Origin of the sequence: Pantoea sp. UYEF8 (genome assembly GCF_040546285.1) — a bacterium.
GTDB lineage: Bacteria > Pseudomonadota > Gammaproteobacteria > Enterobacterales > Enterobacteriaceae > Pantoea > Pantoea brenneri.
Genome location: NZ_JBEPNM010000001.1, coordinates 57,424 through 518,796 on the forward strand (window position 1 = coordinate 57,424; position 461,373 = coordinate 518,796).

434 protein-coding genes, 8 tRNA genes, 2 pseudogenes and 1 riboswitch (2 of these 445 cut by a window edge) are annotated in these 461,373 nt (G+C 56.6%); of the genes and pseudogenes, 165 read left to right on the forward strand and 279 right to left on the reverse strand.

Features of this window, described 5'->3' with window-relative positions; translation table 11 throughout:
- The 19 genes and pseudogenes from tagH to exaC all read right to left on the reverse strand — a co-directional run.
- Positions 1-1,466: the 5' portion of a type VI secretion system-associated FHA domain protein TagH gene (tagH, locus tag ABIB18_RS00305; protein ID WP_354473457.1), read on the reverse strand. 415 nt of this gene lie to the left of the window's left edge; 1,466 of the gene's 1,881 nt are visible here — the first part of the coding sequence; the start codon lies at positions 1,464-1,466; the stop codon falls past the left edge of the window.
- A 396-nt stretch (positions 1,467-1,862) separates the two neighbouring features.
- Positions 1,863-2,258 carry a lysozyme inhibitor LprI family protein gene (locus ABIB18_RS00310; protein WP_354473459.1) on the reverse strand — a complete coding sequence of 132 codons (396 nt, stop codon included), beginning with the start codon at positions 2,256-2,258 and terminating at the stop codon, positions 1,863-1,865.
- A gap of 79 nt (positions 2,259-2,337) precedes the next feature.
- The gene (locus tag ABIB18_RS00315; RefSeq protein ID WP_109653198.1) at positions 2,338-2,712 is read right to left on the reverse strand and encodes a hypothetical protein; all 375 of its coding nucleotides are present in this window, start codon (positions 2,710-2,712) and stop codon (positions 2,338-2,340) included.
- Between the two features lie 149 nt (positions 2,713-2,861).
- Positions 2,862-3,221, reverse strand: coding sequence for a T6SS amidase immunity protein Tai4 family protein (locus tag ABIB18_RS00320; protein ID WP_031292998.1), 360 nt, complete (start codon positions 3,219-3,221; stop codon positions 2,862-2,864).
- Positions 3,218-3,331: pseudogene (locus tag ABIB18_RS23745) on the reverse strand (hypothetical protein); the annotation flags it as partial. The gene ABIB18_RS00320 and the pseudogene ABIB18_RS23745, both read right to left, overlap by 4 nt.
- 71 nt (positions 3,332-3,402) lie before the next feature.
- Positions 3,403-3,816, reverse strand: coding sequence for a hypothetical protein (locus ABIB18_RS00325; protein WP_354473460.1), 414 nt, complete (start codon positions 3,814-3,816; stop codon positions 3,403-3,405).
- The gene (locus tag ABIB18_RS00330) at positions 3,813-4,805 is read right to left on the reverse strand and encodes a hypothetical protein (protein WP_354473461.1); all 993 of its coding nucleotides are present in this window, start codon (positions 4,803-4,805) and stop codon (positions 3,813-3,815) included. Before ABIB18_RS00330 ends, ABIB18_RS00325 begins: the two co-directional genes overlap by 4 nt.
- Positions 4,806-4,906: 101 nt before the next feature.
- Positions 4,907-5,389 (reverse strand): Hcp family type VI secretion system effector, encoded by a 483-nt coding sequence (locus tag ABIB18_RS00335; protein WP_031592956.1) that lies wholly within the window; start codon positions 5,387-5,389, stop codon positions 4,907-4,909.
- A 248-nt stretch (positions 5,390-5,637) separates the two neighbouring features.
- Positions 5,638-5,898, reverse strand: a complete 261-nt coding sequence (locus tag ABIB18_RS00340; RefSeq protein WP_354473462.1) for a hypothetical protein — start codon at positions 5,896-5,898, stop codon at positions 5,638-5,640.
- A gap of 45 nt (positions 5,899-5,943) precedes the next feature.
- The gene (tssC, locus tag ABIB18_RS00345; RefSeq protein ID WP_089561013.1) at positions 5,944-7,443 is read right to left on the reverse strand and encodes a type VI secretion system contractile sheath large subunit; all 1,500 of its coding nucleotides are present in this window, start codon (positions 7,441-7,443) and stop codon (positions 5,944-5,946) included.
- Positions 7,440-7,973 carry a type VI secretion system contractile sheath small subunit gene (tssB, locus tag ABIB18_RS00350; RefSeq protein ID WP_089561014.1) on the reverse strand — a complete coding sequence of 178 codons (534 nt, stop codon included), beginning with the start codon at positions 7,971-7,973 and terminating at the stop codon, positions 7,440-7,442. The genes tssC and tssB overlap by 4 nt, the downstream gene beginning before the upstream one ends.
- A 79-nt stretch (positions 7,974-8,052) precedes the next feature.
- Positions 8,053-9,066, reverse strand: a complete 1,014-nt coding sequence (gene tssA, locus ABIB18_RS00355) for a type VI secretion system protein TssA (RefSeq protein WP_354473674.1) — start codon at positions 9,064-9,066, stop codon at positions 8,053-8,055.
- A gap of 16 nt (positions 9,067-9,082) precedes the next feature.
- Positions 9,083-9,799: a type VI secretion system-associated protein TagF gene (gene tagF, locus ABIB18_RS00360; RefSeq protein ID WP_089561016.1), complete on the reverse strand. Its 717-nt coding sequence runs from the start codon at positions 9,797-9,799 to the stop codon at positions 9,083-9,085.
- 14 nt (positions 9,800-9,813) lie between these two features.
- Complete coding sequence (tssM, locus tag ABIB18_RS00365) at positions 9,814-13,443, reverse strand: type VI secretion system membrane subunit TssM (RefSeq protein WP_354473464.1); 3,630 nt, start codon at positions 13,441-13,443, stop codon at positions 9,814-9,816.
- A gap of 3 nt (positions 13,444-13,446) precedes the next feature.
- The gene (locus tag ABIB18_RS00370) at positions 13,447-14,685 is read right to left on the reverse strand and encodes a DotU family type VI secretion system protein (RefSeq protein WP_089561018.1); all 1,239 of its coding nucleotides are present in this window, start codon (positions 14,683-14,685) and stop codon (positions 13,447-13,449) included.
- Positions 14,686-14,699: 14 nt separating this feature from the next.
- Complete coding sequence (gene tssK, locus ABIB18_RS00375; protein WP_354473675.1) at positions 14,700-16,043, reverse strand: type VI secretion system baseplate subunit TssK; 1,344 nt, start codon at positions 16,041-16,043, stop codon at positions 14,700-14,702.
- Between the two features lie 5 nt (positions 16,044-16,048).
- Positions 16,049-16,543 (reverse strand): type VI secretion system lipoprotein TssJ, encoded by a 495-nt coding sequence (gene tssJ, locus ABIB18_RS00380; RefSeq protein ID WP_354473466.1) that lies wholly within the window; start codon positions 16,541-16,543, stop codon positions 16,049-16,051.
- Positions 16,544-16,566: 23 nt separating this feature from the next.
- Positions 16,567-17,163 (reverse strand): hypothetical protein, encoded by a 597-nt coding sequence (locus tag ABIB18_RS00385; RefSeq protein ID WP_089561020.1) that lies wholly within the window; start codon positions 17,161-17,163, stop codon positions 16,567-16,569.
- A gap of 1,088 nt (positions 17,164-18,251) precedes the next feature.
- Positions 18,252-19,772 (reverse strand): acetaldehyde dehydrogenase ExaC, encoded by a 1,521-nt coding sequence (gene exaC, locus ABIB18_RS00390; RefSeq protein WP_031377113.1) that lies wholly within the window; start codon positions 19,770-19,772, stop codon positions 18,252-18,254.
- Positions 19,773-20,004: 232 nt separating this feature from the next.
- Here exaC and ABIB18_RS00395 point away from each other — a divergent pair, with 232 nt between their 5' ends.
- Entirely contained in the window at positions 20,005-20,568 is a 564-nt protein-coding gene (locus tag ABIB18_RS00395) for a class I SAM-dependent methyltransferase (protein ID WP_031377114.1), read from the forward strand.
- On the opposite strand, the gene ABIB18_RS00400 is transcribed toward ABIB18_RS00395, so the two are convergent.
- Positions 20,556-21,278 (reverse strand): glutamine amidotransferase, encoded by a 723-nt coding sequence (locus ABIB18_RS00400; protein ID WP_031377115.1) that lies wholly within the window; start codon positions 21,276-21,278, stop codon positions 20,556-20,558. The two genes, ABIB18_RS00395 and ABIB18_RS00400, sit on opposite strands and share 13 nt — an antisense overlap.
- A gap of 178 nt (positions 21,279-21,456) precedes the next feature.
- Between ABIB18_RS00400 and ABIB18_RS00405 the strand changes: the two genes are divergently transcribed.
- On the forward strand, positions 21,457-22,341 hold the full coding sequence (locus ABIB18_RS00405; protein WP_046288249.1) for a DMT family transporter: 885 nt from the start codon (positions 21,457-21,459) through the stop codon (positions 22,339-22,341).
- A 48-nt stretch (positions 22,342-22,389) separates the two neighbouring features.
- Positions 22,390-23,754 (forward strand): CoA transferase, encoded by a 1,365-nt coding sequence (locus ABIB18_RS00410; RefSeq protein WP_354473468.1) that lies wholly within the window; start codon positions 22,390-22,392, stop codon positions 23,752-23,754.
- Positions 23,755-23,764: 10 nt separating this feature from the next.
- Here the strand turns inward: ABIB18_RS00410 and ABIB18_RS00415 are convergent, their stop codons facing one another.
- Genes ABIB18_RS00415 through ghrA form a run of 3 tightly spaced genes read right to left on the reverse strand, consistent with a single transcriptional unit; the run spans position 23,765 to position 26,068 of the window.
- Entirely contained in the window at positions 23,765-24,322 is a 558-nt protein-coding gene (locus tag ABIB18_RS00415; protein WP_354473469.1) for a TorD/DmsD family molecular chaperone, read from the reverse strand.
- 27 nt (positions 24,323-24,349) lie between these two features.
- Positions 24,350-25,087, reverse strand: a complete 738-nt coding sequence (locus tag ABIB18_RS00420) for a phosphatase (protein WP_069729187.1) — start codon at positions 25,085-25,087, stop codon at positions 24,350-24,352.
- Positions 25,088-25,126: 39 nt separating this feature from the next.
- Complete coding sequence (gene ghrA / locus ABIB18_RS00425) at positions 25,127-26,068, reverse strand: glyoxylate/hydroxypyruvate reductase GhrA (RefSeq protein WP_031377877.1); 942 nt, start codon at positions 26,066-26,068, stop codon at positions 25,127-25,129.
- Between ghrA and ABIB18_RS00430 the strand changes: the two genes are divergently transcribed.
- The 3 genes from ABIB18_RS00430 (at position 26,058) to ABIB18_RS00440 (ending at position 30,255) form a co-directional block, all read left to right on the forward strand.
- Positions 26,058-26,219 carry a hypothetical protein gene (locus ABIB18_RS00430; RefSeq protein WP_158087056.1) on the forward strand — a complete coding sequence of 54 codons (162 nt, stop codon included), beginning with the start codon at positions 26,058-26,060 and terminating at the stop codon, positions 26,217-26,219. The two genes, ghrA and ABIB18_RS00430, sit on opposite strands and share 11 nt — an antisense overlap.
- A 59-nt stretch (positions 26,220-26,278) precedes the next feature.
- Positions 26,279-27,964, forward strand: coding sequence for an alpha,alpha-trehalase TreA (gene treA / locus ABIB18_RS00435; protein ID WP_031377878.1), 1,686 nt, complete (start codon positions 26,279-26,281; stop codon positions 27,962-27,964).
- A gap of 191 nt (positions 27,965-28,155) precedes the next feature.
- Positions 28,156-30,255 (forward strand): TonB-dependent siderophore receptor, encoded by a 2,100-nt coding sequence (locus tag ABIB18_RS00440; protein WP_354473471.1) that lies wholly within the window; start codon positions 28,156-28,158, stop codon positions 30,253-30,255.
- 61 nt (positions 30,256-30,316) lie between these two features.
- Here the strand turns inward: ABIB18_RS00440 and ABIB18_RS00445 are convergent, their stop codons facing one another.
- On the reverse strand, positions 30,317-30,565 hold the full coding sequence (locus ABIB18_RS00445; RefSeq protein WP_031375306.1) for a GlsB/YeaQ/YmgE family stress response membrane protein: 249 nt from the start codon (positions 30,563-30,565) through the stop codon (positions 30,317-30,319).
- Between the two features lie 212 nt (positions 30,566-30,777).
- Between ABIB18_RS00445 and ABIB18_RS00450 the strand changes: the two genes are divergently transcribed.
- Entirely contained in the window at positions 30,778-31,512 is a 735-nt protein-coding gene (locus ABIB18_RS00450; protein ID WP_354473473.1) for a flagellar brake protein, read from the forward strand.
- A 98-nt stretch (positions 31,513-31,610) separates the two neighbouring features.
- The gene (locus ABIB18_RS00455; RefSeq protein WP_031375304.1) at positions 31,611-32,741 is read left to right on the forward strand and encodes a mechanosensitive ion channel family protein; all 1,131 of its coding nucleotides are present in this window, start codon (positions 31,611-31,613) and stop codon (positions 32,739-32,741) included.
- A 154-nt stretch (positions 32,742-32,895) separates the two neighbouring features.
- Here the strand turns inward: ABIB18_RS00455 and ABIB18_RS00460 are convergent, their stop codons facing one another.
- From ABIB18_RS00460 to ABIB18_RS00495, 8 genes are all read right to left on the reverse strand, one after another.
- The gene (locus ABIB18_RS00460; RefSeq protein ID WP_031375303.1) at positions 32,896-34,314 is read right to left on the reverse strand and encodes an L-fucose/L-arabinose isomerase family protein; all 1,419 of its coding nucleotides are present in this window, start codon (positions 34,312-34,314) and stop codon (positions 32,896-32,898) included.
- Positions 34,315-34,332: 18 nt separating this feature from the next.
- On the reverse strand, positions 34,333-35,820 hold the full coding sequence (locus ABIB18_RS00465) for an FGGY family carbohydrate kinase (protein WP_089561029.1): 1,488 nt from the start codon (positions 35,818-35,820) through the stop codon (positions 34,333-34,335).
- 2 nt (positions 35,821-35,822) lie between these two features.
- Positions 35,823-36,767, reverse strand: coding sequence for a transketolase family protein (locus tag ABIB18_RS00470; RefSeq protein ID WP_031374505.1), 945 nt, complete (start codon positions 36,765-36,767; stop codon positions 35,823-35,825).
- Positions 36,760-37,590, reverse strand: a complete 831-nt coding sequence (locus ABIB18_RS00475) for a transketolase (protein ID WP_069729182.1) — start codon at positions 37,588-37,590, stop codon at positions 36,760-36,762. The genes ABIB18_RS00470 and ABIB18_RS00475 overlap by 8 nt, the downstream gene beginning before the upstream one ends.
- A gap of 190 nt (positions 37,591-37,780) precedes the next feature.
- The gene (locus tag ABIB18_RS00480; RefSeq protein ID WP_031374503.1) at positions 37,781-38,887 is read right to left on the reverse strand and encodes an ABC transporter permease; all 1,107 of its coding nucleotides are present in this window, start codon (positions 38,885-38,887) and stop codon (positions 37,781-37,783) included.
- A gap of 2 nt (positions 38,888-38,889) precedes the next feature.
- On the reverse strand, positions 38,890-40,404 hold the full coding sequence (locus tag ABIB18_RS00485) for a sugar ABC transporter ATP-binding protein (protein ID WP_159223636.1): 1,515 nt from the start codon (positions 40,402-40,404) through the stop codon (positions 38,890-38,892).
- Positions 40,404-41,003 carry a DUF2291 family protein gene (locus ABIB18_RS00490; protein ID WP_031374502.1) on the reverse strand — a complete coding sequence of 200 codons (600 nt, stop codon included), beginning with the start codon at positions 41,001-41,003 and terminating at the stop codon, positions 40,404-40,406. Before ABIB18_RS00490 ends, ABIB18_RS00485 begins: the two co-directional genes overlap by 1 nt.
- A 2-nt stretch (positions 41,004-41,005) precedes the next feature.
- Positions 41,006-41,947 carry a D-ribose ABC transporter substrate-binding protein gene (locus ABIB18_RS00495; RefSeq protein ID WP_069729181.1) on the reverse strand — a complete coding sequence of 314 codons (942 nt, stop codon included), beginning with the start codon at positions 41,945-41,947 and terminating at the stop codon, positions 41,006-41,008.
- A gap of 183 nt (positions 41,948-42,130) precedes the next feature.
- Between ABIB18_RS00495 and ABIB18_RS00500 the strand changes: the two genes are divergently transcribed.
- Positions 42,131-43,081 carry a sugar-binding transcriptional regulator gene (locus tag ABIB18_RS00500; RefSeq protein WP_031374500.1) on the forward strand — a complete coding sequence of 317 codons (951 nt, stop codon included), beginning with the start codon at positions 42,131-42,133 and terminating at the stop codon, positions 43,079-43,081.
- Between the two features lie 58 nt (positions 43,082-43,139).
- Here ABIB18_RS00500 and emtA read toward each other — a convergent pair whose 3' ends face one another.
- Positions 43,140-43,769 (reverse strand): membrane-bound lytic murein transglycosylase EmtA, encoded by a 630-nt coding sequence (gene emtA / locus ABIB18_RS00505; RefSeq protein WP_084227875.1) that lies wholly within the window; start codon positions 43,767-43,769, stop codon positions 43,140-43,142.
- Between the two features lie 166 nt (positions 43,770-43,935).
- On the opposite strand from emtA, the gene ldcA reads away from it, so the two are divergent.
- Complete coding sequence (gene ldcA / locus ABIB18_RS00510) at positions 43,936-44,859, forward strand: muramoyltetrapeptide carboxypeptidase (RefSeq protein ID WP_176035874.1); 924 nt, start codon at positions 43,936-43,938, stop codon at positions 44,857-44,859.
- 22 nt (positions 44,860-44,881) lie between these two features.
- On the forward strand, positions 44,882-45,544 hold the full coding sequence (locus ABIB18_RS00515; protein ID WP_031374497.1) for an MBL fold metallo-hydrolase: 663 nt from the start codon (positions 44,882-44,884) through the stop codon (positions 45,542-45,544).
- Here the strand turns inward: ABIB18_RS00515 and ABIB18_RS00520 are convergent, their stop codons facing one another.
- The 3 genes from ABIB18_RS00520 to ABIB18_RS00530 form a co-directional block, all read right to left on the reverse strand.
- On the reverse strand, positions 45,545-45,958 hold the full coding sequence (locus ABIB18_RS00520; RefSeq protein WP_031374496.1) for a GNAT family N-acetyltransferase: 414 nt from the start codon (positions 45,956-45,958) through the stop codon (positions 45,545-45,547).
- Positions 45,959-45,979: 21 nt separating this feature from the next.
- Positions 45,980-46,363: a hypothetical protein gene (locus ABIB18_RS00525; protein ID WP_031374495.1), complete on the reverse strand. Its 384-nt coding sequence runs from the start codon at positions 46,361-46,363 to the stop codon at positions 45,980-45,982.
- A 194-nt stretch (positions 46,364-46,557) separates the two neighbouring features.
- A complete protein-coding gene (locus ABIB18_RS00530; protein ID WP_031374494.1) occupies positions 46,558-46,737 on the reverse strand; it encodes a hypothetical protein in 180 nt (59 codons plus the stop codon).
- A 214-nt stretch (positions 46,738-46,951) separates the two neighbouring features.
- Here ABIB18_RS00530 and ABIB18_RS00535 point away from each other — a divergent pair, with 214 nt between their 5' ends.
- The 3 genes from ABIB18_RS00535 (at position 46,952) to ABIB18_RS00545 (ending at position 48,936) form a co-directional block, all read left to right on the forward strand.
- Positions 46,952-47,281, forward strand: coding sequence for a hypothetical protein (locus ABIB18_RS00535; protein WP_089561031.1), 330 nt, complete (start codon positions 46,952-46,954; stop codon positions 47,279-47,281).
- 63 nt (positions 47,282-47,344) lie between these two features.
- Complete coding sequence (locus ABIB18_RS00540; RefSeq protein WP_031374492.1) at positions 47,345-47,896, forward strand: hypothetical protein; 552 nt, start codon at positions 47,345-47,347, stop codon at positions 47,894-47,896.
- A 29-nt stretch (positions 47,897-47,925) separates the two neighbouring features.
- Positions 47,926-48,936: a Ppx/GppA phosphatase family protein gene (locus tag ABIB18_RS00545; protein ID WP_354473474.1), complete on the forward strand. Its 1,011-nt coding sequence runs from the start codon at positions 47,926-47,928 to the stop codon at positions 48,934-48,936.
- A 62-nt stretch (positions 48,937-48,998) separates the two neighbouring features.
- On the opposite strand, the gene ABIB18_RS00550 is transcribed toward ABIB18_RS00545, so the two are convergent.
- The gene (locus ABIB18_RS00550; RefSeq protein ID WP_031374490.1) at positions 48,999-49,205 is read right to left on the reverse strand and encodes a DUF2767 family protein; all 207 of its coding nucleotides are present in this window, start codon (positions 49,203-49,205) and stop codon (positions 48,999-49,001) included.
- 188 nt (positions 49,206-49,393) lie between these two features.
- On the opposite strand from ABIB18_RS00550, the gene ABIB18_RS00555 reads away from it, so the two are divergent.
- The 4 genes from ABIB18_RS00555 to ABIB18_RS00570 all read left to right on the forward strand — a co-directional run bounded on the left by ABIB18_RS00555 (position 49,394) and on the right by ABIB18_RS00570 (position 51,787).
- Positions 49,394-49,642, forward strand: coding sequence for an ElaB/YgaM/YqjD family protein (locus tag ABIB18_RS00555; RefSeq protein ID WP_031374489.1), 249 nt, complete (start codon positions 49,394-49,396; stop codon positions 49,640-49,642).
- 190 nt (positions 49,643-49,832) lie between these two features.
- Entirely contained in the window at positions 49,833-50,003 is a 171-nt protein-coding gene (locus ABIB18_RS00560; RefSeq protein WP_031374488.1) for a hypothetical protein, read from the forward strand.
- Between the two features lie 369 nt (positions 50,004-50,372).
- Positions 50,373-51,434, forward strand: a complete 1,062-nt coding sequence (locus ABIB18_RS00565) for a glycosyltransferase family 9 protein (RefSeq protein WP_046288380.1) — start codon at positions 50,373-50,375, stop codon at positions 51,432-51,434.
- Positions 51,434-51,787 (forward strand): DUF1493 family protein, encoded by a 354-nt coding sequence (locus ABIB18_RS00570; RefSeq protein ID WP_089561033.1) that lies wholly within the window; start codon positions 51,434-51,436, stop codon positions 51,785-51,787. The genes ABIB18_RS00565 and ABIB18_RS00570 overlap by 1 nt, the downstream gene beginning before the upstream one ends.
- Here the strand turns inward: ABIB18_RS00570 and ABIB18_RS00575 are convergent.
- A complete protein-coding gene (locus ABIB18_RS00575) occupies positions 51,715-52,791 on the reverse strand; it encodes a glycosyltransferase family 9 protein (RefSeq protein WP_279810314.1) in 1,077 nt (358 codons plus the stop codon). The two genes, ABIB18_RS00570 and ABIB18_RS00575, sit on opposite strands and share 73 nt — an antisense overlap.
- 568 nt (positions 52,792-53,359) lie before the next feature.
- Between ABIB18_RS00575 and ABIB18_RS00580 the strand changes: the two genes are divergently transcribed.
- Positions 53,360-53,755 carry a hypothetical protein gene (locus ABIB18_RS00580; protein WP_089561035.1) on the forward strand — a complete coding sequence of 132 codons (396 nt, stop codon included), beginning with the start codon at positions 53,360-53,362 and terminating at the stop codon, positions 53,753-53,755.
- A gap of 149 nt (positions 53,756-53,904) precedes the next feature.
- On the opposite strand, the gene icd is transcribed toward ABIB18_RS00580, so the two are convergent.
- Positions 53,905-55,155, reverse strand: coding sequence for an NADP-dependent isocitrate dehydrogenase (icd, locus tag ABIB18_RS00585; RefSeq protein ID WP_046288384.1), 1,251 nt, complete (start codon positions 55,153-55,155; stop codon positions 53,905-53,907).
- 97 nt (positions 55,156-55,252) lie between these two features.
- Between icd and rluE the strand changes: the two genes are divergently transcribed.
- From rluE to ABIB18_RS00625, 8 genes are all read left to right on the forward strand, one after another.
- Entirely contained in the window at positions 55,253-55,924 is a 672-nt protein-coding gene (rluE, locus tag ABIB18_RS00590; protein ID WP_082097586.1) for a 23S rRNA pseudouridine(2457) synthase RluE, read from the forward strand.
- Between the two features lie 45 nt (positions 55,925-55,969).
- Positions 55,970-56,446 (forward strand): NUDIX domain-containing protein, encoded by a 477-nt coding sequence (locus ABIB18_RS00595; protein ID WP_354473476.1) that lies wholly within the window; start codon positions 55,970-55,972, stop codon positions 56,444-56,446.
- Positions 56,447-56,485: 39 nt separating this feature from the next.
- On the forward strand, positions 56,486-57,598 hold the full coding sequence (mnmA, locus tag ABIB18_RS00600; protein WP_046288385.1) for a tRNA 2-thiouridine(34) synthase MnmA: 1,113 nt from the start codon (positions 56,486-56,488) through the stop codon (positions 57,596-57,598).
- 43 nt (positions 57,599-57,641) lie between these two features.
- Positions 57,642-58,283 carry a high frequency lysogenization protein HflD gene (hflD, locus tag ABIB18_RS00605; RefSeq protein ID WP_031374485.1) on the forward strand — a complete coding sequence of 214 codons (642 nt, stop codon included), beginning with the start codon at positions 57,642-57,644 and terminating at the stop codon, positions 58,281-58,283.
- A gap of 44 nt (positions 58,284-58,327) precedes the next feature.
- Positions 58,328-59,698 carry an adenylosuccinate lyase gene (gene purB, locus ABIB18_RS00610; RefSeq protein WP_069729175.1) on the forward strand — a complete coding sequence of 457 codons (1,371 nt, stop codon included), beginning with the start codon at positions 58,328-58,330 and terminating at the stop codon, positions 59,696-59,698.
- Positions 59,699-59,802: 104 nt separating this feature from the next.
- On the forward strand, positions 59,803-60,471 hold the full coding sequence (gene phoP / locus ABIB18_RS00615) for a two-component system response regulator PhoP (protein ID WP_354473478.1): 669 nt from the start codon (positions 59,803-59,805) through the stop codon (positions 60,469-60,471).
- A 2-nt stretch (positions 60,472-60,473) separates the two neighbouring features.
- Entirely contained in the window at positions 60,474-61,934 is a 1,461-nt protein-coding gene (phoQ, locus tag ABIB18_RS00620) for a two-component system sensor histidine kinase PhoQ (protein ID WP_031374482.1), read from the forward strand.
- Positions 61,935-61,991: 57 nt separating this feature from the next.
- Entirely contained in the window at positions 61,992-63,116 is a 1,125-nt protein-coding gene (locus tag ABIB18_RS00625; protein ID WP_031374481.1) for a ribosomal protein uL16 3-hydroxylase, read from the forward strand.
- 112 nt (positions 63,117-63,228) lie between these two features.
- On the opposite strand, the gene pepT is transcribed toward ABIB18_RS00625, so the two are convergent.
- Positions 63,229-64,458 (reverse strand): peptidase T, encoded by a 1,230-nt coding sequence (pepT, locus tag ABIB18_RS00630; protein ID WP_031374480.1) that lies wholly within the window; start codon positions 64,456-64,458, stop codon positions 63,229-63,231.
- Positions 64,459-64,773: 315 nt separating this feature from the next.
- Here pepT and potA point away from each other — a divergent pair, with 315 nt between their 5' ends.
- The 4 genes from potA to potD are packed head-to-tail and all read left to right on the forward strand — an operon-like array spanning position 64,774 to position 68,560.
- Positions 64,774-65,889: a spermidine/putrescine ABC transporter ATP-binding protein PotA gene (gene potA / locus ABIB18_RS00635; protein WP_046288386.1), complete on the forward strand. Its 1,116-nt coding sequence runs from the start codon at positions 64,774-64,776 to the stop codon at positions 65,887-65,889.
- On the forward strand, positions 65,882-66,733 hold the full coding sequence (gene potB, locus ABIB18_RS00640; RefSeq protein ID WP_089561182.1) for a spermidine/putrescine ABC transporter permease PotB: 852 nt from the start codon (positions 65,882-65,884) through the stop codon (positions 66,731-66,733). The genes potA and potB overlap by 8 nt, the downstream gene beginning before the upstream one ends.
- The gene (gene potC / locus ABIB18_RS00645; RefSeq protein WP_069729174.1) at positions 66,730-67,503 is read left to right on the forward strand and encodes a spermidine/putrescine ABC transporter permease PotC; all 774 of its coding nucleotides are present in this window, start codon (positions 66,730-66,732) and stop codon (positions 67,501-67,503) included. The genes potB and potC overlap by 4 nt, the downstream gene beginning before the upstream one ends.
- Positions 67,504-67,516: 13 nt before the next feature.
- A complete protein-coding gene (gene potD, locus ABIB18_RS00650) occupies positions 67,517-68,560 on the forward strand; it encodes a spermidine/putrescine ABC transporter substrate-binding protein PotD (protein ID WP_069729173.1) in 1,044 nt (347 codons plus the stop codon).
- Positions 68,561-68,594: 34 nt separating this feature from the next.
- Here potD and cobB read toward each other — a convergent pair whose 3' ends face one another.
- From cobB to lolC, 4 genes are all read right to left on the reverse strand, one after another.
- Positions 68,595-69,428 (reverse strand): Sir2 family NAD+-dependent deacetylase, encoded by an 834-nt coding sequence (cobB, locus tag ABIB18_RS00655; RefSeq protein ID WP_031374476.1) that lies wholly within the window; start codon positions 69,426-69,428, stop codon positions 68,595-68,597.
- 149 nt (positions 69,429-69,577) lie between these two features.
- Positions 69,578-70,822: a lipoprotein-releasing ABC transporter permease subunit LolE gene (gene lolE, locus ABIB18_RS00660; RefSeq protein WP_031374475.1), complete on the reverse strand. Its 1,245-nt coding sequence runs from the start codon at positions 70,820-70,822 to the stop codon at positions 69,578-69,580.
- A complete protein-coding gene (gene lolD, locus ABIB18_RS00665; protein ID WP_031374474.1) occupies positions 70,822-71,526 on the reverse strand; it encodes a lipoprotein-releasing ABC transporter ATP-binding protein LolD in 705 nt (234 codons plus the stop codon). The genes lolE and lolD overlap by 1 nt, the downstream gene beginning before the upstream one ends.
- Entirely contained in the window at positions 71,519-72,718 is a 1,200-nt protein-coding gene (lolC, locus tag ABIB18_RS00670) for a lipoprotein-releasing ABC transporter permease subunit LolC (protein WP_354473481.1), read from the reverse strand. The genes lolD and lolC overlap by 8 nt, the downstream gene beginning before the upstream one ends.
- Before the next feature lie 248 nt (positions 72,719-72,966).
- Here lolC and ABIB18_RS00675 point away from each other — a divergent pair, with 248 nt between their 5' ends.
- The gene (locus ABIB18_RS00675; RefSeq protein ID WP_031374472.1) at positions 72,967-73,176 is read left to right on the forward strand and encodes a hypothetical protein; all 210 of its coding nucleotides are present in this window, start codon (positions 72,967-72,969) and stop codon (positions 73,174-73,176) included.
- Between the two features lie 185 nt (positions 73,177-73,361).
- On the forward strand, positions 73,362-76,805 hold the full coding sequence (mfd, locus tag ABIB18_RS00680; RefSeq protein ID WP_046288387.1) for a transcription-repair coupling factor: 3,444 nt from the start codon (positions 73,362-73,364) through the stop codon (positions 76,803-76,805).
- A 127-nt stretch (positions 76,806-76,932) separates the two neighbouring features.
- On the opposite strand, the gene ABIB18_RS00685 is transcribed toward mfd, so the two are convergent.
- The 8 genes from ABIB18_RS00685 to hinT all read right to left on the reverse strand — a co-directional run bounded on the left by ABIB18_RS00685 (position 76,933) and on the right by hinT (position 83,442).
- Positions 76,933-77,475, reverse strand: a complete 543-nt coding sequence (locus ABIB18_RS00685) for a glycine zipper 2TM domain-containing protein (protein WP_031374471.1) — start codon at positions 77,473-77,475, stop codon at positions 76,933-76,935.
- Positions 77,476-78,116: 641 nt separating this feature from the next.
- Positions 78,117-79,421, reverse strand: a complete 1,305-nt coding sequence (locus tag ABIB18_RS00690) for an NAD(P)/FAD-dependent oxidoreductase (RefSeq protein WP_354473482.1) — start codon at positions 79,419-79,421, stop codon at positions 78,117-78,119.
- A gap of 211 nt (positions 79,422-79,632) precedes the next feature.
- Entirely contained in the window at positions 79,633-80,175 is a 543-nt protein-coding gene (ycfP, locus tag ABIB18_RS00695; protein WP_069728172.1) for an alpha/beta hydrolase YcfP, read from the reverse strand.
- Between the two features lie 40 nt (positions 80,176-80,215).
- Entirely contained in the window at positions 80,216-81,256 is a 1,041-nt protein-coding gene (gene nagZ / locus ABIB18_RS00700) for a beta-N-acetylhexosaminidase (RefSeq protein ID WP_031377256.1), read from the reverse strand.
- Between the two features lie 39 nt (positions 81,257-81,295).
- A complete protein-coding gene (gene thiK / locus ABIB18_RS00705; protein ID WP_502922706.1) occupies positions 81,296-82,078 on the reverse strand; it encodes a thiamine kinase in 783 nt (260 codons plus the stop codon).
- Positions 82,079-82,094: 16 nt separating this feature from the next.
- A complete protein-coding gene (lpoB, locus tag ABIB18_RS00710) occupies positions 82,095-82,691 on the reverse strand; it encodes a penicillin-binding protein activator LpoB (protein ID WP_046288392.1) in 597 nt (198 codons plus the stop codon).
- 11 nt (positions 82,692-82,702) lie between these two features.
- Positions 82,703-83,071 (reverse strand): YcfL family putative periplasmic lipoprotein, encoded by a 369-nt coding sequence (locus ABIB18_RS00715; RefSeq protein ID WP_031377254.1) that lies wholly within the window; start codon positions 83,069-83,071, stop codon positions 82,703-82,705.
- Positions 83,072-83,091: 20 nt separating this feature from the next.
- Entirely contained in the window at positions 83,092-83,442 is a 351-nt protein-coding gene (gene hinT, locus ABIB18_RS00720) for a purine nucleoside phosphoramidase (RefSeq protein ID WP_031377253.1), read from the reverse strand.
- Between the two features lie 363 nt (positions 83,443-83,805).
- Between hinT and ABIB18_RS00725 the strand changes: the two genes are divergently transcribed.
- Positions 83,806-85,395, forward strand: coding sequence for an MFS transporter (locus ABIB18_RS00725; RefSeq protein WP_031377252.1), 1,590 nt, complete (start codon positions 83,806-83,808; stop codon positions 85,393-85,395).
- A 12-nt stretch (positions 85,396-85,407) separates the two neighbouring features.
- Entirely contained in the window at positions 85,408-86,547 is a 1,140-nt protein-coding gene (gene bglB, locus ABIB18_RS00730; RefSeq protein ID WP_069728169.1) for a beta-galactosidase BglB, read from the forward strand.
- 55 nt (positions 86,548-86,602) lie between these two features.
- Here bglB and ptsG read toward each other — a convergent pair whose 3' ends face one another.
- The 14 genes from ptsG to yceD all read right to left on the reverse strand — a co-directional run bounded on the left by ptsG (position 86,603) and on the right by yceD (position 98,825).
- On the reverse strand, positions 86,603-88,036 hold the full coding sequence (gene ptsG / locus ABIB18_RS00735) for a PTS glucose transporter subunit IIBC (RefSeq protein ID WP_031377250.1): 1,434 nt from the start codon (positions 88,034-88,036) through the stop codon (positions 86,603-86,605).
- A 292-nt stretch (positions 88,037-88,328) separates the two neighbouring features.
- Positions 88,329-89,120, reverse strand: a complete 792-nt coding sequence (locus tag ABIB18_RS00740) for a metal-dependent hydrolase (protein ID WP_354473484.1) — start codon at positions 89,118-89,120, stop codon at positions 88,329-88,331.
- Between the two features lie 17 nt (positions 89,121-89,137).
- Positions 89,138-90,127 carry a DNA polymerase III subunit delta' gene (gene holB, locus ABIB18_RS00745; RefSeq protein WP_046288393.1) on the reverse strand — a complete coding sequence of 330 codons (990 nt, stop codon included), beginning with the start codon at positions 90,125-90,127 and terminating at the stop codon, positions 89,138-89,140.
- Positions 90,127-90,759, reverse strand: coding sequence for a dTMP kinase (gene tmk / locus ABIB18_RS00750; RefSeq protein ID WP_031376574.1), 633 nt, complete (start codon positions 90,757-90,759; stop codon positions 90,127-90,129). The genes holB and tmk overlap by 1 nt, the downstream gene beginning before the upstream one ends.
- Positions 90,749-91,768 carry an endolytic transglycosylase MltG gene (gene mltG / locus ABIB18_RS00755; RefSeq protein ID WP_031376573.1) on the reverse strand — a complete coding sequence of 340 codons (1,020 nt, stop codon included), beginning with the start codon at positions 91,766-91,768 and terminating at the stop codon, positions 90,749-90,751. The genes tmk and mltG overlap by 11 nt, the downstream gene beginning before the upstream one ends.
- Positions 91,765-92,580 carry an aminodeoxychorismate lyase gene (gene pabC / locus ABIB18_RS00760; RefSeq protein WP_354473486.1) on the reverse strand — a complete coding sequence of 272 codons (816 nt, stop codon included), beginning with the start codon at positions 92,578-92,580 and terminating at the stop codon, positions 91,765-91,767. Before pabC ends, mltG begins: the two co-directional genes overlap by 4 nt.
- 106 nt (positions 92,581-92,686) lie before the next feature.
- A complete protein-coding gene (fabF, locus tag ABIB18_RS00765; protein WP_031376572.1) occupies positions 92,687-93,928 on the reverse strand; it encodes a beta-ketoacyl-ACP synthase II in 1,242 nt (413 codons plus the stop codon).
- A gap of 85 nt (positions 93,929-94,013) precedes the next feature.
- On the reverse strand, positions 94,014-94,250 hold the full coding sequence (gene acpP / locus ABIB18_RS00770; RefSeq protein WP_003849865.1) for an acyl carrier protein: 237 nt from the start codon (positions 94,248-94,250) through the stop codon (positions 94,014-94,016).
- 154 nt (positions 94,251-94,404) lie between these two features.
- Positions 94,405-95,139 carry a 3-oxoacyl-ACP reductase FabG gene (gene fabG, locus ABIB18_RS00775; RefSeq protein WP_031376571.1) on the reverse strand — a complete coding sequence of 245 codons (735 nt, stop codon included), beginning with the start codon at positions 95,137-95,139 and terminating at the stop codon, positions 94,405-94,407.
- Between the two features lie 10 nt (positions 95,140-95,149).
- Positions 95,150-96,082: an ACP S-malonyltransferase gene (fabD, locus tag ABIB18_RS00780; RefSeq protein WP_354473488.1), complete on the reverse strand. Its 933-nt coding sequence runs from the start codon at positions 96,080-96,082 to the stop codon at positions 95,150-95,152.
- 16 nt (positions 96,083-96,098) lie between these two features.
- Complete coding sequence (locus tag ABIB18_RS00785; RefSeq protein ID WP_354473489.1) at positions 96,099-97,052, reverse strand: beta-ketoacyl-ACP synthase III; 954 nt, start codon at positions 97,050-97,052, stop codon at positions 96,099-96,101.
- Positions 97,053-98,093: a phosphate acyltransferase PlsX gene (gene plsX, locus ABIB18_RS00790; protein WP_069728168.1), complete on the reverse strand. Its 1,041-nt coding sequence runs from the start codon at positions 98,091-98,093 to the stop codon at positions 97,053-97,055.
- 25 nt (positions 98,094-98,118) lie between these two features.
- Positions 98,119-98,289, reverse strand: coding sequence for a 50S ribosomal protein L32 (rpmF, locus tag ABIB18_RS00795; protein ID WP_003849870.1), 171 nt, complete (start codon positions 98,287-98,289; stop codon positions 98,119-98,121).
- A 14-nt stretch (positions 98,290-98,303) separates the two neighbouring features.
- Positions 98,304-98,825 (reverse strand): 23S rRNA accumulation protein YceD, encoded by a 522-nt coding sequence (yceD, locus tag ABIB18_RS00800; RefSeq protein WP_354473490.1) that lies wholly within the window; start codon positions 98,823-98,825, stop codon positions 98,304-98,306.
- Between the two features lie 140 nt (positions 98,826-98,965).
- On the opposite strand from yceD, the gene ABIB18_RS00805 reads away from it, so the two are divergent.
- Positions 98,966-99,553: a Maf family protein gene (locus ABIB18_RS00805; protein ID WP_069728166.1), complete on the forward strand. Its 588-nt coding sequence runs from the start codon at positions 98,966-98,968 to the stop codon at positions 99,551-99,553.
- An 11-nt stretch (positions 99,554-99,564) separates the two neighbouring features.
- Here the strand turns inward: ABIB18_RS00805 and rluC are convergent, their stop codons facing one another.
- Positions 99,565-100,521: a 23S rRNA pseudouridine(955/2504/2580) synthase RluC gene (rluC, locus tag ABIB18_RS00810; protein ID WP_089561045.1), complete on the reverse strand. Its 957-nt coding sequence runs from the start codon at positions 100,519-100,521 to the stop codon at positions 99,565-99,567.
- Between the two features lie 572 nt (positions 100,522-101,093).
- On the opposite strand from rluC, the gene rne reads away from it, so the two are divergent.
- Positions 101,094-104,468 carry a ribonuclease E gene (rne, locus tag ABIB18_RS00815; protein WP_354473492.1) on the forward strand — a complete coding sequence of 1,125 codons (3,375 nt, stop codon included), beginning with the start codon at positions 101,094-101,096 and terminating at the stop codon, positions 104,466-104,468.
- A gap of 169 nt (positions 104,469-104,637) precedes the next feature.
- Here rne and flgL read toward each other — a convergent pair whose 3' ends face one another.
- The 11 genes from flgL to flgB form a co-directional block, all read right to left on the reverse strand.
- Complete coding sequence (flgL, locus tag ABIB18_RS00820; protein WP_354473493.1) at positions 104,638-105,603, reverse strand: flagellar hook-associated protein FlgL; 966 nt, start codon at positions 105,601-105,603, stop codon at positions 104,638-104,640.
- Between the two features lie 14 nt (positions 105,604-105,617).
- Positions 105,618-107,267, reverse strand: a complete 1,650-nt coding sequence (gene flgK, locus ABIB18_RS00825; RefSeq protein WP_031376564.1) for a flagellar hook-associated protein FlgK — start codon at positions 107,265-107,267, stop codon at positions 105,618-105,620.
- A 124-nt stretch (positions 107,268-107,391) separates the two neighbouring features.
- Positions 107,392-108,351 carry a flagellar assembly peptidoglycan hydrolase FlgJ gene (gene flgJ / locus ABIB18_RS00830; protein WP_069728162.1) on the reverse strand — a complete coding sequence of 320 codons (960 nt, stop codon included), beginning with the start codon at positions 108,349-108,351 and terminating at the stop codon, positions 107,392-107,394.
- Positions 108,351-109,460 carry a flagellar basal body P-ring protein FlgI gene (locus tag ABIB18_RS00835; RefSeq protein WP_069728161.1) on the reverse strand — a complete coding sequence of 370 codons (1,110 nt, stop codon included), beginning with the start codon at positions 109,458-109,460 and terminating at the stop codon, positions 108,351-108,353. Before ABIB18_RS00835 ends, flgJ begins: the two co-directional genes overlap by 1 nt.
- Before the next feature lie 9 nt (positions 109,461-109,469).
- Positions 109,470-110,180 (reverse strand): flagellar basal body L-ring protein FlgH, encoded by a 711-nt coding sequence (locus tag ABIB18_RS00840; protein ID WP_031376561.1) that lies wholly within the window; start codon positions 110,178-110,180, stop codon positions 109,470-109,472.
- A gap of 60 nt (positions 110,181-110,240) precedes the next feature.
- The gene (flgG, locus tag ABIB18_RS00845) at positions 110,241-111,023 is read right to left on the reverse strand and encodes a flagellar basal-body rod protein FlgG (protein WP_354473494.1); all 783 of its coding nucleotides are present in this window, start codon (positions 111,021-111,023) and stop codon (positions 110,241-110,243) included.
- A gap of 17 nt (positions 111,024-111,040) precedes the next feature.
- Complete coding sequence (locus ABIB18_RS00850) at positions 111,041-111,799, reverse strand: flagellar basal body rod protein FlgF (protein ID WP_046288396.1); 759 nt, start codon at positions 111,797-111,799, stop codon at positions 111,041-111,043.
- Between the two features lie 20 nt (positions 111,800-111,819).
- Positions 111,820-113,094 carry a flagellar hook protein FlgE gene (flgE, locus tag ABIB18_RS00855; RefSeq protein WP_031376559.1) on the reverse strand — a complete coding sequence of 425 codons (1,275 nt, stop codon included), beginning with the start codon at positions 113,092-113,094 and terminating at the stop codon, positions 111,820-111,822.
- A gap of 26 nt (positions 113,095-113,120) precedes the next feature.
- Complete coding sequence (gene flgD / locus ABIB18_RS00860; RefSeq protein ID WP_031376558.1) at positions 113,121-113,795, reverse strand: flagellar hook assembly protein FlgD; 675 nt, start codon at positions 113,793-113,795, stop codon at positions 113,121-113,123.
- 12 nt (positions 113,796-113,807) lie between these two features.
- Positions 113,808-114,212: a flagellar basal body rod protein FlgC gene (gene flgC, locus ABIB18_RS00865; RefSeq protein WP_031376557.1), complete on the reverse strand. Its 405-nt coding sequence runs from the start codon at positions 114,210-114,212 to the stop codon at positions 113,808-113,810.
- 2 nt (positions 114,213-114,214) lie between these two features.
- Entirely contained in the window at positions 114,215-114,628 is a 414-nt protein-coding gene (flgB, locus tag ABIB18_RS00870) for a flagellar basal body rod protein FlgB (protein ID WP_031376556.1), read from the reverse strand.
- A 154-nt stretch (positions 114,629-114,782) separates the two neighbouring features.
- On the opposite strand from flgB, the gene flgA reads away from it, so the two are divergent.
- The 3 genes from flgA to flgN all read left to right on the forward strand — a co-directional run bounded on the left by flgA (position 114,783) and on the right by flgN (position 116,285).
- Positions 114,783-115,442 (forward strand): flagellar basal body P-ring formation chaperone FlgA, encoded by a 660-nt coding sequence (gene flgA, locus ABIB18_RS00875; protein WP_354473496.1) that lies wholly within the window; start codon positions 114,783-114,785, stop codon positions 115,440-115,442.
- A gap of 103 nt (positions 115,443-115,545) precedes the next feature.
- The gene (flgM, locus tag ABIB18_RS00880; RefSeq protein ID WP_031376554.1) at positions 115,546-115,848 is read left to right on the forward strand and encodes a flagellar biosynthesis anti-sigma factor FlgM; all 303 of its coding nucleotides are present in this window, start codon (positions 115,546-115,548) and stop codon (positions 115,846-115,848) included.
- 5 nt (positions 115,849-115,853) lie between these two features.
- Positions 115,854-116,285 carry a flagellar export chaperone FlgN gene (flgN, locus tag ABIB18_RS00885; protein WP_031376553.1) on the forward strand — a complete coding sequence of 144 codons (432 nt, stop codon included), beginning with the start codon at positions 115,854-115,856 and terminating at the stop codon, positions 116,283-116,285.
- 61 nt (positions 116,286-116,346) lie between these two features.
- Here flgN and murJ read toward each other — a convergent pair whose 3' ends face one another.
- From murJ to rimJ, 4 genes are all read right to left on the reverse strand, one after another.
- Positions 116,347-117,885, reverse strand: coding sequence for a murein biosynthesis integral membrane protein MurJ (gene murJ / locus ABIB18_RS00890; RefSeq protein WP_031376552.1), 1,539 nt, complete (start codon positions 117,883-117,885; stop codon positions 116,347-116,349).
- Between the two features lie 122 nt (positions 117,886-118,007).
- On the reverse strand, positions 118,008-118,928 hold the full coding sequence (locus ABIB18_RS00895; RefSeq protein ID WP_354473497.1) for a Gfo/Idh/MocA family protein: 921 nt from the start codon (positions 118,926-118,928) through the stop codon (positions 118,008-118,010).
- A gap of 1 nt (position 118,929) precedes the next feature.
- The gene (locus tag ABIB18_RS00900; RefSeq protein WP_354473498.1) at positions 118,930-119,565 is read right to left on the reverse strand and encodes a YceH family protein; all 636 of its coding nucleotides are present in this window, start codon (positions 119,563-119,565) and stop codon (positions 118,930-118,932) included.
- A gap of 15 nt (positions 119,566-119,580) precedes the next feature.
- Positions 119,581-120,171: a ribosomal protein S5-alanine N-acetyltransferase gene (gene rimJ / locus ABIB18_RS00905; RefSeq protein ID WP_046288397.1), complete on the reverse strand. Its 591-nt coding sequence runs from the start codon at positions 120,169-120,171 to the stop codon at positions 119,581-119,583.
- Between the two features lie 294 nt (positions 120,172-120,465).
- On the opposite strand from rimJ, the gene grxB reads away from it, so the two are divergent.
- The 9 genes from grxB to ABIB18_RS00950 all read left to right on the forward strand — a co-directional run bounded on the left by grxB (position 120,466) and on the right by ABIB18_RS00950 (position 126,852).
- Complete coding sequence (gene grxB, locus ABIB18_RS00910) at positions 120,466-121,113, forward strand: glutaredoxin 2 (protein ID WP_354473500.1); 648 nt, start codon at positions 120,466-120,468, stop codon at positions 121,111-121,113.
- 115 nt (positions 121,114-121,228) lie between these two features.
- Complete coding sequence (locus tag ABIB18_RS00915; protein WP_031376549.1) at positions 121,229-121,792, forward strand: lipoprotein; 564 nt, start codon at positions 121,229-121,231, stop codon at positions 121,790-121,792.
- Between the two features lie 131 nt (positions 121,793-121,923).
- On the forward strand, positions 121,924-122,967 hold the full coding sequence (pyrC, locus tag ABIB18_RS00920; protein WP_354473502.1) for a dihydroorotase: 1,044 nt from the start codon (positions 121,924-121,926) through the stop codon (positions 122,965-122,967).
- Positions 122,968-123,029: 62 nt separating this feature from the next.
- Entirely contained in the window at positions 123,030-123,275 is a 246-nt protein-coding gene (gene dinI / locus ABIB18_RS00925) for a DNA damage-inducible protein I (RefSeq protein ID WP_031376547.1), read from the forward strand.
- 146 nt (positions 123,276-123,421) lie between these two features.
- Entirely contained in the window at positions 123,422-123,694 is a 273-nt protein-coding gene (locus ABIB18_RS00930) for a hypothetical protein (RefSeq protein WP_031376546.1), read from the forward strand.
- Positions 123,695-123,943: 249 nt separating this feature from the next.
- Positions 123,944-124,198, forward strand: coding sequence for a biofilm formation regulator BssS (gene bssS, locus ABIB18_RS00935; RefSeq protein ID WP_031376545.1), 255 nt, complete (start codon positions 123,944-123,946; stop codon positions 124,196-124,198).
- Positions 124,199-124,295: 97 nt separating this feature from the next.
- Entirely contained in the window at positions 124,296-125,408 is a 1,113-nt protein-coding gene (gene solA, locus ABIB18_RS00940; protein WP_031376544.1) for an N-methyl-L-tryptophan oxidase, read from the forward strand.
- 294 nt (positions 125,409-125,702) lie between these two features.
- Complete coding sequence (locus ABIB18_RS00945; RefSeq protein WP_354473505.1) at positions 125,703-126,275, forward strand: cytochrome b; 573 nt, start codon at positions 125,703-125,705, stop codon at positions 126,273-126,275.
- Position 126,276: 1 nt separating this feature from the next.
- The gene (locus ABIB18_RS00950; protein ID WP_046288399.1) at positions 126,277-126,852 is read left to right on the forward strand and encodes a YceI family protein; all 576 of its coding nucleotides are present in this window, start codon (positions 126,277-126,279) and stop codon (positions 126,850-126,852) included.
- 40 nt (positions 126,853-126,892) lie between these two features.
- Here the strand turns inward: ABIB18_RS00950 and trhO are convergent, their stop codons facing one another.
- Positions 126,893-127,942: an oxygen-dependent tRNA uridine(34) hydroxylase TrhO gene (gene trhO, locus ABIB18_RS00955; protein WP_031376542.1), complete on the reverse strand. Its 1,050-nt coding sequence runs from the start codon at positions 127,940-127,942 to the stop codon at positions 126,893-126,895.
- A 254-nt stretch (positions 127,943-128,196) separates the two neighbouring features.
- Here trhO and ABIB18_RS00960 point away from each other — a divergent pair, with 254 nt between their 5' ends.
- The 3 genes from ABIB18_RS00960 (at position 128,197) to ABIB18_RS00970 (ending at position 130,450) form a co-directional block, all read left to right on the forward strand.
- Positions 128,197-129,120: a Kdo(2)-lipid IV(A) acyltransferase gene (locus ABIB18_RS00960; RefSeq protein ID WP_031376541.1), complete on the forward strand. Its 924-nt coding sequence runs from the start codon at positions 128,197-128,199 to the stop codon at positions 129,118-129,120.
- Between the two features lie 545 nt (positions 129,121-129,665).
- Positions 129,666-129,932 carry a hypothetical protein gene (locus ABIB18_RS00965; RefSeq protein WP_031376540.1) on the forward strand — a complete coding sequence of 89 codons (267 nt, stop codon included), beginning with the start codon at positions 129,666-129,668 and terminating at the stop codon, positions 129,930-129,932.
- A 116-nt stretch (positions 129,933-130,048) separates the two neighbouring features.
- Positions 130,049-130,450, forward strand: coding sequence for a MysB family protein (locus tag ABIB18_RS00970; protein ID WP_031376539.1), 402 nt, complete (start codon positions 130,049-130,051; stop codon positions 130,448-130,450).
- Here ABIB18_RS00970 and ABIB18_RS00975 read toward each other — a convergent pair.
- From ABIB18_RS00975 to ABIB18_RS00985, 3 genes are all read right to left on the reverse strand, one after another.
- Positions 130,441-130,680 (reverse strand): YceK/YidQ family lipoprotein, encoded by a 240-nt coding sequence (locus ABIB18_RS00975; RefSeq protein WP_069728188.1) that lies wholly within the window; start codon positions 130,678-130,680, stop codon positions 130,441-130,443. The two genes, ABIB18_RS00970 and ABIB18_RS00975, sit on opposite strands and share 10 nt — an antisense overlap.
- Positions 130,681-130,829: 149 nt before the next feature.
- Positions 130,830-133,382 (reverse strand): glucans biosynthesis glucosyltransferase MdoH, encoded by a 2,553-nt coding sequence (mdoH, locus tag ABIB18_RS00980; protein ID WP_354473508.1) that lies wholly within the window; start codon positions 133,380-133,382, stop codon positions 130,830-130,832.
- Positions 133,375-134,910 carry a glucan biosynthesis protein G gene (locus ABIB18_RS00985; protein WP_176035886.1) on the reverse strand — a complete coding sequence of 512 codons (1,536 nt, stop codon included), beginning with the start codon at positions 134,908-134,910 and terminating at the stop codon, positions 133,375-133,377. The genes mdoH and ABIB18_RS00985 overlap by 8 nt, the downstream gene beginning before the upstream one ends.
- A 268-nt stretch (positions 134,911-135,178) precedes the next feature.
- Between ABIB18_RS00985 and mdoC the strand changes: the two genes are divergently transcribed.
- The gene (gene mdoC, locus ABIB18_RS00990; RefSeq protein WP_031376536.1) at positions 135,179-136,303 is read left to right on the forward strand and encodes a glucans biosynthesis protein MdoC; all 1,125 of its coding nucleotides are present in this window, start codon (positions 135,179-135,181) and stop codon (positions 136,301-136,303) included.
- Between the two features lie 351 nt (positions 136,304-136,654).
- On the opposite strand, the gene ABIB18_RS00995 is transcribed toward mdoC, so the two are convergent.
- Positions 136,655-138,115: a phospholipase D family protein gene (locus ABIB18_RS00995; RefSeq protein WP_354473509.1), complete on the reverse strand. Its 1,461-nt coding sequence runs from the start codon at positions 138,113-138,115 to the stop codon at positions 136,655-136,657.
- Between the two features lie 156 nt (positions 138,116-138,271).
- On the opposite strand from ABIB18_RS00995, the gene ABIB18_RS01000 reads away from it, so the two are divergent.
- Positions 138,272-139,435, forward strand: a complete 1,164-nt coding sequence (locus ABIB18_RS01000) for a glycoside hydrolase family 1 protein (protein ID WP_031376534.1) — start codon at positions 138,272-138,274, stop codon at positions 139,433-139,435.
- Here the strand turns inward: ABIB18_RS01000 and ABIB18_RS01005 are convergent.
- The 24 genes from ABIB18_RS01005 to ABIB18_RS01120 all read right to left on the reverse strand — a co-directional run bounded on the left by ABIB18_RS01005 (position 139,423) and on the right by ABIB18_RS01120 (position 161,247).
- Positions 139,423-139,596: a hypothetical protein gene (locus ABIB18_RS01005; protein ID WP_162836817.1), complete on the reverse strand. Its 174-nt coding sequence runs from the start codon at positions 139,594-139,596 to the stop codon at positions 139,423-139,425. The genes ABIB18_RS01000 and ABIB18_RS01005 overlap by 13 nt on opposite strands.
- A gap of 38 nt (positions 139,597-139,634) precedes the next feature.
- The gene (locus tag ABIB18_RS01010) at positions 139,635-139,778 is read right to left on the reverse strand and encodes a hypothetical protein (protein WP_167375082.1); all 144 of its coding nucleotides are present in this window, start codon (positions 139,776-139,778) and stop codon (positions 139,635-139,637) included.
- 141 nt (positions 139,779-139,919) lie between these two features.
- Positions 139,920-142,142, reverse strand: coding sequence for a TonB-dependent receptor (locus tag ABIB18_RS01015; protein ID WP_354473511.1), 2,223 nt, complete (start codon positions 142,140-142,142; stop codon positions 139,920-139,922).
- A 175-nt stretch (positions 142,143-142,317) separates the two neighbouring features.
- Positions 142,318-143,553, reverse strand: a complete 1,236-nt coding sequence (locus ABIB18_RS01020) for a beta-ketoacyl-ACP synthase (protein ID WP_354473512.1) — start codon at positions 143,551-143,553, stop codon at positions 142,318-142,320.
- Positions 143,550-144,281, reverse strand: a complete 732-nt coding sequence (locus ABIB18_RS01025; protein ID WP_354473513.1) for a 3-ketoacyl-ACP reductase FabG2 — start codon at positions 144,279-144,281, stop codon at positions 143,550-143,552. Before ABIB18_RS01025 ends, ABIB18_RS01020 begins: the two co-directional genes overlap by 4 nt.
- A complete protein-coding gene (locus ABIB18_RS01030; protein WP_354473677.1) occupies positions 144,278-144,754 on the reverse strand; it encodes a hotdog family protein in 477 nt (158 codons plus the stop codon). Before ABIB18_RS01030 ends, ABIB18_RS01025 begins: the two co-directional genes overlap by 4 nt.
- Entirely contained in the window at positions 144,744-145,904 is a 1,161-nt protein-coding gene (locus ABIB18_RS01035) for a beta-ketoacyl-[acyl-carrier-protein] synthase family protein (protein WP_089561055.1), read from the reverse strand. The genes ABIB18_RS01030 and ABIB18_RS01035 overlap by 11 nt, the downstream gene beginning before the upstream one ends.
- Positions 145,901-146,473 carry a DUF3261 domain-containing protein gene (locus ABIB18_RS01040; RefSeq protein ID WP_031376529.1) on the reverse strand — a complete coding sequence of 191 codons (573 nt, stop codon included), beginning with the start codon at positions 146,471-146,473 and terminating at the stop codon, positions 145,901-145,903. Before ABIB18_RS01040 ends, ABIB18_RS01035 begins: the two co-directional genes overlap by 4 nt.
- Positions 146,470-148,776 carry an MMPL family transporter gene (locus ABIB18_RS01045; protein WP_354473515.1) on the reverse strand — a complete coding sequence of 769 codons (2,307 nt, stop codon included), beginning with the start codon at positions 148,774-148,776 and terminating at the stop codon, positions 146,470-146,472. The genes ABIB18_RS01040 and ABIB18_RS01045 overlap by 4 nt, the downstream gene beginning before the upstream one ends.
- Positions 148,763-149,371 (reverse strand): LolA family protein, encoded by a 609-nt coding sequence (locus ABIB18_RS01050; protein ID WP_069728150.1) that lies wholly within the window; start codon positions 149,369-149,371, stop codon positions 148,763-148,765. The genes ABIB18_RS01045 and ABIB18_RS01050 overlap by 14 nt, the downstream gene beginning before the upstream one ends.
- Entirely contained in the window at positions 149,365-149,778 is a 414-nt protein-coding gene (locus tag ABIB18_RS01055; RefSeq protein WP_069728149.1) for an acyl-CoA thioesterase, read from the reverse strand. The genes ABIB18_RS01050 and ABIB18_RS01055 overlap by 7 nt, the downstream gene beginning before the upstream one ends.
- Positions 149,771-151,480 (reverse strand): glycosyltransferase family 2 protein, encoded by a 1,710-nt coding sequence (locus ABIB18_RS01060; RefSeq protein ID WP_354473516.1) that lies wholly within the window; start codon positions 151,478-151,480, stop codon positions 149,771-149,773. Before ABIB18_RS01060 ends, ABIB18_RS01055 begins: the two co-directional genes overlap by 8 nt.
- The gene (locus ABIB18_RS01065) at positions 151,474-151,821 is read right to left on the reverse strand and encodes a 3-hydroxyacyl-ACP dehydratase FabZ family protein (RefSeq protein WP_354473517.1); all 348 of its coding nucleotides are present in this window, start codon (positions 151,819-151,821) and stop codon (positions 151,474-151,476) included. Before ABIB18_RS01065 ends, ABIB18_RS01060 begins: the two co-directional genes overlap by 7 nt.
- Complete coding sequence (locus ABIB18_RS01070; RefSeq protein ID WP_354473518.1) at positions 151,808-153,127, reverse strand: class I adenylate-forming enzyme family protein; 1,320 nt, start codon at positions 153,125-153,127, stop codon at positions 151,808-151,810. Before ABIB18_RS01070 ends, ABIB18_RS01065 begins: the two co-directional genes overlap by 14 nt.
- Positions 153,124-153,684 carry a COG4648 family protein gene (locus ABIB18_RS01075; RefSeq protein WP_089561060.1) on the reverse strand — a complete coding sequence of 187 codons (561 nt, stop codon included), beginning with the start codon at positions 153,682-153,684 and terminating at the stop codon, positions 153,124-153,126. The genes ABIB18_RS01070 and ABIB18_RS01075 overlap by 4 nt, the downstream gene beginning before the upstream one ends.
- A gap of 6 nt (positions 153,685-153,690) precedes the next feature.
- The gene (locus ABIB18_RS01080; protein WP_031377674.1) at positions 153,691-153,945 is read right to left on the reverse strand and encodes an acyl carrier protein; all 255 of its coding nucleotides are present in this window, start codon (positions 153,943-153,945) and stop codon (positions 153,691-153,693) included.
- A 16-nt stretch (positions 153,946-153,961) separates the two neighbouring features.
- Complete coding sequence (locus tag ABIB18_RS01085; protein WP_031377675.1) at positions 153,962-154,219, reverse strand: phosphopantetheine-binding protein; 258 nt, start codon at positions 154,217-154,219, stop codon at positions 153,962-153,964.
- A gap of 13 nt (positions 154,220-154,232) precedes the next feature.
- The gene (locus tag ABIB18_RS01090) at positions 154,233-155,033 is read right to left on the reverse strand and encodes a lysophospholipid acyltransferase family protein (RefSeq protein ID WP_031377676.1); all 801 of its coding nucleotides are present in this window, start codon (positions 155,031-155,033) and stop codon (positions 154,233-154,235) included.
- Positions 155,026-155,757, reverse strand: a complete 732-nt coding sequence (locus ABIB18_RS01095) for a beta-ketoacyl synthase chain length factor (RefSeq protein WP_031377677.1) — start codon at positions 155,755-155,757, stop codon at positions 155,026-155,028. The genes ABIB18_RS01090 and ABIB18_RS01095 overlap by 8 nt, the downstream gene beginning before the upstream one ends.
- A 230-nt stretch (positions 155,758-155,987) precedes the next feature.
- Positions 155,988-156,374 (reverse strand): hypothetical protein, encoded by a 387-nt coding sequence (locus tag ABIB18_RS01100; RefSeq protein WP_031377678.1) that lies wholly within the window; start codon positions 156,372-156,374, stop codon positions 155,988-155,990.
- Positions 156,375-156,645: 271 nt separating this feature from the next.
- Entirely contained in the window at positions 156,646-158,040 is a 1,395-nt protein-coding gene (locus tag ABIB18_RS01105; protein ID WP_316552252.1) for an efflux transporter outer membrane subunit, read from the reverse strand.
- A complete protein-coding gene (locus ABIB18_RS01110; protein WP_069728144.1) occupies positions 158,037-159,131 on the reverse strand; it encodes an HlyD family secretion protein in 1,095 nt (364 codons plus the stop codon). The genes ABIB18_RS01105 and ABIB18_RS01110 overlap by 4 nt, the downstream gene beginning before the upstream one ends.
- On the reverse strand, positions 159,128-160,813 hold the full coding sequence (locus ABIB18_RS01115; protein WP_031377681.1) for an MFS transporter: 1,686 nt from the start codon (positions 160,811-160,813) through the stop codon (positions 159,128-159,130). Before ABIB18_RS01115 ends, ABIB18_RS01110 begins: the two co-directional genes overlap by 4 nt.
- A gap of 2 nt (positions 160,814-160,815) precedes the next feature.
- A complete protein-coding gene (locus ABIB18_RS01120; protein ID WP_089561065.1) occupies positions 160,816-161,247 on the reverse strand; it encodes a MarR family winged helix-turn-helix transcriptional regulator in 432 nt (143 codons plus the stop codon).
- 145 nt (positions 161,248-161,392) lie between these two features.
- Between ABIB18_RS01120 and ABIB18_RS01125 the strand changes: the two genes are divergently transcribed.
- The 4 genes from ABIB18_RS01125 (at position 161,393) to ABIB18_RS01140 (ending at position 164,983) form a co-directional block, all read left to right on the forward strand.
- On the forward strand, positions 161,393-162,238 hold the full coding sequence (locus tag ABIB18_RS01125) for an AraC family transcriptional regulator (RefSeq protein WP_354473520.1): 846 nt from the start codon (positions 161,393-161,395) through the stop codon (positions 162,236-162,238).
- Between the two features lie 40 nt (positions 162,239-162,278).
- Entirely contained in the window at positions 162,279-162,686 is a 408-nt protein-coding gene (locus tag ABIB18_RS01130; protein WP_031377900.1) for a DUF2000 domain-containing protein, read from the forward strand.
- A 387-nt stretch (positions 162,687-163,073) separates the two neighbouring features.
- On the forward strand, positions 163,074-163,340 hold the full coding sequence (locus tag ABIB18_RS01135; RefSeq protein WP_031377899.1) for a biofilm/acid-resistance regulator YmgB/AriR: 267 nt from the start codon (positions 163,074-163,076) through the stop codon (positions 163,338-163,340).
- Positions 163,341-163,477: 137 nt separating this feature from the next.
- The gene (locus ABIB18_RS01140; RefSeq protein ID WP_089561067.1) at positions 163,478-164,983 is read left to right on the forward strand and encodes a SulP family inorganic anion transporter; all 1,506 of its coding nucleotides are present in this window, start codon (positions 163,478-163,480) and stop codon (positions 164,981-164,983) included.
- A 51-nt stretch (positions 164,984-165,034) separates the two neighbouring features.
- On the opposite strand, the gene ABIB18_RS01145 is transcribed toward ABIB18_RS01140, so the two are convergent.
- Positions 165,035-165,286, reverse strand: a complete 252-nt coding sequence (locus tag ABIB18_RS01145; RefSeq protein ID WP_227021872.1) for a DUF6404 family protein — start codon at positions 165,284-165,286, stop codon at positions 165,035-165,037.
- A gap of 137 nt (positions 165,287-165,423) precedes the next feature.
- Here ABIB18_RS01145 and ABIB18_RS01150 point away from each other — a divergent pair, with 137 nt between their 5' ends.
- Complete coding sequence (locus ABIB18_RS01150) at positions 165,424-165,594, forward strand: hypothetical protein (protein ID WP_354473521.1); 171 nt, start codon at positions 165,424-165,426, stop codon at positions 165,592-165,594.
- Between the two features lie 61 nt (positions 165,595-165,655).
- Here the strand turns inward: ABIB18_RS01150 and ABIB18_RS01155 are convergent, their stop codons facing one another.
- Positions 165,656-166,525 (reverse strand): substrate-binding domain-containing protein, encoded by an 870-nt coding sequence (locus tag ABIB18_RS01155; protein ID WP_354473522.1) that lies wholly within the window; start codon positions 166,523-166,525, stop codon positions 165,656-165,658.
- A gap of 976 nt (positions 166,526-167,501) precedes the next feature.
- Here ABIB18_RS01155 and ABIB18_RS01160 point away from each other — a divergent pair.
- A complete protein-coding gene (locus tag ABIB18_RS01160; RefSeq protein ID WP_031376083.1) occupies positions 167,502-167,759 on the forward strand; it encodes a hypothetical protein in 258 nt (85 codons plus the stop codon).
- Between the two features lie 152 nt (positions 167,760-167,911).
- Here the strand turns inward: ABIB18_RS01160 and ABIB18_RS01165 are convergent.
- The 6 genes from ABIB18_RS01165 to uvrY all read right to left on the reverse strand — a co-directional run bounded on the left by ABIB18_RS01165 (position 167,912) and on the right by uvrY (position 171,450).
- Positions 167,912-167,998, reverse strand: a tRNA-Leu gene (locus ABIB18_RS01165).
- Between the two features lie 10 nt (positions 167,999-168,008).
- Positions 168,009-168,082 (reverse strand) — tRNA-Cys (locus ABIB18_RS01170).
- Positions 168,083-168,122: 40 nt separating this feature from the next.
- Positions 168,123-168,198, reverse strand: a tRNA-Gly gene (locus ABIB18_RS01175).
- A 150-nt stretch (positions 168,199-168,348) separates the two neighbouring features.
- Complete coding sequence (gene pgsA / locus ABIB18_RS01180) at positions 168,349-168,897, reverse strand: CDP-diacylglycerol--glycerol-3-phosphate 3-phosphatidyltransferase (protein ID WP_031376084.1); 549 nt, start codon at positions 168,895-168,897, stop codon at positions 168,349-168,351.
- A 68-nt stretch (positions 168,898-168,965) separates the two neighbouring features.
- Positions 168,966-170,798, reverse strand: a complete 1,833-nt coding sequence (uvrC, locus tag ABIB18_RS01185; protein ID WP_031376085.1) for an excinuclease ABC subunit UvrC — start codon at positions 170,796-170,798, stop codon at positions 168,966-168,968.
- Complete coding sequence (uvrY, locus tag ABIB18_RS01190) at positions 170,791-171,450, reverse strand: UvrY/SirA/GacA family response regulator transcription factor (protein ID WP_031376086.1); 660 nt, start codon at positions 171,448-171,450, stop codon at positions 170,791-170,793. Before uvrY ends, uvrC begins: the two co-directional genes overlap by 8 nt.
- Positions 171,451-171,881: 431 nt before the next feature.
- Between uvrY and ABIB18_RS01195 the strand changes: the two genes are divergently transcribed.
- Positions 171,882-172,106 carry a DUF2594 family protein gene (locus tag ABIB18_RS01195; protein ID WP_031376087.1) on the forward strand — a complete coding sequence of 75 codons (225 nt, stop codon included), beginning with the start codon at positions 171,882-171,884 and terminating at the stop codon, positions 172,104-172,106.
- Between the two features lie 32 nt (positions 172,107-172,138).
- Here ABIB18_RS01195 and ABIB18_RS01200 read toward each other — a convergent pair whose 3' ends face one another.
- Positions 172,139-172,750 (reverse strand): acyl-homoserine-lactone synthase, encoded by a 612-nt coding sequence (locus tag ABIB18_RS01200; RefSeq protein ID WP_031376088.1) that lies wholly within the window; start codon positions 172,748-172,750, stop codon positions 172,139-172,141.
- A 122-nt stretch (positions 172,751-172,872) separates the two neighbouring features.
- Positions 172,873-173,595, reverse strand: coding sequence for an autoinducer binding domain-containing protein (locus tag ABIB18_RS01205; protein ID WP_069728140.1), 723 nt, complete (start codon positions 173,593-173,595; stop codon positions 172,873-172,875).
- Between the two features lie 546 nt (positions 173,596-174,141).
- On the opposite strand from ABIB18_RS01205, the gene ABIB18_RS01210 reads away from it, so the two are divergent.
- Complete coding sequence (locus ABIB18_RS01210) at positions 174,142-174,816, forward strand: DUF4396 domain-containing protein (RefSeq protein WP_046288405.1); 675 nt, start codon at positions 174,142-174,144, stop codon at positions 174,814-174,816.
- Position 174,817: 1 nt separating this feature from the next.
- Here the strand turns inward: ABIB18_RS01210 and ABIB18_RS01215 are convergent, their stop codons facing one another.
- The gene (locus tag ABIB18_RS01215) at positions 174,818-175,513 is read right to left on the reverse strand and encodes an extensin-like domain-containing protein (protein WP_069728139.1); all 696 of its coding nucleotides are present in this window, start codon (positions 175,511-175,513) and stop codon (positions 174,818-174,820) included.
- Positions 175,514-175,799: 286 nt separating this feature from the next.
- Here ABIB18_RS01215 and cycA point away from each other — a divergent pair, with 286 nt between their 5' ends.
- Positions 175,800-177,197, forward strand: a complete 1,398-nt coding sequence (cycA, locus tag ABIB18_RS01220) for a D-serine/D-alanine/glycine transporter (protein ID WP_069728138.1) — start codon at positions 175,800-175,802, stop codon at positions 177,195-177,197.
- Between the two features lie 43 nt (positions 177,198-177,240).
- Here the strand turns inward: cycA and ABIB18_RS01225 are convergent, their stop codons facing one another.
- Entirely contained in the window at positions 177,241-178,215 is a 975-nt protein-coding gene (locus ABIB18_RS01225; RefSeq protein WP_354473523.1) for a metal-dependent hydrolase, read from the reverse strand.
- 37 nt (positions 178,216-178,252) lie between these two features.
- Positions 178,253-178,888: an HTH-type transcriptional regulator RutR gene (gene rutR, locus ABIB18_RS01230; protein ID WP_069728137.1), complete on the reverse strand. Its 636-nt coding sequence runs from the start codon at positions 178,886-178,888 to the stop codon at positions 178,253-178,255.
- A 307-nt stretch (positions 178,889-179,195) separates the two neighbouring features.
- Here rutR and rutA point away from each other — a divergent pair, with 307 nt between their 5' ends.
- The 6 genes from rutA to rutG are packed head-to-tail and all read left to right on the forward strand — an operon-like array spanning position 179,196 to position 184,158.
- Positions 179,196-180,287 carry a pyrimidine utilization protein A gene (rutA, locus tag ABIB18_RS01235; RefSeq protein WP_089561072.1) on the forward strand — a complete coding sequence of 364 codons (1,092 nt, stop codon included), beginning with the start codon at positions 179,196-179,198 and terminating at the stop codon, positions 180,285-180,287.
- Complete coding sequence (rutB, locus tag ABIB18_RS01240) at positions 180,287-181,009, forward strand: pyrimidine utilization protein B (RefSeq protein ID WP_031376095.1); 723 nt, start codon at positions 180,287-180,289, stop codon at positions 181,007-181,009. The genes rutA and rutB overlap by 1 nt, the downstream gene beginning before the upstream one ends.
- 24 nt (positions 181,010-181,033) lie before the next feature.
- Positions 181,034-181,429: a pyrimidine utilization protein C gene (gene rutC / locus ABIB18_RS01245; protein ID WP_069728134.1), complete on the forward strand. Its 396-nt coding sequence runs from the start codon at positions 181,034-181,036 to the stop codon at positions 181,427-181,429.
- Positions 181,429-182,238 carry a pyrimidine utilization protein D gene (gene rutD, locus ABIB18_RS01250; RefSeq protein ID WP_354473525.1) on the forward strand — a complete coding sequence of 270 codons (810 nt, stop codon included), beginning with the start codon at positions 181,429-181,431 and terminating at the stop codon, positions 182,236-182,238. Before rutC ends, rutD begins: the two co-directional genes overlap by 1 nt.
- A 20-nt stretch (positions 182,239-182,258) precedes the next feature.
- Complete coding sequence (gene rutF / locus ABIB18_RS01255) at positions 182,259-182,774, forward strand: NADH-dependent FMN reductase RutF (protein WP_354473526.1); 516 nt, start codon at positions 182,259-182,261, stop codon at positions 182,772-182,774.
- 55 nt (positions 182,775-182,829) lie between these two features.
- Entirely contained in the window at positions 182,830-184,158 is a 1,329-nt protein-coding gene (gene rutG, locus ABIB18_RS01260) for a pyrimidine utilization transport protein G (RefSeq protein WP_279809356.1), read from the forward strand.
- Here rutG and ABIB18_RS01265 read toward each other — a convergent pair whose 3' ends face one another.
- Both ABIB18_RS01265 and ABIB18_RS01270 read right to left on the reverse strand, forming a co-directional pair.
- The gene (locus tag ABIB18_RS01265) at positions 184,159-185,082 is read right to left on the reverse strand and encodes a DMT family transporter (protein WP_354473528.1); all 924 of its coding nucleotides are present in this window, start codon (positions 185,080-185,082) and stop codon (positions 184,159-184,161) included.
- Between the two features lie 94 nt (positions 185,083-185,176).
- Positions 185,177-185,353, reverse strand: a complete 177-nt coding sequence (locus ABIB18_RS01270) for a con-10 family general stress protein (RefSeq protein ID WP_069728130.1) — start codon at positions 185,351-185,353, stop codon at positions 185,177-185,179.
- 302 nt (positions 185,354-185,655) lie between these two features.
- Between ABIB18_RS01270 and wrbA the strand changes: the two genes are divergently transcribed.
- Genes wrbA through ABIB18_RS01285 form a run of 3 tightly spaced genes read left to right on the forward strand, consistent with a single transcriptional unit; the run spans position 185,656 to position 187,933 of the window.
- Positions 185,656-186,255, forward strand: a complete 600-nt coding sequence (wrbA, locus tag ABIB18_RS01275) for an NAD(P)H:quinone oxidoreductase (protein WP_031376100.1) — start codon at positions 185,656-185,658, stop codon at positions 186,253-186,255.
- A gap of 20 nt (positions 186,256-186,275) precedes the next feature.
- Entirely contained in the window at positions 186,276-186,506 is a 231-nt protein-coding gene (locus ABIB18_RS01280; protein WP_031376101.1) for a YccJ family protein, read from the forward strand.
- Between the two features lie 53 nt (positions 186,507-186,559).
- Positions 186,560-187,933 carry an NAD-dependent succinate-semialdehyde dehydrogenase gene (locus ABIB18_RS01285; RefSeq protein WP_031376102.1) on the forward strand — a complete coding sequence of 458 codons (1,374 nt, stop codon included), beginning with the start codon at positions 186,560-186,562 and terminating at the stop codon, positions 187,931-187,933.
- 65 nt (positions 187,934-187,998) lie between these two features.
- Here the strand turns inward: ABIB18_RS01285 and agp are convergent, their stop codons facing one another.
- From agp to ABIB18_RS01300, 3 genes are all read right to left on the reverse strand, one after another.
- Positions 187,999-189,732 (reverse strand): bifunctional glucose-1-phosphatase/inositol phosphatase, encoded by a 1,734-nt coding sequence (gene agp / locus ABIB18_RS01290; RefSeq protein WP_354473529.1) that lies wholly within the window; start codon positions 189,730-189,732, stop codon positions 187,999-188,001.
- A 272-nt stretch (positions 189,733-190,004) separates the two neighbouring features.
- Positions 190,005-190,092, reverse strand: a tRNA-Ser gene (locus ABIB18_RS01295).
- Positions 190,093-190,164: 72 nt separating this feature from the next.
- Positions 190,165-190,252: transfer RNA gene (locus ABIB18_RS01300), tRNA-Ser, on the reverse strand.
- A gap of 220 nt (positions 190,253-190,472) precedes the next feature.
- On the opposite strand from ABIB18_RS01300, the gene yccA reads away from it, so the two are divergent.
- Both yccA and ABIB18_RS01310 read left to right on the forward strand, forming a co-directional pair.
- Positions 190,473-191,126, forward strand: coding sequence for an FtsH protease modulator YccA (yccA, locus tag ABIB18_RS01305; protein WP_031376104.1), 654 nt, complete (start codon positions 190,473-190,475; stop codon positions 191,124-191,126).
- A gap of 107 nt (positions 191,127-191,233) precedes the next feature.
- Positions 191,234-191,560, forward strand: coding sequence for a TusE/DsrC/DsvC family sulfur relay protein (locus ABIB18_RS01310; protein ID WP_031376105.1), 327 nt, complete (start codon positions 191,234-191,236; stop codon positions 191,558-191,560).
- 13 nt (positions 191,561-191,573) lie between these two features.
- Here the strand turns inward: ABIB18_RS01310 and yccX are convergent, their stop codons facing one another.
- Positions 191,574-191,852, reverse strand: coding sequence for an acylphosphatase (gene yccX, locus ABIB18_RS01315; protein WP_031376106.1), 279 nt, complete (start codon positions 191,850-191,852; stop codon positions 191,574-191,576).
- Between the two features lie 85 nt (positions 191,853-191,937).
- Between yccX and rlmI the strand changes: the two genes are divergently transcribed.
- Both rlmI and hspQ read left to right on the forward strand, forming a co-directional pair.
- Positions 191,938-193,128: a 23S rRNA (cytosine(1962)-C(5))-methyltransferase RlmI gene (rlmI, locus tag ABIB18_RS01320; protein ID WP_046288409.1), complete on the forward strand. Its 1,191-nt coding sequence runs from the start codon at positions 191,938-191,940 to the stop codon at positions 193,126-193,128.
- A 59-nt stretch (positions 193,129-193,187) separates the two neighbouring features.
- On the forward strand, positions 193,188-193,505 hold the full coding sequence (gene hspQ, locus ABIB18_RS01325; protein ID WP_031376107.1) for a heat shock protein HspQ: 318 nt from the start codon (positions 193,188-193,190) through the stop codon (positions 193,503-193,505).
- 36 nt (positions 193,506-193,541) lie between these two features.
- Here hspQ and ABIB18_RS01330 read toward each other — a convergent pair whose 3' ends face one another.
- Positions 193,542-193,955, reverse strand: a complete 414-nt coding sequence (locus tag ABIB18_RS01330) for a CoA-binding protein (RefSeq protein ID WP_069728126.1) — start codon at positions 193,953-193,955, stop codon at positions 193,542-193,544.
- A gap of 176 nt (positions 193,956-194,131) precedes the next feature.
- Here ABIB18_RS01330 and ABIB18_RS01335 point away from each other — a divergent pair, with 176 nt between their 5' ends.
- Positions 194,132-194,773, forward strand: coding sequence for a YccT family protein (locus tag ABIB18_RS01335; protein WP_031376109.1), 642 nt, complete (start codon positions 194,132-194,134; stop codon positions 194,771-194,773).
- A gap of 69 nt (positions 194,774-194,842) precedes the next feature.
- Complete coding sequence (gene mgsA / locus ABIB18_RS01340; RefSeq protein ID WP_031376110.1) at positions 194,843-195,301, forward strand: methylglyoxal synthase; 459 nt, start codon at positions 194,843-194,845, stop codon at positions 195,299-195,301.
- Position 195,302: 1 nt separating this feature from the next.
- Here the strand turns inward: mgsA and helD are convergent, their stop codons facing one another.
- Positions 195,303-197,357, reverse strand: a complete 2,055-nt coding sequence (gene helD / locus ABIB18_RS01345; protein ID WP_089561076.1) for a DNA helicase IV — start codon at positions 197,355-197,357, stop codon at positions 195,303-195,305.
- A 123-nt stretch (positions 197,358-197,480) separates the two neighbouring features.
- Between helD and ABIB18_RS01350 the strand changes: the two genes are divergently transcribed.
- Together ABIB18_RS01350 and yccS are read left to right on the forward strand one after the other, a co-directional pair.
- Positions 197,481-197,921 (forward strand): YccF domain-containing protein, encoded by a 441-nt coding sequence (locus ABIB18_RS01350; protein WP_031376112.1) that lies wholly within the window; start codon positions 197,481-197,483, stop codon positions 197,919-197,921.
- Positions 197,905-200,064 (forward strand): YccS family putative transporter, encoded by a 2,160-nt coding sequence (gene yccS, locus ABIB18_RS01355; protein WP_354473531.1) that lies wholly within the window; start codon positions 197,905-197,907, stop codon positions 200,062-200,064. Before ABIB18_RS01350 ends, yccS begins: the two co-directional genes overlap by 17 nt.
- On the opposite strand, the gene ABIB18_RS01360 is transcribed toward yccS, so the two are convergent.
- Entirely contained in the window at positions 200,061-200,690 is a 630-nt protein-coding gene (locus tag ABIB18_RS01360) for a TfoX/Sxy family DNA transformation protein (protein ID WP_159223710.1), read from the reverse strand. The genes yccS and ABIB18_RS01360 overlap by 4 nt on opposite strands.
- 211 nt (positions 200,691-200,901) lie before the next feature.
- Here ABIB18_RS01360 and sulA point away from each other — a divergent pair, with 211 nt between their 5' ends.
- The gene (gene sulA / locus ABIB18_RS01365; RefSeq protein ID WP_354473532.1) at positions 200,902-201,393 is read left to right on the forward strand and encodes an SOS-induced cell division inhibitor SulA; all 492 of its coding nucleotides are present in this window, start codon (positions 200,902-200,904) and stop codon (positions 201,391-201,393) included.
- A gap of 350 nt (positions 201,394-201,743) precedes the next feature.
- Positions 201,744-202,811 carry a porin OmpA gene (ompA, locus tag ABIB18_RS01370; protein WP_031376116.1) on the forward strand — a complete coding sequence of 356 codons (1,068 nt, stop codon included), beginning with the start codon at positions 201,744-201,746 and terminating at the stop codon, positions 202,809-202,811.
- An 84-nt stretch (positions 202,812-202,895) separates the two neighbouring features.
- On the opposite strand, the gene matP is transcribed toward ompA, so the two are convergent.
- Positions 202,896-203,363, reverse strand: a complete 468-nt coding sequence (gene matP / locus ABIB18_RS01375) for a macrodomain Ter protein MatP (RefSeq protein WP_139807893.1) — start codon at positions 203,361-203,363, stop codon at positions 202,896-202,898.
- Between the two features lie 53 nt (positions 203,364-203,416).
- Between matP and ABIB18_RS01380 the strand changes: the two genes are divergently transcribed.
- Complete coding sequence (locus tag ABIB18_RS01380) at positions 203,417-205,285, forward strand: AAA family ATPase (protein WP_046288410.1); 1,869 nt, start codon at positions 203,417-203,419, stop codon at positions 205,283-205,285.
- Positions 205,286-205,353: 68 nt separating this feature from the next.
- On the forward strand, positions 205,354-205,872 hold the full coding sequence (gene fabA / locus ABIB18_RS01385) for a bifunctional 3-hydroxydecanoyl-ACP dehydratase/trans-2-decenoyl-ACP isomerase (protein WP_008925876.1): 519 nt from the start codon (positions 205,354-205,356) through the stop codon (positions 205,870-205,872).
- Between the two features lie 69 nt (positions 205,873-205,941).
- On the opposite strand, the gene rmf is transcribed toward fabA, so the two are convergent.
- The 6 genes from rmf to rlmKL form a co-directional block, all read right to left on the reverse strand.
- Positions 205,942-206,109 carry a ribosome modulation factor gene (gene rmf, locus ABIB18_RS01390; RefSeq protein WP_072050988.1) on the reverse strand — a complete coding sequence of 56 codons (168 nt, stop codon included), beginning with the start codon at positions 206,107-206,109 and terminating at the stop codon, positions 205,942-205,944.
- Positions 206,110-206,390: 281 nt separating this feature from the next.
- The gene (gene pqiC, locus ABIB18_RS01395) at positions 206,391-206,960 is read right to left on the reverse strand and encodes a membrane integrity-associated transporter subunit PqiC (RefSeq protein ID WP_046288411.1); all 570 of its coding nucleotides are present in this window, start codon (positions 206,958-206,960) and stop codon (positions 206,391-206,393) included.
- Entirely contained in the window at positions 206,957-208,600 is a 1,644-nt protein-coding gene (gene pqiB, locus ABIB18_RS01400) for an intermembrane transport protein PqiB (RefSeq protein WP_031376120.1), read from the reverse strand. Before pqiB ends, pqiC begins: the two co-directional genes overlap by 4 nt.
- Positions 208,587-209,855 (reverse strand): membrane integrity-associated transporter subunit PqiA, encoded by a 1,269-nt coding sequence (gene pqiA, locus ABIB18_RS01405; protein ID WP_089561079.1) that lies wholly within the window; start codon positions 209,853-209,855, stop codon positions 208,587-208,589. The genes pqiB and pqiA overlap by 14 nt, the downstream gene beginning before the upstream one ends.
- A gap of 15 nt (positions 209,856-209,870) precedes the next feature.
- The gene (locus ABIB18_RS01410) at positions 209,871-211,790 is read right to left on the reverse strand and encodes an ABC transporter ATP-binding protein (RefSeq protein ID WP_354473534.1); all 1,920 of its coding nucleotides are present in this window, start codon (positions 211,788-211,790) and stop codon (positions 209,871-209,873) included.
- Between the two features lie 6 nt (positions 211,791-211,796).
- Complete coding sequence (gene rlmKL, locus ABIB18_RS01415) at positions 211,797-213,911, reverse strand: bifunctional 23S rRNA (guanine(2069)-N(7))-methyltransferase RlmK/23S rRNA (guanine(2445)-N(2))-methyltransferase RlmL (protein ID WP_354473535.1); 2,115 nt, start codon at positions 213,909-213,911, stop codon at positions 211,797-211,799.
- 111 nt (positions 213,912-214,022) lie between these two features.
- On the opposite strand from rlmKL, the gene ABIB18_RS01420 reads away from it, so the two are divergent.
- Positions 214,023-215,132, forward strand: coding sequence for a YcbX family protein (locus ABIB18_RS01420; protein ID WP_354473537.1), 1,110 nt, complete (start codon positions 214,023-214,025; stop codon positions 215,130-215,132).
- On the opposite strand, the gene ABIB18_RS01425 is transcribed toward ABIB18_RS01420, so the two are convergent.
- The 4 genes from ABIB18_RS01425 to ABIB18_RS01440 all read right to left on the reverse strand — a co-directional run bounded on the left by ABIB18_RS01425 (position 215,133) and on the right by ABIB18_RS01440 (position 219,339).
- Positions 215,133-215,675 carry a cell division protein ZapC gene (locus tag ABIB18_RS01425; protein ID WP_031376124.1) on the reverse strand — a complete coding sequence of 181 codons (543 nt, stop codon included), beginning with the start codon at positions 215,673-215,675 and terminating at the stop codon, positions 215,133-215,135. It abuts the gene before it with no gap.
- Between the two features lie 153 nt (positions 215,676-215,828).
- A complete protein-coding gene (pyrD, locus tag ABIB18_RS01430) occupies positions 215,829-216,839 on the reverse strand; it encodes a quinone-dependent dihydroorotate dehydrogenase (protein WP_354473538.1) in 1,011 nt (336 codons plus the stop codon).
- 134 nt (positions 216,840-216,973) lie between these two features.
- Positions 216,974-218,275: a flippase gene (locus ABIB18_RS01435; RefSeq protein ID WP_069728118.1), complete on the reverse strand. Its 1,302-nt coding sequence runs from the start codon at positions 218,273-218,275 to the stop codon at positions 216,974-216,976.
- A gap of 83 nt (positions 218,276-218,358) precedes the next feature.
- Complete coding sequence (locus tag ABIB18_RS01440; protein ID WP_046288414.1) at positions 218,359-219,339, reverse strand: glycosyltransferase family 2 protein; 981 nt, start codon at positions 219,337-219,339, stop codon at positions 218,359-218,361.
- 749 nt (positions 219,340-220,088) lie between these two features.
- Between ABIB18_RS01440 and ssuE the strand changes: the two genes are divergently transcribed.
- From ssuE to ssuB, 5 genes are read left to right on the forward strand one after another with little or no spacing between them, the layout of a single operon-like run.
- Positions 220,089-220,640, forward strand: a complete 552-nt coding sequence (gene ssuE / locus ABIB18_RS01445; protein WP_069728117.1) for an NADPH-dependent FMN reductase — start codon at positions 220,089-220,091, stop codon at positions 220,638-220,640.
- 12 nt (positions 220,641-220,652) lie between these two features.
- A complete protein-coding gene (locus ABIB18_RS01450; RefSeq protein ID WP_354473539.1) occupies positions 220,653-221,513 on the forward strand; it encodes an aliphatic sulfonate ABC transporter substrate-binding protein in 861 nt (286 codons plus the stop codon).
- Between the two features lie 10 nt (positions 221,514-221,523).
- Positions 221,524-222,669: an FMNH2-dependent alkanesulfonate monooxygenase gene (gene ssuD / locus ABIB18_RS01455; RefSeq protein WP_354473540.1), complete on the forward strand. Its 1,146-nt coding sequence runs from the start codon at positions 221,524-221,526 to the stop codon at positions 222,667-222,669.
- A 10-nt stretch (positions 222,670-222,679) separates the two neighbouring features.
- Positions 222,680-223,471 (forward strand): aliphatic sulfonate ABC transporter permease SsuC, encoded by a 792-nt coding sequence (gene ssuC, locus ABIB18_RS01460; RefSeq protein WP_031376619.1) that lies wholly within the window; start codon positions 222,680-222,682, stop codon positions 223,469-223,471.
- On the forward strand, positions 223,468-224,256 hold the full coding sequence (gene ssuB / locus ABIB18_RS01465) for an aliphatic sulfonates ABC transporter ATP-binding protein (protein ID WP_089561084.1): 789 nt from the start codon (positions 223,468-223,470) through the stop codon (positions 224,254-224,256). Before ssuC ends, ssuB begins: the two co-directional genes overlap by 4 nt.
- Positions 224,257-224,297: 41 nt before the next feature.
- Here the strand turns inward: ssuB and pepN are convergent, their stop codons facing one another.
- Positions 224,298-226,913, reverse strand: a complete 2,616-nt coding sequence (gene pepN / locus ABIB18_RS01470) for an aminopeptidase N (RefSeq protein ID WP_159223716.1) — start codon at positions 226,911-226,913, stop codon at positions 224,298-224,300.
- 244 nt (positions 226,914-227,157) lie between these two features.
- Between pepN and pncB the strand changes: the two genes are divergently transcribed.
- From pncB to ABIB18_RS01490, 4 genes are all read left to right on the forward strand, one after another.
- The gene (gene pncB, locus ABIB18_RS01475; RefSeq protein ID WP_031376621.1) at positions 227,158-228,363 is read left to right on the forward strand and encodes a nicotinate phosphoribosyltransferase; all 1,206 of its coding nucleotides are present in this window, start codon (positions 227,158-227,160) and stop codon (positions 228,361-228,363) included.
- Positions 228,364-228,520: 157 nt separating this feature from the next.
- Positions 228,521-229,921 (forward strand): asparagine--tRNA ligase, encoded by a 1,401-nt coding sequence (asnS, locus tag ABIB18_RS01480; protein WP_031376622.1) that lies wholly within the window; start codon positions 228,521-228,523, stop codon positions 229,919-229,921.
- Positions 229,922-230,222: 301 nt separating this feature from the next.
- The gene (ompF, locus tag ABIB18_RS01485; protein ID WP_354473542.1) at positions 230,223-231,374 is read left to right on the forward strand and encodes a porin OmpF; all 1,152 of its coding nucleotides are present in this window, start codon (positions 230,223-230,225) and stop codon (positions 231,372-231,374) included.
- 237 nt (positions 231,375-231,611) lie between these two features.
- On the forward strand, positions 231,612-232,802 hold the full coding sequence (locus ABIB18_RS01490; RefSeq protein ID WP_031376624.1) for an amino acid aminotransferase: 1,191 nt from the start codon (positions 231,612-231,614) through the stop codon (positions 232,800-232,802).
- A gap of 34 nt (positions 232,803-232,836) precedes the next feature.
- Here the strand turns inward: ABIB18_RS01490 and ABIB18_RS01495 are convergent, their stop codons facing one another.
- From ABIB18_RS01495 to cmoM, 7 genes are all read right to left on the reverse strand, one after another.
- On the reverse strand, positions 232,837-233,466 hold the full coding sequence (locus tag ABIB18_RS01495; protein ID WP_069728111.1) for an MBL fold metallo-hydrolase: 630 nt from the start codon (positions 233,464-233,466) through the stop codon (positions 232,837-232,839).
- A gap of 39 nt (positions 233,467-233,505) precedes the next feature.
- Entirely contained in the window at positions 233,506-234,054 is a 549-nt protein-coding gene (gene mepK, locus ABIB18_RS01500) for a peptidoglycan L,D-endopeptidase MepK (protein ID WP_069728110.1), read from the reverse strand.
- Positions 234,055-234,239: 185 nt separating this feature from the next.
- Positions 234,240-236,054, reverse strand: coding sequence for a L,D-transpeptidase (gene ldtD, locus ABIB18_RS01505; protein WP_354473545.1), 1,815 nt, complete (start codon positions 236,052-236,054; stop codon positions 234,240-234,242).
- 150 nt (positions 236,055-236,204) lie between these two features.
- Positions 236,205-240,692 (reverse strand): chromosome partition protein MukB, encoded by a 4,488-nt coding sequence (gene mukB, locus ABIB18_RS01510; protein ID WP_354473547.1) that lies wholly within the window; start codon positions 240,690-240,692, stop codon positions 236,205-236,207.
- Complete coding sequence (gene mukE / locus ABIB18_RS01515; protein ID WP_031376629.1) at positions 240,689-241,414, reverse strand: chromosome partition protein MukE; 726 nt, start codon at positions 241,412-241,414, stop codon at positions 240,689-240,691. The genes mukB and mukE overlap by 4 nt, the downstream gene beginning before the upstream one ends.
- On the reverse strand, positions 241,395-242,717 hold the full coding sequence (mukF, locus tag ABIB18_RS01520) for a chromosome partition protein MukF (RefSeq protein WP_046288417.1): 1,323 nt from the start codon (positions 242,715-242,717) through the stop codon (positions 241,395-241,397). The genes mukE and mukF overlap by 20 nt, the downstream gene beginning before the upstream one ends.
- Positions 242,714-243,499 carry a tRNA uridine 5-oxyacetic acid(34) methyltransferase CmoM gene (gene cmoM, locus ABIB18_RS01525; protein WP_031376631.1) on the reverse strand — a complete coding sequence of 262 codons (786 nt, stop codon included), beginning with the start codon at positions 243,497-243,499 and terminating at the stop codon, positions 242,714-242,716. Before cmoM ends, mukF begins: the two co-directional genes overlap by 4 nt.
- A 125-nt stretch (positions 243,500-243,624) precedes the next feature.
- On the opposite strand from cmoM, the gene elyC reads away from it, so the two are divergent.
- A complete protein-coding gene (elyC, locus tag ABIB18_RS01530; protein WP_354473550.1) occupies positions 243,625-244,410 on the forward strand; it encodes an envelope biogenesis factor ElyC in 786 nt (261 codons plus the stop codon).
- Here the strand turns inward: elyC and ABIB18_RS01535 are convergent.
- The 12 genes from ABIB18_RS01535 to serC all read right to left on the reverse strand — a co-directional run bounded on the left by ABIB18_RS01535 (position 244,390) and on the right by serC (position 258,399).
- Positions 244,390-245,283, reverse strand: coding sequence for a YcbJ family phosphotransferase (locus ABIB18_RS01535; protein ID WP_031376633.1), 894 nt, complete (start codon positions 245,281-245,283; stop codon positions 244,390-244,392). The genes elyC and ABIB18_RS01535 overlap by 21 nt on opposite strands.
- Before the next feature lie 110 nt (positions 245,284-245,393).
- Positions 245,394-246,143, reverse strand: coding sequence for a 3-deoxy-manno-octulosonate cytidylyltransferase (kdsB, locus tag ABIB18_RS01540; RefSeq protein WP_031376634.1), 750 nt, complete (start codon positions 246,141-246,143; stop codon positions 245,394-245,396).
- Positions 246,140-246,322: a Trm112 family protein gene (locus ABIB18_RS01545; protein ID WP_031376635.1), complete on the reverse strand. Its 183-nt coding sequence runs from the start codon at positions 246,320-246,322 to the stop codon at positions 246,140-246,142. The genes kdsB and ABIB18_RS01545 overlap by 4 nt, the downstream gene beginning before the upstream one ends.
- Before the next feature lie 86 nt (positions 246,323-246,408).
- Entirely contained in the window at positions 246,409-247,641 is a 1,233-nt protein-coding gene (locus ABIB18_RS01550; RefSeq protein ID WP_089561092.1) for a winged helix-turn-helix domain-containing protein, read from the reverse strand.
- 24 nt (positions 247,642-247,665) lie between these two features.
- Entirely contained in the window at positions 247,666-248,661 is a 996-nt protein-coding gene (lpxK, locus tag ABIB18_RS01555; protein ID WP_031376637.1) for a tetraacyldisaccharide 4'-kinase, read from the reverse strand.
- Positions 248,658-250,406 (reverse strand): lipid A ABC transporter ATP-binding protein/permease MsbA, encoded by a 1,749-nt coding sequence (msbA, locus tag ABIB18_RS01560; protein WP_046288418.1) that lies wholly within the window; start codon positions 250,404-250,406, stop codon positions 248,658-248,660. The genes lpxK and msbA overlap by 4 nt, the downstream gene beginning before the upstream one ends.
- Before the next feature lie 34 nt (positions 250,407-250,440).
- A complete protein-coding gene (locus tag ABIB18_RS01565; protein ID WP_354473553.1) occupies positions 250,441-252,696 on the reverse strand; it encodes a DNA internalization-related competence protein ComEC/Rec2 in 2,256 nt (751 codons plus the stop codon).
- 215 nt (positions 252,697-252,911) lie between these two features.
- Positions 252,912-253,196: an integration host factor subunit beta gene (gene ihfB, locus ABIB18_RS01570; RefSeq protein ID WP_003849360.1), complete on the reverse strand. Its 285-nt coding sequence runs from the start codon at positions 253,194-253,196 to the stop codon at positions 252,912-252,914.
- 82 nt (positions 253,197-253,278) lie between these two features.
- Entirely contained in the window at positions 253,279-254,952 is a 1,674-nt protein-coding gene (rpsA, locus tag ABIB18_RS01575) for a 30S ribosomal protein S1 (RefSeq protein WP_354473554.1), read from the reverse strand.
- A 109-nt stretch (positions 254,953-255,061) separates the two neighbouring features.
- Positions 255,062-255,748, reverse strand: coding sequence for a (d)CMP kinase (cmk, locus tag ABIB18_RS01580; RefSeq protein WP_031376640.1), 687 nt, complete (start codon positions 255,746-255,748; stop codon positions 255,062-255,064).
- 196 nt (positions 255,749-255,944) lie between these two features.
- Positions 255,945-257,231 carry a 3-phosphoshikimate 1-carboxyvinyltransferase gene (gene aroA / locus ABIB18_RS01585; RefSeq protein WP_354473555.1) on the reverse strand — a complete coding sequence of 429 codons (1,287 nt, stop codon included), beginning with the start codon at positions 257,229-257,231 and terminating at the stop codon, positions 255,945-255,947.
- Between the two features lie 82 nt (positions 257,232-257,313).
- Positions 257,314-258,399 (reverse strand): 3-phosphoserine/phosphohydroxythreonine transaminase, encoded by a 1,086-nt coding sequence (serC, locus tag ABIB18_RS01590; RefSeq protein WP_031376642.1) that lies wholly within the window; start codon positions 258,397-258,399, stop codon positions 257,314-257,316.
- 313 nt (positions 258,400-258,712) lie between these two features.
- Here serC and ycaO point away from each other — a divergent pair, with 313 nt between their 5' ends.
- The 4 genes from ycaO to pflA all read left to right on the forward strand — a co-directional run bounded on the left by ycaO (position 258,713) and on the right by pflA (position 264,967).
- Entirely contained in the window at positions 258,713-260,476 is a 1,764-nt protein-coding gene (gene ycaO, locus ABIB18_RS01595; RefSeq protein WP_354473556.1) for a 30S ribosomal protein S12 methylthiotransferase accessory factor YcaO, read from the forward strand.
- A 369-nt stretch (positions 260,477-260,845) separates the two neighbouring features.
- Positions 260,846-261,706, forward strand: coding sequence for a formate transporter FocA (gene focA / locus ABIB18_RS01600; RefSeq protein ID WP_031376644.1), 861 nt, complete (start codon positions 260,846-260,848; stop codon positions 261,704-261,706).
- Positions 261,707-261,777: 71 nt separating this feature from the next.
- Positions 261,778-264,060: a formate C-acetyltransferase gene (gene pflB / locus ABIB18_RS01605; protein WP_031376645.1), complete on the forward strand. Its 2,283-nt coding sequence runs from the start codon at positions 261,778-261,780 to the stop codon at positions 264,058-264,060.
- Positions 264,061-264,226: 166 nt separating this feature from the next.
- Complete coding sequence (gene pflA, locus ABIB18_RS01610) at positions 264,227-264,967, forward strand: pyruvate formate lyase 1-activating protein (protein WP_031376646.1); 741 nt, start codon at positions 264,227-264,229, stop codon at positions 264,965-264,967.
- Between the two features lie 55 nt (positions 264,968-265,022).
- Here the strand turns inward: pflA and ABIB18_RS01615 are convergent, their stop codons facing one another.
- The 6 genes from ABIB18_RS01615 to lrp form a co-directional block, all read right to left on the reverse strand.
- A complete protein-coding gene (locus ABIB18_RS01615; RefSeq protein ID WP_031376647.1) occupies positions 265,023-266,174 on the reverse strand; it encodes an MFS transporter in 1,152 nt (383 codons plus the stop codon).
- 318 nt (positions 266,175-266,492) lie between these two features.
- On the reverse strand, positions 266,493-267,785 hold the full coding sequence (gene serS, locus ABIB18_RS01620; protein ID WP_031376648.1) for a serine--tRNA ligase: 1,293 nt from the start codon (positions 267,783-267,785) through the stop codon (positions 266,493-266,495).
- 93 nt (positions 267,786-267,878) lie between these two features.
- Entirely contained in the window at positions 267,879-269,222 is a 1,344-nt protein-coding gene (locus tag ABIB18_RS01625; RefSeq protein WP_089561097.1) for a replication-associated recombination protein A, read from the reverse strand.
- A gap of 7 nt (positions 269,223-269,229) precedes the next feature.
- A complete protein-coding gene (gene lolA / locus ABIB18_RS01630; protein WP_031376650.1) occupies positions 269,230-269,841 on the reverse strand; it encodes an outer membrane lipoprotein periplasmic chaperone LolA in 612 nt (203 codons plus the stop codon).
- Positions 269,842-270,022: 181 nt separating this feature from the next.
- A complete protein-coding gene (locus ABIB18_RS01635) occupies positions 270,023-273,616 on the reverse strand; it encodes a DNA translocase FtsK 4TM domain-containing protein (protein WP_354473557.1) in 3,594 nt (1,197 codons plus the stop codon).
- A gap of 118 nt (positions 273,617-273,734) precedes the next feature.
- A complete protein-coding gene (lrp, locus tag ABIB18_RS01640; protein ID WP_006118610.1) occupies positions 273,735-274,229 on the reverse strand; it encodes a leucine-responsive transcriptional regulator Lrp in 495 nt (164 codons plus the stop codon).
- Positions 274,230-274,751: 522 nt separating this feature from the next.
- Between lrp and trxB the strand changes: the two genes are divergently transcribed.
- From trxB to infA, 5 genes are all read left to right on the forward strand, one after another.
- Positions 274,752-275,720, forward strand: coding sequence for a thioredoxin-disulfide reductase (gene trxB, locus ABIB18_RS01645; RefSeq protein WP_069728095.1), 969 nt, complete (start codon positions 274,752-274,754; stop codon positions 275,718-275,720).
- Positions 275,721-275,864: 144 nt separating this feature from the next.
- Positions 275,865-277,634 carry a heme ABC transporter permease/ATP-binding protein CydD gene (gene cydD, locus ABIB18_RS01650; protein ID WP_354473558.1) on the forward strand — a complete coding sequence of 590 codons (1,770 nt, stop codon included), beginning with the start codon at positions 275,865-275,867 and terminating at the stop codon, positions 277,632-277,634.
- On the forward strand, positions 277,634-279,364 hold the full coding sequence (gene cydC / locus ABIB18_RS01655) for a heme ABC transporter ATP-binding protein/permease CydC (protein ID WP_354473559.1): 1,731 nt from the start codon (positions 277,634-277,636) through the stop codon (positions 279,362-279,364). The genes cydD and cydC overlap by 1 nt, the downstream gene beginning before the upstream one ends.
- Before the next feature lie 32 nt (positions 279,365-279,396).
- On the forward strand, positions 279,397-280,089 hold the full coding sequence (aat, locus tag ABIB18_RS01660; protein WP_031376984.1) for a leucyl/phenylalanyl-tRNA--protein transferase: 693 nt from the start codon (positions 279,397-279,399) through the stop codon (positions 280,087-280,089).
- Between the two features lie 345 nt (positions 280,090-280,434).
- Positions 280,435-280,653, forward strand: coding sequence for a translation initiation factor IF-1 (gene infA, locus ABIB18_RS01665; RefSeq protein ID WP_002211347.1), 219 nt, complete (start codon positions 280,435-280,437; stop codon positions 280,651-280,653).
- Positions 280,654-280,739: 86 nt separating this feature from the next.
- Here the strand turns inward: infA and clpA are convergent, their stop codons facing one another.
- Both clpA and clpS read right to left on the reverse strand, forming a co-directional pair.
- Positions 280,740-283,016: an ATP-dependent Clp protease ATP-binding subunit ClpA gene (clpA, locus tag ABIB18_RS01670; protein WP_031376985.1), complete on the reverse strand. Its 2,277-nt coding sequence runs from the start codon at positions 283,014-283,016 to the stop codon at positions 280,740-280,742.
- Between the two features lie 52 nt (positions 283,017-283,068).
- Positions 283,069-283,389 carry an ATP-dependent Clp protease adapter ClpS gene (gene clpS, locus ABIB18_RS01675; RefSeq protein ID WP_003849318.1) on the reverse strand — a complete coding sequence of 107 codons (321 nt, stop codon included), beginning with the start codon at positions 283,387-283,389 and terminating at the stop codon, positions 283,069-283,071.
- A 316-nt stretch (positions 283,390-283,705) separates the two neighbouring features.
- On the opposite strand from clpS, the gene cspD reads away from it, so the two are divergent.
- Positions 283,706-283,930 carry a cold shock-like protein CspD gene (cspD, locus tag ABIB18_RS01680; protein WP_046288420.1) on the forward strand — a complete coding sequence of 75 codons (225 nt, stop codon included), beginning with the start codon at positions 283,706-283,708 and terminating at the stop codon, positions 283,928-283,930.
- Between the two features lie 75 nt (positions 283,931-284,005).
- Here cspD and ABIB18_RS01685 read toward each other — a convergent pair whose 3' ends face one another.
- Positions 284,006-285,646, reverse strand: a complete 1,641-nt coding sequence (locus ABIB18_RS01685) for a DUF2813 domain-containing protein (protein ID WP_279809376.1) — start codon at positions 285,644-285,646, stop codon at positions 284,006-284,008.
- Between the two features lie 135 nt (positions 285,647-285,781).
- Between ABIB18_RS01685 and ABIB18_RS01690 the strand changes: the two genes are divergently transcribed.
- The 3 genes from ABIB18_RS01690 to ltaE all read left to right on the forward strand — a co-directional run bounded on the left by ABIB18_RS01690 (position 285,782) and on the right by ltaE (position 289,590).
- Positions 285,782-286,681: a LysO family transporter gene (locus ABIB18_RS01690; RefSeq protein ID WP_354473560.1), complete on the forward strand. Its 900-nt coding sequence runs from the start codon at positions 285,782-285,784 to the stop codon at positions 286,679-286,681.
- Between the two features lie 119 nt (positions 286,682-286,800).
- Entirely contained in the window at positions 286,801-288,522 is a 1,722-nt protein-coding gene (gene poxB / locus ABIB18_RS01695; RefSeq protein WP_354473561.1) for a ubiquinone-dependent pyruvate dehydrogenase, read from the forward strand.
- A 66-nt stretch (positions 288,523-288,588) separates the two neighbouring features.
- On the forward strand, positions 288,589-289,590 hold the full coding sequence (gene ltaE, locus ABIB18_RS01700) for a low-specificity L-threonine aldolase (protein WP_354473678.1): 1,002 nt from the start codon (positions 288,589-288,591) through the stop codon (positions 289,588-289,590).
- Positions 289,591-289,600: 10 nt separating this feature from the next.
- Here the strand turns inward: ltaE and ABIB18_RS01705 are convergent, their stop codons facing one another.
- Together ABIB18_RS01705 and ABIB18_RS01710 are read right to left on the reverse strand one after the other, a co-directional pair.
- The gene (locus ABIB18_RS01705; protein ID WP_094106245.1) at positions 289,601-290,425 is read right to left on the reverse strand and encodes an N-acetylmuramoyl-L-alanine amidase; all 825 of its coding nucleotides are present in this window, start codon (positions 290,423-290,425) and stop codon (positions 289,601-289,603) included.
- Positions 290,422-290,742, reverse strand: a complete 321-nt coding sequence (locus ABIB18_RS01710; protein ID WP_031376991.1) for a heavy metal-binding domain-containing protein — start codon at positions 290,740-290,742, stop codon at positions 290,422-290,424. Before ABIB18_RS01710 ends, ABIB18_RS01705 begins: the two co-directional genes overlap by 4 nt.
- Before the next feature lie 106 nt (positions 290,743-290,848).
- Between ABIB18_RS01710 and ABIB18_RS01715 the strand changes: the two genes are divergently transcribed.
- From ABIB18_RS01715 to ABIB18_RS01740, 6 genes are all read left to right on the forward strand, one after another.
- Positions 290,849-291,388, forward strand: coding sequence for a lipoprotein (locus ABIB18_RS01715; protein WP_031376992.1), 540 nt, complete (start codon positions 290,849-290,851; stop codon positions 291,386-291,388).
- 224 nt (positions 291,389-291,612) lie between these two features.
- Positions 291,613-292,341 carry an arginine ABC transporter ATP-binding protein ArtP gene (artP, locus tag ABIB18_RS01720; protein ID WP_069728086.1) on the forward strand — a complete coding sequence of 243 codons (729 nt, stop codon included), beginning with the start codon at positions 291,613-291,615 and terminating at the stop codon, positions 292,339-292,341.
- Between the two features lie 15 nt (positions 292,342-292,356).
- Positions 292,357-293,088, forward strand: a complete 732-nt coding sequence (gene artJ, locus ABIB18_RS01725; RefSeq protein ID WP_089561102.1) for an arginine ABC transporter substrate-binding protein — start codon at positions 292,357-292,359, stop codon at positions 293,086-293,088.
- Positions 293,089-293,094: 6 nt separating this feature from the next.
- Positions 293,095-293,811: an arginine ABC transporter permease ArtQ gene (gene artQ / locus ABIB18_RS01730; RefSeq protein WP_046288421.1), complete on the forward strand. Its 717-nt coding sequence runs from the start codon at positions 293,095-293,097 to the stop codon at positions 293,809-293,811.
- Positions 293,811-294,479 carry an arginine ABC transporter permease ArtM gene (gene artM / locus ABIB18_RS01735; protein ID WP_354473562.1) on the forward strand — a complete coding sequence of 223 codons (669 nt, stop codon included), beginning with the start codon at positions 293,811-293,813 and terminating at the stop codon, positions 294,477-294,479. Before artQ ends, artM begins: the two co-directional genes overlap by 1 nt.
- 124 nt (positions 294,480-294,603) lie before the next feature.
- The gene (locus ABIB18_RS01740) at positions 294,604-295,335 is read left to right on the forward strand and encodes an arginine ABC transporter substrate-binding protein (protein ID WP_031376996.1); all 732 of its coding nucleotides are present in this window, start codon (positions 294,604-294,606) and stop codon (positions 295,333-295,335) included.
- Positions 295,336-295,373: 38 nt separating this feature from the next.
- Here ABIB18_RS01740 and rlmC read toward each other — a convergent pair whose 3' ends face one another.
- The 10 genes from rlmC to ABIB18_RS01790 all read right to left on the reverse strand — a co-directional run bounded on the left by rlmC (position 295,374) and on the right by ABIB18_RS01790 (position 304,143).
- Complete coding sequence (gene rlmC / locus ABIB18_RS01745) at positions 295,374-296,504, reverse strand: 23S rRNA (uracil(747)-C(5))-methyltransferase RlmC (protein WP_031376997.1); 1,131 nt, start codon at positions 296,502-296,504, stop codon at positions 295,374-295,376.
- A gap of 48 nt (positions 296,505-296,552) precedes the next feature.
- The gene (locus ABIB18_RS01750) at positions 296,553-297,020 is read right to left on the reverse strand and encodes a YbjO family protein (RefSeq protein ID WP_031376998.1); all 468 of its coding nucleotides are present in this window, start codon (positions 297,018-297,020) and stop codon (positions 296,553-296,555) included.
- A 75-nt stretch (positions 297,021-297,095) separates the two neighbouring features.
- Complete coding sequence (gene potI / locus ABIB18_RS01755; RefSeq protein ID WP_031376999.1) at positions 297,096-297,941, reverse strand: putrescine ABC transporter permease PotI; 846 nt, start codon at positions 297,939-297,941, stop codon at positions 297,096-297,098.
- Positions 297,938-298,900: a putrescine ABC transporter permease PotH gene (gene potH, locus ABIB18_RS01760; RefSeq protein ID WP_031377000.1), complete on the reverse strand. Its 963-nt coding sequence runs from the start codon at positions 298,898-298,900 to the stop codon at positions 297,938-297,940. Before potH ends, potI begins: the two co-directional genes overlap by 4 nt.
- 9 nt (positions 298,901-298,909) lie before the next feature.
- Positions 298,910-300,043 carry a putrescine ABC transporter ATP-binding subunit PotG gene (potG, locus tag ABIB18_RS01765; RefSeq protein ID WP_031377001.1) on the reverse strand — a complete coding sequence of 378 codons (1,134 nt, stop codon included), beginning with the start codon at positions 300,041-300,043 and terminating at the stop codon, positions 298,910-298,912.
- Between the two features lie 123 nt (positions 300,044-300,166).
- The gene (gene potF / locus ABIB18_RS01770) at positions 300,167-301,276 is read right to left on the reverse strand and encodes a spermidine/putrescine ABC transporter substrate-binding protein PotF (protein ID WP_031377002.1); all 1,110 of its coding nucleotides are present in this window, start codon (positions 301,274-301,276) and stop codon (positions 300,167-300,169) included.
- Positions 301,277-301,662: 386 nt separating this feature from the next.
- Positions 301,663-302,142: a YbjN domain-containing protein gene (locus tag ABIB18_RS01775; RefSeq protein WP_031377003.1), complete on the reverse strand. Its 480-nt coding sequence runs from the start codon at positions 302,140-302,142 to the stop codon at positions 301,663-301,665.
- Positions 302,143-302,228: 86 nt separating this feature from the next.
- Entirely contained in the window at positions 302,229-303,131 is a 903-nt protein-coding gene (rimK, locus tag ABIB18_RS01780) for a 30S ribosomal protein S6--L-glutamate ligase (RefSeq protein ID WP_046288422.1), read from the reverse strand.
- A gap of 21 nt (positions 303,132-303,152) precedes the next feature.
- On the reverse strand, positions 303,153-303,875 hold the full coding sequence (gene nfsA / locus ABIB18_RS01785) for an oxygen-insensitive NADPH nitroreductase (RefSeq protein WP_031377004.1): 723 nt from the start codon (positions 303,873-303,875) through the stop codon (positions 303,153-303,155).
- A gap of 16 nt (positions 303,876-303,891) precedes the next feature.
- Positions 303,892-304,143: a DUF1418 family protein gene (locus ABIB18_RS01790; protein WP_159223734.1), complete on the reverse strand. Its 252-nt coding sequence runs from the start codon at positions 304,141-304,143 to the stop codon at positions 303,892-303,894.
- Between the two features lie 255 nt (positions 304,144-304,398).
- Here ABIB18_RS01790 and ABIB18_RS01795 point away from each other — a divergent pair, with 255 nt between their 5' ends.
- Positions 304,399-304,662: a GrxA family glutaredoxin gene (locus ABIB18_RS01795; protein WP_031377006.1), complete on the forward strand. Its 264-nt coding sequence runs from the start codon at positions 304,399-304,401 to the stop codon at positions 304,660-304,662.
- A 118-nt stretch (positions 304,663-304,780) separates the two neighbouring features.
- Here the strand turns inward: ABIB18_RS01795 and ybjM are convergent, their stop codons facing one another.
- Positions 304,781-305,146, reverse strand: a complete 366-nt coding sequence (gene ybjM / locus ABIB18_RS01800; RefSeq protein ID WP_046288423.1) for an inner membrane protein YbjM — start codon at positions 305,144-305,146, stop codon at positions 304,781-304,783.
- Positions 305,147-305,404: 258 nt separating this feature from the next.
- Here ybjM and ABIB18_RS01805 point away from each other — a divergent pair, with 258 nt between their 5' ends.
- Together ABIB18_RS01805 and ybjG are read left to right on the forward strand one after the other, a co-directional pair.
- Complete coding sequence (locus tag ABIB18_RS01805) at positions 305,405-307,093, forward strand: aspartate:alanine antiporter (RefSeq protein ID WP_046288424.1); 1,689 nt, start codon at positions 305,405-305,407, stop codon at positions 307,091-307,093.
- A 408-nt stretch (positions 307,094-307,501) separates the two neighbouring features.
- A complete protein-coding gene (gene ybjG, locus ABIB18_RS01810) occupies positions 307,502-308,107 on the forward strand; it encodes an undecaprenyl-diphosphate phosphatase (RefSeq protein ID WP_031377009.1) in 606 nt (201 codons plus the stop codon).
- 39 nt (positions 308,108-308,146) lie between these two features.
- Here ybjG and ABIB18_RS01815 read toward each other — a convergent pair whose 3' ends face one another.
- Positions 308,147-309,349 (reverse strand): serine hydrolase, encoded by a 1,203-nt coding sequence (locus ABIB18_RS01815; protein WP_354473563.1) that lies wholly within the window; start codon positions 309,347-309,349, stop codon positions 308,147-308,149.
- Positions 309,350-309,622: 273 nt separating this feature from the next.
- Here ABIB18_RS01815 and ABIB18_RS01820 point away from each other — a divergent pair, with 273 nt between their 5' ends.
- A complete protein-coding gene (locus ABIB18_RS01820; protein ID WP_354473564.1) occupies positions 309,623-310,279 on the forward strand; it encodes an HAD family hydrolase in 657 nt (218 codons plus the stop codon).
- Position 310,280: 1 nt separating this feature from the next.
- On the opposite strand, the gene ABIB18_RS01825 is transcribed toward ABIB18_RS01820, so the two are convergent.
- From ABIB18_RS01825 to ABIB18_RS01845, 5 genes are all read right to left on the reverse strand, one after another.
- A complete protein-coding gene (locus ABIB18_RS01825) occupies positions 310,281-311,423 on the reverse strand; it encodes a PQQ-dependent sugar dehydrogenase (RefSeq protein ID WP_354473565.1) in 1,143 nt (380 codons plus the stop codon).
- A gap of 740 nt (positions 311,424-312,163) precedes the next feature.
- Complete coding sequence (locus tag ABIB18_RS01830; RefSeq protein ID WP_354473566.1) at positions 312,164-313,117, reverse strand: Rpn family recombination-promoting nuclease/putative transposase; 954 nt, start codon at positions 313,115-313,117, stop codon at positions 312,164-312,166.
- A gap of 26 nt (positions 313,118-313,143) precedes the next feature.
- On the reverse strand, positions 313,144-313,287 hold the full coding sequence (locus ABIB18_RS01835) for an Hha/YmoA family nucleoid-associated regulatory protein (protein ID WP_354473679.1): 144 nt from the start codon (positions 313,285-313,287) through the stop codon (positions 313,144-313,146).
- Positions 313,288-313,359: 72 nt separating this feature from the next.
- A complete protein-coding gene (locus tag ABIB18_RS01840; RefSeq protein WP_031377014.1) occupies positions 313,360-314,019 on the reverse strand; it encodes a DUF3313 domain-containing protein in 660 nt (219 codons plus the stop codon).
- 137 nt (positions 314,020-314,156) lie between these two features.
- On the reverse strand, positions 314,157-314,792 hold the full coding sequence (locus ABIB18_RS01845; protein ID WP_031377015.1) for a carbonic anhydrase: 636 nt from the start codon (positions 314,790-314,792) through the stop codon (positions 314,157-314,159).
- A gap of 376 nt (positions 314,793-315,168) precedes the next feature.
- Between ABIB18_RS01845 and rimO the strand changes: the two genes are divergently transcribed.
- Entirely contained in the window at positions 315,169-316,500 is a 1,332-nt protein-coding gene (gene rimO, locus ABIB18_RS01850) for a 30S ribosomal protein S12 methylthiotransferase RimO (protein ID WP_354473567.1), read from the forward strand.
- A gap of 60 nt (positions 316,501-316,560) precedes the next feature.
- Here rimO and ABIB18_RS01855 read toward each other — a convergent pair whose 3' ends face one another.
- The 6 genes from ABIB18_RS01855 to ABIB18_RS01880 are packed head-to-tail and all read right to left on the reverse strand — an operon-like array spanning position 316,561 to position 323,300.
- Positions 316,561-317,010 carry a DUF4385 domain-containing protein gene (locus tag ABIB18_RS01855; RefSeq protein ID WP_354473568.1) on the reverse strand — a complete coding sequence of 150 codons (450 nt, stop codon included), beginning with the start codon at positions 317,008-317,010 and terminating at the stop codon, positions 316,561-316,563.
- Entirely contained in the window at positions 317,007-317,912 is a 906-nt protein-coding gene (gene gsiD / locus ABIB18_RS01860) for a glutathione ABC transporter permease GsiD (RefSeq protein WP_031377017.1), read from the reverse strand. Before gsiD ends, ABIB18_RS01855 begins: the two co-directional genes overlap by 4 nt.
- Positions 317,909-318,838: a glutathione ABC transporter permease GsiC gene (gsiC, locus tag ABIB18_RS01865; RefSeq protein WP_031377018.1), complete on the reverse strand. Its 930-nt coding sequence runs from the start codon at positions 318,836-318,838 to the stop codon at positions 317,909-317,911. Before gsiC ends, gsiD begins: the two co-directional genes overlap by 4 nt.
- A 46-nt stretch (positions 318,839-318,884) precedes the next feature.
- Complete coding sequence (gene gsiB / locus ABIB18_RS01870) at positions 318,885-320,420, reverse strand: glutathione ABC transporter substrate-binding protein GsiB (RefSeq protein WP_031377019.1); 1,536 nt, start codon at positions 320,418-320,420, stop codon at positions 318,885-318,887.
- Between the two features lie 54 nt (positions 320,421-320,474).
- A complete protein-coding gene (locus tag ABIB18_RS01875) occupies positions 320,475-322,331 on the reverse strand; it encodes a dipeptide ABC transporter ATP-binding protein (protein ID WP_031377020.1) in 1,857 nt (618 codons plus the stop codon).
- Between the two features lie 9 nt (positions 322,332-322,340).
- The gene (locus ABIB18_RS01880) at positions 322,341-323,300 is read right to left on the reverse strand and encodes an isoaspartyl peptidase/L-asparaginase family protein (RefSeq protein ID WP_046288426.1); all 960 of its coding nucleotides are present in this window, start codon (positions 323,298-323,300) and stop codon (positions 322,341-322,343) included.
- 266 nt (positions 323,301-323,566) lie between these two features.
- Between ABIB18_RS01880 and moeA the strand changes: the two genes are divergently transcribed.
- Positions 323,567-324,802 (forward strand): molybdopterin molybdotransferase MoeA, encoded by a 1,236-nt coding sequence (gene moeA, locus ABIB18_RS01885; RefSeq protein ID WP_354473569.1) that lies wholly within the window; start codon positions 323,567-323,569, stop codon positions 324,800-324,802.
- Positions 324,803-325,564, forward strand: a complete 762-nt coding sequence (gene moeB, locus ABIB18_RS01890) for a molybdopterin-synthase adenylyltransferase MoeB (RefSeq protein WP_031377022.1) — start codon at positions 324,803-324,805, stop codon at positions 325,562-325,564.
- Positions 325,565-325,598: 34 nt separating this feature from the next.
- On the opposite strand, the gene ABIB18_RS01895 is transcribed toward moeB, so the two are convergent.
- The 7 genes from ABIB18_RS01895 to mntR all read right to left on the reverse strand — a co-directional run bounded on the left by ABIB18_RS01895 (position 325,599) and on the right by mntR (position 334,633).
- Positions 325,599-327,191, reverse strand: a complete 1,593-nt coding sequence (locus tag ABIB18_RS01895) for an ABC-F family ATPase (protein ID WP_046288427.1) — start codon at positions 327,189-327,191, stop codon at positions 325,599-325,601.
- A 178-nt stretch (positions 327,192-327,369) separates the two neighbouring features.
- The gene (locus tag ABIB18_RS01900; protein ID WP_031377023.1) at positions 327,370-327,771 is read right to left on the reverse strand and encodes an H-NS family histone-like protein; all 402 of its coding nucleotides are present in this window, start codon (positions 327,769-327,771) and stop codon (positions 327,370-327,372) included.
- A gap of 876 nt (positions 327,772-328,647) precedes the next feature.
- Entirely contained in the window at positions 328,648-330,180 is a 1,533-nt protein-coding gene (locus ABIB18_RS01905) for an efflux transporter outer membrane subunit (protein ID WP_159224035.1), read from the reverse strand.
- A gap of 1 nt (position 330,181) precedes the next feature.
- Positions 330,182-331,750, reverse strand: coding sequence for a DHA2 family efflux MFS transporter permease subunit (locus tag ABIB18_RS01910; protein ID WP_354473570.1), 1,569 nt, complete (start codon positions 331,748-331,750; stop codon positions 330,182-330,184).
- A complete protein-coding gene (locus ABIB18_RS01915) occupies positions 331,747-332,892 on the reverse strand; it encodes an HlyD family secretion protein (RefSeq protein WP_031377025.1) in 1,146 nt (381 codons plus the stop codon). The genes ABIB18_RS01910 and ABIB18_RS01915 overlap by 4 nt, the downstream gene beginning before the upstream one ends.
- 151 nt (positions 332,893-333,043) lie before the next feature.
- A complete protein-coding gene (locus ABIB18_RS01920; RefSeq protein ID WP_031377026.1) occupies positions 333,044-334,153 on the reverse strand; it encodes an SLC13 family permease in 1,110 nt (369 codons plus the stop codon).
- A 21-nt stretch (positions 334,154-334,174) separates the two neighbouring features.
- Positions 334,175-334,633: a manganese-binding transcriptional regulator MntR gene (mntR, locus tag ABIB18_RS01925; protein ID WP_046288429.1), complete on the reverse strand. Its 459-nt coding sequence runs from the start codon at positions 334,631-334,633 to the stop codon at positions 334,175-334,177.
- A gap of 258 nt (positions 334,634-334,891) precedes the next feature.
- Between mntR and ABIB18_RS01930 the strand changes: the two genes are divergently transcribed.
- A complete protein-coding gene (locus ABIB18_RS01930; RefSeq protein WP_031377027.1) occupies positions 334,892-335,083 on the forward strand; it encodes a hypothetical protein in 192 nt (63 codons plus the stop codon).
- Positions 335,084-335,476: 393 nt separating this feature from the next.
- Here the strand turns inward: ABIB18_RS01930 and ompX are convergent, their stop codons facing one another.
- On the reverse strand, positions 335,477-335,989 hold the full coding sequence (gene ompX, locus ABIB18_RS01935; RefSeq protein ID WP_031377028.1) for an outer membrane protein OmpX: 513 nt from the start codon (positions 335,987-335,989) through the stop codon (positions 335,477-335,479).
- Positions 335,990-336,357: 368 nt separating this feature from the next.
- Here ompX and rhtA point away from each other — a divergent pair, with 368 nt between their 5' ends.
- The 6 genes from rhtA (at position 336,358) to ybiO (ending at position 343,056) form a co-directional block, all read left to right on the forward strand.
- Positions 336,358-337,272 (forward strand): threonine/homoserine exporter RhtA, encoded by a 915-nt coding sequence (gene rhtA, locus ABIB18_RS01940; RefSeq protein ID WP_031377029.1) that lies wholly within the window; start codon positions 336,358-336,360, stop codon positions 337,270-337,272.
- A 325-nt stretch (positions 337,273-337,597) separates the two neighbouring features.
- On the forward strand, positions 337,598-338,101 hold the full coding sequence (gene dps, locus ABIB18_RS01945; RefSeq protein ID WP_031377030.1) for a DNA starvation/stationary phase protection protein Dps: 504 nt from the start codon (positions 337,598-337,600) through the stop codon (positions 338,099-338,101).
- 328 nt (positions 338,102-338,429) lie between these two features.
- Positions 338,430-339,176: a glutamine ABC transporter substrate-binding protein GlnH gene (gene glnH / locus ABIB18_RS01950; protein ID WP_031377031.1), complete on the forward strand. Its 747-nt coding sequence runs from the start codon at positions 338,430-338,432 to the stop codon at positions 339,174-339,176.
- Positions 339,177-339,256: 80 nt separating this feature from the next.
- Complete coding sequence (gene glnP / locus ABIB18_RS01955) at positions 339,257-339,916, forward strand: glutamine ABC transporter permease GlnP (RefSeq protein ID WP_031377032.1); 660 nt, start codon at positions 339,257-339,259, stop codon at positions 339,914-339,916.
- Complete coding sequence (gene glnQ, locus ABIB18_RS01960) at positions 339,913-340,635, forward strand: glutamine ABC transporter ATP-binding protein GlnQ (protein WP_031377033.1); 723 nt, start codon at positions 339,913-339,915, stop codon at positions 340,633-340,635. The genes glnP and glnQ overlap by 4 nt, the downstream gene beginning before the upstream one ends.
- Before the next feature lie 147 nt (positions 340,636-340,782).
- A complete protein-coding gene (gene ybiO, locus ABIB18_RS01965; RefSeq protein WP_089561111.1) occupies positions 340,783-343,056 on the forward strand; it encodes a mechanosensitive channel protein in 2,274 nt (757 codons plus the stop codon).
- 33 nt (positions 343,057-343,089) lie between these two features.
- On the opposite strand, the gene rlmF is transcribed toward ybiO, so the two are convergent.
- Complete coding sequence (gene rlmF / locus ABIB18_RS01970) at positions 343,090-344,013, reverse strand: 23S rRNA (adenine(1618)-N(6))-methyltransferase RlmF (RefSeq protein WP_354473571.1); 924 nt, start codon at positions 344,011-344,013, stop codon at positions 343,090-343,092.
- A 141-nt stretch (positions 344,014-344,154) separates the two neighbouring features.
- Between rlmF and ABIB18_RS01975 the strand changes: the two genes are divergently transcribed.
- Positions 344,155-344,787 carry a flavin reductase family protein gene (locus ABIB18_RS01975; protein WP_031377036.1) on the forward strand — a complete coding sequence of 211 codons (633 nt, stop codon included), beginning with the start codon at positions 344,155-344,157 and terminating at the stop codon, positions 344,785-344,787.
- Positions 344,788-344,790: 3 nt separating this feature from the next.
- On the opposite strand, the gene ABIB18_RS01980 is transcribed toward ABIB18_RS01975, so the two are convergent.
- The 7 genes from ABIB18_RS01980 to hutI form a co-directional block, all read right to left on the reverse strand.
- Entirely contained in the window at positions 344,791-346,290 is a 1,500-nt protein-coding gene (locus tag ABIB18_RS01980) for an HAL/PAL/TAL family ammonia-lyase (RefSeq protein WP_354473572.1), read from the reverse strand.
- A complete protein-coding gene (locus ABIB18_RS01985; protein ID WP_354473573.1) occupies positions 346,287-347,081 on the reverse strand; it encodes an ABC transporter ATP-binding protein in 795 nt (264 codons plus the stop codon). Before ABIB18_RS01985 ends, ABIB18_RS01980 begins: the two co-directional genes overlap by 4 nt.
- Position 347,082: 1 nt before the next feature.
- A complete protein-coding gene (locus ABIB18_RS01990) occupies positions 347,083-347,814 on the reverse strand; it encodes an ABC transporter permease (RefSeq protein ID WP_031377039.1) in 732 nt (243 codons plus the stop codon).
- Between the two features lie 11 nt (positions 347,815-347,825).
- A complete protein-coding gene (locus ABIB18_RS01995; RefSeq protein WP_031377040.1) occupies positions 347,826-348,545 on the reverse strand; it encodes an ABC transporter permease in 720 nt (239 codons plus the stop codon).
- A 12-nt stretch (positions 348,546-348,557) separates the two neighbouring features.
- The gene (locus tag ABIB18_RS02000; protein ID WP_069728076.1) at positions 348,558-349,406 is read right to left on the reverse strand and encodes a transporter substrate-binding domain-containing protein; all 849 of its coding nucleotides are present in this window, start codon (positions 349,404-349,406) and stop codon (positions 348,558-348,560) included.
- Positions 349,407-349,715: 309 nt separating this feature from the next.
- Positions 349,716-350,504 carry an N-formylglutamate deformylase gene (gene hutG, locus ABIB18_RS02005; protein WP_354473574.1) on the reverse strand — a complete coding sequence of 263 codons (789 nt, stop codon included), beginning with the start codon at positions 350,502-350,504 and terminating at the stop codon, positions 349,716-349,718.
- On the reverse strand, positions 350,501-351,718 hold the full coding sequence (gene hutI, locus ABIB18_RS02010; protein WP_069728074.1) for an imidazolonepropionase: 1,218 nt from the start codon (positions 351,716-351,718) through the stop codon (positions 350,501-350,503). Before hutI ends, hutG begins: the two co-directional genes overlap by 4 nt.
- A gap of 81 nt (positions 351,719-351,799) precedes the next feature.
- On the opposite strand from hutI, the gene ABIB18_RS02015 reads away from it, so the two are divergent.
- Positions 351,800-353,155, forward strand: a complete 1,356-nt coding sequence (locus ABIB18_RS02015; protein WP_354473575.1) for a formimidoylglutamate deiminase — start codon at positions 351,800-351,802, stop codon at positions 353,153-353,155.
- Complete coding sequence (locus ABIB18_RS02020) at positions 353,152-353,694, forward strand: HutD/Ves family protein (protein WP_046288431.1); 543 nt, start codon at positions 353,152-353,154, stop codon at positions 353,692-353,694. Before ABIB18_RS02015 ends, ABIB18_RS02020 begins: the two co-directional genes overlap by 4 nt.
- Here the strand turns inward: ABIB18_RS02020 and hutC are convergent.
- Positions 353,678-354,433 (reverse strand): histidine utilization transcriptional repressor HutC, encoded by a 756-nt coding sequence (gene hutC / locus ABIB18_RS02025; RefSeq protein ID WP_031378058.1) that lies wholly within the window; start codon positions 354,431-354,433, stop codon positions 353,678-353,680. The genes ABIB18_RS02020 and hutC overlap by 17 nt on opposite strands.
- A gap of 306 nt (positions 354,434-354,739) precedes the next feature.
- On the opposite strand from hutC, the gene hutH reads away from it, so the two are divergent.
- The 3 genes from hutH to ABIB18_RS02040 all read left to right on the forward strand — a co-directional run bounded on the left by hutH (position 354,740) and on the right by ABIB18_RS02040 (position 359,347).
- Entirely contained in the window at positions 354,740-356,299 is a 1,560-nt protein-coding gene (gene hutH, locus ABIB18_RS02030; protein WP_046288432.1) for a histidine ammonia-lyase, read from the forward strand.
- A gap of 10 nt (positions 356,300-356,309) precedes the next feature.
- A complete protein-coding gene (hutU, locus tag ABIB18_RS02035) occupies positions 356,310-357,998 on the forward strand; it encodes a urocanate hydratase (protein WP_031378059.1) in 1,689 nt (562 codons plus the stop codon).
- A 191-nt stretch (positions 357,999-358,189) separates the two neighbouring features.
- Positions 358,190-359,347: a M20 aminoacylase family protein gene (locus ABIB18_RS02040; RefSeq protein ID WP_354473576.1), complete on the forward strand. Its 1,158-nt coding sequence runs from the start codon at positions 358,190-358,192 to the stop codon at positions 359,345-359,347.
- A gap of 1 nt (position 359,348) precedes the next feature.
- Here the strand turns inward: ABIB18_RS02040 and ybiB are convergent, their stop codons facing one another.
- The 4 genes from ybiB to ABIB18_RS02060 form a co-directional block, all read right to left on the reverse strand.
- Positions 359,349-360,317 carry a DNA-binding protein YbiB gene (gene ybiB, locus ABIB18_RS02045; protein ID WP_046288433.1) on the reverse strand — a complete coding sequence of 323 codons (969 nt, stop codon included), beginning with the start codon at positions 360,315-360,317 and terminating at the stop codon, positions 359,349-359,351.
- 29 nt (positions 360,318-360,346) lie between these two features.
- A complete protein-coding gene (gene dinG / locus ABIB18_RS02050; protein ID WP_089561186.1) occupies positions 360,347-362,515 on the reverse strand; it encodes an ATP-dependent DNA helicase DinG in 2,169 nt (722 codons plus the stop codon).
- 140 nt (positions 362,516-362,655) lie between these two features.
- Positions 362,656-363,174, reverse strand: a complete 519-nt coding sequence (locus ABIB18_RS02055) for a GNAT family N-acetyltransferase (protein WP_046288434.1) — start codon at positions 363,172-363,174, stop codon at positions 362,656-362,658.
- On the reverse strand, positions 363,171-363,734 hold the full coding sequence (locus ABIB18_RS02060; protein WP_031377401.1) for an XRE family transcriptional regulator: 564 nt from the start codon (positions 363,732-363,734) through the stop codon (positions 363,171-363,173). The genes ABIB18_RS02055 and ABIB18_RS02060 overlap by 4 nt, the downstream gene beginning before the upstream one ends.
- 150 nt (positions 363,735-363,884) lie before the next feature.
- On the opposite strand from ABIB18_RS02060, the gene ABIB18_RS02065 reads away from it, so the two are divergent.
- Both ABIB18_RS02065 and ABIB18_RS02070 read left to right on the forward strand, forming a co-directional pair.
- Entirely contained in the window at positions 363,885-364,619 is a 735-nt protein-coding gene (locus ABIB18_RS02065; RefSeq protein WP_031377402.1) for a MerR family transcriptional regulator, read from the forward strand.
- Positions 364,620-364,704: 85 nt separating this feature from the next.
- Positions 364,705-364,812 carry a YohO family small membrane protein gene (locus ABIB18_RS02070; RefSeq protein ID WP_227021873.1) on the forward strand — a complete coding sequence of 36 codons (108 nt, stop codon included), beginning with the start codon at positions 364,705-364,707 and terminating at the stop codon, positions 364,810-364,812.
- On the opposite strand, the gene ABIB18_RS02075 is transcribed toward ABIB18_RS02070, so the two are convergent.
- Genes ABIB18_RS02075 through osmF form a run of 4 tightly spaced genes read right to left on the reverse strand, consistent with a single transcriptional unit; the run spans position 364,793 to position 368,542 of the window.
- Positions 364,793-365,524, reverse strand: a complete 732-nt coding sequence (locus tag ABIB18_RS02075) for an ABC transporter permease (RefSeq protein ID WP_354473577.1) — start codon at positions 365,522-365,524, stop codon at positions 364,793-364,795. The two genes, ABIB18_RS02070 and ABIB18_RS02075, sit on opposite strands and share 20 nt — an antisense overlap.
- Entirely contained in the window at positions 365,512-366,459 is a 948-nt protein-coding gene (locus tag ABIB18_RS02080; RefSeq protein ID WP_354473578.1) for an ABC transporter ATP-binding protein, read from the reverse strand. The genes ABIB18_RS02075 and ABIB18_RS02080 overlap by 13 nt, the downstream gene beginning before the upstream one ends.
- Entirely contained in the window at positions 366,452-367,627 is a 1,176-nt protein-coding gene (locus ABIB18_RS02085; RefSeq protein WP_354473579.1) for an ABC transporter permease, read from the reverse strand. Before ABIB18_RS02085 ends, ABIB18_RS02080 begins: the two co-directional genes overlap by 8 nt.
- A 3-nt stretch (positions 367,628-367,630) precedes the next feature.
- The gene (gene osmF / locus ABIB18_RS02090; RefSeq protein ID WP_046288436.1) at positions 367,631-368,542 is read right to left on the reverse strand and encodes a glycine betaine ABC transporter substrate-binding protein OsmF; all 912 of its coding nucleotides are present in this window, start codon (positions 368,540-368,542) and stop codon (positions 367,631-367,633) included.
- Positions 368,543-368,896: 354 nt separating this feature from the next.
- Here osmF and ABIB18_RS02095 point away from each other — a divergent pair, with 354 nt between their 5' ends.
- A complete protein-coding gene (locus tag ABIB18_RS02095; RefSeq protein WP_069728066.1) occupies positions 368,897-370,372 on the forward strand; it encodes an MFS transporter in 1,476 nt (491 codons plus the stop codon).
- A 197-nt stretch (positions 370,373-370,569) separates the two neighbouring features.
- On the opposite strand, the gene idi is transcribed toward ABIB18_RS02095, so the two are convergent.
- The 5 genes from idi to bglX all read right to left on the reverse strand — a co-directional run bounded on the left by idi (position 370,570) and on the right by bglX (position 377,898).
- Positions 370,570-371,097, reverse strand: coding sequence for an isopentenyl-diphosphate Delta-isomerase (gene idi / locus ABIB18_RS02100; protein WP_031377405.1), 528 nt, complete (start codon positions 371,095-371,097; stop codon positions 370,570-370,572).
- 148 nt (positions 371,098-371,245) lie between these two features.
- Complete coding sequence (locus tag ABIB18_RS02105; protein ID WP_031377406.1) at positions 371,246-373,141, reverse strand: methyl-accepting chemotaxis protein; 1,896 nt, start codon at positions 373,139-373,141, stop codon at positions 371,246-371,248.
- A 177-nt stretch (positions 373,142-373,318) separates the two neighbouring features.
- Positions 373,319-374,428, reverse strand: coding sequence for a suppressor of fused domain protein (locus tag ABIB18_RS02110; protein ID WP_046288438.1), 1,110 nt, complete (start codon positions 374,426-374,428; stop codon positions 373,319-373,321).
- 215 nt (positions 374,429-374,643) lie between these two features.
- Positions 374,644-375,519, reverse strand: coding sequence for an oxygenase MpaB family protein (locus ABIB18_RS02115; RefSeq protein ID WP_031377407.1), 876 nt, complete (start codon positions 375,517-375,519; stop codon positions 374,644-374,646).
- 81 nt (positions 375,520-375,600) lie between these two features.
- Positions 375,601-377,898 (reverse strand): beta-glucosidase BglX, encoded by a 2,298-nt coding sequence (gene bglX, locus ABIB18_RS02120; protein ID WP_159224050.1) that lies wholly within the window; start codon positions 377,896-377,898, stop codon positions 375,601-375,603.
- A gap of 156 nt (positions 377,899-378,054) precedes the next feature.
- Here bglX and dld point away from each other — a divergent pair, with 156 nt between their 5' ends.
- The 3 genes from dld (at position 378,055) to ABIB18_RS02135 (ending at position 384,182) form a co-directional block, all read left to right on the forward strand.
- A complete protein-coding gene (gene dld / locus ABIB18_RS02125) occupies positions 378,055-379,758 on the forward strand; it encodes a D-lactate dehydrogenase (RefSeq protein ID WP_031377409.1) in 1,704 nt (567 codons plus the stop codon).
- A 353-nt stretch (positions 379,759-380,111) separates the two neighbouring features.
- Positions 380,112-381,479, forward strand: coding sequence for a chitoporin ChiP (gene chiP / locus ABIB18_RS02130; protein WP_236566412.1), 1,368 nt, complete (start codon positions 380,112-380,114; stop codon positions 381,477-381,479).
- 51 nt (positions 381,480-381,530) lie between these two features.
- Positions 381,531-384,182, forward strand: a complete 2,652-nt coding sequence (locus ABIB18_RS02135; RefSeq protein ID WP_354473580.1) for a beta-N-acetylhexosaminidase — start codon at positions 381,531-381,533, stop codon at positions 384,180-384,182.
- 121 nt (positions 384,183-384,303) lie between these two features.
- Here ABIB18_RS02135 and ABIB18_RS02140 read toward each other — a convergent pair whose 3' ends face one another.
- The 3 genes from ABIB18_RS02140 to ABIB18_RS02150 all read right to left on the reverse strand — a co-directional run bounded on the left by ABIB18_RS02140 (position 384,304) and on the right by ABIB18_RS02150 (position 388,712).
- On the reverse strand, positions 384,304-386,748 hold the full coding sequence (locus ABIB18_RS02140) for a DUF3772 domain-containing protein (protein WP_159223741.1): 2,445 nt from the start codon (positions 386,746-386,748) through the stop codon (positions 384,304-384,306).
- Positions 386,749-386,999: 251 nt separating this feature from the next.
- On the reverse strand, positions 387,000-387,947 hold the full coding sequence (gene pbpG, locus ABIB18_RS02145; protein ID WP_316552107.1) for a D-alanyl-D-alanine endopeptidase: 948 nt from the start codon (positions 387,945-387,947) through the stop codon (positions 387,000-387,002).
- 177 nt (positions 387,948-388,124) lie between these two features.
- On the reverse strand, positions 388,125-388,712 hold the full coding sequence (locus ABIB18_RS02150; RefSeq protein WP_031377412.1) for a Yip1 family protein: 588 nt from the start codon (positions 388,710-388,712) through the stop codon (positions 388,125-388,127).
- A gap of 206 nt (positions 388,713-388,918) precedes the next feature.
- Here ABIB18_RS02150 and ABIB18_RS02155 point away from each other — a divergent pair, with 206 nt between their 5' ends.
- On the forward strand, positions 388,919-389,497 hold the full coding sequence (locus ABIB18_RS02155) for a DedA family protein (RefSeq protein ID WP_031377413.1): 579 nt from the start codon (positions 388,919-388,921) through the stop codon (positions 389,495-389,497).
- Here the strand turns inward: ABIB18_RS02155 and ABIB18_RS02160 are convergent.
- Positions 389,491-390,264 carry an SDR family oxidoreductase gene (locus tag ABIB18_RS02160; protein WP_031377414.1) on the reverse strand — a complete coding sequence of 258 codons (774 nt, stop codon included), beginning with the start codon at positions 390,262-390,264 and terminating at the stop codon, positions 389,491-389,493. The genes ABIB18_RS02155 and ABIB18_RS02160 overlap by 7 nt on opposite strands.
- Before the next feature lie 186 nt (positions 390,265-390,450).
- Here ABIB18_RS02160 and ABIB18_RS02165 point away from each other — a divergent pair, with 186 nt between their 5' ends.
- From ABIB18_RS02165 to ABIB18_RS02175, 3 genes are all read left to right on the forward strand, one after another.
- Entirely contained in the window at positions 390,451-392,265 is a 1,815-nt protein-coding gene (locus ABIB18_RS02165) for a glycoside hydrolase family 15 protein (RefSeq protein ID WP_031377415.1), read from the forward strand.
- Positions 392,266-392,461: 196 nt separating this feature from the next.
- Entirely contained in the window at positions 392,462-393,553 is a 1,092-nt protein-coding gene (locus ABIB18_RS02170; protein WP_354473581.1) for a L,D-transpeptidase family protein, read from the forward strand.
- Between the two features lie 231 nt (positions 393,554-393,784).
- Positions 393,785-395,386 carry an inorganic phosphate transporter gene (locus ABIB18_RS02175; RefSeq protein WP_031377417.1) on the forward strand — a complete coding sequence of 534 codons (1,602 nt, stop codon included), beginning with the start codon at positions 393,785-393,787 and terminating at the stop codon, positions 395,384-395,386.
- Positions 395,387-395,407: 21 nt separating this feature from the next.
- Here ABIB18_RS02175 and ABIB18_RS02180 read toward each other — a convergent pair whose 3' ends face one another.
- The 4 genes from ABIB18_RS02180 to ABIB18_RS02195 all read right to left on the reverse strand — a co-directional run bounded on the left by ABIB18_RS02180 (position 395,408) and on the right by ABIB18_RS02195 (position 399,628).
- Positions 395,408-396,595, reverse strand: a complete 1,188-nt coding sequence (locus tag ABIB18_RS02180; protein ID WP_354473582.1) for an MFS transporter — start codon at positions 396,593-396,595, stop codon at positions 395,408-395,410.
- 72 nt (positions 396,596-396,667) lie between these two features.
- Positions 396,668-397,618, reverse strand: coding sequence for a tRNA dihydrouridine(16) synthase DusC (gene dusC / locus ABIB18_RS02185; protein ID WP_069728058.1), 951 nt, complete (start codon positions 397,616-397,618; stop codon positions 396,668-396,670).
- A 2-nt stretch (positions 397,619-397,620) separates the two neighbouring features.
- Complete coding sequence (gene rhlE / locus ABIB18_RS02190; RefSeq protein WP_069728057.1) at positions 397,621-398,985, reverse strand: ATP-dependent RNA helicase RhlE; 1,365 nt, start codon at positions 398,983-398,985, stop codon at positions 397,621-397,623.
- Positions 398,986-399,235: 250 nt separating this feature from the next.
- Entirely contained in the window at positions 399,236-399,628 is a 393-nt protein-coding gene (locus ABIB18_RS02195) for a YbhQ family protein (protein ID WP_069728056.1), read from the reverse strand.
- 179 nt (positions 399,629-399,807) lie between these two features.
- Here ABIB18_RS02195 and ABIB18_RS02200 point away from each other — a divergent pair, with 179 nt between their 5' ends.
- The 3 genes from ABIB18_RS02200 to ABIB18_RS02210 are packed head-to-tail and all read left to right on the forward strand — an operon-like array spanning position 399,808 to position 402,778.
- Positions 399,808-400,569 (forward strand): endonuclease/exonuclease/phosphatase family protein, encoded by a 762-nt coding sequence (locus ABIB18_RS02200; RefSeq protein ID WP_031377420.1) that lies wholly within the window; start codon positions 399,808-399,810, stop codon positions 400,567-400,569.
- The gene (gene clsB, locus ABIB18_RS02205) at positions 400,566-401,810 is read left to right on the forward strand and encodes a cardiolipin synthase ClsB (RefSeq protein WP_031377421.1); all 1,245 of its coding nucleotides are present in this window, start codon (positions 400,566-400,568) and stop codon (positions 401,808-401,810) included. Before ABIB18_RS02200 ends, clsB begins: the two co-directional genes overlap by 4 nt.
- Positions 401,810-402,778 carry a lysylphosphatidylglycerol synthase domain-containing protein gene (locus ABIB18_RS02210; RefSeq protein ID WP_031377422.1) on the forward strand — a complete coding sequence of 323 codons (969 nt, stop codon included), beginning with the start codon at positions 401,810-401,812 and terminating at the stop codon, positions 402,776-402,778. Before clsB ends, ABIB18_RS02210 begins: the two co-directional genes overlap by 1 nt.
- Positions 402,779-402,833: 55 nt before the next feature.
- Here the strand turns inward: ABIB18_RS02210 and ABIB18_RS02215 are convergent, their stop codons facing one another.
- The gene (locus ABIB18_RS02215; protein WP_046288442.1) at positions 402,834-403,541 is read right to left on the reverse strand and encodes a Bax inhibitor-1/YccA family protein; all 708 of its coding nucleotides are present in this window, start codon (positions 403,539-403,541) and stop codon (positions 402,834-402,836) included.
- A 95-nt stretch (positions 403,542-403,636) separates the two neighbouring features.
- Positions 403,637-404,731, reverse strand: a complete 1,095-nt coding sequence (locus ABIB18_RS02220; RefSeq protein WP_354473583.1) for a DUF1615 domain-containing protein — start codon at positions 404,729-404,731, stop codon at positions 403,637-403,639.
- Positions 404,732-404,840: 109 nt separating this feature from the next.
- Between ABIB18_RS02220 and ABIB18_RS02225 the strand changes: the two genes are divergently transcribed.
- Positions 404,841-405,626, forward strand: coding sequence for an OBAP family protein (locus ABIB18_RS02225; RefSeq protein ID WP_279809421.1), 786 nt, complete (start codon positions 404,841-404,843; stop codon positions 405,624-405,626).
- Here the strand turns inward: ABIB18_RS02225 and moaE are convergent.
- The 5 genes from moaE to moaA form a co-directional block, all read right to left on the reverse strand.
- A complete protein-coding gene (gene moaE / locus ABIB18_RS02230; protein WP_031377425.1) occupies positions 405,623-406,075 on the reverse strand; it encodes a molybdopterin synthase catalytic subunit MoaE in 453 nt (150 codons plus the stop codon). The genes ABIB18_RS02225 and moaE overlap by 4 nt on opposite strands.
- A 1-nt stretch (position 406,076) precedes the next feature.
- Positions 406,077-406,322, reverse strand: coding sequence for a molybdopterin synthase sulfur carrier subunit (gene moaD / locus ABIB18_RS02235; protein ID WP_031377426.1), 246 nt, complete (start codon positions 406,320-406,322; stop codon positions 406,077-406,079).
- Positions 406,315-406,800, reverse strand: coding sequence for a cyclic pyranopterin monophosphate synthase MoaC (moaC, locus tag ABIB18_RS02240; RefSeq protein ID WP_354473584.1), 486 nt, complete (start codon positions 406,798-406,800; stop codon positions 406,315-406,317). Before moaC ends, moaD begins: the two co-directional genes overlap by 8 nt.
- A gap of 2 nt (positions 406,801-406,802) precedes the next feature.
- Entirely contained in the window at positions 406,803-407,318 is a 516-nt protein-coding gene (gene moaB / locus ABIB18_RS02245; protein WP_031377428.1) for a molybdenum cofactor biosynthesis protein B, read from the reverse strand.
- 14 nt (positions 407,319-407,332) lie between these two features.
- The gene (gene moaA, locus ABIB18_RS02250; RefSeq protein WP_089561127.1) at positions 407,333-408,319 is read right to left on the reverse strand and encodes a GTP 3',8-cyclase MoaA; all 987 of its coding nucleotides are present in this window, start codon (positions 408,317-408,319) and stop codon (positions 407,333-407,335) included.
- Positions 408,309-408,442, reverse strand: a riboswitch (molybdenum cofactor riboswitch). Its footprint overlaps the gene before it by 11 nt.
- A gap of 205 nt (positions 408,443-408,647) precedes the next feature.
- Here moaA and ABIB18_RS02255 point away from each other — a divergent pair.
- Positions 408,648-409,553: a gluconeogenesis factor YvcK family protein gene (locus ABIB18_RS02255; RefSeq protein WP_031377430.1), complete on the forward strand. Its 906-nt coding sequence runs from the start codon at positions 408,648-408,650 to the stop codon at positions 409,551-409,553.
- 1 nt (position 409,554) lies between these two features.
- Here the strand turns inward: ABIB18_RS02255 and uvrB are convergent, their stop codons facing one another.
- Both uvrB and ABIB18_RS02265 read right to left on the reverse strand, forming a co-directional pair.
- Entirely contained in the window at positions 409,555-411,576 is a 2,022-nt protein-coding gene (uvrB, locus tag ABIB18_RS02260) for an excinuclease ABC subunit UvrB (RefSeq protein ID WP_031377431.1), read from the reverse strand.
- 371 nt (positions 411,577-411,947) lie between these two features.
- Positions 411,948-412,283 carry a hypothetical protein gene (locus ABIB18_RS02265; RefSeq protein ID WP_354473585.1) on the reverse strand — a complete coding sequence of 112 codons (336 nt, stop codon included), beginning with the start codon at positions 412,281-412,283 and terminating at the stop codon, positions 411,948-411,950.
- A gap of 186 nt (positions 412,284-412,469) precedes the next feature.
- On the opposite strand from ABIB18_RS02265, the gene ABIB18_RS02270 reads away from it, so the two are divergent.
- Positions 412,470-413,192 carry an ABC transporter ATP-binding protein gene (locus ABIB18_RS02270; RefSeq protein WP_354473586.1) on the forward strand — a complete coding sequence of 241 codons (723 nt, stop codon included), beginning with the start codon at positions 412,470-412,472 and terminating at the stop codon, positions 413,190-413,192.
- 6 nt (positions 413,193-413,198) lie between these two features.
- Here the strand turns inward: ABIB18_RS02270 and bioD are convergent, their stop codons facing one another.
- From bioD to bioB, 4 genes are read right to left on the reverse strand one after another with little or no spacing between them, the layout of a single operon-like run.
- On the reverse strand, positions 413,199-413,870 hold the full coding sequence (gene bioD / locus ABIB18_RS02275) for a dethiobiotin synthase (protein WP_046288444.1): 672 nt from the start codon (positions 413,868-413,870) through the stop codon (positions 413,199-413,201).
- Positions 413,867-414,622 carry a malonyl-ACP O-methyltransferase BioC gene (gene bioC, locus ABIB18_RS02280; RefSeq protein WP_046288445.1) on the reverse strand — a complete coding sequence of 252 codons (756 nt, stop codon included), beginning with the start codon at positions 414,620-414,622 and terminating at the stop codon, positions 413,867-413,869. Before bioC ends, bioD begins: the two co-directional genes overlap by 4 nt.
- On the reverse strand, positions 414,606-415,757 hold the full coding sequence (gene bioF / locus ABIB18_RS02285) for an 8-amino-7-oxononanoate synthase (protein WP_354473587.1): 1,152 nt from the start codon (positions 415,755-415,757) through the stop codon (positions 414,606-414,608). Before bioF ends, bioC begins: the two co-directional genes overlap by 17 nt.
- Entirely contained in the window at positions 415,757-416,788 is a 1,032-nt protein-coding gene (gene bioB, locus ABIB18_RS02290) for a biotin synthase BioB (protein ID WP_031376862.1), read from the reverse strand. The genes bioF and bioB overlap by 1 nt, the downstream gene beginning before the upstream one ends.
- 100 nt (positions 416,789-416,888) lie before the next feature.
- On the opposite strand from bioB, the gene bioA reads away from it, so the two are divergent.
- Entirely contained in the window at positions 416,889-418,181 is a 1,293-nt protein-coding gene (bioA, locus tag ABIB18_RS02295) for an adenosylmethionine--8-amino-7-oxononanoate transaminase (RefSeq protein ID WP_089561131.1), read from the forward strand.
- A 75-nt stretch (positions 418,182-418,256) separates the two neighbouring features.
- Positions 418,257-418,733 (forward strand): kinase inhibitor, encoded by a 477-nt coding sequence (locus tag ABIB18_RS02300; protein ID WP_031376860.1) that lies wholly within the window; start codon positions 418,257-418,259, stop codon positions 418,731-418,733.
- Positions 418,734-418,775: 42 nt separating this feature from the next.
- Here the strand turns inward: ABIB18_RS02300 and pgl are convergent, their stop codons facing one another.
- On the reverse strand, positions 418,776-419,771 hold the full coding sequence (pgl, locus tag ABIB18_RS02305; protein ID WP_031376859.1) for a 6-phosphogluconolactonase: 996 nt from the start codon (positions 419,769-419,771) through the stop codon (positions 418,776-418,778).
- 151 nt (positions 419,772-419,922) lie between these two features.
- On the opposite strand from pgl, the gene ABIB18_RS02310 reads away from it, so the two are divergent.
- Positions 419,923-420,741, forward strand: a complete 819-nt coding sequence (locus ABIB18_RS02310) for a pyridoxal phosphatase (RefSeq protein WP_069728050.1) — start codon at positions 419,923-419,925, stop codon at positions 420,739-420,741.
- Here the strand turns inward: ABIB18_RS02310 and ABIB18_RS02315 are convergent.
- Positions 420,742-420,834, reverse strand: a pseudogene (locus ABIB18_RS02315) (TOBE domain-containing protein); the annotation flags it as partial. It lies immediately after the preceding gene.
- A 396-nt stretch (positions 420,835-421,230) separates the two neighbouring features.
- On the opposite strand from ABIB18_RS02315, the gene ABIB18_RS02320 reads away from it, so the two are divergent.
- Entirely contained in the window at positions 421,231-421,776 is a 546-nt protein-coding gene (locus ABIB18_RS02320; RefSeq protein WP_031376844.1) for a hypothetical protein, read from the forward strand.
- A gap of 455 nt (positions 421,777-422,231) precedes the next feature.
- Here ABIB18_RS02320 and modC read toward each other — a convergent pair whose 3' ends face one another.
- The 4 genes from modC to ABIB18_RS02340 all read right to left on the reverse strand — a co-directional run bounded on the left by modC (position 422,232) and on the right by ABIB18_RS02340 (position 425,060).
- Positions 422,232-423,290, reverse strand: a complete 1,059-nt coding sequence (gene modC / locus ABIB18_RS02325) for a molybdenum ABC transporter ATP-binding protein ModC (protein WP_031376843.1) — start codon at positions 423,288-423,290, stop codon at positions 422,232-422,234.
- Entirely contained in the window at positions 423,290-423,979 is a 690-nt protein-coding gene (modB, locus tag ABIB18_RS02330) for a molybdate ABC transporter permease subunit (RefSeq protein ID WP_031376842.1), read from the reverse strand. Before modB ends, modC begins: the two co-directional genes overlap by 1 nt.
- Positions 423,976-424,749, reverse strand: coding sequence for a molybdate ABC transporter substrate-binding protein (gene modA / locus ABIB18_RS02335; protein WP_354473588.1), 774 nt, complete (start codon positions 424,747-424,749; stop codon positions 423,976-423,978). Before modA ends, modB begins: the two co-directional genes overlap by 4 nt.
- A gap of 155 nt (positions 424,750-424,904) precedes the next feature.
- Positions 424,905-425,060 (reverse strand): AcrZ family multidrug efflux pump-associated protein, encoded by a 156-nt coding sequence (locus tag ABIB18_RS02340; RefSeq protein WP_031376840.1) that lies wholly within the window; start codon positions 425,058-425,060, stop codon positions 424,905-424,907.
- Between the two features lie 139 nt (positions 425,061-425,199).
- On the opposite strand from ABIB18_RS02340, the gene modE reads away from it, so the two are divergent.
- From modE to gpmA, 6 genes are all read left to right on the forward strand, one after another.
- Positions 425,200-425,982, forward strand: a complete 783-nt coding sequence (modE, locus tag ABIB18_RS02345; RefSeq protein WP_031376839.1) for a molybdenum-dependent transcriptional regulator — start codon at positions 425,200-425,202, stop codon at positions 425,980-425,982.
- Between the two features lie 76 nt (positions 425,983-426,058).
- The gene (gene modF / locus ABIB18_RS02350) at positions 426,059-427,531 is read left to right on the forward strand and encodes a molybdate ABC transporter ATP-binding protein ModF (RefSeq protein ID WP_069728047.1); all 1,473 of its coding nucleotides are present in this window, start codon (positions 426,059-426,061) and stop codon (positions 427,529-427,531) included.
- A 225-nt stretch (positions 427,532-427,756) separates the two neighbouring features.
- Positions 427,757-428,800 (forward strand): galactose-1-phosphate uridylyltransferase, encoded by a 1,044-nt coding sequence (gene galT, locus ABIB18_RS02355; RefSeq protein WP_354473589.1) that lies wholly within the window; start codon positions 427,757-427,759, stop codon positions 428,798-428,800.
- Positions 428,800-429,948, forward strand: coding sequence for a galactokinase (gene galK / locus ABIB18_RS02360; protein WP_354473590.1), 1,149 nt, complete (start codon positions 428,800-428,802; stop codon positions 429,946-429,948). Before galT ends, galK begins: the two co-directional genes overlap by 1 nt.
- Positions 429,942-430,976 (forward strand): galactose-1-epimerase, encoded by a 1,035-nt coding sequence (gene galM / locus ABIB18_RS02365; protein ID WP_031376835.1) that lies wholly within the window; start codon positions 429,942-429,944, stop codon positions 430,974-430,976. The genes galK and galM overlap by 7 nt, the downstream gene beginning before the upstream one ends.
- Before the next feature lie 151 nt (positions 430,977-431,127).
- Positions 431,128-431,880 carry a 2,3-diphosphoglycerate-dependent phosphoglycerate mutase gene (gene gpmA, locus ABIB18_RS02370; RefSeq protein WP_089561134.1) on the forward strand — a complete coding sequence of 251 codons (753 nt, stop codon included), beginning with the start codon at positions 431,128-431,130 and terminating at the stop codon, positions 431,878-431,880.
- A gap of 60 nt (positions 431,881-431,940) precedes the next feature.
- Here the strand turns inward: gpmA and aroG are convergent, their stop codons facing one another.
- On the reverse strand, positions 431,941-432,993 hold the full coding sequence (aroG, locus tag ABIB18_RS02375; RefSeq protein WP_354473591.1) for a 3-deoxy-7-phosphoheptulonate synthase AroG: 1,053 nt from the start codon (positions 432,991-432,993) through the stop codon (positions 431,941-431,943).
- 289 nt (positions 432,994-433,282) lie between these two features.
- Between aroG and ABIB18_RS02380 the strand changes: the two genes are divergently transcribed.
- The 4 genes from ABIB18_RS02380 (at position 433,283) to zitB (ending at position 438,328) form a co-directional block, all read left to right on the forward strand.
- Positions 433,283-433,645, forward strand: a complete 363-nt coding sequence (locus ABIB18_RS02380) for a YbgS-like family protein (protein ID WP_031376832.1) — start codon at positions 433,283-433,285, stop codon at positions 433,643-433,645.
- Positions 433,646-433,744: 99 nt separating this feature from the next.
- Positions 433,745-434,326, forward strand: coding sequence for a response regulator transcription factor (locus ABIB18_RS02385; protein WP_031376831.1), 582 nt, complete (start codon positions 433,745-433,747; stop codon positions 434,324-434,326).
- Positions 434,308-437,382: a hybrid sensor histidine kinase/response regulator gene (locus ABIB18_RS02390; RefSeq protein ID WP_354473592.1), complete on the forward strand. Its 3,075-nt coding sequence runs from the start codon at positions 434,308-434,310 to the stop codon at positions 437,380-437,382. The genes ABIB18_RS02385 and ABIB18_RS02390 overlap by 19 nt, the downstream gene beginning before the upstream one ends.
- Positions 437,360-438,328, forward strand: a complete 969-nt coding sequence (gene zitB, locus ABIB18_RS02395) for a CDF family zinc transporter ZitB (RefSeq protein ID WP_354473593.1) — start codon at positions 437,360-437,362, stop codon at positions 438,326-438,328. Before ABIB18_RS02390 ends, zitB begins: the two co-directional genes overlap by 23 nt.
- Here the strand turns inward: zitB and pnuC are convergent.
- The 3 genes from pnuC to ABIB18_RS02410 form a co-directional block, all read right to left on the reverse strand.
- Positions 438,325-439,044, reverse strand: a complete 720-nt coding sequence (gene pnuC, locus ABIB18_RS02400) for a nicotinamide riboside transporter PnuC (RefSeq protein ID WP_069728042.1) — start codon at positions 439,042-439,044, stop codon at positions 438,325-438,327. The two genes, zitB and pnuC, sit on opposite strands and share 4 nt — an antisense overlap.
- A 25-nt stretch (positions 439,045-439,069) precedes the next feature.
- On the reverse strand, positions 439,070-440,131 hold the full coding sequence (nadA, locus tag ABIB18_RS02405; protein WP_031376827.1) for a quinolinate synthase NadA: 1,062 nt from the start codon (positions 440,129-440,131) through the stop codon (positions 439,070-439,072).
- Positions 440,132-440,284: 153 nt separating this feature from the next.
- Positions 440,285-440,800 (reverse strand): methylated-DNA--[protein]-cysteine S-methyltransferase, encoded by a 516-nt coding sequence (locus ABIB18_RS02410; RefSeq protein ID WP_031376826.1) that lies wholly within the window; start codon positions 440,798-440,800, stop codon positions 440,285-440,287.
- Between the two features lie 159 nt (positions 440,801-440,959).
- Here ABIB18_RS02410 and ABIB18_RS02415 point away from each other — a divergent pair, with 159 nt between their 5' ends.
- Positions 440,960-442,432, forward strand: a complete 1,473-nt coding sequence (locus ABIB18_RS02415) for an AlkA N-terminal domain-containing protein (protein WP_354473594.1) — start codon at positions 440,960-440,962, stop codon at positions 442,430-442,432.
- A 386-nt stretch (positions 442,433-442,818) separates the two neighbouring features.
- On the opposite strand, the gene ABIB18_RS02420 is transcribed toward ABIB18_RS02415, so the two are convergent.
- From ABIB18_RS02420 to sdhA, 20 genes are all read right to left on the reverse strand, one after another.
- Positions 442,819-442,894, reverse strand: a tRNA-Lys gene (locus ABIB18_RS02420).
- A 46-nt stretch (positions 442,895-442,940) separates the two neighbouring features.
- Positions 442,941-443,016: transfer RNA gene (locus ABIB18_RS02425), tRNA-Lys, on the reverse strand.
- A 74-nt stretch (positions 443,017-443,090) separates the two neighbouring features.
- Positions 443,091-443,166 (reverse strand) — tRNA-Lys (locus ABIB18_RS02430).
- A gap of 165 nt (positions 443,167-443,331) precedes the next feature.
- Positions 443,332-444,123, reverse strand: coding sequence for a cell division protein CpoB (gene cpoB, locus ABIB18_RS02435; RefSeq protein WP_046288452.1), 792 nt, complete (start codon positions 444,121-444,123; stop codon positions 443,332-443,334).
- Positions 444,124-444,132: 9 nt separating this feature from the next.
- Positions 444,133-444,660, reverse strand: coding sequence for a peptidoglycan-associated lipoprotein Pal (pal, locus tag ABIB18_RS02440; protein WP_354473595.1), 528 nt, complete (start codon positions 444,658-444,660; stop codon positions 444,133-444,135).
- A 51-nt stretch (positions 444,661-444,711) separates the two neighbouring features.
- Positions 444,712-446,007 carry a Tol-Pal system beta propeller repeat protein TolB gene (gene tolB / locus ABIB18_RS02445; RefSeq protein WP_031374833.1) on the reverse strand — a complete coding sequence of 432 codons (1,296 nt, stop codon included), beginning with the start codon at positions 446,005-446,007 and terminating at the stop codon, positions 444,712-444,714.
- 115 nt (positions 446,008-446,122) lie between these two features.
- Complete coding sequence (gene tolA, locus ABIB18_RS02450) at positions 446,123-447,412, reverse strand: cell envelope integrity protein TolA (protein ID WP_069728040.1); 1,290 nt, start codon at positions 447,410-447,412, stop codon at positions 446,123-446,125.
- A 27-nt stretch (positions 447,413-447,439) separates the two neighbouring features.
- Positions 447,440-447,868, reverse strand: coding sequence for a colicin uptake protein TolR (tolR, locus tag ABIB18_RS02455; RefSeq protein WP_010260764.1), 429 nt, complete (start codon positions 447,866-447,868; stop codon positions 447,440-447,442).
- Between the two features lie 13 nt (positions 447,869-447,881).
- Positions 447,882-448,568, reverse strand: coding sequence for a Tol-Pal system protein TolQ (gene tolQ / locus ABIB18_RS02460; RefSeq protein ID WP_031374831.1), 687 nt, complete (start codon positions 448,566-448,568; stop codon positions 447,882-447,884).
- Positions 448,565-448,969, reverse strand: coding sequence for a tol-pal system-associated acyl-CoA thioesterase (gene ybgC / locus ABIB18_RS02465; protein ID WP_031374830.1), 405 nt, complete (start codon positions 448,967-448,969; stop codon positions 448,565-448,567). Before ybgC ends, tolQ begins: the two co-directional genes overlap by 4 nt.
- Before the next feature lie 178 nt (positions 448,970-449,147).
- Complete coding sequence (gene ybgE / locus ABIB18_RS02470) at positions 449,148-449,441, reverse strand: cyd operon protein YbgE (protein ID WP_031374829.1); 294 nt, start codon at positions 449,439-449,441, stop codon at positions 449,148-449,150.
- A complete protein-coding gene (gene cydX / locus ABIB18_RS02475) occupies positions 449,441-449,545 on the reverse strand; it encodes a cytochrome bd-I oxidase subunit CydX (protein ID WP_069728038.1) in 105 nt (34 codons plus the stop codon). Before cydX ends, ybgE begins: the two co-directional genes overlap by 1 nt.
- A gap of 15 nt (positions 449,546-449,560) precedes the next feature.
- Positions 449,561-450,700: a cytochrome d ubiquinol oxidase subunit II gene (cydB, locus tag ABIB18_RS02480; RefSeq protein ID WP_069728037.1), complete on the reverse strand. Its 1,140-nt coding sequence runs from the start codon at positions 450,698-450,700 to the stop codon at positions 449,561-449,563.
- A gap of 11 nt (positions 450,701-450,711) precedes the next feature.
- Positions 450,712-452,283 carry a cytochrome ubiquinol oxidase subunit I gene (gene cydA / locus ABIB18_RS02485; RefSeq protein WP_031374827.1) on the reverse strand — a complete coding sequence of 524 codons (1,572 nt, stop codon included), beginning with the start codon at positions 452,281-452,283 and terminating at the stop codon, positions 450,712-450,714.
- Positions 452,284-452,855: 572 nt separating this feature from the next.
- Complete coding sequence (sucD, locus tag ABIB18_RS02490; protein WP_021508535.1) at positions 452,856-453,731, reverse strand: succinate--CoA ligase subunit alpha; 876 nt, start codon at positions 453,729-453,731, stop codon at positions 452,856-452,858.
- Positions 453,731-454,897 (reverse strand): ADP-forming succinate--CoA ligase subunit beta, encoded by a 1,167-nt coding sequence (gene sucC, locus ABIB18_RS02495; protein WP_046288453.1) that lies wholly within the window; start codon positions 454,895-454,897, stop codon positions 453,731-453,733. The genes sucD and sucC overlap by 1 nt, the downstream gene beginning before the upstream one ends.
- A gap of 70 nt (positions 454,898-454,967) precedes the next feature.
- Complete coding sequence (odhB, locus tag ABIB18_RS02500) at positions 454,968-456,191, reverse strand: 2-oxoglutarate dehydrogenase complex dihydrolipoyllysine-residue succinyltransferase (protein ID WP_069728036.1); 1,224 nt, start codon at positions 456,189-456,191, stop codon at positions 454,968-454,970.
- Positions 456,192-456,206: 15 nt separating this feature from the next.
- Complete coding sequence (sucA, locus tag ABIB18_RS02505) at positions 456,207-459,014, reverse strand: 2-oxoglutarate dehydrogenase E1 component (RefSeq protein ID WP_031374825.1); 2,808 nt, start codon at positions 459,012-459,014, stop codon at positions 456,207-456,209.
- 203 nt (positions 459,015-459,217) lie between these two features.
- Positions 459,218-459,934, reverse strand: coding sequence for a succinate dehydrogenase iron-sulfur subunit (locus ABIB18_RS02510; RefSeq protein WP_031374824.1), 717 nt, complete (start codon positions 459,932-459,934; stop codon positions 459,218-459,220).
- Positions 459,935-459,948: 14 nt separating this feature from the next.
- A protein-coding gene (gene sdhA, locus ABIB18_RS02515; RefSeq protein WP_031374823.1) for a succinate dehydrogenase flavoprotein subunit crosses the window boundary here: on the reverse strand, positions 459,949-461,373 show its 3' portion. The gene runs 342 nt beyond the window's last position; 1,425 of the gene's 1,767 nt are visible here — the last part of the coding sequence; its start codon lies beyond the right edge, outside the window — the gene reads right to left on this strand; it ends in the stop codon at positions 459,949-459,951.

Consider the following 461,373-nt stretch of genomic DNA (forward strand, 5'->3'; position numbering starts at 1 on the left):
GCATCGTCGAGGATCACCGTCATATCGGCTTTGACTCCCCGCTTAAGGATCGATCGCGAAGAGAGCAGCGCCACCGTGCCCTGCGAGAACATGCTCAGCATCTGCCCAAATTGCAGCATCTGCTCTCGGTCAAACTGCGGCGTCGGTTGCAGGTCACCAAGGCCCATTCCTTCCAGCAGCGCATCCAGTAACTCACCCTTCAGCGCATCACCACTGCTCTGGCTGGTGGAGTGACCCGGCACAGCGTCGGCATGCTGACCGCCGGAAGCAACGGGATCGATGCGTAACCGCCCTTTCGGCGTCGGTGATGGCGCACGCTGTACCGCCTGCGGCGTAGGCAGCGTAATTCCGCCGTAGTCGTTCTGCGGATTTACCGCGTCAGACTGGCCGGGCAGTTCCTCGTCAATCAGCGGTGTCTGCTGCTGTGCCTCAGGGTGAGGCTGGCTGTGAGATTCGTGTTGCTGGATCGGTGATTCGTCGACGCTGAACAGCGGTGAGTGATCGGTGTCGGTCAGGCTGGCGGGAGCCTGCTCCGATGGACGTGCGGCAACCGGCTCAGTTTTTGTCACCGGTTGAGGTGATACATGCAACGTGGCCGGTTTCGCCGTCGTCAGCTCCGGCTGGGCCAGCGGCACCGCGTTGCCCATCATCAGACCCAGCGGATCATCATGGTTGCGCGCATCCGTGCTGCTCTCGCCGTCAAACAGACTCAGTGGATCAAGTTCAGCGGCGGGCGTTTCAGTCTGCGGTGGCACTGTGTTCTGCTGAGCAGACAGCGTGCTCGGCGTCCGATCGTCAAAAATACTCTGCTGCGCGAACAACGCATCGCCTTCATCAAACAGACTGCTGCTTTTGGGCTGCTGACCATAATCCAGCGGCGCATCGTTAATCAGCTGGGCCAGCGGATCTTCCGGATTACGGTCAGGGCGAGCGGGCGCGGTCAGCGGATGGGCTTCGGGCATCTCTGGCGCAGCTTTGCGTTTAGAGAGATCGTCCGAAATCGAAAACTCTTTCGCCAGGCTGTCCCAGATTTCGCTGGGAATGGCGGCGGTGGTGCTGGCTTTTTCCGCTGCCGGTGCGCGGACGGGTGCTACGGGCTGCACCGGCTCAGGACGCGGAACGGCTCTTTCACTCTGCGGCTGCTGTGCACTGTTGAGGTCGCTGACCAGCAGCTGATAATCATCAATGCCCAGTATGTCTCCATCCTGCAGTTCAACCTGACGCCCGCGTTCCAGCGGGATATCGTTGAGCAACACGCGCGTCACGTTGCCCCGGTTAGTCAGGCGGCATTCGCCCGTCGCGGTAATATGCACAATCGCCTGCAGGCGCGAAATGGTGCGATCGTCATCCGGCAGTACCAGATTGTTATCCACGCCGCGACCAATGGTGCCGCCGGGCGGGAAGAAATCACAATGAGTCTGTGGCGGCTGTTGGCCGGGTTTAGTCGTTATTATCGTAAAGCGCATAACGGATTCCTGCGGTTAGCGGTTCGGCATCTATACCGCGCACCTCTCGGGGAAAGGCGCGGGGTATAGAAAGCGGGGGGTTTTAATTTTGGGAGTTGTTTTTATCTTAAATAATAGTGGCGATAAATTTATTAATTAAATTAACAGAGAAACTGCTTAATAAATTAAATGCATTGCATCACAGCTTATAAATTTTCGAATTAAAATGGCATAACGTTAATACGGAAAAGAATAGGCATTTATTTTATATAAATAAAAAATGATTGGCCTGTATGAATTTCATTTAAACAAGATCATCTGGTGGCAATAAGGCTTTGGCCTGAAACTGCACCACAACATTCACCATCCACTATAAAGAGTGTGTCAGGCCGGGAAAGAAATGAGCCAGAGGCATAATCAATAAGGCAACTGCTTCAGAATCGCGGTGCGTTCCTGATCGAGACGGTCAATACAGAAATTTATGGCACTCACATAAGCATCGCTGCCTTGTTCAGCGGCATAGGCTTCAAGCCCGCACTGACTATCACGGTATTTAAGCCAGTTACGCTGAGTATCAACAAAGGCGCTTCTATACTGGCTTGACTCCTCACCATGGCCCTTATAAATTTTCTCAATTCGGGCCTTCGCAGCCTTGTACTCTTTATTTAAATTCAGCTCTGACTCTGTTTTATTTTTTTCTGCACATCCATTAACTTCCTGAACGTTATTTCCTTTTGAACAATCACTCATCGCGTGGACGGGGGAAACATAAAAAACTGTGACACACAGCAACAAAGAAAAATAAGTTCTCATTAAAAACCTCACCTGTAATAACACACCTATGTCTGAGAACAAGTGCAGAATCAATATGCAATAATTTTTATAAACGATGTTATTTAATCACCCCAAGATCCCGAGCAATAACTTTACTTTTAAAGGTAACGATATAATCCCAGAGGCCGTTGCCCTTCTGGCTTGGATAAAAGGAATAATCATACTGGCCGTTGGTAAAGCGATAACCCCGGAAGTCGCAGACGTCAGGACAATTTGAATTTATCGTTTCACCTTTAAGAGATATCGATGAATTGTCTTTTACTCTGGTTGACTTAAGCGAAACATCATCACAGGTGACGTTTCCTTCATCACAACCATATTCAATATCCGCTTTGAATATTTTTCCTTCAAAGTGTGAAACTGACTTCGCCAAAACAAATGAAGGTGAAACTAAAAGCACTATCATAATCAAATGACTTACTTTCTTCATCATGTGGCAAGTTCCGTATAAGAGTAATTTACATTATATTGCTCAACTACAGGTTTAATTATCGGCTTCATTTAACTAAACATATTCTCTTTTGAAAATTCGCTGCTGATGTTTAGCGCTGCATCAACTTTTAATTCCCCTAAAAATAAACGCTATTTCTTATACTTATTGTAGAGCGCCTCGGCATCCTGACTTTGGGAAAGCAATGTGCATTTCATCATATTGAAGTTTCCTGTGACCGAGCCAGTCAGGTTCATCTTCAGATACGCATTGATTAACTTATCACCATCACTGAATGCTTCAACAGGGAGATGACTTACCTCTAACCAGGCTGACGCGCTTTTAAATGCATCATCGGTGAAGGCCTTGTCAGTCGCAGCTTTTCCTGCACAACGGTTCAGAAGCCAGTTGCTGAAAATCTCCGGTTGCTTAAAGGAGTCTGGCGCCGGTGGCGTTATCGCCAGCGCCGCAGGAGATAAAGTCAGAGCAAATAACATCAGGAATTTTTTCATTTCAGTACCCACAGGGAGGCAACATCAGGAACAAAACCACCATTTTCTGCGCCACCCAGGAAGTGACAGGTATCAGAGCAGATATTGATATTCCAGAGTGTCACGTGCCCTCAGGCTTTGATGCAGCCATTTCCATCAACATAGTTAAGTACTGAGTGGTTATAAAAACTTATTAATAGCTTCAATTATATGCATAAACGAAAATTGCCATAAAAATAGCCCAGGTAAATGTCAAAATAAATGTAAGCTGGTAAAGATTGAGTGTCTTTTCCATCCACACCATATTTTCTTTGGGTTGTTGCTGTACAAAATCATAGGCCTTAGCGCTGACATTTTCCGTTTTAGAAAAGCGCATTTTCCGCCCCTTTCTGAGATTCATGAAAAATGCTATTTTTTGATAGTTAGCATAAAAACCTAAATGATTTGCAACTTTCGTCGTCAAATCTAATTGCAATCCAGCACTCTGATAACGATTGATAAAATCCTGATACGCTTTTTTATTAATTCTAAAGAACCACGCAGCGTAGACATGCAGAAGAATAACCAACACAGATAAAATTAAACTGCCATACATAAAAAATTCATACAAACTCATAAAATTTTATCCATCAAAATACCTGCCCCTTTTTCACCCAACTTAGCAGAGCCATAACCGCCTACAGCGGATCCGACTATTCCACAAGCTAACGCACCTACGCCTCCGGTTGCAACTCCCAGTGCTACGCATGCAGATGTTGCGAGGGTTGCAGATGCCGCACCCCCTAAGATAGCTGCAGTCGTGCTTGCTGCAAACTTAGAATACTCTTTAACCGCCACTTTAGAGCATTCACCTTCTCTTTCTTTCGTACAGCTGTGATAAACCTCATTAGTTGTATTCACAGCACTAAATCCTATCGAAACCCATCCACCCATTTTCATAAATTTTGCAGCTCTGGCTGCACCATCTACATAGGTCGAGTAACCCCGTATTGTGGCGGTTCCCGCAGTTTCCCAGTCATGAATGATTGAGGAACTGGAAAGGTTTAATGCATGTTTGATCTTGTCATAGGGCCGCAGGTTTAAAACGAGTCGGGATAAACGGTTCAACAGCAATTCAAGTTCACCAAACAACCGTCGGCGCTCGATAAAAAACTGTTGCCCAAACAATGTTCCTGATGTCAGGTATTGGTTACGGTAGGCGGTTTCAATAGCAACGAGTTTCTTGCCAATTTCGTTAAAATATTTTTCTCCCGCATCGCCTATAAGACCTGAGGCTTTATCCATAAAATTGGTAATGGCAGCAATGGAAGCATAATGGCGGTTGAAGAAGTCAGCCTCATCAACGGTCAAATGAGTGACACTATTATTGGTTCTGGATTTAGCCTCTTCCAGAGTGCGCATGGCTGCAGGATGATTGTTACCATTCGGATCGGCAACTATCAAAATCTGACCTGGTTTAGCCCATGCAACATCGGCATTTAATTGCAAAAAGTAGTCTGCGGCAGACATATTGCGCGTGCCATAGAGCCACATTGCCTGCTCAGTCAGTCTTCCCGGACGCTGGACAACGCAAAACCCAGGCTCAATTGGATTTCTTTCAGCCATAACAACCTCCTTTTGCAATTAAATGTTTGAAACGTATAACTACTGCATCCATATCGTTCGATGTTCATGAAAATACGCCTCCTGTTCGGAGGCGTATTTTATTACGCTTCTTTGTTGCCTTTGATGTCCCAGCCGGCGCTGCTCTCTGCGCCTTTGCCGCCGGAAGAACTCTGCTCCCAGTACTGCTGCTTCACTTTAGAAGCTTGGAAGGAGTAGGTCATTCCAAGGGTATCGCCGTTGTCGGAGCCATTGTAATTCACAGCGGTCACCAGAACGTCTTCCAGGGTAATGCGTGCATACTCAACCTGAGAGCCACCCGCTTTACAGATTGAGAGTTCAACTTTAGCGAGATGTTTACCGCTTGCGCAGTTCTTCAGCAACGCCGTGGTAGATTTGTCGATCAGTGCATTGACGTGCAGGTCGTTGAAGTTAACCTTACCGGCGCCGCCGCCGCCGCCAACAGACATATTACCCGGCTGAGAAGCACCCCATGAGAAAGAGGTGATATCAGTCCAGCCAGAGTGGTTAGAGTCTTTAGACTCGCCGGTGACTCCGTCAACCTTCATAAACATATCAATAGCCATTATCTTTCACTCTTTATTGGTTGAGATTATTGCTTTCAAAAAAAGCAAGGATATGGCAAAAAGAAAAGCATGGGGCTGAATAAAACAGTCCATATTTTACCTTTGCCTTGCTTCTGAAATATCGTCATAAACGATATTTCAGATACTGCGTTGCCGGGCACCGGGCCGGGCAATTTATCTATAAAACTCTCATGACGAAAGTCGGGATTTTGAACAGGTGTTAAGGAGACAGAGAAGAAGAGAAACACTCAATAAATTTCTCTTATTTTTTCAGCCGCCCAGAAAAAACCTAACGACACAGTGCATGAAACAATAATCAGGACACCGTTAGTCACTTTCCCCATAACAGGAATATTCCAGTCAAAGAAGAAAAGGTAATAACCTGTACAGGTGATTAAAATAAGAGAAGAAATAAATACCAGCAGATAATGCAGCAGGTGCAGAGCTGACTTTTTAAGCATCCTGTCATCCTCCCTGACTTTTACCTCAGCAACCTTTCTATCAGGCATCAGGCGCAAAACCCTTTCGCGCCTGATAACCCTGCGAATCAGCCCTTACGCATTATCATTTTTCAGCGACGGCAGCTTAGAGACCAGACGCAGAGAAACCGTCAGCCCTTCCAGCTGATAGTGCGGACGCAGGAAGAATTTCGCGGCGTAATAGCCAGGATTATCCTCCTGCTCTTCCACATTCACCTCGGCAGCCGCCAGCGGCTTGCGTGACTTGGTCTCCTGCGAGGAGTTAGCCGGATCGCCATCGACATAGTTCATCACCCAGTCGTTCAGCCAGCGTTCCATTTCATCACGCTCACGAAAGGAGCCGATCTTGTCGCGCACGATGCACTTCAGGTAGTGCGCAAAACGGCAGCAGGCGAACAGGTATGGCAGACGCGCGGCCAGACGAGCATTGGCGGTGGCATCGGCGTCGTGATATTCCATTGGCTTCTGCAGTGACTGCGCACCAATAAAGGCGGCGAAGTCAGAGTTTTTGCGATGTACCAGCGGCATAAAGCCATTTTTCGCCAGTTCGGCTTCACGACGATCGCTGATGGCGATTTCGGTCGGGCACTTCATATCCACGCCGCCGTCATCGCTCGGAAAGGTGTGGCACGGCAGATTTTCCACTGCCCCGCCCGACTCCACGCCGCGGATCGCGGTGCACCAGCCATACTCTTTGAAGGAGCGGTTGATGTTGGCGGCCATCGCGTAAGCTGCATTGCTCCACGTATAGTTGCCGTGATCGGAACCATCGGTCTGCTCTTCAAAGTCAAAGCTGTCGACCGGATTAGTACGGATGCCGTAAGGCAGACGCGCCAGGAAGCGCGGCATCACCAGGCCCAGATAGCGTGCATCTTCCGACTCACGCAGGCTGCGCCAGGCAGCATATTCAGTGTTCTGGAAGATTTTGGTCAGATCGCGTGGATTCGCCAGCTCCTGCCAGGACTCCATCTGCATCACTTCGGGCGCGGTGCCGGTGATAAACGGACAGTGCGCGGCTGAGCCGATACGCGCCATCTCACCCAGCAGCTCAACATCCTGCGGGCTGTGGTCAAAGTAGTAGTCGCCCACCAGGCAGCCAAAGGGCTCGCCACCGAACTGACCATACTCCTGCTCATAAATTTTCTTGAACAGCGGGCTCTGATCCCAGCCGGCACCCTTGTAACGCTTCAGAGTACGACCCAGCTCCTGCTTGGAGATGCTCATAAAGCGGATTTTGAGCATCTCGTCAGTTTCGGTGTTGTTCACCAGATAGCTCAGGCCGCGCCAGGCGCTTTCCAGCGACTGAAACTCCGGGTGGTGAATAATCTGGTTCACCTGCTGCGACAGCTTTTCGTCGATCTCCGCAATCAGCGCCTGAATAGTGCGATAGGCATCGCTGGAAACGGTGACGGTGTTCTCCAGCGCCTGCTGCGCCAGGGTTTTCACCGCGCTTTCGACCGCCGCGCGTGCCTGATCGCTTTTTGGCCGGAACTCTTTATTCAGCAGCGCACTGAACTCATCCTGACTGAAACTGGCTGCGCTCTGCGACTGCGGTTGTTGTGAAGTCTGCGTCATGCCTGTGGCTCCTTACCTTCAGTGGCCCCATCCTGCTTTGGCAGATGGGTCAGCGCCTGCAGAAGTGTTGGATCCTGCAGCACCTTACCAATCAGCTCTTCTGCGCCGTTTTTGCCGTCCATATAGGTCAGCAGGTTAGCCAGCTGGGTACGCGCTTCCAGCAGCTTGCTCAGCGGCTCGACGTTGCGGGCCACCGCGTCCGGCGAAAAGTCATCCATGCTGTCAAAGGTCAGATCGATGTTCAGCTTGCCTTCGCCATTCAGGGTATTGTCTACCTGGAACGCGGCGCGCGGCTTCAGCGCTTTCATACGCTCATCGAAGTTGTCGATGTCGATTTCGAGGAATTTACGTTCATCAATGCCCGGCTGTGGCTCCAGCGGTTTACCCACCAGATCCGCCAGCACGCCCATTACAAACGGGAGCTGGATTTTGCGTTCCGCGCCATAAATTTCCACGTCATATTCAATCTGAACGCGAGGCGCGCGATTGCGGGCAATGAACTTCTGCCCACTGGATTTGCTTGTTGCCATGGTTTTCTCCATACATGATGCGCGGATAAAGTGTCACAGCAGGCGCGCAGGTCCCGCTGTGTGTGTGCGTCACGCCTGGTTAATCGCGACGTCCGAAAATGGTTTCCAGCTGATGTACGCCGTCGGGTGCCAGTTCGCGAATGATCTCCAGAAAGTCACGCTCGATTAAGCGCTGCACCCGGTCGATCATCAGCGGGGCCGGATGACTTGGCTCATGCTGGGTGAAGTAGAGCTTCACTTTCTCCAGCATCAGCTGCGCGTCGGCGCGGGAACTGATCTGCACCGTGCGCCAGTCAGCGGCAGCGCGCGGGCTGGCCGGTGCAGGCGACACGGTGACTTCGGCGGGCTGTTCCACGGCTGCTGTGGGGATCAGCGCATTGAGATCGGTGGCCTGGCAACGTTCGGCGATCAGCGCTATCTGTCTGCGCAGCTGGGTGAGTTCCGGCACCGCAGCTTCGCCCAGCCGTTCGGTCACGGTTTCGCAGATGGTCTGAAGCCGCTCATGAATCTGCAGTAGCGCCTCAATACCGGGCTGGTCGCCGCGCGCCAGTTCATCGATCAGACGCGGCAGGCCGCCAGGATAGTCCGCAACTTCGGTTTTACTGCCGTCGCACAGTGCGGCCGCATCGCGCAGCGTGATGCCGTCAGAGGGATAGCGCAGCAGCCAGCACTGACGCACCGCGCCGCTCAGATCAGTTTTGTCACCCAGCAGCGCCAGCGCATTAATGCGGTAGAACGGATCCTGCTCGCCGAACTCCTCCAGCCGGGGCCACAGTGGCTCCCAGTAGAGCAGCAGCGCCTGTTCAATCAGCTTCAGGCCCTGGGCATAGCCCGGCAGCCCTTTCAGTTCGGTCCAGGCGTGGGTCAGCGCCAGCATTACCCGTAAATCTTTGCTGCGCGCCAGCAGCGCTATCGCCAGCTTCTCGACTCTGTTCCAGTCGGCCGGTTCTGCCGGAATAATGGTATTGCCAAACTGCTGCTCCGCTTTACCGGCGCTGGCCTGCTCCATCGCCTGAAAATCGGCGTGGTACTCCAGGTTATCGCCGCAGGGATTCTCCTCGCTGACCGGAGTCAGCAAAACCTCTATATTCATCGTCATGCGTGTCGCCTCAGGATTCAAACATCGGGGGATAAAGTCCGTTTCGTCCCGGCTTTGCCCCACCGGCCGGATCAAACAGCAACGAAAAGAGCTGGGCGGTAAAATTACCGCTGTGGACCTGGGTATAAAGCGGGAAGCCGTCGCTTTGATTAGTCCACCAGAAACTGGTGTAGAACTGCGGGTCGAAGTTCTCGCCCGGCAGTGTCCAGTTCAGCGTCGAAGGGGTATCGCCATGTCCGATGACGTTGAGAATGTCTGATGAGTCGTCCGCCTCCTGCGGCGGTTGCGGCTGAGGAATGCTGATCAGCGCCTGATCCAGCTGTTCCGGTGACCCGCCGCCCTGCACCACCCGCAGCAGCGTATTGCCGACCTGCTGATACCACTCGCCGGAGCGGGCCAGCAGGGCTGGCGACCACTCGGCGGGCGTGAAGTGGCGCAGCGCGCAGAGCGGGTAGTTACGGCCCACGCTGTCACGCGCGGCAATCAGGCAGCCCATCTGAATCAGCTGACTGCCCAGCATCGGCGGCACCACAAAATTCCACACCGGTGCGTTAAGAAACGTGCGTGATGGCTCGGAGTCATGCTCTTTCGTGCTCTGCCAGTGATGCAGGCCCACCTGAAACCAGCTGGACCATTGGCGATAGAGCACGTCCGGGAAGCGGCGCTTCACAAAGTCACCCGCGCTGGGCACTTTGCCGTACCAGCAGGGGGCAGCGTAATGAGTCATTGTCGGGTCCTGTTTCAGGGGCAGCTAAAGCCGGGAAGCTGGAACGGGTTACGTATGCTGCCAGGGGTGAACGACAGCGTGACCTGATGACCGTCCACGCTGAAACTGGCTTCGCGGGTCAGACCGCCTGCCGCCGTCAGCCGGGCGCGGTCAAAGAAACGATTGAGCGCCCAGGGGCCGCTGGTGACCAGCGTGGAGGTGGTGCCGTTGGTCAGACCCAGCTGCATCCGCACCTGGCTGGTGCCGCCGGGACCGGGCCAGCTGACCATCTGCACCGCCTGCGGCCCGTGGCTGTAACGCAATATCTGTCCATCGACATCCAGCGTCAGGTTAAGGATGTCGTTATCCATTTTTACCGTGCGCAGCGTGACGCGGAAACCGGGCGTGGTTGCACCGTTGGCAAAGAACGCATCGCGGATTGACTGCGCCTGCTGGAAAGGCCGCAGCAGGGCTTCGCCTCCCGGCAGGGTTTTACCGTCAATGCCCGGCGTAAAACGCCACGCCGCGTTGGTGGTGTCGACTTTGCTGGCCAGGTTGTCGCGGAAGAAGCTGTCCATCATGCCGCTGCCGGGTGCAAACATCCGCGCCAGATCGTCTGGCGTGACTTCACTGCGCGCCGTGCGCACCAGCGGATAGCGACCGGCGATCGCCTGGCGGCAGAAACTGCCGACTTCCATGGTGATGCGTTTACGGACGTTATCCATATCGCGGCGCTGTGCGTCGCTGCTGGCGCCCACCGCCATGCTGGAAACCATGTTCTGCAATGAACCCGGCAGACGGCCGGCACTGGCCTGCAGACGACTGATGGCATCGCTGGCCGGTGGCGGCATCCCGCTGTTCGCCGCATCCTGCACCGCGGTGAGGTAGCGATAGAGATCGTCAATCTGATGCAGGAAATCATCCACCGCCAGCACCTTGCTGCCCTGCTGGAGCGGCTGAGCCAGCTCCAGAACCGGCGCAAAGTGCAGCGCAACCGCCTGCTCCGGTGACGCCTGGGTGGCAGCCTGTCCGCGCGCAGCACTGGCCTCGGGCGAGGTAAACAGCGCTTCAAGGGTACGGGTGGCGCTGTTATCCGACGGCTTTGCCGCCTGCGCGGTTTTCTCATCCGGCTGCGCCCGGTTCAACGTCAGCAGACTACTGAGGTTGATCACCAGCTGACGCAGCGGCGAATGGTTGCCTGACAGCAAACGGGCGGTGTTGATGCGTTGCGACAGATCGGCGCTGCTATTGAGCTGAATGTCGCTGAGGAACTGCTCCCACTGCCGGATATAGTCCTGCACGTAGAGCTGGCGCACCGCGAGATCGGTCTGTTCACTCTTCTGCTGCGGCGCCGCGCCGCCCAGCACCCAGAGATCGTCCTGATAGAGCGCCTGGGTCACCGGGGCAATCTGCTTATCCACATGCTGCCAGTAGAGATCCGGCGTATAGAGACCCGCCACACCGTCATTCACCGACTTACCGCTTTTGCGGGAAAAAACCAGCTCGCTCTGGGGACCTCCCAGCGCAGCCAGCGTCACCGGCTGCAGGCTGTCATCACGTTGCAGCAGGCGCTTCAGCCGTCCATAGACCCGCTGTGACAGCGGCATCTGATTAATCAGCGCCTGCTCGCGCTTTACCAGCGCTTCATCCTTCGCATACGGCGACGAGTGAATCTGCGTTTCCAGCAACTGTTGCAGGTGCCACGCCAGTTGTTTCACCTGCTGCTGAGTGACGTTCTGCGGCAGCTCACGTGACAGGTTGAGCATCAGCCACGCCTGCAGGAATTTGCCATCGTAGTGCTTTGGCTGATAGAGCATCTGATACGCCTTCAGCGCTTCATAGCTGTAGTCAGCATCACTGCCGTTGTCATTGCGTAACCAGCGAGTGATGTTCTGCGCCACCTGCGGTAACAGCAGCTGTTTCAGTGCCTTGTCGTAGAGCGCGCGGGTCGCATCGCTCACCTCAGTGCCGCGATAAAGCCCCATGCGGCGCGTCAGCGGTGGTGCTTCCAGCGAGAAGTCGGCGCTTTCCGGCAGGTGCAACAGGGTGTTGAGATAAGGCACCAGCGCAAACAGATCGCCATTGACCTGCTGCTGAAGCTGATCGCCCAGTTGTTCAACCTGCGGCGCTTTAGCCGCCATCTCCTGCAGATAGGCTTTGTTTTTACTGTAGCTGGTGAGCCACAGCGCCCCGGCCACCAGCAGCACCAGCAACAACGCCAGATAGCCCGACCACAGGCCGGCGCGGTTACGCAATTCCCACCAGCGGTTGCTGCCCGCCAGACCGGACTCCTGGAAGATCACATTTTCCAGCACCCCTTTAAGGAAAAAGCTCTGCCCTTTGTTCTGCGGGATGGGCGACTCTTTATCGACCTTATCCCAGCTTCCTGACTCGCCAGCCTGCTGACCCGGCAGATTCAGCGCGCGGTTCAGCTCGCCCATCACCCGGTCAAACGGCAGTCCCTCCTGAGTGCCGCTGGCAAAGTAGATACCGCGGGGTGCGAACTGGGTTTCAAAATCGGAGCGGGCAAACAGTGTATCCAGCGCCTCCGCCAGCAACGGCCGCAGCGCCGCAAACTCCTGCGGGAACAGGTAGCTTTCTGCCCGCGCCTGCGCGTCGCTTTCCGTCAGCAGCCGATCGGCCAGTCCGGCATCCAGACGCTGTTGCAGCAGGGAATATTCCTGCTGGAACTGGTTGTTAAGCTCGAAATCGGCGGCGGACGCTTTCGCCCAGGGAAAGGTGAATCCCCAGATTTGTTCACGCTGCACTTTATCCAGCGAGGCAAAATAGCTGCGGAACCCTTTGAGCAGATCCGCTTTGGTGACCAGCACATAGACCGGGAAACGGATACCGAGGCGATCGTGCAGTTCCATCAGCCGCTGACGTAGTGCCAGCGCCTGATTGCGCAGCGCTTCAGGTGACTGCGACAGCAGGTCGGAAACGCTCAGCGTGACGATCACGCCGTTGATCGGCTGACGTCCGCGATATTTACGTAGCAGTTCGAGAAAATGGTGCCATTCGCTGGCATCTCGCTCCTGCTGACTCTCCTGGGTACTGTAGCGCCCGGCGGTATCGAGCAGCACCGCGTCATTGGTGAACCACCAATCGCAGTTGCGGGTGCCGCCAATGCCGCGCAGCGCCGACTTGCCGAACTTATCTGCCAGCGGAAACTGCAGGCCTGAGTTGACCAGCGCGGTAGTTTTACCGGCACCGGGCGCGCCGATGATCATGTACCACGGCAGCTGATAGAGATACTGACGACCAAAGCGCTGTGCCCAGAACGGCGTGCCCTGGCTGCTGTGGCGCTGGAAGTGCGCCTTTTTCAGCATTTCAGTGGCTTCGGAGAAACGCCCTGCCAGCACCTGCTCTTCACTGGTCAGGCGCTGACGATTGGCTTCCGGGGCATCGCTTTTGCCGGTTTCAAGGCTCGACATCAGCTTGCGGTTGAGCCAGATGTTGTAGAGCCGCGGAATCGCCTGGCCCAGGCCCCACACCAGATAGAGCAGCGCGATACTGATAATGCGGTTCTGCTCCGGCTCAAGCGGACGCGAATCGACGATTGAGAACACCGGGCCAATCACCCAGATGATAAAAGAGAGCGCGGTAATGCCGACAAAGCCCCACGCGAGGCGGCTGGTCAGCACCGCAAACAGAATATTCAGCATGGATCAGTTCCCTCTCGCCAGGCCGTTGAGTTCGGCATGCGTCGCATCCGGCGCCACCAGCAGAGTAATTTCAACACGACGGTTACGTGCGCGATTTTCTGCGCTGTTGTTCGGCACCAGCGGATTGCTTTCACCGCGCCCTTCCGCTTTAACCCGTGACGGCTGCGCCAGCTGCTGTTGCAGCAGGGACTGCACCGACCGGGCGCGCGCCAGCGAAAGCTCAAAGTTGGAGGCGAAGCGCGCGCTGCGGATCGGTACGTTATCGCTGTAGCCAATCACCTGAATCTGGCCGCTGACGTTGTTCATGGCGGCAGCGATGCGCTGGATTACGTCGGTGTAACGTCCGCGCACCTCGGTGGCCGCTGAGGCAAACAACCCATCCCCTTTCAGCGTCACCACGCTGCGGTCCGCTTCGTCACGCACCGCTACCAGCCCGGCATCAATTTCCGGTTTCAGGAAAGCGCGCAGGTTGAGCGTGGCGGGCGGTGGTGGCGCAGGGTTGCCGATCTTCACCTCCGGCAGCGCCGTCTGATAGATGCGGGCCAGCACTGGCGAGGTGTAATCGCCCAGACGCCAGTTAAGCACGATATAGAACAGACAGGCCGCCAGCCCCGCCACCGCCGCACAGGCCCATAGCGGGATCATCGGCCGCCACAGTTTACGCAGCACGGGCTGATCGGTGGGATGCGGAGACAGCGCCGCTGCGTAACTGCCGCGCACGCTTTTGATCATCTGCAACAGGCGCTGTTTGATGGTCTCCAGCTGCGAGCGACCGTTGTCCAGCACCCGGTAGCGTCCTTCGAACCCCAGCAGCAGGCAGAAGTAGATCAACTCCAGCATCAGAATGTGGCGTCTTGGGTTCTGCGACAGCTTAGCCAGCAGCTGAAAAAACTTTTCGCCGCCCCAGGTTTCATTGTGAAAGGTGACCAGCAGACCATTGCTGGTCCAGACGCCGCGGCTGCCCCACGGCGTCAGCGCCGCCGCCTCATCCAGCGCGGTACAGAGACAGTAACGCGCACCGATGATCACTTCATAACCCAGGCCTGACTGCTGGCAGCTCAGCTCGAAGCGCCGGATCTGATCGATCAGCTGCTGACGCAGTTGCGCCGGATCTTCATGTGACACCGAATGACGGATCTGAGGAATGGCGTTAATCAGGGGGTTAGCCGCCGCGACCAGCACATTCTGATGGCTGGCCTCCGGCGCAAGATCGCTGTGTGATTTTTGTTGTTCCTGCATCATGCTGCGTGCTCAGTTTATGATTCTGACTGACTACGAATGGCCCAGAACTCCATGTTCAGACCTGGAAACTCACCGGCAAGATGCAGCGCAAAAGCGCCCGAGCGCTCCATCTCTTTCCATAGCTCGCTGTTCTTATCGAGTTCGAAATAGCTGTATCCGGCATGCCACGGGATCTGCGGCGGCGCGCCGGGCATCGCCCGAAGTGCCAGACCGGGCAATTGCAACTGCACCAGATCGCGGATTTTGCTGACCGGGGCGACTTTCATCTGCGCCGGGAAGTGGGTTTTGAGGGTGTCGGCTGGCACGCTGGCTTTCACCGCCAGCACAAAGCCAAACTCATGCACCATACTGTTCTCCGGCACGGTCGCGACGTTAAGACCGTGCGAGCGCTGAATCAGCGGCAGCTGAATCGCACTCTCTTCCATCACCTGGGACAGCCCCTGACGCAACAGCAGTGACAGGCGGCTAAAACAGCTGTGCAGATCGTCATGATCGTAGAGCGGCAGGCCATCGGGCGCGCGGGCTGGCGTCCAGGTACTGAGCTCCGCCGCCAGTTGCAACCAGTGGCTGTAGAGCGTTTCAGGATGCAGCAGCGGCAGATGTTGCAGATGAGTGTGCAGGCCAAGCTGACGATTCAGCAGCGCCAGCAGCATAAAATCGACCATATCCGCACTGTTAAAACGACCGGTGCCCGGCGCGCGCTGACTCAGCTGCTGGCTACGTTGCTGAATCAGCCCGTGCAGATCGTTAAACATGTTTTGCAGCGGACGGCTACTGTTCAGCGTCAGCATCGGCGGAATGTAGTCACTGTCGAGCCGGATGTGGTTATCGCTGCGTTTTTCAATCACCTGCGCCACGCCCATGGCGGTCCACTCGGCGGTCAGATCCTGTTCCAGCATCAACCGCAGCCGCAGTTTGCCGAACTGCACCGTGGCGCTGCCCACGGCCTGGGCATTGTCATCTTCCACTTCCGCTTCCCAGGCGAGGTAGCGCGCGAGAGAATCCTGCGATTCCTGAAAAGCCACCGCTTCACGGCCATTGCGGCGTGCCGGAATGGCCAGCACCACTTTGCTGCGGTCAACGGAGGCAGGCAGATCAAGCGGGGCCGGACCGTGCTGTGGCTGGCTGAAGGCAAAAAACGTGCCGTCAGGCAGACAGCCGCTGGCGGCGCTCAGCGCCAGTTTCCCCTGGCGCAGCAGCGCTTCATCGAACTCAAGATCGTAAAAACCCCAGGTATAGGCGCGCTGCGACTGGCCCCACTCACGCAGGGTGCTGAGAAGATAATTTTCTGACTGCTGGAAATGATGAGGACGCAGAAACATCCCCTCGGTCCAGACCACCTTTTCGGCTCTGTTCATAGGCATCACTGTTTTTCCACGCGAAGGCCGTTAGTCCCCGCCACAATGCGCGCATTCAGCTCGGCATCGTTACGTTTCCAGAACGCCCAGAATGAGGGGGATTCGCCTTCAGGAACCGGCAGCGACAGTCGCCAGACCTTGCCATCCAGCGCCTGATATTCCGCCATGATGCCGATGAAGCGCGCCTCGGGCAGACTCTTAATCCGCAACGTTTTATGGGGTTGACCGGAGGTCAGGAAGAACTGTTGCGTATTGAGTTGCGCATTACCCAGCGCGGTTGCGGACTGGTTTTGCAGGGAGTAAAAGTCAGCCGACATAAACTCTGCATCCGAGGTCAGTAATACCACCCGGACTTTCAGCGGCGCGCCGCCATTAACCTGGTTCTGCGCCTGAACGTCCAGGTTGTACCAGGCAACGGGCGGCGGACTGCTGCTGCACGCCGTCAGCAGGCACGTCAGCATAACTATCAGCGCCCCACACCATTGCGTTGTTGTCATCATCCCGCCCTCCCTGCTTAGTGCGATTAGTTAATGATCCAGGTTCCGTTTGTGCTGTTCTGGCAGGCGGTGCTGTCACCGTTTACCGCAACACAGGTTTTCTTCTTACTGCTGCGCACCCGGCGTTTCGGCTGGTCAGCTTTGACCGTCTGATCGTAAAGCTCGCTTTTCACCACGGCGCGAAATGGCACGTAGCCGGTCAGTTGAACGGTTGCCTGCGGCGCGGCAGAGGTCGCTGCATCTTTGACGGCGCTGCTGGCGTTACCCGGTTCAGGTTCTGCTGACGCCTGAGCAGATTCACCCAGCGCCAGCCAGTTGTTTTCCACCTGACCAATCACGGTGTAGCTTTCACCGCTTTTCAGGGTCTCCACAACCTTGCCGCTAAAATCTGGTCGGGTCATTACCGAGGCGGGATAGAGCGCCCGATAAGTCTCATTGACCGGGCTGAACTGCGCGGGTGCCTGAACCGCATAGCGGTGGCTTAAAACCACACCGTCTACGGTGCTGCTGACCAGAGTGTCATCAGTCATTTTCGGTGGCGTCTTACAGCCGGCGACAGAAAAAACAAACATCAGGCCTAACGCAATGCGGAGATTCACCATTTTCTTCATCTTTTGTTCCATAAATGCCTAAAAAGAGGCCAGAGGCCGGTTGTGAGGAGCAAGAATCGGGGGTTGCCGTGTCTTCAGGCTGCTATTTAGTACCATCGTAAAAGCCAAATCTTAAGGGCATGACGCGAAAGCAGAGCCTGCCCGCGCCTTAACTGATCAGCTAAAATTAAGTATAAAAAAACAGCACGTGCGGCTGAGATGGAGATCGGCAGGCAACTGACCCGCCGATAATAGATCAGAAATATGATAGTTTTTTGCTAAGTGGAAATCCTGAGTCGGATAAAACCCAAGCTTTACTTATGCCATCCCTGATTAAAAAACCATCACCCTGAAGTGAACTGACAGATTTGTTAGTGCTTAACAGATAACAGCGATCGTTAACATGCACCACTTAAATACATGAATTAATTAAACTATAAATAGATTAATTAACAAAATAAGCCTCATAGCTACCGCACGAGCCAGGTAAAACCTGCCCGCACGCATGAGTAAACGCTTCGCTTGTAATGAGTAGGATTGAAGTTTACAGAAGACTGACAAAAATTCAACGCATCGCTAGCAGAAGATTTTACTTAAGTAAAGCTTAACTAAATACGTTAATGCAAATATGTATTACTTTTAATCTGAAAGATAAGATTTATCCTGGATCACCACGAAACAGTGAAATACTTTTATACATTTAACGATTTTCTTAGAGCGCTATCATTAACAGGCATCATGATTTTAGTGGTACTAATTTGACTTAAGTCAGGGGTGCGCGGGGAGGTTTTGGTTGGGTGATAACGCACATGGCGTTACAGATTCGACATAAAACCAAGAATTTCATAAAGTTAAAAACAAATATGTTACAAGGCTAGCGCGCCGGGTCTGGCAGGGCTGTCCTGATTAATTGATGTAAATATTAATTTTGAGACAGTGAGTTGCTCTGGCCGGTGTTTCTGATTGATTCAGCCTCACCGCCCTCAGAATCCTGCTTTCACTACAGCGCCGCTTAAAAGTCACTGGCAACAGGACAAAAAAAACCACGCTGTCTGGCGTGGTTTTAGGATTTTGTTACCGATTAAGCAGCCGTGTTAAACAGGTCTGACGGGTTCAGGCGCTCAGAAGAAACCCAGTGGCTCAATGCTGTAACTGATCAGCAGGTTTTTGGTTTGCTGATAGTGATCGAGCATCATCTTGTGGGTTTCACGTCCGATACCCGATTTTTTATAGCCGCCAAAAGCGGCATGCGCCGGATAGAGGTGATAGCAGTTGGTCCAGACTCGCCCGGCTTTGATCGCCCGGCCCACGCGGTAAGCGCGGTTGATATCGCGCGTCCAGACGCCAGCACCCAGGCCGTAAATCGAATCATTGGCGATGCTGACCGCTTCGGCTTCATCTTTGAAGGTGGTAATGCCAATCACCGGACCAAAAATCTCTTCCTGGAACACCCGCATGCTGTTGTTACCTTTCAGTAAGGTCGGCTGGATGTAGTAACCACTGGCGAGCGCGTCGTCCAGCTTCTCAACCCCCCCGCCCACCAGCACCTCTGCGCCTTCCTGCTGGGCAATCTCCAGATAAGAGAGAATCTTATCGAACTGCTGCTGTGATGCCTGCGCCCCGACCATCGTCTCGGTGTCGAGCGGATCGCCCCGCTTGATGGTTTTGACGCGTTTCATCACCGCCGCCATGAACGGCTCGTAAATGGACTCCTGCACCAGCGCCCGCGAGGGGCAGGTACAGACTTCGCCCTGGTTAAGGAAGCCCAGCACCACGCCTTCAGCCGCTTTCTCAATAAAACTCTCTTCCGCCTGCATGATGTCTTCAAAGAAGATGTTGGGGGATTTGCCGCCCAGTTCGACCGTTGAAGGGATCAGGCTTTTCGCTGCCAGCTCCAGAATATGGCCGCCGGTGGCGGTTGATCCGGTAAAGGCGACCTTGGCAATGCCCGGATGGGACGCCAGCGCTTCGCCCGCCTCTTTGCCGAAACCGTGCACCACATTCAGTACGCCGGGCGGCAGTAAATCTTTAATCAGATCGACAAACAGGGTGATCGACAACGGCGTCTGCTCCGCCGGTTTCAGCACCACGCAGTTTCCGGCACCTAACGCCGGTGCCAGCTTCCATGCGGCCATCAGCAGCGGGAAGTTCCACGGAATGATTTGCGCCACCACACCCAGCGGCTCATGGAAATGGTAGGCCGCGGTAAATTCATCAATCTCTGCTGCGCTGCCCTCCTGCGCCCGCACGCAGCCGGCAAAATAACGGAAATGATCGACCGCCAGTGGCATATCGGCGGCCAGGGTTTCCCGCACCGGCTTGCCGTTATCCCAGGTCTCGTTTACCGCCATGTATTCCAGGTTCTGCTCCAGCCGGTCAGCGATTTTCAGTAGCAGCAATGAACGCTGTTGCGGTGACGTTTTACCCCAGGCATCGGCCGCTGCCGCTGCGGCGGCGACCGCATTATCCACATCCGCGCGGTCAGAACGCGGAAACTCACCTGCCGCTGAACCGTTTACCGGTGAAGTGTTGGTGAAGTAGTTGCCATTCACCGGCGCGACGAATTCACCATTAATAAAGTTGCCATAATTCTTTTGTAGCGTGATCAGAGAACCCTGTTCTCCGGGGGCGGCGTAACGCATGGTCATTCTCCTTACAGGTGACGAGATGCAACAATGATGAAACTTATTATTAACATGAAGGATCATTGCCAGCCTGTCAGATCTGTTGCCCGGAAACTGTGACCGCCCCGAAGGAAAAGCCGCATCGACTGCCGCTACAGATAATTCCGACTTTTCCCGGTTGCGCTTATAAATAAGAAACTTGTCAGCAGGATGGGGTCAATATGAGGAAGAATTCATACTGGAGGTAAGCATGCTGGCTTCGGCTTTCACCTTAATGCGCGCAAAGGCAAACTTCGTGCATCAGTTCATCCGCAATCCGCGCAAGATGGGCAGTATTACGCCCTCATCCGATGCGCTGTGCCGCACCATGATCGAGTCGGTGGAATGGAATAATCAGCTGCGTATCGCCGAGCTTGGCGCAGGAGATGGTGTGTTGACCCGTCGGTTACTGGAACGAATGGCACCGGAAGCCACGCTGGATGTGTTCGAAATCAGCAGTATGCTGGCGGAGAAGCTTAATGCACTGGACGATCATCGTATGACGGTACGCACCTGCTCCGCGGAGTATCTCAACGGCCAATATGATGCGATCTTCTCCGGCCTGCCGTTGTTGTCGCTGCCGCCTGCACTGCGTGAGGCGATTCTGCGCGCGGTCTACGCTGCGCTGGGCCCGAACGGAGTGTTTGTGCAATTTCAGTACACTTCGCTGACCCAGCCTGACCTGTCACGCTATTTTACCTGGGAGCGGCAACGGGTACTGAAAAACGTGCCGCCCGCCTGGGTTTATCGCTGTACCCGCCACTACGCTCCCTGAGCCTGCTCAATTGACGGGCGCGTCTGTTGCCAGAAGGTGGTTAACAGTTCACGCGCCCAGTCTTTTCCTTCCATCACACCAGCCACCTCACCACTGCCGTCCGGCAGACAGGCGCGCATGATGGTTGACGAGAATTCGGGATGAAACTGCACTGACAGCGCCTGCGGTGAATAACGAATAATCTGGCAACCATCGCGCTCAGAGGCGGCTAATACCTGTGCCTGCGACGGCGGCATCAGCACCGACTGTCGGTGCGACAGCCAGGCGCTGAAGGTCGGCGGCAGTTTCCGTAACAGCGGGTCGCGCTGCGCCTGGGCACCGCAGGTGACCGGCAGCAGACCGCGTTCCCAGCCATTCGGGTTATCTGCCACCTCGCCACCCAGCGCATACGCCATCAGCTGATGGCCGTAGCAGACGCCCAATAACGGCAACGACGCGTCGATGGCCGCTCTGATCCACGCGGCGCTGCGTTCGCTCCAGTCGGCATGGTCAGTGACCATCGCCCACGATCCGCTGAGGATCGCCGCAGAAATCTGGTCGAAGGCCGGCAACGCCTCGCCCAGATGCGGACGGACGATCAGATACTCATCAGGTTGTAACTCTAACGCGTCAATGAACCAGCGTGGTTGTTCACCAATCTGCGCGACGACGTTAGCGGGCGGGACTTCAAGCTGAATCAATGCAATGGGCAAGGCGGGCGTGTGGGTCATACCGAATCGGGTCCTGTTCAAGAGGCGTTTCGGAAAATCAGTCTGACAGCAACGCGCAAAAAAGTCTTATGATTTTATTTTTCTCAGCGCGACAGAAAATTTCTAACCGCTGCTGCCTGAAATGCCCTGGTTCGTGCCATCATTAGCCAGCTAAGCAAAAAAAGTTAAGGATATTATTGTGGCGGTGCGGCATTTTTTTCTGGTTCTGATGGTGGTGTGTATCTGGGCCTTCAACAACGTGGCGGTGAAATGGGGCTTACTTGAGCTTCCGCCGCTGTTTCTGACTTTTATGCGTTTTGTGGTGGTCGCCATTGTGCTGGTGCCGTTCTGCCGCATCACCCGACAGCAGCTACCCTGGCTGTTGCTGCTGGCCTTTACCTTCGGCTTTATGCACTTCTCGCTGCTGTTTGTCGGTATGCGGTACACCGATGCCGGGACCGGCGCAATCGTGGTTCAGCTCGGTACGCCGATTGCCATGCTGCTGGCGATGGTGGTGTTAAAAGAGAAGCTGAAGCTGGTGCAGCTGGCCGGCATTATGATCTCGCTGAGCGGCGTGGTAGTGCTCTCCGGCAGCCCGACCATTCCTACGTGGTGGGTGCTGTGCCTGCTGTTGTGCAGCGCAACTGGCTGGGCGGTCAGCAACCTGATTGTCAAAAAATCACCGTCAATTAAACCGCTGACCATGACCGGCTGGATCGCCTTCCTCGCCATCCCGATTGTCGGTGTTGCCAGCCTGGTGATGGAGTCGCATCAGCTCTACGCCCTGCGTCATGCGGGCTGGCACGGCTGGTTTGCCATCCTCTACAGTGCCATCGCCTCATCGATTGTCGCCTATACGCTGTGGTATATGCTGCTGAAGAAATACAACGTTAACCTGATCATGCCCTACTCGCTGCTGACGCCGGTGCTGTCAGTGCTGATGGGGATTGTGGTGCTGGGTGACAGCCTTAACAGCTTCAAAATTATTGGTGCCTCGCTGGTGATCCTCGGCACGGCGATTGCGGTGATCAATCTGCGTAATCTGCGAATGCATGCCCGCTTCCCGCGTCTGCGGCGACGTTAATCACGCGTGCTATGCTTGAGTGATTGTCACTCGTCAGGAGCACAGTACATGGACCATCAGCTCGCCACGTCCCTCTGGCAGCAGATGTGGCAGGGATTGCGTGGCAACGCCGCAGCGCATCCGTTACCCACCTTTGTCGATAACGCCAGTTTCCCCGCCGCCTTTGCCGTCAGTGAACTGGCGGCCACCAGCATCGGCCTCGCCACGCAGGCCACAGCCGCCCTGATCAATACCAGCCGCCCGGTTGAGGTGAATGTCCGGCTGGCGTCGCGCTGGTTTCAGCACAGTTTTATGCCGCTTAATCGCCCTGCACCCGCAATGTGGGATGCCTTTGCCGGCGATTACGCCAGCCGCGATGGCTGGATCCGCCTGCATACCAACGCCGCCCATCATCGGCAGGCGATGGAGCGGGTGCTGGGCCAGCACGCTGACCGTCGCTCGCTGGCGCGTGAGGTGCAGCGCTGGTCCGCCGGTGAGCTGGAGCAGGCGATCGTTGATGCGGACGGCTGCGCCGCGGAGATGCGCAGCACTGCCGCCTGGCAGCAGCATCCGCAGGGCCAGGCCGTGGCTCAGGAGCCGCTGTTCGCCTGGCAGACCACCGATCAGGCCGCCGCGCCGCAGTGGCAACTGCCCGAGGCACGTCCACTGCTCGGCATTCGGGTGCTGGACCTGACGCGAATTATTGCCGGTCCGGTCGCCACCCGCTTTCTGGCCAGCCTCGGTGCCGATGTGTTGCGTATCGATCCGCCAGGCTGGCAGGAACCGTCGCTGGATGAGGAGATCACCTGTGGCAAGCGCCGGGCGGTGCTCGATCTGACGCGCCCTGCCGATCGCGAGCAGTTTAGCCACCTGCTGCGTGAGGCCGATGTGCTGGTACACGGTTATCGGGCGGATGCGCTGGAACGGCTCGGCTTTGATGCCGCTACCCGACAGGCGCTGGCACCAGGGCTGGTTGACGTCAGCCTGAATGCCTGGGGCTGGCAGGGTCCGTGGCGCAACCGGCGCGGCTTTGACAGCCTGGTGCAGATGGGCTGTGGCATTGCCGAACAGGGAATGCAGTGGCAGCAGAGTGATAAGCCGACGCCCTTGCCGGTGCAGGCGCTGGATCATGCCACCGGTTATCTGCTGGCAGCGGCAGTACTGGAGGGATTACGTCAGCGGCTGGCTAACGGATATGGCAGCCAGGTGCGGCTATCGCTGGCGCGCACCGCCTGGCTGTTGCAGCAGCATCCTGCGGCACCGGGCAGCGATCAATCAGCTATCCTGGCGAAGACAGAGGATAATCTGCCATTTTATGAGTTAACGCAGTGGGGGCTGGGCGTGAGGCTGCGGGCGCCATCCTGGCTGCCCGGCACCGCACAACTCTGCGCGACGCCGGGCTGTCTGCCGGGTACGCACCCGGCATCATGGTAAATCAGGCATCCTACTGGGAGTCGGTGCTGTCGAGCAGTTCATTGTACATCGCCTGAATCGCCTCACGGCTGAGGGCGGCCAGCGTGCGGTAAAACGCGGTGGTAGCGTGCGCTTCAACCTTACCGAGGAAAGTGCCGCACCACGGCAGCAGATACTCTTCAAACAGCGCCAGCTGGGCGCTGCTCTCATCTTCCGCTGACTGATCTTCCAGCCATGACGCCGCCAGCAGCAGTACGCCAAAATGATCGGCAGGCGCATCGCTCAGCGGCATGCCGCGTGAGGTCAGAAAGGCGCGCACCTCCGGTTCGGTTTTTCCTTCCGGCCACTGTGACGCATACGGTGACACCTTACAGTCGCTGCCGACAAACAGCGCATTGTAATCGGCGGCCAGCGCCTGCGGATCGCTGTTCTGTTGCAGACGGGTCAGCAGTTCGTCCTGCTCCAGCGGCCACTGCGCCTGCAGTTTTCCCTCACGCAGCAGGGTAAACAGCGGCACCAGCAGCGGGTCCTGCGGCTGACGATTGAACAGTGAGCCGATCACGCGGCACAGAATGGAAAACTCATTCATGAGTCAGTTTCCTTGAGGCAAAGTAAATTAAAAGTCAGCCAGTTCAGCAATATGTTTGCCGGTACGCTGTTCGAGAAAGTCGAGCAGACGCCGCGGCGTGACATTTAACACCCGATCCTCTGGAAAATCCACTTCGCGGGTGATGCGCAGGCAGTGTTCAAAATGGCCGAGCGTAAAGGCGGTGTGTGAATCTGAGCCAAACGCCAGCCGTCCGCCTGCGTCACGCACCGCTTCAGCGATTGCCCGGCAGTTAGGTTCACTGCCCGGACGCGAATGAGTGAAGGAGGAGTTATTGATCTCCAGCGCCACATCGTAGTGGGCTGCAGCCTCGGCGATCGCCGGGATATCCACCGGGAATTTCGGGTTACCCGGATGGCTGATGATATGCACCAGTCCCCCCGCCATCGCCGCAATCATCGCGTCAGTATGGTGTTTTCGGTCACGCGGTGCGTAGACCGGCTCATGAAAGCCCGCCACGATCAGGTCCAGCGCATCCAGCATCGGACCGGAGCAGTCAATCTCGCCCTGCTGGTTTTTAATATTGGCTTCAATACCGCGCAGAATCCCGACGCCATCAATCACCCGCGGCCAGATGCGCATATTGATGAAGTGCCAGTAATGCGGTGCATCGGCCATATCAGGCCCGTGATCGGTAATGGCAAACAGTTTCAGTCCCGTTTGTCTGGCCTGAGTGACGTAATCGTGCAGCGTACTGTAGGCGTGCGTACTGGCGATGGTGTGCATATGCAGATCTACCGGATACATCATCTTCTCCTGCTGATAGCCCCTGATTGGGCAGGGTAATTAGTAGCCACGCTGACGATCGACCCGCCCCTGCGGTGTTTCTCCCGCCTGATGCTGGTGAATCGCCCGGGCGATATAGTCAATAGCTTCGTCGATTAAGGTTACCGCAGCATTATGCGGTGTCAGCGTAACGCGCGGGTGAGACCAGAGCGGATGCGATTCCGGCAACGGCTCGACCTGGAACACATCCAGCGCGGCGGCTTTCAGCTGGCCGCTGTTGAGCGCCGCCAGTAAATCCGCTTCCACCACCTGCGCACCGCGTGCGATGTTGAGGAAGAAAGCGCCGTGCGGCAGCTGCTGGAAAAAGTCGTGATTAATCAGGTTGATGGTTTCCGCTGTGCTGGGCAGCAGGTTGATTAATACCCGGGTCTCCTGCAGAAAATCGTGCAGCGCCTCACGGCCGGCAAAGCTGGTTACGCCCGCGATCTGCTTCGGCGACCGGCTCCAGACCCGCACCGGGAATCCCCAGGGTTTAAGCGCTTCCGCCACGCTCTGCCCCAATACCCCGGCACCGAGAATACCGATGGTGAAGCTGTCGCGCGGATAAGCGGGCAGCGGCTGCCAGCAGCGCTGCTGTTGCTGTAACCGGTAATCGTCAAAGCGGCGGAACCAGCTCAGCACGCTGTGGACCGCATACTCCTGCATCTGCCGCGCCATACCGGTATCTTCCAGCCGGAACAGCGGCACCGTCTCCGGCAACATATCCGGATACTGCTGTAGCTGGCGGAGAATTTCATCAACCCCGGCACCCAGCGCAAACACCCCGCGCAGCCCGGCGCGCCCTCGCAGCATCTCTGCTGGCGGAGAACGCACCAGCGCATAATCGGCCGGACCCTCATCGCCCGGTTGCCAGGCGCGTACCCGCGCCTGTGGCAGACGCTGTTGTAAACCGTTAATCCATGTCGCGGCGGGTTGCGACGGGTGATACCAGATGATCTCCATCCTGCTCTCCTTTTTTTCTTTCAGCGTCAGGGAAAACCGGCATCAGGGCAAGCAAAAACCGGCTGGAAAAAACGCTTTTTTCAGTAAAAATTATTCACGTGGCTTCACATTTCCGGTTGGCTTCAGGGTGAAGCGGGCAGATAAGGTCTAAAGTTGGTCGTGTGGTCAATGCGTTACACGCGGCCGCGTTTCGGACAAGGAGAAAAACCGATGACAAAAATTGAGGTAAACGCCACTGAACGGCGTCAGCGTTATGCACCCCTTCTGCTCACGCTGCTGCTGAGCGTACCTGCCTTCACCGTTCACGCCGACGACACGTCGCGTATGCTGAATAATCAGCCGCAGCCGCCGGATGTCCGTTTAGGGCCACTGTTTAATGCCGTACAGCAAGCAAAGTTCTTCCCCGATCAAAAAACCTTTGCTGATGCAGTGCCAAAATACGATCCGGCATCAATTCTGGCCGACTGGCAGATGCAGAAGAAACAGCGCAACTTTGATCTGAAACGCTTTGTTGCCGCCAACTTCACGCTGCCCACTCAGGGCGATAAATATGTGCCGCCTGCCGGGCAGAATCTGCGTGACCATATCGACGGCTTATGGCCGGTGCTGACCCGCACCGCCAGCAGTGCCGGTCAGTATGACTCGCTGCTGCCGTTGCCGAAACCGTATGTGGTGCCGGGCGGCCGTTTCCGCGAAGTCTATTACTGGGACAGCTACTTTACGATGCTCGGCCTGGCGGAAAGTGGCCACTGGGACCGGGTGCAGGATATGGTGGATAACTTCGCCTCGCTGCTTGACCGTTACGGCCACATTCCGAACGGCAACCGCAGCTACTACCTGAGCCGTTCGCAACCGCCTTTCTTTAGCCTGATGGTGGACCTGCTGGCGAGCCACGATGACGGCAAAGCCTATACCCGCTACCTGCCACAGCTGCAGAAAGAGTATGACTACTGGATGGCCGACAGTGACAAACTGGCCGCCGGCTCAGCCAGTAAACGCGCCATCAAACTCAGCGATGGCACGGTACTGAACCGCTACTGGGATGCGCGCGATGTGCCGCGTACCGAATCCTGGATGGATGATGTGACCACCGCGAAGAAAGCGCCACAGCGCGACAAGGCGGAGCTTTATCGCGATCTGCGTTCTGGCGCGGCATCGGGCTGGGACTTCAGCTCCCGCTGGTTCACTGATGCCCACAATCTGGCGACCATCCGTACCACCCAACTGGCACCGGTCGATCTCAACAGCCTGATGTTCCATCTGGAGCAGACGCTGTCGAAAGGCTATCAGATGAATAAGCAGGACGATCTGGCGAAGCAGTTTGCCGACCGTGCGGAGAAGCGTCAGGCTGCGATTAACCGCTACCTGTGGGACAGCAAACAGGGCTGGTATGCCGATTACGACTGGCAGAAAAAACAGGTGCATTCGCAGCTGACCGCCGCCACGCTGTTCCCGCTTTATCTGCGGGTTGCCAGCGATAAGCAGGCTGAAAGCACCGCCAGTGCGGTGGAAAAACAGCTGCTGAAACCGGGCGGACTGGTGACCACCACCGTCAATAACGGTCAGCAATGGGACGCCCCGAACGGCTGGGCGCCGCTGCAATGGGTGGCAGTGGAAGGTCTGGAACACTACAACCAACCTAAACTGGCGAAAGAGGTCGGGCTGCGCTTCCTGCAGAACGTGCAGAACACCTATGACCGCGAACACAAGCTGGTTGAAAAATATGTCGTTGAAGGCAAAAACCTCGGCGGCGGTGGTGGCGGTGAATATCCGCTGCAGGACGGCTTCGGCTGGACCAACGGCGTCACGCTGAAACTGCTGGATAAATATTGCCCGAAAGATAAAACCTGTAACAGCGCCCACGATATTCCTCAGGCGTCTGCCGCTCAACCCTGATGTTCTCTGGAGACCGTCGGCCTTGCCGGCGGTCTCTGCCCTCGCCTTTTAGCGAAATTTACTTGACGTTCTTCGATTGCCAGGCAAAATTGCAGCGAACTTACAAACGGTAATAATTCTCACTCTGATAATGAGAATGCTTATCGAGGCTATTATTCACCTGCTGAACCTCTGCCATGAAAGGAATTTCAATGAGATTGCCCTCGCCGCTGAAAGGTTATGTCCCGTTCTGCACCCTGGCGCTGACCGCGCCGGCCCTGAGTTTTGCTGCTGATATGGTGGTCACAGCCCAGCCGCAGGAGCAAGCTGACTCCCCGACACAGGGATATCTTGCCACGACCAGCCAGGGCGCGATGAAAAGCGATCGTCCGCTGATCACCACGCCACAGTCGGTGTCGGTGGTGACGCGCCAGCAGATGCAGGATCAGGGCGCGCTGACCCTGAATCAGGCGCTCGGCTATACCTCCGGCGTATTTACCAACTTCGGCGGTGCCGCGACCCGTTATGACACCATTGCCCTGCGCGGCTTCCACGGCGGCGATGTTGATAACACCTTCCTCGACGGATTACGGGTGATGAGCGACGGCGGCAGCTTCAACGTGTTGCAGGTCGATAACGCCTTCCTGGAACGGATCGATGTGATTAAAGGCCCCTCTTCTGCTCTGTATGGTCAGACGGTACCGGGCGGGCTGGTCAACATGGTGACGAAGCGTCCTCAGTTCAGTGAAGAAGGCCATATCCAGTTACAGGCGGGTAATAACGCCACCACCGGGGCGATGTTTGATTACACCAACGCGATTAACGATCAGTGGGCGTTTCGCCTGACCGGTGTGACCCGCAACAGCGATACGCAGTACGACCATACCCGTGAAGAGAAGTATGCGCTGATGCCACAGCTGATGTGGCAACCGGATGAAGATACCCATTTGATCCTCAAAGCCTATCTGCAGAAAGATCCGTCCGGCGGCTATCACGGCTCGGTGCCGGGCGACGGCAGCCTGAGTGAGCATAACGGCTATAAGCTGAGCAACGGTTTCTATGAAGGCAACAGCGATCTGGATCAGTTCAAGCGCCGTGAACAGATCTACAGCTACGATTTCGCCCATCGCTTTAACGACGTCTGGTCGTTCTCCTCCACCGGCAGCTACAGCCATTCCAACGTCGATCTCGATCAGGTTTATCAGATTGGCTGGAGTGCGGTAAATCCTGACCTGCTGAATCGCTACTATTCCGGTGAGCGCTCCTCTCTGGCCGGCTGGGCTACCGATAACCGGCTACAGGCGGAGTTCGCTACCGGGCAAGTGGAACATCGGGTGGCGATCGGTGCGGAGTATCATCGCTATAAGAATGAGATCGGCAGCGCGGCCGCCGGTGCCTCACAGCTCAATGCGGTGACCGGCGAACAGGTTGGCGCAATGCCGGCCTACAGCTGGAGCGATGAAACCCGCCGCTACTATCAGACCGGCCTCTACCTGCAGGATGAGATGAAGCTGGATCGCTGGCATCTCGATCTCTCTGGCCGCTATGACCGGATCGTCGCTAATAACAGCGGCAACGATCGGCGGCAGGATGACCACATCAGCGGCCGCGCGGCGCTGCTTTACGCGTTTGACAACGGTATCTCGCCTTATGTCAGCTGGAGCCAGGCGATTACCCCAACGGCACTGACCGATCCTGATAACAACCTGCTGAAACCAACCACGGCAGAGCAGTATGAAGCCGGGGTGAAATATCAGCCGAACGGCACCCGCGATCTCTATACGCTGGCGATCTATGACCTGACGCAGAAGGATGTGGCTAACCGTAATGTCCAGGACGGCACCTATACGCCGTCCGGTAAAGTGCATTCGCAGGGGATCGAGCTGGAAGCGCGTAATCAGCTAACGCCACGTCTGAGCACCGTCGCCAGTTACACCCTCAATCACCTGCGCTTTAAAGATTCAGTTGATGGCAATGAAGGTCACACGCCTTACGTGACGCCGAACAGCATGGCGGCCCTGTGGGGTCATTATCAGTTTGATTATGGCTTAAGCGCGGGCGCGGGCGTGCGTTACATCGGCAAACAGTGGGCAGACAACGAAAACACTACCCGTGTGCCGTCAGTTACCCTGTTTGATGCTTCGGTGCGTGCCGATCTCGGGGTCTGGAACAGCAGTCTGAAAGGCGCGTGGCTGCAGGTTAACGCCAATAACCTGACTGACCGTAAATATGTGGCGGGCTGCTACGGCACCGGCTATTGCTACTGGGGCGCGGAACGCAGCGTGATGGCGACGATAGGTTACGATTTCTGATCGCCAGAAGTGAAAAAGGGGACGAAGCGATTCGTCCCCTTTTTTTATTAAACTGTTACGATCAACTGCGTACTTTGCGGTAGATAAACAGCACCACGATGGCACCAATGACTGCAACTACGAAGCTGCCGAAGTTAAACCCATCGACACGACCGAAGCCAAACAGCGTACTGATCCAGCCACCCACTACGGCACCGATAATACCCAGCACGATAGTCAGAATGAAACCGCCACCGTCTTTACCCGGCATGATCCACTTCGCCAGAATACCTGCGATTAAGCCAAAGACGATCCAGGAAATAATACCCATCTGTTGCTCCTTCCTTTTTTTGATTAAATCGTGAACGCTTGATTAATCAAGCGGTTTACCGCGATAAGTATAGACAGGTTTTCAAAAAATGTTTACTTGCTCACAGTTATTATTGACCGGTCAGAGGCTAAAGCTTTTTTTTGCCACGCCGATAACGGAGATGAGGCAAAAAAAACAGAACAAATAAAGCACTAACCTTTTGGAGCCAGGAAGTGAAAGAAGCCGATCAGGAACAATATTTAAAACGGGGCACGCTGGCCGTGCTGGGCGTAATGAAGGATCTGCTGCGTTTACAGACCCCGCTACTGGTGAGTTTTTCCCGTGGGCAATTTATCAGCCGCATGCTGGCTGCCGATGAAGGCCAGTTGCTGTTTGACCTCGGCAGTAACAACCTGGATAACGACTACGCCCTGAACTGCGATGACCTGAGCATTACGGCGGAAACCTATGGCGCTAAAGTTGAGTTCAGTCTCGCTGCGCTGACGCGGGTTGAGTTCGAGGGACTGCCTGCCTTCAGCGCGCCGCTGCCTGAACTGCTGTGGCAGATCCAGCGTCGCGAATTTTTCCGCGTCAATGCGCCGCTGGAACCGCAGTTCTGGTGCCACACCGAGTGGCCCGACGGCAATAAAGCGCGCCTGCGACTACAGGATTTATCGCTGGGCGGAATCGGTGTGCTGGTGGATGAACCCCTGCCTGAAGGGTTACAAACCGGCGACAACTTCAAAAATTTTCGCGTCGAGCTGGGCGAATATGGTCATTTTGAAGTGCCGGTAAAGCTGTTGCACATTGGCGAACGCAGCGTGGTCACCCATAAAAACGAAACCCGCATTACGCCGCGACTCAGCTTTCGCTTTTCAGCCCTCGATCCGGTGCAGGAGCGACAACTGCAGCAGGTTATTTTTGCCCTTGAGCGCCTGGCGCGTGATAAATCGACCCGTTTTCAATAAGTTCTTTCGCCGGATGCGCCGCACAGTTGCGCCGCATCCAGGCTATGCTTCTTGCTTGTTTTCTTTTAAACCGGAACCCAGCAAGGAGTATCTCCCCAATGGAAAACTGGCTTTCTTCACGTCATTTTCAATCCATTCTGTTTAATCAATCTTTCTGGCTCAACAGTGCCATCGTCATCGTCGCTACCCTCGTCATTTACTGGCTGCTGCGTACCCTGATCCGGTTTATCTCTAACCGTATTGCCCGCTATAGCGAACATCGCCATATTCGGGCCACCGGCATCCTGGTGGAAATTCTGCGCAGCACCAGTCAGACCCTGCTGCTGATTTTTTCGCTGCTTATCGCGCTGAAATTTGTCGATTTACCCGCCTCGTGGCGCGTAGCGATATCGCACGGCTGGTTCCTGGCGCTGATCGTTCAGCTGGCGCTGTGGATCGACTGCGGCATACGGCTCTGGCTGCACAGCCTGCTGCGCGATCCGCTGCACGTGCGCAATCCGGTCACCACGGTGATCCTCGGTATTTTGCTGCGCGTGGTGGTGTGGATCATGATGTTCCTCGCCATTCTGTCGAATATGGGCATCAACATTACCGCGCTGGTTGCCAGTCTCGGCGTCGGGGGTATCGCCATTGCGCTGGCGATTCAGACGGTACTCAGTGATGTGTTCGCTTCACTGGCCATCGGTTTCGATAAACCGTTTGAGCACGGCGACTTCATCGTGTTTGGTGATATTGCCGGTTCGATTGAGCATATTGGCCTGAAAACCACCCGCCTGCGCAGCCTGAGCGGCGAGCAGATTGTCTGCTCAAATACCATTCTGTTGCAGCAGACGATTCATAACTACAAGCGCATGCAGCAGCGCCGCATCGTGTTTAAGTTCGGTATCAGCTATGCCACGCCATCTGAGCAGGTGCGTGAAATCAGTCCGCTGGTAAAAGAGATTATCCAGAGCGTTGAGACCACCCGCTTCGACCGTGCCCATTTCCTGGCGTTTGAAGATTCGAAGCTTACCTTTGAAGTGGTCTACTTTGTGCTGGACGCCGATTACAACAAGTACATGGATATCCAGCAGGAGATTAACCTGCAGCTGATGGCAGCGCTGGAACAGCGCAACATTCGCTTTGCCTTCCCGATCCGTCAGGTCGAATTCAGCGGCGGTAATCTGCCGCCGGTGGATCTGGTGGCGGTGGACAATGAGGATGGCGAGGTACGCAGAATGGCGCGCTAAGCCGGTTTTCGCGCTGATGCCGGCCTCCCCGCTGCTTAACGGCAAGGCCGGCGGAGATCATCCGCGCCTGTACTCGCCCGGCCCGCGCTATCCAACGTGGGCCAGGCGAGCCACCTCTGACCTGCTGACGCTCTCCTCGCGTACCGGCACTGAGCTACTGATGGCGGTAACAGCTGACGCCCAGATACTGGCTGAACGCCTCCTGTAACACCTCTGCCGTGGCGGAGTGGTTCATTGCCACATGATGTTCGAAACCGTTACGGCAAATCCACGCCAGCAATGACTCCAGCTGCGGCACCTGAATTACGGCGCGGCAGCCCACCGTATCCAGCGGATCCTCTACTGAAAGGCCTTCGCCGACGTAGGCCTTAATTTCGCCGCTGAAATCATCAGTCGAGAGACGGAAATAGGTCAGATCGCCGCTTTTCATCCGGCCATGCACCGCACCACAGGTGTTCTCTTTGCCTACCGTGGTGCCAATAATGTCGGCCGTGCCCATAGTGGGCGACTCCAGGCTGGCACTGGCAAAATTGCCGCAGTGAAACAGCACGCATTTATCGCGATCGTCACCAAAGTTGTTATTCCAGTCCGCCAGCGAGGCGGGACTCAGCGAGCAGCTGGCCAGGGCATACATTGACAGCGCCCCCATGACATCCACTTCGCAGGCGCTTGGCATCAGCTGTCCCGACATGACGCTCATGATCGAGCAGACGTTAATGCCGAGATTTTCCTGCAGCGAGGTCCAGCACTGAATCGCGGTGGTGTCGATATCGTTGTCACTGACCCACTCGCTGATCACCACGAACAGTTTCGCCATGGTTTGCAGTTTTTCGCCCGGAATGCCGCGCGCATCGGCGTTGGCTTCGAGAATCTCGCGCTTCTCCGCTACGCGGATATCATCATCACGCAGCCGGTTGGTACGGGTGAAAATCTCCGACAGATCGAGCGTTTCGACCGCAATCCCCATCTTCTCCAGCAGCTTTTCGCTGTAGCGCACGGTATTGAATCCGGCGGGCCGGGCACCGATGGCCCCCACCCGCACCCGCCGCATCGCATTGACTACCCGGCAGAGCTGGCTGAACCGTTGCAGATCCTGCATGAAAATCTCACTGCTCAGGGCGCAGACGTGCTGACGGGTCAGGCTAAAGGGAATGCCATATTGCCGCAGGTTGTTGCACAGCGATATTTTGCCGCAGAAGCTGTCACGGCGGGTCGCCAGCCCCATTTTGTCGAGGTTATCTTCCTCGGCCTGCACCAGTACCGGCACATTCAAACCGGCGAGGCGTAACGCCTCTGCGATCGCTTTTTCGTCACCAAAGTTAGGCAACAACACCACCACACCGTGAATGGCATCCCGGTGCTGGCGAAACAGTTCGGCGCAGATTTTGGCTTCCTGCCGCGTCTCCACCCCGCCGAGATTGGTCTGGCTCTCATCCAGCATCACCGTATTGATGTTCATTTTTTCAAACAGCGCGACCGCCTGCTGGCGCGCCTCACCCACCAGATAGCTGGGAAAGAACCCGCGGTTGCCAATAATGACGCCGAAGGTTAACTGCTGAGGTAGTTTTGACATGGCTCTGCTCCGAAAGGGTTAATGTGGCTGATAACGACAACGAGCGACGGCGTCGATCCAGCCTTTATAGTTTTCCTGCATCCGCTGCGCATACGCCTCACGTGGCGCGATTACGTTGCCGCCCTGCAACGCCTGCATATCACTGCCCTGCTGCCACCAGCCCAGTACTTTACCCGCCAGCAGCGCGGCTCCCAGCGCCGAGACTTCGGCAGTCGGGACCCGCAGCAACGGGCGCTGCAACACATCCGCCTGCAGCTGCATCAGCCAGCTGTTTTCGGTGGCACTGCCATCAACACACAACGCCGGCAGCTGCTGGCCGCTGGCCTGTTCCATGGCAAAAAAGACGTCGGCGATCTGCCAGACAATCGACTCCAGCGCCACCCGCGCCAGTACCGCCGGGGTGGCCGCATCCGTCAGGCCGCACACCATGCCGCGTGCCTGCAAATCCCACCAGGGCGCGCCCAGCCCGGAGAGCGCCGGCACAAAATAGATGCCCTGATTATCTTCACTGGTTTGCGCCAGCGCGGTGAGCTGACGCGGGTCCTGAACCCCCAGCATGCTGCCGAGCCACGCCGCGCCGGAACCGGTGTGAGTGATGTTGCCTTCGAACGCAAAACGCAGGGTGCCGTCATGCCAGGCCACCGTGGTGCTGAGGCCGTTTTCGGTCAGCAGCGGCGTCGCCATTGACATCATCAGCGACGATCCGGTGCCGTAAGTGGCTTTTACCACTTCCGCTGTGCCACGCCGTTGTGCCTGCAGCGCGGCGTGGGAGTCGCCGATGCGTGCCAGAATCGGCGTGCCCGGCGCTAAGCCCGCAATATCATTCACCGCGACCACGCCCTGTTCGCTGGCGGAGGCGACAATACGCGGCAGCGCGGCGCGCGGCAGCCGGAACAGCGTCAGCAACTCATCGTCCCAGTCGTTAAGATGCAGGCTGTAGAGCTGGGTCCGCGAAGCATTGGCATGATCGGTAATAAAGGTCTCGCCCGCGCTGAGCTGCCAGCTAAGCCAGCTGTCGACGGTGCCAATACAGAGCTCACCCGCTTCGGCACGCGCCACGCCGTCAGGGATAGCCGCCAGCATGCCGGTCAGCTTGGCAGCCGGGAACATCGGGTCGACCGCCAGCCCGGTCAGGCCGGTGATACGGGGCGCTTTACCCGCCTGATGTAAATCCCGGCAGAACGGCTCGGAGCGCCGATCCTGCCAGCTCACCAGCGGCGTCAATGGCTGACCGTCGTGGCGCTGCCAGATCAGCACCGACTCACGCTGATTACTGATCGCCACCGCCGCCACGCTGGCCCCGCCACAGGACGCCAGGCACTGCGCGATCGCCTGCTTTACTGCCTGCCAGATCGCCAGCGGATCCTGCTCCGCCAGCCCCGGTTGCGGATGCGCCAGCGTTAACGCCTGGCTACCGCGCGCCACTACGCTGCCAGAACGATCAACCGCGATCGCTTTGGCATTGGTGGTGCCTTCATCAATCGCCAGGATCAGGGGTCCCACCATCGTTACGCTCCTGCGCAGATACGCGCTGCACTGTTAACCACGCTGCTGGCATCAATGCCATGGTGGGCTCGGGTTGAGGCGCGATCGCCGGCAATGGCATATTCGCCATCCGGAATACCGAGCCGCAGCAGCGGAATCGCACAGCCGCCTTCCGCCAGCACCTCAGCCACCAGGCTGCCGACACCGCCATTGACGTTATGCTCTTCAACGCTGATTACCGCTGGGTAGTGATTTAACAGGTTGCGCAGCTGTTGGGTATCACAGGGTCGAATCGATGGAACCGCGATCACACCGGCTGAAATCCCCTGCTCAGCCAGTTGCTCAGCCGCGTGAACCACCTCGTGAACCGTGGAGCCCATCGCCACCAGCGCAATGTCATGACCTTCGCGCAATACGTCGATCTGCCCCGGCCTGAACTGGTAGCTTTCATCGTGCAACTGCGGCAGATCTTTGCCATCCAGACGGATATAGACCGGCCCGACGTGCGCCAGCGCATAGTCGATAATCTGGCGGCACTCCAGCGGACAGGAGGGCGCGTAGATCTCAATATTGCCGAAGCCGCGCATCACCGCGATGTCGTCGATACTGTGATGGGTACTGGCGAGCGGGCCATAGCTGGCACCGGCATTCAGGCCGAACAGTTTGACGTTGGTGTTGTTGTAGCAGACGTCGACTTTCACCTGCTCATTGGCCCGCGACACCAGAAACGGTGCGGCATTGCAGGTGACGGCAATTTTACCGCCCAGTGCCAGGCCTGCCGCAGTGCCGACCAGCGTCTGCTCAGCAATGCCGACGTTGATTAAACGATCGGGGAATGCCTTGATAAACGGCGCGATTTTGGCGGTTGAGGTCGAATCCGCCACCACCGGCACCAGATCCACGCCGCGATTCACCGCGTCGATAAAGGCCGTTACCATTACACTGGCTAAATGTTGTGCATTACTCATCTTTTAACTCCTCCAGCGCCTGCTCAATTTCCGCCCCTTTTGGTACCCGGTGATGCCACTCGGCTTTGCTCTGGATAAAGGAGACGCCAAATCCCTTCTCGGTATGCGCCACAATCACCTGCGGTTTGCCGTTCTGCGGCAGGCTTTCGATGGTTTCAACCACCGCCGCCATGTCATTGCCGTTGCACTCGGTGACTTCCAGTCCAAAAGCACGCCATTTTTCCGGCAGCGGATCGGTGTTCATGATCTCGCGGGTCGCGCCCGCCAGTTGCAGCTTGTTCTTGTCATTGATGATGATCAGATTGTCGAGACCGTAATGGGCCGCCACCAGCGCCGCCTCCCAGTTACTGCCTTCCGCCAGCTCACCGTCGCCGGTGACTACAAAAATGCGGCGCGTGCTGCGGTCTTTCTTCGCCGCAATGGCAATCCCGACCGCCACCGGCAGCCCGTGTCCCAGTGCGCCGGTATTCAGTTCAACTCCAGGGGTTTTTTGCCGTACCGGATGCCCGGGCAGATGGGAATCCGCATGCTGATAGGTGGCGAGCCAGTCGGTCGGGAAGTAGCCCGCCTCCGCCAGCACGCAGTAGTAACCGCCGACCGCGTGCCCTTTTGACTGGATGTAGATGTCACGCTGCGGGTCATCGGTGCGATCCGGCGCGCAGTTGAGAATGCGGAAATAGAGCGCCGTGAGTATCTCTACCTGCGACAGATCGGCTCCGGTATGTCCCCCCGCCGGACTGCCCGCGTTAAGCTGGATAATACGACGACGGATCGCCCGCGCTCTGCGCTTCAGATCGTCTACCGGAAGAGTGAAAGGATTCATACGCTACCTCTGAATTTTAAATCGTTTATGAATAAATATTCACAAGGGTTAAAAAAAATGGCGTGCAAAGCGGCCGGCAAAACAGGCCTGCTTTATGGCTGCTGGCTGTTGTGGCGGCGGATGGACACGGAATATCGGATTCACCTGCGGGTTATCCGCTGATCGCCGGCTCAGTAAGCAGACAGAACGATTAAGGTTTGAGTGGCGCGCCCTCCTCTATCAGTGCTTTTTGCGCGACCACGGCCGCTTTTTGCTGCATCCGGCTTTGGGTCTGATCGATGATCACCGCAATGATGATCACGATGCCTTTAATCACCATCTGCCAGAACTCACTGACGCCCATCATGATCAATCCGTCCGCCAGGAAGCCAATCACAAACGCCCCAATCAGCGTGCCGACAATGGTGCCGCGCCCGCCCGCCAGCGAAGTGCCGCCCAGCACCACCGCGGCAATGGCGTTCATCTCGAATGCAGTACCGTTGGCCGGGTGGCTGGCGACCAGCTGCGATGAGACCACAATGCCGGCAATCGCCGCGCAGAAGCCGGAAAGCGTATAGACCAGTATTTTGACCTGACGGGTTTTCACCCCCGATAGCTCGGCGGCGCGTTCGTTATCACCGATGGCGTAAACCTGGCGTCCAAACGGCAGGCGGCGCGCGACATAAGCAATTACCAGCGCCAGCAGCACCATCATCCAGATGGCGTAGGGCAAGCCAAGAAAATGACCGGCACCAATCTGATCGAAACCGGTGTTGCCGAGCAGCGGATTACCCTGCAGGCCGGGAAAAGTTTCTCCGCCCGAGGTCAGCATTGCCGCGCCGCGCAGGATATACATGGTGCCGAGGGTGCAGATAAACGGCGCAACGTTATAGCGGGTGATAATCCAGCCGTTGCCAGCACCGATCAGCGCGCCGACCAGCAGAACAAACGGCACAATCAGCCAGACGCTGGGGAAGATCGCAATGCCGAACATCGGTAACACAATGCCTTTGGTGATCAGCCAGCCGGCGATCATGCCGCACAGCCCCAGCGTGGCACCAATCGACAGGTCAATGCCGGCGGTGATAATGACGAAGGTGATGCCGAGCGCCAGAAAAGCGTTGATGGCAATGTGTTTCACCATAATCACCAGGCTGCCGACCGCCAGAAAATCCGGCACGGTAATAGCAAAGAACCCGACGATCAGAATCAGCGCAATAAAGGTGCGCAGCTTCAGTAACAGCAGCAAAAAATTTTCACGCGAGTTAAACGCTTTAGCGGGAAGTGTGGCCAGCGCCACGCTGTTATTGCTTTTCATGCTCAGAACCCCTGCGCACTTGCTTTTACCAGCGCTGCCTCTTCCGCCTGCTCACGCGGAAGATCAGCCGTAAGTTTGCCGCCCGACATCACCAGGATGCGGTCGGCTACCGCCATGATCTCTTTCAGATCGGAAGTGGAAAACAGCACCGCAATACCCTGCTGCGACAGCGCCACCATCATGCGAAACACTTCCGCTTTTGCCCCGACATCAATGCCGCGACTCGGTTCATCCAGCAGCAGCAGGCGCGGATTGGTCAGCAACGCGCGGCCAATCACCACCTTTTGCTGGTTGCCTCCACTCAGGGCGCTGATTGCCACCTCCGGCGAGGAGATCTTAATCGCCAGATTGCCCACCGTCTGACTCACCGCCTGCTGCTCCTGCTGATGAGCAATGGCAAACCGGTGCGACAGCCGACGCCACAGGCTGGCGATGGTGAGGTTACTCGCCACCGAGGAAACCGGAAAAATCCCTGACCGCTTACGGTCTTCCGGCACCAGACTCATGCCCATCCGGATGCGATCCGCAGTCGGCAGGCGGGTTGGCAGCGGTTTGCTGTCGAGCCACAGCTTGCCCAGGTAGTTGCGCTGGCTGCCCAGCAGGCACTCAAACAGCTCGGTACGGCCGGCCCCCATCAGGCCATAGATGCCGACAATTTCACCGGCCCGCACCTGGAAGCTGACATCATCGACCAGCGTATTGCCGTTCGGGCTGACGCAGGTGATGTGTTGCGCTTCCAGCATCGGGGCCCCGAACTGGCGTGATTCCGGCAGAAAAGTGGTGACCGGCTCGCTGCCCAGCATTTCCCGCACAATCCACGGCACGTCGATGCTGCTGACCGGCGCTTCGGCCTGGAAACGGCCATCGCGCAGGATGGTGATGACATCGCCAATCGCCATCAGCTCCTCCAGCCGGTGCGAGATGTAGATGATTGAAACCCCTTGCTGCGTCAGATCGCGAATCACCCGGAACAGGATCTCCACTTCGGTTTTGCTCAGCGCCGAAGTCGGTTCATCGAGGATCAGAATGTCCGCATCTTCGGCCAGCGCTTTGGCGATCTCTACCAGCTGCTGCTGACCGACTTTCAGGTTACCGACCCGTTCATTGGGCGAAATCGGCTGGTCGAGACGCGCCATCAGCGCCGCGGTGCGACGTGCCTGCTCCGCCTCATTAATCGGCGCTAAGCCACGCTGCAGTTCGCGTCCCAGAAACAGATTTTCCGCCACCGTCAGGTTCTCAAACAGATTGAGTTCCTGATGCACCATACCGATGCCGTGCCGTGCGGCGTCGCGGGTGCTGCTGAGCGTCAGCGGCGCGCCGTTGAGAAACAGCGCACCGGCGGTGGGTTGCTGCACGCCGGCAAGAATCTTCATCAGGGTCGATTTACCGGCACCGTTTTCACCGATGATGACGTTAACTTTGCCACGCCATACCCGGTAGTCGACGCGATCCAGCGCCAGCGTGCCGGGAAACAGCATTGAAATCTGCTCAGCCCGCAGAATGATCTCATCGTCCATCAGGGCGTCCCCCGCTTCAGTTCGACTGCCACCACCTCATCAACACTGCCGTGTCCGATGCTCACCGCCAGCAGCGCCTGTACCGGCTGGTTGACCCAGCTGGCGTCCAGCGTCGGCAGCTGCTTCACCGCATGGCGATTAAGCGCCCGGGTCAGCTGGGCGTACTGCACCTGATTAGTAAACTCTTCAAAACGAAAACCGGCGGCATCGCGGATTGCATTACTGCGCAGCACCGGCCCGACGCTGACTTCAACCGGTTTGCCGTTCAGTATCAGGGTCAGGATACGCTCACGCGGATTGCTGTCATTCAGTGCGCTGACGGTGCCGCTGGCCCGGACAAACACGCTTTCACGGCCGCCCGCCTTCACCGTCTGACTTTTGGTTTGCATATCAGCCCAGCTCAGCGCATGGCTGTTGGCGGTGTCCATCACCCGTGATTGCCAGCTTTCCTCCGCGATTTGCTGCGGCGTCTGGGTCGCATAACCCGGTTTCGCCTGCGGATCTTTCGGCAGAATCGGCTGACCGTTTGCATCCAGATCCACCACGGTACAGGCGCTGAGCAGCGCCATCCCGGTTAATACCGCCAGTATCCGTTTCATGATTATTTCGCCAGGTTGAAGTTTTTCAGTCTGGCGGCGTTGCTGTCGTCAATCAGCACGCAGTCCATCAGCTGCTTCTCCTCTTTCTGCGCTTTGCCATTTTTCAGGTAGTAGTCGGCCTGACTGACCGCCATCTGCGCCTGATCCCAGCCCGGTTGCAGCACCGTGGCTTTGATATTGCCTTTATTGATAATCGAGTCGCGGGTGTAGTCGCTGCCGTCAAAGCCCACCACGATTACCGCGGTTTTGCCGGCGGCTTTCAGCGCGGCTTCAGCTCCCAGCGCCATGGTGTCGTTGCCGGAGATCACCCCGACGATATTGGGGTGCTTCTGCAGAATGGTTTCCATCCGGCTGAAGGCTTCAGTCTGGCTCCAGTTGGCGCTCTGCTGAGCCACCATTTTCATCTCGCTGTAATCATCCAGCACGTCGTGGTAACCCTGCGAACGCACGCCAGCGTTGGTGTCGGACTCTTTGCCGAGCAGTTCAACGTAGTCCCCTTTACCGCCCAGCAATTTGGCAAATTTCTCAGCCCCCAGCTGCGCGCCCTGATAGTTATTCGAGACGATCTGCGCCACCGCAATGCCGGTTTTATTGATCTCCCGGTCGATCAGGAAGGTCGGGATACCGGCATCTTTGGCTTTTTGCACCGGCCCGACCGTGGCATCGGCACCGGCGTTATCCAGAATGATCGCTTTGGCTTTGCGGGCGATCGCCGTTTCAATCAGCTGGTTTTGTTTGTTGACGTCATCATCATGCGAGGCCACCAGCGTGGTGTATCCCAGCTCTTTGGCTTTGGCTAACGCGCCTTCCGCCTCCGCTTTAAAGAAGGGGTTGTCGTGTGACGGGGTGATAATCGCCAGCAGCCCGGTTTCCGCTGCCAGCACCGAGGATGAGAAAGCGATGATTGAAGCCAGCAGGGTCAGTTTGATCAGAGGACGAGTCATTATTTTTCTCCGCTTGAATATATATTCACACGCGATTTTATATGCATAATGACTATGCACCGGCGGCGACACGCCGTCCAATGCGCGATCACTAAAAAGCGAAAACGATCACAAATTAACCTGCGTTGTGATTTTGGCGATCCTGGTTAACAATACCGGGCAGAATCAGAGAGGGAAAAACCGATGGCAAAACAGGATGAACAGCGACTGATGGTGAAGATTGCCACCCTTTACTACGTTGAAGGGCTCAAGCAGTCAGAGATTGCGCAGTCACTGAAGTTATCGCAGTCGTTTGTCTCACGCATTCTTAATCGCAGCGTCAAAGAGGGCGTGGTTAAGATCAGCGTGGTTCCGCCAGCCAATGTTTTTCCTGAACTGGAGAAAGCGATTGAGCAGACCTACGGCCTGCCGCAGGCGATCGTGGTGGATGTGCCGGATCAGGCCTCGACCTTACAGATTAAGCAGGCGATTGGATCGGCGGCGGCGCATTATCTTGAGACTCGCCTGCGGGATGATGAACTGATTGGCATTTCATCGTGGAGCGGCACCATTCGGGCGATGGTCGATGCGCTGCATCCGCTGAACAGCTCCTGCAAAGGGGTGATCCAGCTGCTGGGTGGGGTCGGCGCGAACGGCAATGTGCAGGCGACTATTCTGACGCAAAACCTGGCGGCGTTGCTCAACTGCCCGGCCTGGCTGCTGCCCTCGCAGTCGATTGAACGATCGGTCAGCGATCGCCAGCGGCTGTCGGCCAATGCTGAAGTGGCGGAGGTGTTGGGTAAATTTGATCAGGTCGATCTGGCCATCGTCGGGATTGGCGATCTCGAGCCGTCGGCGCTGCTGCGCAATTCCGGCAACTATTACGATGGCGAGATGCTCCGGACCCTGGCAGCGCGCGGCGCGGTCGGCGATATCTGTCTGCACTATTTCGACGCCAGTGGGCAGCCGGTATTGCAGGCTGAAGAAGATCCGGTCATCGGTATGGAACTGGCGCAGGTGAAGCGGTGTCCGCAGGTGGTGGCGCTGGCGGGTGGAACAGAGAAAGCCCAGGCGATCCGGGGCGCGCTGCGCGGCGGTTATATCAATGTGCTGATTGTCGATTATCCGACGGCGCGGCAGCTGCTGGCCTGCTGACGCGGCTAAGCAGCGTGTCGCCCGGCGGGTCCATCAGTGAACTCCGCCGGACGGATCATCAGATGGTGCGATAAGCGGTGGTCACTTTCCACAGATAGCGCGGTGCCTGAGCCGCCGGATGTTTATTCTGCACATGCTGATAAAACTCGTCCGGCGACATCGCATTGATCATCGCAATCGCCCGATCGCGGTCGCGCGAGAAGGTGCGCAGCAGTGCGCCAGCGCCGTTGGCATAAGAGACGATGGTGGCATAACGCAGCGTCAGCGGATCGCGGATGCCCGACAGGGCGGAGTCCTGCAGGATGCGGATATAGGCGGTGCCGATATCGATATTCTTCGCCGGATCGCGCAGCTCAGCGTTGGAAGGCTGTCCGCGCCGTCCGAGCGTTCGGTAGACTTCGCGACCCGCAGTAGAGGCTTTGATTTGCATCAGCCCGACGGCATTAGAGCGGCTGACCACACCCGGATTCCCACCCGACTCGACACTAATAATGGCGCTGATCAGCTTCTCATCAACACCATAATGACTGGCGGCATCTTCGGTAAACATCGACCAGGCATCATTGACGCTGGAGGGCGGTGCCTGGGTTAACGGCGTATTCCGCTGTTTAACAGCATGATGCGACGGCTCGCTGGCACAGCCGGTCAGGAATAACGCTGACAGGATAAGGTGTCGGAATTTCAGCAATTTTTCATCTCGTTGCAGAAGTGGCGAATGCTATCATACCCAGACAGACTCAGAGCAAAATTACCGTTTATCCTAAATGCAGTAATTCGCTTTCCGTACCGTGACTTCAGCGGCGCTTTTCGTCATCATCGGCCTGAGTCAGGTGCGCTAACAGCAGGAAAGTATGATGATTTCACGTTCAATCCGTCTTATCTCCCCGTCCGGTTACTGTCACAATCAGCCTGCAGCCCTGCTTGGCGTTGAACGGCTGCGCGCGGCGGGCCATCAGGTTGATAACCAGCAGGTGATTACCCGCCGTTTCCAGCGCTTTGCCGGCACTGACGCCGAGCGGCTGGCGGATATCAACCAGCTGGCTACGCTCAGCACCCTGCCCGATGTGGTGCTGGCGGTGCGCGGCGGCTACGGTGCCAGCCGGTTACTGGACGCGATCGATTACGTGGGACTGCAGCGTCGCCTGCTGAATCAGCCACTGGCGCTGTGCGGCCACAGCGATTTCACGGCGATCCAGCTCGCCCTGCTGGCGCAGGTAGGCTTGATCAGTTTCAGCGCGCCGATGCTGGCCGGCAATTTTGGCGCGACGACTTTATCTGAATTTACCCTGCAGCACTTCTGGCAGGCGCTGACATCACCTACAGTCAACGTAGACTGGCAGAGCGAATCGCCGGATCAGGGCGAATGGCAGGGTACGCTGTGGGGCGGTAACCTGGCGATGATCTGTTCGCTGATCGGTACGCCGTGGATGCCACAGATCGAAAACGGCATTCTGGTGATCGAGGATGTGAATGAGCACCCGTTCCGCATTGAACGGATGCTGATTCAGCTGCAGCAGAGCGGTATTCTGGCCCGCCAGCGCGCCATCGTCACCGGCAGTTTTACCAGTACCGCCCTGTCAGAATATGACAACGGATTTGATTTCAGCACCGTCTGGCAACGGCTGCGCGACACCTGCGGCTTGCCGGTGATCAGCGAGTTAGCGTTTGGCCATGCGGCTGACACCGTAACCCTGCCTTTAGGGGCCAGTGCCAGCTTACAGGTCAGTCAGGGGCACGCCCATTTGCAAGCGACCGGGCATCCCGTCCTGCGCGGATAAAAAACGTTTCAGGAGATCGACATTGAAGCCGTTGTATGACGATTTGTGGATCTCAACCCCGGAATTTCCGGTGGAAGATACCGTTAACGACCTGATGATGCATGGGTTTATGCTGCGTCACCCGCGCGGTAATCTGCTGATTGGCCGGGTGGAAAATCCGCTCGATCATGAAGTGATCGCCGATACCGGCGGAGTAATCCGCCACTATCTGACGCACTGGCATGAGTCTGCACCGGGTGCCGCGCTGATTCAGCAACGTTTCAGCAGTGCGCTTTACTGTCACAGCCGCTCGCTGGGTCCGATCAGCCGTTTCGTGGAGCCTGACGATACGTTTTCGCAGCAGGAGACCCATTTCGGCAATTTCCAGCTGCTGCCCACGCCGGGCCATACGCCGGGCAGCAGCAGCTTCCTTTATCATTCGCCACTCGGCCTGACCTATCTGTTTGTCGGCGATACGGTGACGCGGGCGCATGACCGGTGGGTTACCGTGCTGGTGCCGGACAGCAATCCGGCGGAGCTGAGCCAGACGCTGGAGTTTTACCGCACGCTGCGACCCGATGTGGTGCTGATGAGCACCACCCGTGGTCATCTGTCGTGGAAAAAAGTGACGCTGCAAAGCTGGCTGGCTGCGATTGATGAAGCAGAACAGCAGCCGCTGGATTTGCGCCAGCAGCCGCTGTTCTGATCACAAAGCTTTGGTCAGATAATGCCGCTGATGCTGGCGGGGATAGTGGTCAAGGCTGAAACGCAGGGTGAAGCCGAGCTTTTCATAGAAAGGACGAGCCTGAAAACTGGCGGTATCGACCTGAGCGAAACGGCAACCGCGCTGGCGCGCTTCCTGCTCTGCCGCCCTGATTAACCGGCTACCGACGCCCTGCCCGCGCAACGTATCACTCACCCACAGCATGTCGATTCGCAGCCAGTTGCCGGCGGTTGAGCCGGTCAGCCCCGCCTGCTTCCTGCCCTGCTCATCGCAGATAAACACCCCAATCGATTTGATCTCATCAACATTAATAAATTTGCTGTTGAACGCATTCAGCCCCAGACGGACTTCATCCAGATCCTGCGGTGTTACCTTATCGGTGATACTGAGTTGCATAGCGGCTCCTGTGACGAGGGATTAAGAGTTGGGCTGCTGACGATCATCGTAGCGCTCCAGGGTCAACGCATCGACATCACGTTTTTCGCTGCGGCTACAGGGCACCAGCTTATCGCTGTCGCGGTAAACAAAGAAGGTCGCCTGAGTGCGCTGGTTAACGATTAACTGGTCGCCGTTACGAAAGCGGGTAATCGCCACCTTATCGCCAGCCTGTAACTGGGTGCGCTGCTGGCCGGCAGCAATCTGGAAGTGTCGCTGCGGCCACATTAAGGTGGTTAAGCCGTACTCAGCGCGTGAGATGGTCATGGTCGGACGGCCAGGACAGGTAATCTGAAACTCGCTCTCGCTCCAGGCGGGGGCGATATAACAGGCCAGCAGGCCGAGGGTCATCAGTGCTGTCTTCATCTGATCTCTCCGCTGAATGGATGATTTTATTAGCAATTTTTTAGCTTAACACATCACAGGTGAGAGAAAATGTCATGCGGCGGGTAAAATAAGACCAGTGAAAGGTAGAATCGGGCGGAGGAAAATCTGAAAAGTTGAGCGTTTTTAAAGTAATCAGGCCAGCGTCCGGATCGGTTACGCTGGCCTGTCTGCCGTTATGCTGACGAGACCTCTGCAGCCACTAACATCAGGGCCAGTCCCGCATTTTCGCCGTCATATGCCTGCATGGCGGCGCGAATATCCGCTGCACAACTGACCACCTGATGCTTTTTATCGCTCTCAAGTTGCTCAATCGCGTGACGAATAATCATTAGATGTGCTTCTTCTTCGTTCATCATTTATCCCTGGTTTTGCCTAAGTGGTGCGCAAAGAAGCCAAGAATAACGTTAATTAATTAGCAAAGTCACCCTTTTACATTCCTGTTGCTTACCGATTAAACAAATTGCAAATGGGAAGCGGTGTTGAAACTGCTATGATCAAGCTATTAGTGACGCAACAAGATAGAATCAGCGCCACGAGATTCCCAGGGACTGAAGCAGGTAGAGGATCATGTTGCGACTCAGCATTTTCATATTCATCATACTGATGACTGGATGTTCATCTGGCCCGAAAGGCGTTGAATGTCCCGGCGAAGTATCGACGATTTATGGCCAATCAATGGGACAAACGCAGGGTGTCATCTTTGACCTGGTGAGTTCGTTCAGCGTCAGCCGCGATGATGTCAGGGTAGACAGCGGGCCGCTGCAGTCGCTTGATCGTTTCAGGTATGTCCCTTCCGCCGTCACGCGCGAAGGTTACTATGCCCAGCGCCTGTCCGATAAACAGTTCCGCCTGATCAATCCGTATCAGAACACCCAGATTACCTGGACATGTCCATAAGGGGTGAAACCTGCTGCCAGATGGTTTATTGTCACGAAACGTCAAGCAGCAGGTCTCTTTCCCATGGAAAAGCGTCTGGATAACAACGGTTACATCGATTTCCCCTTCCCCGCCACCCGCAATGCCGATGGCTCGGTTAATCCGTGTGGTTTCGATCTTACGCTGGAAACCGGCCGGCTGGAGGAGATCGCGGTGCTGGCTCATTCGGTCAATCTGCGTCGGCTGGTGGAAGAGATTAATCTGCAGGATGGACTGTTTATGACGCTGGCCTGCGACTGGCAGCAGCAGACCAATGCGGTATGTGGCTTTGTTGACGTGGCGTTTCGCCCCGATCTGCCGCATCACGGCCATGATGAGGCGCTGGAACTTGAAGCCCGCTTTAATCTCTATCTGGCCGAGCAGGAGAAGCAACATCAGATGCCGCCCGGCACGCTGGTGAATTATGCCCGCTCGGTGCTCGACTGGAGCTGGTCACCGCTGCGTCAGCGGCAGCGCGAATATGAAAAAATCACCATTCAGTTCTATTGCCCGCAGGCTGATGACGCCGAATGGTGTTTCGACCATCTGCGCCATTTCCTGGTGAGCTGGTATCCGGCTTGCGTGGCGTCCCGTTAATCCCGCTTTCCCCTGCTACCGGAGCCGCTATGCGCCCTTTTGCGCTGCCTGTTGTAACGCTGATCTGTTCACTGTTGTTCACTGGCGCGGCCGCGGCCGAGGCGTGTCAGCAAATCCGGGCCGGCCTTGATATCGGCTCCGGCAGCACCAAAATCGCCGTCGCCCGGGTGGATGTCTGTCAGCATCGCATCGAGAAAATGCTGTATCAGGATCAGCGCGCCGTGCCGTACAACGACGCGCTGTCGGCGGCCAGCGATAACCGGCTGAGTCCGGCGATTATCCATCAGGGTGAAGTGGCGCTGCGGCAGCTAGTGAACAATGCGCAACGTTATCACCCACAGCGCATCAGCGGCGTGGCAACGGCGGTATTTCGTCGCGCCAGCAATGGTCCGGCGGTGGTGGCCGCGCTGGCCAGCCAGACCCGCACCCAACTGACTGTCATCTCACAGCAGCAGGAAGCAAAGCTCGGTTTTCTCTCGGCGAAAGCGGCGCTTAACGATCCGACACTCCGCGATGATCAGCTGCTGGTGTGGGATATTGGCGGTGGTTCGATGCAGATGACCGCCTGGCGACAGCAGCAGGGCCAGCCGGTCGCCGATATTTATCAGGGTAAGCTCGCCTCGGTGACGCTGAAGAATTTCATCCTGACGGTGCTGAAAAACACCCCGGACGCCGCGTCGCCAAACCCGATTGGTTCGTGGCGGCAATCGGTGCTGCGCTTTGTCGGGTTGTTTGCCCGTAACGATATCAGCCCCGAAATCATGCAGGATGTGGCCAGCCGCCGGGTGATTGGCATTGGTGGCGTGCACGGTTTTTCTATCCGTAATCAGTTAGCAGGCAAACCTCAGCATTACAGTCTGGCCACCTTAAGCGCGCTGGCGAAACAGCAGGTCTGGAAAGGCGACAGCGAACTGACCGGCGATTATCGGGCAACCGACGTCAGTAATCTGTTGCTGGTTGAAGGCTACATGCGGGCGCTGAAGATAGACGAGGTAACCATAGTCAATGCCAGTCTGATTCAGGGTGTGCTGTTGCAGTAGCGGAGTGGCAAGGTAAACCGGCCTCAGTGCCGGTTTTACGCTTCCGGTCTGGCGCAGAAAGCTCAGGGTTTGATCAAACGGATAGCGTGTTCCAGCATCTTTTGCTCGTCCCGTTCGCTGTGGGCGCGGTGCTGGCGGGTGCGTTTCAGCACGTCATAGATATCATCGCGTTTGGTTTCATGGCCACACTCCACCAGCATAATGACCGCGTCGCCTATCACCCGGCACACTTCGTCATAGTCGTCTTCTTTGAGTACATCACGTTTCATCGCCTCTCCTCCCATTACGCTTAACATCGACCCGGTTTTACAAAGGCTAGACAGGAAACGCTTTGCCTGCAAACAGAACGCCATTCACAGCCAGAAACGATTTTTACCGCTTCATTTACCGCTTAACGGCGCAGAGTTCGCCATCTTTGCTACGCTTGGAGAGTCTCACTAAAACCAAGGAGCACTAAATGTCAGGAAAAATCGAAGATAAAGTTAAAGAAGCCGCTGGCGCAGTTCAGGAACAATTTGGCGCAGCAACCGGTTCATCTGAGCATCAGGCGAAAGGCGCGGCCCGTCGTTATACCAACCAGGCCAGTTATGCCGCGCGTGATGCAGCGGATTGCATCAAGGATCAGGTTCAGTCTAATCCTTTTGCCGGTCTGGCTGTTGCCGCAGGCGTGGGCGTATTCATCGGCTTCCTGCTGGGCCGCAAGTAATTCGGCAGAATACGTGACAGAACGGAAGCCGCTGGCTTCCGTTTTTTTTTGGCTGTCGCGTCCCGCCCGGTGCTGAGAAATCTCTGAAAAATCAGATCCCTTCAGGCTGAATGTTATTTTTCAACCAGGCTTAGTCAGGTACGTGCTTACAGATTCTTTTTACTTTTCTGAATAAATAAAAGGTGGTCACATGAAAGCATTCCCTGCCCTGTTGCTGGTTGCAGCAACCCTGACGTCACTGGCAGGCTGTTCACACCAGAGCAGCGCGATTAAAGAAGATGGCCGTCCTCATGCGCCAAGCGGTCAGTCTTCACCAGGCGGTACGCTGGGTTCAGGCCCGGTCGGTCAGCCTCAGTCATAACACGCTCCCCCGGCACCGTTGCCGGGGGCTGTTTCATCTGTCCGGCAGATAGTTAAGCGGGCAGTCATATAAATAGCATGCAGACTAATAATTACCCGACTATTAATCACTGATAAAATAAAAAAACATCCTCTCACTTATATTAATTTGCAGAATCATCCTAATCCATTCCTGAATATTTCCCTTACGCCAACGCCCTATTGTAAAGATTATACTCATATACAGTAAAAAGACTGTTTATAAGTTCAACGCTTGCTCTACGGCCACCTGAAATAAGCCATGAGAATGAACTTTCCCCGTTACCTTATTATCTAATTCTTCATACTGCTTTCTGTTCAATAAAATTAATACGTTTAAGAGAATCCAGACGTGAAGAAAAAAAAGATTTATCTGATAGATCGGTTGTTAACGCTTTATTCCCGATTCTCCAGCCGGAAAAAACCCCACAGCCTGCAGGGTCTGACACCAGAGACGGTGGTTATCTACTCCACCACCGCGCTGGGAGACTTCCTGATGAATACGCCGGCAATCTGGAGCCTGAAAAACCGTTTTCCCACCAGTAAATTTATTCTGGTCTCCAGTAAGAAAAATAAAGATTTAGTCACCCGCTATCACTGGTTTGACGATATCTATATCTGGGATAATAAACTGCTGAATTTTCTACCCTTGCTATTCAAGCTGCGACGTAAAAAACCCGACCTGTCCGTGATATTACACGCCCATTTTCCGTACGATATTTTGAGTTCGGTTATCACCGGCAGCCAGACAATAATTCGCGATCATTATGGCAGCGAATCCACGCTATTAAATAAACACCTTGACCATTACTCGGGTTATTTCGACGATCACACCATTAAGCGCAAATTAAAATTAGTAGAATCGCTGGGTGCCGAAACCCACCAGACGGAGATGCATTTGCCGGGGCTGGACAGCCCGGCCGCTGCACCCTGTGCCCATCGGCGGATTGGGTTTCAGCTGGGCGCGTCGAAAGATATCCGGCGCTGGCCGCTGGCGCATTTTAGCCAGCTGGCCACGGACTTGCTGGAGAGCTGGCCTGACTGTGAAATCATTGTCACCGGCACCGCAGCAGAGCAGCCGCTTGAGCAGCAATTTATCGACAGCCTGCCGCTGCAATACCGTAAAAACGTCACGCCAATGGCGGGTAAAACCAATCTCAGCGGACTGATTACGCTGATCCGCAGCCTGGATTTGCTGGTCACCGGTGATACCGGCCCGCTGCACATCGCTGTCGCGGCACAGGTTCCCACCGTCAGCCTGTTCTCCACCGCCAACCCGCGTTATACCGGTCCGTGTCAGGACAGCGATCGCCATATCGTTATCCATCGTCCGGAACGCCACGCCTCACAACATCCGATGGCCTCAATCAAGGCTGAGGAAGTCCATCAGGCCGTGACCCAGCTGGTGGGATAATGGAGACGTCCCGCAAGCCCTGTTCGCCACAAGCAGTGATCGATTTGATTGAGTACCATAATCAGCCAACGGTGTTTGGCCGGTTCAGGAAAATTGATCGTCACGACTTCTACCTGCAGCAGTTGCCGCTGAGTGAGGTGGAATTCGCGATACTGATGAGTGATTTTTTTATTACCTTTGACGTCTGTTCAAAACGCTACGATGAGACCCGCTATTTTCCGGCGTCACCTTCCGCGCTGTTGGTGCTGGCCGGGCGGTTGGGGTTCAGTGCAGGCTTACCCTACCGTCCACTGACGGTAGCATTACTGTGTGAGGCGGCCAGCCTGGGCCGCTGGCCTGAGGGGAATGACTGAATAACGGTGTTCGCAAACGCGTCGTATACCTCGCGGCTGCTGAGCGAGGTCACGTCACGCGATGCCGGTTGCAGTACCTGATGCTTCACCTGCCACGGATGCCAGCAGGCCGGATCGCTGTCGCCAAACATCGCCACAACCGGCAGACCAAGCGCCGCCCCGATATGCATCGCCCCGCCATCACTGGTGACCAGTCCCTGACACAACGACATCGCCGCAATCAATTGCGGCAGGCTGGTGGTCGCCACCGCTTTCAGCGCCAGCTGCGGGCACAGCGCCATAATCTCGTGGGCCTTCTCGTCATCGCCAGGATGGCGCGGATTATCGCGACGACCAGGCGACCACAACAGCATGATCTGGCATGAATGCCGGGCGGCGAGGGTTTCGGCCAGTTCAGCAAAGCGCTCAGCTGGCCACTGCTGGCTCGGCTTACGGGCGCTGATTTGTAATGCATAGACCGGCTGAGAGGAGTCGATGGCGTAGCTTTTTCGCAGGTCGGCGGCAATCTCTGCATCCGGCATCAGCGTCAGCTTGCCCGGCGCAGCGGCGGCAAGGTTGAAAGGACGGGCCAGACTGTACAGGATCTCAGCGATATGAGCCTGCGCGGATGCCTGCGGCGCTAACAAGTGGGTGATCAGCGGATGTGGCTCTTCTCCCAGCGCAATCACCTGCCCCGGACGCACCATTTTCACCCACTTCAGGCCATGCTGATCCCAGCGGCTTTTCGCCAGAATCACCGTATCGTATCGGTTCTTTTTCAGCGTCAGCATCAGTTGCAGACGCTGCAGCAGGCAGGCGATTCTGCCCTGTCCCGCCTCGCGATGATGCGACTTGGTATAGTAAAACAGTTGCCGGATATCAGGATTGTGCTGCAGTACCGGTGCCGCATAATTGTTGGTTAACACATCAACCTGATGCTCACATGACTGATGCAGCGCGCTGATCAGCGGCGTAGTCAGTAAGGTATCGCCAATATTATCCCGACAAATAATCAAAACCCGCATCTCTGACATCCTTTGCGCAGCGGCTATGCCGTCTGGCTGGCTAAAAATAAGGCTCGCCACTGGCGTCCGCAAAGGGATAACCGTGACGGCATAAGTCAGCAATTAGTCAGCGCAGATCGGGGTTGGTTCAATAGCGGGAATAGCGGAAAGGGTAAAGCAGGCAACAAATAAAACAGGCCGCCCTGCTGGCAGCCTGAGAACATGCCCCACCCGGCGCTTATCTCCGGCACTCGCAATGGCTTAGCTCTTGAAGGGGCGTAAGAATCATCTCATTGTGCGGAGTTACCGGCTTAACAATAATTGCGGTTGTTACTATTAATCTGCGAAGTAAAAATGCACCCCCCACAACACACTCCGTTTCTGGCGGCGGGTTACTTTTCAACGTCACGAGCGGGCAGAACAGCGAACGTCGGGGTGACCGCAACGACGATATCGTTCTGGTCTGCCGATAATTCGATTGTTCTGCCTGGGTGATCGGCGCTTTACTGGCTCTGATTGATGGCCGATTGGGTCAGGGCTGGTCACAATCGACGCTACGCAACCCCAGCGCCAGACAGAAGGAAATCCTGTGCCCTACCAGCGCTTTATGTATCTCACCACCATACTGGCGGTGGTATTGAGTTATCTGACCCTGCCCGCGGTGATTAAGGGAATAAAGGTCAATCCGCAGATTGCCTGGCTGATCGCGCATCCCGACATCACTTTTGATCGGTTCAGCGAGTGTAAGCAGCACGTTTCTGATGCCAATGGGTGTTACAACGCTTACAGCGCCGCGGTTCAGCTTGCTGAGGCGCATGACTGTTCAGAAGATGGTCTTAAACGCAGGCTCAGATTCAAACGGCTGACCGAACATGCTGCGGATAGCGTGCTTGAAAATGAATTAAACAAGGCTTGCCCGGGACGGGTTGAAGCCAGCCGAATTGCCACTGATCAGCTCACAGTAACGCCGTCAGCGGCCAGGTGAGACGGTTAGCGCGGCTGTTGCCAGGTTTTAGTATGACCTTAGTTTTTCCAGCCTGACGCCGGATGCGCTCTGGCTGGCGAGCCAGTTTTTCCATAAAAAAACGGGAACGTTTCCGCTCCCGTTTTTAATCCACGTCATCCCGTCAGGGATTACATATTTTCGATGATCGCGTCACCAAACTCTGAACATTTCAGCAGTTTAGCGCCATCCATCAGGCGTTCGAAATCGTAAGTCACGGTCTTGTTAGCGATAGCGCCTTCAACACCTTTAACAATCAGGTCTGCCGCTTCGAACCATTCCATGTGACGCAGCATCATTTCTGCTGACAGGATCACTGAACCTGGGTTCACTTTATCCTGACCGGCATACTTAGGTGCAGTACCGTGCGTGGCTTCGAACAGCGCGCACTCATCACCAATGTTAGCGCCTGGTGCAATACCGATACCGCCAACCTGCGCCGCCAGGGCGTCGGAGATGTAGTCACCGTTCAGGTTCATACAGGCGATAACGTCATATTCAGCCGGACGCAGCAGGATTTGCTGCAGGAACGCATCGGCAATCACATCTTTAACGATGATCTCTTTACCGGTGTTCGGGTTTTTGAACTTCATCCACGGGCCGCCGTCGATCAGTTCGCCGCCGAACTCTTCTTTCACTAACTGGTAACCCCAGTCTTTGAACGAGCCTTCGGTGAACTTCATGATGTTGCCTTTGTGGACCAGAGTCAGGGAATCACGATCGTTGGTGATGGTGTATTCCACTGCCGCGCGTACCAGACGCTTGGTACCCTCTTCCGAGCACGGCTTAACGCCGATACCACACTGCTCAGGGAAGCGAATTTTCTTCACGCCCATCTCTTCGCGCAGGAACTTGATCACTTTGTCCGCTTCGGCAGAACCCGCTTTCCACTCGATACCAGCATAGATATCTTCGGAGTTTTCACGGAAGATCACCATGTCGGTCTCTTCAGGACGTTTAACCGGGCTTGGCGTGCCTTTGTAGTAACGTACCGGACGCAGGCAGACGTAGAGGTCCAGCTCCTGACGCAGGGCAACGTTCAGTGAACGAATACCGCCGCCGACCGGGGTGGTCAGTGGGCCTTTGATGGCAACACGATATTCTTTAATTAAGTCGAGGGTTTCCTGTGGCAGCCAGACGTCCTGGCCGTAAAGTTCCACGGATTTCTCACCGGTGTAAATCTCCATCCAGGAGATTTTGCGCTCGCCGTTGTAGGCTTTCTTCACCGCAGCGTCGACCACTTTCAGCATCACTGGTGAAACATCAACGCCGATACCGTCACCCTCAATGTAAGGAATGACCGGATTATTCGGGACAACCAGTTTGCCCTGGTTCAGGGTGATTTTTTGACCTTCCGCCGGAACAACTACTTTGCTTTCCATTAACCTCTCCTAGGCGATTTTGTTAATGATTTGTAAGATGCGGGTCAATACTACTTGAATATTTCCGTCACGCCAATCACCGCAATTTCGCGTTATAATGCGCCCATTGTTTCTGACTGCAAAGCCCATGCGAAAAACATCTCAACGAATTCACCAGGATAAACGATTCAGCCGCCCGACGCGTGATGCGCGACGGGCCCCTGAGCGTAGTGCCGCGCCGCGCCGCGTGGTGCTGTTTAACAAACCCTTCGATGTTTTGCCACAGTTCACCGATGAAGCGGGCCGTCGTACCCTGAAAGATTTCATCAGCGTGGCCGGGGTCTATGCCGCGGGCCGTCTCGATCGCGACAGCGAAGGGTTGATGGTACTGACCAACGAGGGTGCCTTACAGGCCGCGCTAACCCAGCCCGGCAAACGCACCGGCAAGATCTACTATGTTCAGGTCGAAGGCGAGCCGCAGGAGAGCGACCTGCAACCGTTGCGGGATGGGGTTAGTCTGAAAGATGGCCCAACCCTGCCGGCGCAGGTCGAGAAAGTCGCTGAACCGGCGTGGCTCTGGCCGCGCCAGCCGCCGATTCGCGAGCGTAAAAATATCCCGACCCAGTGGCTTAAAGTGACGCTGTATGAGGGCCGCAACCGCCAGCTGCGCCGGATGACGGCCCATATTGGTTTTCCAACTCTGCGGCTGATCCGTTATGCGATGGGCGGCTATACGCTCGATAATCTGGCGCCCGGCGCATGGCGCGATGCTGACGACAGTCCAGCCTGACAGAGCGATTTTTTATAACGTCAGGTTAACAATTCCGGAGGAACGATGTTTAAACCTCATGTCACGGTCGCCTGTTTAGTGCAGGCGGAAGGTGAACTGCTGGTAGTAGAAGAGACCATTAAGGGACAGCCTACCTGGAATCAGCCAGCCGGACACCTTGAAGCGGACGAAACGCTGCAGCAAGCCGCGCAACGTGAATTATATGAAGAGACCGGTATCGCGGCAGAAATGGCCTATTTAATCACCGTTCATCAGTGGATAGCGCCTGATAATACGCCTTTTGTGCGTTTTCTGTTTGGCCTCGATCTGGCCAAAAAGCAGCCAACCCAGCCGCAGGATAGCGATATCGATTGCTGCTGGTGGTTGCCGCCAGCGCAGATTCTCACCGCGTCTAACCTGCGTTCACCGTTGGTGGCGGAAAGCGTACGGCTGTGGCAACAGGGCGCGCGCTATCCGTTACATCTGGTCAGCGCGTTCCGCTGGCCGTTTCATGAGGGTGCGCGCCCGTCTTCTGCATGGTAGAATGCGCCGCCTGTTTTTTTATCGTTATGCGAGCGTGTCATGTCTGACAACAGCCAGAAAAAAGTGATCGTCGGTATGTCCGGCGGCGTCGATTCTTCCGTTTCCGCCTGGTTACTGCAACAGCAGGGCTACCAGGTCGAAGGCCTGTTCATGAAGAACTGGGAAGAGGACGATGGCGAGGAATATTGTACTGCCGCGGACGATCTGGCGGATGCGCAAGCGGTGTGCGACAAACTGGGTATTAAGCTGCACAAGGTCAACTTTGCCGCTGAATACTGGGATAACGTCTTTGAGCACTTCCTCGAAGAGTATAAAGCGGGTCGTACGCCGAACCCCGATATCCTGTGCAATAAAGAGATCAAATTCAAAGCGTTCCTCGAGTTCGCGGCTGAAGATCTCGGCGCGGATTTCATTGCCACCGGCCACTATGTTCGTCGTCAGGACGTAGAGGGTCAGAGCCAGCTGCTGCGCGGCCTGGATGGCAACAAAGATCAGAGTTACTTCCTGTATACCCTGAGCCACCAGCAGATTGCTCAGAGTCTGTTCCCGGTCGGCGAGCTGGAAAAGCCCGAGGTGCGCCGCATCGCTGAACAGCTGGATTTAATTACCGCCAAAAAGAAAGACTCTACCGGCATCTGCTTTATCGGTGAGCGCAAATTCCGTGACTTCCTGGCGCGTTATCTGCCGGCTCAGCCCGGTGAGATTGAGACCGTGGACGGTCAGATCGTCGGCGAACATCAGGGTCTGATGTACCATACGCTGGGCCAGCGCAAAGGTCTGGGTATCGGCGGCCTGAAAGAGAGCAAAGATGATCCCTGGTATGTGGTCGACAAAGATGTGGCGCGCAATCGGCTGATTGTCGCACAGGGTGGCGATCATCCGCGTCTGATGTCGGTCGGCCTGATCGCGCAGCAGCTGCACTGGGTCGATCGTCAGCCAATCGCGGCTCCGCTGCGCTGTACGGTTAAAACCCGCTATCGCCAGACCGACATCCCGTGTGAGATCATTCCGCATGGCGAAGACCGGATTGAAGTCCGTTTTGATGAACCTGTCGCGGCGGTCACGCCCGGACAATCTGCGGTGTTCTATCTTGGCGAGGTCTGCCTGGGTGGCGGCATTATCGAAGAGCGTCTGCCGTTAGTCGCAAAATAAGCCGCCTTAACCCGGCGTTCATGACGCGTAAACAGGAGTAACCGTGGCGAAGAACTATCAGGAAATCACACTGGCGCTGGCAGGCATCTGTCAGTCGGCCCATCTGGTGCAGCAGCTGGCACAGCAGGGTCACTGTCAGCCCGAGGCGTTTACCGTGACGCTGCGCAGCGTGCTGGATCTCAATCCCAGCTCGACGCTGGCGGTGTTTGGCAACAATGAAGCCAACCTGCGCCTCGGCCTCGAAACCCTGATGGCGGTGCTCAACAGCAGCAGTCGTCAGGGCGCGGGCGCGGAACTGACGCGTTATACCCTTAGCATGATGGTGCTGGAACGTAAGCTCAGCGCCAATAAATCAGCGATGGCGACGCTGGCCCAGCGTATCAGCCAGCTCGACCGTCAGCTGGCGCACTACGAACTGGAATCCGATACCATTCTGAGCGCTATGGCCGGCATCTACGTTGACGTTATCAGCCCGTTAGGTCCGCGTATCCAGGTGACCGGTTCACCCGCCGTGCTGCAGAATCCGCAGTTGCAGAGTAAAGTGCGGGCCACGCTGTTAGCCGGCATTCGTGCCGCCGTTTTGTGGCAGCAGGTCGGCGGTGGCCGTCTGCAACTGATGTTTTCGCGCCAACGCTTGCTGCGTGAAGCAAAGACCCTCTTATCCCGGCTGCCACTGACTTACTAAGTCGGTGCGGCAAAATACTGTTAAATGATTCAGGAGTTGCACTGATGGAATTATCCTCTCTGACCGCCGTCTCACCTGTCGATGGTCGTTACGGCGATAAAGTCAGCCCGCTGCGTGCGATTTTCAGCGAATTTGGTTTGCTGAAATTCCGCGTTGAGGTTGAAGTTCGCTGGTTACAAAAACTGGCCGCGACCGCAGAGATCAAGGAAGTTCCTGCATTTGATGCCGACGCAAACGCTTTCCTTGACGCGATTGTCAGCAATTTTTCGGAAGACGATGCGGCGCGCATCAAGACCATTGAGCGCACCACCAATCACGACGTTAAAGCGGTCGAATATTTCCTGAAAGAGAAAGTGGCGGACGTCCCTGCCCTGCATGCGGTATCTGAGTTCATTCACTTCGCCTGCACCTCCGAAGATATCAACAACCTCTCTCATGCGCTGATGCTGGAAACCGCGCGCCGCGACGTGATCCTGCCTTACTGGCAGCAGCTGATCGCCGCTGTAAAAGGCCTGGCGTCAGAATACCGTGATATTCCGCTGCTCTCCCGCACGCATGGCCAGCCCGCCACGCCGTCCACCATGGGCAAAGAGATGGCCAATGTCGCCTATCGTCTGGAGCGCCAGCTGCGTCAGCTGAGCCAGATTGAGGTGCTGGGCAAAATCAACGGTGCGGTCGGTAACTATAACGCCCACATCGCCGCGTATCCGGAAGTTGACTGGCATCAGCTGAGCGAGCGTTTTGTTACTTCGCTCGGCATTAGCTGGAACCCCTACACCACCCAGATTGAGCCGCATGACTACATCGCAGAGATGTTCGACTGCATCGCCCGCTTCAACACCATCCTGATCGATTTCGATCGTGATATCTGGGGCTACGTGGCGCTGAATCATTTCAAACAGAAAACCATCGCTGGCGAAATCGGTTCCTCAACCATGCCGCACAAAGTAAACCCGATCGATTTCGAAAATTCCGAAGGCAATCTGGGTCTGGCAAACGCGGTGATGCAGCATCTGGCCAGCAAGTTGCCGGTCTCCCGCTGGCAGCGCGACCTGACCGACTCCACCGTACTGCGTAACCTCGGCGTCGGCATTGGCTATGCGCTGATCGCCTATCAGGCAACGCTGAAAGGCATTTCAAAACTTGAAGTGAACCGCGATCGTCTGCTCGATGAACTGGATCATAACTGGGAAGTGCTGGCCGAACCGATCCAGACGGTGATGCGCCGTTATGGCATTGAAAAGCCGTACGAGAAGCTGAAAGAGCTGACGCGCGGCAAACGGGTTGATGCGGCGGGCATGCAGGCCTTTATCGACAGCCTGGCGCTGCCGGAAGAGGAAAAAGTGCGTCTGAAGCAGATGACGCCAGCCAACTATATCGGCCGTGCTATCCAGATGGTTGACGATCTGAAATAATCCCCTCCGCAGACCGGTTCAGGCCGGTCTGCGTTAACATCTTGTTTAGTTCATTTCGCGTATACTTTCTGCAATTTGACTCATTCAGATAGTAAGGAATTCCTATGCGTGTTCTGGTAGTGGAAGACAATGCTCTGCTGCGCCATCATCTCGCCGTGCAGTTACGTGATATGGGCCATCAGGTTGATGCCGCCGAAGACGCCAAAGAAGCCGACTATTTTCTTCGCGAGCACCTGCCGGACATCGCGCTGGTCGATTTAGGCCTGCCGGATGAAGATGGCATGTCACTGATCCGCCGCTGGCGCAGTGATGCCGTGCGTCAGCCGATTCTGGTGCTGACCGCCCGTGAAGGCTGGCAGGCAAAAGTGCAAGCGCTGGAAGCCGGTGCGGATGATTACGTCACCAAGCCGTTTCATATTGAAGAGGTGGCGGCACGGCTGCAGGCGCTGATGCGGCGCAATAGCGGCCACGCATCGCAGATCATCGATATGTCGCCGTTTCAGGTTGATTTGTCCCGTCGCGAACTGACGGTGAATGAGCAGCCGGTGAAGCTGACCGCCTTTGAATATACCATCGTCGAAACCCTGATTCGCAACGCCGGTAAAGTGGTGAGCAAGGATTCGCTGATGCTGCAACTCTATCCCGACGCAGAACTGCGTGAAAGCCACACCATCGACGTGCTGATGGGGCGTCTGCGCAAAAAGATTCTGGCGTTGCATCCCGCCGACGTCATCGCCACCGTGCGTGGCCAGGGTTACCGCTTTGATCTCTGACCATGTCCTGGTTTAGTCGTTATCGCCCGATTTCGCTGCGCGCCCGTTTTCTGCTGGCCTCCGCAGCGATTGTCCTGTTCCTCTCCCTCTCCTATGGCATGGTCGCGGTTATTGGCTATGTGGTGAGCTTCGATAAAAACACCTATCGGGTGATGCGGGGCGAAAGCAATCTGTTCTTTACGCTGGCGCAGTGGCATGACAATCAGCTCACCATTGCCCAGCCGGAACGGATGACGCTTAACTTCCCGACGCTGGTGTTCATTTACGACGAGCACGGCAAGCTGCTGTGGCAGCAACGCGACGTGCCGGAGATCCGCAAGAAAATCCACCGTGACTGGCTGATCAAACCGGATTTCTACGAGATTGATACCAGCAACGGCACCAGCCTGGCGGCGATGGGGGATAACCTCAGCGCGAAACGGCGACTGCATGCCTGGGATACCGACAGTGACGATACCTTCACCCACTCCGTTGCGGTTAACCGCTATGACGCTACCACCAATCTGCCAGCGCTGACCATTGTGGTGGTCGACTCGATCCCGCAGGAGTTACAGCATTCGGATGTGGTGTGGTCATGGTTCAGCTATGTGCTGGCGGCTAACCTGATCCTGATCGTGCCGCTGCTGTGGCTGGCGGCGCACTGGAGCCTGCGTCCGATTGGCGCACTGACTCAGCAGGTGCGGGAACTGGAGACCAGCCAGCGTGAAAAACTGGATGATAATCCGCCGCAGGAATTGCGCAGCCTGGTGCGCAACCTCAACCTGCTGCTGACGAACGAACGGCAGCGCTATACCCGTTATCGCACCACTCTGTCGGACCTGACGCACAGTCTCAAAACCCCGCTGGCGGTACTGCAAAGCACCCTGCGGTCGCTACGCAGCGGCAAAGAGTTGACGGTAGAAGAGGCTGAACCGGTGATGCTGGAGCAGATCAGCCGCATCTCGCAACAGGTCGGTTATTACCTGCATCGCGCCAGTATGCAGGCCGATCACAATCCGCTGCAGCGCGACCTGCATTCGGTCTCCGGTCTGCTCGACAGCCTGTGTTCGGCGCTGAACAAGGTTTATCAGCGTAAAGGGGTGGCAATCACCCTCGATATCTCACCGGAACTCACTTTCGTCGGCGACCAGAACGATTTTATGGAAGTGATGGGTAACGTGCTGGATAACGCCTGTAAATATTGCCTCGAGTTTATTGAAGTCAGCGCTTATCAGAGCGAAAAAGCGCTGCATCTCTACATAGACGATGACGGTCCCGGTATTCCGGAGAGCAAACGCGATCTGGTGTTTGTCCGCGGTCAGCGCGCCGACACCCTGCGCCCCGGTCAGGGACTGGGGCTGGCGGTGGTGCTGGATATACTTGAGCAATATGCGGGTAAGGTTATCGCTTCAGGCAGCGCACTGGGTGGCACCCGGATGGAAGTAGTCTTTCAGCGCCAGGAAGTCGAACATCGCCGCGAGTAGAAAACCGTCCGGGCTGTTATACTTGCTGGCATTTACAGCCCTAAGCGGAACCCTTGTATGGACTATCAGCTCGATCTCAACTGGCCCGATTTTATTCAACGCTACTGGCAAAAACGCCCGGTGGTACTGAAGCGTGGCTTCAAAAACTTTGTCGATCCCCTTTCTCCGGATGAACTGGCCGGACTGGCGATGGAAAACGAGGTAGATAGCCGCCTGGTGAGCCATCAGGATGGCAAATGGCAGGTCAGTCACGGCCCGTTTGAGAGCTACGACCATCTGGGTGAGAATAACTGGTCGCTGCTGGTGCAGGCGGTTAATCACTGGCATGAACCTTCTGCCGCCCTGATGCGCCCTTTCCGCTTTTTGCCTGACTGGCGTATCGATGACCTGATGGTGTCGTTCGCGGTGCCGGGAGGCGGTGTCGGTCCGCATTTCGATCAGTATGACGTCTTCATTATTCAGGGCAGTGGCCGTCGCCGCTGGCGCGTCGGTGAAAAAGTGCCGATGAAGCAGCATTGCCCTCATCCGGATCTGCTGCAGGTGGAACCGTTCGATGCCATTATTGATGAAGAGATGGAGCCGGGCGATATCCTCTACATTCCGCCTGGATTCCCGCACGAAGGCTATTCGCTGGAAAATGCGCTGAACTATTCGGTGGGTTTCCGTGCGCCAAGCGGACGTGAACTGATCAGCGGCTTTGCCGATTACGCGCTGGCCAACGAGCTGGGCAGCCTGCGCTTTAGCGATCCGGACGTGCCGTCGCGCGAGTGCCCTTCACAGATCCTGCCGCAGGAGATTGAAGGCGTCCGTCAGGTGATGCTGGACGTGATCAACCAACCGGAACACTTTGCTCAGTGGTTTGGCGAGTTTATTTCTCAATCCCGTCATGAGCTGGATGTCGCGCCGCCAGAGCCGCCTTATCAGCCTGATGAGATTTATGACGCGCTGCAACAGGGTGATGCGCTGAGCCGGTTGGGTGGCCTGCGGGTCCTGACAATTGGCGATGCGGTCTACGTCAACGGTGAGCGGGTTGAATGTTCACATCCTGAAGTGATGGCCGTGCTGGCGCATCATTATCGCATCACGCTGGAAGATCTCGGGGATGCGCTGGACGATCCGGCGGTGCTGGCGCAGATTGCCGGTCTGGTGAATGCCGGATACTGGTATTTTGGCGAAGAATAACTGACCTGGAGGGCAGACGCATCCGCCGCCTGCCCTCCGCAAGCCAGTCTCCTCATCAGGCTCTCCGCCATTAGCGGCAGAGAGCCTGCTTCAGTAAAACCCCGTTCGCAACTTAACCTTTCTTCTGCGCCGCCAGTTCCGACAACCGCACAATCACCTCCACTGACTTCGCCATGATATTCAGCGAGGCAAATTCATGTTTGCCGTGATAGTTGTAGCCGCCGGTAAACAGGTTCGGACACGGCAAGCCTTTCCATGACAGCGCGGATCCGTCAGTACCGCCGCGAATCGGTTTGACCACCGGCTCAATAGCGCAGTCACGCATCGCCTGTAGCGCTAACTCAATGATATGCGGGAAAGGTTCCACCTTTTCACGCATGTTGCGATAGCTGTTGGTGATCTCTACGGTGACGGAACAATCTTTATGCAGGGTTTTGGTCATCTCCGTCGCAATCTGCTGTAGCGTCTGTTTGCGCTGCTCAAAACTGTCGGTATCAAAGTCGCGAATAATGTAATGCAGCTCAGCGTGTTCAACCGTGCCTTTCATCTGGTGCAGATGATAGAAGCCCTCATAGCCTTCGGTGTACTGCGGCTTTTCATTGGCCGGCACGGCGGCATGGAACTGATTGGCCAGATCCAGCGCGTTAACCATCACCCCTTTGGCTGAGCCAGGATGCACATTATTGCCCACGATTTTGACCGTGGCGGAGGCGGCATTAAAGTTTTCATACTCAAACTCCCCCAGGTCGCTGCCGTCAACGGTGTAGGCCCAGTCAGCGGCAAAGCCTTCGACATCAAAATGCGAGGTGCCGCGCCCAATCTCTTCGTCGGGCGTAAAGGCGACGCGGATGGCACCATGCGGAATATCACTGTCCGCCAGCCGCGCCATCGCCGTCATAATTTCGGCAATACCGGCCTTGTCGTCCGCCCCCAGCAGGGTTTTGCCATCGGTGGTAATCAGCGTGTGGCCGATCAGCTTGTGCAGCACCGGAAACATCACCGGCGAAAGGATCTCATCGCCATTGCCCAGCGCAATGTCACCGCCGCGGTAATTCTCAATAATCTGCGGATTAACATGTTTCGCGGTAAAGTCAGGCGAGGTATCCATATGGGAGATAAAACCAATCACCGGCGTTGGCCAGTCTACATTGGCCGGCAGCGTGCCCATGACGCAACAGTGATCGCTTAACGTGACGTCAACAAAACCCAACGCCAGCAGTTCTTCCTGCAGCTGACGCGCCAGCGTCCACTGCCCTTCACTGCTTGGCACCTGACGCGCCTGCGGTTTTGCCTGGGTTTCGACTGCGACGTAACTCAAAAAACGCTCAAGTAACTGTTCCATATCCCATCCTTTAAAAGTGCCGTCCGTTATTATTCACAGACCAGCCGGACGCAACGTTGCGTCAAATCATCAGCAGACAGGTTAGCGCTGTCGATCCCATTTGGGGAAGCGATCACGCCGAAAAAAAAGCCGGATTGTGAGATTGTTGCGGCAAGTCTCGCAATGTGTTGTTAACAATCCTGATTATCGCCTGCCCGGTGGGGTCAAAACATGGCATTGCCACATTTTTCAGGTATCATCCGCCCCTTCTTGCTGGCTGGCCGCAGTAGACGGCTATGCTGTAACCTGTTCGACCTTTGACAGACTGAGACTAAAATGACGCAAACACGCGCACAGCAGGCGCTGGTTACGCTTTCTGGCATCAGTAAAGCTTTCGATGGCAAAACCATCATTGATGATTTTAATCTGACCATTCACCACGGCGAATTTATTACCCTGCTCGGTCCGTCGGGCTGCGGCAAAACCACCATTCTGCGACTGATCGCCGGACTGGAAGAGGCGGATCGCGGTCGCATCCTGCTGGACAATCAGGATATTACTGACACCGTGGCTGAACACCGCCACGTCAATACGGTGTTTCAGAGCTACGCGCTGTTCCCGCATATGACGGTATTTGAGAACGTCGCGTTTGGTCTGCGGATGCAAAAAACGCCGGCGGCACAAATCACTACCCGGGTTAATGATGCGCTGGCAATGGTGCAGCTGGAAAGCTTTGCCGATCGGCGTCCCCATCAGCTGTCGGGCGGACAGCAACAGCGCGTCGCTATCGCCCGCGCGGTCGTTAACCGGCCAAAAGTTCTGCTGCTGGACGAGTCACTCTCTGCGCTGGACTACAAGCTGCGTAAGCAGATGCAGAATGAGCTAAAAGCGCTACAGCGCAAGCTGGGTATTACCTTTGTTTTCGTCACCCACGATCAGGAAGAGGCGCTGACCATGTCCGATCGGATTGTGGTGATGCGCGACGGGAAAATTGTGCAGGATGGCACGCCACGTGAGATCTACGAAGAACCTGATAATCTGTTTGTCGCCCGCTTTATCGGTGAGATCAACGTCTTTGATGCCGAAGTGATCGCCAGCGACAGCGCACCATTAATACGCGCCAGAGTGGAAGGTCGTGAGTGTGATATCCACTGTGCTTTCCCGGTCCGGCCAGGCGATCGGCTGCACGTGATGCTGCGCCCGGAGGATTTGCGGGTGGAGGAGATTCATGGTGATAGCGCGGCTGACGGCCTGATCGGTTATGTCCGTGAGCGTAACTACAAAGGCATGACGCTGGAATCTACCGTAGAACTGGAGAACGGCAAGCTGGTAACGGTGAGCGAGTTCTTTAATGAAGACGATCCTGACTTTGACCACTCACTGAACCAGAAAATGGCGGTGAACTGGGTGCCCAGCTGGGAGGTGGTATTGCCGTATGAAGCTGATGCGTAATGGTTTCCAGAAAAGCGTCATTGCGCTGATAGTTGGCTGGCTGGCGCTGTTTGTCTTTCTGCCCAATCTGATGATTTTTATCACCAGCTTCCTGACACGTGACGATGCACACTTTGTCAGCGCGGTATTTACCCTTAGCAACTACACGCGCCTGCTTGATCCGCTGTATGCCGAAGTGCTGCTGCATTCGCTTAATATGGCGCTGATTGCCACCCTCTGCTGCCTGCTGCTGGGCTACCCGTTCGCCTGGTGCCTGACGATGTTACCGGCGCGACTGCGTCCGCTGATGCTGTTTCTGTTGATAGTTCCGTTCTGGACCAACTCACTGATCCGCATCTATGGGCTGAAAATATTCCTCAGTACCCGCGGCTGGCTGAATGATTTTCTGCTGTCGATCGGCCTGATCGATAAGCCGTTTCGTATTATCTATACCCCGGAAGCGGTGGTGCTCGGGCTGATCTACATTCTGCTGCCGTTTATGGTGCTGCCGCTTTACTCCAGTCTGGAGAAGCTGGATAAACCGCTGCTCGAAGCGGCGCGTGATTTGGGTGCCGGAAAAATACAGACCTTTTTCCGCATCATCCTGCCGCTCACCATGCCGGGAATTATCGCCGGATGCCTGCTGGTGTTGATCCCGGCGATGGGGCTGTTCTATGTGGCGGATTTGATGGGCGGCGCGAAAAACCTGCTGATTGGCAACGTGATCAAGAGTCAGTTCCTCAATATTCGTGACTGGCCGTTTGGTGCCGCCACCAGCATTGTGATGACGCTGTTAATGGGCCTGCTGCTGCTGATTTACTGGCGCGTTGCGCGGCTGCTGAATAACAAGGTGGATTTAGGATGATGACACGCCTGTTACGCGGCAGTTTTATGACGCTCATTTATGCCTGGTTCTATATTCCGATTGTGATTTTAATCGTGAATTCGTTCAACGCTTCCCGCTTTGGCATTAACTGGCAAGGGCTCACTACCCGGTGGTATCACCTGCTGCTGAACAACGACAGCCTGCTGCAGGCGGCGCAGCATTCGCTGATCATGGGCGTGCTGTCGGCCAGCTGTGCGACGCTGATAGGCTCGCTCACTGCGGTAGCGCTCTATCGCTATCGCTTTCGCGGCAAGCCTTTTGTCAGCGGCATGCTGTTTGTGGTGATGATGTCGCCAGATATTGTGATGGCGATTTCGCTGCTGGTGCTGTTTATGCTGCTGGGGATCTCGCTGGGATTCTGGTCGCTGCTGTTCTCCCACATCACCTTCTGTCTGCCGTTTGTGGTGATCACCGTTTACTCGCGGCTGAAAGGCTTTGATGTGCGGATGCTGGAAGCGGCAAAAGATCTGGGTGCCAGCGAGACCACAATTCTGCGCAAAATTATCCTGCCGCTGGCTATGCCAGCCGTCGCGGCCGGATGGTTGCTGAGCTTTACCCTGTCAATGGATGATGTGGTGGTCTCTTCGTTTGTGACCGGCCCCACCTTTGAAATATTGCCGCTGAAAATTTACTCAATGGTAAAAGTGGGCGTTTCGCCTGAAGTGAATGCGCTCGCCACGATTCTGATGTTGCTGTCGTTGCTGCTGGTGGCGGGCAGTCAGTGGTTACTGCGTGACAGAAATAAATAACCGAGGATTGATAATGAAAAAATGGTCTCACTGGCTGGCGGCTGGCGCGCTGGCACTGGGGATGCAGTCTGCTCAGGCGGACGACGGTAAAACGCTCTACTTCTATAACTGGACCGAGTATGTCCCGCCGGGTCTGCTGGAACAGTTCACCAAAGAGACCGGCATCAAGGTGATCTACTCGACTTATGAATCCAATGAGAGCATGTACGCCAAGCTCAAAACCTGGAAAGATGGCGCTTACGATCTGGTGGTGCCCTCAACCTATTTTGTCGCCAAAATGCGTAACGAAGGCATGTTGCAGAAGATCGACAAGAGCCAGTTGAGCAACTTCAGCAATCTGGATCCGAATCTGCTGAACAAGCCGTTCGATCCCAATAACGATTACTCCATTCCCTACATCTGGGGTGCGACCGCCATTGGCGTGAACAGTGACGAGATCGATCCAAAGAGCGTCACCCGTTGGGCCGATTTGTGGAAGCCTGAATATAAGCAGAGCCTGTTGCTGACCGACGATGCGCGGGAAGTGTTTCAGATGGCGCTGCGTAAGCTGGGTTACTCCGGAAACACCCGCGATCCGGCGCAGATCAAGGCTGCCTATCAGGAGCTGAAAAAGCTGATGCCCAACGTGCTGGCGTTCAACTCCGATAATCCGGGCAACCCGTTTATGGAAGGCGAAGTGAATCTGGGGATGATCTGGAACGGATCGGCCTATGTGGCCCGGCAGGCGGGCACCCCACTGACGATCGTCTGGCCTGCAGAAGGCGGCATTTTCTGGATGGATAATCTGGCCATTCCCGCCAACGCGAAGAACAAAGCGGGCGCGCTGAAGCTGATCAACTTCCTGCTGCGCCCGGACGTGGCGGCAAAAGTGGCGGAAACCATCGGTTACCCGACGCCGAATCTGGCCGCGAAGAAGCTGTTACCGGCCTCGGTGGCAAACGATCCGTCACTCTATCCGTCTGCTGACGTCATTCAGCACGGTGAATGGCAGGATGATGTCGGCGATGCCAGCGTGCAGTACGAGACGCTGTTCCAGCAGCTGAAAGCGGGCCGCTAAGCCACAGAAGCCGGGCGGCCCGTCGTCACCCGGCTTATTTATACAGGCCACGCAGCAGCGTATGCACAAACTCCGGCACCACTTCACTGGCCAGGCCGTAATGCCGCTCGGCAAACTCATTGCCAACCTGACTCGGTTCCAGATTCAGCTCAACGGTATGCGCACCCTGCAGTTTGGCTTCATGGACAAAGCCTGCTGCCGGATAGACATGGCCAGAGGTCCCGATAGCAATAAAGTAATCGGCCTGCTCCAGTGCCTGATAGATCTGCTCCATGCCCAGCGGCATTTCACCAAACCACACCACATGCGGACGCAGCGCTGAAGGAAACTGGCAGCAGGTACAGCGGTCGTCAGGAGTAATATCCCCGGTCCACTCAATCACCTGACCGCTGTTGACGCAGCGCACTTTCAGCAGCTCACCGTGCATATGCAGTACCCGGGCATTGCCGGCACGCTCATGCAGGTTATCAATATTCTGGGTTACCAGCAGGAAGTTATCGCCTAACACCTGTTCCAGTTCGGCCAGCGCCAGATGGGCGGCATTAGGCTGAATCTCTGCCTGCTGCAGTTGCTGACGACGGGCGTTATAGAAACGTTGCACCAGCGCAGGATCGCGCTGAAAGCCTTCCGGGGTCGCAACATCTTCGACATGATGCTCTTCCCACAAACCATCAGCGGCGCGGAAGGTGCGGATACCGGACTCGGCTGAAATGCCAGCGCCGGTCAGCACCACAACGTGCGGCTGTGGATGGGCGGCCAGCTCGGCCTGACGATCACGCTCGAAAATTCGCTGGCGAAAGCGCTGATGCACCTTTCTCCGGGTCTTTTTAAGGCGGGCAAGTCGTATGCGGCGACGTGGTGTACGCATAAAATCTCCTGGAGCAGCGGCTTCGGCGAGCCGCTATAAACAAATTCTGGGCTGAATTCACCCGATAATAACGGTTGCGCATGACAGCGCCATGCAGCAGAGGCCGAAAATGTGCGCGGCGCGAAGAGTGAATTCGCGCCGCGTGTCAATTACTGTCCGCTCAGTACCCGAGCCGGGTCGATGCGGCTGGCGCGTCTGGCTGGATACCAGCTGGCCACCAGGCTCAGCACGATGGCGGTGATCAGGACCGAGAACACATCGACCCAGTGCAGCTCCGACGGCAGGAAGTCGATAAAGTAGATATCGCCGGCCAGCAGATGATGGCCGGTGAGCGACTCCAGCCCGCGCACCAGATGCGTCAGGTTCAGTGATACCAGCACGCCCACCACCACGCCGCTGACGCTGCCGAGCAAGCCCGCCAGCAGACCGTACCAGATGAAGATGGCGCGGATCAGGCGATCTTTGGCACCGAGCGTCCGGAGCACCGCAATGTCGCTGCTTTTGTCTTTGACCGCCATCACCAGGGTGGAAACGATGTTGAAGCAGGCGACGCCAATTACCAGCACCATCGCCAGATACATAATGGCGCGAATCATCTGAATGTCGCGGTACATGTAGCCGTAGGTGCCGATCCAGCTTTTGATATAGACATAGGAATGGGTCGCTTCACCAGCGTCACGCACCAGCTTAACCGCCTGGAACGGATCGTTCATTTTCAACGCAATGCCGGTTACGCTGTTGCCCATATCAAGATACTGTTGCGCATCGGCCAGCGGCACCAGCGCCAGGCTGTGATCGAGCATGCCACTCAGTTGCAGGATACCACTGACCTGAAGCCGTATGCGCTTCGGTTGCAGCAGTTTGTTATCCCCATCGTTATTCGGGATCATGATGGTGATCCAGTCACCCTGTTTGACTTTGAGCGTAGTGGCAATGCCGCCGCCGAGGATGATCTGCTGCTTACCGGCGGCAAACGTCGACCAGCCGTTGTTAGCGACAAACTGCGGCAGTGCGCTCAGTCGCGGCTCCTGCGCCGGATCCACGCCTTTAACCTGCAGCGCTTCGAGTCGCGCACCGCTTTCAATCAGTCCGGTGAAATTGACATACGGGGCCGCCGCCGCAATGCCTGGCACCTTTTCAATCGGCGCAATCATTGATTGCCAGCGCTGAAACGGCTGATTGACCGCCTCAATCTCACCGTGCGGGACCACGGCCAGAATGCGGTTATTTAGCTCACGCTCAAACCCGTTCATCGCGCTCAGGCCAATGATTAATACCGCCACACCCAGCGCAATACCGATGGTTGAGATCACCGAAATCAGCGATACCATGCCGCCACGGCGGCGACCACGGCTAAAGCGCAGGCCTAACAGCAGCGATAACGACGATCCCATTACTCTGCTCCTGCCATGCTCAGCTGTTCGCTTAACTGACCATCACGCATCTCCATCTGGCGCGACATCCGTTTCGCCAGTTGCAGATCGTGGGTCACCACCAGGAACGCGGTGCCCTGACGCACGTTGAGTTCACCTAGCAGGGCAAAAATGGCATCGGCGTTGCGCGCATCAAGGTTACCGGTGGGCTCATCCGCCATCACCAGACGAGGACGGTTGACCAGTGCCCGGGCAATCGCCACGCGCTGACGCTCGCCACCCGATAATTCTGACGGGCGGTGTGCGGCGCGATGATCCAGCCCGACGGCAGCCAGCATCTCGCGGGCGCGGTCCTGCGCTTCAGCTTTGGCGACTTTGCCAATCAGCAGCGGCATCGCCACGTTCTCCAGCGCACTAAAATCGGGCAGCAGATGGTGGAACTGATAGATAAAGCCCAGCTCGCGGTTGCGCAGATCCGCTTTAGCGGAGGAGGACATGGCGTTCAGCGACTGACCATCAAAGATCACGTCACCCGAGGTCGGGGCATCCAGACCGCCCAGCAGGTGCAACAGGGTACTTTTACCCGATCCGGAACTGCCGACAATCGCCGTCAGTTCGCCAGGCTGCAGGCTGAAAGCCACATTGCGCAGCACATCGGTCTGCACGCTGCCTTCCTGATAGCGTTTGCACAGGTCGCGACACTGCAACAAAGGAGAGTTACTCATAACGTAAAGCCTCAGCGGGTTGAACGGCGGCAGCGCGCCACGAAGGATAGAGCGTAGAAAGCAGCGCCACTACCATCGCGCTCAGGGCGATGGTCACCACTTGCCACAGATTAATGTCGACCGGCAGCGCTGCGCCATCGAGGAACAGGCCGATCACCGGCATCAGGTTATTCAGCTGGCTGGCCAGCAGTACGCCCAGCAGCGTACCGAGTAAGGTGCCGATAATGCCGGCGCTGGCGCCCTGTACCATGAACACCGCGACAATCTGCCGGCGTGTCAGCCCCTGCGTTTGCAGAATCGCTACTTCACCCTGCTTCTCCATAATCAGCAGGCCCAACGAGGTAATGATGTTAAAGGCGGCGACCGCAATGATCAGGCTCAGCAGCAGCCCCATCATGTTTTTCTCCATCCGCACCGCCTGGAACAGATCGCCCTTACGCTCGCGCCAGTCTTTCCACACCAGCCCGGCCGGCAGAGTTTGCTGACTGAGATTATCAACCTCCAGCGGCTTATCCAGCCATAAGCGCCAGCCGGTAATATTCCCGGCCGGATAGCGCATCACGCGCGACGCATCCTGTTGATTGACCAGAATCTGGTAGCCATCGACTTCGCTGTTGGCGGCATAGGTGCCCGCCACGGTGAACAGACGCTGACTCGGGACCCGCCCCATCGGGGTAAACTGACTGACCGACGGCACCATCAGACGCAGCTGATCGCCGCGCTTCACGCCAAGTTGTGATGCCAGCTGTTCGCCGAGGATCACATTATACTGGCCGGGTTGCAGCACGCTCTGTTGGGTATTGACCAGGAAAGGCGTCAGCGGATCTTTTTCATCCGGCTGAATACCGAGCATCACGCCGACCGAGACGCTGTGCGGACTTTGCAGCACCACGTTAGCGGTGGTCAGCGGCGCAATGCGGCTGACGCCCTGCAGCGCCAGGCTGGAAGGCGGTTGTTGTTGCGGGTTGAGACTGCCTTTGTCGCTGGTAATCAGCGCCTGCGGCATCAGCCCAAGAATATTGCCTTCAAGTTCACGTTCGAAGCCGTTCATGACTGACAGAACCGTCACCATCGCCAGCACGCCAAGCGTAATGCCAATAGTAGAAAGCCAGGAGACAAAGCGACCGAAGCGATCCGATGCGCGTCCGCGCATGTAACGCAGACCGATAAATAGCGCGACAGGTTGATACATGGAATCCAGTAAGCCGTTGCCTGAAAATAGGTAGTGGGATGATAAAGGAGCCGCTGCCTTTATGAAACCTCTAACCCTCTGAGTCGGCAGCAAAGTTGCATCAGAATAGGTCACGGCGAGCCACAAAGCGCAGGTATAGCGCCTAAAGCAGTCGGTTATTGGCGGATTATCCGCCACTCATCGCGCTAGACTACAATCAGTAAGACGATAAAGCGTGACGTTATCGCACAGCGGTAGAGGTAGCGACCATGTTTAAATTTCCCAAAGGCAGCATTGTAAAACATAAATCCGGGGAGATCAGAGGCGAAGTTATCAACGTCTTTGCGCAGGGAGATGCGCCAGCCGGCTACTACATAAAATGGGATGATGGCAATCATAGCTATCATTCTGAGCAGGAATTAACCTGGGCGAACATTGACCGCCCGCGCATGTATTACACACAGCAATCTATAAAATAAAATCCCCCCTGTCCGGGTCTTAACCCTCGTCGCCAGCGCGCGACGGGGGTTTTCCCGTTCCCTCTTCTCTGCAGGCCATTACCGCTGACCGTCGGGCAGCAGGAAAATTGTGCCGCAGAGGTGATCGCCATGACGTAATATGGAATGATTACGTCATGGTAAAAATGGAGCAACCCCGAGATCCCATGTCCGAACAGACTCGCTATACCCTGCCCGTTAAATCCGGCGATCACCGTCAGCTCGGCCAGCTCATTGGCGCTGCGCACGCGGTGGAGTGTGCCAGCATTACCGAGCGACATGCCGGTCCGGTGTTAATGATTACGCCCGATACCCAAACCGCCCTGCGTCTGCTGGACGAAATCCGCCAGTTTACCGACCTGCCGGTGGCGCATCTCGCCGACTGGGAGACGCTGCCCTACGACAGCTTTTCACCGCATCAGGATATTATCTCTGCCCGTCTGTCGACGCTTTATCAGCTGCCGGTGATGCAGCGCGGCATGCTGATTATGCCGGTCAATACCCTGATGCAGCGCGTCTGCCCGCACAGCTTCCTGCACGGCCATGCGCTGGTGATGAAGCAGGGACAGAAACTGTCGCGCGATCGCCTGCGCGATCAGCTGGAGCAGGCGGGTTACCGCCATGTCGATCAGGTGATGGAGCACGGTGAATACGCCACGCGCGGCGCGCTGCTCGACCTGTTCCCGATGGGCAGCGACCAGCCCTATCGCATCGACTTTTTTGATGACGAGATCGACAGCCTGCGCCTGTTCGATGTCGACAGCCAGCGTACGCTGGAAGCGGTCGCGGAAATCAACCTGCTGCCCGCGCATGAGTTCCCCAGCGACAAAGCGGCAATTGAACTGTTCCGCAGCCGCTGGCGCGAAATTTTTGATGTGCGCCGCGAGTCGGAGCATGTCTATCAGCAGGTCAGCAAAGGCACCCTGCCCGCCGGTATCGAATACTGGCAGCCGCTGTTTTTTGAGCAGCCGTTACCCAGCCTGTTCAGCTATCTGCCTGACAATACACTGATTGTTAACTGTGGCGATCTGGAAGGCAGCGCGACCCGCTTCTGGCAGGACGCTGAAGCTCGCTATGAGAACCGTCGGGTTGATCCGATGCGTCCGCTGCTGGAACCCACCAACCTGTGGTTACGCCCTGATGCGTTAATGGGTGAGCTGAAAAGCTGGCCGCGAATCCAGATGACCAATGAGCAGTTGCCCGCTAAAGCCGCCAACACCAACCTGGGTTATCAGCCGCTGCCCGACCTGACGGTGCAGGCGCAGGCTAAAGCGCCGCTGGATCATCTGCGTCAGTTCATCGAAACCTTCAGCGGTGCGGTGGTCTTCTCGGTCGAAAGTGAAGGTCGCCGCGAAAGCCTGCAGGAGCTGCTGGCACGGATTAAACTTCGTCCTCAACCGGTAAAACGCTTCGATCAGACCGGCGAAGAACGTTTCAGCCTGATGATCGGCGCCAGCGAGCGCGGTTTTATCGATACCCAGGGTAACCGGGCGTTGATTTGTGAGAGCGATCTGCTGGGCGAACGCGTCAGCCGTCGTCGCCAGGATACCCGCCGCACCATCAACCCGGATATTCTGATTCGTAACCTGGCCGAGCTGCATCCTGGCCAGCCGGTGGTCCATCTTGAGCACGGTGTGGGTCGCTATATTGGCCTGACCACGCTGGAAGCAGGCGGCATCCAGGCTGAATACCTGATGCTCTCCTACGCTAACGACGCCAAACTGTATGTGCCGGTCTCCTCGCTGCACCTGATCAGCCGTTACGCCGGCGGTGCCGACGATAATGCTCCGCTGCACAAGCTTGGCAGCGATGCCTGGTCACGCGCCCGGCAGAAAGCGGCCGAAAAAGTTCGTGACGTGGCGGCAGAACTGCTGGATATCTACGCCCAGCGAGCCGCTAAAACCGGCTTCGCTTTTAAGCACAACCGTGAGCAATATCAGTTGTTCTGTGAAAGCTTCCCGTTTGAGACCACGCCCGATCAGGCGCAGGCGATCAATGCGGTGCTCAGTGATATGTGTGAACCGCTGGCGATGGACCGTCTGGTGTGCGGTGACGTGGGCTTTGGTAAAACCGAAGTGGCCATGCGCGCCGCGTTTCTGGCGGTGGAAAACAACAAGCAGGTGGCGGTGCTGGTGCCGACCACCCTGCTGGCGCAGCAGCACTACGATAATTTCCGCGATCGCTTCGCTAACTGGCCGGTGCGGATTGAAATGCTGTCACGTTTCCGCACGGCAAAAGAGCAGGCGCAGGTGCTGGAGCAGGCCAGCGAGGGCAAGATCGATATCCTGATCGGCACCCACAAGCTGCTGATGAGCGATCTCAAATGGCGCGATCTCGGCCTGCTGATCGTCGATGAGGAGCACCGCTTCGGCGTGCGTCACAAAGAGCGGATTAAAGCGATGCGGGCCGATGTGGATATCCTCACCCTGACCGCTACGCCGATTCCGCGCACCCTGAATATGGCGATGAGCGGCATGCGCGATCTGTCGATCATTGCCACCCCGCCTGCTCGTCGCCTGGCGGTAAAAACCTTTGTGCGTGAATTTGACGATCTGGTGATCCGGGAAGCGATTCTGCGTGAGATTTTACGCGGTGGTCAGGTCTACTACCTCTACAACGACGTGGAGAATATCGAGAAAGCGGCTCAGCGTTTAACCGACCTGGTGCCGGAGGCGCGCGTCGCCATCGGCCATGGACAGATGCGTGAACGCGACCTGGAGCGGGTGATGAACGATTTCCATCATCAGCGGTTTAACGTGCTGGTCTGTACCACCATCATTGAAACCGGTATCGATATTCCGACCGCGAACACCATCATTATTGAACGTGCGGACCACTTTGGTCTGGCGCAGCTGCATCAGTTGCGTGGCCGCGTCGGCCGCTCGCATCATCAGGCTTACGCCTGGCTGCTGACCCCGCATCCTAAAGCGATGACCGCCGATGCGCAAAAGCGCCTCGAAGCGATCGCCTCGCTGGAAGATCTGGGCGCCGGTTTTGCCCTGGCTACCCACGATCTGGAGATCCGCGGTGCCGGTGAACTGTTGGGTGAAGAACAGAGCGGCCAGATGGAGACGCTTGGCTTCTCGCTCTATATGGAGCTGCTGGAAAATGCGGTGGATGCGCTGAAAGAGGGTCGTGAGCCGTCGCTGGAAGATCTCACCAGCAACCAGACCGAAGTGGAGCTGCGGATGCCAGCTCTGTTGCCGGAAGAGTTTATTCCGGATGTCAGTACCCGTCTGTCACTGTATAAACGCATCGCCAGCGCAGAAAGCGAGGAAGAGTTGCAGGAGCTGAAGGTAGAGATGATCGACCGCTTTGGCCTGTTGCCCGATCCGGCGCGTAACCTGCTGGACGTGGCAATTTTGCGGCTTAAAGCCCGCGCCGTGGGTGTCCGGAAGATTGAAGCCAGCGACAAAGGCGGCTATTTCGACTTTGCCCCCAACAACAGCGTTGATCCAGCCTGGTTAATCGGTCTGCTGCAGAAAGATCCTAAGCAGTGGAAGCTGGAAGGTCCGACGCGTCTGCGCTTTAACCGTGAACTGTCGGAAAGAAAAATCCGCATGGAGTGGGTACAGGGATTCGTCTCCCAGCTGGCGGAAAACCGCGCGTAATCCCCTTACCTGCCGCCATCAGTTGAAGACGAAGCGGAACGCAACAACAAAAAGGCGCATCCTGAGATGCGCCTTTTTCTTACGTCGGTGCTGTGTGGCCGCTTACGCGGCAAAAGACTTTGCCCAATTACGCCTGGTCGCTGTTAAGAATCAGCTGACCATTGCGATCCAGTGGAATACGTGTGCCAGGGTCACTTTCCATGCGGATTTTGCCCTGCTGGTCGCCTATTTTATAGGTCACGTCATATCCCAGCATTTTCTCTTGTTTGTCATAGACCGTTTTGCAGCGCTGTTCAGTCGTGGTGTAGGTATCACGGTTTTGCATGCCTGCCTGGACCTGATTACCGGCATAACCGCCTGCTACTACGCCCGCCACGGTCGCCACGTCTTTACCGCGACCGCCACCAAACTGGTGACCTAACACTCCACCCGCCACTGCGCCTAATACTGAGCCAGCAATACGGTTTTCATCCTGGACCGCACGACGGTGCGTCAGTGTCACATTACGACATTCCTGACGTGGCTGTTTGATGCTCTCTTTAATCGGCGTTGCAGCCAGCACCTGAGCGTATTGTGGACCGCGATCAAACACATTCATGCCTGCCACGGCGGCAACACCTAACGCAGCTGCCACACCAATACCGATACCCGCTAACATTGATTTATTCACAGGAAGTTCCTCCTGAAAAGTGTTACCGCGCATTCCTGCCGCTGAAGCATCCTCTTCAACTGAGGCAGATCGGCGTGCGCGACTCGCCGTGTTTGTTGGGATGAAGTTTTACAGATGGACCGAAATTGCAACATCAGATAAATGGAGGAAAACGGTCACTTACGCAACAGGACCAGTTTTTAGGAGAGTTCTGAGGCGGAAAAAGCAGCAACGAAATTACCCGATGTGGCGGGATGGAAAGCGCAGGATCAGCAGGATTGGCGCTGTTCCAGCGGGTCTGACAGCGCGCGGTTTATCCGAATTACCAGCTCCCTCATCGTGTCAACGACGTTCAGCGTCTGAATACAGAGACCCCGTGCCACAAAGGTGGCACCACATCCTGCGTCTGGTGTGTCATACCGCGGTTGACTATCTTGTTTTTTTTACCGTTCAGGCGTTGCCGTTCACAGCCAACCCCTCAAAAGATCTCTTAGCGAGTGTTGACCGCGAACTGTCCGCCAGTGCTGAGTTATCCTGCTGCTACGTATCACAATGCCCGGCACTGTACCGAATGAGTGTCAGCCCACGGCAAAAAAAAGCCCCTGATGTGGGGGCTTGATAGAAGGCAACAGACAGCGATTTGAATCACCGGCGTCCGGAGATCAGTGCAGTTTTAACCGCGGGCGGATCACCCGGTTGATACTGCCAACCAGCATCATCAGGCCGGTCTTAAAATAACCGTGCAGGGCTATCTGGTGCATACGATACAGCGAGATGTAAACAAAACGCGCAATACGTCCTTCGACCATCATCGATCCGCGCATCAGGTTCCCCATCAGGCTGCCTACGGTACTGAAGCGTGACAGCGAGACCAGCGATCCGTGATCTTTATAGACGTAGGCTTTCAGCGGCTTGCCCTGACGTTGCGCCAGAATGTTTTCCATGGCGCGTGACGCCATCTGGTGCGCAGACTGGGCTCGCGGTGGCACGAACCCGCCGCCTGGCAAGGCGCAGGAGGCGCAGTCACCAATCGCATAGATGTCATCATCCAGCGTGGTTTGCAGCGTCTCATTGACCACCAGCTGATTGATGCGGTTGGTTTCCAGCCCGCCAATCTCCTTCAGGAAGTCTGGTGCCTTGATGCCGGCGGCCCAGACCATTAAATCGGCCTCAATAAACTCACCGCTTTTGGTATTCAGGCCGTGACGTTCAGCGCTGGTGACCATGGTCTGCGTCAACACCCGCACGCCCAGCTTGGTCAGTTCCTGATGTGCGGCAGCCGAAATGCGTGGCGGCAGTGCAGGCAGAATGCGCTCACCCGCCTCGACCAGCGTGACGTTCAGCGCTTCACGGCCCAGGCCCTTGAAGCCATAGCTGTGCAGCTGTTTTACCGCATTGTGCAGTTCCGCCGATAGCTCAACGCCGGTCGCGCCACCGCCGACAATCGCGATGTTAACCTTCTCGACCTTGCCTTCGCTGGCCGAGAATTTCAGAAACAGGTTAAGCATCTCATTGTGGAAACGACGGGCCTGATGTGGGTTGTCGAGGAAAATACAGTGATCTTTGACGCCCGGCGTACCGAAGTCATTGGAGGTACTGCCCAGCGCCATCACCAGCTGGTCGTAGGCCACTTCACGTTGTGGCACCAGCACGTCACCGTTCGCATCCAGCACTTCTGCCAGCTGGATCACTTTGCGCGTGCGGTCAATATCGGTCAGCGATCCCAGCTGAAACTCAAACCCGTGATTACGCGCATGCGCAAGGTAGCTTAACGCGTCAATGCCTTCATCCATTGAGCCAGTCGCCACTTCATGCAGCAACGGTTTCCACAGGTGGCTGTGGTTACGGTCGACCAGAATGATTTCGGCTTTCTTTTTACGGCCGAGTTTATGACCCAGCTGCGTCGCCATTTCCAGGCCGCCAGCGCCCCCTCCAACGATAACAATTTTCTTAACAGATGTAGTCAACAAAGACCCCCTCAAATTGTGAACCAAAAGTTAATCAATGGTTAAAATAAACCTTAATAAACATAGGGTTGGCGAAGTTAAAATCGCAATCTGATGGCAGAATAACATGACGGGAAGAGGAGAACATAAGAAAATTGATATACATCAAAGCAGGCAGATGAAACTCAGATAATTACGCAGTGAAAACAGGCACCTTGCGGTGCCTTATCGCTTAACTCAATGTTTTAAAAGCTTTTATCCGCTGAAGATGTGGGGATATATTTTTGAATTTATGCCCTTCGTCCTCATCCCAGACAATTTCATAGTAGGGACGCAGTTGATCGGCGATACGCTGACTGTCGAGCGCCTCATCCTGCCGGGAGAGAAAGGTCAGGCAGCGCTCGCGGTTACGTTCGCGAAAATCACTGACGCACTTAGTGGCGATATCCTGATACTCCTCAGGACGATCGATCTTCCCTTCCATATTTTCATACGGATAGAGATTAGGATTAAAAATCGCCTGGCGGATACCACACAGAAAACCGATGCGCTCTGACCAGTAGCCACCCAGACCGACACCGCAAATCAGCGGCCGGTCGTCGTCGCACAGGCTCAGCATTTTATCGGTCTCTTTCAGCAGAAACTGCATGTCATGTTTAGGATGACGGGTGCTGTAACTGATTAACCTGACATCGGGATCGATGAACTGCAGCTGCAGCACCTTTTCGTGATTGCCCGGACTCGTGGAATCAAAACCGTGCAGATAGATGATCATGATAATCCTCAAGGTAAAGATGGCGCCGGGCAGTCACTGCTTACCGCGACGCTTTATAAGCCAGCCAGCGTTCCTGAAGCGCACTCAGTTGCTGTGCATTGCTTTTCCAGCGACTGCTTGCCTGCAGGCTGTCGCGGGTAAAAGTGCCCCGATGATACAACTGTGTCACCCGCTCTGCCCCGATCAAGGTCAGGTTATCTAACACACTGATCGCACCCTGACGATGATTGCAGACCAGAATCATGTCACATCCGGCGGAAAGCGATTGCTGCGCCCGCTCCGGATAGCTTCCCATCACCGCCGCGCCCTCCATTGACAGATCGTCGGAGAAGATCACCCCATCAAAGCCCAGCTGCTGACGTAACACCGTTTTGAGCCAGTAAGGCGACCCGCTGGCGGGCAACGGGTCGATCTCGCTGTAGATCACGTGCGCCGGCATAATCGCATCCAGCACCTGCTCACTAATCAATGTGCTGAAGATCGACATGTCATGCTCACGCAGCGTCGCTTCATCACGCGGATCGCGTGGCGTCTCTTTATGCGAATCGGCACTTACTGCACCGTGACCGGGAAAATGTTTACCGGTGGTTTTCATGCCGGCTTCCTGCATTCCGGCGATAAAGCGACGGGCAACCGCCAGCGCAATTGCCGGATCGGCATGAAACGCCCGATCGCCGATCGCCGCGCTGATGTGGCCAATGTCGAGTACCGGCGCGAAGCTGATGTCGATATCCATGGCGATCATCTCGGCCGCCATCTGCCACCCCGCCTGCTGTGCCAGTTCCCCGGCGCTGGTGAGATCGTGTAACGCGGCAAAAGATTGCATCGCGGGTAACTGGGTAAAGCCGTCACGGAAACGCTGTACCCGTCCGCCTTCCTGATCGACCGCCACCACCAGCCGGGTGTGCGATGCCGCGCGGATTTGCCGCACCAACTCCGCCAGCTGCGCCGGATCGTGATAATTACGGGCAAACAGGATTAATCCGCCCACCAGCGGATGCTGCAAAATCTCGCGTTCTTCGCCGTCCAGCTCGTAGCCTTCAACGTCGAGCATCAATGGGCCGGGTAAATGTGATGTCATAACCTCAATCCTGTAGCTTTGCGTCACAGCGCAAAACGATTAAATCTGTTCCCAGCTCTGTCGAGCCATCTGTTGCAAAGTTTCATCGCCACTTTGCTCGGCGCGCAGTTGATACCAGCTGGCCATCAATAGCCGCAGCCATGGCTGCCAGCGTGCCACCTGCCGCTGTAGCGTGCTTAACGGCAGCCGTGCTGCCTCAGCATACTCACTCAGCCAGTCAGCCTGATGATGCGGATCGGCCGCGCACACCGCCGCCAGTTCCAGCGCCACATCGCCATCTGCCGCATACTCCCAGTCGATTAAACGCAGCCCCTGCTCACCATCAATCAGGTTGCCAGCGTGGACATCCATATGTAGCGGTGCCAGCCTCAGCGGCTGGGGTTCGCCGTGGCGGGTTAATGCCTGCAGCGCACGCAGCCAGCGGGAATGGCGCTGCTGACACTGCTGCCAGTAGTGCCACAACAGCGGTTGCAGTAACAGGCGATAACCGGTCAGCGGCTGCTGATGTAACTGCAGCAGCAGCGCGATAATTGCCGGACGCTGCTGGCTGAACGCCGCGCTATCCAGCGCCTCGCCAGTCGACCACGCCAGCAGCACGCCATGACGATCGCCCGCGATCGGTCGCACCGCTCCACCAGCCGGCTGCAGTTTGCGTAACAGACGAAACTCACGCTGCCGATCGACAAACGGAATGGCGGGCTGTGGCGCAGGCCGCGCGATAAAGATGCCGCGCGGCGTGACAATTTTCTGGCTCTGACCGGTCAGGCCAGCCAGCGGTGTGACCGACAGAGAATCGGTCTCACCCATCACCTGCTGAATAATCCGCTGGAAGGCCGGATTAATTCTGTGCAACGCCGTTGCCGGACCAGATGATCTCGCCAGTCTGTACCAGCATCAGCTGCATCTGCAGCGTTGGCGTTTTCACATCGCCCTGCGCATTGCTGTAAAGCACATACTGCGCGTTAACGTTGCGCGCCAGGCCGATCGCTTTACTGCGCGAATTGAGACTGTCATCGGGCGATAAGCCCAGCGTCTGCTTGGCCTGATTCAGTTGATCAGTCGACACCAGCGTGAACTTACCGTTGTTGTTGAGCGCATTCTGGATCGCATCCGTGGCTTTCTCACTTTGCAGTGCGCCGTTGGTGCTGTTTTTGATGCGATCCACCAGCAGTACGCTGCCCGGCTCGGCGCTGGCGGCACGCAGCATTTGCGCCACTAAAGGCTGCACGCTGGCATCCCAGTTAATGGTTTTCAGCTTCGGCGGCTGCGGGATAGGCTGCGGCTGCGGCACCGGTTCAGGTTGCGGGACCGGCTGTACCGGCGGCTCAGTCGGCTGCGTCGGTTCGACCGGCGCAGGTTGCTGCTGTTTCACCACACAACCGCTCAAAATGAGCGCCATCAGTAGCGCTCCAGTACGATTAACACTGCGTATCACGTAAACAATCCTTAAAGATAGAGATAAAGGCGAACCTTGCTGGCAGTCAGGTTACCCAGTTGCGACATCACGACAATGCTGCCCTGCGCCGGAACGCTGACGGTTTGTGCCGGTTCCTGCGGGGTAATTTCCAGCCCTTTGTCGTCGTACCAGTAGTAACGATAGTGCACAATCACCGGCGTTTCGCGCTGATTATAGAGCACGCTGGCGGCACGCATCTGGCCATCCTTCTCATCCAGCGTCGGTTCATCGGTAATAATGCCCGCCGATAAGACGGATGACTCCATCACCAGTGACTGCGAGGTATTGATCATCGGTTTATCGCTGCTGCAGCCGGTCAGGCTGAGCAGGAACGGCAGGCCAATCAGCCAGGATCGCATAGCACGTTTCCGTTAGAGGTTCAGTTTGACAGCATCGGGCCCAGCGGTTCGCCGCCCAGCAGATGCATATGAATGTGGTAAACCTCCTGACCGCCGTGTTTGTTGCAGTTGACAATCAAACGGTAGCCATCCTGATCGATGCCTTCCTGACGGGCAATTTTGGCGGCGATGGTAAACATGCGGCCCAGCGCATGTTCATGTGCAGCCTCCACCTCATTGACCGTCGGGATCAGCACATTCGGTACGATCAAAATGTGGGTCGGCGCTTTCGGCGAGATATCGCGAAAGGCGGTGACCAGTTCATCCTGATAAACCACATCAGCGGGGATTTCGCGACGGATAATTTTACTAAAAATGGTTTCTTCAGCCATGGTGCAATTCCTTTAGCCAGGGTCGTAATCAATCAGTATGCGGGAGAAATTTGTTTTCTTTCAACCTCAGGTCCACTTTTCTTGCATTGTTCGTCTCTCTTTACAGCAACCTCTGCTGCCTGCGCTTCCGCTCACCTTTACAGGTCGATATTGATGCGCGCCACCGCACAAAAATGAAACGCCGTTTTATAAATTAGATTTTAGCCGCCCTTTTCTTTGTATCATTGCCACATCATCCCGGACCCTTGCCAGATTACGAAGGTTAACCCGGCGTCGCAGTTCTACTTTGCTATTCAGTCCGGCTGAGATGCCCGGCGTCGTCATGAGGGATTTACCGACATTCACCATCAAGGAGCACGCACCATGCGCTCACGTAAGATTGGTCTTGGCCATTATCTGGCCTACGGGTCCGGGGATTTTCTTGGAGCAGGCACCACGGCGCTGACTGCCGCCTGGCTGCTCTATTTCTATACCACTTTTTGTGGGTTGACCCCGATTGAGGCGACCCTGATTTTTGCTGCCGCCCGGGTACTAGATGCGGTCGTCAGTCCGCTGATGGGCTTCCTGACCGATAACTTTGGTTCGACCTGGCTGGGCAAACGCTTTGGCCGCCGCCGCTTTTTTATCCTGCTGGGCATACCCTGTGTCTTTAGTTACAGCCTGATGTGGATCAGCGACATGAGTTTCTGGTGGTATCTCTGCACCTATCTGCTGTTCGATATTATCTACACCATGATTCTGGTGCCTTATGAAACGCTGGTCCCTGAGATGACCGACGATTTCCGGCAGAAAACCCGCTTCTCTGGCGCACGCATCGGCCTGGCTCAGCTTTCGGCGATCCTGGCGGCTTTTTTACCCGGCATCCTGCTGGGGGCGCTTGGCAAAGACAACCCGCACTCCTTCTTTTATGCCAGCCTGGTGTTCTCGATCATCTGCGCCCTGGTGCTGACGCTGGTGTGGTTCTTTACCTGGGAACGTCATCCGGATGATTTCTCCGCCGAGTCACGCCGGGCAGAACAGGAAAAACAGCAGCTGACGCTGCTGCAAAATCTTAAACGGCTCTATGTTGAGCTCTCCTCGACCTTACGCGTTCGTATCTTCCGTCAGCATCTGGGCATGTATCTCGGCGGCTATATCGCTCAGGACGTGTTTAACGCGGTCTTCACCTGGTACGTGGTGTTTGTCCTGATGCAGAGCGCCCAGATTGCCTCAAACCTGATGGGCACCATGGCGGTTCTACAGTTTATCGCGGTGATGGGGATGATTCCGCTTTGTATCCGCATGGGACCGGCTCCCGCCTATCGCCTGGTGGCGGTGCTGTTCGGGCTGGCGGCGCTCTCGTATGCCGGGCTGTGGTATGCCGGGATGAACGATAACCTCGCGCTGCTGTTACTGATCTCCGCAGTAGCGGGTCTGGGCCGTGGCGGCATCAACTACGTCCCCTGGAACACCTATACCTATATCGCCGATGTCGATGAGGTGATCACCGGTCAGCGTCGTGAAGGCATTTTTGCTGGCATCATGACCTTAACCCGCAAAGCTTCGCAGGCCGGAGCGGTAATGCTGGTAGGTATTGTGCTGCAGCTCTCTGGTTTCGTCTCGGGTCAGGCGACCCAGGTACCGGGCGTCAGTCATACCATTCTGGCAATCCTCAGCCTTGGCACCGTGGCGGTACTCACCTGCGGTTTCCTGGTTTCACTGCGCTTCAAGCTGAATCTGCAGACGCATACCGTGCTGCGTGAAGAGACCCTGAAGATGCGCGAAGCGGGACGCATTGTGCCGGAAAAAATCACGCCTGAAGCGCGACAGATCGTCGAAACGCTGGCCGGCATGCCCTATGAAAACCTGTGGGGCAACAATAACATTGGCTTCCTCAATCGCATGAAGCCCGCCGCGCCACCGTTACCCACGCATCGCCCTTTACTCTCATCTATCAACCCGACCTTAAAATGACAGGAATAAACCATGACTGTATTTCCCGTTAAACACAGCGCGCTATTGTGCCAACCTGAACATCTGCTGCCACGCAGCGAACTGGTCCAGCTGATCCACAAGCTGACACAAAATCTGGTCAACATCACCGACGAAACCGGCGAATTTTTGCTGCGGCTGGACGATGGCCGGGTGATCGATACTAAAGGCTGGGCGGGTTGGGAATGGACACACGGCATCGGCCTGTATGGCATGCTGCACTACTATCAGCAGACCGGTGATCGGCAGACGCTGGCGATCATTGATGACTGGTTCGCCCAGCGTCTGGCGGAGGGAACGCCCACCAAAAACGTGAATACCGTTTGCCCTTTTCTGACGCTGGCTTACCGCTATGAGGAGACCGGCAATGCCGCATGGCTGCCGGTGCTGGAGCGCTGGGCAGAATGGGTGATGTATGAAATGCCGCGCACGGAACAGGGCGGGCTGCAACACATTGTCTATAACAATGAAAACACCCAGCAGCTTTGGGACGACACCCTGATGATGAGCGTGATGGCGCTGGCGAAAATTGGTCAGTTACTGAAGCGTGACGAGTGGGTTGAGGAAGCGAGCTACCAGTTCCTGCTGCATACCCAGTATCTGATGGATCGTGAAACCGGGCTGTGGTTCCACGGCTGGAACTTTGACGGTCGGCATAATTTCGCCAATGCTCGCTGGGCACGCGGCAACAGCTGGCTGACCATCGTTATTCCCGATTTTCTGGAGATGATGAACTGGCCTGAGCATCATGCTACCCGCCGCTTTCTGCAGCAGGTGCTGGCGTCGCAGGTGAAGGCGTTGCAGGCGTGCCAGCACAGCAGCGGACTGTGGCATACCCTGCTCGATGACCCGCAGAGCTATCCGGAAGCCTCGGCTACCGCAGGATTCGCCTATGGCATTCTGAAAGCGGTGCGCAAGCGTTACCTGCCGGCGGAATATCGTGAGATGGCGGAAAAGGCGCTGCGCGGCGTGATTGCCAACATCGATGCCGACGGTGAGCTGAAGCAGGTGTCGTTTGGCACGGCGATGGGCAGCGATCTGGACTATTACCGCACCATTCCACTGACCTCAATGCCGTACGGCCAGGCGATGGCGCTGCTGTGCCTGACCGAGTATCTGCGCGTCTATCTGTAAATCACGCGCATAAAAAAAGCCCCGCTGGGCGGGGCTTTTTATCATTCCGCTGGCATTACATGCTGCGGATATAATCATCCATATCGGTTTTCAGGTTATCGGATTTGGTACCGAAAATCGCCTGAACACCTGAACCTGCCACTACCACGCCACGTGCGCCGAGGTTTTTCAGTTCAGTCTGATCCACCTTCGCGACGTCAGCCACGCTGACACGTAAACGGGTGATACAGGCATCAAGGTTGGTGATGTTCTCTTTACCACCAAACGCCGCCACCAGTTTGCCCGCCATTTCAGTGCCGGTCGCAGTGGACTGCTCGCTGCTGGTCTCTTCACGGCCTGGTGTTTTCAGGTCCAGTTTAGCGATCAGCACGCGGAAGATGGTGTAGTAAACCAGACCGTAGATGATACCGATAATCGGGAACAGCCAGATTTTACTGCTGTTACCGCTCAGCACGATAAAGTCGATCAGACCGTGCGAGAAGCTGGTACCGTCACGCATTCCGAGCAGAATACAGATTGGGAAAGCCAGACCGGCCAGCAGCGCATGGATTACGTACAGGATCGGCGCAACGAACATGAATGAGAATTCAATCGGTTCGGTGATACCGGTCAGGAACGCAGTCAGCGCAGCGGAGATCATGATACCGCCCACTTTGGCGCGATTTTCAGGCTTCGCTGAATGCCAGATAGCAATCGCTGCCGCTGGCAGACCGTACATTTTGAACAGGAAGCCACCGGAGAGTTTGCCCGCGGTCGGGTCACCCGCCATATAACGCGGGATATCACCATGGAACACCTGACCTGCCGCATTGGTGTATTCACCGATCTGCATCTGGAAAGGAACGTTCCAGATGTGATGCAGGCCAAACGGCACCAGCGAACGTTCTACCACACCGTAGATACCAAAGGCGACAACCGGGTTCTGATAGGCGGCCCACTGTGAGAACTCCTGAATCGCGGAACCTATCGGTGGCCAGATAAAGGAGAGCAGTACGCCGAGAATGATGGCTGCCAGACCGGAGATAATCGGTACGAAACGCTTACCGGCAAAGAAGCCGAGATATTCCGGCAGCTTGATGCGGTAAAAGCGATTGAACATATACGCGGCAATCGAGCCGGCGATAATACCGCCCAGTACCCCGGTATCCGCCAGGTGTTTCGCCTCAATTTCTGCCGCTGGCAGATGCAGCACCAGCGGAGCCACCACCGCCATGGTTTTCACCATGATGCCGTAAGCGACTACCGCGGCCAGTGCTGATACACCGTCGTTATTGGTAAAGCCCAACGCCACACCGATGGCAAAAATCAGCGGCATATTGGCGAACACCGATCCGCCCGCTTCTGCCATCACATGCGAAACCACTGCAGGCAACCAGCTGAAATTGGCCGAACCGACACCTAACAAAATCCCGGCAATCGGCAGAACCGATACCGGTAGCATGAGCGATTTACCGACCTTTTGCAGGTTGGCAAAAGCATTTTTGAACATAGCGTGAAGCTCCTGAGTATGAGTGCATTTTTTCGCGCATTGCGCGTGGCAAAGAGGGAGGATTCTTTACCGGGTTGGCGGTGACCGCCTTTTGATTTATTACGAAGGGTAAAATAAATCGTTATTTGTTACTTTGACGGTTATCACGTTTCGACAATCGCAAGCGTGCACTTTACGAAATTTCTTACTGACCCGCACGAATAATCAGCAATAAAAAGCTGGCCTTGTTGGAAAAACAAGGCCATATGTGCAGATTACAGATTAATTACAGAGTATGAAATAAACGAGCGACTCAGGCACCCAGCCGGCTCATTGGGATGTGGAACAGCGCCGAGAAATTGCGGGTCGTGGTGGCGGCTAGCGTGTCAATATCCACGCCTTTCAGCACCGCCAGATAATCGGCGACATCGCGGGTGTAGGCGGGCTGATTCTCTTTGCCGCGATAAGGAACCGGGGCCAGATAAGGTGAATCGGTTTCAACCAGCATCCGATCCAGCGGAACGTAACGCGCCGCTTCACGCAGCTGCTCCGCATTACGGAAGGTGACGATGCCGGAGAACGAAATATAGAATCCCATATCCAGCAGTTTAGCCGCGGTAGGCTGATCCTCGGTGAAGCAGTGCAGCACGCCGCCGCAGCGCTCAACCTGTTCCTCACGTAAAATTGCCAGCGTGTCTTCCCGCGCATCACGGGTATGCACAATGATCGGTTTGTTCAGGGCGATGCCGGTACGGATGTGCTCACGGAAGGAAGCCTGCTGCTGCGCTTTGGTCTCCTGCTGATAGTAATAATCGAGCCCGGTTTCCCCCAGCGCCACCACCTGTGAATCGGCAGCCAGACGGCGAAACTCCTCTACGTCATACGCCTCCTCCTGATTCAGCGGATGAACACCGCAGGAGAGCGCGATTTCGGGGCGGTTACCAACCAGCGCTTTCAGGGTATGAAAACCGGGCAGCGTGGTGGCAATGGCCAGCATAAATTTCACATCACGCGCAGCCGCTTTGGCGATCACATCATCCAAGTCGCGATGGTTTTTCTCATAGTCCAGGCCATCAAGGTGGCAATGGGAATCAACAATAAACATAGTTACTCTCAGAAGGTTTAGCCGATCAGCGCAGGCTTCATATTATCAGCCCAGCTCAGGAGCTGATCGGTCAGCAATAATTCGCGGTTAACCGCCGCCACGTGCAGCAACTGCTCGCGACAGCGCATCCAGCCCTGCGCACTGCTGTTCAGCGCAGTCGGGGTAAAGTGTTCTGCCAGCAGCGTCACCACGTCCTGACGATCGACGTTACTCAACCACTGTCCTGCATTCTGCTGCCATTTCATCGCATCCAGCAGCAGCGAGAGCAGCCAGCCAATGCGCACCGCCGCGTCGTCGCCATTGAGCACCGGCAGCAGTTGCAGAATGTCCTGCTGCAGTGCCGCGGGCAGCGCATCGCACAATTTCTGTCGCGCCTGCCACGGGCCTGCCGCCAGCAGATTGAGCGCCGCTTCCGGCGCGCCAGCGCTGAGTCGCAACGCGGCGACCAGCATCGCTTCATCCTGCGACGTCTGTTTCTTCAGCCAGTTCAGGCTGAGTCCTTCCTCCGGCGGTGAAAGATGCAGCGTCATGCATCGGCTGCGCAAGGTCGCCAGCAGGCGCGACGGGTCACGGCTACTGAGGAAAAACCAGCTATTGGCCGGCGGTTCTTCCAGCGTTTTCAGCAGGGCGTTGGCCGCAGCTTCAGAGAGCTGAGCCGCATCAGGCAGCCAGACAATTTTGGCACCGCCCTGCTGACCGAAATGATACATTTTCTCGGTCACCTGACGAACCGCATCAATGCCGAGGGTATTTTTACCTTTCTCTGCTTCCAGCCGGTACCAGTCCGGATGGGTATTGGCCTGCATCAGCTGGCAACCGTGGCATTGCCCGCAGCTTTTCAGGCCATCGGGCTGCTGGCACATCAGCCAGCGGCTGATTCCCCACACCAGCGCATCATCGCCCATTCCGGCCATCGCCTGAATCAGCAGCGCGTGATGACTCCGGCCCTGCTGATGCTGCGTGATCAGCTGGCGATAGGGCTGGTTGAGCCACGGGAACCAGTTCATCACGCCTGCTCCGCCAGCCAGCCCTTCAGGGTGGACTGAAGTGACGCCGTCACTTGTTGCAGCGACTGGGTGGCATCAATTGTCAGAATAGTGGGATCGTCTGCCGCCAGCGCCAGATAACGGTCGCGGGTGCGCTCAAAAAAGCGCAGCGACTCCAGCTCAATGCGATCCAGCGCGCCACGGGCACGGGCGCGTTGCAGGCCGATGTCTGGCGTTACGTCGAGATAGAGCGTCAAATCGGGGCGAAAATCGCCCAGTACTGCATCGCGCAGGGTACGCATCAGTTCACTGTCGAGTCCGCGTCCGCCGCCCTGATAAGCCTGTGAAGAGAGATCGTGCCGATCGCCAATCACCCAGGCCCCGCGAGCCAGCGCCGGTTTGATCACCGTTTCGACCAGCTGCACGCGCGCCGCGTAGAGCATCAGCAGTTCCGCTTTATCGGTCACCTGTTCACCTTCAATGCCCTGCTTGACCAGCAGCCGCAACTGCTCCGCCAGCGGCGTTCCACCAGGCTCGCGGGTGAAGACGATATCTTCAATCCCGCGTTCGCGCAGCGTGGCGACAATCGCATCGCGCGCCGTGGTTTTACCGGCGCCTTCCAGGCCCTCAATGACGATAAACTTACTGTTCATTTTTTTCCTTCAGCGTTTGCCGGTAAACCTGCACCGCCCGGTTATGGCTGGCAAGATTGGTGGTAAAGGTGTGTCCGCCCTTTCCATCCGCCACAAAATAGAGATAGTTGCTCTTTTCCGGATGAGCCGCCGCCTGCAGCGACGCTTTGCCCGGCATGGCAATCGGGCCTGGCGGCAGACCATTAATGATATAGGTATTGTAATCGGTTGCCGTCTCCAGATCTTTACGCGTCAGGGTACCGTTATAAGCCGGGCCCATGCCGTAAATCACCGTCGGGTCGGTTTGCAGTCGCATGCCGGTTCGCAGTCGATTAATAAACACCGAGGCGACACGGGCGCGCTCTTCACTGACGGCAGTCTCTTTTTCAATGATCGAGGCCATGGTCACCAGATCCTGCGGCGTTTTATACGGCAGATTATCCGCCCTTTCCTGCCAGACCTGATCGATGGTTTTCTTCATCCGCTCATGGGCGCGCTGCAGGATCGCCAGATCGCTGGTATTAGCGGTATAGAGATAGGTATCCGGGAAGAAGTTGCCTTCCAGCTGCTGCGGATCAACCTTCAGCTCGCTGGCCAGCGTCGCAAACTGGTCATCTTTCAGCGTATGCCGGATATAGGGCGCTTTGCGCAGCTCGCTCAGCCACTCCGTCAGGCGCTGACCTTCGACCAGGCGCAACGGAAACTGTGCCTCTTTGCCGCTGGCCAGCAGCTGCAGCAGCGAACGCACCGTCATGGTCGGTTCGAGGCGGTAGGTCCCGGCTTTGAAAGTCGCCAGTTCGGGTTCTACCTTCAGTAACGCGCCAAACCAGATGCTGTGCGGAATGATGTTCTGACTTTCTAACTGCGCTTCAAGCGCCACCCGGCCAGTACCGGCGGGCAGCGTGTAGATCGTTTCCTGGTGCAGGGTTAACGGGGTGGACGCGAACTGTTTTATCTGCCAGTAACTTAAGGCAGCCGCGACACCCACTATCGCCACAATGCTGGCGAGAATTTTTTTACTTCGGCTCATGATGCATCCATTATCTTTTTACAGCTTGCGTGCAACTGATTAAACAGCGTGCGTTGAGTAAAGTTCACCGCCTCCAGCTGTCGTACCGGTAAAACCGGCATCAGGGCGTTACATATCACGATTTCATCGGCAGCCAGCAACGCGTCAGGTTCACACTGAACAACCCGGCAAGCCTGCCCTGCAGCGGCGAGCTGTGCCATGAGACTGCGTCGCATAATGCCATCGACGCCCGCCCAGCGCAGGTCAGGGGTAAAAATCTCCGGGCCCTGGCGCCAGAATAAATTGGCCGCACAGCATTCCACCACCCAACCTTCAGTGTCAAGCACCAGCGCTTCGTCGGCGTCTGTCTGGTCAAGATGAGCCCGGATCATCACCTGTTCCAGCCGGTTGAGATGCTTCAGACCGGCAAACTGCGGATTGCGCGCCAGCCGAATCGGGCTGAGAGCCAGCGACGCGCCGCGCTGCTGTAAGTCAGCATAATGTTGCGGCCACGCTGCCAGCGAGACGATACGCGTCGGCTCACCTCCCCCTTTCCGGCTGTAACCGCGTCCGCCGCTGCCGGCGCTGAGTATTACTTTCAGCACAGCCTGCCTCTGATCCCGGGCTGCCTGACGCATTTCATTTTCCAGCTGCAGCCAGTCGATGCCGTTGATTAACAGCCGCTCACAGCCCTCTCTGAGACGCTGAATGTGGCGTTCCAGTAACAGGATCTTGCCCTGCTGCACCGCCGCGGTGGTAAAGCAGCCATCCCCGAACTGCAGTCCGCGATCGCTGGCCGCCAGAGTTGATTGTTCGATGCCGTTAATCCACATGGTTATCTCCGGTTGGGCAGCGATCGGCTGCGCCGATGCTGACTGTTTTGAATTATCAGGATAAAAAAAGGCCCGCATCGCGGGCCTTTTTAGCAATCAACTGCGATTACACTTTACGGAAAATCAATGATCCGTTGGTGCCACCGAAGCCGAAGGAGTTACACAAGGTGTACTCCAGTCCGGAAACCTGACGCGCGGTATGCGGTACGAAATCGAGATCGCAGCCTTCATCCGGGTTGTCGAGGTTAATGGTCGGCGGTACCGCCTGGTCACGCAGAGCCAGAATCGAGTAGATCGATTCAACGGCACCCGCAGCACCCAGCAAATGCCCGGTCATCGATTTGGTTGAGCTCACCATTACCGTACTGGCTGCTGCCCCGAATACCGATTTCACTGCACGTGTTTCCGCTTTGTCACCGGCTGGCGTCGAGGTGCCGTGCGCGTTGACATAGCCGATTTGCTCTGGCGTAAGCTGAGCATCACGCAGCGCATTGATCATCGCTGCTGCTGCGCCCGAGCCATCTTCCGGCGGAGAGGTCATGTGGTAAGCATCGCTGCTCATACCAAAGCCGACAATTTCCGCATAGATTTTCGCGCCGCGCTGCTTAGCATGTTCGTACTCTTCGAGTACTACAATACCGGCACCGTCACCCAGCACAAAACCGTCACGATCTTTATCCCATGGGCGGCTTGCTGCCTGTGGGTTGTCGTTACGGGTGGAGAGTGCACGTGCTGCGCCAAATCCGCCAACGCCTAATGGCGTACTGGCTTTTTCAGCACCGCCTGCCAGCATCACGTCAGCATCGTTATAGGCGATGATACGTGCGGCGTGGCCGATATTGTGCACGCCAGAGGTACAGGCAGTCGCAATAGAGATGCTCGGACCTTTCAGGCCGTACATGATAGTGAGATGACCCGCTACCATGTTTACGATAGTCGAAGGCACAAAGAACGGGCTGATTTTACGCGGGCCACCGTTTACCAGTGAAGTATGATTGTCTTCAATCAGACCTAAACCACCGATGCCGGAACCAATCGCTGCGCCCATACGACCTGCATTTTCTTCGGTCACAACCAGACCGCTATCCTGCATAGCCTGCATGCCGGCAACAATGCCGTATTGGATGAAGTCATCCATCTTGCGCTGATCTTTGCGCGAGATGTAGTCATCACAATTAAAACCTCTTACCAGACCTGCAAAACGGGTTGCATAGGCACTGGTATCAAAATGGTCGATCAGGTTAATGCCGCTCTGACCGGCAAGGAGAGCACTCCAGGTAGACTCTACGGTATTGCCGACAGGAGACAACATGCCAAGACCGGTCACAACTACACGACGCTTAGACACGTTCGTCCTCCAGGGAGGGGAAATAGGGAACTATGTGGGACAAACATAAAAATCAGGCGGTCGAGCGACCGCCTGAAGATATTCATTAGCCTTTGTGGCTATTGATGTAGTCGATCGCTGCCTGAACGGTAGTGATTTTCTCAGCTTCTTCGTCTGGAATTTCAGTATCAAACTCTTCTTCCAGAGCCATTACCAGCTCAACGGTATCAAGAGAATCGGCACCCAGGTCTTCTACGAAAGATGCAGAGTTGGTCACTTCTTCCTCTTTCACACCCAGCTGCTCACTGATGATTTTCTTAACGCGTTGTTCGATATCGCTCATACTATTTAATTTCCTATCAAAACTCGCTTACGCGATGGTTTTCGTAGTGTATAAAATGGTGAAAAAGATGCAACAAAATCCCGGCTGGTCGAACCACGATTTTACGCTATTTTGCGGTTTTAGCCGCAAATAATGCAAATGTTTTCGTGATTTATCAGACCATGTACATGCCGCCATTGACGTGCAGCGTTTCACCTGTGATGTAGGCTGCTTCGTCAGAGGCTAAGAATGCCACAGCATTGGCGATTTCTTGCGCTTCGCCTAAGCGACCCGCAGGTACTTCCGCCAAAATACCAGAACGTTGATCTTCGTTCAGTGCCCGCGTCATGTCTGTCTCAATAAAACCTGGAGCCACGACGTTGACGGTAATGCCACGTGACGCGATTTCGCGCGCCAGTGATTTGCTAAAGCCAATTAAACCCGCTTTTGCTGCCGCGTAGTTTGCCTGGCCCGCGTTACCCATGGTTCCAACAACGGAACCGATGGTGATGATACGGCCCACGCGCTTTTTCATCATGGCACGCAATACCGCCTTAGAAAGGCGGAAGACAGAAGTGAGGTTGGTATCGAGGATATCCTGCCACTCATCGTCCTTCATGCGCATGAGGAGATTATCACGCGTAATGCCTGCATTATTGACTAAAATATCCACTTCGCCAAATTCTGCGCGAATATTCTCTAAAACACTGTCGATCGATGCAGCGTCAGTCACGTTCAGTAACAGGCCTTTACCCTTGTCGCCAAGGTAAGCACTGATGGCGTCAGCGCCATTCTGGCTGGTCGCGGTACCTACAACTTTAGCGCCTTTTGCCGCCAGCGTCTCCGCAATCGCACGACCAATGCCGCGACTCGCGCCGGTTACCAGCGCAACTTTACCTTCAAAGCTCATGATTTTCCTCTTATTCCTTTCCGAGTGCAGCCGTCAGTGATGCACTATCGTTGACGGCAGCCGCTGTCAGGCTATCCACAATGCGTTTGGTCAGACCGGTCAGCACTTTGCCTGGACCGATCTCCAGCAGTTGGGTCACACCCTGTGCCGCCATCGCTTCCACGCTTTCGGTCCAGCGAACCGGACTGTAGAGCTGGCGCACCAGCGCATGGCGAATCGCGCCAGCGTCAGTTTCGGCTTTGACATCGACGTTATTGATCACCGGCACCGCAGGCGTATTGAAGGTGATGGACTCCAGCGCCACGGCCAGTTTGTCCGCCGCTGGCTTCATCAGCGCGCAGTGAGACGGCACGCTGACCGGTAACGGCAGCGCACGCTTAGCTCCGGCAGCCTTACAGGCTGCGCCGGCACGCTCTACCGCTTCTTTGTTACCCGCGATGACCACCTGGCCTGGCGAGTTAAAGTTAACCGGCGAGACGACCTGACCTTGCGCACTCTCTTCACAGGCTTTGCGGATTGATGCGTCATCCAGGCCAATAATCGCCTGCATTGCGCCAGTACCTTCCGGCACGGCTTCCTGCATCAGTTTGCCACGCAGCTCAACCAGCTTGATCGCATCGGCAAAATCCAGCACGCCAGCACATACCAGCGCGGAATATTCACCCAGGCTGTGACCGGCCATCATTGACGGCTGCTCACCGCCCTGCTGCTGCCAGACACGGTAAATAGCGACCGAGGCGGCTAACAGCGCTGGCTGGGTCTGCCACGTTTTGTTCAACTCTTCAGCCGGCCCCTGGCTGACTAACTGCCATAAGTCATATCCCAGTACCGCAGAGGCTTCACGGAAAGTCTCTTCCACCTGCGGATAGGTAGCGGCTAAATCAGCCAGCATACCGACCGTCTGTGAACCCTGGCCTGGGAAAACAAAAGCAAATTGCGTCATCTTACGTTCCTGTCAATCAAAAGCGAACCAGTACAGAACCCCAGGTGAATCCACCACCAAAGGCTTCCAGCAAAATAAGGTGTCCGGGTTTGATGCGGCCATCACGGACCGCTTCATCCAGTGCGCTTGGCACCGATGCGGCAGAGGTATTGCCGTGGCGATCAAGGGTAACCACCACTTTATCCATGGTCATACCCAGTTTCTTCGCCGTCGCGCTGATAATGCGCAGGTTGGCCTGATGCGGTACCAGCCAGTCCAGCATTTCGCGGTCGAGATTATTGGCCTGCAGCGTCTCATCAACGATGTGCGCCAGCTCGGTGACCGCAACTTTGAAGACTTCGTTGCCAGCCATGGTGACGTAGGCGGGTTGGTCCTGATGCGCGCGATCCTGATAAGGCAGGGTCAGCAACTGGGCGTAGCGGCCATCGGCGTGCAGGTGGGTCGAAATAATCCCCTGCTCTTCACTCTGGCCAAGTACTACCGCGCCGGCGCCATCGCCGAACAGAATAATGGTGCCGCGATCTTCCGGGTCCAGCGCACGTGCCAGCACGTCAGCACCAATCACCAGCGCATGCTTAACCGCGCCATTTTTGATGTACTGATCGGCCACGCTCAGGGCGTAAGTAAAGCCCGCACAGGCGGCAGCAAGGTCAAACGCCGCGCAGTCTTTGATCTCCAGCATTTGCTGGATCATGCAGGCGGAGCTGGGGAAGGCATGGCTGGAAGAGGTTGTGGCGACAATAATCAGCCCAACATCGTTCGCCTCAATGCCGGCCATTTCGAGGGCGCGTTGAGCCGCGCTGAATCCCATGGTGGCGACCGTTTCATCAGGCGCAGCAATACGGCGCTCACGGATGCCGGTGCGGGTGACAATCCACTCGTCCGACGTCTCCACCATTTTTTCCAGATCGGCATTGGTGCGAACCTGGCTAGGCAAATAACTGCCCGTACCGATAATTTTGGTATACATCTAGGCTTTGTCACTCCTGGCTAATACAGCATCAAGGCGCGCAGCAATTCGTTCGGGAACCTGCTGCCGCACCGCCTGCTCTGCCTGTTCTATCGCCACGGTGAAAGCATGTTGACTTGCTGCACCGTGACTTTTGATCACTGTCCCGCGCAATCCTAACAGACAAGCGCCATTGTACTGGTCAGGGTTGAGATGCCCGAAACGCTTCGCCAGTCGTTTCTGGATCCAGCGTCCCAGCAATCTCAGCCACCATGACCGTTTTTTGCCTTCCCCCGACGACTTCAGCAGGGAAAGGAACATTCTTACCACGCCTTCCATGGTCTTCAGCGTGACATTACCGACAAACCCGTCACAGACCATCACATCCGTTTTACCGGTGAGTAGCTCATTACCTTCAAGGTAACCAATATAGTTGATCTGCGGTGATTCTCGCAGGATTACCGCTGCGTCGCGAATGGTTTCCAGCCCTTTGGTCTCTTCATGACCAATATTGAGCAGCGCGACACGCGGCCGGGCAATGCCGAGCACATGTTCCGCCATCACCGATCCCATCACCGCAAATTGCACCAGCATCGCACTGTCTGAGCCGACGTTAGCCCCCAGATCCAGCACCACGGTTTTACCCTGCTGCTGATGCGGTAAAACGGACATTAACGCCGGACGCTTAATGCCATCCAGCGGCTTTAATATCAGCGTGGCCAGTCCCATCAGGGCACCGGTATTGCCTGCGCTTACGCAGGCCTGCGCACGTCCCTCTTTGACCATCTCCAGCGCCACACGCATTGAGCTGCCGCGACTGTTTCGAATAGCCTGAGCGGGTCGCGCATCACTTGCAATAACCGATTCGGCAGGAATGACCTGCAAACGCCCCAGTAAGGAGGAATCCGCTTTGGCAAGCAATGGCGTGAGAATGTCGGGATTTCCGACCAGAAGAAGGAATAGCTGCGAATGAGAGGCCAGTGCCTGCAATGCTGCAGGCACTGTCACGCAAGGACCGAAGTCCCCGCCCATGGCATCAATAGCCAGGGTCAAACGTGTCAAGGTATCGCCTTGCTAAGCAAGAAACTTACTTAACGATAACCTTGCGACCGCGGTAGTAACCATCCGCAGTAATGTGGTGACGCAGATGAGTTTCGCCAGAAACTTTATCTACTGACAGAGCAGCAGTGGTCAGCGCATCGTGCGAACGACGCATACCACGCTTAGAACGGGTGGGTTTATTCTGTTGTACGGCCATGGACCTTACTCCTATTACTTACGCTTTAAACTGGCTAATACGGCAAATGGATTTGGTTTCTCCGCCTCTGCAGGCAGTTTGCCAAAGACCATGTCCGCCTCGGACACTTCACAGTGTTCAGAATCATGTACCGGAACGACCGGCAGCGCGAGAATGATTTCGTCCTCGACGACTGCCAGCAGATCGATCTCACCAAACTCGTTGACATCGATCGGCTCGTACGCTTCCGGCAATGCCTCGGCCTGCTCTTCAGAAGAGACAGGACTGAAGCAATAACTTACGTGTACGTGATGAGGAAAGGTCTGGTTGCAGCGCTGACAACGCAACGTCACTTGTACTTCAGCTGTACCCGTCAGTACCGCCAGACGTTGACTGTCAACCGCAAACGACACGGCACAATCCACATCACTGTCCACACTAACCACTGACTCGGCCACGCGCTCCACCTGTGCAGATGTGTAGACACCTTGATAATCAAGGCGTTTTTGAGCGGTGCGGACGGGGTCCAGTGTTAGGGGTAATTTTACCTTTTGCATAGGGCGCGCATATTAACTTTGTAATGTCATAGAGTCAAAGAAAAAGGCCGTTAAACAGCATCTTTCAACCACTATTCGCATCCAGTGCGGCGCACAGTTTAAAATGACTGTCACCAATTCGCTATCACTATTGAAAAAAAATGACCACATCGATTCTTTTAGCCTCAACCTCGCCCTTTCGCCAGGCATTATTGCAAAAGCTGGGCCTGCCCTTTATCACCGCCGCGCCCGAGGTGGATGAAGCCCCGTTGCCCGGCGAAACCGCGTCAGCGCTGGTGACACGCCTTGCGATAGCAAAAGCGCAGGCGCTGGCGCAGGCCTTTCCCGATCACTGGATCATCGGTTCCGATCAGGTCTGCGTGCTGGATGGGGTGATTACCGGTAAACCGCACAGCGTGGAGAACGCCCGGGCGCAGTTACGCGCCGCCAGCGGTAACCGCATCACCTTTTACACCGGCCTGGCGCTCTATCATCCTGCCAGTCAGCAACTGATGCACTGCTGCGAACCGTTTGTGGTGCATTTCCGTGAAATAACCGACGCGGAGATTGCAGCTTATATAGAGAAGGAACAGCCGCTGCACTGCGCCGGCAGTTTCAAAAGTGAGGGACTGGGGATTTGTCTGTTTGAGCGGCTGGAAGGACGGGATCCCAACACGCTGGTGGGACTGCCGCTGATCGCGCTGAACGGCATGTTACGGCAAGCCGGCATCAATCCGCTGTCGGACTGATGCCGGGATAATTATGCTTTCAGCTGGCGTAGCCTGATCAGACACTGCTTCAGGCCGTCATCCAGCGGCGCTTCCACCCGCATCACTTCGCCGGTGCCAGGATGGGTAAAGGTCAGCGCCGCGGCGTGCAGGAACAGCCGCTTTAAGCCGGTTGAGGCTAACTGGCTATCAAACTCACGTTCGCCGTAGCGATCGTCGAAGGCGATTGGATGACCCGCATGCAGGGTATGAACGCGAATCTGATGAGTACGACCGGTTACCGGGCTGGCTTTCACCAGCGTAGCAAAGGCAAAACGCTCCTCAACCTTAAAGCGGGTTTCAGAAGGCTTACCTTCACTACTGACGCGCACAATACGTTCGCCGCTCTGCAGAATATTCTTCAGTAACGGCGCCTGCACCACTTTCAGATGTGAAGGCCAGTTACCGCGCACCAGCGCCAGGTAATCTTTCTGCATCCCTTTTTCGCGCAGCTGTTCGTGCAGGGAACGCAGCGCTGAGCGCTTCTTCGCCACCAGTAAAATGCCGGAGGTATCACGATCCAGTCGATGCACCAGCTCCAGGAAGCGGGCTTCGGGCCGCAACGCACGTAATCCTTCGATCACCCCGAAGCTCAGCCCGCTGCCGCCGTGTACCGCGGTGCCTGACGGCTTATTCATCACCAGCAGGGATTCATCTTCATACAGGATGGCGTCAGCCAGCGAGGCGACTTTGGCCAGCTTCGGCGACACCGCATCTTCATCACGCTCCGCCACCCGCACCGGCGGAATACGGACCTCATCGCCCGCCTCCAGCTTATACTCCGGCTTGACGCGCTTTTTATTCACCCGCACCTCGCCTTTACGTACGATGCGATAAATCATGCTTTTTGGCACACCTTTCAGTTGGGTGCGCAAAAAGTTATCAATTCGTTGTCCGGCATTTTCAGCCGTGATGGCGACAAGTTGTACGCCCGGATTCTCTGTTTTCATGGCGGCGATTCTAAATAGTGTCCCCTGATAGCGCCACCCCTTTTTCTGTGCTTAACTCTGGGGTTAGTGTCGCGATAAGCGCTTCGGCTGCTGGCTTTTTCAGCAACCGGATGTTTTCCCCGACACCGTATAGCGTTAAATGTAAAGAAACTTCACAAGCTGGCTAAAGTCGCCTTGCTATATGAAGGTTAGCAATGGAATAATGCTTAAGTTTCTTACCTGAAGGGTTTCAGGGCAGAAAAAGAGCGAAATTGTCATTTTGCCGGATCGAGCAGACACGCAGCAATGGCGTAAGACGTAATGCGAAATCAGGCACTTAGCGGGCTGCGGGTTGCGGCCTGGACAGCAGTATGGAGTGCACGGGTTTTTTATTTGTCTCAGGCATTTCCACTATCTGGTGCTGTTTTCCCTTATGAAAAACAGGCCACCGACGTTATTTGCGCCCCTCGCGCGGTCGACAGCCGTGAGGTTGACGACATTGCACTAAGTCACGGGGCCATCGGTTGATACTCGTCCAGGGTAACTATGCCCGCAGCTGTAATCACTCATGAAAGAATAACGAGTAAGTCACGATGAAAAGAATGTTAATAAACGCAACTCAGCAGGAGGAGTTGCGCGTTGCCCTGGTTGACGGTCAGCGTCTGTACGATCTGGATATCGAAAGCCCAGGACACGAACAGAAAAAAGCCAACATCTACAAAGGTAAAATCACCCGTATTGAACCCAGCCTTGAAGCTGCGTTTGTCGATTATGGCGCAGAGCGTCACGGTTTCCTCCCCTTAAAAGAAATCTCCCGCGAATATTTCCCCTCCAGCTACAACGCGCACGGTCGTCCAAATATCAAAGACGTCCTGCGTGAAGGTCAGGAAGTCATTGTTCAGATTGATAAAGAAGAACGCGGCAATAAAGGCGCTGCGCTGACAACCTTTATCTCTCTGGCGGGCAGCTATCTGGTGCTGATGCCGAACAACCCACGTGCCGGAGGGATCTCCCGCCGCATTGAGGGTGACGATCGTACCGAACTGAAAGAAGCCCTGTCTGCGCTGGAACTGCCGGAAGGCATGGGATTGATCGTGCGTACCGCCGGCGTCGGCAAATCAGCCGAATCGCTGCAGTGGGATTTAAGCTTCCGTCTTAAGCACTGGGAAGCGATTAAAAAAGCCGCTGAAAACCGCCCTGCTCCGTTCCTGATCCATCAGGAAAGTAACGTGATCGTGCGTGCATTCCGCGACTACCTGCGTCAGGACATCGGTGAGATCCTGATTGATAATCCAAAAGTGCTTGAGCTGGCGCGTCAGCATATCGCGGCGCTGGGCCGTCCGGATTTCAGCAGCAAAATTAAGCTCTACACCGGTGAAATTCCGCTGTTCAGCCATTATCAAATCGAATCGCAAATCGAATCCGCTTTCCAGCGTGAAGTGCGCCTGCCTTCCGGCGGCTCGATTGTGATTGATAGCACCGAAGCGTTAACCGCGATCGATATCAACTCAGCACGCGCTACGCGCGGCGGCGATATCGAAGAAACCGCCTTTAACACCAACCTTGAAGCGGCAGACGAGATTGCCCGTCAGCTGCGTCTGCGTGACCTCGGCGGACTGATCGTTATCGACTTTATCGATATGACGCCGGTACGCCATCAGCGCGCAGTAGAAAATCGTCTGCGTGAAGCGGTCCGTCAGGATCGTGCGCGTATCCAGATTAGCCATATTTCCCGCTTCGGCCTGCTCGAGATGTCACGTCAGCGTCTGAGCCCGTCGTTAGGCGAATCCAGCCATCACGTCTGCCCACGCTGTAGCGGCACCGGCACCATCCGTGATAACGAATCGCTGGCGCTCTCTATTCTGCGTCTGATTGAAGAAGAAGCGCTGAAAGACAACACCAAAGAAGTCCACGCGATCGTTCCGGTTCAGGTGGCCTCTTACCTGCTGAATGAAAAACGTGAAGCCGTGAACGCTATTGAAAAGCGTCAGGGTGGCGTGAAGGCGATCATCGTACCTGATGACAAGATGCAAACCCCGCACTATTCGGTGCTGCGCGTGCGCAAAGGTGAAGAGACTCAGACCCTGAGCTACCACCTGCCGAAGCTGCATGAAGCAGAAATGGCGCTGCCATCTGAAGAAGAGCATGGCGAACGTCGTCGTCCTGAACAGCCGGCACTGGCGGCATTCGTGATGCCAGATGCCCCACCGGCTCCGGTAGAAGTCGCGCCTGAAGCGCCACGCGCCGAAGCGCAACCGGCAGCGAAAGCGGCCCCTGCCGTCGCAGCGCCGGCCACGGTCAGCACCGGCTTCTTTGGCCGCCTGTTTGGTGGTCTGAAGAAAATGTTCGGTGGCGAAGAAACCCCTGCAGTGACGCCAGCCGCCACTGAAGCAGCGGAACCACAGAAAGCGCCGGAAAGCGAAGAAGAGAACGCCAGTCAGCGTGGCGAACGTCGTAACAACAACCGCCGCAATAATAACCGTCGTGAGCGTACGCCGCGTAACGGTGAGAACGGTCAGGCGCGTGAAAGCCGTGAACCACGTGAGCCACGTGAAAGCCGTGAACCGCGCGAAAGTCGCGAACCACGTGAAAATCGTGAGCCGCGTGAAGGCAATGATAACCGTCGCAACAAACGTCAGTCTCAGCCTAATGAAGCGCGTGAAGAGCGTCCGGCACTGAGCGAAGAAGCCCGTCAGCAGCGCGACGAGCAGCAGCAACAGCGTCGTGACCAGCGTGCTGAGCGTCAGCGTCGTCGTCAGGAAGAGAAACGCGCCCAGCAGGAAGCGGCCAAAGCCGCCGAGCAGCCGGTTGTGGCTGAAGCAGTTGTGGAAGCACCCGAAGCGCAGGATGACGATCGCGTGCAGGTTATGCCGCGTCGTAAGCCGCGTCAGCTGAGCCAGAAAGTCCGCGTTGATGATAACCGTCAGCCACTGCCAGCAGAAGCCACTGACATTGCCGTGCCGACCGAAGCGCGTGCAGTACAGCAGCCAGCGACTGAAGTGCTGCCGACGGAAGCGCCGCAGATCGAAGAGCAGGATGATAACGATAGCCGTGACAACGCCAATATGCCGCGTCGTTCACGTCGTTCGCCACGTCATCTGCGCGTCAGCGGTCAGCGTCGTCGCCGTTATCGTGATGAGCGTTATCCGACTCAGTCCGCTATGCCACTGGCTGCGGCAGCCGCGTCGCCAGAGATGGCATCCGGTAAAGTGTGGGTACGTTATCCGGTGAGCCAGGCCAGCGAAGAGCAGGTTGTGCAGGATGCGGTTCAGGAAACGCCAGATTACACCCGCGAAGAGACAGCAGGCGCCATTGCGCTGCCGGTTGCTGCTGCGGTTGAATCAGCAGCGTCACAGGACGCGCCAGTACAGCAGGCTGAACCACAGGCAGAAACGCCGGTAACCGTGGTTAACACTGACGATACCAGCGCTATCGACGCGCCGGTTGATCATCAGCCTTCGGTGATCCCGGCTGCGGCTGAAGCGACCGCTGAAACTGTTGCTGCTCAGGCACAGCCTGCTGAGCCGGTCAGTGATACGCCAGCGACCGCTTCTGTTGATGACAGCGCACAGCCGACAGAGATTGCGCAGCAAGCGCCAGTTGAAGTCAGCCGCGAAACGGAAGCACAGGTAGAAGAAGTGCTGAACGCCCCGGTCGCTGCCGCAGCAGAAACGGCACCGGTCAGTGAGCCGCATGCACCTGTCGCTGCCCGTGATATCGAGCCGGCCGCGGTAGCGCAACCGGCCGCCACGCCAGCACCTGCTGCTGAGCCAATGGCCGCCGCGGACGTCACGCGCTGGAAGCACTTCGCTTCTGCCCCGATGACCAAAGCGCCGGCGCCGGTCTGGCAGCCAGAACCTGCACGTCACAGCGACTGGGTACGTTCGGCGTACGAGTTCGACGGTCGTGGATCTGCTGGCGGTCACGCGGCAACCCATCAGGCCACGGCGCCAGCAACCAAGCCGTAACGCTGACTCTGACCTGAACCTGACCCCGGCCTGCAAGCCGGGGTTTTTTTATGCCTGTGGTGCGGGATTCAGCCCGAATTCAGGCAAAAAAAATCCCACCCTCTTTTATCAGGAGGGTGGGAGAAACTAAGCGCACCCGGTTAAAGTACGCTCAAATTTTCAGGTCAGATTATGAATTCAGCTGTAACAGTGACATCTTGGACATATCGGTAAAGGTCTTGTACGACGCCTGCAGCGCCGTCTGCTGCATGGTGTAGCTGGAGACCGCAGCGGTATAATCGACATCCACCAGATCGCTCATCTGCGAACTGTAAATCACATTACGATCGTCGCCCTGCGCATCCAGCGTATCGAGTTCCGACAGCTGGGTACCAATCTCGGAGCGTACGGTTAACACGTTATTCAGCGAGTTGCCCAGACCACGGTTGGTTTTATCCATCGCAGCCTGGAAAGTCTGTTTAGTGGCAGCATCAGCGTCATCCTGCGGCACTTTCAGCGCTGCAATTGCGCTGTCGAGCATGGCGAACAGGTTGGTTTCGCTGGCGCTGCCGTCCGGCTCTTTAGTGGCATTGCCGGTGATCGCCATGAAGATGTCGTCACCGGTATGACCAACGGTCATGGTGCGGCTACTGTCCACCTTCTGGGTGATCGCATCGGTTCCGCCCGCATAGCTCACGCCGGTGCCGGTGCCATCGACAAACGGCGCGCTGTCCGTTTTGTAACCTGCAAAGATATAGCGACCGTTCGCATCCTGGCTGTTGGCCTGGTTAAGTAACTGGGCGCGGATGCCTTCAAGCTGGGTTGCAATCGAGCCACGGTCATCGTCACTCAGCGTACCGGTTGAACCGTTAACGATCAGGGTTTGCGCATCCTGAATACTGCTGGTCACGCCTTTCAGCGCATTCTCTTCCAGCGATAATCCCTGGTTAGCAAAGGTACGTGCCAGCGCATACTGGCTGCTTTGCGCCTGAGTCTGTGACAGCACCACTGCGCGTGACGCGGCAATCGGATCGTCAGATGGATTGGTGACGCGGCGGCCGCTGGAGAGTTGCTCGCCCACTTTCAGCCAGGAGGCTTGCGAGTCGGTAATCCCGCGCACCTGCTGGTTAAACATCATATTTGTACTGATTCGCATGCTTTACCCTACCCTTAGCGAATATTGATCAATGCATCAAAAATGGTGCTGGCAGTCTGCAGCACCTGCGCATTTGCCATGTAATATTGCTGATATTTTGTCAGGTTAGCGTACTCCTCATCGAGGTTGACGCCAGAAACTGACTGCTGGCGATCGGTCAGCTGACCGACCACGCTTTTCTGCGTGGTGCTGGTAGTTTCCAGCGAGCTGGTTTTGTTGCCGACGGTACTGACGATGCTGGCATAAGCCTGCGCCAGCGTGGCGTTGCCGCCTACCAGTTTGGCATCCTGCAGGTCCAGCAGCTTTTGCGCATTACGGTTATCGCTTTCGCCACCGGTCGCACCGGCAGCGGCAATCTGTGATTCACTGGTGATCGCCACCGACATATCGTTAATGGCGTTCTGTACCGGTTTCACCAGAAAACTGTCTTTCGCAGCCGGCGCAGGCGTCGCGGCGACGGTCAGCTTCATGCCATCAAAACTCAGCGTGGTATTGCCGTTCGCATCGGTACCTGGGGTAATCGGGACGGAGATGCTGTCAGACGCGCGGGTCGCGGTCCAGTTGCTGCCGTCATAGCTCAGGGTATAGTTTGACGCTTTCAGCGCGCTGGTATCGGTCCACTCGGCGGTGACCGAAGCGGCAGTGCTGTTTTTACTGTTGCTGACCACGGTCGGGGTGCCGATATTAAAGAAATCGACGCCCTGATCGCCGTTGCTGTCAAAGCCCTGCTTATGCACGGCGTTGAAGCTGCTGGTGAAGGTGGCGGCCAGCTGGCCGAGCTGATTCTGCGCCAGATCGAGATCCTGAGAACGGAACGCCAGCAGACCACCCAGTGAACCGGTGGTAATCAGCTTCTCCGGGATCTCAACGTTACCCGCCTGTTTATCAACATAGCCGATGGTGGTCCGGGTTGGATCGCTGCTGGAGGTCATCGCCACCAGCTGGTTTGATTTGGTGCCATTGACCAGCGTCAGGCCGTTAGCCATCGAGACGCTGTAGCTACCGTCCTGCTCTGAGACGGTCACGCCGACCACGTTGTTGAGGTCGCTGACCAGCTGATCGCGCTTATCCAGCAGATCGTTTGGTGCGGTGCCGGTACCGGTAGTCAGCCTGGCGATCTGCTTGTTGAGATCGGCAATCTGAGTGGTATAGGTATTGACCTGATTGACGCTGGAACCGATGTCGCTGTTTACGCTGTTCTGCATGCTGGTCAGATACTGCGAGGTGGTCTGGAACTGGCTGACCAGTCCCTGGGCGTTACTCAACATCGACTGGCGCGCCGACGGATCGTTGGCGTTGCTCACCACGTTCTGCAGGTTGGTAAAGAATTTCTGGATGGAGGTTGCCAGGCTGGTGGTCGAGGTTGACAGCAGATCGTCGATATTGGAAATCTGGCTGTACTGGGTGTTCACCGCGCTGTAGTTTGCGCTGGAGCCACGCAGCTGGGCGGCGATAAAAGCATCATATTCGCGCTGTACACCGGTCACATTAACCCCGTTGCCGTAGTAGCTATTGCCCTGCAGAGTACTGTTTGCCTGGGCAAGGATGGTGGTCTGGCGTGTATAGCCCGCCACGGTGTAGTTAGTAATGTTATTACTGGTGGTACTCAGGGCGGCCTGCGCGGCACTCAATCCGCTCATCGCGGAGTTAATTATGCTGGACATCTCGGTTCCTTACATTCCCCGTCAACCGGGCTGGCAGTCATCAAAGTGGGCGCCAGCAGGCGAAAACGCATCTGGCTTATGATGGTGTTATCGGCGTGCTTAAGTGAAACTTGAGGCTGAATTATCAGAACAGGTCGCCTAAATCCTGACTGTAGGCTTTTACGACTTTGTCGCCCATGCTCTTGAATTGCTGAATCATTCCCACCAGCTTTTGCGCATATTTAGGATCGGTGGCATAGCCTGCCGCCTGTAGCGCCTGTGCGCCCTGCTCGGCACTCGACGCGTTAGCGACCGCCGCGTAGCGTGGGTTATTGCTGATCAGTTTGACGTAATCGGTCAGAGCCTCGAAATAGGAGTTGTAGACCCGGAAGCTGGCACGCACTTTCTTCGCTTCGCCCTGCTCATATTCGGTGGTCATGATGTCGGTGGTGTCGCCTTTCCAGTCGCCGCTGGCCTTGATACCGAATACGTTATAGCTCGGTTTACCGTCGCGGGTCAGGATCTGGCGCTGGCCCCAGCCCGACTCCAGCGCCGCCTGCGCCAGAATCAGATGGTGAGGAATGCCGCTCTGCTGACTGGCCGCCTGGGCTGGCTGGGTCAGCTGGGCGATAAACTCACGGCTGTCGGTCGGCAGGCCGGTCGGTGACGAGACCGGCAGGCGCGGCATGGCTTTACGCACCAGCTGCTCCAGCTGCTGCGCCGGCTGTTGTACCGCGCCGACGGTGCTGAGAATAAAGCTGTTATCCAGCTTCATCGGCACCGTGCCGGCTTTTTCATCCGGGGCGGTGGCGGGCTGCATCTGCTTAACGATGGTTTCCGCCAGCCCGAGTCCACGTTTACCCATCTCCTGCGCAATCTGCTGATCGTACATTGAGGTGAAAAGTTTGGTTTGCTCGTTGCTCATCATGCCGTCCTGCGGCAACGCCTCACGCATGCTTTTCAACATCATCTGTACAAACATCCCTTCGACCTGGCGAGCCACCTGCAGCGCTTTGCCTTTCGGATCGCTGCTGGCCTGGTGTTTCAGTTCGTTCAGTGAGCGGCTGTCGTAAGCCGCACTCATCAGAGATTGCGTATCAGTCATCAGATAATTTCCAGTTTGGCGCGCAGACAGCCGGCGCTCTGCATTGATTGCAGGATCGACATCAGCTCGATTGGCGATGCACCCAGCGCATTCAGCGCGCGCACTACATTGTTCAGGTTGGCGCTGGCATTCACACGTTGCAGTGCCCCGCCGCTCTGACGCAGATCGATCTGGGTCTGGGTGGTGGCTACCGTCTGCCCACCGGCCAGTGGCGTATCAGGCTGGCTGACGTTCTGCTGCTGATTCACCGTCACCGACAGGTTGCCCTGCGCCACGGCACATTGATTCAGCGTTACCTCGCGGTTCATCACTACCGAACCGGTACGGGAGTTGATGATCACTTTCGCATCTTCGACCGGAATCGAGACGTTGATGTTCTGGATATCCGCCAGCAGGCGTACCTGAGCCCCGTTATTCGGCGATACGCGGATCTGAACGGTACGCGCATCCAGCGGCTGGGCGGCACCGTAACCGCCACGCGCGTTAATCGCATCGGCAATGCGCTGCGCCATCGAGAAATCTTCATTGTTGAGCTGCAGGTTAATGGTGTTCTGCGAACCAAAGTTACTTTGCAGTTCACGTTCTACCGTCGCGCCGCCGGTAATCCGGCCACCGTTCAGCTGGTTAACCTGTACGCTGCTGCCGCCTGCCGACGCACCGGCACCGCCGACCAGGATGTTCCCCTGAGCCAGCGCATAGACCTGGTTATCCACCCCTTTCATCGGAGTCATCAGCAGCGTTCCGCCGCGCAGGCTTTTAGCGTTACCCAGTGACGACACCACCACGTCAAGCGTCTGTCCCTGACGGGCAAATGCTGGCAGTTTTGCCGTCACCATCACCGCCGCCACGTTTTTCAGCTGCATGTTGGTGCCGGTCGGCACGGTAATCCCGAGCTGTGACAGCATGTTGCTCACCGTCTGGGTGGTAAACGGCGTCTGAGTGGTCTGGTCACCGGTACCGTCCAGTCCCACCACCAGTCCGTAACCGAGCAACTGGTTTTCCCGCACGCCCTGTACGGTGGTTAAATCACGGATCAGATCGGCTTTTGCCAGCAGGCTGACGCCCAGCAGCAGCGCCAGTCCGACGCGTAACAGCGTTAACTTTTTCATTGAAACCTCTTACATCGGCGAGATGTTCAGGAAGAAACGCTGTAACCAGCCCATGGTCTGCGCCTCATTGATATAACCGTTTCCGACGTACTCAATACGTGCATCGGCGACGGCAGTAGATAACACGGCGTTGCTGGCGCTGATGGTGCGAGGGTTAACCACGCCCGAGAAGCGAATGAACTCCGTGCCCTGATTAATGGCGATCTGTTTCTCGCCCACCACGTGCAGGTTGCCGTTCGACAACACCTGATCCACGGTGACGGTAATGGTGCCGGTAAAGGTGTTGTTAGCGGATGCGCCACCTTTACCTGCGAAATCGTTTTTGCCTTCGGCGCCAAAGTTGGCTTTTTCACCACCGGCCCCAACCAGCCCTGCCAGCCCGGTCGGAACCGCGCTTAAGCCGAAGCTGTTGCTGCCATCACGACTGGCATTCGCCGAGGAGCTTTTGCTGGCGCTGACGTTTTCCTGCAGCGTAATCGTCAGGGTGTCGCCAATGTTACGTGGGCGACGATCTTCAAACAGCGGCTGATAGCCGTAGTTGAGTGGCGCGACGCCCTGGAAAATCGAACCGTTAACCACCGGTGGCGCGGACGGCATCGGCTGCGCCGTCGTCGCCCCTTCTACCAGCGGTGTACGCGGTACCAGTGCACAACCGTTAAGGGTTAGCAGCAGCGAGGCGACTAACCAATGTCCAGGCTTGAGAATCTGTTGCTTCGCCACGGAGTCACGACCTTATCTGTGTCTGTTCTTCAGGCCAGCCGGAACTGGCCCTGTCGGGGATTAAAGCTGAGTCAGTTTCGCCAGCATCTGATCGGAAGTACTGATCGCTTTGCTGTTGATTTCGTAAGCGCGCTGAGTCTGGATCATCGTTACCAGCTCTTCTGCCACGTTGACGTTCGAGGTTTCGGTATAGCCCTGATAAAGCAGACCGGCGCCGTTCTGGCCTGGCGTGCTGTCAGTTGGCGCACCCGAAGCCTGCGTTTCCTGATAGAGGTTTTCACCCACGCTATCGAGACCGGCATCGTTCATAAAGGTGCTCAGGGTCAGCTGGCCGACCTGAGTCGCCTGCGCCTGGCCCTGCTGCGTCACGCTCACCACCCCGTCACGCGCCACGGTAATGCTGGTGGCGTTGGCCGGAATCGTGATGCCGGGCTGCACCGGGAAGCCAGAGTTGGTCACCAGCTGACCGTTCTGATCGATCTGGAACGCGCCGTCACGGGTATAGGCAGAAGTGCCATCCGGCATCTGAATCTGGAAATAACCCTGACCATTAATGGCGATATCTTTTGAGTTGCTGGTCTGCGACAGGTTGCCCTGCGTATGCAGACGCTCAGTGGTGACCGGACGAACACCGGTACCAATCTGCAGGCCGGACGGCAGCGTGGTCTGTTCAGACGACTGGGTGCCGGGCTGACGCATGGTCTGATACATCAGATCTTCAAACACCGCACGCGAACGCTTAAAGCCGTTGGTGCTGACGTTTGCCAGGTTGTTGGCAATCACGTCCATGTTCATCTGCTGCGCATCAAGACCGGTTTTAGCGATCCATAAAGAACGAATCATGTTGTTATCCTCGCGCCTTAGCTGCTCATGTTCAGCAACTGGTTGGCTTTTTGTTCGTTTTCATCAACGTTTGTGATGACTTTCATCTGCATCTCAAAACGTCGGGCGTTGGCGATCATGTCGACCATGGTTTCAACCGGCTTAACGTTGCTGCCTTCCAGCACACCCGGCATCACCTGCATGGTAGCGTCAGCCTGCAACGCCGCGCCGCGGGTGTTCTGGGTGGCTGCCGTCGGGCGGAACATGCCGTCATCGCTGCGCTGCAACTCCTGACCGGTGGCCCGCACCAGCTTGAGCTTACCCAGCTGGACCGTGGCATTCGGCGCATCGCCGGCATTCAGGCCGGTGATTGAACCGTCAGCGGCAATGGTGATTTCCGATCCCTGTGGGATCACAATCGGACCGCCATCGCCCATTACAGGATTGCCCTGAATCGTCAGCGTCCCGTTCGGGCTGATTTGCATGTTGCCGTTGCGGGTATAAGCTTCGCTGCCGTCAGCAGTACGCACCGCCAGCCAGCCATCCTGCTGTACCGCGACGTCGAGTGGGCGCTCGGTGTAATCCATCGAGCCCTGACTCATATCGGCGCCCGGCGTGGACGCGGTCACCAGCGTGCGGGTTGGCAGTGACCAGCCATTGACCGGCACTGCGCGCAACGCATTAAGCTGCGCACGAAAGCCTGGCGTTGAGGCGTTGGCGAGGTTGCTGGCGGTGACCGCCTGCTGATCCAGCGTCTGGCTGGCCGCGCCCATCGCGGTATATATCGCGTGATCCATAAAGCAATCCTGTTAGCGAATTAACGTAAGTTAACCAGCGTGTTAAGAATCTGGTCCTGAGTTTTGATGGTCTGCGCATTCGCCTGATAGTTACGCTGCGCCACAATCATGTTCACCAGCTCTTTACTCATGTCGACGTTAGAAGCTTCCAGCGCGCCAGCGGTCAGAGAACCGAAGGTGCCGGTGTTCGCCAGACCAATTGCTGCCTGACCGGAGGCATTCGACGCCGACCAGACGTTGTCGCCCTGTGACTGCAGGCCTTCCGGGTTAGAGAAGCTCGCCAGCACGATCTGACCCAGCAACTGGGTTTTCTGGTTGGAGTAGGTGCCGGTGATGGTGCCGTCATCGTTAATGGCGTAGCTGGTCAGATCGCCAGGCGCATAACCGTCCTGGGTCGGGCTGCCGAAAGTGGTGGCGCCGGTGTTCTGCTGCAGGCTGCCCAGCATGCTCAGGGTGATCGGCTGGTTAGCTACTGCACCGTTGGCTGCGGTAGTCTGGCCGGCTGCCGGCACGTTCAGGGTTAACCCGACGGTGCCATCAGTACTGCTGCTGACAACAGCGCCGGTCGCATCCAGCTTGTCCATGCGGGTCAGCTTGCCGCTGGTGTCGAACGCCATTTTGAAGTCACCCGCAGATGAACCGGTGTTGGCATCAATCGCGTGCACGGTCCAGCTGTTGCTGGCAGTGTCTTTGACAAAGTACATATCGAGCGCGTGATCGTTACCCTGCGAGTCATAGACGGTCGCGGTGGTCTTCTTGTTGTAGCTGTCGGCGTTAGCAGTAGAGAACGTCGTCACTGTCGGTGCGGTGTCGGTCGAGTTCAGGTTCGCGACCAGGCCAGTGGTGGTGGTTGCGCGAGCCGGCATCTGCTCGGTCGGAATGCTGATCGCCACCGGGTTAGCACCCGCCTGGATAGTCGCTGGCGAGCCGCTGGCCGGATAACCGGTCACGTTCAGGCCCTGGGTGTTGATCAGGTTACGGTTAGCATCCAGCGTGAACTGGCCATTACGTGAGTAATAAACCGCGCCGCTGGTGTCGGTCATACGGAAGAAACCGTTGCCGCTCAGGGCGACGTCGAGGCCGCGGCTGGTGGTGGTGGTCGAACCGTCGTTAAAGTTCTGGATCACTGCCGCCACTTTGGTACCGAGGCCGACGTTAGAACCGGCGAACATATCAGCAAAGGCGATGGTGCTCGATTTAAAACCCGCTGTCGCGGAGTTGGCGATGTTGTTGCCGATGACATCAAGGTTACTTGAGGCAGCGCCAAGGCCGCTGACCGCTTGGGAAAATGACATGTGTGTGTCTCCTGTCTACAGGTTAATCAGAGAATCTGACGTACTTCGTCAAGGGAAGCGGAGCCCATGGTGCCGAGATCCAGTTTTGTGGTGTCGTTCGCGGTACTCACCCCATTGACGTAGGCGTAGTTAAGCGGTTGTGCCACCAGTTGTGTGCTGCCATTGCTTGCGGCAATCGCAACGCTGTATTTACCGTCTGGCGCGGTTGAACCGTCGCTCAGTTTGCCGTCCCACGAGAAGGTATGAACACCCGCGCTCAGTGCGCCGAGGTCAACGGTATCGATCACCGTGCCATTCGCATCTTTAATCGTGGCGGCGGTAGCAGTGGACGCCGAGGTCAGTTCAACCCCAAACGGCGTGGTCGTGCCGCTGCCAACCAGAACCTGCGAGCCGTTAACCATCACGCCGTGCCCAATCAGGGTCGAGCTTTGCAGCGACTGGCTGGTGCTGATCTGGCCGGAAATCGATCCCAGCGTGGTATTGAGTTTCTCAATCCCGCTCAGGGTGTTGATCTGTGCCAGTTGGGTGGTGAGCTGGCTGTTATCCATCGGATTGGTGGGATCCTGGTTCTGTAACTGGGTCACCAGCATGGTCAGGAACTGATTCTGCAGATCCTGCGCGCTGTTGCCGGTGCCACTGGTGCTGGAGGAGCTGAGGACCGTGGGGTCCAGCTTCTCATTAACGCCTACCGCGATAGCCATAATTGTTCTCCGTTATTGCCCGATCGTCAGGGTTTTCATCATCATCGACTTCACGGTGTTGAGGACTTCAACGTTCGCCTGGTAACTGCGTGACGCTGACATGGTGTTGACGGTCTCAGAGACCACATCCACGTTGGGCATTTTGACGTAGCCTTTGGCATCGGCCATCGGGTTACCCGGGTCATACACCAGTTTGGCGGGGGTCGGATCGTCCACCACCTTCGCCACTTTCACGCCGCCGGTGGCTGCGCCAGGCGCGGCATCGGTCTGGAATACCACCTGTTTGGCGACGTAAGGTTGCCCATCCGGGCCGGTTACGCTGTCGGCGTTGGCCAGGTTACTGGCACTGACGTTTAATCGCTGTGATTGCGCGGTCATCGCTGAGCCGGCAATGTCAAAAATGTTCAGCAAGGCCATAATTATTGCCCTTGTAACACGCTCATCATGCCTTTGATCTGGCTACTGATAAGGGTGAGATCGGTTTGATATTTCAGGCTGTTATCCGCGAACTGAGTACGTTCACGGTCCATATCTACAGTGTTGCCGTCGGCGGCTGGCTGATCGGGAATGCGATAGAGCATGTCCATCGACGGTGCCGAGTTGGTCTGCGCTTCAATGTGGCGAGCTGACGTGACTTTTAACGCCATGCTGCTGCCTTCCGCACGACCATTGGCCATCACCCGACTCAGCTCGCTGGCAAAGTCGATATCCCGGGCCTGATAACCAGGGGTATCGGCGTTGGCAATGTTTGACGCCAGGATCTCCTGACGTTGAGCACGCAGGTTGAGGGCTTCCGTACCAAATTTCAGCGCCGCATCCAGTTTGTCGAGCATGGTTCCTCCGCGAATGAGAATTTCGAGCTGGCAGCTTAATTTGGAAAAGCAAGAGGTAATCGTCTGAATAAGGCCAAAAACCCACGCTATTTTGGCTCTTGAATATTTTTTGCTGCGCGTACACTCGTTGCCATCATCAGTGAGGAAAAGCACCATGCGTGGATATCAAACCCTGCTGGCCAGTCTGCTGGTCCTGATCGCCCTGCCGGTTACGGCCGGCGATCTCAGTGCACAACTGAACCAATTTTTTAAAGCGCGTGACCCCCAACATGCCGACGGCATGACCGTGGTGGTCCGCACGCCGCAGGCCCAGTGGCCCGATTGCGACGCGCCGAAATTTACCCTGCCGGGCAACAGCCGCCTGTGGGGCAACATGAGCGTAGCCGCCAACTGCGGTGAGAATCGCCGCTACATTCAGGTGCAGGTGCAGGTCACCGGACCTTACCTGGTCGCAAACCGGCTGTTAACGCGCGGCAGCAGCGTCAGTGCGGCTGATTTCAGCCAGCAGACGGGCCGGCTCGATACCCTGCCGGCGCGTGCGCTGCTGAACGATGAGGCGGTAGCGGATGCCGTGGTGCTGCGTGACATCCAGCCGGGACAGCCGATTAATCCGTCGATGCTGCGTCAGCCGTGGCGGGTGAAGGCGGGTCAGAGCGTGATGGTGATTGCCAGTGGTGACGGTTTTGACGCCAGCGGCGAGGGTAAGGCACTGAACAATGCCACCCAGTCTCAGTGGGTGCGGGTGCGGATGGGAAATGGGCAGGTTGTCAGCGGTCGGGTGCGGGATGATGGGAATATTCTTATAACACTATAAAGCGTTAAAGAAGCCAGTTGTTCTGCCGATAGAAGAATCAACTAAGCAATTACGCTATTCTGATTCAGGTGGCAGACTCCCCTGACCGTACAGGAGCCCGAATATGAGCATCGACAGAACGCAACCGCTGAAACCCGCCAGCACCGTACAGAGCCGCGACACCAGCGAGCCCGCCAGCACCAAAGTGCGTCAAAGCACCACGCCGGCGGCCAGCACGCCAGCCGCCGCCCAGGTTAGCCTGAGCAGCGCGCAGTCACAGCTGATGCAGCCAGGCAGCCAGGACATCAACGTCCAGCGGGTTGAACAACTGAAAACCGCCATTCGTAATGGCGAACTTAAAATGGATACCGGCAAGATCGCCGACGCGCTGATTGCCGACACTAAGGCGTATTTAGAGGGTAACTAGTCCCCATGAGTAACTTGCTGACCACATTAGATAAGATGCAGGATGTGCTGGCATCGCTGTCAACCTTGCTGGAAGAAGAGCAGCAGCAGTTGGCAGCCGGAAACATTAACAGCAACCTGTTGCAGCGTATCACTGAAGATAAAGGTGCGCTGCTCAGTACGCTTAACTATCTGGATGAGATGCGCCGTACCGCCGAGCAAAGCCTGGCAACGTCGGCACCTTATCGTGGTCAGAGCGACATGGCGAGCCGCTGGCAACGTATTCAGCAGCACACCCGTCGCCTGCAGGATGCCAACGTGCATAATGGCCTGCTGCTGCAACATCAGATTCGTTACACCCAGGATGCGCTGGAGGTGCTGAAGCCGCACCAGACCCAGGCGTTTTATGGTCCCGACGGGATGGGTAAAGGCCAGGCGACACTCAGCCGTAAAGCCTGACGACTGACTGAGCAAAAAAAATCCCGCCAGCTTGCGGGATTTTTTGTATGCCTGTTTTTTATCAGACTGTTGTGCGTCGCGCATAATCGCGCAGCCGGAAGCCGAGCAGCCCGAGCGTCACGAAGTAAGCGCCGCCCCCGACCGCACACACCGCCGCCAGTCGCAGCAGCCGCCACAGCATCGAACCCTGTTCCCAGGCTGGCATCCACTGCAGCATCGCAAACAGCGCCGCCGCCATCGCCAGCACCGCAATCAGCAGACGAACCAGAAACCCTGTCCAGCCGGGCTGGGGCATAAAGATCTGCTTTTTACGCAGTTGCCAGTAGAGCAGTGCCGCATTGAGACAGGCCGCGAGCCCAATCGACAGCGACAAACCGGCATGCTTCAGCGGACCAATAAACGCCAGGTTCATCAGCTGAGTCATAATCAGGGTAACAATCGCGATCTTAACCGGCGTTTTGATGTCCTGCCGCGAGTAAAAGCCCGGTGCCAACACTTTGACCACAATTAAGCCCATCAGCCCGACGGAATAAGCGATCAGCGCCCGCTGGGTCATCGCCGCATCAAAGGCGGTAAACTTACCGTACTGGAACAGCGCTACGGTCAGCGGGCCAGAGAGCATCCCCAGCGCCACCGCACTCGGCAGCGCCAGCAAAAAGCAGAGGCGTAAGCCCCAGTCCATCAGCCGGGAATATTCATCGTGATTACCGCTGGCAAAACTTTTGGCCAGCGAAGGCAGCAGGATGGTGCCCAGCGCCACGCCGAGCACGCCGGACGGAAATTCCATCAGCCGGTCAGCGTAATACATCCACGAGACCGATCCTGATACCAGAAAGGAGGCGAAAATGGTGTTGATGATCAGCGAGATCTGGCTGACCGAGACACCGAGAATCGCCGGTCCCATCTGACGCATGACCCGCCAGACGCCAGCATCACGCAGGTTCAGGCGCGGCAGCACCAGCATGCCGAGCTTTTTCAGGTGCGGCAGCTGATAACCGAGCTGCAGCACGCCGCCTGCCACCACCGCCCACGCCAGCGCCATCACCGGCGGATGGAAATGCGGTGCAGCAAACAGCGCGAAACCAATCATGCTGATATTCAGCAGGGTCGGGGCAAACGCCGGAACCGAGAAGCGGTTCCAGGTGTTCAGCACTGCACCCGCCAGCGAGGCGAGCGAAATCAGCATGATATAAGGAAAGGTCACCCGCAGCAGCGAACTGGTCAGCGCGAACTTATCGGCGCTGTCGGCAAAGCCCGGCGCCGTGACCATAATCACCCACGGCGCGGCGATCATCCCCGCCACCGTGACCAGCGCCAGCGCCAGCGTCAGCAGTCCGGAGACGTAGGCGAGGAACAGCCGCGTCGCTTCATCGCCCTGCTTACTCTTGTATTCCGCCAGAATCGGCACAAACGCCTGTGAGAAGGCGCCTTCTGCAAAGATACGCCGTAAAAGATTGGGCAACTTAAAGGCGACGAAAAATGCATCGGTCGCCATTCCGGCGCCAAACACCCTGGCCACAATGGCATCTCGGGCAAAGCCCAGTACGCGGGAAAACAGGGTCATGGAACTGACCGCTGCCAGCGATTTCAACAAATTCATAATTGACGGCGCATCCTGAAAAGAATCGGCAAAATGAGAGACTTAGCGCGGGCATCCGGATGATGCCCGGCGATAGTCTACTGCCACGGCGGGAAATGACCAGCACGGAGTGTTACAAGGCATTATTGTTGAGTGGCGTCACGCCACAGTTTTTCCACCACGCGCTGCGCCAGCAGGGCCTGTTCACCGCTGGTTTCGGGCATCGTCTGATTTTGCACGCACTGGATAAAATGGTGTGCCGCGCCGCTGAAACCGCGCTGCACCAGATGACTTTGCCAGGCGGGCGGCGGCGCGATCAGCAGGCCGCCTGCGGTTTCCTCCTGCCAGTCGCGCATTTCGCTGATATCGATGCATTTGCGCTCACACACCGCGCTGACCCGCTCACGCTGGCTGCCGGCACGCCGGTGCATGCTGGTGGTGATCGGCACGCCGCCCACGTTAAAGTGGTGTTCCGCGTAAAGCATCTCTCCCTGCGCAGTGGTGGCAATGCGCCCCTGCACTTCACTAAACGGCTGACCACCGAGCCACAGCGCGGTATCCACCACGTGCAGATAGTCATCCAGCAGGGTAAAACGCAGATCGTGCGGTCCGACGCTGTCGCTGCGGTGCTTTTCAATCCGCAACGAGGCGACGCTGCCCATCTCAGCTTTAAGCTGCTGATAGCGTGGAGCAAAGCGACGATTAAAACCCACCATCAATTTGCGCTGCTGCTGGCCGGCAAGCTCAACCAGCGCTTCCGCCTGATCGAGGGTTTCCGCCAGCGGCTTATCGACGCAGACATCTTTGCCGGCCAGCAGCAGCGTCCTGACCACCTGATAGTGGCTCGCGGTGCTGCTGTGGACGAACACCGCATCGCAGGCGGCGGCCAGTTCGTCAATCGAGCTGAAACAGCGGATGCGAAAACTGTCGCAGACTGGCCGGGCTTTGGCCTGATTGGGCGAAAAAGCCCCCACCAGCGTCCAGTCAGTCGCCGCCGACAACACCGGCAGCCAGGCTTTCTGCGCGATGCCGCCCAGTCCCACCACGCCAATACGTAACGTCATTTCAGCTCTCCGTTTGCAGCAGTTGGGTGAGTTGCGCCTGCAGTTGCGCCACCTGATGTTCCAGCGCCGTGACGCGTGCAGCCAGCTCGCCCGGCTCTGCGGCGTCACTCTCGTGTGGCAATTCCGCCTCATCGCTCAGCAGATGGATAAAACGGTGTTCGCGCCGACCCGGTTCCCGCGGCAGACGCATCACCGTGGCGCTGTCATCACGCTGCTGCAGCGCGTTGAGCGTCTGTTCCACCTCACTAACGTCGGTAAATTCATGCAGACGTCCGCTACGGGTACGCAGTTCACCCGGCGTCTGGGCACCGCGCAACAGCAGCAGTGTCAGCACCGCCACTTCCGCGCTGTTAAGCTTTAGCGTGCCAAAGGCGGAGTTGCAGAAGCGCTGAGCATATTTAACTACCCGCTGGCCCGATGCGCTGCTGGCGGTCACCAGATGCAATTTTTCCAGCTGATCGAGCTGATTTTGCACCCCGGTCTCGCTCAGGTTCATTACCGGCTCACGGTTCGATTTCTGATTACAGGCGCTGACCACCGCATTCAGGGAGAGCGGATACTGTTCCGGCGTCGTGACCTCTTTCTCCAGCAGACAGCCCAACACGCGCAACGCCTGCGCCGACAACGTCAATTTCATGCTGACTCCTTGTTATTATCCACGCCGATCAGACGTCCATTCCCGCCAGGTTAATGCCGTCAGGACGTGATCCTGCCAGCGGCCGTCGATCAACAGATAATCTTTGGCGTAACCCTCTTTTTCGAATCCGAGCCGCGCCAGCAAATCACCGCTGCGCTGGTTGTGTGGCATGTAGTTGGCCATGATGCGGTGGATATGCTGCTGACGCTGCATATAGCGGATAGCCGACTGCAGCGCTTCAAACATCATGCCCTGCCCCTGCCATTTCTCGCCGAGTGAGTAGCCCAGATAACAGGCGTGGAACGAGCCGCGCAACACGTTGCTGAAATTAGCCACGCCGCGCACCTCGGTTTCATCGCTGTCCATCAGAATGAAATAGAATGCCGATCCCTGCTTATGCATATCGGTAATCAGCCCTAGACGCGCCTGCCAGCCTGAGGGATAGCAGTGGCTTTCATCGCGCACCGGCTCCCACGGCTTTAAAAACAGGCGGTTTTCTGCGTAATAATCTGCCAGCCGCCAGGCATCACGCTCGTGAACCAGACGGACCACCAGCCGGTCGGTGGTTAATCGCACCCTTGGCGCGGCAGAACGATAGCCAAACATCCTGACTCCTGAAATCAAAGGCTGATAAAGATGAGCCGTAATTACCCTGCTTTCACTATAACCGTCGCCTGGGCTGCGGTAAAACGTTACCCGCGATCAAGCTGCAAACACCTTGATTTTGCTCTGATATCGCCATTGATTTTGACGGTGATTACCGGCCCGGACCCGCGCTGACGCCGATCGGTTCCGCATCCGGCGCGGGTGGGTTTGCCCTGCCGCTTAATCTCTTCCATACTTTTTGGCGAGTCCGAAAACAGGATGAATTGATTCATGCTGTCAACAAAGGAGATCAGGATGAAGCTGTATATCTATGAACACTGCCCTTTCTGCGTTAAGGCGCGGATGATTTTCGGCCTGAAAAATCTGCCGGTTGAGCTGGTGGTGATGCTCAATGACGACGAAGAGACGCCCAAACGGCTGATCGGTCAGAAAATGGCCCCGATCCTGCAAAAACAGGATGGCAGCGCCATGCCGGAGAGCATGGATATCGTGCATTATATCGATCGACTGGAGGGCGAACCGCTGATCACCGGCGCCCTCAATCCGGCCATCGCTGACTGGCTGCGCCACATGAACGGCTATGTTAACAAACTGCTGTTACCGCGCATCGCCGAGGCCCCTTTTGCAGAATTTGCCACACCGGAAGCGCGCGACTATTTCCGCAGCAAAAAGCAGGCCAGCATTGGAGATTTCACCGAGCTGAAAAGCCATGCTGCCGGGATGATCAAAAATGTCAGCGGCGATCTGCGCCAGCTCGATAAATTAATTGTTCAGCCTAATGCGGTGAACGGTGAACTCTCTGAGGATGATTTTAACCTGTTCCCGCTGCTGCGCTCGCTGACGCTGGTTGCCGGTATAGACTGGCCGGCCAGAGTCGCAGAATACCGCGATAACATGGCCAAGCAAACCCAGGTCAATCTGCTCTCCTCGATCGCCCAGTAACCCCTAACGGATGAGAAACCGAACGCGTTTCTCATCCCTTTCCTGATGACACCTGAGATGCATTCAGGCACGCTATGCGTTGTTCAATTAGCTTCGTCATTTAGGATGAATATCGATGAAAAAGGGTTTTTCCGGCCTTGCCGCTCTGTTACTGGTGCTGCTGGTTAGCGGCTGTAATCAACTGACGCAGTACACCATCAGCGAACAGGAAGTGAATCAGGCGCTGCAAAAGCACAATAACTATGAAAAAGATATCGGGCTCTCCGGACTGGTTAATGCCCATATCGTGCTCAATAATCTCACCAGCCAGATTGGCCGCGAAGAGCCGGGCAAAGTGACACTTTCCGGTAACGCGAAGATCAATGTTACCTCCCTCTTTGGGCCACAGCAGGCCGATATGCAGCTGAAGATGCGCGCTCAGCCGGTGTTCGATCAGCAGCAGGGCGCCATCTATCTGCGCGATCTGGAGATTGTTGATGCGCAGGTCACACCGGAAAAAATGGCCTCGATCATCAAGACGCTGACGCCTTATCTGAATCAGTCGCTGAAAAGTTATTTCGATCAGAAACCGGCTTACGTGCTGAGTACCGATCGCAGTAAAGGTGAGTCGCTGGCGAAGAAATTTGCCAAAGGCCTGGAAGTGAAACCGGGTGAGCTGGTGATCCCGTTTACTGACTGATCAACCGCCGCGCCTGACGGCGCGGATTTTCATCCGGCTGCAAAAAGCAGGTGCAAACGGTTGCCTGAATCCTTATGCTTAGACCCCGGCCTAAACGTGCCTTTCGTTTCCTTTCTGCCGGAGCCTCATTAATGACTGCACAACCTCAGCAACTTACTATCCGCCGCCCTGACGACTGGCATATTCATCTGCGTGACGATGAAATGCTTAAAACGGTGCTGCCGTATACCAGCGCGGTGAATGGTCGTGCCATTGTGATGCCCAATCTGGTGCCGCCGGTGACCAGCGTGGCGGCAGGTGAAGCCTACCGCGATCGGATTCTGGCGGCGCTGCCCGCTGACCACGCCTTCACACCGCTGATGACCTGCTATCTCACCGATTCGCTTGACCCGGATGAGCTGGAACGCGGCTTCACTGCCGGCCTGTTTACCGCCGCCAAACTTTATCCGGCGCATGCCACCACTAACTCCAGCCACGGCGTTACCAACATCGCCGCCATCGCCAGCGTACTGGAGCGGATGCAGCAACTCGGTATGCCGCTGCTGGTGCACGGTGAAGTTACCGATGCTCACATTGATATTTTCGATCGCGAGGCGCGCTTTATTGAGACGGTGATGATGCCGCTTCGCCAGCAGTTTCCGGCACTGAAAGTGGTGATGGAGCATATCACCACCCGTGAAGCAGCGGAGTACGTTGCCGCGGCCGATGAGACGCTGGGCGCGACCATCACCCCGCAGCATCTGATGTTTAACCGCAACCACATGCTGGTCGGTGGGATCCGTCCACACCTCTATTGCCTGCCAATCCTCAAGCGCAATGTGCATCAGGAGGCGCTACGCAAGGTGGTGGCCAGCGGCCATCCCCGCTTCTTCCTCGGCACCGATACCGCGCCGCACCTGCGTCACCTGAAAGAAGCGAGCTGCGGCTGCGCCGGCGTCTTCAGTGCGCCGACGTCGTTAGCGGCCTACGCCACGGTATTTGAAGAGCTGGATGCGCTGTCGCATTTTGAAGCATTCTGCTCTGAAAACGGTCCACGCTTTTACGGCCTGCCGCTCAACGACAGCCGCATCACGCTGGTACGTGAATCGTGGCAGGTGCCAGAGAGCATCGCACTCGGCTCGCATTCGCTGGTGCCGTTCCTCGCCGGTGAGACGCTGAACTGGCGTATCGCATAATTTCGCTTGCCTCCAGCCTGTTGATACTGTAAATATATACAGTATCTTATCTGGAGGCTCCCATGCGTGTTGAAATTACCGTATCGAATACCCGACCTCTTCCTGCGGGCGCGATAGAAGCGTTGAGCGACGAGCTGTCGCGCCGCATTGACGAACAGTTCCCGGACAGCACCAATCAGGTTAAAGTGCGCTACGCCAGTGCCAATAACCTGAGCGTGCTGGGCGGGGGCAAAGAGACTCGCGATCAGATCAGCGAAATCCTGCAGCAAACGTGGGAAAGCGCTGACGACTGGTTCATTACCGATTAACCGCCTCTGTGCTGTTTTTACCGGGTTTCGCCACCCGGTTTTTTTATCTTTTCTCCCCTCTCGCACTTCCCTATTCCTGCATCTAGACTCTGAATGATCAATGCCCTATCCTTGCGCTCGTCATGCATAACAGGAGGTGCGATACCATGACTACTGATAAACCGGAAGAGGCGATGACCTTTGGTGAGTTGTTAGCACTGATTGGTGATCAGCAACGTCGGCTGACGGTGCTGGAAAATGCCTTTTCCAGTCTGATTTTCTGTCTTGACGATCGTGCCAGTCAGTTGCTGGTGCACAATCTGTCGCTGGAAGCCCAAAACCAGAACCATGATGAGCAACTGCAACAGCATTTTGCCCGTCTGGCTGAAGCGCTGCAAAAGCGCGGTGGCGGCATCGCACCGGAAACTCCGGCGCTTTAACCGCAGCCCCAGGCTCTCTCCCTCGCGTTTCTGGTCCTGAAGAATCACTGATTAAAATGCCTGATCGTCAGGCATTTTATTTTTTCATCCGCCACCTTTTAAACACAAATATTCTGTGAGAAGCTGGGTGCAGGCATTTTTTCATCAGTAATAGCCCGCTTTACTGTTATAATAGTTTCGCTATTGGAATAAAAAAGCCGCATTGAACCTCATCATGCACTTCGTTTAACGAGTAATAAGGAGGTTATAATGGACAGAAGAAAAGATGTGATTCAGACCCATCCACTGGTGGGTTGGGATATCAGTACCGTTGACAGTTATGATGCCATGATGATCCGCCTGCACTCGTTATCGTCGCAGGATCAAAAAGAAGAAGAAGCGGATGTTGGCCCGACCTACTGGCTGACAACGGATGTGGCAAGGCAGTTCATCTCGATCCTCGAAGCGGGTATCGCTAAGATTGAATCAGCCGAGCAAGTAGAACGACTCCTTAAGAAGCACTAATTCCTGCCACATCAAAGAGGCGCCCTCAGGGGTGCCTTTTTCGTTTCTGTTTCTGTTATGCTTTTGATTATCTGTCTTTTTCAGGAGCAGGGTTACCATGATTTATGATCTTATCGTTGTCGGCAGCGGCTCAGTGGGCGCGGCGGCGGGCTACTATGCAACCCAAGCGGGCCTGTCGGTTTTGATGATCGACAGCGCTCATCCGCCGCACAATCAGGGTACGCATCACGGTGAAAGCCGGCTGATTCGCCACGCTTACGGTGAAGGCGAACGTTATGTCCCGCTGGTGCTGCGCGCGCAGACCCTGTGGGATGAGCTGGAACAGCACGCCGGTGAACGTATTATGCACCGCAGCGGCGTGCTGAACCTGGCACCGATTCAGTCAGCGTTTATTCAGAACGTTATCGACAGCGCCAGGCAATGGCAGCTGAACATTGAGGTGATGCAGCCTGATGAGGTGCGCAAGCGCTGGCCGCAGATCAACGTACCCGAAGGCTATCTGGGCGTCTTTGAGCCGCAGTCGGGCTACCTCAAATGCGAACAGGCGGTCCGCAGCTGGATCAAGCTGGCAGAACAGGCAGGCTGTGCCCAGCTGTTTAACTGCCCGGTGTCCGGGATTGGGCGCGACGGCGATCTGCAACAGGTGACCACGCTAGACGGCATTTACCGTGGCCGCAAGATGCTGATCAGTGCCGGCACCTGGGTCGGCAAACTGGTGCCCAACCTGCCGGTTGCGCCGACCCGTAAGGTATTTGCCTGGTATCAGGCGGATGGTCGCTACAGCGAGAACAACAAGTTCCCGGGCTTTACCGTTGAAATGGCGGATGGCAGCCAGTTTTACGGTTTCCCGGCGGATAACAACGCGCTGAAAGTGGGACGTCATGATGGCGGCCAGCTGATGCAGCAGCCTGAAGATCGCAAACCCTTTGGCACCGTTGCGGCAGATGGCAGCGAAGCGTTTGGTTTCCTGCGTCAGTTTTTGCCGGGTGTTGGCGTGTGTCTGCACGGCGAAGCCTGTAGTTACGATTTCAGCCCGGACGAAGATTTTATTATTGATACGCTGCCAGACGAACCGAATCGGTTACTGATTACCGGTTTAAGCGGCCACGGCTTCAAATTCGCCAGCGTACTGGGCGAACTGGCAGCCGAGTTTGCTCAGCAAAAACCGTTCTCGTTTGATATTTCCCCCTTCCGGCTTTCGCGTTTCTGACTCTTGTTGCGGGTGGTATCGTCTGATAGCACCCGACTGACAAAAATTGAAGAAAATTGAATATTACTGACATTCACAGCCTGATTAATTCGCACTGAAAGTGAATTAAGCGCTTTTTTGATTGACGTATCGCGCGGTGAAAATAACTTATTCAGTAATATTGCGCATCTGTCGCGATTTTAATTCACCCTTTTCACTATCCCGACAGAAAGTTATAGAAGCGTAAGGTCGATTGCTTTTATATTTCATAATGTAGATGCTTATTTCAGATTATTTCACCTGAATAAACAGACTATGTTACGAAATACCCCTCATCAGTTTGGTCTGATCGCCGTGCTGCTGCACTGGTCGATGCCGCTGGTTATCTATGCCATGTTTGCGCTGGGATTATGGATGGTCGGACTCGGTTATTACGATAGCTGGTATCACGATGCGCCGGAAATCCATAAAAGTATTGGCGTGATCCTGTTGCTGACATTAGTGATTCGCCTGTTGTGGCGAATTATTTCACCGCCGCCTCAGCCGTTAAGCAGTTATTCCCCACCGGTGCGGATCGGGTCGATGGTTGCGCACTGGCTGCTCTATACGCTGCTGTTGGCCATCCTGCTCAGCGGCTATTTCATCTCCACCGCCGATGGCAAGCCGATTGCGGTATTCAACCTGTTTTCTCTGCCGGCCGTTCTGAGTGGCGCAGGCGCACAGGCCGATCTGGCTGGCGATATCCACCTGTGGCTGGCCTGGACGGTGGTGATCCTGTCGCTGCTGCACGGTCTGGCGGCGTTAAAACATCACTTTATCGATCGCGATACCACCTTAAAACGGATGTCAGGTTTGCGCATCCCTTTACCCGCTGAAAAGGAGAAGTAATATGCTAAAGAAGACGCTACTGGCCATGACGGGTGCCAGCCTGCTGCTGGGTTCACTGACCGCTAACGCCGCTGAGTATAAAATTGATAAAGAAGGCCAGCATGCCTTTATTCAGTTTCGTATTCAGCATTTAGGCTACAGCTGGCTGTACGGCACCTTTAAGGATTTTGACGGCCGTTTTAGCTTTGATGAGAGTAACCCTTCAGCCGATAAAGTCGACGTCACCATTAACACCAACAGTATTGATACCAATCACGCTGAACGTGACAAGCATCTGCGCAGTGCGGATTTCCTGAACGTCGGCAAAAATCCACAGGCCAGCTTCAAATCAACCTCAGTGAAAAAAGAGGGTGATGAGCTGGAAATTACTGGCGATCTGACGCTGAATGGCGTTACCAAACCGGTTACGCTGGAAGCGAAACTGCTGGGTGAAGGCAAAGATCCGTGGGGGGGATATCGCGCAGGCTTTGAAGCCGAGGGTGAAATTACGCTGAAAGATTTTAATATTACCAAAGATCTCGGCCCGGCCTCGCAAAAGGTTCAGCTGATGATTTCGGTAGAAGGTGTGCGTCAGTAAACGGCTAAACCGCCTGAAGCCGGGCTTCAGGCGGGATCACTTATTTTTTAACCGGTGACGGGATGGTCATGTTTAACAGGCCACGCGACTTGTTAAAGATCTTATTGCCGTTTTCACGCCCGGCACGACGGGCACGCTGCTCTTCCGGCGACAGTTTTGCCTCTTCCTGACACAGCGGGCTACAGCAGTTCTCAAACTTCTCTGCGCAGCTTTTACACTGAATAAACAGCAGATGGCAGCCATCGTTGACGCAGTTGACGTGGGTGTCGCACGGCTCACCGCACTGATGACAGTTCGACAGCACATCATCAGAAATCCGCTCGCCCATCCGCTCGTCAAAGACAAAGTTTTTACCTTTGAATCGGACCGGTAACCCCTGCTCACGAGCACGGCGGGCATACTCGATAATGCCACCTTCAACGTGGTAAACATCTTCAAAACCGTTATGACGCATCCAGGCGCTGGCTTTCTCACAGCGAATTCCCCCGGTGCAGTACATCACGATCTTTTTGTCTTTTTTATCCTGCAGCATATCAACCGCCATCGGCAGCTGGTCGCGGAAGGTGTCGGCCGGCACTTCCAGCGCGTTATCAAAGCGTCCGACTTCATATTCGTAATGGTTACGCATATCAACGAACACTGCATCCGGATCGTCCAGCATGGCGTTCACTTCTGCGGCTTTGAGGTATTGCCCCACATCGCTGGCATCGAACGTGCCGTCAGCAATGCCGTCTGCCACAATCCGGTCACGGACTTTCAGGCGCAGCACCCAGAAGGATTTACCGTCGTCGTCCAGCGCAACGTTCATTCGCAGATTATTCAGCGCCGGATCAAAGCCGTAAAGATAGGCTTTCATCTTTTCATACTGGCTGGCGGGAACGCTGATCTGGGCGTTAATCCCTTCATGCGCAACGTAAACCCGGCCAAACACCTTCAGGGCGGTCAGACCAAGATAGAGCGCATCGCGAAACGCTTTAGGATCGGCGATCTGGAAGTACTTATAAAAAGAGACAGTGGTGCGCGGCTCGGTTTCAGCCAGCATGCGCGCCTTCAGCTCTTTATTGGAAACGAGGTTATGTAACACTGGCATGGTGTTCGTTCCTGTCATCAATAGAAGAAATTTAGCGCGCACATGATACCTGATTTCAACGGGATGCAAAGACCACCGGCCAAATTGATCGCCGGTTGGCTGTTTTTCCCGCACTGCCGGCTCGCTTATAATACTTACCGGGTGAATTGCCGCCGACAGTAATATTTATGCGCAGGATAAAAACTGGCACAATAGTGAAAATCAACGAGATATCAGCACCGCACGGTGCGCGACGCAGGAAAAAACAATTTCACATGACCCAGTTGCCTCAATTTTCACGAGAACTGCTTCACCCCCGCTATTGGTTAACCTGGTTGGGCGTGTTCTTCCTTTATCTTTTGGTGCTACTTCCTTATCCCCTGCTTTATGTGCTTGGCTGTAATATTGGCCGTATTGGCATGCGCTTTATGAAGCGACGCGTCAACATCGCACGCCGTAATCTGGAATTAAGCTTTCCGGATATGCCGCCCAACGATCGTGAAGCGATGGTTAAGCACAACTTCGAATCCGTCGGCATGGGCTTGATTGAAACCGGCATGGCATGGTTCTGGCCCGACTGGCGGATTAACAAATGGCATAAACCTTCTGGCTTAGAGCACATTCAGCAGGCGCGCGACACTCAGCGCGGCGTGCTGTTGATTGGTATGCACTTTCTGACGCTGGAGATTGGCGCCCGCATGTTTGGTATCCATAACCCGGGCATCGGCGTCTATCGGCCGAACGACAATAAGCTGATTGACTGGCTGCAGGTGCATGGCCGGATGCGTTCCAACAAAAGCATGCTCGATCGTAAAGATCTCAAAGGGATGATTCGCGCCCTGAAGCGTGGCGATATCATCTGGTACGCGCCTGACCACGATTACGGTCCGCGCAGCAGCGTGTTTGTGCCGTTTTTTGGCGTCGACAAGGCAGCTACCACGGTCGGCACCCATCTGTTGATCCGCATGGGTAAACCGGCAGTGATTCCGTTTGTACCGCGCCGTCTGCCAGAAGGCCGTGGTTATGAACTGATGATTCTGCCTGATATTAGCGACAGCTTTACCCTGGCAAGTGAGGAAGAGACCGCTGCCCGGATGAATAAAGTGGTCGAGGAAGGCGTCTTACTGGCACCCGAACAGTATATGTGGCTGCACCGCCGCTTTAAGACCCGCCCGGAAGGGGAACCTTCACGCTATTAAGTTACCGGCGCTAAACGGTGGCAGTGATGCCGTTTAGCGCTTTTTTCGCTGTTTTCCTCCCCTGCTAAAACAATCCATTCCTCCCGCCAGCCCGCGCCGGTCCGATTACCGGTCCAGTGATTAATCAACGGCGCGCCAGAGTTTACTGATAACCGTGCGATATAATTAGCATCCTTAACCAATCCACCGGACATTATCTGCGCTGACGCCCTTTTAGCGGCCGGATAAATTAATTTCCCATTATTTTATTATATTCACTGGCGGTGCTGATTTATTTAAAAGCTAGGCCAATTCCTATTTAGCCAGGCTTAATCATTTCCCTCTGCTTATTAATCCAGTAAAATTAACTTAATTTACAAGCAATTGTAGCTACATCGCAGGTCATATTCCTTTTTACAAAATTTTAACGTCCTGATAGACCGTTATTGCATTTGAAGTTATGGGTGCTTGTCGGTAATTTCAGCTGTGACAGTTAGATGCTTAACTGCGAAGACAAAAAACATAAAAAGATGACACACAGCAACCTTCTTAGCAGGACTTATAATATGAATAACGGTCTCTACTATTATGTGACAATCAGCACCGATCAGGACAATTATCATGCGCTTCACCGGAAAGGATGCCGCCGGATGCCGGATAAAGAAGACATAATATTTATCGGCACCTTATATAATCTGAGTCAGGCATTATCGATCGCCCGCATTAACTTCAAAAAAGTTAAGCCCTGTATAAAATGCTGTATTCGCTACTCCGCACCGGTAATTCATGAATCGGTGCGCCCGGTCCTGCACTTCCCGCAAAAAGGAGTCTGACCGTGAATGGCGGGAAGTGCGTTATTTCCCGCCAATCAAACTGCCCCGCCCTTTCCCTCCGCCAGATTTCGTCTATTCTTCACTGAAATCAAATCAACCAGGCAAGGAGAAGAGCGATGAGCATGTACAGTACCTTAGAGGAAGCGATTGATGCTGCACGTGAAGAGTTTCTCGCTAACCACCCGGAACTTGAGGAAGGCGATGCATCGGTAAGCCAGTTTGGCCTGCAAAAATATGTCATGCAGGACGGTGATATTATGTGGCAGGCGGAGTTTCTGGCTGACGAAGGTGATGCGGGTGAATGCCTGCCGATTCGCAGCGGTGAAGCGGCCCAGGCGATTTTCGATGCTGACTTCGATGAGGTAGAACTGCGTCAGGAGTGGTTAGCGGAAAACACCCTGCACGAATGGGACGACGGTGAGTTCCAGCTGGAGCCGCCGCTGGATACCGAAGAAGGTGAAGCCGCTGCGCAAGAGTGGGAAGATGATAACAGCGACTCCGATCGCGGTTATTCGTAAGGACCGTGGCTGGCGTCGACCGGTAACAGCAGGGTGTCCACCACCAGCGACAGCGGCAGGTCAAGGATAGTCAATACCCGCCAGGCGCCGTCGCGCACATCCCACTGTACGCCCGGATAGTACTGATTACCGTGCCCCTGACCGGGCACGGTACGGCTGATAATACTGCCGCAGCCGCTCAGACAGATCACCGCCAGCGCTAACACACCTGTTTTCAGACACCGTTTCACCACTGATACCCGCCCTTTACAACCATTATCGTTATCCTGCGCTACGCGCTCTGTTGGCCCGATTTAGCCTGCCGCAACAGAGATCTCCCCTGCTGCTCTGACCGCAAATAACCGGCAAAAAAAAGCGGCATCGCTGCCGCTTTTTCATTTTACGCGTTTTTGACCAGCGCATTGGGGTTGAGGGTGAGTTTTTGATAACTCTCCACCCACTGATGATACTTCTCAGCGTTCTCCCACAGCCGGGTATGCACACGTGCCAGCACCACCGGATCGCTGATCAGCTGTAAGCGCTGTTCACGATTCAGTTTTTCTGGCGAATCGCTCAGCGCCTGATCGACGCGGCGATCGCGGGCATAGTCGAGCAACTGACTCTGCTTATGACGTGACGTCGCCAGTGCCGTCGCCAGCGCGTTAAACGCCGGATGGAACAGCGCGTGCATAAAGCCATTTTCCAGCGCCCGCTCACGGTTAAGCTGCAGGTAGTGATCGGTATCCACCAGCTCTTTTGGCGGCTCATACTCTTCCGGGATCAGGAACAGTCGGGCCTTCTTGCTCTTGATACCGATGGTTGCCCGGCTCGACATCACCGACACAAACGGCGACAGAATCAGCGAGAAGACAATCGGTGACAACCACCACAGGAAGTTGAGATCCAACAGTCCCATGCCGATTGCCCACACCAGACCCAGCGCCATCTGCGAACCGTGACGTTTAAACGCCTCGCTCCACGGCGTGGCATCATCGTCACGCTGTGGCGAATTCCACACCACTTCCCAGCCGAGGAAGGCGCTGACCACGAACACGGTGTGGAACAGCATGCGCACCGGTGCCAGCAGCACGGAGAACAGCATTTCCAGCATCAGCGAGATGAACAGACGGATCGCGCCACCGTAGGATTTCGCCCCCTTGCACCAGATTAATATCACGCTCAGCAGCTTCGGCAGGAACAGTAATATCAGCGTGGTAGAGAACAACGCTATCGCCAGTTCAGGACGCCACTGCGGCCACACCGGGAACAGCTGCCGCGGTTGCAGGAAGTAGGTCGGTTCCATCAGCGTATGCACCACCTGCAAGGCGGTAGAGAGCGCCAGGAACATGAACCACAGCGGTGCTGACAGATAAGACATCACACCGGTCAGGAACACCGCACGGTGAACCGGGTGCATCCCTTTCACCAGGAACAGTCGGAAGTTCATCAGGTTACCGTGGCACCAGCGACGGTCACGCTTCAGCTCATCCAGCAGGTTCGGTGGCAGCTCTTCATACGAGCCCGGCAGATCGTAGGCAATCCAGACGCCCCAGCCGGCACGGCGCATCAGCGCAGCTTCAACAAAGTCGTGCGACAGAATCGATCCGGCAAAGGAGCCTTCACCCGGTAACGGTGCCAGCGCACAGTGCTCGATAAACGGTTTCACCCGGATAATCGCGTTGTGCCCCCAGTAGTGGGATTCCCCCAGCTGCCAGAAGTGCAAGCCAGCGGTAAACAGCGGACCGTAAACGCGGGTGGCAAACTGCTGACAGCGCGCATACAGCGTGTCCATACCGGATGCTTTCGGCGACGACTGAATAATACCGGCGTTCGGGTTGGCTTCCATCATGCGAACCAGACCGGTCAGACATTCACCGCTCATGACGCTGTCGGCGTCCAGCACCACCATGTAGCTGTAGTTGCTGCCCCAGCGACGGCAGAAGTCATCGATGTTGCCGCTTTTACGCTTCACACGACGACGACGACGACGATAGAAAATCTTGCCCGCACCGCCGACGTCACGCACCAGCTCCATCCAGGCTTTCTGTTCGGCGATGGCGATATCGGCGTCGTAACTGTCGCTGAGGATATAAACGTCGAAATGCTCAGCGTTGCCGGTCCGCACCACCGATTCCCAGGTGGCACGCAGGCCAGCGTAAACGCGCTCAACATCTTCGTTACAGATCGGCATGATCAGCGCGGTACGGTGCGCAGGGTTAAGCGGCTCATCCCCCACGGTAGAGTAGGAAATACTGTATTTGTCACGACCAATCAGCAACTGCAGGAAGCCCATCAGCGCGGTCCAGAAACCGGCCGAGACCCAACAGAACAGAATGGCGAACAGGAACAGGATGCCGGTCTGCAACACGTACGGCAGGATCTGCATCACCGACTGCTGCCAGTTCTGATTGATCATCTCCATCGGATCCAGCAGCGTCCACCCCTGATACGGCAGAATGGTCTTCATGTACCAGGTGGCAACCACGGTCTGCATGATGGTGAGGATCAGCAGAATATAGCGGCGAATCGATCCGACATGACGCCATTTTTCTTCGGCACGCTGCTCTTCCGCGTTAGCGTAGCGCGGCACCGATTTATGGCCACGCAGTGAGTCCCAGGCGCGAGCGACCGGGTTAGTCCGCCAGGCTTCCGGGAACATCAGGGAGCGTTTGACCTTCGGCATCGCCTTCAGCGTGGTACGATCCAGGTCATCTTTACCCAGCTGCTTACCATTGGCGAGCGAGTCGGGCCAGGCCATTTCGACCCGCGATGACACCGATTTTAACGGTGCATCGTCGGGACGATCGCTGGCGGCCACATCCTTGCCCAGCGCATCATGAATGAAGTGAAACGCTGCAGCATGCTGCAGCGAGGCGCTAAGGCGCGCCTTCCCCGCCGCATCCAGCGGCAGGGATTCCACGTAACGTTGAGGTGTAAAAGTCGATTTATTCATTGGCAGGTAACTGATAGCTCCAGGTTTCCGTCAATGTCTTGTCGCCGCTAACCAGCGCCGCACGCATTTCGGTGGGCTGCTTGTTGTCTTTCACACGCAGACGCAACACCAGACGCCAGCCTTTAGTGACCGGGTTATAACGTACGCTCTGCTCAACCACGTCCGCGTTTTTACCCACGCTGACCTGCGGTGCCACCTGACTGTTCTCCGCCATCTTGCTCATGTCTTTACCCACGAAGTCGATGGTGAAAGCCACGGTGCCATCTGGCTGACGCACCAGATTAGACTGCTTCACGTCACCTGCAGAACGCAGGGTGTTTTTCACCCATGCCGTGTCGTCAGAGTGCAGCTGATTTTCATCACGTGAGAAGTGCAGGCGATATTTGAAGTTCATCTCTTTGCCCGGCTCCGGCAGCGTCTCCGGGGTCCAGAACGCAACGATGTTGTCGTTGGTCTCATCAGCCGTTGGGATCTCAACCAGTTCTACCCGGCCTTTACCCCAGTCGCCTAATGGCTCAACCCAGCCGCTTGGGCGCAGATCGTAGCGGTCGTCGAGATCCTGATAGTTGTTAAAGTCACGCCCGCGCTGCAGCAGACCAAAACCTTTTGGACTCTCGATGGTGTAGGTGCTGACCGCCAGATGACGCGGATTGTTCAGCGGACGCCAGATCCATTCACCGTTGCCGCTGTGAATCGACAGACCGTCTGAGTCATGTAATGCCGGACGGAAGTTGTTCACGGTAGACGGCTGGTTCTGACCAAACAGGAACATACTGGTCAGCGGTGCAACGCCCAGCTTACCGACGTTGTCACGCAGGTAGACTTTTGACTGCACATCAACGGTCGACGCCTGGCCCGGACGCAGCACAAAGCGATAGGCACCCGCCGCACGCGGCGAATCGAGCAGTGCATAGATCACCAGCTGTTTATCCTGCGGCTTCGGACGCTCAATCCAGAACTCTTTGAAACGCGGGAACTCTTCACCGGACGGTAGCGCAGTATCAATCGCCAGGCCACGGGCTGACAGACCATACACCTGGCCGGCACCGATCACCCGGAAATAGCTGGCACCGAGGAAGCTGGCGATCTCATCGTCTTTACCCTTGCTGTTTAACGGGTAGAGCACTTTGAAACCGGCAAATCCGAGGTTTTTCACCGCGTCGGCATCATGTTTTACATTGCCGAAATTAAAATAGTCGGGGTTATATTTGATCTCACGCACCGCGTTAGCGGTCACTTCATTGATTTGCACCGGGGTGTCGAAATACATCCCCTGATGGTAAAATTCCAGCTTGAACGGCGTGCGCAGCTTGCCCCAATACGCTTTATCGTGGTTAAACTGGATCTGCTGGTAATCAGCAAATTTCATTTCACGAAATTGAGAGGGTAAATTGCTTTTTGGCGCTTCGAAGCTTTTCCCTGCCAACGCTTTGGCTTGTCTGGCAACATCATCGATGTTAAACGCCCAACTGTTATTGGCGTATAACGCCAGCAGAACCGCAGTACCAATCCAGCGTACCTTCATCAGTCCGGCTTTATTTTTTTCTTTAGTCAGCACATCCCCCCCTTTCGTGTGCTTAAATCAAACCCGCTTATCTTAAAGGATTATTCGGTTTTCCGACAGCTTATGCGCAACTTTGTTCCCGCATTTCGTCAGGCAAAGAGCCGCTTTTAGGACAATTAAACACTACGGATTCCACTGATAGTATACCTTGTTTATCGCAGGTAGAATTCCGCCCGAGCATAATCCGGTTTCAGGGCGAAACCGGTCAAACGTACTAACGAACTGGAACTTTATGAGTACAGCAAAACCTGAACGTGAATACTTCCTCGACTCAATCCGGGCGTATCTGATGTTACTGGGGGTGCCGTTTCACGTCTCCCTGATCTACTCGACGCAGAAATGGGCAGTCAACAGCCAGGAAGCCTCGCTGTGGCTGACGCTGTTCAATGATTTTATTCATGCGTTTCGTATGCAGGTGTTTTTCGTCATCTCGGGCTATTTCTCCTACATGCTCTATCTGCGCTACCAGCCGCGACGCTTTCTGAAGGTGCGGCTGGAGCGGGTTGGCATCCCGTTACTGACCGCTATTCCGCTGATTACCCTGCCGCAGTTTTTTATGCTGAAAAACTGGACCAGCAAGCTGGCCGACTGGCCGCGCTTCAGCCGGTATGAAAAATTTAATAACCTGATGTGGGAGCTGATCTCGCACCTGTGGTTTCTGGTGGTGCTGGTGATGCTGACCACGCTGGGGATGGTGACGTTCCGCTGGTTGCGCGATCAGCACCGCAGCATTGATTACAGCCGGGTCGGCTGGGGTTCGCTGGCTGCCGGCGTAACGGCCTGGGCGTTGCTGTGGTGTCTGTTCCGCCGCCTGATCTTTCTGTTCCAGCCAGCCTGGCTGATGGATGGCCTGTTCAGCATTATCGTGATGCAAACCCTCTTCTACCTGCCGTTCTTTATGCTGGGCGCGCTGGCGTGGAAACATCCGCCGCTGAAGCAGTTGTTTGTCCGTTTCAATCCGCTGATGTGGGTCGGCGCGGTGGTGATGTTTATCGCCTACTGCGCTAATCAGCGACTGAGCAGCGGCGAAGGCTGGCTGTATGAGCTGGATGCACTGATTTCAACGCTGATGGGTTTGTGCATGCTGAGCGTCTGCTTCTGCTTTGGCCACAAGCTGCTGAATGCACATTCGCCGCGTATCATGTACCTGGTCAATGCGTCGTTGTTCATCTATCTGGTGCACCATCCGCTGACCCTGCTGTACGGCATCTACGTGACCCCGCGCATCGAAAACAACACGCTGGGCTTCTTCCTGGGCCTGCTGATGGTGTTCGGAATCGCCTTCCTGCTGTATGAGATTCATCTGCGGATACCGCTGCTGCGCTTCCTGTTTTCCGGTAAGTTTGAGCGCAAATAACCTGGCGTCAGGTGATCGATGGGTTTGGCTTCCGTCTGCTGACGAGTTCAGGCGATTGATGGGAGCAGGCCCCCAATAGTGTTAGCCAAAGATAGCTGACAAACATAAAGCGATGGGAACATACGCCAGTAGCAAAGCATAGCGGACCAGGGACAAAAACGCCGGGAGCGTTTTTGAACAACGCAGAGCGTTGGCCCGGCGACGGGCGCACCTCAGGAATGAGGTGCGTAACCATCCGCGCTGAGCCCGCCAGGGGCGGCGGGTTTCGCGTTTTTGCGCACGGCGTAGGCTCCCTGAGCCTGAGCCTGAGCCTGAGCCTGAGCCTGAGCCTGAGCCTGAGCAGCGTCCAGCTTACAGCAGCCACTCAATCGGCAAGCGCCACACCAGCCGCACCTGCAGCCGCTGCCACCACGAGCAGCCGGGCTCGTGCTTATGCACCACCTGCTGCGCTTCATCCGGATACTCCAGCCAGTTGACCCGTCCCCACTTATCCAGCCGCAGCGTCCAGGCACGATCGCGCATCGACAGGCTGAAACGCTGATGGGTTTCCTTCGCCAGCGTCTCGCTCTCAATCACCAGCCCCATTTCGGTATTGAGTACCGCCGAGCGCGGATCAAAGTTGAACGAGCCGATGAACAGCGTTTGCTGATCGACCGAAAAGGTTTTGGCATGCAGGCTTGAGCCGGAATTACCGGTTAAACCGCGGTCGTGAGGCGCATCCTGCAGCGCCGCCTGCGGCTTCAGTTCATAGAGGGCGATGCCGTGCCGCAGCAGCTTCTTGCGCCATTTAGCGTAACCGGCATGCACAATCGACACATCATTGGCGGCCAGCGAGTTGGTCAGAATGGCAATCTTCACCCCTTTGCGCTTCAGCGACAGCAGCTGCGCCACGCCCGCGCGGGTCGGGACAAAATAGGCGGAGATGATGTCAAACTGCCGCTGCGGCGTACCGATCACCTCCAGCATCCGTTGTGGCAACAGCGTTTTCCGACGCGCTTTGCCCAGCCCTTTACGCGGATCGTCACTCAGCAATCGGGTTCTTGCCCAGGTCAGCGCTAACCTGCCCTGCTCCAGCTCCTGGAGCAGTGAAGCGCTTTCAAGGCGCTGCAGATAACGCTGCACCGCCTCGCTGTGACGCCATTCGGCCGGCAGGCTGACGCTGTCTTCGGCTGGCTCATGCTCGTCCAGCACCTGCTGCAGCGGCGAGACCGGTCGGCTGTTCCAGTAGCGCTCAAAATCCTGTGCCACCTCATCGACCACCGGGCCAATCGCCAGCACGTCGAGATCGGCAAACAGCGGCTCATTGCCGGTACCGAAATATTCATCCCCGACATTGCGCCCGCCGACCACCGTGGTGACGCCATCAACGGTGAAGCTTTTATTGTGCATGCGGCGATTCAGCCGGGCGAAGTCGGTCAGGTAGCCCAGCGCCCGCAAGGTGCGAAATGAGAAGGGATTAAACAGCCGCACCGCAATATTGGGGTGACGGTTGAGCTGAGCCAGCGTTTCATCCAGCCCCGGCGTATTATTGTCATCCAGCAGCAGACGAACTTTAACCCCGCGCCGCGCCGCCTCCAGCATTGCGCTGAACAGCAGCCGGCCAGAGAGGTCGTTTTGCCAGATGTAGTACTGAATATCGAGCGAACGCTCCGCTTTTTGCATCAGCAGATAGCGCGCCGCAAAAGCGTCCAGCCCGTCGCTGAGCGGATAAATCCCGCTGAGTCCCGGATGGCGCTGGCACTGCGGCACCAGCTGCGCTTCCAGCCAGCTGGGCTGTTCGGATTGCTGAGACAGCTCAAACGCTTCGGTCATGACCATTCCCTGTAAAATGCAGTTATTTTTATTATTCCCCGGCCCGCGGTCTGACGCTATACGATCCTTCCGACTTCGTAAAAACGCTGCGACAGTTTTTTAGTCTAGACTTAGTCGGACGATCTGTGACCGGCATCGGCCCGGCAGGAGAGGAATATGTCACATCAACCCCTTACAGACGCCCGCCAGCGCCATCATCCCAGTCTGTTCCGCAGTTTTTTCCAGGGCAGTTTTCCCTGTTCCACCGCCTGCCGCACGCCGGGAAAACGACTCGACATGGTGATCAGCAGCGGCCACGATATGCTGCTGGAGAAGGATTACGCCGCCCTGGCAGAACAGCATCTTTTCACCGCGCGTGACGGCGCACGCTGGCACCTGATTGAAAAAATTCCCAATCAGTACGACTGGCAGAGCTTTCTGCCGATGATCGCCGCGGCGCAGCGCCAGAATTTACAGATTATCTGGGAACTGGCGCACTTCGGTTATCCCGATCATCTTAATATCTGGAAAGCGGAATTTGTTGACCATTTTAGCCGTTTCGCCCGCGCGATGGCGCAGCTGATGCGCGATGAGGGCATCGAACAGCCGTTTTTCACACCAGTTAATCAAATCTCTTTCTGGTCGTGGGCCGGTGCCGATGTCGCCTGGTTTAATCCACACGCGGCGGGACGCGGCAAAGAGCTGAAGCGTCAACTGGTTCGCGCCTCGCTGGCGGCCATTCATGCCATTCGTGAGGTCTACCCGGATGCGCGCTTTGTGCTGACCGATCCGCTGGTGCAGATTGCCCATCATGCCGACAATCCGGACAGTAAACCCTACGCCGACGCCCAGCATCAGGCGCAGTTTGAAGCCTGGGACATGCTGGCTGGCCGCCTCGACAAAGAGTTAGGCGGCAGTGAAGATTGTCTCGATATCCTCGGTCTGAATTACTATCCCGATAATCACTGGTTCTTCCCCGATCGGCCGATGTCACTCGACGATCCGGCGCGGGTGCCGCTGCATATTTTGCTGGCACAGTGCTGGCAACGCTTTCAGCGGCCGATGCTGATTGCCGAAACCGGTGCCGAAGGCGAGGCGCGTGCGCCCTGGCTGCAGGAGATCAGTGAGAATGTGGCGGTGGCGCTGGATCAGGGCATTGCGGTGGAGGGAGTGTCGCTCTATCCGGTGGTGGAATACCCGGCCTGGGCTGACGATCGGCGTTCACCCGGCCCGCTGTTCGGCCTGGCCGATCCCAACGGTAACCGTAATCTTCATGAGGCGCTGGCGCTGGTGTTGCGCAGTCAGCAGATCAAATTTACCCGGCGCGATCAGACCGGCTGAGACGGTGGTTTTTTCGGGTAACAGGACTGGACATCAAGGGAAGGATCGGTGGGATGGCGCACATCGGTTAACCAGGTCATGGTGAACAGAAACGTGACGCCAATCAGACAGGCCGCCAGCAGGCCGATAATTGCGATCAGTTTGTCATCTCTGGATTCCATCGCCTTCTCCTTTTCCATTCCCTTGAATTACGCCGGGGTCAGCTCATCCAGAGCGTAATCAACAGGACAAAGATTATAAGCGTAACTGAGGTCACCGCAAGCACCACAATCGCAAAGTGAGCATCGTCGAGCGACTGGCGAATTGGCTCATCCTGATCGTCGGGTGGCGAAGGTAACGACATGGGCTTCCTGTAAAATTCGGTGAACGGGGCAACTATGCAGCGCGTCACAGTGTAGATGAAAGCTTGTTTTTCGTCCGGTTCTTTCGCCCGAAAAAAAAACGGAGCGCGTGCTGCGCTCCGTTATCCTTTCAGCCACGCCGATCAGAAGTCGTAGGTGACCCCGACTTTCAGCGTGCGGCCATCGCCCTGCGACAGATAAGTGCCGGTATCATCAACGTTGGCCCAGTACTTCTCATTGGTCACGTTTTCGACCCCGACGCGCCACACCATCTCATTCTGGTTGAGCCGGGTGCGGTAACGCAGTCCGAGATCCAGTGTGGTATAGCTGTCGATTTTTTTACTGTTCGCCGCATCAGCCCACTGTGAACCGGTATGGGTGATCAGCGCGGTAGCGGTCAACCCGTCCAGCGGTTTGATATCATATTCGGCTCCCAGCGTGTAGTTGTCACGTGGCACCCCCACCGCCTGTTTGCCGTCATAGGTGCCGCCGGAGGTTTTGGTCATCACCGGATCCAGCCAGGTAGCGCTGGCGTTAAGGCGGAAGCCTAATACCGGCTCGCCAAACAGGTTGGTTTCAATGCCGCGATGTCGCTGCTCCCCGTTCATGCCATACGCCCCATCCGCGCCAATCATCCCCGACGGTTTTTTAATCTCAAACAGCGAAAGCGTGCCGCCGATTCGACCGAAATCCCCTTTCACCCCAACTTCATTCTGTTTTGAATGGGCGATGCCGGTGATGGCACCCGGATTGGTTACCGTATCATTACGCGGCGCGACCGCGCCTGGCTGCAGCGCTTCGGTATGGTTGGCATACAGTGAAATCGACTGCCACGGCTTGTAGACCACGCCATAGGTCGGCATCCAGCGGCTATTGGTGTAGCGTGACGCGGTATCCTCTGCGCCACTGTTGTAGTTGTAGTTACGCACCCACACTTTCTGATGGCGCGCGCCGACCGTCAGCAGCAGCGAATCATCAAACAGGCCCAGCGTGTCGCTCAGCAGATAGCCCTGGGTGCGCGAACGTGCAGTGGTCAGCGGATCGGAGAAGTTTCCGCCGGCAAAGTTCGCCGGCGGCGCGGCAACGTCATCCGGATGATAGATGTTGGTGTTCGCACTGGTCAGCGACATGTTGTAGGCATTTTTCGCATTGGTGGTCAGCGCGGAATAACCAACGTTGACCTTGTGCGAAATAAAGCCGGTATCGAAATTGCCGCGCAGCCCGACCATGCCGCTCATGTTGTCCTGCACGCGGTTGGTATTGAAGGTACTGATGGTGGCGTCGCCTTCACGGTTAAGCAGCTTTGGCGTGCCGTAGTTACCGGTTTCATGGGCATGCTGCGCGCCTAAACCGGCATACGCGGTCCAGCGATCGCTGAGATCGTATTCCGCCCGGGCAATACCAAACTCCGACTCCATGTCGCTGTAGACCCATTTCTGGCTGTAGTTGCGCGAGTTGGACGGCACGGCGGGAAGAAAATCGACGCCGCTAATGTTGATGCCCTGCAAACCGTCATGGAAGGTCTTTTTCTGGTAGCCAACATCCAGCGAAGTGCGTAACCGGTCACCGTGGTAGTCGAGACCGATTGAGGCGGCGGTGGTACGCTTTTTCTCATCATCCACCCCGGTTTCACCCTCACGATGCACCAGGTTAACCCGCACGCCAAACTGGTCGTTATCACCAAACCGGCGTCCCGCATCCACCGTTGTGCCAATCTGCGCATCGGAAGTGTAATCCACACCCACTCGCACCTGCGGCGTAGCGCCGGCATGTTTAGGCTCAAGGTTGATAATGCCGCCGACCCCGCTGCTGGCCGCGCCGTTTAGCAGGCTGTTAGCGCCTTTGAAAATTTCGACCCGATCCACCAGCGAGGCATCCATCACCTGACGCGGCACCACGCCCGGCAAGCCGCCATAGGTCATATCATCGCCATCCAGCAGGAAGCCGCGGATACGATAGCTTTCGGCGAAGTTGCCGTAGCCTTTGACGTTCTGCACGCCGGCATCATTCCGCACCACATCAGCGATAGTTTTGGCCTGCTGATCCTCAATCATTTTTGCGGTAAAGCCGATAACGTTGAACGGCACATCCATTGCCTTTTGCTCACCCAGCATGCCAAGCCGGCCGCCGTGGGCAACCTGCCCTTCCAGATAAGCCGGGACCGGTTGATCGCCGCCCGGCGTAAAGTCATCGTCGGCGCTGGCGGTTACCGTCATGGTTTGTCCGCTTTGGCTGGCGTCCTGCGCGGCATCACGCGGAGCGGCAGATGAGGCTGGGGTTGCCGCCATCACGGGCAGACAGCTGGCACCGATCAGCATTGCCAGCAGTGTCGGTTTACATCCTGGGGTTAAAAGGCGCTGACGCATGGTTGTTCCCTGATTTGAATTAGACTGAGAATCATTATTATTGCGGTTTGCGATTATGCGCAGGGTGTTGCCAATTGCAAGCAAAATCAGCAGTCAGCCCAGGCAATAAACAGACGGGAACAGCCGCGGTATGGCGAAGGCAGAATGCCCATGCCCAAGCGGCATGGGCAGCGGATCAGACGCCGCGCCAGCGTTTGAAGATCAGAGAGGTATTGATGCCGCCAAAGGCGAAGTTATTGCTCTGGATGTAGTCAGTCTCAATCTGCCGTGGCTCAGCCATGATGTAATCCAGCGCGCCGCAGCTGTCAGCCGGTTGCGAAAGATTAAGCGTCGGGGCGAACCAGCCCTCACGCATCATCTCAATGCTCATCCACGCCTCCAGCGCGCCACAGGCTCCCAGCGTATGGCCGAAGTAGGATTTCAGTGATGAGATCGGCGTGGTCGCGCCAAACACCGCGGCGGTCGCCAGGCTCTCGGCCATGTCGCCGCGCTCGGTCGCCGTGCCGTGGGCATTGATATAACCGATCTGAGCTGGCTCAATCCCGGCGCTTTGCAGCGCCCGCTCGATGCAGACCTGCATGGTTTCACGCTGCGGCTGGGTGATGTGGGCCGCGTCGCAGTTGGTGTGAAAGCCGGTCAGCTCAGCGTAGATGGTGGCACCACGCGCCTGGGCATGCTCCAGCGATTCGAGGATCAGCGTGCCAGCACCCTCGCCAATCACCAGGCCATCACGCTGTTGATCGAACGGCGCTGGCGTGGTGTGCGGCGCATCATTGCGCTGGCTGGTGGCAAACAGGGTGTCAAACACCGCCGCTTCCGACGGACAAAGCTCTTCCGCCCCGCCCGCGACCATCACCGTCTGGTAACCGTGACGAATGGCCTCCCACGCATAGCCAATCGCCTGGCTGCCGGAGGTGCAGGCGCTGGAGGTGGGGATCACCCGACCGCGCAGGCCGAAAAACAGCCCGGCATTGACGGCGGTGGTGTGCGGCATCATCTGCACATAGGTGGTGCCGGTAATATTGTTGGTATGCTTCTCGGTCAGCATGGTGGCGAACTCACTAACCGGGCCGGTGCTGCCGGTCGAGGAGCCGTAGGCGATACCGCTATCACCGCTGGTTAATACCGGATGATCGATCAGCCCCGCCTGGGTCAGCGCCAGCTCGGTGGCGCGCGTCGCCAGCAGCGAGACGCGGCCCATGGCGCGAATGCGTTTGCGGGTGTAGTGCGCAGGCAGCACAAAGTCATCCACCGGTGCGCCTAATAATGTATGCAGGCCATGATAAATCTGCCATTCCGGCATAAAGCGCACCGCATTGCGGCCAGCGCGAATACGCGCCGAGACCTGCGACCAGCTTTCACCAAAGGCGGTCACGCCGCCCATGCCGGTTACCACTACGCGCTGGATCACAGCATGCCTCCATTAATTGAGATCACCTGTCGGGTCACGTAGCCGGCGATGTCAGACATCAGATAACTGGCCAGCCCGGCCACCTCTTCTGCTCCGCCCATCCGCTTCATCGGAATGATCTTCATCGCTTCATCGATCACCTGCGGTTCCAGTCCCTCCATCCCGGTATCAATCAGGCCTGGGGCGATGCAGTTGACGGTAATCTTGCGTTTCGCCAGTTCGATTGCCAGCGCTTTAGTCGCGCCGATAATGCCAGCTTTGGCCGCGCTGTAGTTGACCTGACCGCGATTGCCCATCATCCCCGACACCGACGAAAGCGTGATGATCCGCCCGCCGCGCCGCAGTCCGATCATCGGCATGACGCAGGGCTGAATCACGTTATAAAAACTGTCGAGGTTGGTGTGAATGACGCTGTCCCATTCATCATCAGTCAGCGCGGGAAATGCTGCGTCACGGCTGATACCGGCGTTGCTGACCACGCCGTAATAGGCACCGTGCTGTTCGATGTCGCTCTCCAGCGCGGCGCGAGCCGCCTTCCGGTCGGCTACATCAAAGCCCAGCAGTCGGCCGCTGCCACCCGCCGCCGTTAGCTGTTGCAGCGTCTGCTCTGCCCCCGCCCGATCGCGGTTAAAATGTACGATGATCTGATAACCATCCCCGGCGAGGCGCAGCGCAATCGCGCGACCAATGCCTTTACTGGCGCCGGTCACCAAAACGGAAGCTGTCATGGCTGTTTTCCTTGTGACATCAGTTGCTGTAACTCTGCTTCATTGGGTTGATATGTGTTGAGACGCCCGCTGGCTAATCGCTGTGCGCCGTGGCAAATTTCGCCCTCAAAACTGCCCATGCGATCGTCGCGCATCAGCAGGGCCATGGTGATATCCAGCGTGGCGTCAGCCGGAAAGCGAGGCTGATGCGCTTTCCAGCCGCGTCCGCCCAGCAGCATACCGGGTGGGATCAGGGTGACGCCGCGCTGGCTGGCGTGCCAGCCCGACCATACGCCAACCGTCTGGGCCATGATTTCGACGCCAAACCACGCCGGTAATTCACCCTGTGGCGTCAGGAACGGCGCCAGTACGCCGGTGCGGCAGGTCGATACCTGACAGTGAACCTGCTCATCAGTTACCGCAATCAGCTGATCAAGCAGCATCATCGGCAAACCGTGCGGCAGCCAGACGGCGGCAGGTGAATTAATCAACATCATGACGTCCTACTATCAGACAGGTGTTATTGCCGCCAAAGGCGAATGAGTTCGAGGCGATCACCGGCCGCTGCAGCGCCTGCGGCTCAGTCAGCAAACCGCAGTCAGGCAGCGTCTCATCCCGCGCGGCACAGCTAAAGTCCTGCGCCGGCAGCAGCAGGTTTTGCTGCAGTATCAGCGCGCTGAGCGCAGCTTCACAGACCCCGGCGGCTCCCAGGGTATGGCCGGTCAGGTGCTTGGTCGAACTGCAGGGCACGCTGTTGCCCGTGACACGCTGGATGACTGCCGCCTCCATCTGATCGTTCAGCGGCGTCGCGGTGCCGTGCAGGTTGATGTAGCCAAGCTGCTGCGGCGTGAGGCCGGCCTGTTGCAGCGCCATGCGCATTGCCCGTTCCGCCCCTTCCCCCTCCGGATGCGGGGCGGACATATGCCAGGCATCCGACGATTCGCCCGCGCCCAGTAGCGCCAGCGGCTGAGGTTCACGCGTCAGCAGCATCAGTGCCGCGCCTTCTCCGATTGAAATCCCATCGCGGTCCCGGCTAAAGGGCGCGCAGCGGCGGCCGGACAGCGAGGCCAGGCTGTCGAATCCATTAATCGGCATCCGGCTCAGCGAATCGGCACCGCCGACCAGCGCCACATCAGCCAGACCGGCGGCAATCAGCCGTTGTCCGCTGATAATGGCGCGGGCGCTGGAGGAACAGGCGGTTGAAATGGTGTAGGCCGGCCCATTGAGCGCCAGATAGTGCGCCAGAAAGCGCGACGGATCGCCCAGCTCCTGCATCTGGTAATGGTACGCAGCCAGTTCGCCACGCACCTGACGATCACCTTCGTCGACGCCGGAGGTGCTGGTGCCCAGTACAATCGCAACCCGCTCGCTGCCGTAACGCGTTATCGCCAGGTCAAGTGCCGGACGGATCTGCGCCAGCGCCGCCAGTAGCAGTTGATTATTACGGGTGTTGTGGGCACTGAACGCCGACGGCACCGCTGGCAGCTCGCCGTCGACCCGGCCGAGCCAGCAGGCTTTGTCGCCGTTCAGCCAGCCGTGACACAGCTGCATACCCGGCGCAACGCCGTTGCTGAGGTTGGCAGCAATCTGTTGGTTGTCATTACCCAGAGCGTTAAGCATGCCCATGGCAGAGATGTAAATCATGAAGCGTCCAGATGTTGAATGCGGATCAGATAGCCAAACGCATGCTGCTGAATAGCGATCGGCTGACGCTGGTTGCCGCGTTGCAGATAATCAATTTCGGTCACCAGCTGGTTATCGGCATCCCTGAGCTGGCGCTTTAACGGCTGATCCTGCAGGGTCCAGCCTGGCGGCAACTGTTTACGCCAGGCCTCAATCGGCCAGTAGCTGAGCATGATGTCCGCCAGCACCTGACTGGCGGGCGGCAGCTGTGGCAATGGCATCAGCTGCTCGGTGTGAATACCCTGGCCATCGTAGCGCAGGCTAAACAGACGAATCCCGACCGACGATAGGCCCGCCAGCTTAATCTGTTGTTGATCGGCGCTCAGCAGTACCAGCAGCGACTGGCTCCGGCCCTTTACCTGACCGGTCAGCAACTGCTGCTGCTGAAAAGCGGGCTGAATGCCGGGCGGCGGCAGCGTGATCTGCACGCCCGGCTTGAGCCAGGCGGTAGGACGGCTGTTGTCCGGTGCCTGCTGCGCGCAGGCAGTCAGCAGCAGGCTGGTCAACAAAATCAGGGCGGCGCGCATCATCGTTTGCTCCTCGATCGGGTGGGTCGCATCGCCAGCGGCGACAGCAAAAAGGCGGTAAAAATGCCGCTGCACAATACCGTACCAAAACTGGCAATCGCACTGGTGCTGCTGAAGACCAGCATGCCCAGAGTTAATAAGGTGGTGATCATCGCCAGCGAGACCGCCAGTAAGGAGGTCAGCGGCGTGCCCTGGGGGTTGCTGAAAAACAGGCTGTAGTTAATTCCAATCCCCAGCACCAGAATCAGCGCCAGTAGCGCAAACAGATTGAGCGAGGCCCCAATCCAGCCGAGCGTCGCCAGTGCCGCCGCCAGCGATAGCAGCGAGGGCAGCGCGCTGCGCAGTCCTGCCCGGAGCCCAAGACGCAGCACAAAACTCAGGGCGATTAGCGCCAGCGCCAGCATCAGCAAGCCACTCAGCAGGGTGCGCCAGAAGCTAAACAGCGTATCGTAACTGGCTTTACGGTCGATCCAGCTCACGCCGGTGTGACGTTGCGCCAGCGCATTGAGCGCGGGGCTGTTTTTTACCCCGCTGGTCGGTATCAGCACACCGCTGCGTCCGTCAGGCAGGGTCAGCCACAACAGACGCCAGCCTTCGCTTAACGGACTGGCGAGCCAGGCTTGTGGCGTAACCGGCATTGCACTGAGATCCGGCGCGGGCAGCGTAATCCCCGCCTGCTGCAGCCGTGTGGCGATAGTCGGCGCCGCCTGACGCAGCAGTTTCAGATCCTGTTGCTGCTGCATCAGCGAACGTAAAGGTAACAGCCGATAGCGCTGCAGCCAGCCCTGCTGCTGCGCCTGTTGCAGATCCGGTGCCAGCCGGGCCAGCCGTTGCAGGGTCTGCTGCGCGTCGTCTCCCCAGACCACAAACCAGGTCTGGTCGGCGCGCTGACCGGTTAAGGCCGCCAGCTGACGATCCTGTTCCAGCAGACGCGCCGGGGCGCTTTGCAGGTGGGCGATATCATCATCAACCCGCAGCTGCGCGATGCCCGTCACGGCAAACACCGCCACGGCCAGCGGTAATCCAACCCGCAATCCGCGCTGACGTCGCCACGCCGCCAGCCAGCGGGCCAGCGGTACCATCAACGGCACCGGACGCACCGGCAAACCGCGCACCAGCCACGGATAGAGCAGGATCACCGTCAGGCAGGAGGCGGTTAAGCCGCTGGCGGCAAACACCGCCAGCTGACGCAGGCCCGGAAACGGGGCCAGCAGCATCAGCAGCCAGGCGATAGCGGTGGTTGCCAGCGCTAACAGTAAGGTGCCGCGCACTTTGTGCAGGCTCTGCCACGGCGTCTGTTCACCGCCGTGAACCATCCGTTCAGTCAGATAGTAGAGCGTGTAATCGGCCGAGATACCGACGATGCTCAGGCTCATTACCAGCGTCATCAGGTGCAGTTCACCGAAACAGATCAGCGTGATGACCGTTCCCGCCATCGCCCCGATCGCGATGGAGGTGATGCACAGCAGCAGCGGCCGCAGCGAACGGAACACCAGCAGCACCAGCAGCAGTACCCCGCCCAGCGTCAGGCTGCCGAGGGTTTTTACGTCGTGCTGCGCGCGCTGGCTGGCGTCATCGCTGAACAGTACCGTGCCGCGGGTCAGTAATTTCGCCTGCGGAAAGCGGCTTTTCAGCTGCTGCTCCAGCGCATTGAGCTGGCTGACCAGCGCGTGACTTTGCTGCAGGCTGAAGGCGTTAGTAGCCAGTTCGCCATGCAGAAAATACCAGCGCTGTCCCTGCCGATCCTGCGCCGTCAGCCAGCCGTTATGGAGCATCATGCGATCGGCATTCTGCTGCAACGCCAGCTGCGATCCGCGCACCAGCATCAGCGGATCGCCCTGCAGCTCTTTGCTGCCGACGCCGGAAAAGGCAGAGAAGAGCTGCGCCAGCTGCCAGTCCGCCTGGGCGTTGCCGCCGTCCTGTAGCCGGTTGCGGGTCGCGTCATCGATCAGGCCGTTACGATGTTGCCAGGCAAAGCGTCCCCACTGTTGCTGCTGCTGCGCATCGAGATCGCCCTGCACCTGTTTCAGTGCCGGCAAGGCGCGCAGTTGTGACAGCCACCATGCCGCCACCTGCGGATCGTCAGTCGGACCCGGTGACACCAGCCACACCAGCTGGCGATCCAGCCGCTGTAAAAAAGCCTGCTGTAGCGCAGGCGGGGCCGCGCCCAGATTCTGCTGCGGCAGCAAGGCCAGCACGCTGCTGTTGAGCTGGCTGCGCGGCAGCAATAGCGTCAGCGCCACCGCCAGCAGCAGGCAGAACGCAATCCACAGTGCGGCCAACCGGCGTGCGTTACGGCCCGGCAAAACGCGCCTGCTCCTCATCGCTTAACTGCGACGGCTCAATCCGGGTATGGCTTAACAGGATCTGCGTCCGATCGCCCTGCTTATCATCAAGGTCGATCCGCTCCAGAAACTCGCTGCCCGCGAGGTCGATGCGGTTGAAAATTTTGTTCAGCGGCGCGGCTTTCGGCGTCAGGCTCAGCGTCCAGTGGCCGTTACCGCCATCGCTGAAATCGACCCGGAAGTTTTCATTCAGCACCTTCTGGTCGGCCTGAAACAGCGCGCGCAGCAAATGGTTAAACTGGAACATCTGCGGATTGCTGTCGGCCGTGATGACCTGCGGCGGCTGACCGCTCAGGCTCTGCACCATGCGCTTATCATCCAGCAGCAGTGTCATCACAAACGGCGTCTGCTGATGCCACCACAGACCCTGTTGGCGGGCGATCAGCATCTGTCCATGCGACACCAGCGGCTGACGCATCCCGGCAATGTTTCGGGTCTGGGTAAAATCGGCACGGATCACCGGCTGGCTGGCAAATCGCTGCTGCAGCTGGTCGAGCGTCACCGCGCTGGCAGCGCTGGCCCACAACAGCAGGCCGGTAAGCATTACTTTTAGCATCCCTTCACTCCTAAACGTTCCAGTAAAATGTCTGGTGAGACAAAGCAGAGCGCCTGGGTCGCCTGCTCCACCGCCACCTGCAGCGTATGTGCTTTGGTGGTGATCTGACCGGCCGCGTTACGGACCTCGTAGTCAATGCGCAGGCGATTTTCATACTCAGTAATGCGCGCGCTGACCGAGATGGTCTCTTCACAGCGCAGCGGCTGACGGTATTTCACCCGGGTATCGACCACCGGCCAGACGTAGCCGCTGGCGGCCATCTCGGCGTAGCTGTAGTTGATGCTGCGCAGTAACGCTTCGCGTGCCTGCTCAAAATAGCGAAAGTAGTTACCGTGCCAGACCACGCCCATCGGGTCGCAGTCGTGAAAGGAGACGGTCAGCGCTATTTCAGCACGATGTTCAGGCATGGTCGGACTCCTTGTGGCAGGTCTGCGAATCAGGCAGCGTCCAGAAATCGAAAAAGTTAAACCAGTCAAGCGGGGCCAGCAGCGCGTAGTGCGCCAGCCGCGCCGCATAGCGATCGACCGCCTGCTGCAGCGCCTGCTGTCGTTGTGCCCGCGGCAGCAGCAGCGGGTCAGCGAACGCTTCGCAATGAATGCGCAATTTACCCTGCTGACGCAGGGCAAACATCAGCAGTACCGGGCAGCGTAAAGCGGCAGCCAGCACAAACGGTCCCTGAGGAAACGGCGCAGCCCGGCCAAGAAACTCACTCCAGATCACCCGGCGTTCGCCACCGCGCTGGCGATTAACCGCGGTGCGATCGCCGACAATCGCCACCCATTCGCCAGCATCCAGCTTTTGCTGCAGCAGAATGGCGGTATCCGGGCCGATATCGCTAACCGGCATCAGGTTTACTCCGGCCTGCGGTGCAATGGTTTCCAGCACCGCGCGAAAGCGCTGAGCATTGTCGGTAAACACCAGCGCATTGATGACCAGCCCGCTCACCTGCTGAGCCATGGCGCGACAGGCTTCAATGTCGCCAAGGTGCGAGGCCAGAATCAGCTTGCCCTGCGGCGACGGCATGCGGATCACCGCTTCGGCACCGGGTGCAAAATCGATATCGCGCCCCCAGTGAAGATCGCCCCGCCAGCTGGCAACTTTATCCAGCATCGCCCCGGCAAAACGCAGAAAATGACGGTAGCTGTTGAGCAGCGCAGGCAGGGAAATCTGCCGCTGCTGCGCAATCAGACGAACCTGGCTTAGCCACTGCTGCGAGGCGCGACGGGCACGCTGTCCACTCAGCCAGTAGACCGCCACCACCGGCCATAACAACAGCATAAACGGCAGGCGGCCGCCGTAGCGATAGACCGCCAGCATCAGACGTAATCCCCACTGCCCGCGGCGTTCCGGTTCGGCCGACCAGTGAGCTGTCTGCCGGCGCATCGCCAGCAGACGCGGGATTCGCGGCAGCATGCCGAAAAAGAGTCGGGTATGCATCCAGGAGATGCGCAGGTTGTCATAGAGCGCATCAAAGTGCGACAAACCACTGGCCGGATAGGTCACCCGGGTGGAAATAAAGCGGCTGCGGGTGCCCTGCCAGTAGAGCCGGACCATGATCTCGGTGTCGAAATCCATTCGCTGGCCGATCGCGCGGCGATCGCACAACGCCAGCGCCGGCGCCAGCGGGTAGACTCGGAAGCCACACATGCTGTCGCGGATCGACAGCGACAGCGTCTCAACCCAGACCCAGAAATGGGTGATGTAGCGGCCATAGAGGCGTGATTTGGGAATCGAATCGTCATACAGCGGCTGACCGGAGATCAGCCAGTCAGGATAGCGCTGCGCTTCGGCCAGCATCAGCGGCAGGTCTTCTGCCTGATGCTGGCCGTCAGCGTCGATCTGTACCGCGTGGGTAAAGCCCCGTGCGGCGGCGGCACGCAGGCCGTGGATCACTGCTGCGCCTTTACCCTGATTGCTGTCGAGACGCAGCACGCTGAGCTGCGGGGCGTGCAGCGTCGCCAGCTGGAGCTGAGTGGCGGCATCGCTGCCGTCATCAACAACGATCACCGGTAAATTAAACGGTGCCAGCCGCGTCAGCACCGAGGCCATCATCGCCCCGTGGTTGTAACACGGGATCACCACGCAGGGAGAGAATGTCGCCCCTAACACAGCGTAATTTTCCCGCTGCTGGCGCTCTGCTCCGTGCCCTCACCCAGCAGACAGTAGCGAAAACTGAGGCGTGATTTTTCCGCATCCCAGTCAAGACGCAGTTGCAGCAGCGAATCGGGCGGCACCGGCTGCTGGAATTTGATGTTATCAATGGCGGCAAACTGTTTGCCGGGCGCCAGAATGCCGACGCCGTAGTGCATAACCCAGTCGAGCTGGGCGACACCGGGCAGAATCGGTAAAGTGGGAAAATGGCCCTGAAACCAGAACAGGCTGGCATCAATCTGTAGCGTCAGCGTGACGCTGTTATCCTGCAGCAGGCGATTGCGTTCAATCGGCAACATCGAAAAGCTCCTCAATTTGCAGCCAGGCGCGTTTGCTTTGGCTGGTCACCGGAATGGCGGCGACCACCCGCCAGTAGCGCGGTATCGCCAGCGGTTCCAGCCACTGCTGCAGCTGTCGTTTCCACTGCTGCTTGTGCTGATGCAGCGCGGCGTCATCCAGCACAGCGTTGAGCGCCACCACCACGCCAATCGCCTGTCGTCCCTGTCGCGTCACCGCCAGCGCCGCCGCATCAGTGATTTCCGGCAGGCTTAACAGACGCCGTTCAACCTCACTCAGCGAGACGCGCTTATCGCCGATTTTGACAATCCGATCGTGGCGTCCCGCCAGCTGAAACTGGCCGTCCGGCTGCATCAGCAGACGATCGTCAAGCCGCCAGCCGTCAGATCCGGCGATCAGCGGCGACCAGACCTGCCAGCGGTCGGGCGTGACGGCTGCCAGTCTGACCTGGGGCATACAGCGCCAGGCCGCGTCGGGCCGGTCAAACTGCCGTGCAGCGATCACCCCGGTTTCGGTGCTGCCGTAAATCTCGCTGACCGGGCAGCCGAATCGTTGCCGGACGCGTGCGGCATCAGACCACGGCAGTGCGCCACCGGCCGAGACGATCAGCGCGCAGTCGGGCGCATCGAGTCCGTCATCCAGCCGGGATAAAAACGCCGGGCTGCTGATAAAGGCGTAGCGCCATTGACGCGTCAGTTGCGCCACCTGTTCGCCATAAAACACCGGCTGCGCGGCAAACGGCAAGCCAAGCGCCATCGGCAAAAAAATGCGAAACGATAAACCATACAGATGCTGATGACTGACCGAGGCGATAATCCGACACTGTTGCAGAGGCGTGCCCCACAGATCGATCAGCCAGCGGGTTTCCTGCTCCATTACCGCTAGTGATTTCACTACCTGACGTGGCGCACCGGTGGAGCCGGAGGTGTAAAGCACCAGCCCGGCCTGCGCCGACAGCGGTGGCAGGATGCCTGGCGCTTCCGCATCGTCGCAGTGCCAGAGCGGCAGGTCGAGGCTCAGCGGCATATCGGCGATAACGCCATCCAGCCGATCGCGCATCTCATTGAGCAGCGCGGCGCGACAGTGCCCCGGCAACACCGGGGTTTTACCGGCGTACCAGCAGGCCAGCAGCGCCACGCAAAAACGGTAGCTGTCATCGAAGCAGAGCGCCCAGCGCATCCCGGGGTCGGCGGCCAGACGCTGACTCAGCGCCCGCACCTGCGCACGCATAGTGCTGAGCATTAACGGCCGATCGCCGCGCCACGCGACTTCGCGTTCGGGCCCGCTCAGCCATTCGGCTACCTTCATGCTTTTCGCCTCACCCGCTGACGCACCAGCCACTCCCCCGCCATCAGGGTGCCGATCAACAGGTAGCTGATCGCGCCGTTCCACAGCGTCCACAGCCGCAGATCGCCCAGCAGGCAGGTCACCAGCGCCATGCTGCCGTTGCCGATAAAAAACAGGCACCACAGTTGGGTAACACGCCGGGTGTAGCGCACCGCCGCGAGCGGCAGATGCGGTTCACGCAGCCGCGCGATGCGTTCCACCAGCGGCATGGCACTCCACAGCGAGGAGCCAAACACCAGCAGCATCGCCAGATTCACCGCCAGCGGATACCACAACAGCAGATGCTGACTGCGCAGTAACTGGCTGCTGATACACAGCAGCGCGCCCGCCAGCGCCAGCCAGCCCATCACGTGACTCAGCGCATTGTGCTGGCGCCGCAGCACCTGCCAGCGCAAGCCAAACAGCAGCGCCAGCAGCCAGAACAGCCCTTGCCAGCGCGGTTGCGTCAGCGCCAGCCAGACCAGCAGCGGCCAGGCCAGCAGAGTGAGCAGATTCAGCAGTCGGAGGGCGGCAAGCACGGCGGATCAGGCGTCTTCGCGCATCAGTTGTTCAACCGCATCCACCACATCCTGCACGGTACGCACCGCGCGGAAGGTTTCCGGTTTAATTTTACGGCCGGTACGTTTCTGCAGGTGAACCACCATATCAACCGCATCAATGCTGTCGAGTTCGAGATCTTCATACAGACGCGCCTCCGGATGAATCTCAGCCGCATCAATTTCAAACAGGCTGGTCAGCAGTGACGCAACTTCCTGGTATATCTGGTCTTGGGTCATCATAATTTTGTCTCAGCGTTCAGGCGCGTTGTTGATCAACAAACGCGGCCAGAGAGGCAACAGAGAAGAAGTGCGCGCGCAGGGTTTCACTCTCGGCGGAGAGGGCCACACCGTAACGATTTTTTACCGCCAGACCGAGTTCAAGCGCATCGATTGAATCCAGCCCCAGCCCCTCGCCAAACAGCGGGGCCTCGGTGTCGATATCATCGGGACGGATATCTTCCAGGTTGAGGGTGTCGATAATCATCTGTTTGATATCGTTGATTAATGAGTCCATACCGGTTTTCGTATTACCTATTCAGGGGAACCAGCGCCTGTTGTAAATGGCGGGTCAGGCGACGCGCGGCCAGCGGCTGTGCATCTTGGTTGCTTTCGCAAAACGACTGGCTGTCGATTCGCGCTTGTACGCGCACGGTAAACAACGGTTTAACCGGCGGAATTTGATACCAGCGGCTCTGTTTATCGAGCATACGCTGGCTACAGGTGATGTGAACCACCCGCAGATCGCACCCGGCACGGACCGCGATATTGGCGGCACCGCGCTGCAACTTCAGCGCCTCGCCATAGCGGGTGCGGGTCCCTTCCGGGAAGATCAGGATGTTGTCGCCGCGCGCCAGCCGTTGCTGGCTGTCAGGCAGTAAGGTTTCGGCTTCGCTATTGATCAGATAATCGGCGGCGCGGATCACACCCCGTAAGAACAGGTTGTTTTGCAGATCGGCTTTCACCAGACAGTCCATCTCCGGCAGCACCGAGGCGATCATCACATAGTCGATCAGCGACGGATGATTGGCGACGATCAGGCAACCGCGATCCTGCTGCAGCAGTTCTGCCCCTTCAATCCGGTAGTCGTAGACGCCGACCCCGCGGCAAAAGCGCAGAAAGCAGCGGAAGCTGCAGGCGATCGCGCGTCGGGCCAGCTGGCGGCGACGCAAGGTGTCGCGCTGCACCAGCAGCAGCAGATTAAAGCCGATCAGCGACAGCAGCAGGCCGCCGAGGCTGAAAAGGGTAAAACTGACCGCCGTCATCACCAGCCGCCAGTAATAGTTGATGCTGCTGCAGCGCGGCTGCGCCGGTTGTGAGCAATCAGCCATGATTTTTCTCCCAGTGCCACTGCAGGCGCTCGCCTGGCAGGCTGAACTGCGTCGATCCAGCGAGAGACTGTTGCAAAAAGCAGAGACTTTGCGGCAACGCGGCGGGGATCATCTCGCCGGGCTGAGGCTGACTGTGGCAGCGCCACTCATCGCCAGCGGCCAGCAGCAGCGCCACCGCATACGGCGCGTTAAGGGGGGTTTCGGCTAACCACGGCAGATAATAATCGGGCAGCAGACCCTCGAAATCGACCAGCAGTACCTGCTGATAGCCCGCCTGATGTAAGGCACTGACTTCAATCAGCCCTTGCTGAAAAGAGTCGATCCCGGCCGCGATGGAGGTCGATACCAGCGGTGCTTTCGCTGCGATAGTGAGGCTGCCAACGGCAGAATTGTGTACCGACATCGCAAAATCAGTGGGCGACAGTGGCTGCTGACTGGCCAGTGCGGTCAGGATACGCAGATTACGCTCCAGCTCGCCGTGACGGCTGGTGAACACCACTGCATCCACCGTCTGACGTGCCAGCAGTGCCAGACCGCACTCAACTGCCGCACGACTGCCGCCGCTCAGACGACGCGCGGTCATCATCGGTAAAAATTGCGGCTTTGCCATGGACTGGTTGGGGTCGATTACCGCGCCCTGTAGCGCCCAGCGTTGCCAGTCATCGTGTCCGGCCAGCCCGGGAGCCAGCGCCTGCCAGTCGACCAGAGAGTAAGCGAGTCTCATTTCAATTTTCTTTTAGCAAAACGGGTGGCGTTGCGTCCATCAGGTCGTCAACGCCTTCCTTGCGTTAGCAAAGATTCATCCCTGAAATATCTGCCGACCCGGCTATTGCCGATCACGGTAGTGGTTTAGCCGGCGATGCAGCAATAGCAGGTCATCTGATTTGTCGGCCGGCAGCGAAAGATCTTTATTTTATTGTTCAATACCGACAGATAAGTGCGACAACGCGCGGCTTATTTTGCCGCCAGCGCTGACAGGCGTAGCTGAATGTCCTGATCGAGGTTGGTGATCCAGCGGTTATAGTTATTGTGGATCTTGCCCTCTCCCGCTTTCAGGTTTTCGCTGCTGAGATAATCGATGCGGTAACTCTGGCTGGTGTAGGAGATGCGAATGTTGGCTGCGAAACCACGCTGTGCCAGTCGACCGTTGATAACACCCGGCGAAACCGGCGTCATCACCCACTTGCGGCTGATGCCCGCTTCGATGATCGCGGTTTTCATCTGATTATCACTATAACGCTGTGAGAGTGTCTGATTCACATTGTGAATCGGCGCAGTGCGGGCACAACCGGTTAATAAAGCTGCGGTCACCACCAGTGTAAAAATTAACTTTTTATTCATCACGATTCCCTTTCATTCCCCTGTGTTATCAGGCGGTTAAAAATACAACTCGCCTGGCGCAGCATAAACAATCCGTGCGCTTTTCCATCTGGCCAGTCTAAAACCCGCGCATGATACCACCTAATGTAAAGACAGGTAAGCGGAAGTATGCGGGGCTTATTTAACCGATAAGAGTGTCAGGCGGAACACAGCGGCGCGGGACGCAACAGCGCCGATCCGGCGAGCAGAATCTCTGACTGCTGCTGGATCGGAACCGTATGAAGGGAAAGGGTTATTCAGAAGATGACGTGGCGTTTGCTGACCAGCCGCCACCCAGCGCACGATAGAGATCAATCTGCGCCAGCAGCAGATTATTTTTCACCGTCACCAGATTTAGCTGAGTTGTAAACAGGGTACGCTGGGCATCCAGCTCATCAAGATAGGAGGCGTAACCGTTCTGATAGCGGTTACTGGCGATGCGCAAGGCTTCAGCTACATAGTTCTCCTGCTTTTGCAGCTCTTCCAGTTGTGCCTCACCCTGCCGGATCGCATCCATCGCATCGTTCACTTCTGAGAAGGCGTTACGCACCACTTTCTCATAGCCATAGAGCGCCTGGTTACGGGTGGCCATTGAGACATCCACTTCTGCGGTCAGCGCTTCACGGTTGAGCAACGGCGCCAGAATACTGCCGCCGACGCTCCACAGGCGGAACGGATTATCAGCCAGCTGATGCAGCACCGAACTCTGTAACGTGCCGGTCGCAGTCAGGTTGAGATTGGGCAGCAGCTGCGCTTTGGCCGAAGCCAGACTGGCATCGGCGGCCAGCAGCTGGCGCTGCGCCTGAACGATATCCGGTCGGCGATTGAGCAACTGGGACGGCAGCAACGACGGTAACTGCTGCGGCGATATTTGATCGAACTGCTGTCGGCGAGCAATTTCGCGTGGATTCATCGCCACCAGGATACTCAGCGCATTCTCCTGCTGGGTAATCTGATGCTTAAGCTGCGGTATCTGTGCTTTGGCTGACTGGTACTCCGAGGCCGCCTGCATCCACTCCAGCCGTGAGGTGTAGCCGGTTTCAAACTGGCGCTTCGCAAGGGTCAGCGAATTATTGCGGGTGATCAGCGTCGCTTCGGTAACGCGCAACTGCTCATCGAGAGCACATAAGTTGAGATAACCCGAGGCCACCGAGCTGGCAATGGTCAGCTCCGCCGCCGAGGCTGCAGCCTGTTGCGCCGCCAGCGAGGCTTGCGCAGCGTCAATCGAACTGCTGCGCGCGCCCCACAAATCGACATCGTAATTCGCCTGCAGCAGGCCCTGAAAAACGTCGGTTTCATAAGGCTGGCCGGTAACCGAGGAGAGCGTACGTTCACGGGTTGCCGCCACGCCGGCGCTCAGAGTCGGAAAATTATCGCCCTGCGCCGCACGCAGCTGAGCGCGATACTGATCCACCCGTGAACGCGCGGTGAGAATATCGGGATTATTGCGCAACGCCTGCGTCACCAGCCGGTTGAGATGCGCATCGCCAAAGGCGCGCCACCAGCCTGCTTCTGGCGGAGCAGCCGGCCCGACCCGATCGCGCCAGGCAGGCGGAATCGGCAGTGACGACGGTGCTTTTTCAACCTGGGTCGCGCAACCGGCCAGCGTCAGTGTCAGTGCGCCAATCAGTAAACGGCGGACGATCATGGTGCGCCCTCACCTGCCGGCTGTGCGGCGGTATCGATGCTCACTTCCACCGACATGCCGGGTCGCAGTTGCTGCATATCCTGCTCGTCGATGCGGATACGAACCGGAATACGCTGAGCAATTTTGACGAAGTTACCGGTGGCGTTGTCAGGCGAAATGGCGCTGAATTCCGACCCGGCAGCTGGCGAGATAAATTCAACCTGACCGGTAAAGCGTTTGCCATCCAGCGCATCGACCCGGATGGTCACTGGCAGACCGGGCCGGATCCGCGCCAGCTGCGTCTCTTTCAGGTTGGCGATGATCCACTTGTGGTTAGGTACCACCGAGGTCAGCCGCGTTCCGGCCGTGACATAAGCGCCGGTTCGCACCGACAGCTGGCCGAGCTGACCATCATCCGGCGCGATAATCCGGGTGTTGGCCAGATCGATCTCCGCCAGTTCCAGTGCCGCCTGCGCACTGGCGACGTCTCCTTCCAGCGACGCACGGTTGACGATTACCGTTTGCAGATTTTGCTCTGCGACCGCGATCTGAGCCGCAGCCTGACGGACCTGCGCCTGCGCCTGTGCGTTAGCCGCGCGGGCGGCATCCCGTTCGCGCACCGACAGCGAGCCGTCAGCGGTCAGGTTCTCTACGCGTTTCAGGTCAAAGCCGCTTTTCAGCGCCTGTGCTTTGGCGTTTTCCAGCACCGCTTTATTACTTTCAATCGTCGCCTGGGCACTGCGTCGCTGTTGCAGGTTATTGCTGAGCGCCGCCTGCTTCATCGCCAGTTGTGCCTGGGCCTGATGCACTCGCTGACGATAGATACGATCGTCGATGGTCATCAGCAGCTGACCCTTTTTTACCGGTTGCAGATCGATGACTTCAACCGAGGTCAGATAGCCGCTGACCTGCGGACTGATAAAGGTCACCTGGCCGCGGACATAGGCATTTTCAGTAGTTTGCACTGCGCTGGTAAAGGGCCAGAGTTGCCAGGCGTAGAGAATGACTAATACGCCAATCACCACAATGCCGCTGCCGGCGGCAATAGAAAGAATACGGCGGCGGTTCGCACGGTCGCGTTCGGCTGCCTGAAGTTCGTCCTGCTGACTCATTGTTTCTCCGTGTTTTCCTGTAATGCGGCCAGCTGATGCTGCTCACGCAGGTTAAATTGCGCCTGGCGCCAGTCGAGATAACGCCGACGCGTTAATCGCCAGATCACCCACATCAGGGTGATCAATGCCAGCGCCGCCGTTAACAGATAGGTGTCGTTATAGGCCAGTACGTTGGCCTGTAATGTCGCGACAGTTTGCAGCTGGCTGCTGCTTTGCGCGCCGAGCAGAATGTTATCGCCGACCAGGCTATTGAACAGCGCATTGTACTGGCTGAGACGTTCGTTGACGTTGGGGTCAAGCAGCGAGAGTTGATCGCTGAGCAGGCTGGAGTGATATTTTTCCCGCCAGGTCTGAAAAGTCCCGAGGATCGCCGAACCAATCAGTCCGCCAAGGTTCTGGCTCATGCCAAACAGCACCACAAAACTCACCAGATTTTTCGGCTGGGTGACCACGCTGCCAATCCCCATCAGCATCGCTGGCGCCATAAAGAAGGCGCTGCTGAAGCCCAGCAGAAACTGGCTGAAGTACATATTGTTGGCGCGGGTCAGCGGACTGGAGTGCGCATCCATCAGCGACGCGATAATCATCACCACCAGTGAGGTGACGATTGGCCAGTTGAGGTGGTTAGGCTTGATGGTGAGCGCACTGGCGGCGATACCGACAATCACGCCGGCAATAATCGCCAGCGCCAGCCCGCGCATCTGATCGTTCTGTAAGCCAATCTGCTGTAAAAAACCGACCGCGCCGGTGTTCTGTTCCGCCAGTACGATGCGGATCATGATCATCACAATCCCCAGCCGGACCATCATGCCGCTGCTGAGCCAGCGGGTATTGATCAACGGATTGCGCCGGTTGTGCTCAATCACAATCGCGGTCACGATCAGCGTTAATGCGATGGCGGTGCAGATGCCGAGCCACGGCGTAGTAAACCACCACTCAATCCGCCCCAATGACAGCACGCCGCACAGCAGCGCCATGCCCGGAGCCAGCAGCATAAAGGTGACGAAATCCATTTTTTCAAAGGTCTTGATGCGGTCGCCGGGCGGCAACTTGACCAGCAGTACCCCGCCCAGCGCAATCATCGCCAGGCCAAGCTCAAACAGATAGAGACCGCGCCACTCGTTAAGCTGCAGCAGTTCCGAAGAGAACAGACGCGCCAGCGGAATCGCCAGTTGCGACACCGTCAGCCCAATCACCAGCGCTTTCAGACGATGCTTCGCCGGCCATGCCTGCACCTGGTAGTAGATACCCAGCGAGCTGAGCGCTGCCGCTACCATGCCGTGCGCGGTACGCACGATGATCGCCGAACTGAGGTCGTTGGCGAACAGATGAAAGAACGCCACCAGCACATACAGCACCAGAAACGCTTCGGTGAAGGCACGCAGGCCAAACTGCTGACGAAATTTCACCAGCAGCAGGTTGATGGAGATATTACCCATCACGTAGACCGCCGGCAGCCAGGCAATCTCATTCGAATAGGCGCCGAAGGTGCCCTGCAGATTGATCAGATTGGCGGTAACCAGCGCGTTACTCAGCGCCCCGGTCAGCGAGATCAGCAGGCCGATCAGACCAAACGCCACCCGCTTCGGCAGCGGATGCAGCGGGGTCGAGGGTGACCCAGGCAGCATCGGTTTTTCATGCGGTAACCACTCGCGCGCGGCATAGGGATTGCGCTTCGCCACCTTTACATGCTTCCCATTCGCGTCAGTAGTTGCTGTAACACTCGCTCGGTCACGGCCAGGTCCTGCGGATCGATGTCCGCCAGCATTTCACTACGCAGCGCGTCGGCCTGGTTTTTTACCTTAGCGAACGCCTGGTTGCCCTTTTCAGTCAGCACCAGATGGCGTTTTCGCCGATCTTCCGGCGGCTGGACCCGCGACAGCAGCGATTGTTTGACCAGCCGATCGACCAGCGGCACCATGCTGGCATCTTCCAGTCCCAGCAGCTGCGCCAACTCGGTCTGGGTCATTCTTTCAGGTTCACTGGCAATCAGGCCAATCGCCATCCAGCTGCTCATGCTCAGACCGCTATCTTTCAGATGGCGATCGACGGCCAGGCGCCAGGCGTGCGCGGTCAGATGCAGGAGATGGGTAAATGTACGAGTATGCGATAACAAATGTTAGCAACCTAATTGTTAGACTTCTAATTAAATGAAGGCGTTATTATACGCAAAGCCAAACGCGATTGGAAAGCGCCCGATCTGTTAAAAATTAGTGGATCGCGGCAGAATGTCCAGAGGCCGCAACCGGGAGTCGAACACCATGATAACAGCTGCGAAAAACTGGGTGGATTTGCGCCGTGATGCTGCCAGCGGTATTGAGTCGCTGCGCGCCCATTTTACCGGACACGCTTACGATCCGCACTGGCACGACAGTTACCTGATTGGTGTAACTGAGCAAGGTGTACAGCAGTTTCATTCGCGACGCAAACAGCATCAAAGCCGACCCGGTACGGTGTTTATGCTGGAACCGGAAGAATTACATGATGGCGACGCGATCAATGAGCAGGGCTTCACCTACCGCATGCTCTATCTTTCACCCCAGCAGATTGAGCTGCATCTCGCTCCGCTGCTGGCGGAGGGACCAGAGCAGCGTGAGTTAGGCTTCGCGGATACGCTGCGCGACGACCGGCCGCTGGCTTATGCGGTCTGGCACGCCTTCGACGCGTTGTGGCACGATCATCCGGCATTAATCAAAGACGCGGCACTCGACCGACTGTTTGGCCAGCTGACGCAACACCAGTTGTGGCGCGCGTCCGGGCCGGTATACCCGGATGCCCGGCTGGCGCTGCAGGCGCGGGACTGGCTGATTGCTCATCATGCTGAAAATCCGGGTTTACAGCAGATGGCGCTGAGTCTGAAACTGGATCGCTTTCGTCTGTCGCGGCTGTTCCAGGCCCACTGGGGATTGCCGCCTCACGCCTGGCTGGTGCAGTGGCGACTGAGTCAGGCCCGGCGGCGACTGGCTCAGGGCCAGCCGGTGGCCGATGTCGCCGCCGCGCTGGGTTTTGCCGATCAGAGCCATCTCGGCCGCTGGTTTAAGCGCGCCTGCCAGCTCAGTCCGGCACGTTATCAGCGTGCCTGCACAAATCTTCCAGACCCGGCCTGATCCGCCTGCCACAATGCGCTTTTTAGTCAGGAGAAGCGCAATGCAGGACTTACGTTGTGTCATGATTTTGAATGCCAGTTTGCCGCCGGGCAAAGCAACCAATGCCGCTGCCGTTATGGCGTTAACCCTCGGCCAGCGTCATCCGGCGCTGGTCGGCGAGGCGCTGGAAGATGCCAGTGCCCATCCCTGCCCCGGCCTGATCCCGGTCGGTATCCCGGTACTGGCGGCTACCACCGATCAGCTCAGCCTGCTGCGGGAAAACGCCGAACAGGCTGGCTGCGATATGGTGCTGTTTCCGGAAGAGGGCCAGTCCACCACCGACTATCAGGCGCTGAGTGACGCGATGCGGCAGAAGCCACGTCAGGAGTGGCGTTTGCTGGGCATGGCGGTGGTCGGTGAGAAAAAAGCCCTGCGCAAGCTGACCGCCAGACTCGCACTTTTCAGTTAAGGTTAACGCGGGAAGTTGTCGCACGCTTTCCGCATCATTTAAGTCAACTTTCCAGGCTGTACACATTTTCTGTACAATTTTGTTCTCAGAATATTCCTTATAAGCCCCTGTTAATGCTCAAATAGCACATTTTGCTTAGGAATCCGATTGTACAGATTGGACTTCATTGTATAACTTTATCCCCACGAGTTGTTTTGCGACTCTGTAACGAATGATGCACTTGCGTCGCCTCTGAAGGTGTCAGTGGATTTCCACCTTCAGAGGTTATTTTTTTATCCGTTTATTTATGACGTTGGGTTCCTTCGCATCTGTCCATGCGGAGGTTTTTTTAATGTCTTTTTGTCCTGACATCCGAAAGGGAATCGGGCTGTTTTGAAGGGCTTACACATGCAAAATCAGAATAGGGTTCCCAGAACCGATCAGGAAATTGCCGACTACTTTAATGCTGCCGCCAATAAACCGGCCAGTGATATGGAGATGCTCGGCTTAGTGGTCGCGGAGATCCTGCAGTCCGGCATGCCGGTCAGTAATAAGGCGATTATTTCTAAACTGATTCATCGTCTGGAACTGGAAAGCAACCGGGAGTCGCTGGAAATCTATCGGCAGCTGCTTGAGCTGGTCGTCCACAAAACCCCGGATGATTTCTCGTTATAATCCCGACTCCATGGAGGGAGTCACCCCGCCTTTTTCTGGTATCTTCGCCCTGCGCCCGGTAACATCTGCCCTCACTTTTATCCCGACTTTCTCGCCCTTCGTGCGGGAGCAAAACAAAAAAGAGCCTGCAATCCTTTATGACTCAATCGAATGATGTCGCTGCAACGCCGGTTGTGGCGAGTGATATTAGTGTCGGACGCGTATTACGCTCTCCGGCGCTGCTGACCCGCGAATGCCTGGCCGGGGTGATTACCGCGCTGGCGCTGATCCCCGAAGTGATCTCTTTTTCGGTTATTGCCGGCGTTGATCCTAAAGTCAGCCTGATTGCCTCGGTGGTGCTCTGTCTGACGCTGTCGATTCTCGGTGGCCGTCCGGCAATGGTGACCGCTGCCGCCGGTTCAGTGGCGCTGGTGATCGGTCCGATGGTGCATCTGCATGGCGTTAACTACATTTTGCCCGCGGTGGTGATGGGCGGCGTGATTCAGATCCTGTTTGGTCTGGCCGGGCTGGCACGCATGATGCGCTACATTCCACGCTCGGTGATGCTGGGATTTGTGAATGCGCTGGGCGTGCTGATTTTCTTTGCTCAGGTTCCGCACGTCTGGGGACAATCATCGCTGGTGTGGATCTTCTTTGCCGTGACGCTGGCGATTGTGCTGCTATTGCCGCGGCTGGTGAAAAGCGTTCCCTCACCGCTGGTGGCGATTGTGGTGGTAACCGGCGTTGCCCTGCTGATGGGCTATCGCATGCCGAATGTTGGCGACGAAGGCCCGATGAGCCCTGGCCTGCCCGGCTTTAACAGCCTGATGGTGCCGCTGAATCTGCAGACGCTGCAGATTATCTGGCCGACCGCGCTCAGTATCGCCTTTGTCGGGCTAATGGAGTCGCTGCTGACCGCCAAACTGGTGGATGACCTGACGGATACGCCGTCCAGCAAACGTCGGGAATCCTGGGGACTGGGCGTGGCAAACATTTTTGCCGGTTTTTATGGTGGTATCGCCGGTTGCGCGATGATCGGCCAGACCATCGTTAACGTCGAGCTCGGCCGGGCGCGTAGTCGGGTTTCTACCGTGGCTGCCGGACTGGTGCTGCTGCTATTGGTTACCGGTCTGAGCCAGATTATGGCGCAAATCCCGATGGTGGTTCTGGCAGGGATCATGATGGTAGTGGCGGTGAAAACCGTCAACTGGCACAGCCTGCAACCGGCTACGCTGAAGCGCATGCCGTGGTCTGAAACGCTGATTATGGTGCTGACCGTGGTGGTGACCGTGTGGACGGGTAACCTGGCGCTGGGGGTGCTGGCCGGCGTGATTGTCGCCATGATGCTGTTTGCCCGCCGCATTGCCCACGTCATTCACGCCGAGCGTCAGCTGAGCGAGGATGGCGAATCGGTACGTTATACGGTGCGCGGGCCGCTGTTTTTTGCGAGCAGCAACGATCTGTTTGAACATTTCGATTACGCCCACGATCCGAAAAACGTCATTATCGATTTAACGCATGCGCAGATCTGGGACGCATCAAGTGTGGCGGCGCTGGATGGCATTGAATATCGCTATCAGCGCTATGGCGCGCAGGTGAAGATTGAGGGACTGGATAACCGCAGTACTGATTTTCATCGCCGGTTAACCGGTAATTTCGGCTAACCTTGCGATTTATTCTGGCTGACCGGCGGCCTGCGAAGCTGCCGGTCAGGCTCAGGCCTGTTGCCGGCGCGCTTTGTAGCGGGCCACCATCGTCATTAATGCCTGATAGATCAGACCGGCGTAAAGACTGGTCAGAATCGCCAGCCCTATCTCTTTGCCCTGCTGCTGCCATGACATAAACCACATGAACACGCCCCACAGAACAGAAAACACCAGCCAGCCGCGGACGAACTTCACGATGCCATTCATAACCACTCCTCTATAATGATGCGCTACCTTAGCGGGGTTCAGCACAAAACGCATTGCTGGCACGCCGGAGATGAGAGGCGTTTCAAATAATCGGCCGCAATTTCTGCTCTGGCCGGCACAAGACGGCGTATCAGGTGATTCCACCCGACTTTTCTATACTAAAGGCACCGTTAAACTTTCAGGATACCTTGATGAAACGTTGCGCCTTATTGCTGTCAGCTTTTGCCGTTATCACTACCCTTTCCGCCTGTGCGCCTCAGTCGCCGGGCAGAGATGCGCCGCCGCCGCCGTCACCGCCAGGCGGTCAGCAGCCGGTCGGTGCGCCTGGCGGCAGTGGCCCGGTTGGTCAGCCACAATTCTGAACCTCTAGCCCTGAGTTCAGGATCTCCCGCCCGGATCACGATGCATCTGTCGCCGGGCGGACTAGTGCCGATGGGCGCACCCGCACTCAGACATCTCTCCCGGTCGCTGTTTGCCTAAATGGGAGTGACGACGCTTTAATCCCCCTTCGCCGCCCGTTTCACCTTGTGCTGCACAGGGTCCCAGCAGGCGGTTCAGCGCGTCGTTAATTGCCCGCTCGATATTGACTGACCAGCTGGTCAGATGCCAGGTTGAGGATTGTGCTTCATCAAGATCACCGAACCCGACTACCGCTACGTGCGCGCCCTGACCAAAATCCCGGATTGCCTGCATCGCACCAAACGCCAGCAGATCAGATTCACAGAACAGCGCCTGGATGCGCTCGGCGGCGCGGGTCTGTTTCAGATAATCGGTCATCGCCTGCCAGCCCTGTTCACGATCGTTGCCGCCCGCCACCAGATCGACGCAGATCGCTTGATCTGCCGCCATCAGGCTGGCGCTGTAGCCTTGTTTCTGTGGCGATGACCCTGCCTGGCTCTGCAGATAACCCAGCCGCTGATGACCTTCTGCCAGCAGCAGTCGCCCGATCGCTTCGCCCGCCTGCCTGGCACCCTTCTGCATTACCTGCTCTGCATCAAGCTGCAGCACCGGCAGCGAGGCCTTGGTCAGGATGCTTGCAGGCGGTGAGTCACTGAACGCACCCGGCAACAGCAGTAAACCACACAGCCCGAGCGGGGCCGCCTGAGTCAGCTGTGCTGCGAGCGCCTGTTCAGTAGCGGCATTCAACAGGAGCATCAACACGCCACGCGCGTTGAGCTGGTGCGTCAGTTGATGGAGGATTTTCTGCTGCCAGGAATTCAGTAACGGGCTGGAGATTACGCCAATCATCGGCGGAAATGCGGTATCAGGCTGCTGGTCAGTGGAAAGCGTCATTATAAAGGGTCCCGACTTCTTTTGCGGCTAAGAATGGATAACCTTACCATACGGTAAATGAATAACTTTCAACAGGTTACAAAGGCCGACTCAGGCCGCAAAATTGAGTGAAAAGCGATGTAACAGAAGTCTGCCATTGTATCAGTGGTGGGTAGGCACTCAGTAGCAGGATGGGTATAAGTACCTGTGCGGCTGACCTGCACGTTGATGATGATTTCTGCAGCGGGGTTAAAACCATAAGTCGACTATTAAGGCTTTTACATTCCACCACAACGAGCAGCCATTAAGCGTTTTTTAAACATATCGCCCTGCGCGGCGTAACAGACACACGAATATCCGTAAACGGGTAAGCCGATACAGCAGGAAATTGTTCTGTCAACATAAAGCGGAATAGCGTGGCCAGCCGACGGGTTAATATAATAATTTCAAATATCGGCTCATCTCTAAACTGATTAACTATTCAGCCGGATTATTTCCAGCAGGCTAACCCCGGCTACGGTTATTTTTATCATCAGGCAGATAGCAGCACGACCGGGCAGCAGGAGTTGAACCTGCATCGGCAATCCCCGAAGAATTGCAATAATACCGTTATACTATGCCCATGTTTCCCCGCCCGACACCTCACCCTGCCTCGCGTAACCCTTTGCCACAGCGCGCTGCCCGTTGCCTTGCTTAACCAGCATTCAGGCTGCCTGCCCGGCGTAATCGACCGCCTTCCCCTTCGAAGATCTGCCCGTCACCTGGCGGGATATTTTAGCCTGGGTACTGCAGTATTAACGGCGGATTAAAGTAAGGGTAGTGCCGGCTAATAAGGCTGCAAGCGCAAGCGGTGAATATTTGATAAAACAGCGGAAACCATAAAAATAGGTTGCTAATGCTTTTAATCACGCATTCTTCAGCTAGCCTTAAAAGCCAGACTGTCAGGGGAAACGCTTCCGGCGTTCAGCAGACTGAAATAAGCGAAGAGGTAATGACTATGCCCTCAGGACAATTTTATATTCTTGATCATCCGGATCTGACATTCACCGCCAGTTACCATATCGATACGGTGAATGAAAAGCCCTTTAAATCACGCATCGTGCTTGAGATCCAGAAACAGCTGCAACCTACCGAGGCATTTGATGCTGTCAGTATCGGCCAACAGGTGACCTTTGTCTCATCCAGCGGTGAAGCGCAGCGAATGTATCTGATCAGTAACGCTGACGACCAGCTGGTTTTCAGCTCGCGCGCCTGAGGCCGGAATTTGCAGAGAAAGGGGGAAGGATAATCGAGCACGAGGGCACGGTCTGTCTAACCGTCGTCTTCGCCACCCTGCAGAAACAAAAAAACCACCTTTTGAGGTGGCTTAGGACATTGCTTACTGCTTGTTTTTATTCGGTTTCAATATGGTGCCCGGGGCGGGACTTGAACCCGCACAGCCTTACAGCCGAGGGATTTTAAATCCCTTGTGTCTACCGATTTCACCACCCGGGCAGGGTGTAACTGGAGGCGCGTCCCGGAGTCGAACCGAGGTACACGGATTTGCAATCCGCTGCATAGCCACTCTGCCAACGCGCCTTAAACTGATGTGCCGCCAGGTTAACCTGACCTGCGAATCTGGAGCGGGAAACGAGACTCGAACTCGCGACCCCGACCTTGGCAAGGTCGTGCTCTACCAACTGAGCTATTCCCGCATTTCAGCAACTGCATCGAACTTGCTGATTTTATTTATCTTCTGGCAGGCTGGCTGCCGTTCGATGCGATGCATTCTACTGACCTGACGCAGTGAGTCAATAAAATTATCCTCACTGTGTGTCTGTTTGCTGCTTTTTAAATCGCATCGATCACGGTTCGAGCAGATCGCCGCGCGCCGCGCTTAAATACTGAAACATTGACCAGAAAGTCAGCACCGCAGCAATGTATAACGCCACCACGCCAATTCCGACTACCGTGCTGTCAGGACGCCACAGCAGGGCAAACAGCGACAGCATCTGGGCGGTGGTTTTCACTTTGCCAATCCATGAAACCGACACGCTGCTGCGTTTACCAATCTCAGCCATCCACTCACGCAACGCAGAGATGATAATCTCACGGGCAATCATGGTGGCGGCGGGCAGCGTAATCCACCAGGCATGGAAATATTCTGCCACCAGCACCAGCGCCATCGCGACCATCACTTTATCGGCCACCGGGTCAAGAAATGCCCCGAAGCGGGTGGTCTGTTTCCAGCGGCGCGCCAGAAAGCCGTCAAACCAGTCGGTGACGGCAGCGAAAATGAAGATCAGTGCAGTAGCCAGCGGTGCCCAGTGAAACGGCAGATAGAAAGCCAGCACGAAGAACGGGATGAGGACGACTCGGAACAGGGTGAGACACGTCGGGATGTTAAATTGCATATGCCGGTAACTGTCTGGAATGGGTAGAATTTAACGTATGTTCCTACATTGCCCCCCCCGTTTCAATGCTAGTGTTTCAACGAGTAGTATATTTTTTCTGCCAGGGCGTGTGAGATACCCGGTACATTGGCGATCTCCTCCACTGATGCATTCATCAGCGGTTGCAGGCCCCCCATGTACTTAAGCAGTTGCTGACGCCGTTTCGGCCCCACTCCTTCGATGCTTTCCAGTGCGCTGGTGTTCTTTACTTTAGCGCGTTTTTTACGGTGGCCCGAGATTGCATGATTGTGAGCATCGTCACGAATATGCTGAATTACATGCAGCGCCGGGGCATCCGGCGGCAGAGAAACGCCCTCGCCTTCCGCTTCAAAGAACAGTGTTTCCAGTCCCGCTTTACGATCGCTGCCTTTGGCTACGCCCAGTAAAATCGGTCGGGATTTATCCCACGGCACATCCAGCTCGGCGAATACCTGTTTCGCCTGGGCAAGCTGTCCTTTGCCGCCATCGATCAGGATCACGTCCGGGATCTTGTCCTCTTCGATCGCTTTACCATAACGACGGCGCAGCACCTGGTTCATCGCGGCATAGTCATCGCCGGGCGTAATACCGCTGATGTTATAGCGGCGGTAGTCGGCACGCAGCGGACCGTTCTGATCGAACACCACGCAGGAGGCGATCGTCTGCTCACCCATGGTGTGGCTGATATCGAAACACTCCATGCGCGTGATCTTATCGAGCTGAAGAAACTCCGCCAGAGCTGCCAGACGCTGATGAATCGTCGAGTGTTGCGATAACCGGGTGGTTAATGCGGTCGCGGCATTGGTTCGCGCCAGCTTCAGATAACGGGCGCGATCGCCGCGCGGTTTGCTCTGAATCGAGACCCGACGACCAGCCAGCTCGCTCAGCGAGTCGGCCAGCAATTCGCGTTCTGGCAAGGTAAAGTCGAGCAGGATGTCGCCCGGCAAGGTGCGCGCTTCACTGCCCTGCAGGTAGAACTGTCCGACAAAGGTTTGCACCACTTCGGCCAGATCGGTATCCGCCGGCACTTTCGGGAAGTAGCTGCGGCTGCCTAACACTTTACCCTGACGAATAAACAGCACGTGCAGACAGGCCATACCCGCCTCGTAAGCCACGCCCATCACATCCAGGTCATCGCCCTGATTGGAGACAAACTGTTTCTCAGTGACCCGCCGCACCGCCTGAATCTGATCGCGCAGGCGGGCCGCTTCTTCAAATCGAAGTCCGACGCTCGCCTCCTCCATCCGCTTCACCAGCAGATTGAGGACCTGATCATCTTTGCCCGCCAGGAACAGGCGCACATAATCGGTTTGCTGGGCGTACTCCTCTTCACTCACCAGTCCGGCCACGCACGGCCCCAGACAACGACCAATCTGGTATTGCAGACAGGGACGTGATCGGTTGCGGTAAACGCTGTTTTCGCACTGACGGATCGGGAAGACTTTTTGCAGCAGTCCGAGGGTTTCGCGTACCGCATAGCCGTTGGGGAACGGCCCAAAGTATTCCCCTTTCGCGTGTTTAGCACCACGGTGCATCGCCAGTCGCGGATGGGTGTCAGCGCTCAGGAAGATGTAGGGATAGGATTTATCATCGCGCAGCAATACGTTGTAGCGCGGCTGATACAGCTTGATGTAGTTATGCTCAAGCAGCAGCGCTTCGGTTTCGGTGTGGGTTACGGTGACGTCGATGTGCTGGATATTGCTTACCAGCGCTTCGGTCTTGCGGCTGCCGACCTGAGTGCGAAAATAGCTGGTCAAACGCTTTTTCAGATCTTTGGCTTTGCCAACATAGATGACGGTGCCTGAGGCGTCATACATGCGGTAGACGCCGGGCTTACTGGTCACCGTACTCAGAAAGGCTTTGGAATTAAAAACGTCACTCACTACTGATTAACGGCTCCGCATTATAGAGGCCATGTCGAATGGCCAGATGCGTTAACTCTACGTCACCGCTGATGTTCAGCTTACTGAACATACGATAACGGTAGCTGTTAACGGTTTTAGGACTGAGATTCAACTGCTCGGAAATTTCCGTCACCTTTTGTCCTTTGGTGATCATCAGCATAATCTGCAATTCCCTTTCCGACAAACAGCTGAAAGGTGATTCGGCTTTCTGCGGCTCAATCTGGCTCAGCGCCATCTGCTGCGCAATGTCCGAGGCGATGTAGCGTTGTCCGGCGTTAACCGAACGAATCGCGTTAATCACTTCCTGCGGCGCTGCCCCTTTACTGAGGTAGCCAGCGGCACCGGCCTGCATCACTTTGGCCGGTAATGGATTCTCGGTATGGATTGTCAGCATGATGATTTTGATGTCGGGATTGTAGCGCACGATCTTGCGTGTCGCCTCAAGCCCGCCAATGCCTGGCATGTTCATATCCATCAAAATCACATCGACCTGATTGGCACGACACCATTTGGCCGCGTCCTCACCACAGTTAACTTCTCCGACTACCACCAGACCTTTGACATCCTCCAGGATGCGGCGGATACCAGCACGGACCAGTTCATGGTCATCAACAAGAAGCACACTGATCAACGGGAAGACTCCAGAGGCTAAAAAGAGGAAGCAATTAACGATTTCAGGCGGTAATCATACCCGTTTTTACCTCAAAAGCACATCAACAAAGTAAAACTGTAGCGGCGATACCTGATTGAAAACCGATGATCACGCTTATCTTAGCGGCGTTAAAACCGCCACCTGTCCCACTTGAAAAATAAAATTAAAAAAGTTATTTTTCATTTACTTAAACAGAATTCGATGCGGGATTTATGTGGGTGTGCAACACCGTCAGGAACATCGTTAAGCGCTATGATAACTTTCCGCGATTGATTAGCCCTGCTGGATTGATAACCTTTTCGGCCAGAAGCGAACCGGCCCGATCAGCAACTTAATCGCCCTGTGGTATACTCACGCACTGCTGTACGGACGAGATTGCCGACACGTTGTTATTCACCAAGGAGAAAATCATGAGCGATGAAGACTTTGCAACTTCGCAGGAAGCGCGCAAATTAGCGGATGAAATAGCGGGTCTGAAAATGATGATCACGCTGATTCTGAAAGGCATGGGTCAGGCGGATGCCGGAAAAGTCATTATCAATATGGAACGCTACGTGCAGACGCTGGGCGATAAGCCGCAGGCGGAAGTGTTCAGCAACACCATTAAGCAGATCAAAGCGGCCTACCGCCAGTAAACGTTTTGCCCCCGGTTGCGGGGGCAAATTAGTTAGCTGTGTGACTGCCAGTTAACTGACACACCCAGCGACGGCAGTACTTCTTCCGGACTGAAACGCCGGGTGCCGCGATACTTCTCCGCCAGCGCAGGCTGCACCACCGGAATGCGAATCGCGAACAGATTATCTTCCGACAGGATCAAGCCCGGCGTCAGCGGCTCATACACCACCCGATGCTGCTCAAACATCTTCTCCAGCATCGGTGTGGCTGAACTGATGATGTACTCCATGCCATTCAGCTCTGCCAGCTGCACCGCGTGCCAGAGAATGTTCAGTGGCAACTCAGGATCCACCTCCAGCCGGGCCGAGAAGCGCGACATCTCCCACACCTTTTCATGGCTGAAGGGCAACACAATGCCTTCACTCTGTTCCGGTTCGAACCACGGCATAAGCCGGGCGCAGCCGCTGATCCCTTCCCGCGCATTCCAGGCAATCAGCCAGGTCACGTCTGAGCGATCGAAGCGATCGTATTCCTGTCCCGGCGTGCTAAGACGTGGCGGAATAGACCAGCCTTCGCCGCGCGCAAATACGCTATACCGGTAGCTGCCAAGTTCGGCAAGCAAAGAGGATGGCATATCCTTTAATTGCGTTTGAACTATTTTCATCATGCGCCTCTGACATCCCCATGTTTGCAATGATTTCTTTGCGCCAGCCTGGCAAAGCCCCGGCGCAGGGTAGACAACTGACCTGGACGAGGGAACTACTAAAATTGGTAGTTGCTTTTCGTCTAAATCAGCCCGACTGCTGCTGCATAACAGGCAATCTGGGTTTTATTGGAAACATTGAAACGCTTTTGCATATTTTTTTGGTGAAAGTTAACGGTATGTTCAGAGATGGATAAAATAAGTGAAATTTCCACCGCAGTTTTTCCCTCTGCAGTCCATTTCAAAATTTCCAGCTCGCGCTGACTAAACTCTTTTTTTAGTACCATCATTGCATCATCGCTAAAGCGTTCCAGCGTATCTAAGCTTAGCTCCGCTAAAAAGTGTAGTTTGACTTCCAGCTCAATGCGGCGCTGCTGAATAGGAAGCGGCTGTTGCGATGATATAGATAATATACCAATGACGCGATTTGGTGCCATTGCAGAGCAAGAAAAACCGCTACGCAGGCCGTGCTCTGCCGCCTCCTGCCACAGGTTACCGGCCTCGGTAAACAGTTCACGCGTCCAGACCATTCCCCGGCCGGGCCGCTGGCACTGTTCCAGCACCGGATCGACCGCGTAATAATTGTTCGCTTCATAATGCTTAACCCATTGCGTGGGATAACTGCTGTGTAAATGAATGCGCGGTCGGGTGAAAGGCACCGGATGCTGAATCAGGAAGGCAAAATAGTCGAAGCCTAATGATTCAGTAAAGCAGTGCAATAACGTCTTCAGCTCAGAAGAACAAGTTAATGCCCGAAATTTTTCTTCTGCGTCACCCCGCCAGGCGAAATAATCCCCGCTACTCATATTGCCTCGGCATTATTTTTACGCATTTGCGCATTATTATTCATTTTGGTTATTCAGATAAAAAATAAATTATCAGGAGTAAATTAATTTATTGTACAAACCGGCATCGCCACAATAAAGATGGCATTTAATTCTCTGAACCTCAGGCTCCCCACAACCGCCTTTCAACGTCAATATGAGGCCGTCCGGTGTAACTTTCAATCATCAGTGGAGAATAAGATTTTTCCGATGGAATTTCAATCATTGTGTTTCATTCGATTTTTTCAGCAGCGTTGCAAAAGTCTCAGTCCAGATAAAAAGTTATTTCCTGAGCGCCAGTAATTTATGGTTAAACAGCAGGTTAAATAGGTGCTGAATAAGCGAAGCGGTAAAGGTTGATGTTCAACATATTTTTCATCAGGAAATAAGCATGCATTTCACTCTTGTAATCCTGAGACTACGCTTAATCTGCGGTCACCGTGACTAACCGCTTAAGATTCGGGACGAAAACAGCCGTCAGACGCGCGTTTCAACACGACATGGATTAACCCGCCACGGGAGCATACGATGCTAAATCAGTGGGCTTTACTCTTTCTGGTGTCCGGCGTTTGCACCGCACTGATGATTACCAAGGATATTTTCCTTTACCGTCAGCCGGGCAGACTGATGAACCTGATCTGGCCACTCACCGGGCTTTATCTGCCGTTTATCGGCTGGCTGGCCTGGTGGTATCTCGGCCGGATTCCCCGACATCAGTTAAAAGCAGCGTTACTGATTTCGCCCAAATCGTCCCGCTATCGTGGCTGGCAAGCGCTATTTATCGCCACCGCCATCTCAGCCGCCGCCTGTATTTTAGCTGAGGCGCTAACCTTACCAATTATCACGCTGCTGAACTATCTGAAAATACCGCTGTTGATCTGGCAACAGGCAGCAATTTCGCTGTTACTCTCTTTCCTGTTACTGCTGCTTTTTCAATTTTTCTCCCTGCCTCAACATGAAAAAAAATCATTCTGGCAGCGCTTGTCGCTGGCATTTAAACGCAGCGCCTTTCCGCTGCTGATCTGTCAGGCCGGCATTTTTTTCTTTATGGCGCTGGCCCTGAAATTTGTGCTGCATCAGCAGATCAATCCGTCGCGGACGCTCTTCTGGTTTATGCTGCAACTCGCGATGATGACTGGATTTGTTTTTTCGTGGCCAGCAAATCATTTCATAATCAAACGCGGTATTAATCCTGTTTTATGATTTATCGACAATACCCCGCGCCGCGCATGCCCAGATGAAAATGGGTGGTATGGGCGGCGTTATAGTCGGGTCCCAGCGCATTGCCAAACACCTGGCAACCGCCACGCCACAGCGTATGCAGCATTGCGGCTTTGTCCGTAGGCTGCTGCCAGTGCTGGCTGACAGTAAGCCGCTGGCCATTGGCCAGCTGAAAGCCGGTCACATCCCAGGCATCAGCCGTCGCATGTTCGCTCAATCGCCCTTCGGTCCGATGATAAATATTGCGACAGGCATAACTGCCGACGTGGCTAATCCGCACCAGCGGGCTCTGCATCTGCTGCAGGGTTTGTTCACGGCTGCGTAAGGCGTACATGGTGCTGGCAACCGCCATTGGGCAGCTGGCAAGGAAACTGCTGCTCAGGCTGACCGGGCCAAATTTCTGGATACGCAACGGATCGGCAAGGGGACAGTTGCCCCGTAGCGGCGGTCTTTCGCTGAAGCTGACCCAGCCCGCCTGCTGCGCGCGCCGCATCACCGCCAGACAGGCGGCAGGATCGCCGGCCAGCCGTTTCATTTTGAGTTGCGTCATCCAGCCCGGCGGGTCGGTCACCGACAGCGGAATAAAGGGATTAAATTGCGGCGGCAGATGCTGTTTTAGCCAGGGTAAACTGACCCATCCCAGCGCAATCAACAGCAAAAACAGAATAAGCGTGCGCATAGTCCCTCTCGCAGCATGATGAATAACCAACAAAAAGTGTAGAAGTACAATCCCCGTCACGCCCTGAACCTGACACAACGTGATGAAAAATTACCCAGCCTGCCGCAGGATTAACCTGCGTAACGCTTTGCTGCCACCTGATTGAGCGGCAATGGTCACAATTGATAAAAAACCGTTACCGGCTTTAGGGTGACTTCCACTATCTTATGCCGGCTTGCCTTCGGGCGACGCCATTCAGTAACAGCCAGCAGAGCTGACACAACATCAAGAAAGGAAAGACAATTCCATGGTTGATCAATCTAAAGACGCGCCACTCGCGCAGGAAGGCCCGGATAAACTGCGGCGCAACCTGCATAATCGCCATATTCAACTTATCGCCATCGGTGGTGCTATCGGTACCGGCCTGTTCATGGGTTCCGGTAAAACCATTAGCCTGGCGGGACCCTCGATCATTTTTGTTTATATGATCATCGGCTTTATGCTGTTCTTCGTGATGCGGGCAATGGGCGAGCTGCTGCTGTCCAATCTTGAGTACAAATCATTCAGCGATTTTGCGGCTGACCTGCTTGGCCCCTGGGCGGGCTATTTTACCGGCTGGACCTACTGGTTCTGTTGGGTGGTGACCGGCATTGCTGATGTGGTTGCCATCAGCGCGTACTTCCAGCTCTGGTTTCCCGGCTTCTCGATCTGGATGAGCGCCCTGCTGTGCGTGGTGGTTTTCCTGACGCTCAACATTGCGACCGTCAAACTGTTTGGTGAGATGGAGTTCTGGTTCGCGATCATCAAAATCGTGGCGATTGTGGCGCTGATCATTACCGGCATTGTGCTGGTATCGATGCATTATCCCTCACCCGGCGGCGGCACCGCCTCGCTGAGTAATATCTGGGATCACGGTGGGCTGTTTCCAAAAGGGCTGAGCGGCTTCTTTGCCGGCTTCCAGATTGCGGTGTTTGCCTTTGTCGGCATTGAACTGGTCGGCACCGCCGCGGCAGAAACGCACGATCCACATAAAGTACTGCCGCGCGCGATTAACGCCATTCCGCTGCGGGTTATTATGTTTTACGTGCTGGCGCTGATGGTGATCATGGCGGTGACGCCCTGGACCCAGGTGATGGCCGACCGTAGCCCGTTCGTTGAAATGTTTGTGCTGATTGGCCTGCCCGCTGCGGCCAGTATCGTCAACTTCGTGGTCCTGACCTCGGCAGCCTCCTCCGCTAACAGCGGTATTTTCTCGACCAGCCGTATGCTGTATGGCCTGTCGCAGCAGGGCGTGGCCAGCCGTGCCTTTGGCCGCCTGTCAGCGCGCGCGGTCCCGACCACCGGCCTGCTTTTCTCCTGCCTGTGTCTGCTGGCTGGCGTAGCGTTGATTTATCTGATCCCGGACGTGATGACGGTATTCACCCTGGTGACCACCGTTTCCGCCATTCTGTTCATGTTCGTCTGGACCATCATCCTGTGCAGCTACCTGGCCTACCGTAAAAAGTACCCGCAGCGTCATGCCCAGTCCGGCTTTAAAATGCCAATGGGCAAGTTCATGTGCTGGGTTTGCATGGCGTTCTTCGCTTTCGTGCTGGTGTTGTTGACCCTGCAGGAAGATACGCGCCAGGCCCTGATGGTGACACCGCTGTGGTTTGCGCTGCTGACGATGGGCTGGCTGGTGCGCCGCCGCCGTCAACCACGCTAACCGCCTGCTGGCAATAAAAAACCCGGTCACTGACCGGGCTTTTTTATAGCCGCTGAGACAGTGTCGAGAACACCGCCTGCAAAGTAGGCCGCTCCGACGGCAGCCGCTGTGGCTGTGGATCGGGCTGTTGTGGGCTACCGAGGTTAAAGGTAAAGGTGAAATCATCGCCTTCCCCCATCCGCAGATCGGCAATGGTAATCTGCCCGTTGCGTTCCGCCATCGCATAAAAACCGTGGCTGAACCACGCGACCCGCTCGGCATACCCGTTTCCACGCAGCGCATCAAACAGTTCAGGATGACGGGGTCGCCATACCACCTGCAGCGGACGCCGTGGCGACAGCAGTGACCAGTAAACCTCACCGTAGCGGTCCGGTGTCATCACCACGCTGCGCCACACCAGGCTGTTGAAGGCGGTCGGGGTCACCAGCACCTTATCGGTTGGGATCCCCTGCCGGACCAGCGCCTGCTTGATCTGCCCTGCCGCCACGCCCTGAATCGCCACGCTCCACAGCAGGTAGAGCGTACTCAGGGTCAGGCCAATCCGGTTCCAGCGTAGCCCGCGCTCACTGCGCCGCCACAGCGCCAGCGCCACGCCAATCAGCAGCGGCAGCGTATAAAGCGGATCGACGATGTAAATACTGCCAATCGCATAGGGATGATCGGTCAGCGGCAGGCCAAGCTGGGTGCCATACACCGTCATTAAATCGAGCAGCGGATGGGTAATCAGCGCCAGCCAGATGGCGGGCCACCATGCCGGCCATCTCACCCGGTGGCGGAACAGTCCGGCCACCAGCCAGGCGATCAGCGGCGATATCATCGTGAGATAGAGCAGCGCATGACTTTCGGTACGATGCAGCGTCATATTGCGTATCGCATCGCCATGATCGATAAACACATCAAGATCGGGCAGGGTGCCGCAGACGGCACCGACCACTGCAGCCTGCCAGACCGGCACCCGTCGTCCCATTACCGCCACGCTGACCGCGGCACCCAGCACCAACTGCGAAACAGAATCCATGGTTTTACTCCGTGGCGAACGGTCGATCCGGCGTCAGTCAGCGCACCCGAATCCCTTCAATAATCATGCGCTGCACGTTGCTGACCGTCTGATCAAAAAAATCGGGATCGTTAAGCGTCTGACCGGTGACCGCCTCGACCTGACTGGCAAAATCGGCATAGTGCTGGGTGGTGGCCCACAGCATGAAGATCAGATGTTGCGGCTGGACACCTGCCAGCCGGCCTTCATCAATCCAGCGCTCAATAATCGCCGCTTTGTCATCCACCAGCTGTTTCAGATCGCCCGCCAGTTCACCTTTAAGCAGTGGTGCGCCCTGCAACATCTCCAGGCAAAACAGCCGCGAGGCCTGTGGGTGATCGCGTGATACTTCCAGCTTAAGGCGGATGTAGCGGCGAATCGCCACCAGCGGATCCTGATCGTGCGCCAGCGCCCGCAGCGGAGCCAGCCAGACATCCAGTATCTGTTTCAGCACCGCCACATACAGCGCTTCTTTAGAGGGGAAATAGTAGAGCAGATTGGTTTTAGAGACGTCAGCCCGTTCTGCCACCTTATCGAGGCTGGTGCCATGAATGCCAAACTGTGAGAAGAACGCCAATGCCGCCTCCAGAATGGCAGCACGTTTCGCGGCGACGGCACGCGAACGACGCGTTGGCTTTTTTTCATCGGTTTTCACACGTTTACCTCATCCCTCTTGTGTCAGCGCATCATAGCAAAGTGCTTCCGCCCTGCCCAATCCACCGCCTGCACCTTTTTCGCTCAGCCTGCATGGAAAATGTGCAGCGAATTTTGACCAAACGGTCCGAAATGGACCATCTGCTCTGGTTACCTCTTTTGGGTTAAGTTTAACCTGTTGTTATTTATTGCATTAAAAAAAGTGGCACACAGTTTGCAGAATTGTGACTGAGCGCAGCCCCTCAGGGATGAAGCAGGAAGCAGTGCCGCGCGTGAAATGTCCTCCCCCGACTGCATAGAGGTTTCACATGAAGATAGGCGTCTTTATTCCGATTGGTAACAATGGCTGGCTGATTTCATCCCATGCACCGCAATACAAGCCGACCTTTGAACTGAACAAAGCGATCGTGCTGAAAGCGGAGCATTACCATTTCGACTTTGCGCTGTCGATGATCAAACTGCGCGGCTTCGGCGGTAAGACCGAATTCTGGGATCACAACCTCGAGTCCTTCACCCTGATGGCGGGCCTGGCAGCCGTGACCTCTCGCATTGAGATCTACGCGACGGCGGCCACGCTGACGCTGCCCCCGGCTATTGTGGCGCGCATGGCCGCCACCATCGATTCGATTTCCAATGGCCGATTTGGCGTCAACCTGGTGACCGGCTGGCAGAAGCCCGAATATGAGCAGATGGGATTATGGCCGGGCGATGAGTACTTCGGCAGCCGTTATGCCTATCTGACCGAATACGTTACCGTGCTGCGCGATCTGTGGGGCACCGGCAAGTCTGACTTCAAGGGCGATTTTTTCACCATGAATGACTGCCGGGTCAGCCCGCAACCGCAGCGGCCGATGAAGGTAATCTGCGCCGGTCAGAGTGATGCCGGTATGGCATTTTCCGCCCAGCACGCCGATTACAACTTCTGCTTTGGTAAAGGCGTGAATACCCCTACCGCATTCAGCGCGACCTCCACGCGGATGAAGCAGGCCGCGGAAAAAGCCGGACGCGATGTCGGCTCCTATGTGCTGTTTATGATTATCGCGGCTGCGACCGATGAAGAAGCCCGCGCCCGATGGGAACACTACAAAGCCGGTGCCGATGAAGAGGCACTCTCCTGGCTGACCACCCAAAGCCAGCAGGACACCAAATCAGGCAGCGACACCAACGTGCGCCAGATGGCCGATCCCACCTCGGCGGTCAACATCAATATGGGGACGCTGGTCGGCTCTTATGCCAGCGTGGCGCGGATGCTGGATGAGGTGGCGCAGGTGGACGGCACCCATGGCGTGCTGCTGACGTTTGATGATTTCCTGCAGGGCATCGAAGACTTTGGTCAACATATTCAACCGCTGATGCAGTGCCGCAGTGCCCTGCTGGAAGCCCAACAGGAGGTGGCCTGATGAGTACGGTTTATTGCGCCCATACCCCAGACGTGCCGCAGATTGAGCTGCCGGCGCGTCCCGAACCGATCGCCTTTCCACCCAGCCAGAGCGCGCTGATTGTGGTGGATATGCAAAATGCTTACGCCACCGAAGGCGGCTATCTGGATCTGGCCGGGTTTGATGTCTCTGCCACCCAGCCGGTGATCGCCAGCATCGCACAGGCGGTGACCGCTGCCCGGGCAGCAGGCATCCAGATTATCTGGTTTCAGAACGGCTGGGATGCGGATTACGTCGAAGCTGGCGATGCCGGTTCACCCAATTTTCACAAATCGAATGCGCTGAAAACCATGCGCAAACGCCCGGAACTGCACGGCACGCTGCTGTCGAAAGGCAGCTGGGATTATGCGCTGGTGGATCAGCTGGTGCCGCAGCCGGGCGACATTGTGTTGCCGAAACCACGCTACAGCGGCTTCTTTAATACGCCGCTCGACAGCATGTTACGCAGCCGCGGTATCCGTCATCTGATCTTCACCGGCATTGCGACTAACGTCTGCGTCGAATCGACACTGCGTGACGGTTTCTTCCTTGAGTATTTCGGCGTGGTGCTGGAAGACGCGACTTATCAGGCCGGACCTGCTTTTGCGCAGCAGGCGGCCCTGTTTAATATCGAAACGTTTTTTGGCTGGGTGTCGGATGTTGCCACCTTCTGCGAGAGCCTGAAACCTGCCGATTCCCGCTGAGCGATTCAAAAAGGAGAAGTTGTTATGCCAAAAAGCGTGATTATTCCGCCGGGAACCACCACCCCCATAGCCCCTTTCGTGCCCGGCACGCTGGCCGACGGCGTGGTGTACGTTTCGGGTACGTTACCGTTCGATGCTGATAATAACGTGGTGCACGTTGGCGACGCTGCGGCACAAACCCGCCATGTACTGGAAACCATCAAGAAGGTGATTGAAACCGCCGGCGGCAATATGGCGGACGTGACGTTCAACTCGATATTCATTACCGACTGGGCCAATTACGCGGCGGTGAATCAGGTCTATGCCGATTATTTTCCCGGTGATAAACCGGCCCGCTTCTGTATTCAGTGCGGGCTGGTCAAACCCGATGCGCTGATTGAAATCGCCAGCGTGGCTCACATCGGCAAACAGGAGGTCTGATGCAGCTGGATATCCTTGGCCTGCAGTCGCCGGATGCCCCGACGCTGGTGCTCTCTTCCGGTCTGGGTGGCGTGGCGGGCTTCTGGCAGCCGCAGCTGGCTGCCCTGACCGCCCGTTACCGGGTGGTGCTCTACGATCAGCGCGGTACCGGCCGCAGCGCCGATACCCTGCCGGAAGGTTACAGCATGGCGATGATGGCGGCAGAGCTGGCCGCCGCGCTGGCGCAGCAGGGAATCCTGCGTTTCAGCCTGATCGGTCATGCGCTCGGCGGGCTGGTGGGTTTGCAACTGGCGCTGGATTATCCGGAGCGGGTTGAACGGATAGTGGTGATCAATGGCTGGCTGACGCTGCATCCCCACACGCGCCGCTGCTTTCAGGTGCGCCAGGATCTGTTGCTTAACGTCGGCGTTGAAGCCTTTGTGCGTGCCCAGCCGCTGTTTCTCTATCCGGCTGAATGGATGGCGCAGCATCAGACCCGGCTGGAACAGGAAGACAGTCATCACATTGTCCATTTCCAGGGAATGGAGAACCTGATGCGGCGTCTGCACGCCCTGATGAGCGCTGATTTCAGCACGCGTGCCGCCGCTATTCCCCAGCCGGTGCTGGTGATCTGCAGTCAGGACGATCTGCTGGTGCCCTGGAGCTGTTCCGCACAGCTGGCGGCGGCGCTGCCGAACGCCTCGGAGCAGGTAATGGCATGGGGTGGCCACGCGATGAGCGTAACCGATGCCGATCACTTTAATGCCCTGCTGGTGCAGTGGCTGGATGATACCGATGACGTGCAGCCACTGGCACGCGTCGCCGGGTAACCCTTTTTGTGGAGAACGCGATGAATCCGAATCATCTTGCGCCTGTGGTAGAGAAAACTGAGTTTCGTAACGCCATGTCGCGGCTGGGTGCCGCCGTCAATATCATCACCACCGAAGGCCCGGCCGGTCGTGCTGGCTTTACTGCCTCTGCGGTCTGCAGCGTTACCGATTCGCCACCTACCCTGCTGGTCTGCCTCAATCGTTCCGCCTCGGTCTGGCCGGTGTTCTGTGAAAACCGTCAGCTGTGCGTCAATACCCTGGCGGCAGGCCACGAAACCTTATCCAACCTGTTCGGCGGCAAGACGCCGATGGCCGAACGCTTTATTGCTGCCGAATGGTCAACAGCGATTACCGGTTCGCCGGTGCTGAGCGGCGCAGTCGCCTCGTTTGACTGTCGTATCAGCCAGATTGTCAGCGTCGGCACCCACGACATTCTGTTCTGTGAGGTGCTGGCGCTGGTGCGTAACGACGATACCCACGGTCTGACATGGTTTGACCGCGGTTATCATCCGCTTATGCGGCAGGAAGCCTGTTAATCCGCCAGCCTTCCGCAGGCCTGGCCCCGGCATTCATCACTTTCTGGAGTATACGATGGCACGTTCCTGGTTCCCGCAATGGCAAAAGAAGTCGGCACTGAGTGAAAACGGCATTATTGCCCCGGATGAAACGCTGCCGATGGGGCAAACGCTGATTCTTGGTTTGCAACATGCAGTCGCGATGTTTGGCGCAACGGTACTGATGCCGTTGCTGATGGGCCTGGACCCTAACCTGGCGATTCTGGTGTCGGGGATTGGCACCCTGCTGTTCTTTTTGATTACCGGCGGTCGGGTGCCCAGTTACCTTGGCTCCAGCGCCGCGTTTGTCGGGGTGGTGATCGCCGTGACCGGTTTCAGCGGTCAGGGACTGAACCCTAATCTCAGCGTGGCGCTGGGTGGCGTAATCGCCTGTGGCCTGGTTTATACCCTGATTGGGCTGGTGGTGATGAAAGCCGGTACCCGCTGGATTGAAAACCTGATGCCGCCAGTGGTGACGGGCGCGGTGGTGATGGCCATCGGGCTGAATCTGGCCCCGATTGCGGTGCATGGTGTATCCGGATCCTCGTTTGACAGCTGGGTGGCGGTAATGACGGTGCTCTGTATTGGCGTGGTGGCGGTATTTACGCACGGCATGATACAGCGCCTGCTGATCCTGATTGGGCTGATCGTGGCGTGGGCGCTCTATGCTCTGCTGACCAACGGGCTGGGACTGGGCAAGCCGGTCGACTTTACGCTGCTGGCGCAGGCACCGTGGTTTGGCCTGCCGCACACCACCGCGCCAGCTTTTGATCTACAGGCGATGGTGATGATCGCGCCGGTAGCGATCATTCTGGTGGCGGAGAATCTTGGTCACCTGAAAGCGGTGGCGGGAATGACCGGACGTAACCTTGACCCGTATATGGGGCGGGCATTTGTCGGCGACGGTCTGGCAACAATGCTCTCCGGCTCGATCGGCGGCAGCGGCGTAACCACCTATGCAGAAAATATCGGGGTGATGGCGGTGACTAAAGTCTACTCAACGCTGGCGTTTGTCGCCGCGGCGATCATTGCCATTCTGGCCGGTTTCTCGCCGAAGTTTGGCGCGCTAATCCACACCATTCCGGCGCCGGTAATTGGCGGAGCATCGATTGTGGTGTTTGGGCTGATTGCGGTGGCAGGGGCTCGCATCTGGGTTCAAAATCACGTTGATTTCAGCCAGAACAGCAACCTGATTATGGTCGCCACCACGCTGGTGCTGGGTGCCGGTGACTTTGCGCTGAAGATAGGTTCATTTACCCTCGGCGGTATCGGCACCGCCACCTTCGGCGCCATTATCCTTAATGCGATTCTGCGCCGACGCGGCGTGACCCTACCGGATAAGCCACTGGCGCGACAGGAGGGCTAACTATTCCTGCGATTCCTGCGGTGTGGTCGCTGGCTGCACCGCTTTATTCCGTTTCAGCCGCAGCTCACTGACAATCACGCCGCAGACAATCAGCGCCCCGCCCAGCAACGCCAGGGCTGGCAAACGCTCACCCGCTATCCGCCCGACCACACCCGCCCAGACCGGTTCACCGGCATAAATCACCGTCGCCCGGGTCGGTGAAACGCTGCGCTGCGCCCAGTTCATCGTGACCTGAATTAAGGCGCTGGCTGCGCCAAGTCCCAGCGCGCTGAGCAGTAGCGGCGTCGAAAGCACCGGAACCGTTTCACCATTGGGGATCATCAACGCAAAAGCGCACAGTGATGCCACCGCCAGCTGTATCAGAGTAACCCGGCGGACATCAACCTGACCGGCATAGCGGCTGATTAAGATGATCTCGGCCGCGATCGCCAGGGTACTGAGAAGGGTCGCCAGTTCACCGGCGTTCAGGCTGATGCGGCCATCCTGCGGCCCGGCTACCAGCAACAGGCCGGTAAATGCCAGCACGATACCGATCCACGACATCAGCCCCGGCGGACGGCGTAAAAACAGCCATTGCAGCAGCGGTACCACCGGCACATAGAGCGCGGTGAGAAACGCCGACTGGCTGCTGGAGATGGTCTGCATTCCCCAGGTTTGTAAGCCGTAACCTCCGGCAATCGACAGGCCAATCAGGGTGCCGGCTTTAATTTCCAGCCAGCTGATAGCGGCCAGATAACGGCGGAAAAACAGTGCCAGCAGCAGCGCCGCCGTAGCAAAGCGCAGCCCGACGAAGAAAAAGGGACCGGAGTGTTGCATCGCACGGTGCACCACCAGAAAGGTGCCGCCCCAGACCATGGTGATAAACAGTAATACCAGCTCCTGGCGCGTAAGGCGCAGGGATAAACCGCGGAGTGCGTCCGACATAATTCACCTGATGATGGATTCGGGCTTATTGTGCGGAGTGAACAGAGGAAAAGCAACGGCGTTGACCGCCGGTGTTTACCGGCGGAACAGAGGTTTATTCATCATCGGTTTTTTTACTGCTGCTGCGCCCCCCTTTTTCGCCAGCACGGGCAGCGCGTTGCGGATCGTTTTTGAAATTCCCGCCGCTGTTTTTACCGCCTTTCCGCCCCGCTTCTGCAGCACGTTCACGGTTTTCGGCGAAATTTCCTGAACCTCCACGATGTGATGCCATGGTCTACTCCTGTCGCGTAACGCGATAAATGAGGAAAGAAAGCAACCTGTGGCTGACGGCAATAGCACCGCTTTCAGCCATGCTTAAAGAATAGCCAATTTCTGTTTTTGCTCCTGCGACAGTCACATTTAGCAACAGACTATTCACCCTCAGTTTGATTAAACAACGCACATTCTGTCGCCTTACAACCGATTGCCTGGCGGTTTATTACCCGACTGCCGAACGCCTGACCCGCGCTTCGCCCACGTGAAACGAAAGCTCTTCTATACTTTTCAGGACGTCAAACCGACCCGGAGAGATCAATGGCTAAGATTCTGGTGCTCTACTACTCAATGTATGGACATATCGAAACGATGGCGAACGCGGTTGCAGAAGGCGCTCGTCGGGTGCCTGGTGCGGAAGTGGATATCCTGCGGGTGCCAGAAACCATGGATGCCGAGCGCTTTGCGCAGGTGGGCGGTAAAACCAATCAGGCGGCTGCAGAAGCAACCCCTGAGGTGTTGACGCAGTATGACGCCATTATCGTCGGCACCCCGACCCGCTTCGGCAATATGTCAGGTCAGATGCGCACCTTCTGGGATCGCACCGGTGGACTGTGGGCATCGGGGGCGCTGCATGGCAAGGTCGGCAGCGTTTTCACCTCAACCGGCACCGGCGGCGGCCAGGAGCTGACGATTACCTCGGTCTGGACCACCCTGGCGCATCACGGCATGGTGATTGTCCCGATCGGCTACGGCACGCAGGAGTTGTTTGATATTTCCCGGACTCGCGGCGGTACGCCTTATGGTGCATCTACCCTGGCGGGCGGGGATGGTTCACGTCAGCCCACGGAAGAGGAACTGAACATCGCCCGCTATCAGGGTGAGCACGTTGCCGGGCTGACCGTAAAACTGAAGGAATGATTTCATCGAAGGAGAACATTATGGCTACTGAACAAGCAAAAGCACATCACGTTGGCGAATGGGCCAGTCTGCGTCATACCTCGCCTGAAATCGCCGAGGCCATTTTCGAAGTGGCAAATTACGATGAGCGGCTTGCAGAAGAGATCTGGCGCCAGCAAGGCAGTGACGACGTGCTGATTCGCGCCTTTGAAAAAACCGATAAAGATGTCCTGACCTGGGATGACAAAACAGTAGAACGAAAAAACGTGTAATTCAGGGGCGGGAATTTCCCGCCTCGACTTTTTAACTGACCAAGGAGCACGCTATGTCTTCCTATCAAAGCATTAATCCCGCGAACAACCAGGTGCTGAAAAGCTGGCCCTCCCATGATGAGGCGGCCGTCAGCCATGCTCTGGAGGTCGCCGATCGCCTTTACCACTCAGACTGGAGCAAAGGCGATATTCAGCCGCGTCTGCAGGTGTTGCACAAACTGGCTGATCTGATTGATAGCCGTGCGGAAGAGCTGGCCACCATCGCCAGTAAAGAGATGGGCAAGCTGATTGGTCAAAGCCGCGGCGAAGTAAAAATTTGTTCGCAGATTGCGCGCTACTATGCTGAAAACGCCGAACGTATTCTGAAACCGCAGCCCTACCCTAGTGAACTGGGCGAAGCCTGGGTTGAGTATCATCCGATTGGTGTGCTGGTGGCGGTTGAGCCGTGGAACTTCCCTTATTACCAGTTGATGCGGGTGCTGGCACCTAACCTGGCGCTGGGTAATCCGGTGCTGGCGAAACATGCCAATATCGTCCCGCACTGTGCGGACGTGTTTGAAAAGCTGGTCCGCGAAGCCGGTGCGCCTGAAGGTGCCTGGACTAACCTGTTTATCTCGACCGATCAGGTCGCGGATTTGATTGCCGACGAGCGGGTTCAGGGCGTGGCGCTGACCGGTTCGGAACGGGCAGGCAGCGCAGTCGCAGAGCAGGCCGGTAAGCATCTGAAAAAGTCGACTCTCGAACTGGGCGGCAACGATGTTTTTGTCGTGCTGGATGATGCCGATCTCGATGAAGCGGTGCGTCAGGGCGTGCAGGCTCGCCTGAGCAACTGTGGTCAGGTTTGTACCGCTGCCAAGCGCTTTATCCTGCATGAAAAAATTGCCGATCGCTTTATCAGTCAGTTTAGCGCGGCGCTGAGTTCCGTCACGCTGGGCGATCCGTTGGATGAGAAAACCACGCTGGGCCCGCTTTCGTCCAGTGATGCGCGTGACCGTCTGGTGAAACAGGTGGACGAAGCCGTGGCGCATGGCGCGCAGCTGGTCACCGGCGGCAAAGCGGTCGCGGGCGTGGGCTGTTACTATCAGCCTACCCTGCTCACCGGTATTACGCCGGATAACCCGGCCTATTATCAGGAGTTCTTCGGCCCGGTTGCGCAGGTCTACGTGGTTGGTGACGATCAGGCTGCTATCGCGCTGGCCAACGATTCACACTACGGTTTAGGCGGCTCGGTCTGGACCCGCGATATCGCCCGTGGTCGCAAGCTGGCGTCAGCGATTGAAACCGGCATGGTGTTCATCAACTCGCAAAGTGATACCTCGGCAGAGCTGCCGTTTGGTGGGGTTAAACGTTCCGGCTATGGCCGTGAGCTGTCAGACCTCGGCATTAAAGAATTTGCCAATCAGAAGCTGGTGGTGGTCGCCGGCTAACCGGACGTCAGCCATAAAAAAACCCCGTTTCGACGGGGTTTTTTATTTTACCGCGGCAGGAAAACTTACTGCGCTGCCGTTGCCACTGATTTCGCGTCGTTGCTTTGCGCGGCGGTTGGGGCCTGGCTGGCTGTCGCATTGTCGGCTTTAGCTTTTTCAGCCGCGGCTTTTTCAGCGTCTGCTTTCTCTGCTTTGGCATTCTCGGCCGCTGCTTTATCGGCTGCTGCTTTATCGGCTGCTGCTTTGGCTTTTTCGGCTGCCGCTTTGTCAGCCGCTGCCTTATCTGCTTTGGCTTTTTCAGCGGCTGCTTTGTCCGCTTCAGCTTTCTCTGCTTTGGCTTTATCTGCGTCAGCTTTCTCTGCCTTCGCTTTTTCAGCGGCTGCTTTGTCCGCTTCAGCCTTCTCTGCTTTGGCTTTATCGGCGTCAGCTTTGTCGGCCTTCGCGTTGTCAGCCGGCTTATCGGTTGCGCTGTTAGCCGCTGCAGCAGCCGGTGCCGCATCGCTGTCAGGCTGAGCCGCTGCCGGTTTTGGTGCGGCCGCAGGTTGCATTGGGGTCCCCTGCAGCGCGCTATTTAACGCCTGCGAGAACTGATCCCAGCTGCAATAGCCATTCGCATCTGTCTGACAACCGGTCAGTTGCAGAGTAACGCGCTTCGGCGGATTTTTCAGGCTCAGTACATCGGCATCACGCAACTGATCGGCGGTCTGGTAAACGTACTCGACCTTCAGCAGATCTTTATCATTTTTGGCATCGTGCCAGCGCTCAAATACCACCTGACCGCCAATCGGCGTTTTTTCATAGGTATCAGGCAGCTCATACGGCTTCACCTGCAACGCACTCAGTAAGGAGGCGATGTTGGAGTCGTGGCCAACCATCAGGGTCACTTTTGGCGCATTGGCCTTGTCCTGATCGACTAACTGGCTACGGATGTAATCCACCAGCGGGGCCGCCACTTCCCGGGCAATCGTCGGGCTGGTGAACAGCGTATCCTGATAACCATTTTTAATCGCAGACAGCTCTTTCCACTGCTCAGGCGTTTTGATCTGGCCCCAGGCAACCTGATCCAGCGGGAAACCTTCATAATATTGCAGCGTAAAGGCATCCATCAGCGAGTTACCCACTTTTAACGGGCCACTGACGTTTGGTTCTTTGCCATTTTCCGCGCTGAAGCTGTTCTGGCCGCTGCTCAGATCACACTGCTTTTTGTTGTTACACGCCGGAGAGGATTTGTAGTCAACGATCTTTTCCAGTCGCTGGAAAGCGGGCTTCAGCGCCAGCTTTTCATTAGCGGCAGCCATGTCAGCCAGCGCTTGCTTGTTGAACGCTTCGCTGCCATCGGTGATGACCGGATTGAAGATAGGATCCATGGTTCCCATCGCGTCCTGATGGGTGACGGCAACATCACAACCCGGGAAGGCACCATTCACAAAGAACTGGGCGGTGGCGACGGTACGCTGCAGGCTATTGGCGTAAACGAAGACGTTATTGCTATCAGGGCAGCTGCCATTCTGCACCAGACCCTGTTGCGCCAGCCACTGACGGGTGTAGTTACCCATGTAGATTTCCAGCACGCCGCCTTTGGTGGTCAGTTGTCCACCGGGCACATCCCATTGCGGCCAGCTTTTTTTAGTCGACTGCTCCAGCACGCTGCCATTATCCGCCAGCGGCGCACGCAAATTATGTCGACTTAACATCAGCACCTGTTGCAGTTGCATATCGCCATCAGCGGCGAAGGCTACCGTTCCGACAGGTAATGCTGCCAGCACTGATAATGCGCAAAGACTCAGTTTCTTGATCATTGTGCCTATTCCATTCATTCAGTAGAGAAACACTCTGGCTATCAACCGATTAGCTCGCCTCAGAGCGAAGTGCTAAACAGTGTAACCCAGCTCATCCAGGAAAATCGCCAGATGTTTACAAAAACAGTGAGTGGACTATAGCAGAGATGCGCCGGGCAGATGAACGCTGCCGCCCTCATCAGAAAGCTAAACGGGAGAATTTCGGAAATGCGGAAGACGGATCGCAGAAACAGAACAGGCCAGCACATTGTGCTGGCCTGTTCTGTAAAATGTGGCGGAGGAGGAGAGATTCGAACTCTCGGATGGTTTCCCATCGGCGGTTTTCAAGACCGCTGCCTTAAGCCGCTCGGCCACCCCTCCGTTTTGTAACATTACTGCATAAGCAAAATCATCATCAGACATTTTGCCGCTTTATCGCCTGAGCAGATAAAGTGGCGGAGGAGGAGAGATTCGAACTCTCGGATGGTTTCCCATCGGCGGTTTTCAAGACCGCTGCCTTAAGCCGCTCGGCCACCCCTCCGCAATGACGCGCACTATAAACATCCCGTTTAGCGATGTAAAGCATCGATCAATTCATTCGCCTGAAAAACAGTCAAATTGCTGTTATTCGATGTCAAAATCGCCACTCTGCTCAAAGAATTAGCGGAATAACGCGTAAAGAAGGGTAAAACGCCTTTTCCCTCATTATTGCACTGCGTATTCTCAGCGCATATTTAGTGTTCTGCTAAAAGGAGCGCAACATGGAAAGAATTGTTACTTCATCGCAGTCGTCACTGCTGACGACCCATAAGGTCCTGCGTAATACTTATTTTCTGCTCGGCCTGACGCTCGCCTTCTCGGCGGTAACCGCTACGGCCAGTACACTGCTGGCCCTGCCTGCACCAGGACTGATCCTGATGCTGGTCGGCTTCTACGGTCTGATGTTTCTGACGTACCGTCTGGCCAATAGCCCGATGGGTATTCTGGCCGCTTTCGCCTTTACCGGCTTTCTTGGCTATTGCCTTGGTCCTATCCTCAGTTCGTTCCTGACTGCCGGCATGGGCGATGTGATTGCGCTGGCGCTGGGCGGTACTGCGCTGGTGTTCTTCTGCTGTTCGGCATATGTGCTGACCACCCGCCGCGATATGTCGTTCCTCGGCGGAATGATGATGGCCGGCTTTGTCGTGCTGCTGGTGGCGGTTATCGCTAACCTGTTCCTGCAACTGCCGGCGCTGCATCTGGCTATCAGCGCACTGTTTATTCTGTTCTCAGCCGGTGCGATTTTATGGGAAACCAGCAATATCATTCACGGCGGCGAAACGAACTATATCCGTGCAACGGTCAGCCTCTATGTCTCGCTGTATAACATCTTTATCAGCCTGCTGAGCATCCTCGGCTTCTCGCGCAGTAACTAACCGGTCACTGCCCGCGAAATCTGCTCAACCCCGCTTCGGCGGGGTTTTTGCTTTTTCCGGTGAGCGAATTTGGTAAAATACGCCGTAATTAATCAAGAGGACCGAACGTGAATTTCAACGGTAACGAAATCGCCGTCGATGCCGAAGGCTATCTGAAGCATCGTGACGACTGGAGTGAGGCACTGGCCAGCCAAATCGCCGACCAGGAAGGTATTGTGATGACCGAAGCACACTGGGAAGTGGTGAATTTTGTGCGGGCGTTTTACCTCGAATACAACACCTCGCCAGCGGTGCGGATGCTGGTTAAAGCAATGGCACAGAAATATGGCGAAGAGAAAGGCAACAGCCGCTATCTGTTTCGGCTGTTTCCTGAAGGGCCGGCCAAACAGGCGACCAAAATCGCTGGTCTGCCCAAACCGGCCAAATGCCTGTAACCCGGACTTTTAGTCAGCCGGTGGTAAAACCGCGCGGTGGCTGAGCGGGCTGATGTGGTTCTACCAGCACCTGGTCAACCCGGGCGCTGCGCGGCCCGCCCGCTTTTAGCCAGCTGATTAACGCATCAACCTGTTCAGACTCACCGCAGGCCAGCACTTCAACGCTGCCATCGTCCAGATTACGCGCATAGCCCTGCACGCCGAGCGTTTTTGCCTCGGCCTGAGTGCTGTAACGAAAACCGACGCCCTGTACGCGACCGTGAACCCACGCTTTGACACAGGCTACTGACATTTTTCACTCCTGCTGCTGTTCGTTGCAATTTCCCGTTATCCACCGGACAATGGCGCCTCATTTTTTCAGGTAAGCATAGCAAACTATGACAGTCAGATTGATTCTCGCGAAGGGACGTGAAAAGTCCCTGCTCCGTCGCCACCCCTGGGTCTTTTCGGGTGCGGTTGCCCGTATGGAAGGCAAAGCGCAACTGGGCGAAACCATTGATGTTTGTGACAGTAACGGTAAATGGCTGGCCCGTGCCGCCTGGTCACCTCAGTCGCAGATCCGTGCCCGCGTCTGGAGCTGGCAAGCTGATGAATCCATCGACATCGCCTTCTTTGTCCGCCGTTTTGAACAGGCGCAACAGTGGCGCGAATGGCTGGCTGCCCGAGATGGTCTGGATAGCTACCGGCTGGTTGCCGGTGAATCAGACGGTTTACCCGGCGTCACCATCGACCGCTTCGGCAACTTTTTAGTGATGCAGCTGTTATCTGCCGGGGCGGAATATCAGCGTCCGGCGATTATCTCGGCCTTGCAGCACTGCTTCCCGGGCTGCGCCATCTATGACCGCTCTGATGTTGCGGTGCGTAAAAAAGAGGGACTGGAACTGGCGCAGGGCACCGTCACCGGTGAGATCCCGCCGCCGCTGCTGCCGATTACCGAACATGGTATGAAGCTGCTGGTGGATATTCAGGGCGGCCATAAAACCGGCTATTACCTCGATCAGCGCGACAGCCGTCTGGCGACGCGCCGCTACGCCAAAGATGCCCGGGTGCTGAACTGCTTTTCCTATACCGGTGGATTTGCCGTCTCTGCCCTGATGGGCGGCTGTAAAGAAGTGATCAGCGTTGATACCTCACAGGATGCGCTGGATGTAGCGCGTCAGAACGTTGAACTCAACCAACTGGACGTGTCACGCGCCCGTTTCGAACGGGATGATGTTTTCAAACTGCTGCGTCGTTACCGTGACGCGGGCGAAAAGTTTGATCTGATCATCATGGATCCGCCGAAATTCGTTGAGAATAAAAGCCAGTTGATGGGCGCCTGTCGTGGCTATAAAGATATTAATATGCTGGCTATCCAGTTGCTCAACCCAGGCGGCATTTTGCTGACCTTCTCCTGCTCCGGCCTGATGGCGACCGATCTGTTCCAGAAGATCATTGCCGACGCGGCGCTGGATGCCGGACATGAGGTGCAGTTCATTGAGCAATTCCGTCAGGCGGCTGACCATCCAGTCATTGCCAGCTATCCGGAAGGTCTCTACCTGAAAGGTTTCGCCTGCCGGGTAATGTGACTTGAAAAAGTGGCTCCTGACCCCATATTGGATCAGGAGTACTTTTTTCGGAGGTCACTATGATTGCCAGTAAATTTGGTATTGGTCAGCAGGTTCGTCATCGTTTGTCCGGTGTGCTGGGCGTTATCGTCGATGTCGATCCGGAATACTCGTTAGATGAGCCTAAAATTGAAGACGTTGGCGCAGAAGAGAAGTTGCGCAGCGCGCCCTGGTATCATGTAGTGATGGAAGATGAGGAAGGCGATCAGGTGCATACCTACGTTGCTGAGATTCAGCTTGCCGGTGAAACCAGCGTTGAGCATCCGGAACAGCCGTCAATGGATGAACTGGCTGCGTCAGTCCGCCAGCAATTGCAGGCCCCCCATCTGCGACATTAATCTGTGGCGGCACGGTTTGCCGCCACGTCTGCTCTGTTAACGCGTGATTCCCAGACGCGGAATCTCAATCTTCGGGCAGCGATCCATAATCACCGTCATGCCCGCATCCTGTGCCAGCACCGCCGCCTGTTCATTAATCACCCCCAACTGAAGCCATAGCGTATCCGCGCCCGCCGCGATCGCTTCCTGCGCGACGCCCCATGCGGCTTCAGAATTGCGAAACACATCCACCATATCGATTTTCCCGGGCACCTCAGCCAGGGTGGCATAAGCCTGCTGTCCCAGCAGCGTTTTACCCGCCAGTTTCGGGCTGACCGGGATCACCTCGTAACCCTGATCGAGTAAATACTTCATCACCCCATAACTCGGGCGCTCCGGGCGGTCGCTTGCGCCCACTAAAGCGATTCGCCGGGTGCGTGTCAGCACATCACGAATTGTCTGATCGTTCATTGTTATCTCCTTTCTGGCCTGCGTTGAGTGTAGATTGGCCTGGTGGTTCACGGCTAAGCCGGCAGCGAAATTAATTGAACCGGCGCACGAATAAATATGTTCAAATGTAAATTAACTGCCATAATGTAAGAATTTGCTACACACCTTCCCTTGCGCCCACTGCTACTGGAGTTGAAATGAAGCTGTCGCTGGCTGTCACGGGGTTGTTAACACTCCTCGTCTCGGCGTCTTGTTCTGCCATCACCTTAAAGCTCGATCCGCAGATTGACCTGTTAGTGCTGGATGGCCGAAAAATTTCAGGCTCGCTCCTCAAAGGCGCTGACAGCTTAGAGCTGGATCGCGGTCAGCATCAGTTTCTGTTTCGGGTTGAAAAGCAGCGCAACGATCGGCCGGATATGGTTCAGCGCTACCAGTCGGTACCGATGATCGTTACGTTTACCGCCGCCGCCAAAACCATCACCATTAAGCTGCCGCCACTGGAGACGAAACGCGAGCGTTACCATTTCGATCGCAGCCTCAATTTCCAGCTGGTGGATGAGCACGGCAAAGAGATTGTCAGTATGCGTGACCATCTGCCGGCCAGCGCCACCGCGGATATGGAAAAGGCGATGCTCAACTATAATCGCACCGGTCAGGTCGCCTCCGTGCCGCAGTTTGCCCGGCAGGTAAAGAGTTCCGCCCCCTCCGCCCGGTTAACTGCCGATCTTGCCTGGACCACCCAGGCGGAATTGCCCTCGCTACACCGCTGGTTTCAGCGCTTCGATGAAGCAACCCGCCAGCAGTTTATGACGCTGGTCAAAATGTTGCGTACGAGTTGATAGAGAGGAAAGGCCAGGGGTAAACTCATGCCACCGATTCTTCCGCATGAGACTTATCAGGAAGCCTTTATGGAACAAACCGTTCGTACCCTTGGCATAAAAAAACATATCGCACTGGTCGCCCATGACCATTGCAAAGCCGCGTTACTCGACTGGGTTAAACAAAACCAGGCCGCTCTCGAACCGCATACCCTTTACGCCACCGGCACCACCGGCACGCTGATCAATCGCCATACCGGTTTAACCGTTAACGCCATGCTGAGTGGCCCGATGGGCGGCGATCAGCAGGTTGGCGCAATGATCTCCGAAGGCAAAATTGATGCGCTGATGTTTTTCTGGGACCCGCTGAATGCGGTGCCGCACGATCCGGATGTCAAAGCGCTGCTGCGCCTGGCGACCGTGTGGAACATTCCGGTCGCCACCAACCGCTCAACCGCCGACTTCATTATTCAGTCGCCACTGTTTGCCGGCGCGGTCGATATTATGATCCCCGATTATCAGCGCTACATGGCAGAACGCCTGAAGTAATTCAGGCTTTGCGCAGCACCGGTACACCGAGTTCGCGGAACTGTTCGACAAATACCGACGGCTGCGCTTTATCGAACATCAGCCAGACCTGCTGACGCGCCCGCGTCAGCGCCACATAGGCCAGACGTCGCTCTTCTGCATCCGGGAACGCTTCCGGCTGCGGTAACAATCCCTGTTCGATGATCGATTCGCGCGCCGCCGCAGGAAAGCCTTCTTTCCCCTGCTGTAAGCCGAGCAGAATCACGTAATCTGCCTGCTGTCCTTTACTGGCGTGAATCGTCATAAAATCCAGCTTGAGCTTTGGCCAGCGGGTCTTCGCTTTCTCCAGCAGTTCCGGTCGCAGGTAGTGGTAACGCGCCAGCAGCAGGATCCGTTCCTCCGGTTTTGCGTAGCCGCTGAGCTTGTTCAGCAGCCCTTCAAGCTGATCCTGCGCCAGCAGCGAAATCGACTTTTTATTCCCCCTGGTCACGCTATTAAGCGGTTTGCGTAACTGCTGTGGATTTTGCTGCACAAAGCGATTGGCGATCTCTCCAATGCGATCGTTGAAGCGATAGGTGGTGTCCAGCACACAGCGATCGCCTTCACCAAAATAGTGATGAAAGGCGGTGGTCAGCGACATTTCTGCCCCGCTGAAACGGTAGATCGCCTGCCAGTCATCTCCCACCGCAAACAGCGAGGTACGCTTATTCTGCTGGCGTAATGCGGTCAGCAGCGCTGCGCGTTGCGGGGAAATATCCTGGAATTCATCGACCAGAATATGTTTCCACGGGCTGATGAAACGGCCCTTTTCCAGTATTGCAATCGCCTGGTGAATCAGGCCGGAAAAATCGACTGCGCCCTCCTCTTTCAGCGCACTCTTCCAGGCTTTCAGCAGCGGAGCCATTAGCCGGATGCGTTTGCTGAACAGGTCGCGCGTTTCCTCCGGCACTTCAGCAATCATCGCCGCCCGGGCGCCGCCGTGCATCCGCATCAGGCTCAGCCAGCGCTCCAGTCGCGTTGCCAGCCGGTTAGCCAGCCGGTCATCCTGCCAGAACGCGCCGTCCGGCAACTCCCACTCCAGCTCATCACGCAGCCATTGCCGCCAGCCGTTGGCCTGCGCTTTCTTCTCACTGCACTGCTGACGCCAGTGCTGAATCAGTAAGGCGCGGCGAGCTTCGGTATCGCTCTCCAGTTTACTGATCGCCGGCTGCTTATTACTGCCTTCGCGAATAATGTGCAGCGCCAGCGAATGAAAGGTACGCGCCTGAATCTCGCTGGCACCCAGTCGGGACTGGATCCGATCGTTCATCTCCTCCGCAGCCTGTCGGCCAAAGGCCAGCAGCAGGATTTGATCGGCGCTGGCCAGCCTGCGCTGCATCAGCCAGCCTGCCCGCGCCACCAGCACCGAGGTCTTACCGCTACCGGCACCCGCCAGCACCAGCAACGAAGCCTCACCGTTCACCACGGCTTCACTCTGGGCGGTATTCAGCGGCGTCGTTTCTACGCTGGCAAAGAAATCGTGGTAACGCGTCAGCATGGCGGCGGTCCAGTCACGGTTACGCTGACGCAGTGCCGTCTCGCCCTGCTCCAGCCAGCGCTGGCAAAATTCCAGGTCATCACGACAGGTGGCAAACTCATTGAGGCGGGTCAGCGGCAAGGGTAAGGCATCGAACTGTTTCACGATCTGCGCTTTTAAATCCTGCAGCTCACTGCGATTGAGCCAGCGATCCTGGGTGCTAAACGCCTCAATCGCGCTACGCAGCGCTTGCAGAACCTCACTGCACACCTCGCTCATCTCCAGGCTCCACTGCTGCCAGGATTGCAGCAGATAGTGATGAAAACGCTGCGTTTCCTGCCATTCCGTCCCGTGCAGCCGGACCACTTTTTCGTCAGCCAGTAAAAATTCCAGTTCACCCCACACCAGCCCGCGCTTGCAGGTGATATCCAGCAGCTGGTTAAAAGGGATCAGGTACTCATGCTTATCGCCGCTGACTTCCACGCCAGCCGCCATCAGACGGACCCGATTGTAAGGATGCTGGGCAAGTCGTTTGCCCATGGAGGTTGCTTTCAGTTCCACGCCGACACCAACGACAGAGAATAGGATTAGGGGGAGTTTACCTGTCAGACCCTTGGCGCTCCAGCCTTAAAACAGGCTAAACTTGGCGTCACATCTTGCGGAATGCAAAAGGAAAAAAATGTCATGCGCACCGTCTTAAACGTTCTTAATTTCGTTCTGGGTGGCTTTTTCACCACCCTGAGCTGGCTGTTTGCCACCTTAATCAGCATTGTGCTGATTTTTACCCTGCCGCTGACCCGCTCCTGCTGGGAAATTACCAAACTGTCGCTGTTGCCATTTGGCAATGAAGCGGTGCATGTCGACGTGCTGCGCCCGGAAAACCGGAGTCACATCATGAACACCGGCGGAACCTTCCTGAATATCTTCTGGCTGATCTTCTTTGGCTGGTGGCTCTGCCTGTCGCACATTTCGGTCGGCATTGTGCAGTGCATCAGCATCATCGGCATTCCGGTCGGTATCGCTAACTTCAAAATTGCCGCGATTGCGCTGTGGCCGGTAGGACGCCGCGTCGTATCGGTGGAAGAGGCGCGTGCCGCGCGCGAAGCCAATGCCCGTCGCTATTAGTATGATGTCGAAAAGCCTGCCCGGCTGGCGGCAGTATCTGTTTAACAGTACCTGGCGCTACCTGCTGCGCATTCTGTTTGCACTGAGCGGGTGTGCCGCCATTCCCTGGTGGCTGCACCAGATTGAGTGGACCATCCCGCTGACGCTGGGCGTGGTGGCCGCGGCGCTGGCGGATCTTGATGATCGGCTAGCCGGGCGGCTAAAGAATCTGCTGATCACCCTGCTCTGCTTCTGTATCGCTTCGGTGTCGGTTGAACTGCTGTTTCCCTACCCGCTGGCGTTTATTGCCGGACTGGCGATCTCCACCTGGGGCTTCATTCTGCTGGGGGCGCTCGGTCAGCGCTACGCCACCATTGCCTTTGGTGCCTTGCTGATTGCGGTCTATACCATGCTCGGCATCGGGTTGTTCAGCCAGTGGTATATGCAGCCGATTCTGTTGCTGGTGGGCGCGCTCTGGTACAACCTGCTGACCCTGCTCGGTCACCTGATGTTTCCGGTTCGGCCGGTTCAGGAACAACTGGCGGGCAGTTTTTCCCAGCTGGCGCGTTATCTGGATGCCAAAGCCAATCTGTTCGATCCGGATGCTGGCGAACAGGATGATGCGACCTTTATTGATGCCGCGATGGTCAACAGCCAGCTCGTCGCCCAGCTCAATCTGACCAAGACCACTCTGCAGAGCCGGTTGCGTGGCGATCGCGGTTCACGTGGTACCCGGCGCAGTCTGCATTACTACTTTGTGGCGCAGGATATCCATGAACGTGCCAGCTCCTCTCATCTGCAATATCACCTGCTGCGTGGTGACTGGCGCTATAACGAGATCCTGTTCCGCTTCCAGCGCTTACTCAATATGCAGGCCCAGGCCTGTCGGCAGCTGGCGCACTCTATTTTAATGAGTGAACGCTGGGTGCACGACAGCCGGTTTGAGCGGGCATTTGAACGGCTGCAAAAAGCCATAGAACGCCTTGAGCAGCGTGAGCCAGAGGCCACCCATACCCGTGCGCTTTACTGGCTGCTGCGCAACCTGCAGGCGATTGACGCCCAGCTGGCCTCTATCGAATCGGAGCAGACGCTGGCAGGCGACGATCCGCAGCACAGCGACAATCTGCTGTCACGCGAAGGTCTGAGCGGCTGGAGCGATATCAGGCTGCGCTTCAGTCGCCACCTTACCCCCGCTTCGGCGTTGTTCCGCCACGCGGTGCGGATGTCGGTGGTGCTGTGTATCGGTTACGGCTTCATTCAGATCACCGGGCTGGAGCGAGGCTACTGGATACTGTTGACCAGTCTGTTTGTCTGCCAGCCCAACTACAATGCGACACAGCGGCGGCTGGCGCTGCGTATTGGCGGGACGCTGGCCGGGATCGCTATTGGTCTGCCGGTGCTCTGGCTGGTGCCCTCGGTCGAAGGGCAACTGATTCTAATCGTGATCAGCGGGGTGCTGTTTTTCGCCTTCCGACAGGTGCAGTATGCGCAGGCCACGCTGTTTATCACGCTGCTGGTGCTGCTCTGTTTTAACCTGCTCGGCGAAGGATTTGAGGTGGCTTTACCGCGGGTGGTCGATACGCTTTTGGGCTGCGGTCTGGCCTGGCTGGCCGTCGCCTTTATCTGGCCAGACTGGCGCTTCCGTCAGCTACCGGCGGTAGCAGAACGCACCTTACAGGCCAACTGCCGCTATCTGGATGCGATTATGGAGCAATACCATCAGGGCAAAGATAACCGCCTGGCTTATCGCATCGCCCGGCGGGATGCGCATAATGCCGATGCCGAACTGGCGTCGGTGGTCTCCAACATGAGCAGTGAAAGCCGTACCAGCCAGACAATGCGTGATTCCGCTTTTCAGTTGCTGTGCTCAAATCACTCTTTCCTGAGCTACATCTCTGCACTGGGTGCGCATCGCGATAAAATTAGCGAACCGGAACTGCTCAAACTGCTGGATGATACGGTCTGTTATGTTGAGGATGTGCTGCAAACGGATGTCGTCAGCGATCAACAGGCTGAGACGATGCGTCATCAACTGGCTCAGCGGATCAGCCAGCTGGCCGCCGATGCGGATACACGCGCGCCACTGGTATTGCAGCAACTCGGCTTGCTGGTGGCGCTGATGCCTGAAGTCGCTCGCCTGCGCCGCACGCTTAACGCCGATTAGTTTACGCCGCCTTTGGGATTCAGCGTCATCAGTACGGTGCGCTGAAACCAGGCATTGAGTTCCGCCCTGACCGCCTGTGGCAGGGCGGCATAGTGATGGCCCGATATCGCCCCCTCCAGCGCCAGCAGCGTCTGTAGCCCGACATGCTGGTTTACCGCTTTCAGCTTCAGCCAGCATTGCTTAGCGCCGATCTCATACAGATGCTGCACGTTCAGAATACCCGCCTCATGTAACATCATCTCCATACGCACACTGAGATTAGGCAGATCTTTTAAGCGCAGTGATAACTGCTTACGCTGCTGCTCTTCCCTTGCGGTCTCCAGTGACGCCGCAGATAACGTCAGCAGATGCGCTGGCGCATGCCATAAAGCGTCATCAACCCGATAGTAGTTAAGGCTGACCAGTACGCCACGCTTACGAAAGATTAATGGCTCGAGTGGACTCTGTGCGATGTATTCACGCAGTGGCTCGCTGGCGCGCAGATAGAGTGCGTCATTATTTACCAAAGCAAAAACTACCCGTTCGACAGCCAGCGCATAGCCACCAAACTGGGTTCGCGACTCGATCGAGCCCAGCGGGGCCAGCTGCGCTCTGGAACGTTCAATGATCGGATTTAACTTTTTCATCACTTCACCTCCGTGTTATAGAAATATCTGAAATTATGTTTGGTTTCAGATAATTAGAAGATAGGAAAAAGCCTTATCCGGTTCAATGAATTAATAGCGGTTCCGCTAACCTTGTGACGTTTTTGCGAGGCGTTATCAGAAATTTGGGTTGATCTTTATGCGTAACGCCAGTACTGTATATTCATACAGTCCACTGCTGAGTGATTAACTTATGCGAACACAACATCCGAACAATGCACGCTATGCTCATCATTACGCGTCCTCTTCCGTATCCGCTTCTCAGCATGGCTGGATTACAGAGTTACGCTATAGTGAGCAGCCCGGAATGATGCAGATGTTACTGTTGCCGCTGTTGCAGCAGCTGAGTCAGCAGTCGCGCTGGCAACTGTGGTTAACCCCTGCGCATAAGCTGAGCCGTGCCTGGTTACAGCAGTCCGGCTTGCCGCTGGATAAGAGCATGCATATTGCCGATTCTGAGCGTATGAACGCAGTTGAGGCGATGATAAAAGCGCTGCGTACCGGAAATTACAGTGTCGTTCTGGCATGGATTCCGTACGAACTGGATGAAGATGAACGACGTCAACTGGAAAATGCAGCGGCCGAAGGCGATGCCCTGGGATTGATTTTGCGATCGAGTGGAACACCCGAAGCGCCTCTGGGACCACAAAATGCGCTAAAAATTCAGTCGGATTTGTTTCATTAAGTAAAAGTCGGAACTTTCTCAAGCTATATTTCTTATCTGTCGTCGCTAAACCACTGATTCTGTTAGTTCGAGCGTTGACAATGGTTTAGCAGGTTTTTTGGCTATTGATCCGCGACGATAATACCAGGCTAATTGTTAGAATTTGTGTATAAATCTCTGTTTTTTTACAGAAGCGCCTCACATCATACTTGTAAGTTTCCAATCTCGTTGTAGACTTTATCTCGCCAGGGTGCTCAATAACCTCCGTTTTTTTGCGGTAGAGTCATAAGCGAGCGTTTTGACCCGGCGAAGGATTAAACCAAGAGCAACCTTTTTGCTCATTGCCTATTTGGATGATAACGAGGCGCAAAATGAAAAAGACAGCTATCGCAATTGCAGTGGCACTGGCTGGCTTCGCTACCGTAGCGCAGGCCGCTCCGAAAGATGACACCTGGTACACCGGTGCTAAACTGGGCTGGTCTCAGTACCACGACACTGGTTACTACGGTAACGGTTACCAAAACAATGACGGTCCAACTCACGAAAGCCAGCTGGGTGCAGGTGCATTCGTTGGTTACCAGGCAAATCCATACCTGGGCTTCGAGCTGGGCTATGACTGGCTGGGTCGCATGCCTAATAAAGGCAACGTGACTAACGGCGCGTTCAAAGCACAAGGCATTCAGCTGGCTGCTAAACTGAGCTACCCAATTTATGACGATCTGGACGTGTATACTCGTCTGGGCGGCATGGTATGGCGTGCAGACTCAACGCAGACTAATCCTGTTAATGGCCGCATCAGCGACCACGACACCGGTGTTTCTCCACTGGCAGCAGTTGGTGTTGAGTATGCGCTGACCAAAAACTGGGCTACCCGTCTGGATTACCAGTGGGTTAACAACATTGGTGATGCACAGACCGTTGGTACCCGTCCAGACAACGGCATGCTGAGCGTAGGCGTTTCATACCGCTTCGGTCAGGATGAAGCTGCTCCAGCACCAGCTCCGGCTCCAGCGCCAGCACCAGTTGTTGAAACCAAGCGTTTCACTCTGAAGTCTGACGTTCTGTTCACCTTCAACAAAGCTACCCTGAAGCCAGAAGGTCAGCAGGCTCTGGATCAGCTGTACAGCCAGCTGAGCTCAATGGATCCTAAAGATGGTTCCGTTGTCGTACTGGGCTTCACCGATCGCATCGGTTCAGAGCAGTATAACCAGAAACTGTCTGAGAAACGTGCTCAGTCTGTAGTAGATTACCTGGTATCTAAAGGTATCCCTTCTAACAAGATCTCTGCACGTGGCATGGGTGAATCTAACCCAGTTACCGGCAACACCTGTGACAGCGTGAAAGGCCGCAATGCCCTGATCGACTGCCTGGCGCCGGACCGTCGTGTAGAAATCGACGTTAAAGGCATCAAAGACGTTGTAACTCAGCCACAGGCTTAAGTTTACACGTAATAAAAAACCCCGCTAAGGCGGGGTTTTTTTATGCCAGTCTGTCGGCAAAGTTGCCAGACTATACGGGTGTAGTTACTCTTTTTCTGAGCCAGACTTACCGAGAATCGCCTGCAGATCTTCTCTGAGACTCGACATCTGATTGGCATACTTCTCTTTGCGTTCGGCATCTTCAATCAACTGCACTACCGTCTCAGACAAGGTACTGTTACGCCGTTGCGCCAGTCCTGCCAGCCGTTGCCAGACCAGATACTCAAGGTCAATCGACTTCTTCCGCGTATGCTGATGCTCAGCATTGAAGTGACGTTTGCGCCGCGCACGAATGGTCTGCTTAAGCCGATTGTCCAGGTCGGCATGAATATGCTCAGCAATCCATTCGTTGACCGTAACCGGATTATTTTCCATCGCCAGCAGCTTATCGACTGCCGCCTGCGCCGCACTTAATTCAAGGTGACGCGTGATCAGTTCACCTTCCCGATGTTTTTTCACCAGGTATTTCCATTTCCATCCACTTTCAAGATTTTCGAGTTGCTGGTATTTCATCGGAATCTCATCGTGATCACGTAACGAGCTAAGAATAACAGCTTTTTTCCCGGATGCAGCAACGAAAAACATGCTGTCAACGTCACATCTTCAACAGGAAGTCTGCAGTGCTTAACAAGGGTGAATCCTGTATAATCTCGCTTTTCTTAAATCAGACAAATGCGATTATTTTGACCAGCACCCAACTTACGTGGCAAACCTTACAGCCGGATAGCGCACAATACCAATCCGTTTTCTCCCGAATTGCTGATGAAGAAACCGATGCTCTGGCAACGGTACAGCCCCGATTGCTGAATGCACTGGCGCATTTACACCACCAGACGCAGGGATTCCCGTTACTGCTGGTTCGCAGCCAGGAAAATCGCGACTACCTGGCGCAGATAGCCCAGGCGGCTCAACGGGTCATGGAGGAAACCACTACGCTGTATGGTGGTGATTACCATATCATGGCCGACAACGTCACGCTGCAGCCCCCTTCTGACCCGCAACGTCCTTTCACCAGTCAGGGCGGTATTCACTTCGCCGACTGGATTGAGACCGAACAGCTGTTTGGCTGCGTGCGTCAGCATAAAGATCGAATTCAGCTTGAGCCGGGCCTGATCCATCGCGCTAACGGCGGCACACTGGTGCTCTCGCTGCGCAGTTTTATGACCCAGCCGATCCTCTGGTTACGCCTGAAGAAATGCATCGAGCAGGGTTATGTCGACTGGACCTCTCAGGATGAACGCCGCCCGCTGCCGATCGCCATCCCGCCGTTGCCACTGCAGTTAAATCTGGTCCTGTGCGGCGATCGAGAAGCGCTGGCTGATTTTCAGGAACTCGATCCTGAAGCACATGAAATGGCGATCTACACCGAATTTGAAGAGAACATTCAGATTCTGGATGAAGATGACATGCTCGCCTGGTGCCGCTGGACTGCTGAGCTGGCGCAGCAAGCCGGGCTGCCGTTACCGGAAGTGGATTTCTGGCCGGAGTTGATTAAAGAAGGCGTACGGTTCAGCGGCGATCAGGAAACGTTGCCGCTCTGCCCGCGCTGGTTACAACGCCAGATGCGTGAGTCAGCGCTGATGGGCGAAAAGCTTAATGCGGAAGCGCTGCGTGATGCGCTGGAAGCGCGCCTGTGGCGTGAAAATTATCTCAACGAGCGGATGCGCGATGAGATCCTGCTGAAACAGATCCTGATTGAGACCGAAGGCGAAGTGGTCGGCCAGATTAACGGCCTGTCAGTGGTGGAGTATCCCGGTCATCCACGCGCCTGGGGCGATCCATCACGTATTACCTGCGTAGTGCATCCCGGCGACGGTGAATTTACCGATGTTGAACGCAAAGCAGAACTGGGCGGCAATATTCATGCGAAAGGCATGATGATTATGCAGGCCTATCTGATTGCCGAGCTGGAACTGGAACAGCAGTTGCCCTTCTCGGCGTCGCTGGTGTTTGAACAATCCTATTCTGAAGTCGACGGCGACAGCGCCTCGCTGGCAGAGCTGTGTGCGCTGATTAGCGCGCTGGCAAACCAGCCGGTCAATCAACAAATTGCGGTTACCGGCTCGGTCGATCAGTTTGGTAATGTGCAGCCGGTCGGCGGGCTGAACGAAAAAATCGAAGGCTTCTTCGATATTTGCCATCAGCGCGAACTGACCGGCCAGCAGGGTGTCATTATTCCTGCCTGCAACGTACGCCACCTGAGTCTGAATCAGGCGGTGGTCAGCGCGGTTGAGCAAGGTCGCTTCCATATCTGGGCGATTGAACGTGCTGATGAAGCACTGCCGCTACTGACCGGCAAAGTCTGGGATACTGAGGATGGTGAAGGCGACAGCCTGCTGCGCACCATTCAGGAACGTATTAGCCAACTGAACCAGTCGGACGTGCCGCACCGTCCATGGGGACTACGCTGGCTTAACTGGTTCAACCACCGTTAATCCGATTTGCTCAGCGTACAACTGTTCGCTAATATTCGTGATTCACTAAAAAAAGGCTTATTGTAAACATGGTAGATAAACGCGAATCCTATACCAAAGAAGATCTGATTCTGTCAGGTCGTGGTGAACTGTTTGGCGAAAATGGTCCGCCGCTTCCGTCAGGCAACATGTTGATGATGGACCGCGTGGTCAAGATGACCGAAGACGGCGGCAAATATGATAAAGGCTTTGTTGAAGCAGAGCTGGATATCAATCCTGACCTTTGGTTCTTCGGTTGCCACTTTATTGGCGACCCGGTAATGCCAGGTTGCTTAGGTCTGGATGCCATGTGGCAGCTGGTCGGTTTCTATCTGGGCTGGCTGGGTGGCGAAGGTAAAGGTCGTGCGCTGGGCGTAGGTGAAGTGAAATTTACCGGTCAGGTTCTGCCTGAAGCGAAGAAAGTCACTTACCGTATTCACTTCAAACGCGTTATCAACCGTAAACTGGTGATGGGCGTTGCCGATGGCGAAGTGCTGGTCGATGGCAACCTGATCTATACCGCCAGCGATTTGAAAGTGGGCCTGTTCAAAGATACGGCGGCTTTCTAAGCGTTTCCCCGCAGAAACGAAAACCTCCGCGCGCAGCGGAGGTTATATTCCCTTTTCAGTGACATCCGGCTAGGCAGCTACCGACCTGTCCTCCATGGCTTGTCGCCACCCTCCCAACCAGTGAGACTTAGCGTCAATCATCTGATACGGACACATCTCTTTTGAGCGTCCAGTAATGCCTGCCTGATAACCACGTGAATGGGCGCGTTCGAGGCGGTCTCGTTTCTGTCTCTTCATACTCCGTGTCCCTCATGTAAGGTCTGTGGAATCTGGTGGAAAGAAAAAGGTGGTGAATTAATGTTCAACCACCCTAATGTTCTACCCGCTACGCGCCCAAAGATCAATGCGCAATCTTCACGCCAGTGTCATAAATGTGACCTCTGTCTGACAAAAATGCGCTATTTTGTGATGCAGATGGCAACACTATCCCACTGATTAAGCTAATAAAAAAGCCCCTGCTTTTCGTCGCTAGTGCTTAACGAAAAATCAGGGGCTTAGCTTATTTATTCATACTCTTCTTAATTTAACGCAACCGTACTGTTGGCGATCTGCTGCGCAGTTTGCTGCCAGCCCACCGCCAGCGTTCTGACCAGCGCATCGTAGCCATCTTCGTTCTGCGGCAGCGCCAGATTGAACGCCTGCTTTGTCAGATGGCCCTGATGTTCCAGCGTCCACTCTCCACTGATCACCGCTTTGCCGTCGTAGCGCCCCTGGAAGCCAGTAATGGTCACGTTCAGCGTGTCGTGCTGCGCACCCATCGGCGTACCGGCAACCAGTCTGCCCGGCAGGGCTTTGCTGAGGTTGGTAATCAGCGTTTGCTGCAATTGCTGATCGAGCGGACTGGCCCAAAGATTATTGGCGGCGATAACATATTTTACGTCACTGGTCTGATAGACCAGCCCGTTACCCGCCAGATAATCAGGCACCGTAACCTGCTGCACCCACAGCATCGGTTGTGCTTCAGTCGTGCTGCTACTGCTGACCTTCATCGGTGCCGCCCCGGAGGGCAGCTGATACCAGGTATTATCGATGGTGCTGCTGCACGCGCTCAGCAGCAGCGCGGCAGAGAGTATCATTCCTTTCTTCACTGTTTCGCCCTCTTAGGCTGGGGATCCTGTCCCGGTTTCGCCTCAAACACCAGCGCGTTGCTTTTGGTATTCAGCGTCTTCAGTACCGGCTGCAGTTCACGCAGCACCTGGTCGAGTCGCTGCATATCTCCGACCAGCTTGCTGTACGCTGGCGAGCCTGGCTGCAGTCCTTTCATGCTGCGGTTCAGCTCACGCAAGGTCTGTTGCATATCTTCCGGCAGCGTTTTCATCGCCGGGCTGGCCGTCACTTTATTGATGTTATCGATGGTGCGTTGCAGGTCACGCATCGTTTTCTGGCTCTCTTTTAGCGTGCCGGTCGCCTGGTTAATCATACCGTTAAGCGGCAGTCCGTTGATCTTATCCAGCGCCGCCATCAGCTTCTGCTGAATCTGGCTCAGGCCACCGCTGACGGTTGGGATTACTTCATAACCCGACACTTTCTGCGGCCCTTTATACGCTGGTGCATTGTCGTAGAAGTCGAGATCAACGTATAACGCGCCTGACAGTAGGTTGCCGGTTTTCAGCGTGGCACGCAGGCCGCGTTTCTTACCATCCTGCAGATGCTGCTGCAGATCGAAGTTCTCGCCCAGTCGGCTGATAAAGCGATCCGGCTCGATGCGAATCAGCACCGGTACGCGGTAATCATTGTTCAGCGCCTGATCCAGACCCGCTTTCATCAGCGGTGCTTCAGATACCGTACCGAGGCGAATGCCGCGGAATTCAACCGGCGCACCGGCCTGCAGACCACGAATCGAATCGGTGAAGAACAGCAGATAATCGATATGGTTGGTATACAGTGAGTCCTGAATGCTGCGTTGATCGTCAAACAGATGATAATCAGACTGATTCTGTGCGGCCTGGCCCAGATCCCAGCCATCCGGCACGTCAAAGCTGACGCCACCGCTGAACAGCGTGGTCAGTGAACCCATTTCTACCCGCATACCTGAGGCAGACATATCAACGGCGATGCCGCTGTCCTTCCAGAAGCGGACATTGGTGGTGACCAGCCGATCATACGGTGCCGCGATAAACAGCTGATAGGTCATCATGCGTTTATCGGTATCGAAGGTGCTGGTTTCTACCGTACCAACGCGATAGCCACGGAACAGCACCGGATCGCCAGGGTTAAGCTGGCCGGCTTTTTTACTGTCGAGGATAATGCGGATGCCTTTAGCATCCGGCGGCGCTAAAGGGGGTGCATCCAGCAGGTTAAATTGTTCTGGCGCTTCACTTTTGGTGCCTGGCTGTAACTCAATATAGGCACCCGACAGCAGGGTTCCCAATCCGCTAATGCCTTCGCGACCAATTTGCGGTTTAACTACCCAGAAAACGCTGTCTTTGTGCAGCAGTTTTCCCATTCCGGCATTAAGGCGGGCCTTAATTTCAACGTGATGGAGATCGTCGCTTAGTACCGCGCTCTCAACCACGCCGACATCAACGCTGCGGCTTTTAATGGTGGTTTTACCCGCTTCGATGCCCTCGGCATTTTCGGTAATCAGGGTGACTACCGGTCCCTGATGGCTGAAGTGATAGAACAGAATCCATCCGCCGATTAACAGCGTGACGATGGGGACAATCCAGACCGGCGACCAGCGCTTGATCTGCTCCACCTTTGCGTGGCCGTGGTTAATTTCCGTCAAGGCGCGGCTCCTTTACATTGTTTGCGTGTACACGATCCCAGGTTAATCGCGGGTCAAAGGTCATTGCAGCAATCATGGTCAGAATGACCACCAGCGCAAATAACACTGCCCCCCACGCGGGATACACACTCATTAATTGCCCCATGCGCACCAGCGCAGAGAGCACTGCAATCACAAATACGTCGATCATTGACCAGCGGCCTACAAATTCAACCACTTCATAAATCAGGTGCATCTTGTGGCTATCATGCCTTCCACGTCCGCCGGCATCCCAGCAGAGCCAGCCGATCGCCAGCATTTTCAGCGTCGGCACCATAATACTGGCGATAAAAATCACCAGCGCCACCGGATAAGAACCGTCGCTCCACAGTAAGATAACGCCTGCCATAATATTGGAGGGATAAGCGCTGCCCAGCGTTTCTGTCACCATAATGGGCATCAGGTTAGCGGGAATATAGAGAATGACCGAGGTCAGCAGCAGCGCCAGCGTCCATTGCAGGCTGTGTTTACGGCGGACGGATGCCACCACTCCGCAGCGGGTACAATGCCGCTGGTCGGCGGGCAGAATGGCGGTGCAGCAGGGACAAGATCGCAAACCCTGCTGCAGGCCGGTGACGCCGACTTTGGGTGGATGCGGCAGAGCCGGTAGTGGCGCAATGCTCTGCCACAGCTGACGCCGATCGATGCACTGAAAGGCCCGCAGTTGCAGCAGGCAGAACAGACACCATGGCCAGAAGCTGGTTTCCAGCCCGATATCGCCGTAGGCCATCAGCTTGACGAAACTGACCAGTACCCCCGCCATGAAGATTTCCGCCATGCCCCAGTTGCGTAACTGAAACAGAATGCGCGCCAGCCCCAGTTTCAGGCTGTTGGGCAGCGGCACCGGATTTACCAGCAGCAGAATGGTGATCATGCAGAACGCCGGGATCGCCTGAACAAACAGCAGGAACAGCGTCGCCAGACTGCTGTAGTCCTCCGACACCATCACCTGCGGTATCTCCGCCAGGCTGATCTGGCTGCTGAGCCCGGCCACTTTCATGGTGATAAACGGGAACAGGTTAGCCAGCAGCAGCATAAACAAGGCCGCCAGCGCATAACCGGTTGGCCGTCTGCGCGGCTCGTGCCAGTTCGCCGTCAGGGAAGTCTGGCAGCGCGGGCATGAGGCGCGGCTGCCAACAGGGATGTCCGGCAGCTTATTCATTAAATCGCATTGTGGACAGAGCATCCACGCGTCACTTTTATCTGCTGAACACATCCGTTATCCCTTGCTCTACGCGCCGTTTTTCATTGACTCAAGCTCTTCCCAGCGCGCAAAAGCCGTTTCCAGTTCCTGCTCAGCCTGCGCCAGACTGTCCAGCACCGGTTGAGTCTGGTCATGCGCCTGGCTGAAGAAGTCCGGAGGACTCATTTTCGCCTGCAGTTCGCCAATTCGCGCTTCCAGCTGTTCCAGCTTTTGCGGCAGCTGTTCCAGCTCACGCGCCAGGTTATAGCTTAGTTTGTTAACGCTGCGTTTGGCAGCATCGCTTTTCTCTGACGCAGGTTTTGCCACAGCAGCAGTTGCTTTCGCCGGTGCGCCCGCTTTTTGCTGCTTATAGGCCGCACGCTGCTGTTGTGCATCGTGATAGCCGCCGACGAAGGTGCCGATCTCACCGTTGCCTTCGAAGATCCAGCATTCGGTGACGGTATTGTCGACAAACTGACGATCGTGGCTCACCAGCAGCACGGTGCCCTGATAGCCATCAATCAGCTCTTCCAGCAGCTCCAGCGTTTCAACGTCGAGGTCGTTGGTCGGTTCATCGAGAATCATCAGGTTGCTGGGACGCAGGAACAGACGCGCCAGCAGCAGGCGGTTACGTTCACCACCGGACAAGGCACGCACCGGCGTCATGGCGCGTTTTGGGTGGAACAGGAAGTCCTGCAGGTAGCCCAGCACGTGACGTGGCTTGCCGTTGACCAGCACTTCCTGCTTGCCTTCCGCAAGGTTATCCATCACGGTGCGGTCCGGATCGAGTTCGGCGCGATGCTGGTCGAAATAGGCCACTTCCAGCTTGGTGCCAGAGTGCACGCGGCCATGATCGGCTTGCAGCTGCTGCAGCATCAGGCGTAGCAAGGTGGTTTTGCCGCAGCCGTTCGGGCCGATCAGCGCAATTTTATCGCCACGCTGGACCTGGGAAGAGAAGTTCTTCACCAGCACTTTGCCGTCAACCGCATAGTCGACGTTTTCCAGCTCAAATACGATTTTGCCTGAGCGCGAGGCTTCGCCCACCTGCATATTGGCTTTGCCCATGACTTCGCGACGTTCTGAACGTTCACGACGCAGCGCTTTCAGTGCACGCACACGGCCTTCATTACGGGTACGACGCGCTTTGATACCCTGACGGATCCAGACTTCTTCCTGCGCCAGCTTGCGGTCGAATTCCGCGTTCTGCATCTCTTCAACGCGCAGCGCTTCCTCTTTCCCTTCCAGATACTGGTCATAATTGCCCGGCCAGGAGACCAGCTTACCGCGGTCGAGATCGACAATTCGCGTCGCCATGTTGCGAATAAACGAACGGTCATGCGAGATAAACACGATGCTGCCGCTGAAGTTCTTCAGGAAAGTTTCCAGCCAGTCGATGGTTTCGATATCGAGGTGGTTCGTCGGCTCATCCAGCATCAGTACGCGCGGATTGCTGACCAGCGCCCGGCCGAGCGCCGCTTTACGCAGCCAGCCACCCGACAGCGATGAAAGTTCGGTATCAGGCTGCAGACCAATCTGCTCCAGCACATCATTGATACGGCTTTCCAGCTGCCACAAATTCTGGTGGTCAAGAATGCTTTGCAGACGTGCCATCTCATTGAGGTTTTTATCGCTGGGATCTTCCATCACCACATGGGAAATGGCGTGATAAGCCTTGAGATGTTCGGCCTGCTCTTCCACGCCTTCGGCGACGAAGTCATACACTGAACCGGTAATATTGCGCGGCGGGTCCTGCTGCAGACGCGCAACAACCAAATCGGTTTCATAGACGATGCGGCCATCATCCAGCGGCTGTTCGCCGTTGATGATCTTCATCAGAGTCGATTTACCGGCACCGTTACGGCCCACCAGACAGACGCGTTCGTTCTCTTCGATGTGCAGTTCGGTATTGTCTAACAGCGGCGCATCGCTGAAGGAGAGATAAGCGCCGTGGATACTGATTAATGACATGTAAACTTATTCCTTACCGACGTGAGTGATCAGCCAGCAGTTGTGAATTTGACGGTTACGCGCGAAGTCCTGCGACTGAGTTTTTTGGGTAATGTCCTGCGCCTGCAGGCCCAACGCCTTCAGACCATCCATATCCATTTTGAAACCATGTTTGTTGTTGGAGAACATGATGGTGCCGCCGCGACGTAGCAGACGCTTCAGGTTGCGCATCAGCATCATGTGATCGCGCTGAACGTCGAAGCTCTCTTCCATACGTTTTGAGTTTGAGAAGGTCGGCGGATCGATAAAGATCAGATCAAAATTCTCATCGCTTTCGTTCAGCCAGCTCAGGCAATCCGCCTGCATCAGGCGATGCTGACGACCGGTCAGGCCGTTCAGACGTAAATTGCGCTCCGCCCACTCCAGATAGGTACGCGACATATCCACCGTGGTGGTTGAACGCGCCCCGCCAAGGCCGGCATGCACGCTGGCGGTGCCGGTATAGGCAAACAGGTTGAGGAAATCTTTCCCCTGACTCATCTGACCCAGCATTTTGCGCGCAATTCGGTGATCAAGAAACAGACCGGTGTCGAGATAATCAGTCAGGTTGACCCAGAAACGCGCATTAAACTCTTTGACCTCAAAATAGTCGCCCTTCTCGCTCAGCTTCTGATACTGCGCTTTGCCTTTCTGGCGTTCACGCGTTTTCAGGATCAGGCGGTCGGCGGGCAGTTCGAGCACGGTGAGCGTCGCACTGATCACATCGAACAGGCGCTGGCGCGCTTTGTTCGGATCGATGGTTTTCGGCGGCGCATATTCCTGAATGATCACCCAATCAGCGTAGCGATCGACCGCCACGTTGTAGTCAGGCAGATCGGCATCATAGATGCGGTAACACTCAATGCCTTCCTGCCGCGCCCACTTCTCCAGCTTCTTCAGATTTTTACGCAGGCGGTTGGCATAATCTTCCGCAATCTGGCCGGCGCTTTCACCGCTGTTGACCGACAACTGATAATTTTTCTGTACGCAATCCAGCGGACCGTTTTTCGCTTTGAACTGGCGATCGGCGCGCAGTTGCAGACAGCTCAGCAGTTCCGGCGAGGCGCTGAACAGTGACAGGTTCCAGCCGCCAAAGTGCAGCTTCATCAGGCGTCCGAGCTGGCTGTGCAGCGCAATCAGCGCCGGCTCGCTCTCCAGACGTTCACCGTAAGGCGGGTTGCTCAGCACCGTGCCGTGGATCAGCGGATCGACCGGATTGGTCAGCTTCAGCAGATCCTGCTGGGCGAAGGTAAAGAGTTCGAAGACGCCAGCGCGACGGGCATTGGCCTGCGCCCATTCCAGCACCCGACCATTGTTGTCATAGCCGAAGAAGCGTGCCTGAGTCGCCGCCGTGCCGTTACGGGCGCGGGTCTGCGCTTCGGTTTTCACTTCCTGCCACAGCGCGGCGTTAAACTGACTCCATGCGGTGAAGCCCCAGTGCTTACGCAACAGGCCCGGCGCGCGATCGCAGGCGATCAGTGCTGCTTCGATCAGCAATGTGCCCGATCCGCACATCGGATCGATCAGCGGCGTGGTTGGCTGCCAGCCTGAGCGCAACACGATCGCCGCAGCCAGGTTCTCTTTCAGCGGTGCCTGTCCGGTCTGCTGGCGGTAGCCGCGCTGATGCAGCGCACTGCCGCTCAGATCCAGCGCAATACTGGCGCGATCGTCGTTCAGCCAGACGTTAATCCGGATATCCGCCTGTTCGCGATCCACATTCGGGCGCTCCAGATTCTGGCGGGTAAAGCTGTCGACAATGGCGTCTTTAACTTTCAGGGCGCCGAACTGGCTGTTGCGAATCGAATCATTGGTTCCACTGAAGTGCACCACAAAGGTTTTGTCGCTGCCGAACATCGTTGGCCAGTCAACACTTTGCACACCCAGATAAAGATCCAGATCGCTGTAGACGCCAAACTCTCCCAGCGGCAGCAGGATGCGGGAGGCTAAACGGCTCCACATCAGGCTTTGATACATTACGCGCTCATCGGCCTGGTAGTGAACACCGCCCTGCACCACCTGCAAATCCTGCGCGCCCAGCGCGTCCAGCTCACTTTTTAACAGCTCTTCGAGCCCACGCGCCGTGCTGGCAAACAGAGAATTCATATCGTCACTTTTTAACTCTTGAGAAAATTGTTGCGCATTATAGCGAATCGGAGACCTATGTCATAAAGTTAGCTACTTTTGTCTTGCGCGCCTGGTTTCAAGGAGATCACCATGATTACGCTTTCCCGCCTGTTTATTCATCCTGTGAAGTCGATGCGGGGATTGCAACTGTCGCATGCGCAGGTCTCAGACAGCGGACTGGCGTTTGATCGCCTGTTCATGGTGACTGAACCTGATGGAACCTTTATTACCGCGCGACAATACCCGGAGATGGTCCGTTTCACGCCGGCGATTCTGCCGGATGGCCTGCTGCTGCTGGCGCCGGACGGCACTCACACAAGCGTTGGCTTCAGCGATTTCAACGGGCAGTATCATCCGACCGAAGTCTGGGGCAACCATTTCACCGCTCGTATTGCGCCAGATGCGATCAATCAGTGGCTCAGTCAGTTCTTTCCGCGCGAGGTGCAGCTGCGCTGGGTCGGCCCGCAACCCACCCGGCGGGTTAAAAATTTCGCCTCGGTGCCGCTCAGCTTTGCCGATGGCTTCCCGTTCCTGCTGGTCAACAGTGCCTCGTTAGCCGATCTGCAACAGCGCTGCCCGGCCAGTGTGCGTGTCGAACAGTTTCGGCCGAACCTGGTCATCAGCGGTGCCGCAGCCTGGGAAGAAGATGGCTGGGCGGAGATTCAGATTGGCGAGGTGTTATTCGAGGTCACCAAACCGTGCAGCCGCTGCGTGTTCACCACCGTCAGCCCGGAGACCGGAAATAAACATCCGGCCGGCCAGCCACTGGCGACATTGCAGGGCTTTCGCAGTGCGCAGGACGGCAGTGGCGACATCGATTTCGGTCTGAATTTAATTGCCCGTAATTCGGGCGTGGTTCGCGCCGGCGATACGGTTACCGTTATTAAACGACGTTCGCCGCGTGTTTACGGAGCAGGTGAGGTGGTTCAGACGCTGCAACCCCGGCAGCAGGCGCCGTCGGCCGTCAATATTACCTTTCAGGGTCAGACCTTCACCGGTGATAATCAGCAGGTGCTGCTGGAACAGCTGGAGATGCAGGGATTCCGCATACCTTACTCCTGTCGGGCAGGATTATGTGGCAGTTGTAAACTCAGGCTGGTCGCGGGTGAGGTAAAGGCCCTGAAGCAAAGCGCCATTGGTCAGGATGGCACTCTGTTGAGTTGCAGCTGTATTCCGGCAGGCGATGTGGAACTGAACTGATTACACCGCGCGGGCGTAGCGCGGCATAATATCCTGACAGTAAGGTTGCAGGCGGTCGTTCATCACTTTGATGGCATCGCCAAGCACCATCGCTTTGCCCGCCAGCGTCAGTCCGGGCTGAGCCAGCAAACAGAGCGCAGCGTTATCCCCCTTCTCTACCACCAGCAGTCGTGCCTGCTCGCCATTTTCCGCCAGCGTAACCTGCACCATCTCACCGACATTCGGCCGCAGGGCCGGCGCATAAGAGGAAAAGTGCCAGCTTTTCGGCATCAGCGGTTTCAGGAATCGTGCCGCCACCAGCGCATTTAACACCAGCTCAGCGCGGTGCTGGCTGCTTAACTTACACTGACGACAGGTCTCTTCGAAGGTGAAATAGAGCGCAGCATCATCGACACAAAAGCCGGTTTCATTAAACGCGTCCGGGGTGAGCATTTTGCGGGAAAAGCGGGAACGAAAAAGCATACCGTCAGCCAGGTCGAGCATCATTCGGTCGTGGCTGGCATCAAAATACCAACGCCAGTTATCATCAGGTTTGATTTTCATAGTGTGCCCTGTATTTACCGCTGCGCCAAAAATCACGCAAAATTCAGCGAAAAATGAAACATAAGGAAAAGCTGAAAATTCGTGCAACAGGCCAAAATATAAACGAGCCGGAAGGATAAATAAACCCCCCGGCTTACGATTGTGAGAAATGTCTTAGAGATACGTGACGATATCTTTAATTAATCCTGGCCCCTGATAAATAAAGCCGGAATAAATCTGCACCAGCGTGGCACCCGCTGCGATCTTTTCGCGCGCTGCGGTCAGAGAATCGATCCCGCCTACACCAATAATTGGCAGTTGCCCCTTCAGCTCCTGAGACAGGCGCCGAATCACCTCGGTGCTGCGCGACTGGACCGGACGCCCACTCAGCCCACCGGCTTCTTCAGCATATTTAAGGCCACTCACCAGTGAACGATCGAGGGTGGTATTGGTAGCAATGACGCCATCAATCTGGTGCCGGATTAAACTGTCAGCGACCTGAATTAACTCCTCTTCGGTGAGATCAGGCGCGATTTTTACCGCCACCGGAACATATTTTAAGTGACGTTGTTCCAGCTCTTTTTGTTTTTGTTTGATTGAAACCAGCAGATCGTCCAGCGCTTCGCCATATTGCAGTGAACGTAATCCCGGGGTGTTCGGCGAGGAGATATTGATCGCAATATAACCGGCATGGGCATAGACCTTTTCCATGCAGATCAGATAGTCCTCTTTGCCCTGCTCGACCGGCGTATCTTTATTTTTACCAATATTGATCCCCAGTACGCCTTTAAAACGCGCTTTTTTCACGTTTTCGACCAGGTGATCAACGCCGAGATTATTGAACCCCATGCGATTAATAATGCCGCCCGCTTCGACTAACCGAAACATCCGCGGTTTGTCATTGCCCAGCTGGGCACGTGGCGTCACAGTACCGACCTCAACGAAACCGAAGCCCATCGCGCCAAAGGCATCGATACATTCGGCATTTTTATCCAGACCTGCCGCCAGGCCAAGGGCGTTATCAAAGGTTAATCCCATGCAGGTTACCGGACGCGACGGCAGCTTCTGGCGGAATAACCCTTCCAGCGGTGTGCCGCTCATAAAACGCAGTTGCTGAAAGGTGAGTTCGTGCGCGCGCTCGGGGTCGAGTTTGAACAGCGCCGGTCGGACGATAGGATAAAACATGCACTCTCCTGAAGGACGGAAGCAATCGTGAAAGTCGGTGCACGGGAAAATGTGCGCCAGAATGGTAAAGTGCTCTGGCGCAAAAGTAAATCGAACGGCGAGGATGGGGAAAAATATCTGAAGCTGAGTTGATCTTACCCCACGGAATCGTTTACGGGGTCGATTCGGGCGTGTGCAGGAAACAGGTATTCACGCAGAATACCGCGACGCAGCATGATGCCAAAAATGCCGATACAGACGAATGCTTCCGCCAGCACCATCGACCAGGCGGCACCTATCGCCCCATACTGCCACGCCAGCAGGCAGCAAAGCGGCACGTTAATTACCCCGGCCGCCATCATCACCAGCATACGCTGGCGCGCCAGGCCATGCGGGATCAGGATCTGCAAACCGGCCGGATAAGAGATATTACCGAACAGGAAGCAGAGCACGAACACCCGCAGCACATCCGCCGACGGCATAAAAGCTTTACCCAGCAGTAGCGATACCACCTGATCGGCAAACAGCCAGGTAAATATCACAATCGACAGGCTGAGAGAAAAAGAGAGCAGCAAACTTTTGCGGGTTGCGGCAATCGCTGCGCGCTTATCGCGTCCAAACAGGTGGCTGACGCGTGGAAAGAAGGCGCTGCCGATCTGTTCCGGCACCGAGTTCGCTGCTTTACGCAGGCGGTCTGCCCCATTGTAGATACCGACCATATAGTGCGAGGTAAACGACGCGAGGATCACCACATTGACGCTGTTAAACAGATTGGCCCCGGCGATAGCGATAAACACATCCATGCTGTCAGTGATGCGCTGTTTGATTTCGCGTGGCTCAAAGCGATAACGGCCAATCACCTTCATCTCCAGTACAAACTTCAGGGTGATGGCCGCACTGATAATCGAAACGGCACCCGGGATCAGGGCAGCCAGCCAGGTATCCTCAGGCGTTTTGACCAGCAAAAAGGTCAGCGGGATAGCGCAGAAGTTACCAAAGGTGGCAATCACCGCCGTTTTGCCGAGCTTCTCAAAGCCCTGCATCAGCCAGCCAAACGAAAACAGCGAGCCGATCAGCGTGGTGCAGTTGGCAAGGATAATAAAGAACAGCGGATGCCAGGCCGGGTTAAACCAGGTGGCCGTCAACAAGGTGCCGCTGGTCAGCACCAGCAGCATCAGTTTGGCATTGAAGGTCGACCAGAACAGCTGACTGACCCGCGCTTTGTCATCACGATGGTGAGCAATATCTTTGGTGGTAAAGACGTTGAACCCCCAGTCGGAGATGGTGCTGCAATAGAGCACGCAGGCAATCGCCAGCGCCAGGGTCCCCATCTGCTCGACGCCGAGAATACGCGCCAGATAAGGCAAGGTCGCCAGCGGAAACAGAAACGAAGCGCCGCGGTAGGCCAGCAGTGAGAAGATATTAATAATCAGACTTTTATCAAGAACTTTTGCCATGTCGCAACAACCTTATACACATTGCATGTCTCACCTTCTCATTTCGCTAAGGCATAAACAATATCGCTAAACACTTTTCAGAATCAGGCTGCGCGGTTAATTTCTTTTTTGACCTTATAACTCTGCAACGCAATAAACAGATCCGGTTGATTAAACAGCAACCACTCTTTAAAGTTCTGCGCTTTCACCTCACGCCCCATAAAACGAATGGCATTACGCACATATTCCGGCACCGGCGTCTGATTATACAGTGATAAATAGATCATCAGGCGGAACGAATGGGTTAAATAGGCTTTCTCCAGCGTCGTGCGCCACTCTGTTTTAGCCTGGGAGCTATTCAGCGTATTGTAGGCATGCATAAAGGCGTCATAGCGCTGAAAGAAAAACTCATCGCCTTTGGTACTGTTTGTCAGTGAGCCGCTGCGAATACGCTGCTTATAATAAACCTGACGGCTGACCCATGCCTGCTGACATTTCATAAACACCGACAGCGTGAAATTATGATCTTCATGTATCCGGCGAACGAAGCGTAATTTATGCTGCTCTATCACGCTTTTTCTCAGCACGTAGTTCCAGACCGCCGAGGTATAGCTGCCGTTACGCAGCAGGCGCATAAAGACTTCCTGCGGCGGCTGCACACCAAACTGGTCATGCTTAACTTTGGGTGAGGTGACGTCGATATGGCCATCTTCGTAGACGCAGGAATTAAAGCAGAACAGGTCGGTGCGGGGATGTTTCTCTACGACGCTGGCCAGTTCCGCCACCAGCCCATCGACGACCACATCATCCGGATCACAGAAGAACAGGAACTCGCCCTGAGCCAGCGCAATACCGGTGTCACGAGCATTGCCGAGCCCGCCGTTTTCAATGGTGATAACTTTTACCTGAGAAAGATGCGCATAATTCTGTTCAATCAGGGCCAGTGTTCCATCGGTTGATCCATCATTAACGATGATTATTTCATTGGGCGCTTTTACCTGGCGCAATAATGAATCAACGCACTCCACAATATATTTTTCAACGTTGTAAGTCGGAATAATCACCGATAACAGGATGTCAGACATAGGCAATTCTCTGCTGTTAGAAAATGACAATACGATTCACCTGCCTGATGCAGGTCCAGACCAGAGGCGAAACGTCGGAAAAGGAATAGTCGTTATTATGGCTGCTTACTTTGAGCCTGATTATCTTAAACCGGTTAAGCCGATAAAGACCAGTCGGGAAAAAAAGGCTGCAGTGGTCAGGTGACTCTCACTGTTAAATAAGTTGCATCTATAGTCCGGCACGACGATAAAACGGTTGAGGATTGATTTAATTTCCCGGCAAAAAGCAGCGGTAACCAGAATCCGGAAAATGTAAGCGAATACCTGAAAGCGTTAATATCTTCAACATTACATTCTGTTCGTTTCAGTGACGTTTCTGCAATTAATCTGAGCCCCACTCCCTGCCACGCCCTGGGAGGGGTTGATTTTATATCGCTTTTCCTGATTTCTGCCCCTGCCGCTACGTTTTTTGCGCGGCTCACCATAATAAGAATGTTTAAGCAATCAGCCAGCGGATGATTTACTGGCGACGGCTCGCTTATTTTGTGATCTCGCATCATCACCTTTAATGAGTGATCGGACGAACCGCCCGAATTTTAAGAATTATCGGAAGCCGCTTTATCACGGCTTATTGCTTAACCCGCCTATTTGCAGATTTCACTTTTAGATTGCCAGATAAATCATTTAAGCCCACTCCCCTGCTCTGACAGTATGAAGGCATAAGTTCTCAACATTAGATAATCAATAACTTTTAGTTATAAGGAGTGATGATGCGAGTTATTACGCTGGCAGGCAGCCCACGGTTTCCTTCACGCTCAACGTCGTTATTGACGCTGTGTCAGCACAAACTGGAAGCACGGGGTATCGAAGTCATTCCGTGGAACATTCATAACTTCCAGCCGGACGATCTGATCAATGCGCGTTTTGACGCCCCGGCGCTGCTGGCGTTACGCGAAGATCTGGCCGCCGCGGATGGTCTGATTGTGGCGACGCCAATCTATAAAGCCTCTTTTTCTGGTGCACTCAAAACCCTGCTTGATCTGCTGCCGGAACGCGCACTGGAGCACAAGGTGGTGTTGCCTTTAGCCAGCGGCGGCAGTGCCGGCCACATGCTGGCCCTTGACTACGCCCTTAAGCCGGTGCTTAACGCGCTGAAAGCGCAGGAGATTCTTCACGGCGTGTATGCCGAAGATAACCAGATTCATCATTACGATCGTCAGCCAGAGTTACAGGACTCGCTGGCACAGCGCCTTGACGACGCGGTAGCTGCGTTCTGGCTGGCGCTGACCCGTCATCATCATCCCGTTGCACAAGCGGTATAAAGGAGCAGTTCGATGAAACAGAGGTTCGCTAAGTGGCTGACGGCGGGATTATTACTGGCTGGCCTGCAGGCGCAGGCTGCTGAGCCCGATCCAGCGCAAATTCGTATCGGTTATCAAAAAGGGTCAGTCAGTATGGTGCTGGCAAAATCGCACCAGCTATTAGAGAAGCGTTTTCCGCACACCAAAATTCAGTGGATTGAATTTCCGGCCGGTCCACAGATGCTGGAAGCGCTGAATGTGAACAGTATCGATCTCGGCAGCACCGGCGATCTTCCGCCGCTGTTCGCCCAGGCGGCGGGCGCAGATTTACTCTATGTCGGCTCCGAACCGCCCAAGCCGCAGGCTGAAGTGATTCTGGTACCGAAAACCAGCACGCTGCAACAGGTAGCGGATCTGAAAGGCAAGAAAGTCGCTTTTCAGAAAGGCTCCAGCTCGCACAATTTACTGTTGCGAGCCCTGCAGCAGGCTGGTCTGAGCTTTAAAGATATCACCCCGGTTTATCTTACCCCCGCGGATGCACGCGCCGCGTTTCAGCAGGGAAATGTTGATGCCTGGGCGATCTGGGATCCCTATTACTCGTCGGTGCTGTTACAGGGCAATTCCCGGGTGCTGGTTGATGGCAGCAAACTCAATCTGACCGGCTCGTTCTATTTAGCCACCCGCAGTTATGCCGAGGCGCACGGTGCATTCATTCAGCAGGTGCTGGACACCTTTAGTGCAGCCGATGCGCTGACCGTCAGCCAGCGGCCACAGAGTATTACGCTGTTAGCGCAGGCGATAGGCTTACCCGAGCCGGTGATCGCCAATCATCTGCTGCCAGTGAAAGTGTCGATTCGCGATCGCATCTGGCAACCGCATACCGTGACTCAATAAGGAGCAAAAAATGGTATCCATATTCTGGTTTCTGCCAACCCATGGCGACGGCCACTATCTTGGCACCGCAGAAGGCGCACGTCCGGTGGATCACGCCTATCTGCAACAGGTGGCGCAGGCAGCCGACCGTCTCGGCTTTGGCGGCGTACTGATCCCGACCGGCCGATCCTGTGAAGATGCCTGGCTGGTTGCCGCGTCATTGATCCCGGTGACACAGCGCCTGCGTTTTCTGGTGGCTTTACGGCCTGGCGTGATTTCGCCGACCCAGGCGGCGCGTCAGGCGGCAACGCTGGATCGCTTATCCAACGGTCGCGCGCTGTTTAATCTGGTGACCGGCGGCGATCCGGAAGAGCTGGCGGGCGACGGGGTGTTCCTCGATCACCGTGAGCGCTACGCCGAGTCAGCTGAATTTACCCGCGTATGGCGTCGGTTGCTGGAGGGCGAAACGGTCGATTACGAAGGCAAGCACGTTAAGGTGCGCGGTGCCCGCCTGATGTTTAAACCGGTACAGCAACCGCGTCCGCCGTTGTGGTTTGGTGGCTCGTCTGAACCGGCTCAGGATCTGGCAGCTGAACAGGTCGATGTCTATCTTACCTGGGGTGAACCACCGGCTCTGGTGAAAGAGAAAATCGACCAGGTCCGTGCGAAAGCCGCCGCGCAGGGACGTACGGTACGTTTCGGTATTCGTCTGCACGTGATCGTGCGTGAAACCAATGAAGAAGCCTGGCAGGCGGCCGACAAACTGATCGCCAACGTGGACGATGCCACCATCGCCAAAGCGCAGGCGGCGTTTCAGCGAGCAGATTCGGTCGGGCAGCGTCGGATGGCGGCGCTACACGGCGGACGGCGCGACAAGCTGGAAATCAGTCCGAACCTGTGGGCTGGCGTCGGCCTGGTGCGCAGCGGCGCAGGGACCGCGCTGGTCGGCGATGGCCCCACGGTCGCCGCGCGGATTAAAGAGTATGAAGCGCTGGGTATTGAAACCTTCATTTTGTCCGGCTATCCACACCTGGAAGAAGCTTATCGGGTTGGCGAGTTGCTGTTCCCGCATCTCGATCTGCAGGTTCCGCTGGTGCCACAGCCGCGCGTAGTGCAGGCACACGGAGAAGCGGTCGCCAACGATTTTACCCCTGAGAAAAAAGTCGCCCGCGGCTGAGGAGAACATCATGGCCAGAACAGGTAAACGTCTCGCCGATACGCTGGTGCCGTGGGTGCTGCCAGCTCTACTGGTGGTGGCGTGGCAGATCGCCTCGCAAACCGGCTGGTTATCGACCCGCATTTTGCCGGCGCCTGAAAAAATAGTGACCACGTTCTGGCAGCTGGCCGCCAGCGGTGAACTGTGGCAACACCTGGCGATCAGTAGCTGGCGGGCACTGATTGGTTTCAGCATCGGCGGATCGATTGGTCTGCTGCTGGGGCTGATCACCGGCACCTCCCGCACCGGCGAGCGGCTGCTGGATACCTCGGTTCAGATGTTACGTAACGTTCCCCATCTGGCGCTGATCCCGCTGGTCATTCTGTGGTTCGGTATTGATGAGTCGGCCAAAATCTTCCTGGTGGCGCTCGGCACGCTGTTTCCGATCTACCTGAATACCTACCACGGCATTCGTAACATCGATCGCGGACTGGTGGAGATGGCCCGCAGCTATGGCCTCACCGGCTGGAGCCTGTTTATTCAGGTGATCCTGCCCGGTGCGCTACCGAACATCATGGTCGGCGTTCGTTTCGCGCTCGGCCTGATGTGGCTGACGTTGATCGTGGCAGAAACCATTTCGGCAAATTCGGGCATCGGCTATCTGGCGATGAATGCGCGTGAATTTTTGCAGACCGATGTGGTGGTGGTCGCCATCATTCTGTATGCCCTGCTCGGTAAACTGGCTGATGTCGCCGCGTTGTTGCTGGAACGCGTCTGGCTGCGCTGGCATCCGGCTTATCAACTGAAGGAGGAGAACGCATGAGTCAGACCCTTTCCCCGGCGCGCCTCAATGCGGGCACCCCGGTTGGCGTTAACAACGTCAGCAAGCAGTATGGCAACCGTACCATTCTGAAGAACATCGACCTGCATATTCCGTCAGGTCAGTTCGTGGCGGTGGTTGGCCGCAGCGGCTGCGGCAAAAGTACCCTGCTGCGCCTGCTGGCCGGGCTGGAGCAGACTTCCAGCGGCCAGCTACTGGCGGGCAATGCGCCGTTACAGTCGGCACGTGACGATACCCGCCTGATGTTTCAGGACGCGCGGCTGCTGCCGTGGAAAAAGGTGATTGATAATGTCGGCCTCGGGCTAAAAGGCAACGCCTGGCGCAGTGCGGCACAGGAGGCGCTGGCGGCGGTCGGGCTTGCCGATCGGGCCAGTGAGTGGCCGGCTACTCTCTCAGGCGGACAGAAACAGCGGGTAGCGCTGGCCAGAGCGCTGATTCATCGGCCGGGTTTGCTGCTGCTGGATGAGCCACTGGGTGCGCTGGATGCCCTGACCCGCATCGAAATGCAGGAACTGATTGAATCGCTGTGGCAGCAGCATCATTTCACGGTACTGCTGGTCACCCATGATGTGAGTGAAGCGGTGGCGATGGCCGATCGGGTGCTATTGATTGAAGAAGGCGAGATTGGTCTGGATCTGCTGGTTGATTTACCGCGTCCCAGAAGGCGCGGATCGCCGCGGCTGGCAGAATTAGAGGCGGAAGTGCTGGATCGGGTAATGCGACGCACCGCACCCTCGCAACCGGTCCGTGTCGCGCGACAGCGTTAAAAAAAACGGCGGAGCCCGACTGGCACTCCGCCGTTCTGCTATCAGGCGTTCAGCGCCCGGGTGATCTTCTCGTAGAGATCGCCCGACAACTTCTCCAGCCCTTTCAGCTGTTCCAGTGCCTCGCGCATCATCGCCTGACGATCGTCGTCATAGCGTTTCAGTCGAATCAATGGCTCGACCATCCGCGCCGCAACCTGCGGGTTACGGGTGTTCAGATCGATCAGCATCTCCACCAGGAATTTATAGCCGCTGCCATCTTTGGCATGGAACGCAGCCGGGTTAGCGGAGGCAAAGGCACCCACCAGCGAGCGTACCCGGTTAGGGTTGCTCATGCTGAAGGAGCGGTGGTTAAGTAACTGACGCACATTACGCAGCACATTGGCCGCCGGACTGGTGGCCTGCAGCACAAACCACTTGTCCATCACCAGACCATCCTGATGCCAGCGCTCATCGTAGGCCGCCAGCAGCGCATCGCGGCACGGCAGCTGCGCCGCTACCGCTGCGGAGAGTGCCGCCAGCGAATCGGTCATGTTGGTCGCCTGGTGATACTGCACCTGCACCAGCTTGTCCGCCAGTTGCGCATCGCCAAAGGCCAGATAGGTCAGGCAGATATTTTTCAGGCTGCGCTGACCAATCGCGTCATGCTCAACCCGGTATTCACTCTGCTGATTGGCGTTATAGATCGCAAAGAACTCGTCAGCCAGCTCGCGCGCCAGGGTGCGCTGCAGTGCGTCACGTACCAGCGCAATCGCCTGTGGATCGATGACATCGAACAGTTCGGCGATCTCATTTTCAGTCGGCAACGTCAGAATCAGCGCGGTCAGCGCCGGATCGCAGTCGGCATCGAGCAGTACTGCGCGGAACGCGTCTGCCACATGCAGCGGCAGTGACAGATGCTGCCCCTGCTGATAGCGCGCCACGTTGAGACGGATATAGGTTGCCAGCAGGCTCTGTGCTGCATCCCAGCGTGAAAAATCGTTACGCGCATGACGCATCAGGAAGGTGAGCTGCGCATCGCTCCATTTGTAATCGAGCTTCACCGGCGCAGAGAATTCACGCAGCAGCGACGGCACCGGCTGGAAGTAGACATTATCGAAAATGAAGGACTGGAACTCCTCGGTGACGTTCAGCACGTGATGCACCGGGTGGCCGTTGTGCTGCAGCGGAATCACCTGCCCTTCGTTATCATACAGCTCGATATCGAGCGGGATATGCAGCGGCAGTTTCTCTTTCTGATCGGCGGTCGCAGGCGTGTGCTGCGTGACGTGCAGCGTGTATTGCTCCAGCTCCGGGTTGTAATCATCGCGTACCGTCAGCACTGGCGTACCGGACTGGCTGTACCAGCGGCGGAACTGTGACAGATCCACGTTGGAGGCATCTTCCATTGCCTGCACGAAGTCATCGCAGGTGGCCGCACTGCCGTCGTGACGATCAAAATAGAGCTGCATTCCCTTCTGGAAATTAGCCTCGCCCAACAGGGTGTGCAGCATCCGGATCACTTCCGATCCTTTTTCATACACGGTAAGGGTGTAGAAATTATTCATTTCAATCACCTGATCCGGGCGGATCGGGTGAGCCATCGGACTGGCATCTTCAGCAAACTGCGCGCCACGCACGATACGCACGTTGTCGATGCGATTAACGGCACGTGAACCGAGGTCAGAACTGAACTCCTGATCGCGGAACACCGTCAGCCCCTCTTTCAGGCTGAGCTGGAACCAGTCACGACAGGTGACACGGTTGCCGGTCCAGTTATGAAAATATTCGTGGCCGATCACCGCTTCAATACCGAGATAATCTTTATCTGTGGCGGTTTCCGCTTTCGCCAGCACATATTTGGCGTTAAAGACGTTCAGGCCTTTGTTTTCCATCGCGCCCATGTTGAAGAAGTCGACCGCCACGATCATAAAGATGTCGAGGTCGTATTCGAGACCGAAACGCTCCTCATCCCACTTCATGCTGTTTTTCAGCGAGGTCATCGCCCAGTCGGCGCGGTCGAGATTGCCACGATCGACAAAAATCTCCAGCGCCACATCACGGCCGGAACGGGTGGTGAAACTGTCGCGCAGCACGTCGAAGTCTCCCGCCACCAACGCAAACAGGTAGCAAGGTTTCGGGAACGGGTCCTGCCATTTGACCCAGCTACGGCCCTGCTCATCACGTCCACTGTCGACGCGGTTACCGTTTGACAGCAGGTAAGGATAGCGTTCGCCGTCGGCAAAAATGGTGGTGGTGAAACGCGCCAGCACATCCGGGCGATCCAGATACCAGGTAATATGACGGAAGCCTTCAGCCTCACATTGAGTGCATAGCGCCTCGCCTGATTTGTATAACCCTTCCAGCGCCGTGTTCTGATCCGGATGAATATCGTTGATGATTTTCAGCGTGAAACTTTCTGGCAGCTGGCTGAGCACCAGCGCACCGTTCTGCTGGCGATAATCCGTCCAGGGTTGTCCATCCACCTCAAGCGCGATCAGCGTTAAATCTTCGCCATCCAGACGCAAATCAGCCTGGTTGTCACCGAGACGTTTAACCTGACTGATAGCCGTTACGCGGGTGGTCGACGCATCCAGTTCAAAGGTTAAGTCAATGTCAGTAATGGTGTAATCCGGCGCACGGTAATCGTGGCGATATTTAATTTGGGGCTGTTGCGTCATATTCCGTCTCGCGTTGTTATAAGTTTACCTGGCAAAGTCTAAGCTTGTTACTACAAGCTTGCCACGCACAATGCACGTAATGCGTGAAATGGCTACAATTTGTTAACAATGGCACAGATTGGCCTCGACCCACTACAGTGAAATATGCTGTGATTGGCGTTAATGACTGAATTATACTTCCGCGTCTTTAAGACTGTGTACAACACCGGGCTCTGCGCCACCGAACAGGATGCTGAAACGCGCCATGACAGGACATGCTTCCCCGATACTGACCTCGCTGCTCGATACGGACGCTTATAAGCTCCACATGCAGCAAGCCGTCTTCCACCGCTATCATGATGTCACGGTGGCGGCGGAGTTTCGCTGCCGCGGCGACGAACTGCTGGGCCTCTACGCTGATGAGATTCGTGACGAGATTCGCGCAATGCAAACGCTGGCGCTGACCGATGACGAATATCACTGGTTATCCCGCCTGCCCTTCTTTCAGCAGGATTACCTCAACTGGCTGCGCGATTTTCGCTACAACCCCGATCAGGTTGAGGTACGTAATCACCATGGCAAACTTGAACTGCGTATTCAGGGACCGTGGCGCGAAGTGATTTTGTGGGAGGTGCCGCTGCTGGCGCTGATCAGTGAAGTGGTGCATCGTCACCGCACCCCTGAGGTCACCACTCAGCAGGCGGTCGATCATCTGCAGCAGAAACTTGCCGACTTTACTCACCAGGTGGCCGATCTGGATATGTCACGCTTCCACCTGATGGATTTCGGCACCCGCCGTCGCTACTCGCAGGATGTACAGCAGGCGATAGTGGCGACGCTGAAACAGGATTTCCCGTGGCTGATCGGCACCAGCAACTACGATCTGGCGCGGCGCCTGACGCTGACGCCGGTCGGTACGCAGGCGCACGAGTGGTTCCAGGCGTTCCAGCAGATCAGCCCGGTACTGGCCAACAGCCAGCGCGCCGCGCTGCAGGCGTGGCTGGATGAATATGATGATCAGCTCGGCATCGCCCTGACCGACTGTATCGCTATGGATGCCTTCCTGCGTGATTTTGGTCCGGTGTTTGCCCGACGCTATCAGGGGCTGCGCCACGACTCCGGCGATCCGGTCGAATGGGGCGAGAAAGCCCTCGCCCACTATCAGAAGCTGGGTATCGACCCGCAAAGCAAAACGCTGGTCTTTTCCGACAATCTCAACCTCGACAAAGCGCTGGCGCTCTATCGCCATTTCGGTCAGCGTACCCGGGTCATTTTCGGCATTGGTACCCGCCTGACGTGTGATATCCCGGGCGTCACGCCACTGAATATTGTGATTAAGCTGGTGCAGTGCAACGGCAAACCGGTGGCGAAACTGTCCGACAGTCCGGGCAAAACCATTTGCCAGGATAAAGCCTTTGTCCGGGCTTTGCGTAAAGCCTTTGATCTGCCGCTGGTGAAAAAAGCGAGTTAAGCCACTTCTTATCGGGGCGTTGATGCGCCCCGCTTCTGCTGTAATAAATCGTCCATTCCGCCGGATTTTGCTTGTTTCCTGAAGACTCACAAGTAACATAGCAAAACCCCCGGTTCGGGGACCTTTTTACTCACTTCTTCTATATAGAGAGATATTTATGAGCGTTGTGCCTGTAGCGGACGTACTGCACGGTCGCGTCGCGGTTGACAGTGAAGTCACCGTACGTGGTTGGGTGCGTACCCGAAGAGATTCAAAAGCCGGTCTTTCCTTCATCGCCGTATATGACGGCTCCTGCTTTAATCCCGTTCAGGCAGTCGTCAATAATTCTCTGAATAATTATCAAGATGAAGTATTGCGTCTGACCACCGGCTGTTCCGTGATTGTCACCGGCACCGTGGTGGCCTCGCCCGGCCAGGGCCAGGCTTTTGAGATTCAGGCAACCCGTCTTGAGGTTGTTGGCTGGGTGGAAGATCCTGACAGCTACCCGATGGCGGCGAAACGTCATAGCATTGAGTATCTGCGTGAAGTGGCTCACCTGCGTCCACGTACCAATCTGATCGGTGCCGTCGCCCGCGTTCGTCATACTCTGGCGCAGGCGCTGCATCGCTTTTTCCATGAAAATGGTTATTTCTGGGTCTCCACCCCGCTGATTACCGCCTCGGATACTGAAGGTGCCGGTGAGATGTTCCGCGTCTCAACGCTGGATCTTGAAAACCTGCCGCGCAACGATCAGGGCAAAGTCGATTTCAGCGAAGATTTCTTTGGCAAGGAAGCGTTCCTGACCGTTTCTGGTCAGCTGAACGGCGAAACCTATGCCAGCGCCCTGTCAAAGATTTATACCTTTGGCCCGACCTTCCGCGCAGAAAACTCTAACACCAGCCGCCATCTGGCGGAGTTCTGGATGCTGGAGCCGGAAATCGCCTTCGCGTCGCTGGATGATGCAGCTGCGCTGGCGGAGGCGATGCTGAAGTATGTGTTCAACGCGGTGCTGGAAGAGCGTGCTGATGATATGGCGTTCTTTGCTGAGCGCGTTGATAAAGAAGCGGTTGAGCGCCTGCAGCGTTTCATCACTACCGACTTCGCCCAGGTCGACTACACCGACGCGGTTGAGATTCTGATCAACTGCGGTCAGAGCTTTGAGAATCCGGTGTCATGGGGTATCGATCTCTCCTCTGAGCATGAACGTTATCTGGCCGAGAAGCATTTTAAAGCGCCGGTGGTGGTGAAAAATTACCCGAAAGACATTAAAGCGTTTTATATGCGTCTGAACGACGACGGTAAAACCGTGGCGGCGATGGACGTACTGGCACCGGGCATCGGTGAAATTATCGGTGGTTCGCAGCGTGAAGAGCGTCTGGATGTTCTTGATGCACGCCTGCAGGAAATGGGTCTGAATAAAGAAGATTACTGGTGGTATCGTGACCTGCGTCGCTACGGTACCGTGCCACATTCTGGCTTTGGATTAGGTTTCGAACGTTTAATCGCCTATGTCACCGGCGTACAAAATGTAAGGGACGTTATCCCCTTCCCACGTACTCCACGTAATGCGAGCTTCTAACTTTCTGCATTAATTATAAGAAATTCATATATATAAAGAGGTCGGCACTGCCGGCCTTTTTTTATTTTTGTAAATTTTGAGTTCTCTCACAAAGTTCCGTGTTTTTTACATTTTGTAATACATATTTTCCTTTTGAAACCAGATTACGAGTTTCGTAGCATTTTCGAGGTAGAATTAAGGCTGGGGGGATGGAAAGATGCGTGCAGACACAGGAAGACACCAAACTTCTTTCAAGGTTCCCGTAAAGGTTTCTTGACGGCAGTGGCAGGTGTACAAATAACTCCAACGAGGGTAATGAATAATGATGAAGCGCAATATTCTTGCAGTGGTTATCCCTGCTCTGTTAGCCGCAGGCGCAGCAAACGCAGCCGAAATTTATAATAAAGACGGCAACAAACTGGACCTGTACGGTAAAGCCGTTGGCCTGCACTACTTCTCTGATAACGACGGCAACGATGGCGACAATACTTACGTTCGCTTCGGCTTCAAGGGTGAAACTCAGATTAACGACCAGCTGACCGGTTACGGCCAGTGGGAATACAACGTTCAGGCTAACAATTCTGAAGGCGATGATGCGCAAGACGGTAACAGAACCCGTCTGGGCTTTGCTGGTCTGAAATTCGGTGATGCTGGCTCAATCGACTACGGCCGTAACTACGGTGTGGTTTACGATGCAATCGGCTGGACCGATATGCTGCCAGAATTCGGTGGCGACTCAGGCTACTCAGATAACTTCATGAACGGTCGTAGCACCGGCCTGTTGACCTACCGCAACACCAACTTCTTTGGCCTGGTAGATGGCTGGGACTTTGCCGCTCAGTACCAGGGCAAAAACGAGCGTAGCGACCTGCGTCGTGCTAACGGCGACGGCTGGGGCTTATCAACCTCTTATACCTCACCAATTGGTCTGGGTATCGTGGGTGCCTATAGCAGCAGCGATCGTACTAACGACCAGGCTGCTGGCGCACGTACCACTATTACTCCTGCTGCTGGCGGCGATGGCGTCACCACTACCACAGGTCAGGGCGCGGGCAAACGTGCTGAGAACTGGGCAACCGCTATCAAGTATGATGCAAACAATGTTTACCTGGCTGCAATGTACGGTGAAACGCGTAACTCAACCCCAGTTACCGCTACCGGTACGCTGGCAAACGGTGACAAATTCTCTGTAGCGGGCTTTGCCAACAAAGCACAGAACATTGAACTGGTTGCACAGTATCAGTTCGACTTCGGTCTGCGTCCATCTATCGCCTACGTTCAGTCTAAAGGCAAAGATATCGAAGGCGTGGGCGATGCTGACCTGATCAAATACATTGATATCGGCGCAACCTACTACTTCAACAAAAACATGTCTACCTATGTGGACTATCAGATCAACCAGCTGGATGACGACAACCGTCTGGGTCTGAACACTGATGATACTGTAGCGGTTGGCCTGGTTTACCAGTTCTAATCTCGCTGTCAGAAGATGTTTAAAGACGGGGCCATCGGCCCCGTTTTTTTATGTCTGTTATCCGGTGATAACCTCTTTCTTCCACTCCTTTCCTCATTGGTGCTCCACTGACTGCGGTCAGAGCGGAAGCAGGCGCGCAAAATGTATCAATAAGTCTCGCAAACGGTTGGCTTTTGCCTGGCCTGACGCTAACCTGAGAACTCATTTTGCTAACGTTCCCGCTACTGGACCTGACTCATGTTTGAATCGATCTCTGCTGCACCCGCCGATCCCATTCTTGGGCTGGCCGATCTGTTTCGCGCTGACGACCGCCCTAACAAAATTAACCTGGGTATCGGCGTCTATAAAGACGAAACCGGCAAGACCCCGGTGCTGACCAGCGTTAAGAAAGCCGAACAGTACCTGCTGGAAAACGAAACCACCAAAAACTATCTCAGCATTGATGGTCTGGCTGATTTTGCACGCTGTACCCAGGCGCTGTTGTTTGGCAACCAGAGCACGCTGATTACCGCCGGTCGTGCGCGGACAGCACAAACCCCGGGCGGTACTGGTGCGCTGCGCGTTGCGGCGGATTTCCTTGCCACTCAGACCAGCGTGAAACGGGTATGGGTCAGCAATCCCAGCTGGCCGAACCACAAAAATGTGTTCAATGCTGCCGGTCTTGAGGTGTGTGAATACCAGTATTACGATGCGGAAAATCACACGCTCGATTTTGAAGGCCTGCTGGCGTCGCTGAAACAGGTACAGGCGGGCGACGTGGTGCTGTTCCACGGCTGCTGCCATAATCCAACCGGTATCGATCCAACGGCCGAACAGTGGCAGCAACTGGCGCAGCTGTCGCAGGCTGGCGGCTGGTTACCGTTGTTTGACTTTGCCTATCAGGGCTTCGCCCGTGGCCTTGAGGAAGATGCTGAAGGACTGCGTATTTTTGCCGCGTCGCATCAGGAACTGATTGTCGCCAGCTCTTATTCTAAGAACTTTGGTTTGTATAACGAGCGCGTCGGGGCCATTACGCTGGTGGCCGCTGATGCCAACGTGGCCGATACTGCCTTCAGTCAGGTGAAATACACTATCCGCGCCAACTATTCCAATCCGCCAGCTCACGGTGCGGCCGTGGTTGCCACCATCCTCGGTAATGATGCACTGCGTACCATCTGGGAGCAGGAGCTGTCAGACATGCGCCAGCGTATCCAGCGTATGCGCCAGCTGTTCGTCAATACCCTGGCAGAGAAAGGTGCGCAGCGTGACTTCAGCTTCATCATCCGGCAGAACGGGATGTTCTCATTTAGCGGCCTGACTAAAGATCAGGTAATTCGTCTGCGCGAAGAGTTTGCGGTCTATGCGGTTAATTCAGGACGGGTAAACGTTGCGGGCATGACGCCAGACAATATGTCGGCGCTGTGTGAGGCGATTGTCGCGGTGCTGTAATCGTGATGAAAAAATGGGCCAGCCGGCCCATTTTTTATTGCAGAAAAGGATTGCTGATCCGTTCACGCCCCAGCGTTGAAATCGGACCGTGTCCCGGCACGAAAGTCACATCATCGCCCAGCGGCAGTAATTTTGTCCGGATGGCATCAATTAGCTGCTGATGATCGCCCTGCGGGAAATCAGTGCGACCAACACCGCCGTTGAAAATCACATCACCTGAGATCAGTAAGCGTCCCAGACGATCAAAGAACACCACATGACCGGGCGAATGGCCCGGACAGTGCAATACTTCCAGCGAGACTAACCCTACCTGCACACTGTCACCCTCTTCCAGCCAGCGATCCGGCGTGAAAGGCGCACACTCTTCCAGCCCGAACATTCGGCTCTGCGTCGGAAGCGCTTCCAGCCAGAAGGCATCGCGTTTCTGCGGTCCGACGATGGGCACCTGATAAAACGCCGCGAGTTCGACCGCTGCACCGACATGATCGAGATGTCCATGGGTGAGCAGAATCTGCGCGGGTTTCAGTTTGTGTTGTTCCAGCGTTTGTTTGATACGTTCGGCATCACCGCCCGGATCGACCAGCGCCGACTCCCCGGTGGTATCGCACCAGATAACCGAGCAATTCTGAGCAAAGGCTGTAACAGGAATAATATGGTAATTCATAACGCTCCATGACCGGCTCACGCAGCGTTGCCGGCGTCGTTACCAGTGCCTGATCGGCCCGGTATCAATGTGCACAAAGTTGCTGCGAGGATAATATCCTACACCACCCGCGCGCAGAGATAACGCCGCTTTGCGTACATTGGCTAAGGTCACGCCTTCAATGTGAAAATCCATCGCCTGACCTTTGGTGTGGTAGCTGTGTTTCGCCACGCCAGGCCCGCTTTCACGCAACATATTATTAGTAGCCAGTGAGCGATAACCGGAAACCAATTGTACTGGCTTACGGGTTTCCAGCAGCGCCTGCAGACGGAAAATTTGGTCGAACAGATGGGGGTCGATGCTTTTCACTTTATTGGCGCGATAGTCACGGAAAAAATGATTTAAACGTGATAACTCATCCCTGTCGTAACTCTTACCATTAAAAAATTCAGTTTTAAGGGTTTCACCCGTGTGAAGGTTGTTAAGTGTTAATACCCGCGGGCGAGAAGTTGAAAGTGAAGCCCTTGCAGAAGCTGGCAATAATGCCAGTCCGGCGGCAGCACTTCCGCAAAGCAGTAGTTTGCGACGAAAAGAATCAATAGTAGACATTAACCGTATTACCTGAGAGTGAAGCCATAGAAATGTGCAAAAAGCGCACAGGCCGAACCATAACTTTCTCTCACAGAGGCGTCAACCCATCCCGGGTGGCTTTGTGCGGCGATCCCGGGCGGGATCGCCTTTTAATGAAGAATTTTGCTTACGGCGGCAGACGGCTAACGATTGAAAATCAATCACTAGAGCAGCAATTGCTCAGCCCGCTTTAACGCCTGGCTGCCTGAACGTGCCGTGTCATCATAATTGTAAATATCTGTTCGGAACTGTGGTTTGCCGTCGTCAGCGACCCAGGCGGTCAGATAATAGAGGTTGACCGGAATACGATGGCGAATCGGCACATAGCGGGTATCGCCCTCTTTCAGCGTGCTGGAGATACGGGAATCATTCCAGCCTGCATCCTGTAGCAACAGTCCGGCCAGTTCAGAGGCCTTGTTCACCCGCACACAGCCTGAGCTAAGCGCACGGATATCGCGCTGGAACAGATTATGATTCGGCGTGTCATGCAGATAGATAGCATCCGAACTCGGCATGTTGAATTTGTAGCGTCCCAGCGCGTTCATCTGACCTGGGGCCTGACGCAGGCGATACGGGAACGAGGAAGCGGACACCATGCTCCAGTCAATCATGCTGGGGTCAATCACCTCGGCATCCTCGCTCCAGCCTGACAGCAGGGTATAGCCATGTTTGTAGAGGTAGCCAGGATCCTGTTTGACCTTCGGAATAATATCTTTGCGCACCAGCGTGGTCGGCACGTTCCACGGTGGATTCAGCACCACGTTGTTGAGTGCGCTGCGCATCAGCGGCGTTTTACGGTCGGGACGCCCGACAATCACCCGTGATGACAAAATCTTGTTGCCGTTGTTGTAATAAATCAGTGAGTAGTTGGCGATGTTCACCATGATGCCGTTGTGCATATCATCCGGCAGCAGGCGCAGTCGCTGGATATTCAGCGCCAGCAGTGAGGCACGCATCTGTGGTGATACGTTAAGCCACTGACGCGTTCTGGCGCCGATAGCGCCGTCACCGTCCAGCCCCTGCCACTGCTGAAAACGCTTCACCGCTGCCACCAGCGTATTGTCGTAAACATTCGCGCTATTATTCGCATCCAGCGTCAGGCTTTGCACGTTACCCGGCGACTGCGGCGATGAAACAGGCAGATCGGTGACCGGCGTAGCCGACGGACTGACCACCACCGGCTGATCGCTGTGGCTGACCGGTACTGTTGAAACCGGAACCGCGTCCTCATCCGGTGCCGGCGCAGTGGTCTGAGCGGTCAGCATCCCGCTACGCTGCAGGATTTCACGTAACGCTGGCACATCATCACTCACCTGTCCCGGACGCAGGGTTTCGCTCCCCTTCAGCTGCGGCCATGGGCGTTTGTCGCTGAGCAATGTTTTGAGCGCAGCGTGCATCGGGCGATATTGCGGGTGCTGCGGTTCCAGTGAGGTAATAAATGCGCTGTCTGAACCAGCATTGACGGCGTTCTGCCACTGATTCACTACTGACACCGACGGCTGCGCCAGCTTATACGGCACGTTGCTGTAGAGCCAGGTTTCACCCTGGGTAGGCACGCTGGAGACAAACTGCAGATAGCCGAGCATCGCATCAGACAGCGTGACGTCACGAGCAAAGCCGGAAATCGCCGGATCGGTCAGACGTTCAACCCAGCGGGTAAACTGTGGCTGCACGCCAGAAAGCGCGGCTTCCGCCAGCTGCTGCTGAAATTTTTGCACCGCCTGGCGGTCCTGCCAGATCGGTTGCATATGACGTGACGCATACAGCGTGGCCAGTGAAGGCAGATAGAATGGCTGATCGGCGCTGGAGAAGGCCCGCCGGATACGTTGCTGACTGTCGGTGACTGACGTCGCCCCCTGCGTGATCCCCGGCATAGCGGCAATCACCGCGGCCTGTGGCAGTGTAAATGGAACCACGGTTAGCGCCAGCGCTAACAATGAAACAACACGATGATGTTTAAACGTATTTGCCAGCAACATCCCTGCCCCCTTATCTGTTCAACTGCGCAGCGTTCCCTGAAACTACTGCGACCGGGCTGCTTACTCATAATGTTGAGTATACAAACAAAAACGGCATTTGCCTCACGCGACAAATGCCGTTACCAGATTAACCAATGGTTCTGTTTTTGACTACGTTTCAGCCTGCGATTTTTCACCGGCTAAATCGGGCAGAGAATCGCTCTCATCCTGACGTCGGGTCGGTGAGGGATCGGCAGCGAAACCGCGCAGGCCAACCACATGCACATGCTCAGTGTTGTTAAACACCTTACGCACCAGCTTGTAAGTGGTGCCTTTCTCCGGACTGATATTTTCCGGCGCGGCGATCACCAGCTGCATTTCCAGTCGTTCACACAGCTCAAACAGCGTGGCGATGGAGCGCGCATCGAGACGCGCCGCTTCATCAAGGAACAGTAACCGGCAGGGGGAAATGTCTTTACCGCGCAGGCGGCGCGACTCCTCTTCCCAGCTCTGTACCACCATCACCAGAATCGACATCCCGGTACCGATCGCTTCACCGGTTGACAGTGCGCCACTTTCTGCACGCAGCCAGCCGTCTGATCCACGGTTAACTTCGACTTCCATCTCAAGATAATTGCGGTAGTCCAGCAGCTCCTCACCAATGGTCTGCGGCGTGCGCTGTCCCATATCGATGTGCGGATTGAGGCGCTGATAAAGCTTCGCCAGCGCCTCTGAGAAGGTCAGACGATTGCTGTTAAACAGATCCTGGTGCTGCTCATGCTCTTCCGACAGCGTATCCAGCAGCATCGCATGCGTCTCCCGCACGTTGACGTTGAGTCGCACGCTGCGCACCTGACCAAAGCTCACGGTTTGCAGGCCCTGGTTCAGCTGGCGGATACGGTTCTGCTCACGCTGAATGGTTTTGCGGATAATGTTAGCGGCACTGCGCGAACTGATAGCCAGCGTCTGCTCACGCGTGGTCAGCTCTTCCGTCAGGCGATTCAGCTCAATTTCCATCTGCTCAATCGCTTCGACCGGATCGTCGGTGCGAATAATATCCTGACGGATACGCTCGCGCAGATGCTGGTAAACCGCAATAAAGAACTGAATCTTCCGTTCCGGACGTTTCGGATCTTCCGACAGACGCAGCACGTCACGCAGATGTTCGTTGTCGGCTACCGCCAGACGCAGCGCACCCAATGCCTTATCCGACATAGAACGCAGCTCGTCGCCGCTCAGGTAAGCCAGTTCACGACGATGCAGGCGACGTTCGACACCATTCTCTTTCACCAGCCGCAGCACTGTACACCAGCCCGCCTTGGCGCTGACCACCTGTTCGCGAACCTGATGATAGTTACGTTCCAGCTGGCGCAGTCGCTTCTGCAGGTTTTCCATTTCCGCTTCACAGAAGGTCAGCTGTTTCTCCAGCTGATTACGCCGCGCACGGTTATGGCTCAGCGCCGTATAGAGTTCATCACGACGCACCCGCGCCCGTGCTTCGGCGTTGGCATCAGCGTGAACGCCGATATCCTGCATCTCCTGCTGCAACTCTTTCAGCATGTCGCGTTTGGCGTCGTAGGCACTTTTCAGCGAGGCCAGCACCTGGGCGTATTGTGTCAGCTGCGCCTGATGCTCGCGCAGACGTTCACGGCTGCGACTCCGCTCCGCCTCCGCCTGCTCCAGCCGCTGACGCAGTTTGTCGCTGAGATCGTTGTTGCCGTTAAGCATGCTCGACGAATCGTCATAGCCAAAGTGCGCACGACGCTGCACCACTTCCGTCAGGGCAAAAGCCTGCTGGCGGGCGTTGCGCTGCTGTTGCTGCGCCTGCTGATAATCGGCCTGCAGCTGTTCATGCTGTTCCGGATCGCTCTGCAGTACGGCGATAATCGGTTCGAGTTTCGCCAGTTTCGCGCCATGCTGATGCAGGAAGCGTGCTGCATCCTGCGCTTCCTCAACCTGCTCGCGGATCTCTTCGCAGCGATCGGCCAGCGTCTCATCCAGCAGCAGATTGACGCGCGGCAGCAGCCGGTTGAGCTGCGCTACGCCCTCTTTCGCCAGTTCATATTGCTGACGCTGCTGCTGATTATTGCTCTCGTGCTGATTAAGCGCCCGCTCCAGCTCGCCGCGGCGCGCGCCCAACTGACGAATCTGGGCTTCCGGATCGGCATCAAACGCCACCGCGAGATGACTACCGATAAACCGGCTGAAGGACTGATGCAGACGCTGGGTTTTCTGTACGTCGAATGACAACGTGGCATAGCGCTCAGCCAGACGATCGCGTTCGCTGTGCAGCAGTTCAAGCTGATTCTCACGTGCGGCACGACCAAACAGCGGTATTTTCGGGAAACGCGAATAGCGCCACTGACGCTCCGCGACTTTTACCACCACCGCATTCTGCAGCTCATCGACGCTGAATACGCTGTCATCGAAAGATTGCGGATCGCCCTCGATCAGGTAGAGATCTTCCGGGCACTCTTCCAGTCCGTCGAGCTGCTCGCGCACCAGCGACAGATCGGGTACCACAATCGCGTGACGCGACGGACCGTACAACGCCGAGAAGTAAGGCGCGTCATCCAGCGTGACATCATCATAAATTTCGGACAGCAAGACACCGCCGAAGCGTTCGGCCAGTTGGTTCAGGCGCGCATCTTCGGCACCGCCAGGCTGGCTGAGACGTTCAATCTGCTGCTCGATATCGCGTTTACGCGCCGCCACTTCGTCACGTTCAACGGTGGTTTCACGTTCCCGCTCCAGCAGCTGCTGCATATATTCGGTCACGTCCTGACTGCTGGTCAGCGCCTGCCCGGTCTGCTCACTAAGCTGCGTCAGGATTTCCTGCGCCGCCAGCCAGTGCGGTGCCCGGGCCGTTAGCGTGGCAATCCGTTCGCGCAGCTGTTCCAGCTCCTGGCGCATCATCATGCGCTGCTCACCCGCGTCCGCGACGCTGCTGTTCAGCTGCTCAATCTGTGCTTCAAGTTCGCGCTGCAAACCTTCCAGCGCATCGGCTTCATAGTGCTGTCCCTGGCGCTTACAGAACTCCGCCAGCAAGCGCTCAGCCTCATGCTGCTCGCGCAGACGCTGTTCCAGCTCGTTGAGCCGCAGACGCAGCGAAGAGAGCTGCTCAGCGTGATGCCGCTGATTGCTGGCGTCGCGCAGCAATGCCCGGCCGGTCTGCCACGCATCCTGACGGGTAACATCACCGGCAATGCTGGTCACCAGCGCCAGCGCCTGTTCAAACTGGCTGTGCGCCGCCTCGGCCACGCTCAGCTTTTGCTCGAGGTTCAGTAACCGCTCGGTCGCCTCCTCCTCTTTGGCCTGGAAGCTGGCCTGCCATTCTGCGGCGTTGTCGATGGTTAAATCAGGCAACTGACAGAGTGAACGGGCGCGTTCCAGCGCCTGCAGCGCCTGCTGATACTGAATGGCGCGGGTTTGCTGAACGTCAAGCGCCTGCTGGAAGTCGGCCAGCTGGCTTTTCAGCTCATCCACTTCCAGTTCGGCCGCTTCGGCCCGCGCTTCATTCTCTTCCTGAATCTCGCGGGCTTCCGCCACCACTTCGCTCTGCTCTTCCAGCCGCAGCGTCAGGTCTTCGATATCGGCGTCGTAGCGCTCAATCTTTTCCTGCTGGCGCATCGCGGTCTGCACCAGATTCAGGTGATCGCTGGCCGCCTGATAATCCACTTCGAGGTCGTTTTCCGCCCCGCTGTGCTCGGCCAGTTCGCGCGCCATTTCGACGTGACGATACTGTTCAGAGGCGAGCTGGCTGCGGCTGCTGAACAGCTCATTACGCAGCTGTAATGCACTGTCGAGGTGCACCCGGCGCTCGTTGGCGTGACGCATATAGTCGGCTGAGACGTAGCTGGTTGCTTCCGAAATCAGATGCTTAAACAGGTCGCGGTCCGACTGAGTAACGCGAATCGCTTCCAGCGTCATGCGGTTCTCGCGCAGCGCCGCTTCCATGTCCTGGAAGGCTTTACGCACGCCGCTGTTTTCCGGCAGCAGGTAATCACGCAGTGAGCGGGTAATCGCGCTGGAGATACCGCCGTAAAGCGAGGCTTCAATCAGGCGGTAAAACTTACTGCGATCGCTGGCAGAACGCAGACGACGCGGCACCACACCCAGATCAAACAGCATGGCGTGATAATCGGTAATCGAGCTGTAGGCGCGGAACTGAACGCCTTCCTGCGCCTCAACGCGTTCTTTAACTTCGTTAAGCGGCAGTACGCGCGCCTGACGGCTGTTAAGGATCTCCGTCAGCATATCCGTCGGGTTGGTGTCGGTCGGCAGGCCATGAATACTGAACGGCTTGATGTCGACCTTTTTATCCCGACCCGCGATTTGCTGCAGACGGACGCCCACCACCACCCGCTGATGGCGGGAGTTCACCACGTCGAGCATCGAGTAGCAGACGCCGGCGCGCAGTTTACCGTGCAGGCCCTTATCGCGTGAACCGGAGGTCGCTCCCGCTTCGGTGGTGTTCCGGAAGTGCAACAGCGTCAAATCGGGGATCAGCGCGGTAACAAACGCGGCCATGGTGGTGGATTTCCCCGCACCGTTACCGCCTGACAGGGTGGTGACTAATTCATCGAGATCAAACGTGCGGGCAAAGAAGCCGTTCCAGTTGATCAGCGTAAGCGACCGAAATTTTCCGCGCTCAATCATGCCTGTTGTTCCTCTGCGTTCTCACTCGCATCGCTTTCCTGTTCCTCGCCTTCATCGGCGTCAACCGCAGCCGTGGCATTCTCCAGCAGCATCGCCTCGCCATCACGGATCAGCCGCAGTTGCGCTTCGCGGGCATCATCACCGCTACGCACATCAGCGCCAAAGCGGAACACCGATTCGGTGATACGGAATTTGCTGCTGTCGTTACCGAAAAACCACACCATACCGAGGCGGCGCAGACGGCTCAGCGACGCGCGGACTTTTTCCTGCAGTTTGGTGCGATCGAGATCCGAGCCGGTTGAACGCTGGTTAACCAGCTTCAGCAACTTGCTCTCATCGGCCAGCGACAGCAGTTCGTCATACAGCTCCTGCTGGGTGAAGATGCCTTCATTCGCCAGCCGTTCCGGGCTGAGGTAGAGATAGCAGAGAATTTTTCCGACCATCATGTCTAACTCAGACAGCACCGAGCGCGGGATCAGCGTGGTTGAACGCGGACGAAGATAGAAAAAACCTTCCGGCGCACGAATCAATTCAACGTTGTAGCGGCTGTAAAACTCTTCGAGAAATGCCTGGTAATCCATCAGAAAAGCGTGATTGTCCAGCTCTTCAATACCGATATGTCGTCCGGCGCGCAACTGGCTGTCGAGCGCGGGAAAGATCGGATTTGCCAGTGCCTGTGCCAGCTTAACCGGCATCACTTGTTCAATATTTGTCGATGACATGTGCCTGCACCTTGGCTCCGTAATCATTGATGGCTTGCCATTCCACAGGCAAACCGGCTAAATCAGCTTCCGCTACGCCAAGGCGTACCGCCTGGTCGACCACAATCCGCGCCAGGTCAAAATGACGGGCGCGGGGGTACTGAGCCAGGTAGTCACGCATCACTGACGCGAGGTTGAGCGGTTTTTGTTGCGTTTTGTAGATCTGCAGCGCCTCTTCAATCATCGCTGCCAGCTGTTCGCGAATTTCGTTGAACTCTTCGTACTCCATCTCGGCCGGCAGTTCGCCCATCACTTCGTCATTACGCAGCGTCAGCTCTTCATCGCGCATGTCATACAGGCGATCGGCGTTGGCATAGGTCAGCGCCCACGGCGCATCGAAGTAGTTCTGCACCGAAACCCGCAGACGCTGGGCAAAGACGCGGTTTTTGTCCATGTCGATGGCGGTACGAATAAATTTGTGTACGTGGCGGTCGTAGCCGATCCACAGGTCGATCGCCTGCTGGCCCCAACTGGTAATGCGGTCAAGTTTGCTTTGCAGGTCAAACACCAGCTTATCGACGAAGCCCAAATCCGGGCTGTTCAGCGTCGCATCCTGAATCCGCAGCAGGTTCTCCTGCAGCTTGTCGCCTGCCGCTTCCAGCGTATCCTGCAGTTCACGCAGCGTACCGGAGGTTTCCGACAGCAGCATTTCACAGCTGGAGATCGCCGCGCGCCAGTCTTTATTCAGCAGTTCAGCGATATCGTTTTTCACCGCCTGCTGCTGTTCATCCATCAGACGCTGGGTCATGTCGATGCTGTCAAATATCTCAGCCACCGAGTATTTCAGCGGCGCGAAGACATTGCGATGCCAGTGAAACTCATCCCCGTTTTCCTGCGCAGCATCGGCTGCCCGCTTAAGCTCATTGGCTACGATGGAGAGCTGCATCGACAGGCGTAAGGTCGAAAACTCACGCTGACGGATGTAGTAATCGGTAATGCCGATCGCCAGCGGGGTCAGACGATAGATGGCATTGCCTTCGGTCAGTTCGCTGGTAAAGCGGTTAAGCAGGCGCTGTCGCACCATGTCGTTGATGGCGTTGTTGGCGCGAACCAACACGGTTTCATGGGTTTGTTCGAAAGCCTTACTGACGTGACGGAAAGCATCAATCAGATCGCCTTCACTCATTTCGCCATCCATCCGCTCACCGTTGAGGGTGGCGATAGCCAGCAAAAAGGCCAGACGTTCTACTGGCAGCGCAAGAGAGAAGTCATTCTTGCGCGCCCAGGATACCAGTTCAGGTACCGTCTGGGAAAATTCACTCATAATTCGTCCTTCTGCCCGGGTTTGCGCGCAGTTACATGGATATAGCGCCCTAAGCTCAAAAAGGGTTCCTGACGGCAGTAACGCCGCTCCATCTCAATAATTTCTTCGTCGCTTTTAGGCTCGCCTTTCGGCGGCTTCATATAATCACTGAACACCCGGATCCCGGCGCGTTGCTCAATGACGAAACCGCACGCTTCCAGCCAGCGGTAGACCTGATCGGGATCGCGCGGATAGTCAGGCGACAGCGTACGCTTTTTACGTTTGGTCAGATTGGTCCGCAGATAACCGAAGTTGCCGAGCGTTAAGGTGCGAAGCGTCAGGCCGTGCAGGTTATAAAACATCAGCGACATCACGCCGCCCGGACGCAACAGATCAAACAACGCCTTCAGCACTTTTTCCGGTTCCGCGACCCATTCAAGCACAGCGTGAAACAATACCAGATCCACCGGCTTATCCAAATGTTCGCCCACCTGCTGTGCGCTAATTTGTTTGAATTGCATGTTGTGGCTCACACCCTGCGCTGCGGCATTTTCCTCGGCCCGGCGCAACATCTCACCGGAGAGATCACACAGCAAAACCTGGTGACCGCGCGCGGCCAGCCCGCTGGAGACCTGGCCAACCCCGCCGCCCGCATCGAGAACCGACAGCGGATGCGGTGACAGTCCGGGCAGAATGGTTTCCAGCTCATCCCACAGGATCGCCTGGCGCACTCGCCCTTTGGTGGTGCCGTATATATTTTGCGAAAATTTATCCGCGAGATCGTCAAAGTTACGATCCTGCATGGCATGCGCTCCGGTATGCTGCGGTGAGACTTGTGCTATTTTGTCACAGGCACCAGAAGAATGAACCTTTCATCCCCATCTTCCCTTCCGGCTGCTGTTTTTTCGGACAACAGGAGTCTTTTTAGATGTTTTTTACCCTGAAAAAAGTGATCGGCGGGCTGTTGTTACCCCTGCCGTTTCTGCTTTTGCTGATGGCGCTCGGTATTTTATTGCTTTGGTTCACCGACTGGCAGAAAAGCGGCAAAATTTTAATCTCCGCCAGCTGGCTGTTTTTGCTACTGCTGAGCCTGCAGCCGCTGGCTGACCGCCTGCTGTTGCCACTTGATAGCCGCTATCCGACCTGGAACGGCACACAGCCGGTCGATTACATCGTGGTACTCGGTGGCGGCTATACCTTTAATCCTGACTGGGCGCCCAGTTCGAACCTGCTCAATAACAGCCTGCCGCGCGTGGCGGAAGGAGTACGTCAGTGGCGTCGCTATCCACATGCCACGTTGATTTTTACCGGTGCCGCAGGCGGCACTAACCCGCGCAGCAGTGCCTCGGTGGCCGCGCAGGTGGCTGAAAGTCTGGGCGTACCAGCGGATCATATTCAGATTCTCGATCAGCCGCGGGATACTGCTGATGAAGCTCAGGCGGTAAAGAGCGAAGTGGGTCAACGCCCGTTCCTGCTGATCAGCTCAGCCAATCATCTGCCGCGGGCGATGCGCTTTTTCCATGCAGTGGGACTGAACCCGATTGCCGCGCCGGCCAACCAGTTAGCGATAACCTCGCCGCTCAATGGCTGGGAGCGCGCCATTCCATCATCAATCTGGCTGAGTCACAGCGAGCGGGCAGTTTATGAAACGCTGGGTACGGTACTGCAGCGGCTGAAGGGAGAGAATACGCGGTCATCCGAGCCAGGGGAGTAGCTGTGCGCGCGCGTGGTCGAAACGTGGCCGGTCAAATTCGCCGGTCTGCACCAGCCGATCGATACAATCCCATAACTGATAGAGCCAGCGCCGCCAGACAAAGCCTTCAGCAACTGGCGCGCGTTGCAGATAGGCGTGCAGCAGTGCGGTCTCAGCGGGTGACTCATCCAGCTGAATCAGATCGTATTCACGCGGTGCCCAGAGAATCGTACCCGGCTGCGTCATCGCCAGCAGCTGATCGCTGCGGGGATTTTTCAGCATACTTTGCAGCCTGACGTTACCGTGAACCAGCACGCAGGGATCGTTAAAGTCGCGAAACAGATGCGCTAACCGCGCCCGGCTGCGGAACAAAATCTGACGATCGTCCAGCGTAAAGGCAGGCGGTCGCAGATAACTTAAGGTCGACCAGAGCACCTCTACCCGTTGCGCATACCAGGCGGGCCAGTGGTTTTCCTGGGTACTGTCTACCGTGCCCACCAGACCGTGGCTGTCGAGCCGGTGCCAGGCAAGTAGCCCTTCCACTACCTGTTCGCAAAACTGTTGCCAGCGCTGAGCATCACGCGCTGGCGCTTCGGCCGGCACGCCATTGAGCCGCGCCAGCAGCAGCATTTCATGCACCGGCGGTTGCTGGCTCATCACCAGACCAAATACGGCTGGCACCGCAATCAATCCGGCATGGCCCAGCAGCGCCAGTTTTTTTGCTTCCAGCGCAGCACGGCCCTGATGACGGAAATACTTCGCCATCACCGGCATCGGCTGACCTTCACTATCGTACAGCGCATAAAGTCGGGTGGGTGGATGTTCGCTGATTACTTCGAGACGACTGATGTTCTCACCGAGTACCAGCGCCAGTTCGGATTTAAGCTGTTCCATGCGGCATCCTCCTCAGATGAATTTCACACTATCCTGAAGGGACTACAGATAAGAAGTTTAGTGGCGGATCAATAAAATTGCGCAGTAACGGGGAGCGTCTCCCCGTTTGATCAGGCCTGCATGGCGGCGCGAACGCGCTGCAGATCTTCTGGCGTATCCACTCCGACGCTGGGGATGGTTTGCGCCACGGCAACATGAATCTTTTCGCCGTACCACAACACCCGCAACTGCTCGAGCAGCTCGATCTGTTCCAGCGGGCATGGCGCCCAGGCAACGTAGCGGCGAATAAAGCCGGCACGGTAGGCATAGATGCCAATATGACGCAGCAGAGTGTCACCAATCTGCTCGCGTGAGCGGGCATAACGTTCACGATCCCACGGGATTGTCGCCCGTGAAAAATAGAGCGCGTAGCCGTTAACGTCCATCACCACTTTCACCGCATTCGGATTAAAAGCTTCCTCTGCATCGGTGACTGGCACCGCCAGCGTCGCCATTCCTGCAGCAGAACCGGCCAGATTGGTCGCTACCTGCCGCACGATCTCCGCCGGAATCATCGGCTCGTCACCCTGCACATTGACGATGATCTCATCATCAGCGAACTGATATTTTTCGATCACTTCCGCCAGACGCTCGGTGCCGGACTGATGATCGGCACGCGTCATGCAGACTTCACCGCCTGCAGCTTCAACCGCCTGCGCCACCGCCGGATGATCGGTCGCGACGATCACCCGACTGGCGCCCGACTCACGGGCGCGCTCCATCACATGTACCACCATTGGCTTGCCGTGGATATCGACCAGCGGCTTACCCGGTAAGCGGGTTGACGCATAACGCGCAGGAATGATGGCGGTAAAACTCATGGATGAATCTCTTCAACAGAGAGCGTACGGGCTTCATTTTCCAGTAACACCGGAATGCCGTCACGCACCGGAAACGCCAGGCCGTCCGGTTTGCAGATCAGCTCCTGCTGCGCATTGTTATAGTAGAGTTTGCCATTGCACACCGGGCAGGCAACGATTTCGAGTAAACGATGATCCATATGTCCTCCATCAGGGACCGAATGCATAAGGGGTAAAGCATACCATAGCCCAGCCCGGGCGGGAGGGCGTAAAACGTATCAGCACATCACGGGCTACCCGCTTCGCGATTCAGCGACCACTGGGCCGGCCAGTGCTGTCGCAGCGAGGCCGGTGCCTGCAGCAGCGAGACGGTTTCCGCCCCCTGCCATGCCGCAAAGCGCTCAATCGCCCGCCGGATATCCTGCACAAATCGCAACGTGACCCGCGTCTGCGGCTCAAGCCAGATATTTTTAATCTCCAGCTGCTTTGACTGACGCAACATACGGGCATCCAGCCGGCCTTTTATCTCACCACGATGCAGCATCGGCAGGACAAAATAACCAAATTTGCGCTTAGCCGCCGGCGTATAACACTCGATGCGGTAATCAAAGCTGAACAGTTCCAGCGCACGCTTGCGGTCCCAGACCACCGGGTCAAACGGTGATAAAAGCGCACTGTGTGTCGCCTGCAGCGGGTTCTCAAGCATCGGCAGCAAATCGCGATGCAGCCACATGTCGCCCAGCCCGTCGGCCGTCACCGCAATCAGATCGCCCGCTTCCTGCGCTTCTGCCAGAAAGGTGCTGAGCGGCACCCGTTTCAGGCGGTAATAGTCTGCCAGCCAGCTGCCGCGAAAAATGCCGAGACTGCGGGCGCTGTTAAGTAACATCAGACGGGTAGCCTCAGCTTCGCTGATGCTGTGCAGAGCATCCTGCCAGTCGGGCATCACCCGGCTGCGCAGATCGTATACCCGTTGAAAATTGCGGCGTTCAGCGACCATCAGCTCACCGGCACTGAACAGATTTTCCAGATGCCGCTTGTGCGGTTTCCACGCCCACCATCCCGGCTTATGATTCGCGGCATGCGCAAAGTCCGCTGCGCGTACCGGGCCGTTTTCGCGGATTTGCTGCAGTAATTCAGCGATTTCCTGCTGGTGGTCAGCGACCCATTGCGCATTGTACTTCCAGCCCAGCCGTTCCGGCGACAGCATACGATGACGCAGCAATCTGTAGTCGGCTCGCGGAATAAAACAGGCCTCGTGTGCCCAGTATTCAAACACCTCGCCCTGCGCCAGCGCCTGTTCCAGCCACACCGGAGGATAGTCACCGAGGCGACTGAACAGCACCAGATAGGGGCTACGGGCCACAACATTAATGGTATCGATTTGCAGCAGCGACATACGGGAGATGCAGTCAATCAGATCCTGATAGCGGGCGCGCTGGCGCGGTGGACGCAGCAGGCCCTGCGCGGCGAGATGAAGGTGACGTGTTTGCTGTAATGAAAGTGAATGCAGAGGGTTCATTCTCTTCCTTATCCGGTCTGGTGACTAGTTGCGCGCCTGACCGCTGCGGCACAGCTGTTCGATATCGTCCAGCAATGGGGTGACTGCCGTGCCCTGCAGACGGGCATCAACCGGCAGATACCACCAGTTGGGCTGGGCAAATTGGCGGCATTTCACCGCATCTTTTTCGGTCATCAGCAACGGCTGTCCGTCTGATGTCAGACGCGCCAGCTCATCCTGACTGTATGCATGATGGTCGGCAAAGGCGACTTCTGCCACCGGGGTGATACCCAGCTGTTTCAGTGTGGTAAAGAAGCGCGGCGGATGCCCGATACCGGCCATGGCGATAACCGGATCAAGCTGATCAACCGGCCGGGTTTCGCCGCTCAGCAAATGCGTCGCCAGCCCTGGCTGAAGTTGCATGGCTATCTCACCGTGCTGCGCTTCGCCACCGTTAACCACAATCGCATCCACCTGACTCAGCCGACTGGCACGTTCCCGCATCGGCCCGGCCGGTAACCACCAGCCATTGCCAAAACGACGTACCCCATCCACCACCACAATTTCGCGGTCGCGCTGGAGCGCATAGTGCTGCAGGCCATCATCGGTGATGATCACATCTAACGGCCCCTGTTTCAGCAGCGCTTCAATCGCCAGACGCCGCTTTGGCGCTACGGCCACCGGCGCGCCGGTGCGCTGGGCGATCAGTACCGGCTCATCTCCAGCCTGTTCGGTGGAGGTCTGCCCGGTGACCAGCAGCGGATACTGCTCGGCTTTACCGCCGTAGCCACGCGACACCACGCCCGCACGCAGACCGCGCTGTTGCAATGCTTCGACCAGCCAGATGACTACCGGCGTTTTGCCATTGCCTCCGGCCGTCAGATTGCCCACCACCACCACCGGCAGCGGTGCGCGCCAGCTTTTACGCCAGCTGCGCTGATAACTGAATCGAATCAGAGTGGTGATCGCCCCATACAGCAGGCTCAGTGGCCATAACAGCAGCCATAAGGGTGAACGACCACTCCAGATACGCTCAATCATTGGCCGAATTGCATCTTGTGCAGCTGTGCATAAGCTCCGCGCTCTGCTAACAGCACCTGATGCGTTCCGCGCTCAACAATCTGACCATCTTCGATCACCACGATTTCATCCGCTTTTTCGATGGTAGAGAGTCGGTGGGCAATCACCAGTGAAGTACGGTTCTTCTGCAGTTCGTCCAGCGCTGACTGAATGGCCCGCTCGGATTCCGTATCCAGTGCCGATGTTGCTTCATCCAGGATCAAAATAGGACAATCACGTAACAGGGCACGCGCAATCGCAATACGCTGACGCTGGCCGCCTGACAGCAGCACACCGTTTTCGCCGATCACCGTATCCAGCCCTTGATCCATCTTATTGATGAAGTCCATGGCATGCGCCATGGTTGCGGCCTTTTCGATCTCCGCGCGGCTGTACTGCTCGCTGCGGGCATAGGCGATGTTATTGGCAATGGTGTCATTGAACAGATGAACATTCTGCGACACCAGCGCCACCTGATTACGCAGCGAACGTAAGGTGTACTCGCGCAGATCGTAACCGTCCAGCAGGATTTCTCCCTGCTGAATGTCGTAAAAGCGAGTCAGCAAGCTGGCCATGGTCGACTTACCGGAACCGGAGCGACCCACCAGAGCAACCGTTTTGCCTGCCGGCAGAGAGAGATTGATATTGCGCAGCGCCGGCACATCACGCCCCGGATAGGTAAAGGTGACGTTGCGGAACTCAATATCGCCCTTCGCACGGGTAATTTCACGGCTGCCGTTATCCACTTCCTGCTTGCTGTCCAGAATAGAGAACAGCGTCTGACAGGCGGCCATACCGCGCTGGAATTGAGCATTGACGTTAGTCAGTGATTTCAATGGACGCATCAGCGCGATCATCGATGAGAACACCACGGTGATAGTACCGGCCGTCAGGGTATCCATTACGCTGGGGAAGCTGGCGGCGTAAAGCACGAAAGCCAGTGCCAGAGATGCGATCAGCTGAATCACCGGATCGGAAATTGATGAGGCTGAAACCAGCTTCATTCCCTGCTGACGCATGCGATTACTGACCCGGGCAAAGCGCTCAGATTCAATCTCCTGACCGCCAAAAATCAGCACTTCTTTATGGCCCTTCAGCATCTGCTCAGCGCTGGTGGTAACCTGCCCCATGGTATTTTGCATGGTTTTACTGATATTACGGAAACGCTTAGAGACGGTGCGGATAGCAAAAGAAACGATCGGTGCCAGAACAATCAGAATCAACGACAGCTGCCAGCTGTAGTAGAACATCATGATGAACAGGCCAATAATCGACGCACCTTCACGCACTACCGTCACCAGCGCACCAGAAGAGGAAGAAGCTACCTGTTCGGAATCATAGGTGATGCGTGACAGCAGGGTACCGGTTGACTGCTGGTCAAAGAATGATACCGGCATGCCCATCATATGGCTGAATAGCCGACGGCGGATATTCATGACCACGTTGCCAGAAACCCAGGAGATGCAGTAACTGGAGATATAACTGGTCACGCCGCGGATCAGCATCAGGCCAATAACCACCAACGGCATCCACAGCATCACCGATTTATCGGCTTTACCAAACCCATCATCCAGTAACGGTTTCAACAGGGAGAGCATTAAGGCGTCGCCCGCAGCGTTAATAATCAGGGCAATGGAGGCCACAATTAATCCCGCCTTGTTAGGCGCGATCATCGGCCAGAGTCGGCGGAATGTCTGCCACGTAGAGAGATCTTTATCTAGATGCATTATTTATTCACGCTGTTGGAAATAGCCGGCCATTCTACCTGGATTCGCGTTTGACGCCAAACCACTGATGATACCAACGGGGCATTAATTGATCGCGCAGACCAGAAACCGCAATTTTACCCTGTTGAATAGTGATGCTTATCTGACCCGATTGCCCGGTATCGAACCAGTTAAAGCTGGCCCGCTGATAATTCTCCAGTACGCTTTTGGCGGGCATCCGCCATGCATTGTAGCGTGCCAGCGAGGCTATAGCGGTCTTTCCCGCCGTACTGCGCAACAGCAGCCGGGTTGAGGAGGTGCGGCTGCCATGGTGCGGCACCTGCAGAATATCGACCCTGAGACGTTGTTTCTCCAGCGCAACCAGTTGACGTTCCGCCAGCGCCTCAATATCGCCGGTTAACATGACTCTGACCTGGCCGTCATCAACGATGATCACGCAGGAATCGTTGTTGTCACCCACCGTTGGTATCGACAGTGGCCAGAGTACTTCAAAGTGGAGTTGCTGCCAGCGCCATTGCGTACCGCGTACGCAGGGTAAGTGGGCATTGTTTGCCAGCGCGCTGCGCACTTTCACCGCCGGCCAGCGTGCTGTTATCGATTCCAGGCCGCCAGTATGGTCGAGATGTTTATGGCTGAGAATCACCTGTTGCAACCGCAGCTGTTTTCGCTCCAGCCACGGAATAATCACCCGGCTGCCAGCATTGTCGGTCTGCCAGCGCGGACCGGTATCATACAGTACCGCCTCATCGCCCTGGCTGATCACCATACTTAAACCGTGGCCAACATCCAGCATATCGATGCGCCATCCCTGCCCCTGCGGCGGCTGGCGACTCAATACCATCGCTAGCGCGATTGCGCTGCTGCTCACAGGCAGAGAAAAGAACAGCTGGGTCCGCCATACGATCAACCCCCCCCATACCAGCACCGCGAAAAATGCAGTGCTGTGCAGTGGCCACCAGCCGGGTGGCAATGCTGCCAGACTCTGTAGTAACGCCCGTAACGACAGGTCGGCAGCCTGCCAGAATAGCAGCGATAACGCCGGTACAGGCAGCAGCATTGCGATAAGAATCAGTGGCACGGTGATAAACGACACTACGGGAATGGCCACCACATTGGCCACCAGCGCAGTCAGGCTCAGTCCGTTAAAAATCGCCACCTGCAGCGGTGCCATCAGGATCAGCATTCCCAGTTGAAGATGCAGCAACTGCACGGGCAACCAGCGCCGTTGATGATGAAATCGCCACGGAAGCGGGAACCAGTGATACCAGATTAACAGCATGGCGACGGCCAGCGTTGAGAGCCAGAAGCTTTCCGACAGCACGGTTAACGGATCGAGAATCAACAGCAGCGCCACGCAATATGTCCATACCTGCCAGCTATTCAGCTGCACACTGGCAAAACGGGTGAGAGCCCAGAGCGTAAGCGCCAGCAAAGCACGCTCGGCAGGAGGATGCGCGCCTGACAGCCAGCTATAGAGCGCAGCGAACAGCCAGCTTATCATCAGCGGGAAGCCATAGCTGATGTAGCGTGCCGGCAACCTGTACTGCATCCCGCGCGCCAGTAGCCAGCCGCAACCGGCCGCCAGCGCAATGTGCATGCCTGATATCGCCATCAGGTGGGCGGTACCGGTATCCCGTAACAGCTGTCGTGTTTCACGGCTCAGGTCATCCCGGATGCCGAAAGCCAGGGCCTCTAACGTAGCCTGCGACGGTAAGGCGGCGGTCTGCCTGCGGTGCCATAGGATAAATCGCCAGCGCCAGTTACACGCCCGATTGTCAGCTACCTGATGAATAATGCGTCCCTGAAGCGGTGTATTATTCGCCAGCGCAAAACGCTGCGCATCAAACCCCCCCTCATTCAGTCGGGCATGAACCGCGCGTAAACGCAGCTTCATGGTCCAGCGCTGGCCGGGACAGTACTGCTCAGGATCGGCATCAAAGTAAAGCCAGGCAAAACGCGGCGGAAACAGCATCTTTTCATCCTCTTTCAGCAGACGAACCCTGATTTGCTTTCTCTCCTTTCTCAGTTCGCTAATACGGATGCTGTAAGTCGCTGGCCGCTCGGCATGGTGTTCAATATCTCTGACCATTAATCGTGCATCATTAGTTGCCCATGCCAGAAACATCAGGGCGATCCCGATTATGCGCAGGCTTTGCGGGCGACTGTGCAGTAAAACGATCCCGGTTAATAGCAAGCCGAGAATGATACCGCCAGAGGGAAGTCGGGCGATAAACAGTAAAGGCAACGTAGCAACAACTGCCAGCCGGGCTAAAACTATCCATGTCAGCATAATCACATCCATCCTGATGAATGTGTTTATTCTGAACGGTTGGCGAAGAGGTGAAAGCAGGTAATCAGGCAGTAGCGAGCGGCATCGCATTAATCCGCAGGGCTTGCAGAGTGGGTTGCACTAATCCGGATGTCAGCTCCAGGTGTCAGCACTGAAAAATAGCAGCCAAAAAAAAACGACATCCGGAGATGTCGTTTGTCTGGTTCGGTATCGGCTTAGCCGTAGATATTTGCGCGATCGCGCAGTTCTTTGCCTGGCTTGAAGTGGGGAACGTATTTACCTTCCAGATCCACTTTGTCACCCGTTTTAGGGTTACGACCAGTACGCGGAGCGCGATAGTGCAAAGAAAAGCTGCCGAATCCCCGGATTTCGATGCGTTCGCCCTGTGCCAGCGTAGTGGCCATGTGCTCAAGCATCTCTTTTACTGCATCCTCAACGACTTTCGCCGGTATATGAGTATGCTGTCCCGCCAGTCTTTCGATCAGTTCTGACTTGGTCATGTAACCTCCGGTTTATCCCTCTGGGAATGTATGACAGCTTTTACCGAAACCGGGTGGTTGCCCACCCGGTGCTTCAGGTCGATTACTCGCCTTTAGCCGCTTTGAACGCTTCAGCCATGGCGTTAGAGAAGTTACCTTCTTCCTGTTTGGTGTTAACAGTATTGATGGCTTCTTTCTCATCAGCCTGGTCTTTCGCACGGACAGACAGGCTAACAACACGGTTTTTACGATCAACGCCGGTGAATTTAGCTTCAACGTCGTCGCCAACGCTCAGAACCAGAGTGGCATCTTCAATGCGGTCCAGTGAAGCTTCAGAAGCGCGCAGGTAACCCTCAACGCCGTCTGCTAATTCAACTGTAGCACCTTTAGCATCAACAGCAGTTACTTTGCCGTTAACGATAGCGCCTTTCTTGTTCAGCGTGATGTAGTTGTTGAACGGATCTTCTGCCAGTTGTTTAACGCCCAGAGAGATACGCTCACGCTCTGCATCGACCTGCAGTACAACGGCAGCGATTTCGTCGCCTTTTTTGTACTCACGAACGGCTTCTTCGCCAGTCGCGTTCCAGGAGATGTCAGACAGGTGAACCAGACCGTCGATGCCGCCGTCCAGGCCGATGAAGATACCGAAGTCAGTGATTGACTTGATTTTACCTTCAACACGATCGCCTTTGTTGTGCGTCTCAGCGAACTGCTGCCATGGGTTAGATTTACACTGCTTCAGACCCAGGGAGATACGACGACGCTCTTCGTCAATGTCCAGAACCATAACTTCAACCATGTCGCCTACGTTAACAACTTTAGACGGATGGATGTTTTTGTTGGTCCAGTCCATTTCAGACACGTGTACCAGACCTTCAACGCCTTCTTCGATTTCCACGAAGCAGCCGTAATCAGTCAGGTTGGTTACACGACCGGTCAGGCGAGTGCCTTCCGGATAGCGCTTAGCGATAGCCACCCATGGATCTTCGCCCAGCTGTTTCAGGCCGAGGGATACGCGGGTACGCTCGCGGTCGAACTTCAGCACTTTAACAGTGATTTCGTCGCCCACATTGACGATTTCGCTTGGATGCTTAACGCGTTTCCAGGCCATGTCAGTGATGTGCAGCAGGCCGTCAACGCCACCCAGATCCACGAATGCACCGTAGTCAGTGAGGTTCTTAACGATACCTTTGACTTCCATGCCTTCCTGCAGGTTTTCCAGCAGCTGATCGCGCTCTGCGCTGTTTTCGGATTCGATAACCGCACGACGTGAAACCACGACGTTGTTGCGTTTCTGATCCAGCTTGATCACTTTGAATTCAAGCTCTTTGCCTTCCAGGTGCAGCGTATCGCGCACCGGACGAACATCGACCAGTGAACCTGGCAGGAACGCACGGATACCGTTCAGCTCAACTGTGAAGCCACCTTTAACTTTGCCGTTGATAACACCGGTAACAGTTTCAGCGTCTTCGTAAGCTTTCTCCAGCGTGATCCAGGCTTCATGGCGCTTAGCTTTCTCACGGGACAGCAGGGTTTCACCGAAGCCGTCTTCCACTGCATCCAGAGCAACATCAACTTCGTCGCCAACCTGGATTTCCAGTTCGCCGGCTGCGTTCTTGAACTGCTCTGCAGGAATTGCAGATTCAGATTTCAGGCCCGCATCAACCAGAACGACATCTTTGTCGATAGAAACGACGATGCCACGAACGATAGAACCCGGGCGGGTTTCGATTGTTTTTAAGGATTCTTCAAATAGTTGAGCAAAAGATTCAGTCATATTGATAATCTTCAGGATTCTTCAATTTAACGTCCATCTGACTTCATGTCGGATGGGGTTGTTTCACATGCCCAGCACCGGGTCCGTGGTACAGGGTGATAAAATTCAGTTAAGCCGTAATGCCCAGCTTTTCACGGGCATAGTGTAGCGCTTTTTCAATGACTTGATCGATGGACATTTTTGTAGAATCCAGCATCAGGGCATCGTCAGCGGGTACTAAAGGCGCAATTGCGCGATTGCGATCGCGGTCATCACGTTCTTTTATCTCGGCTAAAAGGCGATCAAAGTTAACATTAAAGCCATTATCCTGCAACTGTAGCATACGGCGCTGGGCGCGCTCTTCCGCGCTGGCATCAAGAAAAATTTTGACCGGCGCATCCGGGAAAACCACCGTGCCCATATCGCGACCGTCGGCAATTAAGCCTGGCGCTTCGCGAAAACCGCGCTGACGGCGCAGTAATGCTTCACGGACACGCGGGAAAGCCGCCACGCGGGAGGCGGTGTTGCTGACCTCCTGAGTCCGAATTTCACCGGTAACATCTTCACCTTCGAGGATGACCTGCATTTCGCCATTTTGTGACACAAAGCGCACATCCAGATGTGCCGCAATCGGCACCAGCGCTTCTTCAGATTCGATATCGACCTGATGATGCAACGCCGCCAATGCCAGTACGCGGTAAATCGCACCGGAATCCAGCAGATGCCACTGCAACGCTTCCGCCATCGCTTTGCACAGGGTCCCTTTTCCCGCACCACTTGGCCCATCGATAGTTATGACCGGGGCAGTTACTGTCATTATTCCCTCCTGTTGCTGCGCGCTCTTCGGCCTGTCGGCCATCGGTAATGACTAGCATTATACGCTGCCCAACCCACCTTGGTTACCCTTTCGCACTGACGGTGTTAATAATTCCAGGTAAATCAGAGGATTTCTACCGCGATACGGCCAGATAATATGAGGATTTCCGGTGCGATTTCGCACCGGAGAGAGGCTATCAGGCTGGCTGGCTGATCTTAGCCAGCTGGTCGAAATAGTCAGGGAAGGTTTTTGCCGTACAGCCCGGATCGAGAATGGTGACCGGTGTATCGGAGAGCGCGACTAATGAAAAACACATCGCCATGCGGTGATCGTTATAGGTGCCAATATCCGCATGAATAAGGGTAGCCGGCGGCGTAACACGAATATAATCGTGGCCCTCTTCCACTTCCGCACCCACTTTACGCAACTCGGTAGCCATAGCACTCAGCCGATCGGTCTCTTTCACCCGCCAGTTATAAATGTTACGCAGCTGGGTCGTGCCTTCGGCAAACAGTGCCGTGGTGGCAATGGTCATCGCCGCATCCGGGATATGATTCATGTCCATATCAATGGCGCGTAACGTGCCGGCAGTGCAGGCAATATAGTCATCGCCCCACTCAATCTTCGCGCCCATTTTTTCCAGTACGTCCGCAAAACGGATATCGCCCTGCACGCTCTGGCGGCCAATACCGGTGACCCGCACTGTGCCACCTTTAATCGCAGCCGCAGCGAGGAAATAGGATGCAGAAGAGGCATCGCCTTCAACCAGATAATCGCCTGGCGACTGATACTGCTGCTGTCCTTTAATCAGGAAATGCTGATAGTTCTGGTTTTCAACCTCAACACCAAAGCAACGCATCAGGTGTAGCGTAATGTCGATGTAGGGTTTGGAAACCAACTCACCTTTGATGGTGATGCGGGTATCCTGCTCAGCCAGCGGCGCAGTCATCAATAATGCCGTCAGGAACTGGCTGGAGACGCTGCCATCCACGCTGACGTCTCCGCCGGTAAATCCGCCGCGTAAGCGCAGCGGCGGATAATCCTGATTCTCCAGATACTCGATGCTGGCGCCGCCCTGACGTAATGCATCAACCAGATGGCCGATTGGACGTTCTTTCATCCGCGGCTCGCCGGTCAGTTCGATATCCTGCTGTCCCAGGCAGAGCGCTGCGGCCAGTGGACGCATCGCGGTGCCGGCATTGCCCAGGAAAAGCGACAAAGGCTGTGATGATTGCAGAGGGCCGGCATTCCCCGTAACTTCACATACCCGGCGATCGCTGGAGAGCGTATAGCTTACACCCAGTGCGCTAAGCGCATTGAGCATGTGCTTAACATCATCGCTGTCGAGTAAGTTAGTCAGACGGGTAGTACCTTTAGCGAGGGCAGCCAGCAGTAATGCACGGTTTGACACGCTCTTAGAACCGGGCAGATTTACCGTGCCATGAACGCGGGCGATGGGTTGGAGAGTCAGGGAGTCCTGCATGTGAAACGAAATCCTCAAAAAATACGAAGACCTCGCCATCTGACGAGGTCTGGCATCAGCATCAATGCTGATATGTCATTAATCAGCCGTGACGGCGTTCAAAATCAACCATAAAGTCGGTCAGCGCCTTAACGCCTTCCAGCGGCATGGCATTATAGATAGAAGCACGCATGCCCCCGACTACCCGATGTCCTTTCAGCGCATGCAGTCCCGCCTTGAAAGACTCTTCAAGGAACAATGCATCCAGCGACGCGTCGGCCAGCTGGAAAGGGATATTCATGCGTGAACGGTTGTCAGTCGCCACATCGTTGCGGTAGAAGCCGCTGTGATCAATCACGCCGTACAGCAGGTCAGCTTTGGCCTGATTGATCCGGTCGATTTCTGCCACACCGCCCTTCTCTTTCAGCCATTTGAATACCAGCCCCGAAAGGTACCAGGCGAACGTTGGCGGGGTGTTAAACATCGAATCGTTGTCGGCCAACACTTTATAATCGAGGATTGACGGCACTGACGCCTGCGCCTGACCTAACAGATCTTCGCGCACAATCACCAGCGTTAAGCCTGCAGGCCCGACGTTTTTCTGCGCACCGGCATAGATCACGCCATAGCGGCTGACATCAATCGGGCGGGACAGAATGGTAGAGGAGAAATCTGCGACCACCGTTTTGCTGCCAAAGTCAGGCTGCTCGTCGATCGCAATACCGTCGATAGTTTCATTCGGGCAGAAATGCAGGTAGGCGGATGCATCACTGACGTCCCATTCCCGCATCGGCAGAATCGCGCGTTTACCGTCGCGTGTGGTTTTGACATCCAGGGTGCGCGGGGAGCAATATTTTTGCGCTTCTTTGATGGCGCTGTGCGCCCAGTATCCGCCGTCGGCATAGTCTGCACTGGAAGCGGTGCCGAGCAGGTTGCCAGGCACGGCAGCAAACTGCGCACGTGCCCCACCGTGACAGAATAATACTTTGTAATTAGCCGGTATTTTTAGCAGATCACGGAAGTCCTGCTCCGCCTCTTCAGCAACCTGAATAAACTCTTTGCTGCGGTGACTGATCTCCATTACGGAGGTTCCCAGGCCACGCCAGTTTGTCAGCTCTTGTTCTGCACGACGGAGCACTTCAACCGGCAGCATCGCTGGGCCGGAGCTAAAATTATAAACTTGCGTCATTTCCCCTCACCACTGTCATATCGAACGGTTATGAATAACTTACCGGTTTTATCACTGCATCCTGGCGGCTGCAATCATAAATCGGGTAGCGGTCACATTTTCTGAATCTGTCGCGCCGGAGGTTATGTTACCAATGCAAACCAGCACGAAATTTTGTGAGGCTTCGTCCAGCCTGGCGGTTTACCGTTTGGCCTCACTGGCGAGAAGGTGAAAACTAAGCCGGTAAAATTATCCCGCCTTGATAGCGGATCGTCAGCAAAATCCGTATCATTGCGCGCTTTACGCACCCTATGACAACTGAGAGAGCGGCACTATGACGCAAACATTTATCCCGGGCAAAGATGCCGCGCTGGAAGACTCCATTACCCGTTTCCAGAATAAACTTCAGGACCTTGGCTTTAATATTGAAGAAGCATCGTGGCTGAATCCTGTTCCCCATGTCTGGTCTGTGCATATTCGTGACCGCGATTGCCCGCTCTGCTTCACTAACGGCAAAGGCGCCAGCAAAAAAGCGGCACTGGCCTCCGCGCTGGGTGAATATTTTGAACGCCTCTCAACCAACTATTTCTTCGCCGATTTCTGGTTAGGGAAAAGTATCGCTAACGGCGACTTCGTTCACTATCCCAATGAAAAATGGTTTGCACTGCCAGCTGATGAATCACTGCCAGAGGGCATTCTTGATCCGCGCCTGCGGGCTTTTTATGACCCGGATAATGCGCTGACGGCAGCAGAGTTGATTGATCTGCAGTCCGGCAATGTCGAACGCGGCATCTGCGCGCTGCCTTTCACCCGTCAGTCAGATCAGCAAACCGTCTATATTCCGATGAACATTATCGGCAACCTCTACGTTTCTAATGGTATGTCAGCCGGTAACACTGCCAATGAAGCGCGGGTTCAGGGGCTGTCAGAAGTATTTGAGCGCTACATTAAAAACCGCATCATTGCCGAAGCGATTAGCCTGCCGGCGATCCCGGATGCCGTCATGCAGCGTTATCCCGATGTGGTTGAAGCGATTGCGCGGCTGGAAGCAGAAGGGTTCCCAATCTTTGCTTATGATGCCTCGCTGGGCGGCAAATATCCGGTCATCTGCGTCGTGCTGTTCAATCCGGCAAATGGCACCTGTTTCGCCTCGTTCGGTGCTCATCCTGATTTTGGTGTGGCGCTTGAGCGTACTGTTACCGAATTATTACAGGGCCGCAGCCTCAAAGATCTGGACGTGTTCACGCCGCCGACCTTTGATGATGAGGAAGTGGCGGAACACGCCAATCTCGAAACGCACTTTATTGACTCGAGCGGTCTGATCTCCTGGGATCTGTTCAAAGAGACCGCGGACTATCCGTTTGTCGACTGGTCGTTTGCCGGCACCACTGAGCAGGAATTTGCCACGCTGATGGCGATCTTCGCCGCTGAAGATCAGGAAGTTTATATTGCTGATTACGAGCATCTGGGCGTGTACGCCTGCCGCATTATCGTGCCTGGCATGTCGGACATCTATCCGGCGGAAGATCTGCTGCTGGCGAATAACAGCATGGGCGCAGGTATGCGTGAAACCTTACTGGCCCTGCCTGACAGCAACTGGAATCCTGAAGAGTATCTGGATCTGATTGGTCAGCTTGATGATGAAGGCTTTGATGACTTCACCCGCGTGCGCGAACTGCTGGGCCTGGCAACCGGTAAAGACAACGGCTGGTACACGCTGCGCATTGGCGAATTAAAAGCGATGCTGGCGATGGCGGGCGGCGATCTTGAGCAGGCGCTGATCTGGACCGAATGGACAATGGAGTTCAACAGCTCAATCTTTACCCCTGAACGTGCTAACTACTATCGTTGCCTGCAAACCTTGCTGTTACTGGCAATGGAAGATGAGCGTGATCCCCTGCAATATCATCATGCATTTGTACGTATGTATGGCCCAGAGGCGATGGAAGCCGCTTCAGCAGCCATCAGTGGTGAGAGTCCGTTCTACGGGCTTCAGACTGTTGATGAGGAACTGAAAGCATTCCCGGCTCATCAGTCACTGCTTGCGGCCTATGAAAAACTGCAAGCGGCCAAACGTCGTTACTGGCAAAGTGCGTAATTACCCGCGAATGAACGGTAAATGACGCCAACGCCCTGTTATCAGGCTGGCCTGACAGCAGGGCGTTATTTTTTCATGAAACATTAGCTGCATTAAAATTATTTTCTGCCAGAACACTTCATAATATTTAACATATCAATCCACAATGAATAACATGCGCCGCGCGTTGAAGCAGCGCAGCCCTTTCACATTAAAATAAATTTGTATTTTTAAAATTTATTTATTTTTTATTATTCAAACGCTTATTTAAAATAATTCCCTTTAAGCTGGCTCATATCGTCTGTCGCTCCGGCAAACATGATCCAAATCAATTACTGACCTATACTCCTTTGTTAGTATTTTTTCAGACAACTTATGGAGTAAGTTAGTGTGAAAGCTGACAACCCTTTTAATCTGTTACTACCGGCCGAGATGGCCAAAGTTGCTGAAGATGCAGGTATATACAAAGCAACTAAACATCCTTTTACCACCTTCTTTCTGGCGATAAACGCCGGCGTATTTATCTCCATTGCCTTTGTTTTTTATATCACAGCAACCACCGGTACCGCTGCAATGCCATATGGCATCGCCAAACTGATCGGTGGCATCTGTTTCTCTCTGGGTTTAATGCTGGTAGTGGTGTGTGGTGCCGACCTCTTTACCTCTACCGTTTTGATTGTGGTGGCCAAAGCCAGCGGACGCATCAGCTGGCCTCAACTGGCCCGCAACTGGATAAACGTCTATCTCGGTAACCTGGCAGGCGCGCTCTTCTTCGTCGGACTGATGTGGTTTGCCGGCGAGTACATGGTGGCGAATGGTGCCTGGGGACTAAACGTCCTGCAAACCGCTGACCACAAAATGCATCACACGTTTATTGAAGCGATGTGTCTGGGTATCCTGGCGAATTTGCTGGTCTGCCTGGCCGTCTGGATGAGTTATTCAGGCCGGACTCTCACCGATAAGCTGGTAGTGATGATCTTTCCTGTAGGGATGTTTGTCGCCAGTGGCTTTGAGCACAGCATTGCCAATATGTTTCTCATCCCTTTTGCCATTGTGATTCGCGACTTCGCAAGCCCTGAGTTCTGGCAGGCTACCGGCGCTACCGCTGCACAGTTCCAGTCGCTCACAGTCAGCAACTTTATTTTTGACAACCTGATTCCCGTCACCCTCGGCAATATTATCGGCGGCGGTGTACTGGTCGGGTTGACCTACTGGATCATCTATCTCCGTAACGGTGACCAGTCACATTAAACGCATTTTTGACGGCGCAATATGTTCACTGCGCCCGACCGTAAAGTCTCCTCATATAAGGCAGGTATATTATGACCGAACTTAATGCAAAACTGGCTTCAGCCTGGGAAGGATTTGCTGAAGGTGAATGGCAGAATAGCGTCAATGTGCGCGACTTCATCCAGAAAAACTACACTCCGTATGAAGGTGATGAGTCTTTCCTGGCGGGTCCGACCGAAGCGACCACCAAATTATGGGAAAGCGTACTTGAAGGCATTAAAATTGAGAACCGCACCCACGCACCGGTAGATTTCGATACTGACCTGGCGTCAACCATTACCTCGCATGACGCGGGCTACATCATTAAGCCGCTGGAAAAAATCGTTGGTCTGCAGACCGAAGCCCCATTAAAACGCGCCATCATTCCTTATGGCGGCATCAAAATGGTCGAAGGCTCATGCAAAGTTTATGGCCGCGAACTCGACCCATCGCTGAAAAAAATCTTCACTGAATACCGTAAAACGCATAACCAGGGTGTCTTCGACGTTTATACCCCGGATATTCTGCGCTGCCGTAAATCAGGTATCCTGACCGGTCTGCCTGATGCTTACGGCCGTGGCCGCATCATTGGTGACTACCGTCGTGTCGCTTTATACGGTATCGACTATCTGATGGCGGACAAATTCGCACAGTTCGCCTCTTTACAGAGCGACCTGGAAAATGGCGTTAATCTTGAAGCCACTATCCGTCTGCGTGAAGAGATTTCTGATCAGCATCGTGCTTTGGGCCAGATTAAAGAGATGGCAGCCAAATATGGCCATGACATCTCAGGTCCGGCAACCAACGCTATGGAAGCGGTACAGTGGACTTACTACGGCTATCTGGCCGCAGTTAAATCGCAGAACGGCGCCGCGATGTCGTTTGGTCGTGTCTCTACCTTCCTGGATATCTACATCGAACGTGACCTGAAAGCCGGTAAACTAACCGAAGAACAGGCACAGGAGCTGATTGACCATCTGGTAATGAAACTGCGTATGGTCCGTTTCCTGCGCACGCCGGAATATGACGAACTGTTCTCTGGTGATCCAATCTGGGCAACCGAATCACTGGCCGGTATGGGCGTTGATGGCCGTACACTGGTATCGAAAAGCACCTTCCGCTTCCTGAATACCCTTTACACCATGGGTCCTTCACCAGAGCCGAACATGACCATTCTGTGGTCTGAAAAACTGCCTATTAATTTCAAAAAATATGCAGCTAAAGTCTCCATCGATACCTCATCATTGCAGTATGAAAATGATGACCTGATGCGTCCTGACTTCGATAATGATGACTACGCCATCGCCTGCTGCGTCAGCCCGATGATCGTCGGCAAACAAATGCAGTTCTTCGGTGCGCGTGCCAACCTGGCGAAAACCTTGCTGTACGCAATCAACGGCGGCGTTGATGAAAAAATGAAAATGCAGGTTGGACCGAAAGAAGACAAAATTACCGATGACGTGCTGGATTTCGACACCGTTATGGCGCGTATGGACCACTTCATGGACTGGCTGGCTAAACAGTATGTGACGTCGCTGAACATCATCCATTACATGCATGATAAGTACAGCTACGAAGCCGCACTGATGGCGCTGCATGACCGTGATGTTTATCGCACTATGGCCTGTGGTATTGCCGGTCTGTCAGTGGCAGCGGATTCACTGTCAGCCATTAAATATGCCAAAGTGAAACCAGTACGTGATGAAGATGGCCTGGCAATCGACTTTGATATTGAAGGCGAATATCCGCAGTTTGGTAACAACGACCCGCGCGTCGATGACCTGGCCTGCGATCTGGTTGAGCGCTTTATGAAGAAAATTCAGCAGCTCAACACTTACCGCCATGCCGTACCGACACAGTCTGTCCTGACCATTACTTCTAACGTGGTTTACGGTAAGAAAACCGGTAACACCCCAGATGGACGTCGTGCTGGCGCGCCATTCGGTCCAGGTGCGAACCCAATGCACGGCCGCGATCAGAAAGGTGCGGTAGCGTCACTAACCTCCGTCGCTAAACTGCCGTTTGCCTACGCCAAAGATGGTATTTCTTATACCTTCTCGATTGTACCAAACGCGCTGGGTAAAGATGATAACGTGCGTAAAGCCAACCTTGCCGGTCTGATGGATGGTTACTTCCATCATGAAGCCAGCATCGAAGGCGGTCAGCATCTTAACGTCAACGTGATGAACCGTGAAATGCTGCTGGACGCCATGGAGCATCCAGAGAAGTATCCACAGCTGACCATCCGTGTTTCCGGTTACGCTGTACGCTTCAACTCCCTGACTAAAGAACAGCAGCAGGACGTGATTACCCGTACGTTTACGCAGTCACTGTAAACACCGCGCTGTACTGAATATAAAAGGCTCCGCAGGGAGCCTTTTATTCAAAAGTCTGTTCTGATGGTGATCTCATTTACGGTCACGATCAGAATCGATTTCCTGCCCTGAGCGCAACAGAGATTGCGCCGTCTGTCCCGGCAGACTCACTGGAGAAAACATCGCAATGTCAGTCAACGGTCGTATCCATTCATTCGAATCCTGCGGAACCGTCGATGGTCCCGGTATCCGTTTCATTACCTTCTTCCAGGGCTGCCTGATGCGCTGTCTCTACTGTCACAACCGTGACACCTGGGACACCCACGGCGGGAAAGAGATCAGCGTCGAGGCGTTGATGGCGGATGTACTCTCTTATCGTCATTTTATGAACGCCTCAGGCGGCGGCGTCACGGCGTCGGGCGGTGAGGCAATTCTTCAGGCTGAATTCGTGCGCGACTGGTTCCGCGCCTGTAAAGCTGAAGGCATTCACACCTGTCTTGATACCAACGGCTTTGTCCGCCGCTACGATCCGGTTATCGATGAGTTGCTTGAGGTGACCGATTTAGTAATGCTCGATCTCAAACAGATGAATGATGAAATTCACCAGATTCTGGTTGGCGTATCGAATCACCGCACGCTGGAATTTGCCCGCTATCTACAGAAAAAAGGTAAACGGACCTGGATTCGATTTGTGGTCGTGCCTGGCTATTCTGACGACGACGATAGCGTGCACCGGCTGGGTGAATTCACCCGCGATATGGAAAACGTTGAAAAGATTGAGCTGTTGCCCTACCACGAACTGGGCAAGCATAAATGGATTGCGATGGGTGAAGAATACAAGCTGGATGGAGTCAAACCGCCAACCAAAGAGACGATGGAGCGAGTTAAAAATATTCTCGCCAGCTATGGCCACGAAGTGATGTACTGATTAGCCAGATAACAATAAAAAGGGAGCCCGTGGCTCCCTTTTTCATACCCTGCCCTCAGGCATGCGCCACCGGCGTGGCATGATGATTCGCTTTACGCAGCAGCATCACCAGATAGATCAGTGCCACTGCTGCAATCATCACAAACAGCAGCCGGTCAGAGTAATTTTGCATCAGCATTGAGGTCATTCCCGGCCCCACCAGACTGCCAACGGTGTAGCTCATCAACAGCGCCTGATTCATCGCCACCAGTTCATGGTGCGCTACCGTTTCACAGGCCCATGACATCGCCACCGGATAGAGTGTAAAACCCGCCAGCCCCAGCACGAACAGTGCCGGCGCCATCGCGGCGTTAGTCAACATGGCCATCGCGCCCAGAATCACTACAAACACCTGGACCCGTAATACCAGCATGCGGCCAAAGCGGTCAGCCAGCCGGCCAATCGGCCACTGACCGACGATACCTGCGCTCACCAGCAATGCCATCCAGTAACCGACGTTGGCATCGCTCATACCCTGATGCGACAGGTAGAGCGGCATCAGGCCGTAAAGCGAACCCAGAACGATGCCTGAGATGATGCAGCCGTTGATGCCCAAGCGCGAACTGCGACGACGCAGCATTGGCCAGATGCGTCCTGGGGCCGCTTCAGCCGGTTCACTGCTGGCGGAAACACGGGTGAAGACCAGCGGCAATACCGCACAAAACACCAGGCTGGTTACCCACGGGATCACACTTAACAATTCTGTCGACAGCTTACTGACCAGCAGTTGTCCGGCCACGGTGCCGAGATAGTAGACAATCATATAGGCAGCCAGTAGCTGGCCGCGATTGCGCACCGTGCCGCTGCACAGCAACGCGCTCTCCACTACCACCCACATCAGCGCACAGCCGACGCCAGCGATAAATCGCAGCGAACTCCACGCCCAGAAGCCTTCCATCATCGCCAGGCAGATCGTCGCCACGGCAAACAGGCCGGTGGCGAGATAGTAGCTGCGGTTGAATCCGTACTGTCTGATTAACCAGCCAGCCAGCACTGTGCCAGCAAGATTGCCGGTGTAATAGGATGAACTGACGATACCCACTTGCCATGTGGTCAGTAAGTCATGGGTCAGCCACAGCGGAACCAGCGTATTAAGTACGGCGATTGAGACGGTCATTAACAGCAGGCCGCAAAGCAGCAATATCACGGGACGTGACCAGGTTGACATAGGGGGCAGGAACCAAAGCGAATGAAGGAAATTGCGCGCAGTTTGCCATTGGCTTTTTTAAAGTCAATGGGGACAAATTTGTTGCAGCACATTTTGCTGTATCACAATTTAATTTACTAATCATCAGTGGGTTACAAACAGACTAAGCGGCAGAACCACAAATGCTATCTCTATGAAAAACAGCATTTTTAAGCCGTTCAGCTGCTCTGATATCGATAACGTTTATTTGTGATAAGTTCCTAAGACGAACTAACCCTGCGCAGAGATAACAGACATAAAAAAACCCGGCCGAAGCCGGGTATGCTATTCAGTGCGGGCTTAGCCGATAATCTCAACGCCGTTCATGTAAGGACGTAAAACCTCAGGCACCACGATGCGGCCATCCTGCTGCTGATAGTTTTCCAGCACCGCCACCAGCGTACGACCCACTGCCAGACCTGAGCCATTCAGGGTATGAACCAGACGCGGTTTCTTATCCTGCTTGCTGCGGCAGCGCGCTTGCATACGGCGCGCCTGGAAATCGCCCATGTTGGAGCATGAGGAGATCTCACGATAGGTATTTTGAGCCGGTAACCAGACTTCCAGATCGTAGGTTTTAGTCGAGCCAAAGCCCATATCGCCGGTACAGAGTAAAACCTTACGATAAGGCAGGTCCAGCAGCTGCAGAACTTTCTCGGCGTGGCCGACCAGCTCTTCCAGCGCATCCATTGACTGTTCCGGCGTTACGATCTGCACCATCTCGACTTTATCGAACTGATGCATACGGATCAGGCCGCGAGTGTCACGGCCATAAGAACCGGCTTCAGAACGGAAGCACGGAGTATGCGCAGTCAGCTTAACCGGCAGGCTCTCCTCTTCAAGAATCTCGTCACGCGCCAGGTTGGTCAACGGGACTTCCGCCGTTGGGATCAGCGCATAGTGGCTGCTGTCTGATTCCTCTTCCAGCGGACGGGTATGGAACAGATCTTCACCGAACTTCGGCAACTGACCGGTACCGTACAGCGTTTCATGGTTGACCAGGTAAGGCACGTAGGTTTCGAGATAACCGTGCTGCTCAGTGTGCAGGTCGATCATGAACTGACTCAGGGCGCGATGCAGACGCGCGATCTGGCCCTGCATCACCACAAAGCGTGAACCGGTCAGCTTCACGGCGGCCGCAAAATCAAGCCCTTTCGCCGCTTCACCCAGCTCAACGTGATCTTTTACCTCGAAGTCGAACTGGCGCGGTTCGCCCCAGCGGCTGACTTCCTGGTTTTCGCTGTCATCTTTACCCAGTGGCACTTCATCTGCCGGAATATTTGGCAGCGCCAGCGCGAAGTCACGAATTTGATTCTGCAGTTCATCCAGTTCTGCTTTAGCGGCATCCAGGCGTTCGCCCAGCGCATTCACTTCCTGACGCAGTGGCTCGATGTCTTCCCCACGGGCTTTGGCCTGGCCGATGGATTTGGATCGGGCATTGCGCTCCGCCTGCAGGTTTTCTGTTTCGACCTGCAAGACTTTACGACGCTCTTCAAGCGTACGCAGCGTTTCCACATCCAGTTTAAATCCCCGGCGTGCCAGTTTTTCTGCGACTGCGTCTGGCTCGTTACGCAGCAGATTGGGATCGAGCATGCTTATCCTGTGTATTTAAAAGTTGATTGAAAGAAGGGACGCATTCCAGCGGAATGCGTTGAAAACCTTGACCACATTACCGTAACGTCTGTTTCAGCGGTAGCGTTTTGTCGGGCTATTTTGATCCTGCTCAGCCAGCCAGCTTAGCTTTTCGCCAATCTTACCTTCGAGCCCGCGCTGAGTAGGGACATAATAACGCGCCTGCGCCATTTCAGGCGGAAAGTAGACTTCGCCAGCCGCGTAGGCGTTCGCCTCGTCATGGGCATAACGGTACTCTTTGCCTAAGCCCATCTCTTTCATCAGCTTGGTCGGGGCATTACGCAGATGTTCCGGCACGTCATAATCAGGGTGGTCACGTGCATCGCGCATTGCCGCTTTAAAGGCGGTATAGACTGCGTTGCTTTTCGGTGCGCAGGCCAGATAGACGATTGCCTGGGCAATGGCACGCTCCCCTTCCGCCGGGCCAACGCGGGTAAAACAGTCCCAGGCCGCAATCGCCACCTGCATGCCGCGCGGATCGGCATTGCCGACATCTTCAGAAGCAATCGCCAGCAGACGCCGTGCCACGTACAACGGATCGCCGCCCGCGGTGATAATGCGTGCGTACCAGTAAAGCGCAGCATCCGGCGCAGAGCCGCGTACCGATTTATGCAGCGCCGAGATCAGATCGTAAAAGCGGTCGCCTTTGTTATCGAAACGTGCCGATCGTTCGCCCGAGACTTCATTCAGCAGTTGCGGTGTCAGTTCACGCTGGCCCGACGCGTTGGTTTCGGCCATGTCGGCCATCATCTCCAGCGTATTCAGCGCCCGTCGGGCATCGCCATTGACCAGTTCAGCGATCATCCGGCGGGTATTCTCTGGCAGCACAATGTCGCTGTCGCCGTAGCCACGCACTTTATCCTGCATCGCCTGATCCAGCACCTGTTCGATATCGTCGTGGGTCAGCGATTTCAGCAGATAGACTCTGGCTCGCGACAGCAACGCCGAGTTCAGCTCAAACGAGGGGTTCTCAGTCGTGGCACCGATAAAGGTGATGGTGCCATCTTCGATGTGCGGTAAAAACGCATCCTGCTGGCTTTTGTTGAAGCGATGAACTTCATCGACGAACAGAATGGTACGTCGCCCGACCTGTTTGCTCTGACGGGCGCGCTCAATGGCTTCACGAATCTCTTTAACGCCGGAGGTTACCGCAGAAATACGCTCCACATCGGCGTTGCCATAGTGCGCGATAATTTCAGCCAGCGTGGTCTTACCGGTCCCGGGTGGCCCCCACAGAATCATTGAGTGCAGATGGCCTGCTTCAATGGCGCGCGGCAATGGCTTTCCGACACCCAGCAGATGCTGCTGACCAATGTACTGTTTCAACGTTTCTGGCCGCATACGCGCGGCCAGAGGTTTGAAATTTTCAGTGGAAAAATCCAGGGACAGGTTACTCACTGTGACCTCACTGACGTTGATCGTCCACCGTTACGCCTTTTGGCGGAGTGAACGTAAATTTATCCGGGCTGATCGCGCCATTCTGCTGGCTTTTCAGCTGATAATCGCTGCGCTGACCATCCTGTTCAATGGCGCTGAAGCGGTTAATGGTTCCGCCTGGCGTCACCTGAATGGTGAACTGTTTCAGGTTGCCGTCACTGTTTTTTGGCGTCAGTTCGAAGTTGTCCCCTTGCTGTTTAATGTTGTACTGCTTCCAGTCATTAGACTGATTGCGGGCAATCAACATAAACGGGGTGTTGCTGGTCGCATTCTGCAACAGGCTGACGGTCGCCTGTTCAACAAAAGGATTGTAGAACCACAGCGATTTGCCATCGGAAATGATGATGCTTTCATCCGGAGCGGTCATGTGCCAGTTAAACAGGCTGGGACGTTTTACCCACAGCTCGCCTTCACCATCCTGCACGTTGGCACCGCTACTGTCGGTCACTTTTTGGGTAAAGCTGGCGTGGAAGCTGCTGACCTTATTCAGGCGCTGTTGCAGATCACTGGAAGCATCAGCCAGTACGCTGGCTGAAGAAAAGGTGGCCAGCAGGCCAAGAGCAATTACGCGTAATTTCATCTGCTTCAATTCCTTATTTAAACGTTCCCATGAATAGCTGCATTAAGCCTGGTCGCCATTCCGCCATCAAAACAGGAGAATAAACCGAAAGCTCTCTCAGATATGGGGTTAAACCGCGTAAAAACAATGAGCCAGTCAGGACTGGCTCATTGATTAATGTTGCAAAACGTATCGTCAGACGTCACATATCGTGCGGCGGTGGCGACAGCACTTCACGGTTACCATTGTGTCCCGGTGCAGAGACGATGCCCTGCGCTTCCATCTGTTCAATGATACGTGCGGCACGGTTATAGCCGATGCGGAACTGACGCTGAACACCGGAGATAGAGGCGCGTCGTTTGTCGACCACAAAGCCCACCGCCTGGTCAAACAGCGGATCAAGCTCTTCATCACTGTCGATGCCGCCACCGCCTTCGCTCTCTTCACCTGCGGTAATGCTTTCAATGTATTGTGGGCGACCCCGCGCCTTCCAGTCCTGAACCACAGCATGCACTTCCTGATCCCGGACAAACGCGCCGTGAACACGGACTGGCATTGAAGAGTTCGGCGGCATGTAAAGCATGTCACCCATACCGAGCAACGATTCCGCGCCGCCCTGGTCGAGGATAGTACGGGAGTCAATTTTGCTCGACACGGTAAAGGCAATACGCGTCGGGATGTTGGCTTTGATCAGACCGGTAATCACATCTACCGAAGGACGCTGCGTCGCCAGCACCAGGTGGATACCGGCGGCACGGGCTTTCTGCGCCAGTCGGGCAATCAGCTCTTCAACTTTTTTGCCGACCGCCATCATCAGGTCAGCAAACTCATCGACCATCACCACGATATAAGGCAGTTTTTCCAGCACTGGCGGCGTCATATCCATGCTGTCGCCCGGCTTCCAGAACGGATCGGGAATAGGACGGCCCATCGCTTCGGCCTGCTCCACTTTTTCGTTGTAACCCGCCAGGTTACGCACGCCCAGCGCCGACATCAGCTTATAACGACGTTCCATTTCACCGACACTCCAGCGCAGCGCATTGGCGGCGTCTTTCATGTCCGTAACCACTTCGGTCAGCAGATGCGGGATCCCTTCATAGACTGACAGCTCCAGCATTTTCGGGTCGATCATGATAAAGCGGACTTCTTCCGGCGTGGCTTTATACAGCATGCTGATGATCATGGCGTTAACGCCAACTGACTTACCGGAACCGGTGGTACCGGCGACCAGCAGGTGTGGCATTTTCGCCAGATCGGCCACCACCGGCTGGCCCGCAATGTCTTTACCCAGCACCACTGCCAGCGGTGAAGGATTGTCACGGAACTTAGGACAGTCCAGCACTTCACGCAGATAAACCGTCTGACGATGCTTATTCGGTAATTCCAGACCGACATAAGGTTTACCCGGGATCACTTCCACTACGCGCACCGCAACAGTGGAGAGTGAACGGGCCAGGTCCCGCGACAGGTTGGAGATACGCGCAGCTTTAACGCCCGGCGCTAAGTCCAGTTCGAAGCGGGTAATCACCGGACCAGGTGAGATGCCAACCACTTCGGCTTTCACCCGGTAATCGCCTAAGCGCGACTCAACCAGCCGGGCTGTCTGTTCCAGAGAGAACATATCGACCGGCTCTTCCTCTTCTGGCGGTGCGGTCAGCAGATCCAGCGAAGGCAGAGGAGTAGACGGTTTTTCCAGCGGCTGTTCATGACGCATCAGGAACGGATGGATCAGGCTTTCATGCAGCGTCGGCTTAACCTCTTCAACCGGCGCGGCAGCAGGCGAAGTATACGCGGCTGCCTGTGGTGCCGCAGGTGAAGCGGTGTGCTGCTGCGTTGCGGCAGGTGCCGTATAGGCAGACTGCTGTGGCGCGGCTGGCGTTGGCGTCTGTTCGGCTGACGGTGAGGCAGAGTACGGCGACGGCGTCGCAGACGATGCGGTATAGGCAGACTGCTCAGGCGCAGCTGGCGCAAAAGCGGTCGGTGCCGGCACCTGTGCGGCAGCCTGAGGTGTTGAAACTTCACGCGTCTGTTGCCATGGCTCATGCGAGGCCGCAGGGGCTTCCGGTTCCGGCGTGGCGGCTATCGTAAACAGCGGCTCGACCGGACCCTCGTCGACCAGATCTTTCATCGGTGAGAAGTCAAAAGCGGACGCCGTATCCAGATTAAATAGCGGGGCCTCTTTTTTCACTTCCGGCTCATAACGCTGCTGTTGCTGTTCGGCGAACTGGCGAGCCAGCGCGGCCTGTTGCTGCGCTTCCTGCTCATCTTCGTCATCCTGCTGCCAGCCGGTGCCATAACGCTGCTGCTGTTCAGACTGGAATGCCTGACGCAGTTCAGCCTGCTGCATCGCCTCTTCCGCTTCCGCTTCGACAGGTGCAGCCGAAACATTCTCTTCGGTTTTCGCCTTCTCTTCCGCCATGCGCTGAGAAGGCAATTTAATGCCATACGAGGCCAGCTCACGTCGGGTTGGCAGTTTTACCGGATTAGGACGCGGCAGTGCCGGACCAATGCCCTGCTTAACCTGCGGATTGAGGTTGGTTTCAGGCGCCAGATCGAATACCGGTGCGGTGCGCGTCGCCGCCTGGGCAGTCGAGGCAGCCGCTGCTACGGCTGCGGTCGGTGCGGCAGGCATCGATGGCGTATCACGCCAGTTACCCATCTTAGGCTCATCATCGTCATAGGCGCTGAACGACGGCGAAGCAGACGCTTCATCCGGCATCTCAAAACGGTATAACGGCGGATTCTCCGCTGGCGCGTTATGCGCAGGCGTACTGGCTGCGGCAAACGCTGACTCAGTGGCGTGGTTGGCTGCCGGTGCCGCGGTAGGCGGTGCCGTAAAGGCCGGGGCTGCTGCTGGCTGCGAGACAGGCGCTGAAGTTGCCGGCGTATGCGGTACAGCGGATGGCGGCACCGAGGCTGCGGATGTCGCTGGCGCAGACGCTGGGGCGATCGCCCCTTCTGCCGCTTGCGTGGTGGCCGCTACGGCTGCACTGGTTGCGGCAGCGGCTTTCGCCAGCAGCGGATCCTGCTGAGAAAGCTCCACCCCGGCAGCCGCACTGCGCGGTGCAGAAAGCAGCACATCGTCCTCATCGTCAGGGTTAGCGGCACGCAGCAGCGGCGCGTCAACTTGCTCACGCGCTTCCGGCTCATCCTCTTCTTCCTGCCAGGGCTCATCGTGACGGGAACGGTTGCTGGCAAACGTCAGCACACCCATCACCACGCCACCGATTTTTTCGGCGATAGTCAGCCACGACCAGCCGGTATAGAGCGTAATGCCCGCCGCCCAGACGCAGAGTAAGGTCAGCGTGCCGCCAGCCGGACTAAACCAGGGGGCAATCGCATTACTCACCAGACTGCCGATAACGCCGCCTGAGGCGAAGTACCAGATGTCGTCCGCATTCAGCGCCGCCATGCCGCAGGTGGTAACCACCAGCGCCAGCACGCCGATCAGACGTAAGCCAACAGCGAAATAGTCAAAATAGTCCTGGTTATCACGTTGACGAAACGCAATCCAGCACAGGCCGAGGATCACCGGAGGAATGGCGTACGCCATCACACCAAAGATGAAAAGTAAGGTGTCAGCCAGCCAGGCGCCAACGCTGCCGCCAATATTGTGAATGGGTTCATGCCAGGCCGTTTGCGACCAGCTCGGGTCGGAAGGGTTAAAACTGACCAGAGAAACCATCAGGTAGATGGCAAAAAGCGCCACCAGGATGAGCAACGCTTCCAGCAGACGACGTCCACTGCTCAGCGATTGTAACGAAACGTCTTTATCTTCTGTGTATTCCTGGCTCAAGAGAACTCTCCAGGTGCCTGTAAAGTAAGAAGCAACAGCGTCGGGCTGGCCCGACGCTGGTCCTGTATGAATTCACAGGAGTGTACCGAAATCTCACAGGTTTTGCACCTGCCCCGCATTAGCGAGTTTTGATCACCAGCCGATTGCTCTGTTTAACCTCTTCCATCACCACGTAAGTCCGCGTGTCGTTTACGCCCGGCAGGCGCAGCAGGGTTTCACCCAGCAGTTTACGGTAAGCGGACATATCAGGTACGCGCGTTTTCAGCAGGTAGTCGAAATCGCCAGAAACGAGGTGACACTCTTGAGTTTCCTCAAGTTTTTGTACAGCGGCGTTAAATTGCTCAAACACATCGGGCGCGCCACGATTCAGAGTAATCTCAACAAACACCAGCAGTGAAGCATCAAGATAATGTGGGTTTAACTGCGCGGTATAGCCAAGGATGAAACCCTGGCGTTCGAGACGACGCACACGCTCAAGACATGGCGTAGGCGATAATCCTACGCGTTTGGAAAGTTCCACGTTTGAAATGCGACCATCTTTCTGAAGTTCATTCAGAATATTCCTGTCAATTCTGTCGAGGTCTTTCCCGGGGCGTTTCTTATTGTCTACCATTATTATTGTCTCTCTTAATTCCTTCCCTTTACCTGCCACGCCCTGAAAACGCTCATTGTTCGGGGCATTTCTGAAGTGAACTAACCGAGCCTGTGCGCTTTCACACTCATCCGTATGACGCATGTTGTCTGTCCACATCATGCGTCATTACCAATATCAGGCTGCATTTATTCGGAGTTGTGTGCAAAACAGGAGAGGAAACCCTGTTTTGTTCCGATTAATGTTATTCGCTTCTGATAATGTTTTCGCAAAAGCGCAGGCGATTGTCAAAGTAAAATGTCCAAATTCAGTACAAGATGCCAGACAGACCGCTGGGTATCTGTTTTTAAATGAGTATTTTTGAACTGCTGCACCAGCAAAAACCGATTTTTGCCCCCTTTTGGCGCAGCCGGCAGGCGAAAAGCCGACTCATCGTCTACGCCGTTTGCAGCTATCGTTAACAAAATTGCCTAAGCCTTGTCATTGCCGCCGGATATTCCCTACAATCGCAGGCTATGTCAGCCGAATGAAACTGAGGAACGCATGAGTACGGCCAAACACAGTAAGTTACTCATTCTGGGCTCCGGTCCAGCGGGTTATACCGCAGCCGTTTATGCTGCACGCGCCAACCTGAATCCGGTATTAATCACCGGTCTGGAAAAAGGCGGACAGCTGACCACCACCACCGAGGTGGAAAACTGGCCGGGCGACCCGCACGATCTGACAGGTCCATCGCTGATGGAACGCATGCATGAGCACGCCGAAAAATTCAATACTGAGATCATTTTCGACCATATCCACACGGTCGATCTGCAGAACCGTCCGTTCCGCCTGACCGGTGACAGCGGCGAGTACACTGCCGATGCACTGATCATCGCGACCGGCGCATCTGCCCGTTACCTGGGCCTGCCGTCGGAAGAGGCGTTTAAAGGCAAAGGTGTTTCCGCCTGTGCCACCTGCGATGGCTTCTTCTATCGCAATCAAAAAGTGGCGGTGATCGGCGGCGGTAACACCGCGGTTGAAGAGGCGCTTTACCTCGCTAACATCGCGGCGGAAGTGCATCTGATCCATCGTCGTGACAGTTTCCGTGCAGAGAAGATCCTGATTGATCGCCTGATGGAAAAAGTCCGCAACGGCAATATCGTGCTGCACACCCATCGTACGCTGGAAGAAGTGGTGGGCGATCAGATGGGTGTTACCGGCCTGACTTTACGCTCAACCCTGAACAGTGAAGAGACCGAAACGCTGGACGTCGCCGGTCTGTTTGTGGCGATCGGCCACAGCCCGAATACGGCCATCTTTGACGGTCAGCTTGAGCTGGAAAATGGCTACATCAAAGTCCAGTCTGGCCTGCACGGTAATGCGACCCAGACCAGCATTCCTGGGGTGTTCGCCGCAGGTGATGTCATGGACCACATCTATCGCCAGGCCATTACTTCGGCCGGCACCGGCTGTATGGCTGCGTTAGATGCTGAACGTTTTCTTGACGGGCTGGTTAAAAACGATAAGTAAGTTGTTAACCCTCTGATCTCAAATGTTCCGGGCGACTGTTTTTCAGTCGCCTTTTTTATTGCCCGCATGCTAGATTCTTGCGCCTGGACGGGATGAAAATGCCCCATTATTTTCATCGCTCATCGGCTCAACGCATGGTCTCGCATGGACAAAACCCGGCAGCAGCACCTCACCCGCTGGCTACGCCAGCAACGTCATTTCGCCGGTCGCTGGTTGCGACTGAGCACGCTGCTGGGCGTGGTTAGCGCACTGTTAATCATTGTTCAGGCCGCACTGCTGGCTTCGCTGCTGCAGGCACTGATTATTGAACAGCAACCACGTGCAGCACTGGCTGGCAAGATGCTGCTGCTATTGCTCTGCTTCGTGCTGCGCGCTGCGATCAATTATGCCCGCGAGCGGGTCGGCTACCGTGCCGGTCAGGCTATTCGTCAGGCATTACGTAAGCAGGTGCTGGATCGTTTATCAGCGCTCGGTCCGGCATGGATTCAGGGCAAGCCCGCCGGCAGCTGGGCCACCCTGCTGCTCGAGCAAATCGAAGAGATGCAGGACTATTATGCTCGCTACCTGCCGCAAATGACGCTGGCCGTGCTGATCCCCTGCTGCATCCTGCTGGCGATCTTTCCGCTTAACTGGACAGCGGGTCTGATTCTGTTCGCGACCGCGCCGCTGATTCCGCTGTTTATGGCGTTAGTCGGGATGGGCGCAGCCGAAGCAAACCGTCGCAACTTTCTGGTACTGGCGCGCCTGAGCGGTAATTTCCTTGATCGTTTACGCGGCCGCGAAACGCTGCGGCTGTTTCACCGTGGCGCGGCTGAGCAACAGGCGGTAGCGGTGGCCACTACTGACTTCCGTCAGCGCACCATGGAAGTGCTCCGTCTGGCGTTTCTCTCTTCGGCGGTGCTGGAATTCTTCGCCTCGTTAGCGATTGCCGTCGTGGCGGTTTATTTTGGTTTTTCTTATCTCGGCGAACTGCACTTCGGGGATTACGGTCAGGGCGTCACCCTGTTTGCTGGTTTCCTGGTATTGATTCTCGCGCCTGAATTCTTCCAGCCACTGCGCGATTTAGGGGCGTTTTATCATGCAAAAGCGCAGGCCGTCGGCGGTGCCGATGCGCTCGAACAGTTCATGCAGGGCAGCCCAACCAGCGGCCCGTCGCAGGGTGACACGCCGTTTACTGCCACTGGCCCGCTCGATCTCGCCGCAGTCGATCTGTTGATCTGTGCACCCGATGGTCAGCCGCTGTGTGGCCCGCTTAACTTTACTCTGGCGCCAGGCGAACGCGTCGCGCTGGTCGGTCAAAGCGGTGCCGGCAAAACGGCCCTGATGAACGCCCTGCTGGGTTTTCTGCCCTATCAGGGCTCGCTGAAGGCAAACGGGGTTGAAATCCGTGACATTCGCCGTACTGACTGGCATCAGCAGCTCAGTTGGGTTGGGCAGAATCCTCAGTTACCGGCCGCCACGCTGCGCGACAATATTGTGATGAACGCCAGCTGGGACGCCGCACGCTTTGCTGCGGTGCTCGAAACCAGTGGGGTTAACGAATTCCTGCCACGGCTGCCGCAGGGGATTGAGACACAGCCCGGCGATGGCGGTAACCAGCTGTCGGTCGGCCAGGCACAGCGCGTTGCGGTTGCGCGCGCGCTTTATAAACCCTCGCATTTATTATTGCTGGATGAACCGGCAGCCAGTCTGGATGCGCTCAGCGAACGTCATGTGATGCAGGCGCTGAATCAGGCGGCCAGCCAACAGACCACGCTGATGATTACCCATCAGCTTGATGCATTAAGCGACGGGCAGACGCTGTGGGTGATGGAGGCCGGCAAACTGGTGCAACAGGGTGACTGGCAGACGCTGTCGCAACAAGCGGGGCCGTTCAGTCAGATGCTGAAACACCGTCAACAGGAGATTGGCTGATGTCCGCTTTACGTCCGTTCCTGCGCCTCTGGCTGCGTCACCCTTTTCGCCTGGCGCTGGGAGTAATGCTGGCGATTCTCACTTTACTGGCCAGCATCGGCTTGCTGACGCTTTCCGGTTGGTTCCTTGCCGCCTCCTCAGTGGCCGGCGTGGCCGGACTTTACAGTTTCAACTATATGCTGCCTGCTGCTGGCGTTCGCGGCGCAGCCATCATCCGCACCGCTGCCCGCTATGCTGAACGGCTGGTCAGCCACGATGCGACCTTCCGCGTATTGCAGCATCTGCGAGTGCATACCTTCAGCCGCCTGATTGCGCTTTCACCGGGCCAACTATCGCGTTTTCGCCAGGCCGATCTGCTCAACCGTTTTGTTGCAGACGTCGATACGCTCGATCATCTCTATCTGCGGGTCATTTCTCCGCTGGCAGGCGCGTTGGTGGTGACGATGGTGGTTACCCTCGGCCTGAGTTTTATCGATCTTCAGCTCGGACTGACGCTGGGCGCTATCATGCTGGGCACCCTGATTATCCTGCCGGCGCTGTTTTATCGTCTTGGCTCGCCAGCCGGAGTAGCCATTGCCGATGGCCGGGCCCGCTGGCGCACCCAGCTGATGCACTGGCTGGCCGGTCAGGCAGAACTTACCCTGTATGGCGCTTCACAGGCGTGGCGTAAACAGCTCGATGAGCAGGAAGAGCACTGGCTTCAGGCGCAGCGCCAGCAGCTACGTTTACAGGCTGCCGCGCAGAGTCTGCTGTTGCTGATCAGCGGCCTGACGGTGACCTCGCTACTGTGGCTGAGTGCGGGCAGCATCAGCGAACAGCAGTTACCCGGCTCGCTGATCGCACTGGTGGTTTTTTGTGCGCTGGCGGCATTTGAAGCGCTGGCGCCGGTTGCCACGGCTTTTCTGCCGATGTCACAGGTGATCACCTCGGCGCAGCGGGTTAATGACATTATCGATCAGGTCCCGGCCATCACCTTTCCGACGCAGGGTCGCGCCCGGACCGGTAGCCTGGCGGTAGAGATTGATCGGCTCGATTTCAGCTATCCCGATCGTCCGGATAAGGTACTCAATCAGCTCTCGCTGCAGGTTAACCCGGGTGAACGCATTGCGCTGCTCGGTCCTACCGGCTGTGGGAAGTCGACCTTACTGGCGCTGCTGACCCGTGCCTGGGAGTGCCAGCCTGGCACAATCAGCCTGAACGATCTGCCGATCGCCGCCTGGCCGGAATCGGAACTGCGCCAGCGTATCAGCGTGGTGACTCAGCGGGTTCATCTGTTCAGTCAGAGCCTGCGTGATAACCTGCTGCTGGCCTGCCCTGCCGCCAGCGATGAAACATTACGTCAGGTACTGATCGATACCGGCCTGCAGCGCCTGCTGGAGACGCCGGAGGGTTTAAACGCGTGGCTGGGCGAAGGTGGTCGCCCACTGTCGGGTGGTGAACTACGACGCCTGGCGATTGCCCGGGCGGCGCTGCATGATGGCGATCTCTGGCTGCTGGATGAACCCACCGAAGGGCTGGATGCCACCACTGAGCAGCACATTCTCAGCCTGCTACAGCGGCTTACCATCGGCAAAACGGTGATGATGGTGACTCATCGCCTGAGCGGACTGGAGCAAATGGACCGCATTTGTGTGATGGATAACGGTGTGATTGTCGAGCAAGGCAGCCATGCCGAATTAATCTCAAAAGCGGGCCGCTACTGGCGTTTCCGGCAGCGGATTGCGCTATAGTCTAGCGACATGCTGATGAGTAGAACAACGCAATGAGACTGGTACAACTGTCACGGGAATCTCTGCAATTTCCGCCACCGGAGATGGCCCTGCGCGAGCCGAATGGCTTGCTGGCGATGGGCGGCGATCTTTCCCCTGCACGCTTACTTAACGCTTATCAGCACGGCATTTTCCCCTGGTTTTCACCCGGCGATCCGATTCTCTGGTGGTCACCCGATCCACGCGCGGTACTGTTGCCGGAACATTTTCACCTTAGCCGCAGTATGAAGCGTTTTCATCAGCGCTCGCCTTATCGCGTGACAATGAACGAGGCTTTTGCTGAGGTGATTGACGGCTGCGCCACGGGTCGTGAAGAAGGAACCTGGATTACCTTTGAGGTCAAACGTGCGTGGCTGAGGCTGTATGAATCCGGTCATGCGCATTCGATTGAGGTCTGGGATGAGCACAAGCTGGTAGGCGGAATGTATGGCCTGGCGCTGGGCCAAATCTTTTGCGGTGAATCGATGTTCAGTCGTCAGGAGAACGCGTCAAAAACCGCACTTTTGGTTTTCTGTCAGCATTTCATCAAACATCAGGGGCGACTGGTGGATTGTCAGGTACTTAACCCGCATACGGCTTCACTGGGCGCGCTGGAAATCCCGCGTGCTGACTATCTGCAATATGTACAAAGCCTTGCGTGGCAACCGGTCAGCGACGGATGCTGGCGAACACAAACCCTTTTTTAGCCGCGCGCAGATGTTTTGCACACATAAAGGCGTATAAGTGATATAATAGTCGAGTTTGGTATGTCGTCCGCGCTTAGTTTTTACAAGCCGGAATTGCCAGGCTGGGAATCTCAACGCACTCTCGGAACTGTTTCAATCGTGCGCGTGTAACCGGTTGATACAGATTCTTAGCCCGCTAATCCCCCGCAGACGTCACATAAACACCCGAATTTTTCCGTAATGCTCGCGTTATGACGCGAAGCACGGCAAAGCGTTGGCAAAATCGCCGACGGTTCTTTACATAAATCGTTGAATTGGGCATTATCTTGCCGGTTCAACTGAAAGGTAGTACACCCAGAGGATTCGATGGCCAAAGAAGACAATATTGAAATGCAAGGTACCGTACTGGATACGTTACCTAACACCATGTTCCGCGTAGAACTTGAGAACGGACACGTGGTTACCGCTCATATCTCCGGTAAAATGCGCAAAAACTACATCCGCATCCTGACGGGCGACAAAGTCACAGTCGAGTTGACCCCGTACGACCTGAGCAAAGGCCGCATTGTCTTCCGTAGTCGCTAAGCTGCGATAGTCTCGCGGCACCAGAAATGCAGCGAAAAAAAAGGCCGGATGAGAATCCGGCCTTTTTCATATCTGGCTGCCGTCAATCAGTGCACGGTGCCTTCTGTTTTGCGTTTCTCTGCGCTGAGGAAGTGATAGGTCAGCTGACCTTTTTCACGATCCAGCGCCACCGAGACTGAGCCGCCATCCACCAGCGAACCAAACAGCAGTTCATTGGCTAACGGTTTTTTCAGGCTTTCCTGTACGGTGCGTGCCATCGGACGGGCCCCCATCGCTTTGTCATAGCCCTTCTCAGCCAGCCAGTCACGTGCTTCATCACTGACTTCCAGCGATACCCCTTTCGCATCCAGCTGCGCCTGCAACTCGACAATAAACTTGTCGACCACCTGATGAATCACCTCTGGTGACAGGTGACTGAACCAAATGATGTTGTCCAGACGGTTGCGGAACTCTGGCGTAAAGATCTTCTTGATCTCTTCCATCGCATCGGTGCTGTTGTCCTGATGAATCAGGCCGATAGATTTACGTTCGGTTTCACGTACCCCGGCGTTGGTGGTCATCACCAGCACCACGTTACGGAAGTCCGCTTTGCGACCGTTGTTATCGGTCAGCATACCGTTATCCATCACCTGCAGCAGCAGGTTGAACACGTCAGGGTGCGCTTTCTCAATCTCATCCAGCAGTACCACCGCATGAGGATGTTTGATCACCGCATCCGTCAGCAGGCCGCCCTGATCAAAGCCAACATAACCCGGAGGCGCACCAATCAGACGACTGACGGTGTGACGCTCCATGTACTCGGACATATCAAAGCGCAGCAGTTCAATGCCCAGCGCTTTCGCCAGTTGTACCGTGACTTCGGTTTTACCGACACCGGTCGGTCCGGCGAACAGGAACGAGCCGACGGGTTTACGATCCTGACCCAATCCTGCCCGGCTCATTTTGATCGCTTCCGTCAGTGCCTCAATGGCATTGTCCTGTCCAAACACCAGCATTTTCAGGCGGTCGCCGAGATTTTTCAGCGTATCGCGATCGGTTGCCGAGACGCTTTGCTCCGGAATACGGGCAATGCGTGCGACCACGGTTTCAATGTCAGCCACGTTAACGGTTTTCTTGCGCTTACTGGCTGGCATCAGGCGCGCACGCGCACCGGCCTCATCGATCACGTCAATTGCCTTATCTGGCAGATGACGGTCGTTGATGTATTTCACCGCCAGCTCCACCGCCGCACGTACCGCTTTCGCGGTGTAACGCACATCGTGGTGCGCTTCGTACTTGGTTTTCAGGCCATTCAGGATCTGCACGGTTTCATCAACAGAGGGCTCCGTGATATCGATCTTCTGGAAGCGACGCGCCAGGGCACGGTCTTTTTCGAAGATGTTGCTGAACTCCTGATAGGTGGTGGAACCCATTACCCGGATTTTCCCGCTCGAAAGCAGCGGTTTAATCAGGTTAGCGGCATCAACCTGGCCGCCCGAGGCGGCACCTGCACCGATGATGGTATGGATTTCATCGATAAACAGAATGCTGCTCTCATCCTGCTCGAGTTGCTTCAGCAGCGCTTTGAAACGTTTCTCAAAGTCACCGCGGTATTTGGTGCCGGCTAACAGCGAACCAATATCCAGCGAGTAGATGGTGCAGTCTTTCATCACTTCCGGCACGTCGCCCTGCTCGATACGCCAGGCAAGCCCTTCCGCTATGGCGGTTTTCCCGACGCCCGATTCCCCCACCAGCAGTGGGTTATTTTTACGGCGACGGCACAGTACCTGGATAGTACGCTCCAGCTCTTTATCGCGACCGATCAGTGGATCGATGCCACCGACGCGAGCAAGCTGATTGAGATTGGTGGTGAAGTTTTCCATACGATCCTCCCCGCCTGCTTGCTCTTCGTTAACCGGATTTTCTGCGCCAGGCGCCTGGCCAGGCTCATCTTTACGCGTACCGTGTGAAATAAAGTTCACCACATCAAGGCGGCTGACTTCATGTTTACGCAACAGATAAGCGGCCTGCGACTCCTGCTCGCTGAAGATAGCGACCAGCACGTTCGCACCGGAAACTTCGCTGCGACCGGATGACTGGACATGGAAAACCGCACGCTGTAATACGCGCTGGAAGCTGAGCGTCGGTTGTGTATCGCGCTCCTCCTCACTGGCAGGTAAAACGGGTGTGGTTTGTTCGATGAAGGCTTCGAGTTCCTGCCGCAGAGCCACAATGTCCACCGTACAGGCTTCCAATGCCTCTCTGGCCGACGGGTTACTGAGCAATGCCAGTAACAGATGCTCGACGGTCATAAACTCATGACGGTGCTCACGCGCTCTGGCGAAAGCCATATTTAAACTGAGTTCCAGTTCTTGATTGAGCATTAGGCACCTCCCCCAATTATCGCTCTGACCTGTTTCCTATATGGAGACGGGATCAGGCTTTTTCCAGCGTACACAGCAACGGATGATGGTTTTCCCGCGCATAATTGTTCACCTGGGCCGCTTTAGTCTCGGCGACTTCTGCGGTAAATACACCACAGATCGCCTTGCCGTGGTAGTGAACTTTCAACATCAGTTGCGTTGCACGTTCAACATCATAAGAAAAGAACTTTTGTACAACGTCAATAACAAATTCCATAGGTGTATAATCGTCATTATTCAGAATGACTTTATACATTGAAGGCGGCTTTAACCCTTCGCGTACTTTGTCTTCGGCCAGATGTTCAAAGTTAAGCCAGTCGTTTGTGTTTGCCATAGTGTTCCGTTGAGATTTCGCCCATCGCATTTAAGCGGCTACATGTTGAGAGTTTAACATGCCTGTCAAGCCACTGGCCGCTGATGAAAATTTATTCAGAAATTCCCACCCGCGACCTGTATCACAAAATTCGCAATAGCGTTAACTGCCTCAAATTTTGATGATTTTTTCCCCACCGAGCCCGGGGGTTTGCTTGACGCCAGCGGCCATTTCTCTACATTCTACTTGCACAAGCTGATTGAGTTTTAATCAAACTCGACTCACAGCTTCAATGACCTCACCTACTTATAAAATGTCTTGCGAGGGAAGTAAAAGCATGGAGACGGGTACAGTTAAATGGTTCAATAACGCCAAAGGCTTTGGCTTTATCTGTCCAGTTGGCGGTGGCGAAGACATCTTTGCCCACTACTCAACGATTCAGATGGATGGTTACAGAACGCTGAAAGCTGGCCAGCAAGTTCAGTTTGATGTCCACGAAGGTCCGAAAGGCAATCACGCCAGTCTGATCGTGCCGGTAGCAGAAGTGCAGGCCGTTGCCTGACCTCTGCTTCCCCCTACTGAACACTCCCCTAAAAATGCCAGCCACCGACGCTGGCATTTTTCTTGTGGCCCGCGTTTAATCCGCCTTACCCTGCGCCAGCCCGATGACCCGGGCGAACATCTCGCGCATTAACAGCGGAATGGCATCCTGACCGCGTTCCGCCGCTGAGGTAGCCACTGCGATCGCCAGCTCAGGCTTCGAGCTCTGGTGAATCGCCCTGGTAATAATACGCCTGGCACTCATCCTCACGTTTAACGGCAGGTGCGCCATCTGCAGATAAACATCGCGAAAGCCCTGCTGGAAGAGGAAGTTTTCGATATCCAGCGCCGGCAGTTGTGTCAGATGCTGCTGCTCGCTATCGTGCGGCTGCAGCTGGCTGCGGGCGGCGGTGGCATATTTGTTGCCCGCCTCATCTCCGTCCGTCAGAACATGCCAGGCGATGCCCATCCGGCGGGCAAATTTCAGCAGTGGTTTGAGGCCAGACTGGGCAAACTCAATCACTTTTACCCCTTCGGCGGCAAAACTGTAGCCGCACTGCTGCGCCAGCTCATTGATGATCCAGACTTCGGTTTCACCCTCAACTAATAGCCAGCAACGGGCAAACAGCGCCACCGGTCGGTTGACGCGAATATGAAAGCCAATGCGGCGACTCTCTTCCGCGCTCAGGCCTTCCGGGCCGATGCGCCACGCCGCGACCCGTGACGGTTCACGCACCAGTCGGCAGACATTCTCAACCGGCACCTGCGACAACAGCTCCGCCGAGTTGGTGGTGGCAATTTTTTGCAGCGGCAGCAGCGACAGCATATTCCACGCCACCGACAGCATGATTGGATGCAGGCGGGTTTCCGGATCTTCAATCAGTAACAATGGACGGGCGTCAGGCGCCAGCGGCAGATCGCCCCGCGCCTGAATCAGCAGCGTAAACATCTGCAGCAGAATCAGTTGCCGGCTGCGCGAATCATTGCCAGCGATCAGCTGATTAAGCTGATCCAGCGCCTGCCATCCCCGATCGCCATGACGCTGTTGCGGATCGACCCGCCGGGCAACCGCGGCGGCTGGCTGCTGTACCAGAAAGTAATGCTCCATCAGTTGCTGCAGGGTTTTCAATCCCTGCCGCAAGACTTCATCACTCAGTTGCTGCGGGTGCCGTTCAAGATCGCGTGCCAGATCTTCCATTCCAGCCATCAGCTGAGGATGCAGGATCGGATCGTCCGGCGGCAGCTCATGCCGGGATCGTTTACTGAAACGCGCATCGCGCAGTCGCAATACCGGATGCCGTTGCAGCAGGCGTGCAATGGCCGCCGCGCAGTTGTCCTGTGTCAGCGGCTGAAGCTGGCGGTCGACAAAGCGCCGACTGGCACTGACCCCCTGCTGACGCCAGGTGGCACGCACGCTGTAATAGAGCCAGCGCGCGCCCTGTGCGTCACGCTGCCAGAACGGTGCCAGCAGCGCATCATCAGCGCTGCCATCATCGCGAAAGTGAAACACCACCGAGAGACGACGCATCGAATCCGTGACATCGCCCGGCGTAAAATGAAAGTCAGCCGGGGTAAAAACATACTCATCGTGATGCGGTGACAGCAGTAAACTCAGCGCATCAAGCAGGCTGGATTTACCCCAGGCATTCTCACCAATCAGCAGGTTGGTCTGGGTTAAAGGCAGGGAAAGCTGGTTGATGCCGCGAAAACCGCGAATGTCGATATGTTCCAGAATCATAGGGTTCCATCCTCTTGCTAAACGAAGCAGGGTTGCCGGACACCGACTGGTCAGGTCACGCGCGGCCGAGGGTTTACTCTACCGCGCTTTTTCGTTAGCGTGTCGCCACTTACTGCATGGATGGCCTTATTTTTTATGTACTCCGGACTTCTGATTATCCTGCTGCCGCTGATTACGGGCTGGCTGTTACCGTTCCGTCAAACCACCGTGCTGCGTCAGGTCAATCGCCTGCTGGGCTGGATGGTCTACGTGATCCTGTTCTTCATGGGCATCAGCCTGGCGTTTCTTGATAACCTCAGCAGCAATCTGGTTACCGTGTTTCACACCGCGCTGGTGACCGCGCTGTGCGTCCTGTTATGTAACCTGCTGGCGCTGCGCTGGCTGGAGAAGCGCGTGCCCTGGCAGCACAGCCATAAACAGGAAAAATTACCTTCACGGCTGCACATGGCGCTGGATTCACTCAAGCTGTGCGGCGTAGTGGTGATCGGGTTTGTGCTCGGCCTCACCCAATGGCCGTTACTGCATTATGCCGCTACCGCCAGTGAATATGCGCTGATTTTCCTGCTGTTTCTGGTTGGCATTCAGCTTCGTGGCAGCGGGATGACGCTGCGTCAGATCATTCTCAACCGACGGGGAATGTTGGTGGCCAGCGTGGTACTGGTCAGCGCGCTGGTCGGCGGAATGATCGCAGCGCTGGCGCTGGGCCTGCCGCTAAAAACCGGTCTGGCGTTAGCGAGCGGATTCGGCTGGTACTCGCTCTCAGGTATTCTGCTCACCGAAGCGTTTGGCCCGGTGATCGGCAGCGCCGCTTTCTTCAACGATCTGCTGCGCGAGCTGGTGGCGATTATGCTGATCCCGGCGCTCATCGCCCGCCATCGCTGCAGCGCCTTAGGCTTATGTGGTGCCACCTCAATGGACTTTACCCTGCCGGTGCTGCAGCGGGCCGGTGGCAATGAGATCGTGCCCGCCGCCATTGTGCACGGCTTTGTCATGAGCCTGCTGGCTCCGATTCTGATCGCCCTGTTCTCGGCCTGACCGGCGCGGGCAGCCTCCAGCGCATTTTTTCACGGCTGCTTTTCTGTTACGTCGTCTACGCTTCTTTTTTGCGGTTTTGGTCGCGCCATCGGTCTGGCGCACCCACAAAGGAGAATAAGATGAAACAAACCGTGGCGGCGCTGGTCGCTAAAACGCTTGAAAACGCCGGCGTCAAACGCATCTGGGGCGTTACCGGGGACTCATTAAATGGCCTGAGTGACAGTCTGAACCGCATGGGCACCATTGAATGGATGCCGACGCGCCACGAAGAAGTGGCGGCGTTTGCGGCAGGCGCGGAAGCGCATATCAGCGGTGAGCTGGCGGTCTGCGCCGGCTCCTGTGGGCCAGGCAATTTACACCTGATCAACGGATTGTTCGACTGTCATCGCAACCGCGTGCCGGTGCTGGCGATTGCGGCGCATATTCCGTCGAGCGAGATCGGCAGCGGCTATTTTCAGGAAACCCATCCGCAGGAGCTGTTCCGCGAATGCAGCCACTACTGCGAACTGGTATCCAATCCTGAGCAGCTGTCGCAGGTGCTGGGTATCGCCATGCGCAAAGCGATCCTCAATCGCGGCGTTTCGGTGGTCGTCCTGCCGGGCGATGTTGCACTTAAGCTAGCCCCCGAAAACGCTAACGCTGCGTGGTATCCGCCGCAGCTGCCGCAGGTTCTGCCACAGGCCGCTGAACTGGCCCAACTGGCTGAGACCCTGAATCAGGCCAGCAATATTACCCTGCTGTGCGGCAGCGGCTGCGCCGGTGCGCATCAGGAAGTGGTCAGGCTGGCGGAGACGCTGAAAGCGCCGATTGTCCATGCGCTGCGCGGTAAAGAGCACATCGAATATGACAATCCTTATGATGTCGGCATGACCGGGCTGATCGGCTTCTCTTCCGGCTTCCACGCCATGATGAATGCCGAAACGCTGGTGCTACTTGGCACCCAGTTTCCCTACCGCGCCTTCTATCCGGAAAAGGCCCGCATTATTCAGATCGATATCAATCCCGGCAGCCTCGGTTCGCACTGTCACGTTGATGAAGCTTATGTCGGCGACGTGAAAACCACACTGCAGGCACTGCTGCCGCAGCTGACCAGCAAAATCGACCGCAGTCATCTCGACAGCGCGCTGGAACACTATGTCGATGCGCGTAAAAGTCTTGACGAGCTGGCCCAGCCCAACGATAAACAGCCGATTCATCCGCAATATCTGGCGCAGCAGATCAGTCACTACGCCAGTGAAGACGCCATCTTCACCTGCGACGTCGGTACGCCGACGGTCTGGGCGGCGCGTTATCTGAAGATGAACGGCAAGCGCCGGCTGCTCGGCTCGTTTAACCACGGCTCAATGGCCAACGCGATGCCGCAGGCGCTGGGTGCCCAGTCAATTGACCGCAATCGCCAGGTGGTGGCACTGTGTGGGGATGGTGGATTCAGCATGCTGATGGGCGATTTTATCTCGCTGGCGCAGCTGAAAATGCCGGTCAAGCTGGTGATCTTCAACAACAGCGTGCTGGGTTTCGTGGCGATGGAGATGAAAGCTGGCGGCTACCTCACCGACGGCACCGAGCTGGACAACCCCGACTTTGCGGCCATCGCCGAAGCGTGCGGTATTAAAGGCATCCGGGTAGAAAAAGCATCAGAGCTGAACGGCGCGCTGGAGCAGGCGTTCGCCCATGACGGTCCGGTTCTGGTCGATGTCATCACTGCCAAAGAAGAACTGGCGATGCCGCCGCAAATTAAAATGGAGCAGGCCAAAGGCTTCAGCCTGTACATGCTGCGCGCCATTCTGAATGGACGCGGCGACGAAGTGGTAGAACTGGCGAAAACCAACTGGCTGCGGTAAAACAACAGCTTCACCCAGGCGGGCGCGATGCCCGCCTTTTTTTTCCGCCACGTTCAGGAGCTTCAGGTGATCGATTTACGCAGTGATACCGTGACCCGGCCCAGTGCCGCCATGTTAAGCGCCATGATGTCCGCCGAAACCGGTGATGATGTCTACCGTGATGATCCTACCGTTAACGCCCTTGAGGCAGAAGCGGCGTGCCTGAGCGGTAAAGCGGCTGCGCTGTTCTTCCCGACCGGTACCCAGGCCAACCTGGTGGCGTTGCTGAGCCACTGTGAGCGCGGTGATGAGTATATCGTCGATCAGCAGGCGCATAACTACAAATATGAAGCGGGCGGCGCGGCGGTGCTGGGCAGTATCCAGCCGCAGCCGATTCTGGCCGCTGGCGATGGCACGCTGCCGCTCAGCGACGTGGCCGCCGCCATCAAGCCTGATGATATTCACTTCGCCCGCACCCGCCTGCTGAGCCTGGAGAACACCCATCACGGCAAAGTATTGCCGATAAGTTATCTGGAACAGGCCTGGGCTTTTACCCGAGAGCGGCAGCTGGCACTGCATATTGATGGCGCACGCATCTTCAACGCGGTCGTCGCCCAGCAGACTACGCTGGCGGCGATCGCCCGCTACTGCGACAGCCTGACCATCTGCCTGTCAAAAGGTCTGGGTACGCCGGTCGGTTCCCTGCTGTGTGGTGATGCGACGCTGATTGAGCGGGCGCGCCGCTGGCGTAAAATGACCGGCGGCGGTATGCGTCAGGCCGGAATTCTGGCAGCGGCCGGGCTTTATGCCCTGCAGCATAACGTGACACGCCTGCAGCAGGATCACGATAATGCCGCCTGGCTGGGACAGCAACTGCATGAGCTTGGCGTGGAAGTGATTGATCAGCAAACCAATATGCTGTTTGTCCAGCTACCGGCCAACCAGGTTGAACCGCTAGCGGCGTGGATGAAAGCGCGCGACGTGCTGATCAGCGCCGGTCCCCGCACCCGACTGGTGACCCATCTGGATGCCGATCGCGCCGCGCTTGAGCAGGTGGTGGCCCACTGGAAAGCCTTTCTGCAGCAGTAATTTTTCCCGCTTACTGCGCCGCGCCATACTTTTCCAGCAGCGCGGCCGCTATCGCGGCAGTTTCGGCATCTGCGTTGCCGCGATAGTCTGCCGGCCGGAAATGCATCTGAAACGCTGCGATCACCGTCTGCTGCTCGCGCGCGCTCATCGCCCTATTCACCGGATAGCCGTAACGCTGTAAGCGATCGACGATTACTTCAGCCGGTACCGCCGCGTGCGGATCCTCACCGGCTAAGTAAAACGCTACCCGCCTGGCATCAGGCCAGGCACCCAATCCCCGCTGCGCCAGTTGCTGCCAAGGAAACAGCGGTCCGGGGTCCTGTTTACGCTGCGGGGCAATATCGCTGTGACCAACAATGTTTTCCGGCGCAATCGCGTAGCGCTGGCTGATATCACGCAGCAGCGCCTCCAGCGCAGTGATTTGCGCCGTGGTAAACGGCTGCCACTCGCGACCGGTCAGAGTACGGCGATAACCGCGATTCACCAGTTCGATGCCAATTGAGGTGTCGTTAATCCGGCTGGCTCCACGCCAGAAGCTCGGTCCGGCGTGCCAGGCGAGCTGCTGCTCCGGCACCAGTTGCCAGATGACGCCCTTACCGGCGCGCTGTGGCGGCTGCCGCGGGATCAGATAATGGGCGCTGACCTGTTGATCGGTCAGGGTTGCCAGCGAAGAGGAAAAATCTTCGGCGGTATAGTGAATCACAATCACTTTAACCCGTGGTCGCGCACCCTGGGCGGGATGCCGCAGGTCGGCCCAGTAGCCGGGACGGGATTCCACCCCGGACTGACAGCCCACCAGCATCAGCGCTGCGAGCAGCAACAGCAGGCGTTTCAACGAACGATTACCGCCGTCCCGCTGACGCTGACCATCAGCATACTGCTCTCTTTGCCGACCGTTTCGTAATCGATATCAATTCCGACAACCGCGTTAGCACCCAGCGCTTTGGCCTGCTCTTCCAGCTCTTTGAAGGCGATCTCACGCGCTTTGCGCAGCTCTTTTTCATAGGCGCCGGATCGGCCGCCGACGATATCGCGAATGCCGGCAAAAAAATCGCGGAAGATATTGGCACCGAGAATCGCTTCGCCGGTTACCACACCGCAATAATCCGTGATGCTGTGGCCTTCCAGCGTGGGGGTAGTTGAAAATTTCATCGTCTTCTCCTTGTTGAAAACCGGACTAAGGCTCTTTCGACTAAAAAGCACGGCTATACTCTATGCTAAAAAGGGCACCTTGCCAGAGAACAATAAGGAAATCGAGATGAGAAACAACGCGTTTGCGCTAATGATCCCCGCGGCCCTGCTGCTCAGCGCCTGTACCACCGTTGAGCCCGTGATTAAGGATAATGGCCCGCGTAGCGCGCCGTGCATCGAAGGCGGCCCTGACCAGGTTGCCCAACAGTTCTATGATCTGCGCGTTCAGCAGCCGACCCAGGGTCTGCCGGACAGCAACACGCTGGCAAAATATCGCCCTTACCTGAGCGATGCACTCTATCACTCACTGCAGGCCGCCAGCGGCAGTAACGCCGGCGCACAGTGGCGCAACGGCGATCTCTTCTCCAGCCTGTCACAGGGTCCGACCGCTGCCAGCGTAGCCGACGCTTCTACCATTCCTAACCGTGATGCGCGCAATATTCCGCTGCGGGTTGAACTGAGCCGCGACGGCAAGCAGTGGCAGGATGAAGTGCTGATGATCCACCAGGGCAGTTGCTGGGTAGTCGATGATGTTCGCTATATGGCGAACCCGGCACATGCCGAGGGTGGCAGCCTGAGTCAGATGCTTGAAAAATCGAAAAAATAATCACCCGTTCGGCGAGTGATAAAAAGCGCGAGGTACTGATACCCGCGCTTTTTTTGTTTCCGCTAGCCCGGCATTCGTCGGGTCATCCCGCCGGACAGCACATGATATTGTGCTAAGCTTTAGCGGTTTTTCCGGCTGTTTCATAAATTTTAACCCACCTCAATTGCATAACTATTCTGGTGACGTTAAAATCCGCGACACTAATAGCTATTCAAATCTGGCGCATGAGTATTCAACTAAACGCAATAAACTGCTTCTACGGTGCTCATCAGGCGCTGTTCGACATTAATCTTGAGTGTCCGCAAGGCGAGACACTGGTATTGCTGGGTCCCAGTGGTGCCGGTAAGAGTTCGTTGCTGCGGGTGCTGAATTTGCTGGAGCAACCCCGTTCAGGTCAGTTGCAGATCGCCGGTAATCATTTCGATTTCAGCCAGAAGCCGGCTGAGGCCGCGATCCGTGAACTGCGCCAGAACGTCGGAATGGTGTTCCAGCAATATAATCTCTGGCCGCATCTGACCGTGCTGCAGAACCTGATGGAAGCGCCCTGCCGGGTGCTGGGTCTGAGCAAGAGTGACGCGCGTGCCCGGGCAGACAAGCTGCTCGATCGTCTGCGTCTGACGCCCTACAGCGACCGTTTTCCGCTGCATCTCTCCGGCGGTCAGCAGCAGCGGGTGGCGATTGCCCGCGCCCTGATGATGGAGCCGCAGGTGCTGCTGTTTGATGAGCCGACCGCTGCGCTCGACCCGGAAATTACCGCTCAGATTGTCACCATTATTCGCGAACTGGCCCAGACCCGGATTACGCAGGTGATCGTTACCCATGAAGTGGAAGTGGCGCGTAAAACCGCCAGCCGCGTGGTCTACATGGAAAATGGTCACATTGTGGAACAGGGTGATGCCAGCCGCTTTACACAGCCGCAAACCGAGGCGTTTGCTCACTATCTTTCGCACTAAGTCAGGATGCTAACAATGAAAAAAGTCGTACTTGCTGCACTGCTTGCTGGTTTTAGCCTGAGCGCCACCGCGGCGCAGACCATTCGTTTCGCGACCGAAGCCTCTTACCCTCCGTTTGAGTTCGTCGATTCAGACAACAAGATTCAGGGCTTCGATGTCGATCTGGCGAATGCATTGTGTAAAGAGATTGATGCGACCTGTACTTTCACCAACCAGGCGTTCGATAGCCTGATCCCCAGCCTGAAATTCCGTCGCTTTGATGCGGTGATGGCCGGCATGGATATCACCCCTGAGCGTGAAAAACAGGTGCTGTTCAGCAAGCCTTACTACGACAACTCGGCGCTGTTCGTGGCGCAGAAAGGGAAAGTGGCCAGCATTGAGGCGCTGAAAGGCAAGCGCGTCGGCGTACAAAACGGCACCACTCACCAGAAATACCTGACCGAAAAGCACAGTGAAATCACTACCGTGCCGTACGACAGCTATCAGAATGCGGTGCTGGATCTGAAAAATGGCCGTATTGATGCGGTATTCGGCGATACGGCGGTGGTTAATGAGTGGCTGAAGCAGAACGCGACGCTGGCGCCAGTGGGCGAGAAAGTCACCGATAAAGCCTACTTTGGTACCGGTCTGGGCATTGCAGTGCGTACCGGCAATACCGATCTGCAAACCAAATTCAACGGTGCGCTGGATAAAATCAAAGCCGACGGCACCTATAAGACGCTCTACAGCAAATGGTTCCCGCAGTAATTTCTGATGAATGAAATGATCCCACTCGCAAGCGCCGCCGGCATGACCGTCGGCCTTGCCGTTTGTGCGCTTATCGCCGGCCTGGTGCTGGCGATGATTTTCGCTGGCTGGGAGTCGCTGCGCTGGAAACCGCTGGCGTGGATCGGCACCGGTCTGGTCACCCTGATCCGCGGTCTGCCGGAAATTCTGGTTGTGCTGTTTATCTACTTTGGCGCCTCTCAGCTGCTGCTGACCCTCTCCGACGGTTTCACCCTCAATTTCGGCCTGTTTCAGTTACCCATTCAGGTAGAAATTGAAAACTTCGACGTCAGTCCGTTCCTGTGCGGCGTGATTGCGCTGGCGATGCTGTATGCCGCCTACGCCTCACAAACCCTGCGCGGGGCGCTGAAAGCAGTGCCGATCGGCCAGTGGGAATCGGGTCAGGCGCTGGGAATGAAAAAATCGGCGATATTTCTGCGTCTGATTATGCCGCAGATGTGGCGGCATGCCCTGCCAGGACTCGGCAATCAGTGGCTGGTACTGCTAAAAGATACCGCACTGGTGTCGCTGATCAGCGTCAACGACCTGATGCTGCAAACCAAAAGTATCGCCACACGAACTCAGGAGCCGTTTACCTGGTTCCTGGTGGCTGCGGCTATCTATTTAGTGATCACCTTGTTCAGCCAGGCGGTATTGCGCCGCATTGAGCTGCGCACCACCCGATTTGAACGGGGGAACAGCTGATGCTGGCGTATCTGCCCGAATTACTGAAAGGATTACACACCAGCCTGACGCTGACCGCGGCCTCGCTGGTGCTGGCGCTGCTGCTGGCGCTGCTGTTCACCGTGGTGCTGTCGCTGAAAACGCCGGTGCTTAATCCGCTGGTAAAAGGCTTTATCACATTGTTTACCGGCACGCCGCTGCTGGTGCAGATCTTCCTGATCTATTACGGTCCGGGACAGTTTCCCTCGATCCAGCAGATCCCCTGGCTGTGGCACCTGCTGTCGCAGCCGTGGCTGTGCGCCATGCTGGCGCTGTCGCTCAACAGCGCGGCTTACACCACCCAACTTTTTTACGGCGCGGTGCGGGCTATTCCGTCCGGTCAGTGGCAAGCCTGCGCTGCACTCGGCATGAACCGCAAAGATACGCTGCGTATTCTGCTGCCTTATGCATTTAAGCGCGCCCTCTCCTCTTACTCCAATGAGGTGGTGCTGGTGTTTAAAGGCACCTCGCTGGCCTATACCATTACCCTGATGGAAGTGATGGGCCACGGTCAGCTGCTCTACGGTCGCACCTATGATGTCACGGTGTATGCCGCCGCCGGGCTGGTTTATCTGTGTGTTAACGGGGTGCTGACGCTGATGATGCGGCTGATCGAGAAACGCGCACTGGCCTTTGAACACCGTAACTGATGGTCAGGCGAGCCCGCTCGCCTGATACGCCTGGACAATCACAACGATTGCATAAAAATTCATTATCTGGCAGGGTAAGCAGCTCTCAGAGTAGTGAACAGGTTGTGATTACAGGAGTCGTATAATGAAAAAATGGATTGTTGCCGCCACGCTGGCTTCGCTGGCCCTCAGCGCCCAGGCCGCTGATAAAATTCGCTTCGCCGCCTCGGCGACTTATCCGCCGTTTGAATCGCTGAATCGTGAAAATCAGCTGGTCGGTTTCGACATCGATCTGGCGAAGGCGCTTTGCCAGCAGATGAAGGCCGACTGCACCTTCACCAACAATGCGTTCGACAGCCTGATCCCTTCGCTGAAGTTCCGCCGCTATGACGCGGTTATTTCCGGTATGGACATCACCGCCGAACGCAGCAAGCAGGTCGATTTTACCCAGCCCTACTACGCCAACTCCGCAATCGTGATCGCCCGCAAAGGCCAGTTCAGTGATTTTGCCGCCCTGAAGGGCAAGCGTCTTGGTGTCGAGAACGGCACCACCCATCAGAAATACCTGCAGGAAAAACATCCTGAGGTGACGGTGGTGGCGTATGACAGCTATCAGAATGCGATTCTGGATATGAAGAATGGGCGTCTGGATGGGGTGTTTGGTGACAGCGCCGTGGTGAATCAGTGGCTGAAGACCAACAGCGATCTGGCAACCGTCGGCGAGCACGTTACCGATGCAGACTACTTCGGCACCGGCCTCGGCATTGCGGTGCGCAAAGGCAACACCGAATTACGCGATCGCTTTAATCATGCCCTCGCCGAACTGAAAGCCAATGGCCGCTGGCAGCAGATTAACCAGCAGTGGTTCCCTGAGTAAATGCAGATGCGGGCTCAGTGTCTGAGCCCGTCTTACGCTTAGCGCGGCTGGCGGGTTAACAACGCCAGCACTTCAAAATGGGCGGTGTGCGGGAACATATCAAACAGCTGCACCTTGCTAATCTGATAATCATTCAGCCGGGCTACGTCTTCTGCCAGCGTCTGTGGGTTACAGCTGGAATAGAGCAGATAATCGGGTGCCATCTGACTAAGAAAATCACACAGTTCAGCGCCAATGCCGCGTCGCGGTGGGTTAACCAGCACCAGCTGTGGCACCGCGTCCCGGCCGGTGGCAAATTCGGTCGAGTCCAGCGCAGCAAACTGCACTTTTTCCAGTCCCATCATCTGCGCTGAACGCTGGGCGCATTTAATCGCCTCGGCGCTGATTTCAATGCCGGTCAGCGTCATCTCTGGCGTGGCGCAGTGCAGGCCAAATCCCCCGACGCCGCAGAACAGATCCCACATGCTGGTGACCGGCAGCTGCTGCACCCATTGCCGGGCGGTGGCGTAAAGCGTGCTGGCAACCTGTGGATTGGTCTGGAAGAAACTTTGCGGACGGATCCACAGCGGCACGCCGTTAAAATTTTCGGCCAGCGACTGCGCTGGCGTCAGCGCAATCTCCTGCTCCCCTTCCAGAATCGCCATATGTACCGGCTGAATATTGGCGGAGATCACCGTCAATTGTGGCAACTGCTGTTGCAGCTCCGGCAGTGCCGCGCGCAGTTGCGCCAGCTTGGTGGTCGAACGCAACACAAAACGCAGCATCATGCCGCCCTGACTACTGCCGGTCAGCAACAGATATTTCAGCTCGCCCCGTTTGCGCGCCACGTTGTATGGCGTCAGCCCGGCGCGGGCGATAAACGGCCGCAGCGCAGCAAACACCGGCTGAAAACTGGCTGGATAGAGCGGGCAGTCGCACAGATCAACCGCCTCGCCATTGCGCTGAACCATGCCGAACACCGGACGCTCCACGCTACCGCTGACCACCATCTTGGCTTTATTACGAAACGCCTGCTGCGGCGAGGTGATCGGTGGCAACCACTGCGCCACCGGCCGATCGGCCAGCAGCTGTTCCAGCCATGACTGTTTGTCAGTCAGCTGTTGGGTATAGGGTTTTTCCAGCCACTGGCAGGAGCGGCAACGGTTAGCGTCATAGAGCGCGCAATGCATGGGAAAGCCTGTATTCACGGTGGAGAGGTCGGGCGGAGCGCGATTGTATCATCGCTTGCTGAAAAATGCGCGACTGCTGAGCGGCAGAAACAGCAGCAGCAGCACCAGCAGATCCGGCAGCTTTTGCAGCAGGGTGTGATGGACGATCTGGACATTATTCGCGCCATCAATGCTGAATATCTCCGGATAGATCCAGCCCATGGAGGCCATCAGCATATAACCCAGCACAATCACCTGGGTGGCGACATAGCCCCAGCGTCCCCGGTTGCTGCCGCGCATCAGGGTAAAGGCGCAGCGCAGTTCGAACAGGAAGATCAGCTGGCTGGCGACAAAGATAAAGGTTGAGTCCCAGGCCTGGGCGCTGCGGTGGACAAAGTTGGCGAGCTCGCTGTAGCCAAGCTCATTTGCCAGCATCAGCACGCTCAGGCAGCGCGTCGCGATAATGGCAATGCCCGCCACGGTGACCGGAACCGGTGCCTCGGTCAACGTGCGGCTGCTTTTAAGGATTTCTGACATAGTCCGTGACTCCACCTGATCAAAAAACGGGCCGGTAAAACCAGCCCGTTGTTATAGTGGCAAATGTTACGGATTTCAGCCACGTTTAGCTTTCTGAATATCGCTTAAACGTTGTTTTTCTTCATGTGCCATCACCCGCCAGGCGATAAAACCGACTAAACCGACCACGAACAGGATCAGTGAGGCGAGCGCGTTGATTTCCGGATTGACGCCACGCCGCACGGTGGCAAAAATCGCCATCGGCAAGGTGGTCGCGCCAGGGCCGGTCACAAAGCTGGAAATCACCAGATCGTCGAGAGACAGCGTAAACGCCAGCAGCCAGCCGGTGACGATAGCCGGAGCAATCATCGGCACGGTAATCACGAAGAACACTTTGAGCGGCGTTGCGCCCAGATCCATCGCGGCCTCTTCAATCGAGCGGTCCAGTTCGCGCAGGCGCGAGTTGATCACCACGGCGACATAGGCGGTACAGAACGTGACGTGCGCCAGCCAGATGGTCAGCATACCGCGCTCGCTCGGCCAGCCAAAGGCGTTGCCCATCGCCACAAACAGCAGCAGCAGCGACAGCCCGGTGATCACGTCGGGCATCACCAGCGGTGCGGTCAGCATAAACGCAAAGCCGTTATGGCCACGGAAACGGCCGAAGCGCACGATAATCACCGCCGCCAGGGTTCCCAGCACCACCGCCATGGTGGCGGAGAGCGCGGCGATACTCAGACTCAGCATCACCGCGTCAATCATCGCGCTATCCTGAAACAGCACCCGGTACCAGTGGAAGGAGAAGCTGTCCCATACCGTCACCAGCTGTGAGCTGTTGAAGGAGTAAACCACCAGCAGCAGCATCGGCGCATAGAGGAACAGGAAACAGCAGACCAGAATCCCGGTACGCCAGGGCGAGCGAATGGTCGGCAAATTGTTCATGCCTTCTCCCCCATCTCACGGTTTTGATGCTTATGGAACCAGATGATCGGCAGAATCAGGATCAGCAGGATAATGACCGCCAGCGCCGACGCGACCGGCCAGTCACGGTTATTAAAGAACTCCTGCCACAGAATACGGCCAATCATAATGCTGTCCGGACCCCCGAGCAGTTCCGGGATCACGTACTCACCGACTGCCGGAATAAACACCAGCATCGAACCGGCGATTATCCCCCCTTTGGTAAGCGGAACGATCACGCTGAAAAAGGTTTTCAGCGGACGCGCGCCCAGATCCAGCGACGCTTCAACCAGCGAGTAGTCGATACGCGTCAGCGCGGTGTAGATCGGCAGCACCATAAACGGCAGATAGCAGTAAACGATGCCGATATAGACCGCGGTATTGGTGTAAAGGATCACCAGCGGATGATCAATCACGCCCAGCCACAGCAGAAAACGGTTGAGGATACCGTTATTGTTCAGCAGCCCCATCCAGGCGTAGACCCGCACCAGAAAGGAGGTCCACGACGGCAGGATCACCAGCAGCAGCAGGATAGTGCGCATCGACGGCTTGCTGTGCGCCACCGCCCAGGCCAGCGGATAGCCCACCAGCAGGCAAATCACCGTCGAGATGGCCGCCACTTTCAGCGACTGCAGATAGGCGTCGACGTAGAGAGGATCGTCGGTCAGCGTCAGGTAATTGGCAAAGTTCAGCACAATACTGAACTGATCGTCCGCCCAGCTGACCAGTTCGGTATAGGGTGGAATGGCGCGCGCAATGTCAGCGAAGCTGATCTTTAGCACCGTCAGGAACGGCAGCAGGAAGAACAGCACCAGCCAGACATAGGGTAAAGCGATCACCAGTTTGCGGCCGTGCTGCATTTTAATTCGCGTGGCCCAGCGTTGCAGCGGCGTGCCGACCAGCCGGGCCGGCGCTTTGCTGCGTTGGAAAATCTGGCTCATGGCGCCTCCTTAAACCGTCAACACCACGCAGCTGTCGCTCTCCCAACAGAGGCGGACTTCATCGCCCCAGGTCGGCAACCCTTTGCGGTAGCGATGCGCGTTTTGCAACTGTGCGCTGATCATCTGTCCGCTGTGCAGACGGACATGGAAAATCGACAGGTCACCGAGATAGGCGATATGCACCACTTCACCGACGGCAAAGTTGCAGCCATCGGCTGGCACCTCATCGCACAGCATCACTTTTTCGGGACGCAGCGCGACGTGAACCGGCAGGTTATCCACCACCGAGACATCGGAGTCGACCTTCAGCGGGTGCATCAGCCCCGGGCTGTCGATAACCAGACCATCCGCCTGACGTTCGCGCAGCAGCCCTTCAAACACGTTCACCGAGCCGATGAATTCGGCACTGTAGCGGCTGGTCGGATGCTCGTAGATCTCTTCCGGCTCGCCAATCTGCACGAACTTGCCGCGATTCATGATGGCAATGCGGCCCGCCATGGTCATCGCCTCTTCCTGATCGTGGGTAACCATGACGCAGGTTGCGCCCACCCGCTCGAGGATATCAACCACCTCCAGCTGCATGCGATCGCGCAGCTTCTTGTCCAGCGCGCCCATCGGTTCATCCAGCAGCAGCAGCTTAGGCCGTTTCGCCAGGCTACGCGCCAGCGCCACACGCTGACGCTGACCGCCGGAGAGCTGATGCGGCTTACGCCTGGCAAACTCCTGCATATGCACCAGCGCCAGCATTTCCGCCACCCGACTGGTGATTTCGCCCTTCGGCAACTTATCCTGCTTCAGACCAAAGGCGATATTCTGCTCCACCGTCATGTGCGGAAACAGCGCGTAAGACTGGAACATCATATTGATTGGCCGCTGATAAGGGGCGACGTGCGACAGATCCTGGCCATCCAGCACAATCTGGCCGCTGGTCGGCGGCTCGAAACCCGCCAGCATCCGCAACAGCGTGGATTTGCCACAGCCCGACGCGCCCAGCAGGGCAAAAATCTCGCCTTTGTATATGGTCAGACTGACATCATCGACAGCATGCTGTCCGTCGAACGATTTTGTCAGATTGCGAATTTCCAGCAGCGGCGTTAACGCCTTTGCGGTTTTATTTTGAGGACGGGGAATGGCATCGTTCACTAACGTATCTCTCCGGAGCCAGGCGGAACATCGCGGCAAAATCCGCCGCTAAAAATGGCACAACAGAGGCCGACACTGCGCCTCTGTTGCTGATGAGTAATCAGTCAATCCGTTCAGAACGAATTACTTACCACTTTTTACTTTAGTCCATGCACGGGTACGCACACGATCCAGTTTCGGATCCTGAACTTTGAGCACGAACAATTTCGACATCGCTTCTGGCGTCGGGAAGATGCCTGGGTTGTTGCGGACGTCAGCATTGATCAGCGGTAGCGAAGCTTTATTGCCGTTGGCGTAGTTCATCTTGTTCGAGACATCCGCGATCACTTTTGGATCCATGATGTAGTTCAGCCAGGCGTAGGCACCATCAAGATTCTTCGCGTCTTTCGGAATTGCCATCATGTCGAAGAAGGCCAGAGCGCCCTCTTTCGGCACGCTGTAACCGAGATGCACGCCATTTTTGGCTTCATCGGCCCGGTTTTTCGCCTGCAGAATGTCACCTGACCAGCCAATCGCCACACAAATATTGCCGTTAGCCAGATCGTTGATGTACTGCGACGAATGGAAATAACGAATGTTCGGACGCAGTTTCAACAGCAGATCGGTGGCCGCGCCTGAATACTCTTTGGCGTCAGAACTGTTCGGATCTTTACCCAGATAGTTGAGCACGGTAGCGAAAATTTCTTCCGGCGCATCAAGGAAAGAGACGCCACAGCTTTTCAGCTTCTCCAGATTTTCTGGCTTCATCACCAGATCCCAGCTGTTAACCGGTGCATCTGCGCCGAGTACCGCTTTGACTTTATCGATGTTGTAGCCGATACCGGTAGTGCCCCACAGGTAAGGAATGGCGTATTTGTTGCCCGGATCGTGCTGCGCCACTTTTTCCATCAGCGCCGGATCGAGGTTTTTATAGTTAGGCAGTTTGCTCTTATCCAGCGGCTGGAACACGCCGGATTGCAGCTGACGCGCCAGGAAGCTGGAGGATGGCACCACCACGTCATAGCCGGTGCTGCCAGCCATCAGTTTGCCTTCCAGCACTTCATTGGAGTCAAACACGTCGTAGACCACTTTGATGCCGGACTGCTTTTCAAAGTTCGGCACGGTATCTGGCGAGATATAATCAGACCAGTTATAAACGTGCAGCGTTTTATCTTCCGCCATGGTGCTGGCAGACGCGGCCATCAGCACGCCAGCTACCACACCTGACAACCATTTCTGACGTTGGTTGAACATGTTTTCCATCCTCCTGAGCGGGTCATCACAACGCTGCAAACCAGTGATCCATACGTTGCGTTCTGTGTGTAAGGTCAGTGACACAATGAATCATTATTCAGCGGAAGTGTAATAGCAAAAACCATTAGCTGTGGCGCAGTTACGCGGCTGTCACAGCCCCGCAAGAATAGCCCCCCGACTCAGACTGCACCAGACCTCAGCGTAAAAAACGCCTAAAAGCGATATTTTATGCATGTTTAAGCTATGAGGTTCGGCTTTACTGGCATAAAGAACGACAAATATCTGGCACTAAAGGGCAAAGTGCAGAATAAAAAATTATAGCTATCCGGTGCGACGGACATAAAAAAAGCCGTCACAGGGACGGCTTAACGGGCAATCGGGTCTGATCAGTGCAGCACGGAGTGCACGCTGGTCACCGGCACATGCTCTTCCTCTTCACCAATCATCAGCAGATTGTTAGCAAACGCCTCAAGGATCACCATTGAGATCTGCTCTTCACTCTGTTTCATAAAGTGAGAGAACTGACCAAAGGTTAACCCTGCGGTGATGGTCATTGACTGACAGACAATCAGCTTCGGCAGGTTATCATCCTGAATGTCGATGAACGCTTTCACCGTCAGCGAACTGGCATTAATTTGCGACAGGTCGCCTACCAAAGGAATCAGCGCCGTGGGCTTCACTTCAGCCAGCGCCGAAAACAGAATGACGTTGTCGACCAGATCGATTTTGGCGTCAAACACCCCGTCGAAGTTTTGCATATGCGGCAGATGTAGTGCCTGACAGGCATCGCATTCGAACCAGGTGATATTTTGCTGATCCAGCCAGCGACGCAACAGGTCGATATCCGGAACGACAAGAGAATCCATCGTAAAATCCCATGGGGTGATAAACAGGCGACTTAGCTTACGGAAAAATGCGCGTCGATGCCACGAAAACCGCTGAAAAGCGCGTGTCAGCCCGCGGTTTTAGGACGGAGCCCGGGGATAGCCTGCTGCTCAATCCAGCCAATCATCAGCCCGGCAATGTCCAGACCGCTGCTGGTTTCGATCCCTTCGAGACCCGGCGAGGCATTGACCTCCATCACCAGCGGACCCCGAGCGGCACGCAGGATATCGACCCCGGCGACGTCCAGCCCCAGCGTGGTCGCCGCTTTGACGGCAATCTGCCGCTCCTGCTCAGTGATAGTGACCGGATACGCCTTGCCGCCACGGTGCAGATTGGAGCGAAAGTCGCCCTCTTTTGCCACCCGCTCAATCGCCGCCACGACCTGATTGCCAATCACCAGACAGCGAATATCACGGCCGCCCGCCTCTTTGATGAACTCCTGCACCAGAATATGGGCATTCAGACCGCGAAACGCATCGATAACGCTTTCCGCCGCCTGGCGCGTTTCGGCCAGCACTACGCCGATGCCCTGGGTGCCTTCCACCAGTTTGACCACCAGCGGCGCGCCGCCGACCATGGCGATCAGATCCTCGGTATCGTCCGGCGAGGAAGCAAAGCCGGTGACCGGCATATCGATTCCCTCGCGCGCCAGCAGCTGCAGCGATCGCAGCTTGTCACGTGCGCGGGTGATCGCCGCCGACTCATTCAGCGGGTAACTGCCGCTCATCTCAAACTGACGCAGCACCGCCGTACCGTAAAAGGTGGTCAGAGAGCCGATGCGCGGAATGACCGCATCAAAGTGGCCGAGCGGTTCACCGCAGTAGTGCACGGCGGGCGAGGCGGGATTGATGTTCATGTAGCAGGAGAGCGGATCGATGATTTGCACCTGATGGCCACGGCCTTCGGCCGCCTCACGCAGCCGCCGGCTGGAGTAAAGCGTTTCATCGCGCGACAGAATGGCTATTTTCATCGTCCGTTCTCCGCCGTTAGCTTAGCGCGTTGCCCAGCCCTGCTGATGCAGATAATCCAGCATAAACGGGCGCGTTTCTTTGATAATCAGACGCTGAATCAGTTCGCTCCAGGTTTCGCTGCGCTGGTTGCTGTCACGATGCTGATAGTAAAGCTCGGTGCGGCTGTCATAGTCCGCCAGTACCGCCGGATCGAGCGGCTGGTAGCGGTTTTCATGCACCAGCATTGCGTGCGGCATGCGCGGTTTCACATCCGGGCGGGTTTCAGGATGGCCCAGGCAAAAACCAAACAGCGGCAACACAAATTTTGGCAGGCCGAGCAGAGTGGTTACCTCGGCGATGTTGTTACGGATACCGCCAATGAACACCCCACCCAGATCCAGCGATTCGGCCGCCACCATGGCATTCTGCGCCATCAGCGCGGTATCGACACAGCCGAGCAGCAGCTGTTCAGCGCGGCCCAGCTGGGCATCCGGACAGATCTGCAGGTGACGATTAAAGTCAGCGCAGAACACCCAGAACTCGGGTGCATCTGCCACCCACGACTGACCGCCGGTCAGGGTGACCAACTGGTCGCGCAGCGCACGGTCAGTGATACGAATAATAGAAGAGCACTGTAAAAAACTGGATGTGGACGCCGATTGCGCCGCATTAATAATCGCTTCACGCTGCGCCTCGCTGACGGGCTGGTCGGTGAAGGCGCGAACAGAGCGGTGGCTGCACAGTAAATCAATGGTCGGTGTCATAAAGTCTCCAGCAACATTATCTTTTTTTGTCAGTGTGATTAAACAACTGCGGCGCGATCGCTTTTGCGGTGCGCCACATTAATAGCCAGGCGGCGGGCAGCATCAAAACAATACCCGCGATAAACAGCCCGGTCGCCAGCGTCCTGACGTCCAGCGTGCCGGGCGCGGGCAGCCAGCGGTTCACCAGCAGCAGTGCGGCCAGAATCATCAGGCCGCCAAGCGCTTCCAGCACCAACACGGTGCGGGGTAATCTGGCGACATTCTGCATCGTCCTCTCCTGCCTTAGCCGGTTATTGAGCGTCAATTATGGTTAACAACCCGCAAATTGCCCACCGTTCAGGGTGAGCCACGGACAGAAAAAACGCCGCCCGGCTGATAACAAGGTTCCAGCCGCTATAGGTGGCGGGCATCAGACTAACAGGCAAATCCTGCTTCCTTTAAGCGATACGAGCGGGCATCATGATTGCCATTCTCAGTTTTATTGTGTGATGTAGATCACGCACCACGCTGCAAGGAGTTCTTCATGATTGCTGTAATTTTTGGTCGTCCGGGCTGCCCATATTGTGTCCGTGCTAAAGAGCTGGCGGATAAACTCACTGCTGAGCGTGATGATTTTAGCTATCAGTATGTGGATATTCAGGCAGAAGGCATTACTAAAGCCGATCTGGAAGCCAGCGCCGGTAAGCCAGTCACCACCGTGCCGCAGATTTTCCTGGATGATAAACACGTCGGCGGCTACACCGAATTCGCCGCATGGACCAAAGAAAACCTGGGCTTTGTCGCTTAATTAGCGGCTGCAGGCTGGGTAATGAAAAAGGCGAGACGCGGTTACCGGTCTCGCCTTTTTGCTGGGCAGCGTCTGACTGTTTCTCAGCCCCGGCCCTTTATGCCGGGCCGGGGCCGCTTTAGTTCAGCGAGGCCATCACTATCTGCATCAGGCGCACCAACAGCGCACCGCAGCCAGCCCAGAACATGGCGCTCACGCTCCAGGCGACCACAAACAGCCCGCTGGCATGGACCAGCAGCGTATTATTTAACAGCAGCACGGCCACCAGGGTGCCCCACAGCGCCATCAGTAAGGTACTTTTTAACGGACTTTCCACCTGCATCAAGGCCATCACGATACCAGGCAGCATAAACAGCAGCAGTTCAGGCTGACCATGCAACGGGCCAGGACCGGTTTGCCAGAAGTGGCAGGTAAAAACAAACACCAGACTATAAAGCACCACCCCACACAGGCGGATCGTCCAGAGATAAGAACGCTGCGGCATAACACCTCACTGACTAAAAATTACCCGGATAAAACTTGCCTGTATCCCTGCTGCGTTCAGGTGGAAATAAAAAGAAACAGTTCGTTTTGATAACGAATGAAATTAGCCAATGGCTGAGGAAGATTTTTCTGATTAGAATAGCCGCCGTTACACCGGTCGCATTTGCAACACTGATACAACGCACCCCCGACGGCTTGCTCAAGATAGCGAAAAACAAGCCTCTCTTCAACAGGTTACACGTAAACAAGAAGTTAAACAGTGAATATTAACGTCGCAGAATTGTTAAGTGGAAATGACGTTTTGTTATTATTTGTCGTTTTGGCGCTCGGGCTCTGCCTGGGGAAATTGCGTCTTGGCTCGGTTCAGCTGGGAAATTCGATCGGCGTATTAGTGGTTTCCCTGTTATTAGGCCAGCAGCACTTTACGATCAATACCGACGCATTAAGTCTCGGCTTTATGCTGTTTATTTTTTGTGTTGGCGTCGAGGCCGGTCCCAACTTTTTCTCGATATTCTTTCGCGACGGCAAAAACTATTTCATGCTCGCTATCGTGATGGTGGTCAGCGCGCTGATTATGGCACTGGGGCTCGGTAAGCTGTTTGGCTGGGATATCGGCCTGACGGCGGGCATGCTGGCGGGCTCAATGACCTCAACGCCGGTGCTGGTCGGTGCCGGCGATACGCTACGGCAAAGTATCAGCGACAGCAAACAGCTGGGATTGATGCAGGATCAGCTCAGTCTCGGCTATGCCGTGACCTATCTGATTGGCCTGGTCAGCCTGATCTTTGGCGCGCGTTACCTGCCGCGCCTGCAGCATCAGGATCTGCCCACCTGCGCGCAGCAGATCGCTCGCGAGCGCGGGCTGGATGCTGACAGCCAGCGCAAGGTGTTTTTACCGGTGATCCGTGCTTACCGCGTCGGCCCGGAACTGGTGGCGTGGAGCGGCGGCAAAAACCTGCGTGAACTCGGTATCTATCGCCAGACCGGCTGCTACATTGAGCGCATCCGCCGTAACGGTATTCTCGCCAGCCCGGATGGCGATGCGGTACTGCAACTCGGCGACGACATCTCCCTGGTCGGTTATCCCGATGCGCACGCCCGTCTCGACCCCAGCTTCCGTAACGGCAAAGAGGTGTTTGACCGCGATCTGCTGGATATGCGAATTGTGACCGAAGAGATTGTGGTGAAAAACCACAATGCAGTGAACAAACGGCTCAGCAAGCTTAATCTCACCGATCATGGCTGCTTCCTTAACCGGGTGATTCGCAGCCAGATTGAGATGCCGATTGACGACAGCATCATGCTGAATAAAGGCGATGTATTGCAGGTCAGCGGCGAAGCGCGACGGGTTAAAAGCGTGGCGGATCGCATTGGCTTTATCGCTATCCATAGCCAGATGACCGACCTGCTGGCCTTCTGCGCCTTCTTCATCGTCGGCCTGATGATTGGTCTGATTACCTTTCAGTTCAGCAACTTTAGTTTTGGCCTCGGTAACGCTGCCGGCCTGCTGTTTGCCGGCATTATGCTCGGCTTCCTGCGCGCCAACCATCCGACCTTTGGCTACATCCCTCAGGGCGCACTCACCATGGTGAAAGAGTTCGGGCTGATGGTGTTTATGGCCGGCGTGGGGCTGAGCGCTGGCAGCGGTATCAATCACGGCGTCAGCAGTGAGGGTGCGCTGATGCTGCTGTGTGGACTACTGGTCAGCCTGATCCCGGTGATTATCTGCTATCTGTTTGGTGCCTACGTACTGCGAATGAACCGCGCGTTACTGTTTGGGGCCATCATGGGCGCCCGCACCTGCGCGCCGGCGATGGAGATTATCAGTGACACCGCGCGCAGCAATATTCCGGCGCTGGGCTACGCCGGAACTTACGCCATTGCTAACGTGCTGTTGACGCTGGCGGGTACGCTGATCGTGATTATCTGGCCGCTTTTGCCCTTATAAAATTTTTTTGTATACGTCCAGAACTTTTTTGTTAAGGGGTAGTCTGAATAAGTGCCACTGCTTTTCTTTGAAATCCCCAAATTGTGGAGCCCGCTGGTCTTTTTCCCGGCGGGTTTTTTTATGCCCTTTTTTCCGCCATGACGCCCCCACTCCGGATTAAAGCGCGGCTGTCCGGCTGTCAAACTTAAACAGTCAGGCAACCCGTGAGCAGATTAAGAGCCTTGCTATGGACGAAACCCAGGGTAAAAAGCAGGATAGTGCGCCGGTGCTGTTAGCAATTTGTGCTGAATATTTTGGTTAGCGCGTTGTCGCTGACGTTTGATTTGCCGCTGTAGTCAGTCTGTGTCTGCCCGTGCGGGTAGCGTAGCCGTTGACTGGCGGCCTGTTTGCAGAGGAATGTCCCCTATAATGGAAGAGTTAAACCGCTCATTGTTTATCGCCATCAATGCCACGCCTGCGTCACCCGCCTGGCTGCTGCAACTGGCAACCTTTATCGCCAAAGATCTGATTGCCATCGTGCCGCTGTTAATCGTCGCGCTGTGGCTGTGGGGACCACGCGACCAGGTCTCTTCACAGCGGGTGCTGGTGCTAAAAACCGGCATGGCTTTACTGTATGCGCTGGCGATTTCCTGGTGTGTCGGCCAGCTGTTACCGCACCCTCGCCCGTTCGCGATTGGACTCGGCCATCAGTTCCTGCACCACGCAGCGGATGATTCCTACCCCAGCGATCACGGCACCACTATCTTCACCTTTGCGCTGGCCTTTATTTTCTGGCATCGCCTGTGGTCAGGGGTGATTCTGATGCTGGCCGGTATCGCCATCGCCTGGTCGCGCATCTACCTTGGCGTCCACTGGCCAATGGATATGCTGGGCGGTTTCCTGGTTGGCTTACTGAGCTGTCTGGCCTCCCATCTGGCCTGGCAGATCTACGGCGAGCGGATGCTGGCGGTGATTAATCCGCTCTACCGATCGCTGTTTGCCCTGCCGATTCGTAAAGGCTGGACTCAGGATTAAAAAGAAGGGACGCCGCGGCGTCCCTTCTTTTTATCAGAATTATGAGAACCACTTCCCGAACCAGCCGTTGAATTTCATCATTACGAAATCCACCATCCGGCTGAAGAAGCCTCCTTCCGGCACCTCCTGTAATACCACCAGCGAACGCTGGTCGACGGTTTTGCCATCCAGCTGGAAATCAATGGTGCCCACCACCTGATTCTTCTTCAGTGGCGCTTCGAGCTGCGGCGAATTGAGCTTAAAGCTCGCCTTCAGATTTTTCATCTGCCCTTTCGGGATGGTCAGCGCGGCATCTTTCGACACGCCAAGGTTGACCTGACTCTTATCGCCAAACCAGACCCGCTGCTGCGCAAACGGCGCGTCGGCCTTAATCGGCGTCACGGTTTCATAGAAGCGGAAGCCCCAGGTGAGCAATTTTTCGCTTTCGCGGAAGCGAATCGCATCGCTGGCAGTACCCAGCACTACCGAAATCAGTCGCATATCGCCTTCGGTTGCCGAGGCCACCAGGTTATTACCGGCACCGGAGGTGTGGCCGGTTTTGACGCCATCTACCTTAAGATTGGTGCTCCACAGCAGACGGTTACGGTTCATCTGGCGGATTTTATTGAAGGTGAACTCTTTCTCTTTATTCAGCGCATACTCTTCCGGTACGTCGCGAATCAGCGCCTGGGCAATTAACGCCATATCCCGCGCCGTGCTGTACTGTCCCTCAGCATCCAGCCCGTGAACCGTCATAAAGTGGGTGTTCTGTAACCCCAGCGCTTTAACGTAGTTGTTCATCAGGCCGATAAACGAGTCCTGGCTGCCCGCCACGTAATCCGCCAGCGCAATACAGGCGTCGTTACCGGACTGGATCACAATGCCCTTGTTCAGCTCATGGACCGGAATACGGTCACCCGGTTTTAAAAACATCAGCGACGAACCGCGCAGCTTAGGGTTGCCGGTCGCCCAGGCATCCTGCCCTACCGTAACCAGATCGTCCGGCTTAATTTTGCCGGCTTTGATCGCCTGACCCACCACGTAGCTGGTCATCATTTTGGTCAGACTGGCGGGATCGAGACGCTGATCGGCGTTCGACTCGGCCAGCACTTTGCCGCTGGCATAATCCATCAGTATCCAGGCTTTGGCATCAATGCCAGGCGCGGCAGGTGCCTGTTCAGCAAAAGCGCCGATCGGGGCGATAAGAAGTAAAGAGGTGGCAGCGAGTAGCCGCAGGCGAGAAGCAACGCGAGTGTTTGTCATGGGCTTGACCGGATTGTCCTTGTTAAATCGGGATTCTGGAGGCAGAAAACCTCCACTCAGAACGCTAACCGTTGGAGGCAGCGAAAAAAACCGCCGAATCGTAAAGTTTTTTAGAGTTTAGTAGAGTAACCCTGGCATCCCCAACGCGCGCGTGCCAGTTTCGCCCCGTGCTGTCGCCACCAAAAATGCGTGCAATTCCGATTTTTCGCAGAACAGTTAAGCCGGTCACAATTATCAGCTAACCTGAAAGCCAGTCAGCCGAGGAGACCGACCATGGACTTAGCCCTATTTGATCTGGATGAGACGCTTATTAGTGAAGACAGCACTGGCCTGTGGTTACGCTGGCTGGTATCGCAGGGCTTCGCCCCCCGCGAGTTGATCGACCAGGAACAGGCCCTGATGGCGCAGTATTATGCCGGCACGCTATCGATTGAAGAGTACATGAATACCACCCTGGCCCCGCTGGCGGGCATGGCAACCCTGACCGTTGAAGGCTGGGTCCGTCGCTTTATTCATCGCGACATTATGCCGCGCGTCTATCCTGCTGCACGTGAGCGTATCGAGTGGCACCAGGCGCGTGGCGACAAGGTGATGATTATCTCCGCCAGCGGCGAGCATCTGGTACTGCCGATTGCCGAAAAGCTGGGTGCCTGCGGAGCGCTGGCGATAGGCGTCGAGATCGTCGATCAGCGCTACAGCGGTAAAACCTACGGCACCATGACCTACAAACAAGGCAAAGTGACGCGACTGGGCGACTGGAAAGCGCTACAGCAGGGTGAAGCCTTCGGTCACACCTGGGCCTACAGCGATTCGATGAACGACCTGCCGTTACTGGAACAGGCCGATCACGCGCATGTAATTAATCCTGACAAACTGCTGCACCAGGAGGCATTAAACCGGGGATGGCAGGTCTGCCACTGGGCTCGCTAAGCTAGCCGCGGGACGCAGTGGCGTCCTGCGCTAACCCGACTTTCAGCAATTTGCCGTTAGCTTCATCGGTCAGCACATAGAGATAGCCATCCGGCCCCTGACGCACATCGCGAATACGTGCGTTCTGATCGCCGAGCAGACGCTGCTCTTCAACGACCTTCTCCCCGTTTACGCTCAGCCGGATCAGGTTTTTCTCTTTCAGCGCGCCGATAAACAGCGAATTTTTCCACTGCGGGAAGCGGGCACTGTTATAAAACGCCATGCCGCTGATGGCGGGCGAATCTTTCCAGTAATAGACCGGCTGTTCGGTTCCGGCTGCATGACTCCCTTTCGATTCCGGTACTTTGTCGCCACTGTAATCGATACCGTAGGTCGCCAGCGGCCAGCCGTAGTTTTTACCTTTACCGATGATGTTGACCTCGTCACCGCCACGCGGACCATGCTCGCTTTCCCACATCGTTCCGGTCCACGGATTAAGCGCCAGGCCCTGCGGATTACGCAGGCCATAAGCCCAGATCTCCGGGCGCGCCCCGCTCTGCTTCACAAACGGATTATCGTCAGGCACGCTGCCATCCGCATTCAGCCGCAGCAGTTTGCCCTGCAGCTTATCGAGATGCTGCGCTGTGCTGCTGGCAAAGTTATCGCCAAACGCAATCCACAGAAAACCCTGCTTATCGAATGCCAGGCGGGTGCCGATATTATTGCCGCTGGAGAGCATAGGCGTCTGGCGAATCACCACGCGGAAATCGCGCAGTTGCCGGTTATCCTCGCTCAGCGTCCCGACACCCACCACCGCACCGGCCTTCCCGCTGCTATTGGCTTCGGTATAGCTCAGCCAGACGCGTCGGCTGCTGGTGAAATCGGGTGCCAGTACCACGTCCAGCAAGCCGCTCTGGCGCTGTGCCCAGACCGGCGGCACGCCAGAAATCGGCTGTGACAAGCCACCCTGTGGGGTCCAGCTGCGCAGCTGGCCGCTGCGTTCCGTAATCAGCAGAGTCTGGTTGTCGGGCAGAAACGCCACGGACCATGGATGTTGTAATTTATCCTGCAATAGCTGGACCTGTACCTGTGGTTCTGCGGCCAGCAGCGGCGTGGCACACAGTAGCGAACCACTGAACAACAACGCGTGAGCGAAACGAGCCATAGCGATCTCCTGACGGGATGGGATGCCCTTAAGCGTAGTCAGCCACTCTGCGGTGATGTTGAGGATTTACAAAAGATTAAACAGGGCGACGCCCTGAAGATGTGCGGAACAGGCTACCAGCAATGCCAGCCGTAGCCCGGTTTTCGTTTCATCTTCGGAGACACAGGGAACACTTCACGAGGCAAGCAGCATCAACCCTGAATCATGGGTCCGTAGCTGAAACCGGGTTGCTCTCACTGAACAGCCCTGGGCGAGCCTGAGAGATTTCCACTAACCGCAGGTCAGTAAATCATCATCTTATGCCGGTATGTGTGTGGACAAGATGATAAGGAGTTCATCCGGCAATCACTGTCTTAAGGCCCGCGAACAGTGCCTGAGGATGTTATTCGCCAGGGTCAGGCAGGAATCCGCCGCAACGTCACCCTGTTTACCCGACATCACAGCTATAACTTTTTTTCAGCCTGATAACCCAGCCATTACGTTACGACTGTGCTCAGCGGGGCCAGCAGGTTCACTACCCGTCGCCTTCCAGCCAGTCGGCTGGCACTGAGGATAGCGGGCGGCAAATGACAGGTATAAAAAAACCCGACGGGTGAGATCGGGTTTTATTAGTTTTCCGGTATCAGCTTAACGCTCTGACCGGCGAAAAACGGTCCGCATCTGGCGCGTTTAATTTTTGCTGTTACCGCTGATAAATTCATCATAAATCTGACCTTCCTTACCCAACCGTTCGGCAGGTTTTAGTGTCGGATTTGGGCCAACTCGTCTGCTGAGAGGCCGGTCATTTTCATGACGGTGTTACGGTCAATGCCGTTCTGCAGCATAGTGCGGGCAATTTTCAGCGTGGCTTCGCGCTCGCCTTCGGTACGGCCTTCCTGCTTACCAAGCTGAATGCCTTTCTCAATACCTTTTTCAATACCTTTCTCGATGCCCTTCTGCTCCAGCTGCTGTGCGATGGTCATAAGTGCCTCTCCGTATTGCGGCACACGCTGTGCCAGTTCGCGAACAAAGGCTTCGGAGTCAGCTGACTCGCCTGCCTGCAGTAAATAGTGTATCAGCGCTGTTACCTGGGGTGAAGAAAGATAATCCGCCATCAGTAACGTGGCCAGACGATCGGTCAGGCTGGCGATGTCTCGCTGATGAATATGCTTTTGTAACAGCGTCAGCGCCGCCATGCTGCGGTGTTCCATAATCTCATCGTCCGGAATGGCCGTTACATCGACCAGGGGAAAGGCGCTGTTGTAGAGACTTTCCGCCAGCACCGGATCACTGAATTCATCGAGCCAGCGCGTTGAGTACGGATACGGACTGCGCTTGCCGGTATAGAACAGGACCGGTATCACCAGTGGCAGCGTTTTATGACCAGCCTCAAGATGCCGCTGCATAGCAGCCACAGCGTAACACAGGAGCCTGAACGCCATATGCCTGTCCGGAGTGGATTGATGCTCAATCAGCACATGAATGTACCCGTCGCCGGCAGTAGTCTTCAGGCTGTAGAGAACGTCGCTAAAGTACTGGCGCAGATCGTCTTCAACGAACGAGCCGGATTCCAGCTTCAGAGTACTGAGGTCACAGATAGTACGCAGTTCTGCGGGCAGGTGCAGTTCCATAAAGTCACGGGCAATATCCGGCTGGGTGAGAAACTGCCGGAAAGTGGCATCGTGAGGCGTAGGCGTGCTGTTCTTTTTTTTCATCGTTCCTGACTCTGACAATCACCGGTTCAGGGTACCACAGACCCGATCCAACACCACCGCAGCGGTGACCGGACCAAATGCCAGACCGAGGGAGGAACAGGGTCGGACGGCCTTTTCAACGTCAGTTCGGTAAGCCGGTGATCGGCAGCAGCATAAATGATGACGGTGATCCCCGCTCACACGGGGAACAGGCGCGCTGACGGCCGTTTAAAAGCCGAATACCAGCCGTTAATCTCGCCGGGTCACGGCGCGTTAAAGCTTACCGTGTCACGCACCATGATATTGATACCCGGCTTCAGGTCTTCAAAAGTGATCGGCGTATTGCTGTTGCTGACCGTTTTGCCAAACGCTTTGCGCACTACCCGGATCAACGGTTTCCCGGTCACCGCGTCACTGGCTTCTATTTCCAGAAACAGCTCGCTGTTCTGGGTACGGTGTCCCGACGCCGCCATGGTGGTCGCCACCACCGCCGCAACCGGCACCACCTCGTAGAATTGCACGCCTTCATTCTCTGCAGATACAGCCGTGATGGCGGCCCGCACTTTCAGGGTATGCGGCGTAGCCTGATTAGTCAGCGGCCGACGGGTGGCGATCGCGCCTTTTAACTGAATGTCGGTATAGCTCAGCACCTGATCCAGCGTTTGCTGGCTGACACGTGCGGTAGGATGGGCTGCCGGATAGTAGACCAGCGGGGTATAGAGCACATCTTTATACTGACTACTTTTGTAATCGGGCGATATCCAGCGCAGGGTCGGTTGACCGCTGGCCGACTCAGTCGGCTGCAACTGGCTGTAATCGCTTAAGAAACCAGAGTATTGCTGCTTCTCTGTGACGTGAGAAGTGCAACCGCTGAGCAGCAGGGCAGAGACCGCCAGCAGAGCAGCAACAGATGTTTTACGCATTATCAACTCGCTTATGTCGGAAAGGTTTAAGCAAGCATAGATAAGCCTGACGGGAAATGCTGAAAAATAAGTGTGCTTCTAATGGGTTATGTGCGCGGGGCCGGAATAACCCGCTGCAGCGCAGCGGGTGCAACGGCTTACTCGAAACAGGTGTCCGGATTTTCAGACAGGGTAATAAACTGTTTACCGCCGTGGGTCAGCGCCATGATGGTGCCGGTTTCAATATCGTAAACCCAGCCATGCAGACGCAGTTTACCGTTACGCAGCGCCACCGATACGGAAGGATGGGTTTTCATGTTGTTAAGCTGGGCGATGACATTCTCTTTCACCATCTCATTCAGCTTTTTCTCTGGCGATTCATATTCGCGCTGCTCTACCACCGCTTTCGCCGCATCGGCATAGCGCAGCCAGTGTTCGACCGCTGGCATGGTGTCCATGCAGGCGCAGGATGCGATGGCATTCATCGCGCCACAGTTGGAGTGCCCACAGATGATAATGTCGGACACGCCCAGCGCGACCACGGCATATTCGATGGTAGCGGAAACGCCGCCTGGCTCCGGACCAAATGAAGGCACGATGTTGCCCGCGTTGCGGATAACGAACAGCTCTCCTGGCTCCTGCTGCGTCACCAGTTCCGGTACCAGTCGGCTATCAGAACAGGAGATAAACAGCGCTTTGGGATTTTGATTTGACGCCAGGCTTTTGAAAAGATCCTTCCTTTCAGGAAACACATTCTGCTGGAAATTCAGAAATCCATTGATGATCTCTTTCATTATTTAGCTCTCACATTATCCACGTCGTTACCTGAAGGGCATAGCCCCTTCAGTGTTGATTTGCTCGTTTATTATTAATGAAAACAAGTGAATATCAACCAGCGATTTCCTAAGGGTGCGGTCTGACCCGCTGTGTCAGCGTTTCGCTTTGATGATGATGCGCATGGCAAAAGCGGAATTTCTTTTTATAGCACGGTCAGTTACTGGAAAATGACAGCGCCAATCAGACGCTGTTTCTGGCCCGGTCAGCGGCCGCGATTTTACCGGTTTTTTCATACCTTTACACGGCGCTAAACCCTTACAGATAACGCTACAATTTTTTCCGCAACACAGGTAAAATCCCGCGCCATCGCTGTGCTGAACCGGAAACAGAGCTATGTCTACTACAATAAAAACTTTGCCGCCACGGGTCGGATTCGTCTCGCTCGGCTGCCCAAAAAACCTCGTTGACTCCGAGCGCATCCTCACCGAACTGCGCACCGAGGGCTATGATGTGGTGCCGCGCTATGACGATGCTGAAATCGTGATTGTAAACACCTGCGGATTTATCGACAGCGCGATTCAGGAGTCGCTTGAGGCGATTGGCGAAGCGCTGAATGAAAATGGCAAGGTGATTGTCACCGGTTGTCTCGGCGCTAAGGTTGATCAGATTCGTGAAGTGCACCCGAAAGTGCTGGAAATTACCGGTCCACACAGCTATGAGCAGGTTCTGTCGCACGTGCATCGCTACGTACCAAAGCCTCAGCACAACCCGTTCCTCAGTCTGGTGCCGGAACAGGGCGTGAAACTGACGCCGCGTCATTATGCTTATCTGAAAATTTCCGAAGGCTGCAACCATCGCTGCACTTTCTGCATCATCCCATCAATGCGTGGCGATCTCGACAGCCGCGCCGTCGGTGAGGTACTGGATGAGGCCAAACGGCTGGTCGAAGCGGGCGTTAAAGAGCTGCTGGTGATCTCGCAGGATACCTCAGCCTATGGCGTTGATGTGAAACACCGCACCGGTTTCTGGAACGGCTCGCCGGTAAAAACCAGCATGGTCAGCCTGTGTGAGCAACTGGCGAAGCTCGGCGTGTGGGTGCGTCTGCACTACGTCTATCCCTATCCGCACGTCGACGAAGTTATTCCGTTGATGGCGGCCGGCAAAATCCTGCCCTATCTCGATATTCCGTTGCAACATGCCAGCCCGCGCATTCTGAAGCTGATGAAGCGTCCTGGCGCGGTGGAACGCACGCTGGAGCGGATTAAGCGCTGGCGTGAAATCTGCCCGGAACTGACGCTGCGCTCCACCTTCATTGTCGGCTTTCCCGGCGAGACCGAAGAAGATTTCCAGATGCTGCTCGACTTTATCAAAGAGGCGCGTCTCGATCGGGTAGGCTGCTTCCAGTACAGCCCGGTGGAAGGCGCGACCGCCAACCAGCTGCCCGATCCGGTCGACGAGGCGGTGAAGCAGCAGCGTTACGATCGCTTTATGCAGCTGCAACAGCAGATCTCAGCTGAACGCCTGCAGGAGAAAGTCGGACGTGAGATTCTGGTGATGGTTGATGAAGTGGACGAGGAAGGCGCGATTGGCCGCAGTATGGCTGATGCGCCGGAAATCGACGGCGCGGTCTACCTTAACGGCGAGCGTAACGTTAAACCGGGCGACATGCTGCGGGTCAAAGTTGAGCATGCCGATGAGTACGATCTCTGGGCGAGCCGCGTTTAATCCCGGCATTGAATGGCGGCGCGCAGTGATGCCTGTTGCCGCATCGGGCCTTATTCGCGCTTAACCATACTGCTGCTGATGCGCTTTCTTGCGTGTCAGGTAGTCCTCATCGGCCCGGATCCGATCCCAGTAGCCTTTAAAGATGGCCGCCGCCGCGGCCTTTTCTTCATTCACGCCACGCGGTAATTCTTTACCGTCAGCATCATATTTTCGTCCGCCCTGATGATTGCTGTAGCGACGTGCGCGGGTGTAGCCCATCTGAATAAACTTACGCGCCATATCCATGCCGACAAAATCATCCTGCTGACGATACGCCTCAAACAGCGTCATGATTTTCTCCGCCGACGCTTCGGCAATCGGTACGGTACGAAAACGCCAGTGCGGCAGGATTTCGCTCTTATAGGGCTCGACCATCAGCACCCCCTGCTCCCCACGTCCGACCTGATAACGTTCGGGATGCTGGCGGAAGTCGATGGTGCTGAAGTCCTGATCATAATCGAAAGGTTTCATGTCTTGAGTTTAGGATCCAACGCGTCGCGCAGCCCGTCTCCGAGTAAATTAAATGCCAGAACGGTGAAGAAGATCGCCAGGCTGGGGAAAATCGCCACGTGCGGCGCAATCACCATATCGGCACGCGCCTCGTTCAGCATGGCGCCCCATTCTGGCGTCGGCGGCTGCGCGCCCAATCCGAGAAACGACAGGCTGGCGGCAGTAATGATAGAGGTGCCGACGCGCATGGTGAAATAGACCACAATCGGTGAGACGGTACCCGGCAGAATATGCCGCATGATAATGGTCCAGTCAGAGGCGCCAATACTGCGTGCTGACTCAATGTAGGTCTGATGCTTCAGCACCAGGGTATTACCGCGCACCAGGCGGGCAAACGCCGGAATGCTGAAAATCGCTACCGCTACAATCACGTTGCTCATTCCGCTGCCCATGATCGCCACCACCGCAATCGCCAGCAAAATACCGGGAAAGGCAAACAGCACGTCGCAAACGCGCATGGTAATGCGGTCCCACCAGCCTTCGTAATAGCCTGCTAACAGACCAAACAGCGTACCAATCAGCGCGCCGATAGCCACCGAGAAGAAACCGGCAATCAGTGAAATGCGGGTTCCCACCAATACCCGGCTGAAAATATCGCGGCCGAGTGAATCGACACCAAACCAGTGCAGCAGTGAAGGCCCGTCATTCAGCCGGTCGTAATCGAAATAGTTTTCAGCATCAAACGGCGCCACGTAAGGGGCGATAAACGCCAGCACAATCAGCAGCAGCACAAACAGTCCGGCCAGCAGCGCCACCGGCTGCTGCCGGAAACGCCGCCAGAACTCGCGCCACGGCGTGCGTACCCGGTTCTCCTTGATCAGCGGCAGGGTTTTCAGTGCCGCATCGCGTCGCCAGTTTTTCATCGCGATTCCTTAAAGCGAATGGCGGGATTGATCACCGCATACAACATATCAACCATCAGATTGATCAGAATAAACTCCAGTGAAAAAAGCAGCACTTCCGCCTGAATCACCGGATAGTCGCGCATTGACACCGAATCGACCAGCAGTCGTCCCAGGCCTGGCCAGTTAAATACCACCTCAACCACGATCGATCCGCCCAGCAGGAAACCGAACTGCAGGCCCATCATAGTCACCACCGGGATCATCGCGTTACGCAGTCCGTGTTTCACCACCACCAGCGACTCGCGCACCCCTTTCGCGCGCGCGGTACGCATATAATCTTCCTGCATCACTTCGACAAACGAGGCGCGGGTGAAACGCGCCATCACTGCCGCCACCGCCGCACCGAGAGTAATCGACGGCAGAATATAGTGTTGCCAGCTTTCTGCCCCGACCGTCGGCAACCAGCCCAGCTCCACCGAGAAAATCTGCATCAGCAACATGCCAAGCGCAAAGGCCGGAAACGAAATGCCGGAGACCGCCAGCGTCATGCCGAGGCGATCAGGCCAGCGATTGCGCCAGACGGCGGAAACAATGCCGATCGCCATACCAAAAATCACGGCCCAGACCATGCTGGTCAGGGTCAGCCATAAGGTCGGCATGAAGCGCGAGGCGATCTCATCCGCCACCGGCCGTTTTGATACCATCGACTGACCGAAATCGCCCTGCAATGCATTGAGAATAAAGTGCCAGAATTGCTGCGGCAGCGGCAGATCAAGTCCAAGCTCCTGACGCACCAGCGCCACCACCGAGGCATCCGCCTCCTGTCCGGCAATCAGACGCGCCGGATCGCCCGGCAGCAGGTGAACAAACAGAAACACCAGCACCGCAACAATCAGCAAGGTGGGGATCAGCCCCAACAGCCGTTTAAGAAAATAGTTAAGCATGCAACATCCTGCAGCTGCGGCCAGCCGCGTGGGCTGGCCGGCTCCGTTACTTCAGACTGGCCTCATCAAAATTGAATGAGGTATCGGGCATCACATAAAAACCGCTGAGGTTTTTGCTGTTGGCGGACACCAGTTGCTCAACCACCAGCGGGATCCACGGATGATCCTGCCAGATGGTGTCCTGGGCATCTTTATACAGCTGGGCCTTCTGCGCGCGATCGGTGGTTTTCAGCGCATCCGCCAGATCCTTATCAACCTTAGGATTGCTGTAAAACGCGGTGTTGAAGATCGCAGGTGGCCAGGCGGCAGTGGCAAACAGCGGCGTCAGTGCCCAGTCGGCTTCACCGGTTGAGGCGGACCAGCCGGTGTAGAACATCCGCACGCCGCTCTCTTTCTGGCCTTTGCCTTCAACTTCGGCCGCACGCTGTCCCGCATCCATCGCGGTGACCTTAACCTTCACGCCGACCTGCGCCAGCTGCTGCTGCGTGAACTGCAACACTTTCTGCGCGGTGCTGTGATTGTGTGATGACCAGAGGGTGGTTTCGAAGCCGTTGGGGTAGCCCGCCTCTTTTAGCAATGCTTTGGCTTTAGCCGGATCGTAGCTGATGGCCGGATAGTGTTGAGCGAAGTCGATGGCCGGCGGGACGATACCGGTGGCCGGGGTGGCATAACCAGCAAAGGCCACCTTCGCCAGCGCCTGGCGGTTGATGGCATACTCCAGCGCCTCACGTACTTTCGGGTTGTCGAACGGCTTCTGGGTAACGTTGAGGCTGATGTAACGCTGCATAATCGACGGTGTGGTTACCACCTCGAGCTTGCTGTTTTTCTCCAGCAGTTTGGCCTGCTCATAAGGGATCGGGAAGGCAAAGTTGGCTTCCCCGGTTTGCAGCATCGCCGCACGGGTATTGTTATCCACGATCGGTCGCCAGGTAATGCTGTCCAGCTTCGGATAGCCCGGCTTCCAGTAGCCGTCCCACTTCTTCACCTTGACGAAGTCGGTCTGGTTCCAGGTTTCAAACACAAACGGGCCGGTCCCGACCGGATGGAAACCGATATCCTTGCCATATTTTTTCAGCGCGGTCGGTGAAATCATCGCCGCCGCCGGGTGGGCCAGAATGTTAATGAAGGCCGAGAACGGCTGCTTCAGGGTCACTTTCACCGTGGTCGGATCGATCACTTCGGTAGTGGCGATCTGCTTAAACAGGTTATAGCGTTTAAGGTGGTTATCCGGGTTGCTGGCGCGGTCGAGATTGACCTTGACCGCTTCGGCGTTAAAGTCGCTGCCATCCTGGAACTTAATGCCCGGGCGAAGCTTGATGGTGTAGGTCAATCCATCCGGACTGGCCTGATAGCTCTCCGCCAGCACGTTGGTCAGCTTCATCTGTTTATCAAAACCAAACAGCCCCTGATAAAACGATTTGGCGACCGCCTGCGACAGCGTGTCGTTGGCGTCATACGGATCGAGGGTGGTGAAGTTGGACGCGACGGCAATCACCGCATCCTGCGCCGCCCAGGCGGGCAATGTGAGGGCGCTGCTTAATACGCCAGCCGCCACTAACCCTTTACGCATCGTCATCTGCATCTTGTTCTCCTGTAATCCCTGTCGGGTGGGTCGCCGAAGCGATATCTTCACTATTCAGGTCGCGCTGATAACGTGGCGGGCGACAAAGTGCCCCGGCGCCACTTCCATCAACGGTGCCACTTCAGGTTCATCCCCTAACGCATGGATTGGACTGGGGATCTCATCAACCATTAACGCGCGTTCCCGGCGATGGTGCGCCGGATCGGCAACCGGGACGGCGGCCATTAGTTTTCGGGTATAAGGATGCTGTGGCTGCTCAAATACCGCCTGACGCGGCCCCATCTCAACAATCTGGCCGAGATACATCACCGCCACGCGGTGACTGATGCGTTCCACCACCGCCATATCATGCGAGATAAACAGAAACGCGATACCAAATTCGCGCTGTAAATCGAGCATCAGGTTGATGATCTGCGCCTGGATCGAGACATCGAGTGCCGAGACCGACTCATCCGCAATCACCACCTTCGGATTAAGTGCCAGCGCACGGGCAATACAGATGCGCTGCCGCTGGCCGCCTGAAAATTCGTGCGGATAGCGCTGCGCGTGCTCCGGCAGCAGCCCGACCTTTTCCAGCAGCCAGGCCACTCGCTGTTCCGCTTCACGACGCGGCATCACCTTGTGCACCAGCAGCGGCTCCATGATCGAGAAGCCTACCGTCAGTCGCGGATCGAGCGAGGCGTAGGGATCCTGAAAAATAAACTGAATGTCACGCCGCAGATGTGCCAGCGCCGCGCCGCTGAGGTTATCGATGCGTTGACCGTTGAAGGTCAGCGTCCCGCCCTGGCTGGCCACCAGCCTGAGCAGTGAACGGCCGGTGGTCGACTTACCGCAACCGGACTCGCCGACCAGCGCCAGCGTCTCACCGGCATAGAGATCGAAACTGACTTTTTCGACTGCGTGCACCCGGCTTTTCACCCGGTTAAACAGCCCACCGCGAATATCAAACCGCGTCACCAGATCGCGGACCTGCAGAATCGGCGGCTGGTCACGGCGCACGGTATCCTGCGGCGTCTGCTGCTCTTCTCCACCGTGCAGCAGCGGGAACTTAGCGGGCAGTGGCTGACCGTGCATCGAGCCGAGCTTAGGGACCGCCGCCAGTAACGCCTGGGTGTAAGGCTGGCGGGGCGCGCTAAACAGCTGGGCTGCCGGCGCATTTTCCACCACTTCGCCGCGATACATCACCTGCACCCGATCCGCCATTTCCGCTACCACGCCCATATCGTGGGTGATAAAGATGACGCCCATCTGCATCTCTTTTTGCAGTACGCGGATCAGTTGCAGGATCTGGGCCTGAATGGTGACGTCGAGCGCGGTGGTAGGCTCATCGGCAATCAGTAACGCCGGTTTACAGCAGAGCGCCATGGCGATCATCACTCGCTGACGCATCCCGCCGGAGAGCTGATGCGGAAAGCGGGACAAAACATTTTGTGCATCCGGAATACGCACCAGGTCCAGCATATGGCGTGCTTCTGCCAGCGCCTGGGCGTGGCTTTTGCCCTGATGCAAGCGAATCGATTCGGCGATCTGTTCACCAACGGTAAACACCGGATTGAGCGAGGTCATCGGCTCCTGAAAAATCATCGCCATATCCGCGCCGCGTACCCGCCGCATCTGACCGGCCGGGGCGCGCATGATATCCAGTACCTCACCGTTGCGGCGGCGCAGCTGTACCTCACCGCGAACCGTTGCGCCGTTTTGCTCAATCAGCCGCATCAGCGCCAGCGAGGTGACTGACTTACCGGAACCTGACTCGCCCACCAGCGCCAGGGTTTCGCCGCGAAACAGATCGAGGGAGAGATGGCGTACCGCCTCGGTCACCGTGCCCTGATGCTGAAAATGAACACTGAGATCGCGTACCGCCAGCACCTGATCGGGTGCCAGTGAGGGTAACGCCTGCCGATCGCTCATGCCTGCTCCTTAACTGTCACGGTAGATGGCCACATCGGCCGCCTCGCCGACCCGTGCCACCGCCCGGTACATTCCTTCGCTATTGAACGGCAGCGCCACGTTACCTTCGCGATCGACCGCAATCAGGCCGCCGCTGCCGCCCAGCTCCAGCACGCTATCGTGAATCACATTGACGCTGGCCTGCTGAAGCGTGCGGCCGGCGTAACGCATCTGCGCCGCCACGTCGTAGGCGGCCAGAGTACGGATAAAAACTTCGCCGGTGCCGGTACAGGAGACCGCCACGCTGTCGTTGCTGGCGTAGCAGCCCGCGCCCGGCAGCGGGGAATCACCGACCCGTCCGGTCTGTTTATTGGTCATGCCGCCGGTCGAGGTCGCCGCAGCCAGATTGCCATTAAGATCGAGCGCCACGGCACCCACCGTGCCAAATTTGCGGTCCGGGTCGAGCGGATCGCCATCGCCGGCAGCGCCATCGTGATCCAGCACCGTTTCGTCGCTGTTTAGTGCGCGCTGCAACTGCTCCCAGCGTTCTGGCGTCGAGAAGTAATCTGCCGCCACCGGCTGCAGGCCCTGCGCCTCGGCGAACTGCTCAGCACCTTCGCCGATAAACAGCACATGCGGACTCTGTTCCAGTACCGCGCGCGCCGCCAGCACCGGATTGCGTACCCGACTGACGCCCGCCACGGCCCCGACATCCAGCGTGCGGCCATCCATCACGCAGGCGTCCAGCTCATGGGTGCCCTGATGGGTAAACACCGCGCCTTTGCCGGCGTTGAACAGCGGACACTCTTCCAGCTGGCGTACCGCTTCTGTTACCGCGTCGAGTGCGCTGGCACCCTCAGCCAGCATCTGCTGACCGTGCGTCACAATATCCAGCAGGGCCTGGCGATAGTGCTGCTCCTTTTCGGCGCTCATCGCTGAGCGCGTAATTGCGCCCGCTCCCCCATGAATGGCGATAACTGCTTTGCCCATAACGCTCTGCCCTGTGGTTGCATCAGCACGAAATACACTGATTTAGAATGGTTTTCATCCATTTTCGGTAATTTTTGACTATAGAAAGCCTGCTAAGTGTTGTAAAGAAGAAACTGTTCCGATGGTTATAACCTTTTCACCCGGCCATATTTCACTTTAGTGGCAGGCGCGTGCCTGGCAGAGAGCAGAGCGCGGATACCGATGTGACTCAGCGGACAAATCCCACCATAATAAGCAGCATCTGAGATAACCTAACTGGAATAACCATGGAAAGCTTTACTGCAGGATTGATCTCCCTTGAGGAGGCACAACAAAAAATGCTGGCGCAGCTGACGCCGATCACTGACACGCTGAGCGTCCCTTTGACCGAAGCGGCCGGGCGGATCACTGCCATGGCCGTCACCTCACCGATTGCGGTACCGCCGTTTGATAATTCAGCGATGGATGGGTACGCGGTGCGGCTGGCGGACGTCAGCCGCGGTGAGCCACTGCCAGTTGCCGGTAAAGCGTTTGCCGGCGCGCCGTTCAGCGGCGAATGGCCGCTGGGCAGCGTGGTGCGGATCATGACCGGCGCCCCGCTGCCGCTAGGCTGTGAAGCGGTGGTGATGCAGGAGCAGACCGAAACCCGTGGCGATGCGATTGTGATTACCGCGCCGGTGCGCGCCGGACAAAATATTCGCCTGACCGGTGACGACATCCAGCCCGGCCACGTGGTGCTTGAAGCCGGTGTGCGGCTCGGCGCGGCTGAACTGCCGCTGCTGGCTTCACTCGGTATTGCGCAGGTTGAGATCGTGCGCAAACTGCGGGTGGCGATCTTCTCTACCGGTGATGAGTTGCAGCCGGTTGGTCAGCCGCTGGCGGCCGGACAAATTTACGATACTAACCGCTTCGCGGTGTCGCTGATGCTGCACAAACTGGGCTGTGAAGTGATCGACCTCGGCATTATTAAGGACGATCCTGCGGCGCTGCGTGCAGCGTTTGAGGAAGCCGATCGTCAGGCTGACGTGGTCATCAGTACCGGCGGCGTGTCGGTCGGCGAAGCCGATTTCACCAAAAGCATGCTGGAGCAGCTCGGCACCATCAGTTTCTGGAAGCTGGCGATCAAACCTGGTAAGCCGTTTGCCTTTGGTCGACTCGCCAGTAGCTGGTTCTGTGGGCTGCCGGGCAATCCGGTTTCCGCTGCGGTCACTTTTTATCAACTGGTACAACCGCTGCTCGCCGCTTTAACCGGGCAGAAGAAAGCGGCGCTGCCACCGCGTCAGAAGGTGCGTAGCGCGTCGCGTCTGAAAAAAACGCCGGGCCGGCTCGATTTTCAGCGTGGGGTGCTGCAACAGAATGCTGAGGGCGAACTGGAAGTGCAGACCACTGGCATGCAGGGCTCACACGTCTTCAGCTCATTTGCGCAGGCTAACTGCTTTATCGTGCTGGAACGCGATCGCGGCAACGTTGAGCCGGGCGAATGGGTCGAGGTAGAGCCGTTTAATGCGCTGCTGGAGGGGTAAATGCTGCCTGAGCTAACCGATGAAGAGATGCTGCGCTACAACCGGCAGATCGTGCTGCGGGGCTTCGATTTTGACGGCCAGGAACGGCTGAAAGCCAGTCAGGCGCTGATTGTCGGTTTGGGTGGACTGGGCTGTGCCGCCGCGCCTTATCTGGCATCGGCCGGGGTCGGCAGGCTAACGCTGCTCGATTTCGACAGCGTGTCACACTCTAATCTGCAGCGGCAGATCCTGCATCATGATGCGGATATAGGCCGTGCCAAAGTTGAATCCGCCGCTCAAAGCCTGGCCGCGATCAATCCCCACTGCCAGCTGCAGCCAATCCACGGCCAGCTGGACGATACGGCGCTGCTGGCGCTCATCGCTCAGCAGCAGGTGGTGCTGGACTGTACCGATAATGTGGCGGCACGTGAGCAGCTTAACCGGCTGTGTCGTCAGCAACGGGTGCCGCTGGTATCCGGCGCGGCGATTCGGATGGAAGGCCAGATCAGCGTGTTTAACTGGCAGCCAGGTACGCCCTGCTATCGCTGCATCAGCCGGCTGTTTGGCGAACAAACCCTGAGCTGTGTCGAGGCAGGCGTAATGGCGCCGCTGGTTGGCGTGATAGGTGCGATGCAGGCCATGGAGGCGATTAAGCTGTTGGCGGACTACGGCACGCCCGCCACCAGCCGGTTGCTGATGTACGATGCGTTAAGCGCAGAGTTCCGGAGCATGAAGGTGGCGCAGGACGCGCAGTGCGAAGTGTGTGGCGCGCAGCACCGATGAAAAAACGGGGTAGCCTGCGCTACCCCGTCCGGTATCAGACGATGCCCTGACTACGCAGGTAATCTTCGTAGTTGCCGGTGAAGTCCACCACCCGATCCGATTTGATTTCCATCACCCGGGTCGCCAGCGAGCTGACGAATTCACGGTCGTGTGAAACGAAAATCAGCGTCCCTTCGTACATCTCCAGCGCCATATTAAGTGACTCAATCGACTCCATGTCGAGGTGGTTAGTCGGTTCATCCATAATCAGGATGTTCGGTTTTTCCATCATCAGCTTACCGAACAGCATGCGACCTTTTTCACCACCGGACAGCACTTTGGCCGGTTTCTTAATATCATCCTGCGAGAATAACAGGCGGCCAAGAATACTGCGCACGCTCTGCTCATCGTCGCCAGCCTGTTTCCACTGACTCATCCAGTCAAATACTGTCAGGTCATTGGCGAAATCTTCGGCGTGATCCTGAGCGTAATAACCGATGCGTGCATTTTCTGACCATTTAACGCTGCCGCTATCGGGGTTCAGTTGGCTGACCAGCGTTTTAAGCAGGGTCGATTTACCAATACCGTTGGCACCGATTACCGCCAGTTTTTCGCCCACTTCCAGCAGCAGGTTTAAATTCTTAAACAGCGGACCGTTATCAAAGCCTTTGGTTAAGCCTTCGACTTCCAGCGCATTACGGAACAATTTCTTGTCCTGTTCAAAACGGATAAACGGGTTCTGACGGCTGGAGGCTTTTACCTCATCCAGTTTAATTTTATCCATCTGTTTTGCGCGCGAGGTTGCCTGACGGGATTTAGAGGCGTTGGCGCTAAAGCGGCTGACAAAAGATTGCAGATCGGCAATCTGCGCTTTTTTCTTGGCATTATCGGCTAACAGACGTTCACGCGCCTGGGTCGCTGCGGTCATATATTCGTCATAATTGCCGGAATAGACCCGCAGCTCGCCATAATCCAAATCAGCCATGTGGGTGCAGACCATATTAAGGAAGTGACGGTCATGCGAAATGATAATCATGGTGCTGTCACGTTCGTTCAGCACCTGCTCCAGCCAGCGGATAGTATCGATATCCAGGTTGTTGGTCGGTTCGTCCAGTAACAAAATATCAGGATTAGAGAACAGCGCCTGCGCCAGCAGGACGCGCAATTTAAAGCCTGGAGCAATTTCACTCATCGGGCCATAATGTTGCTCAACCGGAATACCGACGCCGAGTAATAACTCACCGGCACGGGATTCGGCGCTGTAGCCGTCCATTTCACCGTAAACTGCTTCGAGGTCGGCAACTTTATAGCCTTCCTCTTCGCTCATTTCCGGCAAAGAATAAATACGATCGCGTTCCTGCTTAACTTCCCATAATTCATGGTGACCCATAATCACGGTGTCCAGCACGCTATATTGTTCAAAGGCGAACTGATCCTGACGTAACTTACCGATACGCTCATTGGGATCGTAAGAGACGTTGCCGCCTGAAGGCACCAGATCGCCACCCAGAATCTTCATGAAGGTGGATTTTCCGCTGCCGTTCGCACCGATTAAACCGTAACGATTACCGCCGCCAAATTTAACGGAGATGTTCTCGAACAGTGGCTTACTGCCAAACTGCATGGTGATATTGCTGCTAACTAACACGGCATTGACCTTTGTGAAGAGAGTGGATAGAAAAACGGCAGCTATTATGCCAGATGTGACGCAGCGCACGCCAGTCTAAGCCGCGGATTGCGGGTGGGATGATTGATATCGCGACAGAAATAAAAAAGCCGGAGGGCCATTAAGGCCCCCCGGCTCCCACTTACAAGGATTGTGTTGATCAATCGATCAGGAAGCTGTCCAGGCTTTTACCGGCATCCAGCGCTTTTTTAATCGCTGCCGGGGTACGGCCCTGGCCAGTCCAGGATTTTTTCTCGCCGTTTTCGTCGGTATAAGAATATTTAGCCGGACGCGGTGCACGCTTAGCGCGTTTTTTACCGGTTTCCAGCGCACCTAATAATTCATTAGGATCGATGCCGTCAGCCAGCAGCATTTCACGATATTTCGACAGTTTTTCTTCTTTTTCGCGATTCTGCGTCTCTTCCGCTTCCGCTTCTTCACGGCGCTCGGTGACCACAACGTTTAATTTTTCGAGGATCTCTTCAAGATCGCTCAGTGGCAGTTCACGGGCCTGGGCACGTAATGTGCGAATATTGTTCAGAACTTTAAATGCGTCACTCATCACAATGTCCTTGTTTAAGGGGGTTAATAAAACTGTAGCGACAAGATTACCTAATTCAAATAAAAAAATAAATTATTTTTACGCTCCAGATAATTCTTAGATGTTATTTCAAAAACGCTGGCTGAATTTGAGCGGCTAATTCCTGACGTTTTATTAACGCTGAATTAACACTGAACGGCGTCTTACTTCCGTCACTGGAATCGATTACAGGCATCCTTCGCCCGCTGTGATGGGCAAAAAACACCGGTTTAAAGAGTCTGACGCCCTGTTTTTTATTTGGGGTCCGCTGCATACCAGGGCGAGATTAAACGCGCGATAAATTTCGATCTCAGTCACAATAGTTTACAGATTAACGCGAAAAGCCCCCCGCCGCGACGCACCGTAATAGCGCAAAAGGTTCACCGTGCTGGCGCATTTTTATTAATGCCTGTGGATGGTTTAAAAATTTCGCCGTGCAGGCGCAGTTCGTCAGATAAACCTCAGGCGGACTGCGGCCGGTTAACCGATTTAACCGACGTATCGGGCCTATTAAGCAGACACATCGGCAGATGGCATACCCGACGCCGATAAACCTGGCTGTGAATAAAAACAGAAAACCCCCGCGCGGCTAATCGGGCGTTGCTAACGCTATTTATCCTGTTCAGGTAAATAATAGCCGGCGCGGTGCCCGGCCTTAGCTGAATAATAACCCTGATATTAATCCTGGTTTATTCCCGCTGACGCGCGGCCGGTAAAAATGCAGTGAACGGTGACGATTCAATGAGTTATCAGAGCGAGAAACGCGCAATGTGGGGAGGAACAGTGACTGGCAGGGTCGGTGTTGCCGGTGTAAAAAATTGCGGCGATGGCAGCCGGGTCTCTGCCACCGCCTGAAGGTTAATTCACCTCTGTCGCCGGACCAAATACCGAATACTGCGGCAGTTCGACGTTTTGATAGGTTTCCCAGCCGCCGCCCAGCGCTTTATACAGCGCGACTAAATCCAGCGCGCTCTGCATCCGCGCCTGAGTAGCCTGCTCTTCAGCCTGCGCCAGCTGACGCTGTGCATCCAGCACCTCGAGGAAGGTTGAGAGTCCCTGACGGTAGCTATCGCTGGCCAGATCGAAGGCGCGCTGCAACGAACCGGTGGTCTGATCCAGCGCGGTGACCCGCTGCTGATCGGCGCGGTAGCTGACCAGCGCATTCTCCACGTCCTGTAAGGCGGTCAGTACCGTCTGACGATAGTCGAGTGCGGCACTGGCCTGCTGCGCCCGCGCCAGTTTGACGCTCGACACCAGCCGTCCGCCCTGGAAAATTGGAATCGATAATGACGGGCCGTAGCTGTAGAAGTGACTGCTCCAGTTATCGAGATAGCTGACGTCGGTGTTGCGCACGCCAAGCTGGCCGGTCAGTGACAGGCTGGGGAACAGCTGCGCGACGGAAACGCCAATCTCCGCCGTCTGTGCATGCAGCGTCGCTTCCGCCTGACGGATATCAGGACGACGTCGCGCCAGCGTAGAAGGGATCCCCACCGGGACAAACTGCGGCAGCGGCGGGAGTGCTTTCGGCGCACTCAGTTCAGCATCCAGCGAGCCTGGCGTTTTGCCCAGCAGCACCGCTAAGCCATTCATCGCCTGACGTGCCTGCGACTGATACTGCGGCAGCTGCGCCTGCAGGCTACTGAGCTGGGCGCGGGCATTTTCCACATCGGTCAACGGTGCCAGTCCGTTACGCTGCTGGCTCTGGGTCAGTTCGGTAGTCTGCTGCGCCACATCAATCTGCTGCTGCAGCGTCTGGATAGTACTTTGCGCGCCACGCAGTTGCAGCCAGGCACGCGCCACTTCCGCTTCCAGCGACACCAGCGCATCGTTGCGCTGCTCAATCGCCGCCTGCTGCTGGGCATTGGCGGACTCAACCTGACGGCGCACTTTGCCCCACAGGTCGAGTTCCCAACTGGCATCGAAACTGCCCTGATAGAGCGTGACCGGCTGGGTCAGCCCATTGAGCTGGCTGGCGACATTGCTGTCGAGCTGATCGGTCGCGCCATTGGCTTTCAGCAAGCCTTCCAGCCCGAGCTGTTGGCGGTTGACTTTGGCCGAACCGTTGAGGCTGGGAAACAGGCCGCCCTGCGCCTGGCTCAGTTGCTCACGCGCCCCGGCAATGCGCAGCACCGCCTGTTGCAGCGTCAGGTTGCCTTCAATTGCTCGGGCGATCAGGCTGTCGAGTTGCGGATCGTTGAAGCTGCGCCACCAGCGGGAGTTGATCGCCGCACTCTGCGGCTTAGACGCTTCCTGCGAATCCAGGCTGTTGTAGCTGCCGGGCACCGCCGGCTTCGGTGCCTGGTAATCTGGCCCGACGGCGCAGCCGGCCAGCGAAAGTGCCAGCGTAAACAGGCTCAACGGTTTCAGGCCGCGAGAAGAAATAACCTTCATGTCAGTGTGCTCCTGCACTGCCTTCGCTCTTAATCGGCGACAGCAGCCAACAAAATGGAATCAAAATCAGGGCGACAATACTCAGGCCTGAGAAGACATCGATGTAAGCGAGAATGCGCGACTGGGCGATCATCTCCTGATAGAGCTGACCGCTTGCCAGGGTGATGGGATCGCCTACCGCTGAGGTAAAGTCGCGAATTGCCTGCGCCCAGTGCTGAACGGTGATGTTGAACGGCTCGTTGAGCGGCGTCATGTTATGCACCATATGCGCCGAGCGCACCTGCTCACGTTCGGTGATGGCGGCGGTCGACAATGAAATACCAATCGAACCGGCGACGTTTCGGAACATGGTAAACAGCGCCGAGGCGTCAGCATTGAGCCGCTGCGGAATAGTGACGAACGCGATAGTGGTGAGCGGCACGAACAGGAAACCGAGCCCGATAGACTGCGCGCTGCGCATCAACACCAGCGTGGTGAAATCAACGTCGGGTGTCAGGGTCGAAGAGTAGAGGAACGCGACCGACAGACAGCTGAAACCAAACGCAATGATGTAGCGCGTCTGCACAATCGGCATCAGTTTCAGCACCAGCGGGATAGTCAGCACGATCAGCACCGCCCCGGGTGACAGCACCAGTCCGGACCAGGTGGCGGTATAGCCCAGATCCTGCTGCGCCAGCTGCGGCAGAACCACGGAGCTGCCGTACAGGATCATTGCCATCCCGGCCATCAGCAGCCCGGCCACCCAGAAGTTCCGGTCTTTCATCACCAGAATATCGACCACCGGCTTGCGGGCATACATCAGCCAGTAGACCGCCCCGACAATACCGATCACCGCCAGAATGGCGAACAGCACAATAAAGTGCGAGGCAAACCAGTCTTCGTCTTCACCGCGATCCAGCATCACCTGCAGACAGCCGAGTCCGAGGGTAATTAAGCTGATACCGATGTAATCGATCTTCAGTTTGCCCTTGGCCCATTTGCGCTCCCACGGCGGATCTTCCAGCAACTGATAGATCGCCAGTACGGTGAGCACGCCGACCGGAATGTTTATAAAGAACACCCAGCGCCAGCTGTAATTATCGGTGATCCAGCCGCCCAGCGTTGGCCCGATAACCGGTGCCACGATGATGGCGATGGAGGAGAGACCAAACGCCTTGCCGCGATCTTCCGCCTTAAAATAGTCCAGCAGCACCGACTGCTGCACCGGCTGCAAGCCGCCACCAAAAAAGCCCTGCAGGACGCGGAACAGAATAATTTGCCACAGCTCAGTGGCGATGCCACACAGGAAAGAGCAGATGGTGAACATCACAATGCAGATCAGGAAAAACTGCTTACGGCCAAACAGTCGGCTGAAGAAGGCGGAGATCGGCAGCACAATGCCGTTTGCCACCAGATACGAGGTCAGCACCCAGGTTGACTCGTCATAGCTGGAAGAGAGCGAACCGGCGATATGCGGCAGCGCCACGTTAACAATCGTGGTGTCGAGGATCTCCATGAACACCGCCAGGGTGACCGTGACCGCTACCAGCCACGGATTGCTGGCCGGTTTCCAGCTCTGCGGGGCACTCATTCCACCGTCACCTTCGGTTCAACCGACAGGCCGAGCGGCAGCGGATGATTCGGGTCCAGACCTTTATCAATCACGATCTTGACCGGTACGCGCTGCACGATTTTGACGTAGTTACCGGTGGCATTTTCTGATGGGAAAGTGGAGAAGCGTGAACCGGAGCCCATCTGAATACTGTCGACGTGCCCTTCCAGCTTCATATCCGGCCAGGCATCAACGGTGATCGCCACTTTGTCGCCTGGGTTCATGCGCTCAAGCTGCGACTCTTTGAAGTTGGCGGTAATCCAGATATCCGGCGACACCAGCGAGAACAGCGAAGATCCTGCCTGTACCAGCGTGCCGAGCTGCACATTACGCTTGGTAACAAAGCCGTCGTACGGAGCGCGCACCTGGGTGTAGGAGAGATTAAGATCGGCGGTGTTGAGCTGCGCTCTGGCCTGTTCAACCTGTTGCTGACGCGCTTCAACGTTGGTTTCCTGCTGGCGAATCTGTAACTGCACCTGCGACGCTACTTCCACCTGCGCTTTCGCGCTCTGCAACTGGGCCTGAGCAGAACGTAACTGTGCCGCCGCGGTGTCAATATTGCGCTGGCTGGTGGCGCGTGGATCGACGCCGCGCTGGCGACGGTAATCCGCCTGCGCGTTAAGCAGATTCGCTTCCGCTTTGGCCTGATCGGCTAACGCCTGATCGCGCTGGGCCGGATACTGTACCCGCGACAGCGCCAGTTGCGCCTGCGCCTGGTGCAACTGAGCGACCGCCAGGCCGAGTTGGGCTTTGGCCTGATCGCGCTGCGCCTGATTATCGCTGGGATCAATTTCGACCAGCAGATCGCCCTTCTTCACCCGCTGGTTATCTTTAACCAACAGCTTAACCACATAACCGGATGCCTTCGGTGCGATGGTCACCGCATCGCCTTCGGTAAAGGCGTCATCGGTGGTCTCCTGGTTACGGGTTGAGAACCAGAACCAGAAACCGACAATCAGCATCACCACTACCACAATTGCCAGAATTATCAACGGTTTCTTGCCGGGGCGTTTGCGTTCAGGCTGCTGATCGTTATCCTGGTTATCATCAGACTGACTGTTCTTATCCGGCGCATTTTCTGCGTCCTGCTGGTGTGGATCGCGTTGGTTGTTCTCGCTCATAGTTCCCATCACTGGCTAAGGCCCTAATTCCCGGGCATAAAAGGTCTCGTTAACCTTAGATCGAAAACTGACAAAATCCAGCATAACTTTACCTAACCTGAGGAAAGGCGCACATCCTGCTACCTGGGATTGGCAGCAGGATGAAGTGGACTTATTTGAGCAACTGCAGCAACAGCCAGCCGCTGGCCATTGACCAGCCGAGTAATGGCAGGGAGAAGAGATGGAAACGCCACCAGACCGCACGATCCTGCGCCATTCGCAAGGCGATCAGGTTAGCGAGCGAGCCGGGCAACAGGCCGAAGCCGCCGATATTCACCGCCCAGGCGAGCACCTCAGACGGCGGGACTTTTTGCAGCAGCAGAATCGTGGCCGGCACGTTGCTGATCACCTGTGACAATCCAATCGCCAGCAGGTAGAGCTGTCCCTGACCGAGCTGGGCAATTGCATCAAAGTGCGCCTGCATTACCGGCAGGCGCGTTAGCAGCCAGACGTCGATGAACATAGCGATAAACACCGCCAGCAGACTCCAGTCGATGCGCAGTAACACCGGGCGCGCCATCAGCAGGAAGCTGGCGATGATCAACAGCAGCACCCAGCCGGTCACCTGCCACTCCAGCCCGGCGATAAACAGCAGATAGAGCAGCACGCTGACTACAAACAGCGGCTTCTGCCACTGCGGCTGGTGCGGATTATCGTGTTTCTCAATAGTGCGCTTCGAAAAGCTAAACCAGGTTAACAGCACCAGGCTGAGCAACAGCCAGACCGCCAGCGGCAGCATCTGCACAATAAAGCCGGCCACGCTGAGCGAGCCGTGACTCCATAACAAAATGTTTTGTGGATTGCCGACCGGCGTCAGCAGCGATCCGGCGTTAACCGCCAGCGCTTCAAAGATAATCAGCCGTGAAATCGGTAAGCGCGAGAACTTACGCAACGTCAGGGTCAGCGGCACCAGAATGAACAGCGCCACATCATTAGTCAGAAAGGTTGAAAGCAGCGCCGCCGCCAGCACCATAAACAGCGCCAGCGCGCGTTCATGGCGAAAGCGGGCGATCAGCCGTCCGCCCAGCACATCAAAATAACCGCTGGTTTCCAGACCTTTAGTCAGGATCAGCAAGCCGGTGAGGGTAATAATGGTGTGCCAGTCCACCGCACCAGGCAGATCCGGCCAGCGAAAGTCAGCCAGAAATGCCAGCACCACACCAATAACGACGAGTAAATGCAAAATCGAGTCATGCAAAAAAGATCGAAACAGCTGCGGCATGATGGCATTGCGCCTTAAGAGTTAACGGGTTTCACAGAACTTCTGGAACACGGCCAGGGTTTCATCACTGACGTGATGCTCAATACCTTCTGAGTCACGGCGGGCAGTTTCCGGGCTGATCCCCAGCGCCAGCAGGAAAGTTTCAACAATATGATGACGGGCACGGCTCTCCTCAGCCAGCTTCTCGCCCTCGCTGGTGAGAAATACGCCGCGATAAGGCACCTGCTCAACCAGTCCGGCGCTGCCGAGACGTTTCAGCATTTTTGCCACCGTTGGCTGGGAAACGCCCAATCGCGCCGCCATATCAACCTGACGGGCTTCGCCAAATTCACCAATCAAATCAGAGATTAACTCAACGTAGTCATCAATTAATTCACGACGATGCGCTTCGCGCACCTGCCGAAAACCTTCGACATGCTCTTCAATATCTTTCAGTGGTCCTTGCGGGGCAGAAACCACGCTTTTGGCACGACGACTCATTCAGCTTCCTCTTTATTATGTCCGTACTGTCACTGCCGTACGGATGTAGCTGCGCTCATTGTAAACCAGGTGCAAAGAAGCTCAAATTTTTCGTCATTAGCCTTGGCTAAATGATATAGCCAATGCTATATTTGTTGATAATGTAAGCAGCCGGTGATCAAGATCATGATCGATCCCTATCTGTTACTGTTGTTGTTTATGGGTTACGTCGCCGGACTCTGCTTACTTTTACGTCGATACTGATTGGGAGGTGATTCTATGAGCACCCTGAAATGCTGTTTAGATTGCAGCAAATGCTTCCAGGCTGAAAAGAGAACAACCACGGAGATGAAATCCTGGCTGTGCCTGCTGACGCGTTCCCCATTCACACTGCGTCTGATGTTGATTGAAAAACTACTCGGCAAAAAGCCCGAAGATCGTCGCTGTCAGAATCTGATCTGGCGCGGATAATTCTTTATTTGCCCGTTTACAGCGCCTTTCAGTGAATCACTGGAGGGCCACTTCTCTGTTTCGCTCAGATAATATTCTTCTCAGGCAACCTACCCTTCAGATAATGTTCTCTTCAGCTGTTATGCAGTTCAGATAACGTTCGCTTCAGGTAAGCTTTACTTCAGCGGTCACTGCCGCCAGACAATGTTTCCCTTGCCCCTTTCCCTGGCTGATAACCTGACACCACGCCACGTCAGATCAGGCGCGATTCGGCCTGCGGCATTGTGCTCGCTGGACAGCAGAAGCCCGCGTTAAACGGGCGGAGTGTCCCGCTTCTGCAGAAGCCGTCTGGCAAGCGCGCAATAAAAAACGGCCCATAAAGGGCCGTTTTTTGGCAGGTCGTCTAAGCTAAACTTAGAAGCTGTAACCTACGCCAGCAATCCAGGTGCCAACGTCAACGTTACGGATGCGGCTCTGCTCGTAGCCCACGTCCAGTGCAACGTTTTCGATTGGGTTGAACTGCATACCAGCGCCGTATGAGAAACCTACGTCGCTGCTATCAGATTTGTCACGTGAAGCGGTGTCGTTCTGCTGGAATTTACCATAGCCGATACCCACAACACCGTAGATGCTTGCCCAGTCGTTCAGACGGTAAGCAGGACCACCAGTGATGCCGTAGTATTGACCTTTGTTGTAAAAGCCATCTTCGGTACGATCTTTTTCGGTGTAGGTGAATGAGCCGATCCAACCCAGTGGGTTAGAACCGTCTTCATAGCGGTATTTCAGGTTGAAGCCGTTAGCTTTGTTAGCCACGCCCTGGTAATCGCTCTGAGCATAGCCACCAGTTACGGTGCTCTGTGCCATTGCTGAACCTGCAGATACTGCCAGTACACAGGCTAATGCTGAAAGACATGCAATTTTTTTCATAACCACCTCAAATGTGAAAATACTTCTCTCCTGACAACGCTGAAAATATAACAAAAAATAGCGAGAAACTCTGCCCGCATTTTGTTGTCTAACAGAATGTTTGGTGTAACAGGAAGTTAATGCAACAACCTATGTCATTCATTTTTCTTATAAAAACCGTCATCTTCCTGCAATAATTTTTTTTCCATGTTTTCGGTCTTTAAGTAAAATCCTAAAAAAACCTGACGTTTCTTTACCAAATTGGTCCTGAATCTGGCCAGAATTTGCGCAGTTAACGCAAATTTAAACGCCACTCTGTCATTTTTTTGCTCGCCATTTCCTTTACACTGACTGACTCATCGCGCTTATGACCAGGAAATGTATACAGGATGTCTGCCTCTTCAGCTCAAAAAAGCCTTACGCCCGTCTTGTTACCGATCGCCGTGCTGCTGATTGCGATGTTATCGCTGCAGGGTGGTGCCTCTCTGGCCAAAACACTGTTCCCGAGCGTCGGCGCGACCGGCATCACTGCCCTGCGTCTCGGCTTCGGCACCCTGATTCTCTGCCTGATCTTCAAACCATGGCGCTTACGCTTCAGCCGCGAACAGCGGATGCCGCTGTTGATGTATGGGCTGGCGCTTGGTGCGATGAATTTTATGTTCTATCTGGCGATTCGTACCGTGCCGCTCGGGGTAGCGGTTGCACTGGAGTTTACCGGTCCGCTGGCGCTGGCGCTATTCGGATCGCGCCGTCTGCTCGATTTTGTCTGGGTGCTGCTGGCGGTGGTGGGATTAGGCTTCCTGCTGCCGTTCGGTGCTGGCATGGCATCGATTGACCCGCTGGGTGCCGCGCTGGCGGTGGGTGCAGGCGCCTGCTGGGCAATCTATATTCTGGCTGGCCAGCGCGCCGGTGCGGAGCACGGTCCTGCCACCGTGGCGATTGGCTCGCTGATCGCATCGATTATTTTTGTTCCGCTCGGCCTGACGTTTGCCGAAAGCGGCATCTGGCACTGGAGCGTGCTGCCGGTGGCGCTGCTGGTAGCGTTGCTTTCCAGCGCTATTCCCTATTCGCTTGAGATGATCGCGTTAACGCGCTTACCGGCACGCATCTTCGGCACGCTGATGAGCCTGGAGCCAGCGATGGCGGCTTTTTCCGGCATGCTGTTTCTCGGCGAAACCCTGACGCCGCTGCAGTGCCTGGCGCTACTGGCGATCATCACTGCCTCAGCCGGTTCCACCCTCACCATGAAGCCAAAAAAGAGTCAGTTAAGCGAAGTGGAAATTAACAGCAGCGGGACCAAATAAACGATAAACAGGATTTTGATCAGCCGCTTAAATAACAATCATACTTAACGTGAGAATTATTCTTAACTAAATCAAGCGACTGTCTTTCGTATTTTGAAACAGTCGCTTATCTGTTATTTACATTAACATTTAACAATCTGATTTATAAACAGTTTAACCTTCCATTGTATTTTAACATGGCATTAACCCTTCCCGCCTGGCGCGGCCTGTGCTGAAGATACGCACTATTTCAGCCATCGACACAGCCGTTAATGCAAAGCTGAAAACCGCTGCTATACTTATCCGGTACTTGATTAGGACAACCATCAAAGAGAGGACTGAAACGATGAGTACCGCTAAATTGGTTAAAACTAAATCTTCCGACCTGATTTATACCCGCAACGATGTGGCAGATGATGAGAAAAAAGCCACCATTGAAGTGTTGAACCGTCTGGTTGTCGAATTTATTGATCTGTCTTTGATCACCAAGCAGGCCCACTGGAATATGCGTGGCGCTAACTTTATTGGTGTTCACGAAATGCTGGACGGCTTCCGTACCACAATTACCGATCATCAGGACACCATTGCTGAGCGTGTTGTACAGCTGGGCGGCGTTGCGCTGGGTACCGCGCAGGTAGTTAATGATAAAACACCCCTGAAAAGCTACCCGCTTAACATCCACAGCGTGCAGGACCACCTGAAAGCGCTGGCCGATCGTTATAGCGTCGTTGCCAACGACACCCGCAAAGCGATTTCAGAAGTTAAAGATGAAGATACTGCTGACATCTTTACTGCCGCTTCACGTGACCTGGATAAATTCCTGTGGTTTATCGAAGCTAACATTGAATAACAGCCATTGATTTATCAATGAGACAAAACTGGCGGGGAGACCCGCCTTTTTTACGTCTGTGTTACCGCAATTTTATGACCCTGTTAACAGTTCTTCCCTCCTCCGCTTCACAGCCTTTACAACTGAGGCACACTACCGGTTGCACCAAAACAGCAATCTGCACCAATTTGGATCACCAAAATAGTGCAGAGGCAGATATTCCTGCAAAATCGTGTCAGCTGGGTTATTTAACCCACTGATTTGGTGTATTTTGCAAAGTTGGCATAATTCTTTCATATGACAAGCCGCAAACACAGGCCCTGCCGCCTGGTAGTAATAAGGAAAAATGATGAAGTCACTGTTAAAAGTTTCTGTGGCCGCGCTGGCGCTGGCCTTCTCCCTCTCTTCCACCGCAGCAGAAAAGAAACTGGTGGTCGCTACTGACACCGCCTTCGTTCCCTTTGAGTTCAAACAGGGCGACAAATATGTCGGCTTCGACGTTGACCTGTGGGATGCGATTGCTAAGCAACTGAAACTCGATTACACCCTCAAGCCAATGGATTTCAGCGGTATTATCCCGGCACTGCAGACCCGCAACGTCGATCTGGCGCTGGCAGGGATCACCATTACCGAAGAGCGTAAAAAGGCTATCGAGTTTTCTGATGGCTATTACAAAAGCGGTCTGCTGGTGATGGTGCGTAACAATGAGAACGACATCAAAGGCATCAGCGATCTCAGCGGTAAAGTGGTCGCCGTGAAGAGCGGCACCGGCTCGGTTGATTACGCTAAAGCCAACATCAAAACCAAAGATCTGCGTCAGTTCCCGAACATCGACAACGCCTACATGGAACTCGGTACCAATCGCGCTGACGCGGTACTGCATGATACGCCAAACATTCTCTACTTCATCAATACCGCCGGTAAAGGCCGCTTCAAAGCGGTAGGCGAATCAATTGAAGCGCAGCAGTACGGTATCGCCTTCCCGAAAGGCAGCGACGATTTGCGTGAAAAAGTGAACGGCGCGCTGAAAACCATCAAAGAGAACGGCACCTACAATCAGCTGTATAAAAAATGGTTCGGTACCGAACCTAAATAACAATTTGCAGCAGCACTAACTTTTCAGCAGGGAAACTTTTTCCCTGCTTTTTTCCATCGCAACATATCTGGAGTCACACCATGGAGTTTGACTGGAGCGTCATCTGGCCCGCCATGCCGGCGCTGCTTGAAGGCGCAAAGATGACCTTAATCATCTCAATCATCGGCCTGGTTGGCGGGTTAATTATCGGCCTGGTGGCCGGTTTCGCCCGCGCTTACGGCGGCTGGATCACCAACAACATCGCGCTGGTGTTTATTGAAATTATCCGCGGCACCCCGATTGTGGTGCAGGTGATGTTTATCTATTTCGCCCTGCCGATGGCCTTCCCTGACCTGCGTATCGATCCGTTCAGCGCGGCGGTGGTGACCATTATGATTAACTCCGGCGCCTACATTGCGGAAATTACCCGTGGTGCGGTGCTGTCGATCAACAAAGGCTTCCGCGAAGCGGGGCTGGCGCTCGGTCTGTCGAGCCGCGAAACGCTGCGCTATGTGATTATGCCGCTGGCGCTGCGCCGCATGTTGCCACCGCTGGGTAACCAGTGGATTGTCAGCATCAAAGATACTTCGCTGTTTATTGTTATCGGTGTCGCTGAACTGACACGTCAGGGTCAGGAGATTATCGCCGGTAACTTCCGCGCTCTGGAGATCTGGAGCGCCGTCGCGATCATCTATCTGGTGATTACGCTGGTGTTGAGCTTTGTGCTGCGCCGTGTTGAGAAAAGGGTGAAAATCCTGTGATTGAATTTAAAGATGTTTCGAAGCATTTTGGCCAGACCCAGGTGCTGCATAATATTGACCTGAAGATTAACCGGGGCGAAGTGGTGGTGATTATCGGGCCGTCCGGCTCGGGCAAATCGACTCTGCTGCGCTGCATTAACAAGCTGGAAGAGATCACCAGCGGCGAGCTGATCGTCGACGGTCTGCGGGTCAACGATCCGAAAGTAGATGATCGCCTGATCCGTCAGGAAGCGGGCATGGTCTTCCAGCAGTTTCACCTGTTTCCACAGATGAGCGCGCTGGATAATGTGGCTTTTGGTCCGATCCGGGTGCGTGGCGCCAGCAAAGAGGCGGCCCGCCAGCTGGCGAAAGAGCTGCTGGGCAAAGTGGGGCTGGCTGAGCGCGCGCACCACTTCCCGTCTGAGCTTTCCGGCGGTCAGCAGCAGCGGGTAGCGATTGCCCGGGCGCTGGCGGTGAAACCCAAAATGATGCTGTTCGATGAGCCTACCTCGGCGCTGGACCCGGAGCTGCGTCATGAAGTGCTGAAAGTGATGCAGGATCTGGCAGAAGAAGGCATGACCATGGTAATCGTGACCCACGAAGTGGGCTTCGCGCAGAAGGTAGCATCGCGTCTGATCTTCATCGACAAGGGTCGTATCGCGGAAGATGGCGATCCCGACAGCCTGATCAGCAATCCGCCCAGCGATCGTCTGCGCGAATTCCTGCAGCACGTCTCCTGATGACGGGCGGGCCGCCCTGCCGGCCCGCTTTTCCTGCCTGTCCCGCGCCGTCGCCGCGGCAGATTAATCCTCATTAACCACGTTAATATCAATCGCCTGACTATACTTTCCCTCTTGTGAAGCACGCGCGTAGCTAAGGAGAGAGCCATGTCGTCAGCCTGCCCACCCCGCCCCGTTGTGTGGCGCTGGATCCTGCTGTTCCTGATGTTATTTAGCCTGGCACCACAGGCTCCGGCGGTCACTTTACCGCAGGCGGCAGTTGCCGCGCAGCAAACCAGCAAAGGGTCAGGCGATCAATCCAGCCAGCCCGATCCCGACCAGCAAAAAGCGGCATACGCCGCACTGGCCAATATCCTTGAGAATGAACAGTCACGGCAGGCGCTGATTGAGCAGTTGCGTCACGTCTCGACCTCGCCGTCTGCCAGCGCTGCGCCGGAGTTGCTGCCGCCCGTTGCGGAGCAGGAAGATAAAACGGTGTTGCAGGGGCTGACCGAGGTTACCCGCGAGTACGGCGGCGTGGTCGCCTCGCAGTTCGTGCGGCTGCATGACAATATTGTCAAAGCGCCTCATAAGACCTTTAATCCCACCACCTTTATCAACGCGCTAAACCATTTTGCGGGCCTGGCGCTGGCGATGTTCGCCTTCTACTGGCTGCTGCGCCGCCTGGTCTATCCGATCTATCGCCGGCTGGGCGTCTGGGGACGGCATAAAAACCGCGATCACCGTAACTGGCTGCAGCTGCCCGCCGCCATCGGCGGTGCATTTATTATCGACCTGCTGCTGCTGGCGCTGGCGCTGTTTGTCGGTCAGATCATCAGCGACAACTTTCACAGCGACAACCGCACCATCGCCTATCAGCAAGGGCTGTTCCTCAACGCCTTCGCCCTGATTGAGTTTTTTAAAGCACTGCTGCGCCTGATTTTCTGTCCGCACTTCCCGGCACTGCGCTTTTTCCATCTTACCGACAGCCGCGCTGCGTACTGGAATACCCGGCTGAGCTGGCTGAGCGGGGTGATGGGCTACGGCCTGCTGGTGGTGGTACCGATTGTCAGTAATCAGGTCAACGTGCAGATTGCCGCACTGGTCAACATCATCATCATGGCGATCATGACCAGCTGGGCGCTGTATCTGATCTTCACCAACAAGCGCAGCATCCATAACGCGCTGATCGGGCTGGCCGACCGCAGCATGGCGTTCTTCGCGCTGTTTATCCGCGCCTTCGCCGTGATCTGGCACTGGCTGGCCAGCGCCTATTTTATTGCGCTGTTCCTGTTCTCGATTTTTAATCCCGGCGACAGCCTGAAATTTATGATGTCCGCCACGGTACGAAGCCTGGCGATCATCGGTATCGCCGCCTTTGTCTCCGGAATACTGACCCGCTGGATTAGCAAAACCATCATCCTGTCGCCCGATTTACGGCGTAACTACCCGGAACTGCAAAAGCGCGTCAACGACTGGGTCAAAGCATTGCTCAAGCTGGCGCGCGTGCTGACGGTGTTCGCCACCCTGCTGCTGCTGCTTAACGCCTGGAACCTGTTTGATTTGTGGCACTGGCTGACGGTCGGGGCCGGGGAAAAAATGGTGGATGTGCTGATCCGCATCGTAATGATTGTGCTGCTGTCGGCCGTTGGCTGGACCGTGCTGGCCAGCCTGATTGAAAGTCGGCTGGCTTCGGATTCACATGGCCGTCCGATGCCCAGTGCCCGTACCCGCACCCTGCTGACCCTGTTCCGCAACGCGCTGGCGGTGGTGATCAGCACCATCACCATTATGATCCTGCTTTCTGAGATTGGGGTGAACATTGCGCCGCTGCTGGCTGGCGCCGGTGCGCTGGGGCTGGCAGTCTCTTTCGGTTCACAGACGCTGGTGAAAGATATTATTACCGGTATCTTTATCCAGTTCGAAAACGGCATGAATACCGGCGATCTGGTGACCATCGGCGCGATTACCGGCACGGTAGAGCGGATGTCGATTCGCTCGGTCGGCGTGCGCCAGGATACCGGTGCTTATCACATCATTCCGTGGTCATCGATTACCACTTTTGCCAACTTTGTGCGCGGCATCGGTTCGTTTGTCGCTAACTATGATGTGGATCGCAATGAGGATAGCGAACGCGCTAATCAGGCGTTGCAGGCAGCAGTGAAAGAGTTACTGGAGAATCCGGACATTCGCGGCATGGTGATTGGTGAGCCGGGCTTTGCCGGTCTGGTGGGACTGACCAACCAGGCGTTTACGGTACGCGTCTCGTTTACCACTCAGCCGCTCAAACAGTGGACGGTGCGTTTTGCGCTGGATGATAAAGTGAAGAAGCACTTTGACGCCGCCGGAATTAAAGCGCCGCATCACACGGTGCAGGTGATGCAAACCGCCGGTGATGTTGCCGGGGCCGCCGCGTTACCGGCGTTGCCGTCACCGCCATAAGTTCAGCGCGGGCCATCCGGCCCGCCCTGCGGGTTAACGACTTAACACTTTGCTGCGCTGCGCGGCAGGCATAAAACTCCACGCCAGGAAACGGCTCTGTTTCTGGCCCTGCGCCATATTCACCACCCGGACCTCAGCAACATCAAGCGCCCGCAACTGCTTTTCCAGCGTGGCCAGATTCTCTTTACGCGACACCAGCGAGGTGAACCAGACCACCTGACGGCCCAGCGCCACGCTTTCGCCGATCATCTTACCGACAAACGCCTTTTCGCCGCCAACGCACCAGAGTTCGTTATGCTGACCGCCGAAGTTAAGCGGCGCAGCTTTATCGAGGCCGAGATTGCGCACTTTACGCTGCGATCCGGCCGCCGCTTCCTCTGCCGAGGCGTGGAACGGCGGATTACACATCACCGCGTGGAAAAATTCGTTTTTGCTGACCACGCCGGCCAGCACCGCATCGCTGTTTTTCTGACGACGCAGGCGGATCTGGCGCGCCAGGCCAGGATTAGCCGCGACAATCCGGTTAGCCGCTTTGATCGCCGCCTCATCAATTTCGGTGCCGGTGAAGCGCCAGCCATATTCTGCTGCGCCGATCAGGGGATAGATGCAGTTTGCGCCACAGCCAATATCCAGCACGTCGACGGTCGGAATCACCCCGTGGTTATCCAGCGCCAGCAGATCGGCCAGGTAGTGCAGGTAATCCGCCCGTCCCGGCACGGGTGGACAGAGCGATCCCGGCGCCAGCTGCCAGTCGATGCCGTAAAACAGCTTAATCAGCGCCTGATTGAGCAACATCACCGCATCCGGGTCCGCAAAGTCGATTGAATCGACGCCATAACCGTTAGGCCGCACTTTGGCCGCCAGCGGCGGATGCGCAGCGGTTAACGCGGCAAAATCGTATTCGCCCTGATGGCGATTGCGGGCGTGGAAAGGCGACGAGCTGGCTGACTTTTTCATACGTTCTCTCAATTATTCAGGCGCGCGTACAATACGCTGTGAGCGACGGAAAATAAACCCGCACAATCCGCTTACCCGATTCGGCTGCCGCCAGACGATGCTGTCGGGCTAAGATGGATAAAATCCCCCACCGGAGAGGTTATGACGCATAAACGCTATTCCTATCAACCGCGTGCCGGCCACGGTCTGCCGCACGATCCCCTGAACGCCATCATCGGCCCGCGTCCGATTGGCTGGATCAGTTCGATCAGCGCCAGCGGCCAGCGCAATCTGGCGCCCTACAGTTTTTTTAACTGCTTCAACTACCATCCGCCGATCATCGGTTTCGCCAGCAGCGGCTGGAAGGACAGCGTGCAGAACATTGCGGATACCAAAGAATTTGTCTGGAACCTGGCGACCCGGCCACTGGCTGAAGCGATGAATGAAAGCTCAGCGTCGCTGTCAGCCGATCAGGATGAGTTTGCCTATGCCGGACTGACGCCGTTACCGGCATCGCAGGTCAAAGCCAGCCTGGTCGGCGAAAGCCCGGTTAACTTCGAATGCCGGCTGACCCAGCTGATCCAGTTACAGGATGCGCAGGGAAAGCCGATTGAGAGCTGGCTGGTGCTCGGCGAAGCGGTGGCGATCCACATCAGTGAAAACCTGCTGGAAGCGGGCATTTATCAGACCGCCAAAGCCGAGCCGATTCTGCGCGCCGGTGGGCCCAGCGCCTACTACGGCATCAGTGAAGCGCAGCGCTTTGATTTAGTCCGTCCGGACGCGCGCCGCGGCTGATGATCACAGCGCATCGACCGGATGCGCTTTGATTTCGCTCACCGCCCGGGCGATGTCCGGTGCCAGCCAGCGGTCCTGCTGCCAGCTTGCCACGCTCTGCCGCAGTCGTCGCCAGGCATGTAAGGTGCCACTGGCCAATCGCGCCTCGCCGTGAAATTCCAGCGCCTGCGCGGCCAGCAGATATTCGATAGCGATAATGTGATCAACATTACTCACCAGCTTCAGCAGTTTCAATGCCGAGCCGGTGCCAAGGCTCAGATGATCTTCCTGCAATCCGGAGGTGACGTAGTTGTCCAGCACCGCCGGTTGTGCCAGCTGCCGGTTTTCAGCACAGAGTGATGCGGCGACATACTGCGCAATCATCATGCCCGAATTAACGCCCGGCTGTGCCACCAGAAACGGCGGCAGGCCACTCACCAGCGGATTCACCAGCCGATCGAGCCGCCGCTCAGCAATACTGCCCAGCTCCGCCAGCGCAATCGTCAGTACGTCACAGGCCATTGCCACCGATTCACCGTGCGGATTGGCCTGCGAAATGACCCGCCACGCCTGCGGTGTGCCGAGCACCAGCGGATTGTCGGTGCAGGCATTCAGTTCAGTCTCCACCTGACGCTGCGCGTGATCGAACTGATCGCGACAGGCACCGTGGACCTGCGGCATCGCGCGCAGACTGAGCGCGTCCTGGGTACGAATGCCCTGACTCTCGTTTAAAACCGCACTGTCCATTAACAACCGGCGTAAACGTTCGCCGCTGCGCTGAATACCGGGACTGGCTTTCAGCGCCAGCACCTCAGGATCAAACGCCGCCAGCTGACCGCGTAACGCCTCGAAACTCATCGCCCCGGTGATATCCGCCCAGTCCAGCAGACGTTCTGCGTCGTCGAGCGCCAGACAGGCCAGACCGGTCATGCACGGCGTGCCGTTGACCAGGCTCAGCCCCTCTTTTGCACCTGGCCGGAAAGGGGCCAGTCCATTGCGTTCCAGCGCCTGCTGCGCCGGCATCAGATGCCCTTCCCACTCCACCTCACCCACACCCATCAGCGCCAGGCTGATGTGTGCCATGTGAGTCAGATAGCCCACCGACCCCTGCGACGGCACCTGAGGCGTAATCTGCAAATTGAGCAGCGCCAGCAGCCGCTCCACCAGCACCACCGACACGCCCGATTTGCCATGGCTGTAGTTGGCGATCGCGGCGCACAGAATGGCGCGGACTTCCGGTTTGCCAAGCGATGGCCCGACACCACAGGCGTGACTGAGTAAAGTGTTGCGCGACAGCTGGCTCAGTTCATCGTCCGACAACGTGATGTTGCATAGCGCCCCCAGGCCGGTATTAATGCCGTAGGCCACCTGACCTGCCGCCACGATATTGCCGACGATTTCCCGGCCCTGCGCAATGCGCTGCCAGGCACTGTCGCTCAGCGCTAGCGTGGTGCCCTGCCGCGCCACCTTAACCACATCCCGCCACTGTAACGGCGTATCGCCCCAGACAAGGGTCTGACTCATAGCACCGGCTCCACCTGATGATGACTGGAAATAAACTGTTGAAACCGCGCCGAGCCTTGTTCGCCGAACATTTCCTGCGGCGTGCCCTGACAATCGATGGTGCCCTGATGCATAAACACCACCCGGTTAGAGACGTTGCGTGCAAATCCCATCTCATGGGTTACCACCAGCATGGTGCGTCCCTCCTCCGCCAGGCTGCGCATGACTTTCAGGACTTCCCCGACCAGCTCCGGATCGAGCGCCGAGGTCGGTTCATCAAATAGCATCACGTCCGGATCCATGGCCAGCGCGCGGGCAATGGCGACTCGCTGCTGCTGCCCGCCGGAGAGCTGCGCCGGATAAAAATCCTTGCGGTTCAGCAAGCCGACGCGGTCCAGTAGCTTTTCGGCTTCAGCGATGCAGGCTTTTTTGTCACGCTTCAGCACGTAATGCGGCCCTTCAATCACATTTTGCAGCACCGTCAGGTGCGACCAGAGATTAAAGCTCTGAAACACCATGCCGAGCCGTGAGCGCAGCCGCTCAATCTGGCGCGGATTCGCCGCCAGCTGATGACCGCGGGCATGACGTTTCATCTCAATGGTTTCGCCGCCGACGCTGACCACACCGGCATCGGGCGTCTCTAACAGGTTAATGCAGCGCAGCAGGGTACTTTTTCCCGAGCCGCTGGCACCCAGAATCGAGATCACGTCCCCCTGATGCGCCTGCAGCGAGATGCCTTTCAGCACCTCCATTGCGCCAAAGGATTTATGGATATCGCTGGCCGACAGCGTGATGGGTGGCAGGGTTGACATTTTATTCTCCTCCGGGGATCGGCTTAGCGACCGGTAACGGCTTTTTTGCCGGTTTATGCACCGGCGTCAGACGCCGTTCCAGCAGGGCATACAGTTGAACAATAATGAAATTGAGGATCAGGTAGATCGCAGCGGCACAGAGAAACACCTCCATGGTGCGGTAGGTACGCTGAATGATCTGCTGCGCCACGCCGGTGACGTCCCACACAGTGACCAGGCTGGCCAGCGCGGTCGATTTGACCAGCAGAATCGCCTCGGTCGAGTAGGCTGGCAGTGCGTAACGCAGCATCACCGGCGCGATAATCCTTCGCAGCAGCAGGCCGCGCGACATGCCACAGGCCATGCCCGCTTCCACCTGACCTGGCGGCACCGCCAGCAATGCGCCACGCAGAATCTCGGCGGTGTAAGCGGCGGTACAGAGCGACAACGCCAGTACCGCGCAGCTAAAAGGTTCCCGCAGAAATGGCCAGACGAAACTGTGGCGGATCACGCCAAACTGCCCGAGTCCGTAATAGATCAGAAACAGCTGAATCATCAGCGGCGAGCCGCGAAACACCAGGATGTAGCCGCGAGCAAACGCGCTCAGCAGTCGCCAGCGGCTCATCCGTAACGCCAGAATACCGACCGCCAGCACCCCGCCACACAGGAAGGCGCTGATAAACAGCCCCAGCGTCACCGGCAAGGCGGCGCTCAGCCGAAGAAAGGTGTCACTGAGAAAGGCAAAATCGATCATGATCAGGCTCCTTAATGCTGGGCAGCGGTGCGGCTTTGCCAGGCACGGCCAAGGCGGGATTCGGCCCGCAGGAAGGCGCGGTTCGACAGCAGCGTCAGCGCCAGATAACAGGCGCCGCCGACCAGGTAAAAGGTGAAGTAATCGCGGGTGGAACCGGCGGCGATCTGACTGGCGCGCATCAGCTCCACAATGCCGGTCACCGATACCAGCGCCGAATCTTTCAGGCTCATCTGCCAGACGTTTGACAGCCCCGGCAGCGCATAGCGCGCTACCTGTGGCAGCAGGATGCGCTGACGAATACGCCAGCGCGGCATGCCGATGGCAACCGCAGCTTCAATCTCTCCTTTCGCCAGCGCCAGACGGGCGGCACGGTAGACTTCTGCCTGATAAGATCCGGAGATCAGCCCGATAGCCAGCGCGCCGATCAGAAACGGTGGCGCTTCGATAAACCCGTCAGCGCCGAACAGCTGCCCGACCTGGGTGATCAATCCCGAACCGCCGAAATAGAACAGATAGATCACCAGCAGTTCCGGGATGCCGCGAAAGATCACCGAATAGCCTTCTCCCATCCAGCGCACGGCCCGGTGCGGCGACAGCTTCGCCGCCGCCACGCCGGAACCGACCACCGCGCCGACCAGCAGTGCGGCAAAGGAGAGCAGCACCGTGGTCAGCGTAGCGCTCAGGATTAAGCGCCCCCAGCCGTCGGCACCAAAACTCAGCAGGCTTATCATGATTTACCTCACTCAGGGTGTAACGTCAGTTTTGAACCACTTCTCGCTCAGTTTTTTTACCGTGCCGTCGGCCAGTGCCGCCTTGATCGCCTGGTCGAGTCTGGCTTTCAGATCGTTATCCGCCATCCGCACGCCCATCGCTTCCCCCTCGCCCCAGATCGGACCGCCCAGTTGCGGGCCGCTAAAGCTGAGGTTGCTATTGTCGGGACGCGCCAGCATTGACTGTGCAAACGTCACGTCGTCAAACACGGCATCGATACGGCCCGCCTGTAAATCGAGAATCGCATCGGCGGAGCTGGTGTACTCGCGGACATCCGCGACATCTTTGAAATATTTATCGATGAACGGCGTGTATACCGTGCCGGAGGCGATACCGATGCTTTTCCCCTTCAGCGCTGCTTTCAACGAGGCAATGGCGGTTTCAATCTGTTGCGGGTCATCATGCAGCTTGACGATCTGCGTATCAGCAGGCAGCAAACTGCCCTTAACGCTGATAAAGGTGGCGGGCGTTGAGGCGTAAGGCACGGTGAAGTTCACCACCTTCTTGCGATCGGGGGTAATGACAATCGCGTCCATGATCACATCATATTTTCCGGCGTTGAGGCCGGCGATCATCCCGTCCCAGTTCTGCACCACCAGCTTGCACTGGATCGCCATACGCTGGCACAGGTCAGCCATCAGTTCCGGTTCAAACCCGCCCAGCTTGCCGCCTGGCAGCGTGAGGTTCCAGGGTTCGTAACTGCCTTCGGTAGCAATAGTGATCGATTTCCACTCTTTCGCCTGGGCAGTAACGCCACAGAGCAACAGGCTGGAAGCAAGGGTCGCGAGTGTTAAATGACGAAGGATCGGACGGTGTGTCATACGGTTCTCCTGAAAAGTAGCGGCCTGGTGATCGCCCTGGCAAGATTTAACAAAAATTTCACAGGATGATATGTCATGTATATACAAGTTAACGTGGCGCAGTTCATTGCCGTCTTTATCGTTTTGTGAGCCAGACAGGAATTATTCCGCGCGATTGTCAGCCGTTGCACTTGTACATACAACTTAGCAAAGCTTATGCCAGCTCTGGTTTTACGCTGGGAAAGGGTGCAACGGCGGACGACACGTCAGTCTGTGTCCGCCGTTGCACCGGATCAGCGCACCACTGCACCCGCTCAGTGCAGTCGGCTATCAGGCGCTGGCCTGAGCCAGCATGCGCTGAATCAGCGCTTTGAGAAGTGTTTGCAGCTGAGTTGCACGTGCCTGCTGCCAGGCGTAAGGCGGCGTTTCATCCATGTAGTTGAGCTGCGCCAGTTCCAGCTGTACCGCCTCAATCTGCTGCTGCGGCTGGCCGTAGGCGCGGGTGATATAGCCGCCCTTGAAGCGGCCATTGATCACCCAGCTGTAGTCACTTTGTGCGGCGCACACCGACTGAATCGCCCCGATCAGCGCGGGACTGCAGCTGACACCGTCGTTGGTCCCGATATTAAGATCGGGCAGTCGTCCCTCAAACAGGCGTGGGATAGAGCTGGCAATCGAGTGCGCATCAAACAGCAGCGCGTAACCGTGCTGCGCTTTTAGGCGCGCCAGTTCCTGCTGGATCTGCTGATGATAGGGATGCCAGATCTGGTCGATATAGCCCTGACGCTGGCCCGCATCCGGCGTTTTGCCTGGCGCAAAGGTGGGCGTCCCGTCAAACAGCGTCTCCGGGAACAGGCCGGTGGAGGCAGTGGTGTAGAGCGGCTGGTTATCCGGCGGCCGGTTGAGATCGATCACGTAACGGGAATAGTGACCAATCAGCACGCTGGCCCCGAGATCCCGCACGAAATCGTACAGCAGCGGAATGTGCCAGTCGGTGTCCGGCAGGCCGCGTGCAGCCTCGCTCAGCCCGGCTTCAACCTCCGGCGTCAGCTGGGTACCGGCATGCGGGATGCTGACCAGTAGCGGCAGCTTGCCCTGAGTAAAATGAAAAGCCTTCATTGACGTTCTCCACGATAGATAACGGTACAGGGCAGCTCGCCACCCAGCCAGTAAACCAGTTCCGCCGGACGTGCCAGCGGCCAGTGGACGAAGTTCGCCACTTTTCCCACTTCAAGCGAGCCGTGACTGCTGGCTAATCCCAGCGCCTGGGCACCGTATAACGTGACCCCGGCCAGCGCCTCTTCCGGCGTCATGCCAAACAGCGTACAGCCCATGTTCAGCATCAGGCGCAACGACAGTGCCGGCGAAGTGCCCGGATTCGCGTCACTGGCCAGCGCCATCGGTACGCCGTAGCGACGAAACAGCGCCACCGGTGGACGCTGGGTTTCACGCAGCAGATAGAATGCGCCGGGCAGCAATACCGCGACCGTGCCATGCTGCGCCATCGCCTGCGCATCTGCTTCGGTAGCATATTCCAGATGATCGGCCGACAGGGCACCAAAGCTCGCCGCCAGTGTGGCTCCGCCCAGCGAAGAGAGCTGCTCGGCGTGCAGTTTCACCGGCAGGCCCAGCGCTTTTGCCCGTTCAAACACCCGCGTCACCTGCTGCGGTGAAAACGCCAGATGCTCGCAAAACGCATCAACCGCATCTGCCAGCCCCTGCGTTTTGACCTGCGGCAACAGGCGATCGCAGATGATATCGATCCAGCCCCCGGGATCGTGCCTGAACTCCGGCGGAAACGCATGGGCAGCCAGACAGGTCGCCAGCACATCGGCGGCGACGCTGTCACCGAGCCGGCGAATCGCGCGCAGCATGCGCAATTCACTCTCTTCATCAAGCCCGTAGCCGGACTTGATCTCCACGGTGGTGACCCCTTCCGCCAGCAGACGATCGAGCCGCCAGCGCGCCGACGCCACCAGCTGATCTTCGGTGGCGCTTCGGGTGGCGCGCACGGTAGAGAGAATGCCGCCGCCCTGAGCCGCAATTTCCGCATAGCTGACGCCATTCAGGCGCTGTTCGAACTCCTGGCTGCGATCGCCGCCAAACACCAGATGAGTATGACAATCCACCAGGCCCGGCGTAATAATGCCGCCGGCCAGGCGGTGATGCTGTTCAGCCTGGAACGCGGGCATCTCTGCCTGCGGCCCGACCCATACCAGCTTGCCCGCCCTGACGACCAGCGCGCCCTGCGGGATCAGATGGTACTTACCGCCGCGCATGGTCACCAGATCGGCACCGGTCCAGACACTCTCTACCTGCATATCCTCTGCCATCGCTGCCTCTTGCCTCCGCCGTTTACACTGTGCGTTAAAGTATGTATATGTATATACAACCACATCCGTTGAGGATCAACCATGGCGACTTTTTTTGCCCCGCGCGCAATGCTGGCTGAAGGCTGGCGACAACAGGTTCGTATCTCGGTCAATCCGGCCGGTTTTATCGAGGCTATTACGCCCGACAGCGATGCCGGAGAAGCGATCCGGCTGGATGGCGAGGTGATCCCGGCGATCGCCAATCTGCATTCGCACGCTTTTCAGCGCGCCATGGCAGGCCTGGCCGAAGTCGCAGGCGATCCGCAGGACAGTTTCTGGACCTGGCGCGATCTGATGTACCGGATGGTGCAGCGCCTGACGCCGGAACAGGTTGGCGATATTGCCGCCCTGCTCTACATCGAGATGCTGAAAGGCGGCTACAGCCAGGTGGCGGAATTTCACTATCTGCATCACGATCCTGACGGCACGCCCTACCCCGATGACGCGATGCTGCAACAGCTGATCCGCGCGGCCGAAGTGGCGGGTATTGGGCAGACTCTGCTGCCGGTGCTCTACAGCTACAGCGGGTTTGGTGCACAGCCGCCGACAACCGGACAGAAACGCTTTATTCAGCAAACCGATCGCTATCTGCAGCAGCAGTCCCGCCTGCATCAGTTGCAACGCAACCGGCCGCTACTGAATGCGGGACTCTGTTTTCATTCGCTGCGCGCGGTGAGTGAAAGCCAGATGCAGCAGGTGCTGGCGGCCAGTGACCCGACTCTGCCGGTGCATATTCACGTCGCGGAACAGCAAAAAGAGGTCAATGACTCGCTGGCGTGGAGCGGAGAGCGGCCGGTGTCGTGGCTGCTGAATCGCTTTGAGGTCGATAGCCGCTGGTGCCTGATTCACGCCACCCATCTCGATCAGAATGAGCTGTCGCGCCTCGCCGCCAGTGGTGCGGTGGCCGGGTTATGTCCGACCACCGAGGCCAATCTGGGCGACGGCATTTTTCCGGCGGTGGAGTATATCGCGCAGGGCGGACGCTGGGGCATTGGCTCCGACAGCCACGTTTCGCTGAGTATTAACGAAGAATTACGCTGGCTGGAGTATGCCCAGCGGCTGCGCGACCAGCGCCGCAATCGCATCACCCTGCCGGACCAGCCTTCGGTCGGCGATCTGCTGTGGCAGCAGGCCGCGGCAGGCGGCGCTCAGGCGTGCGGCATTCAGCAGGGTTCGCTGGCAGTGGGACAGCGGGCCGACTGGCTGGTGCTGCGCGACGAGGCGTGGCTCGGCAGTGTCGATCAGCGTTCGGTGCTGAATCGCTGGCTGTTCGCCGGTCAGCGCGATCAGATCCGTGACGTCTACGTCGCCGGCAATGCGGTGATCAAAGAGGGCTATCATCCGGCGCAGGCTGCCTGTGCGGCCCGGTTCAGCCAGGCGATGGCGGCACTGCGATGATTACCCGATTTGCTTATGCTGACTTAGCGGTCAGTCGCTGGCGTAACGGCGGCGGAGAGACCCGCGAGCTGATCGGTTATCCGCCCGGCGCGGCATCGTTTGAATGGCGCGCCAGCATCGCGACGCTGGCGCAGGATGGGCCGTTCTCCGCCTTTCCCGGCATTGATCGCATCATCACCCTGCTGCACGGTGACGCGGTCATACTGACCGGCCCCGGCGTGCAGCACCGCTTAACGCCGTTGCAGCCCTGGGCGTTTGCCGGTGAACTGGCGTTAGATGCCCGGCTGGAGGGAGGGATCAGTGAGGATTTTAATATCATGACCCGACGCGGGAAGTGGCAGGCAACGGTTGAGGTGGTGACCGATGCGGTCAGCAGCCCGCATGGCGTCGCCTGGGTGCTGGCGGGCCAATGGCAACTGGCGGACGGCGAGCGGCTGGAAGTGCAGCACGGGATCGGCTGGGCAGACCAGCTTACCGGGCTGCGCCCAATCGGAGCGGATGCCCGGCTGCTGCTGACCCGGCTTAGCCGTGTCCCTTAAACCGGCCCAGCAGTTTATAGCGTGAGCCGGGATAGAGCAGGCGCGCATAGGTAACGATTTTGTTGTCGCTCCAGGTCTGACGGCGGATCAGCAGACAAGGCTCATGTTCCTCCAGCGCCAGATGTTTACGCTGGCGCGCGTCGGGCAGCACCGCTTCAACAATGTGCTCGCCCGCGGTCAGCGGCGCGACCCGCATCAGATAGGTATAAGGCGTCTGGCTGTGGTAATCCTGGGTCAGATAATCGGGCGCGACCAGCGGGTTAACCAGCCGATCCTCCAGCTGCACCGGCAGCTCATTTTCATAATGCACAATCAGCGAATGGTAGAGCGTCTGCCCGGTGGAGAGTCCCAGCACCGCCGCCTGCTCAGGATCGGCTTTATTCTGGCCGATGGCGAGAATTTTGCAGCTATGCTGATGCCCGCGCTGGGCGATCTCGTCGGCGATGTTATGCACCTCCAGCATCGCGGTGTAGCCTTTCATCTCGGCGACAAAAGTGCCGACGCCCTGCATCCGCACCAGAAACCCTTCGCTGGTCAGCTCACGCAGCGCCCGGTTAATCGTCATCCGGCTGACGCCCAGCTCATTCACCAGTTCACTTTCTGAGGGCACTCGCTGGTTAGCCTTCCAACGTCCCTCCCGAATCTGGCTGACAATTGCCTGCTTCACACGCTGATAAATCGGCGCGGGTTCATCGCTCATGGCCGCAGCCAGTTGTGCCAGTGCCGTATGCTCGACCATTTGCTGTTCCTTATCCTGATAATGCCTCAAGTTTACTGTCTCGCTGCGTGAATGTATATACATCCGTCACCGCCGGTTGCGCCTCATCAGTGCAGGCGACGCATCGGGCTGGTGCAGGCGCTGCGTCACAGTTTGCCGGTAACCCATGGCTGGCGGGTGATGCATTTTTGTGATCGGTCCGGCACGGCCCTTGCTACTTGTATAGACAAGAATAGACACTTATGCTTCACTCGCATTATCCCGCTGGATCAGGGCAATGAACATCGCTTAGCCACGCCAGCACACTTGTATAGACAGGAGTAGAGTATGTCAGGATCGTCGCAGCGATTACACCTGGTGCCAGGCGAGGTGGATCTCGCCACATTACGCGCTATCTATCAGGGTAACGTCACCCTTAGCCTTGATCACCAGGCGCGCCAGGCCATTGCAGACGCGCAGCAAACCGTCGAGGCGATTGTCGCCTCCGGCAAGGTGGTGTACGGCATTAACACCGGTTTCGGCAAACTGGCGCAGACGCAAATCCCGGCCGGCCGACTGGCCGATCTGCAGCGTAATCTGGTGCTGTCGCACAGCGTCGGCCTCGGCGAACTGCTGCCGGACAACGTGACCCGTCTGGTGGTCGCCACCAAAATTATCAGCCTGGCGCGCGGCCACTCCGGCGTGCGTATCGAACTGGTCGAGGCGCTGCTGGCGCTGTTTAACGCCGGCGTTATGCCCTGCATCCCGGAAAAAGGCTCGGTGGGCGCTTCCGGCGATCTGGCACCGCTGGCCCATATGTCGCTGATGCTGCTGGGTGAAGGTCAGGTGCGGCTCAACGGCGCGCTGATCCCGGCGACGGAAGGCCTGGCATCGGTAGGGCTGTCGCCGTTTGTGCTCGGCCCGAAAGAGGGCCTGGCGCTGCTCAACGGCACTCAGGTCTCGACCGCGCTGGCGCTGCGGGGCCTGTTTGAAGCTGAAAACCTGTTTGCCGCCGGACTGATGGCCGGTGCGCTGTCGCTGGAAGCGATCAAAGGCTCGCTGAAGCCGTACGACGCCCGCATTCATCAGGCGCGCGGTCAGCAGGGGCAGATTGCCGTGGCCGCCGCGGTCAGCGCCCTGATTGAAGGCAGTGAAATCCTCACCTCCCATGCCCACTGCGGCCGGGTGCAGGACCCCTACTCGATTCGCTGCGTACCGCAGGTGATGGGCGCCTGTCTCGATAATCTGTGCCACGCGGCGCGGATATTGCAGATTGAAGCCAACGCCGCTTCCGATAACCCGCTGGTGTTCAGCGACAGCGGCGATGTGATCTCCGGGGGTAACTTCCATGCTGAGCCGGTGGCCTTTGCCGCAGATATCCTGGCGCTGGCGATTGCTGAAGTCGGGGCGATATCTGAACGTCGCCTGGCACTGCTGCTGGATACCGGCTTATCCGGTCTGCCACCGTTCCTGGTGCGTGACGGCGGGGTGAACTCCGGCTTTATGATCGCCCAGGTCACTGCGGCGGCGCTGGCCTCCGAGAACAAATCACTGGCACATCCCGGTAGCGTAGACAGCCTGCCGACCTCCGCCAATCAGGAAGATCACGTGTCGATGGCGACCTACGCTGCCCGCCGCCTCGGCAGCATGTGTTTCAACAGCGCAGCGGTCGTTGGCATCGAAGCGATGGCAGCGGCGCAGGGCATTGAATTTAACCGACCGCTGAAAAGCTCACCAACACTCGAGCAGGCGATTGACCTCATCCGCCAGCGGGTGGCCTTCCTGGAAGAGGATCGCCTGCTGGCACCCGATATCGACGCGATGCGTCAGTGGGCAAGTCGCGCTGACTGGCCTCAGGCTCTGACCGCGCTGCTGCCCAGCCTGCGCGCCCTCTCTTCTGCTGAATAAGGAATCTGTAATGAGCGAAACCCTGTCTCAGGCCGTGGCACGCGAGATTCGTGCTCCGCATGGCACCACCCTGCACTGCGCCAACTGGCTGATTGAAGCCGCTTACCGGATGATCCAGAACAACCTCGATCCTGACGTTGCCGAGCGGCCGGAAGATCTGGTGGTTTACGGCGGCATTGGCAAAGCGGCGCGTAACTGGGAATGCTTCGAGCAGATCCTGCGCTCACTCAGGGCGTTACAGCCTGATGAGACGCTGCTAATCCAGAGCGGCAAGCCGGTCGGGGTGTTCCGTACCCACGCCGACGCGCCCCGCGTGCTGCTGGCAAACTCCAATCTGGTGCCGCACTGGGCCACCTGGGATCACTTCCATGAGCTGGATAAGGCGGGCCTGATGATGTACGGCCAGATGACCGCCGGTTCGTGGATCTACATTGGCGCGCAGGGCATCGTCCAGGGCACCTATGAAACCTTCGTCGAAGCGGGACGTCAGCACTACAACAACGATCTGAGCGGACGCTGGATACTGACTGCCGGTCTGGGCGGGATGGGTGGTGCACAACCGCTGGCTGGCGTGCTGGCAGGTGCCTGCGTGCTGGCCATTGAGTGCCAGGAGTCGCGCATCGATTTTCGTCTGCGTACCCGCTACGTCGATCATAAAGCCACCTCGCTGGATGAGGCTCTGGCGCTGATTAACGAGGCAACCGCGGCGAAAAAAGCCATTTCGGTCGGGCTGCTGGGCAATGCCGCCGAGATCCTGCCGGAGCTGGTCAAACGTGCCAGAGCGGGCGGACCGAAACCGGACATCGTCACCGATCAGACCTCGGCCCACGATCCGATCAACGGCTATCTGCCGATTGGCTGGGATCTGGCGCGCTGGCAGCAGGAGAAGGTGTCACAGCCTAAAGCGGTAGAGAAAGCGGCGCGCGCCTCGATGGCAGTTCACGTGCAGGCGATGCTCGACTTCTGTCATATGGGCATTCCGACCGTCGACTACGGCAACAACATCCGTCAGGTGGCGCTGGATGAAGGGGTCGCCAACGCATTCGACTTCCCGGGCTTTGTCCCGGCCTACATCCGTCCCCTGTTCTGTGAGGGCAAAGGACCGTTCCGCTGGGTGGCGCTGTCGGGCGATCCGGAAGATATCTACAAAACCGACGCCAAATTAAAGCAGCTGTTTCCGCAGCATAAAACCCTGCATCGCTGGCTCGACATGGCGCAGGAGCGCATCGCCTTCCAGGGATTGCCGGCCCGCATCTGCTGGCTCGGCCTCGGCGAACGTCATCTCGCTGGCCTGGCTTTCAACGAAATGGTGCGCAATGGCGAACTGAAAGCGCCGGTGGTGATTGGCCGCGATCATCTCGACTGCGGCTCGGTCGCTTCACCAAACCGTGAAACAGAAGCGATGAAAGATGGCTCGGATGCGGTGTCAGACTGGCCGTTGCTCAATGCGCTGCTTAACACCGCTGGCGGTGCGACCTGGGTCAGCCTGCATCACGGCGGCGGCGTGGGAATGGGCTTCTCACAGCACGCGGGGGTGGTGATTGTCTGCGACGGCAGCAAAGAGGCGGATGCGCGACTGGGTCGGGTATTGTGGAACGATCCGGCGACCGGCGTAATGCGCCACGCCGATGCTGGTTATCAACAGGCGCAGGCCTGTGCAGAGCAACACGGCCTGAATCTGCCGATGCTGCAGAAGTAACCTACCGTCGGGGTCAGCGCCAGGCTGGCCCCGCTTTTACCCGCTTCGCCCTGCCTCGTTGGCCACCGTTACTTATTAGTTATTCCATTTTGATTTAGCCTATAGCCAGATTTCGCCCTAACGGTAATAGACGCCGCGCGTCCCGACCACTAAAGTGAAATCTTCTCATTCTGTCAGGAGCACGTTTCTGCATGACCCTTTCCCCCGCCCTGCTTGAAGATGCCCTGCACTGGCGTCGCCAGCTCCATCGCCAGCCTGAATTAGGCTACCAGGAGCATCACACCAGTGATCTTATCGCCCGCGAACTTGAGCTGACCGGATTACAGGTGTTTCGTGGTCTGGCAGGTACCGCAGTGATTGGCACGCTGGAGAATGGCCCCGGTCCGGTTATCGGGCTGCGTGCCGACATGGATGCGCTGCCGATCACCGAAAAAGGTGAGGTCGAGTGGCGATCCGCGACGCCGGGCGTGATGCACGCCTGCGGTCACGATGGTCATAGTGCCATTCTGCTGGCCGCTGCCCGCCAGCTGGCGGCGACACGCCAGTTCAGCGGCACGGTGCACTTTATTTTTCAGCCCGCCGAGGAGAATCTGGGCGGTGCGCGCAAAATGGTTGAAGAGGGATTGTTCCAGCGATTCCCGATGGATGCGGTTTACGCCATGCATAACTGGCCGGGCCTGCCGCTCGGGTCGCTGGCGGTTAATCCCGGTGCGATGATGGCCTCGCTTGATTCGTTTGAAATCACCCTGCACGGCAAGAGTTGCCACGCGGCGATGCCGGAAAGCGGTGCCGATCCGATGGTGGTCGCGGCTGAGCTGATCCTGGCGCTACAGACCATTCCGTCACGCCGTCTGTCACCGCTTTCTTCTGCGGTGGTCAGCGTGACGCAGATCCACGGGGGCGAGGCGATCAACGTCATCCCGGAACAGATTGTGTTGCGCGGCACGGTACGCTGCCTGCAACCGGCAGTGCGCGATAAAGTGCGGGCACTGATCGATGAGTTTGTGGCGACCCTGCCCCGACCGTTTGGGGTGAGCGGCGAAACCAGCTGGCTACCCGGCTATCCGGTGACGGCCAACCATGCCGCGCCGGCAGAGCAGGTTCGCGCGGTGGCGCTGGCGACGCTGGGAGAAGAGAATGTTCACTGGCAGGTCAATCCTTCGATGGCATCAGAAGATTTTGCCTGCATGATGGAAGCCTGTCCGGGAGCTTACTTCTGGCTCGGCGCCGACGGTGAAGAGCCTTCGGCGCCGCTGCACAATGCCCGCTACGATTTTAATGATGCGTCACTGCCGATCGGTATCCGCTTCTGGCAGAACCTGGTTGAACAGGCACTGCCGATCGCCTGAATCAGTAACCGGCGGCGCGCAGCCGCTGGTCGGCGGTCGCCAGCGAGTCGCATTCACCGCTGGCACGCAGGCAGCAGGCCAGCTGCAGCCGCAGCGCCTGCGGTACCGGTCGCTGCTGGTTAATCACCTGCTCAATCCAGGCTGCGGTGACCGCCGCTGATTTATCTGCCGGCAGCTCAACCTGGACCTCGGGCTGACGCTCAACCCACACTTCCGCCTCCGATCCCGCGCCGTGGATCACGCTGATCGCCGGACAACGTTGCGGATTAGCATAGACCTCGCCCTCGGTGCCATTCAGCAGCAGCGCAGGCGCATCAATATCGCTGAAGAATTTCGCCACCCGCGGCACATATTCCGGATGCGACACGCTCGACAGCCGCAACGCCTCGCGTTCGCCAAACGGCGTCGCCAGTTTTGCCAGCGTATGCGCACTGTTCCGCACCCCCATCCGCCAGCGCAGCGACAGCTGTTTCGCCATCGGCGGGCAGAGGTGATCGACGGTAATAAACACCAGCTCACCCGCGTCCAGCCGGGCCTGAGCCTGCTCAGCGGTGGTCACCGGCTGCACGCCCAGCGCGTCAAATACCGCTTCACTGGTGATACGCGTCGCATCATCGCTGACGCCGTGCACCAGCACCGGGAAACCGAGCCGGTTCAGCAGCAGCGCCAGTAACGGCGTCAGGTTGCCCTGGCGGCGCGCGCCGTTATAGCTCGGGATTACCATCGGCATCGGCCGGTTGGCCGGGGCGTTCAGCTTCATCATCTGCGCCTGCATCGCCTGATAGAAGCCGCGCATTTCAGCTTCGCCTTCGCCCTTGATACGCAGCGCAATCAGGATGCCGCCCAGTTCCAGATCCGGCACCTGGCCAGCCAGCATCGCGCTGTAGAGGGCTTCGGCGGTGTCGAAATCGATGTCGCGGGCATGATTTTTTCCGCGGCCGATCTCTTTAATAATTTTATTCAGTTCCATCACTCGCTTCCGGTTAAGTGCGCGACGGCTTAGCGCCGCGTCGGACGTCGTTTACGCACGGTACGTGTGGCCACCGGGGCGGCCGGTATGGCGTCCGGCTCAGGGGTATCGGGTTGCTCAATCGGGAAGATCGGCAACGCCGCCAGCAGTCGGCTACCGTACGCTTTGCTCAGCAGACGGCGATCGTATATCACGATTTCACCGTAACACTGATGGCTGCGAATCAGGCGTCCGACCTGTTGAATCAGGGTAAACGAGGCGCTGGGTAAACTCTGCACCTCAAACGGATAACGCTTCAGGCTCTTCAGCCATTCGCCTTCGGTCAAAATTACCGGACTGTCTACCGGCGGAAAAGCAATTTTATGAATATGCACCTGACTCAGCAGATCGCCTTTTAAATCCAGCCCTTCAGCGAACGATTGCAGGCCAATCAGAATGCTGGTTTCGCCTTTGCTCACCCGCTGACGATGCAGATCGACCAGTCGGCTGCGCGGCTGATCGCCCTGCACCAGCATCGACAGTCGTAAATCGGGCAGGCAGGCGACAAACTGCTGCATCGCCCGGTTACTGGCGAACAGCACCAGCACCCCTTTGTGCTGCTTCAGCTTCATCTGCTGCCGGAAGAAGCCCGCCATCTCGGCGATGTGCTCCGCTTCGTGGGTCATCAGGGGTTCATAGCGCATTTGCGGGATCACCAGCTTGCCCTGCTCAACATGGTTGAACGGGGAATCGAGCGCCACAAAGCGGTCACCGGCTTTCTCGTTGAGACCGGACATCTCCTGCAGGCGGTTAAAACTGTTAAGCGAGCGCAGCGTGGCGGAGGTGACCACCACATGCGGAATTTTACGCCACAGCATCTTTTCCAGCTGATCGCTGACGCGAATCCCGGCGCAGTGGAACAGCAGGTGCGCCTGACCTTCGCGCAGTTCGCGGGTGATCCATTTCGACACCGGCGCACCGGAAGCTTTTTCCATCGCCGCCAGTCGCCACAGCTTACTGACCGATTCAAACCAGCCGAACTGGCGGTTCAGCTGCAGCAGATTGCGGTGCAAGCGCACCACATCAACTTTGCCGGTCTGCTCGCTCAGGGCATTGATCAGGCCTTCGCTCAGGCCACGCAGCGCGTCGCTGAGTTTGAACAGCCGGGCGCAAAGGTCCAGCAGCTCCTGCGGTAACGCCCCGAGCACAAAGCGGTATTCGCCCGGCTGATTGTGCGGTGGCAACAGGGGATTGAGCGCCTGGCTGGTGATGGTCAGCAGCTCGCGCAGCTCCTCGCAGTGTGCTTTCAGCCGCTCCGGATTGGCCAGCGGCGGCGGGGATTTAGGCCGCATCTGGGTCATGATGCTGTCCACCAGCTTGATAAACAGATCCAGCTGCAGGCTGCTCCAGCCTGGGGTGATATCAGCGCTCATCTCCAGCGCATCGCGCGCCACTTCCGGCAGATGATGGCCTTCATCCAGCACCAGCATCAGGTTTTTAGCCGGCGGCAATACCGACTCATTCTCCATCGCCGCCATCACCAGCGCATGGTTGGCCACCACCACATCGACCTGCTCTATTTCACGCCGCGCCACGAAAAACGGGCATTCACGATACCAGCGACAGTGGGCGCCGAGGCAGCTGGCTTTATCGGTTGAGAGCCGCTGCCACAGGCTATCGCTGACGTTTTCCTCGCTGTGATCGCGTAGTCCGTCCCACTGATAGCGATCCAGCGCTTTCTGCAACCGGCCGCACTGCGTCTGCTCCTCTTTGGTGCTGCTGATGGCGTCATCATCCAGATAGAGCAGCAGATCGCCCTGCTGATCGTCATCAGCCGCCAGCGCCGCCAGGTTGCGCGGACAGACGTAGCGCCCGCGACCAAAGGCGGCGGTAAAGGTGAGATCGGGGATGATTTTCTTCAGCAGCGGCAGATCTTTGGTGAAGATTTGATCCTGCAACGCCACGTTCGCGGTGCTGATCACCAGACGTTTTTCCTGGGCGCGGCTGGTCGCGATGCCGGGGATCAGATAAGAGAGGGTTTTGCCGACGCCGGTTGGCGCTTCGACCGCCAGATGGCGCGCATCATCGCCCGCCAGGCATTTTGCCACTTCAGCAATCATCTGCCGCTGGGCGGCGCGCGGGATAAAATCGGGCACCTGCTGCTGCAGCGCTTTATACCACTGCGCTATCTGGCTTTTTACTGCTGCTGTCAGGGCCATTTTGTTTGTTACCACACCGTAAAAATTGCCTGTATTTTTACACAGTATGCTGGCGGCGTCAGCTTTCAGGACAATTTTTTCGTCTGCGGTTCCACAAGCGGCCACGGATGCCGCCCGGGGCTGGCGGCAGCCGGGACCGGCTAGCCCAGCAGTTTAAACATATAGGTCGTGGCATCCAGCTCACCGGTGGTGGATTCGGCGTAGAACGGAATAGAGCCGGCGACCTGCCAGTCGAGCGAGCGATAGAGATCGCTGGCGACATCACCGCTGCGCGTGTCCAGCACCAGCAGCGTTTTACCCTGCAGTCGCGCCTGCTGTTCCGCCTGCAGCATCAGCTGGCGGGCAATGCCCTGGCGGCGCGCCTGCGGATGCACCAGCAGTTTAGTGATCTCCGCCCGATGGCGGCCGTTGGGCATTGAGCTGCTGTTGATCATCACCGTCGCCACCACGCTGCCGTGCTGACGCGCCACCCACAATTCGGCATCGCCACTCGCCAGGCTGTAAATGCGATCCTGCCAGAAACGGTCAATCGCCTGATGGTCGGCGGCATCAATAAATCCGACGCTGGCCCCGTCTGCTACGCAGGCCTGCAACACCTCACACAGTTCGGGTAACGCCTGCTGTGCCTCGCTGGCACTGAGCATCTGATAATTAATCATGGTTTTGCCACCACCAGTAAATAGTGCGCGCCCTCGGTCAGGTGCGCTTCAAAGGCCGATTTTCCCGTCAGATGAAAGCGTAAACAGTCGCCGGGACGTAAGCTCCAGCGTTGAGCTGCCATGCTGACGGTCAGGCCGCCTTCACGCAGCCAGATATGCTGTTCCATACCGTGAATCGGCGGCGCGTCGTAATCGATACGCGCGCCGGGGCGTAATTTGCCCTCCACCAATTCGCATCTAAAATGAGTAACAGGCGGTGACACATTTCGGCGGTGAAAGCCACTGGCCTCATCACTCCATACCGGCTGCTGGTCATACGGGATCAGCAGCTTTGCATCTTCCTCCACCTCACTCAGCAGGCGCGACATGGTTAATCCGTACGCCACGCACAGACGATTAAGCAGTGCGGCGGTAGGGCTGGTCTCGCTGCGCTCAATACGTGATAATGACGCACGGCTGATACCCGTTGCGATTGAAAGCTCATCCAGCGACCAGCCGCGTTGCAAGCGTAATTCCGCCAGCCGCGCAGCCAGGCGCTGTTCTGTATTCAGGTCCGGCATAGCACCCTCTCATAATTGGGAATAATTTCTCTTATATGAGATATAGCTGAGAAAAGGCGCAGCGGTCAAGTTGTACACTCAAAAATGTATTGTACAACTTAGTTTGCTTCGTTATGGTAATTCCACTCAGATCAGTCTAAAGAGGAATTTATGACCCTATACAGTATCGGTGACGTCGCCGAGCGCTGTGGCATAAACCCAGTGACCTTGCGCGCCTGGCAAAGACGTTATGGCTTACTGAAGCCGCAGCGTACCGAAGGTGGGCATCGTCAGTTTGATGAAGAAGATGTTCAGCGCATTGAAGAGATCATGCGCTGGATTGAAAGCGGCGTGCCGGTAGGTAAAGTCAAAGCGCTGCTGGAAGGCGGTGATGTTGATGCGCACGACGGCTGGACCACCCTGCAGGATGAACTCATCAGCGTGTTACGCCACGTCAGACCCTCCAAGCTGCGTAACAAGATCGCGGCCATCGGTCGTGAACATCCGATCGACGCATTGATCGATCACGTCTTTATGCCGGTGCGCCAGAAGCTCAGCCTCGACCAGAATACCGCCCGCACCATGTGCAGCCTGCTGGATGGCCTGCTGATTGATTATGTGGCGTTCTGCCTGACCGGCAGCCGCAAAAAAGCGGGCAAAGACGCGCTGATTATCGGCTGGGGCATTGAGGATCGTACCCGTATCTGGCTGGAAGGCTGGCGTCTGTCGCAACATGGCTGGCGCATCGATGTGCTGGCTGAGCCGCTCGACGTGCCGCGTCCGGAACTGTTTCCCGGCATGAATATGTTTGTATTTACCGGTAAAAAACTGACCCGTCGTCAGCAGGATCAACTGTCACACTGGCAGGAACAGGGTTACGCCGTGCGGTTGCACGAAACACCCTGATGACAAAAACGCACGCTGGGCACTTTGCCTGCTGCCTTGCGCGCGCTATCATTCCCGCCTCATATTCACGCGCTCAGGTTTTCCCATGAACTGGAAAAAAACATTCTTCGCTACGCTGTTTTTCATAATGGCGGCTGGCGGTACCAGCGGTCTGATGCTGGTCGGTTATTCACTCATCGTTCACTCACGCTAAGCCAGCGTTGCAGGCGCTCGAACAGGCGATCGCTGACAATCGCCAGCAGCGCCACCAGTAACGCCCCCTGAATCACATACGCCGTGTTAAACCCGCTTAAGCCGATGATCACCGGTGAACCGAGGCTTTTTGCCCCGACCGTTGAGGCGATAGCGGCGGTGCCAATGTTGATGATCACCGAGGTGCGGATCCCGGCGATAATCACCGGGGCGGCCAGCGCCAGCTCAATCTGCCACAGACGCTGCCATGCACTCATCCCGACCCCTTCGGCAATCTCCCGGCTGCTGGCGGGTACGCTGTCGAGACCGGCCAGCGTGCCCTGCAAGATCGGCAGCAAACCGTAGAGCAGCAGCGCCACCACGGCAGGCCAGGCACCAAATCCCATCACCGGCACCGCAATCGCTAATACCGCCACCGGCGGAATGGTTTGTCCGGCCGCCACCAGCGTTTCCATCAGCGGCCGGAACGCCCGACCGGCGCGCCGGGTCACTATCACCCCGCTGCCGACGCCGATAACCATTGCCAGCAGGCTGGCGGTGATGACCAGAAACAGGTGCGCCAGCGTCAGTTGCCAGAAGGTCTCCTGCTGATAAAGCGGCCGCGCCAGCTCGGGAAACCAGCGATGGAACAGCGGCCCGCTGTAGGGCATCAGCGTCAGCAGCGCGCCATACAGCAGCACCAGCCAGAGCAGCGGATCGGTCAGCCGGCGCATGCGGTCTCCTCACGCAGCGTCAGCAAATCGTGAAAATAGAGCACGCCCAGCGGCTGCTGCTGTTCATCAATCACCGGCAGTTTGTCGGTTCGCCGGGTAATAAACTGCGACAGCGCTTCGCGTAGCGTCAGCCCGGCGGCAATCGGTTCGCCCGCCAGCCATTCACCGCGCCGCACGGCGTTGCCGACCTGTCCAAGCGACAGCAGGCGCACGCCCATTTCGCTACGGCCAAAGAAATCACGTACAAACTCATTTTTCGGCTGGGTCAGCAGCTCAACCGGTTTACCCTGCTGGACGATCCCGCCGTTATCCATCAGCACGATGCGGTCGGCCAGCGTCAGCGCCTCATCGATGTCATGGGTTACCAGCACAATGGTGCGTCCCGACAGCCGGTGAATACGCAGCATCTCCTGTTGCAGCGCGCCACGGGTCACCGGGTCGAGCGCGCCAAACGGTTCATCCATCAGCAACACCTCCGGATCGGCCGCCAGCGCACGCGCCACGCCAACCCGCTGCTGCTGTCCGCCGGAAAGCTGATGCGGATAACGGTTCAGCAGCTGCGCATCGAGGTTGAGCAGCGTCAGCAGCGCCTCTATCCGCTGCGTGACCTGCGGTTTTGACCAGCCGAGCAGCGCCGGCACCGTGGCGATATTTTTTTCTACCGTCCAGTGAGGAAACAGGCCGATCGACTGAATGGCATAGCCCATCCGCCGCCGCAGCGCGCGGGCATCAAGCTGACGAATCGACTCGCCGGCGAAACGGATCTCGCCGCTGTCGAACTCAACCAGCCGGTTAATCATCTTCAGGGTGGTCGACTTACCGGAACCAGAGGTGCCCAGCAGCACGCAGAACTCCCCTTCCGCCACCGTCAATGAGAGATCGCTGACCGCCGCTTTGCCGTTAAAAGCGAGCGAGACGCCGTTAAATTCAATCATCTTTTTTCTCCAGCAATGAGATCAGCAGGCGGAACAGCGCATCTACGGTGACCGCCAGCGCAATCACCGGAATTACTCCAAGCAGCACCAGATCCAGCGCGCTGCTCAGCAGGCCCTGGAAAATAATCGCGCCAAAGCCGCCGGCACCAATCAGTGCCGCAACCACTGCCATGCCCAGAGTTTGTACCACCACCACCCGCAGACCCGCCAGCCATACCGGTAAGGCCAGCGGCACATCAACCGCAAAAAACTGTTGCCGGCCGCTCATCCCGACGCCGCGCGCGCTTTCACGCACCTCCTGCGGCACCTGTTGCAGACCGACCACCACGCTACGCACCAGCGGCAGTAAGGCGTAAAGCACCAGCGCAATCAGCGCCGGAGCCATGCCGATGCCACTGATACCCCAGGCACCCAGCCACGGAAAACGCTGTGCCAGGCCCGCCAGCGGCGCAATCAGCAGGCCAAACAGCGCCACCGAAGGCACTGTCTGAATCACATTCAATACGCCAAATACCCCGCTCTGCCAGCGTGGCTGTCGGAACAGCAGAATGCCCAGCGGCAGCGCGATGATCAGCGCTGGCAGCACGGTGCCGGCCAGCAACGTCAGATGGCGCACCAGCGCGGCGTCAAATACCGCCTGGCGATTGGCATATTCTTTCAGCAGGGAGAGATCGTTAAGCTGGCCGCTGAACAGCAGCAACAGCGGCAGCAGCCACACCTGCAGGTTAAGCAGCAGCTGTGCCAGCCGGTGACGGGTCAGTTGCCGCACCGTGTCGGTGATCAGCAACAGCAGCAGCGCCCCGCTGCACCACAGGCCGCTGGCAAAGCTGGTGCGAGCCAGTCGGCTACCGTGCTGGCTAAGCAGCGTCGCCTGAGTGCCGCTCAGCCAGATCATCGCCGCCAGCAGCAGTTCGGCCGACAACAGCGCCAGGCTGAGGCTGACGCGCGACGGCGGACACCACAGCAGCAGCCATAATACCGCCAGCGGCGGCAGCACTACTGCCGACTGGCTGATCTGCCAGCCCATCAGCGGCGCGCCTGCCACCAGTCGGTTCGGCGCGAAGGTCAGAAAAGGCAGCGCCACCAGCGCCAGGCTCAGCAGTGCCAGCAGCAGCAGTGCGACCGGCTGCTGACCGGGACGTCGTATCGCTTCCCGCGATATCTTCATCAGTTACAGCAGCTTCTGCTGTTGCAGCCACTCTTTCGCCACGCTGCTGGCGTCCTGGCCGTCCACCGCAATTCTGGCGTTCAGCTGCTGCAGCGTTTTCTCGTCCAGCGCGCTGAATACCGGTTTCAGCCAGTCGCCAATCTGCGGATAGGCTTTCAGCACCGATTCACGGATCACCGGCGTCGGGGCGTAGATTGGCTGCACGCCTTTTGGATCGGTCAGCGTCTGTAATCCCAGCGCCGCCACCGGGCCGTCGGTGCCGTAGGCCATCGCCGCATTAACGCCTGAAGTTTGCTGCGCCGCCGCGCTGATGGTAACGGCAGTATCACCGCCGGCCAGCGACAGCAGCTGATCCTGCTTAAGATCGAAACCGTAGGCTTTTTCAAAGGCCGGCAGCGCATCACTGCGTTCGATAAATTCTGCCGAGGCCGCCAGCTTGAAAGTGCCGCCCTTTTTCAGCCAGGCACTGAGGTCGGCCAGCGAGGTCAGCTGATTTTTCTCTGCCAGATCTTTACGCACCGCAATGGTCCAGGTGTTGTTGGCTGGCGCAGGCGTCAGCCACACCAGGTGATTTTTGTCGGCATCCAGTTTTTTGACTTTTTCGTAGCCCTGACGGGCATTTTTCCAGGCACTGTCTTTTTCGTCATTAAAGAAAAAAGCGCCGTTGCCGGTATATTCCGGGTAGATATCCAGTTCCCCGGCGGTGATAGCGCCGCGCACCACCTGAGTGGTACCCAACTGAATTTTATTGACGGTTTTGACGCCATGCTTCTCCAGCACCTGCAAAATCACGTTACCCAGCAGTGAACCTTCAGTATCAATTTTTGAACCGACCCGCACCGGATCGGCAGCGTGTGCGATGCCCAGACTGAGCAGCAACGCGCTCATTCCAATCCAACCCCGAACTTTGACCATGACCTGTTCCTTATCGCGTGTTATTGCCTGTTGTTATGACCTGTTGTTTTGATCTGTTGTTATCGATTCTTGTCACCCCGGTGATTCAGGTTCGCGCATCGCGGTGCCCAGCACTGATCCGGTGATCCGGTGCAGCGGCAGCGCCGCAATGAATGCCGTCGCCTGACGCAGAGCGGTTTGGTTATCTGCCTTAAAAGCGTAGCCTGGCTGTGCCGGCTCGTAGATGACTTTATCGCAAATTAATAACGATTTGAGACTAAAAACTTATTATTCATAACTCAATTGAATTTACGTCTGGGCGTCTAAACGGCTATTCTCGATGGCCTGTTTTTATAATAAAAGACTCACAACATCATGACCGACCTGATCTCTTCAGCCCATGTGGCCACAACAGGGAGTGCGCCGAGCGGCGAAACGCAGTGGATCCGCAGCGCGGCGGATGTCTCCCGCCTGGTGAACAGCGGCGACAGCGCCCGTAATAACGCGCGCATTGTGGTCGCTATCGCGCTCGGTGGGGTATTTCTCGACGCCTACGATCTCGGCGCGCTGGCGTTTGGTATCAAAGACGTGGCGCGCGAATTTAATCTGACCCCGACCGGCACCGGGATGATCGCCTCGTCCATCACCTTCGGGGCGATCATCGGCGCGCTGATCGGCGGATACCTGACCGATAAAATTGGCCGTTATCGGGTTTTCATGGCCGATATGTTTTTTTTCGTGGTGGCGGCAATCGCCTGTGCGTTTGCGCCAAACGAATATGTGTTAGGCGGAGCGCGTTTCGTGATGGGGCTCGGCGTCGGCATCGATCTGCCGGTGGCGATGGCCTTCCTGGCAGAGTTTTCGAAGCTGCGCGGTAAAGGCAATAAAGCGGCCAGCGTGGCGATGTGGTGCCCGACCTGGTACGCAGCGATCAGCATCTCTTATCTGCTGGTGCTGCTGCTCTACGCGGTGTTGCCGGAAAGCCATACCGACTGGCTCTGGCGGCTGATCCTTGGCTTTGGCGCGGTACCGGCCATCATCATCATCGCCATTCGCAGTCGTTACATGAGCGAGTCGCCGGTGTGGGCCGCTAATCAGGGCGATCTGCAGGCGGCCGCCTCAATCTTACGCAGCGCATGGAATATCAACGCCCAGGTGGCACCGGATGCGGCGCTGACGCCCGCCCGACCGGCGCGACCAGCCAGCTGGCGTAACTACGGCGCGCTGTTGCAGGGTGTCTATCGACGCCGCACCGTGCTGGCGACCATCACCTCCATCGCCTCCTCGTTTGCCTATAACGCCGTGGCGTTTGGCCTGCCGGTGATTATCTCCAGCTTCTTTGCCCAGTCGATGCTGACCACCATTCTGGTGTCGCTGGCGCTGAATCTGCTGTTTGCGTTTGTCGGCGGCGTTCTGGCGGTACGGCTGGTGCCGCGTCTCGGAGCATGGAAGATGTCGGTGGCCGGTTATGCCTGTCAGTGCGTGGCACTGCTCGGGCTGGCGCTGATTGGACGCCCGGACGGCGGTCAGGAAGCGGCCCTGGCGATTGGTATGCTGGCGCTGTTCCTGTTTGGTCAGGGCTTCGGTCCCGGCTCGCATACCATGACTTTTGCCTCACTCAGCTATCCGACCTCGCTGCGTGGCGTGGGGGTTGGCTTTAACCAGACGCTGATGCGTGGCAGTTCGACCCTGTCGCTGTTCCTGTTTCCGGTGCTGGTCGCGGCGCTGGGGACCGGGGTGTTCTGGGTCATTTTTCTGGCCCCGCTGGCGGGCCTGCTGGCCTTACTGGCGATCCGCTGGGAACCGTCAGGTTATGATGTGGATGCCGAGGATTTTGAGCTGCCGCGTTGATCCTGAAAAGCTTCTCAGGATGTAGCGATAACGGCTGCGGAAGATAAAGCGAGGGGAGCGTACGTCGCTAGCAAAGCAGCGCGAGCCGTGCATGGCCCGTGCTGAGCCTGCCTTAAACAGCGATTTTGCGAAGGAGGTATGCTGCCTGAGCCAACGCGTTATCGACGACCCGAACCGCACCTTAGCGTGCGGTTTTTTTATGCCGGAAACGCGTCGAGATGGGCCGGAATGCGCGGAAAAGTATGCAAAAACCACGGCGTGAACTGCTGCGGCTGCTGGCGCATCTGTTGTTCAATGGTCGCCAGTGAACGGTAATCAAAAGCGTCAGCCTCCTGCGGATTAAGCTGTGGCAGGCGATCACAAACCGCAAAGAAGACGTGACCATATTCGTGTTCGGTCAGGCCATTACTCAGCGGCAGGTTGTAGCTCAGCTCAAACATCGGCGTCAGGCTGACCTCCATTCCCATCTCTTCGCGCAGACGCCGTTCAGCGGCATCCTGGGTTGATTCATGGGGATAAGGATGACCGCAGCAGGTGTTACTCCACAAACCACCACAGTGATATTTATCGCTGGCGCGCCGCTGTAACAGCAGCTCCTGCCGGGAATTGAAGACGTAGACCGTCACCGCGCGGTGCAGTAATCCTTTTTCATGCACTTCCAGCTTTTCCATTTTGCCGGTGGGACGATCGAGGTGGTCAACGAGGATAACTTCAATAGCAGACATGGCGTTTCCTTGAGATTATTCCCAACTATTCTGGCACAAGATTGCCAGTTTGGGCGGTCACAACGCGGAATTTTTAACAGCAGCCAGTCTGGGATAGGCGGATGAGGCGGGAAGAAAATCAGGCCAGCAAGGCTGGCCTGAGGAGGGATTACAATCTGAAGCTCTGCACCACCCGTTCCAGCTGGGTGCTTTGCACTTCCATCGCCTGTGCCGCAGCCGATACCTGCTCCACCAGCACGGCGTTCTGCTGAGTGGTGCCGTCAAGCTGGGTGATCGCGACGTTAACCTGCTCAATCCCCATGCTCTGTTCGCGGCTGGCCGACATGATTTCGCTCATCAGTGTGGTGACGCTGCTGACGCCCTGCATCAGCTCATCCATGGTTTGTCCCGCCTGTTCCACCAGCGCGCTACCGGCATCAATGTTCGACACCGACTCTTCGATCAATTTTTTGATCTCACGCGCTGAATTAGCCGAGCGCTGTGCCAGGTTACGCACTTCCGACGCCACCACGGCAAACCCGCGCCCTTGCTCACCGGCCCGCGCCGCTTCCACCGCGGCGTTAAGCGCCAGGATATTGGTCTGGAAGGCGATGCTGTCGATCACGCTGATGATATCGACCACTTTACGCGAGGAGTGATGGATCTCGCCCATGGTGGTCACTACCTGACGTACCACTTCCGTCCCGCGCGCCGCCACCTGTGACGCATCGCCGGCCAGCTGGTTAGCGTGCGTGGCGTTGTCAGCATTCTGGCGCACCGTGCCGGTCAGCTGCTCCATCGAGGCCGCAGTTTCGACAATCGAACTGGCCTGATCTTCAGTACGTGACGAGAGGTTGGCGTTGCCGCTGGCAATTTCACGCGAGGCGGCGGTAATCGCCAGCGCGCTGTCGCCGACCTGCTGCATCAGCCCCTGCAGGTAGCTGATAAACTGGTTGAAGCTTTGCGCCACCGCGTTAAATTCCGGGCTGTTGCTGGCCGGCAGACGTTGAGTCAGATCCGCACCGCCGGTCGACAGGGCTTCGATATTGCTGTTGAGCACGCTGAGGCGTTTCATCATGGCACGCACAAAACCGAGCAGCACCAGCAGCAGGATCACCGCCAGCGGGATCTGCACCAGGCCCAGACGGGTCAGCATATTGTGAGACTGCGCTTTCAGCAGGCTGGTCGGCAGGCTACTGGCGAGATACCACGGGCTGCCCGGGATCGCCTGCACTAACAGCGTCTGCTCACCGTCGTTGCTGTCAAAGGTGGTCTCCAGCGGCTGATTACCGATGCCACTCAGCAGCGATTTCAGCGGCGCGGCCATCGGCAACGGCACGTCGGCCAGGTTTTCCAGTTTCGGTGCCGCGTTCACCAGCGCACCGTTACCGACCACTTTGCCGTCGGCTTCTACGATCAGCACGTTACCGTGAATCGCCTCGCCCATCTGTTTTGCCAGCTGGTTAAAGAAGCCGAGCGTGACGTCAATGGTCGCAACGCCCCAGACGGTCCCGTCGCGATAGATCGCCATGGCGCAGTTGGTGCGCGGCTGCGGACTGGCTGCATCCTGGTAAGCTTTGGCCCAGGCGCACTGCCCTTTCTCTGCTGCCATGCCATCTTTGTACCAGGACTGCTCCCAGTATTTGTCAGCCGCATCGGAGTTCCAGTAGGTGTTGACCTGCAGTTCGTTGCTGGCGTTGCGGGCAAAGAAGCTGCTGTTTTTCTCTTTTGCCGGATCGCGACGATTCGGCAGTGGCCAGATGCCGCCGCCAAACACGTTACTGTCCTGATATTGGTTCACCAGCGTCGGCAGTAAGGTGTCGATGGTGGCGCTATCCATCACAGACGCGGCCTCGGTGATAGCGCGCTGCTGCGCCTGAACCCGGTTCATCTGTTCAACGATGCCGGACGCCAGGGAATCAACCTGATAGCGAACCAGACGGCTTTCGCTGTCAATCAACTGTGGAGCGACAAACTGGTTAATCACCCAGACGGTGATCAACAGGAGTGCAACGAAGAAAGCGATGAGTGTTGCAGTGAAGCGGGACTGTGTTGTTTTTAACATCTTTGTTCCCCTGGACCTGGTGTGGCGCGATTGCCTTATCCGGGTTAACGGCGCGGCCCAGCGGAACTTGAGATGAGCAGGATCACAGATTTGAAAAATGGCTGATTAGCCTGAGAATTTAGTATTACGCCTGGCGACGTGTCGTCGCCAGGCGGCCGGAAGCGACCGGGTCGGGCACTACTCCGGCGAATCCACCACCTGCTGACGCGGCCGGAAGATATGGTTATTGCCGTCTGCCGTCAGCCGCTCGCGCAGCTGTTGTCCGCCGTGCTCATCAGCCTGGGCGAACTGGCGTTCCGCCTCGGTAATCGGGGTAGTCCACAGCAGCGTGGGTCGATCGCCGTCGCGCTTCGGAAGTTTGAACTGCGCGCTCTCGCTGGCCAGTTCACCCGCCAGTAAAAAGCTGTCAAAGCCGACCGGTGCCACTTCTGACGCCAGAGTGTGCCCTTCCCCCAGCCAGGTGAGGCGCGCCCACGGCAGATGCACAAACTCCGCCAGCGCGCTGGCCATCTGCACCGCATTGCCTTCAGTCATTACTTCACCGTCAACCGCCATGCCCAGTTCGATACGGCGATACTGCGGCGCCAGCTCATCAAACAGATAATCGACCTGCGGCATCGGCCGGATGCTCATGCCGAGCGTCAGGAAGTACCAGACGCCCTGGTGCCAGTGCTGGGAAATCGCCATCGGTGGCCAGCTGCCCTGATCGATGGCGTAATATTTCACCGACTCGCCAAAGCGGGCCTGATAGCAGGCCATTAAATCCTGCTGCACCTTATCCCACTCACTGCCATCGTGCCATTCACGCCAGAACTGACGCTGCTGCTCGGCGCGGGCGTAATAATCATTGGTGGAAGCCGATCCGAGCGGCGCCGTCAGTCGGTTTTTTTTGATGCAGCCGGCAGAGAAGCTGACCTGCTTATCCTGATAAAGACTCCAGCCTGGGATCACCGCCAGCAACTGGCCGTAATACCACAAGGCCGCGCCATCATCACTCGGCTCCCACAGCACCTGCAGGCCAGCCGGATCGAGTTCCGGCTCGGCTTCCAGATTACGGCAATATTCGGCGCTGAGCAGCGGCGCTATGCCCTGCTCCATCGCTTCACGATCTTCCTGTGCCGGTGCCGGCAGCAGATTACGTAACCAACAGCCGCGCACCGCGTACTGGCTGCGAAACAGATCGGTCGGCCAGATGTAAAAATAGGCGGTGCGCGCATCCTGCTCAACAATCGCGGTCAGGGTGCGTTGCTGATTGTGGACTTCAGCAATCAGGGATTTGTACGTCATAGTGCCTCGACAAAGCCTGGAGGAATCCATTTTCCCCGAGAATAGAGCAGGATCGTGACTGCCGCCATCTGAGACAAGGGTAATAGTCTCAAAGTGCGTCATCGAGACGAGTATGGCGGAGTCAGATTCGGGCGGGAGGGGGGCGGCCGCAGAGGCGGATGCGCTGCGTTTAGCCGACTAAAAATGAAAGCGCACCGGCGCGAATCGGGCGGTCATCAGACCGGATGGCGGCCCATCCTGACCATCGCCCGATACCAGGCACCGCGCTGAATCGACCAGCGTAAACCGACGGCAATCGCCGCGATCTGCTGATCGATCACCGCCTGCTGCCAGCGGCCGATTTCACGGCCCGACATCGCCTGCGCCCAGTCCGGCATCAGGCCAAAGCCTGACTTCAGCATCACTTTCATTACCGGTCTGGCCTGCCAGCTTGGGGCGGGCGCGTTCATCAGCAGGCGCGTCACTTCCGCCGTGCGCTGATCAAAACGCAGCTCCGAACGCATCTGTTGCAGGTAATCCGCAACATCGACGACACTTTTGGGTACCCGTTCCGCTCCCAGCGCTTCGGCGATCAGCGCGGCTTCCTGATAATAGCGATCCTGATCGGCGCGACTGAGGCGCGGATTTTTATAGCGCAGATGGGCAGCCAGAAAACGGCTGGTTTCCGCCACGTGTACCCAGGTCAGCAGATGTGGATCGCTGGCGGCATAAGGTTTGCCAGCGCTGTCGACGCCGCTGACTTTAAGGTGAATACGCTTCACCCGCTCAATCAGCGTATGTGCATCCTGGGTGTTACCAAAGGTGGTGACCGCAATGAACTGGCTGGTGCGCCGCAGGCGACCCATCATATCCTGACGAAAGTTAGAGTGATCCCAGACGCCAGCCAGCGCAGCCGGGTGCAGCATCTGTAGCAGCAGCGCACTGATGCCGCCGCACATCATTGAGGTAAAATCACCGTGTACCTGCCAGATGATGCTGTCCGGGCCAAACAGACCGGGATCGCCAGGCGGCTGAGAAATGTCGAATTCATTCAGCGACAGGCCGTTAAGACGAAACACCTGTTGCTGGATGCGGTCACGCAGATTAATCATGATGGCTCTGATAACAGAAAGAATGCGGCGCGCCGTAACCTCTGGCGCGCCGCATCTCCCTCAGGAAACAAAGAGGGACGGTTATAAATAGTCGAACTGTGCGTGCTGGGTACGAACGGAATCCAGCCCGATCATCACATTGAATTTACCCGGTTCTGCCACCTGCTGCATCTGCTGGTTCCAGAACTTCAGCGCATCGACATCAATCTTAAAGGTCACGGTCTGCGACTCGCCCGCTTTCAGCATGATGCGCTTAAAGCCGCGCAGCTCCTGAACCGGCCGGCTGATGGAGGCAACCGGATCGTTCAGATACAGCTGCACCACCGTTGCACCGTCGCGCTTGCCGCTGTTGGTCACCGTGACGCTGGCTTCAATGCTGCCGTTACGCGGCATGGTCGATGAGGACATTTTTACCGGCGACACGGTGAAAGTGGTATAGCTCAGGCCATAGCCAAATGGATAGAGTGGGCCGTTAGCCGCATCGTAATAGTGCGAGGTGTATTTGTTCGGCTTCTCCGGGTTATACGGACGGCCGGTCGGCAGATGGTTGTAGTAGATCGGAATCTGACCGACTGAACGCGGGAAGGAGACCGGCAGCTTGCCCGACGGATTGTAATCTCCGAACAGCACGTCAGCGATAGCATTGCCGCCTTCGGTGCCGCTGAACCAGGTTTCCAGCATCGCATCGGCCATCCGGTCTTCATTCACCAGCGCCAGCGGACGGCCATTCATCAGCACAATCACCAGCGGTTTGCCGGTAGCCTTCAGCGCGGCTAACAGCTTCTGCTGGCTGGCCGGGATCACCAGGTCGCTGCGGCTGGAGGCTTCATGCGCCATGCCCTGCGCTTCACCAACCGCCGCAACCACCACATCTGCCTGCTTCGCTTTGGCCACCGCATCATCAATCAGCTGCTGCGGCGAACGCGGATCGACCGACACCGCCTGCTCATACAGGTTGAGGAAATCCTGAATGCCTTTGCTATCGGTGATGTTGGCACCTTTTTCATACAGCAGCGTCGCTTTGCCGGCTGTGGCATTGCGCATTCCCTGCAGCAGCGAAATGGACTGCTTCGCTACGCCGGCCGCCGACCAGCTGCCCATGATATCGCGCTGACTGTCCGCCAGCGGGCCAATCAGGGCAATGGTGCCCGACTTCTTCAGCGGCAAGGTCTCCAGCCGATTTTTCAGCAGCACCATACTTTTGCGTGCGACATCGCGCGCTTCGGCCCGATGCAGGCGACTTTCGGCGTTGGTATCCTGCGGATCGCTCTCTTTCGGCCCCAGATGGCTGTACGGATCGTTAAACAGCCCCATGTCATATTTGACGTTGAGGACGTGACGCGCCGCATCGTCGATCTCCGCCATGCTGACCGCGCCGCTCTTCACCAGATCGGGCAGATATTTGCTGTAATATTCGTCGCTCATGCTCATATCGACGCCCGACTTCAGCGCAATACGCACCGCATCCTGTGGATCGCTGGCAACACCATGCTTAATCAGTTCTTTAATGGCACCGTGATCGCTGATGGTGATGCCTTTGAATTTCCACTTATCGCGCAGCAAATCTTTCAGCAGCCAGCTATCCGCCGTGGCCGGTACTCCATTGATTGAATTCAGCGCCACCATCACGCCGCCGCTGCCTGCATCCAGCGAGGCTTTATAGGGCGGCAGATAATCCTGGAACATCCGCTGCGGACTCATGTCGACTGTGTTGTAATCGCGTCCGCCTTCCACTGCGCCATACAGCGCGAAGTGTTTAACGCTGGTCATGATGTTATAGCGGTCAGCCGCGCTTTTGCCCTGCATCGACTGCACCATGCTGCGGCCCATTTCGCCGGTCAGGTAGGTATCTTCACCAAAGCCTTCTGAGCCACGGCCCCAGCGCGGTTCCCGGCTGACGTCCACCATCGGCGCCCAGGTCATGTTGAGGCCGTCGTCGGCGGCTTCATAGGCGGAAACCCGTCCCACCTCTTTTACCGCATCAAGATCCCAGCTGGCGGCCAGGCCGAGCGGGATCGGAAAAATAGTGCGCTGCCCGTGAACCACATCGTAGGCGAAGAACAGCGGAATTTTCAGCCGGCTGAGCTGCATCGCCTGATCCTGCATCGCGCGGATATCCTGACGGGTAACGGTATTGAAAATCGCGCCAACCTGACTTTTCTTGATCATCTCACGGATGACTTCTTTTGGATTATCAGGCCCGACGCTGATTAAACGCAGCTGGCCGATTTTCTCATCCAGCGTCATTTTGGTCAGCAGATCGTTGACGAACGCATCCCGCGCCTGTTCGGTCATCGGGTGGTTACCTGGCATTGTCTCAGCCAATGCCGGTTGCATCGCGAGGGAGACAGCGAGACTAACAGAGTAAATCCATTTCATCAGGGTGGGTTCTCTTAAGTAACTGCGCAATATCGAATAAACAGGCGGCAGTGTGCCACAAGAAGAGAATAGCAGGTAGCCTGCCGGTGTCACACTGCGTTGCAGTGAGTTGACGTGCTACAGTAATGACGCACTGATAAGACAAGGGAATTGCCCATGAAACAGACCTCTGCCCTGCTTTCTGACCTACGCCGCCTGGTCGGCCCCGCTCACCTGCTCACCGAACCTGAACAGACCGCCCGCTATCGTAAAGGCTTTCGCTCCGGCGAAGGCGACGCGCTGGCGGTGGTGTTCCCTGCCACCCTGCTGGAGCTGTGGCGGGTGCTGCAGACGCTGGTGAATGCCGATGCCATTATTCTGATGCAGGCGGCCAATACCGGCCTGACGGAAGGCTCTACCCCGCACGGCGATGATTACGATCGCCCGCTGGTGATCATCAGCACCCTGCGGCTGGATAAGCTGCAGTTAATCGATGACGGTAAGCAAGTGCTGGCGTTCCCGGGCAGCACGCTCTATCAGCTGGAGAAAGTGCTTAAGCCGCTGGGACGCGAGCCGCATTCGGTCATTGGATCGTCGTGCATTGGCGCCTCGGTGCTGGGCGGGATTTGTAATAACTCCGGCGGATCGTTGATCAAACGCGGCCCGGCCTACAGCGAAATGGCGCTGTACGCGCAGATTGATGCGCAGGGAAAACTGCGGCTGGTTAACCACCTTGGCATCGATTTAGGCCAGTCGCCGGAAGAGATTCTCGGCCGGCTGGATGACGATCGCTGGCAGCAAACCGATGTCCATCATGACGGTCGCCACGCCTCCGATCACGATTACGCCAGCCGGGTGCGTGAAGTCGATGCCGATACGCCAGCCCGCTATAACGCTGATGCCCGCCGCCTGTTTGAGGCATCGGGCTGTGCCGGGAAGCTGGCGGTGTTCGCCGTACGTCTCGACACCTTTGCCACCGAGCCTCAGCAGCAGGTATTTTATATCGGTACCAACGATCCGAGCGTGCTGAGCGATATCCGTCGCCACATGCTGGCGCACTTCAGCAACCTGCCGGTGGCGGGCGAATATATGCACCGCGACATCTATGACATCGCTGAGGTCTACGGCAAAGACACCTTCCTGATGATCGACAAGCTGGGCACCGACAAGATGCCGCTGTTTTTCACCCTTAAAGGCCGCGTTGACGCCTGGCTGAGCAAACTGTCGTTTATTAAACCGCACTTCAGCGACCGGCTGCTGCAGCGTCTGAGCCGATTGTTCCCGGCCCATCTGCCGAAACGCATGAAGCAGTATCGCGACAAGTATGAACACTATCTGATGCTGAAGATGTCGGGCGATGGCGTTGCGGAAGCCCGCAACTATTTACGCGATTACTTCCGCGAAGGCGGCGGCGAATACTTTGAGTGTGAAGGCAAAGAAGGGGCTCACGCCTTTCTGCATCGCTTTGCCGCGGCGGGCGCGGCAGTTCGTTATCACGCGGTGCACGCGGATGAAGTAGAAGATATTCTGGCGCTGGATATCGCATTACGCCGCAACGATCCGGACTGGTTCGAAACCCTGCCTGAGGCGATAAAAGCCTCGCTCAGCCATCGTCTCTACTACGGCCACTTCTTCTGTCACGTGTTCCATCAGGATTACATCGTCCGGAAAGGGGTCGACGCGCATGCGCTGAAGGCGCAGATGCTGGAGATTTTACAGGCGCGCGGTGCGGAATATCCGGCTGAGCACAACGTCGGACACCTCTATCAGGCCAAACCCCAACTGGCGGCGTTTTACCGGCAACTCGATCCCACCAACAGCTTCAATCCGGGCATCGGCAAAACCAGTAAACTGAAAGGCTGGGCGGTCAGACAGCCTTAAGCTGTCACCCGCTAGCACATCTGCGACCCAGGCCTGCCACGCTGAGCAGGCTTTTTTAATGGTCTGTTTTGGCTTAAATAGATTTCGCCTCTGCACCGCACCTTTATTAACAATCTTTATTAGCTAAAAAAACATTCACAGCGATAAAAATTAATTATCAGTATTAAGTCGCAATTGCTTTATTTTCGTATTATTTCTTTCTGCACAATCTCTCACAAAAGATCGATCGCCCGATTGATAATTCGCGTCGCGAAAAATAGATTGGCTCCAGCACTTATTTATGACATCCCGCACTCTGGCGCTCTATTCAGCAAGGAATCGCAATGCGAAAATTTAATTACGCGTTAGCTTTAATGCAATTAGTTATTCTGGCCAGTACCGGATCCGCCTTATGGCTTCACCCGGTTAAGGCAGCTGGTTTTATTGACGATTCTTCACTGGGCGGTAATCTTTTTTACTGGCAACGTCAGCGTGATCGAAAAGAGATCGACCCAAACAGTGAACACAACGGTGAATATCGGGCTAACCTGCACCACACTACGCTTAACGCTAATCTCGACTTCCAGTCAGGGTACGCCGCCGACTGGCTGGGCCTCGATCTCGCCGTGTTCGGTGCAGCCGAACTGGCCCACAGCGGCCCGGCCGCACCGAATGAAATTGGCTTTAGCCGGGCACGTAATCGCTGGGATGAAGATTGGCAGGGCGACACCAGCGGTGCCTCGCTGTATAAAGCGGCGCTGAAAGCCCGATATCAGGACTACTGGTTACGGGCGGGTTATATTCAGCCAGCCGGACAGACATTAGTTGCGCCACACTGGAGTTTTTTACCCGGCACCTATCGCGGCGCGGAAGCCGGTGCCATTTATGATTTCGGCCAGGCGGGCGAATTATCGTTTTCATATCTGTGGAGCGATAAATATAAAGCGCCCTGGTATCGTGATTTATATCATTTCCGACAGGCAGATGGCGTAACGGATATTCGTTACCTGCATGCTTTCGGCGTTAAATATGATTTCAAAAACAGTCTGGTGCTGGAAGGCGCTTTTGGTCAGTCAGCTGGCTATATCGATCAATATTTTGCTAAAGCGTCGTGGACAATTCCACTCACTGGCAACGATCTGCGAACCAGTTATCAATTTTACGGCGCGCAGGATAAACAACATGGCGGCGCGAGTAATGCCAGTGATGTTTATGACGGCCTCGCCTGGTTACAGGCGATCACCTTCGGCTATACCGTCGGTCCGGTCGATTTGCGGCTCGAGGGCAGCTGGGTCAAAGCAGAAGGCAATCAGGGCTTCTTCTTACAGCGCATGACCCCAGGCTACGCCAGCTCCAATGGCCGCCTGGATATCTGGTGGGATGCCCGCTCTGACTGGAACGCCAACGGTGAAAAAGCAATCTTTGCCGGTGCCCTGCTCGATTTAACGCCGTGGCAGCTGGCGGGATGGAAAGTGGGCGGTTCCTGGGTCTGGGGCTGGGATGCAAAGCCTTCCAGCCAACCCGCCTTCGATCAGCGCCAGCGGCTGACTGAATCAGCCTGGAACCTCGATCTGATCTACCAGATTCAGCAGGGTCGCGCCAAAGATACGCTGTTTAAGCTGCACTACACCCGCTACGACAATCACAGCAATCTGCCCAGTTACAGCGGCGGCTACGGCAACATTTTTCAGGATGAGAAGGATATCAAGCTGATGGTAATCGCGCCTTTCACCCTGTTCTGACCTTGCGGCTCTGACCCGGCTATCGCTTCTGCCGACATAAGGATAAAGAAAATGGTAAACCCACGTTTTTTCGCGCTCAGCCTGCTGAGCGTTGCTCTGGCCAGTCACGCCAGCCTGTCCGACCAGCAGATTGTTAATCAAATCAGCCAGTTCGGCGTCACTTATCAGGTGACCGATAATCTGGCTGCCCTGCATGGCACAAACTGCGCCGCACTGGGTGCCGACTGGTCTTCCTGTAACCGCGCCACCATTACCCTGACCAATCATGGCCCGGCGCTGACCAGCAAAAACTGGGCAATCACCATGAGCAACGTGCACCAGACGCTGCGGGTAGATAACGACCAGTTTAAGATGACGCACATTGTTGGCGATCTGACACGCCTTGAGCCAACCGACAAGTTCACCGGTATTGGCGCGGGTGAATCGGTGACGATCCCAATCGTTAACGAGTACTGGCAGCTATTTATCACCGATGTGATGCCGCGCTGGTATGTGACCGCCGGAGAAGCGACGCCAAAAATTATTGCCAGCACCGACAGTGGGGATCTGAGTCAGTTTGTGCTGCCCTTCGGCGATAACTGGCGACGCAGCGCCGACGACCAGAACATCCTGATGCAGCCGGTCAGTCGTTTTGATAAAAACAGCGATATCGCCACCCTGCCGGCCTCGGCGTTGCGCGGTCAGATCAGCCCGACGCCGCTTGAGGTCAAACTTCACCCGCACGATGCCACGCTCAGCGACGGCGTGAAGCTGTCGCTTAACGGGCTCAACACTGCCACTCGCCAGGTAGTCAGCCAGCACTTCGAGCGACTGGGGGTTAAACAGAGTGCAGTGGGCTACGCGATCGCCAGCGAAATCCGGCCCGACCACTTCAGTGGCAAACTGGCGAAGTCCGGTGCCTACCAGCTGAATATCAACAGCCGCAGCGCCCGAGTGGTGGGCTACGATGCCGCGGGCGCTTTTTATGGCCTGATGTCGATTCTGTCGCTGGTACCCGCCGACGGCACAGCGCAGATCGCCACGCTGGAAGCGCGGGATACGCCGCGTTTTGCCTATCGCGCCGCCTTCCTTGATGTGGCGCGTAATTTCCACAGTAAGCAGGCGGTGCTGCGGTTGCTCGATCAGATGGCGGCCTGGAAGATGAACGTTTTCCACTTTCATCTCAGCGACGATGAGGGCTGGCGCATCGAAATCCCCGGCTTACCGGAATTAACCGGGGTGGGCAGCCAGCGCTGCCATGATGTCAGCGAGCAGCACTGCCTGCTGCCGCAGCTCGGCTCCGGGCCGTTTAGCGACAACAACGGCAGCGGTTACTTCAGCCGCGCCGACTACATTGAGATTGTGGAGTATGCTGCGGCCCGCCATATCACCGTGATGCCGGAGATCGATATGCCGGCCCACGCCCGCGCGGCAGTAATTGCCATGGAGGCGCGCTATCAGCGGCTGATGCGCGCCGGGCAACCCGAACAGGCCAGCGCATATCGCCTGCGCGATCCGACCGACGATTCCAATACCACCTCGGTGCAGTTCTACGATCGTACCAGCTACCTCAACCCGTGCATTGATAGCTCTCTGCGCTTTGTCGACAAAGTGATCGGGGAGATGCAGGCGATGCACCGTCAGGCGGGACAGCCGTTAACCCGCTGGCAGTTCGGCGGTGATGAGGCGAAAAATATCCGTTTTGGTGCCGGCTATTCCGATCGCCAGCACCCTAAGCCCGGCACTGGCCTGCGTGACTGGCAACAGGAAGATCAGCCGTGGGCGAAATCGCAGGTCTGTCAGGCGCTGGTGAAAAGTGGCAAAGTCACCGACCTGACCCACCTGCCGAGCTATTTTGCGCTGGCGGTAAGCAAGACGGTTAACCGGCACGGTATTGGCAACATGCAGGCCTGGCAGGATGGTTTAAAGGACGCGCAGAACGCCCGCGCCTTCGCCACGCCGCGGGTGGCGGTCAATTTCTGGGATACCCTCTACTGGGGCGGTTTTGACAGCGCCGGCGACTGGGCGCAAAAAGGCTACGATGTGGTGATCACCAGCCCGGATTACCTCTATCTGGATTTCCCGTACGAAGTGAATCCACTTGAGCGCGGTTATTACTGGGGCACCCGCTTCAGCGATGAACGTAAAATATTTGCCTTCGCGCCGGACAACCTGCCGCAGAATGCCGAAACCTCGACCGATCGCGACGGTAAATATTTCACGGCTAAATCGGATAAGCCGTGGCGCGGTGCCTATGGCATCTCGGCTCAGCTGTGGAGTGAAACCGTGCGCACCGACCCACAGATGGAATATATGATTTATCCCCGCCTGTTCGCCGTGGCGGAACGCAGCTGGCATCGCGCCAGTTGGGAGCTGGACTATCAGGCCGGACGCGAATTTATCGGCGGCCAGACCCGTCTGGTCGATCGGCACGCACTGCAGCAGGACTGGCAACGCTTCGCCAATCTGCTGGGACAGCGTGAGCTGGCGAAGCTGGATAAATCCGGTATCGGCTACCGCCTGCCGCAGCCTGGTGCGAAAATTATCAACGGCGTGCTGACGATGAACGTGGCGCTACCGGGCGTGACGCTGGAGTACAGCCTCGATAAGGGTAGCCACTGGCTGCGATATGATGCCATCCGACCGCCGGCGGTAAGCGGTGCGGTGCAGATCCGCTCGGTGAGTGCTGATGGCGAGCGTCACAGCCGGGTTGAAACGCTGTAAGGCACAGTGGTAGTTGAAGCGGTCAGCCTGCTGCCGGATCGGTATAGACCCGGAGCAGTGCGCCGCGATGAAAGGCCGCTCGGCATGAGATAAAAAAGGCCGACATGCGTCGGCCTGATATTTATGACAGCAGCTGCTCGTCGGAGGAGGCTATTGCCGCCTGCGGGCGACGCTCGATGATCATGGTTTGCGGCGTAGAGAGCATAATGCCCTCTTTACGCAGGCGGGTCAGAATATCAAACAGCAGGTCGCTCTTCGCCCCGGAGATCTGGCGCTGCCCGGCTACGTTGCCGGTCACGCTCAGCACAATCCCCTGCTGGGTCAGATCCTTAAACGACACCGACGGCTCTGGCGTATCCAGAATGCGTTCGTTTTCGTTATAGACCTCCAGCAGGATATCGCGAACTTTAGAAGGATCGATATCCAGCGGGAAGGTAAGCATAATTGTCACCACGCCCTGCGCATTTCCCATGGTGGCGTTACGCACGTTCTGCGAGATGAACTGCGAATTCGGCACGATCACGGTAGATTTATCGCTTAACTGAATTTCGGTGGCGCGCACGTTAATCCGGCGGATATCCCCCTCAATGCCGCTGATGGACACCAGATCGCCCACTTTCACCGGACGCTCGGTTAACAGAATCAGCCCCGAGATAAAGTTCTTCACAATCTCCTGCAGACCAAAACCGATACCGACCGACAGCGCACTGACAATCCATGCCAGTTTGTTCCACTGCAGCCCCATGATCGACAGAGTCAGCAGGATAATCAGCACGTAGCCAATGTTGCTGAACAGCGTCACCAGCGACACCCGCATGCCAACATCCATGGTGGTTTTTGGCAGGAAATCATTGTCCAGCCAGCGGCGAATCGACCGCAGCACATAGATGCCGACCACCAGGCAGACCAGCGCATTGACCATATGCGCCGGAACAATATTCAGCGACTCCAGCCCTTTACCGCCCCAGAACTCAATCGCTTTTTGCAGCAGTTCAATCGGGGTCGAAGAGGCGAAAGTCCCGTTAAGCAGCGCCAGCACCACAAACAGCACCAGCACGGTTTTACCGAGGGCCGTCAGCAGGGTGGCGGTTTGTTGCAGATGGCGCTCGTTGATGTTCAGCGAGCTCTGGATGCGTCGTCCGGAGGAGTTACTGGTCGAAAACAGGCTTTCGCAGCCATCACTCAGCAGATGGCTGAGGAAGTAGAACGAACCAAACAGCAGGCCGCACCAGATCACCTCATAACTCAGGAAGCGCGCCAGCGTTACGTAGCCAATAACCAGCGACAGCAGAATCGCCAGCGCCGTCAGGGTCAGGCCCATCTGAATCAGCCCGACCAGCGTCGATTGCGCTTCCGGCGGCGTGCCCGCCTGCGTCATGCGGCGGCGAACCCGGTTGGTGCGGATGCTGATCGCCAGCGCGGTGCTGCCAATCAGTAACGCCGTCAGGCCGTTAGCGAAGATAGTGGTGTTCAGGCTGGTGCCGACGCTGTAGTTAAACGCCTCCACCGTCTGGAAGATAAACACCAGTACGGCAGTGATCGGCGGGAAAGGCTTCAGCGCCATCGCCACTTCATTAGAGATGGTCGGCAGGCGCCAGCTTGGCCGGCGGGTAGACAGAAACGCGCGGCCCAGTCCGGCAATTAAACCGCAGAACACGCTAAGCTGAACCAGACGATCAACAAAATCCTGTACGTTATCTGACACATCATCACGGCGGGTAAATGCCAGCGCGATAAAGTTGAAGGTCAGGACCACCGCCACCAGCGTGGTGATGGCAATCGCTGCCGCAAGGAAACTGCGACGCAACCGCCCTTCCGGCAATTTATGAATGCTGACCCAGGCAAGAAACTCTTCGCTGTAGCGGCGGCCAATCGTCATCACCAGCAGCGCTGCCAGTAGCCAGGCCACGCTGCCAAAACGCCAGCCCGGCTCCCACGACAGCGCCGCAGTATCCTGCAGCTCCTGCAGGAATTCGCTGATTTTCTCGCCGTCCAGATCCTGGCTGCTAAGCACCGGTGCCCAGAAACGCGGTCCGAGGATGCTGCCCGAGTTGAGCGCCAGCTGGCTCTTAAGCTGATCGCGACGCAGGTTAACGATTTGCGATGAGAGCATCAGCGCACCGTTTTTGATGCCCTCTGCCTGTTTGATCTGATCGTCAAGCTTGCTCTTCTGATTTTCCAGCGCATTACGCTTGCGCGTTACCTCCGGCGTCTCTTTCATGCCGCTGTCCGGCTTCGGTGCCGGTCCCAGCACCGCCAGTTGAGCATCAAGCTGCTGGCGATCGGGCAGCAGAGCCTGGCCCAGCGTGTCGGCGTTACCTGACAGCTCCAGCGCCATTTCATTCAGCTGCGTCAGCTTGCTTTCGCCGGTATCGCCCGAGATCTGGCTTTTGATTTTATCGAGGATCTTCTGCATTTTAGGCAGTTCAACCGCAGCATTGAGCTTTGGTGGAGCATCTTGTTCTTGTGCGGCACTCGCCGCATCATCCGCCGCCTGCGACCACGCCGGGGCAAACGCCACCAGAGCCAGCATTAACAGCGCAAAAAGGGATCGTAGCTTAAACATATCAGTGAGATTCCAGCAGCATAATCAGGCGATCTACCCTCGCCATTCGCGCGTAGTGTAGGGCTTTGCAAGCGATGAAACTATAGGAATAGCGGGCAATTATTGTTCCGTATTCAGGCTGTTCCGGCCGCAACGGAAACCACGGGCCTCCGTTGCGGCTGGCGGGCGGATCACGGCGGTTGCGGCCGTGTCGCCCTCTGGTGCAGCCCAGAACATCACCGGAGCGCCTGAGGCGCTACACCGGCGCGGGTCTACTCAACCCCGGCACTGCTGGCACCATTGCTGGCAACCTGACCTGATTTCTGTTTTTTGTAGGCCAGCGCGGCAGCAGGAACGGGTGCAGCCTTGCCGGTTTCGATCCAGTCGCGCAGGCGGTTGGCATCGGCGAAGTGGGTATATTTACCAAAGGCGTCCAGCACCACCAGCGCCACCGGGCGATTGTTGATCATGGTGCGCATCACCAGGCAGTGTCCCGCCTCGTCGGTGTAACCGGTTTTGGTCAGCTGAATACGCCAGTCATTTTTGTACACCAGATGGTTAGTATTACGGAACGGCAGCGCGTAGCTCGGATGGGTAAATACCGCAGTTTCTTCTTTGGTGGTGCTGAGTGCGCCAAGCAGCGGATATTCCCGCGTTGCCTTCAGCAATTTGATCAGATCTTCAGCATTCGAGACGTTTTGCGTCGATAAGCCCGTTGGCTCAACGTAACGGGTATGTTTCATGCCCAGCGCGCGCGCTTTGGTGTTCATCGCCTGGATAAAGGCGTTATAACCGCCCGGATAGGCATGCGCCAGGCTGGCAGCGGCGCGGTTCTCCGACGACATCAGCGCCAGTAACAGCATATTGCGGCGGCTGATCTGGCTGTTGAGTTTGACGCGAGAAAACACCCCACGCATTTCCGGCGTCTGGCTGACATCGACCGTCAGCATTTCATTCATCGGCAGGTGCGCGTCCAGTACCACCATCGCGGTCATCAACTTAGTGATCGAGGCAATCGGCCTGACGCGATCCGGATGGCTGGAGAACAGCACTTTATTGGTGGTGAGATCGACAATCATCGCGCTGCCAGAGGCAATCTGCGGTTGCGCAATCGGCGCCATTTGCGACAGTGAAGTTGCCGCCTGCGCGGGGAGTGCGATCCCCTGCCCGGAAACGAGCAGCGCCAGCGAGAACAGAGTGAAACGAATTTTTGCAGGCATCACAGAAAAAAGACCCGGTTGAAATTGTGCGCTGTGTCAGACACAGGCCGCCGGCGTCAAGGCAGTCAGAGCGCGGGCTGGCAGCAGCATCATACGCTGAAGGTTAAGAAATTTCCTGGTGAGATTGTTTCCGGGCGTTAAAAAGCAGGCTGCCGTCAGACCGGCGGCAGCCGCAGATCAGAACAGGCGTGGTCCGTAACCCCACAGAATCACGGTCATCGCCAGTAACACTTCAAATACCAGCACGCCAATTGCCAGCGTTGAGCCGGAAAAACGCAGGCTCTCTTCACGGTCAATATTGAGGAACAGCGGAATGCCGATATAGAGCAGATAGCCGGTATACACCAGCGCTAAGGCGCCCACCAGTACGCAGAGCCAGACCAGCGGATAGAGCGCCACCAGCCCGCTAAGAAACAGCGGCGTCGCAACGTAACCGGCAAATACGGTACAGCGCTGCACGCCTGGCCGTTGCGGATAATTACGGGCCATCCAGTGGATTACCCGGCCCATCACCGCGACACCACCAAGAATAATCAGATAGAACAGAATACCCAGCCCGATCCCGGTCGCCAGATTCAGTTGCACAAACTGCCCCTCGCCCAGGTTCCAGCCCAGCTGGGTAGTGCCGATAAAGGCGCAGATAACCGGAACGGCCGCCATCAGCAGGACATGGTGGGTGTAATGGTGCGAGACGCTCTCATTCTCTTGCTTGATATGGCGCATTTCCTGATTCGGATGCGCCAGAAGTCCCCAGACATGGTTCATACAGTCACTCCTCTGATGCAAAGGGCTGCCCGGAACGGCAAGAGGGTCTCTGAGGGCAGCGACACTTCAAGTATAAACGGCAGTACAACTTTCGTGGCGGCTGGGCAAAAAAACAGCAAAAATAAGCGCAGTGGCGGTCGGCAGGCGGAAGCGAAGCCAAATCGCGTATAGACTTAAGCAAACAGCCATAAACAGGGAGTGCCATTTTGCATTTGGATATCAACGGATTAATTACCCAGTACGGGTATCTGGCGCTGCTGATTGGGTGTATCGCCGAAGGGGAAACCTTTACCCTGCTCGGCGGTGTCGCCGCACATGAGGGACTGCTGCACTATGCTGGCGTGGTGGTGGCCGCGATGGCCGGCGGCATCATCGGCGATCAGTTGCTCTACTGGATTGGTCGCCGCTACGGTGCGCGCATTCTGCGGCGGCTTAAAAAACATCAGGATAAGGTGGTCAAGGCTAACCGGCTGATCAAGCGCCGGCCGAGCCTGTTTGTGATTGGGGTGCGCTTTATGTATGGCTTCCGCCTGATTGGCCCGATCATCATCGGTGCCAGCCGCCTCAATCCGATGAAATTTTTCATTCTCAACGTGATTGGGGCGGCAATCTGGGCGCTGATTTTCGTCACCCTCGGCTACTTTGCCGGCGGCATCATCGCTCCGTGGCTGCACAAACTGGATCAGCACCTTAAACATCTGCTGTGGCTGGTCAGTGCCATTGTGTTTGCCTTTGTGCTGCGCTGGGTGATCCGCCGCTGGCATAACCGTCGGGCCGATCAGTAACCTTTAAACTGCGGATTCGCCAGCATGAACCCGCCATCGATGATAAACGACTGGCCGGTGGTGTAGGTCGCCCACTCAGAGCAGAGCCAGGCCACCATGCTGGCAATTTCGTGGGTGTCACCGGGACGGCCAGCCGGAATTTCCGGCATCTTCACCTGGTGCGCATCCTCATCGGTCATCTTGTTCATCGGCGTGGCGATAGCGCCGGGTGCCACCGCATTGACCAGAATGTTGTGCGGCAACAGGCTCAGCGCCATCGATTTGGTCAGGCCGCCGGCCGCATGTTTTGCCGCCGTATAGGCCACCGAACCGGGCAGCGGCGTATGCTCATGCACCGAAGTGATATTGATAATGCGTCCGCCTTCGCCCTGCTCAACCATCTTGCGGGCAGCAATCTGGCCGCAGACAAACACGCCATCGACATCCACTGCGAAGGTTTTACGCCAGTCTTCATAGGTGACATCGAGGAAATCCGCTTTGAAATTGGCACCGGCATTGTTTACCAGCACATCGATCCGGCCAAACTTATCGATCAGCTGTTGCAGTGACTGACCGCCCCGTTCAGGGTCAGCCAAATCGAGCTGAATAATTTCGGCACGCCGGCCAATCTCCCGCACCCGCTGTGCGGTGCGCTGCGCGCCCTCTTCGTCTGAACGCCAGGTGATACCAATATCGAAGCCCTGCTCTGCCAGCATTTCGGCGCAGCGGCTGCCAATGCCTGAGTCTGATGCGGTGATAATAGCGACTTTGCTCTGGGATGTGGTCATAACGGCCTCCTTTAGGAAAGTGTCATCACCAGTATAACCGTCCTGAAAAATTCGCCCGCCGTCAGCGCCCCTTCGATTAATCAGACGCTGATCCGATCGCTACGCTGAATTAACCCTCTGTGCCAGGCCGCCGCCGACGCTGCCGCCTCGACTATAGTTAGCAATGACACTAACAGGGAGACCAGGATGAGTAAGGTAAAACGCAAGATTGAGGACCACGGCGTGATTGGCGATTTGCGCACCTGCGCGCTGGTCGCCAATGACGGTACCATCGATTATCTCTGCTGGCCTGAACTCGACAGCCCTTCGGTCTTTTCCGCGCTGCTCGACAGTGATGACGCCGGGCTTTTCTCTCTGGCCCCGGACTGGCAGGACGTGCGCCGTCAGCAGCTCTACCTGCCCGATACCAACATTTTACAGACCCGCTGGCTGGGCGATGAGGGCGTGGCCGAAATCACCGATTACATGCCGATTTGCGATGATGATGCCAAACTGCCACGGCTGATCCGGCGGGTAAAAATGGTGCGTGGTAAAGCGCGATTCACCATGCGTTGCTCACCCCGTCACGACTACGCCCGGGCGCAGACCCGCGCCGAAGTGCAGCGCGGCTGTATCGATTTTCATGCCGAAGGCCAGCCCTCGCTGCGCCTGGCCGCCACCGTGGTGATGACGCTGGAAGAGAACAGCGCCACCGCCAGTTTTATCCTGCAGGCCGGCGAGCATGCTGAATTTGAATTTGGCAGCGTCAACGATGCGCACATTGAAGCGCTCTCCACTGAACACTGTTTCGAACAGACGCTGAATTACTGGCGTCGCTGGAGCGCCCGCAGCACCTATCAGGGCCGCTGGCGCGAGATGGTACAGCGTTCCGCCCTGGCGCTTAAGCTGCTGACCTCGCATCGCCACGGTTCGATTGCCGCCGCCGCCACTTTTGGCCTGCCGGAAGAGCTGGGTGGCGAGCGCAACTGGGATTATCGCGCCTCGTGGATCCGCGACGCCTCATTCAGCATGTACGCTCTGATGCGTCTTGGTTACGTCGATGAAGCCAAACATTTTACCCAGTGGGTCGGACGCTGCGTCGAAAACAGCCATCACGATGAGATGCGCCTGCAGGTGATGTACCGGCTGGACAGCGGCACCGAACTGCATGAAATGGAGTTGCTCAATCTGTCGGGCTACGGCGATTCACGCCCGGTGCGAATCGGCAATGATGCGTGGCAGCAGACCCAGCTGGATATTTATGGCGAACTGATGGATGCGGTCTATCTCGCCAATAAATATGGCGAAGCTATTTCACAACGCGGCTGGCTGCACGTCACCCAAATGATCGACCGGCTGTGCGACAACTGGAATCAGCCGGATGCCGGTATCTGGGAGATGCGCGGCCAGCCGGAGCATTTTCTTCACTCACGGCTGATGTGCTGGGTGGCGATGGACCGCGCGCTGCGTCTCGGCATGAAGCGATCGTTACCGATGCCGTATGAGCGCTGGGATCGGGTACGCCGCGAGATCCGCGAAGATATCTGGGCCAACTTCTGGAACAGCGAGCGCGGCCACTTCTCCTCTACCCGTCACGGCGATCATCTTGATGCGTCGATGCTGCTGATGCCGCTGGTGCGTTTTGTCGGCGCGACCGATCCCGACTGGATTGCCACGCTGGATGCCATCAAAGCCAATCTGGTCAGCGACGGCATGGTGCGGCGCTACAACATTGATGAAACGCCGGCTGACGGTCTGCAAGGATCGGAAGGCTCGTTTGGCGCCTGCTCCTTCTGGTATGTCGAATGCCTGGCGCGCGCTGGCCGGATTCAGGAGGCGCATTTCGAATTTGAAAAGCTGCTGAGCTACGCCAGTCCGCTTGGACTCTACGCCGAAGAGTTCGACAGCCGCGGACACGCTTTGGGCAATACGCCGCAGGCGCTGACCCATCTGGCGTTAATCAGTGCCGCCTTTTTCCTGAACCGTAAACTCAGTGGCGAGGTGACGTTGTGGCAGCCGTGAGTCCGGCTTTTTACGGCGGTAAGCGGCTGAAAAATGCCGATATAACACGGTAAGTTACGTAAAGTATTTCAGGCAGGTTAAAATCCTGATTCACATCGTCAGATTAATGAACATATAATGCGCAGCAGGTCACATTGGCCAGCATGGGTTCGACACATTGACAAGCCTGAAACATGGCGATAAAGACTTGTAAAATATGAAAATGAGCATTCGCGCGTTCGCTTCAATCGCATTGGCTTTGGCGGCGTTTAGCCAGTCAGCCTTTGCTGTGGTTTACCCGTTACCGCCGGCCAACAGCCGATTGATCGGGGAAAATATCGAGATTACTGTTCCTGAGGACAGCAAGTTGCCGCTGGAAGCCTTTGCGGCACAGTACCAGATGGGCCTCAGCAACATGCTGGAAGCCAATCCGGGGGTTGACGTTTATCTGCCAAAGGCTGGCAGTAAAATGATCATCCCACAGCAGCTGATCCTGCCTGACGCACCGCGCGAAGGTATTGTGATTAACAGCGCTGAGATGCGTCTCTACTACTACCCGAAAGGCAGCAAAACCGTGGTGGTGTTGCCGATTGGTATCGGTGAACTGGGTAAAGATACCCCGATCAACTGGACCACAACGGTAGAACGTAAGAAAGATGGCCCGACCTGGACGCCAACCAAAGCGATGCACGCAGAATATGCGGCGCGCGGCGAGAATCTGCCTGCGGTGTTCCCGGCCGGTCCGGACAACCCGATGGGACTGTATGCGCTCTATATCGGCCGTCTGTACGCGATTCACGGTACCAATGCCAACTTCGGTATTGGTCTGCGTGTCAGCCACGGTTGTGTGCGTCTGCGTGCCGAGGACATCAAATGGCTGTACCAGAATGTGCCGGTCGGGACACGCGTACAGTTCGTTGATCAGCCGGTCAAAGCCACCGTTGAGCCAGACGGATCGCGTTATGTTGAAGTACATAACCCGCTGTCGACCACCGAAGAGCAGTTCAACTCACGTGAACTGGTGCCGATTACACTGACGCAGGCTGTCAGCAAAGTGCTGGTAGACGCCAGTGTCAATCAGGACCAGGTGAACGGTGCCATTCAGGGCCGTACCGGTATGCCGGTAAAAGTGAATGGTGTGGAGAACAACATCCAGACCGCGCCGGTTGACGTGCCAGAGAACCCGCAGGCTGCGCCACAGGAACAGCCGATGACGCCGGTGACTTCGCAAGGGGCTAACACCGACGCCGCGCAGCCACAGCAGCCCGCCGCTGCCCCTGCGCCAGCCACGACCGATAACCCGTCGTAATCGCCGTTACGCTCACCGAAGCCAGCGCCTGTCGCTGGCTTTTTTATTGCCTGCGTTAGCGGTTTTTTTCGTTGCTCTCCTTCCCCGCCTCCCGATTACCCACCGCCCGCTGAGCCTGTCGCCGCGCCCGATCGCCCGCCAGTCCGTCATGTTACTGTCATACAAAGCGCGTATCACACTGCGTTGTACCGGTGCAAATCAGCATCCGGCATCAGCAACTCGAGGTACACCATGAGCGAAAACAGTCTCTCTTCTTCCTCATCGACCCGGCGCCCTGATTTCAACGGCAAAAGCAGCCGCTTTAGCAAGCCGCTGTTTTTCATTCTGCTGGTGGCCGGGCTGGCCTTTGCTGGCCTGAATCTGGTCAATGATGTTGAACAAACCAACATGCCGGTGACCAGCTATCTGCCGTTCTTTTTGCTGGGACTGGCGCTGCTGATCGCGCTGGGCTTTGAGTTCGTCAACGGCTTTCACGATACCGCCAACGCCGTCGCCACGGTGATCTATACCCATTCACTGACCCCAGGCACCGCAGTGATCTGGTCCGGCATCTGTAATTTCCTTGGCGTGCTGCTCTCCAGTGGCGTGGTCGCTTTTGGCATCATTTCCCTGCTGCCGGTCGAGCTGATTCTGCAGGCCAGCAGCGGCAACGGCTTTGCCATGGTTTACGCCCTGCTGTTCTCGGCGATTATCTGGAACCTTGGCACCTGGTATTTCGGTCTGCCCTCCTCCTCTTCGCATACCCTGATTGGTTCTATTATCGGCGTCGGCGTAGCGAATGCGATGCTGCACGGCCGCAGCGGCCTGAGCGGGGTCGACTGGGATCAGGCGCTGAAGGTCGGCTATGCGCTGCTGCTGTCGCCGGTGGTCGGGTTTGTCTGCGCCGGGCTGCTGCTGTGGGCGATGAAGCTGTTTATCCGCAATCGCCAGCTCTATAGCGCGCCGCAAAACGACCAGCCACCGCCGGTCTGGATCCGCGGCCTGCTGATCCTGACCTGTACCGGCGTCTCCTTTGCGCACGGTTCAAACGACGGTCAGAAAGGAATGGGGCTGATTATGTTGATCCTGGTCGGCACAATGCCGATCGCTTACGCCCTCAACCGATCGCTGCCCGCCGATCAGATCCCGCGCGTCGCGGCATTAACCGAAGTCACCGAACATCAGCTGCTGCAACTGCAGCCGGCCGCGCCTCAGCCGCCGGCCGCCCGCGACGTGCTGATCGGGTTTGTTGGCAGCAGTCAGTTCAATCCCAACGTGTTACCGGCGCTGGCGATGACGCTCAGCGAGATTGGTGACCAGATCCGCCGCTACGGATCGATGGAAAATATTCCGGCACAGTCGGTAGCCAACACCCGTAACCAGATGTACCTGGCGTCGGAGTCGATCAAGCACCTGCAAAGTGCCGAAGTGAAGCTGCCGGAGGAGACCGAACGTAACCTGAAAGCGGTCAAAACCGAGCTGGACAGCGCCACCCGCTTTATTCCGATGTGGGTAAAAGTGGTGGTGGCGATTGCGCTGGGGCTGGGTACCATGGTCGGCTGGCGACGGATTGTGGTGACGGTGGGCGAACGGATTGGTAAAACCCACCTCAGCTATGCTCAGGGGGCCAGCGCCGAGCTGGTGGCGATGGCGACCATTGGCGCTGCAGATGCCTTTGGCCTGCCGGTTTCCACCACCCACGTGCTGTCGTCGGGCGTGGCCGGTACCATGGCGGCCAACCGTTCCGGTTTGCAGCTATCGACGCTGCGTAATCTGGCTATCGCCTGGGTGCTGACGCTGCCGGTGTCAATTATGCTCTCCGCCCTGCTCTATTGGCTGTTTATTCATCTCTGACAGCCTGACACCGGCTGGCGCTTAGCCTGCCCGCCGGTTTTGCCAGTAAAGCCGCAGCGTAATCAACAGCGCACCCAGCACCATTAGCGCTGCCGCCAGATAAACCGACTGCATTCCCCAGTGACCAATGAACAGTCCGGCCACCGGACCGGTCAGCCCGAGGCCCAAATCAAGAAAGGCGGAATAAGTGCCCAGTGCCGATCCCTGATCCTGACGCTCGACCCGTTTGACCGCCTCGACGCCGAGCGCCGGAAACACCAGCGAGAAGCCGCAGCCGGTGAGAAAGGCGCCCGTCCCGACCAGCCAGGCACTGTCGGCCTGCCAGATGATGAGCAGCCCCAGACACTCCAGCAGAAAAGAGAACAGCGAAACCTGCAGCCCGCCAAACTGGGTGATAAACCGGCCAAAGCCGAGGCGCACCAGCACAAAGCCGAGACTAAACACCGACAGCGCGTAGGCCGCACCCTGCCAGTCACGGCTGGCAAAATAGAGGGTAATAAAGGTGGCGATGACGCCGAAACCGATGGTGCCACAGCCGAGCGCCAGGCCATACAGCCAGACGCGGGAGAAGACCCGGTGAAACGGAATTCGTTCGCCAACGCTGACGGTGACCGCCGGTTTGCGGCTGGCCATCAGGTAGCCGCCTATCCCCATCAGCGCAATCAGTCCGGCAAAGCCGCTCATGCCAAATCCGCTGTTGAGCATCACCCCAAGCGGCGCGCCAATCGCCATGGCCAGATAGGTGGCGACGCCGTTCCACGAGATGACGCGTGCGGTCTGCAGCGGGCCAACGATATTCATGCCCCACAGGGTTGAGCCGGTGCTGCTGAAGCTTTCGCCGACGCCGAGAAACAGCCGCCCCAGCGCCAGCAGCGCCAGACTCAGCCACGGCCATTCGCTCAGCAGCGCAGCAATAATGGTCAGTACGCCGCTCATGCCGCAGCAGAGTAATCCCAGCATCACCACCCGTTTTGGACCAAGGCGATCGGCCAGCCGGCCCGACTGCGGACGACTGAGTAAGGTGGCAAAATATTGAATGCTGATGATCAGCCCGGCGACAAACGAACTGAACCCGAGGTGATTTTTGACAAAGCCTGGCAGTACCGCCAGCGGTAGTCCAACGGAGAGATAGCAGAAGAAGGTGAAAACAATGACGGAGAGGATACGTTTATTGAGCTGGCTGTTGCTCAATACGGCGACATCAGACATAGCAGGCTTGTAAGGTAGAGGAAATTTTCCCCACTATACCGTCAGGCTGCTAACGGGTCGCCTGATTTTTTATCACAAACCATGAACAACAGCGTGACAATCGATGGCGCGGGCAATCGTATCTGAGGATTTTAACGCGCGGATTTCACTGAATAAACCCTCGGCTTCGCCGTAGGCTTTGCGCAGATAACCGAGCCACTGTTTGATGCGCGCAACGTGATACAAGCCGGTATCACCCTGCTTTTCGAGACGGGTATATTTTTGCAGTAATTTCACTACCTCAGGCCAGGCCATCGGCGGTTCATTATATTTTACTACCCGACTGAGATTGGGGATGTTCAGGGCACCACGGCCCAGCATCACCGCATCACAACCGGTAATACGCAGACAGTCCTGTGCGCTTTGCCAGTCAAAAATCTCGCCGTTGGCGATCACCGGAATCCGCAGCCGCTGGCGAATATCACCAATCGCCTGCCAGTTGATGGCGTCCGCACGGTAGCCATCTTCTTTGGTCCGGCCGTGTACCACCAGTTCGCTGGCTCCCGCCTGCTGAACCGCGTCGGCAATCTCCAGACTGCGGGCGCTGGAATCCCAGCCAAGCCGCACTTTGACCGTCACCGGTAACGCTGCCGGTACCGCTGCACGCATTGCTTTCGCACCGCGATAAATCAGATCGGGATCTTTGAGCAGGGTCGCCCCGCCGCCGCTGCCGTTGACCAGCTTTGAGGGACAGCCGCAGTTGAGGTCGACACCCCACGAGCCGAGTTCCACCGCACGAGCGGCGTTCTCTGCTAACCATTCGGGATGCTGCCCCAGCAGCTGCAGACGCACCCGCGTGCCGGATGGCGTGCGGCTGCCATGATGCAGCTCGGGGCAGAGACGGTAGAAGGATTTTACCGGCAGCAGTTGATCGACCACGCGCAAAAACTCGGTAATGCAGAGATCGTAGTCGTTCACTTCCGATAACAGCTGGCGCACCAGCGAATCAAGCACGCCCTCCATCGGCGCCAGTAAAACCCTCATACTCAGACGTTTCCGGTACGCTTCGCTGCCGGACGACGCGGACGGGCAGCAGGCCGGTCACCCTGTGGAGCAGGCTGGCTCTGACGACGCGCCTGAGGACGCTTTTCGCCGGATGAACGTGGCGCACCGGCACCTTGTCCACCCTGACCACGACCCCGACCGCCGCCGCCGGCACCGCCACGCGACTGCTGCTGACGACCGTTGATGATCGGCTCAGCTTTAATGCTGGGATCGGGCTCGTAACCGGCAATCGCCAGGCGTGGGATCTCACGCTTCAGCAGACGCTCGATGTCACGCAGCAGTTTATGCTCGTCAACGCAGACCAGCGATAACGCCACACCGGTAGCCGCGGCCCGACCGGTACGACCGATACGGTGGACATAATCTTCGGCGACGTTAGGCAGCTCGTAGTTCACTACGTGCGGCAGCTCTTCAATATCAAGGCCACGCGCTGCGATGTCGGTCGCAACCAGCACACGAATGCCGCCGGACTTAAAGTCGGCCAGCGCACGGGTACGGGCACCCTGACTTTTATTGCCGTGGATAGCGGCGGCGGTGATGCCATCTTTACCCAGCTGCTCAGCAAGGTGGTTTGCGCCGTGCTTGGTACGGGTAAAGACCAGCACCTGCTGCCAGTTACCTTCGCCGATCAGCTGCGACAGCAGTTCCCGCTTACGCTTCTTATCCACGAAGTGAACCTGTTGCGCCACCTGCTCTGAAGCGGTGTTGCGGCGTGCCACTTCCACCAGCTCCGGATTGGTCAGCAGTTTCTCGGCCAGCCCTTTGATCTCGTCAGAGAAGGTGGCGGAGAACAGCAGGTTCTGGCGTTTGGCCGGCAGACGCGCCAGCACGCGACGGATATCGTGGATGAAGCCCATATCGAGCATGCGATCCGCTTCATCCAGCACCAGCACTTCGACCTGAGACAGGTCAACCGCGTTCTGTTGCGCCAGATCCAGCAGACGACCCGGGGTCGCAACCAGAATATCGACGCCGCCACGCAGTTTAAGCATCTGCGGATTGATGCTGACGCCGCCGAACACCACCAGCGAACGCAGCGGCAGATACTTGCTGTATTCACTGACGTTCTCGCCCACCTGCGCCGCCAGTTCACGGGTCGGGGTGAGGATCAACGCCCGTACCGGACGACGACCGCGCACCGCGCCCGCGTTGGCAGAGAGTTTTTGTAATAACGGTAAGGTAAAGCCGGCCGTTTTGCCGGTGCCGGTCTGGGCACTCGCCAGCAGATCGCGGCCTGCCAGCACCACAGGAATCGCCTGGCGCTGGATAGGTGTAGGTTCGCTGTAGCCTTGTTCGGCAACAGCGCGCAAAATATCGGCACTCAGGCCGAGAGAGTCAAAAGACATTAAGTGTTTTACTCCGGTCCGCTCTGGCCGTGATTCACGGTGTAGTTTTCAGAGGGATAGTGACGCCAGCTGGGGCTAACGCGTGAAAAGGGCACAAACTACGATGCGTAAGCGGGCGAGTGTAACAGCTTTAACCGCAGTGTGCGAGATAGCTCACATTTCCTGACATAACTTATCTCGATGAGAAACAGCAGGACCGGCCTGAATGCGGAGCCATAAACAGGAAGGCCACCTTGCGGTGGCCTTCAACTTAGCTACGTTTTTTTTCAATGCGCCGCGGCGGCTCTTTCGCCAGCAGCGACACCAGCGCCGGACCCAGCAACATCACTACGCCAAGCGAGGCCAGCAGCAGGTTGTTGTGGAATATCCGCGACACCAGAAACAGTGTCATCATGGCCGCGCCAAAGTAGTAAGTGGTGGTCGCTTCTTCAAGATAATCACCGAGAGTACGTAAACGGGCAGTGCGTTGCGTAACCAGCATGGCGATAAACACCAGCGCATACGTGGCCACCAGCGTGCTGCAGACATCGACCAGTGCTTTATGTTTCCAGCCCCAGATCAGCGCAGCAATCACCAGTAAATGCATCGCAATGTGCACATACGTCTGACCCGTGATGATTTGAATACGATTAGACCATTTCATTCAATTCTCCTGGCAGACCCAACAGGTCGCCCAAGTGCTACCGGCACAAGCCGGAAACGGTTTCCTCAATGTAAAACAATTTTCGGATAACGCCTTAATTATCGCCCTTCCTCACCACCCATTTGTGACAAAGACTACACTTTGATTCTATTGATGATGAAAAGGAGTGCGTCGCGAGTATGCCACAAAACCAGCAAGGATTTTCAATTAAAGTCCTGACGATCAATACACACAAGGGTTTCGCCCCTTTTAATCGCCGCTTCATCCTGCCGGAATTGCGTGACGCTGTACGCGCCACTTCGGCGGATGTGGTATTTCTGCAGGAGGTGATGGGCACCCACGCCATCCATCCTCTGCACCATGAAAACTGGCCTGACTCACCACACTATGAGTTTCTCGCCGACACCATGTGGAACGATTACGCCTACGGACGCAACGCGGTCTATCCGGAGGGCCACCACGGCAATGCCGTGCTGTCGCGCTTTCCGATCAGCGAATATGAAAACCGGGATATTTCGGTCGCGGGCAGTGAAAACCGCGGCATGCTGCATTGTCAGATCGCCCTGCCCGAGCCCCATGGCACCCTGCATGTGATCTGCGTGCATCTGGGACTGAAAGAGTCGCATCGCCATGCACAGATGAAAATGCTGTGCGATATGGTCTCTTCGCTGCCGGCCGATGCGCCGGTGGTGGTGGCCGGCGATTTCAACGACTGGCAGCGACGCGCCAACCAGATTTTAAAGCAGGGTGCAGGTCTGAAAGAGGTATTTAGCATGAAAACCGGACGCCCGGCGCGCACTTTCCCGGCGCGCTTTCCGATTCTGCGGCTCGACCGCATCTATGTCCGCAACGCCACGGTCAGTCATCCGTGGACGCTGCCGCGTAAACCCTGGTCGCATCTCTCCGATCATGCGCCGCTGGCCGTGGAGATTCACCTATGAATTTTCACTGGCAAGAAGGTAACAAGCTGCGCCTGCTGGAGAATGGTGAGGAGTTTTTCCCGCGGGTCTTCGGGGCGATTCAGCGCGCCGAACGCACCGTGCTGCTGGAAACGTTCATTCTGTTTGAAGATGAGGTCGGTAACGCGCTGCATCGCGAACTGCTGGCCGCAGCACAGCGCGGTGTGCGGGTAGAAGTGATGGTTGACGGCTACGGCTCGCCCGATCTCTCCGATAAGTTCGTCAACAGCCTGACCGGCGCCGGGGTGCGTTTCATCTATTACGATCCGCGCCCGCTGGTGATGGGAATGCGCACCAACGTTTTCCGCCGCCTGCATCGTAAAACCGTGGTGGTGGATGAGGTGGTCGCCTTCGTTGGCGGGATCAACTTCTCGGCTGAGCACAACAGTGACTATGGTCCGGAAGCCAAGCAGGATTACGCGGTGCAGGTCAAAGGTCCGGTGGTCGGTGATATTGCCCGCTATCTGCAACAGGCGATCGGCAGCGAACAGGCTACCCGCCGCTGGTGGGGATCGCGATCGCATCGCCCGGCGGTCAACGCCACGCCGGGCGACGCTCAGGTGCTGTATGTCTATCGCGATAACGACGATCACCGTGACGACATCGAAATGCACTATCTGGAGATGCTGCGCGAGGCCAAACGGGATGTGATTATCGCCAACGCCTACTTCTTCCCCGGCTACCGGTTGCTGCGTGAAATGCGCAATGCGGCCCAGCGCGGGGTGCGCGTCAGGCTGATTGTGCAGGGCGAACCCGATATGCCGATTGTTAAAGTCGGGGCTGAACTGCTCTACAACTATCTGGTCGATGCCGGGGTGGAGGTCTACGAATATTGCCGTCGTCCGCTGCACGGCAAGGTGGCGGTGAAGGACGATCACTGGGCGACCGTCGGCTCCAGTAATCTCGATCCGCTCAGCCTGTCGCTTAACCTCGAAGCTAACCTGATTATCCACGACCGCCAGTTTAACCAGACCTTACGCGACAACCTTGAAGCGTTGCTGGCCAGAGATTGCCAGCGGGTGCAGGACGACCGCCTGCCGCCGCGTAACTGGTGGCAACTGAGTAAGAGCGTGGTGGTGTTCCACTTCCTGCGTCACTTCCCGGCCATCGCGGGCTGGTTACCTGCCCACACGCCGCTGCTGGCGCAGGTCGATCCGCCAGTTCAACCGGAAATGGAGACACAAGATCGCGTTGAAGCCGATAATGAAGGAGCGAAACCCTGATGGCGAAAAAGCATCCACGCTGGCAACTGGCGAAAAAAATCCTCACCGTGCTGTTCTTCATTGCGGTCATTGTGCTGCTGGTGGTCTATGCGCGGAAGGTGAACTGGGAAGATGTCTATGATGTGATCGTCAACTACAACCGGTTTGTGGTGCTGACCGCCGCCGCCCTGGTGGTGATCAGTTACCTGGTTTATGGCTGTTACGATTTGATTGGCCGCGCCTACTGCGGCCACAAGCTGGCGAAACGTCAGGTAATGCTGGTCTCATTTATCTGTTACGCCTTCAACCTGACGCTAAGTACCTGGGTCGGCGGCGTGGCGATGCGTTACCGGCTCTATTCACGCCTGGGCCTCGACAGCGGCACCATAACCCGCATCTTTTCGCTGAGTATTGCCACCAACTGGCTGGGTTACATCCTGCTGGCTGGCGTGGTATTCAGCGCCGGCATGGTGTCGATCCCCAGCGGCTGGTTTATTGGTGAAACCACCCTGCGGCTGATTGGCGTGCTGTTGCTGGTGCTGGTGGCGGTCTTCCTGTGGGCCTGCGCCTTCTCAAAACGTCGCCGCTGGACGGTGAAAGGTCAGACGCTACAGCTGCCTTCGCTGCGAATGGCGCTGTTTCAGTTTGCCGTTTCCTGCGCCAACTGGATGGTGATGGGCACGATTATCTGGCTGTTGCTGGGACGCGACGTCGGCTATCCGATGGTGCTGGGGGTGTTGCTGATCAGCAGTATCGCCGGGGTGATTATTCATATTCCGGCCGGGATTGGGGTACTGGAAGCGGTGTTCCTGGCGCTGCTCAGCGGACAGCATACGTCGCATGGCGCCATTATTGCCGCCCTGCTGGCCTATCGCGTGCTCTATTTTATTTTACCGCTGCTGCTGGCGCTGGTGCTCTATCTGGTACTGGAGAGTCGGGCCAAACATCTGCGGCATAAAAACGAGCAGAAGCTTCAGAAGTCCCAGTGAAATGAAACAGGGAAAGGCGCAACCTGAGCGCCTTTCCCTGCTTTCAGAGATAACCTTAACGACGGTTGCCGAAAATCCGCAGCAGCATCAGGAACAGGTTAATAAAGTCCAGATAGAGGGTTAATGCCCCCATAATCGAGTAACGACGCAGGTTCTCTGTGTCACGCGCGTCAATCTGCTCGCCAATATTCTTCAGCTTCTGGGTGTCATAAGCGGTTAAGCCGACAAACACCACCACGCCGATATAGGTAATGGCCCACATCAGCGCCGGACTTTTCAGCCAGAAATTCACCAGCGACGCCAGCACGATGCCGATCAGCGCCATAAACAGCAGGCTGCCAAAGCGGCTCAGGTCACGTTTGGTGGTGTAGCCATAAAAACTCATCGCACCAAACATACCGGCGGTGACGAAGAAGGTGCTGGCAATCGACGAATAGGTGTAGACCAGAAAAATACTCGCCATGGTGACGCCAGTCAGCGCCGAATAGAGCATAAACAACCCGGTGGCGACCGCGCCGCTCAGGCGATGTACCATGCCGGAGAGGAAGAAGACCAGCGCCAGCTGCGCGATAATCAGCCCAAAGAAGGTGATACGGTTAGCAAACACCAGCTCCATTACCGCTGGAGTCCGCGCGGCAAACCAGGAGACAAACGCTGTCAGTAACAGACCGCAGGTCATCCAGCCATACACCTGGGACATATAGGCTTGCAGCCCACGTGACGCAGGTTGAACAATTGAGTCATTTTGTGGATATCGGTCCATGATGCACCTCTTGTTGAACGGATTAGGACGAGCTCCGCGCACGGAGCCTGACTAAGTGTGGCACAGCCCGACTCAACTGCGCCACAACATCACCGCTAACGACGTGACAGACACTGCTGATAGCGGCTATCGACCCGCTGAGCGAACCAGGCGGTGGTCAGATTGCGGGTAATTTTCGGGCTTTCCAGCTTGATGCCCGGCAGCATTTCACGCGGCAGTCGGCGACCCGCCATTTTATCGGCCAGGGTGAATACCTGCCGCCACAGCGTGCTGTCGCTGAACTCCGCCTTCTCCCCTTTCTCAAGATCGCGGCGGATCTCGCTGTCGCTCATATCAATCTGCTTCGCCAGGGTGCGTACCGCCAGCTCGGTGCTGCCCGCCTTCTCGCTGCCGTAAAGAATCAGATCGCCATCCAGCGTCAGCTTCATGCCGGTCGCCCGCGCAACTGCGGCCTGGAATGCGGCATTGCGGCTGGCATACCAGCCGGCGTTGAAGTCGGCAAAACGGTAAAGCGGCTGGCTGTAATCAGCCGGATAGCCCAGCAGATGCAGGGTTCCGAAGTAGATCCCGCCGTGACGGGTAAAGACTTCGCGGCGAATTGAGCCATCAATCGGCCACGGATAGCCTTTGGCATGGGCTTCCGCAAAGGCGATGCTGACCTGCATCGGCCCGCCGGTATGGATCGGATTAAGATTGCCAAACAGCGTCTGTCCCATCGGCACCATATCGATTAAGTCATCAAAAATATCGCTCAGTTCCTTCTCGCTGCGCACCTTATCCAGACGGGCGGCGTAGCTTTCGCCGTTCGATGATTTAATCATCAGCGCGGTACGTACCACAAATGCCGGCACGTGTACCTTCGCTGCCCGGCGATTAATCTCGCCCCAGGCAATTTTGGGCAGGCCCGGCACGGCGGCTTCGGCGCTGAAATTGGTCTCCTGCTCCGCCACTGCAATCACCGCACACAGGTTGCTGGTGCTCGGGTCGAGCTGCTGGGTGCGAAAAGAGGTGTAGATGTCGTCAGCCCAGTCCGCTTTATTGCTGACGTGGGCCGGCAACAGCCGCTGGATTTGCGCTTTGACATCGGCGGGCTGCCGGACCGGCGCCTCGGGCGTTTTCTTGCTGCTACAACCTGCCAGCACCAGCGCGGCGACCAGCGTCAGACGTTGCAGACTTGGGGTAAATGACATACCTGTCCTCGGAATCAATCAAAGCTCTTCTCTACCATTGCCGCCATTTTACAGGCAGGTCTGATTTTCTGAACTAAGGTTACCTTTTTTACCGTTAAAGGAATTTACGATGTTAAAACTCTGGCCGGTCGCGGCGCTCAGCCTGCTGTTAGCGGGATGCGGTGCCAATAACTCCCCTGCAAAAGTACAGTCGCCTGGCGCGCCCACCTCCTCGTCACTTAAGCTGCTGGAAACCGGCGCCAGCGTGATGCAGTCCCGCCCTCCGATTGACGCCATCAATACCTATCTCGACGGCTTCCATTTTTATAACGGCGATCAGAACGGTCAGATGGAGGCGCACCACTATGTGACGGTGCTGAATGAGGATGTGATGCAGGCGGTGATTTATGACGGCAATACCCGCGATGCGCGCCTGATGGGCGTGGAGTACATTATCAGCGAGCGGCTGTATAAAACCCTGCCGCCGGAAGAGAAAAAGCTGTGGCACAGCCATCAGTACGAAGTGAAATCAGGCACGCTGATCGCGCCCGGCTTACCGGAAGCCGCCGATCACGCGCTGATGAAGCGCATCGTTAATACCTACGGCAAGACCTGGCACACCTGGCATACCGATCGCGACAAGACCCTGCCAATCGGCATTCCGGCCCTGATGATGGGCTTTACCGCTGACGGGCAGATGGATTCACGCCTGCTGGCCGATCGCGACCGGCGCTTTGATGTCGACAGTAAGAAAATTCGTGCTCAGCGGGCGGATATTGTGGCGCATCCGGCCGAACCGGGGGCCAATGCCTGGCAACAGGGCGAGGTGATTCAGCTGCAGCGCACCCACGGCGGCGGTGAACACAGCCACGGCCAGACCCATTTCGGCCCGGCCGAGCAGTTAAAACAGCCTTAATCCCAGCGCTGCGCCGCCTGGCGATCGCTGTCGCGGGCATCGACCCAGCGATCGCCGTCGGCGGTCGCTTCGCGCTTCCAGAACGGCGCGCGGGTTTTCAGGTAATCCATAATGAACTCCGCGGCAGAAAATGCGCTGCCGCGGTGTGCGCTGGTGACGCCCACCAGCACAATTTCATCACCAGGAAACAGTTCGCCGGTGCGGTGGATCACCGTGACGCGCTGCAGCGGCCAGCGCTGGCGGGCGGCATCAACAATCTCCTGCAATGCTTTTTCGGTCATGCCGGGATAGTGTTCCAGCGTCAGTGCCGCGACGTGCGCGCCGAGGTTATGGTTACGCACTTTGCCGGTAAAAGTCACCACTGCGCCATCTTCGTCACAGGCGGCCAGCCAGCGATAAGCTTCAGCCATATCAAACGGCGCCGGGCCGACACGAATCTGCGTCTCCATCTTAGCCTCCGGTCACTGGCGGGAAAAAGGCCACTTCATCGCCGTCGCGCAGCGGATGACTCATCGGCACCAGCGTCTGATTTACCGCCGCCAGCAGCTTGCCGGACTCGAGCGCTAACGCCCAGCGATCCCCCTGCCCGGCCAGCGCAGCACGCAGGGCAGCCACATCCGGATAGGCGGTAGCGATCTCCAGCGAGGCGCTGCCGACCAGCTCACGTACCTGGGCAAAAAACAGCACCTTAATCATCGGACACCGCCTGGAAATCACCGCTTTTGCCGCCGCTTTTGCTGATTAAGCGCAACTGGTCGATGACGATATCTTTCTGTACCGCTTTGCACATGTCGTAGATGGTCAGGGCCGCCACCGAGGCCGCCGTCAGCGCTTCCATCTCAACGCCGGTTTTGCCGGTCAGACGGCACAGCGAGGTGATGCGTACCTGATTGTGTTCCGGCTCGGCCAGCAGATTCACTTCCACTTTGCTCAGCATCAGCGGATGGCAGAGTGGGATCAGTTCCCAGGTCCGTTTGGCGGCCTGGATACCGGCAATGCGCGCCGTGGCGAACACATCGCCTTTGTGGTGACTGCCGTCGATGATCATCTGCAGCGTGTCAGGCTGCATCAGCACCAGCACCTCCGCCCGCGCTTCGCGTACGGTTTCCGCTTTGGCGGAGACATCCACCATATGCGCTTCGCCAGCAGCATTAATGTGTGTGAGTTGCGACATACTTACCGTTTCTTCAGATGTGAGACAAAGTTGCAGGGACGGGTGCGCGCATCCAGCTGATCGGCAATAATCCGCTCCCAGGCGCTGCGGCAGGCATTGGTGGAGCCCGGCACCGCAAAAATTAAGGTCTGGTTCGCCATCCCGGCGATGGCGCGCGACTGCAAGGTCGAGCCGCCAATCTCCTCATAGGAGATCATCCGGAACAGTTCGCCAAAGCCGGCGATCTCGCGATCAAACAGCGGCAGCAGGGCTTCCGGCGTGCTGTTTTTCAGGTTAAATCCGGTACCGCCGTTAATGATCACGACCTGCACATCGTCACTGGCGATCCAGCGCGATACGGTGGCGCGAATGCGATAGAGATTATCCGGCACGATGGCGTGATCAACCACCTCGTGCCCCGCCTCAAGGGCGGCACCGCGCAGATAGTCGCCGGAGCTATCCTCGCTGGCATCGCGGCGATCTGACACGGTCATTACCGCAATCTGTAACGCCTGAAATTCGCTGACTGGTTTGCCCATAACGCCTCCTGAAATTAACCGCCAATGTAAGAAAGATTTTGCGTGATACCGGTGTTGCCCTGATGCAGAAAATGGGTCTGCTTTTTCTGCCCGAGGCTACTGGCAATGCGCGCCTGCAGTTCCGCTTGCTGATCGTCAGAGGCCAGCAGATCCCGCAGCGGTACGCCACCGTCGCCAAACAGGCAGAGATGCAGATTGCCCTGCGCCGAGACGCGCAGACGGTTGCAGCTGGCACAAAAATCTTTGGCATAGGGCATTATCAGGCCGATCTCACCGACATAATCGGGATGGTAAAACACCTGGGCCGGACCGTCGCTGCGGCCGCTCTCCCGCCGCTGCCAGCCCTGCGCAATCAGCTGGTCACGGATCACCGTGCCGGAGACGTGCTGCTGGCGAAACAGCGTTCCGCCGTCACCGGTTTCCATCAGTTCGATGAAGCGCAGCTGAATCGGTCGGGTACGGATCCAGTCGAGGAAGGTCGCCAGATTACGGCTATTGAGATCGCGCATCAGCACGCTGTTGACTTTCACCTGCTGAAATCCGGCGTCAAAGGCAGCGTCGATGCCCGCCATCACCTGATGGAATTTATCCTGACCGGTAATGGCGTGGAACTGACGGGCATCGAGGCTATCAACGCTGACGTTGAGCGCGGTTAATCCCGCCTCGCGCCACTGCTTCACGTCGCGAGCCAGCCGGTAACCGTTGGTGGTGACGGCGATATGGCGCACCGAGGGGTTCTCACGCACCGCCGCGATGATGTCGGTAAAATCGCGGCGCAGCGATGGCTCACCGCCGGTCAGCCGCACTTTTTCTGTGCCCGCTGCGGCGAAAGCCCGCGTGACACGACGGATTTCATCCAGAGAGAGAAAGCTTTTGTTGCGAATGCCGTGCGGCTTGTAGCCATCGGGCAGACAGTAGGTACAGCGGAAGTTACACACATCCGTGACCGACAGGCGCAGGTAATAGAACTTACGCGCGTATGCATCAGTAAATTGTGACACCAGAACACCTTTCCAGATTGGGAGATGCAGTCATTTCTTTCTGCACCCTGGTAGCTCAATGGCTACGGCCTGACTCCCCTATCCGCAGACGTAGGCAATCAGGCTAGAGTGTACGCTGACCCGTTGATCAGCGCGGTTAATCAAGATGGTAGCGCGATTTCCGCGACTCTTCCATTCGCTGTTTTCGCTATATATTCTGATACATATCGAATTTTCACCGCATTTTAGCGACAGGATACGTTAAAATGCGCTTCAGATTTTGACGCAAGTCATCCGCGCGGGTTTAGCGTTTAGAGCGACGTCACGCGAGACGATGTTAAGGAGAAGTATGAATCGCACACTGGCCGATCTCGATCGCGTGGTGGCCCTGGGTGGCGGACATGGCTTAGGCCGCGTGATGTCTGCCCTGTCGCCGCTCGGCTCACGCCTTACCGGCATTGTAACCACCACCGATAACGGCGGTTCAACCGGCCGCATTCGCCGCTCAGAAGGCGGCATCGCCTGGGGCGATATGCGCAACTGCCTCAACCAGCTGATCGCCGAACCGAGCGTGGCCTCAGCGATGTTTGAGTATCGCTTTGCCGGTAACGGGGAGCTGGCCGGACACAACCTCGGTAACCTGATGCTGAAAGCGCTCGATCACCTGAGCGTGCGTCCGCTGGAAGCGATCAACATCATTCGTAACCTGCTGAAGGTCGATGCCTTTTTGATTCCGATGTCGGAGCAACCGGTGGATCTGGTGGCGCTCGATGTGGAAGGCAATATGGTCTACGGTGAAACTGCAATTGATGAGATGAAGCAGCCGCCGCAGGAGATGATGTTGCATCCCAACGTCCAGCCGACGCGGGAAGCGCTGGATGCAATTGGCGAAGCGGATTTAATCCTGATCGGGCCAGGCAGTTTTTACACCAGCCTGATGCCGATTCTGCTGATGGAGGAGATGGCGCAGGCGCTGCGTCGGACGCCCGCCACCATGGTCTTTATCGGCAATCTGGGTCGCGAACTCAGCCCGGCAGCAGCCAGCCTGACGGTCGCCGATAAACTGGCAATGATGGAGCGCTACATTGGCAAACGGGTGATTGACGCGATTGTGGTCAGTCCCTCCGCCGACATCAGCCAGGTCGATAACCGGCTGATTGTGCGTGAGCCGCTGGAGGCCGCCGATATCAAATATCGTCACGACCGCCAGCTGCTGCGGGTCGCGCTGGAACACGCCATTCAGGGCTTTAGCTGAGTTACGAGGTGGCAATAAACAGCGTGCGCAGCTCATGCAGCTGATCGCGCACGCTGGCCGCCTGTTCGAACTCCAGGTTCTGCGCATGCTGCTGCATCTGCCCTTCCAGCTCGTGGATCTTTTTCTGCAGGGCCTGCGGCGACAGCGCCAGGTAATCCGCTTCAGCTTCGGCCGCGCCGCGACGTGCCGGTTTGGCTTTGCCACGGGTTTTCACCACGTTGTTGCCCAGTTCCAGAATATCGGTAATTTTCTTATTCAGGCCCTGCGGCACAATGCCGTTCTCTTCATTGTACTGCTGCTGCTTCTCGCGGCGGCGTTCAGTCTCTTCAATCGCCCGCGCCATCGACGGGGTAATTTTATCGCCGTAGAGAATCGCCTTGCCGTTAATGTTACGCGCCGCACGACCGATGGTCTGAATCAGTGAGCGTTCGGAACGCAGGAAACCCTCTTTATCCGCGTCCAGAATGGCCACCAGCGATACTTCCGGCATATCCAGCCCCTCACGCAGTAAGTTAATGCCCACCAGCACATCAAACTCACCCAGACGTAAATCGCGGATAATTTCCATGCGTTCAACGGTATCAATATCGGAGTGCAGGTAACGCACCTTCTCACCGTGCTCTTCCAGATATTCGGTCAGATCTTCCGCCATACGCTTGGTCAGCACCGTCACCAGCACACGTTCGTTGATCGCCACCCGCTGACGGATTTCCGACAGCAGATCGTCGACCTGGGTCGCCACCGGACGCACTTCGAGGATCGGGTCGAGCAGACCGGTAGGACGCACCACCTGGTCGATCACTTCGCTGCCCGATTTTTCCAGCTCATATTTACCCGGCGTGGCTGACACATAGATAGTCTGGGGTGCCAGCGCCTCAAACTCTTCAAACTTCATCGGACGGTTATCCAGTGCCGACGGCAAACGGAAACCGTACTCTACCAGCGTCTCTTTACGCGCCCGGTCGCCTTTATACATCCCGCCAATCTGCGGGATGGTGACGTGCGATTCGTCGACCACCAGCAAGCCATCGGCTGGCAGATAGTCAAACAGCGTCGGTGGCGCTTCACCCGGTCCGCGCCCGGAAAGATAGCGCGAATAGTTTTCGATGCCGGAGCAGTAGCCCAGCTCGCCCATCATCTCCAGATCGAACTGAGTACGCTGGGTAATACGCTGCTCTTCCAGCAGCTTATTATTTTCCAGCAGCACCCTGCGGCGATCCGCCAGTTCCACCTTGATATCTTCCATCGCCTGCAGAATGCGCTCACGCGGCGTCACGTAGTGCGTTTTCGGGTAGATGGTAAAGCGCGGCACTACCGAGTCGATCTGGCCGGTAAGCGGGTCAAACAGCGACAGGCGCTCTACCTCTTCGTCGAACAGCTCAACGCGCAGGGCGATATCGTCCGATTCGGCCGGGAAGATGTCGATCACTTCGCCGCGCACCCGGAACGTACCGCGCTGGAACGCCTGATCGTTGCGGGTGTACTGCAGCTCTGACAGACGGCGCAGAATGCTGCGCTGGTCGATAATCATGCCGCGGGTCAGGTGCAGCATCATTTTCAGGTAGAGATCGGGATCGCCCAGACCGTAGATCGCCGAGACCGAGGCGACCACAATAACGTCACGCCGCTCCAGCAGCGCTTTGGTCGCCGACAGACGCATCTGCTCAATGTGTTCGTTAACCGAAGCGTCCTTTTCGATAAAGGTGTCGGAACTCGGCACATAGGCTTCCGGCTGGTAGTAGTCGTAGTAAGAGACGAAAAACTCAACCGCGTTATCCGGGAAGAACTCCTTCATTTCACCGTACAACTGCGCCGCCAGCGTTTTGTTGGGCGCCAGTACCATGGTTGGACGGTTGAGATCGGCAATCACGTTGGCGACGGTGAAGGTTTTCCCCGAGCCGGTTACGCCTAATAAGGTCTGGTGGGCCAGTCCATCTTCCAGCCCCTCTTCCAGACGACGAATCGCCTCTGGCTGATCGCCAGAAGGTTTGAAAGCGGAATTCAATTTAAAGGCTTTACTCATGAATGCAGTTCCTGCTGAAGAAGTCGGCGGGCAGGCCACTATTTTACTCTGCTATGGTGATTTTGCCAGAAAATAATACTGGATATAAAAACAGTATCGAGGCAGAGTAATCGCCACTGTCGGGATACTTTTTCGCCGTCGATTGGCGCTTGCTTTATCGCGCAGGTTGTTGCGCAAGGTTATCCCCAGGCGGAGATCGGATTTAACATTTGTCAATAGACCGTCACAAAATTACAGTTCGATGAACTGACAGATAATTCGCAGGCTTGTTTTTTATTAACCAATTGATTTTACTGGCTTATGCCCAAAAGCCCAGATTCTCGACATTATGTAACCAGGCCGCGTATTTCCTCGCTTCCAACCTGTTTTCATTACCTAATGCACAAGGTTATCCACAGGAATGGTGGATAAGTGATGGCAGCCCCGCCGCCATCGGCTGTGTATAATTTTTCCCTGCCGCTCGGTTTCGCTAAAAATAATTTTTTTTCCGCTAATTTTAGCTGCCGTGGCTGACCCATTGTTCTGCTTTTTTTACCGGTTGCCTTCTTTAACCCCCGTCTTTGCCGCATCTGTTGCCCATTCCTAATCAGAATCGCTGCCTCATGATTGTACGTCTGCACCAGAAACGCCGCCCGCTGGCACTGCAAAAGTGCAGTAATGTTATCACCGGCAGAAATTGATAAGCATTGCTCATCTTTTAGCGCCACAGACCCGCGCTGCTGGCTGAAAAATGGTTGCTGCGGAATCTGGCCTGGGAATTGCAAGAATCCGTGGCGTCAACGCGCAACGCGCGCACTGTACTGCAATGGGGAGCGTGCCATTGCTGATAACTTGTTTGCCAGACGACACAGAGCGGAAGCATTCAGGCTAATGATCGGGAAGGAGAGTGTCAGATGCTGAGTTTACGTTCGGTAAATCAATTTTACGGTCAAAATCATATTCTGTGGGATGTCGATCTCGATCTGTCGCCTGGCACCTGCACCGGCGTTCTCGGCCGGCCCGGGATGGGGAAAACCACCCTGGTGAACTGCATCATGGGCAGGCTGCCGATTAACAGCGGAACGATCTCCTGGAAAGAGGATGGCTCACCGCCCGCCGACCTGCTGCTACAGCCGGCGGAGCAGCGGGCGCAGATGGGTATTGGCTACGTGCCGCAGGGCCGCCATATTTTTACCCAGATGAGCGTGGAAGATAATTTGCTGATCGCCCTGCTGGCCGGGGCAAATCAGGCTGACCGCCACCGCGCCATCCCCGAAATGCTGTTTGACCTGTTCCCGGCGCTCTATTCGTTACGGCAGCAGCGCAGCGGCGATCTGCCCATCGATCAGCAACAGCAGCTGGCCCTGGCGCGGGCGCTGGTGTTACAGCCTAAGCTGCTGATTCTGGATGAGCCGACCGACGGTATGTCACCGTGGCTGGAGGAGGAGATGGGCAATCTGATTCGCCGCCTGAATCTCGACTACGGCCTGACCATCCTGCTGCTGGAGCAGCGACTGTCGCTGATACGCCGCGTGGCCGACTATTTTCTGCTGTTGCATCGCGGGCGTAACGTGGCGCAGGGCAAAATGGCGCAGCTGGATGACCACACCGTCAACAAATGGCTGACGGTGGCCTGAGGTTTGTTAGTCCGGTAAGGTCAGATACTGGCCGCAGCTGTCCTGCTGCGCCGCTTCGGTCAGATACGGAATGGTGCCGAGACAGGGCGCGGGCAGTCGCTGCTGCAGGCTGGTGAGATATTCCTGATAACGGTTACCGGGCGGCACTACGGTGTTGGCGATCCAGCCAGCCAGTCGCAGCCCACGCGCCCGTACCGCATCCGCGGTCAGCATGGCGTGATTGATGCAGCCCAGCTTGACGCCAACCACTAAAATGACCGGCAGCTGTTCACTGCTGACCCAGTCGGCGTAGGTGTGCGTGGCGGATAACGGGGTGTACCAGCCGCCCGCCCCTTCGACCAGAATCCAGTCAGCCAGCGGCTCCAGCGCCGCCAGTCCCGATGACATGGTCAGCGAAGTGATCGGCCTGCCCTCTTCGGCACTGACGATGTGCGGCGACGTGGGTTCGAGGAACGCCAGCGGATTGACCTGCTGATAGTCTAACGGCACGCTGCTGTAACGCTGCAGCGCCAGCGCGTCACTGTTGCGCAGCCCCTGCGCTGTCATCTCACAGCCGGAGGCGACAGGCTTGTAGCCGGCGCAGCGATAACCCGCGGCCCGGGCCGCCTGTAACAGCGCGCCACTGGCGACCGTTTTACCGACTTCGGTGTCGGTGCCGGTGATAAACCAGCGCTTCATGATGAACTTACTCCATAGATTAAATGATAACTGAGGCGGAAACCGTGCCGATCGCGCGGCCAGTGCGCTTCCAGCTGTGCCAGCCGTTGCCGGGTCAGCAGCGGACCGTCACGCCCCTGATGCAGATGAGTGGCGCCAATCCCTTTCAGGGAACGCATAGCGCTGAGCGCATCGGGAAAATGCAGGGTAATCAGCGCTGACTCACAGCTCAGCCGGTGGGCTGCGCAGGCTGACGCGATCTGCTGTTCGCTGAGAAACCGGTTGGCGTGAGGATGTTCGTCAAGATACGACCAGGCCTGATGCACTTCCTGCAATGAACCGGCGCTCAGGGTCGAGAACAGCAGCGTGCCGTCGGGACGTAGCACCCGTCTGAACTGGCTCAGCGCCTGCGACAGATCGTCGCTCCACTGCACCGCCAGGTTGCTCCATACCAGATCAAAACCGGCATCCGCCAGCGGCAGAGCATCGATATCCCCGGCCAGGTAGTGCTGCGCCGCATCATTGGCGCGCGCCTGTTGCAGCATCTGCGGTGAAAGATCCAGTGCCGTCACCTGCTTACCACGCGCCCGCCATTGCTTGCTGTACCAGCCGGTGCCGCAACCGGCATCGAGCAGCTGCGGACCACTGTGCGCGGGGGCGCGAGCCAGCAGCGCGTCACCGCTCAGCCGCTGCAGGGCAGCATGTGCATCATAATGCCCGGCCGCCCGGCCAAAGGCCCGCGCCACGGCGCGCTTATCAACCTGCAGCGTCATGCAGCGCCTCCAGCAGAATGTCGATGTCGTCCGGCTGATGCGCCGCCGTCAGGGTAATACGCAGCCGGGCGGTGCCTGGCGGGACGGTTGGCGGCCGGATCGCACTGACCCAGCAGCCAGCGTCCGCCAGCCGGGCTGAGAGCGCCATCGCTTCCGCATTGCCGCCAACAATTAATGGCTGAATCGCGCTGGCGGAATCCATCAGTTGCCAGGGCAGCGTAGCCGCGCCGCGCCGGAAGCGCTGAATATTTTGCTGCAACCGCTGACGCAACTCATCGCCCTGCCGGACCTGGCCGAGGGACGCCTGCAGCGCCGACGCCTGGGCGGCGGGCATGGCGGTCGAGTAGATCAGATGACGGCTGAACTGCAGGAAATAGTCGGCGGTTTGTGCGTCGCACAGCAGCGCGGCTCCGCTGACGCCAAAGGCTTTGCCAAAGGTGACCACCAACAACTCAGGCTTGATTCCCTGCTGCCAGCAGCTGCCGCGCCCCTGCTCGCCCACCACACCGATACCGTGCGCATCGTCTACCAGCAGCCAGGCCCCGGTCTGCCGGGTCTGGATCGCTATCGCCGCCAGCGGCGCACTGTCGCCATCCATGCTGAAAATGCCTTCGGTTACCACCAGCGTTTCACCGCTGCAGGGCGAGGACAGCCGCGCCGCCAGACTCGCCGGACTGTTGTGCGTGAAACGGCGCAGCTGCGCCGGACTGTGGCTGGCGGCATCCAGCAGCGAAGCGTGGGTTAACTTATCCGCCAGGATGCGATCGTCAGCCTCTGCCAGCAGATGGATCACCGCCTGGTTCGCCGCAAAACCAGAGATAAACAGCAGCGCCCGGTCATAGCCGAGCCAGTCAGCCAGCTGCGCTTCCAGCTCCGCATGCTGCCGGTGATAACCGGTGACGTGACCGGATGCACCGGCCCCGGCTCCCGCCTGCTCTGCGCCGCGCTGCCAGCCGGCAATCACCGCCGGATGCTGCGTTAAACCGAGGTAGTCGTTGCTGGAAAAATGGCGATAGGTCCGTCCGCCACTCTGCAACGTGCGGGTGGTCTGGTGATCGATCACCGGTCGCTGCCGCCAGCCATCGGCCGCCCGCCGCTGCACGAGCGCCTGCTGCAGTCGTTGCTGCCAGCTCATTACAGCGCCGCGTTATAGAACTGTTCAGTGTCAGCGTGCATCAGCTGCTCGCTGAGCTGCTGCTGCTGTTGCTGATCGCCGTGGTCGGTATGGCTGTGCTGCGGATTCAGGCCCAGCTTACGGAACAGCACCCGATCTTTATCCTCTTCCGGGTTCGGCGTAGTCAGCAGTTTGCAGCCGTAGAAAATCGAGTTAGCACCGGCCATAAAGCACATCGCCTGGGTCTGCTCGCTCATCTGCTCACGGCCCGCCGACAGCCGGACGTGCGAGGTCGGCATCATGATGCGCGCCACCGCGATGGTGCGGATAAAATCGAACGGCTCCACGTCATCGTTATCCGCCAGCGGCGTCCCTTTGACCTTCACCAGCATGTTGATCGGCACGCTTTCCGGCGGCGTCGGCAGATTGGCTAACTGCACCAGCAGTCCGGCGCGATCGTTGACCGTTTCCCCCAATCCGACAATGCCGCCAGAGCAGACTTTAATGCCGGCGTCACGCACTTTGCCCAGCGTATCAAGCCGTTCCTGATAGCTGCGGGTGGTGATGATACTGCCGTAAAATTCCGGCGAGGTATCGAGGTTGTGGTTATAAAAATCGAGGCCCGCGCCAGCCAGTCGCTGCGCCTGCTGGTCGCTGAGCGTACCCAGCGTCATACAGGTTTCCATCCCCATCGCCTTGACCCCTTCAACCATTTTTTCCAGGTAAGGCATGTCGCGGTCATGCGGGTTTTTCCAGGCGGCGCCCATGCAGAAACGACTCGATCCGGCCGCTTTGGCCTGCCGGGCCGAGGCCAGTACCTCTTCGACCTCCATCAGACGTTCCGATTCCAGACCGGTTTTGTAGCGCGCACTCTGCGGGCAGTATTTGCAGTCTTCCGGGCAGGCACCGGTTTTGATCGACAACAGGGTGCTGACCTGCACCTGGCGCGGATCGAAGTGCTGACGGTGCACCCGCTGCGCTTCAAACATCAGTTCAAGAAAAGGTTGATCAAACAGGGCCTGTGCCTGTGCGACTGTCCAGCGTTGTGCCATTGCGTGCTCCAAAAAAAGGGTGTCATCCCGACGATTAACGTGGTTATACTTGTAAACTATATTTTTTTATTTTGGTTTACAACTCCGGTTTACGATGCCCATGTTCACGCCTGAAGACGCCCGCTTTGATCGCCAGCACATCTGGCATCCCTACACCTCAATGCAGGACCCCCTGCCCTGTTACCCGGTGGTTGCCGCACACGGTTTCCAGCTGCAACTGGCCGATGGCCGTGAGCTGGTCGACGGCATGTCCTCGTGGTGGGCGGCGATCCACGGCTATAACCATCCGCGACTGAACCGGGCGTTGACCCAGCAGATGACGCAGATGTCCCACGTGATGTTTGGCGGCATAACCCATCCCGCTGCCGTGGCGCTCTGCCGTCAGCTACTGACCATGACGCCCGCGGCGCTGGAGTGCGTATTCCTCGCCGATTCCGGCTCGGTCGCAGTGGAAGTGTCGATGAAGATGGCGCTGCAATACTGGCTGGGGCGCGGAGAGGTCCGTCAGCAATTCCTGACGCTGAAACGCGGCTATCACGGCGATACGTTTGCGGCGATGTCGGTGTGCGATCCGGATAATTCGATGCACAGCCTGTGGCGCGGTTACCTGCCTGAACATCACTTTGCCGAGGCTCCGGCCTGTGGTTTTGACGACCGATGGGATGAGCGCGACTTCGACGATTTTGCCCGCCTGCTGGAGCAACATCATCAGCAGCTGGCCGCGGTGATTCTGGAGCCAATAGTTCAGGGCGCAGGCGGGATGCGTTTCTACCATCCGCGCTATCTGCAGCGGGTGCGTGAAGCGTGCGATCGCTACGGCCTGTTACTGATTGCCGATGAGATCGCCAGCGGCTTTGGCCGCACCGGCAAACTGTTTGCCTGTGAACATGCCGCTATCACGCCCGATATTATGTGCGTTGGCAAAGCGCTGACCGGCGGGACCCTGACGCTGGCGGCCACCCTGACCACCCGTGAGGTGGCGGACACCATCAGCCGCAGTCCGGCCGGCTGTTTTATGCACGGCCCGACCTTTATGGGCAATCCGCTGGCCTGCGCGGTGGCGGTCGAAAGCCTGACGATGCTGGCTGAAGGCGAGTGGCAAGGTCAGGTGGCCGCTATCGAACAGCAGTTGCGGGCGGAGCTGTTGCCGCTGCGCAGTGCGCCGCAGGTAGCGGATGTGCGGGTGCTGGGCGCGATTGGCGTGGTCGAGACCCATCAGGCGGTCAACATGGCGGCGCTGCAGCAGTTCTTCGTCGAGCAGGGCGTGTGGATCCGCCCGTTTGGCCGGCTGATCTATCTGATGCCGCCGTACATCATCACGCCGCAGGCGCTGAGCAAACTGGTGCAGGCGATTGGGGCAGCGCTTGAGCATTCTTCACATTTTGCCGACTGAAGCGGGCTAAGCGCTGGAACTGCCTGCGCGTTTGGTTATGATGACAGGCTATTCATCGACACGTGAGGAGAGGCAATGCGCGTTTATAGTCAGGATTTTAACGACGGCGATAAGATGCCTGAGAAGCATGTTTTCAACGGCATGGGCTATCAGGGCGAGAACATCTCTCCCCATCTGGCCTGGGAAGCGGCCCCGGAAGGCACCAAAAGTTTTGTGGTGACCTGCTACGATCCCGACGCGCCAACCGGCTCCGGCTGGTGGCACTGGCTGGTTGCCAATATTCCGGCCAGCACTACCTCTCTGCCGCAGGGCGCGGGTTCCGGCAAAGCCGAACTGCCATCAGGAGCGCTACAGACCCGCACTGATTTTGGTCAGGCTGGCTATGGCGGCGCGGCACCGCCGCAGGGCGAAACCCATCGCTACATTTTCACCGTGCATGCGCTGGATGTGGAAAAGATTGAGGTGGATGAGGGCGCGAGTGGCGCAATGGTTGGCTTTAACGTCCATTTTCACGCGCTGGCGAGCGCGTCACTGACCGTGAACTATCAGTAATCCCGCCACGCCTCCCCGTCCGGGGAGGCGTGCGAAACTGCGTTATGCCTGCAGCTGATGCACAACAACCCACATCGGTCCCTGTCCAACCGCATAACGTCCCAGCGGTTGTAACAGCCCTTGCGGTTCCGTAATGCGATAGACCTCGATGTGATGAGACTTCTGCCCCGCCGCCACCAGATACTGCCCGCTGTGATCGATATTAAAGCCGCGCGGCTGGGTCTCGGTCGGCTGGAAACCTTGCAGAGTCAGCTGGTCACCCTGTTCGCTGACGCTGAACACCGCCAGCGTGCTGCTGGTGCGGTCACAGGCGTAGAGGAAACGGCCATCCGGCGTCAGATGAATATCTGCTGCCCAGCGGGTACCGCTGAAATCAGGTGGCATCATATCCAGCGTCTGCACGCTTGCCACGTTGCCCTCATTTAACGCCCAGACGTCGACCGTGCTGTCGAGTTCATTCACACAGTAGGCGTAACGTCCGTTCGGATGGAACTGCATGTGGCGCGGACCGGCGCCTTCGACGGTGGTGACCTGCGCCTGCGGACGCGGCGTCAGCTGGCCATCATCGCCTAGCGCAAACAGGCAAATGCGGTCCTGCTTCAGGGCCGGCACGTAGAGCGTCTGATTGTGGTTATCAATATTGGCTGAGTGGCACCCTTCCAGCCCGTGGATCACCTGCAGCGGTGCCTGTGGCACGCCATCCTCACCAATCGGGCTGACGCTGACGCAGGCGTCATTGTAGGAGCCGCAGAACAGGAATTTACCGCTGCGATCGGTGGAGATATGGGTCGGGCTGCCGGGCAGCGGCGCCTGTCCGGCTTCGGTCAGGGTGCCATCAGCCGCGATGCGAAACGCCAGCACGCGAAAATTGGGGCGCACGCCGACATAGAGAAAATCGCGGTTCGGACTCACCACCATTGGCTGAACCTGGCCAGCGACATCGGTCACCTGAAGCAACGTCAGCGCACCCTCTTCATTCATCTGCCAGACATGGATCTGCTGGCTCTCGGGACTGGCGGTGTAGACAACTTGTTTCATGCATTCTCCTTTTTGGCTGCCTGATGATGATCTGTGAGTCACTGTAGCGCGTTTTAGCCATGCTGGAATCATTTGTGCCCGGTTTTTTGTCTCACAAGGGCAGTCAGGTGTAGACTTGAGGCTTCGCTAACCTACCCCAACGGAAGGATTAATGAGCTACCGTGTCATTGCCCTCGATCTCGACGGCACGCTGTTAACACCCGCAAAAACCATTCTGCCGCAGTCGGTCGAGGCGCTGAAGAAGGCGCGTCAGGCGGGCATTCACGTCGCTATCGTGACCGGACGCCATCACTGCGCCATCCATCCTTTTTATCAGGCGTTAGAACTCGATACGCCAGCTATCTGCTGTAACGGTACCTATTTGTATGATTATCAGAACAAAAAGGTGCTGGCGGCCGATCCGCTTGATAGCCAACTGGCGCTGAAGGTGATTGAGATGCTGGATCAGCAGGGGATTCATGGGCTGCTGTATGTCGATGATGCCATGCTGTATCAGACCCCGACCGGCCATGTTACCCGCACCCTCAACTGGGCCGAATCGCTGCCACCGCACCAGCGTCCGCTGTTCAGACAGGTGCCTGATTTAGCCGACGCAGCGCGCGAAGCGGGCGCCATCTGGAAATTCGCCCTGTCGCATCCCAACATTCCTGAGTTGCAGCAGTTTGCCAGCCGGGTCGAGGCGGAACTGGGCCTGGCCTGCGAATGGTCGTGGCACGATCAGGTCGATATCGCTAAAGGCGGCAACAGCAAAGGCAAGCGGCTGGCGCAGTGGGTCGACTCGCTGGGACTGAGCATGTCAGATGTGATCGCATTCGGGGATAACTACAACGACCTCAGCATGCTGGAAACCGCCGGTCTGGGTGTGGCGATGGGCAATGCCGATGAGGCGATTAAAGCGCGCGCCAAAAAAGTGATCGGCACCAACCTCGAAACCGGCATTGCTGAGACGCTCTATCAGTACGTGCTGTAATCAGGGCGTGACCGAGACGCTTTTAATCTGGGCATAGAGCCACTGATCCGGCCGAATGCCCAGTTCATCACGCGCCCACGGCGTAATGCGCGCCCGGCATTGACCCGATGAAGAGGGTCTGTTTCATTTAATGCGTTGAGAAGCAAAAAGCAAATTTTAACGCAGGGATAAAACAATAGATAACGCAACATGACTCTGAGGAGGGTCTGTATACATCAAAGCCTTTTTTAATCTTTTATAAAATGAGCGCTGCACTTTATTATTCATTCTTAACTTTTCAAAACCTGGCATTGATATAAACCAATATGACATAAACAATCATTAAAGCTGACTCCAGCATTGATGACGAAAAAGATATCAAAAAAACAGTGCTGCCATAAGAGTGATATAAAGCTATTTGATATCAGGCCGCTCACCATTTTCAATCAAACAACGCTAAAGCTTATCTTTCACCTGCCGATAACCCTTATTTATCTGTAGGTATGAGATATGTTTAAAAAAATATTTAACAAGGCTCTGCTTTTATTATCATTGATGCTCACGGGTTGTACATCGTTACAGGTTGGTCATTTAACCCGCTATGCCAGTGATGTGCATTATTATTCTTTCCTGGATGGCTCAATCGTTGCTCCCTACGCACCTAAAGTTTACCCCATGAAAGTTCCGGACGACCTCTCCTTTGTACAATTTGTCGTTGATCTGGGCTACGACTATGTTGCGCTTCCCTTTATCTATACAGATAGTCGAATCACGGAAAACACCGCCCCCTTTTATGAATTTCTGGAGTGGTCTAAACAACCCTTTATTCAGCGTCAGGAAACAAAGCAAAAGGTCATTGGTGGACGTTACAACGATATTCTGGAATACGGTGAAGAGAATGATCTGAAAACACAAGAGCCAGTATTTTTAGTCGTGCGTCATTTTGGATATTTCTTCCGTGATGCCGTATTTGCACTGACCGTACCTGAAGTCGAAAATCTTTTATCAGAAGTATATAGTGTTAAATACTGCAAAGAACATGGATTGAAGTTATAGCCGATTCTGGAACATATAGCGCTATTGACCACGCTGCTCTGCCACCCGAATCAAACGCTTCTTTGATTGATGCATAGTGATGTCATCCAGGCCAGCTAAACAGAAGCACGGTGAAAGCCATTTTATAGGGCGTTGCCCTGAACCACAGAAAGTGTTGCAGAATCCCTCTGGTAACGGTTCAGGGCCACCAACAGGCTTCACATTTTAATTTTGCTTAAACTTCTGGGAGATATCGCCCTTCCTGACAGGGAATTGAATATCAATACTCATCAGATTATTGATGTCGGCTTTCCACTTCTTCTCTTCACGACAACCAGTGACGAAAGCAAGAACCCACGCTCTCTGTTCAGAGGTGTCAGAAGCCTACTCAATAAAACATTCGAAACAAGGCAGAAAAAAAGAGACCCATTAAATAATTTCATTAAAAAATAACGCATAATCAGGACCTTTAGTCATCAGGGCGTGACCGAGACGCTTTTAATCTGGGCATAGAGCCACTGATCCGGCCGAATGCCCAGCTCATCACGCGCCCACGGCGTAATGCGCGCCCACAGTTCACTGATGCCGATGCGTAGCTTCACTTCCACCTGATCCCCGACCTCCACCAGCTCCACCACCTGCGCAGGCAGGATATTGCGGATAGAGGTGTTGTGCGGCGGTTGCAGCGCCAGCGAGACATCGGCCGAAGCAATACGGATCCGCAGTGGCGTTTTAAGCGGCTGATTAACCCGGCTGACCCAGATGTGCTGGTCACCCAGCGACAGCGCGGTCATTGGATAGTCGGGATGCTGCTCCAGCACCTGTACCCGCAGCACGCTGCTCAGCTCACTGACCGGCAGCCACGGCCGCATCGCGCTGCTGCTCCAGACCCGCTCCAGCGGACCAAACGCTTTGACTTTACCGCTATCCAGCACCAGCACGTTATCCGCCAGATGCAGGATCTCCTCAAGGCTGTGCGAAACATAGAGCATCGGGATATCCACCTGCTTCGCCAGCTTTTGCAGGTAAGGCATCAGCTCGCGTTTGCGCGGTAAATCCAGCGAGGCCAGCGGCTCATCCAGCAACAGCATATCCGGCGCGGTCAGTAATGCCCGGCCAATGGCCACCCGCTGCTTTTCCCCGCCCGACAGCGACAGCGGAAAACGCGACAACAATCCTTCAAGACCCAGCAGGGAGACCAGGGTATCGAACTGGGTTTTCATCTCAGGCGCCATGCCATATTGCAGGTTGCCGCGCACCCGATAGTGCGGGAACAGCCGGGCATCCTGAAAGACATAGCCAATCCGACGCTTTTCCGGCGGCAGGGAAATCTGCTGCTCTGCGTCAAACAGCAGACGATCGTGCAACTGAATCCGGCCACGCTGTGGCTGCGTCAGTCCACTGATGGCGTTGATCAGCGAGGTTTTACCGGCACCGGAGACGCCGAAAATAGCGGTGATCCCTTTGGCCGGTATCTGCAGGTCGATCGCCAGCTGATGATCGCCCTGTTGCTGGACAAAATTGAGTGACAGCATCAGGCCCCCATTCGCTTACGACCGAGACGGGCCAGCCATTCTGACGCCAGCAGCGACGCCAGCGCCAGCACAATGGCAATCACACACAGCCGGGCGGCTGCGCCTTCCGCACCGGGCGTTTCAATCAGGCTGTACATTGCCAGCGGAATGGTGCGCGTCTCGCCGGGAATATTAGAAACAAAGGTAATGGTGGCACCGAACTCCCCCAGCGAGCGGGCGAAGGCCAGCACGGTACCGACGATCACGCCCGGCAGAGTCAGCGGCAGCGTAATGGTGAAGAATACCCGCCAGCGACCCGCCCCCAGAGTGCGGGCGGCCTGTTCCAGCCGGATATCAACCGCCTCCAGCGCCAGCCGGATGGCGCGCACCATCAGCGGAAACGCGATCACCGCCGACGCCAGCGCCGCGCCGCGCCAGCTAAAAGCGAAGCTGAAGCCGAACCAGTCGTAGAGCTTTTCACCGATGATGCCGCGCCGTCCCAGGCCGATCAGCAGCAGATAGCCGACCACCACCGGCGGCAGCACCAGCGGCAGATGAATCAGGCTGTCGAGCAGCGCTTTGCCAGGAAAGCGGCAGCGCACCAGAATCCAGGCCATCAGGATGCCGAAAGGCAGACTGCCAGCTACGGCAATGCCAGAGACTTTCAGGCTAAGCAGAACCGCCTGCCATTCGGGATCGCTGAGTATCATTTGGTTGATGTGAATCCGTAATGTTTAAACACGACCGCCGCTTGCGGCCCTTTCAGGTAATCATAAAAAGCGTTAACGGCGGCATTATCGCGATCTTTAACGATCGCCATCGGATATTCCACCGGTTTGTGGCTGGAGGCCGGGAACCGTCCCACCACCTGCACCCGCTCACTGGCGACCGCATCTGAACCGTAAACAATGCCATACGGCGTTTCGTTGCGCTCCACCAGCGCCAGCGCGGCCCGCACATTATTTGCCGGAGCCAGCGACGGTTCAACCGTCTGCCAGGCGCCCAGCTTCTGTAGCGCCTCTTTGGCGTAAATGCCGGCCGGGACATGATCCGGATCGCCAACCGCCAGACGTTCACCGTGCAGCAGCGTTTTCCAGTCAGTCTGCGGGTTCAGTTCGACCCGCTTTGCCGATGCGCTGCGCGGCGCGACCAGCACCAAATCGTTACCCAGCAGGGTATAACGGCTGCGGTCGATGACGCTTTTTTTCGCCACCGCCTCATCCATCCACTGCTGATCGGCGGAGATAAACAGGTCGGCCGGTGCGCCCTGCTCAATCTGCCGTGCCAGCGTCGAGGAAGAAGCGAACGAAGCGACTACCGTCACCCCTTTTTCATGCTGATAACGGCTGCCGATTTCCTGCAGAGCGTTGGTCAGTGACGCCGCCGCAAAGACCGTAATTTTATCCGCTGCCACCGCCTGGCCTGCCAGGGAAGCTGTGACCAGCGCAGCTATTCCCCAGCGATAGTGTGTTAAAGACATGATGTTCTCCGGTTATTCGTTGTGTAGCGAATGATACAACGCCCTTTCCGGCAGTGTCAGAAAATTATCGGCAGTTTTAGCAGAAGGATGAGCAGAAGTTTGCGCAGCGGCAGAAAGCACCACGCCCGCCTGATTAGCGAGCGTGGTCGGGGGGATTAGTTATGCGAACGGGCTGACGATTTTTCGCGATGGCCAAATTTTGAGATGACGTTAAAGACTTCACCCAGGCCATAGATCAGACCCAGCATGATTGCCATCACGATAGGGACCATAATGATAGCCACGGCGAGGCTTTTAAGTAATTCCAGCATGGAGCGTCTCACTCTGTGAACAAAAAAGTGATTGTAACGGGTCAGCAAAAATTTGCGCAGCCCTTTTCGTGCTTTTACTTTGGCCCCGAAACGCCGCTATCATCGCGCAGATACGCCTTAACCCTTTGCCGGAGTCGCCATGCAAGCCGAACTTTCCCTCCATATTCGTTTACAGCAAAAACTGTTTGCCGATCCACGTCGTATCGAACTGCTGAAACGGGTACAGCAAACCGGCTCTATCAGTCAGGGCGCAAAGCTGGCGGGCATCAGTTACAAAAGCGCCTGGGATGCGATCAATGAGATGAACCAGCTGGCTGATGAGACGCTGGTGGCGCGCGCGACCGGCGGCAAAGGCGGCGGCGGTGCCACCCTGACGCGATACGGCGAGCGACTGATTCAGCTGTTTCACCTGATGGAGCAGATCCAGCAAAAAGCGTTTGATGCGCTGCAGCAGGACGCTCTGCCGCTCGACAGCCTGCTGGCCGCCATCGCCCGCTTTTCTTTACAGACCAGCGCCCGCAACCAGCTGTTTGGTACGGTGATCAGTAACGATTCGCAGCCGGTACTGCAACACCTGCAGGTGCTACTGGCTGACGGGGTGACCCAGCTTAAGGTCGCGCTGACGCAGCGCAGCGCCGATCGGCTGCAGCTGGCCGCCGGCAAAGAGGTGCTGGTGTTAATCAAAGCGCCATGGATTCAGGTGCGCCGTGACGCCGCAGACCACGATAATCAGCTGGCCGCCACCGTCAGCGCGATAGAACCCGGCGAGACGTTCAGCGAACTGTTAATGCAGTTGCCCAGCGGTGAAACCCTGTGCGCCACCCTGAGCAACGACGCGATACACCAGCAGGCGCTGCAGCCGGGCGACGTGGTGATCGCCAGTTTTAATGCTGACCAGGCGATCGTCGCGACCTTATTGTGATTTACCCCGCCTGATTTGACTTCATCGCGTCCAGTGGTTACAACTCAGTAACACGATGCAAAAAATGGAACAGATCATGGCTTCATTGCAGATTTCGCAAGGCACGTTTCGTCTTAGCGATACCCGGGTCCTGACCCTGAATCAGGTTGAGCTTCAGCGTGGCGAAAGCTGGGCTTTTGTCGGTGCCAACGGTAGCGGCAAGTCGTCGCTGGCCCGCGCCCTCTCCGGCGAACTTGCGCCGCTTGCCGGCTCGGTCAGCAGTGATTTTCAGCGTCCGACGCGGCTGTCGCTTGAGCAGTTGCAAAAGCTGGTGGCCGATGAGTGGCAGCGCAACAACACTGACCTGCTCAGCGAAGGTGAAGAGGATACCGGCCTGACCGTGGCAGAGGTGATTCAGGCGGAGGTGCAGCAGCCCGCACGCTGTGAGCAACTGGCCAGCCAGTTCGGCATCGATCACCTGCTGTCGCGCCGCTTTAAATACCTCTCTACCGGCGAAAGCCGCAAGACTCTGCTCTGTCAGGCGCTGATGCAGCAGCCGGATCTGTTGATTCTGGATGAGCCGTTTGACGGGCTGGATGTGGCGTCACGCGCCAGCCTGACCGAAACCTTACGCAGCCTGCAGCAGCCCGAATTTACCCTGGTGCTGGTGCTCAACCGGTTTGATGATATCCCTGACTATATTCAGCAAATCGGGGTGCTGGCAGAGTGTACCCTGACCCATATTGGCCCACGGCAGGCGATTTTAGCCGAAGCGCTGGTGGCGCAGCTGGCGCACAGTGAACAACTGCTGGGCATGGCGCTGCCGGAAGCCGATGCGCCGGACCAGCTGCCGTCGCTGGCCGATGATGCGCCGCGCGTGATACTGCGCAACGGCGTCGTCTCTTATCACGATCGGCCGGTGATCGACGGTCTTAGCTGGCAGGTGAATGCCGGCGAGCACTGGCAGATTATCGGTCCGAACGGGGCGGGCAAATCAACCCTGCTCAGCCTGGTGACCGGTGACCATCCGCAAGGCTACAGCAACGATCTGACGCTGTTTGGCCGCCGGCGCGGCAGCGGTGAAACCATCTGGGAGATCAAGCAGCATATCGGCTATGTCAGCAGCAGCCTGCATCTCGACTATCGCGTCAGCGTCAATGTGCTTACGGTGATCCTGTCAGGCTTCTTCGATTCGATTGGTCTCTATCAGCCAGCGTCTGACCGACAGAAGTCGCTGGCCCGGCAGTGGCTGGCGCTGCTCGGCATGACCCCTGCGCAGGCCGATGCCCCCTTCCATAGCCTCTCCTGGGGACAGCAGCGGCTGGTGTTAATTGCCCGCGCGCTGGTGAAACACCCGACGCTGCTGATTCTTGATGAGCCGCTGCAGGGACTTGATCCGATCAACCGCCAGCTGGTGCGGCGCTTTGTCGATGTGCTGATCGGCGAAGGCCGTACTCAGCTGCTGTTTGTTTCGCACCACGCCGAGGATGCGCCGCAGTGCATCACGCACCGTCTGAGCTTTGTTGCCAGCGACGGCCGTTACCACTACCAGCAGCAACAGCTCGGGTAATCCCGCCAGACGCCGGTCAGCCGGCGTCTGCTTTGCCTTCAGGTGTAACCGCTACCATTCCCTTCGCCCTTTTCTGCCAGCCCTACCGACACAATGCCACTAAATGAGAATATTCAGCTTGTGTAAACGATACCATTTATCCAGACTTGATCACGCTTTCGGGCGCGCTGATGTGCTACTTTTTACCGATGCCTTTCTGGCTTTTGACGCTTACCAGGATTCAACATGGAAAAATTTAACCCGGTCGATCACCCGCATCGCCGTTACAATCCACTGATTGATCAATGGATTTTAGTTTCACCTCATCGTGCCAAACGCCCATGGCAAGGCGCGCAGGAGACGCCGGCGGTTAATACCTTACCGGCGCACGATCCTGACTGCTTCCTGTGTGCCGGCAATACCCGCATTACCGGCGACAAAAACCCTGACTATACCGGCACTTATGTCTTTACCAATGACTTTGCTGCGCTGATGACCGACACGCCAGACGCGCCAGAGAGCGACGATCTGCTGATGCGCTGTGAAAGCGCACGCGGCACCAGTCGGGTGATCTGCTTTTCACCGGATCACAGTAAAACCCTGCCGGAGATGTCGCTGAGCGTGCTGGAAGAAGTGGTTCGCACCTGGCAGCAGCAGACGGCCGATCTGGGTCAGCACTACCCGTGGGTGCAGGTGTTTGAAAACAAAGGCGCGGCGATGGGCTGTTCTAACCCACATCCGCACGGTCAGATTTGGGCCAACAGCTTCCTGCCCAATGAAGCACAGCGCGAAGACGACCATCAGCGTGCTTACTTTGACCGACACGGTTCGCCGATGCTGGTCGATTATCTCGCGCGTGAACAGCAGGATGGCAGTCGCACCGTGGTCGAGACCGATCACTGGCTGGCCGTGGTGCCGTGGTGGGCGGCGTGGCCGTTCGAAACCCTGCTGCTGCCCAAAGCGCATATTAAACGCCTGACCGATCTTAATCAGGCGCAGCGCAGCGATCTGGCGAAAGCGATCAAGCTGCTGACCAGCCGCTACGACAATCTGTTCCAGTGCTCTTTCCCCTACTCGATGGGCTGGCACGGCGCGCCGTTCAACGGCGAAGCCAACGATCACTGGCAGTTGCATGCACACTTCTATCCGCCGCTGCTGCGTTCAGCAACGGTGCGTAAATTCATGGTTGGCTATGAAATGCTGGCCGAAACCCAACGCGATTTAACGGCGGAACAGGCGGCGGAACGTCTGCGTTCTGTCAGCGACGTTCACTTCCGTGAGGCACAATAATGAGCTTAAAAACCATCACGCAGCAGGTCTTCTCTGAGACCTTCAGCTATGCGCCTACCCACACCATTCAGGCTCCGGGTCGCGTTAATCTGATTGGCGAACATACCGACTACAACGATGGCTTTGTGCTGCCGTGCGCCATCGACTATCAGACCGTAATCGCCTGCGCCCGTCGTGACGATCGTCAGATTCGGGTCGTCGCGGTCGATTACGACAATGCCGAAGACAGCTTCTCGCTGGATGAAGAGATCGTCAGCCTTGAGCAGCCGATGTGGGCCAACTATGTGCGCGGCGTGGTGAAACACCTGCAACAGCGCCACGCCGATTTCGGCGGTATCGATATGGTGATCAGTGGCAATGTGCCGCAGGGCGCAGGCCTGAGTTCCTCTGCCTCGCTGGAAGTGGCGGTCGGCACCGTGGTGCAGCAGCTCTACCATCTGCCGCTGGACGGCGCGGCAATTGCGGTCAACGGTCAGGAAGCTGAGAACCAGTTCGTCGGCTGTAACTGCGGCATCATGGACCAGCTGATTTCGGCGCTCGGTCAGAAAGATCACGCCATGCTGCTCGATTGCCGCACGCTGGGTACCCGTCCGGTCTCGATGCCGGAAGACATTGCGGTAGTGATCATCAACTCTAACTTCCGCCGTACCCTGGTCGGCAGCGAGTACAACACCCGCCGCCAGCAGTGTGAAACCGGCGCGCGCTTCTTCAACAAGCCTGCGCTGCGTGACGTTGAACTGGCTGAATTTGAGGCGGCGCAGTCGCAACTCGATCCGCAGGTAGCGAAGCGCGTTCGTCACGTGCTGACGGAAAATGCCCGCACGCTGGAAGCAGCAGAAGCGCTGACCCGCGGTGACCTGACGCGTATGGGCCAGCTGATGGCGGAATCTCACGCCTCAATGCGTGATGATTTTGAGATCACCGTTCCACCGATCGATACGCTGGTGGAGATTGTTAAAGCCCAAATCGGCGAGCGCGGCGGCGTGCGCATGACCGGCGGCGGCTTTGGCGGCTGTATCGTGGCGCTGATGCCGCTCGATCTGGTCGATCAGGTGAAAGCTGCGGTGGCGGAGCAGTATGAAGCGCAGACCGGCATCAAAGAGACCTTCTACGTCTGTAAAGCCTCAGCGGGAGCCGGCCCATGTTAAACGACGTCAATTCTCACGCGCCGGACGGCCAGCCGTGGCGCATCACCGTGTTGCGTAATGCGAACGGCATGCTGGTGACATTTATGGACTGGGGCGCAACCTGGCTGTCGGCCCGTGTTCCGATGCAGGATGGCACGGTGCGTGAGGCGCTGCTCGGCTGCGCCACGCCGTCAGATTACCTGCATCAGGATGCCTATCTGGGTGCCACGGTCGGACGCTACGCCAACCGTATCGCCGGTGCGAAGCTGAATAAACTTAACCGGCAGCTGGCGGCTAATCAGGGCCCGCATCAGCTGCACGGTGGCCCGCAAGGTTTTGATAAGCGCCGCTGGCAGATCGTCAGTCAGTCGGAAACCGAGGTGCACTATCGGCTGGATTCGCCCGATGGCGACCAGGGCTATCCGGGCAACCTGATTGCCGATCTACGCTATCAGCTGGATGACGATAACTGCCTGAGCATTCAGTATGAAGCGCGCTGCGATCAGGCCTGTCCGGTCAACCTGACCAACCATGCTTACTTTAACCTTGATGCGCATCATGGCGACGCGCGTCAGCATCGCTTACAACTGCACGCCGACAGTTATCTGCCGGTCGACAGCGAGGGTATTCCGAATGCGCCGCTGAAAGCGGTGGCGGGCACCAGTTTCGATTTTCGTCAGGCCAAACCAGTGGCGCAGGATTTCCTCGCCGACGATGATCAGCGTGCGGTGAAGGGTTATGACCACGCGTTCCTGCTGAACAGCGCCGGGGACGCCAGTCAGCCCGCGGCAGAACTCTGGTCAGAAGATGGCAAACTGCAGCTCAGTGTCACCACCTCGGCACCGGCGTTGCAGTTCTATTCGGCTAACTATCTGGCAGGCACCCGTGCTCGTGAGCAGGAGAGCTATACTGCTTTTCAGGGCATTGCGCTGGAGAGCGAGTTTTTGCCGGACTCGCCTAATCATGCTGAATGGCCGCAGGCCGATTGCTGGCTGCAGCCGGGAGATCGCTGGGAATCGGTGACGCGTTATCGCTTCACGCCGCGCTGAGTCACCGGCTGAAAAACGCGCAGTGCGTTACCGACAGGCTTACGCGCTGCGCGCTTTTCCGTTATGGTATGGCGCAATTGGCTCGTTGAACGGGCTGGCAGCAGCAGGTTTCCATTCTCACAGAAACATCACAGTATTAAGGAGTTAAGCTATGGCTGTAACTAAGCTGGTTCTGGTGCGACACGGCGAAAGCCAGTGGAACAACGAAAACCGCTTTACCGGTTGGTATGATGTTGACCTTTCTGAAAAAGGTCGTGGCGAAGCCAAATCAGCGGGTCAACTGCTGAAGAAAGAAGGCTTTGTTTTTGATTTTGCTTACACCTCAGTACTGAAGCGTGCTATCCACACCCTGTGGAACGTGCTGGATGAGCTGGATCAGGCCTGGCTGCCGGTCGAAAAAACCTGGCGTCTGAACGAGCGTCACTACGGTGCGCTGCAGGGTCTGGATAAAGCAGAAACCGCCGCCAAGTATGGTGATGAGCAGGTTAAGCAGTGGCGTCGCGGCTTTGCCGTTACTCCACCAGAACTGGACCGTTCGGATGAGCGTTTCCCTGGCCACGATCCACGCTATGCGTCACTGACCCCTGAGCAGCTGCCGACCACTGAGAGCCTGGCGCTGACCATCGATCGCGTGATCCCTTACTGGAATGACACCATTCTGCCGCGCATCAAAAGCGGTGAGAAAGTGATTATCGCCGCCCACGGTAACTCACTGCGTGCGCTGGTAAAATATCTGGATAACCTGAGCGAAGATGAGATCCTCGAACTGAACATCCCAACCGGCGTGCCGCTGGTGTATGAGTTCGATGAAAACTTCAAACCGCTGAAACGTTACTACCTGGGTGATGCCGACGAGATCGCAGCGAAAGCCGCGGCCGTCGCTAACCAGGGTAAAGCCAAATAATTTTGCGCTAAAACGTAAAAAGGCCAGACGTGAGTCTGGCCTTTTTTATGCGCGCTGCCTTCAGCCGCGACGCTGTTTTACCGCTGCCGCTAACTGGCGTAACACTTTATTGGTGTCATCCCAGCCGATGCAGGCGTCAGTGACGCTCTGGCCGTAGACCAGCGGCTCACCGCTCTCGAGGCTTTGATTGCCTTCCACCAGATGACTCTCAATCATCACGCCGACAATTGCCCGCTCGCCGTTGATCATCTGCTGCGCCACATCGTCCGCCACCAGCATCTGCTTCTGGAACTGCTTGCTGCTGTTAGCGTGGCTGAAGTCGATCATCACCTGCTGCGGCAGACCGGCTTTCGCCAGACCGGTTTTGACCTCGCTGACGTGCTGCGCACTGTAGTTTGGCTCTTTGCCGCCGCGCAGAATGATGTGGCAATCGGCATTACCGCTGGTTTCGACAATCGCCGAATGGCCATATTTGGTCACCGACAGGAAGCAGTGCGGTGAACCGGCGGCGTTGATGGCGTCGATAGCCACCTTGATGGTGCCGTCAGTGCCATTTTTAAAGCCCACCGGACAGGAGAGGCCTGACGCCAGTTCACGGTGAACCTGTGACTCGGTGGTGCGGGCACCAATCGCCCCCCAGCTCATCAGATCGGCCACGTACTGTGGGGTGATCATATCCAGGAACTCGCCCGCCGCCGGTAAGCCGCTGTCGTTGATATCCAGCAGCAGTTTACGCGCCAGACGCAGTCCGTCGTTCAGCTGGAAGCTGCCGTCCATGTAGGGATCGTTGATCAGCCCTTTCCAGCCCACCGTGGTACGCGGCTTTTCAAAATAGACCCGCATCACGATTTCCAGCTCGCCTTTCAGTTCGTTGCGCAGCGTCAGCAGGCGAGCGGCGTACTCTTTTGCTGCTTCGGTGTCATGAATCGAGCACGGCCCGATCACCACCAGCAGACGATCGTCCTGTCCCTGTAAAATCTGATGAATCGCCTGACGCGCCTGAGAAACGGTTTCTGCCGCGCGATCGGTCGCCGGGAATTTTTCAAGCAGTGCTACCGGCGGTAACAGCTCTTTGATCTCTTTAATGCGTAAATCATCGTTCTGGTAATTCATACTGATTCCATATTATTTCTGGCCCAGCGCGCGCCGGGCACAACCCGACCAATGTAGCCCGAAGCGTCAGGGGTGTAAATTCCCGCTGCGGGTTAAATGTGCGGGTGATATTTGCATTAATCGGGTAAGCGTCTAGACTTTTTAATGGTAAGCACTGAGGAATGGACTGCTTACCCGATTAAATCACCCTGTTTAAGCCAACCGGCGAATTTTATTTCGTCAGGGATTCTTTTATCCAAACTGCACCTCTGGGCTTGAAGCAGCAACTTCATTAATTAACGGGAGCATAATGATGAAAAAGTTTGCCTTACTCTTTTTAACAGCAGCGATGACACTGAGCAGCGGCGCGGCAATGGCGGCGAGCGGCAACAACGGTACGGCTAACCAGGCTGCCGATGCGGGCGCAGCGGCGGGCGGTGCAAAAGAGAACCTGCCGCCAAATAAAGTGGATAACAGCAATATTAATAATACCGGCACCAACACCAATCCGGCCGCCGCGGGCAGTAACACCAGCAGCGGTAATATGTCTGCAAATGAAATTGACCAGAATAGTCAATGTAAAGACGGCAAATGCCCGAACATTAATAAGAAAGTGCAGACTAAAGAAGGTGGCGGTGACGTTAATACCAAAACCGACGGCACGTCGCAGTAATTCTGTCCGATCAGGAGAGCGCCTGCTCTCCTGTCTTTTTCTCCCCTCCTCTCTTCTCTTCCGCTATGCTGAGCCGGTGAAATTAACAGGGAAACGTTCATGGCCGCATTGCTTCTGATTGATGATCATCCACTGGTCGAGGTCGCCCTTGAGGCTGCACTGACCCAATCGCCGATTCCGATTACGCTCTACCCGGCCAGCAGCGAAAAAGCGGCGCGCCCCTTTCTGTCCTTGCCGCTGGATATTATCGTGCTGGATATTGGCCTGCCGGATGGTGACGGGCTGGAAATTCTGCGTCGCCTGAAAATTCATCTGCCGGATTGTCCGGTGCTGATCTACTCGGCCCAGCAAACCCAGCACACCATGCGACGTGCGCAGGCGCTGGGTGCAGCAGGTTACGTAGTGAAAAGTCAGCGGATGGAGCAGTTACTCAGCGCCATTCTGGCGGTGCTGGGCGGCCATACCGCCTTTCCCGTCATTGAAGATGGCCCGGAGCTGCCGCTGACGCAAAAAGAGCGTCAGGTGCTGGCCTTGCTGGCCAGCGGCTTATCGAACCTGCAAATCGCCGAACAACTGCACATCAGCAACAAAACCGTCAGCACCCATAAAAAGAATATTCTGGAAAAAACCGGCGCCCGTTCGGTGGTGGAACTGGCCGACCTGTGGAAGGCGCAGCAGTGAAATACGCGTTGCTGATTTTGCTGCTGCTGTGGGGCGGAGCCCGGGCAGACGTTCGTCCGGTCAGCAGCGTTAACCTGCCAATGATGCTGCCGGTGAATCGCGCCGAAACCATGCAGGGGCGGATGCTGCGCGTCGGCCTGCTGGAAGAGAATAACGCGCCGTGGGCGATGCGCATCGGCAACGATCTGTACGGTATCAATGCCGATTATCTCTCGGCGCTGCGCCAGCTGTCCGGTGCCCAGTTCAGCCTGACGCTGTATGCCGATCAGGCGCATCTGTTACAGGCGCTGAACGACGGCCAGATCGATTTTGCCCTCGGTATGCTGGCCGCCCCTTTGCCGGACGGCATCCTCAGCAGTGATAACTGGTTCAGCAGCCCGCTGCGCATCTACCGTAATCAGCAAAATCAGCGTGCGGTGATGTTTAACAGCCAGAATGCCCAACTGGCGATCAGTGACACAACGCTGGCACAGCTGCCGCCGGCGCTGGCGGCGCGTCATCACTGGCGGCGATACAGCAGCGATTTGCAGGCCCTTTACACCCTGCTTAATCAGCAGAACGATTATGTGGTGGCGGACGAGACCAGCGCCGGCTTTCTGTTGAGCCAGCTGCAGCAGGGTCAGATTTATCAGATCGCCTCGCGGATAGAAGCCGGACAGGTCAATCTGCGTGCGGTCAGCCGCGATCCGCAACTGATTGGCTGGATTAATCAGAGCCTGCGTCAGCTGCCTGCCGAACTGATGAATACTCTTCAGGCGCGCTGGAGCAGCATTCTGCCGCGCTATCAGGATACCCAGACCCTGATGCTCAGCCCGGATGAGCGGGCGTGGATTGCTGCCCATCCGCGCGTGCGTTACACCGCCGAGCCGGATAACTATCCGTGGAGCTATCGCGACAGCACCGGTACGGCGCGCGGCTATGGGGTGGAACTGCTGAAAGTGATTGCCCAGAGTACCGGGCTGCAATTTGAGCCGGTGTGGGTCAGCAATCCCCGCCAGGCCGCCACGCTGCTCGGTCAGCAGCAGGCGATGCTGCAGCTGATGCAACCGCTTAACGGTGATGCCATGCAGAGCACCTCGCTGCCGGTATGGCGCGCGCTGTGGGGCATCTACAGCATCCAGCCCGACACCCTGACGCACTGGCGCGATCTGCGCGGTAAACGCGTCGGAGTGTTGCAGGACGATCTGGCGCAGCGGCTGCTGCCTGACGATCTGCAGCCGCAACGCTTTACCGATCGCAACAGCCTGTACGATGCGCTGGCTAAAGGACAAATCGATGCGCTGGTCGATAATGTGCTGTCGGCCCGCTGGCGCATCGCCAGCCGCAACGACGTCCGTATCCATCTTGCCTTTGCCGCCAGCGATATCGCCTGGCCGATCGCGCTGGGCGTCACATCCGACCAGCCGGTGCTGCGCGCGCTGCTGGATCGGGCGCTGCAGCAGATCCCGGCAGAAACCCAGAGCCAGATGCGGGACAGCTGGTCGACGCCACCGCAGCCGGGCAGCGTGATGGTGATGCGCTCCTTACCGATGATGGTGCTGGCGATTGCCGGGGCGGCGATCGCCTTGCTGTTGCTGTTACTGGCCCGCCGTTACTGGCAGCAGCGCCGTGAACGCCAGCAGCGTGAGCAGGCGGAGCGCGCCAATGCGATGAAAAGTCAGTTTCTGGCGACCGTCAGCCATGAGCTGCGCACCCCGATGCAGGCGATCCTCGGGCTGCTGGAACTGGAAAAGCAGCAGCACAATAGCCAGAATCTGACGCTGCTGCACAGCAGCGCGCAGTCGTTGCTGACCCTGCTTAATGACCTGCAGGATCACGCGCGAATTGAGAGCAACAGCTTCACCCTGTCACCGCGTCCGCTGGCTCTGCCGCAGTGGCTCGAACAGCAGCAGCATTTTTACCATCCGTTAATGCGCGCTGACGGACCGCGGCTGGTGGTTGACGCACTGACGCCATTGCCTGAGGCGATCCTGATCGATGCCGATCGGTTGCAGCAGGTAGTGAATAATCTGATGACCAATGCGCTGAAGTTTACCCGCCACGGTGAGATCCGCCTGACCCTGGCGGCCCGGCAGCAGCTGGAGCTGACGGTCAGCGACAGCGGCAGCGGTATTCCAGCCGATGAGCAGCAGAAGCTGTTCGATCCCTGGTATCAGGCGCCGTCCGGTCGATCGGTTTCGGTGCAGGGCAGCGGTCTTGGGCTGTTTATCTGCCGTGAAATGGTGCTGCGCATGGGAGGCGATATCCGGCTCAGCTCTCAGCCCGGCCACGGTACTCAGGTCACCGTCACACTGCCGCTGCAACCCTGCGAACCGGTCAGCCACAGCAGCGAGTCCACCCTGCCCGGCTATCCTCAGCTGCGCGTGGCGATTGTGGATGATCATCCCACCAATCTGCTGGTGATGCAGCAGCAGCTGGCGCGCTTTGCTATCCAGGCTGACATCTTCGAACAGGGACGCGATCTGTTGCGGGCCGATGCGCAACAGCCGTATGACCTGTTATTTATCGATCAGATGATGCCGCGCCCTGACGGTACGCTGCTGCTGCGGCTGTTGCGCCGTCGTGACCGCCAGCGTGGCCGTCAGGCGATGCGGGTGCTCTGTTCAGCCGACGCCCAACTGCTGGCACAGCCGCTGGCGGCGGGCGAGCGGGTGCTGATCAAACCGGTGCAGTTATCCGACCTCAGTGCGCTGCTGGCCGAGTGGCAGGCCGATCCGCTGGCGGCGCTGGATGACAATCTGCTGCGGCTGGCGCAGCACAACGACAAGTTTCTCGGCCGCCTGAGCCAGACGCTGCGCGACACGGTGAGCCAGGATCTGGCGCGGCTCACCACGGCGCGCGAGCAGTCGGACCCGCACGGATTAGCGGAAGCCGCTCACCGGATGAAAGGCAGCTGGTTACTGGTGGGACTGGAGGAAGGCGCGCAGCTCAGCCAGCAGCTGGCGGAACAGGCAAAACAGCATCAGGACACGTCTGAAACATGGCGATTACTGATATTATTGACTAACAGGTTACTGAAAAAACTGGATTCTTATGGCACACATCCACACTCATAGCGGGCAGGATAGTAATCGCACCCGTCTGGCGGCCGCGTTTGGCGTCACCACCCTGTTTATGGTCGCCGAAGTGATTGGCGGCTGGTTGTCTGGCTCGCTGGCGCTGCTGGCCGACGCCGGTCATATGCTGACCGATGCCGCCGCGCTGCTGATGGCGCTGCTGGCAGTGCAGTTTGCTCGCCGCAAACCCAATGCCCGCCATACCTTTGGCCTGCTTCGCCTGACCACGCTGGCCGCGTTTGTCAATGCGCTGGCCCTGCTGGCGATTACCGCGTTGATCGTCTGGGAGGCGCTGCGTCGCTTTGCCGATCCGCAACCGGTGACCGGCGGACTGATGCTGGGTATCGCGATCGCGGGTCTGCTGGCCAATATCCTGTCGTTCTGGTTGCTGCATCACGGCAGCGGAGAGAAGAATCTGAACGTGCGCGCCGCGGCGCTGCATGTGATGGGCGATCTGCTGGGATCGGTGGGTGCTATCGTGGCGGCGGTGATTATTATGCTGACCGGCTGGACGCCGATTGACCCAATCCTGTCACTGCTGGTATCGCTGTTGGTGCTGCGCAGCGCCTGGGCGTTGTTGCGCGAAAGCCTGCAGGAGTTACTGGAAGGTGCGCCGCGTTCGCTGGATGTCACCCGACTGATCCGCGATCTGACGCTCAATATTGCCGAAGTGCGTAACGTGCATCATGTACATCTGTGGCAGGTCGGCGAGAAACCGCTGCTGACGCTGCACGTGCAGGTGATCCCGCCTTACGATCATGACGCGCTGCTGCACCGTATTCATGATTATCTGCAGCAGCACTATCAGATTGCGCACGCCACCGTGCAGATGGAGTACCAGCCGTGTGCCGGTGCCGAGTGCGAACTCGGCATGAACAGTGGCTCAGCGGCCAGTCACGTCCATCATGACCACCGTCACGCGCCGGGTGAGCATCACGCTCACTAAGATGATAGCGCGCGGGAACCCTGTTGCCGCGCGCTGCGAATCCACATCCGCGAACCGTTCAGCGCAATCAGCGTCAGAATCACATATTCCAGCGACATCGCATACACGCCCTGACGCGCAAAAATCATTACGCTAATCACGTTGATGATTACCCACAGCAGCCAGTTCTCGACATATTTGCGCGTCATCAGGATCATCGCCGCAATCGACAGCACCATCATGCAGGAATCCCAGAACGGGAACGCATCCGGTTGCAGCGCTGGCATCGCCACCGCCAGTCCGAGACCGTTCATCAGCGTTACCGCCGCCCGCGTCAGCAGCGCAAACACCGGATCGATATAGCGCGTCATCAGCGCAATCGCGATGATGCAGCCGGCTGCCCAGGCCAGTGCTTTGGGTAACGGCAGCCAGCGAATCTTCAGCGCCGCCTGATGGTCATCCGTCTGCCGACTCCAGGCGTACCAGCCATAGAGATTGGCGACGAAAAAGAACAGCTGCAACAGCAGGCTGGCATAGAGCTGGATTTGAAAGAAGATCACCGCAAACAGCGTGACGTTAATCAGGCCAAACGGATAATTGACGATCTTTTCCAGGCTGGCGAGCCAGATACAGAGTAAACCCGCCAGGGTGCCAATCGCTTCAATCCACGAGAGGTCGTAACCGCCCGCACCGAGCGGAATATGCACCAGAATATTGTGCGTGCTGAAGAAATCCATGGCTGGCACCTGTCAAAGAAACGCCTCAGGCGTTTCCTTTCACGTTGAGTTTAAGATCTGCTGCAAAGGATAGCATGCGATTAAGCGGCAGCAATGCGGCCTCTCGCAGGTCATCGGCAACCTGAACCTGATGATCTGCCCCACCCGACTCCAGCGCCTCTGCAATCGCCCTGAGGCCGTTCATCGCCATCCACGGGCAATGTGCGCAGCTGCGACAGGTTGCTCCTTCTCCGGCGGTCGGCGCTTCCAGCAGCTCTTTTTCCGGAACCGCCTGCTGCATTTTATAAAAGATGCCGCGATCGGTCGCGACGATCATTTGCGGATGCGGCAGCGATTTCGCCGCCTGAATCAGCTGGCTGGTAGACCCCACCGCGTCGGCCAGATCGACAATCGCCTGCGGCGACTCGGGATGCACCAGCACCGCCGCCTCAGGATAGAGCGCTTTCATCCGCTGCAACGCCTGGGTTTTAAACTCGTCATGTACGATGCAGGCACCCTGCCAGCACAGCACATCCGCGCCCGATTTTTGCGTCACGTAGCGGCCAAGATGGCGATCCGGTGCCCAGATGATTTTCTGGCCGAGGCTGTCGAGATGTTCAATCAGTTCAACCGCGATGCTGGAGGTCACCACCCAGTCGGCGCGCGCTTTCACCGCCGCAGAAGTATTGGCGTAGACCACCACGGTACGATCGGGATGGGCATCGCAGAAGGCGTTGAACTCCTCAATCGGGCAGCCCAGATCGAGGGAACATTCGGCCTGCAGCGTCGGCATCAGCACGGTTTTCTCCGGGCTGAGGATTTTGGCGGTTTCTCCCATGAAGCGTACGCCTGCCACCAGCAGGGTTGTCGCCGGATGGTTACTGCCGAAGCGCGCCATCTCCAGCGAGTCGGAGACACAGCCGCCGGTCTCTTCCGCCAGCGCCTGAATTTCCGGGTCGGTGTAGTAGTGCGCCACCATCACGGCATTGCGTGCTTTCAGTAACGCTTTGATTTTCTCACGATAGGCCGCCTTTTCATCATCAGTCAGTCGGGCAGGCTTGGGCGGGAAAGGGTAAACGGCGCTCTCGGGATCGAACATCACACTCATGACACAGCTCTCGTTTTATCTAATTAACGAAAATGGCCTGTTAAGGCGACATATGGCGTTGTTCCCGCCATCGTGTTTTATATGCTAAACACGATAGCGGAAATGTGTCGGTGTGTCGTGGAGTTTTTGTCTGCAACCGCACGCTATTGCGCTTCAGCCCGGCTGCTTTTCCTCTGCCAGCGTCAGCGCGGCCTGAGGTGCTTCCAGCGCCAGCAAAAAGGCTTTAATCTCCAGCCCTCCCGCGAAGCCGGTCAGTTTACCGTTGGCACCGATTACCCGATGGCACGGTGCGATAATCGAAAGCGGATTACGGCCATTGGCAGCCCCAACTGCACGAACCGCCAGCGGATGACCGATCTCGCGAGCAATCTGGCTGTAGCTGCGGGTTTCGCCAAACGGAATCGTCACCAGCGCCTGCCAGACTTTTTTCTGAAAATCGGTACCGACAAAGTCGAGCGGCAATTCGAAAAAGCGCCGTTCGCCGGCAAAATATTCCATCAACTGTCTGGCCGTTTCCTGTAACACCGGGTGTTCATCGTGACGGGTTTGCGGCAAAAACCGGGTACGTTTCGGATCGTCGTTTTCCCACAAAATACCGACCAGACCGCGATCGCTGGCGACCAGCTTGAGTTCACCGACAACGGTGACGATAGGTTTGAAGTAATACATGCTGATTCTCCGCTCACATATTCAGCAGCGATTATCGCACTTTTTATCGGCCGCGCTGGCTGTTTTCGGTCATGGCGATAAACTGTTGTGCTGTCCGAAAACAGCCAGTCTGCAGGTTCATTCCGGCGTAGGCTGCGCATTATTTGCCGGAGAAACGCCATGCTCGATCCCGAAATTGCCTACCAGGCGCTGACCTCACGTGATACCCGTTTTGATGGGGTGTTCTTCGTCGGCGTGACCTCAACCGGTATCTATTGCCGCCCGATCTGCCCGGTGAAAGCGCCAATGCAGAAAAACTGTCTGTTCTTCGGCAGCGCCGAAGCCGCTGAAAAAGCCCGATTCCGGCCCTGCCTGCGCTGCCGCCCGGAGCTGGCACCCGGAAATGCGCCGGTTGATCATGCCCATCGCATCGCCGATCGGCTGGTGCAGCGCATTGAGGAAGGTGTGCTGGAGCAGCATGAAGGGCTGGATGAGATTGCGGCAGAGTTCGGTATCAGCGCACGTCAGCTGCGGCGGATTGTGCAGCAGGAGCTGGGCGTCTCGCCGCTCGAGCTGAAGCAGACGCGTCGGATGTTGCTGGCAAAGCAGCTGCTGACCGAGACCCGGCTGCCGATTATTGACGTGGCCTATGCCAGCGGCTTTGGCAGTCTGCGGCGCTTTAATGATGTATTCCAGGCCCGTCACCGCATGACGCCCGGTGCCTTGCGTAAGGAGACGCTGCCGGCGGCGCAGCTGCAGCCTGGCGATACCATGCGGCTGCGGCTCAGTTATCGTCCCCCTTATGACTGGCAGGCGATGCTCAGCTTTTTGCAGCTCCGCCTGATGAAAGAGATTGAGGCGGTTGAAGATGGCTGCTACCGGCGCACCGTGGCGCTGGGCGACTACCGCGGCTGGGTCAGCGTGTCGCATCTGCCGGCAAAACAGGCGTTGCAGGTTGAGTTCACCAGCAGCTTAACGCCGGTGTTGCCGGCCCTGCTGCGTCGGCTGCGCGATCTGTTCGATCTCAATGCGCAGCCACAGCGGATTGCGGCGCATCTGCAGCAGGACCCGCTGCTGGCGCAGAGTCTGGCTGATTATCCCGGCCTGCGGGTACCCGGTGCCTTTGACGGGTTTGAGATGGGCGTGCGGGCGATACTCGGTCAGCAGATTACGGTGAAAGCCGCGACCACGCTGAGCAGCCGTTTTGCCCAGGCGTTTGGTGAAGCCTGCGTGACACCGTTCGCCGATCTGTCACGCTACTCAGCCCGCCCGGCGACGATCGCGCAGACCTCACTGGATGAGATTGCCCGCCTCGGGATAGTCAGCGCCCGCGCCAGGGCGATTCAGGCCTTTGCCAGCGCCTGTGCTGCGGGTGAGCTACGGTTCAATGCCACCCTGTCGCCTGAGGCGATGATGGCGCGGCTGATGAGCTTACCGGGCATCGGACCGTGGACCGCTCACTATATTGCGATGCGCGCCCTGCGCTGGCCGGATGCCTTTCCTAAAGAAGACATTGCGGTACGCAATAATCTGGGTGGCCTGACGGCCGCCGAAGCGGAGGCGCGCTCGCAGTCGTGGCGGCCGTGGCGCAGCTACGCGGTAATGCATATCTGGAAGAGTCTGTCGGTGGCGAAAGCGCAGAAAAAACAGTGACGGACAGGATGGGGGATAAATCTGCTCGCAACCAATTAGTTCAACGCGCAGGGAATACGGTCAGAAGAGGATGGCGCGGGCAGTCCGGATAAAAACGCGAAGCGTTGGCCCGGCAACGCACGCCCGCCCTGCGGCTGATGCTGCGGCAGGTTCTCATCCGGCAGGTTTAACTCTGTGCCACAGAAACGAAAAAAGCGCCTTAAAGGCGCTTTATTCTGAATTGGTGGGTCGTGCAGGATAAGCCGTGCCCCATCCGGGGCCACGCCCTGCGGGCGATGCTGGCGCATCAGCCTGAATCGCTCCCGGCGATTCAGTCGAACCTGCGGCAGGTTTAACTCTGTGCCGCAGAAACGAAAAAAGCGCCTTAAAGGCGCTTTCTTCTTAATTGGTGGGTCGTGCAGGATTCGAACCTGCGACCAATTGATTAAAAGTCAACTGCTCTACCAACTGAGCTAACGACCCGCTGGGGGCTTACAACCCTTCACTGCGCCGGGCGCCCGAAGTAAGATGGTGGGTCGTGCAGGATTCGAACCTGCGACCAATTGATTAAAAGTCAACTGCTCTACCAACTGAGCTAACGACCCATCTTAGGTTGTGAAGCAATGCTGAAGCGGTATCCTGAAAGGGCACGCAAACAAAACGCGCGTCTGACCGGAGATGGTGGGTCGTGCAGGATTCGAACCTGCGACCAATTGATTAAAAGTCAACTGCTCTACCAACTGAGCTAACGACCCATCTTCAGGCTTGCCAGACACGTTTGCAATGTGTCCCGGCAACGGCGGCATATATTACTGATTTACTGAGGTAGCGCAACCCTTATTTCTGCTAAAAGCTTCAATTGCTTACCTTTCATACGGCAAGACCAGAAATCACACGATATCCGGTCTGAACCGTACAGATTACATACTTGCCAGACGTTTTTGCGCCTGTTTGGCAGAATCGGTATTGGGATAAAGTTTAATCACCTGCTGGTAAACCGCTTTGGCTTTCGCCGTGTCGTTTTTCTCCTGCATGATGACGCCCACTTTCAATAACGCCTCTGCGGCTTTCGGCGACTTCGGATAGTTTTTCACCACCGTGGCATAATAATAGGCCGCGTCGTCCTTTTTGCCTTTGTTGTAATTCAGCTGTCCCAGCCAGTAATTGGCGTTCGGCTGATAGGTCGAATCAGGGTAACGTTTTACCCATGCCTGAAGCGCACTGATCGCCTGGTCGTACTGTTTCTTCTCCAGAATCAGCGCAACAGCCGCATTGTAGTCGCTGTTCGCATCGCCGGTCTGGGCCGGTGCGCTGCCCGTCGCTGCCGCCGCACCCGCGCCTGCTGCTGCGCCTGCATCGGCTGAAGCATCGCCGCTGGCCGCCTGCTGACCGCCGCTGTTGCTGCTGCTCAGGCTGTCAATCTGCTGGTAGAGCTGCTTCTGACGCTCAACCACCTGATTCAGCTGATACGAGTTTTGCTGGATTTGCCCACGCAGCGAGTCGATATCACGTTGGTTATCGCTCATCTGCTGTTGCAGTTGTTGCAGCAGCTGTGCCTGGGCATTAGAGATTCGTTCAAGAGTGGTGACACGGTCTTCGACCGAGCCGGAGCCAACGCTACTGATTGACGCTTGGGCATTAGCGGCCCAGGGGGCCGCTACGCCAATCAGTAACGACAGACTCAACAGGTGATGTCTGAAGTTACTAACCATGTGATTCTCTTAGTAGACCAGTACGGCACGACGGTTTTTAGAATACGCTGCTTCGTCATGACCCAGAACGGCTGGCTTCTCTTTACCGTAAGAAACGATAGACATCTGATCGGCCGAAACACCTTTGCCTTGCAGATACATTTTAACCGCGCTGGCGCGACGTTCGCCCAGGGCGATGTTGTATTCCGGCGTACCGCGCTCATCCGCGTGACCTTCGATAGTCACTTTGTAAGATGGGTTGCTACGCAGGAAAGCAGCATGCTGATCCAGCATCTGAGCGTAATCAGACTGAACGTCATATTTGTCCAGACCGAAGTAGACGATGTTGTTCTGCTGCAGCTGTTGCATCTGCAGACGCGCCTGCTCGTCAGAAGACATGTTGCCGCCGTTGGCGTTCATGCCAGAATTTGCACCGTAAGCGCCATCAGCACCCATGCCAGTCTGGTCATTGTTGTTGTTTTTGTGTGAGCTACAAGCCGCTACTGCCAGAACCGGCAGAGCCAGCATCAAACCCTTCAGCACTTTGTTCAGTTGCATTTCAAAAATCCCATTATTGTTTATTGTTTGTGATGTCTGTTAAGTCAGACATTACAGATACGGCGACCAGGCAGGAAATTTTACCTGTCCATCAGTTGCCGGAAGACGCGCTTTGAAACGGCCGTCGGTTGAAACCAGCTGCAGCACGGAACCCATCCCCTGAGTAGAGCTATAGATTACCATTGTGCCGTTCGGTGCCAGGCTCGGCGTTTCATCCAGGAACGTGTCCGTTAACGTTTGAACGGCTCCCGTTTCCAGATCCTGTTTGGCGACGTGTTGCGCACCGCCACTGGTGCTAATCATCACCATTGATTTTCCATCGGTGGCAACGTCCGCATCCTGGTTCTGACCACCTTCCCAGGTAATGCGTTGTGGCGCGCCGCCGTTGATACCTACTTTATAAATCTGAGGCGCACCGGCCTGATCCGAGGTGTAAGCCAGCGTCTGGCTGTCCGGGAACCAGGTCGGTTCAGTGCTGTTATAGCGGCCATCGGTGACCTGACGGGTCTGACCTGACGCCAGATCCATCACGTAGAGGTTAAGGCTGCCGGTTTTAGACAGGGCAAAAGCCAGCTTCGAACCATCCGGCGAGAAGGCCGGAGCACCGTTGTGACGTGGATAAGAAGCAACCTGACGGATAGCACCGTTAGACAGCGTCTGTACCACCAGCGCTGACTTGCCGCTTTCAAAGGTGACGTAGGCCACTTTGCTGCCGTCTGGCGACCAGGCCGGTGACATCAGCGGCTGCGGTGAACGGTGAACCACAAACTGGTTGTAGCCATCGTAATCCGCGACGCGCAGTTCATACGGGAACTGACCGCCGTTGGTCTGCACCACATAGGCGATGCGGGTGCGGAACGCCCCTTTAATGCCGGTCAGTTTCTCAAAGGTTTCATCACTGGCGGTGTGCGCAGCATAGCGCAGCCACTGTTTAGTCACCTTATAGGAGTTCTGTGCCAGTACTGTGCCTGGCGCAGCGCCGGTATCGACTAACTGGTAAGAAACCTGGTAACTGCCGTCCGGGTTGGACTGCACCTGACCCACCACCACGGCATCAATGCCGAGCGCGCTCCAGGCAGCAGGCTGTACTTCCTGCGCGCTGGTTGGCTGCTGTGGCAGACGTGAGCGATCCAGCGGGTTGAATTTACCGCTGTTGCGCAGGTCAGCCGCCACGATGCCGCCGATATCTTCTGGCGCAGCGCCAGCACCGGCCCATTTAAACGGCACCACGCCAATCGGACGTGCAGTATTCACGCCCTGGGTGATCTCAATTCGAACTTCTGCATGCAGCACGGCTGCCCACAGCAGGATAAAAAAGCCTAACGTAACGCGAAGAGCTTGCTTCATTTTATCTCCCTTATCTGAACCTCAGTCCACGATAATTGGCACTGTTCCTGGAAACCACGAGTACGACTTAAATACGGCAAGCTAACCTTAGATCAACTTGCCGTCAGTTACTGCATTATTGCGGTCTGAAACGCATTGGTGCGTTTTTAAACACTTCATACACAGCCTGTGAAGGCGGCTTCGGAATACGTGCCTGTTTGGCAGCGGCAATCGCTGCCTGACAGAGTGCGGGGTCGCCGCCTTCTGACTTAACATCAATCAACAATCCGTCAGGCGCAAGTTTAATCCGTAAATCACAACTTTTTCCGCGATACAGATCCGCATCATAGAATCGGCTTTGAATCGCACTGGTAATCTGACCAAGATAGGAGTTGATCTCCGCACCGGACGCACCGGCTTTCTTCTGATTACCCTGCCCTGCCGCGCCACCCGAGGTGCCGCTTTTCGGCGCATTTTTGCCGGAAGCCAGTCCGCCTAACAGGTCATCAACATCGCTGTCATTGGCTGCATCAGCGGCGGCTTTGGCCTTTGCATCGGCTTTAGCTTTCGCGGCGGCGTCGGCTTTCGCTTTGGCTGCCGCATCGGCTTTGGCTTTCGCAGCGGCTTCAGCTTTCTCTTTGGCCGCTTCTGCTTTGGCTTTGGCGGCGGCTTCAGCCTTCTCTTTGGCGGCTTCTGCTTTGGCTTTGGCTGCTTCTGCCGCTTTCTCTTTGGCTTCTTCAGCTGCTTTAGCTTTCGCGTCGGCCGCGGCTTTCGCTTTGGCTTCTGCTGCGGCTTTCGCCTCGGCGTCAGATTTCGCTTTGGCTTCGGCTACGGCTTTCTCTTTTGCTGCCGCGGCCGCCGCAGCTTTGGCCTGCTGATCGGCCTGTTTCTTCGCCTCAGCGGCCGCCTGCTTCGCCTGTTCGGCGGCGGCTTTGGCCTGCGCATCGGCTTCGGCTTTGGCATCTGCTTTCGCTTTAGCGGCGGCAGCTTCGGCAGTTTTTTGCTGCTCCTGCGCTTGCTTAGCGGCCTCTTCTGCCGCTTTCTGCTGCTCAGCTTGCTGCTTCGCCTGCTGTTTAGCGGTTTCCTGCGCTTCGAGACGCTCTTTCTCCAGCGCTTTCAGTCGCTGTTGTTCGGCCGCCTGTTTTTGTTGCAGCTCTTCAGCCTGCTGTTGCGCCTGCTTTTTACGCTGCTGCTCGGCGCGCTGGCTGTCGCTCTGCTGGTTCTGCTGACGGTTGTATTGACTCACTACCGCACCGGGATCGACCATCACAGCATCTATATCGCTGCCGCCGCCGCCGGCACTGCTGGCATCAATGTGCTCATTAAACGAGCTCCATATCAGCAGCGCGATCAGCACAATGTGCAGAATCACCGAAATGATTATCGCGCGCTTTAACTTCTCGTTTTGCTCGGTTGCCTTCGACACACTCGGTTCCCAAAAAACGGTTCGATTTTAAATCGGCTGCGTCATCAAACCGACAGATTTAACACCCGCCTGGTGCAGCAGGTTGAGCGCTTTAATAATTTCGTCGTAAGGCACTTCTTTCGCGCCTCCGATCAAAAAGACGGTCTTTGGATTGGCTTCCAGTCGACGCTGCGCTTCGCTGATCACCTGCTCAGGAGGCAGCTGATCCATACGATCGTGATCCACCACCAGACTGTACTGACCCACGCCCGCCACTTCGACAATCACCGGCGGGTTATCGTCACTGGCGACGGTTTTTGAATCGGTCGCATCAGGCAGGTCCACTTCCACACTCTGGGTAATAATGGGCGCCGTCGCCATGAAGATCAGCAACAGCACCAACAGGACGTCCAGTAGCGGAACGATGTTGATTTCCGACTTCAGGTCGCGGCGTTTGCGACCACGTACTCTGGCCATCATTAACCTCTATTTACTTAGCGCTATCGCTGGAGAAAGCCTGGCGATGCAGAATGGCGGTGAACTCTTCCATGAAGTTGTCGTAGCCCTGCTCCAGTTTATTCACGCGCTGGTTCAGACGGTTGTACGCCATAACCGCCGGGATCGCTGCAAACAGGCCGATTGCCGTGGCAATCAACGCTTCCGCAATACCCGGTGCAACCATCTGCAGGGTCGCCTGCTTCACCGCGCCCAGCGCGATAAAGGCGTGCATAATCCCCCAGACGGTACCGAACAGACCGATATATGGACTGATGGAGCCGACGGTGCCGAGGAAAGGAATGTGGTTTTCCAGCGCCTCCAGTTCACGGTTCATCGAGATACGCATCGCCCGGCTCGCGCCCTCGATCACCGCTTCCGGTGCGTGGTTATTGGCCCGGTGCAGACGGGCAAACTCTTTGAAACCCGAGTAGAAAATCTGCTCCGATCCAGCGAGTTCGTCACGACGACCCTGGCTTTCCTGATAGAGACGGGAGAGTTCGATACCGGACCAGAATTTGTCTTCAAACGCCTCCGCTTCGCGCCCCGCCGCGTTAAGAATACGCGTACGCTGAATAATGATCGCCCAGGAGGCAATCGAAAAGCCGATCAAAATCAACATGATAAGTTTGACCAGAAGGCTCGCCTTCAGGAACAAATCAAGAATGTTCATGTCAGTCACTGCTTGAACTCCGCGACAATAGACTTGGGAAGCGCAATCGGCTTCATCAGATGTGGGTTAATGCAGGCAATCAGGACTTCTGCCTCATTGAGCACTTTGCCTTCAGCATTCACGATACGCTGGGTAAACGTCATGGTAGCCCGGGTCATTGATGTCACTTCACTCTGGATCTCCAGAAGGTCATCAAGACGCGCCGCCGCCAGATAGTCCACCGTCATACGCCGCACCACAAAAGCGACCTGCTGTTCTAACAGCGTCTGCTGATTGAAATGGTGCTGACGCAACATTTCGGTACGTGCTCGTTCATAAAAAGCGATATAGCTGGCGTGATAAACCACGCCACCGGCATCAGTGTCTTCGTAGTAGACCCGAACCGGCCAGCGAAACAGCGTTGTACTCACTCTACATCCCGGCCTCGTTTTAAACGTTGCTACTATACGCAAGACAAATCGGGTTTGGAATGGGTCGCCAGAGCCAGGCGAAAATAATTATCGCTCCGTAACAAACGGAACGATTTCAGGGAGATTTCTTGACCGGACGCTGACAAAAACTCACTCACAGCGTCGATATGGCGGGAGGTTAAGCGTAAAAGCGGTAAAGCGCGATAAACAGCACCCCCATTGCCGGTAAGGGCGAAAACAGCGCCTGCCATCGGGTTTGCTGTGGCCGGAAACCCACGCCGTGGATCACCGCACTACAGATGGCCCAGATGAGCAGCAGCGCCTGCAGAGCCGGCAGTCTGCCGGTGTGATCGGCAAAGCGCGTCGGGTCCCACAGCACGCCGCCGGCCGTGACCAGCGCCAGCAGCAGTGAAAGGGCCCGTAACGGGCCCTTGTCCATCAGACGATACAGCATCTGAATCGGTGTGCGCATCAGTGCGACTCATCCTGCGCATCGATATGCTCAATCGCCAGCGCGGTGACGATACCAAAGGCACAGGCCAGCAAGGTGCCAAGAATCCAGGCAAAATACCACATGCGTCGTCTCCTTAATCAGTAGAGTGAGTGACTGTTGCTTTCGATGTGCTCTTTGGTGATACGGCCAAACATCTTCCAGTAACACCAACTGGTGTAAGCCAGAATAATCGGCACGAAGATCACCGCAGCGACGGTCATAATTTTCAGCGTCAGCAGGCTGGAGGTGGCATCCCACATCGTCAGGCTGATGCCCGGCACCGTGCTGGAAGGCATGATGAACGGGAACATTGCGATACCCGCCGTCATGATGACGCAGGCCAGAGTCAGTGAGGAGAACAGGAACGCCCAGGCGCCCTTCTCAAGCCGGGAGCAGATCACCGTCAGCAGTGGCAGCAGCACGCCGAGCAGCGGGAACAGCCACAGCACCGGCTGGTTCTGGAAGTTCACCAACCAGGCACCCGCTTCCCGCACCACGGTTTTACCCAGCGGATTCGAGGCGGCGAAGTGATCGAGGGTGCTGGTGACGACGTAGCCATCAATACCATATTTCACCCAGACGCCCGCCAGCACGAAGCAGACCATCATCACCAGCGCGGCAATCTGTGCGACCGCGCGTGAACGCAGATGCAGTTCGCCGCTGGTGCGCATCTGCAGATAGGTCGCGCCCTGCGCCAGAATCATCGCCACGCTGACTACGCCCGCCAGCAGGCCAAACGGATTCAGCAGCTGGAAGAAGTTACCGGTATAGAACAGGCGCAGATATTCATCGGCATGGAAGGGAACGCCCTGCAACAGGTTGCCGAACGCCACGCCAATCACCAGTGGTGGCACAAAGCTGCCAATGAAAATGCCCCAGTCCCAGGCACCGCGCCAGCGGTTATCTTCAATCTTGGAGCGGTAATCAAAGCCGACCGGCCGGAAGAACAGCGAGGCCAGCACCAGAATCATCGCCACATAGAAGCCTGAAAAGGCCGCAGCATAGACCATCGGCCAGGCGGCAAACAGCGCGCCGCCGGCGGTGATCAGCCATACCTGATTGCCATCCCAGTGCGGGGCGATGGTGTTAATCATGATGCGGCGTTCGGTATCGTTGCGGCCCAGAATGCGCGTCAGCATGCCGACGCCCATATCAAAACCATCTGCCACGGCGAAACCGATCAGCAGTACGCCTATCAGCAACCACCAGATAAAGCGCAGAACTTCATAATCAAACATGGTCGCTCTCCTTATCCCTGTACCGGCTGAGTCATCGCCGTGATCTGTTCATGATGGTAACGCCCGGTTTTCAGGCTGCTCGGCCCAAGGCGGGCAAATTTGAACATCAGGTACATCTCAGCCACCAGGAACAGGGTGTAGAGACCGCAGATCAGGATCATTGAGAACAGCAGATCGCCCACCGTCAGCGACGAGTTAGCGACTGCAGTCGGCAACACTTCACCGATGGCCCACGGCTGGCGACCGTATTCCGCCACAAACCAGCCTGACTCGATGGCAATCCACGGCAGTGGAATACCGAACAGGGCCGCTTTCAGTAACCAGCGGTTCTTGCCAATGCGGTTACGAATAACACTCCAGAAGGACAGCGTAATCACGCCCAGCAGCAGCACGCCACACAGCACCATGATGCGGAACGCGAAATAGAGCGGTGCCACGCGCGGAATAGAATCCTGTGTCGCCTGCTGGATTTGCGCTTCGGTGGCGTCAGAGACGTTAGCGGTATAGCGTTTCAGCAGCAGACCATAGCCGAGATCCTGCTTGTGGCTGTTGAAGGCTTCGCGTACCGCCGGGTCCTGGCTGCCGCCACGCAGTTCATTCAGCAAGGCGTAGGCTTTCATGCCGTTGCGGATGCGGACTTCATGCTGCGCCATCAGATCTTTCAGCCCGGTAACCGGTGTGTCGGTGGATCGGGTAGCGATCAGACCAAGCAGCCACGGAATTTGAATGGCATATTTGTTTTCGCGGGTCTCCTGATCCGGCAGGCCAAACAGAGTAAACGACGCCGGAGCGGGCTGGGTTTCCCATTCAGCTTCAATCGCTGCCAGCTTGGTTTTCTGCACGTCACCCATTTCGTAACCGGACTCATCGCCCAGTACGATCACCGACAGCACCGCCGCCATGCCGAAGCTGGCCGCAATGGCGAACGAGCGTTTAGCAAAGGCGATATCGCGTCCTTTCAGCAGATACCAGGCGCTGATGCCGAGAATAAACATCGCACCGGTGGTGTAGCCTGCCGCCACGGTATGGACGAATTTGACCTGGGCAACCGGGTTGAGTACCAGCTCGGAGAAGCTGACCATCTCCATGCGCATGGTTTCGAAGTTGAACTCAGAGGCGATCGGATTTTGCATCCAGCCATTCGCCACCAGGATCCACAGCGCCGACATGTTTGAGCCCAGCGCCACCAGCCAGGTGACGGCCAGATGCTGCACTTTACCCAGCCGATCCCAGCCAAAAAAGAACAGGCCGACAAAGGTGGATTCGAGGAAGAACGCCATCAGCCCTTCAATGGCGAGCGGCGCACCAAAGATATCGCCGACGTAGTGAGAGTAATATGACCAGTTGGTCCCGAACTGAAATTCCATGGTCAGGCCGGTAGCCACGCCGAGCGCGAAGTTAATACCGAATAACTTGCCCCAGAATTTCGTCATATCTTTATAAATCTGTTTGCCGCTCAGGACGTATACCGTCTCCATGATCGCCAGCAAAAACGCCATACCCAGCGTTAAAGGCACGAACAGAAAATGGTACATCGCCGTTAAGGCAAACTGTAACCGCGACAGCTCGACGATATCTAACATAATGACTCCTTGCTCCTCGCATTATCCCGTTACGCGCATCACAGAGGCGCGCGTAATCTGAGTCAGGAACGACTGTTTATTAATTCCAGTTTTTTATACCCAGCAGAACAGAGTGATGAGCTGCCCGTAGCTGGTGAATAACGGGTAAAGCAGCCCTGACTGTCAATGCAGCGCTAATCTCAACGTATGCAAAAACAACAGAAAAGCGGGTATCACCCCGGGTAGAGCAAACGTTTGAAAGTTTGTGTGAAAGGCTGAATTGATGTAGCGCAATTTACGCCTTTAGCGTTACGCTTTGCCAGCGGAATAGTTGGTTATAACTCGCGAATAATTGATCTGGAATAACGTAATAAATTTCCAGATAGGGTCAGGTAGGTTGCTTGTTATCAGGATGTCATCGTCGGGCTGAATATTATTTAAAAAATATTACCTTTGCTGCTTTTAATTAACTCCAGGCATTTTTCTGGCGGTTATTCTGCTGCGCCGTCGATTCAACAGCGCGGCCGGGTACCGGCAATAGAAGGCATAAAAAAAGCCACCCGCAGGTGGCTTTGATGTTCGATCTGTTTGGCTTATTTCGCCGGCAGGACAGCTTTCACCGCATCACCGATGTCAGCCAGGCTGCGAACGGTTTTCACGCCGGCCGCTTCCAGTGCCGCAAACTTCTCGTCTGCTGTGCCTTTACCACCGGCAATGATGGCGCCCGCATGGCCCATACGCTTGCCTTTTGGCGCCGTCACACCCGCGATATAACCCACCACAGGCTTGGTGACATGCTCTTTGATGAACGCCGCAGCTTCTTCTTCCGCGCTGCCACCGATCTCACCGATCATCACGATCGCTTCGGTCTGTGGATCGTCCTGGAACATTTTCAGGATGTCGATGAAGTTAGAACCTGGGATCGGGTCACCGCCGATGCCGACACAGGTCGACTGGCCGTAGCCGATGTCGGTGGTCTGCTTAACGGCTTCATAGGTCAGCGTACCTGAACGTGAGACGATGCCGACGCGGCCCGGCTGGTGAATGTGACCCGGCATGATGCCGATTTTGCATTCGCCTGGGGTGATCACGCCTGGGCAGTTTGGACCAATCATCCGCACGCCCGCTTCATCCAGCTTCACTTTCACGGTCAGCATATCCAGCGTCGGGATGCCTTCGGTGATGGTGATGATCAGCTTGATGCCTGCATCGATCGCTTCAAGGATGCCATCTTTACAGAACGGAGCCGGCACGTAGATCACGGTGGCGGTTGCGCCGGTCGCTTCTACGGCTTCACGCACGGTGTTGAACACCGGCAGGCCCAGATGAGTGGTGCCGCCTTTGCCTGGCGTGACGCCGCCAACCAGTTGGGTGCCGTAGGCCAGCGCCTGCTCAGAATGGAAAGTCCCCTGGCCACCGGTGAAACCCTGGCAAATGACTTTGGTGTTTTTGTCGATCAGAATGGACATTATTTACCCTCCGCGGCAGCAACAACACGCTGTGCGGCGTCTGTCAGGCTGGTTGCTGCAATGATGTTCAGACCGCTGTCCGCCAGTTTCTGGGCGCCCAGCTCGGCGTTGTTACCTTCCAGACGTACCACCACTGGCACGTTCACACCCACTTCAGCCACTGCGCCGATGATGCCGTCGGCAATCAGGTCACAGCGTACGATACCGCCGAAGATGTTAACGAATACCGCTTTCACTGCATCGTCAGACAGGATGATTTTGAAGGCTTCTGTGACGCGCTCTTTGGTTGCGCCGCCGCCAACATCAAGGAAGTTCGCCGGTTGACCGCCGTGGTGCTTAACGATGTCCATGGTACCCATCGCCAGACCTGCGCCGTTCACCATACAGCCGATGTTGCCTTCCAGGGCGACATAGTTCAGTTCCCACTGTGTAGCATGGGCTTCACGTGGATCTTCCTGGCTTGGATCGCGCATTTCGCGCAGCTCTGGCTGACGGAACAGCGCATTGCCATCGGCACCCAGTTTGCCATCCAGGCAGATCAGATCGCCCTGCTTAGTGATCACCAGCGGGTTGATCTCAACCATCGCCAGATCGCGCTCGAGGAACAGTGTCGCCAGGCCCATGAAGATCTTGGTGAACTGACCGACCAACTTGCCGGACAGGCCCAGTTTGAATGCCAGCTCACGGCCCTGATAAGGCTGTGGACCGGTCAGCGGATCGAGCGCCATTTTATGAATCAGGTGCGGGGTTTCTTCCGCCACTTTTTCGATTTCTACGCCGCCTTCAGTTGATGCCATGAAGATCACGCGACGCGTTGCACGATCGACCACCGCGCCCAGGTAAAGCTCCTGGTCGATGTCGGTTGCGGCTTCAACCAGAATCTGGTTTACCGGCTGGCCGTTCGCATCTGTCTGATAGGTTACCAGGCGTTTGCCCAGCCAGTTTTCAGCAAAGGCGCGAATCTCTTCTTTGCTGTTAACCACTTTCACACCGCCCGCTTTACCGCGGCCACCGGCATGAACCTGACATTTTACTACCCACGGGCCTGCGCCAATTTTCGAGGCAGCTTCTTCCGCTTCACGTGGTGTAGTACAGGCGTAACCGGTTGGTGCCGGCATGCCATACCGTGCAAACAGTTGTTTCGCCTGGTATTCGTGTAAGTTCATGATGTTCTATCCATTCAGGTCTGAAAAGAGTAAAGAGGTTGGGCGCGCGGCGAGGCGCGCCCGATGAAAATCAGACATCCAGCAGCAGGCGCGCCGGGTCTTCCAGCATCTCTTTCACCGCAACCAGGTAGCCGACAGATTCACGGCCATCGATCAGACGGTGATCGTAGGAGAGCGCCAGATACATCATTGGCAGCACCACGACCTGACCATTGACCGCCATAGGACGATCTTTGATGGCGTGCATGCCGAGGATGGCACTCTGTGGCGGGTTGATGATCGGGGTCGACATCAGCGAACCGAAGACGCCACCGTTGGTGATGGTGAAGTTACCGCCGGTCAGATCGTCAACCGTCAGCTTGCCGTCACGACCTTTCACCGCCAGTTCTTTAATTTTCTTCTCGATATCAGCCATGCTCAGCGCATCGACATCGCGCAGCACCGGCGTCACCAGGCCGCGTGGCGTGGAGACCGCAATGCTGACGTCAAAGTAGTTGTGATAAACCACATCCTCGCCATCGATAGAAGCATTCACTTCCGGATAGCGTTTCAGCGCTTCAACTACCGCTTTGATGTAGAAGGACATGAAGCCCAGACGCACGCCGTGACGCTTCTCGAAAGCCTCGCCGTACTGCTTACGCAGATCCATGATCGGCTTCATGTTGATTTCGTTGAAGGTGGTCAGCATCGCGGTGCTGTTCTTCGCTTCCAGCAGACGTTCGGCAACACGTTTACGCAGACGGGTCATCGGCACGCGTTTTTCGCTGCGGTTAGCGACCGCAGGCTGTGGCGCACTGTCAGCGGCTGGCGCAGCGGCGGCTTTCGGCGCAGCAGGCTTGTTGGCCAGATGTTTTTCAACATCTTCACGGGTCAGACGACCACCCACACCGCTGCCTTTGATCTGCGAGGCATCGAGGTTATGTTCCGCAATCAGGCGGCGAATTGCCGGGCTGAGCGCATCGTTGCTCTCTTCTTCCAGTGAGGCGGTCTGACGCTGAGCCGGAGTCGACTCTTTGCTTTCAGACTTCGCGCTGCTCTCTTTACCGCCGCTGTTGCCCTCTTTCAGACGACCGAGGATCTGGCGTGAAGTGACGGTTGCGCCCTCATCTTCCAGCACGGCTTCTAAAATGCCGTCAGCGGATGCAGGCACTTCCAGCACCACTTTGTCAGTTTCAATTTCGACCAGCACTTCATCGCGAGTGACTGCATCGCCTGGTTTTTTGTGCCAGGTTGCCACGGAGGCATCGGCAACCGATTCAGGCAGGTCGGGAACGAGAATATCTACGCTACTCATTATCTTTCCTTTTAATTAATCAACGTTCAGCGCGTCATTAACCAGGTCTTGCTGCTGTTTTTGGTGTACGGACATGTAACCCACGGCCGGTGAAGCGGATGCCGGGCGGCCTGCATAACGTAAGGTGGCACCAAATGGCACAACTTCACGGAAATGATGCTGGCTGCAGTACCAGGCGCCCTGATTCAGGGGTTCTTCCTGACACCAGACAAAATCCTGCACATGGGAATACGCTTTTAAAGCTTCCTGTACCGCTTGATGCGGGAACGGATAGAGCTGCTCGATACGCACGATAGCGACATCGGTCTGCTCGTTTTTACGGCGCTGTTCCAGCAGGTCGTAATAGACTTTACCGGAGCAAAGCACGACGCGTTTAACGCCCTGCGGATCGAGATCGTCGACTTCGCCAATCGCCGGTTTGAAACTGCCGTTAGCCAGCTCATCCAGCGTGGAGATCGCCAGCGGATGACGCAGCAGCGATTTCGGCGACATCACAATCAGTGGACGCCGCATTCCGCGCAGCGCCTGACGACGCAGCATGTGATAAACCTGCGCCGGCGTAGACGGCACGCAGACCTGCATGTTCTGCTCAGCGCAGAGTTGCAGATAGCGCTCAAGGCGCGCTGAGGAGTGCTCAGGACCCTGACCTTCGTAGCCGTGCGGCAGCAGCATGACCAGGCCACACATCCGGCCCCATTTCTGCTCGCCGGAGCTGATGAACTGGTCGATCACCACCTGAGCACCGTTGGCGAAGTCACCGAACTGCGCTTCCCAGATGGTCAGAATGCGTGGCTCTGCGGTGGCATAACCATATTCAAACGCCAGTACCGCCTCTTCTGATAGCACGGAATCCCAGACTTTGAACTGGCCCTGGCCGCTGTGCACGTGATGCAGCGGAGTATAGGTCGAGCCGTTCGCCTGGTTATGGATTACCGCATGACGGTGGAAGAAGGTACCGCGACCGGTATCTTCGCCCGACAGGCGAACCGGAATGCCTTCATCAACCAGCGTGGCGTACGCCAGGTTTTCAGCACCGCCCCAGTCAAAGGCTTTCTCGCCTTCGGCCATCAGACGGCGATCGTTGTAGATCTTGGCGACGCGTGACTGAACTTCTACCTCTTCCGGGACCTGGCTGATACGCAGCGCCAGTTCCTTCAGACGTTTCATGTCGACCTGGGCCGGATACGGCTCGTCCCACTCGTGATTGAGGTAAGGCGACCAGGTAAAGGAGTGCAGGCTCATCGGCCGCCACTCTGGCACCACGCATTCGCCGGCATCCAGCGCATCGCGGTAGAGATTGACCATTTCGGTCGCATCTTCCTGGGTCGCTACCCCTTCACTTTCCAGACGGTCAGCATAGATTTTACGCGGCGTCGGGTGCTTTTTGATTTTCTGGTACATCAGCGGCTGGGTCGCACTCGGCTCATCGGCTTCGTTGTGACCATGACGGCGATAGCAGACCAGATCGATAAACACATCACGTTTGAAGGTGTTGCGATAATCAAGCGCCAGACGGGTAACAAACGCCACCGCTTCCGGGTCATCTGCATTGACGTGGAAAATAGGGGCCAGCACCATTTTGCCGATGTCGGTGCAGTACGGCGTTGAACGCGCATCTTTCGGGTTGGAGGTGGTGAAACCTACCTGGTTGTTGATCACGATGCGAACGGTACCGCCCACTTCGTAACCGCGTGCCTGAGACATGTTCAGGGTTTCCTGCACCACGCCCTGGCCGATTACCGCGGCATCACCATGAATGGTGATCGGTAAAACTTTGTTGCTGCTTGGCTCTTCCAGACGGTCAAGACGGGCGCGTACCGATCCCATCACCACCGGGCTGACGATCTCCAGATGCGACGGGTTAAACGCCAGCGCCAGGTGAACCAGGCCGCCTTCGGTTTCAACGTCAGACGAGAAGCCCATGTGGTACTTCACGTCACCGGTGCCGAGGTGCTCTTTATGCTTACCGGCGAACTCGTCGAACAGATCCTGCGGCTTTTTACCCAGCACGTTGATCAGCACGTTGAGACGGCCACGGTGCGCCATGCCGAGCACGACTTCGCGGGTGCCGCTTTTACCGGCATGACGGATCATTTCGCGCAGCATCGGAACCAGCGCATCGCCCCCTTCGAGGGAGAAGCGTTTGGCGCCCGGGAATTTAGCCCCGAGATATTTTTCCAGCCCTTCTGCCGCGGTCAGCTCTTTCAGGAAACCTTTTTTCTCTTCGCGGCTGAATGACGCATGGCCCACCACCGATTCCAGACGCTGCTGAATCCAGCGTTTCTCGTCGGTGTTATTGATGTGCATATATTCTGCACCAATTGAGCCACAGTAAGTCTGGGTCAGCGCCTCGAACAGATCGGCCAGCTTCATGGTCTCTTTGCCGATGGCAAAAGAGCCGACGTTAAAGCTTTCCTGAAAATCGGCGTCGGTCAGATCGTGAAAAGCCGGGTCCAGATCGGCAACCCGATCCTGCTTCCACAGGCCGAGCGGATCGAGATTGGCGTGCTGATGGCCGCGGAAACGAAACGCGTTAATCAGCTGCAGCACTTTCACTTGCTTCGAGTTGGTTTCTGGATCGGAGACGGATGAGGTGTAACGAGATGCATCTTTCGCCAGGCGACGGAAGTACTCACGTGTGGTGGAGTGAAACTGCTCAGGTTTCATTCCGGTGCCCGGTAACTGTTGGAACATCGAGCGCCACACTGCATCGACAGAGTCAGGATCGGTCAGGAAATCCTCATAGAGTTGCTCTATGTAAGACTGGTTCGCGCCGGCCAGCCAGGAGGAGTCCAGCCAGGGCTTCATCGCGCTGTTCTGCATTGTGATCCCTTAAGCATTGCTATGCTTTTTTGAGGTTTCATTTGTTGCCGCTTTCGCGGTTTGCCGTAGTGAGTTCAGCGATACGAGCACTGTGCGCAGCGCGCGTGGCCCGTAAGGGAACCTTTGTAAACGTGGTACCAGACCGCGCTTACAGAGGCTTCCGTAAACCACCGGGAACCTGAGGTTCCCGGATGGTGTGGTGCTTATGCCCCGCGTTGCAGCAGCATCGACTTAATATGGCCGATGGCGCGCGTCGGGTTTAGCCCTTTCGGGCATACGCTCACACAGTTCATGATGCTGTGACAGCGGAATACACTGAAAGCGTCGTTCAGATTGTCGAGACGCGCATCGGTTTCGGTGTCGCGGCTGTCGATCAGGAAGCGGTACGCGGCCAGCAGGCCGGCAGGCCCGATAAACTTCTCCGGGTTCCACCAGAATGACGGGCATGAGGTTGAACAGCAGGCACAGAGAATACATTCGTATAATCCATCCAGATGTTCGCGCTCATCCGGCGACTGCAGATGCTCACGTGCCGGCGGATTTTCCCCATTATTCAACAGGAAAGGCTTAATTTTCTCATATTGTGCATAAAACTGGCTCATGTCTACTACCAGGTCACGCACCACCGGTAAACCCGGCAGCGGACGGATAACGATTTTCTGTTTACCGTTACCCAGCGCAGAGACCGGCGTGATGCAGGCCAGTCCGTTTTTACCGTTCATGTTGAGGCCGTCGGAGCCACAGACGCCTTCACGGCACGAGCGACGAAACGCCAGCGTCGGATCTTTCTCTTTCAGACGAATCAGCGCGTCCAGCAACATCATGTCGCGACCATCTTCCGCTTCCAGGCTGTAATCCTGCATCCGCGGTTTGTCGTCGACCTCTGGATTGTAGCGATAAATTGAAAACTCGAGTCTCATGATCGTCTCCGAAATTAGTAGGTACGCACTTTCGGCGGGAAGGCCGCGCGCAGTTTCGGCTGCATGTTCACCTCACGGCGCGTCATGCTCTCGGTTTCCGGGACATAAAGACTGTGGCACAGCCAGTTCTCATCATCACGATCCGGGAAGTCGAAGCGACTATGTGCACCGCGGCTCTCGGTGCGATAGTTAGCCGCCACCGCCGTGGCAAACGCCGTCTCCATCAGGTTGTCCAGTTCCAGACATTCAATACGCTGCGTGTTGAAGTCCGGCGAGCGGTCATCCAGACGCGCCGATTTCAGGCGTTCGCGGATCACTTTCAGCTCTTCCAGGCCCTGCGCCATTGCATCGCCTTCACGGAATACCGAGAAGTTATTCTGCATGCAACGTTGCAGCGCTTTGCGAATCTCAACCGGGTCTTCACCGGTGGTGTTATTTTCCCAACGGTTAAAGCGCGCCATCGCCGCATCAATCTCATCTTCAGAAGCATCACGCAGTTCGCCCTGCTCCTGAATGCTTTCCAGCAGATGCAGACCCGCAGCGCGGCCAAACACCACCAGGTCGAGCAGCGAGTTGCCGCCCAGACGGTTGGCACCGTGAACCGATACGCAGGCGATTTCGCCCACTGCAAACAGCCCAGGAATCACCACGTCTTCGCCCTGCTCATTCACCCGCAGCGCCTGACCGGTCACTTTGGTCGGAATGCCGCCCATCATGTAGTGACAGGTTGGAATCACCGGAATCGGTTCTTTAATCGGGTCGGCATGGGCAAAGGTGCGTGACAGCTCAAGAATGCCAGGCAGACGTGACTCAAGCACCTCTTTACCGAGGTGATCGAGTTTCAGTTTAATGTGCGGGCCCCACGGACCATCGCAGCCGCGACCTTCGCGAATTTCGATCATCATCGAGCGCGCAACCACGTCACGGCCCGCCAGATCTTTCGCATTCGGCGCGTAGCGTTCCATGAAGCGCTCGCCATGTTTATTCAGCAGATAACCGCCTTCACCACGGCAGCCTTCGGTCACCAGCACGCCCGCGCCGGCGATGCCGGTTGGGTGGAATTGCCACATCTCCATGTCCTGCACCGGTACGCCTGCGCGCAGCGCCATACCCACGCCGTCACCGGTGTTGATGTGTGCATTGGTGGTGGACTGGTAAATACGGCCTGCCCCGCCGGTCGCCAGTACGGTGGCTTTGGCTTTAAAGTAGACGGTCTCACCGGTTTCGATACAAATCGCGGTACAGCCGACAATTGCGCCGTCGGCATTTTTCACCAGATCCAGCGCGTACCACTCAGAAAAGATAGTGGTCTTATTTTTCAGGTTCTGTTGGTACAGCGTATGCAGCAGGGCGTGACCGGTACGGTCGGCTGCTGCCGCGGTACGTGCCGCCTGCTCGCCACCGAAATTCTTCGACTGGCCGCCGAACGGACGCTGATA

Coding starts and splice junctions, on each gene's coding strand:
- ABIB18_RS00310 (WP_354473459.1), bottom strand. CDS start 2,258: ATGAGAACTTATTTTTCTTTGTTGCTGTGTGTCACAGTTTTTTATGTT.
- ABIB18_RS00315 (WP_109653198.1), bottom strand. CDS start 2,712: ATGATGAAGAAAGTAAGTCATTTGATTATGATAGTGCTTTTAGTTTCA.
- ABIB18_RS00320 (WP_031292998.1), bottom strand. CDS start 3,221: ATGAAAAAATTCCTGATGTTATTTGCTCTGACTTTATCTCCTGCGGCG.
- ABIB18_RS00325 (WP_354473460.1), bottom strand. CDS start 3,816: ATGAGTTTGTATGAATTTTTTATGTATGGCAGTTTAATTTTATCTGTG.
- ABIB18_RS00330 (WP_354473461.1), bottom strand. CDS start 4,805: ATGGCTGAAAGAAATCCAATTGAGCCTGGGTTTTGCGTTGTCCAGCGT.
- ABIB18_RS00335 (WP_031592956.1), bottom strand. CDS start 5,389: ATGGCTATTGATATGTTTATGAAGGTTGACGGAGTCACCGGCGAGTCT.
- ABIB18_RS00340 (WP_354473462.1), bottom strand. CDS start 5,898: ATGCCTGATAGAAAGGTTGCTGAGGTAAAAGTCAGGGAGGATGACAGG.
- tssC (WP_089561013.1), bottom strand. CDS start 7,443: ATGACGCAGACTTCACAACAACCGCAGTCGCAGAGCGCAGCCAGTTTC.
- tssB (WP_089561014.1), bottom strand. CDS start 7,973: ATGGCAACAAGCAAATCCAGTGGGCAGAAGTTCATTGCCCGCAATCGC.
- tssA (WP_354473674.1), bottom strand. CDS start 9,066: ATGAATATAGAGGTTTTGCTGACTCCGGTCAGCGAGGAGAATCCCTGC.
- tagF (WP_089561016.1), bottom strand. CDS start 9,799: ATGACTCATTACGCTGCCCCCTGCTGGTACGGCAAAGTGCCCAGCGCG.
- tssM (WP_354473464.1), bottom strand. CDS start 13,443: ATGCTGAATATTCTGTTTGCGGTGCTGACCAGCCGCCTCGCGTGGGGC.
- ABIB18_RS00370 (WP_089561018.1), bottom strand. CDS start 14,685: ATGATGCAGGAACAACAAAAATCACACAGCGATCTTGCGCCGGAGGCC.
- tssK (WP_354473675.1), bottom strand. CDS start 16,043: ATGAACAGAGCCGAAAAGGTGGTCTGGACCGAGGGGATGTTTCTGCGT.
- tssJ (WP_354473466.1), bottom strand. CDS start 16,543: ATGATGACAACAACGCAATGGTGTGGGGCGCTGATAGTTATGCTGACG.
- ABIB18_RS00385 (WP_089561020.1), bottom strand. CDS start 17,163: ATGGAACAAAAGATGAAGAAAATGGTGAATCTCCGCATTGCGTTAGGC.
- exaC (WP_031377113.1), bottom strand. CDS start 19,772: ATGCGTTACGCCGCCCCCGGAGAACAGGGTTCTCTGATCACGCTACAA.
- ABIB18_RS00395 (WP_031377114.1), top strand. CDS start 20,005: ATGCTGGCTTCGGCTTTCACCTTAATGCGCGCAAAGGCAAACTTCGTG.
- ABIB18_RS00400 (WP_031377115.1), bottom strand. CDS start 21,278: ATGACCCACACGCCCGCCTTGCCCATTGCATTGATTCAGCTTGAAGTC.
- ABIB18_RS00410 (WP_354473468.1), top strand. CDS start 22,390: ATGGACCATCAGCTCGCCACGTCCCTCTGGCAGCAGATGTGGCAGGGA.
- ABIB18_RS00415 (WP_354473469.1), bottom strand. CDS start 24,322: ATGAATGAGTTTTCCATTCTGTGCCGCGTGATCGGCTCACTGTTCAAT.
- ABIB18_RS00420 (WP_069729187.1), bottom strand. CDS start 25,087: ATGTATCCGGTAGATCTGCATATGCACACCATCGCCAGTACGCACGCC.
- ABIB18_RS00430 (WP_158087056.1), top strand. CDS start 26,058: ATGATCTCCATCCTGCTCTCCTTTTTTTCTTTCAGCGTCAGGGAAAAC.
- ghrA (WP_031377877.1), bottom strand. CDS start 26,068: ATGGAGATCATCTGGTATCACCCGTCGCAACCCGCCGCGACATGGATT.
- treA (WP_031377878.1), top strand. CDS start 26,279: ATGACAAAAATTGAGGTAAACGCCACTGAACGGCGTCAGCGTTATGCA.
- ABIB18_RS00440 (WP_354473471.1), top strand. CDS start 28,156: ATGAGATTGCCCTCGCCGCTGAAAGGTTATGTCCCGTTCTGCACCCTG.
- ABIB18_RS00445 (WP_031375306.1), bottom strand. CDS start 30,565: ATGGGTATTATTTCCTGGATCGTCTTTGGCTTAATCGCAGGTATTCTG.
- ABIB18_RS00455 (WP_031375304.1), top strand. CDS start 31,611: ATGGAAAACTGGCTTTCTTCACGTCATTTTCAATCCATTCTGTTTAAT.
- ABIB18_RS00460 (WP_031375303.1), bottom strand. CDS start 34,314: ATGTCAAAACTACCTCAGCAGTTAACCTTCGGCGTCATTATTGGCAAC.
- ABIB18_RS00465 (WP_089561029.1), bottom strand. CDS start 35,820: ATGGTGGGACCCCTGATCCTGGCGATTGATGAAGGCACCACCAATGCC.
- ABIB18_RS00470 (WP_031374505.1), bottom strand. CDS start 36,767: ATGAGTAATGCACAACATTTAGCCAGTGTAATGGTAACGGCCTTTATC.
- ABIB18_RS00475 (WP_069729182.1), bottom strand. CDS start 37,590: ATGAATCCTTTCACTCTTCCGGTAGACGATCTGAAGCGCAGAGCGCGG.
- ABIB18_RS00480 (WP_031374503.1), bottom strand. CDS start 38,887: ATGAAAAGCAATAACAGCGTGGCGCTGGCCACACTTCCCGCTAAAGCG.
- ABIB18_RS00485 (WP_159223636.1), bottom strand. CDS start 40,404: ATGGACGATGAGATCATTCTGCGGGCTGAGCAGATTTCAATGCTGTTT.
- ABIB18_RS00490 (WP_031374502.1), bottom strand. CDS start 41,003: ATGAAACGGATACTGGCGGTATTAACCGGGATGGCGCTGCTCAGCGCC.
- ABIB18_RS00495 (WP_069729181.1), bottom strand. CDS start 41,947: ATGACTCGTCCTCTGATCAAACTGACCCTGCTGGCTTCAATCATCGCT.
- ABIB18_RS00500 (WP_031374500.1), top strand. CDS start 42,131: ATGGCAAAACAGGATGAACAGCGACTGATGGTGAAGATTGCCACCCTT.
- ldcA (WP_176035874.1), top strand. CDS start 43,936: ATGATTTCACGTTCAATCCGTCTTATCTCCCCGTCCGGTTACTGTCAC.
- ABIB18_RS00520 (WP_031374496.1), bottom strand. CDS start 45,958: ATGCAACTCAGTATCACCGATAAGGTAACACCGCAGGATCTGGATGAA.
- ABIB18_RS00525 (WP_031374495.1), bottom strand. CDS start 46,363: ATGAAGACAGCACTGATGACCCTCGGCCTGCTGGCCTGTTATATCGCC.
- ABIB18_RS00530 (WP_031374494.1), bottom strand. CDS start 46,737: ATGAACGAAGAAGAAGCACATCTAATGATTATTCGTCACGCGATTGAG.
- ABIB18_RS00535 (WP_089561031.1), top strand. CDS start 46,952: ATGTTGCGACTCAGCATTTTCATATTCATCATACTGATGACTGGATGT.
- ABIB18_RS00540 (WP_031374492.1), top strand. CDS start 47,345: ATGGAAAAGCGTCTGGATAACAACGGTTACATCGATTTCCCCTTCCCC.
- ABIB18_RS00545 (WP_354473474.1), top strand. CDS start 47,926: ATGCGCCCTTTTGCGCTGCCTGTTGTAACGCTGATCTGTTCACTGTTG.
- ABIB18_RS00550 (WP_031374490.1), bottom strand. CDS start 49,205: ATGAAACGTGATGTACTCAAAGAAGACGACTATGACGAAGTGTGCCGG.
- ABIB18_RS00555 (WP_031374489.1), top strand. CDS start 49,394: ATGTCAGGAAAAATCGAAGATAAAGTTAAAGAAGCCGCTGGCGCAGTT.
- ABIB18_RS00560 (WP_031374488.1), top strand. CDS start 49,833: ATGAAAGCATTCCCTGCCCTGTTGCTGGTTGCAGCAACCCTGACGTCA.
- ABIB18_RS00570 (WP_089561033.1), top strand. CDS start 51,434: ATGGAGACGTCCCGCAAGCCCTGTTCGCCACAAGCAGTGATCGATTTG.
- ABIB18_RS00575 (WP_279810314.1), bottom strand. CDS start 52,791: ATGCGGGTTTTGATTATTTGTCGGGATAATATTGGCGATACCTTACTG.
- icd (WP_046288384.1), bottom strand. CDS start 55,155: ATGGAAAGCAAAGTAGTTGTTCCGGCGGAAGGTCAAAAAATCACCCTG.
- rluE (WP_082097586.1), top strand. CDS start 55,253: ATGCGCCCATTGTTTCTGACTGCAAAGCCCATGCGAAAAACATCTCAA.
- ABIB18_RS00595 (WP_354473476.1), top strand. CDS start 55,970: ATGTTTAAACCTCATGTCACGGTCGCCTGTTTAGTGCAGGCGGAAGGT.
- mnmA (WP_046288385.1), top strand. CDS start 56,486: ATGTCTGACAACAGCCAGAAAAAAGTGATCGTCGGTATGTCCGGCGGC.
- purB (WP_069729175.1), top strand. CDS start 58,328: ATGGAATTATCCTCTCTGACCGCCGTCTCACCTGTCGATGGTCGTTAC.
- phoP (WP_354473478.1), top strand. CDS start 59,803: ATGCGTGTTCTGGTAGTGGAAGACAATGCTCTGCTGCGCCATCATCTC.
- phoQ (WP_031374482.1), top strand. CDS start 60,474: ATGTCCTGGTTTAGTCGTTATCGCCCGATTTCGCTGCGCGCCCGTTTT.
- ABIB18_RS00625 (WP_031374481.1), top strand. CDS start 61,992: ATGGACTATCAGCTCGATCTCAACTGGCCCGATTTTATTCAACGCTAC.
- pepT (WP_031374480.1), bottom strand. CDS start 64,458: ATGGAACAGTTACTTGAGCGTTTTTTGAGTTACGTCGCAGTCGAAACC.
- potA (WP_046288386.1), top strand. CDS start 64,774: ATGACGCAAACACGCGCACAGCAGGCGCTGGTTACGCTTTCTGGCATC.
- potB (WP_089561182.1), top strand. CDS start 65,882: ATGCGTAATGGTTTCCAGAAAAGCGTCATTGCGCTGATAGTTGGCTGG.
- potC (WP_069729174.1), top strand. CDS start 66,730: ATGATGACACGCCTGTTACGCGGCAGTTTTATGACGCTCATTTATGCC.
- potD (WP_069729173.1), top strand. CDS start 67,517: ATGAAAAAATGGTCTCACTGGCTGGCGGCTGGCGCGCTGGCACTGGGG.
- cobB (WP_031374476.1), bottom strand. CDS start 69,428: ATGCGTACACCACGTCGCCGCATACGACTTGCCCGCCTTAAAAAGACC.
- lolE (WP_031374475.1), bottom strand. CDS start 70,822: ATGGGATCGTCGTTATCGCTGCTGTTAGGCCTGCGCTTTAGCCGTGGT.
- lolD (WP_031374474.1), bottom strand. CDS start 71,526: ATGAGTAACTCTCCTTTGTTGCAGTGTCGCGACCTGTGCAAACGCTAT.
- lolC (WP_354473481.1), bottom strand. CDS start 72,718: ATGTATCAACCTGTCGCGCTATTTATCGGTCTGCGTTACATGCGCGGA.
- ABIB18_RS00675 (WP_031374472.1), top strand. CDS start 72,967: ATGTTTAAATTTCCCAAAGGCAGCATTGTAAAACATAAATCCGGGGAG.
- mfd (WP_046288387.1), top strand. CDS start 73,362: ATGTCCGAACAGACTCGCTATACCCTGCCCGTTAAATCCGGCGATCAC.
- ycfP (WP_069728172.1), bottom strand. CDS start 80,175: ATGATCATCTATCTGCACGGTTTTGATTCCACGAGTCCGGGCAATCAC.
- nagZ (WP_031377256.1), bottom strand. CDS start 81,256: ATGACATCACATTTACCCGGCCCATTGATGCTCGACGTTGAAGGCTAC.
- ABIB18_RS00715 (WP_031377254.1), bottom strand. CDS start 83,071: ATGCGATCCTGGCTGATTGGCCTGCCGTTCCTGCTCAGCCTGACCGGC.
- hinT (WP_031377253.1), bottom strand. CDS start 83,442: ATGGCTGAAGAAACCATTTTTAGTAAAATTATCCGTCGCGAAATCCCC.
- ABIB18_RS00725 (WP_031377252.1), top strand. CDS start 83,806: ATGCGCTCACGTAAGATTGGTCTTGGCCATTATCTGGCCTACGGGTCC.
- bglB (WP_069728169.1), top strand. CDS start 85,408: ATGACTGTATTTCCCGTTAAACACAGCGCGCTATTGTGCCAACCTGAA.
- ptsG (WP_031377250.1), bottom strand. CDS start 88,036: ATGTTCAAAAATGCTTTTGCCAACCTGCAAAAGGTCGGTAAATCGCTC.
- ABIB18_RS00740 (WP_354473484.1), bottom strand. CDS start 89,120: ATGTTTATTGTTGATTCCCATTGCCACCTTGATGGCCTGGACTATGAG.
- holB (WP_046288393.1), bottom strand. CDS start 90,127: ATGAACTGGTTCCCGTGGCTCAACCAGCCCTATCGCCAGCTGATCACG.
- tmk (WP_031376574.1), bottom strand. CDS start 90,759: ATGAACAGTAAGTTTATCGTCATTGAGGGCCTGGAAGGCGCCGGTAAA.
- mltG (WP_031376573.1), bottom strand. CDS start 91,768: ATGAGCCGAAGTAAAAAAATTCTCGCCAGCATTGTGGCGATAGTGGGT.
- pabC (WP_354473486.1), bottom strand. CDS start 92,580: ATGTGGATTAACGGCATCGAACAATCAACTCTGGCGGCCAGCGATCGC.
- acpP (WP_003849865.1), bottom strand. CDS start 94,250: ATGAGCGATATCGAACAACGCGTTAAGAAAATCATCAGTGAGCAGCTG.
- fabG (WP_031376571.1), bottom strand. CDS start 95,139: ATGAGCTTTGAAGGTAAAGTTGCGCTGGTAACCGGCGCGAGTCGCGGC.
- fabD (WP_354473488.1), bottom strand. CDS start 96,082: ATGACGCAATTTGCTTTTGTTTTCCCAGGCCAGGGTTCACAGACGGTC.
- ABIB18_RS00785 (WP_354473489.1), bottom strand. CDS start 97,052: ATGTATACCAAAATTATCGGTACGGGCAGTTATTTGCCTAGCCAGGTT.
- rpmF (WP_003849870.1), bottom strand. CDS start 98,289: ATGGCCGTACAACAGAATAAACCCACCCGTTCTAAGCGTGGTATGCGT.
- yceD (WP_354473490.1), bottom strand. CDS start 98,825: ATGCAAAAGGTAAAATTACCCCTAACACTGGACCCCGTCCGCACCGCT.
- ABIB18_RS00805 (WP_069728166.1), top strand. CDS start 98,966: ATGACCACATCGATTCTTTTAGCCTCAACCTCGCCCTTTCGCCAGGCA.
- rluC (WP_089561045.1), bottom strand. CDS start 100,521: ATGAAAACAGAGAATCCGGGCGTACAACTTGTCGCCATCACGGCTGAA.
- rne (WP_354473492.1), top strand. CDS start 101,094: ATGAAAAGAATGTTAATAAACGCAACTCAGCAGGAGGAGTTGCGCGTT.
- flgL (WP_354473493.1), bottom strand. CDS start 105,603: ATGCGAATCAGTACAAATATGATGTTTAACCAGCAGGTGCGCGGGATT.
- flgK (WP_031376564.1), bottom strand. CDS start 107,267: ATGTCCAGCATAATTAACTCCGCGATGAGCGGATTGAGTGCCGCGCAG.
- flgJ (WP_069728162.1), bottom strand. CDS start 108,351: ATGACTGATACGCAATCTCTGATGAGTGCGGCTTACGACAGCCGCTCA.
- ABIB18_RS00835 (WP_069728161.1), bottom strand. CDS start 109,460: ATGAAAAAGTTAACGCTGTTACGCGTCGGACTGGCGCTGCTGCTGGGC.
- flgG (WP_354473494.1), bottom strand. CDS start 111,023: ATGATTCGTTCTTTATGGATCGCTAAAACCGGTCTTGATGCGCAGCAG.
- ABIB18_RS00850 (WP_046288396.1), bottom strand. CDS start 111,799: ATGGATCACGCGATATATACCGCGATGGGCGCGGCCAGCCAGACGCTG.
- flgE (WP_031376559.1), bottom strand. CDS start 113,094: ATGTCATTTTCCCAAGCGGTCAGCGGCCTTGGCGCTGCCTCAAGTAAC.
- flgD (WP_031376558.1), bottom strand. CDS start 113,795: ATGGCTATCGCGGTAGGCGTTAATGAGAAGCTGGACCCCACGGTCCTC.
- flgC (WP_031376557.1), bottom strand. CDS start 114,212: ATGGCCTTGCTGAACATTTTTGACATTGCCGGCTCAGCGATGACCGCG.
- flgB (WP_031376556.1), bottom strand. CDS start 114,628: ATGCTCGACAAACTGGATGCGGCGCTGAAATTTGGTACGGAAGCCCTC.
- flgA (WP_354473496.1), top strand. CDS start 114,783: ATGCGTGGATATCAAACCCTGCTGGCCAGTCTGCTGGTCCTGATCGCC.
- flgM (WP_031376554.1), top strand. CDS start 115,546: ATGAGCATCGACAGAACGCAACCGCTGAAACCCGCCAGCACCGTACAG.
- flgN (WP_031376553.1), top strand. CDS start 115,854: ATGAGTAACTTGCTGACCACATTAGATAAGATGCAGGATGTGCTGGCA.
- murJ (WP_031376552.1), bottom strand. CDS start 117,885: ATGAATTTGTTGAAATCGCTGGCAGCGGTCAGTTCCATGACCCTGTTT.
- ABIB18_RS00895 (WP_354473497.1), bottom strand. CDS start 118,928: ATGACGTTACGTATTGGCGTGGTGGGACTGGGCGGCATCGCGCAGAAA.
- ABIB18_RS00900 (WP_354473498.1), bottom strand. CDS start 119,565: ATGAAATTGACGTTGTCGGCGCAGGCGTTGCGCGTGTTGGGCTGTCTG.
- rimJ (WP_046288397.1), bottom strand. CDS start 120,171: ATGTTTGGCTATCGTTCTGCCGCGCCAAGGGTGCGATTAACCACCGAC.
- grxB (WP_354473500.1), top strand. CDS start 120,466: ATGAAGCTGTATATCTATGAACACTGCCCTTTCTGCGTTAAGGCGCGG.
- ABIB18_RS00915 (WP_031376549.1), top strand. CDS start 121,229: ATGAAAAAGGGTTTTTCCGGCCTTGCCGCTCTGTTACTGGTGCTGCTG.
- pyrC (WP_354473502.1), top strand. CDS start 121,924: ATGACTGCACAACCTCAGCAACTTACTATCCGCCGCCCTGACGACTGG.
- dinI (WP_031376547.1), top strand. CDS start 123,030: ATGCGTGTTGAAATTACCGTATCGAATACCCGACCTCTTCCTGCGGGC.
- ABIB18_RS00930 (WP_031376546.1), top strand. CDS start 123,422: ATGACTACTGATAAACCGGAAGAGGCGATGACCTTTGGTGAGTTGTTA.
- bssS (WP_031376545.1), top strand. CDS start 123,944: ATGGACAGAAGAAAAGATGTGATTCAGACCCATCCACTGGTGGGTTGG.
- solA (WP_031376544.1), top strand. CDS start 124,296: ATGATTTATGATCTTATCGTTGTCGGCAGCGGCTCAGTGGGCGCGGCG.
- ABIB18_RS00945 (WP_354473505.1), top strand. CDS start 125,703: ATGTTACGAAATACCCCTCATCAGTTTGGTCTGATCGCCGTGCTGCTG.
- ABIB18_RS00950 (WP_046288399.1), top strand. CDS start 126,277: ATGCTAAAGAAGACGCTACTGGCCATGACGGGTGCCAGCCTGCTGCTG.
- trhO (WP_031376542.1), bottom strand. CDS start 127,942: ATGCCAGTGTTACATAACCTCGTTTCCAATAAAGAGCTGAAGGCGCGC.
- ABIB18_RS00960 (WP_031376541.1), top strand. CDS start 128,197: ATGACCCAGTTGCCTCAATTTTCACGAGAACTGCTTCACCCCCGCTAT.
- ABIB18_RS00965 (WP_031376540.1), top strand. CDS start 129,666: ATGAATAACGGTCTCTACTATTATGTGACAATCAGCACCGATCAGGAC.
- ABIB18_RS00970 (WP_031376539.1), top strand. CDS start 130,049: ATGAGCATGTACAGTACCTTAGAGGAAGCGATTGATGCTGCACGTGAA.
- mdoH (WP_354473508.1), bottom strand. CDS start 133,382: ATGAATAAATCGACTTTTACACCTCAACGTTACGTGGAATCCCTGCCG.
- mdoC (WP_031376536.1), top strand. CDS start 135,179: ATGAGTACAGCAAAACCTGAACGTGAATACTTCCTCGACTCAATCCGG.
- ABIB18_RS00995 (WP_354473509.1), bottom strand. CDS start 138,115: ATGACCGAAGCGTTTGAGCTGTCTCAGCAATCCGAACAGCCCAGCTGG.
- ABIB18_RS01000 (WP_031376534.1), top strand. CDS start 138,272: ATGTCACATCAACCCCTTACAGACGCCCGCCAGCGCCATCATCCCAGT.
- ABIB18_RS01005 (WP_162836817.1), bottom strand. CDS start 139,596: ATGGAATCCAGAGATGACAAACTGATCGCAATTATCGGCCTGCTGGCG.
- ABIB18_RS01010 (WP_167375082.1), bottom strand. CDS start 139,778: ATGTCGTTACCTTCGCCACCCGACGATCAGGATGAGCCAATTCGCCAG.
- ABIB18_RS01015 (WP_354473511.1), bottom strand. CDS start 142,142: ATGCGTCAGCGCCTTTTAACCCCAGGATGTAAACCGACACTGCTGGCA.
- ABIB18_RS01025 (WP_354473513.1), bottom strand. CDS start 144,281: ATGACAGCTTCCGTTTTGGTGACCGGCGCCAGTAAAGGCATTGGTCGC.
- ABIB18_RS01030 (WP_354473677.1), bottom strand. CDS start 144,754: ATGTTGATTAATTCACCTGCCGCCGTCTGGCTGCCGCACGGTTTGCCG.
- ABIB18_RS01035 (WP_089561055.1), bottom strand. CDS start 145,904: ATGATTTACATCTCTGCCATGGGCATGCTTAACGCTCTGGGTAATGAC.
- ABIB18_RS01040 (WP_031376529.1), bottom strand. CDS start 146,473: ATGATGCGCGCCGCCCTGATTTTGTTGACCAGCCTGCTGCTGACTGCC.
- ABIB18_RS01050 (WP_069728150.1), bottom strand. CDS start 149,371: ATGCTAAAAGTAATGCTTACCGGCCTGCTGTTGTGGGCCAGCGCTGCC.
- ABIB18_RS01055 (WP_069728149.1), bottom strand. CDS start 149,778: ATGCCTGAACATCGTGCTGAAATAGCGCTGACCGTCTCCTTTCACGAC.
- ABIB18_RS01065 (WP_354473517.1), bottom strand. CDS start 151,821: ATGTTGCCGATTGAACGCAATCGCCTGCTGCAGGATAACAGCGTCACG.
- ABIB18_RS01070 (WP_354473518.1), bottom strand. CDS start 153,127: ATGAAGGTAGCCGAATGGCTGAGCGGGCCCGAACGCGAAGTCGCGTGG.
- ABIB18_RS01080 (WP_031377674.1), bottom strand. CDS start 153,945: ATGATGACCCAAGACCAGATATACCAGGAAGTTGCGTCACTGCTGACC.
- ABIB18_RS01085 (WP_031377675.1), bottom strand. CDS start 154,219: ATGGACTCATTAATCAACGATATCAAACAGATGATTATCGACACCCTC.
- ABIB18_RS01090 (WP_031377676.1), bottom strand. CDS start 155,033: ATGGCTGATTGCTCACAACCGGCGCAGCCGCGCTGCAGCAGCATCAAC.
- ABIB18_RS01095 (WP_031377677.1), bottom strand. CDS start 155,757: ATGAGACTCGCTTACTCTCTGGTCGACTGGCAGGCGCTGGCTCCCGGG.
- ABIB18_RS01100 (WP_031377678.1), bottom strand. CDS start 156,374: ATGAATAAAAAGTTAATTTTTACACTGGTGGTGACCGCAGCTTTATTA.
- ABIB18_RS01105 (WP_316552252.1), bottom strand. CDS start 158,040: ATGATCGTCCGCCGTTTACTGATTGGCGCACTGACACTGACGCTGGCC.
- ABIB18_RS01110 (WP_069728144.1), bottom strand. CDS start 159,131: ATGAGTCAGCAGGACGAACTTCAGGCAGCCGAACGCGACCGTGCGAAC.
- ABIB18_RS01125 (WP_354473520.1), top strand. CDS start 161,393: ATGATAACAGCTGCGAAAAACTGGGTGGATTTGCGCCGTGATGCTGCC.
- ABIB18_RS01130 (WP_031377900.1), top strand. CDS start 162,279: ATGCAGGACTTACGTTGTGTCATGATTTTGAATGCCAGTTTGCCGCCG.
- ABIB18_RS01135 (WP_031377899.1), top strand. CDS start 163,074: ATGCAAAATCAGAATAGGGTTCCCAGAACCGATCAGGAAATTGCCGAC.
- ABIB18_RS01140 (WP_089561067.1), top strand. CDS start 163,478: ATGACTCAATCGAATGATGTCGCTGCAACGCCGGTTGTGGCGAGTGAT.
- ABIB18_RS01145 (WP_227021872.1), bottom strand. CDS start 165,286: ATGCGTTTTGTGCTGAACCCCGCTAAGGTAGCGCATCATTATAGAGGA.
- ABIB18_RS01150 (WP_354473521.1), top strand. CDS start 165,424: ATGAAACGTTGCGCCTTATTGCTGTCAGCTTTTGCCGTTATCACTACC.
- ABIB18_RS01155 (WP_354473522.1), bottom strand. CDS start 166,525: ATGACGCTTTCCACTGACCAGCAGCCTGATACCGCATTTCCGCCGATG.
- ABIB18_RS01160 (WP_031376083.1), top strand. CDS start 167,502: ATGCCCTCAGGACAATTTTATATTCTTGATCATCCGGATCTGACATTC.
- pgsA (WP_031376084.1), bottom strand. CDS start 168,897: ATGCAATTTAACATCCCGACGTGTCTCACCCTGTTCCGAGTCGTCCTC.
- ABIB18_RS01195 (WP_031376087.1), top strand. CDS start 171,882: ATGAGCGATGAAGACTTTGCAACTTCGCAGGAAGCGCGCAAATTAGCG.
- ABIB18_RS01200 (WP_031376088.1), bottom strand. CDS start 172,750: ATGAAAATAGTTCAAACGCAATTAAAGGATATGCCATCCTCTTTGCTT.
- ABIB18_RS01205 (WP_069728140.1), bottom strand. CDS start 173,595: ATGAGTAGCGGGGATTATTTCGCCTGGCGGGGTGACGCAGAAGAAAAA.
- ABIB18_RS01210 (WP_046288405.1), top strand. CDS start 174,142: ATGCTAAATCAGTGGGCTTTACTCTTTCTGGTGTCCGGCGTTTGCACC.
- ABIB18_RS01215 (WP_069728139.1), bottom strand. CDS start 175,513: ATGCGCACGCTTATTCTGTTTTTGCTGTTGATTGCGCTGGGATGGGTC.
- cycA (WP_069728138.1), top strand. CDS start 175,800: ATGGTTGATCAATCTAAAGACGCGCCACTCGCGCAGGAAGGCCCGGAT.
- ABIB18_RS01225 (WP_354473523.1), bottom strand. CDS start 178,215: ATGGATTCTGTTTCGCAGTTGGTGCTGGGTGCCGCGGTCAGCGTGGCG.
- rutA (WP_089561072.1), top strand. CDS start 179,196: ATGAAGATAGGCGTCTTTATTCCGATTGGTAACAATGGCTGGCTGATT.
- rutB (WP_031376095.1), top strand. CDS start 180,287: ATGAGTACGGTTTATTGCGCCCATACCCCAGACGTGCCGCAGATTGAG.
- rutC (WP_069728134.1), top strand. CDS start 181,034: ATGCCAAAAAGCGTGATTATTCCGCCGGGAACCACCACCCCCATAGCC.
- rutD (WP_354473525.1), top strand. CDS start 181,429: ATGCAGCTGGATATCCTTGGCCTGCAGTCGCCGGATGCCCCGACGCTG.
- rutF (WP_354473526.1), top strand. CDS start 182,259: ATGAATCCGAATCATCTTGCGCCTGTGGTAGAGAAAACTGAGTTTCGT.
- rutG (WP_279809356.1), top strand. CDS start 182,830: ATGGCACGTTCCTGGTTCCCGCAATGGCAAAAGAAGTCGGCACTGAGT.
- ABIB18_RS01265 (WP_354473528.1), bottom strand. CDS start 185,082: ATGTCGGACGCACTCCGCGGTTTATCCCTGCGCCTTACGCGCCAGGAG.
- ABIB18_RS01270 (WP_069728130.1), bottom strand. CDS start 185,353: ATGGCATCACATCGTGGAGGTTCAGGAAATTTCGCCGAAAACCGTGAA.
- wrbA (WP_031376100.1), top strand. CDS start 185,656: ATGGCTAAGATTCTGGTGCTCTACTACTCAATGTATGGACATATCGAA.
- ABIB18_RS01280 (WP_031376101.1), top strand. CDS start 186,276: ATGGCTACTGAACAAGCAAAAGCACATCACGTTGGCGAATGGGCCAGT.
- ABIB18_RS01285 (WP_031376102.1), top strand. CDS start 186,560: ATGTCTTCCTATCAAAGCATTAATCCCGCGAACAACCAGGTGCTGAAA.
- agp (WP_354473529.1), bottom strand. CDS start 189,732: ATGATCAAGAAACTGAGTCTTTGCGCATTATCAGTGCTGGCAGCATTA.
- yccA (WP_031376104.1), top strand. CDS start 190,473: ATGGAAAGAATTGTTACTTCATCGCAGTCGTCACTGCTGACGACCCAT.
- yccX (WP_031376106.1), bottom strand. CDS start 191,852: ATGTCAGTAGCCTGTGTCAAAGCGTGGGTTCACGGTCGCGTACAGGGC.
- rlmI (WP_046288409.1), top strand. CDS start 191,938: ATGACAGTCAGATTGATTCTCGCGAAGGGACGTGAAAAGTCCCTGCTC.
- hspQ (WP_031376107.1), top strand. CDS start 193,188: ATGATTGCCAGTAAATTTGGTATTGGTCAGCAGGTTCGTCATCGTTTG.
- ABIB18_RS01330 (WP_069728126.1), bottom strand. CDS start 193,955: ATGAACGATCAGACAATTCGTGATGTGCTGACACGCACCCGGCGAATC.
- ABIB18_RS01335 (WP_031376109.1), top strand. CDS start 194,132: ATGAAGCTGTCGCTGGCTGTCACGGGGTTGTTAACACTCCTCGTCTCG.
- mgsA (WP_031376110.1), top strand. CDS start 194,843: ATGGAACAAACCGTTCGTACCCTTGGCATAAAAAAACATATCGCACTG.
- ABIB18_RS01350 (WP_031376112.1), top strand. CDS start 197,481: ATGCGCACCGTCTTAAACGTTCTTAATTTCGTTCTGGGTGGCTTTTTC.
- yccS (WP_354473531.1), top strand. CDS start 197,905: ATGCCCGTCGCTATTAGTATGATGTCGAAAAGCCTGCCCGGCTGGCGG.
- ABIB18_RS01360 (WP_159223710.1), bottom strand. CDS start 200,690: ATGAAAAAGTTAAATCCGATCATTGAACGTTCCAGAGCGCAGCTGGCC.
- sulA (WP_354473532.1), top strand. CDS start 200,902: ATGCGAACACAACATCCGAACAATGCACGCTATGCTCATCATTACGCG.
- ompA (WP_031376116.1), top strand. CDS start 201,744: ATGAAAAAGACAGCTATCGCAATTGCAGTGGCACTGGCTGGCTTCGCT.
- matP (WP_139807893.1), bottom strand. CDS start 203,363: ATGAAATACCAGCAACTCGAAAATCTTGAAAGTGGATGGAAATGGAAA.
- ABIB18_RS01380 (WP_046288410.1), top strand. CDS start 203,417: ATGCAGCAACGAAAAACATGCTGTCAACGTCACATCTTCAACAGGAAG.
- fabA (WP_008925876.1), top strand. CDS start 205,354: ATGGTAGATAAACGCGAATCCTATACCAAAGAAGATCTGATTCTGTCA.
- rmf (WP_072050988.1), bottom strand. CDS start 206,109: ATGAAGAGACAGAAACGAGACCGCCTCGAACGCGCCCATTCACGTGGT.
- pqiA (WP_089561079.1), bottom strand. CDS start 209,855: ATGTGTTCAGCAGATAAAAGTGACGCGTGGATGCTCTGTCCACAATGC.
- ABIB18_RS01410 (WP_354473534.1), bottom strand. CDS start 211,790: ATGTCATTAATCAGTATCCACGGCGCTTATCTCTCCTTCAGCGATGCG.
- rlmKL (WP_354473535.1), bottom strand. CDS start 213,911: ATGAATTCTCTGTTTGCCAGCACGGCGCGTGGGCTCGAAGAGCTGTTA.
- ABIB18_RS01420 (WP_354473537.1), top strand. CDS start 214,023: ATGATTACGCTTTCCCGCCTGTTTATTCATCCTGTGAAGTCGATGCGG.
- ABIB18_RS01425 (WP_031376124.1), bottom strand. CDS start 215,675: ATGAAAATCAAACCTGATGATAACTGGCGTTGGTATTTTGATGCCAGC.
- pyrD (WP_354473538.1), bottom strand. CDS start 216,839: ATGTTTTATCCTATCGTCCGACCGGCGCTGTTCAAACTCGACCCCGAG.
- ABIB18_RS01435 (WP_069728118.1), bottom strand. CDS start 218,275: ATGGCAAAAGTTCTTGATAAAAGTCTGATTATTAATATCTTCTCACTG.
- ABIB18_RS01440 (WP_046288414.1), bottom strand. CDS start 219,339: ATGTCTGACATCCTGTTATCGGTGATTATTCCGACTTACAACGTTGAA.
- ssuE (WP_069728117.1), top strand. CDS start 220,089: ATGCGAGTTATTACGCTGGCAGGCAGCCCACGGTTTCCTTCACGCTCA.
- ABIB18_RS01450 (WP_354473539.1), top strand. CDS start 220,653: ATGAAACAGAGGTTCGCTAAGTGGCTGACGGCGGGATTATTACTGGCT.
- ssuD (WP_354473540.1), top strand. CDS start 221,524: ATGGTATCCATATTCTGGTTTCTGCCAACCCATGGCGACGGCCACTAT.
- ssuC (WP_031376619.1), top strand. CDS start 222,680: ATGGCCAGAACAGGTAAACGTCTCGCCGATACGCTGGTGCCGTGGGTG.
- ssuB (WP_089561084.1), top strand. CDS start 223,468: ATGAGTCAGACCCTTTCCCCGGCGCGCCTCAATGCGGGCACCCCGGTT.
- pepN (WP_159223716.1), bottom strand. CDS start 226,913: ATGACGCAACAGCCCCAAATTAAATATCGCCACGATTACCGTGCGCCG.
- pncB (WP_031376621.1), top strand. CDS start 227,158: ATGACAGGACATGCTTCCCCGATACTGACCTCGCTGCTCGATACGGAC.
- asnS (WP_031376622.1), top strand. CDS start 228,521: ATGAGCGTTGTGCCTGTAGCGGACGTACTGCACGGTCGCGTCGCGGTT.
- ompF (WP_354473542.1), top strand. CDS start 230,223: ATGATGAAGCGCAATATTCTTGCAGTGGTTATCCCTGCTCTGTTAGCC.
- ABIB18_RS01490 (WP_031376624.1), top strand. CDS start 231,612: ATGTTTGAATCGATCTCTGCTGCACCCGCCGATCCCATTCTTGGGCTG.
- ABIB18_RS01495 (WP_069728111.1), bottom strand. CDS start 233,466: ATGAATTACCATATTATTCCTGTTACAGCCTTTGCTCAGAATTGCTCG.
- mepK (WP_069728110.1), bottom strand. CDS start 234,054: ATGTCTACTATTGATTCTTTTCGTCGCAAACTACTGCTTTGCGGAAGT.
- ldtD (WP_354473545.1), bottom strand. CDS start 236,054: ATGTTGCTGGCAAATACGTTTAAACATCATCGTGTTGTTTCATTGTTA.
- mukB (WP_354473547.1), bottom strand. CDS start 240,692: ATGATTGAGCGCGGAAAATTTCGGTCGCTTACGCTGATCAACTGGAAC.
- mukE (WP_031376629.1), bottom strand. CDS start 241,414: ATGTCATCGACAAATATTGAACAAGTGATGCCGGTTAAGCTGGCACAG.
- mukF (WP_046288417.1), bottom strand. CDS start 242,717: ATGAGTGAATTTTCCCAGACGGTACCTGAACTGGTATCCTGGGCGCGC.
- cmoM (WP_031376631.1), bottom strand. CDS start 243,499: ATGCAGGATCGTAACTTTGACGATCTCGCGGATAAATTTTCGCAAAAT.
- elyC (WP_354473550.1), top strand. CDS start 243,625: ATGTTTTTTACCCTGAAAAAAGTGATCGGCGGGCTGTTGTTACCCCTG.
- ABIB18_RS01535 (WP_031376633.1), bottom strand. CDS start 245,283: ATGGAACAGCTTAAATCCGAACTGGCGCTGGTACTCGGTGAGAACATC.
- kdsB (WP_031376634.1), bottom strand. CDS start 246,143: ATGAGTTTTACCGCCATCATTCCTGCGCGTTATGCGTCAACCCGCTTA.
- ABIB18_RS01545 (WP_031376635.1), bottom strand. CDS start 246,322: ATGGATCATCGTTTACTCGAAATCGTTGCCTGCCCGGTGTGCAATGGC.
- ABIB18_RS01550 (WP_089561092.1), bottom strand. CDS start 247,641: ATGAACCCTCTGCATTCACTTTCATTACAGCAAACACGTCACCTTCAT.
- lpxK (WP_031376637.1), bottom strand. CDS start 248,661: ATGATTGAGCGTATCTGGAGTGGTCGTTCACCCTTATGGCTGCTGTTA.
- msbA (WP_046288418.1), bottom strand. CDS start 250,406: ATGCATCTAGATAAAGATCTCTCTACGTGGCAGACATTCCGCCGACTC.
- ABIB18_RS01565 (WP_354473553.1), bottom strand. CDS start 252,696: ATGCTGACATGGATAGTTTTAGCCCGGCTGGCAGTTGTTGCTACGTTG.
- ihfB (WP_003849360.1), bottom strand. CDS start 253,196: ATGACCAAGTCAGAACTGATCGAAAGACTGGCGGGACAGCATACTCAT.
- rpsA (WP_354473554.1), bottom strand. CDS start 254,952: ATGACTGAATCTTTTGCTCAACTATTTGAAGAATCCTTAAAAACAATC.
- cmk (WP_031376640.1), bottom strand. CDS start 255,748: ATGACAGTAACTGCCCCGGTCATAACTATCGATGGGCCAAGTGGTGCG.
- aroA (WP_354473555.1), bottom strand. CDS start 257,231: ATGCAGGACTCCCTGACTCTCCAACCCATCGCCCGCGTTCATGGCACG.
- serC (WP_031376642.1), bottom strand. CDS start 258,399: ATGACGCAAGTTTATAATTTTAGCTCCGGCCCAGCGATGCTGCCGGTT.
- ycaO (WP_354473556.1), top strand. CDS start 258,713: ATGACGCAAACATTTATCCCGGGCAAAGATGCCGCGCTGGAAGACTCC.
- pflB (WP_031376645.1), top strand. CDS start 261,778: ATGACCGAACTTAATGCAAAACTGGCTTCAGCCTGGGAAGGATTTGCT.
- pflA (WP_031376646.1), top strand. CDS start 264,227: ATGTCAGTCAACGGTCGTATCCATTCATTCGAATCCTGCGGAACCGTC.
- ABIB18_RS01615 (WP_031376647.1), bottom strand. CDS start 266,174: ATGTCAACCTGGTCACGTCCCGTGATATTGCTGCTTTGCGGCCTGCTG.
- serS (WP_031376648.1), bottom strand. CDS start 267,785: ATGCTCGATCCCAATCTGCTGCGTAACGAGCCAGACGCAGTCGCAGAA.
- lolA (WP_031376650.1), bottom strand. CDS start 269,841: ATGAAATTACGCGTAATTGCTCTTGGCCTGCTGGCCACCTTTTCTTCA.
- lrp (WP_006118610.1), bottom strand. CDS start 274,229: ATGGTAGACAATAAGAAACGCCCCGGGAAAGACCTCGACAGAATTGAC.
- trxB (WP_069728095.1), top strand. CDS start 274,752: ATGAGTACGGCCAAACACAGTAAGTTACTCATTCTGGGCTCCGGTCCA.
- cydD (WP_354473558.1), top strand. CDS start 275,865: ATGGACAAAACCCGGCAGCAGCACCTCACCCGCTGGCTACGCCAGCAA.
- cydC (WP_354473559.1), top strand. CDS start 277,634: ATGTCCGCTTTACGTCCGTTCCTGCGCCTCTGGCTGCGTCACCCTTTT.
- aat (WP_031376984.1), top strand. CDS start 279,397: ATGAGACTGGTACAACTGTCACGGGAATCTCTGCAATTTCCGCCACCG.
- infA (WP_002211347.1), top strand. CDS start 280,435: ATGGCCAAAGAAGACAATATTGAAATGCAAGGTACCGTACTGGATACG.
- clpA (WP_031376985.1), bottom strand. CDS start 283,016: ATGCTCAATCAAGAACTGGAACTCAGTTTAAATATGGCTTTCGCCAGA.
- clpS (WP_003849318.1), bottom strand. CDS start 283,389: ATGGCAAACACAAACGACTGGCTTAACTTTGAACATCTGGCCGAAGAC.
- cspD (WP_046288420.1), top strand. CDS start 283,706: ATGGAGACGGGTACAGTTAAATGGTTCAATAACGCCAAAGGCTTTGGC.
- ABIB18_RS01685 (WP_279809376.1), bottom strand. CDS start 285,646: ATGATTCTGGAACATATCGACATTCGCGGTTTTCGCGGCATCAACCAG.
- ABIB18_RS01690 (WP_354473560.1), top strand. CDS start 285,782: ATGTACTCCGGACTTCTGATTATCCTGCTGCCGCTGATTACGGGCTGG.
- poxB (WP_354473561.1), top strand. CDS start 286,801: ATGAAACAAACCGTGGCGGCGCTGGTCGCTAAAACGCTTGAAAACGCC.
- ABIB18_RS01710 (WP_031376991.1), bottom strand. CDS start 290,742: ATGAAATTTTCAACTACCCCCACGCTGGAAGGCCACAGCATCACGGAT.
- ABIB18_RS01715 (WP_031376992.1), top strand. CDS start 290,849: ATGAGAAACAACGCGTTTGCGCTAATGATCCCCGCGGCCCTGCTGCTC.
- artP (WP_069728086.1), top strand. CDS start 291,613: ATGAGTATTCAACTAAACGCAATAAACTGCTTCTACGGTGCTCATCAG.
- artJ (WP_089561102.1), top strand. CDS start 292,357: ATGAAAAAAGTCGTACTTGCTGCACTGCTTGCTGGTTTTAGCCTGAGC.
- artQ (WP_046288421.1), top strand. CDS start 293,095: ATGAATGAAATGATCCCACTCGCAAGCGCCGCCGGCATGACCGTCGGC.
- artM (WP_354473562.1), top strand. CDS start 293,811: ATGCTGGCGTATCTGCCCGAATTACTGAAAGGATTACACACCAGCCTG.
- ABIB18_RS01740 (WP_031376996.1), top strand. CDS start 294,604: ATGAAAAAATGGATTGTTGCCGCCACGCTGGCTTCGCTGGCCCTCAGC.
- rlmC (WP_031376997.1), bottom strand. CDS start 296,504: ATGCATTGCGCGCTCTATGACGCTAACCGTTGCCGCTCCTGCCAGTGG.
- ABIB18_RS01750 (WP_031376998.1), bottom strand. CDS start 297,020: ATGTCAGAAATCCTTAAAAGCAGCCGCACGTTGACCGAGGCACCGGTT.
- potI (WP_031376999.1), bottom strand. CDS start 297,941: ATGAACAATTTGCCGACCATTCGCTCGCCCTGGCGTACCGGGATTCTG.
- potH (WP_031377000.1), bottom strand. CDS start 298,900: ATGAGCCAGATTTTCCAACGCAGCAAAGCGCCGGCCCGGCTGGTCGGC.
- potF (WP_031377002.1), bottom strand. CDS start 301,276: ATGTTCAACCAACGTCAGAAATGGTTGTCAGGTGTGGTAGCTGGCGTG.
- ABIB18_RS01775 (WP_031377003.1), bottom strand. CDS start 302,142: ATGGATTCTCTTGTCGTTCCGGATATCGACCTGTTGCGTCGCTGGCTG.
- rimK (WP_046288422.1), bottom strand. CDS start 303,131: ATGAAAATAGCCATTCTGTCGCGCGATGAAACGCTTTACTCCAGCCGG.
- nfsA (WP_031377004.1), bottom strand. CDS start 303,875: ATGACACCGACCATTGATTTACTGTGCAGCCACCGCTCTGTTCGCGCC.
- ABIB18_RS01790 (WP_159223734.1), bottom strand. CDS start 304,143: ATGCAGAATGTCGCCAGATTACCCCGCACCGTGTTGGTGCTGGAAGCG.
- ABIB18_RS01795 (WP_031377006.1), top strand. CDS start 304,399: ATGATTGCTGTAATTTTTGGTCGTCCGGGCTGCCCATATTGTGTCCGT.
- ybjM (WP_046288423.1), bottom strand. CDS start 305,146: ATGCCGCAGCGTTCTTATCTCTGGACGATCCGCCTGTGTGGGGTGGTG.
- ybjG (WP_031377009.1), top strand. CDS start 307,502: ATGGAAGAGTTAAACCGCTCATTGTTTATCGCCATCAATGCCACGCCT.
- ABIB18_RS01815 (WP_354473563.1), bottom strand. CDS start 309,349: ATGACAAACACTCGCGTTGCTTCTCGCCTGCGGCTACTCGCTGCCACC.
- ABIB18_RS01820 (WP_354473564.1), top strand. CDS start 309,623: ATGGACTTAGCCCTATTTGATCTGGATGAGACGCTTATTAGTGAAGAC.
- ABIB18_RS01825 (WP_354473565.1), bottom strand. CDS start 311,423: ATGGCTCGTTTCGCTCACGCGTTGTTGTTCAGTGGTTCGCTACTGTGT.
- ABIB18_RS01830 (WP_354473566.1), bottom strand. CDS start 313,117: ATGAAAAAAAAGAACAGCACGCCTACGCCTCACGATGCCACTTTCCGG.
- ABIB18_RS01840 (WP_031377014.1), bottom strand. CDS start 314,019: ATGCGTAAAACATCTGTTGCTGCTCTGCTGGCGGTCTCTGCCCTGCTG.
- ABIB18_RS01845 (WP_031377015.1), bottom strand. CDS start 314,792: ATGAAAGAGATCATCAATGGATTTCTGAATTTCCAGCAGAATGTGTTT.
- rimO (WP_354473567.1), top strand. CDS start 315,169: ATGTCTACTACAATAAAAACTTTGCCGCCACGGGTCGGATTCGTCTCG.
- ABIB18_RS01855 (WP_354473568.1), bottom strand. CDS start 317,010: ATGAAACCTTTCGATTATGATCAGGACTTCAGCACCATCGACTTCCGC.
- gsiD (WP_031377017.1), bottom strand. CDS start 317,912: ATGAAAAACTGGCGACGCGATGCGGCACTGAAAACCCTGCCGCTGATC.
- gsiC (WP_031377018.1), bottom strand. CDS start 318,838: ATGCTTAACTATTTTCTTAAACGGCTGTTGGGGCTGATCCCCACCTTG.
- gsiB (WP_031377019.1), bottom strand. CDS start 320,420: ATGCAGATGACGATGCGTAAAGGGTTAGTGGCGGCTGGCGTATTAAGC.
- ABIB18_RS01875 (WP_031377020.1), bottom strand. CDS start 322,331: ATGAGCGATCGGCAGGCGTTACCCTCACTGGCACCCGATCAGGTGCTG.
- ABIB18_RS01880 (WP_046288426.1), bottom strand. CDS start 323,300: ATGGGCAAAGCAGTTATCGCCATTCATGGGGGAGCGGGCGCAATTACG.
- moeA (WP_354473569.1), top strand. CDS start 323,567: ATGGAAAGCTTTACTGCAGGATTGATCTCCCTTGAGGAGGCACAACAA.
- moeB (WP_031377022.1), top strand. CDS start 324,803: ATGCTGCCTGAGCTAACCGATGAAGAGATGCTGCGCTACAACCGGCAG.
- ABIB18_RS01900 (WP_031377023.1), bottom strand. CDS start 327,771: ATGAGTGACGCATTTAAAGTTCTGAACAATATTCGCACATTACGTGCC.
- ABIB18_RS01905 (WP_159224035.1), bottom strand. CDS start 330,180: ATGAAGGTTATTTCTTCTCGCGGCCTGAAACCGTTGAGCCTGTTTACG.
- ABIB18_RS01910 (WP_354473570.1), bottom strand. CDS start 331,750: ATGAGTGCCCCGCAGAGCTGGAAACCGGCCAGCAATCCGTGGCTGGTA.
- ABIB18_RS01915 (WP_031377025.1), bottom strand. CDS start 332,892: ATGAGCGAGAACAACCAACGCGATCCACACCAGCAGGACGCAGAAAAT.
- ABIB18_RS01920 (WP_031377026.1), bottom strand. CDS start 334,153: ATGCCGCAGCTGTTTCGATCTTTTTTGCATGACTCGATTTTGCATTTA.
- mntR (WP_046288429.1), bottom strand. CDS start 334,633: ATGAGTCGTCGTGCCAAAAGCGTGGTTTCTGCCCCGCAAGGACCACTG.
- ABIB18_RS01930 (WP_031377027.1), top strand. CDS start 334,892: ATGAGCACCCTGAAATGCTGTTTAGATTGCAGCAAATGCTTCCAGGCT.
- ompX (WP_031377028.1), bottom strand. CDS start 335,989: ATGAAAAAAATTGCATGTCTTTCAGCATTAGCCTGTGTACTGGCAGTA.
- rhtA (WP_031377029.1), top strand. CDS start 336,358: ATGTCTGCCTCTTCAGCTCAAAAAAGCCTTACGCCCGTCTTGTTACCG.
- dps (WP_031377030.1), top strand. CDS start 337,598: ATGAGTACCGCTAAATTGGTTAAAACTAAATCTTCCGACCTGATTTAT.
- glnH (WP_031377031.1), top strand. CDS start 338,430: ATGAAGTCACTGTTAAAAGTTTCTGTGGCCGCGCTGGCGCTGGCCTTC.
- glnP (WP_031377032.1), top strand. CDS start 339,257: ATGGAGTTTGACTGGAGCGTCATCTGGCCCGCCATGCCGGCGCTGCTT.
- ybiO (WP_089561111.1), top strand. CDS start 340,783: ATGTCGTCAGCCTGCCCACCCCGCCCCGTTGTGTGGCGCTGGATCCTG.
- rlmF (WP_354473571.1), bottom strand. CDS start 344,013: ATGAAAAAGTCAGCCAGCTCGTCGCCTTTCCACGCCCGCAATCGCCAT.
- ABIB18_RS01975 (WP_031377036.1), top strand. CDS start 344,155: ATGACGCATAAACGCTATTCCTATCAACCGCGTGCCGGCCACGGTCTG.
- ABIB18_RS01980 (WP_354473572.1), bottom strand. CDS start 346,290: ATGAGTCAGACCCTTGTCTGGGGCGATACGCCGTTACAGTGGCGGGAT.
- ABIB18_RS01985 (WP_354473573.1), bottom strand. CDS start 347,081: ATGTCAACCCTGCCACCCATCACGCTGTCGGCCAGCGATATCCATAAA.
- ABIB18_RS01990 (WP_031377039.1), bottom strand. CDS start 347,814: ATGATCGATTTTGCCTTTCTCAGTGACACCTTTCTTCGGCTGAGCGCC.
- ABIB18_RS01995 (WP_031377040.1), bottom strand. CDS start 348,545: ATGATAAGCCTGCTGAGTTTTGGTGCCGACGGCTGGGGGCGCTTAATC.
- ABIB18_RS02000 (WP_069728076.1), bottom strand. CDS start 349,406: ATGACACACCGTCCGATCCTTCGTCATTTAACACTCGCGACCCTTGCT.
- hutG (WP_354473574.1), bottom strand. CDS start 350,504: ATGAAGGCTTTTCATTTTACTCAGGGCAAGCTGCCGCTACTGGTCAGC.
- hutI (WP_069728074.1), bottom strand. CDS start 351,718: ATGGCAGAGGATATGCAGGTAGAGAGTGTCTGGACCGGTGCCGATCTG.
- ABIB18_RS02015 (WP_354473575.1), top strand. CDS start 351,800: ATGGCGACTTTTTTTGCCCCGCGCGCAATGCTGGCTGAAGGCTGGCGA.
- ABIB18_RS02020 (WP_046288431.1), top strand. CDS start 353,152: ATGATTACCCGATTTGCTTATGCTGACTTAGCGGTCAGTCGCTGGCGT.
- hutC (WP_031378058.1), bottom strand. CDS start 354,433: ATGGTCGAGCATACGGCACTGGCACAACTGGCTGCGGCCATGAGCGAT.
- hutH (WP_046288432.1), top strand. CDS start 354,740: ATGTCAGGATCGTCGCAGCGATTACACCTGGTGCCAGGCGAGGTGGAT.
- hutU (WP_031378059.1), top strand. CDS start 356,310: ATGAGCGAAACCCTGTCTCAGGCCGTGGCACGCGAGATTCGTGCTCCG.
- ABIB18_RS02040 (WP_354473576.1), top strand. CDS start 358,190: ATGACCCTTTCCCCCGCCCTGCTTGAAGATGCCCTGCACTGGCGTCGC.
- ybiB (WP_046288433.1), bottom strand. CDS start 360,317: ATGGAACTGAATAAAATTATTAAAGAGATCGGCCGCGGAAAAAATCAT.
- dinG (WP_089561186.1), bottom strand. CDS start 362,515: ATGGCCCTGACAGCAGCAGTAAAAAGCCAGATAGCGCAGTGGTATAAA.
- ABIB18_RS02055 (WP_046288434.1), bottom strand. CDS start 363,174: ATGATTAATTATCAGATGCTCAGTGCCAGCGAGGCACAGCAGGCGTTA.
- ABIB18_RS02060 (WP_031377401.1), bottom strand. CDS start 363,734: ATGCCGGACCTGAATACAGAACAGCGCCTGGCTGCGCGGCTGGCGGAA.
- ABIB18_RS02065 (WP_031377402.1), top strand. CDS start 363,885: ATGACCCTATACAGTATCGGTGACGTCGCCGAGCGCTGTGGCATAAAC.
- ABIB18_RS02070 (WP_227021873.1), top strand. CDS start 364,705: ATGAACTGGAAAAAAACATTCTTCGCTACGCTGTTTTTCATAATGGCG.
- ABIB18_RS02075 (WP_354473577.1), bottom strand. CDS start 365,524: ATGCGCCGGCTGACCGATCCGCTGCTCTGGCTGGTGCTGCTGTATGGC.
- ABIB18_RS02080 (WP_354473578.1), bottom strand. CDS start 366,459: ATGATTGAATTTAACGGCGTCTCGCTCGCTTTTAACGGCAAAGCGGCG.
- ABIB18_RS02085 (WP_354473579.1), bottom strand. CDS start 367,627: ATGAAGATATCGCGGGAAGCGATACGACGTCCCGGTCAGCAGCCGGTC.
- osmF (WP_046288436.1), bottom strand. CDS start 368,542: ATGGTCAAAGTTCGGGGTTGGATTGGAATGAGCGCGTTGCTGCTCAGT.
- ABIB18_RS02095 (WP_069728066.1), top strand. CDS start 368,897: ATGACCGACCTGATCTCTTCAGCCCATGTGGCCACAACAGGGAGTGCG.
- idi (WP_031377405.1), bottom strand. CDS start 371,097: ATGTCTGCTATTGAAGTTATCCTCGTTGACCACCTCGATCGTCCCACC.
- ABIB18_RS02105 (WP_031377406.1), bottom strand. CDS start 373,141: ATGTTAAAAACAACACAGTCCCGCTTCACTGCAACACTCATCGCTTTC.
- ABIB18_RS02110 (WP_046288438.1), bottom strand. CDS start 374,428: ATGACGTACAAATCCCTGATTGCTGAAGTCCACAATCAGCAACGCACC.
- ABIB18_RS02115 (WP_031377407.1), bottom strand. CDS start 375,519: ATGATTAATCTGCGTGACCGCATCCAGCAACAGGTGTTTCGTCTTAAC.
- bglX (WP_159224050.1), bottom strand. CDS start 377,898: ATGAAATGGATTTACTCTGTTAGTCTCGCTGTCTCCCTCGCGATGCAA.
- dld (WP_031377409.1), top strand. CDS start 378,055: ATGAAACAGACCTCTGCCCTGCTTTCTGACCTACGCCGCCTGGTCGGC.
- chiP (WP_236566412.1), top strand. CDS start 380,112: ATGCAATTAGTTATTCTGGCCAGTACCGGATCCGCCTTATGGCTTCAC.
- ABIB18_RS02135 (WP_354473580.1), top strand. CDS start 381,531: ATGGTAAACCCACGTTTTTTCGCGCTCAGCCTGCTGAGCGTTGCTCTG.
- ABIB18_RS02140 (WP_159223741.1), bottom strand. CDS start 386,748: ATGTTTAAGCTACGATCCCTTTTTGCGCTGTTAATGCTGGCTCTGGTG.
- pbpG (WP_316552107.1), bottom strand. CDS start 387,947: ATGCCTGCAAAAATTCGTTTCACTCTGTTCTCGCTGGCGCTGCTCGTT.
- ABIB18_RS02150 (WP_031377412.1), bottom strand. CDS start 388,712: ATGAACCATGTCTGGGGACTTCTGGCGCATCCGAATCAGGAAATGCGC.
- ABIB18_RS02160 (WP_031377414.1), bottom strand. CDS start 390,264: ATGACCACATCCCAGAGCAAAGTCGCTATTATCACCGCATCAGACTCA.
- ABIB18_RS02165 (WP_031377415.1), top strand. CDS start 390,451: ATGAGTAAGGTAAAACGCAAGATTGAGGACCACGGCGTGATTGGCGAT.
- ABIB18_RS02170 (WP_354473581.1), top strand. CDS start 392,462: ATGAAAATGAGCATTCGCGCGTTCGCTTCAATCGCATTGGCTTTGGCG.
- ABIB18_RS02175 (WP_031377417.1), top strand. CDS start 393,785: ATGAGCGAAAACAGTCTCTCTTCTTCCTCATCGACCCGGCGCCCTGAT.
- ABIB18_RS02180 (WP_354473582.1), bottom strand. CDS start 396,595: ATGTCTGATGTCGCCGTATTGAGCAACAGCCAGCTCAATAAACGTATC.
- dusC (WP_069728058.1), bottom strand. CDS start 397,618: ATGAGGGTTTTACTGGCGCCGATGGAGGGCGTGCTTGATTCGCTGGTG.
- rhlE (WP_069728057.1), bottom strand. CDS start 398,985: ATGTCTTTTGACTCTCTCGGCCTGAGTGCCGATATTTTGCGCGCTGTT.
- ABIB18_RS02195 (WP_069728056.1), bottom strand. CDS start 399,628: ATGAAATGGTCTAATCGTATTCAAATCATCACGGGTCAGACGTATGTG.
- ABIB18_RS02200 (WP_031377420.1), top strand. CDS start 399,808: ATGCCACAAAACCAGCAAGGATTTTCAATTAAAGTCCTGACGATCAAT.
- clsB (WP_031377421.1), top strand. CDS start 400,566: ATGAATTTTCACTGGCAAGAAGGTAACAAGCTGCGCCTGCTGGAGAAT.
- ABIB18_RS02210 (WP_031377422.1), top strand. CDS start 401,810: ATGGCGAAAAAGCATCCACGCTGGCAACTGGCGAAAAAAATCCTCACC.
- ABIB18_RS02215 (WP_046288442.1), bottom strand. CDS start 403,541: ATGGACCGATATCCACAAAATGACTCAATTGTTCAACCTGCGTCACGT.
- ABIB18_RS02220 (WP_354473583.1), bottom strand. CDS start 404,731: ATGTCATTTACCCCAAGTCTGCAACGTCTGACGCTGGTCGCCGCGCTG.
- ABIB18_RS02225 (WP_279809421.1), top strand. CDS start 404,841: ATGTTAAAACTCTGGCCGGTCGCGGCGCTCAGCCTGCTGTTAGCGGGA.
- moaE (WP_031377425.1), bottom strand. CDS start 406,075: ATGGAGACGCAGATTCGTGTCGGCCCGGCGCCGTTTGATATGGCTGAA.
- moaD (WP_031377426.1), bottom strand. CDS start 406,322: ATGATTAAGGTGCTGTTTTTTGCCCAGGTACGTGAGCTGGTCGGCAGC.
- moaC (WP_354473584.1), bottom strand. CDS start 406,800: ATGTCGCAACTCACACACATTAATGCTGCTGGCGAAGCGCATATGGTG.
- moaB (WP_031377428.1), bottom strand. CDS start 407,318: ATGGGCAAACCAGTCAGCGAATTTCAGGCGTTACAGATTGCGGTAATG.
- ABIB18_RS02255 (WP_031377430.1), top strand. CDS start 408,648: ATGAATCGCACACTGGCCGATCTCGATCGCGTGGTGGCCCTGGGTGGC.
- uvrB (WP_031377431.1), bottom strand. CDS start 411,576: ATGAGTAAAGCCTTTAAATTGAATTCCGCTTTCAAACCTTCTGGCGAT.
- ABIB18_RS02270 (WP_354473586.1), top strand. CDS start 412,470: ATGCTGAGTTTACGTTCGGTAAATCAATTTTACGGTCAAAATCATATT.
- bioD (WP_046288444.1), bottom strand. CDS start 413,870: ATGAAGCGCTGGTTTATCACCGGCACCGACACCGAAGTCGGTAAAACG.
- bioC (WP_046288445.1), bottom strand. CDS start 414,622: ATGACGCTGCAGGTTGATAAGCGCGCCGTGGCGCGGGCCTTTGGCCGG.
- bioF (WP_354473587.1), bottom strand. CDS start 415,757: ATGAGCTGGCAGCAACGACTGCAGCAGGCGCTCGTGCAGCGGCGGGCG.
- bioB (WP_031376862.1), bottom strand. CDS start 416,788: ATGGCACAACGCTGGACAGTCGCACAGGCACAGGCCCTGTTTGATCAA.
- bioA (WP_089561131.1), top strand. CDS start 416,889: ATGTTCACGCCTGAAGACGCCCGCTTTGATCGCCAGCACATCTGGCAT.
- ABIB18_RS02300 (WP_031376860.1), top strand. CDS start 418,257: ATGCGCGTTTATAGTCAGGATTTTAACGACGGCGATAAGATGCCTGAG.
- pgl (WP_031376859.1), bottom strand. CDS start 419,771: ATGAAACAAGTTGTCTACACCGCCAGTCCCGAGAGCCAGCAGATCCAT.
- ABIB18_RS02310 (WP_069728050.1), top strand. CDS start 419,923: ATGAGCTACCGTGTCATTGCCCTCGATCTCGACGGCACGCTGTTAACA.
- ABIB18_RS02320 (WP_031376844.1), top strand. CDS start 421,231: ATGTTTAAAAAAATATTTAACAAGGCTCTGCTTTTATTATCATTGATG.
- modC (WP_031376843.1), bottom strand. CDS start 423,290: ATGCTGTCACTCAATTTTGTCCAGCAACAGGGCGATCATCAGCTGGCG.
- modB (WP_031376842.1), bottom strand. CDS start 423,979: ATGATACTCAGCGATCCCGAATGGCAGGCGGTTCTGCTTAGCCTGAAA.
- modA (WP_354473588.1), bottom strand. CDS start 424,749: ATGTCTTTAACACACTATCGCTGGGGAATAGCTGCGCTGGTCACAGCT.
- ABIB18_RS02340 (WP_031376840.1), bottom strand. CDS start 425,060: ATGCTGGAATTACTTAAAAGCCTCGCCGTGGCTATCATTATGGTCCCT.
- modE (WP_031376839.1), top strand. CDS start 425,200: ATGCAAGCCGAACTTTCCCTCCATATTCGTTTACAGCAAAAACTGTTT.
- modF (WP_069728047.1), top strand. CDS start 426,059: ATGGCTTCATTGCAGATTTCGCAAGGCACGTTTCGTCTTAGCGATACC.
- galT (WP_354473589.1), top strand. CDS start 427,757: ATGGAAAAATTTAACCCGGTCGATCACCCGCATCGCCGTTACAATCCA.
- galK (WP_354473590.1), top strand. CDS start 428,800: ATGAGCTTAAAAACCATCACGCAGCAGGTCTTCTCTGAGACCTTCAGC.
- galM (WP_031376835.1), top strand. CDS start 429,942: ATGTTAAACGACGTCAATTCTCACGCGCCGGACGGCCAGCCGTGGCGC.
- gpmA (WP_089561134.1), top strand. CDS start 431,128: ATGGCTGTAACTAAGCTGGTTCTGGTGCGACACGGCGAAAGCCAGTGG.
- aroG (WP_354473591.1), bottom strand. CDS start 432,993: ATGAATTACCAGAACGATGATTTACGCATTAAAGAGATCAAAGAGCTG.
- ABIB18_RS02380 (WP_031376832.1), top strand. CDS start 433,283: ATGATGAAAAAGTTTGCCTTACTCTTTTTAACAGCAGCGATGACACTG.
- ABIB18_RS02385 (WP_031376831.1), top strand. CDS start 433,745: ATGGCCGCATTGCTTCTGATTGATGATCATCCACTGGTCGAGGTCGCC.
- zitB (WP_354473593.1), top strand. CDS start 437,360: ATGGCACACATCCACACTCATAGCGGGCAGGATAGTAATCGCACCCGT.
- pnuC (WP_069728042.1), bottom strand. CDS start 439,044: ATGGATTTCTTCAGCACGCACAATATTCTGGTGCATATTCCGCTCGGT.
- nadA (WP_031376827.1), bottom strand. CDS start 440,131: ATGAGTGTGATGTTCGATCCCGAGAGCGCCGTTTACCCTTTCCCGCCC.
- ABIB18_RS02410 (WP_031376826.1), bottom strand. CDS start 440,800: ATGTATTACTTCAAACCTATCGTCACCGTTGTCGGTGAACTCAAGCTG.
- ABIB18_RS02415 (WP_354473594.1), top strand. CDS start 440,960: ATGCTCGATCCCGAAATTGCCTACCAGGCGCTGACCTCACGTGATACC.
- cpoB (WP_046288452.1), bottom strand. CDS start 444,123: ATGGTTAGTAACTTCAGACATCACCTGTTGAGTCTGTCGTTACTGATT.
- pal (WP_354473595.1), bottom strand. CDS start 444,660: ATGCAACTGAACAAAGTGCTGAAGGGTTTGATGCTGGCTCTGCCGGTT.
- tolB (WP_031374833.1), bottom strand. CDS start 446,007: ATGAAGCAAGCTCTTCGCGTTACGTTAGGCTTTTTTATCCTGCTGTGG.
- tolR (WP_010260764.1), bottom strand. CDS start 447,868: ATGGCCAGAGTACGTGGTCGCAAACGCCGCGACCTGAAGTCGGAAATC.
- ybgE (WP_031374829.1), bottom strand. CDS start 449,441: ATGCGCACACCGATTCAGATGCTGTATCGTCTGATGGACAAGGGCCCG.
- cydX (WP_069728038.1), bottom strand. CDS start 449,545: ATGTGGTATTTTGCCTGGATTCTTGGCACCTTGCTGGCCTGTGCCTTT.
- cydB (WP_069728037.1), bottom strand. CDS start 450,700: ATGTTTGATTATGAAGTTCTGCGCTTTATCTGGTGGTTGCTGATAGGC.
- cydA (WP_031374827.1), bottom strand. CDS start 452,283: ATGTTAGATATCGTCGAGCTGTCGCGGTTACAGTTTGCCTTAACGGCG.
- sucD (WP_021508535.1), bottom strand. CDS start 453,731: ATGTCCATTCTGATCGACAAAAACACCAAAGTCATTTGCCAGGGTTTC.
- sucC (WP_046288453.1), bottom strand. CDS start 454,897: ATGAACTTACACGAATACCAGGCGAAACAACTGTTTGCACGGTATGGC.
- odhB (WP_069728036.1), bottom strand. CDS start 456,191: ATGAGTAGCGTAGATATTCTCGTTCCCGACCTGCCTGAATCGGTTGCC.
- sucA (WP_031374825.1), bottom strand. CDS start 459,014: ATGCAGAACAGCGCGATGAAGCCCTGGCTGGACTCCTCCTGGCTGGCC.
- ABIB18_RS02510 (WP_031374824.1), bottom strand. CDS start 459,934: ATGAGACTCGAGTTTTCAATTTATCGCTACAATCCAGAGGTCGACGAC.